The 409305-nt window shown below is 71.3% G+C and carries 363 protein-coding genes, 10 tRNA genes, 1 rRNA gene, 1 other RNA gene, 3 pseudogenes and 2 riboswitches; of the genes and pseudogenes, 229 read left to right on the top strand and 149 right to left on the bottom strand.

Annotated elements, in window-relative coordinates:
* Position 1 precedes the first annotated feature (1 nt).
* Positions 2-118 (top strand): 5S ribosomal RNA (gene rrf / locus AC3DE3_RS09855).
* A gap of 108 nt (positions 119-226) precedes the next feature.
* On the opposite strand, the gene malQ is transcribed toward rrf, so the two are convergent.
* Entirely contained in the window at positions 227-2383 is a 2157-nt protein-coding gene (malQ, locus tag AC3DE3_RS09850; RefSeq protein WP_488369824.1) for a 4-alpha-glucanotransferase, read from the bottom strand.
* Positions 2384-2531: 148 nt separating this feature from the next.
* On the opposite strand from malQ, the gene AC3DE3_RS09845 reads away from it, so the two are divergent.
* From AC3DE3_RS09845 to AC3DE3_RS09810, 8 genes are all read left to right on the top strand, one after another.
* Positions 2532-3743 carry an acetyl-CoA C-acetyltransferase gene (locus tag AC3DE3_RS09845; RefSeq protein WP_488369823.1) on the top strand — a complete coding sequence of 404 codons (1212 nt, stop codon included), beginning with the start codon at positions 2532-2534 and terminating at the stop codon, positions 3741-3743.
* A gap of 36 nt (positions 3744-3779) precedes the next feature.
* Positions 3780-5969 carry a 3-hydroxyacyl-CoA dehydrogenase NAD-binding domain-containing protein gene (locus AC3DE3_RS09840; protein ID WP_488369821.1) on the top strand — a complete coding sequence of 730 codons (2190 nt, stop codon included), beginning with the start codon at positions 3780-3782 and terminating at the stop codon, positions 5967-5969.
* Between the two features lie 299 nt (positions 5970-6268).
* Positions 6269-7369 carry a heme/hemin ABC transporter substrate-binding protein gene (locus AC3DE3_RS09835; protein WP_488369820.1) on the top strand — a complete coding sequence of 367 codons (1101 nt, stop codon included), beginning with the start codon at positions 6269-6271 and terminating at the stop codon, positions 7367-7369.
* Positions 7366-8475, top strand: coding sequence for a FecCD family ABC transporter permease (locus AC3DE3_RS09830; protein WP_488369819.1), 1110 nt, complete (start codon positions 7366-7368; stop codon positions 8473-8475). Before AC3DE3_RS09835 ends, AC3DE3_RS09830 begins: the two co-directional genes overlap by 4 nt.
* Positions 8472-9341 carry a heme ABC transporter ATP-binding protein gene (locus AC3DE3_RS09825; protein WP_488369818.1) on the top strand — a complete coding sequence of 290 codons (870 nt, stop codon included), beginning with the start codon at positions 8472-8474 and terminating at the stop codon, positions 9339-9341. Before AC3DE3_RS09830 ends, AC3DE3_RS09825 begins: the two co-directional genes overlap by 4 nt.
* Positions 9341-10753 carry a hypothetical protein gene (locus AC3DE3_RS09820; RefSeq protein WP_260487077.1) on the top strand — a complete coding sequence of 471 codons (1413 nt, stop codon included), beginning with the start codon at positions 9341-9343 and terminating at the stop codon, positions 10751-10753. Before AC3DE3_RS09825 ends, AC3DE3_RS09820 begins: the two co-directional genes overlap by 1 nt.
* Positions 10754-10830: 77 nt before the next feature.
* Positions 10831-12234 carry an HtaA domain-containing protein gene (locus AC3DE3_RS09815; protein WP_488369817.1) on the top strand — a complete coding sequence of 468 codons (1404 nt, stop codon included), beginning with the start codon at positions 10831-10833 and terminating at the stop codon, positions 12232-12234.
* A gap of 1 nt (position 12235) precedes the next feature.
* Complete coding sequence (locus AC3DE3_RS09810; protein ID WP_260487075.1) at positions 12236-12922, top strand: hypothetical protein; 687 nt, start codon at positions 12236-12238, stop codon at positions 12920-12922.
* Positions 12923-13110: 188 nt separating this feature from the next.
* On the opposite strand, the gene AC3DE3_RS09805 is transcribed toward AC3DE3_RS09810, so the two are convergent.
* From AC3DE3_RS09805 to AC3DE3_RS09790, 4 genes are all read right to left on the bottom strand, one after another.
* Positions 13111-13749: a biliverdin-producing heme oxygenase gene (locus AC3DE3_RS09805; RefSeq protein WP_260487074.1), complete on the bottom strand. Its 639-nt coding sequence runs from the start codon at positions 13747-13749 to the stop codon at positions 13111-13113.
* A 307-nt stretch (positions 13750-14056) separates the two neighbouring features.
* The gene (locus AC3DE3_RS09800) at positions 14057-14803 is read right to left on the bottom strand and encodes an HtaA domain-containing protein (protein ID WP_260487073.1); all 747 of its coding nucleotides are present in this window, start codon (positions 14801-14803) and stop codon (positions 14057-14059) included.
* A gap of 161 nt (positions 14804-14964) precedes the next feature.
* Positions 14965-16116 carry a MalY/PatB family protein gene (locus AC3DE3_RS09795; RefSeq protein ID WP_260487072.1) on the bottom strand — a complete coding sequence of 384 codons (1152 nt, stop codon included), beginning with the start codon at positions 16114-16116 and terminating at the stop codon, positions 14965-14967.
* A gap of 42 nt (positions 16117-16158) precedes the next feature.
* The gene (locus AC3DE3_RS09790; protein WP_488369816.1) at positions 16159-16770 is read right to left on the bottom strand and encodes a hypothetical protein; all 612 of its coding nucleotides are present in this window, start codon (positions 16768-16770) and stop codon (positions 16159-16161) included.
* 165 nt (positions 16771-16935) lie between these two features.
* Between AC3DE3_RS09790 and AC3DE3_RS09785 the strand changes: the two genes are divergently transcribed.
* From AC3DE3_RS09785 to AC3DE3_RS09770, 4 genes are all read left to right on the top strand, one after another.
* Positions 16936-18387, top strand: a complete 1452-nt coding sequence (locus AC3DE3_RS09785; RefSeq protein WP_488369815.1) for a nitrate/nitrite transporter — start codon at positions 16936-16938, stop codon at positions 18385-18387.
* A gap of 36 nt (positions 18388-18423) precedes the next feature.
* Positions 18424-20595, top strand: coding sequence for a molybdopterin oxidoreductase family protein (locus tag AC3DE3_RS09780; protein ID WP_488369814.1), 2172 nt, complete (start codon positions 18424-18426; stop codon positions 20593-20595).
* Complete coding sequence (locus AC3DE3_RS09775) at positions 20592-22082, top strand: FAD-dependent oxidoreductase (protein ID WP_488369813.1); 1491 nt, start codon at positions 20592-20594, stop codon at positions 22080-22082. The genes AC3DE3_RS09780 and AC3DE3_RS09775 overlap by 4 nt, the downstream gene beginning before the upstream one ends.
* 131 nt (positions 22083-22213) lie before the next feature.
* The gene (locus AC3DE3_RS09770) at positions 22214-23338 is read left to right on the top strand and encodes a uroporphyrinogen-III synthase (RefSeq protein WP_488369832.1); all 1125 of its coding nucleotides are present in this window, start codon (positions 22214-22216) and stop codon (positions 23336-23338) included.
* A 272-nt stretch (positions 23339-23610) separates the two neighbouring features.
* On the opposite strand, the gene nirD is transcribed toward AC3DE3_RS09770, so the two are convergent.
* The 5 genes from nirD to AC3DE3_RS09745 all read right to left on the bottom strand — a co-directional run bounded on the left by nirD (position 23611) and on the right by AC3DE3_RS09745 (position 31621).
* The gene (gene nirD, locus AC3DE3_RS09765) at positions 23611-24006 is read right to left on the bottom strand and encodes a nitrite reductase small subunit NirD (RefSeq protein WP_260487066.1); all 396 of its coding nucleotides are present in this window, start codon (positions 24004-24006) and stop codon (positions 23611-23613) included.
* A gap of 115 nt (positions 24007-24121) precedes the next feature.
* Positions 24122-26671, bottom strand: a complete 2550-nt coding sequence (gene nirB / locus AC3DE3_RS09760; protein WP_488369812.1) for a nitrite reductase large subunit NirB — start codon at positions 26669-26671, stop codon at positions 24122-24124.
* 137 nt (positions 26672-26808) lie between these two features.
* Positions 26809-27495, bottom strand: a complete 687-nt coding sequence (locus AC3DE3_RS09755; RefSeq protein WP_260487064.1) for a DUF3239 domain-containing protein — start codon at positions 27493-27495, stop codon at positions 26809-26811.
* Between the two features lie 34 nt (positions 27496-27529).
* Positions 27530-29197, bottom strand: a complete 1668-nt coding sequence (locus AC3DE3_RS09750) for a DNA repair helicase XPB (RefSeq protein WP_488369811.1) — start codon at positions 29195-29197, stop codon at positions 27530-27532.
* Between the two features lie 66 nt (positions 29198-29263).
* Complete coding sequence (locus AC3DE3_RS09745; protein ID WP_488369810.1) at positions 29264-31621, bottom strand: helicase-associated domain-containing protein; 2358 nt, start codon at positions 31619-31621, stop codon at positions 29264-29266.
* Positions 31622-31723: 102 nt separating this feature from the next.
* Between AC3DE3_RS09745 and AC3DE3_RS09740 the strand changes: the two genes are divergently transcribed.
* On the top strand, positions 31724-31924 hold the full coding sequence (locus tag AC3DE3_RS09740; protein ID WP_260487061.1) for a hypothetical protein: 201 nt from the start codon (positions 31724-31726) through the stop codon (positions 31922-31924).
* A gap of 96 nt (positions 31925-32020) precedes the next feature.
* Here the strand turns inward: AC3DE3_RS09740 and AC3DE3_RS09735 are convergent, their stop codons facing one another.
* Entirely contained in the window at positions 32021-32647 is a 627-nt protein-coding gene (locus AC3DE3_RS09735; protein ID WP_260487060.1) for a transglycosylase family protein, read from the bottom strand.
* Positions 32648-32658: 11 nt separating this feature from the next.
* A riboswitch (cyclic di-AMP (ydaO/yuaA leader) is annotated at positions 32659-32817 on the bottom strand.
* A 181-nt stretch (positions 32818-32998) separates the two neighbouring features.
* Entirely contained in the window at positions 32999-33286 is a 288-nt protein-coding gene (locus AC3DE3_RS09730) for a hypothetical protein (RefSeq protein ID WP_260487059.1), read from the bottom strand.
* A gap of 114 nt (positions 33287-33400) precedes the next feature.
* Here AC3DE3_RS09730 and AC3DE3_RS09725 point away from each other — a divergent pair, with 114 nt between their 5' ends.
* Positions 33401-33802, top strand: coding sequence for a cold-shock protein (locus tag AC3DE3_RS09725; protein WP_312027423.1), 402 nt, complete (start codon positions 33401-33403; stop codon positions 33800-33802).
* Between the two features lie 8 nt (positions 33803-33810).
* Here AC3DE3_RS09725 and AC3DE3_RS09720 read toward each other — a convergent pair whose 3' ends face one another.
* From AC3DE3_RS09720 to AC3DE3_RS09710, 3 genes are read right to left on the bottom strand one after another with little or no spacing between them, the layout of a single operon-like run.
* The gene (locus AC3DE3_RS09720; protein ID WP_260487058.1) at positions 33811-34320 is read right to left on the bottom strand and encodes a DUF2771 domain-containing protein; all 510 of its coding nucleotides are present in this window, start codon (positions 34318-34320) and stop codon (positions 33811-33813) included.
* Positions 34317-35708 (bottom strand): MFS transporter, encoded by a 1392-nt coding sequence (locus AC3DE3_RS09715; protein ID WP_488369808.1) that lies wholly within the window; start codon positions 35706-35708, stop codon positions 34317-34319. The genes AC3DE3_RS09720 and AC3DE3_RS09715 overlap by 4 nt, the downstream gene beginning before the upstream one ends.
* Positions 35701-36597 carry a glutaminyl-peptide cyclotransferase gene (locus AC3DE3_RS09710; protein ID WP_488369807.1) on the bottom strand — a complete coding sequence of 299 codons (897 nt, stop codon included), beginning with the start codon at positions 36595-36597 and terminating at the stop codon, positions 35701-35703. Before AC3DE3_RS09710 ends, AC3DE3_RS09715 begins: the two co-directional genes overlap by 8 nt.
* Before the next feature lie 57 nt (positions 36598-36654).
* Here AC3DE3_RS09710 and AC3DE3_RS09705 point away from each other — a divergent pair, with 57 nt between their 5' ends.
* A complete protein-coding gene (locus AC3DE3_RS09705) occupies positions 36655-37575 on the top strand; it encodes a DUF3027 domain-containing protein (protein ID WP_260487055.1) in 921 nt (306 codons plus the stop codon).
* A gap of 5 nt (positions 37576-37580) precedes the next feature.
* Here AC3DE3_RS09705 and AC3DE3_RS09700 read toward each other — a convergent pair whose 3' ends face one another.
* Complete coding sequence (locus AC3DE3_RS09700; protein WP_488369806.1) at positions 37581-37850, bottom strand: DUF2530 domain-containing protein; 270 nt, start codon at positions 37848-37850, stop codon at positions 37581-37583.
* A gap of 76 nt (positions 37851-37926) precedes the next feature.
* On the opposite strand from AC3DE3_RS09700, the gene AC3DE3_RS09695 reads away from it, so the two are divergent.
* Positions 37927-39396, top strand: a complete 1470-nt coding sequence (locus tag AC3DE3_RS09695; RefSeq protein WP_488369805.1) for an NCS2 family permease — start codon at positions 37927-37929, stop codon at positions 39394-39396.
* Positions 39397-39422: 26 nt separating this feature from the next.
* Entirely contained in the window at positions 39423-40259 is an 837-nt protein-coding gene (locus tag AC3DE3_RS09690) for a TrmH family RNA methyltransferase (protein WP_488369804.1), read from the top strand.
* 92 nt (positions 40260-40351) lie between these two features.
* On the opposite strand, the gene AC3DE3_RS09685 is transcribed toward AC3DE3_RS09690, so the two are convergent.
* The 3 genes from AC3DE3_RS09685 to serC form a co-directional block, all read right to left on the bottom strand.
* A complete protein-coding gene (locus tag AC3DE3_RS09685) occupies positions 40352-41272 on the bottom strand; it encodes a DUF6928 family protein (protein ID WP_260487051.1) in 921 nt (306 codons plus the stop codon).
* Positions 41273-41280: 8 nt separating this feature from the next.
* A complete protein-coding gene (gene sepH / locus AC3DE3_RS09680) occupies positions 41281-42222 on the bottom strand; it encodes a septation protein SepH (RefSeq protein ID WP_260487050.1) in 942 nt (313 codons plus the stop codon).
* 184 nt (positions 42223-42406) lie between these two features.
* The gene (gene serC / locus AC3DE3_RS09675; protein ID WP_488369831.1) at positions 42407-43531 is read right to left on the bottom strand and encodes a phosphoserine transaminase; all 1125 of its coding nucleotides are present in this window, start codon (positions 43529-43531) and stop codon (positions 42407-42409) included.
* Between the two features lie 85 nt (positions 43532-43616).
* On the opposite strand from serC, the gene pdxH reads away from it, so the two are divergent.
* From pdxH to AC3DE3_RS09655, 4 genes are all read left to right on the top strand, one after another.
* Positions 43617-44282, top strand: coding sequence for a pyridoxamine 5'-phosphate oxidase (gene pdxH, locus AC3DE3_RS09670; RefSeq protein WP_260487048.1), 666 nt, complete (start codon positions 43617-43619; stop codon positions 44280-44282).
* Between the two features lie 135 nt (positions 44283-44417).
* The gene (locus AC3DE3_RS09665) at positions 44418-45707 is read left to right on the top strand and encodes a citrate synthase (protein WP_260487047.1); all 1290 of its coding nucleotides are present in this window, start codon (positions 44418-44420) and stop codon (positions 45705-45707) included.
* 31 nt (positions 45708-45738) lie between these two features.
* The gene (locus AC3DE3_RS09660) at positions 45739-46095 is read left to right on the top strand and encodes an FKBP-type peptidyl-prolyl cis-trans isomerase (protein WP_067712656.1); all 357 of its coding nucleotides are present in this window, start codon (positions 45739-45741) and stop codon (positions 46093-46095) included.
* 167 nt (positions 46096-46262) lie between these two features.
* A complete protein-coding gene (locus AC3DE3_RS09655) occupies positions 46263-46649 on the top strand; it encodes a hypothetical protein (RefSeq protein ID WP_260487046.1) in 387 nt (128 codons plus the stop codon).
* Between the two features lie 58 nt (positions 46650-46707).
* On the opposite strand, the gene AC3DE3_RS09650 is transcribed toward AC3DE3_RS09655, so the two are convergent.
* Complete coding sequence (locus AC3DE3_RS09650; RefSeq protein WP_488369803.1) at positions 46708-48624, bottom strand: acetate--CoA ligase; 1917 nt, start codon at positions 48622-48624, stop codon at positions 46708-46710.
* Between the two features lie 62 nt (positions 48625-48686).
* Positions 48687-50213: a carboxyl transferase domain-containing protein gene (locus AC3DE3_RS09645; protein ID WP_488369802.1), complete on the bottom strand. Its 1527-nt coding sequence runs from the start codon at positions 50211-50213 to the stop codon at positions 48687-48689.
* Between the two features lie 96 nt (positions 50214-50309).
* On the opposite strand from AC3DE3_RS09645, the gene AC3DE3_RS09640 reads away from it, so the two are divergent.
* The 5 genes from AC3DE3_RS09640 to AC3DE3_RS09620 all read left to right on the top strand — a co-directional run bounded on the left by AC3DE3_RS09640 (position 50310) and on the right by AC3DE3_RS09620 (position 55734).
* Positions 50310-51056: an enoyl-CoA hydratase gene (locus tag AC3DE3_RS09640; protein WP_260489287.1), complete on the top strand. Its 747-nt coding sequence runs from the start codon at positions 50310-50312 to the stop codon at positions 51054-51056.
* A 238-nt stretch (positions 51057-51294) separates the two neighbouring features.
* On the top strand, positions 51295-52857 hold the full coding sequence (locus tag AC3DE3_RS09635; protein ID WP_488369801.1) for a hypothetical protein: 1563 nt from the start codon (positions 51295-51297) through the stop codon (positions 52855-52857).
* A 267-nt stretch (positions 52858-53124) separates the two neighbouring features.
* On the top strand, positions 53125-53415 hold the full coding sequence (locus AC3DE3_RS09630; protein WP_067712641.1) for a DUF485 domain-containing protein: 291 nt from the start codon (positions 53125-53127) through the stop codon (positions 53413-53415).
* Complete coding sequence (locus AC3DE3_RS09625; RefSeq protein WP_488369800.1) at positions 53415-55034, top strand: solute symporter family protein; 1620 nt, start codon at positions 53415-53417, stop codon at positions 55032-55034. Before AC3DE3_RS09630 ends, AC3DE3_RS09625 begins: the two co-directional genes overlap by 1 nt.
* Before the next feature lie 139 nt (positions 55035-55173).
* Positions 55174-55734, top strand: a complete 561-nt coding sequence (locus AC3DE3_RS09620) for a hypothetical protein (protein WP_488369799.1) — start codon at positions 55174-55176, stop codon at positions 55732-55734.
* Between the two features lie 36 nt (positions 55735-55770).
* Here AC3DE3_RS09620 and AC3DE3_RS09615 read toward each other — a convergent pair.
* Positions 55771-55846: transfer RNA gene (locus AC3DE3_RS09615), tRNA-Arg, on the bottom strand.
* Between the two features lie 210 nt (positions 55847-56056).
* Between AC3DE3_RS09615 and rplM the strand changes: the two genes are divergently transcribed.
* The 3 genes from rplM to glmM all read left to right on the top strand — a co-directional run bounded on the left by rplM (position 56057) and on the right by glmM (position 58556).
* The gene (gene rplM / locus AC3DE3_RS09610; protein WP_120286230.1) at positions 56057-56500 is read left to right on the top strand and encodes a 50S ribosomal protein L13; all 444 of its coding nucleotides are present in this window, start codon (positions 56057-56059) and stop codon (positions 56498-56500) included.
* Positions 56497-57039, top strand: coding sequence for a 30S ribosomal protein S9 (gene rpsI, locus AC3DE3_RS09605; RefSeq protein WP_260487040.1), 543 nt, complete (start codon positions 56497-56499; stop codon positions 57037-57039). Before rplM ends, rpsI begins: the two co-directional genes overlap by 4 nt.
* 158 nt (positions 57040-57197) lie before the next feature.
* The gene (glmM, locus tag AC3DE3_RS09600; RefSeq protein ID WP_260487039.1) at positions 57198-58556 is read left to right on the top strand and encodes a phosphoglucosamine mutase; all 1359 of its coding nucleotides are present in this window, start codon (positions 57198-57200) and stop codon (positions 58554-58556) included.
* An 80-nt stretch (positions 58557-58636) separates the two neighbouring features.
* On the opposite strand, the gene AC3DE3_RS09595 is transcribed toward glmM, so the two are convergent.
* A complete protein-coding gene (locus AC3DE3_RS09595; RefSeq protein ID WP_260487038.1) occupies positions 58637-59509 on the bottom strand; it encodes a dienelactone hydrolase family protein in 873 nt (290 codons plus the stop codon).
* A 73-nt stretch (positions 59510-59582) separates the two neighbouring features.
* On the opposite strand from AC3DE3_RS09595, the gene glmS reads away from it, so the two are divergent.
* Genes glmS through tsaD form a run of 8 tightly spaced genes read left to right on the top strand, consistent with a single transcriptional unit; the run spans position 59583 to position 68248 of the window.
* A complete protein-coding gene (gene glmS / locus AC3DE3_RS09590) occupies positions 59583-61439 on the top strand; it encodes a glutamine--fructose-6-phosphate transaminase (isomerizing) (protein ID WP_488369798.1) in 1857 nt (618 codons plus the stop codon).
* Positions 61440-61475: 36 nt separating this feature from the next.
* Positions 61476-62975 carry a bifunctional ADP-dependent NAD(P)H-hydrate dehydratase/NAD(P)H-hydrate epimerase gene (locus AC3DE3_RS09585; RefSeq protein ID WP_488369797.1) on the top strand — a complete coding sequence of 500 codons (1500 nt, stop codon included), beginning with the start codon at positions 61476-61478 and terminating at the stop codon, positions 62973-62975.
* A gap of 38 nt (positions 62976-63013) precedes the next feature.
* Positions 63014-64186, top strand: a complete 1173-nt coding sequence (gene alr, locus AC3DE3_RS09580; protein WP_488369796.1) for an alanine racemase — start codon at positions 63014-63016, stop codon at positions 64184-64186.
* Positions 64183-65445: an alpha/beta fold hydrolase gene (locus tag AC3DE3_RS09575; protein ID WP_488369795.1), complete on the top strand. Its 1263-nt coding sequence runs from the start codon at positions 64183-64185 to the stop codon at positions 65443-65445. The genes alr and AC3DE3_RS09575 overlap by 4 nt, the downstream gene beginning before the upstream one ends.
* Positions 65442-65963: a tRNA (adenosine(37)-N6)-threonylcarbamoyltransferase complex ATPase subunit type 1 TsaE gene (gene tsaE, locus AC3DE3_RS09570; protein ID WP_260487033.1), complete on the top strand. Its 522-nt coding sequence runs from the start codon at positions 65442-65444 to the stop codon at positions 65961-65963. The genes AC3DE3_RS09575 and tsaE overlap by 4 nt, the downstream gene beginning before the upstream one ends.
* A gap of 4 nt (positions 65964-65967) precedes the next feature.
* On the top strand, positions 65968-66699 hold the full coding sequence (tsaB, locus tag AC3DE3_RS09565; protein WP_488369794.1) for a tRNA (adenosine(37)-N6)-threonylcarbamoyltransferase complex dimerization subunit type 1 TsaB: 732 nt from the start codon (positions 65968-65970) through the stop codon (positions 66697-66699).
* On the top strand, positions 66699-67214 hold the full coding sequence (gene rimI / locus AC3DE3_RS09560) for a ribosomal protein S18-alanine N-acetyltransferase (protein WP_488369793.1): 516 nt from the start codon (positions 66699-66701) through the stop codon (positions 67212-67214). Before tsaB ends, rimI begins: the two co-directional genes overlap by 1 nt.
* 8 nt (positions 67215-67222) lie before the next feature.
* The gene (gene tsaD / locus AC3DE3_RS09555; RefSeq protein WP_488369830.1) at positions 67223-68248 is read left to right on the top strand and encodes a tRNA (adenosine(37)-N6)-threonylcarbamoyltransferase complex transferase subunit TsaD; all 1026 of its coding nucleotides are present in this window, start codon (positions 67223-67225) and stop codon (positions 68246-68248) included.
* On the opposite strand, the gene AC3DE3_RS09550 is transcribed toward tsaD, so the two are convergent.
* Positions 68245-68622 carry a DUF4190 domain-containing protein gene (locus AC3DE3_RS09550; RefSeq protein WP_488369792.1) on the bottom strand — a complete coding sequence of 126 codons (378 nt, stop codon included), beginning with the start codon at positions 68620-68622 and terminating at the stop codon, positions 68245-68247. The two genes, tsaD and AC3DE3_RS09550, sit on opposite strands and share 4 nt — an antisense overlap.
* A 9-nt stretch (positions 68623-68631) precedes the next feature.
* Positions 68632-69477 carry a formate/nitrite transporter family protein gene (locus AC3DE3_RS09545; RefSeq protein ID WP_260487029.1) on the bottom strand — a complete coding sequence of 282 codons (846 nt, stop codon included), beginning with the start codon at positions 69475-69477 and terminating at the stop codon, positions 68632-68634.
* 344 nt (positions 69478-69821) lie between these two features.
* Here AC3DE3_RS09545 and groES point away from each other — a divergent pair, with 344 nt between their 5' ends.
* The 4 genes from groES (at position 69822) to AC3DE3_RS09525 (ending at position 73736) form a co-directional block, all read left to right on the top strand.
* Positions 69822-70115, top strand: coding sequence for a co-chaperone GroES (gene groES / locus AC3DE3_RS09540; RefSeq protein WP_188065060.1), 294 nt, complete (start codon positions 69822-69824; stop codon positions 70113-70115).
* Between the two features lie 122 nt (positions 70116-70237).
* A complete protein-coding gene (groL, locus tag AC3DE3_RS09535; protein ID WP_260487028.1) occupies positions 70238-71860 on the top strand; it encodes a chaperonin GroEL in 1623 nt (540 codons plus the stop codon).
* A gap of 275 nt (positions 71861-72135) precedes the next feature.
* On the top strand, positions 72136-72717 hold the full coding sequence (locus AC3DE3_RS09530; RefSeq protein WP_260487027.1) for a sigma-70 family RNA polymerase sigma factor: 582 nt from the start codon (positions 72136-72138) through the stop codon (positions 72715-72717).
* Positions 72714-73736, top strand: a complete 1023-nt coding sequence (locus AC3DE3_RS09525; RefSeq protein ID WP_488369791.1) for a hypothetical protein — start codon at positions 72714-72716, stop codon at positions 73734-73736. The genes AC3DE3_RS09530 and AC3DE3_RS09525 overlap by 4 nt, the downstream gene beginning before the upstream one ends.
* 121 nt (positions 73737-73857) lie before the next feature.
* Here the strand turns inward: AC3DE3_RS09525 and AC3DE3_RS09520 are convergent, their stop codons facing one another.
* Entirely contained in the window at positions 73858-74280 is a 423-nt protein-coding gene (locus AC3DE3_RS09520; RefSeq protein WP_396119038.1) for a DUF5319 domain-containing protein, read from the bottom strand.
* Between the two features lie 113 nt (positions 74281-74393).
* Here AC3DE3_RS09520 and guaB point away from each other — a divergent pair, with 113 nt between their 5' ends.
* The 3 genes from guaB (at position 74394) to AC3DE3_RS09505 (ending at position 78959) form a co-directional block, all read left to right on the top strand.
* On the top strand, positions 74394-75929 hold the full coding sequence (guaB, locus tag AC3DE3_RS09515) for an IMP dehydrogenase (protein ID WP_260487025.1): 1536 nt from the start codon (positions 74394-74396) through the stop codon (positions 75927-75929).
* Positions 75930-75935: 6 nt separating this feature from the next.
* Entirely contained in the window at positions 75936-77075 is a 1140-nt protein-coding gene (locus AC3DE3_RS09510; protein ID WP_260487024.1) for a GuaB3 family IMP dehydrogenase-related protein, read from the top strand.
* Between the two features lie 120 nt (positions 77076-77195).
* Complete coding sequence (locus tag AC3DE3_RS09505) at positions 77196-78959, top strand: FAD-dependent oxidoreductase (RefSeq protein ID WP_260487023.1); 1764 nt, start codon at positions 77196-77198, stop codon at positions 78957-78959.
* A gap of 15 nt (positions 78960-78974) precedes the next feature.
* Here the strand turns inward: AC3DE3_RS09505 and AC3DE3_RS09500 are convergent, their stop codons facing one another.
* Both AC3DE3_RS09500 and AC3DE3_RS09495 read right to left on the bottom strand, forming a co-directional pair.
* Positions 78975-80369 (bottom strand): WS/DGAT/MGAT family O-acyltransferase, encoded by a 1395-nt coding sequence (locus tag AC3DE3_RS09500; RefSeq protein WP_488369829.1) that lies wholly within the window; start codon positions 80367-80369, stop codon positions 78975-78977.
* A gap of 12 nt (positions 80370-80381) precedes the next feature.
* A complete protein-coding gene (locus AC3DE3_RS09495; RefSeq protein ID WP_488369790.1) occupies positions 80382-81857 on the bottom strand; it encodes a WS/DGAT/MGAT family O-acyltransferase in 1476 nt (491 codons plus the stop codon).
* Between the two features lie 131 nt (positions 81858-81988).
* On the opposite strand from AC3DE3_RS09495, the gene guaA reads away from it, so the two are divergent.
* Positions 81989-83602, top strand: coding sequence for a glutamine-hydrolyzing GMP synthase (gene guaA / locus AC3DE3_RS09490; protein ID WP_312027422.1), 1614 nt, complete (start codon positions 81989-81991; stop codon positions 83600-83602).
* A 32-nt stretch (positions 83603-83634) separates the two neighbouring features.
* Here the strand turns inward: guaA and AC3DE3_RS09485 are convergent, their stop codons facing one another.
* Positions 83635-84009, bottom strand: coding sequence for a hypothetical protein (locus AC3DE3_RS09485; RefSeq protein WP_260487021.1), 375 nt, complete (start codon positions 84007-84009; stop codon positions 83635-83637).
* Positions 84006-85238 carry a PspC domain-containing protein gene (locus AC3DE3_RS09480; protein WP_488369789.1) on the bottom strand — a complete coding sequence of 411 codons (1233 nt, stop codon included), beginning with the start codon at positions 85236-85238 and terminating at the stop codon, positions 84006-84008. The genes AC3DE3_RS09485 and AC3DE3_RS09480 overlap by 4 nt, the downstream gene beginning before the upstream one ends.
* A 123-nt stretch (positions 85239-85361) precedes the next feature.
* On the opposite strand from AC3DE3_RS09480, the gene AC3DE3_RS09475 reads away from it, so the two are divergent.
* From AC3DE3_RS09475 to AC3DE3_RS09465, 3 genes are all read left to right on the top strand, one after another.
* A complete protein-coding gene (locus tag AC3DE3_RS09475) occupies positions 85362-86642 on the top strand; it encodes an ATP-binding protein (protein WP_260487019.1) in 1281 nt (426 codons plus the stop codon).
* Positions 86639-87382, top strand: coding sequence for a LuxR C-terminal-related transcriptional regulator (locus AC3DE3_RS09470; protein ID WP_312027421.1), 744 nt, complete (start codon positions 86639-86641; stop codon positions 87380-87382). The genes AC3DE3_RS09475 and AC3DE3_RS09470 overlap by 4 nt, the downstream gene beginning before the upstream one ends.
* Positions 87383-87466: 84 nt before the next feature.
* Positions 87467-88087 (top strand): SGNH/GDSL hydrolase family protein, encoded by a 621-nt coding sequence (locus AC3DE3_RS09465; protein ID WP_260487018.1) that lies wholly within the window; start codon positions 87467-87469, stop codon positions 88085-88087.
* On the opposite strand, the gene AC3DE3_RS09460 is transcribed toward AC3DE3_RS09465, so the two are convergent.
* The gene (locus AC3DE3_RS09460; protein ID WP_260487016.1) at positions 88084-88485 is read right to left on the bottom strand and encodes a DUF6157 family protein; all 402 of its coding nucleotides are present in this window, start codon (positions 88483-88485) and stop codon (positions 88084-88086) included. The two genes, AC3DE3_RS09465 and AC3DE3_RS09460, sit on opposite strands and share 4 nt — an antisense overlap.
* Before the next feature lie 116 nt (positions 88486-88601).
* Between AC3DE3_RS09460 and AC3DE3_RS09455 the strand changes: the two genes are divergently transcribed.
* The gene (locus AC3DE3_RS09455; protein ID WP_260487015.1) at positions 88602-88748 is read left to right on the top strand and encodes a hypothetical protein; all 147 of its coding nucleotides are present in this window, start codon (positions 88602-88604) and stop codon (positions 88746-88748) included.
* A gap of 1 nt (position 88749) precedes the next feature.
* Here AC3DE3_RS09455 and AC3DE3_RS09450 read toward each other — a convergent pair whose 3' ends face one another.
* Positions 88750-89703, bottom strand: coding sequence for an L-lactate dehydrogenase (locus AC3DE3_RS09450; RefSeq protein WP_488369788.1), 954 nt, complete (start codon positions 89701-89703; stop codon positions 88750-88752).
* 452 nt (positions 89704-90155) lie between these two features.
* Here AC3DE3_RS09450 and AC3DE3_RS09445 point away from each other — a divergent pair, with 452 nt between their 5' ends.
* Together AC3DE3_RS09445 and AC3DE3_RS09440 are read left to right on the top strand one after the other, a co-directional pair.
* Entirely contained in the window at positions 90156-90713 is a 558-nt protein-coding gene (locus AC3DE3_RS09445) for a hypothetical protein (RefSeq protein WP_488369787.1), read from the top strand.
* The gene (locus AC3DE3_RS09440) at positions 90710-92362 is read left to right on the top strand and encodes a DNA polymerase Y family protein (protein ID WP_488369786.1); all 1653 of its coding nucleotides are present in this window, start codon (positions 90710-90712) and stop codon (positions 92360-92362) included. Before AC3DE3_RS09445 ends, AC3DE3_RS09440 begins: the two co-directional genes overlap by 4 nt.
* Before the next feature lie 80 nt (positions 92363-92442).
* On the opposite strand, the gene AC3DE3_RS09435 is transcribed toward AC3DE3_RS09440, so the two are convergent.
* Positions 92443-93084 (bottom strand): AMIN-like domain-containing (lipo)protein, encoded by a 642-nt coding sequence (locus AC3DE3_RS09435; RefSeq protein WP_260487010.1) that lies wholly within the window; start codon positions 93082-93084, stop codon positions 92443-92445.
* Positions 93085-93170: 86 nt separating this feature from the next.
* Here AC3DE3_RS09435 and AC3DE3_RS09430 point away from each other — a divergent pair, with 86 nt between their 5' ends.
* On the top strand, positions 93171-94094 hold the full coding sequence (locus AC3DE3_RS09430; protein ID WP_488369785.1) for a ferredoxin family protein: 924 nt from the start codon (positions 93171-93173) through the stop codon (positions 94092-94094).
* A gap of 33 nt (positions 94095-94127) precedes the next feature.
* A complete protein-coding gene (locus AC3DE3_RS09425) occupies positions 94128-97451 on the top strand; it encodes an error-prone DNA polymerase (RefSeq protein WP_488369784.1) in 3324 nt (1107 codons plus the stop codon).
* Between the two features lie 56 nt (positions 97452-97507).
* On the opposite strand, the gene AC3DE3_RS09420 is transcribed toward AC3DE3_RS09425, so the two are convergent.
* A complete protein-coding gene (locus AC3DE3_RS09420) occupies positions 97508-98545 on the bottom strand; it encodes an SLAC1 family transporter (RefSeq protein WP_488369783.1) in 1038 nt (345 codons plus the stop codon).
* 131 nt (positions 98546-98676) lie between these two features.
* On the opposite strand from AC3DE3_RS09420, the gene AC3DE3_RS09415 reads away from it, so the two are divergent.
* Together AC3DE3_RS09415 and AC3DE3_RS09410 are read left to right on the top strand one after the other, a co-directional pair.
* Entirely contained in the window at positions 98677-100074 is a 1398-nt protein-coding gene (locus AC3DE3_RS09415) for an FAD-binding oxidoreductase (protein WP_488369782.1), read from the top strand.
* Positions 100075-100167: 93 nt separating this feature from the next.
* Complete coding sequence (locus AC3DE3_RS09410; RefSeq protein WP_260487005.1) at positions 100168-100614, top strand: hypothetical protein; 447 nt, start codon at positions 100168-100170, stop codon at positions 100612-100614.
* Between the two features lie 94 nt (positions 100615-100708).
* Here the strand turns inward: AC3DE3_RS09410 and AC3DE3_RS09405 are convergent, their stop codons facing one another.
* Genes AC3DE3_RS09405 through AC3DE3_RS09385 form a run of 5 tightly spaced genes read right to left on the bottom strand, consistent with a single transcriptional unit; the run spans position 100709 to position 104647 of the window.
* A complete protein-coding gene (locus AC3DE3_RS09405) occupies positions 100709-101485 on the bottom strand; it encodes a metal-dependent transcriptional regulator (RefSeq protein ID WP_260487004.1) in 777 nt (258 codons plus the stop codon).
* The gene (locus AC3DE3_RS09400; protein ID WP_260487003.1) at positions 101482-102351 is read right to left on the bottom strand and encodes a metal ABC transporter permease; all 870 of its coding nucleotides are present in this window, start codon (positions 102349-102351) and stop codon (positions 101482-101484) included. The genes AC3DE3_RS09405 and AC3DE3_RS09400 overlap by 4 nt, the downstream gene beginning before the upstream one ends.
* Positions 102348-103160, bottom strand: a complete 813-nt coding sequence (locus tag AC3DE3_RS09395; protein ID WP_488369781.1) for a metal ABC transporter ATP-binding protein — start codon at positions 103158-103160, stop codon at positions 102348-102350. Before AC3DE3_RS09395 ends, AC3DE3_RS09400 begins: the two co-directional genes overlap by 4 nt.
* Entirely contained in the window at positions 103157-104140 is a 984-nt protein-coding gene (locus AC3DE3_RS09390; RefSeq protein WP_260487001.1) for a metal ABC transporter substrate-binding protein, read from the bottom strand. The genes AC3DE3_RS09395 and AC3DE3_RS09390 overlap by 4 nt, the downstream gene beginning before the upstream one ends.
* A gap of 33 nt (positions 104141-104173) precedes the next feature.
* Entirely contained in the window at positions 104174-104647 is a 474-nt protein-coding gene (locus AC3DE3_RS09385) for a tRNA (cytidine(34)-2'-O)-methyltransferase (protein WP_488369780.1), read from the bottom strand.
* 59 nt (positions 104648-104706) lie between these two features.
* Here AC3DE3_RS09385 and AC3DE3_RS09380 point away from each other — a divergent pair, with 59 nt between their 5' ends.
* Together AC3DE3_RS09380 and AC3DE3_RS09375 are read left to right on the top strand one after the other, a co-directional pair.
* Positions 104707-105564: a bifunctional methylenetetrahydrofolate dehydrogenase/methenyltetrahydrofolate cyclohydrolase gene (locus AC3DE3_RS09380; protein ID WP_488369779.1), complete on the top strand. Its 858-nt coding sequence runs from the start codon at positions 104707-104709 to the stop codon at positions 105562-105564.
* 8 nt (positions 105565-105572) lie between these two features.
* The gene (locus AC3DE3_RS09375; RefSeq protein WP_260486998.1) at positions 105573-105926 is read left to right on the top strand and encodes a DUF3017 domain-containing protein; all 354 of its coding nucleotides are present in this window, start codon (positions 105573-105575) and stop codon (positions 105924-105926) included.
* A 361-nt stretch (positions 105927-106287) separates the two neighbouring features.
* Here the strand turns inward: AC3DE3_RS09375 and AC3DE3_RS09370 are convergent, their stop codons facing one another.
* The 4 genes from AC3DE3_RS09370 to AC3DE3_RS09355 all read right to left on the bottom strand — a co-directional run bounded on the left by AC3DE3_RS09370 (position 106288) and on the right by AC3DE3_RS09355 (position 110513).
* Positions 106288-107217 (bottom strand): type IV toxin-antitoxin system AbiEi family antitoxin, encoded by a 930-nt coding sequence (locus AC3DE3_RS09370; RefSeq protein WP_488369778.1) that lies wholly within the window; start codon positions 107215-107217, stop codon positions 106288-106290.
* A 347-nt stretch (positions 107218-107564) separates the two neighbouring features.
* Complete coding sequence (locus AC3DE3_RS09365) at positions 107565-108002, bottom strand: hypothetical protein (RefSeq protein ID WP_488369777.1); 438 nt, start codon at positions 108000-108002, stop codon at positions 107565-107567.
* Positions 107999-109168, bottom strand: a complete 1170-nt coding sequence (gene metX, locus AC3DE3_RS09360) for a homoserine O-acetyltransferase MetX (protein WP_488369776.1) — start codon at positions 109166-109168, stop codon at positions 107999-108001. Before metX ends, AC3DE3_RS09365 begins: the two co-directional genes overlap by 4 nt.
* Before the next feature lie 10 nt (positions 109169-109178).
* Positions 109179-110513 carry an O-acetylhomoserine aminocarboxypropyltransferase/cysteine synthase family protein gene (locus AC3DE3_RS09355; protein ID WP_260486993.1) on the bottom strand — a complete coding sequence of 445 codons (1335 nt, stop codon included), beginning with the start codon at positions 110511-110513 and terminating at the stop codon, positions 109179-109181.
* 53 nt (positions 110514-110566) lie between these two features.
* Positions 110567-110682: riboswitch (SAM riboswitch) on the bottom strand.
* A 156-nt stretch (positions 110683-110838) separates the two neighbouring features.
* On the opposite strand from AC3DE3_RS09355, the gene AC3DE3_RS09350 reads away from it, so the two are divergent.
* The 3 genes from AC3DE3_RS09350 (at position 110839) to AC3DE3_RS09340 (ending at position 114353) form a co-directional block, all read left to right on the top strand.
* Positions 110839-112062 (top strand): NADP-dependent isocitrate dehydrogenase, encoded by a 1224-nt coding sequence (locus AC3DE3_RS09350; RefSeq protein ID WP_260486992.1) that lies wholly within the window; start codon positions 110839-110841, stop codon positions 112060-112062.
* Between the two features lie 132 nt (positions 112063-112194).
* Positions 112195-113067 carry a bile acid:sodium symporter family protein gene (locus AC3DE3_RS09345; protein ID WP_260486991.1) on the top strand — a complete coding sequence of 291 codons (873 nt, stop codon included), beginning with the start codon at positions 112195-112197 and terminating at the stop codon, positions 113065-113067.
* 128 nt (positions 113068-113195) lie between these two features.
* On the top strand, positions 113196-114353 hold the full coding sequence (locus AC3DE3_RS09340) for an MFS transporter (protein WP_260489281.1): 1158 nt from the start codon (positions 113196-113198) through the stop codon (positions 114351-114353).
* A gap of 75 nt (positions 114354-114428) precedes the next feature.
* On the opposite strand, the gene AC3DE3_RS09335 is transcribed toward AC3DE3_RS09340, so the two are convergent.
* From AC3DE3_RS09335 to AC3DE3_RS09325, 3 genes are read right to left on the bottom strand one after another with little or no spacing between them, the layout of a single operon-like run.
* Complete coding sequence (locus AC3DE3_RS09335) at positions 114429-115028, bottom strand: TetR/AcrR family transcriptional regulator (RefSeq protein ID WP_488369775.1); 600 nt, start codon at positions 115026-115028, stop codon at positions 114429-114431.
* Between the two features lie 4 nt (positions 115029-115032).
* Entirely contained in the window at positions 115033-116220 is a 1188-nt protein-coding gene (locus AC3DE3_RS09330; protein WP_488369774.1) for a hypothetical protein, read from the bottom strand.
* Between the two features lie 3 nt (positions 116221-116223).
* A complete protein-coding gene (locus AC3DE3_RS09325) occupies positions 116224-117744 on the bottom strand; it encodes an FAD-dependent oxidoreductase (RefSeq protein WP_488369773.1) in 1521 nt (506 codons plus the stop codon).
* A 98-nt stretch (positions 117745-117842) separates the two neighbouring features.
* Here AC3DE3_RS09325 and AC3DE3_RS09320 point away from each other — a divergent pair, with 98 nt between their 5' ends.
* The 3 genes from AC3DE3_RS09320 (at position 117843) to trpS (ending at position 120378) form a co-directional block, all read left to right on the top strand.
* Positions 117843-118688 (top strand): exodeoxyribonuclease III, encoded by an 846-nt coding sequence (locus tag AC3DE3_RS09320; RefSeq protein WP_260486987.1) that lies wholly within the window; start codon positions 117843-117845, stop codon positions 118686-118688.
* Positions 118689-118790: 102 nt separating this feature from the next.
* Positions 118791-119264 (top strand): PPOX class F420-dependent oxidoreductase, encoded by a 474-nt coding sequence (locus AC3DE3_RS09315; RefSeq protein ID WP_260486985.1) that lies wholly within the window; start codon positions 118791-118793, stop codon positions 119262-119264.
* Positions 119265-119331: 67 nt separating this feature from the next.
* Positions 119332-120378 carry a tryptophan--tRNA ligase gene (gene trpS / locus AC3DE3_RS09310; protein WP_396119022.1) on the top strand — a complete coding sequence of 349 codons (1047 nt, stop codon included), beginning with the start codon at positions 119332-119334 and terminating at the stop codon, positions 120376-120378.
* Between the two features lie 327 nt (positions 120379-120705).
* Here trpS and AC3DE3_RS09305 read toward each other — a convergent pair whose 3' ends face one another.
* The 4 genes from AC3DE3_RS09305 to AC3DE3_RS09290 form a co-directional block, all read right to left on the bottom strand.
* Positions 120706-121746, bottom strand: coding sequence for an RNase H family protein (locus AC3DE3_RS09305; RefSeq protein ID WP_488369772.1), 1041 nt, complete (start codon positions 121744-121746; stop codon positions 120706-120708).
* Positions 121747-121829: 83 nt separating this feature from the next.
* Positions 121830-122099, bottom strand: coding sequence for a hypothetical protein (locus AC3DE3_RS09300; RefSeq protein ID WP_260486981.1), 270 nt, complete (start codon positions 122097-122099; stop codon positions 121830-121832).
* A 45-nt stretch (positions 122100-122144) separates the two neighbouring features.
* Entirely contained in the window at positions 122145-123395 is a 1251-nt protein-coding gene (locus tag AC3DE3_RS09295; RefSeq protein WP_488369771.1) for a fatty acid desaturase family protein, read from the bottom strand.
* Between the two features lie 44 nt (positions 123396-123439).
* Positions 123440-124552, bottom strand: coding sequence for a flavin reductase family protein (locus AC3DE3_RS09290; RefSeq protein ID WP_488369770.1), 1113 nt, complete (start codon positions 124550-124552; stop codon positions 123440-123442).
* A gap of 256 nt (positions 124553-124808) precedes the next feature.
* On the opposite strand from AC3DE3_RS09290, the gene AC3DE3_RS09285 reads away from it, so the two are divergent.
* A complete protein-coding gene (locus AC3DE3_RS09285; RefSeq protein ID WP_488369769.1) occupies positions 124809-125408 on the top strand; it encodes a TetR/AcrR family transcriptional regulator in 600 nt (199 codons plus the stop codon).
* A gap of 31 nt (positions 125409-125439) precedes the next feature.
* Here the strand turns inward: AC3DE3_RS09285 and AC3DE3_RS09280 are convergent, their stop codons facing one another.
* The 5 genes from AC3DE3_RS09280 to sdhC all read right to left on the bottom strand — a co-directional run bounded on the left by AC3DE3_RS09280 (position 125440) and on the right by sdhC (position 130668).
* The gene (locus tag AC3DE3_RS09280; RefSeq protein WP_488369768.1) at positions 125440-126834 is read right to left on the bottom strand and encodes a D-alanyl-D-alanine carboxypeptidase family protein; all 1395 of its coding nucleotides are present in this window, start codon (positions 126832-126834) and stop codon (positions 125440-125442) included.
* Between the two features lie 371 nt (positions 126835-127205).
* On the bottom strand, positions 127206-127988 hold the full coding sequence (locus AC3DE3_RS09275) for a succinate dehydrogenase iron-sulfur subunit (protein WP_260486976.1): 783 nt from the start codon (positions 127986-127988) through the stop codon (positions 127206-127208).
* Complete coding sequence (gene sdhA / locus AC3DE3_RS09270) at positions 127988-129757, bottom strand: succinate dehydrogenase flavoprotein subunit (RefSeq protein ID WP_260486975.1); 1770 nt, start codon at positions 129755-129757, stop codon at positions 127988-127990. Before sdhA ends, AC3DE3_RS09275 begins: the two co-directional genes overlap by 1 nt.
* A 57-nt stretch (positions 129758-129814) precedes the next feature.
* Positions 129815-130246, bottom strand: coding sequence for a succinate dehydrogenase hydrophobic membrane anchor subunit (locus AC3DE3_RS09265; protein ID WP_260486974.1), 432 nt, complete (start codon positions 130244-130246; stop codon positions 129815-129817).
* A 14-nt stretch (positions 130247-130260) separates the two neighbouring features.
* Positions 130261-130668, bottom strand: a complete 408-nt coding sequence (gene sdhC / locus AC3DE3_RS09260; protein ID WP_260486973.1) for a succinate dehydrogenase, cytochrome b556 subunit — start codon at positions 130666-130668, stop codon at positions 130261-130263.
* A gap of 190 nt (positions 130669-130858) precedes the next feature.
* Here sdhC and AC3DE3_RS09255 point away from each other — a divergent pair, with 190 nt between their 5' ends.
* Both AC3DE3_RS09255 and AC3DE3_RS09250 read left to right on the top strand, forming a co-directional pair.
* Positions 130859-131311, top strand: a complete 453-nt coding sequence (locus tag AC3DE3_RS09255) for a cytidine deaminase (protein WP_488369767.1) — start codon at positions 130859-130861, stop codon at positions 131309-131311.
* On the top strand, positions 131308-132606 hold the full coding sequence (locus AC3DE3_RS09250) for a thymidine phosphorylase (protein ID WP_488369766.1): 1299 nt from the start codon (positions 131308-131310) through the stop codon (positions 132604-132606). The genes AC3DE3_RS09255 and AC3DE3_RS09250 overlap by 4 nt, the downstream gene beginning before the upstream one ends.
* A gap of 77 nt (positions 132607-132683) precedes the next feature.
* On the opposite strand, the gene AC3DE3_RS09245 is transcribed toward AC3DE3_RS09250, so the two are convergent.
* Genes AC3DE3_RS09245 through AC3DE3_RS09225 form a run of 5 tightly spaced genes read right to left on the bottom strand, consistent with a single transcriptional unit; the run spans position 132684 to position 136090 of the window.
* On the bottom strand, positions 132684-133904 hold the full coding sequence (locus AC3DE3_RS09245) for a primosomal protein (protein ID WP_488369765.1): 1221 nt from the start codon (positions 133902-133904) through the stop codon (positions 132684-132686).
* Between the two features lie 24 nt (positions 133905-133928).
* Entirely contained in the window at positions 133929-134309 is a 381-nt protein-coding gene (locus tag AC3DE3_RS09240; protein ID WP_488369764.1) for a YbaB/EbfC family nucleoid-associated protein, read from the bottom strand.
* The gene (locus tag AC3DE3_RS09235) at positions 134306-134581 is read right to left on the bottom strand and encodes a hypothetical protein (protein WP_260486967.1); all 276 of its coding nucleotides are present in this window, start codon (positions 134579-134581) and stop codon (positions 134306-134308) included. The genes AC3DE3_RS09240 and AC3DE3_RS09235 overlap by 4 nt, the downstream gene beginning before the upstream one ends.
* Positions 134578-135747 (bottom strand): C40 family peptidase, encoded by a 1170-nt coding sequence (locus tag AC3DE3_RS09230; protein WP_488369763.1) that lies wholly within the window; start codon positions 135745-135747, stop codon positions 134578-134580. Before AC3DE3_RS09230 ends, AC3DE3_RS09235 begins: the two co-directional genes overlap by 4 nt.
* 4 nt (positions 135748-135751) lie before the next feature.
* Complete coding sequence (locus tag AC3DE3_RS09225) at positions 135752-136090, bottom strand: ESX-1 secretion-associated protein (RefSeq protein WP_260486965.1); 339 nt, start codon at positions 136088-136090, stop codon at positions 135752-135754.
* A 111-nt stretch (positions 136091-136201) separates the two neighbouring features.
* On the opposite strand from AC3DE3_RS09225, the gene upp reads away from it, so the two are divergent.
* Positions 136202-136825 carry a uracil phosphoribosyltransferase gene (gene upp / locus AC3DE3_RS09220; RefSeq protein WP_260486964.1) on the top strand — a complete coding sequence of 208 codons (624 nt, stop codon included), beginning with the start codon at positions 136202-136204 and terminating at the stop codon, positions 136823-136825.
* A 38-nt stretch (positions 136826-136863) separates the two neighbouring features.
* Here upp and AC3DE3_RS09215 read toward each other — a convergent pair whose 3' ends face one another.
* Genes AC3DE3_RS09215 through AC3DE3_RS09205 form a run of 3 tightly spaced genes read right to left on the bottom strand, consistent with a single transcriptional unit; the run spans position 136864 to position 139775 of the window.
* On the bottom strand, positions 136864-138372 hold the full coding sequence (locus AC3DE3_RS09215) for a phosphohexomutase domain-containing protein (RefSeq protein WP_488369762.1): 1509 nt from the start codon (positions 138370-138372) through the stop codon (positions 136864-136866).
* A 9-nt stretch (positions 138373-138381) separates the two neighbouring features.
* A complete protein-coding gene (locus AC3DE3_RS09210) occupies positions 138382-139236 on the bottom strand; it encodes a purine-nucleoside phosphorylase (protein ID WP_488369761.1) in 855 nt (284 codons plus the stop codon).
* A 5-nt stretch (positions 139237-139241) separates the two neighbouring features.
* Complete coding sequence (locus AC3DE3_RS09205) at positions 139242-139775, bottom strand: gamma-glutamylcyclotransferase (protein ID WP_260486961.1); 534 nt, start codon at positions 139773-139775, stop codon at positions 139242-139244.
* A gap of 150 nt (positions 139776-139925) precedes the next feature.
* Between AC3DE3_RS09205 and AC3DE3_RS09200 the strand changes: the two genes are divergently transcribed.
* From AC3DE3_RS09200 to AC3DE3_RS09185, 4 genes are all read left to right on the top strand, one after another.
* Entirely contained in the window at positions 139926-141332 is a 1407-nt protein-coding gene (locus AC3DE3_RS09200; protein ID WP_488369760.1) for an NAD(P)H-quinone dehydrogenase, read from the top strand.
* 125 nt (positions 141333-141457) lie between these two features.
* A complete protein-coding gene (locus AC3DE3_RS09195) occupies positions 141458-142477 on the top strand; it encodes an iron ABC transporter substrate-binding protein (RefSeq protein WP_488369758.1) in 1020 nt (339 codons plus the stop codon).
* Positions 142478-142541: 64 nt separating this feature from the next.
* The gene (locus AC3DE3_RS09190; protein WP_488369757.1) at positions 142542-144089 is read left to right on the top strand and encodes an ABC transporter permease; all 1548 of its coding nucleotides are present in this window, start codon (positions 142542-142544) and stop codon (positions 144087-144089) included.
* Positions 144086-145180: an ABC transporter ATP-binding protein gene (locus tag AC3DE3_RS09185; RefSeq protein WP_260486957.1), complete on the top strand. Its 1095-nt coding sequence runs from the start codon at positions 144086-144088 to the stop codon at positions 145178-145180. The genes AC3DE3_RS09190 and AC3DE3_RS09185 overlap by 4 nt, the downstream gene beginning before the upstream one ends.
* Before the next feature lie 83 nt (positions 145181-145263).
* Here AC3DE3_RS09185 and glpK read toward each other — a convergent pair whose 3' ends face one another.
* A complete protein-coding gene (glpK, locus tag AC3DE3_RS09180; RefSeq protein WP_488369756.1) occupies positions 145264-146823 on the bottom strand; it encodes a glycerol kinase GlpK in 1560 nt (519 codons plus the stop codon).
* An 82-nt stretch (positions 146824-146905) separates the two neighbouring features.
* Between glpK and AC3DE3_RS09175 the strand changes: the two genes are divergently transcribed.
* Positions 146906-148681 (top strand): glycerol-3-phosphate dehydrogenase/oxidase, encoded by a 1776-nt coding sequence (locus AC3DE3_RS09175; protein ID WP_260486955.1) that lies wholly within the window; start codon positions 146906-146908, stop codon positions 148679-148681.
* Between the two features lie 278 nt (positions 148682-148959).
* On the opposite strand, the gene AC3DE3_RS09170 is transcribed toward AC3DE3_RS09175, so the two are convergent.
* The 5 genes from AC3DE3_RS09170 to AC3DE3_RS09150 form a co-directional block, all read right to left on the bottom strand.
* Complete coding sequence (locus tag AC3DE3_RS09170; RefSeq protein ID WP_260486954.1) at positions 148960-150747, bottom strand: acetyl/propionyl/methylcrotonyl-CoA carboxylase subunit alpha; 1788 nt, start codon at positions 150745-150747, stop codon at positions 148960-148962.
* A gap of 209 nt (positions 150748-150956) precedes the next feature.
* Positions 150957-151637: a Maf family protein gene (locus tag AC3DE3_RS09165; RefSeq protein WP_260486953.1), complete on the bottom strand. Its 681-nt coding sequence runs from the start codon at positions 151635-151637 to the stop codon at positions 150957-150959.
* A gap of 22 nt (positions 151638-151659) precedes the next feature.
* Entirely contained in the window at positions 151660-152094 is a 435-nt protein-coding gene (locus AC3DE3_RS09160; protein WP_488369755.1) for a cupin domain-containing protein, read from the bottom strand.
* 178 nt (positions 152095-152272) lie between these two features.
* Entirely contained in the window at positions 152273-152521 is a 249-nt protein-coding gene (locus AC3DE3_RS09155) for an acyl-CoA carboxylase subunit epsilon (protein ID WP_488369754.1), read from the bottom strand.
* Complete coding sequence (locus tag AC3DE3_RS09150; RefSeq protein WP_260486950.1) at positions 152518-154179, bottom strand: acyl-CoA carboxylase subunit beta; 1662 nt, start codon at positions 154177-154179, stop codon at positions 152518-152520. The genes AC3DE3_RS09155 and AC3DE3_RS09150 overlap by 4 nt, the downstream gene beginning before the upstream one ends.
* A gap of 77 nt (positions 154180-154256) precedes the next feature.
* Between AC3DE3_RS09150 and AC3DE3_RS09145 the strand changes: the two genes are divergently transcribed.
* From AC3DE3_RS09145 to AC3DE3_RS09125, 5 genes are all read left to right on the top strand, one after another.
* Positions 154257-155165 carry a biotin--[acetyl-CoA-carboxylase] ligase gene (locus tag AC3DE3_RS09145; RefSeq protein ID WP_488369753.1) on the top strand — a complete coding sequence of 303 codons (909 nt, stop codon included), beginning with the start codon at positions 154257-154259 and terminating at the stop codon, positions 155163-155165.
* Between the two features lie 3 nt (positions 155166-155168).
* Entirely contained in the window at positions 155169-155732 is a 564-nt protein-coding gene (locus AC3DE3_RS09140; RefSeq protein WP_488369752.1) for a PH domain-containing protein, read from the top strand.
* A gap of 22 nt (positions 155733-155754) precedes the next feature.
* Positions 155755-157041, top strand: a complete 1287-nt coding sequence (locus AC3DE3_RS09135; RefSeq protein WP_260486947.1) for a 5-(carboxyamino)imidazole ribonucleotide synthase — start codon at positions 155755-155757, stop codon at positions 157039-157041.
* Positions 157042-157070: 29 nt separating this feature from the next.
* A complete protein-coding gene (gene purE / locus AC3DE3_RS09130; RefSeq protein ID WP_260486946.1) occupies positions 157071-157583 on the top strand; it encodes a 5-(carboxyamino)imidazole ribonucleotide mutase in 513 nt (170 codons plus the stop codon).
* Between the two features lie 206 nt (positions 157584-157789).
* Complete coding sequence (locus AC3DE3_RS09125; protein WP_488369751.1) at positions 157790-158959, top strand: acyl-CoA dehydrogenase family protein; 1170 nt, start codon at positions 157790-157792, stop codon at positions 158957-158959.
* A gap of 147 nt (positions 158960-159106) precedes the next feature.
* Here the strand turns inward: AC3DE3_RS09125 and AC3DE3_RS09120 are convergent, their stop codons facing one another.
* On the bottom strand, positions 159107-159793 hold the full coding sequence (locus AC3DE3_RS09120) for a TIGR03089 family protein (protein WP_488369750.1): 687 nt from the start codon (positions 159791-159793) through the stop codon (positions 159107-159109).
* Between the two features lie 38 nt (positions 159794-159831).
* On the bottom strand, positions 159832-161400 hold the full coding sequence (locus AC3DE3_RS09115) for an LCP family protein (RefSeq protein ID WP_488369749.1): 1569 nt from the start codon (positions 161398-161400) through the stop codon (positions 159832-159834).
* 111 nt (positions 161401-161511) lie between these two features.
* Here AC3DE3_RS09115 and AC3DE3_RS09110 point away from each other — a divergent pair, with 111 nt between their 5' ends.
* Both AC3DE3_RS09110 and manB read left to right on the top strand, forming a co-directional pair.
* Positions 161512-162390, top strand: a complete 879-nt coding sequence (locus tag AC3DE3_RS09110; RefSeq protein WP_260486942.1) for a glycosyltransferase family 2 protein — start codon at positions 161512-161514, stop codon at positions 162388-162390.
* A 94-nt stretch (positions 162391-162484) separates the two neighbouring features.
* The gene (manB, locus tag AC3DE3_RS09105) at positions 162485-163600 is read left to right on the top strand and encodes a mannose-1-phosphate guanylyltransferase (RefSeq protein WP_260486941.1); all 1116 of its coding nucleotides are present in this window, start codon (positions 162485-162487) and stop codon (positions 163598-163600) included.
* A gap of 270 nt (positions 163601-163870) precedes the next feature.
* Here the strand turns inward: manB and AC3DE3_RS09100 are convergent, their stop codons facing one another.
* Positions 163871-165304, bottom strand: coding sequence for a coenzyme F420-0:L-glutamate ligase (locus tag AC3DE3_RS09100; RefSeq protein WP_260486940.1), 1434 nt, complete (start codon positions 165302-165304; stop codon positions 163871-163873).
* Complete coding sequence (gene cofD / locus AC3DE3_RS09095; RefSeq protein ID WP_488369748.1) at positions 165301-166353, bottom strand: 2-phospho-L-lactate transferase; 1053 nt, start codon at positions 166351-166353, stop codon at positions 165301-165303. The genes AC3DE3_RS09100 and cofD overlap by 4 nt, the downstream gene beginning before the upstream one ends.
* A 312-nt stretch (positions 166354-166665) precedes the next feature.
* Between cofD and AC3DE3_RS09090 the strand changes: the two genes are divergently transcribed.
* The gene (locus AC3DE3_RS09090; protein ID WP_067712264.1) at positions 166666-166977 is read left to right on the top strand and encodes a WhiB family transcriptional regulator; all 312 of its coding nucleotides are present in this window, start codon (positions 166666-166668) and stop codon (positions 166975-166977) included.
* 323 nt (positions 166978-167300) lie between these two features.
* Here the strand turns inward: AC3DE3_RS09090 and AC3DE3_RS09085 are convergent, their stop codons facing one another.
* Positions 167301-167798 (bottom strand): metallopeptidase family protein, encoded by a 498-nt coding sequence (locus tag AC3DE3_RS09085; RefSeq protein WP_396119810.1) that lies wholly within the window; start codon positions 167796-167798, stop codon positions 167301-167303.
* Between the two features lie 191 nt (positions 167799-167989).
* On the opposite strand from AC3DE3_RS09085, the gene AC3DE3_RS09080 reads away from it, so the two are divergent.
* The 12 genes from AC3DE3_RS09080 to secA all read left to right on the top strand — a co-directional run bounded on the left by AC3DE3_RS09080 (position 167990) and on the right by secA (position 183436).
* Positions 167990-168502: a DUF3499 domain-containing protein gene (locus AC3DE3_RS09080; RefSeq protein WP_260486938.1), complete on the top strand. Its 513-nt coding sequence runs from the start codon at positions 167990-167992 to the stop codon at positions 168500-168502.
* 93 nt (positions 168503-168595) lie between these two features.
* Positions 168596-169972 carry a phosphomannomutase/phosphoglucomutase gene (locus tag AC3DE3_RS09075; protein ID WP_260486937.1) on the top strand — a complete coding sequence of 459 codons (1377 nt, stop codon included), beginning with the start codon at positions 168596-168598 and terminating at the stop codon, positions 169970-169972.
* Complete coding sequence (locus tag AC3DE3_RS09070) at positions 169965-171059, top strand: hypothetical protein (RefSeq protein WP_260486936.1); 1095 nt, start codon at positions 169965-169967, stop codon at positions 171057-171059. Before AC3DE3_RS09075 ends, AC3DE3_RS09070 begins: the two co-directional genes overlap by 8 nt.
* 4 nt (positions 171060-171063) lie before the next feature.
* Positions 171064-172284 carry a mannose-6-phosphate isomerase, class I gene (gene manA, locus AC3DE3_RS09065; protein WP_260486935.1) on the top strand — a complete coding sequence of 407 codons (1221 nt, stop codon included), beginning with the start codon at positions 171064-171066 and terminating at the stop codon, positions 172282-172284.
* Between the two features lie 80 nt (positions 172285-172364).
* The gene (gene ahcY / locus AC3DE3_RS09060) at positions 172365-173831 is read left to right on the top strand and encodes an adenosylhomocysteinase (RefSeq protein WP_260486934.1); all 1467 of its coding nucleotides are present in this window, start codon (positions 172365-172367) and stop codon (positions 173829-173831) included.
* A 14-nt stretch (positions 173832-173845) separates the two neighbouring features.
* Positions 173846-174535 (top strand): dTMP kinase, encoded by a 690-nt coding sequence (locus tag AC3DE3_RS09055; protein ID WP_488369747.1) that lies wholly within the window; start codon positions 173846-173848, stop codon positions 174533-174535.
* Positions 174536-174620: 85 nt separating this feature from the next.
* Positions 174621-175301 (top strand): MtrAB system response regulator MtrA, encoded by a 681-nt coding sequence (gene mtrA, locus AC3DE3_RS09050; RefSeq protein WP_396119002.1) that lies wholly within the window; start codon positions 174621-174623, stop codon positions 175299-175301.
* Positions 175298-177025 (top strand): MtrAB system histidine kinase MtrB, encoded by a 1728-nt coding sequence (gene mtrB, locus AC3DE3_RS09045; protein WP_488369746.1) that lies wholly within the window; start codon positions 175298-175300, stop codon positions 177023-177025. The genes mtrA and mtrB overlap by 4 nt, the downstream gene beginning before the upstream one ends.
* Positions 177022-178761 (top strand): LpqB family beta-propeller domain-containing protein, encoded by a 1740-nt coding sequence (locus AC3DE3_RS09040; protein ID WP_488369745.1) that lies wholly within the window; start codon positions 177022-177024, stop codon positions 178759-178761. Before mtrB ends, AC3DE3_RS09040 begins: the two co-directional genes overlap by 4 nt.
* A gap of 4 nt (positions 178762-178765) precedes the next feature.
* The gene (locus tag AC3DE3_RS09035; RefSeq protein WP_488369744.1) at positions 178766-179536 is read left to right on the top strand and encodes a ComF family protein; all 771 of its coding nucleotides are present in this window, start codon (positions 178766-178768) and stop codon (positions 179534-179536) included.
* A gap of 264 nt (positions 179537-179800) precedes the next feature.
* Positions 179801-180496 carry a ribosome hibernation-promoting factor, HPF/YfiA family gene (gene hpf / locus AC3DE3_RS09030; RefSeq protein ID WP_260486928.1) on the top strand — a complete coding sequence of 232 codons (696 nt, stop codon included), beginning with the start codon at positions 179801-179803 and terminating at the stop codon, positions 180494-180496.
* A 162-nt stretch (positions 180497-180658) separates the two neighbouring features.
* A complete protein-coding gene (gene secA / locus AC3DE3_RS09025) occupies positions 180659-183436 on the top strand; it encodes a preprotein translocase subunit SecA (protein WP_260486927.1) in 2778 nt (925 codons plus the stop codon).
* 27 nt (positions 183437-183463) lie between these two features.
* Here secA and AC3DE3_RS09020 read toward each other — a convergent pair whose 3' ends face one another.
* Positions 183464-184000 carry an Rv3235 family protein gene (locus tag AC3DE3_RS09020; RefSeq protein WP_260486926.1) on the bottom strand — a complete coding sequence of 179 codons (537 nt, stop codon included), beginning with the start codon at positions 183998-184000 and terminating at the stop codon, positions 183464-183466.
* Positions 184001-184163: 163 nt separating this feature from the next.
* Here AC3DE3_RS09020 and AC3DE3_RS09015 point away from each other — a divergent pair, with 163 nt between their 5' ends.
* The 4 genes from AC3DE3_RS09015 to AC3DE3_RS09000 all read left to right on the top strand — a co-directional run bounded on the left by AC3DE3_RS09015 (position 184164) and on the right by AC3DE3_RS09000 (position 187820).
* A complete protein-coding gene (locus AC3DE3_RS09015) occupies positions 184164-184574 on the top strand; it encodes an HAD family hydrolase (protein ID WP_260486925.1) in 411 nt (136 codons plus the stop codon).
* 4 nt (positions 184575-184578) lie between these two features.
* Positions 184579-185976 (top strand): wax ester/triacylglycerol synthase family O-acyltransferase, encoded by a 1398-nt coding sequence (locus AC3DE3_RS09010; protein ID WP_488369743.1) that lies wholly within the window; start codon positions 184579-184581, stop codon positions 185974-185976.
* A gap of 44 nt (positions 185977-186020) precedes the next feature.
* Positions 186021-186542, top strand: a complete 522-nt coding sequence (locus AC3DE3_RS09005; protein ID WP_260486923.1) for a DUF6912 family protein — start codon at positions 186021-186023, stop codon at positions 186540-186542.
* 159 nt (positions 186543-186701) lie between these two features.
* Positions 186702-187820 carry a ferredoxin reductase gene (locus AC3DE3_RS09000; protein ID WP_260486922.1) on the top strand — a complete coding sequence of 373 codons (1119 nt, stop codon included), beginning with the start codon at positions 186702-186704 and terminating at the stop codon, positions 187818-187820.
* 47 nt (positions 187821-187867) lie between these two features.
* Here AC3DE3_RS09000 and rsgA read toward each other — a convergent pair whose 3' ends face one another.
* Together rsgA and aroA are read right to left on the bottom strand one after the other, a co-directional pair.
* Positions 187868-188917 carry a ribosome small subunit-dependent GTPase A gene (gene rsgA, locus AC3DE3_RS08995; RefSeq protein ID WP_260486921.1) on the bottom strand — a complete coding sequence of 350 codons (1050 nt, stop codon included), beginning with the start codon at positions 188915-188917 and terminating at the stop codon, positions 187868-187870.
* A gap of 9 nt (positions 188918-188926) precedes the next feature.
* The gene (gene aroA, locus AC3DE3_RS08990; protein ID WP_260489279.1) at positions 188927-190246 is read right to left on the bottom strand and encodes a 3-phosphoshikimate 1-carboxyvinyltransferase; all 1320 of its coding nucleotides are present in this window, start codon (positions 190244-190246) and stop codon (positions 188927-188929) included.
* A 40-nt stretch (positions 190247-190286) separates the two neighbouring features.
* Between aroA and AC3DE3_RS08985 the strand changes: the two genes are divergently transcribed.
* Positions 190287-191111 (top strand): SOS response-associated peptidase, encoded by an 825-nt coding sequence (locus AC3DE3_RS08985; RefSeq protein ID WP_488369742.1) that lies wholly within the window; start codon positions 190287-190289, stop codon positions 191109-191111.
* Between the two features lie 27 nt (positions 191112-191138).
* Here the strand turns inward: AC3DE3_RS08985 and AC3DE3_RS08980 are convergent, their stop codons facing one another.
* Positions 191139-191672, bottom strand: coding sequence for an aminoacyl-tRNA deacylase (locus tag AC3DE3_RS08980; protein WP_260486919.1), 534 nt, complete (start codon positions 191670-191672; stop codon positions 191139-191141).
* A 106-nt stretch (positions 191673-191778) separates the two neighbouring features.
* Here AC3DE3_RS08980 and AC3DE3_RS08975 point away from each other — a divergent pair, with 106 nt between their 5' ends.
* A complete protein-coding gene (locus tag AC3DE3_RS08975) occupies positions 191779-192456 on the top strand; it encodes a sigma-70 family RNA polymerase sigma factor (protein WP_260486918.1) in 678 nt (225 codons plus the stop codon).
* Positions 192456-192782 (top strand): zf-HC2 domain-containing protein, encoded by a 327-nt coding sequence (locus AC3DE3_RS08970; protein WP_260486917.1) that lies wholly within the window; start codon positions 192456-192458, stop codon positions 192780-192782. Before AC3DE3_RS08975 ends, AC3DE3_RS08970 begins: the two co-directional genes overlap by 1 nt.
* A 79-nt stretch (positions 192783-192861) precedes the next feature.
* On the opposite strand, the gene AC3DE3_RS08965 is transcribed toward AC3DE3_RS08970, so the two are convergent.
* Entirely contained in the window at positions 192862-192936 is a 75-nt protein-coding gene (locus tag AC3DE3_RS08965; protein ID WP_370452405.1) for a 50S ribosomal protein bL37, read from the bottom strand.
* A 104-nt stretch (positions 192937-193040) separates the two neighbouring features.
* On the opposite strand from AC3DE3_RS08965, the gene AC3DE3_RS08960 reads away from it, so the two are divergent.
* Positions 193041-193256, top strand: a complete 216-nt coding sequence (locus tag AC3DE3_RS08960; RefSeq protein WP_260486916.1) for a biotin/lipoyl-binding carrier protein — start codon at positions 193041-193043, stop codon at positions 193254-193256.
* Between the two features lie 114 nt (positions 193257-193370).
* Here the strand turns inward: AC3DE3_RS08960 and AC3DE3_RS08955 are convergent, their stop codons facing one another.
* A complete protein-coding gene (locus AC3DE3_RS08955; RefSeq protein ID WP_067712327.1) occupies positions 193371-193619 on the bottom strand; it encodes a WhiB family transcriptional regulator in 249 nt (82 codons plus the stop codon).
* 388 nt (positions 193620-194007) lie between these two features.
* On the opposite strand from AC3DE3_RS08955, the gene AC3DE3_RS08950 reads away from it, so the two are divergent.
* Positions 194008-194436, top strand: a complete 429-nt coding sequence (locus AC3DE3_RS08950; RefSeq protein WP_260486915.1) for a hypothetical protein — start codon at positions 194008-194010, stop codon at positions 194434-194436.
* 45 nt (positions 194437-194481) lie between these two features.
* On the opposite strand, the gene AC3DE3_RS08945 is transcribed toward AC3DE3_RS08950, so the two are convergent.
* The gene (locus AC3DE3_RS08945) at positions 194482-195777 is read right to left on the bottom strand and encodes an Rv3212 family protein (RefSeq protein WP_488369741.1); all 1296 of its coding nucleotides are present in this window, start codon (positions 195775-195777) and stop codon (positions 194482-194484) included.
* A 29-nt stretch (positions 195778-195806) separates the two neighbouring features.
* Positions 195807-197420 (bottom strand): DEAD/DEAH box helicase, encoded by a 1614-nt coding sequence (locus AC3DE3_RS08940; RefSeq protein WP_396119808.1) that lies wholly within the window; start codon positions 197418-197420, stop codon positions 195807-195809.
* A gap of 219 nt (positions 197421-197639) precedes the next feature.
* Here AC3DE3_RS08940 and AC3DE3_RS08935 point away from each other — a divergent pair, with 219 nt between their 5' ends.
* Positions 197640-197867, top strand: a complete 228-nt coding sequence (locus tag AC3DE3_RS08935; protein WP_260486912.1) for a DUF3107 domain-containing protein — start codon at positions 197640-197642, stop codon at positions 197865-197867.
* 93 nt (positions 197868-197960) lie between these two features.
* Here the strand turns inward: AC3DE3_RS08935 and AC3DE3_RS08930 are convergent, their stop codons facing one another.
* Positions 197961-198629: a TetR/AcrR family transcriptional regulator gene (locus AC3DE3_RS08930; protein ID WP_260486911.1), complete on the bottom strand. Its 669-nt coding sequence runs from the start codon at positions 198627-198629 to the stop codon at positions 197961-197963.
* Positions 198630-198779: 150 nt separating this feature from the next.
* On the opposite strand from AC3DE3_RS08930, the gene AC3DE3_RS08925 reads away from it, so the two are divergent.
* The 8 genes from AC3DE3_RS08925 to nudC all read left to right on the top strand — a co-directional run bounded on the left by AC3DE3_RS08925 (position 198780) and on the right by nudC (position 212011).
* The gene (locus AC3DE3_RS08925) at positions 198780-199790 is read left to right on the top strand and encodes a DUF3152 domain-containing protein (RefSeq protein ID WP_260486910.1); all 1011 of its coding nucleotides are present in this window, start codon (positions 198780-198782) and stop codon (positions 199788-199790) included.
* Entirely contained in the window at positions 199787-201007 is a 1221-nt protein-coding gene (locus AC3DE3_RS08920) for a ThiF family adenylyltransferase (protein WP_260486909.1), read from the top strand. Before AC3DE3_RS08925 ends, AC3DE3_RS08920 begins: the two co-directional genes overlap by 4 nt.
* Positions 201008-201050: 43 nt before the next feature.
* Positions 201051-201941, top strand: coding sequence for a TIGR02569 family protein (locus AC3DE3_RS08915; protein ID WP_260486908.1), 891 nt, complete (start codon positions 201051-201053; stop codon positions 201939-201941).
* Complete coding sequence (locus tag AC3DE3_RS08910) at positions 201938-203164, top strand: MFS transporter (protein ID WP_260486907.1); 1227 nt, start codon at positions 201938-201940, stop codon at positions 203162-203164. Before AC3DE3_RS08915 ends, AC3DE3_RS08910 begins: the two co-directional genes overlap by 4 nt.
* A 45-nt stretch (positions 203165-203209) precedes the next feature.
* A complete protein-coding gene (locus tag AC3DE3_RS08905) occupies positions 203210-206527 on the top strand; it encodes a PD-(D/E)XK nuclease family protein (RefSeq protein WP_488369740.1) in 3318 nt (1105 codons plus the stop codon).
* Positions 206524-209859 (top strand): ATP-dependent DNA helicase, encoded by a 3336-nt coding sequence (locus AC3DE3_RS08900; protein WP_488369739.1) that lies wholly within the window; start codon positions 206524-206526, stop codon positions 209857-209859. The genes AC3DE3_RS08905 and AC3DE3_RS08900 overlap by 4 nt, the downstream gene beginning before the upstream one ends.
* Positions 209860-209921: 62 nt before the next feature.
* Positions 209922-211001, top strand: a complete 1080-nt coding sequence (locus AC3DE3_RS08895) for a potassium channel family protein (RefSeq protein ID WP_260486904.1) — start codon at positions 209922-209924, stop codon at positions 210999-211001.
* Positions 211002-211084: 83 nt separating this feature from the next.
* On the top strand, positions 211085-212011 hold the full coding sequence (gene nudC, locus AC3DE3_RS08890) for an NAD(+) diphosphatase (protein ID WP_488369738.1): 927 nt from the start codon (positions 211085-211087) through the stop codon (positions 212009-212011).
* Between the two features lie 54 nt (positions 212012-212065).
* Here the strand turns inward: nudC and AC3DE3_RS08885 are convergent, their stop codons facing one another.
* Positions 212066-212344 (bottom strand): mycoredoxin, encoded by a 279-nt coding sequence (locus AC3DE3_RS08885; protein WP_488369737.1) that lies wholly within the window; start codon positions 212342-212344, stop codon positions 212066-212068.
* Positions 212345-212560: 216 nt separating this feature from the next.
* Here AC3DE3_RS08885 and AC3DE3_RS08880 point away from each other — a divergent pair, with 216 nt between their 5' ends.
* Positions 212561-214648 carry an ATP-dependent DNA helicase UvrD2 gene (locus AC3DE3_RS08880; RefSeq protein WP_260489278.1) on the top strand — a complete coding sequence of 696 codons (2088 nt, stop codon included), beginning with the start codon at positions 212561-212563 and terminating at the stop codon, positions 214646-214648.
* A gap of 41 nt (positions 214649-214689) precedes the next feature.
* Here the strand turns inward: AC3DE3_RS08880 and AC3DE3_RS08875 are convergent, their stop codons facing one another.
* Both AC3DE3_RS08875 and AC3DE3_RS08870 read right to left on the bottom strand, forming a co-directional pair.
* The gene (locus AC3DE3_RS08875; protein ID WP_260486901.1) at positions 214690-216006 is read right to left on the bottom strand and encodes an ABC1 kinase family protein; all 1317 of its coding nucleotides are present in this window, start codon (positions 216004-216006) and stop codon (positions 214690-214692) included.
* An 8-nt stretch (positions 216007-216014) separates the two neighbouring features.
* On the bottom strand, positions 216015-217121 hold the full coding sequence (locus AC3DE3_RS08870) for a hypothetical protein (RefSeq protein ID WP_488369736.1): 1107 nt from the start codon (positions 217119-217121) through the stop codon (positions 216015-216017).
* 123 nt (positions 217122-217244) lie between these two features.
* On the opposite strand from AC3DE3_RS08870, the gene AC3DE3_RS08865 reads away from it, so the two are divergent.
* Positions 217245-217943 carry a M48 metallopeptidase family protein gene (locus AC3DE3_RS08865; RefSeq protein ID WP_488369735.1) on the top strand — a complete coding sequence of 233 codons (699 nt, stop codon included), beginning with the start codon at positions 217245-217247 and terminating at the stop codon, positions 217941-217943.
* A gap of 29 nt (positions 217944-217972) precedes the next feature.
* On the opposite strand, the gene AC3DE3_RS08860 is transcribed toward AC3DE3_RS08865, so the two are convergent.
* Entirely contained in the window at positions 217973-219346 is a 1374-nt protein-coding gene (locus AC3DE3_RS08860; protein WP_260486899.1) for a zinc-dependent metalloprotease, read from the bottom strand.
* A 79-nt stretch (positions 219347-219425) separates the two neighbouring features.
* On the opposite strand from AC3DE3_RS08860, the gene AC3DE3_RS08855 reads away from it, so the two are divergent.
* The 5 genes from AC3DE3_RS08855 to AC3DE3_RS08835 all read left to right on the top strand — a co-directional run bounded on the left by AC3DE3_RS08855 (position 219426) and on the right by AC3DE3_RS08835 (position 226295).
* Entirely contained in the window at positions 219426-220487 is a 1062-nt protein-coding gene (locus AC3DE3_RS08855; RefSeq protein WP_260486898.1) for a YlbL family protein, read from the top strand.
* A 66-nt stretch (positions 220488-220553) separates the two neighbouring features.
* The gene (locus tag AC3DE3_RS08850; protein ID WP_488369734.1) at positions 220554-223604 is read left to right on the top strand and encodes a UPF0182 family protein; all 3051 of its coding nucleotides are present in this window, start codon (positions 220554-220556) and stop codon (positions 223602-223604) included.
* A 113-nt stretch (positions 223605-223717) separates the two neighbouring features.
* Positions 223718-223794, top strand: a tRNA-Met gene (locus AC3DE3_RS08845).
* A 237-nt stretch (positions 223795-224031) separates the two neighbouring features.
* Entirely contained in the window at positions 224032-225486 is a 1455-nt protein-coding gene (locus tag AC3DE3_RS08840) for an aldehyde dehydrogenase (protein ID WP_488369733.1), read from the top strand.
* Positions 225487-225488: 2 nt separating this feature from the next.
* A complete protein-coding gene (locus tag AC3DE3_RS08835) occupies positions 225489-226295 on the top strand; it encodes an enoyl-CoA hydratase/isomerase family protein (RefSeq protein ID WP_260486895.1) in 807 nt (268 codons plus the stop codon).
* 22 nt (positions 226296-226317) lie between these two features.
* Here AC3DE3_RS08835 and AC3DE3_RS08830 read toward each other — a convergent pair whose 3' ends face one another.
* Positions 226318-227148, bottom strand: coding sequence for a class I SAM-dependent methyltransferase (locus AC3DE3_RS08830; RefSeq protein ID WP_488369732.1), 831 nt, complete (start codon positions 227146-227148; stop codon positions 226318-226320).
* A 156-nt stretch (positions 227149-227304) separates the two neighbouring features.
* On the opposite strand from AC3DE3_RS08830, the gene AC3DE3_RS08825 reads away from it, so the two are divergent.
* Entirely contained in the window at positions 227305-228021 is a 717-nt protein-coding gene (locus tag AC3DE3_RS08825) for a winged helix-turn-helix transcriptional regulator (protein ID WP_488369730.1), read from the top strand.
* A 74-nt stretch (positions 228022-228095) separates the two neighbouring features.
* The gene (locus AC3DE3_RS08820) at positions 228096-229265 is read left to right on the top strand and encodes an FAD-dependent oxidoreductase (RefSeq protein WP_488369729.1); all 1170 of its coding nucleotides are present in this window, start codon (positions 228096-228098) and stop codon (positions 229263-229265) included.
* On the opposite strand, the gene AC3DE3_RS08815 is transcribed toward AC3DE3_RS08820, so the two are convergent.
* Positions 229234-230394: an acyl-CoA dehydrogenase family protein gene (locus tag AC3DE3_RS08815; protein WP_488369727.1), complete on the bottom strand. Its 1161-nt coding sequence runs from the start codon at positions 230392-230394 to the stop codon at positions 229234-229236. The genes AC3DE3_RS08820 and AC3DE3_RS08815 overlap by 32 nt on opposite strands.
* Before the next feature lie 144 nt (positions 230395-230538).
* Between AC3DE3_RS08815 and AC3DE3_RS08810 the strand changes: the two genes are divergently transcribed.
* From AC3DE3_RS08810 to AC3DE3_RS08800, 3 genes are all read left to right on the top strand, one after another.
* Positions 230539-231153 carry a TetR/AcrR family transcriptional regulator gene (locus tag AC3DE3_RS08810; protein WP_488369726.1) on the top strand — a complete coding sequence of 205 codons (615 nt, stop codon included), beginning with the start codon at positions 230539-230541 and terminating at the stop codon, positions 231151-231153.
* Positions 231154-231294: 141 nt separating this feature from the next.
* Positions 231295-232005 carry a S1 family peptidase gene (locus AC3DE3_RS08805; protein WP_260486890.1) on the top strand — a complete coding sequence of 237 codons (711 nt, stop codon included), beginning with the start codon at positions 231295-231297 and terminating at the stop codon, positions 232003-232005.
* A gap of 157 nt (positions 232006-232162) precedes the next feature.
* Entirely contained in the window at positions 232163-232342 is a 180-nt protein-coding gene (locus AC3DE3_RS08800) for a hypothetical protein (RefSeq protein ID WP_488369724.1), read from the top strand.
* A gap of 72 nt (positions 232343-232414) precedes the next feature.
* Here the strand turns inward: AC3DE3_RS08800 and AC3DE3_RS08795 are convergent, their stop codons facing one another.
* The 3 genes from AC3DE3_RS08795 to AC3DE3_RS08785 all read right to left on the bottom strand — a co-directional run bounded on the left by AC3DE3_RS08795 (position 232415) and on the right by AC3DE3_RS08785 (position 235996).
* Positions 232415-233620, bottom strand: a complete 1206-nt coding sequence (locus AC3DE3_RS08795) for an acyl-CoA dehydrogenase family protein (protein WP_260486888.1) — start codon at positions 233618-233620, stop codon at positions 232415-232417.
* Between the two features lie 49 nt (positions 233621-233669).
* The gene (locus AC3DE3_RS08790) at positions 233670-235076 is read right to left on the bottom strand and encodes an acyl-CoA dehydrogenase family protein (protein ID WP_260486887.1); all 1407 of its coding nucleotides are present in this window, start codon (positions 235074-235076) and stop codon (positions 233670-233672) included.
* Between the two features lie 116 nt (positions 235077-235192).
* Complete coding sequence (locus AC3DE3_RS08785) at positions 235193-235996, bottom strand: inositol monophosphatase family protein (protein WP_260486886.1); 804 nt, start codon at positions 235994-235996, stop codon at positions 235193-235195.
* Positions 235997-236168: 172 nt separating this feature from the next.
* On the opposite strand from AC3DE3_RS08785, the gene prfB reads away from it, so the two are divergent.
* From prfB to AC3DE3_RS08730, 11 genes are all read left to right on the top strand, one after another.
* Positions 236169-237278, top strand: a complete 1110-nt coding sequence (gene prfB, locus AC3DE3_RS08780) for a peptide chain release factor 2 (RefSeq protein ID WP_260486885.1) — start codon at positions 236169-236171, stop codon at positions 237276-237278.
* Positions 237275-238171 carry a mechanosensitive ion channel family protein gene (locus tag AC3DE3_RS08775; protein WP_260486884.1) on the top strand — a complete coding sequence of 299 codons (897 nt, stop codon included), beginning with the start codon at positions 237275-237277 and terminating at the stop codon, positions 238169-238171. The genes prfB and AC3DE3_RS08775 overlap by 4 nt, the downstream gene beginning before the upstream one ends.
* Positions 238171-238815 carry a hypothetical protein gene (locus AC3DE3_RS08770; protein WP_488369723.1) on the top strand — a complete coding sequence of 215 codons (645 nt, stop codon included), beginning with the start codon at positions 238171-238173 and terminating at the stop codon, positions 238813-238815. The genes AC3DE3_RS08775 and AC3DE3_RS08770 overlap by 1 nt, the downstream gene beginning before the upstream one ends.
* Positions 238816-238900: 85 nt before the next feature.
* Positions 238901-239590, top strand: coding sequence for a cell division ATP-binding protein FtsE (ftsE, locus tag AC3DE3_RS08765; protein ID WP_260486882.1), 690 nt, complete (start codon positions 238901-238903; stop codon positions 239588-239590).
* The gene (gene ftsX, locus AC3DE3_RS08760; protein ID WP_260486881.1) at positions 239590-240492 is read left to right on the top strand and encodes a permease-like cell division protein FtsX; all 903 of its coding nucleotides are present in this window, start codon (positions 239590-239592) and stop codon (positions 240490-240492) included. The genes ftsE and ftsX overlap by 1 nt, the downstream gene beginning before the upstream one ends.
* A gap of 72 nt (positions 240493-240564) precedes the next feature.
* Entirely contained in the window at positions 240565-241074 is a 510-nt protein-coding gene (smpB, locus tag AC3DE3_RS08755; protein ID WP_260486879.1) for an SsrA-binding protein SmpB, read from the top strand.
* Positions 241071-241919 (top strand): EamA family transporter, encoded by an 849-nt coding sequence (locus AC3DE3_RS08750; protein ID WP_260486878.1) that lies wholly within the window; start codon positions 241071-241073, stop codon positions 241917-241919. The genes smpB and AC3DE3_RS08750 overlap by 4 nt, the downstream gene beginning before the upstream one ends.
* 85 nt (positions 241920-242004) lie before the next feature.
* Positions 242005-242378: a transfer-messenger RNA gene (ssrA, locus tag AC3DE3_RS08745) on the top strand.
* 189 nt (positions 242379-242567) lie between these two features.
* Positions 242568-243305, top strand: a complete 738-nt coding sequence (locus AC3DE3_RS08740) for a DsbA family protein (protein WP_260486877.1) — start codon at positions 242568-242570, stop codon at positions 243303-243305.
* A gap of 157 nt (positions 243306-243462) precedes the next feature.
* Positions 243463-243535, top strand: a tRNA-Ala gene (locus AC3DE3_RS08735).
* A gap of 94 nt (positions 243536-243629) precedes the next feature.
* Positions 243630-244733 (top strand): serine hydrolase domain-containing protein, encoded by a 1104-nt coding sequence (locus AC3DE3_RS08730; protein ID WP_488369722.1) that lies wholly within the window; start codon positions 243630-243632, stop codon positions 244731-244733.
* A 22-nt stretch (positions 244734-244755) separates the two neighbouring features.
* Here the strand turns inward: AC3DE3_RS08730 and nadE are convergent, their stop codons facing one another.
* Positions 244756-245622, bottom strand: coding sequence for an NAD(+) synthase (gene nadE / locus AC3DE3_RS08725; RefSeq protein ID WP_488369721.1), 867 nt, complete (start codon positions 245620-245622; stop codon positions 244756-244758).
* 275 nt (positions 245623-245897) lie between these two features.
* Between nadE and ykgO the strand changes: the two genes are divergently transcribed.
* The 5 genes from ykgO (at position 245898) to nrdF (ending at position 250598) form a co-directional block, all read left to right on the top strand.
* Positions 245898-246020 carry a type B 50S ribosomal protein L36 gene (ykgO, locus tag AC3DE3_RS08720; protein WP_010541956.1) on the top strand — a complete coding sequence of 41 codons (123 nt, stop codon included), beginning with the start codon at positions 245898-245900 and terminating at the stop codon, positions 246018-246020.
* 637 nt (positions 246021-246657) lie between these two features.
* Positions 246658-246888: a redoxin NrdH gene (locus tag AC3DE3_RS08715; protein ID WP_067712419.1), complete on the top strand. Its 231-nt coding sequence runs from the start codon at positions 246658-246660 to the stop codon at positions 246886-246888.
* Between the two features lie 41 nt (positions 246889-246929).
* Positions 246930-247376 (top strand): class Ib ribonucleoside-diphosphate reductase assembly flavoprotein NrdI, encoded by a 447-nt coding sequence (nrdI, locus tag AC3DE3_RS08710; protein WP_260486874.1) that lies wholly within the window; start codon positions 246930-246932, stop codon positions 247374-247376.
* A 68-nt stretch (positions 247377-247444) separates the two neighbouring features.
* The gene (gene nrdE, locus AC3DE3_RS08705; protein ID WP_260489276.1) at positions 247445-249526 is read left to right on the top strand and encodes a class 1b ribonucleoside-diphosphate reductase subunit alpha; all 2082 of its coding nucleotides are present in this window, start codon (positions 247445-247447) and stop codon (positions 249524-249526) included.
* Between the two features lie 55 nt (positions 249527-249581).
* On the top strand, positions 249582-250598 hold the full coding sequence (nrdF, locus tag AC3DE3_RS08700; RefSeq protein ID WP_260486873.1) for a class 1b ribonucleoside-diphosphate reductase subunit beta: 1017 nt from the start codon (positions 249582-249584) through the stop codon (positions 250596-250598).
* Between the two features lie 80 nt (positions 250599-250678).
* Here the strand turns inward: nrdF and AC3DE3_RS08695 are convergent, their stop codons facing one another.
* Positions 250679-251815: an ABC transporter substrate-binding protein gene (locus tag AC3DE3_RS08695; protein ID WP_488369719.1), complete on the bottom strand. Its 1137-nt coding sequence runs from the start codon at positions 251813-251815 to the stop codon at positions 250679-250681.
* A 254-nt stretch (positions 251816-252069) separates the two neighbouring features.
* Here AC3DE3_RS08695 and ctaD point away from each other — a divergent pair, with 254 nt between their 5' ends.
* From ctaD to AC3DE3_RS08680, 3 genes are all read left to right on the top strand, one after another.
* Entirely contained in the window at positions 252070-253830 is a 1761-nt protein-coding gene (gene ctaD / locus AC3DE3_RS08690) for an aa3-type cytochrome oxidase subunit I (RefSeq protein WP_260486871.1), read from the top strand.
* Between the two features lie 134 nt (positions 253831-253964).
* Complete coding sequence (gene serB, locus AC3DE3_RS08685; protein WP_260486870.1) at positions 253965-255194, top strand: phosphoserine phosphatase SerB; 1230 nt, start codon at positions 253965-253967, stop codon at positions 255192-255194.
* Complete coding sequence (locus tag AC3DE3_RS08680) at positions 255191-256018, top strand: peptidyl-tRNA hydrolase (RefSeq protein ID WP_488369718.1); 828 nt, start codon at positions 255191-255193, stop codon at positions 256016-256018. The genes serB and AC3DE3_RS08680 overlap by 4 nt, the downstream gene beginning before the upstream one ends.
* A gap of 52 nt (positions 256019-256070) precedes the next feature.
* Here the strand turns inward: AC3DE3_RS08680 and AC3DE3_RS08675 are convergent, their stop codons facing one another.
* Both AC3DE3_RS08675 and AC3DE3_RS08670 read right to left on the bottom strand, forming a co-directional pair.
* Positions 256071-258179, bottom strand: a complete 2109-nt coding sequence (locus AC3DE3_RS08675; protein WP_488369717.1) for an ATP-dependent DNA helicase — start codon at positions 258177-258179, stop codon at positions 256071-256073.
* Between the two features lie 110 nt (positions 258180-258289).
* Positions 258290-259639 (bottom strand): nicotinate phosphoribosyltransferase, encoded by a 1350-nt coding sequence (locus AC3DE3_RS08670; RefSeq protein ID WP_488369716.1) that lies wholly within the window; start codon positions 259637-259639, stop codon positions 258290-258292.
* 53 nt (positions 259640-259692) lie between these two features.
* Between AC3DE3_RS08670 and clpS the strand changes: the two genes are divergently transcribed.
* The 7 genes from clpS to AC3DE3_RS08635 all read left to right on the top strand — a co-directional run bounded on the left by clpS (position 259693) and on the right by AC3DE3_RS08635 (position 264764).
* Positions 259693-260037 carry an ATP-dependent Clp protease adapter ClpS gene (gene clpS, locus AC3DE3_RS08665; protein WP_488369715.1) on the top strand — a complete coding sequence of 115 codons (345 nt, stop codon included), beginning with the start codon at positions 259693-259695 and terminating at the stop codon, positions 260035-260037.
* 4 nt (positions 260038-260041) lie between these two features.
* Positions 260042-260659: a DUF2017 domain-containing protein gene (locus AC3DE3_RS08660; protein WP_488369714.1), complete on the top strand. Its 618-nt coding sequence runs from the start codon at positions 260042-260044 to the stop codon at positions 260657-260659.
* An 85-nt stretch (positions 260660-260744) separates the two neighbouring features.
* Entirely contained in the window at positions 260745-261428 is a 684-nt protein-coding gene (locus tag AC3DE3_RS08655) for a rhomboid family intramembrane serine protease (protein ID WP_488369713.1), read from the top strand.
* On the top strand, positions 261425-262240 hold the full coding sequence (murI, locus tag AC3DE3_RS08650) for a glutamate racemase (protein ID WP_488369712.1): 816 nt from the start codon (positions 261425-261427) through the stop codon (positions 262238-262240). The genes AC3DE3_RS08655 and murI overlap by 4 nt, the downstream gene beginning before the upstream one ends.
* Positions 262241-262313: 73 nt before the next feature.
* Entirely contained in the window at positions 262314-263093 is a 780-nt protein-coding gene (locus AC3DE3_RS08645; RefSeq protein ID WP_154830506.1) for an MBL fold metallo-hydrolase, read from the top strand.
* A gap of 265 nt (positions 263094-263358) precedes the next feature.
* Entirely contained in the window at positions 263359-264144 is a 786-nt protein-coding gene (rph, locus tag AC3DE3_RS08640; RefSeq protein WP_260486862.1) for a ribonuclease PH, read from the top strand.
* A 2-nt stretch (positions 264145-264146) separates the two neighbouring features.
* Positions 264147-264764: a non-canonical purine NTP pyrophosphatase gene (locus AC3DE3_RS08635; RefSeq protein ID WP_488369711.1), complete on the top strand. Its 618-nt coding sequence runs from the start codon at positions 264147-264149 to the stop codon at positions 264762-264764.
* 30 nt (positions 264765-264794) lie between these two features.
* Here the strand turns inward: AC3DE3_RS08635 and AC3DE3_RS08630 are convergent, their stop codons facing one another.
* From AC3DE3_RS08630 to AC3DE3_RS08610, 5 genes are all read right to left on the bottom strand, one after another.
* Entirely contained in the window at positions 264795-265316 is a 522-nt protein-coding gene (locus AC3DE3_RS08630) for a response regulator (RefSeq protein WP_488369710.1), read from the bottom strand.
* Positions 265313-267334, bottom strand: coding sequence for a sensor histidine kinase (locus AC3DE3_RS08625; RefSeq protein WP_488369709.1), 2022 nt, complete (start codon positions 267332-267334; stop codon positions 265313-265315). The genes AC3DE3_RS08630 and AC3DE3_RS08625 overlap by 4 nt, the downstream gene beginning before the upstream one ends.
* Positions 267331-268743 (bottom strand): SLC13 family permease, encoded by a 1413-nt coding sequence (locus AC3DE3_RS08620; RefSeq protein WP_488369708.1) that lies wholly within the window; start codon positions 268741-268743, stop codon positions 267331-267333. The genes AC3DE3_RS08625 and AC3DE3_RS08620 overlap by 4 nt, the downstream gene beginning before the upstream one ends.
* A gap of 68 nt (positions 268744-268811) precedes the next feature.
* Positions 268812-269186 (bottom strand): DUF3817 domain-containing protein, encoded by a 375-nt coding sequence (locus AC3DE3_RS08615; protein WP_260486860.1) that lies wholly within the window; start codon positions 269184-269186, stop codon positions 268812-268814.
* Complete coding sequence (locus AC3DE3_RS08610) at positions 269183-269743, bottom strand: hypothetical protein (protein WP_488369707.1); 561 nt, start codon at positions 269741-269743, stop codon at positions 269183-269185. The genes AC3DE3_RS08615 and AC3DE3_RS08610 overlap by 4 nt, the downstream gene beginning before the upstream one ends.
* 59 nt (positions 269744-269802) lie before the next feature.
* Between AC3DE3_RS08610 and AC3DE3_RS08605 the strand changes: the two genes are divergently transcribed.
* Positions 269803-269887 (top strand) — tRNA-Leu (locus AC3DE3_RS08605).
* Here the strand turns inward: AC3DE3_RS08605 and AC3DE3_RS08600 are convergent.
* The 4 genes from AC3DE3_RS08600 to AC3DE3_RS08585 form a co-directional block, all read right to left on the bottom strand.
* Positions 269866-270402 (bottom strand): gluconokinase, encoded by a 537-nt coding sequence (locus AC3DE3_RS08600; RefSeq protein WP_488369706.1) that lies wholly within the window; start codon positions 270400-270402, stop codon positions 269866-269868. The two genes, AC3DE3_RS08605 and AC3DE3_RS08600, sit on opposite strands and share 22 nt — an antisense overlap.
* Positions 270403-270415: 13 nt before the next feature.
* Positions 270416-271291: a maleylpyruvate isomerase family mycothiol-dependent enzyme gene (locus tag AC3DE3_RS08595; protein WP_488369705.1), complete on the bottom strand. Its 876-nt coding sequence runs from the start codon at positions 271289-271291 to the stop codon at positions 270416-270418.
* 89 nt (positions 271292-271380) lie between these two features.
* A complete protein-coding gene (locus AC3DE3_RS08590) occupies positions 271381-271521 on the bottom strand; it encodes a methionine/alanine import family NSS transporter small subunit (protein WP_488369704.1) in 141 nt (46 codons plus the stop codon).
* Positions 271522-271524: 3 nt separating this feature from the next.
* A complete protein-coding gene (locus AC3DE3_RS08585) occupies positions 271525-273159 on the bottom strand; it encodes a sodium-dependent transporter (protein ID WP_488369703.1) in 1635 nt (544 codons plus the stop codon).
* 132 nt (positions 273160-273291) lie between these two features.
* Here AC3DE3_RS08585 and AC3DE3_RS08580 point away from each other — a divergent pair, with 132 nt between their 5' ends.
* The 4 genes from AC3DE3_RS08580 (at position 273292) to AC3DE3_RS08565 (ending at position 285684) form a co-directional block, all read left to right on the top strand.
* A complete protein-coding gene (locus AC3DE3_RS08580) occupies positions 273292-273864 on the top strand; it encodes a hypothetical protein (RefSeq protein ID WP_488369702.1) in 573 nt (190 codons plus the stop codon).
* A 327-nt stretch (positions 273865-274191) separates the two neighbouring features.
* Positions 274192-283680, top strand: coding sequence for a fatty acid synthase subunit beta domain-containing protein (locus AC3DE3_RS08575; protein ID WP_488369701.1), 9489 nt, complete (start codon positions 274192-274194; stop codon positions 283678-283680).
* Positions 283677-284240 (top strand): holo-ACP synthase, encoded by a 564-nt coding sequence (locus AC3DE3_RS08570; RefSeq protein WP_488369700.1) that lies wholly within the window; start codon positions 283677-283679, stop codon positions 284238-284240. Before AC3DE3_RS08575 ends, AC3DE3_RS08570 begins: the two co-directional genes overlap by 4 nt.
* Before the next feature lie 511 nt (positions 284241-284751).
* The gene (locus AC3DE3_RS08565) at positions 284752-285684 is read left to right on the top strand and encodes a type IV toxin-antitoxin system AbiEi family antitoxin domain-containing protein (protein ID WP_488369699.1); all 933 of its coding nucleotides are present in this window, start codon (positions 284752-284754) and stop codon (positions 285682-285684) included.
* A gap of 36 nt (positions 285685-285720) precedes the next feature.
* Here AC3DE3_RS08565 and AC3DE3_RS08560 read toward each other — a convergent pair whose 3' ends face one another.
* Together AC3DE3_RS08560 and AC3DE3_RS08555 are read right to left on the bottom strand one after the other, a co-directional pair.
* Entirely contained in the window at positions 285721-286515 is a 795-nt protein-coding gene (locus AC3DE3_RS08560) for a TetR/AcrR family transcriptional regulator (protein WP_488369698.1), read from the bottom strand.
* 7 nt (positions 286516-286522) lie between these two features.
* Positions 286523-287029, bottom strand: a complete 507-nt coding sequence (locus AC3DE3_RS08555; RefSeq protein ID WP_488369697.1) for a peroxiredoxin — start codon at positions 287027-287029, stop codon at positions 286523-286525.
* Between the two features lie 152 nt (positions 287030-287181).
* Between AC3DE3_RS08555 and AC3DE3_RS08550 the strand changes: the two genes are divergently transcribed.
* The gene (locus AC3DE3_RS08550; protein ID WP_260486849.1) at positions 287182-287457 is read left to right on the top strand and encodes a DUF3618 domain-containing protein; all 276 of its coding nucleotides are present in this window, start codon (positions 287182-287184) and stop codon (positions 287455-287457) included.
* A gap of 232 nt (positions 287458-287689) precedes the next feature.
* Here AC3DE3_RS08550 and AC3DE3_RS08545 read toward each other — a convergent pair.
* Positions 287690-287762, bottom strand: a tRNA-Lys gene (locus AC3DE3_RS08545).
* A 202-nt stretch (positions 287763-287964) separates the two neighbouring features.
* On the opposite strand from AC3DE3_RS08545, the gene AC3DE3_RS08540 reads away from it, so the two are divergent.
* Positions 287965-289197 carry a L,D-transpeptidase gene (locus AC3DE3_RS08540; RefSeq protein ID WP_260486848.1) on the top strand — a complete coding sequence of 411 codons (1233 nt, stop codon included), beginning with the start codon at positions 287965-287967 and terminating at the stop codon, positions 289195-289197.
* Positions 289198-289201: 4 nt separating this feature from the next.
* Positions 289202-289414 carry a hypothetical protein gene (locus AC3DE3_RS08535; RefSeq protein WP_260486847.1) on the top strand — a complete coding sequence of 71 codons (213 nt, stop codon included), beginning with the start codon at positions 289202-289204 and terminating at the stop codon, positions 289412-289414.
* Between the two features lie 38 nt (positions 289415-289452).
* Here AC3DE3_RS08535 and AC3DE3_RS08530 read toward each other — a convergent pair whose 3' ends face one another.
* Positions 289453-290703: a cation:proton antiporter domain-containing protein gene (locus AC3DE3_RS08530; protein ID WP_488369696.1), complete on the bottom strand. Its 1251-nt coding sequence runs from the start codon at positions 290701-290703 to the stop codon at positions 289453-289455.
* A 125-nt stretch (positions 290704-290828) separates the two neighbouring features.
* Between AC3DE3_RS08530 and AC3DE3_RS08525 the strand changes: the two genes are divergently transcribed.
* Entirely contained in the window at positions 290829-291815 is a 987-nt protein-coding gene (locus AC3DE3_RS08525; protein ID WP_260486844.1) for a DUF2804 domain-containing protein, read from the top strand.
* An 89-nt stretch (positions 291816-291904) separates the two neighbouring features.
* On the opposite strand, the gene AC3DE3_RS08520 is transcribed toward AC3DE3_RS08525, so the two are convergent.
* From AC3DE3_RS08520 to cmrA, 3 genes are all read right to left on the bottom strand, one after another.
* Positions 291905-291977, bottom strand: a tRNA-His gene (locus AC3DE3_RS08520).
* Positions 291978-292074: 97 nt separating this feature from the next.
* Positions 292075-292743 (bottom strand): oligoribonuclease, encoded by a 669-nt coding sequence (gene orn / locus AC3DE3_RS08515; RefSeq protein ID WP_260486843.1) that lies wholly within the window; start codon positions 292741-292743, stop codon positions 292075-292077.
* Positions 292744-292788: 45 nt separating this feature from the next.
* Positions 292789-293610 carry a mycolate reductase gene (cmrA, locus tag AC3DE3_RS08510; protein ID WP_488369695.1) on the bottom strand — a complete coding sequence of 274 codons (822 nt, stop codon included), beginning with the start codon at positions 293608-293610 and terminating at the stop codon, positions 292789-292791.
* Positions 293611-293760: 150 nt separating this feature from the next.
* Between cmrA and AC3DE3_RS08505 the strand changes: the two genes are divergently transcribed.
* On the top strand, positions 293761-295131 hold the full coding sequence (locus AC3DE3_RS08505) for an MFS transporter (protein WP_488369828.1): 1371 nt from the start codon (positions 293761-293763) through the stop codon (positions 295129-295131).
* Positions 295132-295306: 175 nt separating this feature from the next.
* On the opposite strand, the gene AC3DE3_RS08500 is transcribed toward AC3DE3_RS08505, so the two are convergent.
* Positions 295307-295984, bottom strand: a complete 678-nt coding sequence (locus tag AC3DE3_RS08500) for an HAD family hydrolase (RefSeq protein WP_488369694.1) — start codon at positions 295982-295984, stop codon at positions 295307-295309.
* Positions 295985-296070: 86 nt separating this feature from the next.
* Between AC3DE3_RS08500 and AC3DE3_RS08495 the strand changes: the two genes are divergently transcribed.
* Entirely contained in the window at positions 296071-297060 is a 990-nt protein-coding gene (locus AC3DE3_RS08495; RefSeq protein ID WP_260486840.1) for a TIGR03557 family F420-dependent LLM class oxidoreductase, read from the top strand.
* 11 nt (positions 297061-297071) lie between these two features.
* Here AC3DE3_RS08495 and AC3DE3_RS08490 read toward each other — a convergent pair.
* Positions 297072-297144, bottom strand: a tRNA-Arg gene (locus tag AC3DE3_RS08490).
* Positions 297145-297252: 108 nt separating this feature from the next.
* Here AC3DE3_RS08490 and AC3DE3_RS08485 point away from each other — a divergent pair.
* From AC3DE3_RS08485 to AC3DE3_RS08450, 8 genes are all read left to right on the top strand, one after another.
* Positions 297253-299283: a bifunctional copper resistance protein CopD/cytochrome c oxidase assembly protein gene (locus tag AC3DE3_RS08485; RefSeq protein WP_488369692.1), complete on the top strand. Its 2031-nt coding sequence runs from the start codon at positions 297253-297255 to the stop codon at positions 299281-299283.
* Positions 299284-299452: 169 nt separating this feature from the next.
* Positions 299453-299974, top strand: coding sequence for a single-stranded DNA-binding protein (locus tag AC3DE3_RS08480; protein WP_488369691.1), 522 nt, complete (start codon positions 299453-299455; stop codon positions 299972-299974).
* 125 nt (positions 299975-300099) lie between these two features.
* Positions 300100-301773 carry an energy-dependent translational throttle protein EttA gene (gene ettA, locus AC3DE3_RS08475; protein WP_260486837.1) on the top strand — a complete coding sequence of 558 codons (1674 nt, stop codon included), beginning with the start codon at positions 300100-300102 and terminating at the stop codon, positions 301771-301773.
* A 6-nt stretch (positions 301774-301779) separates the two neighbouring features.
* Entirely contained in the window at positions 301780-302262 is a 483-nt protein-coding gene (locus tag AC3DE3_RS08470) for an acyl-CoA thioesterase (protein WP_260486836.1), read from the top strand.
* Positions 302259-302720 carry an acyl-CoA thioesterase gene (locus AC3DE3_RS08465; protein WP_260486835.1) on the top strand — a complete coding sequence of 154 codons (462 nt, stop codon included), beginning with the start codon at positions 302259-302261 and terminating at the stop codon, positions 302718-302720. The genes AC3DE3_RS08470 and AC3DE3_RS08465 overlap by 4 nt, the downstream gene beginning before the upstream one ends.
* The gene (locus AC3DE3_RS08460; RefSeq protein WP_260486834.1) at positions 302717-303202 is read left to right on the top strand and encodes an acyl-CoA thioesterase; all 486 of its coding nucleotides are present in this window, start codon (positions 302717-302719) and stop codon (positions 303200-303202) included. Before AC3DE3_RS08465 ends, AC3DE3_RS08460 begins: the two co-directional genes overlap by 4 nt.
* Positions 303199-303882 (top strand): DUF8185 domain-containing protein, encoded by a 684-nt coding sequence (locus AC3DE3_RS08455; protein ID WP_488369690.1) that lies wholly within the window; start codon positions 303199-303201, stop codon positions 303880-303882. The genes AC3DE3_RS08460 and AC3DE3_RS08455 overlap by 4 nt, the downstream gene beginning before the upstream one ends.
* Positions 303879-305129 (top strand): site-specific DNA-methyltransferase, encoded by a 1251-nt coding sequence (locus AC3DE3_RS08450; RefSeq protein ID WP_488369689.1) that lies wholly within the window; start codon positions 303879-303881, stop codon positions 305127-305129. The genes AC3DE3_RS08455 and AC3DE3_RS08450 overlap by 4 nt, the downstream gene beginning before the upstream one ends.
* Here AC3DE3_RS08450 and AC3DE3_RS08445 read toward each other — a convergent pair.
* Genes AC3DE3_RS08445 through AC3DE3_RS08435 form a run of 3 tightly spaced genes read right to left on the bottom strand, consistent with a single transcriptional unit; the run spans position 305126 to position 307865 of the window.
* Entirely contained in the window at positions 305126-305869 is a 744-nt protein-coding gene (locus AC3DE3_RS08445; protein WP_260489272.1) for an SDR family NAD(P)-dependent oxidoreductase, read from the bottom strand. The two genes, AC3DE3_RS08450 and AC3DE3_RS08445, sit on opposite strands and share 4 nt — an antisense overlap.
* Before the next feature lie 11 nt (positions 305870-305880).
* A complete protein-coding gene (locus AC3DE3_RS08440; protein ID WP_488369827.1) occupies positions 305881-307434 on the bottom strand; it encodes a glycoside hydrolase family 13 protein in 1554 nt (517 codons plus the stop codon).
* Positions 307435-307469: 35 nt separating this feature from the next.
* Positions 307470-307865, bottom strand: a complete 396-nt coding sequence (locus AC3DE3_RS08435; RefSeq protein ID WP_260486831.1) for a globin — start codon at positions 307863-307865, stop codon at positions 307470-307472.
* Positions 307866-308215: 350 nt separating this feature from the next.
* Here AC3DE3_RS08435 and AC3DE3_RS08430 point away from each other — a divergent pair, with 350 nt between their 5' ends.
* Positions 308216-308827: an HNH endonuclease gene (locus tag AC3DE3_RS08430; RefSeq protein WP_488369688.1), complete on the top strand. Its 612-nt coding sequence runs from the start codon at positions 308216-308218 to the stop codon at positions 308825-308827.
* 49 nt (positions 308828-308876) lie between these two features.
* Here the strand turns inward: AC3DE3_RS08430 and AC3DE3_RS08425 are convergent, their stop codons facing one another.
* Together AC3DE3_RS08425 and pepN are read right to left on the bottom strand one after the other, a co-directional pair.
* Complete coding sequence (locus AC3DE3_RS08425) at positions 308877-310313, bottom strand: SMP-30/gluconolactonase/LRE family protein (protein WP_488369687.1); 1437 nt, start codon at positions 310311-310313, stop codon at positions 308877-308879.
* Positions 310314-310439: 126 nt separating this feature from the next.
* Entirely contained in the window at positions 310440-313043 is a 2604-nt protein-coding gene (gene pepN, locus AC3DE3_RS08420; protein ID WP_488369686.1) for an aminopeptidase N, read from the bottom strand.
* 111 nt (positions 313044-313154) lie between these two features.
* Here pepN and AC3DE3_RS08415 point away from each other — a divergent pair, with 111 nt between their 5' ends.
* The 3 genes from AC3DE3_RS08415 (at position 313155) to AC3DE3_RS08405 (ending at position 315327) form a co-directional block, all read left to right on the top strand.
* A complete protein-coding gene (locus AC3DE3_RS08415; protein ID WP_488369685.1) occupies positions 313155-313781 on the top strand; it encodes a mycothiol-dependent nitroreductase Rv2466c family protein in 627 nt (208 codons plus the stop codon).
* 178 nt (positions 313782-313959) lie between these two features.
* Positions 313960-314433 (top strand): ribose-5-phosphate isomerase, encoded by a 474-nt coding sequence (locus AC3DE3_RS08410; protein WP_488369684.1) that lies wholly within the window; start codon positions 313960-313962, stop codon positions 314431-314433.
* A 39-nt stretch (positions 314434-314472) separates the two neighbouring features.
* A complete protein-coding gene (locus tag AC3DE3_RS08405; RefSeq protein ID WP_488369683.1) occupies positions 314473-315327 on the top strand; it encodes an Fpg/Nei family DNA glycosylase in 855 nt (284 codons plus the stop codon).
* Positions 315328-315440: 113 nt separating this feature from the next.
* Here AC3DE3_RS08405 and AC3DE3_RS08400 read toward each other — a convergent pair.
* A tRNA-Gly gene (locus AC3DE3_RS08400) sits at positions 315441-315514 on the bottom strand.
* Between the two features lie 201 nt (positions 315515-315715).
* On the opposite strand from AC3DE3_RS08400, the gene AC3DE3_RS08395 reads away from it, so the two are divergent.
* From AC3DE3_RS08395 to clpX, 5 genes are all read left to right on the top strand, one after another.
* Positions 315716-315792: transfer RNA gene (locus tag AC3DE3_RS08395), tRNA-Pro, on the top strand.
* A gap of 50 nt (positions 315793-315842) precedes the next feature.
* Positions 315843-317249, top strand: coding sequence for a trigger factor (gene tig / locus AC3DE3_RS08390; protein ID WP_488369682.1), 1407 nt, complete (start codon positions 315843-315845; stop codon positions 317247-317249).
* Between the two features lie 207 nt (positions 317250-317456).
* Positions 317457-318119 carry an ATP-dependent Clp protease proteolytic subunit gene (locus AC3DE3_RS08385; RefSeq protein ID WP_119192410.1) on the top strand — a complete coding sequence of 221 codons (663 nt, stop codon included), beginning with the start codon at positions 317457-317459 and terminating at the stop codon, positions 318117-318119.
* A 68-nt stretch (positions 318120-318187) separates the two neighbouring features.
* Positions 318188-318811, top strand: a complete 624-nt coding sequence (locus tag AC3DE3_RS08380) for an ATP-dependent Clp protease proteolytic subunit (RefSeq protein ID WP_260486822.1) — start codon at positions 318188-318190, stop codon at positions 318809-318811.
* Positions 318812-318958: 147 nt separating this feature from the next.
* Positions 318959-320227 carry an ATP-dependent Clp protease ATP-binding subunit ClpX gene (gene clpX, locus AC3DE3_RS08375; protein ID WP_260486821.1) on the top strand — a complete coding sequence of 423 codons (1269 nt, stop codon included), beginning with the start codon at positions 318959-318961 and terminating at the stop codon, positions 320225-320227.
* Between the two features lie 163 nt (positions 320228-320390).
* Here the strand turns inward: clpX and AC3DE3_RS08370 are convergent, their stop codons facing one another.
* The 7 genes from AC3DE3_RS08370 to benA all read right to left on the bottom strand — a co-directional run bounded on the left by AC3DE3_RS08370 (position 320391) and on the right by benA (position 331112).
* Positions 320391-321662 carry a benzoate/H(+) symporter BenE family transporter gene (locus AC3DE3_RS08370; RefSeq protein ID WP_488369681.1) on the bottom strand — a complete coding sequence of 424 codons (1272 nt, stop codon included), beginning with the start codon at positions 321660-321662 and terminating at the stop codon, positions 320391-320393.
* Entirely contained in the window at positions 321659-324526 is a 2868-nt protein-coding gene (locus AC3DE3_RS08365; protein WP_488369680.1) for a helix-turn-helix transcriptional regulator, read from the bottom strand. The genes AC3DE3_RS08370 and AC3DE3_RS08365 overlap by 4 nt, the downstream gene beginning before the upstream one ends.
* A gap of 4 nt (positions 324527-324530) precedes the next feature.
* Complete coding sequence (locus AC3DE3_RS08360) at positions 324531-326063, bottom strand: MFS transporter (protein WP_488369679.1); 1533 nt, start codon at positions 326061-326063, stop codon at positions 324531-324533.
* Positions 326064-326149: 86 nt separating this feature from the next.
* Entirely contained in the window at positions 326150-326983 is an 834-nt protein-coding gene (locus AC3DE3_RS08355; protein ID WP_260486817.1) for a 1,6-dihydroxycyclohexa-2,4-diene-1-carboxylate dehydrogenase, read from the bottom strand.
* A complete protein-coding gene (benC, locus tag AC3DE3_RS08350; protein ID WP_488369678.1) occupies positions 326980-329028 on the bottom strand; it encodes a benzoate 1,2-dioxygenase electron transfer component BenC in 2049 nt (682 codons plus the stop codon). The genes AC3DE3_RS08355 and benC overlap by 4 nt, the downstream gene beginning before the upstream one ends.
* A 92-nt stretch (positions 329029-329120) precedes the next feature.
* Positions 329121-329630: a benzoate 1,2-dioxygenase small subunit gene (benB, locus tag AC3DE3_RS08345; protein WP_260486814.1), complete on the bottom strand. Its 510-nt coding sequence runs from the start codon at positions 329628-329630 to the stop codon at positions 329121-329123.
* Positions 329631-329681: 51 nt separating this feature from the next.
* Positions 329682-331112 (bottom strand): benzoate 1,2-dioxygenase large subunit, encoded by a 1431-nt coding sequence (gene benA / locus AC3DE3_RS08340; protein WP_260486813.1) that lies wholly within the window; start codon positions 331110-331112, stop codon positions 329682-329684.
* 327 nt (positions 331113-331439) lie between these two features.
* Between benA and catA the strand changes: the two genes are divergently transcribed.
* From catA to catC, 3 genes are all read left to right on the top strand, one after another.
* Positions 331440-332306, top strand: a complete 867-nt coding sequence (gene catA / locus AC3DE3_RS08335; protein WP_260486812.1) for a catechol 1,2-dioxygenase — start codon at positions 331440-331442, stop codon at positions 332304-332306.
* A 103-nt stretch (positions 332307-332409) separates the two neighbouring features.
* Positions 332410-333531 carry a muconate/chloromuconate family cycloisomerase gene (locus AC3DE3_RS08330; protein ID WP_260486811.1) on the top strand — a complete coding sequence of 374 codons (1122 nt, stop codon included), beginning with the start codon at positions 332410-332412 and terminating at the stop codon, positions 333529-333531.
* Positions 333532-333566: 35 nt separating this feature from the next.
* On the top strand, positions 333567-333848 hold the full coding sequence (gene catC / locus AC3DE3_RS08325) for a muconolactone Delta-isomerase (protein WP_260486810.1): 282 nt from the start codon (positions 333567-333569) through the stop codon (positions 333846-333848).
* A gap of 71 nt (positions 333849-333919) precedes the next feature.
* Here the strand turns inward: catC and AC3DE3_RS08320 are convergent, their stop codons facing one another.
* Genes AC3DE3_RS08320 through pcaD form a run of 3 tightly spaced genes read right to left on the bottom strand, consistent with a single transcriptional unit; the run spans position 333920 to position 336766 of the window.
* On the bottom strand, positions 333920-335131 hold the full coding sequence (locus tag AC3DE3_RS08320) for an acetyl-CoA C-acetyltransferase (protein ID WP_488369677.1): 1212 nt from the start codon (positions 335129-335131) through the stop codon (positions 333920-333922).
* Positions 335132-335150: 19 nt separating this feature from the next.
* On the bottom strand, positions 335151-335978 hold the full coding sequence (locus AC3DE3_RS08315) for an IclR family transcriptional regulator (protein ID WP_260486808.1): 828 nt from the start codon (positions 335976-335978) through the stop codon (positions 335151-335153).
* Entirely contained in the window at positions 335975-336766 is a 792-nt protein-coding gene (gene pcaD, locus AC3DE3_RS08310) for a 3-oxoadipate enol-lactonase (RefSeq protein ID WP_260486807.1), read from the bottom strand. Before pcaD ends, AC3DE3_RS08315 begins: the two co-directional genes overlap by 4 nt.
* A 141-nt stretch (positions 336767-336907) precedes the next feature.
* Here pcaD and AC3DE3_RS08305 point away from each other — a divergent pair, with 141 nt between their 5' ends.
* From AC3DE3_RS08305 to proB, 12 genes are all read left to right on the top strand, one after another.
* A complete protein-coding gene (locus tag AC3DE3_RS08305) occupies positions 336908-337675 on the top strand; it encodes a CoA transferase subunit A (RefSeq protein WP_260486806.1) in 768 nt (255 codons plus the stop codon).
* Entirely contained in the window at positions 337672-338301 is a 630-nt protein-coding gene (locus tag AC3DE3_RS08300) for a 3-oxoacid CoA-transferase subunit B (protein ID WP_260486805.1), read from the top strand. Before AC3DE3_RS08305 ends, AC3DE3_RS08300 begins: the two co-directional genes overlap by 4 nt.
* Before the next feature lie 112 nt (positions 338302-338413).
* Positions 338414-339406 (top strand): malate dehydrogenase, encoded by a 993-nt coding sequence (locus AC3DE3_RS08295; protein ID WP_260486804.1) that lies wholly within the window; start codon positions 338414-338416, stop codon positions 339404-339406.
* A gap of 64 nt (positions 339407-339470) precedes the next feature.
* The gene (locus tag AC3DE3_RS08290) at positions 339471-342182 is read left to right on the top strand and encodes a valine--tRNA ligase (protein WP_260486803.1); all 2712 of its coding nucleotides are present in this window, start codon (positions 339471-339473) and stop codon (positions 342180-342182) included.
* Positions 342179-343777, top strand: coding sequence for a bifunctional tetrahydrofolate synthase/dihydrofolate synthase (gene folC / locus AC3DE3_RS08285; protein WP_488369676.1), 1599 nt, complete (start codon positions 342179-342181; stop codon positions 343775-343777). The genes AC3DE3_RS08290 and folC overlap by 4 nt, the downstream gene beginning before the upstream one ends.
* Positions 343774-344187 carry a DUF4233 domain-containing protein gene (locus tag AC3DE3_RS08280; RefSeq protein WP_260486801.1) on the top strand — a complete coding sequence of 138 codons (414 nt, stop codon included), beginning with the start codon at positions 343774-343776 and terminating at the stop codon, positions 344185-344187. Before folC ends, AC3DE3_RS08280 begins: the two co-directional genes overlap by 4 nt.
* A 52-nt stretch (positions 344188-344239) precedes the next feature.
* Positions 344240-344650 carry a nucleoside-diphosphate kinase gene (gene ndk, locus AC3DE3_RS08275; RefSeq protein ID WP_260486800.1) on the top strand — a complete coding sequence of 137 codons (411 nt, stop codon included), beginning with the start codon at positions 344240-344242 and terminating at the stop codon, positions 344648-344650.
* Between the two features lie 328 nt (positions 344651-344978).
* The gene (locus tag AC3DE3_RS08270; protein WP_488369675.1) at positions 344979-348734 is read left to right on the top strand and encodes an Rne/Rng family ribonuclease; all 3756 of its coding nucleotides are present in this window, start codon (positions 344979-344981) and stop codon (positions 348732-348734) included.
* Positions 348735-348976: 242 nt separating this feature from the next.
* Positions 348977-349282 (top strand): 50S ribosomal protein L21, encoded by a 306-nt coding sequence (gene rplU, locus AC3DE3_RS08265; protein ID WP_067719729.1) that lies wholly within the window; start codon positions 348977-348979, stop codon positions 349280-349282.
* Between the two features lie 69 nt (positions 349283-349351).
* Complete coding sequence (gene rpmA, locus AC3DE3_RS08260) at positions 349352-349615, top strand: 50S ribosomal protein L27 (RefSeq protein ID WP_007626965.1); 264 nt, start codon at positions 349352-349354, stop codon at positions 349613-349615.
* 131 nt (positions 349616-349746) lie between these two features.
* The gene (gene obgE, locus AC3DE3_RS08255; protein ID WP_488369673.1) at positions 349747-351207 is read left to right on the top strand and encodes a GTPase ObgE; all 1461 of its coding nucleotides are present in this window, start codon (positions 349747-349749) and stop codon (positions 351205-351207) included.
* The gene (proB, locus tag AC3DE3_RS08250) at positions 351204-352319 is read left to right on the top strand and encodes a glutamate 5-kinase (protein ID WP_488369672.1); all 1116 of its coding nucleotides are present in this window, start codon (positions 351204-351206) and stop codon (positions 352317-352319) included. Before obgE ends, proB begins: the two co-directional genes overlap by 4 nt.
* Positions 352320-352359: 40 nt before the next feature.
* Here proB and AC3DE3_RS08245 read toward each other — a convergent pair whose 3' ends face one another.
* The 3 genes from AC3DE3_RS08245 to AC3DE3_RS08235 are packed head-to-tail and all read right to left on the bottom strand — an operon-like array spanning position 352360 to position 354677.
* Complete coding sequence (locus AC3DE3_RS08245; protein WP_132062032.1) at positions 352360-352983, bottom strand: carbonic anhydrase; 624 nt, start codon at positions 352981-352983, stop codon at positions 352360-352362.
* A 23-nt stretch (positions 352984-353006) separates the two neighbouring features.
* Positions 353007-353900 (bottom strand): Sir2 family NAD-dependent protein deacetylase, encoded by an 894-nt coding sequence (locus AC3DE3_RS08240; RefSeq protein WP_488369671.1) that lies wholly within the window; start codon positions 353898-353900, stop codon positions 353007-353009.
* Positions 353901-354677: an MBL fold metallo-hydrolase gene (locus AC3DE3_RS08235; RefSeq protein WP_488369670.1), complete on the bottom strand. Its 777-nt coding sequence runs from the start codon at positions 354675-354677 to the stop codon at positions 353901-353903. It lies immediately after the preceding gene.
* A 37-nt stretch (positions 354678-354714) separates the two neighbouring features.
* Between AC3DE3_RS08235 and AC3DE3_RS08230 the strand changes: the two genes are divergently transcribed.
* Both AC3DE3_RS08230 and AC3DE3_RS08225 read left to right on the top strand, forming a co-directional pair.
* Positions 354715-355470: an AAA family ATPase gene (locus tag AC3DE3_RS08230; RefSeq protein WP_488369669.1), complete on the top strand. Its 756-nt coding sequence runs from the start codon at positions 354715-354717 to the stop codon at positions 355468-355470.
* Between the two features lie 20 nt (positions 355471-355490).
* Entirely contained in the window at positions 355491-357311 is a 1821-nt protein-coding gene (locus AC3DE3_RS08225; protein ID WP_488369668.1) for an FAD-binding dehydrogenase, read from the top strand.
* Between the two features lie 38 nt (positions 357312-357349).
* On the opposite strand, the gene AC3DE3_RS08220 is transcribed toward AC3DE3_RS08225, so the two are convergent.
* The 3 genes from AC3DE3_RS08220 to AC3DE3_RS08210 form a co-directional block, all read right to left on the bottom strand.
* On the bottom strand, positions 357350-358579 hold the full coding sequence (locus AC3DE3_RS08220) for an RNA polymerase sigma factor (protein ID WP_488369667.1): 1230 nt from the start codon (positions 358577-358579) through the stop codon (positions 357350-357352).
* Positions 358564-358944 carry a YciI family protein gene (locus AC3DE3_RS08215; RefSeq protein WP_260486790.1) on the bottom strand — a complete coding sequence of 127 codons (381 nt, stop codon included), beginning with the start codon at positions 358942-358944 and terminating at the stop codon, positions 358564-358566. The genes AC3DE3_RS08220 and AC3DE3_RS08215 overlap by 16 nt, the downstream gene beginning before the upstream one ends.
* A 135-nt stretch (positions 358945-359079) precedes the next feature.
* Complete coding sequence (locus AC3DE3_RS08210) at positions 359080-361221, bottom strand: RecQ family ATP-dependent DNA helicase (RefSeq protein WP_488369666.1); 2142 nt, start codon at positions 361219-361221, stop codon at positions 359080-359082.
* 128 nt (positions 361222-361349) lie between these two features.
* On the opposite strand from AC3DE3_RS08210, the gene AC3DE3_RS08205 reads away from it, so the two are divergent.
* From AC3DE3_RS08205 to AC3DE3_RS08155, 11 genes are all read left to right on the top strand, one after another.
* Positions 361350-361976 carry a class I SAM-dependent DNA methyltransferase gene (locus tag AC3DE3_RS08205; protein WP_260486788.1) on the top strand — a complete coding sequence of 209 codons (627 nt, stop codon included), beginning with the start codon at positions 361350-361352 and terminating at the stop codon, positions 361974-361976.
* Positions 361973-362857 (top strand): SDR family NAD(P)-dependent oxidoreductase, encoded by an 885-nt coding sequence (locus tag AC3DE3_RS08200; RefSeq protein ID WP_260486787.1) that lies wholly within the window; start codon positions 361973-361975, stop codon positions 362855-362857. Before AC3DE3_RS08205 ends, AC3DE3_RS08200 begins: the two co-directional genes overlap by 4 nt.
* 45 nt (positions 362858-362902) lie before the next feature.
* Positions 362903-364207, top strand: a complete 1305-nt coding sequence (locus tag AC3DE3_RS08195; protein WP_260486786.1) for a glutamate-5-semialdehyde dehydrogenase — start codon at positions 362903-362905, stop codon at positions 364205-364207.
* A gap of 64 nt (positions 364208-364271) precedes the next feature.
* Complete coding sequence (locus AC3DE3_RS08190; protein WP_260486785.1) at positions 364272-365153, top strand: AAA family ATPase; 882 nt, start codon at positions 364272-364274, stop codon at positions 365151-365153.
* A 3-nt stretch (positions 365154-365156) separates the two neighbouring features.
* The gene (locus AC3DE3_RS08185; RefSeq protein ID WP_488369665.1) at positions 365157-366611 is read left to right on the top strand and encodes a vWA domain-containing protein; all 1455 of its coding nucleotides are present in this window, start codon (positions 365157-365159) and stop codon (positions 366609-366611) included.
* 65 nt (positions 366612-366676) lie between these two features.
* Positions 366677-367393, top strand: a complete 717-nt coding sequence (nadD, locus tag AC3DE3_RS08180) for a nicotinate-nucleotide adenylyltransferase (RefSeq protein ID WP_260486784.1) — start codon at positions 366677-366679, stop codon at positions 367391-367393.
* Positions 367390-367833 (top strand): ribosome silencing factor, encoded by a 444-nt coding sequence (rsfS, locus tag AC3DE3_RS08175; protein ID WP_260486783.1) that lies wholly within the window; start codon positions 367390-367392, stop codon positions 367831-367833. Before nadD ends, rsfS begins: the two co-directional genes overlap by 4 nt.
* Positions 367834-367841: 8 nt before the next feature.
* Complete coding sequence (locus tag AC3DE3_RS08170) at positions 367842-368540, top strand: histidine phosphatase family protein (protein ID WP_260486782.1); 699 nt, start codon at positions 367842-367844, stop codon at positions 368538-368540.
* Positions 368537-369367: a DegV family protein gene (locus AC3DE3_RS08165; protein ID WP_488369664.1), complete on the top strand. Its 831-nt coding sequence runs from the start codon at positions 368537-368539 to the stop codon at positions 369365-369367. The genes AC3DE3_RS08170 and AC3DE3_RS08165 overlap by 4 nt, the downstream gene beginning before the upstream one ends.
* Positions 369368-369417: 50 nt before the next feature.
* Complete coding sequence (locus AC3DE3_RS08160; RefSeq protein ID WP_488369663.1) at positions 369418-370455, top strand: ComEA family DNA-binding protein; 1038 nt, start codon at positions 369418-369420, stop codon at positions 370453-370455.
* Positions 370452-371897: a ComEC/Rec2 family competence protein gene (locus tag AC3DE3_RS08155; RefSeq protein WP_488369662.1), complete on the top strand. Its 1446-nt coding sequence runs from the start codon at positions 370452-370454 to the stop codon at positions 371895-371897. The genes AC3DE3_RS08160 and AC3DE3_RS08155 overlap by 4 nt, the downstream gene beginning before the upstream one ends.
* Here the strand turns inward: AC3DE3_RS08155 and AC3DE3_RS08150 are convergent.
* The 3 genes from AC3DE3_RS08150 to AC3DE3_RS08140 form a co-directional block, all read right to left on the bottom strand.
* Positions 371884-373539 (bottom strand): RecQ family ATP-dependent DNA helicase, encoded by a 1656-nt coding sequence (locus tag AC3DE3_RS08150; protein ID WP_488369661.1) that lies wholly within the window; start codon positions 373537-373539, stop codon positions 371884-371886. The genes AC3DE3_RS08155 and AC3DE3_RS08150 overlap by 14 nt on opposite strands.
* A gap of 132 nt (positions 373540-373671) precedes the next feature.
* A complete protein-coding gene (locus tag AC3DE3_RS08145; protein WP_260486777.1) occupies positions 373672-374229 on the bottom strand; it encodes a nucleotidyltransferase family protein in 558 nt (185 codons plus the stop codon).
* Positions 374230-374344: 115 nt separating this feature from the next.
* Positions 374345-375226 (bottom strand): SDR family oxidoreductase, encoded by an 882-nt coding sequence (locus AC3DE3_RS08140; protein ID WP_488369826.1) that lies wholly within the window; start codon positions 375224-375226, stop codon positions 374345-374347.
* A 275-nt stretch (positions 375227-375501) separates the two neighbouring features.
* On the opposite strand from AC3DE3_RS08140, the gene holA reads away from it, so the two are divergent.
* Positions 375502-376479: a DNA polymerase III subunit delta gene (gene holA / locus AC3DE3_RS08135; protein ID WP_260486775.1), complete on the top strand. Its 978-nt coding sequence runs from the start codon at positions 375502-375504 to the stop codon at positions 376477-376479.
* A gap of 171 nt (positions 376480-376650) precedes the next feature.
* Here holA and rpsT read toward each other — a convergent pair whose 3' ends face one another.
* Both rpsT and AC3DE3_RS08125 read right to left on the bottom strand, forming a co-directional pair.
* Positions 376651-376911 carry a 30S ribosomal protein S20 gene (rpsT, locus tag AC3DE3_RS08130; protein WP_260486774.1) on the bottom strand — a complete coding sequence of 87 codons (261 nt, stop codon included), beginning with the start codon at positions 376909-376911 and terminating at the stop codon, positions 376651-376653.
* 171 nt (positions 376912-377082) lie between these two features.
* A complete protein-coding gene (locus tag AC3DE3_RS08125; protein ID WP_488369660.1) occupies positions 377083-377583 on the bottom strand; it encodes a VOC family protein in 501 nt (166 codons plus the stop codon).
* 80 nt (positions 377584-377663) lie between these two features.
* Here AC3DE3_RS08125 and AC3DE3_RS08120 point away from each other — a divergent pair, with 80 nt between their 5' ends.
* On the top strand, positions 377664-378452 hold the full coding sequence (locus AC3DE3_RS08120; RefSeq protein ID WP_488369659.1) for a helix-turn-helix domain-containing protein: 789 nt from the start codon (positions 377664-377666) through the stop codon (positions 378450-378452).
* A 32-nt stretch (positions 378453-378484) separates the two neighbouring features.
* Here AC3DE3_RS08120 and AC3DE3_RS08115 read toward each other — a convergent pair whose 3' ends face one another.
* Positions 378485-379030 (bottom strand): type II toxin-antitoxin system PemK/MazF family toxin, encoded by a 546-nt coding sequence (locus AC3DE3_RS08115; protein WP_488369658.1) that lies wholly within the window; start codon positions 379028-379030, stop codon positions 378485-378487.
* A 53-nt stretch (positions 379031-379083) separates the two neighbouring features.
* Between AC3DE3_RS08115 and AC3DE3_RS08110 the strand changes: the two genes are divergently transcribed.
* Together AC3DE3_RS08110 and lepA are read left to right on the top strand one after the other, a co-directional pair.
* Positions 379084-379806, top strand: a complete 723-nt coding sequence (locus tag AC3DE3_RS08110; RefSeq protein WP_488369657.1) for a hypothetical protein — start codon at positions 379084-379086, stop codon at positions 379804-379806.
* Positions 379807-379863: 57 nt separating this feature from the next.
* Positions 379864-381723, top strand: coding sequence for a translation elongation factor 4 (lepA, locus tag AC3DE3_RS08105; RefSeq protein WP_260486769.1), 1860 nt, complete (start codon positions 379864-379866; stop codon positions 381721-381723).
* 43 nt (positions 381724-381766) lie between these two features.
* On the opposite strand, the gene AC3DE3_RS08100 is transcribed toward lepA, so the two are convergent.
* Positions 381767-382279, bottom strand: a complete 513-nt coding sequence (locus AC3DE3_RS08100) for a CGNR zinc finger domain-containing protein (protein WP_260486768.1) — start codon at positions 382277-382279, stop codon at positions 381767-381769.
* Positions 382280-382305: 26 nt separating this feature from the next.
* Here AC3DE3_RS08100 and AC3DE3_RS08095 point away from each other — a divergent pair, with 26 nt between their 5' ends.
* From AC3DE3_RS08095 to AC3DE3_RS08030, 14 genes and pseudogenes are all read left to right on the top strand, one after another.
* Positions 382306-383127 (top strand): TSUP family transporter, encoded by an 822-nt coding sequence (locus tag AC3DE3_RS08095; RefSeq protein WP_260486767.1) that lies wholly within the window; start codon positions 382306-382308, stop codon positions 383125-383127.
* Positions 383128-383183: 56 nt separating this feature from the next.
* Positions 383184-385292 carry a M3 family metallopeptidase gene (locus AC3DE3_RS08090; protein ID WP_260486766.1) on the top strand — a complete coding sequence of 703 codons (2109 nt, stop codon included), beginning with the start codon at positions 383184-383186 and terminating at the stop codon, positions 385290-385292.
* Positions 385293-385301: 9 nt separating this feature from the next.
* Positions 385302-385511, top strand: a complete 210-nt coding sequence (locus AC3DE3_RS08085) for a hypothetical protein (RefSeq protein WP_260486765.1) — start codon at positions 385302-385304, stop codon at positions 385509-385511.
* 170 nt (positions 385512-385681) lie between these two features.
* Positions 385682-387070: pseudogene (locus AC3DE3_RS08080) on the top strand (WS/DGAT/MGAT family O-acyltransferase); the annotation flags it as partial.
* 677 nt (positions 387071-387747) lie between these two features.
* The gene (gene hemW, locus AC3DE3_RS08075; protein WP_260489269.1) at positions 387748-388935 is read left to right on the top strand and encodes a radical SAM family heme chaperone HemW; all 1188 of its coding nucleotides are present in this window, start codon (positions 387748-387750) and stop codon (positions 388933-388935) included.
* Between the two features lie 63 nt (positions 388936-388998).
* Positions 388999-390039 (top strand): heat-inducible transcriptional repressor HrcA, encoded by a 1041-nt coding sequence (gene hrcA / locus AC3DE3_RS08070; RefSeq protein WP_488369656.1) that lies wholly within the window; start codon positions 388999-389001, stop codon positions 390037-390039.
* Between the two features lie 53 nt (positions 390040-390092).
* Entirely contained in the window at positions 390093-391253 is a 1161-nt protein-coding gene (gene dnaJ, locus AC3DE3_RS08065; RefSeq protein WP_488369655.1) for a molecular chaperone DnaJ, read from the top strand.
* Positions 391254-391260: 7 nt separating this feature from the next.
* Positions 391261-392058 carry a 16S rRNA (uracil(1498)-N(3))-methyltransferase gene (locus tag AC3DE3_RS08060; protein WP_260486762.1) on the top strand — a complete coding sequence of 266 codons (798 nt, stop codon included), beginning with the start codon at positions 391261-391263 and terminating at the stop codon, positions 392056-392058.
* Positions 392004-393110 carry a PhoH family protein gene (locus AC3DE3_RS08055; RefSeq protein ID WP_396118937.1) on the top strand — a complete coding sequence of 369 codons (1107 nt, stop codon included), beginning with the start codon at positions 392004-392006 and terminating at the stop codon, positions 393108-393110. Before AC3DE3_RS08060 ends, AC3DE3_RS08055 begins: the two co-directional genes overlap by 55 nt.
* Positions 393107-393589, top strand: coding sequence for an rRNA maturation RNase YbeY (gene ybeY, locus AC3DE3_RS08050; protein ID WP_260486760.1), 483 nt, complete (start codon positions 393107-393109; stop codon positions 393587-393589). Before AC3DE3_RS08055 ends, ybeY begins: the two co-directional genes overlap by 4 nt.
* Before the next feature lie 3 nt (positions 393590-393592).
* On the top strand, positions 393593-394912 hold the full coding sequence (locus AC3DE3_RS08045) for a hemolysin family protein (RefSeq protein ID WP_488369654.1): 1320 nt from the start codon (positions 393593-393595) through the stop codon (positions 394910-394912).
* Positions 394909-395817 (top strand): GTPase Era, encoded by a 909-nt coding sequence (gene era, locus AC3DE3_RS08040; RefSeq protein WP_260486758.1) that lies wholly within the window; start codon positions 394909-394911, stop codon positions 395815-395817. The genes AC3DE3_RS08045 and era overlap by 4 nt, the downstream gene beginning before the upstream one ends.
* Before the next feature lie 99 nt (positions 395818-395916).
* The gene (gene recO / locus AC3DE3_RS08035; RefSeq protein ID WP_260486757.1) at positions 395917-396714 is read left to right on the top strand and encodes a DNA repair protein RecO; all 798 of its coding nucleotides are present in this window, start codon (positions 395917-395919) and stop codon (positions 396712-396714) included.
* Positions 396689-397501, top strand: a complete 813-nt coding sequence (locus AC3DE3_RS08030; protein WP_488369653.1) for an isoprenyl transferase — start codon at positions 396689-396691, stop codon at positions 397499-397501. Before recO ends, AC3DE3_RS08030 begins: the two co-directional genes overlap by 26 nt.
* Before the next feature lie 56 nt (positions 397502-397557).
* Here AC3DE3_RS08030 and AC3DE3_RS08025 read toward each other — a convergent pair whose 3' ends face one another.
* Both AC3DE3_RS08025 and AC3DE3_RS08020 read right to left on the bottom strand, forming a co-directional pair.
* Positions 397558-397983 carry a Fur family transcriptional regulator gene (locus tag AC3DE3_RS08025; RefSeq protein WP_488369652.1) on the bottom strand — a complete coding sequence of 142 codons (426 nt, stop codon included), beginning with the start codon at positions 397981-397983 and terminating at the stop codon, positions 397558-397560.
* Positions 397984-397987: 4 nt separating this feature from the next.
* Entirely contained in the window at positions 397988-398356 is a 369-nt protein-coding gene (locus AC3DE3_RS08020) for an ArsR/SmtB family transcription factor (protein ID WP_488369651.1), read from the bottom strand.
* Positions 398357-398544: 188 nt separating this feature from the next.
* Here AC3DE3_RS08020 and AC3DE3_RS08015 point away from each other — a divergent pair, with 188 nt between their 5' ends.
* The 3 genes from AC3DE3_RS08015 (at position 398545) to AC3DE3_RS08005 (ending at position 401950) form a co-directional block, all read left to right on the top strand.
* Positions 398545-399939, top strand: a complete 1395-nt coding sequence (locus AC3DE3_RS08015; protein ID WP_488369650.1) for a glycine--tRNA ligase — start codon at positions 398545-398547, stop codon at positions 399937-399939.
* 55 nt (positions 399940-399994) lie between these two features.
* On the top strand, positions 399995-400612 hold the full coding sequence (locus tag AC3DE3_RS08010) for a YdcF family protein (RefSeq protein WP_488369825.1): 618 nt from the start codon (positions 399995-399997) through the stop codon (positions 400610-400612).
* 75 nt (positions 400613-400687) lie between these two features.
* A complete protein-coding gene (locus AC3DE3_RS08005) occupies positions 400688-401950 on the top strand; it encodes a deoxyguanosinetriphosphate triphosphohydrolase (RefSeq protein WP_488369648.1) in 1263 nt (420 codons plus the stop codon).
* 61 nt (positions 401951-402011) lie between these two features.
* Here AC3DE3_RS08005 and AC3DE3_RS08000 read toward each other — a convergent pair whose 3' ends face one another.
* Both AC3DE3_RS08000 and AC3DE3_RS07995 read right to left on the bottom strand, forming a co-directional pair.
* The gene (locus AC3DE3_RS08000; protein ID WP_260486752.1) at positions 402012-403352 is read right to left on the bottom strand and encodes a serine hydrolase domain-containing protein; all 1341 of its coding nucleotides are present in this window, start codon (positions 403350-403352) and stop codon (positions 402012-402014) included.
* Between the two features lie 4 nt (positions 403353-403356).
* Positions 403357-405420, bottom strand: coding sequence for a TPM domain-containing protein (locus AC3DE3_RS07995; protein ID WP_488369647.1), 2064 nt, complete (start codon positions 405418-405420; stop codon positions 403357-403359).
* Between the two features lie 68 nt (positions 405421-405488).
* On the opposite strand from AC3DE3_RS07995, the gene dnaG reads away from it, so the two are divergent.
* Together dnaG and AC3DE3_RS07985 are read left to right on the top strand one after the other, a co-directional pair.
* Positions 405489-407519 (top strand): DNA primase, encoded by a 2031-nt coding sequence (dnaG, locus tag AC3DE3_RS07990; RefSeq protein WP_488369646.1) that lies wholly within the window; start codon positions 405489-405491, stop codon positions 407517-407519.
* Between the two features lie 81 nt (positions 407520-407600).
* Positions 407601-407673: transfer RNA gene (locus AC3DE3_RS07985), tRNA-Asn, on the top strand.
* 63 nt (positions 407674-407736) lie between these two features.
* On the opposite strand, the pseudogene AC3DE3_RS07980 reads toward AC3DE3_RS07985, so the two are convergent.
* A pseudogene (locus tag AC3DE3_RS07980) lies at positions 407737-407847 on the bottom strand (dihydrofolate reductase family protein); the annotation flags it as partial.
* Positions 407848-408153: 306 nt separating this feature from the next.
* On the opposite strand from AC3DE3_RS07980, the pseudogene AC3DE3_RS07975 reads away from it, so the two are divergent.
* Positions 408154-408420 (top strand): annotated as a pseudogene (locus AC3DE3_RS07975) (molybdenum cofactor biosynthesis protein MoaE); the annotation flags it as partial.
* 5 nt (positions 408421-408425) lie between these two features.
* On the opposite strand, the gene AC3DE3_RS07970 reads toward AC3DE3_RS07975, so the two are convergent.
* The coding region (locus AC3DE3_RS07970; RefSeq protein WP_488369645.1) for an HNH endonuclease signature motif containing protein at positions 408426-409305 on the bottom strand (880 nt) is incomplete at its 5' end.

Below are 409305 nucleotides of genomic sequence, written 5' to 3'. Positions count from 1 at the left end.
TTACGGCGGCCATAGCGGCAGGGAAACGCCCGGTCCCATTCCGAACCCGGAAGCTAAGCCTGCCAGCGCCGATGGTACTGCACTCGTGAGGGTGTGGGAGAGTAGGTCACCGCCGAACACAACTTCACACGAGAGCCCCGAATCACCCTCACAGGTGACTCGGGGCTCTCGTCATTCCACCCACACCCACACAAGCCGACGCCGCCGCCGGCCCGACGCCCCTCGATCACCGCCGCGGGGCGCCGGCAGCCTTCATCACACGATCCGCGAGAGTCGACGCGCGCAGTGTCTCCATACCGACCACCTCACCGGTCGGGCCGGACAGCGGCACCCTCCAGTTCGGATACTCATCCGATGTGCCCGGGATGTTCACGGGTCGACGGTCGCCCACGAGATCGGACACCGACACCGCGAACAGTAGCGACGGCGACCCGGCCACGAAGCGATGCAGGGCGACCACCAGATCATCGGGGGAGTCGCCCTCGAGCAGGCCCCGCTCGCGCACTGCTGACGTGAACGCCTCGATCTCGGCCGCGGCACCACGACGCTCCGCCGCGACGTCGCCCGTCAACTGCCCGAGCTCCTCCCGGACGTCCACATGGACGAGTTCGGCGTACCCGGCGGTCGGCGGTAGATCATGGGTCGTCACCGACGCCATACACAGCCGCCGGTAGTCCTCGGGCGGGATCGGAGCGTCGTCGTCCTGCTCGAACCACATCACCGAAGTGCCCAGAACCCCGAGTTCAGACAGTGTCTCCCGGACCCCGGGAGCCACCGTCCCCAGATCCTCGCCCACCACGACCGCGCCGGCACGTGACGCCTCTAGAGCGAGAACTCCGAGCATGGCCTCGTGGTCATAGTGGACGTACGTACCCTCGGTCGGGGCCGAGCCCCGGGGAATCCACCACAACCGGAACAGTCCCAGAATGTGATCGATCCGGACGCCGCCGGAATCCCTCAGTGCAGCCCGAACGATGTCGCGGAACGGGCGGTAGCCCTCCTGCGCGAGGGCGTCCGGACGCAGGGGTGGCTGCGACCAATCCTGCCCCCGTTGGTTGTAGACGTCCGGGGGAGCACCCACCGAGACCCCACGGGCGAGGGAACGGTTCAGGGACCACGCGTCGGCACCTGTGGGATGAACCCCCACCGCCAGGTCGTGCAGTATGCCGAGACGCATGCCGGAATCGACGGCCGCCCGGTGGGCATGGGCTCGCTGTTCCCCGACCAACCACTGCAACCAGAGGTGGAAGCGGATCTCCTCCGAGTTCTCCTCGGCGAAGCGGGCGACGGCCTCCGACTCCGGATCCTGCAGATCCTCCGGCCAGGCGGACCAGTCCGGGCCGTGGGCGCCGGCCAGTGCGGACCAGGTGGCGAATCCCAGGATTCCCGGTCCCTGTTGTTCCACGAACCTGTCGAACGATTCGGCCCGGCCGCCGGACAGCGGGACCGTGAACAGGATCCGGAGCGCCTCGAGCTTCCGGGTCCACGACCCGTCGCGATCGATGGTGTCATCCGTATTGGCTGCAGCCGCGGTGTGGGCGAGACCCTCGACGCGCCTACGGTCGTCATCGGACAGCTCGCCGTACTCGGGAACCAGCTCGGGCCGTAGGTAGAGGGGAGAGGAGAAACGCCGGGTGGTCGGGAGATAGGGCGACGGGCTCACCGGGGCGAACGGCTCGCCCGCATGCATCGGATTGACCAGGACGAAATCCGCACCGAGGTCGCGGCCCGCCCATCCGGCGAGCTCGCCCAGGTCAGCCAGATCGCCGACCCCCCAGGACTCGTCCGACCGGACCTGATAGAGCTGTGCCGCCAACCCGACCGCACGGCGTTCCTCGATGCCGGCGGGTACGGGGATGACGGAGGGATAGACCAACAGGGTGCACTCACCGGACACGGGGTCGATGCCCGGCGCCTCCACGACCGCGGTGACGCGATGCCAGCCGACGGGAATGGTGCCGGGGACCTCCACGGCCACTCGCTCCATCGCCATCCCGTCGACCTCCCGGGCTATCCGGGGCTCATCGAGGGGGAGCAGACTCACCGGCTCGTCGGTGTCCTCGAGGAGGACCGCCACGTTCACGATGGCTCCGCGCGGGACGTGGACCGGGCATCCGATGGCGGTGCCCTGACGCGCCACCAGCGTCGGTGGCAGCACACGCCGCCAGGGGCCCAGACGCACGGCCTCGAGAGCCTCACGTGCGGAGAGGTCGCCCTCGCCGTCGTCATCCGTGACCTCGACCCCCAACGCGGCGAGCACCGCCCGCAGGGTCGAGGCCGGGACCTCGCGACGGACGCCGTGGGCGTCCTCGTAACTCGAGGCGACGCCGCAGGCATCGGCGAGCTCGGCCAGGGCAGGGGACACGGCATGGTTCTCGGTCACGGGGTCCACTGTGCCACCGGCCGGGTGGCGACGAGCGTGCCACCGGAACGAACGGGAAACGGACCACACTCCGTGGGGTCGGGAGGCACCACGTAGCCTGACGATGAACACGTATCAGTTCCGCCCAGAGAAAGGCCGTGGACCACCCATGACCGAGGCATTCATCTACGACGCCATCCGGACGCCCCGTGGCAAGGGCAAGCCCGGCGGCGCCCTCCACGGCGTCAAGCCGATCGACCTGGTGGTCGGTCTCATCGCGGAGACCCGTCGGCGCTTCCCCGACCTCGACGAGAACCGCATCTCGGACATCATCCTGGGGATCGTCACGCCCCTCGGTGACCAGGGGATGGACCTGCCCCGCATCGCGGCCCTCGCCGCCGGCATGCCGGACACCGTCGCGGGCGTGCAGATCAACCGCTTCTGCGCCTCCGGTCTGACCTCCATCAACATGGCCGCCCAGAAGATCCGCTCCGGGTGGGACGAGGTCGTCTTCGCCGGCGGCGTCGAGTCCATGTCCAGGGTGCCGATGGGTACCGACGGCGGCGCCTGGGCCATGGACCCGGCCACCAACTACGACACCTACTTCTCGCCCCAGGGCATCGGGGCGGATCTCATCGCCACACTCGAGGGCTTCAGCCGCGAGGACGTCGACCGCTACGCCGAGCGTTCGCAGCGACTGGCCGCCCGCGCGTGGGAAGAGGGTCGGTTCGCGGGGTCGGTCGTCCCCGTCAAGGACATCAACGGTGTGACCGTCCTCGACCACGACGAGCACATGCGTCCCGGGACCACCGTCGAGAAGTTGGCCGGCCTGAAGCCGTCGTTCGCCATGGTGGGCGACATGGGCGGATTCGACGCCGTGGCGCTGCAGAAGTACCACTGGGTCGAGGAGATCAACCACGTCCACCACGGCGGCAACTCGTCCGGCATCGTCGACGGCGCCGCGCTGGTCGTGGTGGGCTCGGAGAAGGCCGGGCAGGAGATGGGCATGACCCCGCGCGCCCGCGTCGTGGCCGCCGCGACCTCCGGCGCCGACACCACCATCATGCTCACCGGGCCCACCCCGGCCGCCAAGAAGGCGCTCGCCACCGCCGGACTCACCGCCGACGACATCGACTTGTGGGAGCTCAACGAGGCGTTCGCGTCCGTCGTGCTGCGCTTCCAGAAGGACATGGACATCCCGGACGAGAAGCTCAACGTCAACGGCGGGGCCATCGCCATGGGACACCCGCTCGGCGCGACCGGCGCCATGATCACCGGCACCGTGCTCGACGAGCTCGAGCGCACCGGCGGCAAGCGCGCCCTCATCACGCTCTGCGTGGGTGGCGGCATGGGCGTGGCCACCATCATCGAACGCGTCTGACCCCACCGACACCACAGCCCTAGGAGTAGAAGACCAGTGAGCGAAAACATGTTCCGGTGGGAGCAGGACGGCGACGGCATCGTCACCCTCACCATGGACGACCCCGACCACGGCGCCAACACGATGAACGCCCGGTTCATCGACGACTTCGCCGCCACCGTCGACCGCATCGAGGCCGAGAAGGAGTCCATCAAGGGCGTCGTGCTGACGTCCGCCAAGAAGAGCTTCTTCGGCGGCGGCGACCTCAAGTCGATGATCAAGGCCGGGCCCGAGCAGGCCGACGAGCTGTTCGAGCGGTCCATGGGCATCAAGGGCCGCATGCGCGCCCTCGAGACCTGCGGTGTGCCGGTCGTGGCGGCCCTCAACGGCGCGGCCCTGGGCGGCGGCCTCGAGCTCGCGCTCGCCTGCCACCACCGCGTCATGGCCGACGCCCGCGGTGCCAAGGTCGGCCTGCCCGAGGTCACCCTCGGCCTGCTGCCCGGCGGCGGTGGCATCGTCCGCACCGTCCGCATGTTCGGCCTCGCCCAGGCCGTGCCCAACATTCTCATGTCCGGCCGGTCCTTCGCCCCGGACAAGGCGCTCAAGGCCGGCCTGGTCGACGAGGTCGTCGAGTCCGAGAAGCTCCTCGACGCAGCCAAGGCGTGGATCAAGACCGACCCCGAGCCCGCCCAGCCGTGGGACCGCAAGGGCTGGACGCTGCCCGGCGGCACGATCAGCGACCCGGCACTGTCCGGCGTCCTGCCGTCGTTCCCGGCGAACATGCGCAAGCAGACGAAGGGCGCGCCCTCCCCGGCGCCGCGCGCCATCATGGCCGCCGCCGTCGAGGGTTCACAGGTCGACTTCGCGACCGCCGAGAAGATCGAGGCGCGCTACTTCGTCTCCCTCGTGACCGGACCCATCGCGAAGAACATGATCCAGGCGTTCTTCTTCGACATGCAGCACTGCTCCTCCGGCGGGGCCCGGCCGAAGGCTGCCGACGGCTCGGAGATCCCGCGCACCCAGTTCACGAAGGTCGGTGTCCTCGGCGCCGGCATGATGGGCGCCGGCATCGCGTACGTGTGCGCGAAGGCCGGGATCGAAGTCGTCCTCAAGGACGTCGAGCAGGCCTCCGCCGACAAGGGCAAGGCGTACTCCGAGAAGATCGAGGCCAAGGCGCTCGAGCGCGGCCGCACCACGCAGGAGAAGTCCGACGCCCTGCTCGCCCGCATCACGCCGACGACCGATCCGCAGGCCCTCGCCGGCTGCGACCTCGTGATCGAGGCCGTCTTCGAGTCTCCCGAGCTGAAGAAGAAGGTGTTCCAGGAGATCGAGGACATCGTCGCCCCCGACGCGCTGCTGGGCTCCAACACGTCGACCCTGCCGATCACCGACCTTGCCACCGGCGTCAAGCGGCCCGAGGACTTCATCGGCCTGCACTTCTTCTCGCCCGTCGACAAGATGCAGCTGGTGGAGATCATCAAGGGCGAGAAGACCACCCCGGAGACGCTGGCCAAGGCGATCGACCTCACGCTGGCGATCCGCAAGATCCCGATCGTGGTCAACGACTCGCGTGGCTTCTACACCTCTCGGGTCATCGGCACGTTCGTCAACGAGGCGATCGGGATGCTGGCCGAGGGCATCGAGCCCGCCACCATCGAGCAGGCCGGCCGCATCGCCGGCTACCCGGCGGCCCCGCTGCAGCTGTCCGACGAGCTGAACCTCAACCTCATGGTCAAGATCCGTCAGGCGACCCGCGACGCCGCGGAGGCCGCTGGTGAGGAGTTCGTCCCCGACGCCGTCGACCAGGTGATCCTCAAGATGGTCGAGGAGCTCGAGCGCGCCGGCCGCGCCGCCGGTGCCGGGTTCTACGAGTACGCCGACGGCAAGCGGGCAGGACTGTGGTCGGGCCTGCGCGAGGCGTTCAACACCTCGCCGGACAACGCGCCCCCGCTGCAGGACCTGGTCGATCGCATGATCTTCGCCGAGGTCCTCGAGACGCAGAAGTGCGTCGACGAGGGCGTGATCGTCGACGACGCCGACGCCAACATCGGTTCCATCATCGGCATCGGGTTCCCGGCGTGGACCGGCGGCACCCGCCAGTACGCGAAGAACTACTCCGAGCCAGGAGCCAGGGTCGCCTCGGGCTACAAGGGCTTCGTCGCCCGCGCCGAGGAGCTGGCCTCCACATACGGCGAGCGCTTCGCGCCGACCGAGTCGCTCAAGAAGCTGGCGGCCGAGCAGGGCTGACCCACCGGTCGCGTTCCGGCCCCGGGGACACCGGAGTCGGAACGGCCCCAGCGGTACCCATGCGCCCCGGGTCCGATCCTCGCGACCGGAACCGGGGCGCACGGCGTTTGCCGGGCTCCGGGGTTCCGGAATCCTTATGGCTCGTGGAGCCCTCTACGAATCGTCCACGCACGTGAAATGCGCTCACTTGTGGCGCGGTCGGAGAGCAAACCTGCGCTTGACGTGCACTGATGGCACTTAGGTAAGGCTAGGGCAATAGAGGTTAGGCTTGCCTCAGTGATGGGTGCTACAGTTTCCCCATGTTCAGACAGCGCTCAGGTTCTTTTCGGGTCGCCCTCGCTGCGGTCCTGACGCTCTCGCTCGCCTCCTGCGGGGTCGCCACTGGTGCAGGTGGGGAGACCGAGAAGATCTCGGGGATCCCGCTCGCGTCGGAGGTCACCGCGCTCGAGGACCCGCGCTCGTACCAGGGACAGCTCGCGCTCCAGCTCGTCGACGACCCGGTGGGGCCGATCGCCACCGACCCGGTACCGCAGCTGCCGGCCGTGGTGACCGACAACCAGGGCACGGTCGTCGAGGTGGAGGACGTCTCACGCATCCTGCCGCTGGACATCTACGGAACCCTGTCGCGGATCGTGTTCGAGCTCGGCCTGGGCGGCAACGTGATCGGCCGCGACATCTCGTCGGCGTTCCCGGAGATCGCCGACGTCCCGCTGGTGACCACCGACGGACACCAGCTCAACGCCGAGGCGATCCTCGCGCTCAACCCGTCCGTGATCATCACCGACACCTCACTCGGACCGTGGGATGTGGTGCTGCAGCTGCGCGATGCTGGTGTGCCCGTCGTCGTCGTCGACTCCCACCGCTCCCCGGAGAACGTCGAGGCCCTCACCGAGGCCGTGGGCAACGCCCTCGGCCTGCCGGAGGAGGGGCGCGCGCTGGGCGAGCGGACCCGCGCGCAGATCGCCGCAGCCGAGGAGTCGATCGCCACGATCGCGCCCGAGTCGGAGACGCAGCAGCTGCGCACGGTCTTCCTCTACGCCCGTGGCGCGGCCGGCGTGTACTACATGTTCGGCCGGGACAGCGGCGCGGACGAGCTCATCTCCGCGGCCGGCGGGTACGACGTCTCCTCCGAGGTCGGGTGGAAGGGCGCCAAGCCCGCCAACGACGAGGGCCTGATCGCCGCCCAGCCGGACGTGATCATCATGATGAACAAGGGCCTCGACTCGGTCGGCGGTGTGGACGGGCTGCTGGAGAAGTTCCCGGCCATGGCGCAGACCCCCGCCGGCGCGAACGAGCGCATCATCGCGATGAACGATGATCTGGTGCTCTCCTTCGGCACCCGCACCCCGGCCGTCCTCAACGCGCTCGCCGTGGCGCTCTACGCCCCCGACGCGCTGTGACCCTCACCGAGGCGCGGCGCCCGGCCCGGCACGCCGCCCGCGCACCGCGTCGCGAGTCTGGCGGGACGAGCCGCCTGCTCACGGGCGGTCTGCTCATCGCCGGACTGTGCGTGGCGCTGGTCGTGCTGTCCGTGGTGGCGGCCGCCTCCGGGCAGCTGTCGATCCCGCCGTCGGAGGTGGCGTCGGGCTTCCTGCGCGGCCTGGGCCTCGACATGGGGCCGGCCGAGAGCCACCCCCGCGCCGACGCGACGCTGTGGAGCGTGCGGTTCCCGCGCGTGGCCATGGCGATCGTGGTGGGCGCGGCGCTGGCCGTCGCGGGCGCGCTCATGCAGGGCGCGTTCGGTAACCCGCTCGCCGAGCCGAGCGTGGTGGGCGTGTCCGCCGGCGCCGCGGTGGGCGCGGCGTCGGCGATCGTGTTCGGCCTCACCGCCTTCGGTCCCTGGACGAGCGTGGTCTGCGCCTTCGTGGCCGGCATCATCACCACCGCCGCCGTTTACCTCTTCAGCCGTAGTAACGGCCGCACGGAGGTGGTGACGCTGGTGCTCACCGGCATCGCGGTCAACGCGGTGGCGGGCGCGGCGTTGGCGTTCCTCATGTTCCTCGGTGACACCCAGGCCCGCGAGGAGATCGTGTTCTGGCAGCTGGGCAGCCTCAACGGCAGCCGGTGGGAGTACGTGTTCGTGGTGGCGCCGGTCGCGCTGCTCGGGCTCCTGCTGGCGTCGCGCCTGGCCCGCCAGCTTGACCTGCTCGCGTTGGGAGAGCGCCCGGCCCGGCACCTGGGGGTTGACGTGGAGCGCCTGCGCATCTACTCGATCCTGCTGGTGGGATTGCTCACCGCCGCGGCCGTGGCGTTCTGCGGCATCGTCGCCTTTGTCGGCCTGGTGGTGCCGCATGTGGTCCGCATGATCGCGGGCCCCGGACACCGGCTGCTGCTGGCGGCCTCGGCGCTGGGCGGCGCGGTGTGTCTGCTCGCCGCCGACCTGCTGGCCCGCACCGCCGTCAACTACGCGGAACTGCCGCTGGGCATGGTCACCGCGGCCGTGGGCGGCCCGTTCTTCTTCTGGCTGCTCCACCGCACCCGTCGCACCGCAGGAGGCTGGGGATGACCGCCGATCAGGCCCGCACACCGGTGCTGCGCGCGGAGGGGGTGACCGTCCGGATGGGCGGTCGGGTGCTGTTGGACGCGGTGGACCTCGACGTCCACGCAGGCGAGGTGCTGGCGCTGGTCGGCCCCAACGGCGCCGGCAAGTCGACGCTGCTCGGCGTGGTGGCGGGGGACACCACGCCCGAGTCCGGCCGGACGGTGCTGGATGGCACGGACCTGCGCAAGTGGCGCCTGGGCGACCTGTCGCGGCGCCGTGCCCTGCTGACGCAGGCCAACTCCGTGGCCTTCCCGTTCAGCGTGCGGGAGGTGGTGGCGATGGGGCGCGCGCCGTGGACGGGGCTGCCCGAGGGAAACGACGACGAGGAGATCATCGACTCCTCGCTCGCCGCCACCGACACCACCCACCTGCGCCTCCGGACCTTCCCGACGCTGTCCGGTGGGGAGAAGGCCCGGGTATCGCTCTCGCGCGCCCTCGCGCAGCGCACCGGCGTCCTGCTGCTGGACGAGCCCACCGCCGCCGTGGATCTGCGGCATCAGGAGATCGTCCTGGAGCTCGCGCGCGCGGTCGCCGACGCCGGCGGGGCCGTGGTGGTGGTGCTCCACGACCTCGCGCTGGCCGCGGCGTGGGCCGACCGCATGGTGATGATCGCCGACGGCCGGGTCCGCGCCGACGGCCCGCCGGCGGAGGTGCTCACCCCCGACCTCATCCACGAGGTCTATCAGCAGCCGGTTCTCGTCCACCGTCACCCGGTGACCGGGGACCTGCTGGTCACCCCGGATCGCCGGCGGTTCCGTCGTCCCGCCGCCCCGGAGCAGTTCGCCCAGTCGGGCGTCTCTGACCCCGTCCTCGTCAAGGAGTTCTCGTGATGGACACCTCACGCGGCCACGCGCCGATCAGCGTGCCGGTCGCCGCACAGCGCCGGCTGGCAGTGGCGCTCGCCGTACTGCTGGCCGCGGTCGCGCTCGTCGTGGCCGGGGCGCCGCCGGCGCAGGCCGCGGCGCGGCTCAGCGCGTCGAGCTCGATCGGCGGCGCGGTGGCGTCGAGCTCCGGGCCGACGACCTTCACCGTGAGCGGGTCGGGCTATCAGGCCGTGCAGGGCGGCTTCGGTGGAATCTACGTGGGCTTCGGCTGGGTCAACGGATCCAACTGGGGCCCGTCCAAGGGCGGTGCCACCGGCAACTCGTACGACTACATCCCCGACGACCAGTCCCGGAACAACAAGGGCTACCAGGCGTTCGTCGCGTTCCCGGGGTCGGAGACCTCCGGTGAGGCGCAGGGCACGATGGGTGCCGACGGGTCCTTCCGGGTGCAGCTGACGGTCCCGGGGCCGACGTTCACCGGCGCCGGGGGCAAGCGCATCGACTGTCTCAAGATGACCTGTGGGTTCTTCACCTGGGGCGCACACGGGGTGCGCAACGGCGCCAACGAGACGTTCACCCCGGTGACCTTCCAGGCCGGGACGGCTCCGGCCTCGCCCGCAGCAGCCGAGGCGCCGCCCGCACAGGCTCCGGCAGCCCCGGCGGCAGCGGGTCGAGCGGGGTCCGGCCGGGCAGCGGAGGTGGCGGGCCGCGCCGGCCGTGCGCAGACGGCGGTCCAGGCCCAGGGCGCTCCCGCAGCAGGAGCCGGCGGGACCGAGGCGACCGCCGCTGCGCCCTCCTCGGGTGATCCCGGTGCGGCTGTTGAGTCTGCAACCTCTGCAGACGGCGCCGCTGGGGAGACCGGCGGGACCACGCTCAGTAGCGCCGCAGTGATCGAGGTCGACCGCAGGTCGGCCCGGGCTGGCGGGGCGATGGGCTTCGCGGCCGCGGGGTTCTGGCCCGGTGAGCAGGTGTACGTGGTGCTGGGCGACGGCCTTGCGGCGGTGGGGCCGGTGGTGGCCGGGGTCGACGGCGAGGTCGCGGGAGTCATCGTCCTGCCCGAGGACATCGAGGCGGGAACCCACGAGATTCGGGCTGCGGGAGCAGGATCGGGCCTGGAGGCCACTGAGCGTTTTCCTCTGCGAGTCGACATCACCCCGGCGGCGTCGTCCAACACACTGCGCGACTCGATGAAGTGGCTGTTTCTAGCGCTCGCGGGGTTGGCGCTGCTCGCCGCCGCCGCGTTCATGGTCAGGCGTAGTCAGGATGCCGGCGTCGCGGAGGCGTACGAGGCCCCTGCTGCCCAGGGGGTCGACGAACCCGGTGCCGGCGGCGACAACTACCTCTGTCCCCCGGAGGACGGCGCCCACGCGCAGACCGCGTACCCCACCACCGCGACGCAGGAAGAGGTTCAGCGATGACCAGGCAGTACTCCTCGACTCTGAGCAGCTCGAGTCTCCGCAGCGCGACCGCCCTGGCCCTGGCCCTGGTGCTCGCCATGGCTGCGACCGTGTGGGCGCCCCCGGCGCGCGCCGCCGCGGTGGCGATCACGGATGCGGAATTCCGGTGGGGCCTGAACAAGCAGAGCTCCGGGCCGAGCCATGGTCCCGGCCTGAACTTCCTGTCGGCGGGTGACATCGCGGGCGCCATTACCGGGCCCAACACGGCGATCGCCCCGGCTGACTGGAAGGCCAGCTCCGGCGACGTCACGATCGAGAAGCGGACGGCCAGCGGATCGTCCGCCCCGGCGACGTGGGCCGGCGTCCAGACCGATCAGTCGGGGACGACGCTATCCAGCTCGACGAGCAAGTACAGCGGCCTCGAGATGGTCTTCACCGGCGGCGAAGGCACCGTGGACCCGGAGGCCAAGACAGCGGCGATCGAGTGGGACGGCACCGTGTCGGTTCTGTACTACTCCGGATTCGTGTACCTCACCATCAGCGATCCCGTTCTCACGGTGACCCCGTCGCGCGCGGTGGTGACGGCGACCCTGGGTGGGCACCGGACCGACCGTGAGAACTCGTCGGTGTGGACCCCGATGACGCCCAAGTCGGTCACGCTGGCGAACCTGGATCGGCGTGATCTCGACCTGGGTGATGAGACCGGTATCTCGGCGGAGCCGGAATACCGCGGCGTGTCTTATCCTCGTGCCGACAGCGAGATGCCCCAGGTGAAGACCGGCCCGAATTGGGGCGCATTCCCCGAGTCGTTCCTGGATTTCGCTAAAGACTCGGGAAGTGGCGGATTCTGGTATTCCACGGGCGCTTCTTTTGACGCCACCAAACTCCCTCTTCCGATAATCGTGAGTTGGGATTCCGACAATCCGCACAGCGTTCCTGACTCGAATGGTGGCGGGTCCGGAAACTCGGGCAATTCAGGGATTGTCGGTGAAGTTATCGGTGACGCGGTCGAGGACATCATCCGCGCCGCCGGGACCGATGTCAGCGACACGGCTGCAGCCTGGATGGACGAGGCATGGAAGCCGCTGCAGCCGGACGCCGTCAAGGCAGCCCAGGCCGCCCAGGCCGCAGCCCCCGCCCCGGATGCCGGCGACTCGTCGACCGTCGTCGTGGATGAGTTCGCGGAAGAGTACGAGGAGTACTACGCCGCGGGAGCTCCGATGACCGCCGGCACCGTGGGCGCCACCCTCGCGACCATCACCGCCCCCTCGGGCGGCGGCTCGTCCGCTCCCGCGCCCGCGGCACCTGCGTCGAACTTCGCTGCTCCGCAGGCCGCGGCCCCGGTCGCGTCGAATCTGCCCCTCTCCGAGGTGGCCTACGCACAGACTTCCGCCTCGTCAGAGACGGGAAACCCCACCCACCAATGGCAGTGGTGGGTGGGGGCTGCACTGCTCGCGCTCGCAGCAGGGCTTTTCTACCAGACAGTTCGCAGGAAGGACTGATGTGAAGACTTCTCGATCCCGGCTCGCGCTCGCCGGTCGCCGTGGCATGGTGCTGGGGGCAGCGCTCGCGCTGCTCTCCGGCACGGCGATCGCCCCGGTGGCCAATGCCGACGAGGCCGGAATCGGTGCGCTGGTCAGCACCGCGCTCCAGTCCCTCACCTCCGCCTCGGCCTCGGCCGAGCAGGGCGACGGCCCCCGTGTGACGGTCTCGGAGTCCGTCCTCAGTGAGGACGGCGAGCACGAGATCACCGTCTCCGGGACCGGCTTCAAGGATGACGCCGTCGTCGCCAGCCGGCCCCCGCTCGCCGGAAAGAACCCCGGGATCTACGTGATCTTCGGCAAGTTCGCGGATGAGTGGCAACCCTCCGCGGGAGCGGCGTCCACGGCGCGGAAGTCGATCTCCCAGTATTGGGCGGTCAACGCCGAGGACATGGAGACCATCGGTGGGTCGGCGCGCGGAGCGATCGAGCTCGCCGCCGACGGCAGCTTCACCACGACGTTCACCGTGTCCAAGGCCCAGATCGACGATCTGGCCGGCGATGTCGAAGGCAACGTGGGCATCTACACCTACGCGGGTGGCGGAGCCACGCATGCTGCGTGGGAGACCTACCAGCCGATCACCTTCGGGGACCCGTTCTCCCTCGGCTCGGTCTCGCTCGGCAGCCTGGCGGGCCTGCTCCCCGGCTGACCTGACTTCCCGGCAGCCCACCGCTGCGGCCCCAGCGGCCCCGACACCCTCGGTGTCGGGGCCGCTGTCGTCGGCGCGTGAGATCGAGCGGGGGTCGGGCGTGGATAGGAAACGGGAAGGGGCCCAACGAGTCAGGCCCCTGGGTCCGCAGCGCGGATCCGGGGGCCTGAGAAGGGGGCTGGGGCGTCTCAGCGGACGCCTGCGGCCTCCAGGTCGAGGAAGATCTGGTGGTTGAGATCGAAGGCGCGGGTGGCCGCAGCCAGCGCGGACTCCCGGTCGGTCTCGCTCAGGGGCAGCGCATCGAGGGCGGCCCGGTACTCGTCCTTGTAGACCTTGGGCTTGTCGATCTCGAACTCGTAGAAGCTCAGGCCCTCCTCGACGCCGTAGTGGCGGCGAACCATGGTCTTGATGATCTGCCCGCCCGAGAGGTCCCCGAGGTAGCGGACATAGTGGTGGCCGATCAGGGCCGCCGGGTCCGAGGTGCAGGCGCGGAGCTCGTCGACGTAGGCGGTGACAGCCGGGACGACGAGGTCGCTCGTGCGGCCCAGGGCTGCGTGGGCCTGAAGGTCGGCGCGGAGAGCGTCGGTCCGATCGAGGCGCGGGTCGAGGATCGACGCCAGGCGGGGATCCTCGCCGGCGGCACGGCACGCCCCCTCGAGGGCCTCGTAGACGGGGAGGGACTGCCGCAGAAGGGCCACCAGGCCGTTCACCGTCCCCTCGCCCGACATCAGGCGGGTGATGAACGAGGCGTTCTCCGCCTGATCGTGGGCCGCCATCGTCGAATCGTGAAGTGCCTTCGACAAGGGGGCGGAAAGGGTGGTCTCCATTGTTCCTCCGAGGTTAGTTTCGCTTAATGGATATTACGGCACTGAACCTCTGATCGCTATATCCGAACCGAGTCGAATCGGGTACCGGAATTCCGGCGGAAGGCGTGCCGATGAGTTGCCCCCGGCGGCGCGCTGATATCGCTTCCGGAATTGTTCTCGGGGGAATTCCTCAACGGGCATTGTCGAGCATTGGGTAGGGCCGAGGTGAATACTGTGACTGCGTTTGTGGGGTCTCGATAACCCAAGTGGCAGCCCCGGGATACCGGGGCTGTGCCCGGCAGCCCGGGGCTGCTGTTGGGGGAGTGGCTCAGGAACCGAAGTCGAAGAGGTTGCCGAGCGAGCCGAAGATGCCGCCGTTGTCGTCGTCCCCGCCGACCTCGCCGTTGCACGGGGCGGTGATGTCGAGCACCACGGTGACCGGGTCCAGCTGGGTGCCGGAGGGGTAGCTGTCGAATGCGGGGACGAAGGCGTCGCCGATGACAGACGGGTTGGACGAGACGGTCACCTGGCCGCCGGTCTGGAAGACGGAGGCGTTCGGGAGGGTGAAGGTGGCGGCGACGACCTGGGTGCCGCTGATCGGCACGGCGGGGTCGTTGGGGTTCATGGTGAACTCGTTGCCCGCGTAGTCGAGCTTGAGTACACCCGAGGTTCCGGTGATCTCGACCGTCGGGTTGGACAGGGTCGTGTCCAGCGCGCCGGAATGGCCGACGAAGTGGACACTGCCGTCGCCGGAGGCGGTGGCGTTGTTCGCCCCGGACACGGCGCCCTCGGAGATCGGCCATGCGAACCGGCCGTCGGCCCCGCGCTCGGAGCCCTTGAAGGAGACGCCTTCGGAGAGGGTCCAGGTCCCCTGCGCGCCCGTCTGGAAGTAGCTCCGGAAGCTCTGCTTGAAGCCCCACTCGATCGAGCCGCCGGTGACCGAGTAGGTGGTGGCGTCGGGGTCGCAGTTGACGTCCTCAGCGGCGGCGACGCCGGGGATCGCGAGAGCGGACAGGCCCATGAGGGCCGCGGAGGTCAGGGCGACCGCGGCCGACCGGGAAGCGATACGAGACATGTGGGAATTCCTTCGAGGAATCATCCCGGGCGCCCGATGCGCCCGGTGGAAGCTGGCGCCCCCGTCACAGAGGCAAGCCTTACCTTAGTGCGCAAGTTTGAGGAAAGGCTAGCCTAAGTTAAGTTTGTGACGCATCCCACATGTAAACGGATCTCGGCAGGTCAGGAAGCCGAGTTCGCCACCCGGCCCATCCGCACGAACGCCTCGGTGAGCAGCTCGGCGGAGCAGGCGAAGTTCACCCGGGCGAAGCCCTTGCCCTCCGTGCCGAACGCCGGCCCGGGGCTCAGCGCCACCCGCCCCTCGTCGAGGAACGCCGCGGCCGGGTCGTCCCCCAGTCCCGGGTAGGCGCGAAAGTCGATCCAGGCGACGAAACCGGCGTCCGGGCGCCGCCACCGGGCCCGGGGAAGATGCTCGGTCATGAGCTGTTCCATCAGGTCGAGGTTGGCGGCCAGGGCGGACCGCAGTTCGTCGAGCCAATCCAGGGACCCGGTCAACGCGGCCTCCGCGGCCAGTGCCCCGAAGTGCCCCACCGCGCCCGACAGCGCCGAGCGCCGGACGTGGAACCGCTCCGGGTTGCCGTTGATCACGAACGCGCACTTGAGTCCGGCGAGATTGAACGCCTTGGACGCCGACGAGATGGCCAGCCCCACCTCGCGCGCGGTGTCGGAGGCGGCCAGGAACGAGGTGAACTCGACTCCCGGCATGGCCAGGGGCGCCCAGATCTCGTCGGAGACCACCACGGCGTCATGCCGCGCGGCCAGGTCGGCGAGCTCGGCCAACTCTGCCTGGCCGTGAAGAACGCCCGTGGGGTTGTGCGGGTGACTGAGCAGCACGGCCCGGGCCCCATCGGCCAACGCCTGCTCGATGCCCGCCAGGTCCAGGCGCGGGTCCTCGCCGTCGTGGTCGACCAGGGGCACCGCGACCGGCGTCATCCCCACGCGCCGGATCCACGGTCCGAACGGCATGTACACCGGCGGCGTATACACCACGCCGCTCCCGGCCGGGATGGTCCGGGCGAGGGTCTCCCGCACGCCCACGCCCACGTCGTTGACCGGCACCACCGAGTCCTCCGGCACGTCGTACCCGAAGCGCGAGTAGTACCGCGCGCACACCCCGCCGAGTCGCTCGATCTCGGCGAAGTAGCCGGTGTCACCGTCCGCCACCGCGGCGGCGAGGCGCTCCCGGATCGCCGGGGCGAGCAGGACGTCGGTCTCGGCCACGAACAGCGGCAGGACGTCCTCGGGATAGGCCACCCACTTCTGGCTCCGGCGCCTGCGCAGGTCGGACTCGGGGACATCCAGGGGGAACGGCACGCGGTGGATCCTTTCGCAGCGGGTTCGAACGTCCCAGGTTACTCAGTTGCCGGGCACGAACCCCGGGTACACCCACACGTCGAAGTCGCGGGAGTCGGCGCCGAACGGGGAGAGCGGCATCAGTGAGACCCATGTGGTGGTGGCCGAACCGGGGACGGTGCCGGCGGGGACTCCGATGCCGCCCGACGTGGTGGGCCATCCCCGTTCGTGGGCCAGGTTGTAGGCACCCCGGACGCTCCCGTCGGCCGCGGACCCGGTCGATCCGGTGATCACGTCCGAGAGCACCGTGATGCGGTGGAGCCGGTGCGGCGTCCCCGAGGAGTCGCGTTGCCAACAGGCCGATCCCTCGGACACGTAGTTCGAGCACCAGATCTCCGTGTCCGTGCCGTAGGGGGAGAGCACGCGCATGGGAGCTCCGTTCGGTGCCCAGAACTGGGGATCGGACGGCACGACGGCGTAGGGCCAGTACGAGAGCTCCGCCCATCCGAACGGGCCTTCGGTGGCGGGTGGGAACGGGCGGTCCGCCGGCCAGGCGGGATCATCGAGTGACTGGGCGAGGGCGGCGGGAGCGGTCGCGAGGGGGCCGAGCAGCGGCGTGGTCAGGAGGACCGCGGCGAGAGTGACGCGGCGGAGTCGTGTGCCGGTGCGTGACATGATCCCAGTCGACCACGCGAGCGGCACCCTCACAGGCCGATCCGCCAGACGTGAGTACACCGTGACGGGACCGTCACCACGGGTAGCGCAGGGGAAACAGCGGCTTCCTACGGTGGCGTGGCACAGGGCGCCGGCCGGGCGCCCACTACCGGGGAGGGGCGGTTCATGACGCGCTCGCACGTGATCGAGAACTGGGATCCGGAGGACACGGCCCAGTGGGAGGCCGGGGGCCGGCGCACCGCGATGCGCAATCTGTACTGGTCGGTGTTCGCCGAGCACGTGGGGTTCTCGGTGTGGACACTCTTCGCGGTGATGGTGCTGTTCATGCCACAGGACGTCTACGGCCTGGACGCGCCGGACAAGTTCCTCGTCTCCGCGGTGGTCACCCTCACCGGCGCGTTCCTGCGCATCCCGTACACGCTGGCCACCGCGACGTTCGGCGGCCGCAACTGGACCATGTTCTCCGCATTCGTCCTGCTCATCCCGGCGGGCGCGATGCTGTGGATCATGGCCAACCCCGGGCAGCCGCTGTGGCTGTACCTGGTGGTGGGAGCTCTCGCGGGCCTGGGCGGCGCCAACTTCGCCTCGTCCATGACCAACATCAACGCCTTCTTCCCGCAGCGCATGAAGGGCTGGGCACTGGGCCTCAACGCGGGCGGCGGCAACCTGGGCGTGGCGACCATCCAGGTGGTGGGGCTGGTGGTGATCGCCGCGGCGGGGAACCGCTCGCCGCACTGGGTGATCGCGGTGTACCTGGTCCTGCTGGTGGTCGCGGGGATCGGCGCGGCGCTGAAGATGGACAACCTCACCCACCAGACGGTCGACGTGCAAAGCATGAAGGACGTGGTCCGCGACAAGGACGGCTGGGTGCTGTCACTGCTCTACATCGGTACCTTCGGCTCGTTCATCGGGTTCAGCTTCGCCTTTGGCCAGATGCTCACCATGACCTTCACCGGTAACGGGCAGTCCCCGGCGGACGCCGCACTCCACGCCGCGCAGATCACCTTCCTCGGCCCGCTGCTGGGCTCGCTGACGCGCATGCTCGGGGGCCGACTGTCCGACCGGTTCGGTGGCGCCCGGGTCACGCTTCTGACGTTCCTCGGCATGGCCGCCACGACGGTCGCGCTGATCGTCACCTCGAGCATGCAGGCGGCCGACGGCGGCAGGCTCTCCGGCGGTGCGCTGGTGTTGTTCTTCGCGGCCTTCCTCACCCTGTTCGCGCTCACCGGGATGGGCAACGCCTCGGTCTACAAGATGATCCCCACCGTCTACGAGGCGCGCAGCCGCGGCCTGGACCTGCCGGAGGTCGCCCGGGCGGCGTGGTCGCGGGCGCATTCGGGCGCCCTCATCGGGGTCGCCGGCGCGGTCGGCGCGTTCGGTGGGTTCCTCATCAACATGACCCTGCGCAGCTCCTACCAGTCGTCGGGGTCCGCCACCTGGGCGTTCGTGGCGTTCACGGTCTTCTACGTCGTGGCGGCGCTCGTCACGCGGACGGTGTACCTGCGGCGTCCGACCGCCGCGCCGACGGTGGCCGGCGCTGCGACGACGGTGGCCGGTGCCGCGGCGTCCCGCCCCGCGACGGACCCGGCCGCACGTCCGGTGCCGGCCGCGGGCTGACCGACCGGGATGAGGGACGACGACGAGGAGAGCACCATGACGACCGTCCGCAGCAGCCCGGCGGTGCCGAACCTGACGAGGGTGCCCGAGCCCGCCGGGAAGGGCCCCCACGAGGACCGGCCCACCCACACGCACTGCCCGTACTGCGCTCTGCAGTGCGCGATGACGGTGACGCCGGGGCCGGACCCGGCCGCGGCGGCCGAGGTGGCACCCGCGTGGTTCCCCACGAACCGCGGCGGGCTGTGCCGCAAGGGTTGGACATCGGGCGACCTGCTCACCCACCCGGATCGGCTCACCACCCCGCTAGTCCGCCACGACGGACGCCTGGTGCCGTGCGACTGGGACACCGCCCTGGACAGGGTGGCCGACGGGATCCGCCGGGCGCAGGCCGTGGGCGGGCCCGACGGGGTGGCCGTGTTCGGCGGCGGCGGGCTGACCAACGAGAAGGCCTACCAGCTGGGGAAGTTCACCCGGCTCGCGCTGGGCAGCCGGCTCATCGACTACAACGGCCGCTGGTGCATGTCGAGTGCCGCGGCGGCCGCGAACCGCAGCTTCGGCCTCGACCGTGGACTGCCGTTCCCCGTCACCGACCTCGCCGCCGCCCGGGCGGTGCTGCTCATCGGTGCCAACCCCGCCGACACCATGCCCCCGTTCCTCCAACACCTCGACACGGCGGCACGCGCGGGCGGGCTCGTCGTGGCCGATCCCCGGCTCAGCGCGACCGCGCGGCGCGCCCTCGACGGGGGCGGTGTGCACCTGCGACTGCGCCCCGGCACGGACGCGGCGCTCGCGCTGGGACTGCTCCACCTCGTCGTCGTCACCGGCGCGGTCGACACGCAGTACCTCGCCGAGCGCACCAGCGGATTCGACGACGCGTGGGCGCACGCCGCCGCCTGGCTCCCCGACCGCACCGAGCGCGTCACCGGCGTCTCGGTCGCCCACCTCGAGCGGGCGGTCGCCCTTCTCTCCGGCGCGCGCGACGCGGGGGCGGGCTCGTACATCCTCACCGCCCGGGGCGCCGAGCAGCACGCCGACGGCACCGCTGTGGTGGGCGCCGCCATCGCGGTCGCACTGGCGCTGGGACTGCCCGGGCGGCGGGGGAGTGGCTACGGCACCCTCACCGGGCAGGGCAACGGGCAGGGCGGCCGCGAGCACGGACAGAAGGCCGACCAGCTGCCCGGGTACCGGATGATCACCGATCCCGCCGCCCGCGCCCACGTCGCCGGGGTCTGGGGAGTGGACCCGGAGCAGATCCCCGGACCGGGCCTGTCGGCGTTCGAGCTGCTCGACTCGCTCGGCGGACCGGGAGGGCCGACCGCCATGCTCATGCACGCCTCCAACCCGGTGGTCTCCGCGCCCGACGCCGGGCGCGTGACCGAGCGACTGCGCGCTCTCGACACCCTGGTCGTGGCCGACTTCGTCCTCTCGGAGACCGCCGCGTTGGCCGATGTCGTCCTGCCCGTACCGCAGTGGGCCGAGGAGGAGGGCACGCTCACCAACCTCGAGGGGCGCGTGCTGCGGCGCCGCCGGTCGATCACACCGCCCGCCGGCGTGCGCGACGAGCTGTGGATCTGGCACGAACTCGCCCGCCGCCTGGACCGCGGGCCCGAGCGGTTCCCGACCGACGCGCGCGCGGTGTTCGGCGAGCTCGCCCGCGCCTCCGCCGGCGGCAAGGCCGACTATTCGGCGATCGACTGGGATCGCCTCGACGCAGGCGAGGCCCTGCACTGGCCGTGCGGCGCCGATGCGCCGGACGGGACGCCACGGTTGTTCCTCGACCGCTTCGCCACGCCCGACGGCCGCGCCCGGTTCGTCGTGGACGAGCCGCGCGCACCCGCCGAACCACCCGACGCGCAGTACCCGCTGCTCGGGACCACCGGGCGGCTGCTCGCCCACTACCAGTCCGGCGCGCAGACCCGGCGGGTCACCGAACTCGCCGGGGCCGAACCGGTCATGTGGGTGCAGGTCCACCCCGTCGTCGCACGCGCGGCCGGCCTGGTCGACGGCGATCCTGCGCGCATCGTCTCGCGGAGAGGCTCGCTCGACGCCGTGGTCCGCTGCGACGAGGACATGCGCACCGACACCGTCTTCCTGCCGTTCCACTTCCCCGGCGACGGCCGGGCCAACCTGCTCACCCTGCCCGAGCTCGACCCGCACAGCCGGATGCCCGAGTTCAAGGTGTGCGCGGTCCGGCTGGAGGCGGCATGAGCGCGCGCCGCGTCGTGGTGGTGGGCGCCGGGATGGCCGCCGCCCGGCTCGTCGAGGAACTGCGCGTCGGCGAACCGGACCCGCAGCGGCTGTCGGTGACCGTGCTGGGCGCGGAAGCGGAGGAGCCGTACAACCGGGTCATGCTGTCCCACGCCGTCGCGGCCCGGCCGGGGCCCGCCGCCGTCGCTGCCCGCGCGACGGTGGCACCCTCGCCGGTGGCCCGGCTCAAGCCCACGGGATGGTGGGAGCGCAACCACGTCACCGTCCGGACCTGTGCGACCGTCGCGGCGATCGACCGCGCCACGCGCGAGGTGGAACTCACCGACGGTGAACGCGTGGGCTACGACCACCTGGTCCTGGCCACCGGCGCCGCACCCCGCATCCCGCCCGTCGACGGCATCCGCGGCCCCGGGGGCGGCCTGGCGCCCGGCGCGTTCACCCTCCGGGACGCGGCGGGGCAGCGAGAACTGACCGCTCATCTCGCCGCACACCCGGGCACCGTCGCGATCATCGGTGCGGGCTTCATCGGTCTGGAGATCGCCTGCGCACTCGCCGGGTCGGGGCACGACGTCGTCGTCGTCCACCCCCGCGACCGACCCATGAACGGGTGCCTCGACGTCGGCGCCGGGGCCGTCCTGGTCCGCGCCCTCGCAGCCCTGGGGGTGCGGGTCCTGACCGGTGTACGAGCCACCGGGTGGGACGGGGCCACCCTCACCCTCGACGACGGCGAGGTGCGCTGCCGGACCGTCGTGCTCACCGCCGGGTCCGCGCCCCGGACGGACCTCGCGCGTGACGCCGCGCTGGAGGTGGGCAGCGGCGTGGTCGTCGACGACGAGCTGACCACCAGCGACCCCGCGATCTCCGCCCTCGGCGACTGTGCCGAGCACCGCGGGGTCGTCGGCGGGCTGGTCGCGCCCGCCTGGGACCAGGCCGTGGTGCTGGCAGCCCGGCTCAGCGGCGCGGACCCGCAGGCGAGGTACGTCGGCGGCGCGGAGGTGACCAGGCTCAAGGCCCACGGGCTCGACGTGGTCGCCCTGGGCTCGCTCGCGGCGGACGTCTACGGATCGCGATGCCCCGACACCGGAACACCCATCGAGGTCACGACCCTGAGCGAACCCGCCCGCGGCCGGTATGCGCGCGTCGACGTGGCGGGCGGGCGCGTGGTGGGCGCCGCGCTGATCGGGCACCCGGAGCCGGTCGGGATGCTCACGCAGCTGTTCGAGAACGCCCTGCCCGTGCCGGACGACGTGGTGTCGGTGGTGCTGGGCCGGGCCGAGGCAGTGGCGGCTCAGACGCCGTCGACCATGCCGGCCGCGGCGGTCGTGTGCAGGTGCAACGGCGTGAGCAAGGGCGACCTTGTCGCGGCCTGGGCCGACGGTGCGCGCGACAGCGGTGCGCTGGCCGAGCGGACCCGCGCCGGGACCGGATGTGGCGGGTGCTCGGCGGCGGTCGACGGGATATGCGGATGGCTTCAGGAGGCGGGATAACGGGGGACGAGCGGTCACGGGACGCGGCGGCGGGGACGGACGTGGGAGCGGGAGCGGGGGCGGACGAGGCGGTGGAGGGAAACCTGCCGGACACACGCCTCGTTCATGATGGGGGAGTGACCGATTCCGACGTGACCACCTCCGAACCCGATCTCCCGCTGCTCGGACGCACTGTCGCCGTCACCGCCGCCCGACGGGCCTCCGAGCAGCGCACCCTTCTCGAGCGGCGCGGGGCCACCGTCCTGCACGCGCCGGCGATGCACATGATCCCCATCGCCGAGGACACGGTGGTGCGCGAGGCCACCGGGCGCCTGCTCGCGGCGCCCGCCGACCTCATGGTGCTCACCACCGCGGCCGGCGTGCGCTGGTGGATGCAGGTGTGCGAGGAATGGGGCCTGGCCGACGACCTGCTGGCACTGATGGGTGGGATCCCGCTGTACTCCCGCGGACCCAAGACCACCGGTGCGATCCGCGCGGCGGGACTGCGGGAGCACGCCTCGGCCAAGAGCGAGGCCAGCCCGGAGCTGCTGGAGATGCTGCTCGAGCGCGGCGTGGAGGGGCTGACGATCGGCGTCCAGATCCAGGGCGCGGGCTCCGGCTGGAACCCGATGGCGGTGCTGCTCGACGGGTTGCGTGAGGCGGGTGCTGACGTGATCGAGGTGCCCGTCTACCGCTGGGAGCTACCCGACGATCTCGCGGCGCTGGACGATCTGGTGCGGACCATCGCGGCCCGGGGCGTCGACGGGGTGACCTTCACCGCGGCGCCGGCGGTGGTGGCGGTGCTCAAGCGGGCCGAGGCCCTGGGCGTGTTCGACGACCTGCTCGACGCGCTCGGCGGGCCCGTCGCGGCGCTGTGCGTGGGGCCGGTGACCGCGGCGCCCCTGGCAGAACTCGACGTCCCGTTCACCAGCCCGGACCGGATGCGGCTGGGGTCGCTCATGCGGCACACCACCGACGAGCTCGCCGCCCGGACCGCGCCGATCGAGGTCGCCGGGCACGAGCTCACCGTGTGCGCGGCGGCGGCGTTGGTCGACGGACGACTCGTCGACCTCACCCCGGCCCAGCTCGCGCTGCTGCGGGTCCTGGCCCGGCGGCCCGGGGCCTGCGTCAGCCGGGACGACCTGCTCGCGGCACTGCCCGGCGAGGGAACCGACCTGCACGCCGTGGAGACCGCGATGGGCCGGCTGCGGCGCGCGCTCGGCGTTCCCGACCTCGTCACGACCGTCGTCAAGCGCGGTTACCGACTCAACATCTGAGGCGCCGGGCCGCGGCGCGGTGTGGTGGCCCAGGCGGTGTGGTGGCCCAGGCGGTGTGGTGGCCACGAGCCAGCGCATCACACGCCACATGCGCTGGCTCGCCGACTTACGCACTCGGAATGGACCACGTTCGCAGCGTAACCCCAGCAAGAGTGTGCATTCGACCATCGCAAGCCACCGGGGCAGCGCATCCACGAGCGGATGCGCTGCCCCGGTGTCGGGAACGGGCCGCTGGCTGGTCTGGGCCGGCCTCGCCGTGCGGGGCCCGGCGACTACGCCGCGATCACGCGGGCATGCCGGACGGCCGGCTGCGTGGCCACGAACACTGTGCCGTCGGCGGCGACCCTGGCGGGGAACACCGAGAGACCGTGCGAGGGGTCGTCGAGGCCGCGACCGTCGGCCAGGGCATAGGCCTGTTTGCCGATCGGCGAGATCACCGCGGGCTCTCCGGCGCGGTCCCCCACCAGGCCGCGGCTCATCACGGCTGCCCGGGCGACGGGATCGATGTTGCAGAGGGCGCGGACCTCGTCGTCGTCGATCTTGTACACCGCCACCTGGCGGCCGTCGGGCAGCAGGGCGGCGACCCCGCGCCCCGGGATGAGGCGGCCGACCGGGCAGACGGCGATCTCGGCGGGGCGGGTGGCGGTGAACAGCTGGGTGGTGGTCATGGCGGATCTCCTCCTGGTGGGCGGGACTGGCGGGCGGAAGTCGTGGGCGGTGCTGGTGAGCGGGAGTCGTGGGCGGGGTGGCCGGCAGAGCTGGCCGGTGTCCGGCGCGGGACCGTCAGACGCGGGCCGGCATGGACGGCGAGCCGAGGAGGACCGGCACCTTGCGGCCGCCCTTCTCCTCGAACTGCACGGTGGGGTCCGGGGCCTCCGGGGCGTTGACGAACGAGACGAAGCGGGCGAGCTTGTCCGGGTCGTCCAGGACCGCCGCCCACTCGTCGACATAGCCCTCGACGTGGGCCTCCATCCGGCCCTCGAGTTCGGTCGCGAGTCCCAGAGAGTCCTCACACACGACCTCACGCAGGTGGTCGATGCCGCCCGCCAGCGATTCGAGCCACGGTGCGATCCGCTGCAGGCGCTCGGCGGTGCGGACGTAGAACATCACCGTGCGGTCGATGTAGCGGATGAGTTGGTCGTCGGTGAGATCTCCGGCCAGCAGCTGGGCGTGCCGCGGGGTCGCGCCGCCGTTGCCGCCGATGTACAGGTTCCAGCCGGTCTCGGTTGCGATCACGCCGACGTCCTTGCCGCGGGCCTCCGCGCACTCGCGGGCACAGCCGGACACGCCCATCTTGATCTTGTGCGGCGCGCGCAGCCCGCGATAGCGGTTCTCGAGCAGGACCGCCATCCCCACGGAGTCCTGCTGGCCGTATCGGCACCACGAGGTGCCCACGCAGCTCTTCACCGTGCGCAGCGATTTGCCGTAGGCGTGACCGGACTCCATGCCCGCGTCGACCAGGCGTCGCCAGATCCGGGGCAACTCCTCGACCCGGGCGCCGAAGAGGTCGATCCGCTGGCCGCCGGTGACCTTGACGTAGAGGTCGTGGTCGCGGGCGATCTCCCCGATCACGATGAGCTGCTCGGCGGTCACCTCCCCGCCGGGCATGCGCGGGACGACCGAATAGGTGCCGTTCTTCTGGATGTTGGCCAGGAAGTGGTCGTTGGTGTCCTGCAGCGAGGCCTGCTCACCGTCGAGGACGTGGTCTGAGCTGGTCGAGGCGAGGATCGAGGCGACGGTCGGCTTGCAGATGTCGCAGCCGGAGCCGCGGCCGAACCGCCCGATCAGACCCGAGAATGTGCGGATCCCCGTGACCGTGACGATCTCGAACAGCTCCGAGCGGGACTGGTCGAAGTGCTCGCACAACGCGGTGGACTGCTCGACGCCCTCGGCCTCGAGCACCTGTCGCATGAGCGGCAGGCACGACCCGCACGAGGTGCCGGCGCGGGTGCACGCCTTAAGCGCCGGGACGTCGCACGCCCCGCCGCAGATCGCCTCGCGGAGCGTGCCCTTGGTGACGGCGTTGCAGGAGCAGATCTGGGCGTCGTCGGGCAACGACTCCACGCCGACACCGCCGTCCGCCGCGGCGCCCGGGGTGATGAGGGACAGGGGGTTCGACGACGGCAAGGTGCGCCCGAGCAACGGCTTGAGCAGCTGATACGGGCCCGCGTCGCCGACGAACACCCCGCCGAGCAGGGTCAGGGCGTCGTCGCTGAGGACGAGTTTGGAGTAGGTGCGGGTGACGGGGTCGTCCACCACCAGTTCGAGGCAGCCGGGCGTGCGCCCGTGGGCGTCGCCGAAGCTGGCCACGTCCACGCCCATGAGCTTGAGTTTGGTGGCGAGGTCGGCGCCGGCGAACTCGGCGTCGGCACCCGGCCCGTCGCCGAGCCGGGCGGCGACCACCTCGGCGGAGGCGTACCCGGGCCCGACCAGGCCGTAGCAGGTGCCCTCGATGGCCGCGCACTCGCCGATCGCGAACACGTGCGGGTCGGAGGTGCGGCAGGCCCGGTCGGTCAGCACGCCGCCCCGCTCGGCCAGGGCCAACCCGGCCCCGCGGGCGAGCTCGTCACGGGGTCTGACCCCGACGGAGAACACCACGACCGCTGCGTCGACGGCGGTCGTCTCGCCGTCGTCGCCGGTCAGGGTGACCCGCACCCCGCCGGCACCGTCCGCTCCGTCACCGGGCTCGATCACCGTGTCGGTCACGTCCAGGTGCACGTCGATACCGCGGTCACGGATGAGGTCGCACAGCAGCGCGCCGCCGCGCCCGTCGACCTGGACGGGCATGAGCCGGTCGTTGCGCTCGACGACGTGCGGGGTCAGACCGATCAGGCTCAGCGCGTTGGCGGCCTCGATGCCGAGCAGTCCGCCGCCGACCACCACGCCGTGGGCCCCGGCCCCGGCGCGCTCGGCGGCCGCGCGGATCGCGTCGAGGTCGTCGAGCGTGCGGTAGACGTGGCAACCGGGCAGATCGTGGCCCTGAACCGGCGGGACGAACGCGCGCGAACCGGTGGCCAGGACCAGCGTGTCGTACGAGATGCGCTCACCGGAGTCGAGCTCCACCTGCTTCGCGGCCCGGTCGATCGCGGTGACGAGGTGACCGGAGCGGACCGTGACGCGCGGGTCGGCGGCGTGCCGGGCGTCCTCGAGGTGCAGGGCCGCCCGCTCCCACGCGCCGACGTAGGCCGACAGGCCCACCCGGTCGTAGGCGGGGTCGGGTTCCTCGCCGATCACCGTGACGGCCAGGTCGGCGTCGCGGTACCGCGAGCCGAGGGTGGAGACGAATCGGTGGGAGACCATCCCGTGTCCGACGACGACGATGTGCTCAGTCATTCCTGGACCTCCTTCTAGCCTGTGCGGATCAGGCTAGGAAGGCGGTGTTGCCGAACTGTGGCGTCGGATCACGGTCCCGTGACACTTAGTTCACAGGGGGCGGGTCGCCGGGTGAGGGCGCGGGGGGTGTGCTCGGCTCAGTCGAGGGGGAGCAGACTCGTGGGCACGGCCGAGACGTCCTTCACCCGGTCGAGGTTCTGGCGCAGCCGCTCCCACTCACCCGGGGGGATCTCCTTCTCGAGCCGCCGGAGGGCGGCCTGGTCGGAGGTCGCCCACGCGACGGGCATGGGGGAGATGAACTGGTACAGGTTGTCGCTTCCGCGGGCGCTGCGGTTGCCCACCACGGCGACGCAGGGCACGCGCTCGCCGACCCTGGCCTCGTGCCCGGCGATCGGTCCGCAGGTCCGGGCGACCAGGGCGGGCAGGGAGCCGGCCGACCGGTCGACGGCCCGGTCGACGAGCGCCAGCAGGGTGACGCCGCGCGGCCGGACCTCGGCGATGATGGCCGGGACCAGCTCCGAGGTGGCGTAAGTGCGCTGCATGGACCCCATCTTGCGGGGGATGTAGCCGATCATCGCCAGGCAACCGATCGCGAAGACCCCGGCCATCGCCGCGACGATCCAGGCCCAGGCCTCGAAGCCCGAGTAGACGAGCAGGCCCACGGCCGCGGCCAGCACGATCACCCCGAGGATGCCGGCGGACCACTGCAGGCGCCGCACCTCGGCGAGGCTCTCGTTGTTCTTACGGACCCAGGCGTCGTCGACGGGGATGTCGGCGAGGCGGTACTGCTCGTGCGGTGCGCGGGGTGTGCGATCGGCGGCCATGGGCCCAGTATCCCAGGGACCGCGCCTGCCGGGCTCAGCCGACCTCGGGGATCGACGGCCCCAGCAGGTCGTCGGCGTCGACGATCCGGTAGGCGTACCCCTGCTCCGCGAGGAACCGCTGCCGGTGCGCGGCGTACTCGGCGTCGAGGGTGTCGCGCGAGACGACGGAGTAGAAGTGCGCCTGACCACCGTCGTGCTTGGGCCGCAGGAGCCGGCCGAGCCGCTGGGCCTCCTCCTGACGCGAGCCGAACGTGCCCGACACCTGCACCGCGACGCTGGCCTCGGGCAGGTCGATCGAGAAGTTGGCGACCTTGGACACCACGAGCGTGGAGATCTCCCCGGCACGGAACGAGTTGAACAGCTTCTCCCGCTCCTTGTTGGAGGTGGAGCCCTGGATCACGGGTGCGTCGAGCTCGTCGCCGAGTTCCTCGAGCTGGTCGAGGTAGGCGCCGATCACCAGGGTCGGGGCGCCGGCGTGCGCGGCGAGGATCTTCTTGACCACCGGGATCTTGGTCCGCGCGGTCGAGCACAGCTTGTACTTGTCCTCCGCCTCCGCGGTGGCGTAGAGCATCCGCTCGTTCTCCGTGAGCGTCACCCGCACCTCGACGCAGTCAGCCGGGGCGATCCAGCCCTGGGCCTCGATGTCCTTCCACGGGGCGTCGTACCGCTTTGGGCCGATGAGGGAGAACACGTCGCCCTCGCGGCCGTCCTCGCGCACGAGGGTGGCGGTGAGCCCGAGCCTGCGCCGGGACTGCAGGTCGGCCGTCATCCGGAAGACCGGGGCGGGGAGCAGGTGCACCTCGTCGTAGATCATCAGCCCCCAGTCGCGGGAATCGAACAGCTCCAGTGCCCGGTGGACTCCCTTGGTCTTGCGGGTGACCACCTGGTACGTGGCGATGGTGACCGGACGGATCTCCTTGCGCTCGCCCGAGTACTCGCCGATCTCGTCCTCGGTCAGCGTGGTGCGGGCCAACAGTTCCCGCTTCCACTGCCGCCCGGCGACGGTGTTGGTCACCAGGATGAGCGTGGTGGCCTTGGCCTTGGCCATCGCGGCCGCCCCGACCATGGTCTTGCCCGCGCCGCAGGGCAGCACGACGACGCCCGAGCCACCGGCCCAGAACGAATCGGCGGCCATCTGCTGATAGTCGCGCAGCTCCCAGGCCTCGGACTCGGTGGACAGGTCGATGTCGTGGGCCTCGCCGTCGACGTACCCGGCCAGGTCGTCGGCCGGCCAGCCCACCTTGAGCAGCTCCTGCTTGAGGCGGCCACGTTCGGACGGGTGCACCACGACCGTGTCCGTGTCGATGTCGGCACCGAGCATGGGTGCGATCTTCTTGTGGCGTTTGACCTCGGCGAGCACCGCCGGGTCCAGGGAGACCAGGGTCAGTCCGTGGACCGGGCTCTTGACCAACTGGAGCCGGCCGTAGCGGGCCATGGTCTCGGCGATGTCCACCAGCAGCGGCTGCGGGACGGGGAAGCGGGAGAAGTTGACCAGCACGTCGACCACCTGCTCGGCGTCGTGCCCGGCGGCCCGGGCGTTCCACAGCGCCAGCGGCGTGATCCGGTAGGTGTGGACGTGCTCGGGGGCGCGCTCCAGCTCGGCGAACGGGGCCAGCGCCTGGCGTGCGTCGTTCGCCTGCTCGTGGTCGATCTCCAGCAGCACGGTCTTGTCCGACTGGACGATCAGCGGTCCACCACTCACTTCGGCCCTCCTCGGGGTCTCACCGGACCCGCGTGGGTCCGACCCTCCATTGTCCAGGAATCCGGGTCAGCGGGTCGGGTCGACGTCGGAGACGGATATCACGCGATGGAGCGGCAGGGTGACGGGCTCGGCGGAATCGGGTTCGATCCCCTCGATCCGGCCCCCGCCGACGGAGGCCGGGACGAGGAGTCGGGAGGTGGATCGGCCCTGGGCGTCGACCACCGAGACGGTGACGGCGGTGCCCGTGCTCGCGGCCTCGTGCAGACGGGCGATGGCGGCCTCGCCGGTGTAGGCGCCCCCGGAGGCCCCCCGTGCCGAACGCACCCGGTCGGCCGAGCGCATCGCGGCGACCGCCGCCCGCAGCTCGGAGGGGGTCGCCGCCCGCGTGGGGATGCGCGGCGCGCGGGTGAGGCGACTCTCCCGGACCCGCGCCGCCGGGCGGGACAGTGCGACGACGGCCCCGGTGGTGTCCTCGACCACGGGGGAGAACCCGTGCTCCCGGAGGGCCTCGACGAGGTCCAGCGGCCGGGCCTGGGAGATGAGGACGGTCGGCGCCACGGCCCGCAGTGCGCAGTTCTCGGCCACCGGGGAGCCGAGGACCTGGGCGACCAGCGACGGGTCGTCGCAGCGGACTAAGGACTGGGCGGTGCCCACCCGCAGGCGGCCGTGTCGCCGGGCGACGTCGTCGATGAGGTAGTCCAGCGACTGGGGGACGGGGGTGACGGAGGTGCGGGTGAGCAGGTCCCTGATCCCCGCCGCCGTGCGACCGGCGTCGAGGGCGCGGCGGAGTGAGGTCTCGGTGACCCGGAAGGTGGTGGCCGCGCCCGCCGACTCGACGTCGGCGAGGAGGGCGAACTCGGCCGCCAGCTCCGGCACGAGCGGCCCGGGGGCGAGGATCGTCAGGTCGGCCTGGACGATCACCTCCGAGACGGGGTCGGGCAGGGCGGCGGTGAGGACCGGTTCGAGGTCCTCGACGCCCGGGGCGGGGTCGTCGACGAGGGCACGTGCGGCGCTGGTGGCGGTGGTGGCGACGACGAGCCCCATCCGTCGCGCCTCCGCCACGGTCTCCTCCACCGGCCGGGACCCCGCGCGCGAGAACCACACCGGCGAGGACCAGCGCACCACCTCCGCCAGCAGTGTGTCGTGGGGGGCGGCTGCGGGGTCGAGCGCGGCCAGCGCCGTCAGGACCCGTCCCCGTTCGGTCGGTCCGGGCGGGCCGACGGGCTCTCCCAGGGCGGGCAGGGTGCCGCCGCCCTCGAGCTCGGCCCCGACGCGCCACGGCGTGCGCGGCATCGACCACCACGCCAGGACGAGCTCGGCCCACCGGCGTGCGGGTTCACGGGCCGACCAGACGTCGGAGGCGTCGGTGGGGGCCCACACCGAGTCGTAGTCCACGTCCCCGACCTCGGTGTCCCCGACCGCGATGAGGTCGGCGGCCGCGAGAACCTCGAGCAGCAGGGGCAGCTCGCCCTCGCCGAGGCCGGCGGCCCGGGCCACCCGCCGCAGTTCGCGCACCCCCACACCACCGGCCTTGAGCGTGGCGGCCGGGGCGGTCGACAGTGCCGCGAGCACCGAGTCGCAGCGGTGGAGCAGTTCGAGGGCCGCCACGCCTCCGGAGGCATCGATCCGGCCCGCGGCGTCCGCGCCGGACCCGCCCCCCGGAGCGGCCCACTTCGGTGCGTGGAGCAGCGACGACCCCTCGTCCCGCGCTCCGTGGCGGGCCCGGTCGAGTGCGTGGGCGCGGGGGACGACCACCTCGCCGTCGTCGCCACCGGTCACCTCTGCGAGTCCCACGCCGGCCAGCTCGGTCGCGGCGGCGCGGACCGGTTCCGACGCCCCGGCACCGAGCGCACCGACGGGGGTGCGACCGCGGGCGATCGCCTCGAGCACCCCGACGGCGGGGCCGGACAGGCCGGTCCAGGCCGCGTCGAGGTCAGCGCCGACCGGCTCGCCGGGGTGTGGCGCCACCACCGGGGCCGACCGGACGGCCGCCGCGGTGACGGGCACCATCCGGACGTGGCCCTCCCCGCCCCAGAGCAGGGTGAGCTCACGGAGACGGGCGACGGCGGAGTGGAAGACGGGCTCGTCGTCGTCAACACCCAACCGGCCCGACACCGCACCCAGCGGAACCGCCCCGGAATCGGCACCCACCGCGGCGGCGGTGGCCAGGACCACCAGTTCCGGCCACGTCAGCGTGCCCAGCGCGCGGGCGGTGGACGCCGGCAACCGCAACCTGGACGCGAGCACGTCGAGCGCGGCCGGGGGAGGGGTGGCCACGTCCGGGCGCGCCTCACACACGCGCACGAGCTCGTCATCGGACAGCCCGGCCAGCCAGGCGGGGAAGTCCGGTTCGACGCCGGCGGCACCGGGGGAGCCAGCACTGCGGGAGGTGGCACGGCGGGAGGTGGCACGGGAACTCGGCATGATCCGTCCCAGCCTAGTGAGGTCACGCGGACCGTGACGGCCGTGCGGGTCGTATCCGACCCAGTTGCTGACGGGAGGCGCCGGAGGTGAGACACTGACCACGTGGCTGCCAAGAAGAATCTGACCTATGACAACCCGGGATGGCCCGACGCCTCGTTCGGCGAGCACCCGGTGACCGAACTCGCCGCGCTGGTCGCGGGAGGCCTGTCCCCCTTCGGGCAGGAGACCTTCCCGCTGCCGCAGGAACGGCTGGGGTACCTCCACCCCGAGACGGTGGTCAACAGGACCGTCCGTTCCCGCTGAGCACGGCGCACGCACACACCAGAAAGGGCCGCCACTCCCCGTAGGGGGTGGCGGCCCTTTCCCGTGGTCCGGCGGACCGGGAGATCGGGTGCCGCGTCAGTTGGCCAGGTAGGTGGCGACGAAGCCGTCCACCAGAGCCTTGTTGCCGGCGTAGGCGGCGTCGACGGCGTCGCGGTTGGCCTCGTAGGTGTCGGCGATCGGCAGGACGACGCCCCGACCCTCGGCGAAGGCGGACAGCGTCGCGACGTGCTCGGCGGCGGTGACCTGCGCGGGGGCGGCGGGCGCGGCCGGTGCGGGCGCGGGCGCGGGAGCCGGGTTGGACAGGTTGCGCGGGGTCGGCGCGGAGTTCAGGCCCAGCTTGGCCGAGCAGGCGGGCCAGGCGCCCCAGCCCTGACCGGCCAGGGTCTTCTCGGCGATCGCGATCTGCTGCTCACGCGTGGCCTGGTTGGCCGTCGGGGCGTACTGGGTGCCACCGTAGGCGGCCCAGGTGCTCGGCGAGAACTGCAGGCCGCCCTGGTAACCGTTGCCGGTGTTGATGGCCCAGTTGCCGCCCGCCTCACACTGGGCCAGGCGGTCCCAGTCGGAGTCGGGGGCGGCGTTGGCGGCCGGCGCGAGGGCCAGGCCGGCGGCGGAGAATGCGGTTCCCGCGAGCACGACCTTCACGGCGTTCTTGGGCGCGGAGGAGGTGGTGGCAGCACGGTGGCGTCCGGTGTAAGAGGTCATGTACGCGTCAGTCCTTTTCACTCTGTGCCTACGGGGTGAGCTGTCGGGTTCGGACGAGTGCGTCCGGCCGCCGGCGGCGGCTTCACCCCAAGACGACCGTCGGTCGTCGGGCCCGTGGTGGGCCCTGTCGGGTCCCCCGTCCCCGCCCGGGTCAATGGTCACAGTCGCATCGGCCGCTGGGCGGGGTTCGGAAAGGTCGTCCGATGCCGACTCGCTGACGAGTCTGCTACGGAACTGTAGCGGTCCGATGCCTGATCGTCACCATTCTGAAATAAACTGGGGTGGTACAGGCCGGATCGCTACGTCGTTATCCGCTCGTTACCTGGGAGGTTCGAGTGCGGGTGCGCTTGGTCACACCTTGGGCGGGCGCGAGCCCAGGATGGCGTACAGCAGTCCCAGCAGGAACCCGACCGGGGTGAACAGCATCGCGCCGAGATAGAGGACCGTGGGGGCGTCACGCCCGAGCACGAACGGGGTGAGTGCGGCCGCGACCGTGAACGCCACCCCGATCGCGAAGATGACGAGCGCCGTCACGAACAGGCCCCGACGTCGCGGGGTCGGGGCGTCGTGTGCCCGGGCGGGCGCCGCGGTGTCGGGTGTCCAGGGGTCGCCGGCGGGGCGTCGATCGTCGGAGGTCACACCGGGAGGTTACCGTTCGCCTCGCGGTGGGCACCAACGCGCACGAGGGTAGTCTCGGGGTGTCAATCGAGGTGGCCGGTCGCGTTCGCGCGCTCGGCCGGGAGGTGGTTCGCGGTGCCCAGCGGCAAGGTCAAGTGGTACGACGCGGAGAAGGGCTTCGGCTTCCTGTCCCAGGAGGGCGGCGAGGACGTCTATGTGCGCTCCGACGCACTTCCCGCGGGAGTGGAGACGCTGCGTCCGCGGCAGCGCGTGGAGTTCGACATGGTCTCCGGCCGCCGCGGCCCCCAGGCGCTGCGCGTGGTGGTCCACGACGAGCCGACCGTCGCCGAGGAGCGTGCCCCGAGAAGTGGCCCCCGACGCTCGGCGGACGAGCTGCACGGGATGGTCGAGGACATGATCAAGGTCCTCGAGTCGACCGTCCAGCCCGAGTTGCGCCGCGGTCACCGACCCGACGCCAAGGTCTCGGGCCGGGTCGCCTCGGTGCTGCGGGCGGTGGCCCGTGAACTGGACAGCTGATCCACGGATCAGTCGTCGTAGGTGAAGCTCACCGACCACTCGCCGTTGAGGATCGTCTCCGAGCCGTCCCCGGCGTAGACGAGCGCCACCGAACGGAGGGCCAGGCCCTCGAGGCGGCCCTCGTCCGGGGTGGTCACGGGTACGAGTAGCTGCGCGGGCCCGCCCGCCTCGACCGTGTACTCGCGGGTGCCGCCGGCGCGGACCTCGTAGACGTCGATCGTCGAGTCCTGCAGTTCTCCCGGCAGCCGGACCGTGAGGGTGTGTTCATCCTGTACCCGGAAGTCGCCCACCGGGTTGGTGAAGGTGTTGCCGTCCAGGTCGGTCGCGGCGAACGGCAGTACCGTCACCTGGGAGCGGTCACTGGCGACGGTGACCTCCGGAAGCTTGCCGTACCTGGACTCGGAGCCCTGCCACGCACCGACGATCGCGGCGATCATGATGATCATCCACGCCGCGATCACCCAGGTGACGGGACGGACACGGGAGCCGGTCGACGGGGTCTCGTTGCGGGAACTCACCCCTCCATTCTGCCGAGGGGTCGGGTGTCGGCCACACCCGGGTCACGGGGCGGGCCCGGGAAGCGCGGTCGGTTGCCGCCGAGGCCGGGGACGAGGGTGGACCCACGGCCGGTCAGTTGGGACTGGGTGAACATCAGGGCCCCGACCACGGCGATCACCGAGAACCCGACGGTGAAGTCCGGCGGTAACAACACGCCCAGCGCACCGCCCAGGACCCACGCCAGTTGCAGTGCGGTCTCGGACCGCCCGAACGCGGACGACCGCGCGGCGTCCGGGATGTCGGTCTGGAGGGACGCGTCGAGGGCCACCTTGCCCAGGGCACTGCACACCGCCGCGACGAGGGCGAGGACCGCAGCGGCCCAGATGGTCCCGAGGAAGGCGGCGACGACGGCGGCCGCCAGGGCTGCTCCGCCCGCGATGCCGGTGATCCGCTCGGGCCGTCCCAGGGTGAGCCGAGCCCCCACGGCGTTGCCCGCGAAGGTGCCCAGCCCACCGGCTGCGCCCGCGATCGCCAGGAGGCCCGCCTGCTCGACCGCGGAGGCGCCCTCCTGGGCCTTGGCGACGAACGCGAGGAACAGGGTGAGGAAACCGGTCATGAATCGCACGAGCGACACCGCCCACAGGTTCGCCAAGACGTTTCTGCCAAGCGGCCGGGTGAGCACGGCCTTGAGGCCGCTGGCCAGTGATCGGCCCCGCTCCATCCGCAGGGTGGCGGACTCCTCGCCCTCCGACGCCTCGGCGTGCGCCGGAATGGTCATCGCGACGTAGGCCGCGACGAGCGCGACCGCGGCGAGCAACCACAGCGCGGCGTTCGAGTCCCACAGCCACGCCACCGCGCCGGCCGCCGCCCCCGCGACCAGACTGCCGCCGACGTGCCCGAGGACGGTGAGACGGGAATTGGTGCGGACCAGGTCCAGAGCCGGGGGCAACACGTGCGGGGTGATGGACGCCTTGACGACGCCGAACGTCTTGGACAGCACCAGCATGCCCAGGGCCAGCGGGTAGAGGAGCCACGAGTCGAAGTTGAGCGCGAGGATGACGGCGAGCACCGCGCGCAGGGTGAACGTCAGCGAGACGGTCAACCTGCGGCCGCTGCGCAGGCGGTCCAGGGCGGGGCCGATGACCGGAGCGACCAGTGCGAACGGGGCCACCGTGACCAGGAGGTACAGGGCCACGTTGGCCCGGGACTCCGCGGTCGCCGCGGAGAAGAAGAGGGTGTTGGCCAGGGCCACCGCGAGGATGGCGTCACACGCGAAGTTCGCGACCGTGACGTAGCTGAGGGGAGCCAGCCCGGACCGGCCCGCGCCGTCGGCGTGGAAGACCCGGCGAACGCCCCGCCCTGCGGACGAGAGGGCGCGGCGCGCGGGTCCGGTGGGGCGATCAGCCAACGAGGCGCACCTCGTACAGGTTGGGCCACAGCTTGCCGGTGAGCAGGACGTTCTCGGAGTCCGGCAGTGCCGCGATGCCGTTGAGGACCGCGTCGGGGTCCGCGGGGCGCGGCTGCTCGAGCCGCCCGGCGTCGTAGATCGCGGTGACGTGCCCCGTGGCGGGGTCGATCCGCACGAGTTCGTCGGTCATCCACACGTTCGCCAGGACCGAACCGTCCGCGCATTCCAGTTCGTTGAGACGGGTGACCGGCGCGCCCCCCGAGGTCACCTGCACGCGTCCGGTCGGCTCGAAGGTCACGGGGTCACGGAAGGTGAGGGTGTCGGAACCGTCGCTCATCACCAGGGAGGTGCCGTCGAAGCACAAGCCCCAGCCCTCACCCTCGTAGGGCACCTCCGACCGGACTTCGAGGGTCCGCGGGTCGCGGTTGTGGGCGACGCGGTTCTGCCACGTCAGGGTCCACAGCGTGTCGCCGGTGACGGCGAGCCCCTCGCCGAACTCGTCCGGCGCCATGTCCACCGACGCCGCGGGGTCGCCGCCCTCGAGCGGGCGCCGTTCGACGAGGGAGGCGCCGACCCGCCCCGTCGACTCGTAGATCTCGTCGCCCACCACCTGGAGGCCCTGGGTGAACAGTGACGGGTCGTGCGCCAGGGTGCGCACGACCTCGACCGAGCCGCGCGCGGGTTGCGGGTCCGACGGACCGACGGGCACCCCCCGGCTCGACGAACCGCCGGCGACCGAGCCGGCGGGGATGCTCGACGAGGCCAGCGCGGTGCCGGCGGTGGTGGTGGCGGGCGGGGCGTCGCCGTCTCCCGCGGAACACGCCGTGAGAGCGGCGAGGAGGCTCAGGGAGACGACGAGGGGGCCGACCGGGCCGAGGGCGCTGCGCATGTCCCAAGGATGCCGCACGACGGGCCGGACCGTGACCTCCACGCGGAGTTGCGCATAATGGGAGGGGTGAACACCGAGGTAGGCACGGATCAGGGGTCGGATTTCGACGACGCGCTGCGTGAGCGGCTGGCCTCCGGCGTTGACGTGGCACGTCGGGCGGTCGAGGAGTTCGCCGCCGCGGGAGTGGGGGAGCACCTCGGCAGCACCGTCGAGGCGGACTTCACCACCACGCATCGGTTCGTCTCCGAGCTCCCCGGGTACCGCGGGTGGTACTGGGCCTGCGTCCTCGCGCTCGTACCCGGCGGCGACCTGACCGTCGACGAGATCGCGCTCCTTCCGGGTGCGGATGCGCTGGTCGCCCCCGAGTGGGTGCCGTGGGATCGGCGCATCCGGCCCGGTGACCTCGGTGCCGGCGACCTGCTCCCGCCCCCCGAGGACGACGATCGACTCGTCCCCGGCTACGCGCTGTCCGGCGACGACGAGCTGGACGACCTCGCGGGGCCGATCGGCCTCGGCCGCCCCCGGCACCTGAGCCGGGAGGGGCGGGCCACCGCCGCCGACCGCTGGTCGGCCGAGCGCGGACCCGATGCCGAGATCGCCCGCGCCGCCAAGCACCACTGCGGGTCCTGCGGGTTCCTGGTGCCGGTGGCCGGGTCCCTGGGCGCGATGTTCGGGGTCTGCGCCAACGAGTTCTCCGCCGACGGTCAGGTCGTCCACCTCGGGTACGGCTGCGGAGCCCACAGCGAGGTCGAGATCCCCAGGGACACCGGGCCGGCCGTCGCCGAGGCCTACGACGACGCCGCCGTCGACGTGGTGGTCCTGCCGCAGCAGCTCGCCGCGACCGCACGCGCCCGGGCCGCGACCGCCGACGACCGGACCGCAGGTGCGGCGCCGGCCGGCGAGACGGCCGAGGAGACGGCACCCGCCCCGGAGACCCCGGACAGGGGAGCGGACCCGGAGCCCCCGAGCGGGGTCTGACCCGCTCAGTCCAGGTCGTAGTCCAGTCCCTGCTGGGCGCCCGCACTGCCGCGGAGGACAGCCCGGCGCTGCAGGGCGTAGACGATCGTGCCGACAGCGCCGACGCCGACGCCGACCGCGCCCAGGATGACCGAGCGCATGTCGACCTCGTCCATGAGCATGTGCGCCAGGAGGGCCAGTGTCCACGCCAACGTCCCGATGATCACGACGGGCCTCGGGTCCAACAGATAGGCGGGGATCCTCGGCACCCGCGGGTCTGTCGGCTCGTCCGTCATGACCGCGACGCTACCGCAGGCGGCGGGACGGTTACTCTATGACGGTTCCTCACCCACAGCTCAGGAAGGTCACCAGATGTCGCAGAGCACCGGGGCCCCGTCGCAGCCCCCCACGAAGGTCGGGGCGCTCGATCGCTACTTCAAGATCAGCGAGCGCGGCTCGACGGTGTCCCGCGAGGTCCGCGGCGGGCTCGTCAGCTTCTTCGCGATGGCCTACATCATCATCCTCAACCCGCTGATCCTCGGTTCCGGCACCGACGTCGAGGGCAACCAGCTCTCGATCGTCGAGATCGCCGCCGTCACCGCCTTCACCGCAGGCGTCATGACCATCGCGTTCGGCGCGATCGCGCGGTACCCGTTCGCATTCGCCACCGGGCTGGGGATCAACTCGCTCGTCGCCGTCACCATCGCACAGCAGGTGACCTGGGCCGAGGCCATGGGACTGGTGGTGATCGAGGGCATCATCATCGTGATCCTGGCGGTGACCGGGTTCCGTACCGCCGTGTTCAATGCGGTGCCCCCCGAGCTCAAGGCGGCCATCGCCGTCGGCATCGGTCTGTTCATCGCCATGGTCGGCGTCGTCGACTCCGGGTTCGTGCGCCGACTCCCCGACGCGGCCGGCACCACCGTCCCGGTGGGCCTCGGCATCAACGGTTCCATCGCCTCGTGGCCCACCTTCGTCTTCGTCTTCGGCCTCCTGCTCTGCGGAATCCTCGTCGCACGCCAGATCCGCGGCGGGTTGTTCATCGGGATCGTCGTCACCGCGGTCTTCGCGGTGATCGTCGAGGCCCTCGCCGACGCCGGGCCGTCCTTCGTCGACGGTGAGCCCAACCCGACCGGCTGGGGCCTCGCGGTTCCCGGCATCCCCGACTCGCTCGGCGGCATCCCCAACCTGTCGCTCATCGGTCAGGTCGACCTCATCGGCGCGTTCGTCCGCATCGGGCCGCTGGCCGCGGGACTGTTCGTCTTCACCCTGCTGCTCGCCAACTTCTTCGACGCCATGGGCACCTTCACCGGCCTCGGCAAGGAAGCCGAGCTCATGGACGACAAGGGCAACCTGCCCAACATGAAGGCCGCGCTGGTCGTCGAGGGATTCGGTGCCGTCGCCGGCGGTCTGACCTCGTCGTCGTCCAACACCGTGTTCCTCGAGTCCGCCTCCGGCATCGCCGAGGGAGCCCGGACGGGACTGGCGAACGTCGTCACGGGCGGGTTGTTCCTGCTGGCGATGTTCTTCACCCCGCTGTACGAGGTCGTCCCGGTCGAGGCCGCGGCCCCGGCGCTGGTGATCGTGGGCGCGCTGATGATCTCGCAGATCAAGGCCATCGACCTGACCAACTTCGCGGTCGCGTTGCCGGCGTTCCTCACGATCGTGGCCATGCCGTTCACCTACTCCATCGCCAACGGCATCGGCATCGGCTTCATCGCCTGGGTCGTCATGGCCACCGCCACCGGCAAGGGCCGCACCGTCCACCCGATCCTGTGGATCGTCGCGGCCGCGTTCGTCGTGTACTTCGCGATCGGGCCCATCACCGACGCGCTCGCCTGACCGGCCGGCGGAGAGGAGAGATCGAAGTGCACGTCGTCGATGTCTCCGATCCCGCCGACCCCAGGGTGGACGATCTCCGCGACCTCAACAATTCCGACCGTCGGCCCGATCTGCCCGGCGGTCGGGGGTTGGTGATCGCCGAGGGCACGTACGTCGTGGGTCGCATGCTGCTCTCCCGGTTCCGGCCCCACGTCATCCTCGGAACCGACGCGCGGTTGCAGCAACTGCGTCGGGAGGCCGCCGCCGAGGGATGGGACGCCGACGAACGGGCGGCCGACGCGGTGTACCTGCGCACCACCAAGGACGTCCTCAGCGAGGTGATCGGCTTCCGGTCCAGCCGCGACATCCTCGCCGCGGCGGACCGGCCCACGCCACTGGCGGTCGAGGAGGTGGTGGAGGGCGCGCGGACGCTCGTGGTGCTCGAAGGCGTCAACGACCCCGAGAACCTCGGCGCGATCTTCCGCAACTGCGCCGCGCTCGGGGTGGACGGCGTGCTGTTCGGGGCCGCCGCCGGGGACCCGCTCTATCGCCGGGTCGTTCGGGTGTCGATGGGACACGTCCTCCGCCTGCCGTTCGCCCACCTCCCCGGCACGCCCACCACCTGGCAGCGGTCCCTCGAGGACCTGCGGGAGGACGGCTTCCGGACGGTCGCACTGACGCCGTCCGCAGACACCCCGCTGTCCCGGGCCGTCGACGTGGACAAGGTGGCGTTCGTCCTCGGCGCGGAGGGGCCGGGGCTCACCGAGCACGCCATGCGGGCCTGCGACGTGCGGGCCGCGATCCCCATGACCGACGGCACGGACTCGCTCAACGTCGCCACGGCCGCCGCAGTCGCGTTCTACGAGCGGTCCCGCCGGGACTGACCGCGCCGCCAGCCCTTCCGCGAGCAGAGAGGCGCCCGGAACGGACCAGAGCGGGCAGTGAGCGGGCGGTACCCGGGGGAAGGGTGGCCCTGCTAGCGGGATCCGCCGCCGCGCCGACGGCGGGACACCGAATCCGCGCCGCGGCGCACCGCGTCACCGACCACACCGGCGATACCGCGGATCCGGCCACCTCGCGCACCCGCGCCCGGGCCCCGGGAGCCCGGTGGGAGCCGCTCGTAGTCGTCGTCGGCGTACGGGGAGGACCCGTCGGCCCCGCGGTCGGAGTCGGCATCCGGGTCGGGACCGGCGCCCGCGGCACGCCGGGCGGCGGCGTGGAGCTCGGCCCGCGACGGCATCCCCACCACGTGCAGGGCCGGCCCCGCGAGCGGTGTGTGCTGACGGACCTCGCGACGACCGTCGGTGGCGAATCCGTGGACCGGGACGTCGAGACCGCCCGGCTCCAGGTCGAAGCCGAGCCATTCACGGTGGGCGGCATGGAGGAGCGACGACGGCGAGAACGGCAGCGCCAGGAGGTTGTCCGCAGCCCGGTCCAGCGGGAACTCGCCGGCCCAGTAGGGGCGTTCGAACGGCAGCGGCATGCCCTCGTCCTCGACGATCCGGTCGTCGGCGCCGGCGAACGCCCGCACGAGCCGGCCGGATTCCCAGCGGGCGAACCCGCTCACCCCGGTCTCGGCGTCCTGGGCGAACAGCAGGACAGTGGGTGCCTCCACCAGCCGCAGCCACGTCTCGGCGGTGGCGGACGGGGTGAGAGGGCCCTCGACCGGGGTCTGGACGACGGTGAGTCCCGGGAACGACCCCACGTAGATCTCACCCGGCCCGACCGACGCCGACCGGTTGAGCGGGAACGAACCCAGGGACGCCACCGTGACGGTGGGGAACAGTCGCGACAGCAGGCGGCGCGCGAAACCGGGGTCGGACGGACGTCCCGCCCGGATCGGTGCGGCGGGATCGTCCGTGGCCAGGTACCAGAAGGTCGCGACGTGATGGCCCATGACCGGACTCAGTCGTCCTTGCCGCGGACCCCGAGCAGGACGTCCTCCCACGACGGCATCGTGGGATGACGGCGCGCGGGGCGTCGTTCGGGTTCGGTGGGCGTGGGCTGGAGGAAGTCCTCGTCGTCGTCGTTCCCGGCACGGTTCCCTCCGGTGCCCGTCCCCCCGGACGCCGACTCCGACGACCCGGACTCCACCGGCCCCGCCACCGCGGGCGCTGCCGGCGCGGCCGGGGTGACCGGCGCCGAGGGGGTCCCCGTCGCGGCGGGGGTGACGGGCGCGGCGGTCGGGGCCGGAACCGCCCGGATCGGCGGCGGCCCGGGCGGGAGCGGGGGAGGCGAGGAGACCGAACGCAGGGCCGTCGCGCGCGACGGGTCGAGGATGTTCTCGGCCTCGTCGTCGAGTGCGCGGGCCGACCCGCCGTGCGAGTCGGGGACGAACGACCACGTGGCGCTGGCGTCGTCGGACAATCCCGCCGGCCAGGAGGTCCGGACGACCCACCCGCCCGACCGGTCACGCCAGGCGTCCCAGGTGACCAGGTCCGGATCGACCCCGCGGCGGTCGAGGGCGGCGCCCACCCGGTCGGCGAGCGTGTCCAGCGACGGACCGTCCGGCAGTACCGGGTGAGAGGACCGGGCCATGTCCGCCGCGTTGGAACGCTCCAACAACACGGGTACGGCGAAGCCCTGGATCCGCGACAACGAGACCCCGGCGTCGGCGGCGACCTCCTCCGGGGAGGCGCCGTGCCGGATACGGTCCTGGATCTCACGGGGACGCAGGGTGCCGGTCACGGGAGCCCGCCCGGTCCCGCCGCCGGGTACGAACTCACCACGGGCGGCCGCGCGAAGGCGGTCGTCGAGTGGGAGGGAGAACTTCTCGCCGGAGTCCGGGACCTCGCATTCGACGACCGACGACTCGGTGTCCACACCGACGATCCTCAGCTTCCGCATGCCGCCTCCTCGACTCCTCGCGGCCCCGTCGGCGACCCGAGCGGTCCGCTACCCGGGGCCTGGGCGCGTCCTCACATGGTAGGGCAGCGCAGCCCACCCGGCGCGCGGACGGGCCGGGTGGGCTGCGGAAAACCTGCTCGGGCGACTCCGGAGGTGACCCCGGTGGTCCCCGGAGAGGGTCGGATCAGGCGAGCTGGCCGACCACGTGATCGATGCAGCGGGTCAGCTGCGTGACGTCCTCCGGCTCGATCGCCGGGAACATGCCGATGCGCAGCTGGTTGCGGCCGAGCTTGCGGTACGGCTCGGTGTCGAGGATGCCGTTGGCCCGGAGCGTCTTGGCGACGAGCGCGGCGTCGATCTTCTCGTCCAGGTCGATGGTGCCGACGACCTGCGAGCGGTGGGCCGCCTCGGCGACGAACGGCGTGGCGTAGTCGCTGGACTCGGCCCAGTCGTACAGGCGGGACGAGGAGTCCTTGGTCCGCGCCACGCACCAGTCCAGGCCGCCCCGGGTGTTCATCCACTCGATCTGGTCGGCGAACATCAGCAGGGTGGCCACGGCCGGGGTGTTGTACGTCTGGTTCTTGGACGAGTTGTCCACCGCGGTCGGCAGGGACAGGAAGTCCGGGCACCAGCGGTCGGTGGCGGCGATCTCGTCGACCCGCTCGAGCGCGGCCGGGCTCATGATCGACACCCACAGGCCGCCGTCCGAGGCGAACGACTTCTGCGGGGCGAAGTAGTAGACGTCGGTGTCGGCGATGTCGACGGGCAGCCCGCCGGCGCCGGAGGTGGCGTCGATCGCGATGAGTGCGTTCTCCGACCCGGCCGGGCGGGACACGGGGAGCATGACACCGGTCGAGGTCTCGTTGTGCGCCCAGCCGATGAGGTCCACCGACGGGTCGGACGTGGGCTCGGGCGCGGTGCCGGGCTCCGAGGAGATGACGATCGGGTCGTCCAGGAACGGCGCGCCGCCGGTGACCTTGGCGAACTTGGACGAGAACTCGCCGTAGGTCAGGTGCAGGGACTTGGAGCGCACGAGCCCGAACGCGGCGGCGTCCCAGAACGCGGTGGTGCCGCCGTTGCCCAGCACGACCTCGTACCCCTCGGGGAGGGAGAAGAGCGAGGCCAGGCCGTCGCGGACGCGGCCCACGACGTCCTTGACCGGCTTCTGCCGGTGGCTGGTGCCCATCACGGTGGTGGCGGCGTCGGACACGGCCGCGATCTGCTCGGGACGGACCTTGGACGGGCCGCAGCCGAAGCGGCCGTCGGCGGGCTTGAGGTCGGCGGGGATGGTGGGCAGCTGATCGCTCATGCTCTTGGGGTGCCGTTCCTTGTGGTGGTGTGGGACGGGTCCATCGTAGTCCGGCCCGTCCGGGGCCGGGAGTACCGTCTGGGTCATGGAGGAACCAGCCCTGGAACCGACCGACTTCGACGCCATGCGGGTCGGGTACGGCCTGCACCCCCGGCTGGACGTGGCCGACCTCGACGACGGGTGGCTGCCACTGTTCACCGCGTGGTTGGAGGAGGCGGGCCGCCGCGGCGTCCGCGAGCCCAACGCGATGGTGCTCGGCACCGTCGGTGCCGACGGACGGCCCTCGACCAGGACGGTGCTGTGTAAGGGCGCCGACGAACGGGGCATCACGTTCTTCACGACGACGACGTCCCGCAAGGGCGCGCAGTTGGCGGAGACCGGGTACGCGTCGGTGACGTTCCCGTGGTTGGTCGCCGAGCGTCAGGTCCACATCGAGGGCCCGTGCCGTCAGGTCGACCGGGCGGACAGCCTCGACTACTGGCGTACGCGGCCCCGCGGGTCGCAGGTCTCGGCGTGGGCCTCGGAACAGTCCAGGCCGGCCGAGTCGGTGGACGAGTTGGAGTCGCTGTACGCGACCGCCGAGCGGCGGCTGGCCGACGTCGACGAGATCCCGATGCCCGAGCGCTGGGGTGGGTTCCGGCTCGTCCCCGAGCGGGTGGAGTTCTGGCAGGGTGGCCCGGACCGTTTCCACGACCGCATCGAGTCCCTGCTCTCGGGGGAGAGCTGGACGGCCCGCAGACTGCAGCCCTGACCGCCCGCACGGGCCCGCGGGGGGAGAGTCGCAGAACTCCCTTCGAACCGTTGTCGACCGCCACGGTAGGGTGTGGCACAGCACATTCGTGGCGGGATTCAGGCCGCCGGGACCAGTCGTCGGAGAGGGAATCGCGTGACCGCAGGCTCGAACGGTTCGGACCGCAAGGCAACACTGTCCTACCCCGGCGGTGAGCTCGGACTCGATGTGGTGGAAGCGACCTGCGGAAGCGACGCGGTGCAGTTGGGTTCGCTGCTGGCCAAGACGGGGATGACCACCCTGGACGTGGGATTCGTCAACACCTCCGCGTGCACCTCCTCGATCACCTACATCGACGGCAACGAGGGGATCCTCCGCCACCGTGGGTACCCGATCGACCAGCTCGCCGACAACGCGTCCTTCCTCGAGGTCTCCTATCTCCTCATCTACGGCGAGGACCCCACGGAGGCCCAGCTCGCCGACTTCACCGAGAAGGTCCTCGGCGAGACGTCGCTGCCCGGCCAGATGATGCCGCTGCTGCAGGCCTTCCCCCGGGACACCCACCCGATGCCCGTCCTGTCCGCCGGCGTGAGTCTCTTCGGCACCCACGGTGACGACCTGGACATCGACGACCCCAAGGCCGTCGACCTGGCGACCGCGCGCCTGCTGGGTCGGGGTCCGACCCTCGCCGCCGCCATCGAGCGCATCCGCAACGGCCAGGAGGCCATCGACCCGGATCCGTCCCTCGGGTACGTGCGCAACTTCCTGCGCATGACGTTCGGCCCGGACTACGAGGTCACCGACGAGGTCGCCGACGCCCTCGACATGCTCCTGGTCCTGCACGCGGACCACGAGCAGAACTGCTCCACGTCGACCGTCCGCATGGTCGGCTCCTCCGAGGCCCCGCTCTACTCCTCGATCACCGGCGGCATCAACGCCCTGTACGGCCCGCTGCACGGTGGCGCCAACCAGGCCGTGCTGGAGATGCTCGAGCGGATCGAGTCCGAGGGTGGCGACGCCACCGACTACATGGACCGGGTCAAGAACAAGGTCGACGGCGTCAAGCTCATGGGCTTCGGTCACCGCGTCTACAAGAGCTACGACCCGCGTGCCCAGATCGCCAAGAAGCACGCGCACTCCCTGCTGTCGCAGAGCAACGACCCGCTTCTGGAGATCGCCCTCAAGCTGGAGGAGACGGCGCTGGCCGACGACTACTTCGTCGAGCGCAAGCTCTACCCGAACGTCGACTTCTACACCGGCCTCATCTACCGCGCGATGGGCTTCCCGACGGACATGTTCACCGTCCTGTTCGCGCTCGGCCGGATGCCGGGGTGGATCGCGCACTGGCGCGAGATGCGCGAGGATCCCTCTACCAAGATCAACCGCCCGCGTCAGGTCTACACCGGCCCGGCCGAGCGGAGCTTCACCCCGATCAGCCAGCGCTGAACCCGGGAACCTGACTCCAGGAGGAGACACCATGGACAAGCCCGAGATCGACATGCCGACGGGCCCCGCGCCCACCGACCTCGTCGCGGAGGACATCACGGTGGGGGACGGTGCCGAGGCGGTCGCCGGCGGCAACGTCACCGTCCACTACGTGGGGGTCGACTACGAGACCGGTGAGCAGTTCGACTCCTCCTGGGACCGGGGCGAGTCCATCACCTTCCCGCTCAACGGACTCATCCAGGGCTGGCAGGAGGGGATCCCGGGGATGAAGGTCGGCGGTCGCCGCCAGCTGGTGATCCCGCCGGACAAGGCCTACGGCACCTCCGCGGCCCTGCACCCGCTCGGCGGCAAGACCCTGGTGTTCGTCATCGACCTGCTCAACGCCTGAGCCCTCCTCCCAGCCGGGAGACCCGATCGCCCCGTCCTCCCCACGGAGGGCGGGGCGAACGGCGTCGAGGGGAGAATTCGCCCCGATCTGGGCGCACTACGGCGGGCTTGAGTAAAGTCTTTTCTTATCGACGGTGATCAGCGCCGTCCGAACGGGAAAGAGTCCTTATGACCCAGCCCATCCGTCGCGCCCTCGCGGCCGTCTCCGCCACTGCTTTCGCCGCCGCCGGTCTCGGTCTCGCGGTCCCCGCCACCGCCACGGCCGCGCCCCGCGTCGAGACCGTGTCCGGGGCCACGTATGTCACCTTCGACGACCTCGCGCCGGGGCAGCTCGACACCGTCGAGGACCTCGCCGAGCAGGTGAACCTGATCTTCCCGGGCGACCAGGAGGTCGTCTTCGTCATCGACAGGAAGGGGCCCCGCTCCGCGATCGGGGTGTACGGGCCCTCTCGCGGCGGGATCTCCCTGGCGGTCGAGTGTGACCCCGCCGTCGACACGTGGGAGTCCCATCTCGCCGGGTCCTGCCAGGGCAACGAGGAATCCCTCCTCGACTGAACGGCTGCCGGAACGGGAGTCCGAGCCCGCCTGCCTCCTGCGGCGGCGGGCTCGGACCCTATCCCTGAGGCCGCAGGAAGGGCGCCAGCGCGTCCAGTACGGCCGGGTCCTCGATCGTCGAGGGCACCACGACGTCCTGCTGTCCGTCGGCGATCTGCCGCATGGTCTTGCGCAGGATCTTGCCCGACCGGGTCTTGGGCAGACCCTGGACGACCGTGCAGTCCCGGAACGTGGCCACCGCCCCGATCTCGTCACGCACCATCGCCACCAGCTCTGCGCGCAATTCCTCGGGGTCCCGGACCTGACCGGACTTGAGGACCACGTATCCGACCGGTCGCTGGCCCTTCAGCTCGTCCCTGACCCCGATCACGGCGGCCTCCGCCACGGCGGGGTGGGTCGCGATGACGGCCTCCATCGACCCGGTCGACAGGCGGTGGCCGGCCACGTTGATCACGTCGTCGGTCCGGCCCATCACATAGACGTAACCGTCGGAGTCGATGTACCCGCCGTCCCCGGTCGAGTAGTACCCGTCGAAGACCGACATGTACGAGGAGACGAACCGCTCGTCGTCCTCCCACAGCCCCGCCAGCGTCCCCGGTGCCATGGGTAGCCTGATGGCGAGATTGCCCTCCTCGCCCGCGGGCAGTGGGTTGCCCTCGCCGTCGAGGACGTGCAGGTCGTACCCGGGCACGGCGACGGTGGGGGAGCCCGCCTTGATCGGCATCGGTTCCAGACCCCGCAGGTTGGAGGCGATCGGCCACCCGGTCTCGGTCTGCCACCAGTTGTCCACAACCGGCTTCGCGAGCTTGTCGGTGGCCCACTGGTAGGTGTCGGGGTCCAGGCGCTCACCCGCGCAGAACAGGGTGCGCATGGAGGACAGGTCGTACTTGTCGACCTCGGCGCCCTCCGGATCCTCCTTGCGCACCGCGCGGACGGCGGTGGGGGCGGTGAACAGCGCGGTGGCACGGTGCTCGGAGATGACCCGCCAGAACGCTCCGGCATCCGGCGTGCCGACCGGCTTGCCCTCGTAGATGATGGACGTCGCGCCGATCAGCAGGGGGGCGTAGACGATGTAGGAGTGGCCCACCACCCAGCCGACGTCCGAGGCGGTCCACCACACCTCACCCGGACGGACCCCGTAGATGTTCCACATCGACCACGCGAGCGCGACAGCATGGCCGCCGTTGTCCCGCACGACGCCCTTGGGCAGTCCCGTGGTACCGGAGGTGTACAGGATGTACAGGGGATCGGTGGCCCTGACGGGCACCGGGGCCGCCCGCTCGGACGCGGCGACGGCGTCATCCCAGTAGCTCCAGGTGGTGCCCGGTGTCTCCGGGAAGACCTCGTCGGGGAACTGGTCGTGGCGCGGGGCCACGATCACCGCGCCGGGGGTGTGCCGGGTGAGTTCGAGGGCCTTGGCCACCATGGGGAAGTACGGCACCTTGCGGGTCGGTTCGATCCCGCCGTGCGAGGTGACGATGACCTTGGGACGCGCGTCGTCGATCCGGATGGCCAGCTCCGGCGCGGCGAAGCCGCCGAAGACGACCGAGTGCACCGCTCCCAACCGGGCGCACGCGAGCATCGCCACGGCCGCGCGCGGGACCATCGGCATGTAGATGACGACCCGGTCGCCCCGCCCGACCCCCTCGGCCGCCAGTGCCCCGGCGAACTCCTCGACCCGCGTCAGCAGCTGCGCGTAGGTGATGGTCTCCTTGACGCCGGTCACCGCGGAGTCGTAGATGAACGCGGCCTGATCCCCGCGGCCCGCGTCGACGTGCCGGTCCAGGCAGTTGTAGGAGGTGTTGAGCTCCCCGTCCGGGAACCAGCGGTAGAACGGCGGGCGGGAGCCGTCGACCGCCGTGGTCGGGGGCGTGGTCCAGTCGATGTCCTCGGCGATCTTGAGCCAGAACGCATCGGGATCGCTGATCGAGAGCCGGTGGGCGGCGGCGTAGGCCGAGGTGGTGGAGTCCGACATCGGGAGTTCCCCTCACAGACGGGAGCGTGCCCGCCGATCGGGTCGGTGGGCTGTGACAGGACTCACTCTACGGGTAGGCCGAGGACGCGATACCTCATCATGCGCTCGGCATACCTCCGCTCAGGGGGGCGTCTGCGGACCTCGAGGAGGGCGGCCGCGACGGCGTCGGCCATGCGGTCGCAGAAGGCGTCCGGTTCGTCGGCGGCGTCGGGCTTCTCGGGGACCACCACGTCCACGATCCCGGCCTGCAGCAGGTCGGTGGAGGTGATCCCCTGCGAGCGGGCGACCTCGGGCGCGCGGGTGGTCTCGTGGTGGAGGATGGCGCTGGCACCCTCGGGCGGGAGCGGCGCGAGCCACCCGTGTCTCGCGCACAGGACCCGGTCGGCCGGCAGCAGTGCGAGCGCGGCCCCTCCGGTGCCCTGGCCGAGTATCACCGACACGGTCGGCGTGGACAGGGTGACCAGGTCGGCCAGGCTCCGCGCGATCTCGCCGGCCAGGCCACCCTCCTCGGCCTCCCGGGACAGGGCGGCACCCCGGGTGTCGATGAGCAGTACCAGGGGGACACCCATCTCGGCCGCGATCCGCATCCCGCGGCGGGCCGAGCGCAGTGCGGACGGCCCCAGGGGACTCGTCTCGTTCTCCGCATCGCGGTCCTGCGCCAGGACGACCGCGGACTGGCCGCGGAACCTGGCCAGCGAGAGCAGGAGGGATCCGCTGTCCTCTCCCTGGCCGGTGCCGGAGAGCGGAACCCGGCCCGGCGACACACGGTCGAGGAACGCCCGGGCGCCGGGACGGTCGTGGCGACGGGACCGCGTGATGGCATCCCAGGCGTCCGGGGGAGTGCCGTCGTCGGACTCCGGCTCGGGCACCGGCCCGTGCGGGGGGACCGGTTCGTCGTCCGAGGGCGGGTCCTGGCACAGGACCCGCAACGCCCGCGCCGTGAGGTCCCGCAACCCCTCCGGAGGGAGTACGCCGTCGATCATCCCGCGCCGTGCGAGGTTCTCGGAGACCTGGACGCCGTCGGGGAAGGGGGAATCGTAGAGGGCCTCGTACACGCGGGGGCCGAGAAAGCCGATCAGCGCCCCGGGCTCCGCGACGGACACGTGCCCGAGCGAGCCCCAGGACGCGAACACCCCGCCGGTGGTCGGGTGACGCAGGTAGACGAGGTAGGGCAGGCCCGCGGATTTGTGTCCTGCCACCGCCGCCGAGATCTTCACCATCTGCAGGAAGGCGACCGTCCCCTCCTGCATACGGGTCCCCCCGGAGGTGGGCGACGCGAGGATCGGCAGGCCCTCGGCGGTGGCCCGTTCGACCGCCGAGACGATCCGCTCGGCGGCGGCGATCCCGATGGACCCGGCCAGGAAGTCGAACTCGCATGCGATGAGCACCACCCGACGTCCGAGCAGGGTCCCCTCGCCGGTGATGACGGACTCGTCCACCCCCGACTTCTCGGCCGCCCGCAGGAGGGCGTCCTCGTACCCGGGCACCGAGTCCACCTGGGGCGAGCGGACCGGCGAGCCGTCCCATGATCGGAACGAGCCGTCGTCGAGGACCAGGTCGAGGATCTGTAGAGCTCCGGTTCGCGCCATGACCGCATCGTACGGTGGGGGTGACTACCAGCCGGTATCCTCGGCCCAGGGGTGCGCCGCCGCACCCCCCGTCCCGCAGAGGAGGCCCCCGCCGCCATGATCGTCACCCGCAGGGACGGCGCAGTAGTCGTCGTCACCATCGACCGCCACGAGACCCGAAATGCACTCGACGCCGAGGTGTGCACCGCGCTCCGGGAGGCCGTGGAGGCGGCCGGCGCGGAGGCCGAGTCCGAGGATCCGGTCCGAGCGATCGTCGTCACGGGCGCGGGGTCCGCGTTCTGCGCCGGGGCCGACCTGTCCGGCGGGGTGTACAACTCGAACTTCTATGACGCGCACGCCGGCATGCTCCGTGCCGTCGAGTCGGTCCCCGTGCCGGTGATCGCCGCCGTCAACGGACCTGCCGTCGGCGCCGGGGTGCAGCTCGCCCTGGCCGCGGATCTCCGGGTCGTGGCACCGGGCGCGGTCTTCGCGGTGCCGGTCGTCAAGGTGGGCCTGGCGCTCGACAACTGGACGATCAAGCGGCTGGCCAACGTCGTCGGCGGCGGACACGCCCGCTCGGTGCTCATGACCGCCCGGCCCGTCGGCGCGGAGGAGGCGGCCCGGATCGGGCTCGCCAACGAGATCGGCGACATGGAGGCGGCCATGGAGCTCGCCGCCGAGCTCGCGCGCTCCGCGCCGCTGAGCCTGAGACACATCAAGACCGTCATCAACGACGACGACGCCCGACTGCTCCCGCGAGACGAGCACACCGAGCTCCAGCTGAGGGCGTGGAGCAGTGAGGACATGGCCGAGGCCCGGGCCGCCCGCGCCGAGAAGCGTCCCCCCGTCTTCCGGGGGCGCTGAACGGCCCACCGACAGGAGATCGCCCCGCGGCGGCCCGTCAGGTGTCGACACCGCGCGGCCCCCGGCCCGGGTACGATTCCAGCGCCCGACCCGGATCCGCCTGACGTGGGCGTCTGGCACTGCCCCGGGTACCTAAGATCCAGGGGGAACGCCAGCGATGGCCAGGCACAGCGCGTCGCCGCAGAGTGGGAATCCGACGGCCCGGAGAGTGGTCCTCGTCGGGGGTGCACTCCTCGCGGTGGTCCTTCTCGCGGGGCTCGTGCTCACTGGGCTCTCCAGGGCCGGTGTCGGCGGGTTCTGCGGGGAGGACGTCCGGATCAGTGTCGCCGCCGAGCCCGACATCTCCGCCCACGTCGACGCCCTGGCCCGGGGCGCCGACGGGTGCTACTCCTTCGAGGTCGCCCCGGTGTCGTCCGCGGACCTCTCCGCGCGTATCGCCTCCCGCGAGGCCCTCCCCGACATCTGGGTCCCCGACTCGGCCGTGCGGCTCGCGCAGCTGTCACAGGATGTCCAGATCCCCTTCGACACGGTTCTGAACTCCCTCGCGTCGACCCCGGTGGTCATCGCGTTCCGCGACACCCGGATCGACATGTCCACGTGGACCACCGCGCTGGCGACGCCGGGACTGATGATGGGCGATCCCGTCCGGTCCGGGATCGCGGATGCACCGATCCTCGCCGCCACCTCCGAGGTCGAGAACATGCGGTCGACCCCGGAGTCGCTCGGTGCCTCCATGGCCATGCTGGCCCAGGGGCAGGTGAGCCGCATGGAGGCCCCTCCGGCCTCGCGCGAGATGCTCGACAGGGTGATCTCCGGGGGCGGTGCGACGATCGTGACCGAGCGTGAGGCGGTGCTCTCCCGGCGCGACGCCCCGGGCTCCGGGCTCGAGATCGCCGCCCCGGACACCGGCGCCGTCTTCCTGGGATACCCCCTCGCGGTCACCACCCAGGACCCGACCCGGCGAGCCGAGGTCGCCGGCGCCGCCGAGGCCCTCCGTGATGCGACCGCCTCATCCGATTTCCTCGACGGGCTCTCGTCCGACGGCTTCCGGACGGCGGACCGGGCGCCCCTCGCGGACGGGGCGGGGGTCGGCGAAGCGGAGGTGCTCATCGTCCGCGACCCCAACCGCCTCCACGGGACGCTCCAGCGCTGGCGGCTGCTGGCGATGCCCGCCCGGTCCCTCGTCCTGGTGGACACCTCGGGATCGATGGGGTTCGGGGTACCCGGCACGGACCGGACCCGGATAGAGGCACTCGTCGCCACCGCGACCGCCGGACTCGCGCAGTTCCCCGACGACGCGGCGCTCGGGCTGTGGGCGTTCGGCGGTGCGGCCGGACGGAACAGCGCTCCGTACGCGGAGGTCGCCGCACTCGAGCGCCTCGACGCTGCCGGTGCCGTCGGCTCGCACCGGGAGACCCTGGTCGACGCGCTGGCGACCCTGCCCGGTCTGGTGGGCGGAGGGACCGACCTCTACCGGTCGGTCCTCGACGCGTACGCCGTGGTGCGCTCCGGGTACGACCCCAACATGATCAATTCGATCATCGTGATCTCCGACGGGGCCGACGACGCGACGTCGGACCTGGGCGAGGGGGAGTTCCTCGCCCGGTTGCGGGAGATGGTCACGCCGTCGCGTCCGGTGATCGTGGTGTCGATCAGCCTCCTCGACGACACCGGGTCGGGCACCCTCGCGGAGATCTCCCGGGTGACAGGCGGGAGCACCCATGTCGCCCGGACGCCCGACGAGATCGTGCGGGTGTTCGCCGACGCGGTGGGCCGCCGCGGTGGGATCCCCGGGGCCTGACCCGTCTTCAGCCCCGGACTGAGGTAGTGACACCCGCTGATGGGGGTGAGTCGACCCCCAAGTTGCAGGCGGTCACAAGTGTTCGGGCAGTCGCCGTCCTAAGCCTTGTGTTACGTGTCACACTTTCACCGTCACTACCTGTGAGGCGCATCACTACAGCGGTGCGCTGATGAGAACCCGAAACGGAGGACCTCCGTGTCCCAACCCACAGATCCGCCGACGGGGGGCGCATCGCGGCGAACCCCGGAAGCGGCGGAATTCACGGCGATGCAGTCGAGCCCCGCCTTCCAGGAGCTGCGCAGCAAGTTCCGGGCGTTCGTGTTCCCCATGACCGTCGCCTTCCTCATCTGGTACTTCCTCTACGTCATCCTCGCCGTCTACGCCACGGACTTCATGGCCACGAAGGTGTTCGGGAACATCACCTGGGGCCTGATCATCGGCCTGGGGCAGTTCGTGACGACCTTCCTCATCACGTTCCTCTACATCCGGTTCGCCAACCGCGTGATCGATCCCCGTGCGGAATCCATCCGCCTCGAGCTGGAAGGTGAGGCTGTCTGATGGATTGGCTACTCAACATCAACGAACTCGTACCGGGCGAGCAGGTCGGCAGCACGCTGCTCAACATGGTCGTGTTCGGCGTCTTCATCGTCATCACGATGACGCTCGTCCTCAGGGCGTCCAAGTCCACCAAGTCGACGAAGGACTTCTACACCGGCGGGTCCACCTTCACCGGTCCCCAGAATGGTTTCGCGATCGCCGGTGACTATCTGTCGGCGGCGTCGTTCCTTGGTATCGCCGGCGCCATCGCCATCAACGGGTACGACGGATTTCTCTACTCCATCGGATTCCTCGTCGCCTGGCTCGTCGCCCTGATGCTCGTCGCCGAGCTGATGCGCAACACCGGCAGGTTCACCATGGCCGACGTGCTCAGTTTCCGCCTCAACCAGCGGCCCGTCCGTATGGCGGCGGCCCTGGCCACCCTCGCGGTATGCCTCTTCTACCTGATCGCCCAGATGGCCGGCGCGGGCGGCCTGGTCGCGCTGCTGCTCAACATCAACGACTCCACGGGGCAGGCGATCGTCGTCGCGGCCGTGGGGCTGTTGATGATCGTGTACGTGCTGGTCGGCGGGATGAAGGGCACCACCTACGTCCAGATGGTCAAGGCGGTCCTGCTCGTCGGCGGCGTGCTCATCATGTGCCTCATGGTTCTCGTGGCCGCGCGCGGCAACTTCTCCGCGCTCCTCGGGGAGGCCGTCGCCAACTCGGGCAAGGACCTACTGCAGCCCGGTCTGCAGTACGGCGCCACCGAGACCAGCAAGCTGGACTTCGTGTCCCTGTCGATCGCCCTGGTCTTCGGCACCGCCGGACTACCGCACGTGCTGATGCGCTTCTATACGGTCCCCACCGCGAAGGAGGCCCGACGGTCCGTCACCTGGGCGATCGCGCTCATCGGCGGGTTCTACCTGTTCACCCTCGTGCTCGGGTTCGGTGCCGCGGCGATGGTCGGCCCGGAGGTGATCCAGGCCGCGCCCGGTGGCGTGAACTCGGCGGCACCGCTGCTCGCGTTCGCCCTCGGCGGTGAGATCTTCCTCGGCATCATCTCCGCGGTCGCCTTCGCGACGATCCTCGCGGTGGTGGCCGGGCTGGCGATCACGGCGTCCGCCTCGTTCGCGCACGACATCTACAACGGCGTGCTCAAGCGTGGGCAGGCCACCGAGAAGGCGCAGCTCCGCGTCTCGCGGATCACGGTCGTCGTGATCGGTCTGGTGTCGATCGTCATGGGTATCGGCGCGATGGGGCAGAACATCGCCTTCCTCGTGGCCCTGGCCTTCGCGATCGCCGCGTCGGCGAACCTGCCGACGATCCTGTACTCGCTGTTCTGGAAGCGGTTCAACACCACCGGTGCGCTCTTCTCGATGTACGGCGGCCTGATCAGCACCCTGGTGTTGATCGCGCTCTCCCCGGCGGTCTCCGGCGGCGAGAAGTCGATGATCTCGAGCGTCGACTTCTCCCTGTTCCCGCTCTCGAACCCGGGCATCGTGTCGATCCCGCTTGCATTCCTGCTGGGCATCATCGGCACGCTCATCGGCAAGAAGGACGAGTTCCCGGAGAAGCGGGTGGAGATGGAGGTCCGGTCCCTCACCGGCGTCGGTGTGGAGAAGACCATCGCCCACTGACGTTCCTCACCTCGACGGGGTCGCCACAGCGGACCCCCGCCCGGCCCGCCCGGTCGTCCTCGGACGGTCGGGCGGGCCTCGTCGTGGACCGGGAGGGACTACCCTCGGTGAGCACCACACCGATTCGGAGGCGGTAGAGATGTATCCCGGACAGGACGACCAGACCCGACGCATGGGGCAGCAACCCGACTCGCGTGCCTACTCGCGGATGGGCGACGACCAGGCATACGAGCCCGCCTATGACGACGCCTACGCGCCGGAGGGCGGGTACGACGCCGGCCGTCCCGCGCCGCGCCGTGGCCCCGCCCTCGACGTGGGCAAATTCGCCGGGAGCGTGGCCGCGACCGCCCTCGTCGCGGCGATCGCGGGATGGCTCATCGCATGGATCGTGGAAGCGGTCTTCTCGCGTTTCGGCCACCAGTGGGCGAACGGTGGCAACACCCCCACCATGTACGCGGTGTACGGGGCGGTCGCGGCGATCCTGGCGGGGCTGCTCTGGTACCTGCTGCTGATCGGCACCGCCAATCCCCAGCAGTTCTACTCCTGGACGGTCGGGTTGCTCATCGTCGCCGCGGTGGCCCTGCCGCTGCTCGTCACGGTGCCGTTCCTCGACGGACTAGCGGCGGCGGTCGTGCACCTGTTCATCGGCCTGCCGATCCTGGCGTTGACCAGCGCCTTCTCTGCGACGCTCCGCCGGTAGGGTGCGGGCGCGGCCGGCGGCGGCCGACAGTGCGGGTGGTGCCCCCGAGAGGAATCGAACCTCCGACACCGGCTTTAGGAGAGCCGTGCTCTATCCACTGAGCTACGAGGGCGGGAACCGGGGAGAGTCTAACCGATGGCCCGGGGGAACGTGACCGCCGACTTGGAGTGCGCGGTCCCCGGCCGGTAACGTTGACCCTCGGCGTCCATGTCGTCCCCTCGCGGGGCGGTGGACCACCTCGCGCGGGTCACCACCGGCCGCCGTTCGAGGGGGAGGGCGTCCGACCGGCCGGCAGCCCACTAGACAGACAGAGGTATCGCCTGTGTCCACGTACACCCCCAAGCCCGGGGACGTGACGCGCGCCTGGTACGTCATCGACGCCACTGATGTGGTTCTCGGTCGACTCGCCGTGCAGGTCGCCAACATCCTCCGTGGCAAGCACAAGCCGCAGTTCGCCCCGAACGCCGACACCGGCGACTTCGTCATCATCATCAACGCCGACAAGGTCGCGATCTCGTCAAACAAGCGTGAGCGCGTCATGCACCACCGCCACTCCGGCTTCCCGGGCGGGCTCAAGACGCAGTCCCTCGGCAAGGCCATGGACACGCGGCCCGACCGCGTCGTCGAGAAGGCCGTCAAGGGCATGCTCCCGAGCAACAAGCTCGGCCGTGCCGTCGCCTCCAAGCTCAAGGTGTACGCGGGTCCCGATCACCCGCACGCCGCCCAGCAGCCCGTGCCCTTCGAGATCAAGCAGGTGGCCCAGTGACCGACGAGAACATCACCCCCGAGTCCGAGGTCGCTGACGACGTGGTGGCGGATCTCGCCGCCGAGGTCGCGGAGGACTACAGCGAGGCCGACTACGCCGGTGGCACCGAGTACGTCGCCGACGCCGACGCCCAGCTGGGGGCGACCATCGCCTCCGGCCCGGCCCAGGCCGTCGGCCGCCGCAAGGAGGCTGTCGCCCGCGTCCGCCTCGTGCCCGGCTCCGGCCAGTTCACCCTCAACGGTCGCACCCTGGAGGAGTACTTCCCGAACAAGGTGCACCAGCAGCTCGTCAAGTCGCCGCTGGTCCTCGTGGAGCGCGAGGAGCAGTTCGACATCGTGAGCCTGCTGCACGGTGGTGGGCCCTCGGGTCAGGCCGGCGCCCTGCGTCTGGCCATCGCCCGTGCCCTCATCGAGTACGCCCCGGACGACCGTCCGGCGCTCAAGAAGGCGGGCTTCCTCACCCGGGACGCCCGTGCCGTCGAGCGCAAGAAGGCCGGCCTCAAGAAGGCCCGTAAGGCCCCGCAGTACTCGAAGCGCTGATCCACCCGGATCGCGACAACGGAGCAGGTCCCTGCCTTTGCGGGGGCCTGCTCCGGTCCATTTTCCCACTTCACCGACGGCCGGGGTTATCCTGACCCGGCCATTCACGCCCACCGTCCGCGGCGCGGCGACCCACCATCCCCGGAGGATCACACGACATGACGCGACTGTTCGGCACCGACGGAGTCCGCGGACTCGCCAACCGGACCCTCACCGTCGACCTGGCCGTGCGCCTCGGGGCTGCCGCTGCGGCGGTCCTCGCGACCGGGGTCGAGCCGTCGCCCCAGCGCTCCGGGCCCCGACCCCTCGCCGTCGTCGGACGTGATCCCCGTGTCTCCGGGGAGATGCTCGAGGCCGCCCTTGCCGCCGGGCTGGCGAGCCAGGGGGTCGACGTCCTGCTGGTGGGCGAGCTGCCGACCCCTGCCGTCGCCCATCTCACCGCGCAGCACGGGGCCGAGTTGGGCGCCGTGATCTCGGCGTCGCACAACGCCATGCCGGACAACGGCATCAAGTTCTTCGCGGCCGGCGGGCACAAACTCGCCGACGACGTGGAGGACCGGATCGAGTCCGCTCTCACCGACGGCGTGATCACCGGGCCGACCGGGTCGGCGATCGGCCGTATCTCCCGCGCGACGCCGGAGGACGCCCTGGACGGCTATGTCGCGCACCTGCTCGGCGCCACGCCGGGACGGCTGGACGGGCTCGTCGTCGTCGTCGACTGTGCCAACGGCGCCGCCAGTGCGGCGGCGCCCCGTGCCTACCGGGAGGCCGGCGCCACCGTGATCGAGATCCACGCCAGCCCGGACGGCTACAACATCAATGACAACTGCGGGTCCACGCACCTCGACGACGTCCGCGCCGCGGTGCGCAAGCACGGCGCGGACCTGGGTCTGGCCCACGACGGCGACGCGGACCGCTGCCTGGCCGTCGATGCCTCCGGCGAGGTGGTCGACGGCGACCAGATCATGGCGATCCTGGCCCTCGCGATGCGCGACTCGGGCGAGCTCGCAGGGAACACACTGGTGGCCACCATCATGAGCAATCTCGGTCTGAAGGTCGCCATGCGGGAGGCCGGGATCACGATCACCGAGACCAAGGTCGGGGACCGCTACGTGCTCGAGCGGCTGCGCGAGGGCGGGTACAGCCTCGGCGGCGAGCAGTCCGGGCACCTCGTGCTGCCCGCCCACGCCACGACCGGGGACGGTGTTCTCACCGGGTTGCGCATCATGGCCCGCATGGCGGAGACGGGGAAGTCGCTCGCGGAGCTCGCCGGGGTCATGACCGTGCTGCCCCAGGTCCTCGTCAACGTGGCGGTCGAGGACAAGGCCGCCGTCGTGGCGTCCGAGGCGGTCTGCGACGCGGTGGCGGGGGAGGAGCGCCGGCTGGGCGCCACGGGCCGGGTGCTGCTGCGCCCCTCCGGCACCGAGCAGCTCGTCCGCGTGATGGTCGAGGCCGAGGACGCCACGCTCGCCGGCGAGGTCGCAGAGCGACTGGCGGACGTGGTCGCGGCGGTCTGACGGCGGAGGGCCCGGCGCATACCCGCGCCGGGCCGGCGGGTGTGCGCCGGGCCCCGGGCCTCCGCTACGCCGGTCGCTCGTCAGCCACCGGTGAAGGACTTGACCAACTTGAGCAACGGCGGGGTGCTGGCGAGCACGTCGTCCGCTTCCTCGTCGAGCATCTCGTGGGTGACCGTGACGGTGCCCTTGAACTCCGCCTCCGGATCGGCGAACGCGGCGTAGGAGTCGTCGTCGGTCAGCGCGGCCAGCAGGTAGCCCGCCAGGAGCGGTCGGACCGCCCGGTGGGTGCGCTGGTCCGGGTCCGCCAGACCGATCCGCTCGATCAGCGCGTTGCGCTCGACCAGCCCGGTCTCGATCGCCTTCTCCAACCGGCGGTGCACCAGGTCCCCGCGCCAGAGTCGCTGGAGGTCGCGCGCGTCCTCGGAGTGGACCCCACCCGCGGCCGACAGCAGCAGCGCGGAGGCGTCGATGGTCATCGCGCGGTCCGCGGCCGAGGGCACGGTATCGGTCGGGAAGACCATGGCCACGGCGTCGATGTCGGTGCGCTGGGAGGCCAGCAGGGCGGCGACCCCGGCCCCGAGACCGTGACCCGCCAGGGCGATCCGGTGCGGGTCCGCTCGGACGGCCCCACGACCCAGATGGGCCTGGAGGACGTCCTCCACCGCGGCCGACAAGTGATCCGCGAAGTGCTGGTGGTGGGGCCTCAGGCCGCGGTCCGCGGCGGGTGCGACCACCACGAATCCCCACGACGCGAGGTGCTTGAGGGTGTCGACGTAGTGATCGGGTCCCCTGGTCCAGTCGTGGGCCCAGCCCACGAGCGGGGCCGGTGACGGGGCGCCGCGGGGCACGAACACGGACCCCGGGGTGCCGGTGAAACCGAGGTCACCCCGGTCGACGCCGTAGGGGCCGCGCCGGATCACCCGGTCGAGCAGTTCCTTCGTCTTCTTGGCCACGAGGGCCACAGTATCGCCTCGGGGGCGACGAAGGGGCCAGGGTCCCCGGACCGCGTGGCTACACTTAGCGCCCATGTGCGGAATCGTCGGATATGTCGGGCATCGCCCCGCCCTCCCTGTCGTCGTCGAAGCCCTGCGGCGAATGGAGTACCGCGGCTACGACTCAGCGGGTGTCGCGGTCCTCGACGGCGCGGGCAACTCCCGGGTCGAGAAGAAGGAGGGCAAGCTCGCCAACCTCGAGCAGGCCCTCGCGACCGCGGGTGAGGGCGGGTTCCCCGGCAGTACCGGCATCGGCCACACCCGCTGGGCGACCCACGGCCGCCCCAGCGACCGCAACGCCCACCCGCACGTCTCGGGCGATGTCGCGATCGTGCACAACGGGATCATCGAGAACTTCGCCCCGCTGCGCGCCGAGCTCGAGGCTGCGGGAGTCGAGCTCGAGTCGGACACCGATTCCGAGGTCGCCGCGCACCTGGTGCGGTGCGAGATGGAGTCGGGCCGCAACGGCGGCGACTTCGTCGCCGCGTGCCGCACCGTGCTCCGCCGTCTCGAGGGCGCGTTCACCCTGGTCTTCAGCCACGCGGCCCACCCGGATGTCATCGTGGCCGCGCGCCGCTCGACTCCACTGGTTCTGGGTGTCGGTGAGGGCGAGATGTTCCTCGGATCCGACGTCGCCGCGTTCATCGAGCACACCCGCGAGGCGGTCGAGCTCGGCCAGGACAACGTCGTGGTGCTGCGGGCCGACGGGTACGAGATCACCGACTTCGCGGGCGAGCCCAGCGAGGGCCGGCCCTTCCACATCGACTGGGACCTGGCCGCCGCCGAGAAGGGCGGCTACGACTACTTCATGCTCAAGGAGATCGCCGAGCAGCCGCAGGCGGTCGCCGACACGCTGCTGGGACATTTCCAGGACGGTCGGATCGTGCTGGACGAGCAGCGCATGAGCGACCAGGACCTGCGGGACATCGACAAGGTGTTCATCGTGGCCTGCGGCAGTGCCTACCACTCCGGAATGGTCGCCAAGTACGCCATCGAGCACTGGACCCGCCTGCCATGCGAGGTGGAGATCGCCTCGGAGTTCCGCTACCGCGATCCGGTGCTCGACCGCTCCACCCTGGTGGTGGCCATCTCCCAGTCGGGCGAGACCGCCGACACCCTCGAGGCGGTCCGCCACGCGAAGGCGCAGAAGGCCCGTGTACTGGCCGTGTGCAACACCAACGGCTCGCAGATCCCCCGCGAGGCCGACGCCGTGCTGTACACCCATGCCGGTCCCGAGATCGGTGTGGCCTCGACCAAGGCGTACCTGGCGCAGATCACCGCCAACTACCTGGTCGGGCTCGCGCTCGCGCAGGCCCGGGGCACCAAGTACCCCGACGAGGTGGCGGCCGAGTTCCGCCAGCTCGAGCGGATGCCCGAGGACATCCAGAAGGTCGTGGACTCCCTCGACCCGGTCCGCGAGATCGCGCGCGAACTCGCCGGCGCCAAGTCCGTCCTCTTCCTGGGGCGCCACGTCGGTTACCCGACGGCACTCGAGGGCGCGCTCAAGCTCAAGGAGCTCGCGTACATGCACGCCGAGGGCTTCCCGGCAGGGGAGCTCAAGCACGGGCCCATCGCGCTCATCGAGGAGGGCCTGCCGGTCTTCATCGTGATGCCGCCGATCGAGGGGCGCGGCGTGCTGCACTCGAAGCTGGTGAGCAACATCCAGGAGATCAGGGCCCGTGGGGCGCGGACGATCGTGATCGCCGAGGAGGGCGACGAGGTGGCCCGGCCGCTGTCGGACTACTTCATCCCGATCCCCGCGTCGACCACTCTGCTGCAGCCGCTGCTGGCCACCATCCCGTACCAGGCGTTCGCGGCAGAGGTCGCAGCCGCGCGGGGCTACGACGTGGACAAGCCACGCAACCTGGCCAAGTCCGTCACGGTGGAGTGACCTCCCGGGTCTGAGACCGATCGGGATCCGACGATCATGAGGCGCGCACACCCGGTGGACGCGGTCCGTGAGGCCGAGCGTCCCCTCATCGCCGCCGCGGAGGCCTCCGGGGATCCCGACGCGGTGATGCGGCGGGCCGCCGCGGGGGTCGCGCACCACACCGCGGCGCTCCTGCGGGAGATCACGGGCGGCATCTACGGCCGGTCGGTCCTGCTCGTCGTGGGCAGCGGGGACAACGGCGGTGACGCTCTCTACGCGGGGGCGGCGCTGCGCGCACGGGGCTGCCGGGTCGAGGCGGTCCTGACGAACCCCGATCGTGCCCACCCGCGGGGGGTGGCCGCGCTCCGGCGGGCGGGAGGGCGCATCGTGTCCGCCGGCGAGGTGTGCGCGACCGGGCGGCCAGGGCCCGACGTGGCGGTCGACGGCGTGGTCGGGCTCGCCGGCACCGGGCCCCTGCGCGAACCCGCCGCCGAGGTGTTGGCGCGGCTCCACACCGCCGGCACCCCGGTGGTCGCGGTGGACCTGCCCAGTGGCGTCGACGCGGATACCGGGACCGTGCACGAGCCCCACGTGCGGGCCACGCTCACCGTGACCTTCGGTGTGTTGCGTCGCGCGCATCTGTTCGCCTCCCCGGTGTGTGGGCGCGTCGAGGTGGTGGACATCGGTCTGGGCGAACCGGCGGCGGGGCCCGGAACGGTCGCGTGCCCAGTGCCGGGCGAGGTGGGTCGCTCCTGGCCGGTGCCGGGCCCCGCCGACGACAAGTACACCCAGGGCGTCGTGGCCGTGCGCGCCGGATCCGACCGGTACCCGGGGGCGGCGGTGCTGTGCGCGTCGGCCGCCGTCGCGGCGACCTCGGGGATGGTGCGGTACGTCGGGTCGGGGGCGGAGGCGGTCGTCGCTGCCCGGCCGGAGGTGGTGTGTCACCCGACGGTCGCCGAGGCCGGCACCGCCCAGGCGTGGGTGGTGGGACCCGGGGGTGGGACGGGGACCGCCATGGTGTCCGACATCGACGCGGTGCTCGCGAAGGGGCGGCCGACCGTGCTCGATGCCGACGCGCTGACCTGCGTCGCAGCGCACCCTGTCCTTCTTCGCGGCGCGACCGCGTCGGTTCTGCTCACCCCGCACGCCGGGGAGTTCGACCGGCTCACCGGTGGGTGGGACCGCGCGGACCGACCCGGCGCCCTGCGCCGGTTCACTGCGGGCCTCAGGGACCGGGGGATCGAGGCGACCGTGCTGCTCAAGGGGCGTGTCACCCTGGTCGACGACGGCGAGACGACGTACGCCCTGGACGTCGGTTCCTCGTGGGCCGCGACGGCCGGGTCAGGGGATGTCCTGGCCGGGATGGCCGGCGCCCTGCTCGCGAGTGGCACGGGGGCCGGCAGGTCTGTGGCGTGGCCGGCGGTCCTGGCCGCGACGGTCCACGGTGAGGCCGCGCGGCGGGCGGCGCACCGGCACGGCGCGGCGGGCGCGCCCATCGGGGCCTCCGACCTGCTGGCCGCCGTACCGGGGGCGATCTCCGCGCTACGGGGGGCGTGAATCGCGTACCGGTGGCGCTCTTTGGCACAATTGACGAAATGGGTCCAGTTGTCCCCCCGGCACCGTGCCGCGCCGAGATCGACCTGGACGCGATCGAGCACAACAGTCGCGTCCTGGTCCGGGCTGCGCGCGGGGCGCGGATCATGGCCGTGGTCAAGGCGGACGCCTACGGGCACGGGGCCGTACCCGTCTCCCTGGCGGCACTGCGCGGGGGCGCGCACGCCCTCGGCGTGACCACCCTCGCCGAGGCCCTGCAGCTGCGGTCGGCGGGGATCGACGCCGAGATCCTCGCCTGGCTGTACTCGGCGTCCGATGACGTCCGGGCGGCCCTGGAGGCGGACATCGACCTCGCGGTCCCGAGCCCCGGCCACCTCGACACCGTCCTCGAGGCCGCCCGGCGTACCGGGCGCCGGGCGAGGATCACCCCCAAGATCGACACCGGCCTGGCCCGGTCGGGGATCGCGTTGGAGGAGTGGCCGGCGGTGCTCGATCGGCTGGTCGCCGCGACCGCCGGCGGGCTCGTCGAGGTGACGGGGTTGATGGCGCACTTCGCCCACGCCGACGATCCGGGCAACCCGGTGATCGACCTGCAGGTGGCGCGTCTGCACGGGTGCGTGGCCCAGGCCCGCGCCCGTGGCCTGGAGTGCCCGGTCAACCACCACGCCAACTCGGCCGCGACCCTGACCCGTCCCGAGGACGGCTTCGAGATGGTCCGGCCGGGGATCGCCCTCTACGGGCTCAGCCCGGTCGAGGGCCTCGAGGTGGACCTGGTCCCCGCCATGACGTTCTCGGCCGAGGTCCTCATGGTCAAGCGCCTCGCCGCAGGCCAGGGTGTGAGCTACGGGCACACGTGGCATGCCCCCCAGGACACGACCGTGGCCCTGGTCGCGGCCGGCTACGCCGACGGGGTGTGGCGGCTGCTCTCGGGCCGGATGGACGTGATGATCGGCGGGCACCGCTATCCCAACGTCGGCCGGGTCTGCATGGACCAGTTCGTCGTCGACCTCGGCCCAGAGCCCGGCCCGCCGGTCAGGGTGGGGGACACCGCGGTCCTGTTCGGAAACGGCGCCGACGGCGGCCCCACGGCCGCCGAGTGGGCGCGGACGGTCGGCACCATCCACTACGAGGTGGTCACCGCGGTCCGTGGCCGGGCCGAGAAGTATCACATCCTGAGGGGATCGCACGGCACCGAGCGGGAGTCCGCGGGATGAGCGGGGACGACGGCGAGGTGACCGCTCGCCGCGGGAGGCCCCGCCTCCGTCTGCCGAGACGGCCGGCGCGGTCCGCAGCCGAGCCGCCGGTCGAGATCCGACCGCCCGAGGTCGTCGGCGCCGCGGCCGGGGACCTCGAGGCCGTCACCGACCAGATCCGCACCCCCGGCGGGCTGCGTGCAGGCCTGGGCGCCCTCGGAGCGGCGACGCTCGGTTCGGTGGTCACGCTCCTGCCCGGTCGACGCGCCAACGACCCCTGGGCCGGCGAGGACATGTGGGAACTCGGCGTGGACCGGGGCTCCATGGTCGCCGCGAGCGACGGTGTGCCGCTGGCAGTACGCGAGGCCGGCCCCACCGCCGCGCCGATGACCGTCGTGTTCGTCCACGGTTACACCCTGTCGATGGACACCTGGCACTTCCAGCGGCGGCACCTCGCGGACCGGTTCGGTTCCGAGATCCGGATGGTGTTCTACGACCAGCGCGGACACGGACTGAGCGGGATGAGTTCGCGGAGGAACTCCACCATCGACCAGCTGTCCCGGGACCTCGACACCGTCATCTCCGCGACGGCCCCCACCGGTCCGGTGGTGGTGATCGGGCACTCCATGGGCGGGATGACCGTCATGGGGTACTCCGCGCGCCACCCGGAGACCGTGCGTGAGCGCGTCCTGGGGGTCGGGTTGGTCTCCACCGCGATGGCCGAGCTCTCCGAGGCCGGACTCGGCGCGGTGCTCGACAACCGGTCCGTCGCGCGACTGGCCGGCCTCGCGGGCCGCAGTCCCGGGGTGTTCACCAACGGCCGGCGCGCGCTCGGGGCGATCATCTCGCCGTTCATCTACGGAGGGTCGTTCGGCGACCCGGCCACGATGAGTCCGACCGTCGCCCGGTTCGTGGACAAACTCATCGCCTCGACCGACGTTCTCACCATCGCCAACTTCTTCGAGACCCTCACCCAGCACGACGAGTCGGCCGCCGTGCCCGTCCTGCGGGACGTCCGCACGACAGTCCTGTGCGGGGATCGCGACCTGCTCACGCCGCTGGACCGGTCGGTCGACATCGTCGAGGAACTGCCGGACGCCGAGTTCGTGGTGGTCCCGGGGGCCGGCCACATGGTGATGTTGGAGGAACCCGCCCACGTGTCGGAAGTGCTGGGGGACCTGGTGGCCGACGCGATCATCGAGTGGCGGGACCGGGAGCGCCGCGACGGCCGGGGGCCGTCCCCCGACCAGGACAGCGCCGACCACGACAGAGCCTCGTGACGATCCGCGTCCCCGGTGAGCGCGAGCTGCCCACGGTGGAGGACACCCGTGCCCTGGGCGCCGAACTCTCCGCCCTGCTCCGGGCCGGCGACGTGGTGGTCCTCGACGGGCCCCTCGGCGCCGGGAAGACCGCGCTCACGACAGGTATCGCCGCCGGGCTCGGGGTACGCGGCCGCGTCACCTCGCCGACCTTCGTCATCGCCCGCCGGCACCCGCCCGCGACCCCCGGCGATCCCGGGCTGGTCCACGTCGACGCCTACCGCCTCCTCGGCGGCCAGGACCCCGACGGCCCCCAGCCGACCAGCGGAGATCTGGCCGACGAGTTGGAGTCCCTCGACCTCGACTCCGCTCTCGACAGCGACGTCGTGGTCGTCGAGTGGGGCGCCGGGTTCGTGGACTCCCTCGTCGAGGCCCCGCTCGTCGTCACCCTGCGTAGGCCCGACGACACGGACGTCCGGACGGCCACCTGGCACAGGGGCGCCTCGCCCGGTCGCACGGCCGGCCCGGCGGTACCCTGACCCCGTGCTCGTCCTCGCCATAGACACCTCGACCCCCTTCGTCACCGCAGGGGTGTGCCGACTCGTGCCCGGCGACCGCCACCCGCACATCGAGCCCCCGCATGTCGAGACCCTGGCCACCCGGGTCACCGAGGACCCCCGCGCCCACGCGGAGCTACTCACCCCGCACATCCTGCAGTGCCTCGCCGACGCGGGCCTGACGCCGGGCGACCTCGACGCCGTGGTCGTGGGCACCGGGCCGGGGCCGTTCACCGGGCTACGGGTGGGGATGGCCACCGCCGCCGCCTTCGCCGACGCCGTCTCCAGGCCGGTCCACGGGGTGTGTTCGCTCGACGGGCTCGCGGCCACCGCGCGCGCCGCCGGGGCGACCGGAGACCTCGTCGTCGTCACCGATGCCCGACGCCGTGAGGCGTACCACGCCCGCTACTCCGCCGACGGCGTGCGGACGTCGGGCCCCACGGTGGGCCCCGCCGCCGCGATCGACGTGGCCGGCATCGGCCACCTGGTCGGCGACCCCGCCCGTCTGGGGGAGATCACCGCAGCCGACCCCGGTGTCGCCGGCGCGGTCCTGGCCACCGTGTCCGCCCCTGACCCCGCCGGCCTCGTGGCGGTCGCCGCGCCCGACCTCCTGACGGGCGCCACCCCGGCCCCGCTGGAACCGCTCTACCTGCGTCGACCCGACGCCGTCCCGCCCCGGCGCGCCGCACCCTCGACCGCGCTGCGCGGGGTCCAGTGATGAATGAGACCCCGTCGGTGGCCGTCGTCCACGATCACCTGGTCGCCGACGACGCCATGCGGTGCGCCGACCTCGAGAGGGTGCTGTTCCCCGCCGACGGGCCGTGGTCGGCACGAGCGTTCCTGTCCGAGATCGGCTCCCGGCACACCCTGTGCCTCGCCGCGCGCGTTGACGACGTCCTCGTCGGCTACGCCGTGCTGGCCGTGCTCGGACACGAGGGCGACCGCGAATACGAAGTGCACACCATCGGCGTCGACCCGGCACACCAGGGCCGCGGGATCGGGCGGGCGCTCCTGGAACGCATGCTCGCCGTCGCGGACGCCGACGCGGCACCCGTGGTGCTCGACGTGCGGACCGACAACGTCCCGGCCCGCACCCTGTACGAGGCCCACGGGTTCGAGGTGGTGGGGCTCCGGCCCCGGTACTACCGGCCGAGCATGGCCGACGCGCACCTCATGGTGCGGCCGGCGCGCGCCGGTGGAGAACGCGACGCAGGGAAGGGGAGCAGCCGGTGAGGACCGTCATGGGGATCGAGAGCTCGTGCGACGAGACGGGGGTGGCCGTCGCGCGCGTACACGACGACGGGCGGGCCGAACTGCTGTCCGACGTGGTGGCCTCCTCGATGTCCGAGCACGCCCGGTTCGGCGGAGTGGTCCCCGAGATCGCCTCCCGCGCCCACCTCGAAGCGATCGTGCCCACCGTCCGCGCGGCCCTCGCCGAGGCCGGGGTGGAGCGCCCCGACGCCGTCGCCGCCACGATCGGGCCCGGATTGTCCGGGGCGCTGCTCGTGGGGTCATCCGCGGCCAAGGCCTATGCGGCCGCGTGGGGGACGCCCTTCTACGCCGTCAACCACCTCGTCGGCCACGTGGCCGTCGCGGGGTTCGACGGTGACCCCCTGCCCGAGTGCGTGGCCCTGCTGGTCTCCGGTGGGCACACCCAGCTGCTCCACGTACGTTCTCTCACCGAACCGGTCGTCGAACTCGGGTCGACCGTCGACGACGCCGCCGGCGAGGCCTACGACAAGGTGGCCCGCCTGCTCGGCCTGGGGTATCCGGGCGGTCCGGTGATCGACCGACTCGCGGGCACCGGTGACCCCGGGGCGATCGCCTTCCCCCGCGGGATGACCGGGCCGCGCGACGCCCGGCACGACTTCTCCTTCTCCGGGCTCAAGACCTCGGTCGCCCGGCGCATCGAGGCCGCCGAACGCGACGGTGAGGAGTTGGACGTCGCGGACGTCGCCGCCTCGTTCCAGGAGGCGGTGGCCGACGTCCTCACCATGAAGGCGGTCCGGGCCTGCACCGATCTGGGAGTGGACACCCTGCTCGTGGGCGGAGGGGTCGCCGCCAACTCGCGGCTTCGGGAACTCGCCGCCCAGCGGTGTGCCGAGGCCGGGCTGACGCTGCGCGTCCCGCGGCCACGGTTGTGCACCGACAACGGCGCGATGGTGGTGGGGGTCGCCTCCGCGCTCCTCGCCGCGGGCGCGGACCCCAGCCCCCTGACCGTGGCGGCCGACCCCGGGCTGCCGGTCGAGATCACCCAGGTCGCCTAGAAGCCGAGCAGCGCCATCCCCACGGCGGTGAACGTGAAGGTCAGCACCAGGAACGCGGCGAACCCGGCGAGGCAGAGGTAGCCGATCGCGAGGGCCGACACGGCCATCTCCCTGCCCTGCTGACCATTCCGGGTGATCTGCGTCAGCGACACGTGTCCGAGCGCGACCACGACCACCGCGGCGGCGGCGGGGACCAACGGGACGAACATCCCGAGGAACGAGCCGAACACCACGTTGGCGACCGCGATCACGAGTGCGATGACGGACAGTCCGTTGGTGCCGGTGGGCCGCGGCGTCCCCGGCGCGTCGTACGGGTGCCCGGGTCGGGGGTGCGGCGGGCCGGGCTGATCCCCCGGCCTCCGGGAAGGGTGCACCGGACGAGGTCAGGCGCCGCCGGCCCCGGCGGCGGGGTCGGTGTGCCCGGACGCGGCGGAGCGGTCGACCCGCGTGCGCTGCGCGAAATACAGGCCCAGGCCGGCGAGGGTGAATCCGCCGACGAAGTTGCCTATGTGCACGGGAATCTGGTTCCACAGCAACCAGTCGGCGATGCTCACGTCGGCGCCCGACATCATGCCCGCGGGGATGGTGAAGTGGTTGACGACCGCGTGCTCGTAACCGAGGGCGTAGAACGTGAGGATCGGCAGCCAGATGGCCAGGATCTTGCCCGAGGTGCTCGTGGAGGAGAACGACATGATGACCCCGAGCGCGACCAACCAGTTGCACAACACGGCGCTCAACGTGACCCAGCCGAGACCGGTGATGAGACCGGCCTCCTTGTAGTCGACCGTCTTCTCGACCGCGAGATCCACCAGGCCCTGGACCCCGGTGGCATCGGGTTCGGTCCCCATCCCGGTGAGCACCGAGGTGAGCATCCACGCCGCCGCCAGCCCGCCGACGGCGTGCCCGAGGATCATCCAGCCGAACACACGCAGGCAGTCCCGGACCCGGATCCGCCCCTCCATCGCGGCCAACGGGACCAGCCCGTAGGCGCCGGTGACGAGTTCCCAGCCGAGCAGGACGACCAGGGTGAGACCGAGGGGGAAGAGGACGGCACCCAGGATCGCTACGCCGGTCGCCTCGGTGACCACGACGGCCAGCAGGGTGGCCGCGCCGAGCAGGTAGACGGCGAGGAACCCTCGGAGGGCCAGTTGCCACCCCGGGGCGTGGGCCTTCTTCTCCCCGCCCTCGACGGCGGCGGTGACGATGTCGGGGGGTGCGACTGCGGTCATTGCTGGACCTCGCTGTCCTCGATGGATATCGGGTCGGGCAGAGGGGGTTCTCCGGTAGATGTCCGTGCGTGCGGGTGAGCCTACCTCCGGCCGGGTCGGGTGCGACGGGTTCGCCGACGCGCCGGGAACCGAGGTGGAGGTGGACCCCGCACCTCGTTTCCTTGAGTGCTGGCACTCGCCTGTGTAGAGTGCCAATAGACACGGAGCTCCGAGGGCGCCACCCGCGACGGTGCACGCGGCAGCCCGGGTCATACATGAACCACGGGTCGCCCACCGGCGTCCCGATCTGTCGAACCACACTCCGAGTCGCCCGGTTCCCGGGCGACCGCACCCCATACGGGAGGATCATCGTGGCGATCAAGCCGCTTGAGGACAAGATTCTCGTCGAGGCCCTCGAGGCCGAGACCACCACGGCGTCGGGCCTCGTCATCCCGGACACCGCCAAGGAAAAGCCCCAGGAGGGCACCGTCGTCGCGGTCGGCAAGGGCCGCTTCGACGAGGACGGCGACCGCATCCCCATGGATATCAAGGAGGGGGACAAGGTCATCTACTCGAAGTACGGCGGCACCGAGATCAAGTACGAGGGCAAGGAGTACCTGATCCTCTCCTCGCGTGACGTCCTCGCTGTCATCGACTGACGTGAGCTGTTGACCCCCGCCCCGGCGGCGCCGGCCAGAGCCAGGCACCACCGGGGCGGAGGTGTCTCACCCCGCGGTACCCGTCCGTCACGACCACCCACTTCCCTCCAGGAGTTCCATCGATGTCCAAATTGATCGCGTTCGACGAGCAGGCCCGTAAGGGCATGCTCGCCGGTGTCGACGAACTCGCCGACACCGTCAAGGTCACGCTCGGCCCGAAGGGGCGCCACGTGGTGCTCGCCAAGGCGTTCGGTGGGCCCACCGTCACCAACGACGGTGTGTCCATCGCCCGCGAGATCGAGCTCTCCGAGCCGTTCGCGAACCTCGGCGCCCAGCTGGTCAAGAGCGTCGCCACCAAGACCAACGATGTCGCCGGCGACGGCACCACCACCGCCACCGTGCTCGCCCAGGCGCTCATCCGCCAGGGGCTGCGCAACGTGGCGGCCGGATCCAACCCGATGGCGATGGGCAAGGGCATCGAGAAGGCCTCCGCCGCCGTCGTGGAGTTCCTCCGTTCGGCGGCGACCCCGGTCTCCGGTTCCGACGCCGTCGCCCAGGTGGCCACCGTGTCCTCGCGTGATCCCGAGATCGGCCGCATGGTCGCCGAGGCCATGGACGCCGTCGGCGTCAACGGCGTCGTCTCGGTCGAGGAGTCGCAGGGCCTGCACACCGAGGTGGCCGTCACCGAGGGCATCGCCTTCGACAAGGGCTTCCTCTCGCCCTACTTCGTCACCGACCCCGACGAGCAGAAGGCCATCCACGAGGATGTCCTGATCCTGCTGCACCGCGAGAAGATCAGCTCCCTGCCGGATCTGCTCCCGCTCCTGGAGAAGGTCGCCGAGACCGGCAAGCCGCTGCTCATCATCGCCGAGGACGTCGACGGTGAGGCGCTGTCGACCCTGGTGGTCAACTCGATCCGCAAGACCCTCAAGGTCGTCGCGATCAAGGCCCCGTTCTTCGGCGACCGGCGCAAGGCCTTCCAGGAGGACCTGGCGATCGTCACCAAGGCCGAGGTCATCAGCCCCGACCTGGGTATGAAGCTGTCGGAGTGCGGCCTGGACGTTCTCGGTCACGCCCGGCGCGTGACCGTGTCCAAGGACGACACGATCATCGTCGACGGTGCCGGTGACCAGGCGGACGTCGACGCCCGCGTGGCGCAGCTGCGCCGTGAGGCCGAGGCCACCGACTCGGACTGGGACCGCGAGAAGCTCGAGGAGCGCATCGCCAAGCTCGCCGGGGGTGTCGCCGTGATCCGCGTCGGTGCGGCCACCGAGACCGAGCTGACCGAGCGCAAGCTCCGCGTGGAGGACGCCGTGAACTCGGCCAAGGCCGCAGTGGCGGAGGGTGTCATCGCCGGAGGCGGTTCGGTGCTGGTCCAGGCGGCCGCGGCGCTCGAGCGACTCGCCGCCGATACCGCCGACGCCGACGAGGCCGTCGGGGTGAACGTGGTCCGCAAGGCGCTCTCCGCGCCGCTGTTCTGGATCGCCGCCAACGCCGGAGAGGACGGCTCCGTCGTGGTGAGCAAGGTCGCCGAGATGGGTCCGCGCGACGGCTTCAACGCCGCCGTGGGGGAGTACGGCGACCTGATCTCCGCCGGGATCATCGACCCCGTGAAGGTGACGTCGTCCGCCGTCGTCAACGCCTGCTCGGTCGCCCGGATGGTTCTCACCACCGAGACCGCGATCGTCGAGAAGCCCGAGGAGAAGGGCACCGGCGGCCACTCGCACGCCGGTCACTCGCACTGATCCCGATCGGCCCACGGGCCCCGCACCCCGCGCCGCGGGTGGCGGGGCCCGTGGGCCGTTCCGGACCGGTCGCGTGGTCCCACGCGCCCCCGAGCGGTTACGCTTGGCGCTCACCAGTAGTCCCCCGGCACAGGGGTCACACGCCTATTCTGGGCCCGAGCCACACCGGCCGTCAGTCGGGCCGGGATGTGGGACCCGTCGCGACGCGTGTCGCGACTCGAGAGAAAGGCCGTGCCCCGTAACACATCCGTGTAACACGGGGCCCCCGAAATCCGATGACAGGTACAGCAGACGAGTTGGAACTCGCCGTAGCCGATGCGGTCAAGGGTGACCGCACCGCCGCCGCGCGGGTGCTGGAGCTCGTACGGCCCGGTGTGGTGCGGTATTGCCGCTCCCGTGTCGGTGGCTCGGAGAGGGTCAACCTGTCTGCTGACGATGTCGCCCAGGAAGTGCTGATCGCGGTCCTCTCGGCTCTGCCGGGATACCGGGACCAGGGACGTCCCTTCATGGCCTTCGTGTACGGGATCGCGGCCCACAAGGTCGCGGACGCCCATCGTGGCGCCGCGCGGAACAAGTCCGATCCCGTGGAGTACCTCCCCGAGGTGCTCTCTACCGACACGGGGCCGGAGGACCACGTCCTCGACGGCGAGGTGTCGAGAGCGGTGAGCCGCCTCCTCGGCACCCTGCCCGAGAAACAGAGGGAGATAATCCGGCTCCGTGTGGTGGTCGGACTGTCCGCGGAGGAAACCGCGGAGATCGTCGACAGTACGGCCGGAGCCGTGCGGGTCGCCCAACACCGGGCGATGAAGCAGCTCCGGGCGAGGATCGAGCAGGACGGAGAGGAGCGATGGCGATGAACGACGAAGTCGATCCCGGCACCCGGGACGATGACGCCTCGCTCGTCGAGCACGACGTGGACCGGGCAGAGCTGGACCGCGACGACGAACTCCTCGACGCGCTCGGACGAGGCGACCGCCCCGCGGGCGACGACGCGCTCGTCGCGATCCTCGCCGACTGGCGCGCCGACCTGGATTCCGCTGCGCTGCCCGACCTGCCGAGCGACGAGGAGATCGAGGTCGCCCTCTCTCCGAACGTCTCCCGCCTGTGGCCCCGCCGCGGGTGGGCGCGGTCCGACGAACACCACCACGGCCAGCGGCCGGCCCTGTGGCAGGCCGTGACCGGTGCCGCCGCCGTGGCCGCACTGATCGTCGGCGGCCTGTCCGTGGCCGCGCACAGCGCCATGCCGGGGGACCCGCTCTGGGGCGTGTCCAAGACGATGTTCTCCGACCGTGCCGGGAACGTCGAACTGGTCAACGATCTCAGCGACTATCTCGCCGCCGCAGACCTCGCAGCCCGCGAGGGGGACAGGGGTGAGGCCGAGCGTCTGCTCGAGGAGGTGAGCGAGCGCCTCGATGAGGTCTCCGACGCGTCCGAGCGTGTCGAGTTGATGAAGCGACGAGATGCGATCAAGCGTGATCTGAGCAGGGTGACCCCGAGCGCGGTCCCGTCGCCCGCGCCGCCTCCGCCGCCCGCCCCGTCGTCGGCGCCCGCCCCGGGTGCGGCGACCCTCGTGCCCGGTGTCCCGGTGCCGCTGCCGTCCAACCTGATTCCCCCGCCACCTGCGGGGATGCCGGTGATCCCGCTGCCGCTCGACGGGCTGCGGATTTCCACCACGCTGCAGATCCCGATCGACACACAGCGGATCCAGGATTTCCTCTCACCCACGACGGGGCGTGAGAGCGAGGGGGCGGATGACGACCGGGCAGTGGTGGCCCCGACGCCGAGCCGCACCACGGTGACGCAGGTCCCGACCCCCACGCAGCCGGTGCAGTCGAAGCCGCAACAGACGAGCCAGGCGGCCTCTCCGACCAACTGATCGCCACGCCAGACGAGTCGATCCCCGCCCCTCTCGGAGGGGACGGGGATCGACTCGTCTGGCGTGCGGCGTCTTTCCGGGCGCGAGGGTCGACGCCCTCACAGCCCACCGGCACCCGCGGTCAGCGCCGCCAGTTCAACCGGCGCGGCCGCAGGGCGCGGACGGCATCCGCGTAACCGCGGCAGTACTCCCAGGTCACGTAGTCGTCGGGGATCGGGTCGAAGGCGGGCTCGTGCGGCAGCAGGGAACCGTCCTCGAGCAACTGCATGAGGTTGGCCCGGAGCATGTCCCACTCGTGGTAGTGCTCCTCCGCGCAGTCGTCGCACTGGACGGCCACGCCCTTCACCCCGATCGGGGCCAACAGGTGGCGGAACTCCGCGAGGTCCGCGAGATCCTCCTCGATCGCTCGCCGCTCATCCGCGTCGAGGGGGCCGGCGGGCATGCCGTCGTCGACGGGGTCGAGCTCGGCCAGTTCCGCAGCGGGATCATCCGGATCACCGGCGAACGGGTCGGGCGGCATTCCGTGCCGTAGGGGATCGTTCACGCCCTCCACCGTACCCGTGACCACGGTCTCACGGGGTCGACGGTTCGAGTCGCGGCCCCCGGAACCACTATCCTCGGAAGTCAGTACATAGACGACCCCCAGGAGGACGGCAGATGAGCGAGTCGAATGGCCCCGTGCGTACCGGCGGCGACGACCCGACCAAGGTCGCGATGGTGGGCCTGACGTTCGACGACGTTCTCCTCCTCCCGGCCGCGTCCGAGGTGGTCCCCAGTGAGGTCGACACCAGCACCCGGCTGACCCGGGACATCACCCTCCGGGTGCCCCTGATCTCGTCGGCGATGGATACCGTGACCGAGGCCCGCATGGCGATCGCCATGGCCCGTCAGGGCGGGATCGGAGTCCTCCACCGGAACCTCTCCGTGGGGGATCAGGCCGCCCAGGTCGAGACCGTCAAGCGGTCCGAGGCGGGCATGGTCACCGATCCGGTGACCTGCGCGCCCAGCGACACCCTCGCCGAGGTCGACGAGAAGTGCGCCCGCTACCGCATCTCGGGTCTGCCGGTCACGGACGAGCGCGGCGAGCTGGTCGGCATCATCACCAACCGCGACATGCGGTTCGAGATGGACAAGTCCCGGCGGGTCGACGAGGTCATGACCCGGGCACCCCTGGTGGTCGCGCGTGAAGGGGTCACCGCGGAGGCGGCGCTCGGCCTGCTGCGCCGGCACAAGATCGAGAAGCTGCCGATCGTGGATGGTGACGGGCGCCTGACCGGGCTCATCACGGTCAAGGACTTCGTCAAGACGGAGAAGCATCCCGACGCCACCAAGGACTCGGACGGCCGTCTGCGCGTGGCCGCCGCCATCGGTACGGGGGAGGACGCCTGGCAGCGTGCCGGGGCCCTCACCGACGCCGGGGTGGACGCGCTGGTCGTCGACACCGCCCATGCCCACAACCGCAACGCCCTCGACATGGTCGCCAGGGTGAAGCGTGAGCTCGGTGACCGTGTGCAGGTGATCGGTGGCAACCTCGCGACCCGTGGCGCCGCGCAGGCGATGATCGACGCGGGCGCGGACGCCATCAAGGTGGGCATCGGTCCCGGCTCGATCTGCACCACCCGCGTGGTCGCGGGTGTGGGCGCCCCGCAGATCACGGCGATCCTCGAGGCCTCGGTGGCGGCGAAGGCGGCGGGCATCCCCGTCATCGCCGACGGCGGTATGCAGTACTCCGGTGACGTGGCCAAGGCGATCGCCGCCGGCGCGTCCTCCTGCATGTTCGGCTCGCTGCTCGCCGGGTGCACCGAATCGCCGGGCGAGCTGATCTTCGTGGACGGCAAGCAGTACAAGGTCTACCGCGGCATGGGCTCGCTGGGCGCGATGCGCGGGCGCGGCAAACCCGGGCAGGAGAAGTCGTTCTCCAAGGACCGGTACTTCCAGGACGATGTGCTGTCCGAGGAGAAGCTGGTGCCCGAGGGCATCGAGGGGCGGGTCCCGTACCGGGGGGACGTCGGCCAGGTGCTCCACCAGCTCGCCGGCGGGCTGCGTGCGGGCATGGGCTACACCGGTGCGGCCACCATCCCGGAGATGAACCGCGCCCAGTTCGTCCAGATCACGGCCGCGGGGCTCCGGGAGAGCCACCCGCACGCGATCCAGATGACGGTCGAGGCCCCCAACTACAACGTCAAGGACTGAAGTCGCGTGCGCAACGTCGTGGAGATCGGCCTGGGTCGCGAGGCCCGTCGTATGTACGGACTGGGCGAGGTCGACATCGTCCCTTCCCGCCGCACCCGTAGCTCCAAGGAGGTGTCCACCGCCTGGCAGATCGACGCCTACCAGATGGACATCCCCGTGATGACCCACCCGACCGACGCGGTGGTCTCCCCGTCCTCGGCGGTGGAGTTCTCCAAGCTCGGTGGTCTGGCCGTCCTCAACGGTGAGGGACTCTGGGCCCGCCACGCGGATCCCGATGCGGTGATCGCCGAGCTGCGGGAGCTGGCCTTGGACGACGTGACCGGGCACCGGGCCGTGGCGCGGCTGCAGGAGCTGCACCGTGCGCCCATCGACCGCGAGCTCCTCGCCGCCGCGGTCCACCGCATCCGGGACGAGGGCGCGACCGTCGCGGTGCGGGTCTCGCCGCAGCACGCGCGCGAGCTCACCCCGGGACTCGTCGCGGCCGGGATCGACATGCTGGTCGTGCAGGGCACCATCATCTCGGCCGAGCACGTCAGCGGCGAGGACGCCCCTCTCGACCTCAGGGAGTTCATCGGGGGCCTGGACGTCCCGGTGATCGCCGGCGGCGTGGTCGACTACAAGACCGCGCTGCACCTCATGCGCACCGGTGCGGCCGGCGTGATCGTGGGGTACGGCGGCGTCGACGGCATCACGACGACCGGCCAGGTGCTCGGTATGGAGGTGCACATGGCCACCGCGATCGCCGACGCGGCCGCGGCCCGCCGGGACTACCTGGACGAGACCGGGGGCCGCTACGTCCACGTGCTGGCGGACGGTGACATCTACACCTCCGGCGACATCGCCCGCGCAGTGGCGTGCGGCGCCGACGCCGTGGTCCTGGGACCCCTCCTGGCGGGGTCTCTGGAGTCCCCGGGCCGAGGCGTCTACTGGGATGCGGTCTCGGCTCACCCCAAGGTGCCGCGGGGGCACGTGTCCGAGGTGGAGGACGAGACGGCCCTGGCGCCGCTGGCAGAGGTCCTCGAGGGGCCGACCAGCGTCCCGGACGGCACCCGGAACCTCATGGGTGGCCTGCGTCGGGCCATGGCCAAGTGCGGCTACTCCGATGTCAAGGGATTCCAGAAGGTGGACCTGTCCGTCCGGCCCTGACCGTCCGACGCCGCATCTCTCACGTTCACCGCGTGGACAAATCAGGGGCTACTGTCGGGTAGGTTCGATGGTGCTCGGGTACTGTGATGCCCACCATCGACCACCCCTGGGAGTTGCACCATGACGTCGCACGCACAGTCGATCCCGACCGACGCCCCCTCCACTCCGACCGACACCGATGTCGTCGTCATCGGTTCCGGCTTCGGCGGCAGTGTCACGGCCCTGCGGCTGTCGGAGAAGGGGTACCGCGTCACGGTGATCGAGGCGGGCCGCCGTTTCGAGGACGCCGACCTGCCCAAGACATCCTGGCGTCTCAACCGCTACGTGTGGGCGCCCAAACTCAAGCTGTTCGGGATCCAGCGCGTCCACATGATGCGTGACGTGATGATCCTCGCCGGCGCGGGTGTCGGCGGCGGGTCCCTCAACTACGCCAACACCCTGTACAAGCCGACCGGTCAGTTCTTCAAGGACCGGCAGTGGGGCCACATCACGGACTGGGAGGAGGAACTCACCCCGTTCTACGACCAGGGCCGCCGCATGCTGGGCGTGGTCACCAACCCCACGCACACCCATTCGGACGAGGTCATGAAGAAGGTCGCCCGCGACATGGGCGCCGAGGACACCTTCGTCTACACCCCGGTCGGTGTGTTCTTCGGGGAGAAGACGGGCGGGCAGGGCAAACCCGGCGAGCGGGTCCCCGATCCGTACTTCGGCGGGGTGGGTCCGGACCGTAACGCGTGCATCGAGTGCGGCGAGTGCATGACCGGCTGCCGTCACAACGCCAAGAACACGCTGATGAAGAACTACCTGGCCCTGGCCGAGCGTGCGGGAACCCGCATCCTGGACCGGACCACGGTCAGCGACCTGCGCGAGCGGGGCGACGGCACGTGGGAGATCACCCTCGAGCGGACGGGCGCCTGGACGCGCCGCGGGAAGCGCACCACGACGGTGACCGCCGGTCAGGTCGTCGTGGCGGCCGGCACCTGGGGCACCCAGCACCTGCTCCACTACGCCAAGGACTCGGGCTCACTTCCCAGGCTCTCGGATGCGATCGGTCGGCTCACCCGCACCAACTCCGAGGCGATCCTCGGGGCGATGCGACCGAACTACAAGCCGGAGCAGGACTTCTCCGAGGGCGTGGCCATCACGTCGTCGTTCCATCCCCGCCCCGACACCCACATCGAACCGGTCCGGTACGGCAAGGGCTCCAACGCCATCGCCATCCTGCAGACCCTGCTGACGGACGGTGACGGGCCGCTCCCGCGGTGGCGCACCCTGCTGAACGAGGTCCGGCGCGAGCCCCGGATGTTCCTCCAGCTGTTCTACCTGCGCCGCTGGAGCCAGCGTTCGGTGATCGCGCTCGTGATGCAGAATCTGGACAACTCGCTGCAGACCTACGTCAAGCGCGTCGGCCCGTTCAGGTACGTCACCAGCAAGCAGGGCCACGGCGAGCCCAACCCCACCTGGATCCCCGCCGGCAACGAGGCGACCCGGAAGATCGCCGAGGAGATCGGCGGCCTACCCGGGGGCACGTGGGGTGAGATCGCCAACATCCCGCTCACCGCCCACTTCCTCGGCGGGTGCGTGATCTCGGATTCGCCCGAGACCGGGGTGGTGGATCCGTACCACCGCGTGTGGAACTACCCCACGATGCACATCGTGGACGGCTCGGCGATCTCCGCCAACCTCGGCGTGAACCCGGCGCTCAGCATCACCGCCCAGGCCGAACGTGCCATGTCGCTGTGGCCCAACAAGGGTGAGGCGGACCCGCGCCCGGTCCAGGGTGAGGAGTACCGCCGCCTCTCGCCGGTCCCGCCCGTGTCGCCGATGGTTCCGGAGGCCGCCCCGGGAGCGCTGCGGCTGCCGATCGTCGAGGTCAGCTGACGGACGCCCCGTCGGTCAGGGCGCGGTGAGCTCGACCAGCTCATCGAGCGCGGCGGTGATGCCGCGGGCCACCGCGTCCGGGTCCGGCACGAGGTGCTCGCACGAGATCACGCCTAGGTCGAGGCGCCCGTCGGTCGACAGGCTGGTCACGGACAACCCCGCACCGTGCAGCAGCGGGCCGAAGGGGTGCATGTGGGTGATCCGCGCGCCGAGGAAGTAGAGGGCGTGGCGGGGGCCGGGCACGTTGGAGATGATGAGGTTGTAGATCACCGGGTGGACGTCGGCGAGCCTGAGCGACTCGTACGCCCGCATTCCCACATCGAGGACCCAGCGGGGGCTCATCCGGGCCCAGTTGTCCAGCAGGGCCGGTCGGATGCTCGCGGCCTGTCGCTTGGTGGTGTCCGCCGCGGCGGAGATCCGCTCGTACCGTTCGACCGGGTCGGCCACGTCCGTGGCCAGGGACGCGAACATGGCCGACACCTGGTTGGCGCCGCCGGTGGCCAGATCGTCGCGCGTGGACATGGGGACGATCGCCACCATGGGAGGGTCGGGGGCGTCGCCGTGTGCCTCGAGATAGGAGCGGACCGCCCCGCCGACCACGGTGAGCAGGACGTCGTTGACCGTCCCGCCCAGGCGGGCGGTGACCAGCTTGACGGACTGCAGATCGAGCGACGCGGTGGCCAGGGCGCGGTGCGGGGTGAGCGAGTGGTTGAACAGCGTGCGGGGCGCTGTGAACGGGGCGGGCATGGATTCCCCGGCGCCCGCCGGTCCGCGTGCCCGCGTGATCACCGCGGGCACCGACAGGGTCTCGGGGAGTAGACGCAGGAGCGTGAGTGGACGGCCCAGCAGATCGCGGGCGCCGCCGGCTATCAGCTGGAGGGTGTTGGCCCGCCCGACATGCGTGCGCACGAGCGCGGGATCCTGCTCGGGAGTGGTGGCGTCCGTCGCGGCGAGGGTGGAGAGCAACTCGGCGCCCAGCATGCCGTCGATCAGGGAGTGGTGGACCCGGCAGAACGCGCTGACGATCGGTGCGTGGGGCTCGCCCCGTTCGATGACCCAGACCTGCCACAGTGGCCGGGTTCGGTCCAGTGGCGTGGAGGCGAGACGGCCGCACTCCTCCAGCAGTTGGTCCTCGGTGCCGTCCGGGCCGAGCCGGATCAGGCGGACGTGGTGGGAGATGTCGAAGTCGAAGTCCTCGACCCAGGCCGGGTGACCGGGGTTCCACCGGGAGTCGTGGATCCTGCGGCGGAACGGGGGGACGGACTTGACCCGTCGGGCGAGTCCGGACCGGAGGCGCTCGAAGGAGTACCCCTCCTCGATAATGGTCACGTCGAGGTGGACCAGGCCGTTGATCACCATGATCTGCTCGGCGGTCTCGAGGTAGAGGAAGCTCGCGTCGAGCCCGGTCATCCGTTGCACGCGTCAACCCTCCTCGTCCGTCCCGGCCGCCCTGGTGAGCTCGAGCAACCGGTCCATGGCCTCGCGGATCCCGGTGGCGAGGAGGTCGGGGTCGGGCACCAGGTGCTCGCAGGCGTTGATCCCCACGTCGAGTTGACCGTCCACGGACATGGCGGTGACGGACACCCCGGAGCCGTGCATGAGGGGGCCGAGCGGGTACATGTGGGTGACCCGGGCCCCGAGGAAGTCCAGTCCCTCGCGGGGGCCGGGGATGTTCGACACGACGAGGTTGTGCACGACCGGGTGGAGGTCCGCCAGGTGGAAGTCTCCGTAGATCCGCATCAGCAGCTGCAGGGTCCGGGCGGGGGCGAGCGTGGCGACGTCCTGGATGAGGTCCGGACGCATGCCGTTCTTCGACTGCTTCTTGCCCCGGCTGGTGCGGGCGGAGATGGCGCGCAGGCGCTCGAGCGGGTCGGCGATGTCGGTCCCCAGGGACGCGAACAGGACGGTCACCCGGTTGTTGCCCTGGGTTCCCTCGACATCGCGGGTGGAGACGGGGACCACCGCGACGAGCGACTTGTCCGGCAGGTCGTCGTGGGAGCGCAGATACCGTCGGAGTCCGCCGCCCATCACCGCGAGGTAGACGTCGTTGACGGTCACGCCGAACGCGTCCTTGATCTCGGTGATCTCGCCGAGGTCGAGGGAGGCGCCCCAGACGGCCCGGTGGGGGGTGATCGTGGCGTTGAACCGGGTGCGGGGTGCGGTGAACGGTGCGGCCTTGGGGACGACGACGAGGTCGTCGGTCTCCGCGACCGTGCCCGTCGCGTCCGCGGCCGACTCCGCCGACTTCTTCTTTGTCGCCGTGGATCTGCGCAGGGCGAAGGGGAGCCCGACGACCTCGGGGACGAGCCGGGCCAGGGTCAGCGGGCGGCGTACGGAGAAGTCCCACCACCCGCCGGCCAGGAGCCGGATGGGGTTGGCGCTGCCCGCCTGGACGCGCACGAGGTCGAGGTCGCGGGCGGAGGGTCGCTTTCCGGCGGCGCCGAACTTGCGGAGGATGGAGGCGCCGTTGGCGCCGTCCAGGATGGCGTGGTGGGCGCGGAAGTACACGACGACGGTGTCCGGGTCGGCGAGCCGCTCGAGGATCCACATCTCCCACAGCGGGCGTGACCTGTCGAGCGGGCGACTGCCGAGGGTGCCGCACATCTCGAACACCGCGCGGTCGTCTCCGGGGTGGTCCACGTCGACGCGGCGGACGTGCGCGGTGATGTCGAGGTCGTATTCCTCCACCCACGCGGGGTGTCCGAGGTTGAGCGGGGAATCGTAGATCTTGCGGCGCAGTTCGGGCAGTTCCTTGATCCGGCGGCCGAGCTCTGTCCGGAGCCACTCGAAGGAGTACTCGACCTCGAGGTCGGCGACGTCGATGAACAGGATCCCGCCCACCACGAGGGGCTGCTGGGCGGTTTCCAGGTACAGCAGGCTCGCGTCGAAACCGGTCATTCGTTCCATCGGTGCCCTCTCGCTCTGTCGGGCCCGGGCCGGCCGGGGTCATGGTGGAGTTCATTGTGAACCGCAGCACGGGGGATGTGGTCGAGTTCGGCGGATGGGCCGCGGGGCCTAGACTCGACCCCGTGGCCGAGAACGCACAGACCGACTCCCAGCTCGCCGCCGAGGCGGTGGCACCCCGACCGGTACTCGTGGTGGACTTCGGCGCCCAGTACGCGCAGCTCATCGCTCGCCGCGTGCGCGAGGCGCGCATCTACTCCGAGGTGATCCCGCACACGGCGACGGTGGAGGAGATCCGCGCCAAGGACCCGGTGGCACTGGTGCTGTCCGGTGGGCCCTCCAGCGTCTACGCCGAGGACGCGCCCTCGCTCGATCCAGCGGTCTTCGATCTGGGCCTTCCGGTGTTCGGCATCTGCTACGGCTTCCAGGCGATGGCCGGTGCCCTCGGGGGCGAGGTCGCGCACACGGGCAGCCGCGAGTACGGCCGCACCGACGTGAACGTCTCCGGTGGCGTCCTGCACGCCGGGCTACCGGAGCACCACCCGGTGTGGATGAGCCACGGCGACGCGGTCACGGCCGCGCCGGAGGGGTTCACCGTCACGGCGTCGTCGCCCGGGGCCCCGGTGGCGGCGTTCGAGTGCACCGAGCGCCGGATGGCCGGGGTGCAGTACCACCCGGAGGTCCTGCACTCGCCCCACGGTCAGCAGGTGTTGAGCCGCTTCCTCACCGAGGTCGCCGGGCTCGAGCCGACGTGGACCGCCTCGAACATCGCCGACCAGCTGGTGGAGGCCGTCCGGGAGCAGATCGGCGACGGCCACGCGATCTGCGGACTGTCCGGTGGCGTCGATTCGGCCGTCGCGGCCGCCCTGGTACAGCGTGCGATCGGTGATCGCCTCACCTGCGTGTTCGTCGACCACGGTCTGTTGCGTGCGGGCGAGCGCGAGCAGGTCGAGAACGACTTCGTGGCGGCCACCGGCGCGCGCCTCATCACGCTGGACGACTCCGACGTCTTCCTCGGGCACCTCGCCGACGTCACCGATCCGGAGACCAAGCGCAAGATCATCGGCCGCGAGTTCATCCGGTCCTTCGAGCGGGCGGTGACGCAGGCGCTCGAGCTCCAGGGTTCCGGCGAGTCCGCCGCCTCCTCCGTCGACTTCCTCGTCCAGGGCACCCTCTACCCGGACGTCGTGGAGTCCGGCGGCGGTGCGGGCACGGCCAACATCAAGAGCCACCACAACGTGGGCGGTCTGCCGGACGACGTGGAGTTCACCCTCGTCGAGCCCCTGCGGTTGCTGTTCAAGGACGAGGTCCGCGCAGTGGGCCGCGAACTCGGCCTGCCCGAGGCGATCGTCGGACGCCACCCGTTCCCCGGCCCCGGGCTCGCGATCCGCATCGTCGGCGCCGTGGACCGCGACCGGCTGGAGACCCTGCGCGCGGCGGACGCCATCGTGCGCGAGGAGATGACCGCCGCCGGCCTCGACTCGACCGTGTGGCAGTGCCCGGTGGTGCTGTTGGCCGACGTCCGCTCGGTCGGTGTCCAGGGCGACGGCCGGACCTACGGCCACCCGATCGTCCTGCGACCGGTGAGTTCCGAGGACGCGATGACCGCCGACTGGACGCGCGTGCCGTACGAGACGCTGGCGCTGATCTCCAACCGCATCACCAACGAGGTCCCGGACGTCAACCGGGTCGTGCTGGATGTGACGAGCAAGCCGCCGGGCACCATCGAGTGGGAGTGACCCCACCCCCGCCCGGGTCGTGAACTCGACTGTCAGCGACGCACGACCATGATCAGTCCCACGAGCACGGTGAGGACGAGTGCCGCGGCCAGCAGTACGGTCGGGGTGATCACGGGCGCGCCGAGGATCGCCCACGCGGCGACGCCCAGGGAAGCCAGGCCGGCCACCGCGAGGACCGGTGATCCGGCCCGCCGCCTGTCCGACACCTCGACGGTGCCGGTCCGCGCGGCGGCCGGGGCGATGCCGAAGCCGAGGGGCTCGGGGTCGGTGAACCCGGTGCCGTAGGGCAGGGGTTCGTACAGCGGGTGCAGGGACGGGGACCGGTGGCCGGGCGCGGACTCCGCGTCCCCGTGGGCCCGGTTGCCGTCGGCGGCGGGTGTGTCGCCGGTGGGTGTGTTCGTGTTCATTGGGTGACCTTCACGTTTCCCATGTCGTTGGTGATGTCCAGGGTCAGGACCGGCCCGTCGGTGTCGGCGGGGCGGTCGGGGCAGTCGACGGAGCCGACGTCGGTCCGGCAGGTGGCGTCCACGGCGAGGCCGTCGGGCAGCAGCACCCGCACCTCACCGACCTCGTTGGTGATGCTGTAGCTGCGGTCCTCGTCCAGTTCGAGGCCCCGCATGTCCACGGTGACGGTGCCCAGTTCGTGGGTGACCGGTGTGTCGAGCTGCGTGGGGGAGGTGATCTCCACGCGATGTTCGCCGATGTTCTCCCAACCGCCGGTGGGCACCTGGACGAGAGACGCCAGCAGCACGAACCCGGCGAGCGGGCCGGCCACCACGAGCAGCCCGTGTCCGCGGCGGGTGACGGCGCCCACGAGCAGTCCGCCGGCCACCACCGAGAGGGCGATCGCGGCGATCCGGGTGGCGTCGAGCCAGGTCAGTCCGCCCAATGTGGACAGGCCGACGCTGACGGCGGTCGCGATGAGCGCCAGGCCGAGCGTGACCTTGGTCAGGCGCGAGCGGGGTCGGGTGGGTGCGGCCGGGGCGGGGGCGACGCCCGGCTCGGGCAGATCCCAGGCGAACGGTGCGGCGCCGAGGGGGTCCCACGAGGGCGGGACCGGGGGGCCGAACGGGGCGTCGGGTCCGGAACCGGGCTCCTGGGACGCCCCGGGGGCGCGCCAGGGGCCGGTGCCGGTGGCCGCGCGGGTGTCGCGCGCCGCGGGGGGCCGCACCGCGGAGACCTCCGCCCATCCGGTGGGCGGGACGGGGGTGCGCCGGTGCAGGCCGTACCAGCCGGCGAGCATCGCCGCGATCATGAGGAACCCGGCGCCGACGAGGAGGGTCTCCCCGGAACCGCCGAAGGTGGGGGCGGACAGGAGGACGACGACGACGAGGACCACCGCGGTCACCTTGGAGCCCGACGCCCGGCCCTTCCCCAGGAGCGCCTCGCCGGAGGAGACCTCGTCCCCGGCGGAGCGCAGGAGCAGCCACATCAGTGCGTACAGGAACACTCCCGCCCCACCCCACAGGGCGGCGACGACGAACGCGACGCGGAAGAGGACCGGGTCGATGCCGTAGCGCCGACCGAAGCCGCCGCAGACACCGGCGATCTTGGAATCGTCCGGGGTCCGGACGGGTCGGGTCCGCCACAGTGAGCGGAGCTCTGATGGGAGATCGGTGGTGCTCGTTCTGGACATGCCTCCATCGTGCTCGGCGGGCGCCCGTCGCACATCGGGGTCCGACCCTGATATCCGGACCCCGGGGATCTCGGGGTCGGACCCCGATGCGCCCCCGGGGGGTGATCTGTGACGATGGCGTCCATGAGTGAGAACGCGACCGATCCCGCGCCGGCGGCCGAGGCCCGGCCGCCGTCCCCGGTCGCCCGACCGCCGGCGCGGCCCGCAGCGGTGCCGGCGATCGATTTCCGCTGGTACCCGCGGTTGACCCGGGTCACCGACGGGTCCGTGGTCGCCGGCGTGTGCACGGGCCTGGCCGACCACCTCGGGGTGCGGGTCACCCACGTGCGCCTGGTCATGGTCCTGCTGGCCACGCTCTCGGGTGCCGGCGTGGCCCTGTACTCGGCGCTGTGGGCGCTCACCCCCACCGGGCCCTCCGCGCCCACGCGGCCCGGCGCGGGCCCGGTGGACGAGCGCGAGCGCAGACGGGGCATGGCGCTGGCCGTCATGGCGGTGGCGGGCGCGGTGCTGTCGTTCATGCTGACCACCGCCACGGGCCTGAGCGTCATCGTTCCCGTCCTCGTCGTGGCCCTGGGCGCCGGGCTGGTCTGGCAGCAGTACGACGGTGGGGGACGAGTCGCGCCGCGGTCGGTCTTCGACTGGGCCAGGGTCACCGCAGGGGCCACCCTCGTCGTCGTCGGCCTCGCTGTCGTCGTGCTCGGTCAGGTCGAGCTGGCAGCCCTGCGCTCGTCCCTCCTCGCGGTCGTGGCCACCCTCGTCGGCGTGGGACTGCTCAGCGTGCCCGTCGGACTGCGTCTGTGGCGGTCCCTGGAGGAGGAGCGCGCGGCGCGTATCCGGGAGGCCGAGCGCAGCGACATCGCCTCCCACCTGCACGATTCCGTCCTGCAGACGCTGGCACTCATCCAGAAGCGGTCCGACGACCCGGGCCAGGTGGCGCGGCTGGCCCGCCGCCAGGAACGTGAGCTGCGGCAGTGGCTGTTCGGTGCCGGTTCCCGCATGTCCTCGGGCGCGACGACCTTCGCGGGGGCGGTCGAGGTGATGGTCGGGGATGTCGAGGACGTCTACGGCCTGCGGGTGGACCAGGTCGTGGTGGGTGGCGACGGCCCGGTGGGCGATGCCGGGGAGGCGGTCCTGGGCGCGGTCCGCGAGGCCCTGGTCAACGTCGCCAAGCACGCGGGCGTCGACACCGCCGACGTGTTCGTGGAGAACGACGGCCGCACGCTCAGCGCGTTCGTCCGCGACCGCGGGTGCGGCTTCGACCCGGACGCCGTGGACGGCGACCGCCACGGGCTGGCCCAGTCCATCCGGCATCGTGTGGAGAGCCGCGGTGGGACGGTGCGTGTGCGCAGTACGCTCGGGCGCGGGACGGAGATCGGGATCGAGATGCCGCTGGAGGGCGCATGACGGACGGGCCACGGGACGGGTCGGGGGAGTCGGCGGCGGGTGCCGGCGGGATGTGCCGGGTGTTCCTCGTGGACGACCACGCGGTGTTCCGCAGCGGGGTCCGTGCTGAACTCGCCGGGCAGTCGGCGATCGAGGTCGTCGGCGAGGCGGGGTCGGTCGCCGAGGCCGTGGCCGGTATCGGCCGGGTGCGTCCCGACGTGGTGCTGCTCGACGTGCACATGCCCGACGGCGGCGGGGTGGCCGTGCTGCGCTCGGTCCTGGGCTCCGACCCGGGCGGCGTCGCCGATCCCGCCCGCGCCCCGGAACCGACCTTCCTCGCGTTGAGCGTCTCCGACGCCGCCGAGGACGTCATCGCCGTGATCCGCGCCGGTGCCCGCGGGTACGTCACCAAGACGATCACCGGCGAGGACCTGGCCGACGCCGTGCGTCGTGTCGCCGACGGGGACGCGGTGTTCTCCCCGCGGCTGGCCGGGTTCGTGCTGGACGCGTTCGCCCGCGCCGCCCCCGGGCCCGCCGAGCGCGGTGAACCCGTCCACGACCCCGAGGTCGACTCGCTCACCCCGCGCGAGAAGGAGGTGCTGCGGCTGCTGGCCCGCGGGTACACCTACAAGGAGATCGCCGAGGAGTTGTTCATCTCGGTCAAGACCGTGGAGACCCACGCCTCCAACGTCCTGCGCAAGACCCAGCAGTCCAACCGGCACGCGCTGACCCGCTGGGCGCAGTCCCGGCACCTGGACTGATCGCCCGCGCCGACCCGGCCGACCGGGGTGACTTCTCGTCCGGGTCGGCTCCGCGCACCCGCCCGGACCGATACCGTGGCGGGGGTGAGCGAACTGCGTGACCTGCCCGTCTGCATCATCGGCGATTCGTTCGTGGCAGGTTACGGCGATGACACGGGTCGCGGCTGGACCGCGCACCTGGTCGAGGCGGGTCCAGGGGCCGGGCTGCACATCCTCGCCGCGGTCGCCGGGATCGGCGGTGACACCTCCGAGATGATCCTGGCCCGCTGGGACGAGGTCGACCGTCGGCGGGCGGCCTTCCCCACCACCGCGGTGATCGCCGAGTTCGGCGTCAACGACGTCATGGAGCACGGGGGCGGGTTGCGCGTCGGGGAGGCGGGCACCGCCGCGGCGCTGCGCGGGATGATCGACCGGGCCCCCGAGGGGCGGTTCCTCGTGGTGGGGCCGCCGCCGGTCGTGTGGGATGAGGTCAACGAGCGGATCGCCGCCCGGGCCGAGGTCATGGCGCAGGTGTGCGACGAGGCCGGGGTGCCGTTCGTGCCGACCTTCGACGTGCTGGTGGCGGGTGGGGCGTGGATGCGCGAGGTCGCCGCGGGCGACGGCGCCCACCCCGGGCCCGGCGGGTACGAACAGTTCGCGCAGGTGATCTCCGGTCCGGTCCTGGAGTGGTTACGCCTCCTCCCGGACGTCGAGCCGGGCTACTAGCGGGAACTCTTCATGGCGGCCCTGACCGTCACCGTCGGGTCGGCCTCGAGTTCGGCCACGCGCTCGGAGCCCATGGGCAGCAGCGCGATGCGCCCGTCGGAGTCGAAGTGCAGGGCCCAGCCGTAGGTCTTGGCCAGCGGGGAGGTGCGCAGGCACGGCTGGCCTTTGGAGAAGAACCGTTCGCGTTCGGCGGCGCGGTCGGCCTCCGCTACGCCCCGGCGCCGGCAGTGCACGTCGAAGATCAGGTCGTCGCTCGTCCACGTGTAGTCCTCGCCCGAGAGGCGTTCGTACTGCAGCTCGGCGACCGATCCCTTCCCGGAGGGCGGGGCGGTCGCCGTCACGGCCCTGGTGTCGGGGGCGGGCAGGATCAGCGTGTCGGTGTAGTGGGTGGTGTGCACGACGACCCTCTGTTCCTGTAGTGGTTCCGCGCGTCCGGTCGTCCCGGCGGTGCGGTGATGGTGTCCGGTAATCTGATTCTCGCCGTACGCCCCGTGCGGCGGGAGGAGAACGAGGAATGACCAACCCGCAGAACTCTGACCACACCGACGACGCGTCCGCCGACCCGGACGAGAGGGACAACCGCCCGGATTCCAAGGACGAGCTCGTCGACGAGTTGGGCGAGGAGTCGTTCCCGGCCAGTGATCCCCCCGGCGCGCTCTGAGTCAGCGCAGGATCTCGAACTGTTCGGACACCGCCCGCAGCGCACTCGCGCTGCGGGCGAACTGTTCGCGTTCGGTGGTGTCGAGCTCCAGCTCCACCACCCGCTGGACGCCGGTCCGCCCGATCACCGCGGGCACCCCGATGTAGATCCCGTCCTGGTCGTACTCGCCCCGCAGCAGGGTGGACACCGGCAGCGAGACCTGTTCGTTGCGCACCACGGCCCGGGTGATGCGGGCCAGGCCCATCCCGATGCCGTAGCTGGTCGACCCCTTGGAGTCGATGATCCGGTAGGCGGCGTCCCGGGTCTCGTCGAAGATCTGCGTGAGCCGTTCCCGTGTGGCGGGGTCGCCCTCCAGGTCGCCCCGTAGCGGCACCCCGGAGACGTTGGCGGAGGAGAAGACCGGCAGTTCGGTGTCCCCGTGTTCCCCGATGATGGAGGCGTGCACGCTCATCGGGGCCACGTCGTAGTACTGGCCCAACATGAACCGGAAGCGTGCCGAGTCGAGGATCGTGCCGGAACCGATGACCTGCGCGGACGGTAGCCCGGAGTAGCGCCACGAGGCCTGGGTGAGGATGTCGACGGGGTTGGTCGCCACCAGCAGGATGCCGTCGAAACCCGTCGTCATGATGTCTCCGACGATCCTCTCGAACAGCGCCATGTTCCTGCCCACCAGATCGAGACGCGTCTCGCCGGGTCGCTGGGCTGCGCCGGCGCAGATGACCACCATGGTGGCGTCGGTGCAGTCGGCGTAGGTGCCCTCGGTGACGAGGGTGGGGGAGGGCGCCCACACGACCCCGTGGTTGAGGTCCATGACCTCGCCGACGAGTTTGTCGTGGTCGATGTCGATGATGGCCAGGTGGTCGGCCAGCCCCTGGTTGACGAGCGCATAGGCGTAGGCGATGCCCACGTCCCCGGCGCCGATGAGCACGATGCGGTTCCCGACGGAGGCTCTCATGGTCACCGAGGGTAGGCGGTCGGGCGGATGGCGGGGACGACGACGAGGATCACCCGTCTCGAACAGGTGTTCTTGCGTGGTGTCGTACCCGTGGTGTTCACTGTTCCCGTGATCGAAAAGTAGTTCGATTCACGTGGTCGACGGCGTGTCGTGCATGACGGGAGGTTCTGACGATGGTAGTGGACGCTGCTGCTGTTGCCGATCTGTCCGATCTCGACACGGCCGCGCGGGTCGCGGAGCTGCGGCGACGCCTGGCCGCGATGCCGGGCGGGGGCCCGTCCGCGGCCGCCCGCTCGACGGTGCCCGCGGCGACTGCCCCGGTGGTCGGCGCCGGTCGCGGAGCGTCCGTCGCCCCCGCCCCTGTCGGGGCTGCTGAGCCTACGGGGTCCGGCGCACCCGTCTCCGTTCCGGTCCCTGGGGCCACTGCGGTCCCTGGGGTCCCGGTGTCCGCGGTGGCTGTGCCGGATGTGGCCGCGCCGGGTGTGGCGGTGCCGGCCTCCGTGGCGCACCTGTTGCCGGGCGGGGTGCTGCCCGCTGGCCGCGTCACGGCGGTCTCCGGTAGCGCGACCCTCCGGGTGGGCCTGCTCGCCGCGGCCACGGCCGCCGGCGCGAGATGCGCGGTGGTCGGATGGCCGGAGCTCGGGGTGGCCGCGGTGGCCGAACAGGGGGGCCGGCTGGACTGCCTGGCGCTGGTCCCGGACCCCGGGCCGGATCCCGCGGCGGTGGTGTCCGTGCTGCTCGACGGCCTGGATCTGGTCCTGCTCGGGCCCGGTGTCGCGGCCGTGGCCCCGTCGCGAGCCCGCGTGCTCGCCGGTCGGGTGCGAGCGGCCGGCGCGGTGTTGCTCGTGGGTGCGGGGTGGCCCGGGGCGGAGCTGACGCTGGCGGGTCGGCACTGTCGCTACGGCGGCCTGGGTGCGGGCGCGGGTCGGTTGGCCTCGGTCTCCACCCTGGTGCGCTGTTCCGGCCGGGCGACGCCCGGCCGGACCGCGGAGTGGGTGGCGGCGGGATGAGCGCCCGGGTCATGGCGGTGTGGTGCCCGGACTGGCCGACGGTCGCGGCGGCCCGGGCCGAGGGGCACGGGCTGCATCTGCCGTTGGCGGTCGTCGGGCCCCGTGGGGTGCTGGCGTGCAACGCCGTCGCCCGGGCGGTCGGGGTGCGTCGCGGGCTGCGTCGGCGCGAAGCGCAGTTCCGCTGCCCCGAGCTCGTGGTGGTCGAGGCCGATCCGGCCCGGGACGCCGCGTGGTTCGAGCCCGTGGTGCAGGCGCTCGACGCCGTGGTCCCGGGCATCGAGGTCCTGCGTCCCGGACTGTTCGTGTTCTCCGCGGCCGGGGCCCTGCGCTTCCACGGTGGGGTCGAGGAGGTCGTCACCCGGGTCGTGGACGCGGTGGCGGCCGCCGGTGCGGAGTGTCAGGTGGGGCTCGCGGACGAGTTGCCCACGGCGGTGCTCGGCGCCCGCGGGTCGGCACTGCTCGAGCCGGGCGGGGATGCGGGTTACCTGGCCGGGCTGCCCGTGGACGCGCTCGTGGTGGAACCCGCGTTGGGTGAGCCCGAGGTGCTGTCCGAGCTGGTCGGGTTGCTGCACCGCCTCGGGGTCCGCACGCTCGGTGACTTCGCCGCGCTCCCGCCGCGGGACGTGGCCACCCGCTTCGGGGAGGCCGGTGCGGTGGCGCACCGCATCGCCCGTGCCGTCCCGTGGCGGCCTCCCTCGGTGTCCGCGGTGCCCACGGGCTCGGCGGTCGAGCACCGGTGCGATCCGCCCCTGGAGCGGGTCGACGAGGCCGCCTTCCTCGGCCGTCGGCTGGCGGGGGAGCTGCACGCCGTGCTCGCCGCCGCCGGGGTCTCGTGCCTGCGGTTGTCCATCACCGCCCGGGTCGAGGGCGGGGCGGAGGTCAACCGGGTGTGGCGGTGCTCGTCGCCGCTGACCCCGGAGGGCACCGCTGACCGGCTCCGCTGGCAGCTCGAGGGCTGGCTCACCGGCACCGCGATCGCCGGCGGGGCAGGGGGAGCGGTCACCGCTCTGGTGCTGGAGCCTGTGGAGGTCGTCCCCGCGGGCCGTGTCCAGGAGGGGTTGTGGGGTGAGGCCGGGCTCGCGGAGGCCCGCGTCCACCGTGCGCTCGTCCGGGTCCAGGGACTGCTCGGACCCGAGGCGGTCCGTGTCCCCGTGGAGGTGGGCGGCCGCGGCCCGACCGACCGCGTCCGGTCCCTGCCGTACGGCGACGCCCCGGCAGAGCCCGCCGCCCGCGGTCCGTGGCCGGGAGCGCTGCCCGCGCCCTCGCCGTCGGTGGTGTGGCCGGGCCCGGGCTATCGGTTGGAGATCCGCGAGAGCGTCGACCCCGGGGCCGCGGTGGTGGCACGGGTGTCTCTCACCGGGGGCGTCGTACTGCGGAGCGCGGCAGGGGAGGCCGTCGGGGTGACCCTGCGGGGCCTCCTCGGTGGCCGGCCCACCGTCATCGAGGTGGGCGGCCGTCGGTGTGCGTTGCTCGGCTGGTCACGGCCGTGGCCCATCGACGAGGCCTGGTGGGAGCCCACGCCCGACGGCGCGCCCCGCAGACCTCGGGCCCGCATGCAGGTCGTCCCCGAGCGCGCGGCCGCATTGTTGCTCTGCGGCGTGCTCGGGGACGAGCAGGGCCGCTGGATCGTCGAAGGAGTCTACGAATGAGCCGCCCACGATCAGTCGGGCCGGGGACGGGCCGCACGCGGTGCGGCGCGCAGTCGGACGCGCCCGCCCCCGCGTCGGGGTCAGCGTTCGATGTCCACCACCAGGCGGGTGGGGTCCTGCAGCAGGAAGGCGGAGAAGGCGCGGTCGGAACCCTCGAGGCCGATCACGGACTGCGCCTGTCCCTCGAACTGCCCGGTGAACGCCACGCCGGCCACCCCGGTCGCGTCGTCACCGGCCACGGTGCCCACGGGGACCTCCTTCAGGTCGGTCTGGGTGGGCAGGACCTGGCCGCCGATCATCACCTGCAGGAAGGAGTCGCCCGGCACGTCCACCGCGAAGCCGCTGCCCTGCTGGGCGGGGGTGTCGACGTAGTCCACCGAGTAGCTCGGGGTGCCGCGGCCGTCGAGTTCGAAGACCACGCGGTCCTTGCCCTGGAAGTTGCCCATCCGGATCTCGGACACCACCAGCTCGGCACGGCCTTCGGCGGCGTCCGGCTCCTCGCGCTTGGGGGCGGAATCCGTGGGGCCGGCCGTGGGGTCGGCGGCCTCGGTCTCCTCCGGCGACAGGGCCTGCGCGAGGGCGGCCGGGGAGGACCCCGCGGTGGTCGTCTGGCTCGTGGCGGGGGCATCGGTCGAGGTGTCGGTCCCGCAACCCGCCATGGCCAGGGATGCGGTGGCGGTCAGGGCGGCGGCCGCGACGAGGCGGCGATGTCGGGTACGCATGCCCCCAGCCTAAGTCCCTCTCATCACTTTTGTCCCACAAGGTGGCTACAGTTACACCACCGCACGTGGTGGGGCACCATGGGGGCGTGTCAGTCACCGATCCCACCCCACTCACTGCCTGGTGCTCCCTTCAGTCGGCCGATGAGCCGCTGGCCGGGACCGCGGCCCACGAGGAATCGTGGGTCCTGCTGGAGGTTCCCGCGCGCTGGGGACGCGACATCTTCGACGGCGAGGCGCTGGGCGAGGAATTGTCCGAGCAACTCAAGGACCACGTCACGGCCTGCGGGGCCCGGATGCTCTTCATCCGACGCCCCGGCCGAGAGGGCCAACGCATCGACCGCCACCGCTTCTACCTGTGCGACACCAGGCCCGGCCGGCGGAGCATCCGGGTCGGTCGCGTCGACCGCCCCGCGGACATGCTCGGCCTGGACCTCTCGCCCGGCGGGCACGTGGAGGGCGTCCGCGAGGTCGCGGCGCCGGTGCCGCTGGTGTGTACCCACGCCAAGCGTGACCAGTGCTGTGCGGTCCGGGGGCGTCCGGTCGTGGCCGACTTGGAGGACCGGGTCGGAGCCCGCCTGTCCGCGCTCGACCCGGACGCCGCGGTGTGGGAGTGCTCCCACACCGGCGGACACCGCTTCGCCCCGGTCCTGTTGCTGCCCGGCACCGGCTACACCTACGGGCCGGCGGAGTCGGACCTCGCGGCCCGCATCGTCGAGGCCGAGCTGGAGGGGCGGGTCGTCACCGAGCACCTGCGGGGTCGCAGCACGTGGCCACCGGCCGGGCAGGTGGCGGAGGTCGCCGTCCGCGACTCGGGCGTGGAGGCGGGGATCGACGATCTCGTCGTCGACATCGATCCGGATGACCCGCTCGTGGCCGTCGTCCGACACACCGACGGGCGCGCCTGGCGCGTCCAGGCGGCCAGACACCCGCTACCGCCACGCCCGCAGAGCTGCCGTAAGCCCGCCGGCGAGGCCTCGGCGTGGGTCGTGGAGTCCCTCACCCTGCTCTGAACGGGCCCGCCGGCACCGGGCGGGTGAGCACCTGTGAACTGGTACCACGGGCCCACCACGTGGTCGGAACTCGAACGGGTGCTCTCCGGGCGCCCGGGTCCGCGCGGGTCCGAGAACCCGCACCCCGGTGACGGCAGCGACGCACCCGCCTGGGCGCGCAAGCGTGACGAGTACACGCCCCCGCAGCGGCCGCGCGCCCGGGGGCGCGTGCCGTACGCGGAGCTGCACTCCCACACCGCGTTCAGCTTCCTCGACGGCGCCTCCTCGCCCGAGGCCATGGCGGAGACCGCGGCCGAACTGGGTCTCACGGCGCTCGCGATCACCGATCACGACGGGATGTACGGGGTCGTGCGCTTCGCCGAGGCGGCCGCCGAACTGGGGCTGGCCACGGTGTTCGGGGCGGAGCTCTCGCTACCGGGCGGTGAGCACCTCCTGGTCCTGGCCCGAGGGGAGGAGGGATACCGGCGGCTGTCGCGTTCGATCGCCCGTGCCCACCTGCGGGGCGGGGCCAAGGGCGAACCGCGTTACGAGATCGCCGAGCTCGCGGAGGCTGCCGGCGGCCACTGGTACGTGCTCACCGGTTGCCGTCGTGGGCGGGTCCGTCGGGCCCTGGAGCGGGGCGGGACGGGGGCGTCCGCATTCGACACCGCCGCCGCCCGCACGGCACTGGACCAGCTCGTCGAGCTGTTCGGGCGCGACAGGGTCGTCGTGGAACTCACCTGTCACGGGGTGCCCGAGGACACCGAACGGTGCGATGCGTTGGCGGGCCTCGCCGCGCAGGCGGGCCTGCCCGTCGTGGCGACCACCGCCGCCCACTGCGCCGGACCCGAGGAGGCGCGACTGGCCTCGGTCATGGCGGCGCTCGGGGCGCGGGACGCGCTGGAGGCCCATGCAGCGCACCTGCCCGCGGCGGGCGGGGCGCACCTGCGCTCGGGCGAGGAGATGGCGGAGCTGTTCGAGCGGTGGCCCGACGCCGTGGCCGGGGCCGACCGGCTGGGCAGGGAGTGCGCGTTCGACCTCCAACTCATCGCCCCGCAGCTGCCGCCGTTCGATGTCCCGGAGGGGTACACCGAGAACACCATGCTCGCCGAGCTCGCCTACGCGGGTGCCGCCCGGCGCTACGGGACGCGCGAGGAGGCGTCGGAGGCGTACGCACAGATCGACCGCGAGCTGCAGGTGATCGCCGAGCTGGGCTTCCCCGGGTACTTCCTCGTCGTGCACGACATCGTCGAGTTCTGCCACCGCGAGGGCATCCTCTGTCAGGGCCGCGGTTCGGCCGCCAACTCGGCGGTCTGTTACTCGCTGGGGATCACCAACGTCGATCCGGTGCGCGCCCAACTGCTGTTCGAGCGATTCCTGGCCCCGGAGCGCGACGGCCCGCCGGACATCGACGTGGACATCGAGTCCGGCCGCCGGGAGGAGGCGATCCAGTACGTCTACTCCCGGTACGGGCGGGACCACGCCGCGCAGGTGGCCAACGTCATCACCTACCGCGGCCGCTCGGCCGTGCGGGACGTGGCCCGGGCGCTGGGCTACTCCCCGGGGCAGCAGGACGCGTGGTCCAAGAGCGTCGACCGGTGGTCGGGACTGAAGAACCACGAGCGGGAGGCCACCGAGCACAGTGTCCCGTCCGATGTGCTCGCGCTGGCACGACAACTCGTCGGGTTGCCCCGCCATCTGGGGATCCACTCGGGCGGCATGGTGATCTGCGACCGCCCGGTGGCCGACGTGGTGCCCGTCGAGTGGGCGCGTATGCCGGGGCGGACCGTACTGCAGTGGGACAAGGACGACTGCGCGGCGGTCGGCCTGGTCAAGTTCGACATGCTGGGCCTGGGCATGCTCACCGCATTGCACCACGCCATCGACCTGGCGGCCGAACACAAGGATCTCGACGTGGACCTGGCGCAGCTGGACCTCGCGGATCCGCAGGTCTACGAGATGCTGTGCCGCGGCGACTCGGTGGGTGTGTTCCAGGTGGAGTCCCGGGCGCAGATGGCCACGTTGCCCCGGCTGCGACCGCGGACGTTCTACGACCTGGTGGTGGAGGTGGCGCTCATCCGCCCCGGCCCCATCCAGGGCGGGTCCGTGCACCCCTACATCCGCCGCCGCAACGGCCGGGAAAAGGTGGTGTTCGACCACCCGGCGCTGGAAGAGGTATTGGGTCGAACCCTGGGGATCCCGCTGTTCCAGGAGCAGCTCATGCAGATCGCGACCGTGATCGCGGGCTTCACCGGGGCGGAGGCGGACCAGCTGCGCCGAGCCATGGGGGCCAAGCGGTCACCCGAGCGGATGGCCCGACTGAAGGAGCGGTTCTTCGACGGGATGCGCGACCTGCACGGGATCGGCGCCAGCCCGCCCGGGACGCCGGTCACCGGCCCGGAGGTCGGGGAGCGGATCTGGGAGAAGATGTGCGCGTTCGCCAACTACGGCTTCCCCGAGAGCCACTCCCAGTCCTTCGCCGCGATCGTCTACTACTCCGCGTGGTTCAAGTGCCACCACCCGGCCATCTTCTGCGCGGCGCTGCTGCGCAGCCAACCCATGGGCTTCTACTCGCCCCAGTCCCTCGTCGCGGATGCCCGCAGGCACGGCGTCACGGTGCACCGACCGTGTGTCAACCGTTCGATCGGCGGCGCCACCTGTGAGAACGAGGGCGCCGAGGTGCGCCTCGGACTGGAGTCGGTCCGGGCGATCGGCGAGGACCTGGCCACGGCGATCGCTGACGAACGCGATACCCACGGCCCCTACACCTCCGCCGCCGACCTCGCCGGGCGCACCGGCCTGTCCGTCCGGCAGATGGAGGCACTCGCCACGGCCGGGGCGCTCGACTGCCTCGGCACGGGTGGCCGTCGGTCGGCCTTGTGGTCGGCGGCCACCGCGGCCCGCGAGAAGCCCGGCATGCTGCCCGGGCTCAGCCAGGTCGACGCCCCGGCCCTGCCCGGCATGAGCGTCCTGGAACTCACCTCCGCGGACCTGGCCGCCACCGGGATCAGTCCGGAGGAGTACCCGACCGTCCACGCCCGACCGTGGCTCGACTCACGTGGCGTGTGCACCACGGCCGGGCTCGCCCATGTCCCCGACGGCAGCCGCGTCGAGGTCGCCGGAGCCGTCACCCACCGGCAACGGCCCGCCACCGCGGAGGGCGTGACTTTCCTCAGCCTCGAGGACGAGACGGGAATGACGAACGTCGTGTGCTCGGTGGGCCTGTGGGCGCGTTACCGGCCGATCGTCTCCTCCTCCCCGGCGCTCATCGTCCGCGGCACGGTGGAGAACCGCTCGGGTGCGGTCAGCGTGGTGGCGGACAAGATCGAACGCCTGCACCTGGGCATGGCCATCGGTCGCAGTCGGGACTTCCGATGACCGTCCAGCCCGGGTCAGGCGACCGGAGCCGGGTGGCCCGGGTCAGGTGGCCCGGGTCAGGCGGACCGCGTCCGCGACCTCGCGATCGCGTGCACGCTGGCGACCGCACAGAGCACCCAGATGGCGATCAGTACCGCCACCGTCAGCAGACTCGCCTCCTGCCAGCGCAGATAGTAGGCACCCAGTCCACACGTCGACAGCGGATAGGTCATGGCCCACCAGCCCGGGCTGAACGGCATCCGCGCCAGGAACCCCCTGATCGTGGTGACCACCGCGAACGCCCCCAGTCCCGCGCCGGCGATCAACACGGTCGCCCCGTAGGCCCGCGCGACCCCGGACAGCGTCTGCCCCGAGAGCACCTGTGCCGCCGCCGCGGACTGCCCCACGATCCCCAGCGGGATCCACGTCGAGGTCGCCAGGGCCACCGGCACCGGTGTGCGGAACCACGCGTGGTGATACGCCATCGCGATCACCGCCCCGCCCAGCGCCAGCGCGAGGACGAAGCAGACCACACACGCCGCGACCAGCACCGTACGGACGGGGTCCGACTCGATCTGACGAGCGATGAGACCACCCGCGGTCGCCGAGACCATCGGGGGCACCATCGGCAACGCCCACGTGGGCAGCGGGTGGTCGGGACGAGTGGAGAACAACCACACCGCGAACCCCAGCGCTGTCGCCAACCCGAGGACCGTGCCCGCGGCCCACAAGGCCACATCCACCCCGAACGCGATGTGCGACAGCGTCGGGACACGGGCATCCACGACGACGAAAGTCGCCGATCCCACCGCCGCCAGGCCCATCGAGACCATGCCCCACAGCGGCAGCATCGCAGCGTCCCGGACCGACGACGTCCACATGTCGGGGGCACGGGCCACCGAGCGCGCGAACCCCGCGCCGAGTCCCAACAGAAGTACCCAGCCCAGGATCGCCATGACCACCGCGGCCGAGGCGAAACCGGGGACCAGATCCGAGTGGATCTGCAGCAGTGTGGCCAGTCCGCCGGTGCCCATCACGGCGCCGAACCAGGCGGGACCGGGACCCGGGACGGCCGGGGCCGCGGGCGCGGATCCGGGTCCCTGGCTCGTGGTCACCAGGACACTATGCCCGCCCTCGTCGTCGTCGAACACACGGGGGGACAACGACAACGGCCCACCTCGGCGCCCGGCGGGGGAGTGGGCGGATCCCCCGACGCCCACGCGCACGACACCGTACGTTCGGTCACATGAGTGCCACGACCCCCGCCCGCGACCCCGATCCGGCCACCCCGCTGGACGACCTCCGTGCGCGACTCGAGGCCTCCCGACTACTCACCGACCCGGACCTTCTGGAGGGCTACCGCCAGGACTGGGCCAAGGCCCCCGACCCGGGCATGCCCCTGGCCGTGGTCCGGGCCCGCACCACCGAGGACGTGCAGGAGGTCCTGCGCTGGGCGAGCGCGCACGGAGTCCCCGTGGTCCCACGGGGTGCCGGCTCCGGCCTGTCCGGCGGAGCGACGGCGGTCGACGGCGGGATCGTGCTGTCCACCGAACTCATGCGCGACATCGACGTCGACCCCGTCACCCGGACGGCCACGGTCCAACCTGGGCTCTACAACGCCGAGGTCAAACAGGCCGTCGCCGAGCACGGTCTCTGGTACCCGCCGGACCCGTCGTCATACGAGATCTGTTCGATCGGCGGGAACATCGCCACCAACGCCGGCGGACTGTGCTGCGTGAAGTACGGCGTGACCACCGACTACGTCCTGGGGATGACGGTCGTCCTCGCCGACGGCACCGCGGTGCGGTTGGGCGGGCCGCGACTCAAGGACACCGCCGGTCTGAGCCTGACCAAGCTGTTCGTCGGCAGCGAGGGGACACTGGGGATCGTCACCGAGATCATCCTCCGGCTGATCCCGCAGCAGCCGCCGCGCTCCACGGTGGTGGGGATCTTCCCCGACGTGGTCGCCTGCAGCGAGGCCGTCCTGGCCATCACCCGGCGGATCCGCCCGGCGATGCTCGAGTTCATGGACACCGTCTCCATCCGCGCGGTCGAGGCGGACCTGCGGATGGGCCTGGACACCACGGCCGGGGCGATGCTGCTCGCGCAGTCCGACCTCACCGGCCCCGACCGTGCGGCCGAGACCGAGTTCATGGCCGAGGCGTTCCGCACCCACGGTGCGACCGACGTGTTCGCCACCGACGACCCCGACGAGGGCGAGCAGTTCACGATGGCCCGCCGGGCCGCGTTCACCAGCCTCGGCAAGACCGGCACCCTGTTGCTCGAGGACGTGGGCGTGCCGCTGCCGTCGCTGCCCGACCTGGTCGCCGGGATCGAGGAGATCTCCGCCCGCCGAGACATCCCGATCGCGCTGGTCGCGCACGCCGGGGACGGCAACACCCACCCGATCATCGTGCTGGAGGATGACGACCCCGCCCGCGCCGAGCGGGCCCGGATCGCGTTCGGGGAGGTGATGGACCTGGCGATCGGGATGGGCGGGACGATCACCGGCGAGCACGGCGTGGGCCGACTCAAGGCGCCGTGGTTGCCAGCCCAGTTGGGAGACGACGTCATGGAGCTGAGCCGACGCATCAAGTCGGCCCTCGACCCACAGGGCATCCTCAACCCGGGGACGATGCTGTAGCGGCCGCGCGGGGAGTGCGGGCCGCGGGAATCAGGTCCGATCCCGGGGATCTCCCCGATGTGCGGCCGTCACCGGTCGGCGAGTATCGGATCCATGGCCACCGACCGACTCTGCCTCCTGCTCTACCGGGCGTTGCTCCTGTCGACCGCCGCGGTGGCACTGGGCCTGGGGGTCGCCGCCGGACTCGAGGCGCCTACCATCACCCCGGAATACCAGCTCACCGGTTACTGGCGGGCCTACGGCCTGCTCGTCTTCTCCGCCCTGACCGCCTACCTCGGTGCCACCCCGCCCGGGGCCGCGGTGTTGTGGCTGGTCGTGATCTTCCACAAGGCGTCCATGACCATGACCGCGGTGCTCCTTCTACGGCACGACGTGACCGGAGCGCCCACCGCGGCCGCGGTCGACGGGGCGATCGCCCTGGCCACCCTCGTCGCACTCGGCCTGCGATGGCCGGCCTCGCGGGCCGCCCACCCCGACCGCTCGGCGCGGGTCACCGCTGCCCGCACGAGCGCTCCGGCGACCGTCTCCCGCGCGGTCTGAGCGATCGCGGGCCGGGGTGCAACCGCAATCGTCGTCGTCGTCGTCGTCGGTCCTGGCCGTGATCGGACCTGACAGGTCCTGTTCCTGACCGCAGTCACTCCTGGTCGACAGTGTCCGATCCCGTCGCGCCGGTGACCCGGACACGCACCGCCGCAGCCACGGGGGTGCCCATCGGCACGGTGCGGCCGTTGAGCGAAACGGTGATGATCCCCAGTTCCACCTGGCGCGAGACCACCTCCACCGGCGAATCGGGGCGCAGGCCGATCTCGGCGAGGTGGCGGAGGACGGCGTTGTCACGGTCGGACACCCGGGTCACGACACCTGTAGCACCCTCCGGGGCCTGGTCCAGCGGCACGTCACCGAGCGGATCGACGCGGCCGTCGCGCGTGGGGATGGGGTCACCGTGCGGGTCTCGGCGAGGGTGGTCGAGGAACGCGTCCAGGGCGTCGACGAACCGGTCCGACACCACGTGTTCGAGCGCGTCGGCCTCGGCGTGGACCTCGTCCCACGGGTAGTCCAGGCACCGCGCCAGGAACGTCTCGATGATCCGGTGGCGCCGCACCATCGCCACCGCGAACGACCGCCCGGCACCGGTGAGTTCGACGGGCGCGTACGGACGGTGCTCGGCCAGGCCCATCGTCACGAGCTTGCGCACCCCCTCGCTGACGGAGGAGGGGGACGCGCCCAGGCGCTCGGCCAGCGCGCCGGAGGTGACGGGGTCGCCGCCCGACCCCAACGCGTGGGCGGCCATGAGATAGGCCTGGATCGTCGGTGTCAGGTCGGCGAGGCCGGTGGGTGGGACGACTCCGGGTGGGACCACCCCGGGTGGAACGGTTCCGCGTGGATCGACGTGCGGCGGGTCGACGGTCATGCCGCCATCATCCCCGACCGCCGCGCGCGTCGGCCCGCCGCCGCCCGGGGGATCACCCCGCGCCGGGGCGCGAGCAACTGCACCGCCGCGAAGATCACGGCCTGGGTGAGGACCACCACCGCGCCCGGGGGAAGGTCGGCGTAGTAGCCGACGTACAGGCCGGTGACGCCGCCGACGAGGGCGACGACGACGGCGAGGATCATCGTTCCCCGCATCGTGTCCGCCACCAACTGGGCGGTCGCGCCCGGGATGATGAGCGTGGCCACGACGAGGATCACCCCCACCGACTGGACCCCGGCCACGGTCGCGGTGGCGAGCGTCGCCAACAGCAGGGCGGTCAGTGTGCGGGTCCGCAGACCCAGGGTGTGGGCGTGGAGACGGTCGAACGCCAACATGATGAGGTCGCGGCGGAACGCCAGCAGCACGATGACGGTGAACGCCGACACCACCACCACCTGGACGAGGTCGGAGTCACGCACGCCCAGCACGCTGCCGAACAGGATCGAGTGCAGGTCCTGCTCGGTGGGGAAGCGGGCGATGAGGACCAGGCCGAGGGCGAACAGGGCCGTGAACACGATGCCCATCGCCGCGTCCTCACGGACCGTCCCGCTCTCGCGCACCGCGCCGATCAGCGTGACGGCGATCAGGGCGGCGAGCAGGGCGCCGACCGCGAACGGGATGCCGGTCATCGCGGCGATCACCACCCCGGGCAGGACGGCGTGGGACACGGCGTCTCCCATGAGCGACCAGCCCATGTGGACGAGCCAGCAGCTGAGCAGGGCACCGGCGATCCCGGAGGCCGTCACGACGAGCAGGGCGCGGAGCATGAAGTCGTAGCTCATCGGCTCGGTGAGCAGGTCGATCACGGCAGGGCCCCCTCGGGGATGGTGCGGTCGACGCCCGTGCCGTCCGTGGATGCGGGGAGTCGGGCGCCGAGCAGGGTGGACAGGATCTGGGGAGTGGTGGTCTCGGCGACCGGACCGTGGGCGACGAGGCGACCGTTGAGCAGGGCCACCGAATCCGCGAGACGCTCGACGGTCCCCAGGTGATGGGTGGAGACCAGCGCGGTACGCCCCTCTGCCGTGAGCGCGCGCAGGACGTCGATGTACACCTCCTCGCTGCCGGCGTCCATCCCGTTGAACGGCTCGTCGAGCAACAACAGGTCGGCCTCCTGTGCCAGACAACGGGCCAGGAGGACGCGGCGGCGTTGACCGCCGGAGAGCTCACCGACGCGCCGGGCTGCGAGCCCGGACAGTCCGACGCGGTCGAGGGCGGCGGCGACGGCGGCGCGATCGGTGGCCGACGGACGGCGCCACGGGCCGGTGAAGTGACGGCGACCCTGCATGACCACCTCGGCGGCCGTGACGGGGAAACCCTCGTCGAGGCCGTCCGCCTGGGGGACCGCGGCGACCCGCCCGCTGCGCAGGGCGCGACGCACGGATGAATTGAGGATGCGGACGGTACCGGTGGTGGGCGTCACCAGGCCGAGCAGCGACTGCAGGAGGGTGGATTTGCCGGAACCGTTGGGGCCGAGCAGGACGGTGATCTCCCCGGCGGGTACCGAGAGGGAGACCGAGTCGAGGGCGCGTACCTGTCCGCGGTCCACCGTCAGGTCGGAGACGACGACGGGGGACGGGCCGGTGAAGGGCGAGTAGGGCAGTGGCCGGTCCGTCATGTCGTCAGCTCCCGGGAGATGGTCTCGAGGTCGTGGTCGAGGAGGTCGAGGTAGGTGGGGACCGGGCCCGAGGGGGCGGAGAGCGAGTCGACGTACAGCACGCCGGCCAGGCGACTACCGGTCTCGGCCGCGACCTGCTGCATCGCGGCGTCGGAGACCGTCGACTCGCAGAACACCGCGGGGAGCTCCCGTTGACGGATCTCGTCGATCAGGGCCGTGATCTGGCGGGGCAGGCCCTGGTTCTCACTGTTCACCGGCCACAGGTACAGCTCCTCCAGACCCAGGTCGCGGGCGAGGTACGAGAACGCGCCCTCGCAGGTGACCAGGACGCGACGGTCCTCCGGGACGGTCTCCACGGCCGCGCGGGCCCGGTCCGCCATCTCCTCCAGCTCACCGATGTAGTCCGCGGCGCGGGCGTGGTACTCGCGATCGCCCTCCGGGTCGACGTCGGTGAGAGCGGCGGCGATCGTGCGGATGTACTCGGCCCCCTCGAGGGGGGACATCCAGGCGTGCGGGTTGGGCCGACCGGTGTAGTTGCCCGACCGCACGGGTAGGGGGTCGACCCCGGCGGAGGTGACCACGTGGCGCGCGTCGGTGCCGTCGATGAAGCGCAACAGCCAGTCGTCCATCCCGAGCCCGTTGCTCACCACCAGGTCCGCGCCCTCGACACGCTTGAGATCCTCGACGGTCGGCTCGTACTGGTGCACGTCGGCGCCCGGGGTGGTGACGGATTCCACCTGCACGCGGTCCCCGCCCACCCGGCGGACCATGTCCGCCAGGACCGTGAACGTCGTGGCCACCACGACCCGGTCCGCGGGATCGATGAACCGGGGCCGGTCGTCCACATCCGTCGCACCCGAGGGGCCGACCGTGCACGCGGACGAGACGATCGTCGCGCAGGCGACCGTCGCGGCGACCGCGGCGTTCCGCCACCGGGCGCCGCGCGCTTTGCGGCCGCCTCGCACATCGAATTTCGGCATGCCGAAATTCTAAATCAAATGAGCAGAAATTTCCTAGCCGCCGATGTACCCCTGTTGCCGCCAGGCCTCGTAGACGGCCACCGCGGCCGCGTTGGACAGGTTCATCGACCGGCGCCCCGGCAGCATGGGGATGCGCACCGTCGCCGTGACCCGATCGTCGGACAACACCTCCTCGGACAGGCCCGTGGGCTCGGGGCCGAAGAGCAGTACGTCGCCGGGGGAGAACCGCACCTCCGGGAGCGCCAGGTCCGCCCTCGCGCTGAAGGCCCAGACCCGCGCGGGCAGGAGGCTCGCGTACGCGGCCTCGAGATCCTCGTGCACCTCCACGTGGGCGAGATCGTGGTAATCCAGTCCCGCGCGTCGCAACTGCGGCGCGGACAGGTCGAAGCCGAGCGGGCCGGCGAGATGAAGTTCGCAGCCCGCACCCGCGGCCATCCGGATCGCGTTGCCCGTATTGGGCGGGATGCACGGACGGTCGAACAGCACACGCACACCCACACCGGTCATGGGGCCATTCTCGCAGCGCCGTGCCGACGGGACGGACCGGGAGTGGGATACTGGTCCCCGTGACCGCGATCAAGCTGGACGGAAAGCTCACCCGCGACGAGATCGTCGCCGACCTCACCGCACGCGTGGCCGCGCTGCGCGACAAGGGCATCACCCCGGGACTGGGTACCGTCCTGGTCGGGGACGATCCCGGCAGCCACTCCTACGTGAAGATGAAGCACCGAGACTGCGAGCAGGTCGGCATCGCCTCCATCCGTCGCGATCTGCCCGCCGACACCTCCCAGGCCGAGCTCGAGGCCGTCATCGACGAGCTCAACGCCGATCCCGCCTGCACCGGGTACATCGTGCAGTTGCCGCTGCCGAAGCACCTCGACGAGAACGCGATCCTCGAGCGGATCGACCCCGTCAAGGACGCCGACGGCCTGCACCCGGTCAACCTGGGCAAGCTCGTGCTGAACGAGCCGGCGCCACTGCCGTGTACCCCCAACGGCAGCATCCACCTGCTGCGCCGCTTCGGCGTCGAGCTCGACGGCGCGCACGTGGTGGTGATCGGACGCGGCGTCACCGTCGGACGTCCGATCGGGCTCATGCTCACGCGCCGCAGCGAGAACGCCACCGTGACCCTCTGTCACACCGGTACCCGCGATCTCGCCGCCGAGACGCGTCGGGCCGACGTGATCGTGGCCGCGGCGGGGGTCGCGCACATGGTCACCGCCGACATGGTCAAGCCCGGAGCCGCGGTACTGGACGTGGGCGTGTCCCGACTGGACGGCAAGCTCGCCGGGGACGTCCACCCGGACGTGTGGGAGGTCGCGGGCGCGGTCTCTCCCAACCCGGGTGGCGTCGGGCCCCTCACCAGGGCATTCCTGCTGAGAAACGTGGTCGAGCGGTGCGAGCGGCTCGACTCCGGTAACTGAGACCCCCGATGACACACCCGGCTCCCGACCGGCCCCTGAACGGCACGACCGACGCGCGGCCCCGCCGTACGCGGCCCTCGCGCCTGACGTGGGCGCAGGTGCGGGCGCAGTGGCCGCTCGCCCTGGTGCTGGCGGGGGTGGCGGTCGCACTGGGGTTCGTGATCCTCGAGCGATGGCGGCGCGGGGCGTTCCTGCTCGGCGTGGTGGCACTGGCGGCGGCGATCCTGCGGGCGGTGGTGCCGGACGAGCGGGCCCGGCTGCTCGGGGTTCGCGGCAGGGGGTTCGACGTTGCCTTCTACACCGCGCTCGGCGCCGTCATCCTGTGGCTGGCCACGTCGATCGACTCGCTCGGCACCGGCTGACGGCGGCCGGGTCTGCGCGGACGCCTACGCCGAGTCGGCCGGGTCTGCACCGGCCTGCCGTCGCGCGCCGTTGCTAGTGCGGGCCGTAGCCGTCGCGCGCAGTTGCTATCGCGGGCCGTAGCCGTCGCGCGCCTGTGTTCCTTCACGCGCGTGCCCTGCCGCATCCGCCGAACCCCAGCGCCACCTATCGGATGGCGAGTCACCCAGCGGGTCCGATAGGTGGCGGGCGATCTGATAGGTGACGGGCGATTCGATAGGTGGCGATCACGTGGCGTTGCATCTGGCCATCGTCGGCCGGCAACCCGGTCGGCGATCAAGCACGTCGGGGCCGAGGCCGCTCACGCGAGGGCAGGTGGGCTGGTCACGCGGCTGCGGAGAAGAGCACCCGCTTGATGCGCGCAGCCAGGACATGAGGCTCCTCGAGATCACGCCACCGCCAATGTAAGACTCGATAGCCGAGTGTCATGAGTTCGGCATCGCGATCCTTCTCCATCCCCAATCGATGCCGTGTCTCTGCGGGGGTCAGCCCCTCGAAGTACTTACCGAAACCGTCACATTCTCCGACCACGCCGTACTCGGGCCACAGGAAATCCACGCGAGCCACTCTGATGCCGCGGGAGTTGACGATGTCGACCTGGATCTCCGGCTCCGGCAGGCCGTGGTCACGGAATGTCAGCCGGCTCAGGGTTTCTGCCACGCTCTCGCTCCGCCCGTCCGCGAGGCTCAGCGAGTGTCGGGCGCGCCTGATCCCGCGACGGCCCGCGGACTTTTCCAGAGATTCTTCGAGCGCGATCCTGGTGACGAGTTCGCCGTGGAGCGCAGCATCGGCAACCGCCACGCAGGCAGCCCTGTTCGTCGAGATCGCGATGTCCGTCACTGTTCGTGCCGGAGTGGTGACCCGCAGTCCGTTGACCGTCGTGACCTCACCGGCGAGATCAGACACGAAGCGGAAGGTCGTCAGATCGGTGGTGCGGGATCGCGGCGACGCCCCCTCGTCGCACACCGCGACCTTTCGCAGCGGCAGACCCCAGTCCGGAAGACCGTGGATGAGAGCCGCAGATGCGTGAGAGAACACCGGCGAGTCAAGTGCAGTGTTCGTGGCCAGAACCGACAGGAGGTGGCGGTCACGCCTGCAGAGATCACGTGCTTTCTTCTCTACGAAGAACCCGGGTCTGAGCCGGATCAGATCGCCGGACCTCACAGCGCGGCTCAGGCTGTGGCTCGTCATTCCCCGGCTGAGCAGCCGATCGGTGGTGAGGAGCAGAGGGATCAGATCGTCTGGTGTGTTCATACCCCGATGATCACGGCCATCTCGCAGGGAGACCGGCTCAGTGCCGTCTGACGACGGCCGCCTGTGGACAACGGAGGGTCTGGGGTGAGAGGGCCCGCCCGTCACGTATCCCGCGCGGAGCAGCGAGAACGGCGTCTATCGCGATCCGCGGGGGGACGATCTCGCGATCATCGCATCGCCGCAGAGCAGATTCCCTCCGCGGCCCGATTCCCTCCGCGGCGGTGTGGATCACCTATCGGATCACGCGCTGCCCATGGCGCCCGATGGGTGGCGCGACGTTCGATGGGTGGCGCGACGTTCGATGGGTGGCGCGACGTCCGATGGGTGGCGCGACGGAGGAGAGCGAGTCAGCGGAGCCTGAGCGGTACGCCCTCGCGGACGTGCTCACGAACCGCGTCCGAGACGAGGAGATACCCCATCGCCGTCAGGGCGAGCAGGGACAGTACCGTGCCGACGACGGAGATGAAGGTGACGCTGTCCAACACCATCCGCGCCAACGAACTGAGGGCGAGCAGGGCCACGGCAGTCCCGATCACCACGCGCGAACTGCGATGGGCCCGCCACAACAGCACGGCCCCCACGACGAGCAGCGTGCCCATGACGAACGAGGACGCGGCGGTGGCGGCGGCGGGTCCGAAACCCGTCGTGTCGTGACCGCCGGTCGCTGTCGCTGTGAGGCCCAGGAGGGTGGCGAAGCCGATCGCCATCCCGATGACGCCGAAGCCCGCCGCGAGGCCGGCGAGGCCCATTACGGCCGGGCGGGGAGTGTGGTCGTGTTCGGTCACGCGTGTCCTCGGGTGCGGTCTGTGGTGTCCTGCTCGGCCAGTTCGAGAGTGCGCTCGAGCATCGGTCCCACCACGTGGTCCTCGGTGAGAAAGCCGTCGTGGCCCGCGGGGCTCTCGATCACCACGAGCGGGTCCGCGCCGGGGAGCAGGTCTGCAAGTTCCTGCTGCTGACGTAGCGGGTAGAGGCGGTCGGTGGTGACGCCGCCGATCACGCACGGGACGGGACAGGACCGCAGCGCCTCATCGACGCCACCCCGATCCAGCCCGACGTCATGACGGTTGAGCGCGTCGGTGAGCAGTACGTAGGTGCAGGCGTCGAAGCGGGAGACCAGCTTGCCCGCCTGGTGATCGAGATAGGACTGCACGGCGAACCGGCCCGACATGGACAGGTCCTCGCCACGCGGGTCCTCACCGGGTTGGGGCCGGTTGGCGAAGCGCTCGTCGAGTTCCACCTCACCCCGATAGGAGAGATGCGCGATGCGCCGCGCGATGCCCAGGCCGGTGACCGGCGTGCGGCCGGTCCCGTGGTACCCGCCCTGCTGCCAGTGGGGGTCCGAGGTCACGGCCATGATCTGGGCGGTCTGGATGCCGATCTGGTCGGCCGAGGCGCGGGCACCGACGGCCAGGACGCAGGCCGCTCGGACGCGGTCGGGGTGGGTGACCATCCACTCCAGCGTCCGGGCCCCGCCCATTGATCCACCGATGACGGCCGCCCAGCGGTCGATCCCCAGGAGGTCTGCCAGGACGCGCTCGGAATCGACCATGTCGCGCACCGAGACGGCGGGGAACCGGGCTCCCCAGTAATGGCCGTCAGGGTGGAGCGAGCTCGGCCCGGTCGATCCCCGACAGCCCCCCAGGACGTTGACCGACAACACGCAGTAGCGGTCGGTGTCCAGGGGGAGTCCGGGCCCGACGAGCCCGTTCCACCATCCCGGGGTGGGGTGCAGGGAATCGACCGGACCCACGACGTGCGAGTCGCCCGTGAGCGCGTGCTCGACCAGGACGACGTTGGACCGGTCCTCCGCGATCCGCCCCCACCGCTGGACCGCGAGGGTCACCCCCGGGAGGACGACACCGGTGACCAGCGTGATGTCGCCGAGGGCGACGTGGCCGAGGGTGCCGTCGCCCGGGGGCAACAGCGCGAGCGGATCGGAGGAGCGGACCATGGGGGACGGATCAGGAGATCGCGGCGAAACCGAGCTCGAGGTCGCCGATGATGTCCTGGACGGACTCGATGCCCACCGACAGGCGGACGGTCGCGAGGGTGACCCCGGCGATCGCGTTGGCCTCGGGGGTGCCCTGCGAGTGGGTGGTGGTCGCGGGGTGGCACACGAGCGACCGCACGTCACCGATGTTGACCAGGCACGAGTGCAGCTTGAGGGCGTCGATGAACGCCCAGGCACGGGCCTTGACGTCGTCGTCGGACGTGCCCTCCGGCACGGCCAGATCGAACGTGACGATCGCGCCGGCGCCCTTGGGGGCCAGCTTCTTCTGCAGCTCGTTGTAGGGCGAGGAGGCCAGGCCCGCGTACTGGACCTTGGCAACGTCGGAACGGGCCTCGAGCCACTCGGCGATCCGCTGTGCGTTCTCCACGTGGCGCTCGACCCGCAGGCTCAGCGTGTCGATGCCCTGGGCGAGGGTCCACGCGTTGAACGGGGAGGCCGCCGCGCCGGTGTCACGCAGGAGGGTCACCCGGGCCTTGAGCGCGAGAGCGGGCGCGCCGAGATCGGCGTAGACCAGGCCGTGGTAGGCCGGGTCCGGGGTGGTGAAGGACGGGAAGACGTCCTCGCCGTCGCGCTGCACCCGCCAGTCGAACTTCCCGCCGTCGACCAGGACGCCGGCGAGGGACGAGCCGTGTCCGCCGAGGTACTTGGTGGCGGAGGAGACCACCACGTCAGCACCCAGCTCCAGCGGGCGGATGAGGTAGGGGGTGGCCACGGTGTTGTCGATGACGAGCGGGACCTGGTTGCGGTGCGCGACCTCGGCGATGGCCGGGATGTCCAGGATGTCGTTGAGCGGGTTGGAGATCGACTCGCCGTAGAAGAGCTTCGTGTTGGGACGCACGGCCGCCTCCCACGAGGCGGGGTCGTCGGGGTTCTCGACGAACGTGGTCTCGATGCCGTACTTGGGCAGGGTGTGGCGCAGCAGGGTGTCGGTCCCGCCGTACAGGCGGGGAGAGGCGACGACGTGGCCACCGGACTGGGCGATCGCCTGGATGACGGCGGTCTCTGCCGCCTGGCCCGACGCGAACAGCAATCCCGCGACGCCGCCCTCCAGCGAGGCGATGCGGTCCTCGACCGCCGCCACGGTGGGGTTGGTGATACGGGTGTAGATCGGACCCATCTCCGCCAGCGCGAAACGGTCGGCCGCCTGCTTGGCATCGGCGAACACGTAGGACGTGGTCTGGTAGATCGGCAGATTCCGGGCGCCGGTGTCGGAGTCGACGGGCTGTCCGGCGTGGACCTGACGGGTCTCGAAGGCCCAGTCCGTGTTGCTGTTGTCGTAGGTCATAGGGGCGGAGCCCCTCCTCTCATCGAAAAGGGTCCGCCCGCTTACCGTCAGCGGACCCGCGCTTGCCCGTCACCCGGTCGGGTGGGGGCCAGGTCGTCTCCCGGGGCACCCCACCGCGGTGGAGGGTTGCCGTCCAGCGAGCCGGGGCTTGTCGCTGGAACTCATGACCTGGGGTCAGGCTAGCCTAAGCCGCTCGACGGCTGCAACGAGGGGTTACCCGTCGCGGCGGCCGCTCCGGACCGTGTCGGGGCAGTAAAGTGAGACCTACATCACGTATGAGCCGACACGCCGGCCCCACAAGGGCCGGGCGGGAGAAGAGGGTCCGATGTCGAAGATCAAGGTCCAGGGAACCGTCGTCGAACTGGACGGCGACGAGATGACCCGCATCATCTGGAAGTTCATCAAGGAGGAGCTGATCCACCCCTACCTGGACGTGGACCTCGAGTACTACGACCTCGGGATCGAGAGCCGCGATGCCACGGACGACCAGATCACCGTGGACGCCGCGAACGCGATCAAGAAGCACGGCGTGGGCGTCAAGTGCGCCACCATCACTCCCGACGAGGCCCGCGTCGAGGAATTCGGACTCAAGCGGATGTACCGCTCGCCCAACGGGACGATCCGCAACATCCTGGGCGGGACGATCTTCCGCGCGCCGATCATCATCTCCAACGTGCCGCGCCTGGTCCCGGGGTGGACCAAGCCGATCATCGTCGGCCGCCACGCCTTCGGCGACCAGTACCGCGCCACGGACTTCAGGGTCCCCGGTGCGGGCAAGGTCACCATCACCTACACGCCGACCGACGGCTCCGAACCGATCGAGCACGAGATCGTGGACATGCCTGACGAGGGCGGCGTGGTCATGGGGATGTACAACTTCACCAAGTCCATCGAGGACTTCGCGCGCGCCTCGTTCAACTACGCCCTCGACCGCGGTTACCCGGTGTATCTGTCCACGAAGAACACCATCCTCAAAGCCTACGACGGCGCGTTCAAGGACATCTTCCAGGACGTGTTCGACCGTGAGTTCAAGGAGGAGTTCGACAAGGCGGGTCTGACCTACGAGCACCGGCTCATCGACGACATGGTGGCCTCCGCGCTCAAGTGGGAGGGCGGCTACGTCTGGGCGTGTAAGAACTACGACGGTGACGTGCAGTCCGACACCGTGGCCCAGGGGTTCGGCTCCCTCGGTCTGATGACCTCCGTCCTGCTCACGCCGGACGGGAAGACCTGCGAGGCGGAAGCCGCGCACGGCACCGTTACCCGGCACTTCCGCCAGCATCAGCAGGGCAAGCCGACCTCCACCAACCCGATCGCGTCGATCTTCGCGTGGACCCGCGGCCTCGAGCACCGCGGCAAGCTCGACGACACCCCCGAGGTGATCGAGTTCGCGCACCAGCTCGAAGACGTCGTCATCAAGACCGTCGAGGGGGGCCAGATGACCAAGGACCTCGCGCTGCTCGTCGGGGAGGACCAGGACTACCTCACCACCGAGGAGTTCCTCGCCGCGCTGGACGAGAACCTCAAGCGCACCCGCGGCGAGGGCTGACGCCGCGCCGGGGGTTTCCGACGGTCCCGTCCCGTCGGAGCCGCCGCGGCGACCGCGATGGGTTAGCGTAACCGGACAGTGGTCCACATCACAGGGGTGGACCTCCCTCGCGACGCGACCCCAGGAGTTCCCGTGGATCAGAGTCCCCTGGTCGATATCGGCCTGCCGATCGCCCTGGCGATCATCATGGTGGGCATCGGCCTGAGCCTGACCAAGGACGACTTCGCGGTCCAGGCCAGATCGCCGTGGGCGACGATCGTGGGTCTGTTCGGTCAGCTCGTCCTGGTCCCGATGGTCGGTGTCGGTGTGGCCCTGCTCTTCGGCCTCTCGCCGATGCTGGCCCTCGGCGTCGTCCTCGTGGCGGCGACGCCGGGAGGGGCGACGTCGAATCTCATCACCTACCTGGCGCGGGGGAACGTCGCTCTCTCGGTGATCCTCACCGCCCTGACCTCCGTGGCCGTGATCCTCACCCTGCCGCTGTGGTTCGACATCGGTGCGCGGATCATCCCCGGGGCAGCCGAGGCCGAGGTGAGCGTCCCGCTCGGCCAGACCTTCGGGCTCCTGCTGGGCGTCATCCTCATCCCAGTGGCGATCGGCATGGTCCTGCGCGCCAGGACACCGGGTTTCGCCGCCCGGGTCGAGCGGTTCGTGGGGTTGGTCGGGCTCGTCGTACTCGTGCTCCTCATCGTGGGGATCGTCCTCGGCGAACGGGACCGGATCGTCGACCTCGTCGCCACGGTCGGACCCGCCGTGATCGTCCTCAACCTCGCGCTCATCGTCCTCGGCGGCCTCCTGGCGTGGCTGTCCGGGTTGGGGCGCGCGGAGCAGATCGCGATCGCGGTGGAGTTCGGCATCAAGAACACCACCCTCACGTTGCTCATCGCCTTCACGGTGATCGGTGACGAGGAGGTCGGGCTCGCGGCCGCGGTCTACAGCATCGTCATGTACGTCACCGCGTTCCTGCTGGTCTACGGCGGTCGGCGCCTCATGCGTACCGCCCCCTGATCGGGCTGGTACGGCATGGCCCGCCCGGCTGGTGGGCGTAACCTGCTCCGGTGACCACGACCCCCGGCCCCGCCGCCGAGCCCGTGACCGAGCCCGCCGCTCCCACCCCCCGGCGAGTGACGCTGGCGATCCTCGCGCTCGCGCTGGGAGGGTTCGGCATCGGCGTCACCGAGTTCGCGGCGATGGGTCTGCTGCGCTCGATCGCCGACGGGTTCGGGCTCACCGAGCCGCAGGCAGGGAACGTCATCACCGCCTATGCGCTCGGCGTGGTGGTGGGCGCGCCCCTGCTCACCGTGTGGACATCGCGCTGGCGGCGGCGCACCCTTCTGCTCGTCCTCATGGCGCTGTTCACGGCGGGCAACGCGGCGGCGGCCTTCGCCCCGTCCGCGGAGATCCTGGTGGCGGCCCGGTTCATCGCCGGCATCCCGCACGGGGCGTACTTCGGGGTGGCCTCCCTGGTGGCCGCCTCACTCGCCGGACCCGGTCGGCAGGCGCGGGCGGTGTCCCAGGTCCTGCTCGGTCTGTCGGTCGCGACCGTGATCGGTGTCCCCGCGGCGACCTGGCTCGGCGACGCGATCGGCTGGCAGTCGGCGTTCCTCGCGGTCGGGGTGATCGGCGCACTGACCGTGGCGGCGATCTTCGTCGTCGTCCCCGAACCCACCGGAACGGTCGTGGTCAGGGCGCGCGAGGAGCTCGCGGCGCTCGCCCGGCCTCAGATCCTGGCCACGCTGGCCGTGGGCTGCGTCGGGTTCGGCGGCATGTTCGCCGTCTACACCTACATCCAGTGGACGATGGTCGACGTCGCGGGGGTCGACCCCGGATGGATGCCCGCGGTACTCGCCGTCTACGGACTCGGCATGGTGGCCGGCAATCTGCTCGGGGGCGTGGTGGCGGACCGGGACCTCGACCGGGGCCTGGTCGTGATCGCCTCCGCCATGACCGTGGTGCTGGTGCTGTTCTCCGTCGCCGCACTGCACCCCGTGACCGCGCTGGTGGGGCTGTTCCTCGTCGGGTCATCAGGGTCCGCGTTGGTGCCGGGGCTGCAGTCCCGCCTGATGACGTACGCGGGCCGGGGACAGACCCTGGCGGCAGCGCTCAACCACTCGGCGCTCAACGCCGCCAACGCCCTGGGTGCGTGGCTCGGCGGGGCGGTGATCGCACTCGGCTTCGGGTACACGTCCCCGGCCCTCGCGGGCGCGGCGCTGGCGGCGGCCGGTCTGACGATTCTCGTGGGCGCGGTCTGGGCGGCGCGTCGGACGGCGCGGGACCAGTCGGAACAGGTGTGAGCCGGGGACGGTGTGAGCCCGGGACAGTAGGGACTCAGCGCGGCGTGGACTCGGGGAACTCAGCGCGGTGTGCACTCACGACGGGGTGAGCGCCGGCACGAGCCAGCGCTCGACCAGCGCACGGACCTCGTCCTCCGGCCGCGGGACATCGGTGGACGAGTCGAGAAGCGAGATGAGCAGACGCATGATGACCTCGGCGAGACCGTCGAGGTCGGCATCGTCGACCCCGGCATCGGACCACCGCACCGGGAACCGGCGGAGCATCGCCGACCCGTACCCGAGCATCAGCGGCGAGGTGGCGGCGCGGTTGAACGTGGCGGTGTCCCCGAGTTGGAGCAGCAGATTCAGGCGCGGGTCGTGCGGCACCGTGCGGAGGCAGTAGAGGATGCCCTCGACCACGGCCTCGGCGGGGGACCTGCTGCCCTCGAGGTGGGAGACGAGCCGGTCCACGAAGTCCTCGGCCCCGCGCGCGGCCACCACGCTGACGATCTCGCTGATGTTGCCGAGATGCCGGTACACGGTCTGGCGGGTCACACCGAGCTCGGCCGCCACGTCGGACAGGGTCGTCTTGGCGACCCCCTGACGGTCGATGAGTGCAGCGGTGGCGTCGATGATGCGCTGACGCGCCTCCTCCTCGTCCGCCGGGGGCCGGCCGCCCCACCCGTGTCTGGCCATGAGGTCAGGGTGTCATATCGGCCTCGCGGGTCGACGGCCCCTCGGTCGCGGCGGGAGCGCCGCCCGGGACCCTCCCGGACCGGGCCGGGGAGCGGGTCGCCCGGATCGCCGCGACGACGAACCACACGGCCACCGCGAAACAGGCGAGCGCGTACCACCCGTTCCCGATCGGCGTGCCCGCCTCGGTGACGCCCCCCGTCGCGCCGACGAAGGCCGGGAGTGCCGCGATCCAGAACACCGCGTGCACCACCACGTAGGCGGCGGGGTAGAGGCGGACGAAGGCGGGTGAGGCGACCGGCTGCGTGGAGCCCCGCCACGTCCGGCGGGTGGCCTCGGCCAGCAACCACAGGCCCACGAGCCACAGGATTCCGAGGAACGTCCACAGGATCACCTTCTGGAGGGTGCCTTCCCCCTCGGCGTCGACCCCCACCCTGGTGGGCGCGGCCAGGATGACCATGAGCACCGGGGTGAGGACGCCCGCCAGCAGCGTCCGCCAGGCCACCGAGCCGCCGCCCATCGGGGTCCCGGTGCGCGCGGGGCCGCCGAGGAGCTTGACCACAAGCCACACCATGACGCCGAACGAGACCGAGGCGAACACCCACATGCTGTTCATCGGCACGGAAGCGAACATCGGTGTGTTGATCATGTTCTCCGGGTTCCAGGCCCACCACTTGAGCTGCGGCCCGAGCTGGTCGAAGATCTCGTAGAACACCTGGCTGGCGAACGCCGTGGCGATCGCGCCGATCGCCGCACCGCGTCGGGCGAAGATCCCCAGTGCGCGGACGAGCTCGTAGGTGATCTGCGAGATGACCGGGTAGAACGCCACGATGTACAGCGGTAGCCGGTCGAACATGAACTGCACGGTGAAGACGTTGTGGGAGAAGATGAAGCCCACGTAGTCCTGCAGACCGAACCATTCGGGGAAGTACAGCGGTGGTTCGATGACGGCGAGGTAGACCAGCGAGGCGAACCACAGACCGAGGTTGATCGCGTCGCCGTCGCGTCGCCAGCGCCGCCACGCGTGGACGAGGGCGAAGACGGCGCCGGCGATGATGAGCACCTCGAGCAGGGGCATCGTCCAGTGTTCGAGGGCGAACGGGGAGCGCACCGCGCCCACGGGGTTCGCGTCGTCGCAGACGAAGCCGAGGAAGTCGGCCACCTGCCGGGCGTGGGGTTCACAGGTGTACGCCATGGGTCAGCCCAGATTCTGTCGGGTCGCGCCCTGCGGGGTGGCCGCGAGCTCGACGGGGTTGGCCGGGTCGGAGTAGTCGGTGCCGGGCGGGTCGAGGCGGATGTCGAACCCGCCGGGGACGCGGGTGCGTCCGAACAGTTCGCGGACCTTGTGCCGGAGGAGCCCGGTGACGAACCGGGGGTCGGTCATCATCTCCTTGAGGGATTTGTCGAGGTTGAACACCGCGGTGAAGGTCTGCTCCACGTAGTCGTCCTCGCGGGAGGCGGAGGTGATGGCGTTGAACACCGGCCACGACACCTTCGCCATGATCTTGCGGCGCCAGGCCGGCGCGACCTCGGTGCCCTCGGCGAAGTCGTAGCCCTGGTCGCGGGCCATGGCGAGCATCCACGGCACCTCGAGGGACGTGCGCTGCCGGTCGAGGAAGGCGCGGGTGAACGAGGAGTCGAGTGCCCGGCGCTCGGCGAGGACGTCGGAGAGCACGACGGCCGAGCGGGCGGCCGAACTCATGCCCTGCGCGTAGAACGGGTTGAATGCGCAGGCCGCGTCGCCGATGGCCACCAGGCCCAACGGTGGGTGCGCGAGCTCGTCGTAGCGGCGCCACTTGTTGCCTGTCGCGCGGGTGAGGTGCACCTCCGAGATCGGGGTGCTGGCCCTCATGGCGGCGGCGAAGGTGGGTGCGCGGAGGCGGCCGGCGGCCGCCTCGAACGTCTCGGGCTTGCGCGGCATCTCCAGTCCCCACGAGCCCATGCACGCGATCGCGCGGTCTCCCTCCACGGGGAAGAAGTTGGAGAGGAACTCGTGCTCCTGCGGATGGGGCCCGGTGTCCTGGGTGGGGGTGAGGACCAGGTGCTTCCACCACCAGTGCGCCGGCCGCTCCGAGGCGTCCGGGAGCTGGTACCAGCGGGAGGTGTAGGTGACCTTCGCATCGAGGGTCTTCTCGGGCACGGTGGCCCACCCGGCGGCCGCGAGCCAGTCCCGGACGGAGGACCCGCGACCGAGGGCGTCCACGACGAGATCGGCGTCGAGGATCCGGGTCTCGCCGCCGGCATCGCGGTGCTCGACCCCGGTGACGCGCCCGGCGGCCGTCCCGCCGCCGCTGGTGGACAGGCCGGACACGGTCGCGCCCTCACGGATCTCGATGTTCGCCAGGTCGCGGACCTTGTCCCGCAGGACGCGTTCGATGAGGATCCGGGAGGAGTAGATCATCGTCATGGTGCTGGCCTTGCGGGGTCCCCACCCGTCCATCTCGCCGTAGGCGGCTTCCATCGAGGGCATGAGCAGCATCCCGCCCGCCTCGATGAGCGACTCCTCGAACCCGGGGAAGATCGCGCCGATCGCCCGGCGACCCGCGTTGAGGACGAAGTGCGGGTGCTTGCTCTGGGGGACCCCCCGCCGGTGTTCGGCGCCGGGCGGCAGCTCGTCGCGTTCGAGCACGATCACCCTGTCGAAGTGCGGGGCCAGGACGCCGGCCGAGCACAGGCCCGCCACGCTCCCGCCGAGGACCACCGCTGTCGCTCCGTGCATCCCGAGTTCCCTTCATTCATACATTGATCGTCCAAATGTATGATTGGCGGCCGAGTGCGTCAACGGTCACGTTCCCGGCGATCGGTAGCCTGTGGGCCGTGAGCCTCACCGTCAGCACCGTCAACGTCAACGGGATCCGCGCCGCCGTCAAGCAGCGGTCGGAGACCAACCTCGGGTTCCTGCCCTGGCTGGAGAGCAGCGGGGCGGACGTCGTCGCACTACAGGAGGTGCGCGCCGACGAGGACCAGACCCGCAAGGCGCTCGCTCCCGCCCTCGACGCCGGATGGCATCTCGTGGGGGCGCCGTCCTCGCTCAAGGGCCGGGCCGGCGTGGCGATCCTGTCCCGGCACGAACCGTCGGAGACCCGCATCGGCCACGGGGACCCGGAGTTCGACGAGTCCGGCCGGTACATCGAGGCCGTCTACCCCGGGGCCGTCGACGGTGAGACCGTCACCGTCGCCAGCCTCTATCTGCCGTCCGGGTCGGCCAACACGCCCAAGCAGGACGAGAAGGACCGGTTCCTGGCGACCTTCCGCGAGTATCTCGCCGAGCGGGCCGGGCACCTGAAGGGGCGCGACGGTCACGAGATGATCATCTGTGGCGACTGGAACATCGCCCACCGTGAGGCCGACCTGAAGAACCACAAGGGCAACCACAAGAGTTCCGGTTTCCTGCCGCACGAGCGGGAGTGGATGACCGACGTCTTCGCCGACGGCAGCGGGTGGACCGACATCGTGCGGTATCGCCGCCCCGACGAGATCGGCCCGTACTCGTGGTGGAGTCAGCGCGGCAAGGCGTTCGACAACGACGCGGGCTGGCGCATCGATTACCACGTCGTCTCCGACGGGCTCGTCGACCGGGCGGTGTCCGATCGCGTCGACCGGGCGGGCGCCTACGACCAACGGTGGTCCGACCATGCGCCGGTCACCGTCGTCTACGAGTAGGGACGGGCGAGAAGGCGACGACGACGACGACGAGGTCGACCACTGCGTCCGGGCCCGCGTTCGCGGATGCCGCGAGGGGGACGGGTCCGTAACCTCGGCACCATGCCGAAGTATGCGACCGCCGAACGTCCCGATCGAGCCGGCCTCGACGATTTCGTCCGCCCCCGGCACCGCGCCGTCCTCATCACGCGCCGCTCGTCCGGCGGTCTGCAGACCTCGCCGGTGACCTGCGGTGTCGACTCCGAGGGCAGACTCGTCGTGGCCACCTATCCTCAGCGGGCGAAGGTGGCCAACATCCGCCGCGACCCGGCCGTGAGCGTGTGCGTGCTCTCCGATGACTTCAACGGCCCGTACGTCCACCTCGACGGCACCGCGGAGATCGTCGACCTGCCCGAGGCCGTCGAGCCGCTGGTGGAGTACTTCCGCAGCATCGCCGGGGAGCACGACGACTGGGACGAGTACCGGGCGGCGATGGTGCGGCAGGGCAAGTGCCTCATCCGCGTGGCCATCGATGACTGGGGACCGATCGCCACGGGAGGCTTTCCGCCGGAGATGGCGCCGCCCTCCGGCCGCTGACGCCGCGGCGACCGCCCGCGCGAGGGCGTGAGCGGTGGGTGGTCGGCGACGTGGGAAGATGAACGCCATGTCTGAGCAGTCCTCCTCCGCAGTTCCCGCCAAGCGCCAGCGTGTCCTGTCCGGCATCCAACCCACCGCCGACTCGTACCACCTCGGCAACTACCTGGGTGCCGTGCGGCAGTGGGTCGAGCTTCAGGACGACTACGACGCGTACTACTTCATCCCCGACCTGCACGCGATCACCGTGAAGCAGGACCCCAAGGAGTTGCGCGAGCGCGTGTACCGCGGCTGCGCGCAGCTGCTCGCGCTGGGCGTCGACCCCGCACGCTCGGTGCTCTTCGTGCAGTCGCACGTGCCCGAGCACGCCGAGCTGGCATGGGTGTTGGGGTGCATCACCGGCTACGGCGAGGCCGCCCGGATGACCCAGTTCAAGGACAAGGCCGCCAAGCAGGGCACCGACGGCACGACCGTGGGCCTGTTCACCTACCCGGTGCTCATGGCCGCCGACATCCTGCTCTACCGCCCGCACCTGGTGCCGGTGGGGGAGGACCAGCGTCAACACCTCGAGCTGACCCGCGATCTGGCGATGCGGTTCAACTCCCGATACAAGAAGACCTTCGTGGTGCCGGAGGGCAAGATCCTCGAGGGCTCGGCCAAGATCTACGACCTCCAGGACCCCTCCGCCAAGATGAGCAAGTCCGGAGAGAACCCGAAGGGCATCGTCAACCTGCTCGACGATCCCAGGGTCTCCGCCAAGCGCATCCGCAGCGCGGTCACCGATTCCGACGGCAGCATCCGATACGACCGCGAGATGAAGCCGGGCGTGTCCAACCTGCTGGCGATCCAGTCGGCGTTCACCGGCCGGCCGATCGCCGACATCGTGGCCGACTACCAGAGTGCCGGCGCGGGATACGGGGCGCTGAAGACCGACACCGCCGATGCGCTCGAGGCGTTCGTGACCCCACTGCGGGGCCGGTTCGACGAGTACATGTCAGACCGCGCCGAGCTCGAACGGATCCTCGCCGACGGCGCGGACCGTGCCCGCGCGGTGGCCAGCCCGGTCCTCTCGCAGGTCTACCAGGCCGTGGGTTTCACCGCACCGCGCCGCGGCTGACCAGCGACGATAGCTTGAGAAACATCTAGTCAGGTGTAGTAATTCGCTGGCGACCGAGTTCACGATCTCGATCGACGACAGAAACGTCAGCGTCACACTACGTCCCTAGAGTCGGGCCCAGCTCATCGGACAGGAAGAACCGACGAGCAGTCGTATCCCACCACCTGACAAGGAGTCACACTCATGGGTCTAGTTGCCGGTCTGATCGGAATTGTCGGCGATCTCCTCCACTTGCTTCTCGGTGGCCTGTAGGCGCGCAACTGCGCCGAGAGATGGTGCCCCTCACCGGACGCGGTGAGGGGCACCATCTCTGTGGCAGGAGGGGGCTCAGGCCTCCGGCGTCCCCTGCTGGAACGTCTGACGCCAGGAACCACCGGAGCGGACCCAGACGGAACTGCGCAGCGTGGCGCCGTCACCCGACCGCTCCCGCCACACCAGCAGGATCGAATCCGCCCCGATCCGGCGGGCCTCGATGAGGTCCATCGTGGGCTCGACCGTCGACGGACCGGATGCTCCGGCCGCGGCGAGCCTGTCCGCGCGGGACCACACCTCGCCCCGGGCGCACACGTGGCTCCACTCGGGATCCAGCAGCGCCTCGAGCCGTGCGCGGTCTCCGCGCACCGTCTGAGTGAGCAGCGATCTCTCGAGCTCCACGACCAGATCGAGGTCCGTCCGCCCCGGCGCCTCGTCGGCGTCGTCGTCGAGGGAGAACAGATCGGGCTCGGCGGCCGAGGAGGCCCTCGTCGTCGTCCTCGTCCTACCCTCGCGTGCCGGGGCGGACGCCGACCCCGATGCGGACGCCGACCCCGATGCGGACGCCGACACCGATGCGGACGCCGACCGCTGACCCGCGCCACCCGCGGCGGGCGGAGCGGCCGGGTCCTCACCCGCACCGACATCCTGCGCGCCCGGGAAGCCGGGCCCGGGCTCGGGCTCCTTCTTCGCGGAGTGCGCCTTGGCGGCGCCGTTGGCCAGGACGTCGGCCTTCTCGTTGAGGTCGTGGCCGGCATGGCCCTTGACCCACTCGAACGTCACGGTGCGGCCCTGCATGGCCTCGTCGAGGGCCTTCATCACCCCGACGTTGAGCACGGGCTTGCCGTCGGCCTTCTTCCAGCCCTTGCGCTTCCACCCCGCCATCCACTTGGTGATGGAATTGATGACGTACTGCGAATCGCACAGGACGTGCAACGGCTCGTCGGTGTGCGCGGTCTGTCGCAACAGGTCCAGCACGGCGGTGAGCTCGCCCTGGTTGTTGGTGCCGCGCTTCCACCCGCCGCAACGCCACGTGGAGTCGTCGATGTACCAGGCCCAGCCGGCGGGGCCGGGATTTCCGAGGGCGGAGCCGTCCGCGGCGGCGATGATCGTCACGGTCGACGATCCTGCCACCGTGGCCGGCGCCACACGGCACCGGCCACGGCCCGGGCGCCCGAATCCGGCTCGCGGGGAGGCGGTTATCCCTGGAGTTCGCCGTCCTCGATGTCGTCGAGATCGATCGGCCAGGAGTCCTTCTCGCCGCCGGGTCGACCGCCGCGCTGCTGTTCCTCGCGCCGGGAGATCTTGGCCGCCTCGCGCATCTCGATGCCCTCGGTGACGAAGTCTCCGACCTCTTTGGCGATCGACCCGATCGCGTCGGTGATGATGACCGCGATGCGTCCCACCAGTGACGCGCCCGCCTGGACACCTGCCTGGACCTGGTCCTTGTTGCGTTCGAAGTCGCTCATGGACCGCTCCCTTCGTCGGTGATGCCCTTAGACGGTACCCGCGGCTCAGGCGGCGACGGGAGTCTTCCTGCGCTCGATGATGACGGCCGGTGCATCCTCCGCCTTGGGGGGCAGCGGCAGCGCGAGGCGGAACATCTTGGACCACACATTCGCGACCTGCTTCCACAACGGGCCCGTCGTGTACGGCAGACCGTGCTCCTCGCAGATCGCGCGGACCTCGTCCGCGATCTCCGGGTAGCGGTGTGCGGGCAGGTCGGGGAACAGGTGGTGCTCGATCTGGTGCGAGAGGTTTCCTGTGGCCAGGTGCATGAACGGGCTCCCGGAGATGTTGGCCGAACCGAGCATCTGCCGGACGTACCACTCGCCGCGGGTCTCCTCGGCCGTCTCCTCCTGAGTGAACACCTGGGCGCCGGACGGGAAGTGGCCGCAGAAGATCACCGAGAACGCCCACACGTTGCGCACGAGGTTGGCGGTGAGGTTGCCGGCGAACGTCAGCGGGAACAGCGGCCCCGTCAGCGCAGGGTGCACGATGTAGTCCTTCGCCACCTGGCCGCGGACCTTGTTCCACCAGCCGGTCAGCAGCCCCTTGACGTCGGACCACTTGCGCTTGCCCTTGAGGACGTTGTCGTACTCGAGGTCGTGCATCATCACGCCCCACTCGAACAGCATCATCAGCGCGAACGCGTACACGGGGTTGCCCAGACGTAGCGGGTTCCACTTCTGCTCGTACTCCATCCGCAGCAGGCCGTAGCCGATGTCGCGGTCGAGGTCGAGGATGTTGGTGTACGTGTGGTGCATGTAGTTGTGCGAGTGCCGCCACTGGTCGGACGGGCACACGTTGTCCCACTCGAAGCTCGAGGAGTGGAGCATGTCGTCGCGCATCCAGTCGTACTGGCCGTGCATGACGTTGTGGCCGATCTCCATGTTGTCGAGGATCTTGGACGCGCTCAGCGCCGCGACGCCGGCCAGCCAGGCCGGGGGCAGGAAGCCGAGGAACATGAGCCCGCGGCCGGCCAGCTCGAGGCGACGCTGGGTGCGGACCACGCGCAGGATGTAGTCGCGATCGGCGGTGCCGAGGTCGGCCACCACGCGGTCGCGGATGGCATCGAGTTCGCGGCCGATGATCTCGACGGATTCGGCCGACAACACGATCGGGTCCGGGCCGGTGCCTTTCGCGGCCTTCGCGGTGGACGCCTTGTCGGCCGCCTTGGTGCCGACCTTGTCCTGGTCCTCGGCGGGCTTCGGGGTGGACGACTTCTTCTTCGGGCGGAGGTTGGGAAGTTGCAGGAGTGTCATGACGGGGTCCTTCCGGGTCGTTCCGGGCGGGTGGGGAGGCAGGTCTAGAGCTCGATCTCGACGTCGCCTACGGGCGCGTTGATGCAGATCTGGACGTGGCAGTCGGGCGTGGAGTCAATCTCGCCGGTGCGCAGGTCCCTGGTGGCGCCGGAGACGCGCACGGCCGTGCAGGTGTGGCAGATGCCCATCCGGCAGCCGTGCTGGGGGCTCAGGCCGGCGGCCTCGGCACCCTCGAGCAAGGTGGTGCCCTCGTTCCGGGCGGTGACGCCGCTGCGCAGGTGGGTCACGGTGCCGCCGTCGCCGTCGGGCACCGGCCCGGTCGCGGAGGTGAAGCGCTCGCGCAGGACGCCGGAGAACCGCTCGGCACCGAGGGCCTCCTCGAGGCCACGGGCCAGGGGCTCGGGGCCGCACAGGAAGACCGCGGCGTCCCGGTGCCAGGGTGCCGCCGTCTCGAGATGGTCCGGGGTTAGATGGCCGGCCAGACCATCCGGGGTCGTCCCCTCGGCCGTGGGGATCACGCGGACCGACACGCCGGCCCGGGCCAGGTCGCGGAGCTGGTCACGGAACGGGGCGTCCTGCACGCGACGGACGTAGTGGAGCCACGCGACGCGGCCGGGCGCGGTGCCGGTGCCGGTGCCGGTGCAGTGGCCGTCTGCCGCGAGAGTCGAGGCGATCGCCAGCATCGGGGTGATGCCGCTGCCGCCACTGACGAGCAGCACGTCGGCCGGGCGGGCCTCGGTCAGCGCCATCTCACCCACCGGGTTGCCGAGCAGGAGCCGCATCCCGGGCTCGGCCCGGTCCCAGAGGTGGTTCGAGACCACGCCGTCGGGGTGGCGGCGGACGGCGATGGTCGCCAGCCCGTCACGGCGGGACGCGGGATCGACGGGGGAGTAGTGGCGGCGGTGGACGACGCCGTCCACCACGACCCCGATCTCGAGCGCGGCGCCGGGTGCGGGCCGGTCGACCCCGGCGGGTAGCCGCAGGGTGAGGACCGTGACGTCGCGGACCGGCCGGTCGACGGCCACGACGGTCGCCCCGGTGGGGTCGTCGGACCAGTCCACGCCCAGGGAGCGGACGTAGTGCTCGACCGGGTGGGGCGTCAGCAGGGTGCGGGTGAGCCGGCGGGAGAAGAGTCGGCGAACGGGCGGAGCGGTCATGGGGACCTCCGATGAGGATGTGGGTCGGTGTGGTCGGACGCCGTCGGACGCGGTCACTCGGTGGTGTTCGTCGCGCCTCGCACCGGGTCGGTGCCGTCGCGTGTCGGGATCCGCGTCCGTCCGGTTCGACCACCGGACGTTTCTGAGTGTACAGCTGTTCTCTCAAATGGGAAGAGGGCCGGTTTGTGGCCGCGGTTACACCCGGTCGGTGGGTGATGGGCATCCGTAGGTGCTGCTCGGGGATAGGATGACGACTGTGACGACCTCCAGGACCCGCGCGGAACAGAAACGGCACACCCGTGCACTCATCGTCGAGGCGGGCCGGAACGGGGTGGCCACGCGCGGCTTCACGGGGCTCGTCGTCCGTGAGCTCGCGCGCGAGGCGGGCATCGTTCCCACGGCCTTCTACCGGCACTTCGAGTCAGTCGATGACCTCGCCTCGGAACTCGCGTCCGGTGCGGCCGACACCCTCGGGTCGTTCATCGACGAGCTGATCTCCACAGCGACCAGCGACCCGGCCGACGACTGGCCCCGCCTCGCCTCGGTCGCCGCCACCAGGGATCCGCAGACCTGGGCGATGCTCGCACGCGGACTGGTCGACACCGGGCACCCCGACCACCGGGTCCTCGCGGCCGCCGTCGACTCCGCCCGCCGACGGCTGGGGATCAGCCTGGGCCGGCTCGAGACGCTCGCCGGAGCGGACGGCGCCTCCATCGACATCGCGGCCGACCTCGTCGTCGTCGTGCTCCTCCGCGCTCTCATCGAGATGGCGGACGGCCACGACCCCCGCACCGCGGTCGACGAGTGCTCCGGGCGGTTGAGGGTCATCCTGGCCGGAGCCGCAGCCGGAGCGTGAGGGGCGGGGGGACGGCGACTGGTCCCGCCGGTCAGTTTCGCGCCCGCAGCGTGAGGGCCGCCCCGGCCACCACGACGAGTCCCGCCGCGCCCAGAGCCAGCACCGTGCCGTAGCGCTCGAACACCGAGCCGCCGACGGTCGCCACCTCCTGCCCATCCACCGTGCCGAGCCCGCCCGCCAGGTGTTCGGTCGCGTCGGTCGAGTCCTGTCGGCCGGCCTCGAGTACGCCGACCGGGTCCGCGTCACCCGCCGCGAAGCCCGCGTCCAGCAGTGCCGCCGCCTGTTGCCACGGCGAGCTGGGGACGCGCGTGCCGTCGAGCAGGACCACCGCGAGCCTCCGCCCGTCCCGCTCGGCCGCGCCGATGAAGGTGTGCCGGGCGTCGTCGGTGAAGCCGGTCTTGCCACCGATCGCACCGGGGTAGTTGAAGAGCAGCTGATTGTCGTTGCCCAGCACGAATCCGGGATTGACCATGACTCCGTCCGCACGGAGAGTCGGGCCGGTGTTCGCAGGGGCCGCCGCGGGATCCGGTGGCCCCGCGCCCTCCCCGGCGGGGTACCCGGGGAAGCCGGTGGACTGCGTGGCGACGATCTCGGCGAATGCGGGGCGGGTCATCGCGTCGCGGAAGATCAGCGACATGTCGTAGGCCGTGGACATCATCCCCGGGCCGTCGAGCCCGTTCACGGTGGCGACGTGGGTGCTGCGCGCCCCCAGCGCGGTGGCGTGGGCGTTCATCGCGGCGAGCGTGAGCTCGATGCCGCCCATCTGGTGCGCCAGTACCACGGCGGCATCATTGCCGGAGGCCATCAGCAGCCCGCTGACCAGCCGCCCCACGGTGTACTCGCCCCCCGGACCGACACCCACGAGGCTGCCCTCGGCGCCCTCGAGGTCCGTATCGGTGACCTCGACGATCCGGTCCTCGTCGAGCGCGTCGAGGGCGACGGCGGCGAGCAGTGTCTTGATCAGGCTGGCCGGACGGTATCGGCCGTGCGGGTCCTTGGCGGCCACGATCTCGCCGGTGTCCAGGTCGGAGAGCAGCCACGCGCTCGCGGTGACGTCCTGCGGGATCCGGAAGCCGTCGGGCGCCACGACCTCGCAGCCCGCGAGTGCGTCACCACCCGGTGGAGTGTCGGGCACCGGGGGAGGGGCCGGGGCCGTCCGGCCGGGCAGCGGGACCTCGGACTCGTCGACGGGGGCGGGAGGTGTGGTGCGGTAGGGGCACCCGGTGAGGTCGCGTGGGGTGTCGAAGTACTCGGGCGACGTGGTCGACGGCAACACCGCGGCCGGCGGCGGCTCGGTCAGCGGGAGGTCCGCTGCGGGCTCCACCGCCGTGACGGGACCTGCCAGTGCCAGCGGCGCCAGGGCGACGAGGGCTGCGATCACGAGGCCGGCCGCTCGCTGGGCGGGCCGTCGTCGGATGCTGGTCACGGGTGTCGAGTCTACGTCCGGCCGACGCCGGGTCAGGTCGGACTCGCTGGTCGACGAGGCGCCCGGGTCTGCCGGCCGGCGGCGTACGACGACGCAGCGAGACCGGCCCAGGTTGCGCTGCGCCGTGGGCGTGCGCTGCCTCGGTGGTCCCGTCCGCCAGCGCGCCCCGCAAATTCCCGTACTTTCAGCCAGCGTAGGTCGGCGAGGCAGCGCATCTGCGGCGTGGTGCGCTGCGGGGCTGCTCGGGGTCGGCCACAGCTCGGCGAACCGGGCACATGGCGAAGGGGCCGCACCCCCCATGAGTGGAGGGTGCGGCCCCTGTCCGTGCTGCGTCGCGGCGCCGGAACGCCACGGGTGAGCAGTCTGGTCGATCAGCGCGCGAACAGCAGTGCGCGCTTGACCTCCTGGATCGCCTGGGTCACCTGGATGCCACGGGGGCACGCGTCGGTGCAGTTGAAGGTGGTGCGGCAGCGCCACACGCCCTCGGCGTCGTTGAGGATCTCCAGCCGCTCGGCTGCGCCCTCGTCACGGGAGTCGAAGATGAACCGGTGCGCGTTGACGATCGCCGCCGGCCCGAAGTACGACCCGTCGGCCCAGAACACGGGGCAGGAGGTCGTGCAGCAGGCACAGAGGATGCACTTGGTGGTGTCGTCGAAGCGGGCGCGGTCCGTCGGCGACTGGATGCGCTCGGCGGTCGGCTGGTTGCCGGAGGTGATGAGGTACGGCATGACGTCACGGAACGACTTGAAGAACGGCTCCATGTCGACGTACAGGTCCTTCTCCACCGGCAGCCCGCGGATCGGGGCCACCGTGATGGTGATGGACTTGCCGTCCTTGGGGAGCATGTCCTTCATGAGGACCTTGCACGCCAGGCGGTTGACGCCGTTGATGAGCATGGCGTCGGACCCGCAGACGCCGTGGGCGCACGACCGACGGAACGCGAGCGAGCCGTCGATGTAGTTCTTGACGTACATCAGCAGGTTGAGTAGGCGGTCGGACGGCAGGGCCGGGACCTCGTACTCCTTCCAGCCGGCCGAGTCCGGATCCTCCGGGTTGAACCGGGCGATCTTCAGCGTGACCATGGTCGAGCCGGGCGGGACCGGGCGGTCGGTGGTGCCGTCCGTGGACTTGGTGGTGTCGACTGCGGAACTCATCAGTACTTACGCTCCATCGGCTCGTAGCGGGTCTGCACAACCGGCTTCCAATCCAGCCGGATCTCGGAGAGCAGATCGAGTCCGGTCTCCTTGTACGCCATCGTGTGCTTCATGTAGTCGGCGTCGTTACGGTCCGGGAAGTCCTCACGGGAGTGGCCGCCGCGGGACTCCTCGCGGTTGAGGGCACACACGACGGTGACCTCCGCCAGCTCGAGGAGGAAGCCCAGTTCGACGGCCTCCAGGAGCTCGGTGTTGAAACGTTTGCCCTTGTCGCTGACCGTGACGTCGGCGTAGCGGGCCTTGAGGGCGCGCAGCTCGTCACGGGCCTCGGTGAGCGACTGCTCGTTGCGGAACACCGACGCCTTGTCGTCCATCATGGCCTGCATCTCGCTACGGATGTCGGCGGCGTTCTCCGAACCGTGGGGAGCCAGCATGCTCTCCATCCAGTCGCGCACCATCTTCTCGGGCTCGTCGGGCAGCTCCACGAACTCGTGGGCGGCCGCGTACTCGGCGGCGGCGATGCCGGCGCGCCGACCGAACACGTTGATGTCCAGCAGCGAGTTGGTGCCCAGGCGGTTGGAGCCGTGCACGGATACGCAGGCGCACTCGCCGGCGGCGTACAGGCCCGGGACCACGTCGTTCGAGTTGCGGAGCACCTCGCCCTGGATGTTGGTGGGGATGCCGCCCATGACGTAGTGACAGGTGGGGAACACCGGGACGAGCTCGGTGACCGGGTCGACTCCCAGGTAGGTGCGCGAGAACTCGGTGATGTCGGGCAGCTTCTCCTCGAGCACGTCGGCGCCGAGGTGGGTGACGTCGATGTAGACGTAGTCCTTGTTCGGACCTGCACCGCGGCCCTCGCGGACCTCCAGGACCATCGACCGGGCGACGATGTCACGCGGCGCGAGGTCCTTGATGGTGGGCGCGTACCGCTCCATGAAGCGCTCGCCGTCGGCGTTGCGCAGGATGCCGCCCTCGCCTCGGACGGCCTCCGAGATGAGGATGCCCAGGCCGGCCAGACCGGTCGGGTGGAACTGGTGGAACTCCATGTCCTCCAGCGGCAGGCCCTTGCGGAACACCACGGCCATGCCGTCACCGGTGAGGGTGTGGGCGTTGGAGGTGGTCTTGTACATGCGGCCCGAGCCGCCGGTGGCGAACACCGTGGCCTTGGAGTGGAACACGTGGAGGTCGCCGGACGCGAGCTCGTAGGCCACGCAACCGGTGGCCACGGGGCCCTCCGGGGTCTCGGTCAGACAGAGGTCGAGGACGTAGAACTCGTTGAAGAACTCGACCTTGTGCTTGATGCAGTTCTGGTAGAGGGTCTGCAGGATCATGTGACCCGTGCGGTCGGCGGCGTAGCACGCGCGACGCACGGGCGCCTTGCCGTGGTCACGGGTGTGGCCACCGAAGCGCCGCTGGTCGATCTTGCCCTCGGGCGTGCGGTTGAACGGCAGGCCCATGTTCTCCAGGTCGATGACGGCGGTGATGGCCTCCTTGGCCATGATCTCCGCGGCGTCCTGGTCGACGAGGTAGTCGCCGCCCTTGACCGTGTCGAACGTGTGCCACTCCCAGTTGTCCTCCTCGACGTTCGCGAGGGCGGCGCACATGCCGCCCTGGGCGGCGCCGGTGTGGGAGCGGGTGGGGTAGAGCTTGGTGAGGACCGCAGTACGGGTACGCGGGCCCGACTCGATGGCCGCGCGCATGCCTGCGCCGCCGGCGCCGACGATCACGACGTCGTACTGATGCTGGTGGACCTGACGATCGGTCATGGGTTACTCAGTGCTCGCTTTCGGAGAAGTGAAGTCCGCGGACGAATTCAGCCGCGATCAGATGTCGTAGGCGAGGCCGAAGATGGCGTAGGTGCCCAGGACCAGGACGAGGCCGGTGGCGACGAACAGGATCGAGTTGAGCCAGAACCGGGTCGAGTCCTTGCGCGAGTAGTCCGCGATGACGGTGCGGACACCGTTGCCGCCGTGGAGCATGGCCAGCCAGAGCATGAGGAGATCCCACACGGCCCAGAACGGGCTCTGCCAGCGGTCGGCCACGTACGCCCAGTCGATCCGGTGGACGCCCTCGTCGATCATCAGGCCGACGGTGAGGTGGCCGATCGTGAGGATGACCAGCGCGACGCCCGAGTAGCGCATGAAGATCCACGCGGAGCGTTCGAAGTTGCCGCGCGAGCGCAGGCGGGGCGAGCGCGGCTGCGCCAGGGAGGCCGGCCGGTCGTAGGACGTCTGGAGAACAGGTGCGTCTGCCATGGTGATCGTTCCCCTTAGAGGTGCTGGAAGAGAAGGAAGAGGAGGCGGGCGGTGGCCGCGGCGAACACCACGACCCAGATCGCCAGGACCGCCCACAGCATCTGGCGCTGGTACTTGGCACCCTTCGACCAGAAGTCGATGAGGACGATCCGGAGACCGTTGAGTGCGTGGAAGAGCACGAGCGCGACCAGGCCGATCTCCATGAGGCCGACGATCGGGGACTTGTACGTGTCGATGACCGCGTTGTAGCTCTCCGGGCTCACCGTGACGAGAGCGGTGTCGAGCACGTGGACGAAGAGGAAGAAGAAGATCGCGACGCCCGAGATGCGGTGCGCGACCCAGGACCACATCCCCGGGTCACCCTTGTAGAGGTTGAGCTTCTTTGTGGGGGCCGGACGCGCCGGCGCCTGCGCAGTACTCATGGGCTTGTCGTGCCTCCGAATCGCTTGGGCCTGATGCCATCGGCGCGCGTTCCGGCCCTAGAGCACAGCGGGCGCCTACTAGGACTTTAGACCTGAGATCTGACCGGGGGAAAGCAGGGTGGGTACCGTGGTCCGAGCGGGTTCTCCCAGTTAGGGAAGCCTAAATGATGTTACCGAAGGGTAGGACAGGGTGCCTGACGACGAAACCGCAGCACAACGCAACGCGCTTGTCGACAGCCTCACCGAGGCCGCCGTGGGGGCCGCCCGGGGCGCCTACCGCCCGTACTCGGGGCTGGGGGTGGGTGCGGCCGCGCTGGCGATCGGCCCGGACGCGGGGACACCCGCCGGGGCCGCAGACGGGCGGGTGCGGATCGTCGTCGGGTGCAACGTCGAGAACGCCTCCTACGGTCTGACCCTGTGCGCAGAGTGCTCTCTCGTCTCCGACCTCCACCGCACCGGCGGCGGGAGACTGCTCGAGCTCGTCGTCGTCTCCCACACCGGGGAACCCCTCGCGCCCTGCGGGCGCTGCCGCCAACTGCTCCACGAACACGGCGGCCCCGGGCTCGTGGTCCACACCGCGCGCGGCGCGGTGCGACTCGGCGAGCTCCTCCCGGATGCCTTCGGTCCGGAGGACCTTCGGTGACCGCGCGCCACGACGCCGTGCGGATCATCGAGGCCAAGAGGGACGGGCGGGGACTCGACGACGACGAGATCGACTGGATGGTCGACGGGTTCACCCGCGGGGTGGTCGCACCCGAGCAGATGTCGGCGCTCGCGATGGCGATCTGCTTCCGGGGGATGACCGACCGGGAGATCTCCCGGTGGACCACGGCGATGGTGGACTCCGGGACCCGGATGGACCTGTCCGGCCTCGCGCGCGGCGGCGTGGTGGTTCCCACGGTCGACAAGCACTCCACCGGCGGGGTGGGCGACGCGATCACGCTCGTGTTGACGCCGCTGCTGGCCACCTGGGACGTGGCCGTTCCCCAGCTGTCGGGACGAGGTCTCGGCCACACCGGTGGCACGCTGGACAAGCTCGAGTCGATCCCGGGTTGGCGAGCGGACCTCGGCACGGACGAGATGCGGTCCGTGCTGTCGCGGACCGGGGCGGTGATCTGCGCGGCCGGGGCCGATCTCGCGCCCGCCGACCGCGCGCTCTACGCGCTGCGGGACGTCACCGGGACCGTCGCGTCCATCCCGATGATCGCCGCGTCCATCATGAGCAAGAAGATCGCCGAGGGCACCGGGGCCCTGGTTCTGGACGTGAAATACGGCTCGGGTGCGTTCCTGCCCGACCCCGCCGAGGCCGCCGAGCTGGCACGGGTGATGGTGGGGATCGGCGCCGCCTCCGGGGTCCGGACCAGCGCGCTGGTCACGGCCAACCACACCCCGCTGGGCCGGGCCGTGGGCAACGCGCTCGAGGTGGCCGAGTGCCTCGAGATCCTCGTCGGCGGCGGGCCGGACGACATGGTCGATCTGACCTGTGAGCTGGCGCGCGAGGCGCTCGCGGCGGTGGGGATCTCGGACGCCGACCCGCGGGACCGGCTGGGCGACGGTCGGGCGATGGATTCCTACCGGGCGATGATCTCCGCCCAGGGCGGGGACCCGGACGCACCGCTGCCCAGGGCTGCCCACACCGAGCAGGTCCGGGCCGCCACGACGGGCCCGCTCCGGTGGGACGCGCTCGGGGTGGGACGAGCCTCGTGGCTCTCCGGGGCGGGTCGGACCCGCCCGGGGGAGGCTGTCGACCCGGCCGCCGGGGTGGTGCTGCACCGCGTCGAGGGCGACCACGTCCACGCGGGCGAGGTGGTGGCCACCGTGCACGCCGGCGACGAGGGACGTCTACCCGCCGCGCTCGACGAGCTGGCGGCGGCGTTGGGGACGGGCGCTGATCGCGGACCCGCCGGCGCGGTGACCGGGCGCCGGCGCGGCTGGTGACGCGCGCGCCGCGGTCGTATCCGCGCGGATGACCCTGCGCGCGGCGCTGCCCGCGGCCGCCGCGCGGCCCGCGTGGTTCAGGCGATGTCGGGCGTCGTCACGAGCTTCTCCACGTCGTCGACCAGATCTCGCCACTCGGACGCCTCGTCGTCGTACGGCGCGGTGGGCTCGAGCAGCTTGGCGTCGTCGGGATTGAGCACGTAGTGCAGGTACCGCCGCAGCGATGATCCACGGCCGGTCACCGCGGCTTCGAGTTCGGCGTCGCCGACGTAGTTCGCCAGGTCGGTGACGAGTTCCACCGCCAGGCCGAGCTGCTCGGAGTCCACCATGTCCGGCCCGACCTCGATGTCGCGGTCCAGGCCGGCCAGGACGTAGGCGTTGTCGTCGGTGACGTGGACGTCCAGGCTGCCGTCGGTCGCGGCCATCTTGACGCGTTCGTAGGTCGCGACCCGGCTGAGCGTCGCGTCGTCGTTGTCCGCCAGGAAGCGCGACAGGCCGCGCGCGCTGGTGAACACGTACACCTGGTCGCCGTCGCCGAGGAAGACCGGCCGGTCGCCGAGGTAGCAACGCAGGCTCAGGTACTCCTGGTCGGCGAACACGATCCTGACGGGGTCGATCCCCACGCTCTCCCAGAGCGAGCCCTCGGGGTAACCGGTCGGGGCGGGCTCGGGCTCCGGCTCGGGTTCGGGCAGTGCGGCCTCCGCGGTCTCGAGGTCGCGACGGGCACGCTCGACCTCGGCGCGGTCGATCTCCGGGGTGGTCATGACGTCCTGGATGGCGTCGAGGACGTCGTCCCAGCCCTTGGCGACCGTCTTCCGGATGGACTTCCACAGCTTGAGTCCGTCCCGGCCGTAGAACTCGTCCATGCCGTGGGTGACGGACGCGAGTACGGGGTTGCCGTTGAAGAACTTGGTGACGGTGTCCAGCTCGCACACCTCGCCGATCGAGCGGGCGATCGCGAAGGACTGGTCGATCTCGTCGACCGACGACTCGGTCGGATCGTCCCCGAGGAGCTCGAGGACGCCGACGAGGTCGTAGCAGTTCTCCTCGGCGGCGCGGAAGGCGAGCACGTCCGATCCGGCGAACTCCTCCCACGACGGGTGGTCCTGCAGATCGTGCTCCGCCCCGCTTCGGACCAGCGCGAGGAGCTCGGCCGTCGAGTCGAACGCGTAGAGGTCCTCGTCCAGTCCGAGGAACGCCTCCCAGTCGTCGTTGTCCTCCCGCCAACTGGGTGCCCAGAGGGTCGTGACGTCTCCCTCCGGGAGACCGAGCTCGATCGGGACGATGTCCTTGGCCATGTCGGTCAGCATATCCACGGCCCGTCAGCCGGTGCCACGGCCCGCCGGGGCGGGGTCTGTGTGCTCGCGGGCGGCGTCCTCGGCGGCGCGCTTGCGACCGCTCACGGCGAGGGCGACGGATCCCGAGACGAGCTCCGCGCGACGCGCGTTGGCCTGCCCCACGGCATCCGATGTGGACTCGAGGATCGACGCCGACACCGCCTCGGAGCCGTGCCTGCGCAACCCGGGCGCCAGCACGAGGTCCACCACCGTCCCGCCGGAGTCGGCCGTGGCGGTGGCGAGGTGGTCCCGGCTGGTCACCGTCACCCGCAGCGTCTCCAGCTGGTCGTGGGCCGACTCCCACTCCGCCGCGATCCCCCGCAGACGATCGAGGAACGCCTCGACGTCCAGCCCGCCACCGCTCACCCGGGGACCCCGGCCATCTCGGCGTCGCCGTCGTCCCAGCCCTGCTCGTCCCAGTCCTGCTCGTCCCAGTCCTCCGCGGCGAGGCGTTCTAGGAGGTCGCGGGCGTCGCCCGCCGCCGCGGTGAGGGTGCGCAGGACCGCCCGCGCCACCTCCGCGGGCGGACGGTCGAGGAGCCCGGCCGGCAGGGCCAGGCCCACCGGCACGCCGTCGGTGCCGACCTCGGCGACCACCCCGGTCATCGGGTCGGTGCGCCGGCAGGTGTCGGGCGTCATCCGCCGGTCGGGCGATAGAACCCGTGGAAGGTCATGCCGATATTGTCGGTGCGCAGGCCGGAGACCGCTACGGGGTCCCCGGCCTCCACGATCTGCCCGTTGCCGATGAACATGGCGACGTGACCGTCCCACACGAGGAGGTCACCGGGCATGAGGTCCCGGGCGGACACCTGGACGCCCACCCCCTGTTCCTGGGCCAGGCGGGGGATCTCCACACCCGCGTCCCCGTACGCCCACTGCGTCAGGCCGCTGCAGTCCAGCCCCTGCCCGGGCGTGGTGCCGCCCCACACGTACGGCACGCCCTGCTGGCTGAGCGCGTTGCGGACAGCCCCGGCGGCCTGCTCGTTGGGGGCGGTGGCGACCGAGCCGTCGGGCAAGGTCACCTCGGTGCCGCCGCCGATCATCCCGGAGCCGGCACCACCGGATCCCGCGGATCCCGGTGCCGTGCCGGGCCCCGCGGCGCTCTCCGCCGCGCCGCCCGACGAGCCGCCGTCGAACGCACCGCCCGCCGCACCGCCGGAAGCCCCACCCCCGGACGCGCCGCCGACGGCGGTGGAGATCGCGCCCGGCCCGGACCCGGTGTAGGCCACCGTCGAGGCGTTGATCGCGCCCCCCGTGCCGGAATCGGCACCGATCGCACCCGGCATGCGGGGCGCCGGGGGGATGCCGGCGGCGATCGCCCGCATCTCGGCGGTCGGCACCCTGAGCTCGGACTGGACCCGCTCGGCCACCTGGATTCCCCGCGCCAGGTGCTCGGCGGCCAGTCCGAGCAGGGCGGCCTGTCCCGGCGGGGTGAGCAGAGCCGGGCCCATGGCGGCGGCGCGGGCGAGGAACTGCTGCACGATCCCGATCACCTCGACCGTCCCACGGACCACGATCTCCGCGGCCACGGCGGTGACCCGTGCTATCTCCGCCGCGGACTCACCGAGCGCCCCCATCGTCCGACCCACCTCGGCGATCGAGTGCGCGGCACCCAGGGAGGCCAGGGAGTCCCACGACTCGGACAACAGGCGCTCCAGAGGCGGGCCCAGCTGCTGGGCCGCCCCCAACCCGTCGCTGACCGGTCTCATGATGTTCTGCGCCTCGTCGGGGACGAACTCCTCCGCGGACAGCAGATCGAGGATCTGTTTGATGGGGCCGGCGTAGGCCAGCGCGTCGGCGATCACCGGATCACACCCACCTCTCGTCCAGACCGCTCCCGGCGCCGTCGATCGCCCTCGCGCCGGCGACGTCGGACTCCTCGTACAGCCGGGCCGTCTCGAGTACGAGCTCCCCGGCGGCGTCGGTGACGCGGGTGAGGCCGGCGAGGACCTCGCGGTGTCGTGCGGTCGCGGCCATCAGAGCCGACATGAAGTCGGCACCCACGGGCCCGACCACCGGCGCCACCGCCTCGATCGGCAACCCGTCCACAGCCTCCAGTGCTCCCCCGAGCGTGTCGGCAAGGGTGGTCAATCCCGTTCCCAGTTCTCGTAAACCGTCGACATGGACGTCGATCGCCCCGTCCGTCATGTCCTACGTCCCCTCGTCGCTCTTCTCGTCCCGTCACAGGGTTCGACGCGCTGGGAAGGCGATCCGGTTCCACCCGATCCGGAATTCCGTCCGTATGGAATCCTGACGGGCATGGACATCATCGTCGTGGATCACCCACTGGTCGGGGACCGGCTCCGTACGCTGCGCGACTCCGCCACCGACACCGCCGGGTTCCGCGCCGCGATGGACGCCCTCGGCACCATGCTCTGCTACGAGGCCTTCCGGTCCGTGCCGACGACCGAGGTCACCGTGACCACGCCGATCACGGACACCACCGCGGTCGCGGTGGACGGCGTGCCGCTCGTGGTGCCGGTGCTGCGGGCCGGACTGGGCCTGCTGGATCCGGCTACCCGTCTGATGCCGGGCGCGCAGGTCGGGTTCATCGGCCTGGCCCGCGACGAGGAGAGTCACGAGCCGGTGTCATACCTGTGCTCGCTGCCGGACGACCTCGCCGGTCGCCACGTGGTGGTCCTGGACCCGATGCTCGCCACGGGCGGGTCGCTGGTGTCGACATTGGAGACACTCGCGGCGCGCGGGGCGACCGGCGTCACCGTGGTGTGCGTCCTGTGTGCACCGGAGGGTATCGAGGCCGTGCGCACCTCCGGGCTGGCGGCGACCCTGGTCACCGCGACGATCGACGAGTGCCTCGACGAGAACGCCTTCATCGTCCCCGGCCTGGGTGACGCGGGCGACCGACTCTTCGGGCCCCGCTAGCAGGCAACCGCCAGTCGGCAACCGCCAGCCGACAGCCGCTAACCGCCCACCGCGCCCGCGACCGCGTCACCGAGCTCCGCGAGTCGCCGGGCGGCGTCGTCGCGGTCCGATGTCGAGGGCGCCGGCGGAGTCCACGCCTCGACGTACGTCTTGAGCAGCGGCTCCGTGCCGGAGGGCCGTACCACCGCGCGGGCACCTCCCGAGTCCACCCGGAAGCCCGCGGTGCCCTCCAGTGGCCGGACCTCACCGACGGAGGCGAGCAGCCCGGCAGCCCGCCGGAGCGCCGCCGCCGGGTCCGAGTCGGCCGCCAGGGGCAGCGCCACGTTCCGCCGGAGGTGCGCCCCGAACTCCGAGTCCAGCGCGGCGAGCCGCGCGCCGACCGACGGCCCGCCCGACCCGACCATCGCACACCACACCGCTGCCGCCGCGATCCCGTCCTTGTCGGCGACCACGTGTGGCAGCACGCAGTGCCCGATCGCCTCCTCGTACGCGTACCGCAGCGGCTCGCCGGCCCGCATGAGCCACTTGAACCCGGTCAGTGTCGACACGTACCGTCCGCCGCGCGCCGGGACCAGCAGCGACGGCAACCGCGAGGAGACGATCGTCGACGCGACCACCGGCAGGCCGTGCCCCTCGCCCGCGGCCGATCCCGGAAGCGGTTCGCGCAGCAGGTGGTCGGCCATCACCGCGCCCGTCTCGTCGCCGTCGAGCATCCGCCACCGACCGTCCGCGTCGGCGAATCCCACGGCGCACCGGTCGGCGTCCGGGTCGAGCGCGATCGCGACGTCTGCGTCGATCCGCGCGGCCAGCTCCAGCAGCCGTGCGGTGGTCCCCGGCCGCTCCGGGTTGGGGGAGGCGACGGTGGGGAAGTCCGGGTCCGGGTCCGCCTGCTCGGCCACCAGGGTCACGTCGCGCACCCCGATCCCGGCCAGGACGCGGCGGCAGAGCTCGCCGCCCACGCCGTGGACGGGGGTTAGAGCCACGAGGGGCGGCCGACCGGGCCGGGGCAGGGCCGCGACGACGGCCGCCTGGTAGTCGTCGACGAGCGTGGGGTCCACACGAACCGACCCGGGTACGGCCGTGGGAACACCGACGCCCTCCCGCATCGCGGCGTGCAGGTGCCGCTCGATCCGGGCGTCCGTCGGCGGCACGATCTGCGCGCCACCGCGCCCGTAGACCTTGATGCCGTTGTCGCTCGCGGGGTTGTGGGAGGCGGTCACCATGAGCCCGGCCACCGCGCCGCGCGAGCGGACCGCCGCGGCGACGACCGGTGTGGGGACGGGCGCGCCGGGCACGACGACGACGAGGCCGTGCGCCGCGAGCACCGCAGCCGCGACGTCGACGAATCGGGCCGACCCGTGCCGGGCGTCTCCGCCCACGATGACCGTCGACCCGGTCGGTTCACGTTCCCGCAGATACCGTGCGACCGCGGTCGCGACGGCGGCGACGGTCCGCTCGTTCATCCGGTCGGGCCCGGGCCCGAGGGGTGCGCGGACGCCGGCGGTGCCGAAGGCCAGCGGGGCGGGATCGGACACGGGCGCGGTCACCGGTCGCCCTCAGGCGCGGGCCACGGCGGGGACGAGCGCGCGCAGGGCCCCGGTCAGGCGGGCGGACCCGGCGGCGCCGGCGGCCAGCACCTCGGCGTGGTCCAGCGGCTGACCGGTGACACCGGCGGCGAGGTTCGTCACGAGCGACACCGCGACCACCTCGAGTCCGAGCCCGCGGGCGGCGATGGTCTCGGGAACCGTCGACATCCCCACGAGGTCGGCCCCGAGGGTGCGCAGCATGCGGATCTCGGCCGGCGTCTCGTACTGGGGGCCGGGCATGGCGGCGTAGACGCCCTCCGGCGGGCGGGTGGCGGTTCCCTCGGCTGCTGCGGTCTCGGCGGACCCGATCGCGTCGGCGGCCGCGGCGCGCAGCCTGGGGGAGTAGGCGTCCACCAGGTCCACGAACACCGGCCCGGTCAACGGCGAGCGCCCGGTGAGGTTGAGATGGTCGCGGATGAGCACGAGGTCGCCGACGGACATGTCGTCACGCAGGCCCCCGGCGGCGTTGGTGAGCACCAGCGCGCGGGCCCCGACCGCCGCCGCCACGTGGGCGGGGTGCACGACCGGCCCGGTTCCCCTGCCTTCATAGAGGTGGGTGCGCCCGGCCACGGACAGCAGCGGGACCCCGTCGACCAGGCAGCTGGTGACGGTCCCGCGGTGACCGGCGGCGGCGGGGACGACGAACCCGGGCAGGTCGGCCGCGGGGATCGTCACGGCGGTGCCCGGATCCGCGAGTCCGGTCACGACCTCGGACCACCCCGATCCCAGGACGAGGGCCACATCGTGGTGGCCCCGGTCGCTCAGCTCGGCGATCCGGGCGGCGGCCGCGCGGGCCTCGCCGGTGGGGGACAGCAGGTGCGCCATCCGCGTCAGGCGCCCGGACCGACGTTGCGCGATTCGCGGGTGCGCAGCTCGTGCACGTAGGACTCGGGGGCACCCGCGCACTCGGCGGCATCCGCGAGCAGGCCCAGGTACCGCGCCGACGGCAGGCCGCCCTCGAAGGCGTCCATCACGTACAGCCAGGCGAGCACGGTGTCGTCGGTGCCGGCCGGGGCGGCGTCCACCGCGAACTCGGACTCCTGCGCGCCGACAGGGGGGCCGTCGGGCACGGTGGGCCGGCGGGTGATGCGGACCCGGATCTTGCGCGCGGGCATCTGATCCGTGCCCTCCCAGCGGTCGAGGGCGCGGACGTCCTCGTCGGGGACGTCGTAGAGCACCACGAACACCCTGGAGTCCGGGTCCTCGACGACGGTGGCGACAGCACCCTCCCACGTGGGGTCGTCCCCGGCGAAGGTCAGGCGCCAACCCTCGAGCCACCCCGTCCCGGCGAAGGGAGAGTGCGGCGCGCGGGTGTTCATCTGATCGGGATACATGTTCGTCCCGTACGCGGCGTAGAGAGGCACGCCCACAACCCTAGCCCCTCGGGCGGTGCCGGCCAGATGTCCCGGCGTCCCCGATCGAGACGTTCGACTACCGTGTACGGCGGACGTGACGCGATCCGCCACAGCGGGCCGCGGCGCCCGGCCCTTACCCCTGTGAGCCGTGGAGGACATGTGACGCAACGCATCATCATCATCGGTGGCGGACCCGCCGGATACGAGGCCGCGCTGGTCGCGGCCCAGTACGGTGCGGACGTCACGATCGTCGACTCCGACGGCATCGGTGGCAACTGCGTCCTCAGCGACTGCGTCCCGTCCAAGACGTTCATCGCCACCACCGGCGTCCGCACGGACATGCGGCGGGCCGAGGAGATGGGCGTGCAGGCGCACTTCGATCCCACCGCCTACAAGCTGGGCCAGGTCAACGGCAGGGTGAAGTCCCTGGCCCGCGCCCAGTCCGCGGACATCCGGTCGCAGCTCCAGCGCGAGGGCGTGCGGCTGCTCTCCGGACGGGCCCGTCTCCACGACTCCCAGCCCGGTATGGCCTCGCACCGCGTCGCGGTGACCTTCGAGGGCGGCCAGGAGAAGATCTTCGACGCCGACGTGGTGCTCATCGCCACCGGATCCAGTCCCCGGGTGCTGTCGGGGGCCGAGCCGGACGGCGAGCGGATCCTCAACTGGCGTCAGCTCTACGACCTCACCGAGCTGCCCAAGCACCTCGTGGTCATCGGCTCGGGCGTCACCGGTGCGGAGTTCGTCTCGGCGTTCACCGAGATGGGCGTCAAGGTGACAATGGTGTCCAGCCGCGACCGTGTGCTGCCGCACGAGGACGCCGACGCCGCCCTGGTGCTGGAGGAGGCGCTGAGCGAGCGAGGCGTGTCGCTGGTCAAGCACGCACGTGCCGACGCGGTCGAGCACTTCGAGGACGGGATCATCGTCCGGCTCGGCGACGGCCGCACGGTCAAGGGCTCCCACGCCCTCATCTGCGTGGGGTCCGTTCCCAACACCGAGGGACTCGGTCTGGAGAGCGCCGGCGTCGAACTGCAGCGCAGCGGCCACATCAAGGTCGACCGCGTCTCGCGGACCTCCGCGCCGGGGATCTACGCGGGCGGCGACTGCACCGACCTGTTCCCACTCGCGTCCGTGGCCGCCATGCAGGGGCGCATCGCGATGTACCACGCACTCGGCGAGGGCGTCAGCCCCATCAAGCTGCGGACCGTCGCCTCGGCGGTGTTCACCCGCCCGGAGATCGCCACCGTCGGTATCTCGCACGCGCAGATCGAGAGCGGCGAGGTGCCGGCGCGCGTGGAGGTCATGCCGCTGTCCGGTAACCCGCGGGCCAAGATGCGCAGCCTGCGCCGCGGCTTCGTCAAGCTCTTCTGTCGTCCGGCGTCGGGAGTGGTGATCGGCGGCGTGGTCGTCGCCCCCACCGCCTCCGAGCTCATCCTGCCGATCTCGGTGGCGGTGCGGAACCAGCTCACAGTGGGCGATCTCGCGGGCTCGTTCTCGGTCTACCCGTCGATGACGGGCACGATCACGGAGGCGGCCCGCCAGCTCATGCGCCACGACGACCTCGACTGAGGGGCGGCGTCCGGCCCGATGGAGGGGCGCGGCCTGCCGTGGGCATCATCCGGAGTGGCCGTTCAGGTTAGGCTAAGCTCCGTCGGCGTCGACGACACGGCGCCGAAAACCGTGAAGGAGCCACCATGACGCTGCGCCGTCTCGCAGCCCTGGCCACCGCCGGGTCCCTCGTGCTCGGGCTGGCGGCCTGCACCTCGGACTCCGGCGAGTCGGAACCGCTGGTGCTGTACTCAGGTCGCAGCGAGAGCCTCGTGGCCCCGCTGATCGAGCAGATCTCGGACTCCACCGGCGTGGACATCGAGGTGCGGTACGCCTCCACCCCCGAGATGGCGGCGCAGATCGCGGAGGAGGGGGAGGCCAGCCCCGCGGACGTGTTCTTCTCGCAGGACGCCGGCGCCCTCGGTGCCCTCGACAACGCGGGCCTGTTGCAGGAGCTCGACGAGTCCGTGACCGGCGTCGTCCCCGCGGAGTACCGGGCGGCAGACGACACGTGGGTCGCGACCAGTCTGCGGGCGCGCGTCCTGATCTACGACTCCCGGACGCTGGACGAGGCGGAGGTGCCCGACACCATCGACGCGGTCCTGGCCCCCGAGTGGAAGGGGCGGGTGGGTTACGCGCCCACCAACGCGTCGTTCCAGTCCTTCGTCACGGCGCTGCGAGTGGACCGGGGAGACGAGGCCGCCGAGCAGTGGCTGCGGGACTTCCTCGCCAACGACCCGCTGACCTTCGAGAACAACAACGCGCTCCTGCAGGCCGTCGACGCGGGCACCGTCGAACTCGGTCTGACCAATCACTACTACTGGTACAACTCGGCCGCGGAGCGGGGTGCGGAGAACATGCGCGCCCGCGTGAAGTACATGGCGCAGGGTGACCCGGGTGCGCTCGTCAACGTCGCGGGCGTGGCGATCCTCGCCTCCACGGACCGCCCCGACGACGCCCGCCGTGTCGTCGAGGCACTCCTGGCCGAACCGGCCCAGACGTACTTCGTCGAGGAGACCAGCGAGTACCCCGTGGTCCCGGGGATCGCCACGGACGCCGCCGGCCTCCCACCGCTGGACACGCTCGGAGGCCCGGACATCGACCTCGGTCAGCTGGACGGTCTCGAGCAGACGCAGGCCATGCTCGCCCGCGTCGGCATGATCTGACGGACCGGACATCGACCTGCTGACGCGACTGCGCGGCGGCCGGCCCCTGCTCGGGACCGCCGCCGTGCTGGCGTGTTCGGCGACGCTCATCCCGCTGGTCTACCTGGTCATCCGGGCGGGCGAACGCGGCCCGGCGTCCGCCGCCGAGGTGCTCGGCTCCGGTCGGACGCTGACCCTCCTCGGCAACACCGTCGTGCTGGTCGTGTTGGTCACCACCGCGAGCGTGATCGTCGGGGTGGGGATGGCGTGGCTCGTGGTCCGCACGGACCTACCGGGGGCCCCGGTCATCGGTGCGCTCCTGTGCGTTCCGCTGGCCACCCCGTCGTATGTCCTCGGCTACCTCTGGGTGGCCGACTTCCCGGAGGTCCTCGGGTTGCCGGGGGCCGTCGCGGTGCTCACCATCTCCTGCTACCCGTACGTGTTCCTCCCCGCCTCCGCCGCCCTCCGGCGGGTGGACCCGGGACTGGAGGAGGTCGCGCGCACCCTCGGTCACGGCACCACCCGCGCCGTGTTCGGGGTGACCTTCCGGCAGATCCGGCCGGCCGTCGCCGCGGGCGGGCTCCTGGTGGCGCTGTACACGCTGTCCGACTTCGGGGCGGTCGCGATGCTCCGCTACGAGGCGTTCACTCTGGGCATCTACCACTCCTACCGGGCGGCGTTCGACCGCGTCCCGGCGGCCGTCCTGGCCTGCGTCCTCATCGTGTTGGCCCTGGTCGTGATGGTCGGCGAGCGGCGGGCCAGGCGCGGCGAGGTCGCGAGGGTCGGCGCCGGGGTGGACTCGGCGCCCACCCGGCTACCGCTGGGTCGCCTGAAGGTGCCCGCCCTCGTCGTCGTCGCCGTCATCCTCGCGGGCGGGGTGTTCGGCCCACTCGTCGGCCTCGCCCGGTGGGTGCGCGCGGCAGCGAGCGTGGACGTCTCGTGGGCGCCGGTGTTCCGGGCCGCCCTCACGACCGCCGGGGTCTCGGCGGTGGCGGCGCTGGCCACCATCGTGCTGGCGCTGCCCATCGGGATCCTCGCGGCACGCTCGGACGGGCTCGTCGCGCGGGCCACCGAGACCGTCGCGCAGGTCGGCTTCGCGCTCCCGGGCATCACGGTGGGCCTCGCGGTGGTGTTCGTGGGTATCCGACTGGTGCCGGGCCTCTACCAGCAGACACCGATGCTGGTGTTCGCCTACGTGGTGCTGTTCCTGCCGCTCGCGGTGGGGGTGGTGCGCTCGTCGGTCAGTGTTATCCCGGTGAGCCTCGAGGATGTCTCCGCCGGACTGGGCTCCGGGCGGTTGCGCACGTTCGCGCGGGTGGTCGCGCCACTGGCGATGCCGGGGATCCTCGCGGGCGGGAGCCTCGTGTTCCTCAGCGTGGCCAAGGAACTGCCCGCCACGCTACTACTGCGGCCCACGGGCACCGAGACGCTCGCCACCGCGATGTGGTCGCACACCGAGGTGGCGGCCTATTCGCAGGCGGCCCCGTACGCCGCCATGTTGGTGGTGGTGGCCGTCATCCCCGCGTTCGTGCTGAGTCGGTCGTTCGGCTGGGGCGCGGGCGGCGGGCGCACCCCGGGGGCGGCGACAGTGGCCCCGGGTCCGGCGAACGAGACCGAGCGGAGCGAGCCATGACCTGGAATCCCAGCCCCGGCGGGGTACTGGAACTCGACGCCGTTTCCGGCGGTTACGACGGCACCTCGGTGGTCCGCGGCGTCGGCCTGCGGGTGGAGGCGGGGGAATCGGTGGCGGTACTGGGCGCCTCCGGATCGGGGAAGACCACGATGCTGCGCATGATCGCGGGTCTCCACCCGGTGTCGTCCGGACGGATCCTGCTGGACGGTCGTCGCATCGACCGGCTCAGTGCCCAGCGGCGCGGGATCGGGCTGGTTCCCCAGCAGGGCGCGCTGTTCCCCCACCTGGACGTGGCGCACAACGTGGGGTTCGGACTGGTTCCGCCCGGCCCGCTCGCGAGGTGGCGCGGCCGCGCCGAACGCGCCGAGCGTGTCCGCGAGGTGCTCGACCTGGTCAGGCTGGCGGACCGGGCGGGTGATCGGCCATCACAGCTGTCGGGCGGTCAACAGCAGCGGGTGGCACTCGCGCGGGCACTCGCTCCCGGTGCCGGGCTGATCCTGCTCGACGAGCCCTTCAGCGCGCTCGACGCGGCCCTGCGCGGAGCGGTGAGAGCGGAGGTCGCGGCACTGCTCGCCGAAGCCGGGGCCACCTCCATCCTCGTCACGCACGACCGTTCCGAGGCGATGGCGACGGCTGACCGCGTCGCGGTCCTCATCGACGGGGAGCTCGCCCAGGTCGACACCCCCGAGAGGCTCTACCACCATCCGGTCAGCCGCGGGGTCGCCGATCTCTCCGGCGAGACCGTCGCCCTGCCGGCCACGGCGACCGGCGTGACGGCGGAGACGGTCCTCGGCACCGTGTCGCTGGATTCGCCCGCCAGGGGACGAGGGACCGTCCTGTGGCGCCCCGAGAGCCTGGAGGTGCGCGGGATCGGGGCCGACGGGCACACCGCCGGAGACGACGACGAGGAGATCCGTGGCCACGCCGTGTGCACCGCCGTGGAGTTCGGGGGCGCCCGGACCCTGGTGCGGATGCGATTCGACGGCACCGACCAGATCTGCGCCGTGCCGGTACCCACAGGTCAGCGCGTCGAGACGGGCTCCCGACTGGCCGTCCGTCCGCTGCGGCCGGCGGTCTTCCACGCCGTCTGACGCCGCGTCGGACGGCGTGCACGCGGACGCCGGGGTCCCGACCGTGGGACCGCGCAGGCCGGCAAGCCCGCGCGGCTGCCGGTTCAGCCCTCGACGTCCGCCCAGCCCAGCGTCCGCTCGACCGCGTCGTCCCATCGACCGATCAGCCGTTGGCGCTCATGCTCGGGCATCTGCGGCGTCCACCTACGGTCCTCCCGCCACAGCTCGCGGAGCCGGCCGGGGGAGTCCCACTGACCCACCGCGAGGCCGGCGGCGAACGCGGCACCCAGCGCGGTGGTCTCGGTCACCTCCGGACGGATCACGTCCACCCCGAGGATGTCGGCCTGGAACTGCATGAGGAAGTCGTTGACCACCATCCCGCCGTCCACCCGCAGGGCGTCGGCGGACTCCCCGGCGTCGGCGACCATCGCGGCGGCCATCTCACGGCTCTGGAACGCCGTGGCCTCGAGAGCCGCCCGCGCCAGGTGTGCCCGGGTGTGGAAGCGGGTCAGGCCGACCATCGCGCCGCGGGCATCCGGCCGCCACCGCGGTGCGAGCAGCCCCGAGAACGCCGGCACCAGGTAGCAGTCACCGTTGTCGTCCAAGGACTCGGCCAGGGCCTCGGTCTCGTCCGCGGTCGAGATCACCCCGAGATTATCGCGCAGCCACTGCACCAGTGACCCGGCCACGGCCACGGACCCCTCGAGTGCGTACACGGGGTCGTCGTCCCCCAACTGGTAGCAGACGGTCGTGAGCAGCCCGTTCTCGCTGAACTGGGGGGTGGTGCCCGTGTTGAGCAGCAGGAACGCACCCGTGCCGTAGGTGTTCTTGGCCTCGCCCGGCTCGAAGCACGTCTGGCCGAACATCGCCGCCTGCTGGTCGCCGAGGATCCCGGCGATGGGCGTACCGCCGAACATCCGCCGCGTCGTCACGTGCCCCAGTACCCCGGAGGAGGGGACTATCCGCGGCAGCATCGCCCGGGGGACGCCGACCTCACGGCACAATTCGTCACTCCACTCCAGGGCCCGCAGATCCATGAGCAGGGTCCGCGACGCGTTGGTGACATCCGTGACGTGGAGGGCCGCCTCGTCGTCGTCGCCACCCCTGCGCCCACCCGTGAGGTTCCACACCAGCCACGAGTCGATGGTCCCCGCCAGCAGTTCCCCGGCCTCGGCCCGCTCGGTGCCGCGCTCCCCCCGGGAGTCCAGATGCTCGAGGATCCACCGGATCTTGGGACCGGCGAAGTAGGTCGACAGGGGCAGGCCGGTGGCGTCGCGGAACCGGTCGTCGCCGTCGGGGTGAGCATCGGCCAGGCGCGCGCAGATGCCGGAGGTGCGGGTGTCCTGCCAGACGATCGCGTTGTGGACCGGTTCGCCGGTGGCCTTGTCCCACACCACCGTGGTCTCGCGCTGGTTGGTGATCCCGATGGCGGTCACCGCCGCCGGCTCGAGATCCACACTGCTCGCGACCTGGGCCATGGCGGCCCGCACGTTCCGCCAGATCTCCAGGGGGTCGTGTTCCACCCAGCCCGCCCTGGGCAGGATCTGCCGGTGCTCGACCTGGGCCGTCGCCGCGGGCACCGGCATGCCCCTGTCGTCGAAGAGGATCGCCCGCGTCGACGTGGTGCCCTGGTCGATCGCCAGAATGTAGGTGCTGCGAGTCACACGGCCAAGACTACGTCCGCTCGCGCGTAGAGTCGTCGACGACCGGCCGGAACCCGCGCCCGGCCCCTTCAGGGGAGCATCCATGCCCACGACCAGGTCCCGATCCGTCCTCGGCCCCGACCGTCGCGCCGAGGCCTGGCGCAGATTGTCGGAGGACACCTTCGACATCGTGATCGTGGGCGGGGGGGTGGTGGGCACCGGCAGCGCCCTGGACGCGGCCACCCGGGGGCTCAACGTGGCGCTCGTCGAGGCCCGGGACTTCGCCGCCGGCACCTCGTCCCGCAGCTCGAAGATGTTCCACGGCGGACTGCGCTACCTCGAGCAGCTCGACTTCGGCCTGGTCGCCGAGGCACTGCACGAGCGTGAGCTCAGCATGACGCGCCTGGCCCCACACCTGGTCACCCCGCTGAAGTTCCTCTTCCCGCTCACCCGTCGGTTCTGGGAGCGCCCCTACATGGCCGCGGGATTCATGCTCTACGACGTGATGGGCGGCTCCAAGAGCGTCCCGCCGCAGAAGCACTACAGCCGCGCCGGAGCGCGCCGGGTCGCCCCCGGGTTGCGGGAGGACGCCGTCGTGGGCGGGATCCGCTACTGGGACACCCTCGTCGACGATGCCCGCCACACCCTCACCCTGGCCCGTACCGCGGCGCACCACGGTGCGGTCGTGACCAACTCGACCCAGGTGATCGGTTACCTGCGCGACGGCGACCGGGTCACCGGCGTGCGGGTCCGCGACGCCGAGACCGGCCGGGAGACCGACGTCCGGGCGGGGGCCGTGCTCAACGCCGCCGGGGTGTGGACGGACCAGCTCCAGAAGATGCTCGGCGAGGAGGGCGGGTTCACCGTGCGGGCCTCCAAGGGCGTGCACATCGTGGTCGACCGCGACAAGGTGGACTCCGAGGCCGCGCTCATCCTGCGCACCGAGAAGTCCGTGCTGTTCGTCATCCCGTGGGGCGAGTACTGGATCATCGGCACCACCGACACCGACTGGCAGCTGGACCTGGCCCACCCGGCGGCCACCGGCGCGGACATCGACTACATCCTCGGCCACGTCAACTCGGTGCTCACCACCCCGATCGGGCGCGAGGACGTCCGCGGTGTGTACGCGGGCCTGCGCCCCCTGCTGTCGGGTGGTGCCGACTCCACCGCCAAGCTCTCCCGCGAACACGCCGTGATGACGGTGGCCCCCGGCGCGGTCGTGGTGGCGGGCGGGAAGTACACGACCTACCGTGTGATGGCCGCGGACGCGGTGGACGCCGCCGTCGCGGAGCTGGGGGAGCGTTCCGCCACCGTGCCACCGTCGACGACGGAGCGGATCCCGCTGCTGGGCGCCGACGGCTACCCGGGGATGGTCAACCGAGCCGACCGGATCGCCGACCAGTACGAGATCCGCGAGGACCAGATGCAGCACCTGCTCGGCCGGTACGGCACGCTCGCCGAGTACGTGCTCGAGCTCGCCGCCGACCGGCCCGACCTCCTCGATCCCGTCCGCGGAGCCGAGCGCTACCTGCGTGTGGAGATCGTGCACGCCGCTCTCGCCGAGGCCGCACTCCACCTCGAGGACGTCCTCGTGCGTCGCACGCGGATCTCGATGGAGTATCAGCACGGTGGCGTCGACTGCGCCCGCGAGGTGGCCGAACTGATGGCCGAGGTGCTCGGCTGGGACGAGAACCGGGTCGCCAGGGAGGTGGAGCTGTTCGAGCGGCGTATCGACGCCGAGGAGGCGAGCCAGGTGGCGGAGTCCGACGACGAGGCCGACGGATTCCTGCGGCGTGTGCCCGAGGTCCGCGAGTTCCTGGCGGACGCGATGTTCGATCCCGCCAGCGCGGAACCGGTGGTCGAGAGCTCGGCCGGCTGAGTCGGTCCCGTACGGGCGGGCCGGCCGGGTGGCTCGGCCGCGGTTGGGGTGGCTGGGCTGCGGTCGGAGTGGCTCGGCCGTGTCCGGACTGGCTGGGCTGCGGTCGGAGTGGCTGGGCCGTGTCCGGACTGCCTGACGACGAATCCGCCCCTCGGATCTCGATTCGCTCCCGGGGGCCGGGGCGGAGATCGAGATCCGAGGGGCGGATTCGTGTTCGACGCAGATGCGCCGGGGATTCGGCACGTGGTGGGCGCGAGAACGCCCACCACGTCACGAGGTCACTTGATCTCGCAGAGGACCGTTCCCTGGGTGACGGCGGCGCCGGCATCGACGGACAGGTCCGTGATGACGCCGTCCTTGTGCGCGGTGACCGGGTTCTCCATCTTCATGGCCTCGAGCACGGCCACCAGCTCGCCGGCCTTGACCTCCTGGCCCTCCTCGACGGCGACCTTCACGACGGTGCCCTGCATGGGGGCCGACACGGCATCACCGGACGCGGCCGCACCGGCTGCGCCGCCACGGGTGCGGGACTTGGCCTTGCGGCGGACCGTGCCGCCGGCGTGCGAGCCACCGAAGGCGAGATCGCCGGGCAGGGAGACCTCGACGCGACGGCCGTCCACCTCGACGACGACCTTCTTGCGCTCGACGGGCTCGTCGTCATCGGCCGGGGCGCCGGTGGGCGACCACGGCTCGATCGGGTTGTCCCACTCCTCCTCGATCCACTTGGTGTAGATGTCGAAGCTCTCGCCGTCGCCGACGTACGCCGGGTTGGTGACGATGTGCTGGTGGAACGGCAGGACCGTGGCCATGCCCTCGATCTTGTACTCGGCCAGGGCGCGGGCCGAGCGGGCGAGCGCCTGGTCGCGGTCCTCGCCCCACACGATCAGCTTGGCGAGCATGGAGTCGAACTGACCGCCGATGGTGTCACCCTGCTCGACGCCCGAGTCCATGCGCACGCCCGGGCCGGTGGGCTCGTGGTAGCCGGTGATGGTGCCGGGGGCGGGCAGGAAGCCACGGCCGGCGTCCTCGCCGTTGATGCGGAACTCGAAGGCGTGGCCACGCGGGGCCGGGTCCTCGGTGAACTCGAGCACCTCGCCCTCGGCGATCTTGAACTGCTGCAGCACGAGGTCGATGCCGGCGGTCTCCTCGGTGACCGGGTGCTCCACCTGGAGGCGGGTGTTCACCTCGAGGAAGGAGATCGTGTCGCCCTGGACCATGTACTCGACGGTGCCGGCGCCGTAGTAACCGGCCTCCTTGCAGATGGCCTTGGCGGAGTCGTGGATGCGCTGGCGCTGCTCATCGGTGAGGAACGGCGCGGGGGCCTCCTCGACGAGCTTCTGGAAGCGGCGCTGCAGGGTGCAGTCGCGGGTTCCGGCGACGATGACGTTGCCGTGCTGGTCGGCGAGAACCTGGGCCTCGACGTGGCGGGCCTTGTCGAGGTACTGCTCGACGAAGCACTCTCCGCGACCGAACGCGGCGACGGCCTCACGGGTGGCCGACTCGAAGAGCTCGGCGACCTCCTCCATCTTGTGGGCGACCTTCATTCCGCGGCCACCGCCGCCGAAGGCGGCCTTGATGGCGATGGGCAGGCCGTACTGCTCGGCGAACTTCACGACCTCGTCCGCGCCCGCGACCGGGTCCTTGGTCCCGGCGGCCATGGGGGCGTTGGCCCGCTCGGCGATGTGGCGGGCGGTGACCTTGTCACCGAGGTCGCGGATGGCCTGCGGCGGGGGGCCGATCCAGATCAGGCCGGCGTCGATGACGGCCTGGGCGAAGTCGGCGTTCTCGGAGAGGAAGCCGTAACCGGGGTGGATGGCGTCGGCGCCGGACTTGGCGGCGGCGTCGAGGATCTTGTCGAAGACCAGGTACGACTCCGCGGAGGTGGTGCCTCCCAGGGCGAAGGCCTCGTCGGCCAGCTTGACGAACAGTGCGTCGGCGTCGGGCTCGGCGTACACGGCCACGCTGGCCAGGCCGGCGTCCTTCGCCGCACGGATCACACGGACGGCGATCTCGCCGCGGTTGGCGACGAGGACCTTGGTGATGTGAGAGCTGGCATGACTGGGCACTCAGGGCCTCCTGGTGATAAACGTCTCTACTGTCGATCGGCCGTGGGGCCCACCGAGTTCCTCACGCAGTCTAATGAGAGGCCCCCCTCATGTGTGGTGTTGGGGGTCCAAGGGCTGGCCCGCGGGGGCGGACTCCTCGGAAGCGGCGAGGCCTGACCTGCGACGTTGTCGTGGGGGTCACGTTCGCGGTCGCGCGGAACCGGGTGGAGTCACGTCCGGAGTTCGGGTCGCCAGACGTGGTGGGCGTTCAGACCGGCGCCCTCGAGGAGGCGCCGCAGCAGCGGAAGGCTGAGTCCGATCACGCTCGACGGGTCGCCCTCGATGCGGTCGATGAACCACCCGCCGAGGGACTCGATGGTGAACGCGCCCGCACACTCGAGCGGCTCCCCGGTGCGCAGGTACACGTCCAGGTCGGCGTCGGAGGGCGCGCCGAAGTGCACCGTGGTGTCGGAGGTGTCGGTCTCGGAGAAGGTGACCGCGACGGGCTCGTCCCCGGTGAGGTCGGCCACGATCAGCGAGTGGCCGGTGAGCAGGACCCCGTGACGCCCGCGCATCCTCCGCCACCGCTCCATGGCCCGCTCGTAGGTGTGCGGTTTGCCCTCGAGTTGGCCGTCGACCAGCAGCATCGAGTCGCACCCCACGACCACGAGTGTGTCCGCCCCGGCCGACCTCGCCTCGGCCGCGAGCGTCTCCCCCTCGCGATGGAGGACGTCCTGCGCCTTGGCGCGGGCCAGCTCCTCCACGACCCGCACGTGTGGGGTCCCCGGGGGCAGCGAGGCCTGGAGCGCGTCCTCGTCGACCTGCGGGTGGCGGATCAGGGGGTCGACCCCCGCCTGCTCGAGGATCCGCAGTCGGGACGGGGAGGCCGAGGCGAGGACGAACGCGATCATGGGCCTCAGCGTAGCCACGGGGTCAGGATCGCGGCAGCAGCATCGTGATGGTCAGCGTGGTGGGCTCGAGTGCCCGGACCCGGTGGCGGAGCTTCGCGGTGAGGTGGAGGATCTCGCCGGGGTTCAGCTCGACGGTGCGGTCGGGTAGGCCGAACTCCACGTGCCCCCGCAGAACCTGGACGAGGATCGGGTGGAACGCGGCGTGGTCGGCCATCTCCTGGCCCTCGTCGAACTCGAACGCGACGATCTTCGTCGTCTCGTCCTGGTGGACGATCGTCGCCCCGGGTCGGGTCGCTGCCGGATCGGTCCGCCCGATGATGTCGGTGTGATGGGTCGCGGTGCCCTCGTCGGTGCCGGCCCGTCGACCGTGATCGCGGTCGACGTCCGCCGGGTCGTGGGCGGGCTCGTCGCCCGTCGCCGGGGCCCCCTGTCCGCGGGACGTGGTGTCCTCGGTCATCTGAACCTCCTGGAGAACTGCTCGCCTACCACCCGGCGGCGCTCCGGCCAGCCTAGGGAAGCCGACAGGTCCCGGCGGGTGAACGACGCCGCCCCCGCGCCCGGACTCCGGCATGTGCATCGGGGCACGCGGGAGGACGGGGACGGGGGCGGCGGGGTGTGTCTTCGGTTTTCGGCGCTCAGTACTGGCGTCGGTTGAGGAACGAGCTCGGGCTGTACCCGAACGGCGGGCGCAGGCGATCGTCGTAGGATCCCCAGTCGTCCTTGATACCGGTGTCGTGCTCGCTCGCGTGGGCGGCGTTCCCCTGGGCGGTCGCGAAGACCGCGGACAGGATGCCCACCTCCGTGGGAGTGGGGTTGCCCCCCACCACCTCGAAGAACGGCTTCTCCGGCTGCCGGGCCGGGTCCTGCTGCTGCTCGCCGGTCACAGCGGGATGTTCCCGTGCTTCTTGGCCGGAACCTCGACGACCTTCCGGTCGAGCAGACGCAGCGCCTGGGCGACCTGGAGTCGGGTGTGCGACGGGGGGATGACCGCGTCGACGTACCCGCGCTCGGCGGCGACGTACGGGTTGACGAGAGTGTCCTCGTACTCGGCCTGCAGCTTGAGGCGCAGTTCGTCGACGTCCTCGCCGTTGGCCGCGGCCTGCTTGAGCTCGTTGCGGTAGACGAACCCGACGGCTCCGGACGCTCCCATGACGGCGATCTCGGCGGTCGGCCAGGCCAGGTTGATGTCCGCACCCATGTGCTTGGAACCCATGACGTCGTAGGCGCCGCCGTAGGCCTTGCGGGTGATAACGGTGACCTTGCCGACGGTGGCCTCACCGTAGGCGTAGAGCAGCTTGGCACCGCGGCGGATGATGCCGTCGAACTCCTGGCCGGTCCCCGGCAGGAAGCCCGGGACGTCGACGAGCGTGAGGATGGGGATGTTGAACGCGTCGCAGGTGCGGACGAAACGGGCGGCCTTCTCCGACGCCTTGATGTCCAGGCAACCGGCGAACTGGGTGGGCTGGTTGGCCACGACGCCCACGCTGCGGCCCTCGACCCGGCCGTAGCCGACGATGATGTTCATCGCGTACTGGCCCTGGACCTCGAGAAACTCGCCGTCGTCGACGATGTGCGAGATGACCTCGTGCATGTCGTACGGCGCGTTGGAGGAGTCCGGGATGATCGTGTCGAGATCCTGGTCCTCGAGCGTGAGGTTGTCCTCGATCGCACCCTCGGCGACCGGGAACGGGAACCGGGGGGCCTCGGCCCGGTTGTTGCTCGGCAGGTAGGAGAGCAGGTCCTTGACGAAGTCGAGGGCGTCCTGCTCGTCACTGGCGGTGTAGTGGGACACGCCCGACTTGGTCATGTGCGTGGTGGCGCCGCCCAGTTCCTCCTGCGAGACCTCCTCGCCGGTGACGGTCTTGATGACGTCGGGGCCGGTGACGAACATCTGCGAGGTCTTGTCGACCATCACGGTGAAGTCCGTGAGGGCGGGGGAGTAGACGTGCCCGCCGGCCGAGGGGCCCATGATGAGGGAGACCTGCGGGATGACCCCCGAGGCGAGCACGTTGCGGTGGAAGATCTCGCCGTACAGGCCGAGCGAGACGACGCCCTCCTGGATACGGGCGCCGGCACCGTGGTTGATGCCGATCATCGGGCGGCCGGTCTTCAGGGCCAGGTCCATGACCTTGACGATCTTCTCGCCGTAGACCTCGCCCAGTGATCCGCCGAAGACGGTGGCGTCCTGCGAGAAGACACATACGCTGCGGCCGTCGATGGTCCCGTACCCGGTGATGACACCGTCGCCCAGCGGGCGACGCTCGGCGAGGCCGAAGGTGGTGGCGCGGTGGCGGGCCAGGGCGTCGATCTCCACGAACGAGCCCGGGTCGAGGAGGTTCTCGATCCGTTCGCGGGCCGTCATCAGGCCCTTCTCGTGGGTCTTGTCCACCGCGGCCTGCCCCATCGGGGCCCGGGCCTCGTCGAGGCGCCGACGCAGCTCGGACAGCTTCCCGGCGGTCGTGTGGATGTCGGGGGTCGCGGATGCCGTCGGTACGTCGTTAGACAGAGCCGAGTTCACGTCCGGTTCTGAGGCAGTCGTCATGTTGCAAGACTCTAACCAGTGACCGGCTCGCGTGGCGACGTGACCCGGCGTACATCCCCCGGCGTCGACCCCGCCCGATGTCGGGCCGGCCGCATACGCTGGGGGTCGTGCACGCAGATTCCGGTCCCGAGACCCAGCCCAGGTTGGACGCCGACGCGCTCCGTCGTGTTCTTGTCCAGGGCCCGGACGCGCCGTATTCCTCGCTCGAGGTGGTCGACGACATCGGGTCGACGAACGCGGAGTTGATCGCCCGGGCGACCGGGGGTGCGCCCGATCGCAGCGTATTGCTGGCCGAACACCAGGCGTCCGGACGCGGTCGTCTCGGTCGGGTGTGGACCGCCCCGCCCCGCACGCAGGTCGCGGTCAGCGTCCTGCTCCGCCCCGGGGCCGTCTCGCCGACCCTGTTCGGGTGGCTGCCCCTCGTCACCGGTCTCGCGGTGCGGGACGGGCTGCGCGAGGCCGGCGGCGTCGACGCGACCCTCAAGTGGCCCAACGACGTCCTGGTGGACGGGCGCAAGATCGCCGGGATCCTCGCCGAGATGACCACCGTGCCGGGCGGCGGGGACTTCCCGGTCCGCCTGCCGGCCGTCGTGGTGGGGGTGGGGATCAACGTCTCGCTCACCCGTGAGCAGCTACCAGTTCCCCACGCCACCTCCCTCGCCCTCGCCGGGGGGTCGGGCGACCGGGACGCCGTGGCCCGCGCGGTCCTCGAGGCGCTGGCCCTGCGTCACCGCCAGTGGCGCGAGTGCGAGCGCGGGAGCGGATCGACCGTCTCCGACCTGCTCATGACGACCTACACCGAAGCCTGCTCCACCATCGGCGCCGAGGTGAGGGTCGAGCTGCCCGGGGACGTCGTGCGGACCGGGAGGGCGGACAGGGTCGATCGTGACGGTCGTCTCGTCGTCGTCGACCCCGACGGTGAGTTCGCCGTCGCCGCCGGCGACGTCACCCACGTCCGCGGCGCCGGCGGTCGGTGGGGCGGCTGACCCGTGGGTTTCATCCGATCGGTCCTCGCGCCGGGGGAGACGCTCATCGTCCACACCCACCCGCACTGGCGCGCCCTCGCGCGCCCCGCGCTGGTGACGATCATCGGGGCCGGCCTCGCGGGTATTGCCGGCGGCTTCATCGAGGTGCAGGTGGTCCACGCAGCCGACCGCACGGCGACCTGGGCCATGGTGGCGGTGCTGTACGCGCTGATCGTCCTCCGGTTGGGGCTGTGGCCGTTGATCCGGTGGGCGCGGACCGACCTGGTGGTCACCGACGAGAGGGTGCTCTACCGACCGGCCGGGTCCTCGCGACGGTGCGTGGACGTGCCGCTGCGCAGGATCAGCGCCGTCAGGTTCCGCCACACCCTCACCGACCGCGCCCTGGGCACGGGTTGCCTCATCCTCGAACTCGGTCACCTGCCGCCGGTGGAGATCGACCACGTCCCGGAGGTGGCCCGCGTCCACGCGGCCGTCTATGACGAGCTCATGCGCCTGCCGCCCCCGCCCCCGCCGACTCCCGCCGTCGCGGGGCCGCGGTTCCGATGGGGGCTCCCGGGGCGTCGGTGACCGGCTCGCCCCACGTGAGACGATGGGCGACGTGAACGACGACTCGCGCATCCGCCGCAATCCCCTCGGCACGCCCGTCGTGGCGATGATCGGCGGGGGACAACTCGCCCGCATGACCCACCAGGCGGCCGTCGCCCTCGGCCAGACGCTGCGCGTGCTCGCCGCCGACCCGCAGGACCCGGCCGCCCAGGTCACGCCGGACGTGGTCATGGGTGCCCACGATGACCCCGAGGCCGTCCGTGCCGCCGCGGAGGGCGCCGACGTGATGACCTTCGACCACGAGCACGTGCCCCCGCAGATCCTGCTCGACCTCGAGGCGGCCGGCGTCGCGGTGCGGCCCCGCGCGTCCGCACTCATCCACGCGCAGGACAAGCTGGTCATGCGTCGGGCGCTGGCGGAGATCGGTGCCCCCGTCCCGCCGTTCACCGGCGTCGACTCGCTCGAGGACGTCCGTCGCTTCCACGCCGAGCAGGACGGGAACATCGTCCTCAAGGCCGCGCGCGGCGGGTACGACGGACGCGGGGTGTGGATGCCGGACTCCCTCGAGGAGGCCGAGCGGATCGCCGACTCCCAGCTCGCGGCCGGCGTGCCGATGATGGCCGAGGCCCGCGTCCCGTGGACGCGTGAGCTGTCCGCGATGGTGGCCCGCTCGCCGTTCGGGCAGGGCGCCGTGTGGCCGGTCGTCGAGACCGTCCAGCGTGACGGGATCTGCTCCGTGGCGATCGCGCCCGCCCCCGGCCTGCCGGACGAGCTCCGCTCCGCCGTACAGGCCACCGCGCTGCGACTGGCCGAGCACCTCGACGTGACCGGCGTGATGGCCGTGGAGCTGTTCGAGGTCATCGGCTCGGACGGCCGCCCGGGGGTCCTGGTCAACGAACTGGCGATGCGGCCCCACAACTCCGGCCACTGGACCATGGACGGGGCCACCACCAGCCAGTTCGAGCAGCACCTCCGGGCCGTGCTCGACTACCCGCTCGGCTCCACCGTCCCCACCGCGCCCCTCACCGTCATGGCCAACGTGCTCGGAGCCCCCGAGACGCCCGGGATGAGCATGGACGAGCGGGTCCACCATCTCGCCGCCAGGTTCCCGCACGCCAAGGTGCACCTGTACGGCAAGTCCGAACGGCACGGCCGCAAGATCGGACACGTCAACGTGCTCGCCGACCCGGGCGTCGACCCGGACGACGCGGACCAGGTGTCCACCGTCCGCGCGGTCGCCGAACTCGCGGCCCACTGGCTCTCCCACGCGCAGTGGGCCGACGGCTGGGACCCCCACACGGGGGCTCCCGCCGGAGACTTCGAACGCTGAGCGAACAACCTCTACGAAAGGCGACACCGATGACCGATCGACAGGACGGGCCTCAGGTCGGTCTGATCATGGGCAGCGATTCCGACTGGCCCACCATGGAGGCCGCCGCGGAGGCGCTCGCCGAGTTCGGCATCCCCTTCGAGGTCGGGGTGGTCTCGGCCCACCGCACACCGCAGAAGATGCTCGACTACGCCCGCTCGGCTGCGGGTCGGGGGATCCGCGTGGTGATCGCCGGCGCCGGGGGTGCCGCCCACCTGCCCGGGATGGTCGCCTCGGCGACGCCGCTGCCGGTCATCGGTGTCCCCGTGCCGCTCAAGCACCTCGACGGCATGGATTCGCTGCTGTCGATCGTGCAGATGCCCGCCGGCGTCCCCGTGGCCACCGTGTCGATCGGCGGGGCGCGGAACGCGGGTCTGCTGGCAGTGCGGATCCTCGCCGCCTCCGACCCCGCCCTGCGCGAGCGGATGGAGGCGTTCCAGGCCGAGCTGGAGGCGATGGTAGAGCGCAAGGACGAGGCCCTGCGTCGGCAGTTGCTCGGCTGACGGGGCCGGGGGCGGCCGACGGCGGCGACGGGGGCGACGGCGGCGACGGGCGCCGTCCTCCGACTGGTAATTTGAAGGACCGGACGCGGCCTCGCGTCTCCCGCGGCGATAAGGGCGGCCGACGAGCGTCAGTGGCCCCTCCGCGAGAACCTGGCCCGCGCCCGCCGCGCGATCACCACCGACGAATCCCTCATGGAGGCCCGCACATGTCCGGTAACCCCGACTTCGACCTGTACCGCCCGGCGGAGGAGCACGAAGAGCTCCGGGCCGCGATCCGAGCGCTGTCGGAGAAGGAGATCGAGCCCCACGCCGCGGCCGTCGACGAGGACGAGCGGTTCCCCCAGGAGGCCCTCGACGCGCTCAACGCCTCGGGCTTCAACGCGGTCCACGTGCCCGAGGAATACGGCGGGCAGGGCGCGGACTCCGTGGCGGCCTGCATCGTGATCGAGGAGGTCGCCCGCGTCTGCGGCTCGTCCTCGCTGATCCCCGCCGTCAACAAGCTCGGCACCATGGGCCTCATCCTGGCCGGTGGCGAGGAGCTCAAGCAGAAGGTCCTGCCCGAGATCGCCGAGGGCAAGATGGCCTCCTACGCGCTGTCCGAGCGAGAGGCCGGTTCCGATGCGGCGGCCATGCGCACCCGCGCCAAGGCTGACGGCGACGACTGGATCCTCAACGGCAGCAAGGCGTGGATCACCAACGGCGGCAAGTCCACCTGGTACACCGTCATGGCCGTGACGGACCCCGAGAAGGGCGCCAACGGGATCTCCGCGTTCATGGTCCACGCCGACGACGAGGGCTTCGGTGTCTCCAAGACCGAGAAGAAGCTCGGCATCAAGGGCTCGCCCACCGCGGAGCTGTACTTCGAGAACGTCCGCATCCCGGGCGACCGGATCATCGGCGAGCCGGGCACCGGGTTCAAGACGGCCCTGCAGACCCTCGACCACACCCGCCCCACCATCGGCGCGCAGGCCGTGGGGATGGCGCAGGGCGCCCTGGACGCGGCTGTCGCCTACACCAAGGAGCGCAAGCAGTTCGGCCGCGCGATCTCCGACTTCCAGAACACGCAGTTCATGCTGGCCGACATGGCCATGAAGGTGCAGGCCGCGCGCCTGATGGTCTACACGGCCGCCGCCAACGCCGAGCGCGGGAGCGCGCCCGGCGGGGAGAAGCTGGGCTTCATGGCCGCCGCGTCCAAGACCTTCGCCTCGGACGTGGCCATGGAGGTCACCACCAACGCGGTGCAGCTCTTCGGTGGCGCCGGGTACACGCGTGACTTCCCGGTCGAGCGAATGATGCGCGACGCCAAGATCACGCAGATCTACGAGGGCACCAACCAGATCAACCGCATGGTCATGGCGCGTCAGATCCTGGCCTGAGCTGAGCTGAGCTGAGCCGCGGCGGGCCGAGCCGGGCCCGCCGTGAGGCGGCCTCGCCGTTCGACTCCGGAATCCGCTACTCCGAATCCGGATCCGCTATCCCATTAGGCATAGCGGATCGGGAGGGAGGGTAGCGGATTTCGTGTCTCAGAGGGTGAGCGTGGTGCGCTCGGTGGCCGCGACGTCGGCGACCGAGGGATCGTCCGCCTCGGCCCCGGTGACGAGGACCGCCGTGCCCCCGGAGGCGAACAGCCGGGCCAGGACCCGCACCACGTCGTCCCGCTCGGTGCCCGCCACGAGAGCACGGCCGGCCAGCGCCGGGTCCGCCAGGTCGGCCAGCGGTGCGCCGTCCAGGGCGAGCGGGCCCCGGCCCGAGGGTGCGAAGGCGTCCGGGTGGATGCGGCAGGCCTCGGCGAGGTCGGTGACGCCCGGGGGGATCTCGATGCCGGAGGCCGCCAGGGGGCGGCCCATCGGGTCCGTGGTCATGAGGAGGGTCTCGACGTCGGTGGGGTGGCGGTCGAGGCGCTCGGGGACGGTGACGACGACGACGGCGTCCTCCGCGGCCCCCGTGCTCACCTCCGCGCCCGCCCACCAGGCGCCCAGGAGGACGCCCGCGGTGAGCCAGTGGGCGGGCAGGTCGCACACGATCACGTCCCCCGGCATCACCCCGAGTTCGTCGCGCAGGAGTCCGGCGATCTTCGCGGCCCAGTTCGCCGTCGAGGTCACCGACAACTCGACACGCGACGGGGCGGCCTGGTCGTAGTGGGTGACCATGGGGGAGCCCGGGTCGAGCGCGAGGAGCGGCTGGAGGACGGTGTCGGCTGCGGTGTTCACTCTGGGCCTCCGTTGGCGTGGTCGGTCGACGTGCTCGGTCAGTTGACGCAGGGTACGTCCGAGCCGCCCGCGTCGAAGGTCGGGCGTTCCGCGATGGACGGCGGCAACGGCGCGTAGGTGGTGGTGGCGGGGGAGGCGGACTCGACACCCGCGGCCTCACTGGTGGGGCCGCTGTAGTCCTCGGCCAGGACGACGCGGACGGTACCGGCGGGCAACGCGGGGTCGACCTGCACCGGCAGTCCGCCGAGGGCGTCCGACACGGCGAAGGCGGCCTCGTCGTCGGCGGAACCCGCGGCCACGTGTGAGGTGTACGCGGCGGCCGGGTCGGTGAGCAGGTCGCCCGCCGTGTAGCCGAGCTCGGTGAGGGCACCGGAGACCTGGGCGGCCAGGCCGTCGATGGCAGTGGTGTTGACCACGGACACCGTCACCGCTGCGGGGTCGAGGACCGGTTCGCCGGTGGGGGTCTGTTCCGGCGCGTCGGCCGCGGCGTCGTCGCCCTCGGTGCTGGCGAAACCGGCCACGAACTCCGTGACCTGTTCGGGGTCGGCGGTCACGATGGACTCGCCCCACTCCGTGAACGAGTCGATGCTGGTGACCGGGATGGTCTCGAACCGCACGTTGCCGCCGCTGATGTCCTGGAGCTTCATGGCGAAGTCGACGAAGTCCCAGTTCTCGTCGATCACGAAGGACCGCTTGGCCGCGTCGACCAGCGCACCGAGCTTCGAGGGGTCCGCCAGCGTGCCGGCGGAGAGGATCTTCTTGACGAGCTGGGACATGAACGCCTGCTGGCGCACGATGCGATCGAGGTCGCCCGCGGGCAGATCATGGCGCTGGCGCACGAAGCTCAGCGCGTCGGACCCGGAAACCGTCTGGACCCCGGCCCGGAAGTTCGCGCCCGACAGCGGCTCGTCCACGGCCTCGTTGAGGCAGACGGGGACGCCGCCGACCGCATCGGTGAGCAGGACGAAACCCAGGAGCCCGATCTCCGCGTAGTGGTCGGCCTGCACTCCGGTGAGTTCCTGGACGGCGCCGATGAGCCCGTTGCGTCCGGCCTTGACCGCCGCGCGTTGGTCCTCCTCGGTGAGTCCGCCGTCCGGGGCGTCGGCCACGGAGCGCTCGAGGTAGGCCTCCTTGTTGGCCGCGTAGACGCCGTTGATCTTGCTCCCACCGACCGAGCTGGTCTCCACGTACACGTCGCGGGGGATGGAGACGGCGGTGGCGGAACTGCCGTCCTCGGGGATCCTGATGAGCAGGATCGTATCGGTGTTCTCGCCCTCCTCCTCGCCGGTCCGGATCGTGGCGAGCTCCTCCTGGCTGAGCGGATTGCCCTGGGCGTCGGTCCGGTTGTCGGTGCCCACGAGCAGGATGTCCACGGCGCCGTCGAGGCCACCATCGCCCACGTCGAGACCGCCCGCGGAGGTCAGGTCCGAGGCGAGCCCGTTGAACAGGGTCCATCCGACGCCGGTGACCAGGAGGCACAGCGCGGAGACCAGAGCCGTCACGACGCGTCCGATCCGGGACGCGATCGGGCGGGCAGGAGTGGCGTGACGCCTGCCCCGCGCCCGACCGGGGGCGCGACGGGGAGTCGCTGGCAGCTCGGCGCTCATCCACCGTCCTTGTCGTCGAGTAGGGCCGCTCGAGGCCGCCGATGATGTTCAACGGTACCGCGCCGCGCGCCGGGCGTCGGAATCCACGGGGTGCGTCGTAGGGTGTTGCGCGTGACGACCCGACTACCCGTCGTGACGGTGACGTATTCACCGGGCGACCACCTCCGCAGCTTCGTCGAGACCCTCCCCGCGGCCACGGCCCGGCCGGTCGGGCTGGTCATGGCGGACAACGGGTCGACCGACGGGGTCCCGGAGGCGGTCGCGGCGGAGTACGGATTCGCCGAGTTCTTCCCGACCGGCGGGAACCTGGGCTACGGAACCGCCATCAACCGCGCCGTGACGGAGATCGCGGGTCGTCCGGGGGAGTTCGACCAGGAGTTCGTCCTGGTGGTCAACCCGGATGTGACGTTCGAGCCCGGCTCGGTGGACGAGCTCCTCGCCGCCGCCGAACGCTGGCCACGGGCCGCCGCGTTCGGTCCGCGGATCGCCGAGGCCGACGGGTCGGTGTACCCGTCCGCCCGGGCCGTGCCCCGCCTGGGTGCGGGCATCGGACACGCCCTGCTCGGCCAGGTGTGGCCACGCAACCCGTGGACGGCGGGGTACCTCGACGACGCGGACATGGGGACGGAGCGGACGGCCGGGTGGCTGTCGGGCTCGTGTCTGCTGCTGCGCCGCGAGGCGTTCGACGCCCTGGGCGGGTTCGACGAGCGGTACTTCATGTACCTCGAGGACATCGACCTGGGCGACCGTCTCGGCAGGGCCGGGTGGCAGAACGTCTATGTCCCCACCTCGGTCATCCGCCATGACCAGGGGCACGCGGCGAGGACGGTGCCGGAGTTCACCCTCCGCGCGCACCACCGCAGTGCCTACCTGTTCCAGGCGGACAGGCACCCGCAGGCCTGGCAGGCACCGATACGCTGGGCCCTGAGAGTGGGCCTGGAGCTGCGGTGTCGTCTGGCGGTCCGCACCGCCCGGCGCGCCGCGGGTTGAGCCCGGCACCCACGACAGAGTCCATCCCACCCGCCCCCGGAGCAGCGCGAGCGCGCCCCCGCCCGCGGCCCGACGACCCCCAGGAGCGTTCATCGTGACCTCGACGACCCCCGGCAGCGCCACCGCCGGCGACGACCTCATCGCGGACACCGAGGCGGTGGTTCTGGTCGGCGGAAAGGGCACCCGGCTCAGGCCCCTGACGATCTCGGCGCCCAAGCCGATGCTGCCCACCGCGGGCCTGCCCTTCCTGACCCACCTGCTCTCCCGGATCCGGGCGGCCGGCATCCGTCGGGTCGTGCTGGGGACCTCGTTCAAGGCCGAGGTGTTCGAAGAGTACTTCGGGGACGGTTCGGCGCTGGACCTGGACATCTCTTATGTCGTGGAGACCGAACCCCTGGGGACCGGCGGCGGCATCCGCAACGTCCTGTCCGAGCTGACCGCCTCGACCGTCATGGTGTTCAACGGCGACGTCCTCGGCGGCACCGACCTGCGGGAGATCCTCGCACTGCACCGTGAGAAGGACGCCGACCTGACGATGCACCTGGTCCGCGTCTCCGATCCGCGCGCGTTCGGCTGCGTCACCACCGACGACGACGGCCGGGTGCAGGAGTTCCTCGAGAAGACCCAGGATCCGCCGACCGACCAGATCAACGCCGGCTGCTACGTGTTCCGCCGCGAGCTCATCGAGCAGATCCCTGATGGGCAGCCGGTCTCGGTCGAGCGTGAGACCTTCCCCCAGCTGCTGAGCGAGGGCAGGCGGGTCTACGGGTTCGTGGACTCCGCCTACTGGCGGGACATGGGTACGCCCGAGGACTTCGTACGCGGTTCGGCGGACCTGGTGCGGGGGATCGCCCCGTCGCCGGCGCTCGACGGCCACGCGGGGGAATCTCTGGTCCACGAGGGTGCCGGGATCGGGGCGGGTGCCGTCCTGGTCGGTGGCACCGTCGTGGGACGCGGCGCGGAGATCGGGGCCGGCGCCCGGCTGGACGGCGCGGTCGTCTTCGACGGCGCCCGCATCGAGGCGGGGGCGACCGTGGAACGCTCGATCGTCGGGTTCGGCGCGAGAATCGGCCACCGGGCGCTCATCCGGGACGGCGTGATCGGCGACGGCGCGGTCATCGGCGCCCGCTGTGAACTCCTCCGTGGTGCCCGCGTGTGGCCGGGTGTCGAGATCCCCGACGGCGGGATCCGCTACTCCACGGACATGTAGGCCCGGCCGGCCTTCGCCGCCCATCCGATGTCGCGCTGCCTATCGAATCCGGCAGGTGGCGCGACATCGGATGGGTGGCGCTGATGCCGGCTGGCGCTCACCCGGCTGGCGCTGATGCCGGCTGGCGCTCACCCGGGTGGCGCTGATGCCGGCCGGCGCGATTGCCAGCCGGCGCGCAGTTCGATGCGTCACGCCCGTTCCGGCCGGCGGCACGGTTCCAGCCAGCGGCGCGAATCCGGCCGGGGGACCGGTCGGCGTGCGGCTACCGACTCACTCGATCGTCAGATAGGCGTCCCCGGCCGGCCGCGGCTCCCGCGGCGGGACCGGGTCGGCCGGAACGCCCACCGCGACCGCGCCGAGTGGTCGCCACGAGGCAGGCAGTCCGAGCTCGCGGCGGGTGGTCTCGGCGGCGAAGATCGTCGACCCCACCCAGCAGGAGCCCAGGCCGCGCGCGGCCAGCGCCACCAGCAGCGACTGCACCGCCGCGCCGCCGGCCACGGTGAACATCGTCTCCTCGCAGGCGGCCCGCCGGGCGTCCGGGTAGTCGTGCGCGCCGGCGGAGTCGTCGACGAACGGCAGGATCAGTTCCGGGCAGGTGCGCAGCAGATCGCCGCGCCCGAGTCGGCGGCCCAGGATCTCGCCGGAGTGCCCGTCGGCGCGCAGGTCGCGCTCCCAGTCCGCGCGGAGGGCGTCCAGCAGCCGCGCGCGGGCGTCGCCCGAGACGCGGACGAAGCGGATCGGCGTGCTGTGGTGCGGCGCGGGGGCGGTCAGCGCGTCCGCCACGGCTCCGGCCAGCAGGTCCGCGTCGACGGACTCGTCGGAGAACCGTCGCACCGAGCGGCGGGCGGGCACGGCCTCCCGCCGCCCCTGCGCCACGGCTTCGGCGGTGCCCAACCGGAACAGATCGGCGGAGCCGTCCCTGACCAGGTCGCGGGCCCGCCGGGGGACGTTCACGTCGTCGTCGTCGTCGTCGTCGCCATCGTCGTCCAGCAGCAGGTGCGCCACCCCGCGCACCACGGCGACCGGTCGGGCCCCGAGCTTGCCTTTGACCAGGTCCGCGGCCGAGGCGATCTCGTCGGCCACGGCCACGTCGGTCACCAGCAGTTCGTTGCCCTGGCGGTCCACGGCGCCGTCGTAGCCCACCGACACCCGCAGCCCGGCGGCGCCGATGGCCATGTCGATCTGGCCGGTGCGCCAGGCCCGTCCCATGGTGTCGGTGACGACGACGGCGAGGCGCGCGCCCGTGAGGCGGCGCAGGTCGCGGGCGAGGGAGGCGGCGGAGGCGTCGGGGTCCTCGGGCAGCAGGGCGAGCTCGCGGGCCTCGACGTTGGATCCGTCGACCCCGGCGGCGGCCTGGACGATCCCCAGCCGGTTCTCCGTGATGAGCGTGCGGTTGACGCGCGCCACCACGCGGACCGACTCGGCGTCCACGAGCCGTCGGCGCAGGGCGTCACGCTCGTCCGGGTCGGTGGGGGCGGGCACGATCCGCCCCTCGGTCTTGGACAGGACCTTGGAGGTCAACACCACCACGTCGCCGTCGACGAGGCCGTGCGGGTCGGCGGTGAGCGCGTCGGCGAGGATCCGCGCCAGGTCGTCACCGGGCCGGAACTCGGGCAGTCCGTCGGGGGCCCACATGACCACGTCCGCGGGCGCGGCGTGCTCGACGGTCCAGCGACGGATCTCGGGGAGCGCGCCGTCGGTCATCGGTCGGTCCGGCCGGGGACCTCGAGGCCGGCCAGGTCGATCGCGGCGGCGACCATGTCCGCGGTGGCGTCGGGATCGGTCATGAGCAGCGGGACCTCCCGGATCGCGACACCGTCGACCGCGCCCGAGCCGTCGGTGGGCGCGTCGCCCGGGGCCACGAGCCAGCCGTCCAGCAGGCCGGTGCCGGAGCGGGCGCCGTAGTGGCGCGCCACGGCCGTCGCGGAGGTCTCCACGCCGATCGCCGTGAGGCACGCGTCCGCCATGCCGCGCAGCACCGCCCCGCCGATCACGGGGCTGATGCCCACCACGGGGGCCGGGGTGGACCGCAGCGCGGCGCGGATCCCGGGGACCGCGAGGATCGCGCCGACGGAGACCACGGGGTTGGAGGGGGCGACGACGACGAGGTCCGCCGTGGAGATGGCCTCGAGGGTCTCGGGGGTCGGCGCGGCGGCATCGGCCCCGATCTGTACGAACGCCGAGGCCGGCAGTTGGGCCTTGTGCTTGACCCACCACTCCTGGAAGTGGATCGCCCGCGGGCCGGACCCGTCCGCCTCCGGGCCGTTCCCCGTCGCGTCGGGGGTGCTGCCGGTCACCACGACGTGCGTCTCGCAGCGGTCGTCGGTCACGGGCAGCAGGCGCACGCCGGGGGACCAGCGGGTGGACAGCGCCTCGGTGACGTCGGTGAGGCGGTACCCCGCGCCGAGCATCTGCGTCCGCACGAGGTGGGTGGCCAGGTCCTTGTCGCCCAGGCCGAACCAGTCGGGCTGCACGCCGTAGGCCGCGAGCTCGTCCCGACAGTTCCACGTCTCACCGGCGTGGCCCCAGCCTCGTTCGGGGTCGATGCCGCCGCCGAGGGTGTACATGCAGGTGTCGAGGTCGGGGCAGATGCGGACCCCGTGCATCCAGGCGTCGTCGCCGACGTTGACCACCGCGTCGATACGATGCTCCGAGCGTGCACGGGCGGACTCGTCGTCCAGTCCGAGTAGCCGGCGGGCGCCGAGCAGGAAACGGGCGCCACCGACGCCGCCGGCCAGAACACAGATCTTCACACCGTCGAGAGTAGTGACGGTGCGTGCGGAGCCGTCCCGGTGGGCTGCCGACCGGAGCGTGCCCGTGTCCTACGCCACATCCGGAGCGGCGTGTCACCGGTCATAGCGGGCGACGAAAATGGTAGGTCTCGCCGATTTCGCTTGACCTGAGCGTCTTGCATGTGTGTAATCACAGGTGTGTCATTCCCTGGTGGGTGACGGTAAATGTCGCACAGACATCAGACAGGCCGCGATTCGACGAGGCTCCCTCAGCCCCGTCGGCGACGGGCCCTCCACCGCGGACCATCGCGGACGAACACGTAACACGAAGGGATGACCGTGGATCGACAGTCACGCACCGTCGCGGGACCCGAGCTGGCCCTGGTCGACCTCGGTGTCTCCGGCCTGTTCGTCGAGGACGAGCAGGAGAGCTGGCAGGAACGGGCTCTCTGCGCGCAGACCGATCCGGAGGCGTTCTTCCCGGAGAAGGGCGGCTCGACCCGCGAGGCCAAGAAGATCTGCACCGGCTGCGAGGTCAAGGCCGAGTGCCTCGAGTACGCGCTGGCCAACGACGAACGGTTCGGCATCTGGGGCGGGCTGTCCGAGCGCGAGCGGCGACGCATCAAGCGCGACGCCGTCATGTGACCCCCGGGCGGCTCCTCCTCCGCCCGCACCCCGCACCCCGCTTCCCGCCCCTCGTATCCACCGCCCCCGGCGAACTCCCGTCGAACACGCCGCCCCTCCCACGCCTGACCGTCCGGCACCGGGCGGTCAGTTCTCGTCTGCTGGGTCCTCGATCGGCCCGGAGCCCCGCCCGGCGCCCCGCCCGCGGCTACGCTGCCGCGTTGACCTGTGATGGCGGAATGTACGCAGACGCCCGGGTTGCGCTGCGGGTATGGACCATTCAGGGTGCGCAAGCCGACGGGCCCCGGCCCCGGCCTGCGGGTCCCCGTGCCCGGGCCCGCGGGTCAGCTCTCGTCGGGGCCGGACTCGACCTCGTCCGGAGAGATCTCCAGGTGCTGGGAGACCAGCTCGACCAGGACCGAGTAGATGAGATCCCGGAGGTCATCGCTGTCCGGCGCCCGGCGGGACAGGGGCTTGCGGAACAACACCAGCCGCGCCCGGGTCGGCTGCCCCGAACGGTCGACGCCCGCCGGCACCAGACGCGCGAGCGGGACGTCGCCGTCGGCCACGACCTCCTCGGGCCACGTCTCACCGGGACGCAGCCGCATGCGCGGCACCATGTCCACGGCGAGATCCAGGTGCACCAGTCGCGAATGCCAGTGCTGGTCGATCTCCGCGAACGCCTCCAGTGCGGCGGCGTCGAACTCGGCGGACCGGCTGCGCCACCTCGGAACCTCCGGGGGCAGGATCGGGCCGCGGGGACCGTGACCGCGTCTGTCCGCGCGCCGGGAGGTCACCACTCTCGGGCCGCGACGGCCCGGGTCCCCGGGGAAGTCGCGCACGGAGATCCGACTGCCCGCGCACACGTCACTCTGGCCCGCGCCGGGGATCGCGGTGCCGGTGGGCGGTCGTCCGGGTACCGGGGCGGCGGGGGTCATGGCGCGAGAATAGCCCCGTCCGCGGCGGGCGCGTCGTACCGGCGTGGGCGGGTCGCGGCCCACGCGTCCCGGCTGCGGGACTACCCTGGGGCCTCGTGAGTGAGAACCGTCGTTGCTGCCGTCCGGGATGTCCCAACCGCGCGGTCGCCACGCTCACCTACGTCTACGCGGACTCCACGGCCGTCATCGGGCCGCTGCCCGCGGTCCGGGAGCCACACGCCTGGGATCTGTGCGCGGCCCACGCGCTTCGCATCACCGCCCCCCGTGGCTGGGACCTGGTGCGACATCCGGACATCGACACCTCGGCCGAGGACTCGGACCTCACCGCGTTGCTCGACGCGGTCACGGGCGGACCCGTGGGTGGACGCAGGACCGGCGCGGCGCTGGTCGACGCCGACCGCCTGCGCCGCCTCGGTGTCTCCGATCCCGGTCCGGTCCTCGACGACGCCCGTACCCGGATCGCGGCCGGACCCGGATCCGCCGCGGGCTCGTCGGGTGCGACCGGGCGTCCCCACCTGCGGGTGGTCCCCGACATGGGCCCCGCATCCGACACCGAGGCCGGTGGGTCCGGCGAGGGCCGACGCGGGTCGGGCCCGTCCCCCCGCTGAGCCGCGGCCCGCGAGGGTGGTCCGCCGCGTGAGCGGCGCGGGTAGTGTCGGGCACGATCCCGACCGACCCCGTCTCACACCCTGGAGCAACACGTGGCACGTAGCGCCGAGTCCGTCCGAGCAGTCATCAAGGCGTACGACGTCCGTGGTGTCGTCGGTGAGCAGATCGATGAGGACTTCGTCCGCGAGGTCGGAGCGTCGTTCGCCCGCCTCATGCGGTCGGAGGGTGCGAACACCGTGGTGATCGGCCACGACATGCGGGACTCCTCCCCGGGACTGTCCGCCGCGTTCGCGGACGGGGTCACCGCCCAGGGACTGGATGTGGTGACGATCGGCCTGGCCTCGACCGACCAGCTCTACTTCGCCTCGGGTTCACTCGACTGCCCCGGCGCCATGTTCACCGCCAGCCACAATCCCGCCGCCTACAACGGGATCAAGCTGTGCCGCGCCGGTGCCAAGCCGGTCGGGCAGGAGTCCGGTCTGCGGACCATCGCCGACGAGGTCATCGAGGGGGTCCCCGCACACGACGGTGAGCCCGGCACCGCCACCGAGCAGGATGTCCTCGACGGCTACGGCGAGTACCTGCGCGGGTTGGTCGACCTCTCGGGAATCCGTCCGCTCAAGGTGGCGGTGGACGCCGGTAACGGGATGGGCGGCCACACGGTGCCGGCCGTCCTGGGCGGCCTCCCGCTCGAGATCGTCCCCCTCTACTTCGAACTCGACGGCAACTTCCCGAACCACGAGGCCAACCCCCTGGAGCCGGCCAACATCGTCGACCTGCAGGCGCTCGTCAAGGAGAGCGGGGCCGACATCGGCCTGGCGTTCGACGGCGACGCCGACCGGTGCTTCGTCGTGGACGAGCGCGGCGAGCCCGTCGCGCCGTCGGCCATCACCGCCCTCGTCGCCCAGCGGGAACTGGCCAAGGACCCGGGTGCCTCGATCATCTACAACCTCATCACCTCCCGCGCCGTGCCGGAGCTCGTCGAGGAGAAGGGCGGTGTCGCCGTCCGCACCCGGGTGGGCCACAGCTTCATCAAGGCCCAGATGGCCGAGACCGGCGCCGTCTTCGGCGGCGAGCACTCCGCGCACTACTACTTCCGTGACTTCTGGGGTGCCGACTCCGGCATGCTCGCCGCGATGCACGTCCTGGCCGCCCTGGGTGGGCAGGACGGAACCCTGTCCGAGCTCATGGCCGAGTACACCCGGTACGCCGCCTCCGGGGAGATCAACTCCACGCTGGATTCCGCCGAGGCGCAGACCGAGCGCATGGAGGCGGTCCTCACGGCGTTCTCGGACCGGGCCGAGTCCATCGACCGGCTCGACGGTGTGACCGTGGACCTCGGTGACGGGTCGTGGTTCAACCTCCGCGCCTCGAACACCGAGCCGCTGCTGCGCCTCAACGCCGAGGCGCCGACCAGGGAGGGCGTCGCCGCGGTGGTCGACGAGGTCCTCGCGATCGTCCGTGCCTGACCTGACCAGCGACACCGGGGCGGGACGGGTCGATCTCGACGACTCCGAGGCGCTGCGCGCGGCCGACGCCACGGGGGCCCTGCTCCACGCGTCGATGGCGGGTGCCCAGCTGCGCACCGTGGCCACCGCGGTGGACGGCGGGGCGCTCGACGCCCTCGACCGGTTTCGTCCGCGCGCGGTGGTCTGGGTGTCCGGACGGTCCGACCGCGCACGCCACGCGGCGGGGGTGGTCGCCGCCCTGGCGGAGATCGTCGGCGGCCCGGCCGTCCCCCCGCTGGTGCTCGCGCGCACCCTTCCCGCGTGGGTGGGGGCTCTCGACGTGGTCCTCGTCTCCGGGGACGACGCGGGCGACCCCCGGCTGGTGACCGCGATCGACTCCGCCGCCGGCCGCGGTGCGACCGTCGTCGTGGACGTACCCCGGGAGGGACCGGTGGCCGAGTCCGGCCGCGGCCGCGCCACGTGGCTCGAGCCGCTCCCGTACGTGCCGCCGTACCGTGGCGTGCTGCGCCACCTGGCGGCCGGGATGGCAGTGCTCGCCGCGCTGGGCGCCCAGGGCCTGGACGTGGCCGCCGCCGCCGACGCCGTCGACATCGAGCTCGAGGGGCTCGGCCCGGAACTGGCCACGCCGGTCAATCCGGCGAAGCTGCTCGCGACATCGGTGGCGGGCCGTGACCCGCTCGTGTGGATCCACTCGGATCCGGTGTCCGCGGCCTACTGTGACCGTGCGGTCGCCGCGTTCTGCGACGCCGGCAGGGTCACGGCGGCGTCCTCGGTCCCGGACGCGGTGCGTGCGCACGCCGAACGGGCCCAGGGGCGTCCCCCGACGGATCCGCTGGCGAGCCTGTTCCACGACGAGGAGCTGGACGGACCACGCGACGATCTGCCCGTGAGGTACGTCGGTATGGTGTTGGGCGCGGACGAGGAGATCGTCCGGCTGGCCGCGGGCCCGCTCGCGGATGTCGAGTGGATCACCGATCGCGGTCGGGACACGGCCGGCGACGCCCCGGCCCCGTTGAGCGGAAAGGTGGCAGCGCTCATGGCCCGCACGGAACTGGCCGCCGCCTACCTCCTCGTCGGAGGTCTGTAGGTCCGTGGTCGCACTCGAACCGGTGGTCCAGGCCTACGCCTGGGGCTCCCGGACCGCGCTCCCCGAGCTGTGCGGGACCACCTCGCCGGCGCCTCACCCGGTCGCCGAGCACTGGTTCGGCGCGCACGACTCCGGGTCCTCGCGGTGCTCCGACGGTCGTGGTCTCGACGCCCGGATCGCCGCCGACCCCGAGCGCGAGCTGGGCCCGCGGGTGCTGGCCGAGCACGGCGGGGGACTGCCGTTCCTGGTCAAGCTGCTCTCCGCCGAACAGGCTCTGTCGCTCCAGGCCCATCCGTCTCCGGAGAAGGCGCGTGAGGGCTTCGCGGCGGAGGACGCGCGCGGGATCGCCGTCGACGCGGCGGACCGCAACTACCGGGACGCCAACCACAAGCCCGAGATCCTCGTCGCGCTCACCGAGTTCCACGCCCTCGTGGGCTTCCGCCCGGTGGAGAGCACGGTGGCCCTGCTCGACGCGTTGGGCGTGCCGTCGCTGAAGCCCTACCGGGACATGCTCGCCGGGCAACCCGACGCCGAGGGCCTGCGGGCGGTGTTCACCACGTTCGTCACCATGCCGCACGTCGTGCTGGCCGCTGTCGTGCCCGACCTGGTGACGTGTGCGGTCGCCTACCTCACGGAGCACGGCGTCGAGGGCCCGTGGTCCCCGGTGGCCGCCACGATCACCGAACTCGCCGAGCGGTACCCGACCGACCCGGGGGTCCTGGGCGCGCTGCTGCTCAACCGGGTCATCCTGCAGCCCGGTGAGGCCGTCTACCTGGGTCCGGGGCAGCTCCATGCCTACCTGCGCGGTGTCGGCGTGGAGGTCATGGCCAACTCCGACAACGTCCTGCGCGGCGGCCTGACCCCCAAGCACGTCGACGTCCCCGAGCTGATGCGGGTGCTCGAGTTCAGCCCACTGACCGATCCCACGGTCCGGGCGGTCGAGGCCGATCGTGGCATCCCCGGGGAGGTCGACTACCCCACGCCGGAGCCCGACTTCGCCCTGTCGCGCATCGACGTGCCAGCCGACGGCGACCCGGCAGCCTGGCGACCGGAGGGGCCCGAGGTGCTGCTGTGCACGTCCGGCGAGGCGATCGTGGACTCCGACGGGACGAGTGAGGCCCTCGCGCCGGGGAGGGCCGTGTGGGTGCCCGCCTCGACCTCCCGGGTGCGCCTGCACGGCACAGGTGGGGCCACCGTGTTCCGTACCCGCGTCGCCGGCGGGTGACGGGGCCGACACCCCGGCAGGTCGTCCCGCTAGTGTGGGGCGGAGTCTTTCGTGAGTCAATGAGGAGCTGGTCGAAGAACATGTCCGCTGATCTGCAGGTTCAGTCCGTCAATGGTGTCGAGTTCAAGGTGGCGGATCTGTCGCTGGCGGAGGCGGGCCGTAAGCAGATCCGTCTGGCCGAGCACGAGATGCCGGGTCTGATGGCGCTGCGTGAGGAATACGCGGCCGAGCAGCCGCTGGCCGGTGCCCGGATCGCCGGCTCGATCCACATGACGGTGCAGACCGCGGTGCTGATCGAGACCCTGACCGCGCTGGGCGCGGAGGTCCGGTGGGCCTCGTGCAACATCTTCTCCACACAGGACGAGGCGGCCGCGGCGGTCGTGGTGGGCCCGGAGGGGACCCCGGAGGCCCCGCAGGGCGTGCCGGTGTTCGCGTGGAAGGGCGAGACCCTCACCGAGTACTGGTGGTGCACCGAGCAGATCATGACCTGGCCGGGCACCGAGCCGAACATGATCCTCGACGACGGTGGCGACGCCACCATGCTCGTGATCAAGGGCAAGGAGTTCGAGCAGGCCGGCGCCGTGCCGTCGGACGACTCGGCCTGGTCGGCCGAGGAGAAGGTCTTCCACGCGCTGCTGCGTGAGTCCGTTCCGGCCAACCCGGGCAAGTACACGGCCATCGCCGAGTCGGTCCAGGGCGTGACCGAGGAGACCACCACCGGCGTGCACCGCCTCTACCACTTCCACAACGAGGGCGTGCTGCCGTTCCCGGCGATGAACGTCAACGACGCGGTCACCAAGAGCAAGTTCGACAACAAGTACGGCACCCGCCACTCGCTGCTGGACGGCATCAACCGCGGAACCGATGCCCTCATCGGCGGCAAGAAGGCCCTGGTCTGTGGCTACGGCGACGTGGGCAAGGGCTGCGCCGAGGCGCTGGCCGGGCAGGGCGCGCGCGTGCAGGTCACCGAGATCGACCCGATCAACGCGCTGCAGGCGCTGATGGACGGCTTCGACGTGGTCACCGTCGACGAGGCCATCGAGGACGCGGACATCATCATCACCGCCACGGGCAACAAGGACATCATCACGTTCGAGCACATGACGCGGATGAAGAACAAGGCCATCCTGGGCAACATCGGCCACTTCGACAACGAGATCGACATGGCCGGCCTCGAGTCCGCCGAGGGCGTCACCCGGATCAACATCAAGCCGCAGGTCGACGAGTTCGTCTTCGACGACGACGGCCGCTCGATCATCGTGCTGTCCGAGGGGCGTCTGCTCAACCTGGGCAACGCCACCGGGCACCCGTCGTTCGTGATGTCCAACAGCTTCTCCGACCAGGTGATCGCCCAGATCGAGCTGTTCACCAAGGCCGACCAGTACCCGATCGGGGTGCACCTGCTGCCCAAGATCCTCGACGAGAAGGTCGCCCGCCTGCACGTGGAGGCGCTCGGCGGGTCCCTGACCACGCTGGCCAAGGACCAGGCCGAGTACATCGGCGTGGACGTCGAGGGCCCCTTCAAGCCCGACCACTACCGCTACTGATCGCAGTACCGGTGATGGCCGCGCGGCTGGTGGTCGTCGAGGGACTCGACGGTGCGGGCAAGAACACACTGACGACGGCGCTCGTCGGCGAGCTCACCGCCCGCGGTCTCTCGGTGGGTCGCCTGGCCTTCCCCCGGTACGGCACGCTGCACGCCGACCTGGCCGCCGACTCCCTGCACGGCGGCCAGGCCGGCCTGGCGGACTCGCCCCACGCGATGGCGCTGCTGTTCGCGATGGACCGGCACGCCGCGCGGGAGGAACTGCTCGAGTTGGGCGAGACGCACGACGTGGTGCTCCTCGACCGGTACGTCGCCTCCAATGCCGCGTACACGGCAGCCCGGCTCGGACCGGACCGTGAGGCCGAGGTGGTCGAGTGGATCGGCACCCTCGAGTTCGACCGGTTCGGAGTGCCCGTCCCCGACCTGCAGGTCCTCCTCGACACCCCCGTGGAGGTGGCCGCCGCGCGCGCCGGCACCCGGGAGGCCGCCGATCCGGGGCGGACCCGCGACCGCTACGAACGCGACTCGGACCTCCAGGCGGCGACCGGCCGGGCCTACCACCGGCTCGCCGCCACCGCGTGGCGTTCGCCGTGGCGCGTGATCGGGGCGGACCCCGACGTGCACGAGTTGGCCGACCTCGTCGTCGTCCCCGCTCCGCACGCCGCGCCGCACCCCGGTCCGGAGGGTCTGCCGGGTAAGGTCTGAGAGTGCAGGAACACGACCCGCGGTGCGTGCCCACGGGGGGTGCGCCTGACGACGCCTACACGACACGCCGACACAAGTGGTGACCATGACCCCGAAGATCCTCGTCGTCGACGACGACGCCGCACTGGCAGAGATGCTCACCATCGTCCTGCGGGGCGAGGGGTTCGAGACCGAGATCGTCGGCGACGGAGTCCAGGCCATCGAGACGTTCCGCGCCGTGCAGCCCGACCTCGTGCTGCTGGACCTCATGCTCCCCGGCAAGAGCGGTATCGACGTGTGCCGTGAGATCCGCGCCGAGTCCCGCGTGCCGATCGTCATGCTCACCGCCAAGACCGACACCGTCGACGTGGTCCTCGGGCTGGAGTCGGGCGCGGACGACTACATCATGAAGCCCTTCAAGCCGAAGGAGCTGGTGGCCCGGATCCGGGCCCGGCTGCGCCGCGGTGAGGACGAGCCCAGCGAGGTCCTGCACATCGGTGACGTCTCGATCGACGTCCCCGCGCACACGGTCACCCGCGACGGCACGCCGATCCCGCTCACCCCGCTGGAGTTCGACCTCCTCGTGGAGCTGGCGCGCAAGCCCCGCCAGGTGTTCACCCGTGAGGTCCTGCTCGAGCACGTCTGGGGCTACCGGCACTCGGCCGACACCCGGTTGGTCAACGTCCACGTCCAGCGCCTGAGGGCGAAGATCGAGAAGGACCCGGAGAATCCGGAGGTCGTCCTCACCGTCCGCGGCGTCGGCTACAAGGCCGGCCCGGTCTCGTGACCACCGCTCGTCCCGACGGCGCGGTGGCGTCCACCGGGGACGAGCGCGACACCCGGGACGTGACCGACTCGTCACCGACCCTCCGGGAGAGGTTGTCCGATCTGGACCCCGCCGCCGTCGGCGGCCGGATCGCACGGCTGTGGCGGCGCTCGCTGCAGCTGCGGGTCGTGACCTCCACGCTGGCGCTGTCGATGGGTGTGATCCTCACGATCGCGTTCATGTTGCAGAGCCAGATGGCGGCCCAGCTGCTGTCGACCAAGCTCGACGCGGCGATGGAGCAGGCCAGCAGGCTCCGCCTCACGGTGCAGGCACAGATCGCCGCCACCGACGAGGGCACGAGCGAACAGTCCCGACTCGACCAGGCGCGCAGCGCGATCAGCGACCGCGGCCTCGCCTCGGGCGGGGACTCCGTCCACGCCGGCACCTTCGACCCGATCCTCGTCGTACCGGACCAGACCGGCCGCGGCCAGGTGGTCAGCCCCGCCGAAGCGCAGGTGCCGCCCGAGTTGCAGTCCCTGGTCCAGCGGGGCCGGATCGCCTACCAGTACGTCACGGTCGACTTCCGCGGCGAGCAGGCCAAGGCGCTCATGCTCGGCACCCCGACGGACTCCTCGATCCCCGGACTGGAGCTGTACCTGGTCTACCCGCTCATCGCAGAGGAACAGACCCTCGGGATCATGCGCGGGATCGTCGCCACCGCGGGACTCGCGATCATCGTCCTGTCCGCGGCGATCGCGTGGATCGTGGCCCGACAGGTCGTCCTACCGGTGCGGCAGGCGGCGTCGATCGCCCAACGCTTCGCCAACGGGCACCTTAAGGAACGGATGGTCATCCGCGGCGAGGACGACGTCGCACGGCTGGCCATGGCGTTCAACGACATGGCGCAGAGTCTGTCCGACCAGATCACCCAGCTCGAGGAGTTCGGTGACCTGCAGAAGCGGTTCACCTCCGATGTCTCCCACGAGCTGCGTACCCCACTGACCACCGTCCGTATGGCGGCCGACATCATCTCCGACTCGGCGGACGACCTCGACGCCCCCACCAAGCGGGCGGTCGAGCTGCTCGAGTCCGAGCTCGACCGGTTCGAGAGCCTGCTCACCGACCTGCTCGAGGTCTCCCGGCACGACGCCGGCATGGCAGAACTCGCGGTGGCCGAGATGGACGTGCGCACCGCGGTCAAGGACGCGGTGGGCACCGTGGCCCACATCGCCGAGGCGGCAGGGGTGGAGGTCGACGTCGACATGCCCGACGAGCCGGTCGTCGCCGAGGTCGACTCACGGCGCGTCGAGCGGATCCTGCGCAACCTCGTGGCCAACGCACTCGACCACAGTGAGTCCAAGCCCGTGAAGGTGACCCTGCGCAGCTCGGAGACCGCGCTCGCCGTCTCGGTGCGAGACCACGGCGTGGGGCTCAAACCCGGCGAGGAGACACGGGTGTTCAACCGCTTCTGGCGTGCCGACCCCTCGCGCGTGCGCCGCTCCGGTGGCACCGGCCTCGGTCTGGCGATCGCCCTCGAGGACGCCAAACTCCACGGGGGCCGGCTGGACTGCTGGGGCAGCCCGGGGGAGGGATCCTGCTTCCGCCTCACCATCCCGCGGCGCCGCGGCGGCACCCTCACCTCGAGCCCGCTCCCGCTCACACCCGAGGACGAGGCCAGGCTCATGCGTACCGGCTCGCCGACCCCCCTCGAGCGGGTCCCGGGGTCCGGGGAGAGCCGGCCGTGACCCGGCCCCGGTTCCTGCTCGTGTCGATGACACTGGCCTGCGCGACCGGGCTGGCGACCGCCGGATGCGCGACGCTGCCCTCGTCGTCGTCCCCCCAGGTCATCGACACCTTCTCGCCGGAGGGCAGCGAGCTGTCGGTCCCCACCCCGGTCCCGGACCAGGAACCGGACCTCCTGGTCCGGGACTTCCTCAAGGCCGCGGCGATGGCCGACCAGCGGCACGCCGCCGCCCGCCAGTTCCTCACCCCGCGGGCCGCGGAGACCTGGGACGACCTCGCCGAGACCGTCATCGTGCTGCGCGCCGACCTCAGCGCCGAGGGAGGCCGGTCGGCCGACCGCGCCGAGTACACGCTGCGAGCGGAGAAGGTCGGCACGCTCGATCCCGGCGGGATCTTCCGGGAGGACGTCGGCCAACTCGAGGTGACGATCGGCCTGACCCGCACGGACGGCCAGTGGCGCATCGACGAGTTGCCACCCGGGGTCGTGATCGAACGCACCGAGTTCTTCTCCACCTACGCCCAGCGGGACCTGTTCTTCCTCTCCGGATCCGGCGACGCGCTCGTCCCGGACCCGCGCTGGACGGCCGCAGACCGCACCGACCTCGAGTACTCACTGGTCAACCTCCTCGCCACCGGCCCCCGCCCCGGGCTGACCGACTCGGTCCTGTCCCGGGTCCCCGCCTCGGTCTCGGTGCGTCCGGGAGAGGACGGGGAGGGTGGCGGATCCTCCGGCACGACGATCGACTTCACCGGGTTACCCGTCCTCAGCAGCCAGGCCACGACGGAGTTCGCCGCGCAGGTCGTGTGGACCCTCGCCCGCGCCGACGTCCCCGGACCGTTCCGGCTCGAGCGGGACGGCGCGCCCCTGGACGAGCGGTACGCGGACGGCTGGACCACCGAGGACGTCCGAGACTTCGACCCGTACCCGCCGGCGGAGCCGATGCGCAACGCCCTCACCGCGGCGGACGGGTTGGTCCGACTCGAGGACGACGGCGCGCGACCGGCCGGGGGGCCCTGGTCGGAGGTCCGCGGGGGTAGCAGCGCGGTGCTGTCCTATGACGGGCGGAACCTGGCGGTGGTGACCGGGGAGGCCGGGGACGGACCGAGCCGGATCCTGGTCGGGGCACTGGACGGCGGGCCCGTCGAGGCCCTCACCGCCAGGACCGTGGCCGGCCCGACGTTCCACCCGGTCACCGGTCGGGCCTGGGTACTGGTCGACGACGCGCGACTGCTCCGGATCGGGATGGGTGAGAACGCCCCGTCCATCCAGGAGATGGACGCCGGACCGATCCTCGCCCTGGGGTCGCGGGTGACCGGGTTGCGCATCGACCAGTCCGGAGCCCAGATGGCCGTGGTCGTCGACGGCAAGGTGTTCATCGGCTCGTTGTCCGCCGAGACCGGACAGCCGCTACCGGGCACGTTCCGTCAGGTCGGCCGAGCTCTGGGGGAGACCGCCTCCTCCGTGGCGTGGCGGGACCGGTCCACGATCGTGGTGGGCCGCGAGACCACCGAGGCCCCCGTCGCGACCGTCTCGGTGGACGGGGCGATCGCCGAACCGCTCTCGCAACGCAACATCTCCGGACCGGTGACCGCGGTCGCCGCGGCCGGGCGCGAGATCTACGTGGTCGACCGACGCTCCCTGCTGCGGCTCGACACCGGGGCCGAGACCGGGGACAGGTACTGGCGGGAGATCTCCGGGCTGGCGGCGATCCGCGCCGACCCGGTGGTCGCGGGCTGAGCCGGTGGCCACCGGGGACGGGGACGCGTCACCCCGGTGGCGTGGCGGTGGGTCCTGGGCCGCGGCGTTCGCCGACCTCGTCGTGCCCCTGGAGTGCGCCGGGTGCGGTCGCCCCCGGCAGCGGTGGTGTCCGGACTGCGCCTCGACACTGTCCGCGGTACCGCTGACCGTGCGGACCCGGGCCGACCTGCGGATACCGGTCTGGGCGTTGTCCCGACACACCGGCCCGGCCGCCCTGGCGGTCTCCGCCTACAAGGACCGCGGACGGACCGACCTGGCCCGACCCCTCGGGGCCGCGCTGGCCGCGGCGGTCGACCGGCTCCGGGCGGACGGGGAGATCGCCGAGGCCGACGAGCGTCCCACCGTGCTCGTCCCCGCACCGGCGTCGGCCCGGGCCCGTCGACGGCGGGGGTTCGACCACGTCCGCCAGGTGGTGGACGTCCTCGCCGCCGAACTCGCCGGCGCGGTGCCGACCGGGCCGGTCGTGGTGGCCCCGGTCCTCGAGGTCCGCGGTCGGGTGAGGGACGCGGCCGGGCTCGGCGCGCAGGCCCGCGCGGACAACCTCTCCGGGCGGATCCGTCGCCGCCCGGCGGGCACCCCGCTGCGCGCGACGCCGGGAGCGCCGGTGACCGTGCCCGCTCTCCTGGCCACACCGTCGACGGTGCTGCTCGTCGACGACGTCGTCACCACTGGCGCGACGGCAGCGCAGTGCGTCGCGGTCCTGGAGGCGGGTGGGCTGCGGGTCACGGGTGTCCTCGCCGTCACCGCGGCCTAGGGCGGACGCCGCGGACGCCGCCTCCCGAGCTGGTCCGCAGGGGACTGGTCGGGATGAGGTTCCCGGTCCCGGGGTCCGCGCCGACATGAGGGGGTAGGGTGGGTTTCGGACGCGTTCACCAGCACGTTCGCCGTTCGTCGGCTCCGGTGGACCGTGTCCTGAGAGTAACCACTCAGCCATGTGGGTGGCCCTTCGGCCGGGATTCCGGGCGGTTACCGGATCGGTCGCAGCGGTCCGCCGCAGGCCCGATGAGGAGGAGCTTCGATGGCGAAGACCCCCGCAGTCCTGCTCGATCCCGCCACCTTCGACGGTCCGTCGACCGACGATCCCGGTACGCCGGAGGCACAGGTCACGATCCGTGGCCGCAACGTCGAGGTCCCCGAGCACTTCGCGAGCCGAATCAATGCCAAGCTCGCGAAGATCGAGAAGATCTCGCCGGCCATCCAGAGGTTCGACGTGATCCTGCTGCACGAGAACAACCCGCGGTTGTCCAAGGTGAGCCAGCGGATCGAGATCACCCTCAAGGGCAAGCCCGGCGTCGCCCGCGCCGAGGCGGCAGAGGACACCTTCTACGCGGCCCTCGAGTCGGCGGTCGCCAAGCTCGAGCGGCAGATGCGCAAGGCCCGCACCCGGCGCAAGATCAGCCACTCCGGCCACCGCCGCCCGCAGTCGGTGGCCGAGGCGACCGCCGAACTGGCCGCCGACGCCGCCCCGGCCGAGGCGTTGGACGGGGTCGACGGTGCCGAGTACGGCGGGGCCGACGAGCAGCTGCCCGGGCAGATCGTGCGTCGCAAGGAGCACGACGGCGCCCCGATGTCGGTCGACGAGGCGCTCGAGAAGATGGAGCTGGTGGGTCACGACTTCTACCTGTTCCGTGACACCGAGACCGGACGCGCCACCGTCGTCTACCGCCGGCACGCGTTCGACTACGGGCTCATCACCCTGAGCGACGAGGGCTGACAGCCCCGACCCGCACCCACGAGGCGGTCCGGTCGCCCCTGACCGGACCGCCTCGGCGTGTCACAACGGCCCGCAGCACCTAGGATGTGGACGGACCCGCGTGTCATCACGCAGGTAGCCGTATCCACGACCACTTCCCCGACCACGAGGACGTTCGAGACTGTGTCGATTCTTTCCAAGCTGCTCCGGGCCGGCGAGGGGCGAAAGCTCAAGAAGTACACCGCTCTCGCCGACTACGTGGACTCGCTCTCCGACGAGACGGAGAAGCTGAGCGACGACGAACTCCGGGCGAAGACCGACGAGTTCCGGCGTCGCGTGGCCGAGGGGGAATCGCTCGACGACCTCCTGCCGGAGGCGTTCGCGGTGGCCCGCGAAGCTGCGCACCGCGTCCTCGGGCAGAAGCCCTACAAGGTGCAGATCATCGGCGCCATCGTGCTGCACACCGGATCGGTCGCCGAGATGAAGACGGGTGAGGGCAAGACCCTCACCTGTGTGTTGCCGGCGTACCTCAACGCACTGTCCGGCAACGGTGTGCACGTGGTGACGGTCAACGACTACCTGGCCAAGCGCGACGCGGAGTGGATGGGTCGTGTCCACCGCTTCCTGGGCCTGTCGGTGGGAGCGATCCTCGGCGGGATGACCCCCGCGCAGCGCCGCGAGGCGTACCACGCGGACATCACCTACGGCACGAACAACGAGTTCGGGTTCGACTATCTGCGCGACAACATGGCGCACGACACCGCCGAGCTGGTCCAGCGCGGCCACAACTACGCGATCGTGGACGAGGTCGACTCGATCCTCATCGACGAGGCGCGTACCCCTCTCATCATCTCGGGCCCCGCGGACGGATCCAGTAAGTGGTACGGCGAGTTCGCGCGTATCGCCCCGCTGCTCGAGGAGGGGACCCACTACGAGGTCGACCGCAAGAAGCGGACCATCGGCGTGACCGAGCAGGGTGTGGAGTTCGTCGAGGACCAGCTGGGGATCGACAACCTCTACGAGGCCGCCAACTCGCCCCTGGTCAGCTACCTGAACAACTCCATCAAGGCCAAGGAGCTGTTCGCCAAGGACAAGGACTACATCGTCCGCGACGGTGACGTGATCATCGTCGACGAGTTCACCGGCCGCGTCCTCGACGGACGGCGCTACAACGAGGGCATGCACCAGGCCATCGAGGCCAAGGAGCGGGTGGAGATCAAGGCCGAGAACCAGACGCTCGCCACCATCACCCTGCAGAACTACTTCCGGTTGTACGAGAAGCTGGCCGGCATGACCGGTACGGCCGAGACCGAGGCCGCGGAGCTCTACTCGATCTACAAGCTCGAGGTCATGCCCATCCCGACCAACCGTCCGATGGCGCGCGAGGACCAGTCCGACCTCATCTACAAGACGGAGGAGGCGAAGTTCGCCGCCGTCGTGGAGGACATCGCCGAGCGGGTCGAGAAGAAGCAGCCGGTGCTCGTGGGCACCGCCTCGGTGGAGCGCAGCGAGCACCTGTCCAAGCTGCTCACGCGCAAGGGCATCAAGCACCACGTCCTCAACGCCAAGTTCCACGCCTCGGAGGCGCAGATCATCGCGCAGGCGGGTAGGCCCGGCGCGGTCACCGTCGCCACGAACATGGCCGGCCGCGGCACCGACATCGTGCTCGGTGGCAACCCGGACATCATCGCCGATCTCAACCTGCGCGAGCGCGGCCTCAACCCGGTGGACACCCCGGAGGAGTACGAGCAGGCATGGGACGCCGAGATCGATCGGATGCGCAAGCTCACCAAGGAAGAGGCCGAGCGGGTCCGTGAGGCCGGTGGCCTCTACGTGCTCGGCACCGAGCGGCACGACTCCCGGCGTATCGACAACCAGCTCCGTGGGCGCTCGGGACGTCAGGGCGACCCGGGCGAGTCCCGCTTCTACCTCTCGCTGGGCGACGAACTCATGAGGCGCTTCAACGGTGCCGCCGTGGAGGCCATCATGAACCGTCTGAGCCTGCCGGACGACGTGCCGATCGAGGCCGGCATGGTCTCGCGGGCGGTGAAGAACGCGCAGACGCAGGTCGAGTCGCAGAACTTCGAGATCCGCAAGGACGTCCTCAAGTACGACGAGGTCATGAACCAGCAGCGCACGGTGATCTACGGCGAGCGCAAGCGGATCCTCGAGGGTGAGGACATCACCGATCAGGTCGAGTCGATGATCTACCAGGTCGTCAGCGCCTACGTCGACGGCGCCACCGCCGAGGGGTACGTCGAGGACTGGGATCTCGACAAGCTGTGGGATGCGCTGCGTCAGCTCTACCCGGTGACGATCACGGCGCAGGACATCATCGACGGCGACGAGTACGGGTCGTCCGGCGACCTGTCCGCGAAGAACCTCAAGGACGCCGTCCTCGACGACGTCTTCGCCCGCTACGACGAGCGTGAGGCCGAGATCGAGGGCATCGGCGGCGCGGGTGCGATGCGTCAGCTCGAGCGGTCGGTCATGCTGCAGGTGCTCGACCGGAAGTGGCGTGAACACCTGTACGAGATGGACTACCTCAAGGAGGGCATCGGTCTCCGGGCGATGGCCCAGCGCGATCCACTCGTCGAGTACCAGCGTGAGGGCTATGACATGTTCGCCGCCATGATGGACGGCGTCCGTGAGGAGACGGTGGCGTTCCTGTTCAACGTCAAGGTCGAGGCCGGTCAGCAGCAGAAGGCGATGGCGGGTCCCTCCGCGGCGCAGGCGGCGGCCCTGGCCGGCGCGAACCCGATCCTCCGGGCCGCGGGCACCGGACGGGATGTGAGCGCGGACCAGATGCAGTTCTCCGGCCCGTCGGAGAGCGGCGATCCGGAGCTGGTCGACGAGGGAGCCTCCGCGAATCGTGCCGATCGGCGGTCGCAGGAGCGCCAGCAGCGCGCCGAGCGTCGCGAGAGGGCGGCCAAGGCCGCGACGAGGGGTCGCCGCGACTGACGCGGTACCCCACGCCCGCAGGGCGGCTCACGCCAGCCTGAGGGCCGCGCAGCGGGCGCCGGTGGGGGTCACCTGTATGCGGGCCGCGACGGCGAACAGTCGCGGCCCGCGGGCGTACGTGGCGCACACCTCGTAGTCGACCGCCGCCGGGCCCGGCCCCTCGTGGGAATCCGTCCGGCCGGGGTCGGCCGCGTGGATGTGCAGCCGATGGATCCTGGCCGGCCCCAGGTGCCGGCCGGGTACCCCGTCTCGCGCGAGCGTGCGAAGCATCTCGACCAGGTGGGGCGGGAACGCCCCCTTCGTGTGCTGTGGGGCCCGCCTGCGGTCGACGACCTCCAGCGCCATGACGACGAGGGCGTGCGCGGCCCTCCGAGCGGGAACCGGGACACCGCCCTCCGGGTCGGGCACCGGCCTCGGGGGACGGGCGGCGGGGCCGGTGCCCTGATCCGCGGTACCCGCGTCGCCCGACGCCCCCGGCACGGGTTCGACCGAGGGCAGGGGGCGCACCCGGCCGGCGGCGTCGCCGGTGTCCGGAACCGTGCCGGCCGCGGGGGGAGGCCGCACGCTCGTGGGCGGTGAAACGGGTGTCGGTGACATCTGGGCCTGCTCCCTCCCGCGCCGGACCCGGTGTGGTCTGGCGTCCTCTACCCCTCATGACGCGCCGGAACAGGACCCTGGTTCCACCTCGCCTACTGCACCGTGACCGGGTGTTGCCTAGGCTGTCCCCATGCGTGGACTGATAGTCGACTACTTCGGGGTGCTGGACGGCACGGACGAGGACCGTGAGAACTGGCGGTCGATCCTGACCGGTGCGAGGGCGAATGACGTCCGTCTCGCCATACTGAGCAACGAGCCCGAGGGGCCGGGGGCGGAGCGCGTCCGCGAGGATGCCCGGGACCTCGGGATCGAGCACGTGGTGCTCAGCGGCGTGATCGGGGTCGAGAAGCCGGAGCCCGAGGCGTTCCTGGAGGCCGCGCGCCGACTCGAACTCGAGCCGAGGGAGTGCGTGATGGTCGACGACGCGATCGAGAACATCCTCGGTGCCGTCCAGACCGGCATGATCGGCGTGTTCTATCAGGTGTTCGATCGGGCCGCCGTCGAGATCCGGGGCCTCCTCGGGTTGGACGAGGCGGTCTGACACCGTGGCGACCAGACTGGCCACAGCGGACGCGGACCTGCTCCTCGGTGACGCGGCGCGTTCCCGAAGCAGGCACTCGTGTTCGCTGGCGCTGGTCGCCAGGGACGAGCCGTGGGACATCGACCGCGTGATGGAGTTCGTGGACGCCCGGCTGGCCGACGCGCCGCGGTACCGGCAGCGGATCCGGCACGTCCCCTTCTCCCTTGCCAGGGCTGTCTGGGTGGACGACCCGGACTTCGACCTCAGTTTCCATGTCCGGCGGTCGGCGCTGCCGGCCCCCGGCGGGATGCGGCAGCTGGCGGACCTGGTGGCCAGGCTCGTCGACCGGCCACTGGAGGCGGACCGCCCGCTGTGGGAGCTCTATCTCATCGAGGGGCTGCCGGACGGACGCCTGGCGATCCTCACCAAGACACACCACGCTCTGCTGGGCGGTCCCCACGCGGTGGACCTGGCCCAGGTCCTGGTGACGGACGAGCGGGCCTCCGCGGACGTCGACGAGGTCGCCACGTGGACCCCGGTGCCGTCCCCGGGGGACGGGGTCCTGGTGCTCGACGCGCTCATGACCATCGCGACCGATCCCCTGGAGCTGGTACGCCGCTCGGCTCGCCTGGCCCACGCGCTCGAGCGGGCCACCCGCGGCCTGGTGGGCGCGGCCAACCTCTCGGTGCTGCGCCCCGCCGGCGGCCTGGCGGAGATGTTCCGCACCACCCGCCCCCGCGGGAGCCGGGTGGGGCTGGCGTCGTTCCCGCTCGCCCAGGCGCGGGAGATCGCCCGCGAACACTCCTGCAAGGTCAACGACGTGGTCCTCGCGGTGCTGTGCGGGGCCCTGCGGTCCTGGATACTGTCATGCGGCCACCCGCTGTCGACGTCGGACACGCTCAGGGCGATCGTGCCGATGGCCGTGACCTCCGAGGCCGAAGGGTCGGAGAACCAGAGCGAGGCCACCTCCGCGGAGATCGCCTCGGCGCTCATCGGCATGCCGGTCGGGGAGCCCAACCCCCGCATGCGACTGGCGCAGATCGCCCGTGAGACCGCGACGCAGCGCCATCCGCGGGAGGCGGTGGGGGCGAAGTCCCTGGCACGCCTGTCCGGGTTCGCCCCGCCCACCCTGCACGCCCTGGCATCCCGGGCGGCGATCATGTTGCCGTCGGAGAGCTACGACATCGTGGTGACCAACGCACCCGGCCCCCAGCGCAAGGTGTACTGGGGGGACGGTGAACTCGTCGAGGTCTACCCCGTCCCCGCCCTGCTGGGCGAGCAGGCGCTGGCCGTGTCGATGAGCAGCTATGCCGGAACCGTGTACTGCGGATTCACCTCCGATCGCCAGGCCGTCCCGGACGTGGAGGAGATCGGCGAGCTCATCTCGTCCGCGTTGGACGAGCTCACCGGAACCGCCGGCTGAGCGGCACGCCTGCTGACCGTCACCCCGTACGAGGAGAGACCACCATGCGCCTGTTCGTCCCCGCCACCCTGACGATGCTCGAGACCCTTCTCGAGGCGGGGGAGATGCCCGTGCGGAGCGGAACCGCGTTCGCCGCGACTCCCGCGCTCATCGAGTCCTACGCTGAGGGTGATCTCGAGGAGATCGAGCACGTGGCGTTCCTCGAGGCCTCCCGTGCGTCGCTCCGACTGCTCGGTGGGGAGCTCGATTCCGGCGCCGCGCACGAGTCCCACCCGTACCGGCGGGTCGTGGTGAGTGCGGACGTCCCCGATGACCGGGTGCAACCGCGGCCGGACCTGGACACCGCCGTGGTCAGGCTGAATGGTGCCACGGTGTCGACCGCCGAGATCGCCGCCGTCCACGTGGACCTGGCCGGGGCCGTGGACCTCGTGCGGGACGCTGTCGAGGCGGTGGACCGTGCGGACCTGGGGGACGAGGACGCCGAGCTGACCGTCGGCGACGCGCTCGACGTGGACCTGGCGTGGTACGACGCCGTGGAACTGCCGTTCCTGCTCACGCTGCTCTGACGTCGGTCCCGTCCGGGTCGTCGGCGGACCGTGCCACCGGGACGCGGAAAGTCTTCCCGGAAGATCCCGTCGGCCGCTAACCTACGCTACCGTAGGTTCATGTCCGGAAGCGTCGGCCCGACCCACGGGCCACGGGTATCCGGTTTCAAGGAGGCACCAGTGTCCGAGTCGAGAAGTGGACTCAATCGCGTCCTGCGTGCGGCGGCCGCGCGGGTCCCCGAGCCGCGGGGGGCGCGCAGGTTCCTCAACCGCCTCACCCACCCGCTACGGATGGACGACTACTCGTCGCTCATCTACCCGCTGTGGTCCTCGCGCGAGCTGCGCGGTGAGATCGTCTCCGTCCGACGCGAGGCCGACGACGCCGTGACCCTCGTGATCAAGCCCGGCTGGGGCGCCACGCCCGAGTACCGCCCCGGCCAGTACCTGGGGATCGGCGTCCTGCTCAACGGCCGGTGGACCTGGCGGTCGTATTCGTTGACCTCGGCGCCCACGAGTGGCCGTGGCGAGTACTCGGTGACCGTCAAGGCCCTGCCGGAGGGGTTGCTGAGCAATCACATCGTCGGGACGGTCGAGCCGGGGACCATCGTCCGGCTGCAGGCGCCGGCCGGTGATTTCCACCTGCCCTCTCCCACCCCTGAGAAGCTGATGTTCGTGACCGCGGGCTCGGGTATCACCCCGGTCATGGGCATGCTGCGGTCGTTGGACCGGCGCTCGGCGAACGAGGGGTTCCCCGACGTGGTCCACGTCCACTCGATCCGGGACCGCGAGGACGCGCTGTTCCACGACGAGTTGCTCGCGCTCGAGCGCACCCAGCCGGCGTACACGCTGCACTTGCGGGTGACCAGCGAGGACGGCCGGATCAACTCCGAGCAGATGTCGGCTCTCGTCCCGGACTGGTCGGAGCGTCCGACGTGGGCGTGCGGCCCCTCGGCGATGCTCGACGAGCTGACCGAGCACTTCGAGGCCACCGGGCGGGACGACCTCCACATGGAGCGCTTCACCGTCGACCGCAACGCGGGCGCCTCGGGCGGGACGGTGACGTTCGGCTCCACCGGCAAGACGGTCGAGCTCGACGGTGCCACCACGATCCTCGAGGGCGGCGAGAGCGTGGGTGTGCAGATGCCGTTCGGCTGCCGCATGGGCATCTGCCAGACCTGCGTGGTGGGTCTGGACGAGGGCCACGTGCGGGATCTGCGCAACGGAACGGACCACGGGCCGGGGGAGCGGATCCAGACCTGCGTCTCGGTGGCGCTCGGGGACGTCGAACTGAAGATCTGACCGGACGGCCGGCGCCCACCGGAGGGTGGGGCGCCGGCCCTCCGGGGTCAGTCCTGGTCCAGCCCCAGGGCCCAGGGATCGTTGGACTGCAGCGCGCCCAGCAGTTCGCGGACCGCCAGGGCCCGACGGTGCACAGCCGGGTCGGTGACGGCGTCGAAGGCGCACTCGGGGTCCGCGGGCGGGCCCTGGTGGGTGCATCCGCGCGGGCACTCGCGGGCGATCTCGTCGAGATCGGAGAAGGCGGCCACGACATCGTCGGGGGAGACGTGGGCGAGCCCGAAACTGCGGATGCCCGGGGTGTCCACCACCCAGCCGCCCGTCGCCAGTTCGAGTGCGACCGACTGGGTGGAGGTGTGCCGGCCCTTGCCGACGCCGGAGACCACGCCCGTCGCCCTGTAGGCGTCGGGGACCAGGCGGTTGACGAGTGTCGATTTACCGACGCCCGAGTGTCCGATCATCGCGGAGATCCGGCCGTCGATCAGGTCGTGGAGATCGTCCAGCTCGTCGTCGACCCCCACTCGCAGGACCGGCACGTCGAGTTCGGCGAACTCGGCGGCGAACACCGAGGGGTCGTCGAGGTCGCCCTTGGTCAGGCACAGGACCGGTTCCAAGCCGCCGGTGTAGGCGGCGACGAGCGCCCGTGCGACGAACCCGGCGCGCGGCGGGGGGTCGGCGACGGCCACCACGATGAGCAGCTGCTCGGCGTTGGCGACCACCACCCGCTCGTAGGGGTCGGAGTCGTCGGCGGTCCGGCGCAGCACCGTCGAGCGCTCCTCCACGCGGACGATCCGGGAGAGGGTGTCGCGCGCGCCGGTGAGGTCGCCGACCACGCCCACCCGGTCGCCCACCACCACCGGGGTCCGGCCGAGTTCGCGGGCCCGCATGGCGACGACGCGGGTGCCGGCGGTGTGGTCCGGGCCGTCGTCGAGCAGCACGCAGCCCCAGCGCCCGCGGTCCACGGCCACGACCATCGCGGCCGCGGCATCGTCGTGGCTGGGCCGGCGTTTGGTCCGTGGGCGTGAGCCCTTCCCGGGCCTGATCCGGACGTCGGACTCGTCCCACCCTCGTGCGCTGCCCGCACCCCGTCCGCTCGGCATGACCGCCCGTCAGCCCTGTCCGGCGAGCATGTCGGCCCACATCGTGGTGAAGCCGGGCAGGGTCTTGGCGGTGGACTCGACGTCGTCGACCTCGACGCCCGGGACGACGAGGCCGACGATGGCACCCGCGGTGGCCATGCGGTGGTCGGCGTAGGCGCGCCACGGGGCGCCGTGCAGCGGCGCCGGGGTGATCTCGAGGCCGTCGTCGAGTTCGGTGACGCCGCAGCCCACGGCGCCGAGTTCGGCGGCCAGTGCGGCGAGGCGGTCGGTCTCGTGCCCGCGCAGGTGCGCGATACCGGTGAGCCGGGACGGGCCGTCGGCGAGCGCGCACAGCGCGGCGATGGTCGGGGTGAGTTCGCCGATGGCGGACAGATCCAGGTCCACGGGGGATAGGTGTGACGGACCGACGACGACGAGGGTGCCGTGGCCCGCACCGTCGGCGGACTCGAGGGTCACCGACGCACCCATGTCCTGCAGGATGCCGCGGATGGCGTCCCCGGGCTGGGTCGTGGTGACCGGCCAGTGGGGGATGCGGACGGTCCCGCCGGTGACCGCGGCGGCGGCGAGGAACGGGGTGGCGTTGGACAAGTCGGGCTCCACGACCCTGTCGACCGCCGCGATCGGGCCCGGCGCGACCCGCCACGACGACGGCGTCGGCCGGTCGACGGTGACCCCGGATTCGCGGAGCATCTCCAGCGTCATCTCGATGTGCGGCCCCGAGGGGACGGGGGAGGAACCGGTGTGGACCAGCTCGGCGCCCTCGTCGAACCGCGCGGCCGACAGCAGCAGGCCGGAGACGAACTGGGACGAGGCGGAGGCGTCCATCTCGACGCTGCCGCCCCGCAGCGAACCGGAGCCGTCGACGGTGAACGGCAGTCTGTTCCCGGTGACGGCGGCGCCCAGCGCACGCAGGGCGTCGAGCACGGTGGCCTGCGGGCGGACCCGGGCGGCGGGGTCGCCGTCGAAGGTGGACCGGCCGGTGGCCAGGGCGGCAACCGGCGGGACGAAGCGCATCACGGTCCCCGCCAGGCCGCACTCGACGTCGGCGCCCCGCAGCTCACCGGCGGTGATGACGAGATCGGTGTCGTCCGGGTCGAGCGGTCCGGACGGGCCCTCGATGCGTGTCCCCAGCGCCTGCAGCGCGCCGATCATGAGGTCGGTGTCCCGGCTGCGCAGGGTGCCGACGAGTCGGGAGGGGCCGTCGGCCAGTGCCGCGAGCACCAGGGCGCGGTTGGTCAGCGACTTGGACCCGGGGACGGCGACGTGCGCGTTCACGGGGCCGGAGGCGACGGGTGCGTTCCAATGACTCACCTGGCCATTGTCGCCCATCGGGGCGGCGTCCGGCCGACCCGGGTGCGAGGATGTCGGCATGTGTGGACGGTTCTCGCTCTCCTCGGACCCGGCGCAGCTCGCTGTGGAACTGGACGCGGTCGACGAGGCGACCTCCCCGCCCCCCGGGCTGTTCCCCGCCGTCGTGCCCCGGGAACCGCGGTTCAACATCGCGCCCACCACGACGATCCCGGTCCTGGCGCTGGACGTACCGCGGTCCGAGAGCCTCGACGAACCCGCCGGACCCGGGGAGACGGCCCATGCGGGTGGGCCTCGACGGGTCCTTCGGGGAATGCGGTGGGGGTTGGTCCCCTCGTGGGCCCGGGACACCCAGCGGTTGCCCAACCTGTTCAACGCCCGGGTGGAGACGGCGTACTCCAAGCCGTCGTTCCGGTCCGCGGTCGCCCGTCGTCACTGCGTGATTCCGATGGACGGATGGTACGAGTGGGTGCCCGGCGAACCGGCGACCCCCGGTGGGAAGGCCGGTCCCAAGCAGCCGTACTTCATGAGCATGCCGGGGGACCGCGGCCTGCTCATGGCCGGGCTGTGGGAGGCCCGTCGTGACCCGGTCGACGCCACCGTCACGCAACTGTCGTGCACGATCCTCACCACGGAGGCGCTCGGGTCGCTGCGCCGGGTGCACGACCGGATGCCACTGGTGGTGCATCCCGGGGTACTCGCGGACTGGCTCGATCCGGCGGTGATGGGCGACCCGCGTGCCCTGGTGGACGGCGCCGGCGGTGACCTGGGCGAGTGGGCCGAGTCGGTGGAGATCAGACCCGTGTCGCGGGCGGTCTCCAGCGTGCGCAACGACGGGCCGGGGCTCGTGCGGCCGGTCGACCCCGTGGAGGGGATGCTCTTCTGACCCCGTGCTCTATCCGTTCGCCGTGCTCTATCCGCCCGCCGTGATGGGGGCGGTCACCGCCCGGGTGAGCGTGACCAGATCGGCGGGGGCGAGCTCGATCTCCCATCCGCGCCTCCCCGCGCTGCACAGGATCGTGGGGTGGCCCAGCGCCGAGGCGTCCACCACCGTCGTCAGGCTCCGCTTCTGGCCGACGGGGGACACTCCTCCGACGACGTACCCGGTGGTCTTCTCCGTCACGTCGACGGGGGCGAGTGCGGTCCTCCCGCATCCCAGGGCGGCGGCGGTGGCCTTGAGATCCAGAGAACAGGTCACGGGCAGTACGGCCACGGCGAGCGGGACCCGTGAACCCTCGGGAGGCCTGCCGGTGGCCAGGACCAGTGTCTTGAACACGCGGCCGGGGTCCACGCCCAGTCGCTCACCCATCACGCGGGCCGCCTCGTCGCCGTAGGCGGTCTCGCCGGTCGGGTCATAGGTGTGCACGACGTGGTCGACGCCGGCCTCACGTAGTGCGGCGATCGCCGGCGTCGCCGCGGCTCCGCTCCGTCCCCTCTTACTGCTCACGGGAGGGGAGCCTAGCGTCCGGGGCACCGCGGAATAGCGAGGTGGACCTCCGCGTTGATCCTGAGCAGGTACCCGGGGTCGGTCCCGGGTAGGAAGGGAGGGTGCGATGCGGACCGCGGTCCTCGACGCCCCGGGCGTGCCGTTAGACTCCGGGACATCGACAGGTGAGGAGTTCCGGTTGCCGACCGAGTTGCGGCCCGACGAGGCCGACCAGCGCGCGGAGAGGTTCGAGGAGCTGGCCATGCCACTGCTCGACCAGCTCTACGGCGCGGCCCTGCGGATGACCCGGAACCCCGCCGATGCGGAGGACCTGGTGCAGGAGGCCTACGCCAAGGCCTTCGCCGGGTTCCACTCGTTCAAGCCGGGGACGAACTTCCGCGCGTGGATGCACCGCATCCTCACCAACGCGTACATCAACCACTACCGCAAGCGACAGCGCCAGCCCGCGCAGTACCCGACCGACGAGATCACCGACTGGCAGCTGGCCGCCGCGGCCGAGCACACCTCGACGGGCCTGCGCTCGGCGGAGGTCGAGGCGATGGAGTTGCTGCCGGACGACGAGATCCGGGCGGCGTTGGCCGAACTCCCGGAGGAGTTCCGGATGGCGGTGTACTACGCCGACGTGCAGGGCCTGCCGTACAAGGAGATCGCGGAGATCATGGACACCCCGCTGGGGACCGTGATGTCGCGTCTGCACCGCGGTCGCAAGCAGCTGCGGGAGTTGTTGCGCGACGTCGCCACCGAGCGGGGCTTCGGCCGCGGCCGTGAGGAGGGGGCGAAGTGATGAGGGAGCACGACCCGCGACTCGACGAGATCGACTGTCAGTCGGCGTTGCGCGATCTGTCGCTGCTGGTGGACCTCGAGTGCGATGACGCCTGCCGCTCTCGTCTCGAACACCATCTCGCCGGCTGCCCGGACTGCCGGGAGATGTTCCTGTCGGAGCGTCGTCTCAAGGCGAAGCTCTCCAGTTCGTGCTGCGAGAAGGCGCCCACCGGGCTGCGGGAACGTCTGATGGTCGAGATCCGACGCACCACGGTGACCACGACGGATGTGGACGGCACGACCGTGGTCCACAGGCGCACGACCGTCGAGAGGCGCGACATCAACTGATCCGCGGATGCGGCGACGGACGACGAGGGGGCGGGCACCGGTCAGGTGCCCGCCCCCTCGTCGTCCACGGTGTCCGGACTCAGCTGTTCGGACGCTTGCCGTGGTTGGCGTTCTTCTTACGGCGATCCCGCCTCTTGCGGCCACGCTTGCTCATGGTCGCCTCCTTTCGTCGGTGTACAAGTCTTCCATGCGCGGGCCCGTGTGGTTGCATTGGAGGTGTCCGGGGGCCGTTGTCGAGGAAGCAGAGGAATTATCCATATGACTGAACAGGTCCGTGCCGAGATGGTCGCGAACGTCTTGGAGGTTGTCGCGGCGGCCGGCACCGAGGTCGCCGAGGGCGACACCATCGTGCTCCTGGAGTCGATGAAGATGGAGATCCCGGTGCTGTGTGAGGGCTCGGGCACCGTCACCGAGATCGCGGTGAAGCCCGGGGACGTCATCCAGGCGGGCGATCTCATCGCAGTCATCGACTGACGCGGGTTCGCCACAGAGGCGAGAGGCCGGCCCCCACCCTGATCGGGTTGGGGACCGGCCTCTCGTGCGCTGGCCGTCTGGGGTTCGGACGACGGCCGCGTCAGACGGTCGGGGTCAGACCGTGGTGCGGGTGCGGGCCCGGCGACGCTTGAGGGCGCGTCGCTCGTCCTCGCTCATGCCACCCCACACGCCGGCGTCCTGGCCGGACTCGAGGGCCCAGGTCAGGCACTCGGCGGTGACGGGGCAACGGTTGCAGACGATCTTCGCCTCGGCGATCTGCGCGAGGGCGGGTCCGGAATTGCCGACGGGGAAGAACAGCTCGGGATCCTCGTCGCGACAGATGGCCTTGTGGCGCCAGTCCATGGGAGCTCCTTCGGTGTGAGGCCGTGATCGGGTGCGCCGGACAGCACGAAAAGGCGCCGTTCAGGCGTGGACCTGTAGGATCGACGAAAGAACGCGCGTGTTCGGTGACACCCGGCGGGGTGGTGGGGGTAGTACCCGCTCCGCGGGCTCGCTCCTGGCGGAGTGGCTCCCGGTTAAGGCTAGGCAAACACGGTGTGTCTGCGCTGTTACAAATGATCGTCCCACGATTCTGGGACAAGTCAACCCTCTCGAGCGACTATGTGTTAAACGTCACGCGCTTTGTCAAATCGGTGCGAAACCGCACACCAGAGGCTGTTATGGCCTAAGCGAAGTGTGCTCCGCCCGGGGTGTGGGGCCTGCCGGATCCGGCTCCGCATACTCTTGAGAGGTGAACGTGAGTCGACGGGATGAGCCCCGTTTCCAGGCCGACCCCCGGGTCGCGATCCCCGGTCCGGTCCGCCTCGCCGGCTGGATCGCCTCTGCTCAGGGGCTCATCGGGGTCGGAGTCGCCGTGGTCCTCCTCGTCCGCGCGATCGGGGGCCATCGTGAGGAGACCGTGGTCATCAGCGGGTACGGGACCGCTGTGTGGTTCGCGATCCTCGGGGGCGGGTTGTTGGCGGCGGGCCTGGGGCTGCTGCGCGGTCGGAGGTGGGGGCGTGGTCTGGTGGTGATCGCCGAGCTGCTGCTGCTCTTCGTCGCGTGGTACGTCGGGGTGGGGTCGCACCAGTACCTGGCCGGGATCATCCTCGCGGCGGTGTGTGCGACGGCGTTGGTGGCGCTGTTCCGGCGTGACGCCGTCGAGTGGTATGCCACCTGACCGACCGCGTCGGCCTGCGCGCCGGGGAGATCTCCCGGGGCGCGGTCAGGTCAGCAGTTTGTAGGCGTGGATCTGCCCGGCCCGGCGTTCGTAGAGGATGTCGCCGATCTGTGCCAGCCCGGTGACGCCGCCGCCTGATGTGCCGGTGGCGCCCAGCCGCAGGGTCTCGAATCCGGTGTCGTGGTCCAGGAGCCCGAATCCGCCGGCGACGGGGATGAGCACCCAGTCCCGCGCGGTCCGGACCTCGGGGTCGGGTGACCACCCGCCGGTCATACCCGGGCCGGTGGTCCCTCCGGCAGTCCACGAGTGCTGGCCGGTGTCGGTCCGGAAGGCGTGGGTGGAGGCGCCGTCGTACCACCGCGCCTGCGTCTCGTCGGCGGACAGGGTCGGGACGCCGGGCTTCATCGCGGGTTCGGAGTCCAGCCGCAGGACGGGGGAGTACTGCCGAGGGGCGGTGAACCATTCCACCGCCCAGGCACCGTCGCGGCTGGTCAGGGCGAGGACGCCGTCGTCGCTGACATCGATGATCCAGAGGTCGTCGGCTCCGGTGGTGTCCGAGGCGATCTCCTCGGGCTTGCGACTGTCCTCGGGGACGGTCTCGGCCAGGGTGAGGCGTGCGGAGTCGTCACCGGGGCAGCGTTCGGCGACCGCGAACCGGTCGTCGGTGAGGTCCGCCGTTCCGAGCGTGCACCCGGCGCGCGGTTGCATGTCCGCCTCCTGGGGTGCCTCGACGGAGCCGTACTCGACGGTGCGGACCAGGTCGTCGCGCCAGATCTCGAGCCGGTCGGGGCCGGAGGCGAGCGCGTGCCGCCACGTCGAGGTCAACTCCATCCCGTCGGAGAAGGCGCTCTGCCGGGTGCTCGTGTACTGCTGCGTCGTCGGGTCGAGGGCGGTGACGTCGCTGCAGCCGGCGGCGCCCTGAAAGGCGGCGGCCAGGACGTCGGCGTAGAAGGTGGCCGCGCAGAAGCGGCCGGCGTGCGAGTACGCCCACCGCTGCTCCCCGGAGCCGGCGTCGCGACCCACCAGGGTCCCGTCGGCGTCGAGGGTGACGAGGTTGCCCTTGGTGGTCAGCGGGGCTCCCGTGCCCTCCGAGGCGTGGGACCACAGGGGGCGGAGCGAGGCGGGTCGCTCGACGGCGGGACCGTAGACGGGCTGCTCGTCGTCAGCAGGACCGAACTGAGATCGCGCCGCGCTGCCCGACAGCAGAACGGTGGCGGCGACCACAGCCATGACGACGACGATGACGGCCGCGGCCACCAGGTCACGGCGTGTCGCCCGTTCGGAGGGCACGCCGAGGACCCGGCGGCCCCGGCCGCCGGAGGCGTGACTGTCTGCGCGCACGTGCCGTGGGTGGGGACGTGGTGGCCTGGTCAGTCCTGACCGGACTGATCGGACGACGACGACGAGGGGCGCCGACGGCGACGGCGGCGCCGCGCGGGTGCATCCCCGGAGCCGGCCGAATCATCCCCGGTCGCCGTCCCGGGAGCGGGGTCACCGGACGAGGTGGGCGCCGGGGACCCGTCAGCGCCGGAGGCGTCGGTCCGGGTACGTCGTCGGCGGGGCCGCGATCCGGTCCCGGTCTCCCGCGTGGATCCGCGGGACTCCCGGTCGGCCGGGCGGCGGCCGGAACCGGTTCCGGTGGCGGCGCCGACACGCCCGCCCGCGCCCTCGGGGATCCCGAGGTCGGACCGCAGGTGCGGGGACGTCGAGTAGGTCTCGGCGGGTTCGCCGGACTCGAGCCCGAGCGCCTTGTCGATCAGACCCCACCGGGGCAGGTCGTCCCAGTCCACGAGGGTGACGGCGACACCCGTGCGCCCTGCACGGCCGGTGCGGCCGATCCGGTGCACGTAGGTCTTCTCGTCCTCGGGGCACTGGTAGTTGATGACGTGGGTGACGTCGTCGACGTCGATCCCGCGAGCCGCGACATCGGTTGCGACCAGCACGTCGACGTCACCGGAACGGAACGCCCTGAGCGACTTCTCGCGGGCACCCTGGCCGAGATCGCCGTGGATCGCCCCCACCCGGAAGCCACGTTCGGCGAGATCGTCGGCCAGCTTCTGGGCGGTGCGCTTGGTGCGGCAGAAGATCATCGTCGCGCCCCGGCCCTCGGCCTGCAGGATCCGCGAGACCACCTCGGGCTTGTCGAGTGAATGGGCCCGGTAGACGTACTGGGTGGTGTTCTCGTGCGTGGCACCGGAGTCGGCGGCCTCGGCCCGGATGTGGGTCGGCTTGGTGAGGAACGTCCGCGCCAGGGTGATGATCGGCCCCGGCATCGTGGCCGAGAAGAGCATGGTCTGGCGCTTGTCCGGGACCATGCGCAGCAGCTTCTCGATGTCGGGCAGGAACCCCAGGTCGAGCATCTCGTCGGCCTCGTCCAGGACGAGCGCCTCGACCTTGCCCAGGACGAGCTTCGACTGGTTCGCGAGGTCGAGCAGGCGCCCGGGCGTGCCCACGACCACGTCGACGCCCTTCTCCAGGGCCTCGGTCTGCTGCTCGTACGGCGTGCCGCCGTAGATCGCGAGGACCTTGAGCGGGCGGGTGCCCGAGCCGGAGGGTGCGGTGAGTCCGGTGGCGGCGATCTTGAGGTCCTGGGTGACCTGGACGCACAACTCACGGGTGGGGACGATGATCAGTGCCCGCGGGGTCCCGTCTAGCTCCCTGGTCGCCTCGCCGGTGGCGATGCGGTGCAGGAGCGGGACACCGAACCCGTAGGTCTTGCCCATTCCGGTGCGGGCCTGACCGATCAGGTCGGATCCCGCCAGCGCCAGGGGGAGGGTGAGCTCCTGGATGGCGAACGTGTGGGTGATCCCGCGCTCGGCGAGCGCGGTGACGATCTCGGGTCGCACGCCGAGCTCGGCGAAGCTGGGGGAGGAGTCGGAGGACGGGGCGTCGACGACGGCTGTCGTCGTGGCCATGCCGTCGACTTCTTCGGTGGTGACATCTGTGGTGGACAGGGCGGTGCCTTTCTCGTCTCGCGCGCGGATGGTTCGGGCCGCACAAGGTCCGGCCTCGCGAGCGGGGCGCGCGCACATTTCCACGCGGACCTGTCGCGCCCGACACCGGAGCGATCCGGATCCGGGGAGTGATCCACGTGCACACATCCTATCCCGTGCCGCCGCCTTCCGAGCACGTCGGGCTAGCCTGGATCGCACGTATCACCGAAGACGGCGTGACAGGCGCCTACGACGAGAAGGGCAGGCACCGTGGAGGTCAAGATCGGCATCGCCGACAGCAACCGTGAGCTCGTGTTCAAGACCGGGATGGCGCCGGAGGACGTCTACAAGCGCGTCGAGGCGGCCCTGACCGCCGAGGCCAAGTCCGTCCTCGAGCTCGAGGACGAGAAGGGGCGCCGCTACCTCGTCTCCACGGATCGGGTGGCGTACGTCGAGATCGGGGAGACCGCGCGCCGCGCGGTCGGGTTCCTCTCCTAGGGGCTGGAGACCCCGCGGGGTCCGCGGTGACGGTCCCCGCGGCCCCGGGGTCGGTTCCCGGTCCGGACCCGGGTCCGGACCGGGAACCGGGACCTAGGTCGGCTGATCGCCCGGACCGGGGCGGTCCCCTCCGTGTCGCGGGATCTTCGACAGGCCACCCCAACAGAGGGTGACCGTCGTGGAGACCGCGTCCGCGCGGGGGATCGGTCGGCCGGCGTCGAGCCAGTGCCCCGCGCTGACGCGGCTGGCGCCGACCAGTCCGACGGCCAACAACCGCGACCGGTGGGCGTCGAGACCGGAATCCCCGCGGACGAGGTCGTGGACCGCCTCGATACAGCCGTCGGTGGCCCGGTCGAGTTCCCGCCGGACATCCTCATCGCCGGACTCGGAGTAGAACACCAGGCGGAAGCCGCGGGTGTCGGAGTCGGCGTACGCGAAGAACGTGTCGACGGCGGCCTCGACCCGGCGACGGTTGTCCGAGGTCGAGTCCAGCGCGGCGCGGATGCGCCCGAGCAGTTCGTCCACATGGTGGCGCAGTACCTCGATGTACAGGTCCCGCTTGGAGTCGAAGTGCTGGTAGAGCACAGGTTTGGAGACGCCGGCCAGGACGGCGATGTCGTCCATCCCGGAGGAGTGGAAGCCCTGGTCCACGAACACGGTCCCGGCGGCGTCGATCAGCTGGCTGCGGCGGGCCCCCCGGGGGAGGCGGGCAGCCCTCGCGCGGCCCGGGGCGGCCGGGAAGGGTCCGTCCGGGCTCGGCATGTGCTGGCTCCTGTCCGCCCGGGCGGGAGTCGACAGGCGTCCGGGCCAGACGGACAATACCTGCACCGGCGGAGTGCGGGAGGAGGCGCCTCACCCCGCATGTGGGATCGTGTAGGCCTTGACTTCAGGAGCGGACGTGGAGGTGTACCGATGAGCGACGGCCGTCGCCGGACGCCCGACGGTGTGGACACCGGGGGCCGTCAGCGGGCGCCGTACTACCCTCCGCACGGTGAGCCGCTGCGCGCGCCGTGGGACCCGCAGGAGTCGACCCCGGGTCGTCGCCGGTCGGTGCCCGGGTCACGGGATCACCTGCCCCGGCAGACCGCGATCGGCCGGTTCTTCTCCACGTGGGGCTGGCGGGCGTACGCGATCCCGGTCCTGCTGGTCCTCACCGCACTGGTGATCGGGGACGCGATCGTCTCGCCGGGGACGTCGGACGAGGAGCGGGTCGTCCGCGCCGAGGAGACACCGGCCGTCGTCGGGGTTCCCGCGACGGGCGAGGTCCCGCCCAGCGGGGAGTTGCCGGAGGGCGGCCCCTTCGTCGAGGCCGCGGGCGGCGGGTTCAGGACCGTGCCCGGGGACACCGATCCGGTGGGGAGTCCGTCGGCCGAGCGGTACACCTACACGGTGGAGATCGAGGACGGGATCGACACCACCGACTTCGGAGGGGACGAGTCGGTCGCCCGGATGGTCGACGCGACGCTCGCCAACCCCAAGAGCTGGACGGCGGACGGGGCCGTCGCGTTCCAGCGGGTCACCGGGGCCGAGCCGGCCTTCCGGGTCTCGTTGGCCAGCCCCATCACGGTTCGTGAGAACTGCGGGTACGACATCGAACTCGAGGCGAGTTGCTACAACTCCGCCACGGGACGCGTCTACCTCAACCTGGCCCGCTGGGTGCGTGGGGCGAGGTCCTTCCAGGGGGACATCGGGTCATACCGGCAGTATCTGGTCAACCACGAGGTGGGCCACGCGATCGGCTACCCGGCGCACGACCCCTGCCCGGCCGACGGCGCACTGGCGCCGATCATGATGCAGCAGACGTTCGGGGTGAACAACGGCGACATCCACAAGCTGGATCCCGAGGGTGTCGTCCCGGACAACGACGACACGTGTCGATACAACGCCTGGCCGTTCCCCGACGGACCCCCGGTGACGAGATGAGTGCCGTGGGCGGGGCGGCGGAGCGCGTACTCCCACCCCTGGTCGACCCGGTGCCGGAGCTGACCAGGGACGAGCGGGAACTGTACTCGCGGCACCTGTTGCTCGGCGCGATCGGTGACGAGGGGCAGCGTCGCCTGCGCGCCGCGTCGGTGTTCGTCGTGGGCGCCGGCGGCCTGGGCGCCCCCGTGCTCATGTACCTCGCCGCGGCGGGGGTCGGTCGGATCACGGTCGTCGACGACGACGAGGTGGACCTCGGCAATCTGCACCGGCAGGTGATCCACTCCGTGGGAGCGGTGGGCCGACCGAAGGTGGATTCGGCCCGGGACCGGCTGGCCGAGTTGGCCCCCGGGGTCGAGGTCGAGGCTCTCCACACGCGACTCGACGCACTGAACATCGGTGCCCTGCTCGAGGGCCATCATCTGGTGATCGACGGCAGTGACAACTTCGCCACCCGGTATCTGGTCTCCGACGCGTGCGAGATCGCCGGGATCCCGCTCATCTGGGGGACCATCGACCGGTTCCGGGCGCAGCTCGCCGTGTTCTGGTCGCGCCCGCCCGCACCCGCGGACCCGGTGACGCTGCGGGACCTCTACCCGTCGCCGCCACCACCGGGGTCGGTGCCCAGCTGTGCCGAGGCCGGTGTCGTGGGCGCCCTGTGCGGCACGGTCGGGTCGATGATGGCCATGGAGGCCGTCAAGCTCGTGACCGGTGCCGGCCAGCCGCTGCTCGGGCGCCTCGTCCTCATGGATCTGCTCGAGTCCACCCACCGGACGGTGACGATCCGCCCGGACCCGTCGAGGGAACCGGTCACCCGGTTGCCCGACGGCGCCGACGACGTCTCCTGCGAGGTGCCGACACCCGGGTCGCCGACCGTCACCGCCGCCGAGCTCGCGGAGGAGTTGGGCGGGGCCGGGCCCTCCGGTGCCCCCGCCCCGGTCCTCGTGGACGTCCGCGGGGCGGGGGAGCGGTCCATCGCCCGGATCGACCCGTCGGTGTGGGTGCCGTTGGACTCCGTAGCCGAGGACGCGGGTGATCCGACCGGTGTCCTCGGTCGCGCCGCCGCCCGCGGGCCGTTGGTCCTGTACTGCAAGTCGGGTGTGCGGTCCGCCCGCGCCGCCACGACCCTGGCCGGGGCCGGTTTCGCCGGGGTCCGATCGTTGGCGGGCGGGATCGAGGCCTGGACACGCGACGTCGACCCGTCCCTGCCCGGGTATTGACCGTGGGGATGGGTAGCGTGGGCGGATGGGTAGCGTGGGCGGAGTGAACGACGTGAGCGTCCCCGAACACGTCCGCGGCGCGTTCGGCGTGGCGGACGGCCCTGCCGTCCCCGTGATCGCCGGCTCCGGTACCGGCTGGCTGGTGTCGACGTCCGGGGCCGCCCTCGTACTCCGGCCCGTCGCGGACACCGCACTGGCGAACTGGTCCGCCCGGGTCCGCGAGGAACTCGATGTGACGGGACTGCGGGTCGCGCTGCCGGTCCGCTCCCGCGACGGTCGGCACGTCGTGAGCGGATGGCGCGCCGACAGGGTCGTCACCGGTCGGCCAGAGGCGCGCGCCGACGAGACCATCGCGTGGTCGGCCCGGATCAACGCGGCGCTCGCCGGCGTCGAGCGACCGCGCCCGGCCACCCGCCCGGCGACGAGGCCGTGGGCCGAGACCGACCTGTTCTCGTTCGCCGAGGCGGCCGCCTGGGACGGTGATCCCGAGCACGACCTCGCCCCCGGGATGGAGGACCGGGGCACCCCTTTCGCGACCCACCGCGCAGCCGCCCTGCTCGGTGCGACGGGCCTGATCCGACATCGCCGGCCGGTCGGGACGACAGTGGCCGGCGTGGTCCACGGGGACCTCGCCCGGGGACTGCTCTTCGATTCCTCCGCCGAGCCGGCGCTGACCGACGTCGTCCCCTACGCCCGGCCCGCCTCGTGGTCGGCCGCGGTCGTCGCCGTGGACCACCTGTCGTGGGGCACGGTGGACTCCGGGGTCCTCCGCAGGTGGCGCCATCTCGAGCACTGGCCCCAGATGGTCCTGCGCGCCGCCGTGTTCCGCCTGGCGGTGCACGCTCTCCACCCGGGTTCGCGGCCGCACGCGATGGACGGCTTGCAGTCGATGGCCCGTGAGGTCGGCGAGTTCGTCGGGGACACCGCCGAATGAGCCCCGACTCCCCGCGGGGGTCGACCCGCCGGGGCGCCCTCGCGTTCCCGCTCGTTGCTCTGGTCGGTGTCATCCTCGTCTCGCTGAACCTCCGGACGGCCGTGACCTCCCTCAGCCCGCTGCTCGGGGTGATCGACGCCGAGATCGGTCTCGGCGCCGCCGGGATGGGACTGCTGGGCATGGTCCCCACCGCCATGTTCGCGGTGTGGGGTGTCCTCACCCCGATGGTCCTGCGTCGGATGGGCCTGGAGCTGCTGACGGTCCTCGCGATGGTCGCGGCGGCCGCGGGTCAGATCATCCGGGCCCTCGCCCACGACCCGGTAGTGATGGGGGTCGGGTCCCTCATCGCACTGGCCGGGATGGGTATCGGCAACGTCGTCGCCCCGCCCCTGGTCAAGAAGTACTTCCCGCGGCACGTGGCCGCGGTCAGCATGGCCTACATCACCGGCCTGCAGCTGGGCACCGTCGTTCCCGCGCTGGTCGCCGTGCCCGTCGAGGAGGCCGCGGGGTGGCGGGTCTCGATCGGCTGGTGGGCGGTCCTCGCCGTCGTCGCCGCGATCCCGTGGATCGTCGAGATCCTGAACCCGGGGGTGCCCACCGCCCCGCCCCGCCACGTCGACGGTGCCACCGACGCCCCGGCCCGGCGCATCCGCCCGTGGCGCTCGCCGGTCGGCGTGGCCCTGGCCCTGTTCTTCGGCACCAACTCCCTGTGCACGTACGCGTTCTTCACCTGGCTCCCGGCCGTGGCCGAGTCGATCGGGATGACCCGCGCCGAGGGCGGGTTGGCGCTGGCCGTCTACTCGGCGATCGGGCTCGTCGCAGCCCTGGTGGTGCCGTGGGCCGCGGGCCGTTTCGAGGACCCGTACGCCGTCGTCGTCGTCTCCGTCGTGTCCTATCTGGCCGGGTTCGCCGGCCTGCTCTGGGCGCCCGGCGCGGCGTGGGTGTGGATCTGCCTGCTCGGGGTGGGGCCCAGCACGTTCCCCCTCTGCCTGACGTTGATCAACCTCCGCACGCGCACACAGGCGGGTTCCGCTGCGCTCTCGGGGTTCTCCCAGGGCGTCGGGTACACGGCCGCGTCCCTGGGGCCGCTCGTGTTCGGCATGCTGTTCGACGGACCCGGGCTCGGTGCCGGCCTGGCGTTCCTCACGGTGGTCCTGGTGATCATGACGGTCGTCTCGCGGACCGCCTGCCGCCCGAACATGCTCGAGGACACCCTGCGCTGACCCTCGCGGCGGGGCGATGTCGTAGGCGTGTGGTCTCATCGAGCCGTGACAGAGCCCGTCGACACCCCGACCGCTGGTCGCGCCGACCGCGCCGACCGCGCCGACCGCGCCGACCGCGCCGACCGCGCCGACCGCGCCGCCCGCGCCGACCGCGCGGTCGGCCATCCGGGGACATCCTGGCCGGCAGATCTCGACGATCTCCTCGGCCGTGACTGGTCGGGCGCCCGGACCGGTCGGCAGGATCGGTGGGTGGTCCGCGGGGGCCCGGGTAGCGGGAAGACCTCGCTGATCGTCGACGTGGTGCGTTCGGCGGTGGCCGGTGGGGTGGGCATGGACGGCGTCCTGGTCCTCACGGGTTCGGCGACGGCGGCGGCCGCCCTGCTCGAACAGTCCACCCGCGGCCTGCCTCCGGAGCTCGTGGTGGGCACCGATGCGCCGGTCCGCACCGTCCACTCCCTGGCCCACGCGGTCGTCCGGTTGGCGGCCGCGCGGGCCGATGCACCGCCCCCGCGGTTGCGCACCGGGGCCGAGCACGACGCGGTGGTGCGGGAGACCCTGTCGGGCGAACTGGCGGACGGGGCGCCGCACTGGCCGGAGCAGATGCGTCCGGCCCTGGCCACGGTCGGGTTCGCCCGCGAACTGCGCGACCTGCTCCTGCGCTCGCTGGAGAGGGGCATCGGACCACGCGAACTCGCCCGGTTGGGACGGACCGCGGGTCGGCCCGCGTGGGTCGCCGCCGCCGGGTTCTTCCGCCGCCACGAGGAGCAGATGGCACTACGCTCCGGTGTGCGTTCCGGGCAGTCCGACATCCCGGAGGCGCTCAACGCCGCGGAACTGGTGGGGGCCGCCCTCGACGCACTCACCGCGGATCCCGATCTCCGTGAGATCTTCCGGTCACGCCGGCTCGTCGCGGTGGACGACGCGCACCATCTCGATCCCCTCGCCGCCGAGTTCGTGGCGACGGTCGGTGGCGGCGCGGATGTGCTGCTGGTGGTCGAGGACGGCGACCAGTCGGTGTTCCGGTTTCGCGGGGCGGACGGCGGGCTCGCGCGCGCCGTGGTGGACCAGGGCGGCCGCGCCGTCGACCTCCACGCCGGACACCGCATGTCGCCGGCGATCACGGCGGTCGCGGCGCGTGTCGCGTCGCGGCTCCCCGGGGCCGCGCGCCACCGCCCCCGCGAATCGACCGGCGGTGCCGAGGGCTCGGTGGGGGTGACCGTCGCGGGCTCGGCCGCGGGGGAGGCGGCCGTCATCGCGGATTTCCTCCGTCGCCGCCACGTCCTGGACGGTATCGACTACGGGGAGATGGCCGTGGTGACCCGCTCCCTGCCGCGGGTGGCGGATGCGCTCCTGGCGGCCCTCGACGCCGCGGACGTCCCCGTCGTCGACGCGGGTGCGGAGATCCCGCCGGCCCACGATCCCGTGGCGTCCGGGCTGCTTCTCCTGGTGCGGTCCGCGGTGGAGGGCGAGGCCGGGACCGACGCCGAGCGGACCCTGGCCATGCTCTCGGGCCCGATCGGTCGCGCCGACGCGGTCGCGATGCGTCGCCTCCGGCGCGGCCTGCGGCGCTCCGGGATAGGCGGCACCGAACCGAGCGCGGACACGCTGCGGCGGCTGGTCCTCGCGGCGGAGGACCAGATCCCGCCGGGCCTCACCGCCGTGGAGCTCGCGCCGGTGACGAGGATCCGACGGGCCCGGGCGGCCGTCCTGGCGGAGCTCGAGGCGGGCGGGACCGCGGAGGAGGCACTCTGGGCGGCGTGGTCGGCGTCCCGGCTGGAGCGGCGGCTCGTCCGTCAGGCAGTGGCCGCCGACCCGTGGTCCCGGTCCGCGGACCGCTCACTCGACGCGGTCGTGTCGTTGTTCGACCACGCGGCCGACTTCGTCGACCGGGTGCCCGGCGGATCCGTGGCGCTCTTCTGCGACATCGTCTCCGGCGAGGACCTGCCCGCGCCCGGTCGCGCGGACACCAGGGCCCGCGGCGGGGCGGTCAGCGTGCTGTCCGCGCACGCCGCGGTGGGCAGACAGTGGCGGGCCGTGGCCGTGTGTGGCGTGCAGGACGGGGTGTGGCCCGCACCCCGCCGGCGGTCCGGGCTGCTCGGGGTCGACGAACTGGTGGATCTGACCGAGATCGCCGGCGACGGTCCCGTGCCGTCCGAGGCCGAGCGGGCCGTGTCCTCCGCCGCCGCCCGCTCGGCCGAGGAACGTCGCCTGTTCTACGTCGCCTGTTCCCGCGCGAGCGATCATCTCCTGGTGACCGCGGTCGAGTCACCGGAGCAGGGGGATGTGGCCCCGTCCCGGTTCATCGACGAGATCTCCGACCTGGCCACCGTGGCCCCCACCACAGCCCCGACCGGGCAGGTGACGGGCCCACCCCCGCACGCGCCCACCGTGTTCACCCTGCCGCACCTGGCCGTCGATCTGCGGGCGGCTCTGCACGACCCGGCGACCGACCCGGAAGACGCCCGTCACGCGGCCGGGCTCCTCGCCGGCCTCCGCGACGCCGGGGTGGGGGTCGCCGATCCGCGGACCTGGTTCGGCGCCGCCGAGCCGTCCACGGCCGAGCCGGTGGTCACCGCGACGCCCGGCGTGCCCCTCGCGGTCCTCTCGCCGTCCGGTTTCGGCGCCCTGGAGGAGTGCCCCCTCCGGTGGTTTCTCCAGAAGATGCGTGGCGACTCGTCGGACGCCGGATCGGCGGCGCCGCTCATCCGGGGCTCGGCGGTCCACGCGCTCACACAGGCGGTGGAGGGAGGGATCTCCGAGGACGCGGTACGCGCGGCCGTCCTGCGCCGAGCCGAGGCGCTCACGATGGCCCGCGGGTGGTTCGCCGAGCGGGGAGCGGAATCGATGGTCGAGATGGCAGAGACGTTCCGACTGTGGCGCTCCTCGACCCGCGGCGAGTACACCACCGCCGGGGTCGAGGAGCCGTTCGAGTTCGAGGTCGAGGGCCCCGTGCGCGTCCGGGGTCGGATCGACCGGCTCGAGGCGACCACGGCGGGGCAGGTGATCCCGGTCGACGTGAAGACCGGCGGTGCCGTGGCGAGCCAGGCCGATGCAGCCGTCCACCCGCAGCTCGCCCTCTACCAACTCGCCCTGGCCAACGGGGCGGTCGACTCCGCCGCGGGGCGGGACCCGGGCGGAGGCCTCCTGCTCTATCTGGCGGGTCGGGAGGGTCGCATGCCGGCCGAACGGACCCAGGACCCGCTCGGGGCCGAGGCGGCCGAGGCGCTCACCCGGCGGGTGACGGAGGCGGGCCGCGCGACCGTCGGGCCGTCCTACTCGGCGAGAGCGGGCCGCTGGTGCGACCACTGCGACGTCAGATCCAGCTGCCCCGCGCAGCCCGAGGGAGAACAGGTGATCGGATGACCGCGACGATCGAGCCCGATGCCATCGCCGACGCGCTCGGAATCCACCGGCCGACCCGCGAGCAGGCCGAGGTGATCGCGGGTCCGGCGGAACCGACGTTGGTCCTGGCGGGAGCGGGTGCCGGAAAGACCGAGACGATGGCCGCCCGCGTGGTGTGGCTGGTGGCCAACGGGTACGCACGACCGGGGGAGATCCTCGGCCTGACCTTCACCCGTAAGGCCGCGCAGCAGTTGTCCCGCCGGATCCGCCGGCGACTCGACGCGCTCGCACGCAGTCCTCTGTGCACGGGCCCGGGAGCCGCCCCCGGGGTCGCCGAGGCCATCCGCACCGAGGACCCACAGATCTCGACCTACCACGCGTTCGCCGGGACACTGCTCGGGACGTACGGACTGCTCGTCCCCGTCGAACCGGACTCGCGGCTGCTCACCCCCACCGCCGCCTTCCAGCTCGCGCACGACGTGGTGTCGAGGTGGGAGAGCCCCCTGATGACCGGATCGAACCCCGGCAAGGTGACACGGGATGTCCTGGCGTTGGCGGGCCAACTGTCCGACCACCTCGTCACCACAGACGATCTGCGCACACACCCGGACCTGGTGACCACCCTCATCGCAACCCTGCCCCCCGGCCCGCGGCAACACCAGACCCCCACGAAGTGGCTCCGGGAGACGGCCGACGTGCAGGGGCATCGCGACGAACTCGCGGACCTGGTGGACGCGGTAGCGGAACGCATGCGCGCCGAGTCGGCTCTCGACCACGGTTCGCAGATGGCCCTGTCGGCCGCGGTCGCCCGCGACCACCCCCAGGTCGGACAGGCCGAGCGCCGGGCGTTCCGGGTGGTCCTGCTGGACGAGTACCAGGACACCGGGCACTCGCAGCGCGTCCTGCTCGCGTCCCTGTTCGGAGGCGGGGCGGGGCCGGTGCCGGCGGTCACCGCAGTCGGGGACCCCATGCAGTCCATCTACGGTTGGCGCGGGGCCTCGGCCTCGAACCTCGACCGGTTCCGTGAGGACTTCCCCCTGGCCGGCGGTCAGCGCTCGCACCTGCGCGAACTCACCACCTCGTGGCGGAACCCCCCGGAGGTACTCACACTGGCCAACAGGATCACCGAGCCGCTGCGGGGCCGACCGGGGTCGATCCCCGTCCCCGAGTTGCGAGCCCGGCCCGGTGCCGAGCCCGCCGACCTCAAGGTCGCGGTCCTCGACACCGCGGCGGACGAACGCGAATGGCTGGCGGACGCGATTGCCGAGCGATACCGTGCGGCCGCCCGGGACGGGCACACACCGACCGCCGCGGTCCTGGTCAGGCGCAACGGGGACTCGGCGGCGATCGCCGACGCACTCGAAGCGCGCGGACTGGCCGTCGAGGTCGTGGGCGTGGGGGGACTGCTCGACGTCCCCGAGGTCGCAGATGTGGTCTCACTGCTCACGGTGATCGCACGCCCGGGGGCCGGAGCCGCGCTGTTGCGCCTGCTCACCGGCTCACGCTTCGCACTGGGAGCCGCCGACCTCGCCGCGCTCGCCCGGCGTGCCTCGCACCTGTCGCTCCGTCGGGCGGCGACCCCGGGCGGGGCGGTGACCGGCCTCGACCAGTTGGAGGACATCCTCGACGCGATCGCCAGGGGAGAGGAGACCGACTCGGCCGGGCTGGCCGACGCCCTCGCCGACCCGGGTCCGGCGCGCGACTACAGCCCGGCCGGCGCGGCGCGCATCAGCGAACTGGCGGGGATCATCTCGGGTCTGCGCGCCCGATCCTCCGCACCCCCCGCCCGCCTGGTCGCTGCCGCCGAGCAGGCACTGGGACTCGACGCGGAGGTGCGTCTCCGCCAACGCGCCGGGGCCGGGGAGGCTCGCGAACAACTCGACGCGCTGCAGGAGGTGGCGGCGGGATTCCGACCCGACCGGGGAACCGGGCTGGACGCGTTCCTGGCCTACCTCGACCTCGCTCGCACTGTCGACAGCGGACTCCCCCGCGGAGAGGTCGCCGCCACCCCGGGGCGGGTGCAGATCCTCACCGTCCACTCCGCCAAGGGGCTCGAGTGGGAGATCGTGGCCGTTCCGCACCTGGTACACGGGGTGTTCCCCTCCGACCAGGCGCCCGAGACGTCGGTACGCACGGCGACCCAGTTGCCCGAGCAGTTGCGGGGGGACCGCGAGTCAGAGGACAACCCGGGCGGCGTCCCGGTGCCCCGGCTCGACGACGTGACCGACCGGAAACTCCTCCAGAACGCCCTGGAGAGCCACATCAAGCGGGTCAAGCGACGCTCCCTGGACGAGGACCGCAGGTTGTTCTACGTGGCGGTGACACGAGCGGAGCGGACACTGCTGCTCTCCGGGTCGCACTGGATCGGAGCGACCGCGAAACCCAAGGGGCCCTCCGAGTTCCTCGACGAGGTCGTCGAGGCGTGCGGGGGAGAAGACCCGCCCGGCGAGGTCGACCACCTCGTCGTCACACCGACTCCCACCAATCCCGCCACGGCGACCATCGTCGAGGCGACGTGGCCACGCCCGGCCGCGCCGGACCGCGTCACCGTGGCCCGTGCGGTCGACGCGGCCGTGCCCGTGGACCCCGAGAACGAGGACCCACCGGAAGCGGGCGCCGCACGTCGCTGGCACCTGGCCGCGGCACCGTTGCTCGCCGACGCGCGGCGGGCGGCCGAAGAGCGGGACGAGGTGGTGTTGCCCCGCCGGCTCACCGCGGGCCAGATCGTCGCCCTGGCGTCGGATCCCCGGGAGTTCGCGGACCGTCTGCGCAGACCGGTCCCCTTCCGCCCCGACCGCTTCGCGCGGCGCGGCACCCGGTTCCACCTCTGGCTGGAGCACCGCTTCGGTGCCACCCACCTGTTGGACATCGACGACCTGCCCGGCGCCGGCGACCAGGGTGCCGTCGACGGACTGTCCGAGGCGGACCTGACCGCACTGCAGGAGGCGTTCGAGTCGTCCCCGTGGGCACGGATGACCCCCGAAGCGGTCGAGGTGCCCTTCGAGGTGGGACTCGGCGACCACCTGCTGCGCGGCAGGATGGACGCCGTGTTCGGGGCCGCCGGGGACGGCGACGGGTGGATCATCGTGGACTGGAAGACCGGACGCGTGCCCGCCGAACGCGACATGCCCGCCGTGGCCCTCCAGTTGGCGGTCTACCGCTACGCCTGGGCCAAGATCGCCACCGCCCGCCTGGGACGACCCGTGGAGCTCGAGAGCGTGCGCGCCGCGTTCCACTATGTGCGATCCGGGCGCACGATCGAACCAGCCGATCTGCCGGACGCCGATGAGCTGCTCCGTATCCTCTCGGAGGGCCCCGGGCGGGGTCGGTTGTTGTCCCGGGGCGTGCGATAGGCGACTATTCATGTCGAAGACGGCAGGGTCCCCCGAGGGACACGTCGCGGAAACGGAGTCCCATGGTCAACAAGCGCGCACTGGCGTCGCGATTCCGTGGTCACGATCCGCTGGACGAGAGCCCCGACCACGCCCTCGTGGGCGTGGTGAGCATCCCGGAACACAGTGAGACGCCCTGGCGGCTGATCGGGAAACGCGTCGCGATGGCGCTCACGGCACTGTGTCTCGGGGTCCTCGTGGTGTGGCTCGACCGCGGTGGTTACACGGGCGGCGGCGGCCCGGGCGGTGAGATGACGCTCGTCGACTGCTTCTACTACGCCACCGTCTCCCTCTCCACCACCGGGTACGGCGACATCACCCCGATCACCCAGCAGGCGCGGTTGATCAACACCATCGTCGTCACGCCGCTGCGCCTCGTGTTCCTCATCCTGCTCGTCGGCACCACACTGGCCGTGCTGACAGAGCAGTCCCGTCAGGCCTTCAAGATCCAGCGATGGAGGAGTCACGTGCGCAATCACACCGTCGTCGTCGGGTACGGCACCAAGGGCAGGTCCGCCATCGCGGCGATGCTCGCCGACGACACAGCCCCGGACGACATCGTCGTCGTCGACACCGACCCCCAGGCGCTCAAGGCCGCGGCCGCCCACGGACTGGTCACCGTCCACGGCTCGGCCACCCGATCCGATGTACTCAAACTGGCGGGACTCACGCGGGCCTCCGCGGTCGTGGTCGCCACCAACTCGGACGACACGGCCGTGCTGGTCACCCTCACCGCGCGGGAACTCGCGCCCAACGCCAAGATCGTCGCGACGGTCCGCGAGAGCGACAACAAACACCTGCTCAAGCAGTCCGGCGCGGACTCCGTGGTCGTCTCCGCCGAGACCACGGGACGGCTCCTCGGCCTGGCCACCATCACCCCGACCGTCGTGGGGATGATGGAGGACCTGCTGACCCCCGACGAGGGCTTCTCCATCGCGGAACGGCGGGTCGAGGAGTCCGAGGTGGGCGGCTCGCCCCGACACCTCGCCGAACTCGTGCTCGGTGTGGTGCGCAAGGGGCAGCTCATCAAGGTCAACGAGTCCGAGGCGGACGCACTCGAGAGCGGCGACCGGTTGCTCTACATCCGGATGGTCTCCGGCTGAGGCACGGGCAGCGCGAGGATGCCGAGGGGACCGGGCTACGCTCGGTGGCGCCCGTCACGCCCCCGCGAAAAGGACCCCACACGATGCCGCTGGACTTCACCCTCGACTCCGACCCGGTGCTCGCGGTGGCGGCACCCGACAGGGCTGCGCCCCTACGGCAGGACACCGACGAACTGACCAGGGGATGGGCGACGGCCCGCGTCATGAAGGTGGACCGACGCAACAGGTTCGCCGTCGAGCCGGCACCCGGTGACCGGCAGCGGATCCGCCTGGAGCCGGCCGTAGATCTCGCCGACGCGCTCCCCGAGGAGGCCGTGTTCCTCGGGCGGACCGAGGACGCGCGGCACATCTGGGCGGTCCCGGTCGAGGAGCTCCCCGCCGACCCCGCGGTGACCTCGCTCCGATCCTGCGGGGCGGACCTGGTCGAGGGTGACGGGTCTCTGGCCGCCCAGGCCATGGCCCTGCTCGGATGGCATCGCGACAACGTGCGTGGGCGCGACCGCACCCACCACCCGCGCAGGGTGGACGCGGGATGGGCGATCGAGGACCCGTTCCACGGCGGCCTCGAGTACCCACGCACCGACCCGGCCGTGATCTGCCTGGTCCATGACGGGGGGCGCCGCGTCCTGCTGGCCCGCCAGCCGATATGGCCCGCGGGCATGTACTCACACGTCGCCGGGTTCGTGGAGGCGGGCGAATCCCTCGAGGGCTGCGTCCGCCGCGAAGTCGCCGAGGAGGTGGGCGTGGTCGTCGACCGCGTGCGCTACCTGGGCAGTCAGCCCTGGCCGTTCCCCCGGTCCCTCATGGTCGGCTTCCACGCCATCGCGGACCCGGATGCGCCCATCGTGCTCGAGGACGAGGAGATCAGCGAGGCCGCCTGGTTCGACGTCGACCGGGTGCGTGACGCGCTGGCCGGCCGTGGCGACCTCATGGTGGCGCCGGCGGTCTCCATCGCGCACGTGATGCTGCGCTCCTGGGTCGCGGCCGTCGACGGGGACGGCGACGCCTGAGACCAGGGTCTCCGGCGTCGCCGTCGGGCCCGGGTGGGCGGGACGGTCCGCGTGTCAGGCCCCGGCGAGCTCCGCCAGCTTGGCGCGCACCTGCGACGCCGGGGGATTGGTGGCGGTGGTCCCGTCGGAGTACAGCGCCGTCGGGACGACCCGGTTGCCGCCGTTCACGCTCTCGACGAAGGCAGCGGCCTCGGCATCGGCCTCCACATCGATCTCGGTGTAGTCGATCTCCTTCTCGTCGAGCAGCTTCTTGAGCCGCGTGCAGAAGGGACACCACGTGGTGGTGTACAGGGTCAGGGCGCCGGCATCGTCGTTCGTCGTCTCATCGCTCATGACGGGGTGTAACGCGCGCGACCGTGGGAATCATCCCGGGGGGGAGGCCTCCGGCGCGATGTCGGAGCCGGATGCCACGATGGGGGCGTGAGTGACATGCGGCGCGGCGCGGGGTCAGGCCCGACAACAGGCCCGACAACAGGCCCGACAACAGGCGCGACATCGGGCCCGGGTTCCGGTCGGGCTGTCGGACGGGGAGGCGGTGCGACGTCCGCGCTGGAGGGCCTCGACCCGCAGCAGCGGCACGCCGTGCTGGCACCACGTGGACCCGTCTGCATCCTCGCCGGCGCCGGGACGGGGAAGACCCGCACGATCACCCGTCGGATCGCCCACCTGGTGACCACCGGGCACGTCCGCGGCGACCAGGTGCTGGCGGTGACGTTCACCGCCCGCGCCGCCGGGGAGCTGCGGATGCGGTTGGCGGGGTTGGGAGTCGCGGACGCCGGGACCGGACCCGTCCAGGCGCGGACATTCCACTCGGCCGCCCTTCGCAACCTGTCGTACTTCTGGCCCCGGGTGTACGGGGAGGAGCCCTGGCAACTCCTGGATGGGCAGTTCCGCGCGGTCGCCCAGGCCGTGCGACGGGCCGGTCTGGACCCCGCCACCGAGACCATCCGCGACGTCCTGACCGAGATCGGCTGGGCCAAGTCCAGCCTGCTCACCCCGGACACCTATGCGGAGCAGGCGGTCGCGCTGGGCCGCGATCTGCCGGTCCCGGCCCCCGAGGTCGCGCGCGCGTTCCGCGCGTACGAGGACCTCAAGGTGTCCGGACCGGTCCGGATGCTCGACTTCGACGACCTCCTGAGCCACATGGCCGAGCTCGTGGAGGACGTTCCCGCGATCGCGGAGGAGTTCCGGGATCGGTATCGCTGCTTCGTCGTCGACGAGTTCCAGGACGTCACCCCGGCCCAGCAACGGTTGCTCACCGCGTGGCTGGGCAACCGGGACGACCTCACGGTGGTCGGTGACGTCAACCAGACCATCTACTCGTTCGCCGGTGCCGAACCGGATTTCCTGCTCGGTTTCGCCGACCGCTACCCGGGGGCGGCCGTCGTACGCCTGGAGTCCGACTACCGCTCGACCCCACAGGTCGTGGACCTGGCCAACGCGGTGATCGGGGCCGGTAGTGGACGCTTCCGCAGCGCCGGGCTGACCCTGCGCGGCATGCGGCCGCCGGGTCCGGATCCGGTTCTCGCCGAGTATCCCGACGAGGACGCCGAGGCCGAGGCGGTGGCGGGAGCTGTCGCCGATCTCGTCCACGGGGGGATGGACCCCGCGGAGATCGCGGTGCTGTACCGCATCAACGCCCAGTCCGAGCGGGTCGAGGCGGCCCTGGACGAAGCGGGGATCGGATACCGGCTCAAGGGTGGCGAGGGCTTCTTCGAGCGGCCGGTCGTGCGCCGGGCGATGTCGGCGATCGACCGACTGATCGACGGCTCGGACGAGGCCCGGTCGCAGGCGTACGCGCAGCTGACCGACCCCACGGAGATCGTCGCCGTCATCAGGCAGGCCCTGGAGCCCCTGGGCCTCACGGCCGCCGAGCCGTCCGGTGCACAGGCCCGGGAGACCTGGAACTCACTGAACTCGCTGGTGGGTCTCGCGGAGGAGATCGCCACCGTCGAGGCCCGCGAGGGGTTGCTCCCGGTGGTCGCGGGACTTCGTGAGCGGGCGGCGGCGCGCCACGCCCCGGACGAGCGGGGGGTGACACTGGCGTCGTTCCACGCCGCCAAGGGGCTGGAGTGGGACGCCGTGTTCCTCATCGGTGTGCACGAGGGGAGTCTGCCGATCAGCCATGCGATCAACGCGGGGCCGGACGCCATCGAGGAGGAACGGCGCCTCCTGTACGTCGGCGTCACCCGTGCCCGCGAGCACCTGACGGTGTCCTGGAGTCGAAGTCGCCGCGCCGGGGGACGGGCCACCCGTCGGCCCAGCCGCTTCCTCGACCCCGTCCGTCCGGCGCAGACCCCCGTCGGACCCCGGGGGTCCGGCGACACCTCGGACAAGGGACGGTGCCGCGGGTGCGGGGAGAAACTGACCGGACCCATGCACCGTGCTCTGGGCCTGTGCCCGGAATGCTCCGTGGAGGTCGATACCGGGTTGTTCGAGCGACTGCGCGACTGGCGCAAGGAGACCTCGGAGCGGATCGGTAAGCCCGCCTACACGGTGTTCACCAATGACACGCTCGCCCAGATCGCGCGCGAGCGGCCCACCGACACCCGGGCACTGGGCCGGATCGGCGGGATCGGGGCGCACAAGCTGAGTGAGTACGGTGACGACGTGCTGAAGTTGATCCGCGCCACCTGACCCCGCTCCGCTCGGTAGGGGGGTCGGCCACCCGGGCCGGATCAGTCCTCGTCGGCGAAGATCTCCGGCATCCAGCGCTGAACGATATCGCGATATGGGGCGGATGCCTCGAGCTGGCAGAGCATGCCCACAGAAGCCGACAGCACCCGGTGGATCAGGACGTACTCGCGGGGCAGGGTGAACGAGCGGGAGGTGCGGAACTCCCGCCCCGACACGTCGCCGTAGACGGACATGATGCGCTGCATCCACGCGCGGCTGAAGTGGAAGACGGGCTCACGCATCGGCTCGATGAACGGGTTGAGGAACGCCATCGCGTCGGCGGGGTCGAGGCCGTTCCGGCCGACGTAACCGGCAGCGGTCATCAGTTCGACGAGCTTCTCCGGCTCGTCCGCCAGTGCGAGCCGCATCATCGAACTCAGCACCTCGGGCACACCCTCGGGCAGGGGGATCGACGCCCCGAAGTCCAGAATCACCAGGCGGCCGTCGTCGGCCAGCAGGAAATTCCCGGGATGGGGGTCGCCGTGCATCAGTCGGGCGCGGACGGGGGAGCTGAACTGGAACTCGGTGAGGAGCTCACCGGCCCGGTTGCGCTCCTCGGTGGTGCCGTCCCGGGAGATCCGGCTGAGGGCCCGCCCGTCTGCCCATTCGGTGACCAGGACCTTCGGCGATGAGGCGAGGACGGAGGGCACCCGGAACAGGCGGTCGTCGCGGTATGCGGCGGCGAACACCCGCTGGGTGTCGGCCTCCGTGCGGTAGTCGAGTTCGCTCACCGTGCTGTCGTACAGCTCGTCGATGATCCCCTTGATGTCCGTGCCCGGGTTCAGCGGGCGCAGCAGGGGAGCCAGTCGCCGCAGCTGGCGCAGGTCCGAGCGGAGGGCCTCGTCGGCACCGGGGTACTGGATCTTGACCGCGACCTCGCGACCGTCGGACCAGGTCGCGCGGTGGACCTGGCCGATGGAGGCGGCGGCGGTGGCCTGGCCGTCGAATTCGGCGAACCGTTCCCGCCAGCGCAGACCGAGCTGGGTGTCGAGGACCTTCTCCACCTCGGCGGCGGGCAGGGGCGGTGCCTCGGCCTGGAGTTTGGTCAGGGCCTCGCGGAACGGCTCGGCGTACTTGTCGGGCATCCCGGCCTCGAACACGCTGAGGGCCTGACCCACCTTCATGGCGCCGCCCTTGAGTTCGCCGAGGACGGCGAAGACCTGCTCGGCGGCCTGATCGGCCAGCTCTTCGCTCAGGTCCCCGTCCCCCCGCCCCAGAGCGCGACGACCGAGCGACCCGGCGGCGCGACCGGCGATGCCCAGTGGGAGTCCCGCGAGGCGCGCGGCGCGGCGGGACGAGGTACGGGGTAGGTCGGACACGCCTCCAATCATGACAGAGGACGGGCATGCGGCGCGGCGCCACAGTCGCAGCCCTCGTCGGCCTGCCACTCGAGCCGGCGCCAGAGGCCCTCGGCCGGGTTGATCTCCACGGTGGCGCCGACGGTCTGGAGCTCGGCCCAGGGGTCCCGGGTGGCGGCGACCTCCGCCAGCACGAGCGCGGCAGCGGCGGTGAGGGCGGGCACCGCGGCCTCGGGGCTGTGCCCGATGAGCTGGGCCGCGACGAACGGCCACCTCGGGTCCCGTCGGGCGCGGTACAGGTCGGTGCAGCGCAGGCACGGGCTGGCCCCCGGCACCACGGTCGGGCCGACCACCACCCGGCCGTCGCGGCTGTACACGTGCATGTGCGCCTGACCGGATCGGGTGAGAGCGGAGGTGACCACAGGGTCGACCGAGACCGTCCCGGTGAGGATGACCAGGTCAGGAACCATGCCGCGCCGGTACCAGGGCGGTTTGTCGGCATCCAGGGTCAGCCCCGGGCTGGGGCCGGTCGTCACCCGACAGCCGTTGACCGCCAGAGGGCCCCGGAGCACCTCCGATATCTGGCCGACACCCAGGAGGTGCACCCGTCGCACCGGTGCGAGGCGCAGCAGGGGGTCCTCCGCCGCCGTGCCCGGGCCCGCGTTGCGACCCGCGCCCGGGGGGTCGAGTCGCAGGTGACCGAGGTCGGCCAGATTGACGAGGATCCGGGCGACGGCGGCCAGCCCGGACGTGCCGATCCCTACGCGAGTGGCCACCTCGTCGAGGTGGGCACCGCCCTCGAGGCCGGCGAGCAGTGCCGCGAGGCGACGGGCGCCGACGGTGGCGGGGGCGTCGACCACCACCGCACGGTCCGGTGCCAGACCCACCTGCACGCAGTGGCGGTCCCGGGCGACCACGACGGTCCCGGGACGCAGCGTGGCCCGGACCCGGGCCGACGTCGCCTCGGCCGACGCCGCACCGACCGACGTCGCCTCGGCCGGTGCGGCGACAACGGGGGAGGCGGTGTCTCGGGGGTCGCTGTCGCGGGAGACGGCGCGACGGGAGACGGGCGCAGCTGTTCCGGTACCGGCCGCGGCGCGAGCCGGATCGTCAGCGGGAGCGGTCACGGTGGTCACGGGGCACATCGTGGCACGCGCCGGTCGTGTCCGGCCCCCACGCGGTCGCGGTTATCCACAGGCGCCCGTGCCCGGGATGCCTGTGGAAAACCCCTGGGGTCGTGGTGGTCTACCGTTGTCCGCGTGTCACCCGCCCCGCGCTCCGCCGACAGGACCCCCGGCCCGACGTCGGCGGGTCCGGGTGCGGTGTCGGCGCTGCCCACCGACCCTGATGACCCGAGGATCGAGATCCGCCGCTCCGCGCGTCGGAAGAGGACGGTGTCAGCGCGGGTGGAGGGCGAGACCGTCGTGGTGCTCATGCCGGCGGGGCTTCGCCGGGCCGAGGAGCGGCGGTTGATCACCGACATGCTCGCCCGGTTGGCACGGACCGGCCGCCGCAGAGGCCCCAGGGCCTCCGACGGGGACCTGATGCGGCGTGCCACGGACCTGTCGGCGAGGTGGCTGGAGGGCCGCGCGCGGCCGGCGTCGGTGCGGTGGGTACCGCCGATGACCACCCGCTGGGCGTCCTGTTCTCCGGACTCCGGGGAGATCCGGATCAGCGAGACCCTGCGGGACGTGCCGGCCTATGTGCTCGACTACGTCGTGGTGCACGAGCTGGTCCACCTCATCGTCCCCGGCGGGCATCCGCCCGGGTTCTGGGAGGTCGTCCGTCGGTATCCGCGCACCGAGCGGGCGATGGGATACCTGGAAGCGTATTCGCGGGTCCTCCGTGGCGGGTCCGGACCGGACGTCGCCGACGACGGGGGAGGGCCGACCGGTGGCGACGAGGGCGTGGGTGACCTCGTCGAGGGCGACGACGACGACGAGTCCGGCCCGATCTAGGCGGGCCCGCCCGTCACCGGGTCCGCCGATCAGGCCCGGTCGCCCGGCCCCTCGGGGCCGGAACCGTCGGTCCCACCGCCGGACTCGCGGAGGAACCGCTCGATCTCGTCGACGCCACTGGAGTCCCCGGTCGTCTCGTCGAGGAGACGGTCGATGACGGCGGCGGGGTTCTCGAGGTCCTCGCCGACCGGCAGCAGGTCGGGGTGGCTCCACAGGCCGTCGCGGCGTTCGGTGCCCACGGCCTCGCCGACCCGGCGCCACAGTTCGGAGGCCTCGCGTGCCTTCCGCGGACGCAGTTCGAGCCCCACGAGGGAGGCGAAGGCCTGCTCGGCGGCGCCACCGGTCGCCCGGCGCCGCAGCCACATCTCCCGCAGCTTGTCGGCGCTGGGCAGCCGGTCGGCGACCGCGGCGGCGACGACGGCGTCGACCCAGCCCTCGACCAGCGCCAGCAGCGTCTCGAGTCGGCCGAGGGCGGCCTCGTTGACGTTGGTCACCTTGGGACCGATGGCCCCGGCACCGCCGGAGAGCAACTCCTGGAGCTTGGCCGGGTCCTGCAGGATCGACGGGTCCAGGCCGGAGGCGAGGTCGTCGAGCCCGGATGTGTCCACGCGGATGCCCCGCGCGTACTCCTCGACGGTGGCCAGGAACCGGGCGCGCAGCCAGGGCGCGCCGGAGAACAGTCGCAGGTGCGCGGCCTCGCGAGCGGCAAGGAAGACGACGACCTCCTGGCGGGGCAGTTCCAACTCGTCGGCGAACGCGTCGATCGCGGCCGGGCTGAGTGCTGCCACCCCGTCGTCGCCGAACGGGATCCCGACCTCGGAGGAGAACAGGACCGCCGGCGCGAGCTTGCCGAGTCCCTGTCCGAGCTGCATGCCGAAGCCCATGCCGCCCATCTGGTCGAGCATGCCGAGCAGCGGGCCGGCGAGCTGACGGGCCTCCTCGGGCATGGCGCCCTTCGTGGCCGAGTTCATCTGCTCGGCGACGGGGGTGCAGATCTTCTCCCAGGTGGGCAGGGAGTGCTCGACCCATTGTTGCGGCGTCCACACCTCGGTGCGGTGCACTCCGGAGGGGAACAGGGTGGTCTCGTCGAGCCACAGCTCGGCCAGTCGGACCGATTCCTGCGCGGCGGTGCGCGAGGAGTCGGTGATCACGGGCGTGCGGCCGAGCGACTGGAGGGCGACCGTCCGCGCCAGTTGGTAGTTCACGGGGCCCGAACTACCGGGCCCGGACATGGCCGAACCCATGGAGCCGAGCATCTGCCCGAACTGGGAGAGCATCTGGCCGAAGTTGCCGAACTGCGAGGGATCGAAGCCGCCGGGACCGCCGGGACCGCCCTGGCCGCGGTCGCGGTCGTCGTCGCGCCCGTCGTCGTCGGAAGCGGAGAAACCGAAGGGCTGGTTCATGCCACAACGGTACAGCGTGCAGGGGTGCGGGGTCCGGCCGCGACGCGGCCGGCGGCCGGTGCGGTCTACCCTTGCCCCCGTGAGTCGTCGCCTGTTCACCGTTCTCGCCGCGCTGGTCCCGGCGGTGCTGCTGCTCGTCCTGGCGACGTCGGCCACCGTCCCCCTGGTGTCGATGGGGCCGGGCCCCACCTACGACACGTTCGGGACGGCTGAAGTGGAGACGGAGGACGGTGACACGGAACGGGTCCCCGTGGTCGACGTGGTGGGCCGTGAGGCGGACGACACCGTCGGATCCCTGTTCATGACGACGGTCGCGGTGCGTGACCGACTGACCCTGCTCGACGCGATGCGGTTCTGGGTTGATCCGGCGCAGGTGGTGGTACCGCGGGACCAGGTGTTCCCGCCGGACCGGTCACGGGACGAGGTGCGCGAGTCCAACGCCGCCGAGATGGTCGGCTCGGAGAACTCCGCCGAGGCTGCCGCGTACCGCTTCCTCGGGATCCCCATGCAACCTCGCGTCGAGGGGGTGGAGCCGGACGGGGCCGCCGACGGACGGTTGCGGCCCGGTGACGTGTTGACCTCCGTCGACGGGGAGCCCGTCGACGACGCGACGTCCGTCGTGGAGCGGGTCGGCGCGCGCCGCGCGGGCGACGAGGTCCGCATCGGGTACACCCGTGACGGGCGTGAGGGGACGACGACGGCGACGCTGCGGTCCGCGGGACCGGACGGCGATCCCGAGCAGGGCCGACTGGGCATCCTGGTCGGAGACACGCCGGCGGACGGTACCGACGTCGACATCACGGTGGACCCGGCGGTCGGCGGTCCGTCGGCCGGCCTGGTGCTGGCCATCGCGATCGTCGACAAGCTGTCGCCCGGTGAGGCCACCGGGGGGTCGCGGATCGCGGGGTCCGGCACGATCCGGCCCGACGGCACGGTGGGGCCGATCGGCGGGATCCGGCACAAGATCCGAGCGGCTCACGAGGCCGGGGTGAGCGAGTTCCTGGTCCCGTCCGCCAACTGTGCGGAGGCTGTGCAGAGCCCGCCGGAGGGCATCCGGCTGATCGAGGTGGAGACGTTGGGGGGCGCACTGGAGGCGCTGGAGACGGCCGCTTCCGGGGGGCAGCCACCGACCTGCGGCTGAGGCGCGGGTTTTCCGTAAGGTGGGACCCACGAGCATGTCCGCCCCAGCAGTGCAGGAGCATTCCAGGTGTCCGTCCGCCCACCCGGCAATTCCCCCGGTCGGCCGATCGCGATCTCCCGTCGCGGTCGCGCCGTCGCAGTCGCCGTCGTCGTCCTCATCCTCCTCATCCAGGTCCTTCCCAGGCTGAACACCGCCTACACGGACTGGCTGTGGTTCGGCAGTGTCGACGCCACCAGCGTGTTCCGGACCGAGCTGCTGACGCGGCTCGGTCTGTTCGTGGTGGTGGCGCTGCTGGTCGGCCTCGCGGTGGGCGTCGGCATCCTGCTGGCCTTCCGGTACCGCCCGGTGTTCCTTGCGCAGCCGGGGGTGCCGGACGCACTGTCCCGCTATCGGGCGGCCATGGGGGACTCGCCCGGCAAGACCGTCATCTGGATCCCGGTGGTCCTGGCCATCCTGGCCGGGTCGATCGCCCAGACCGGGTGGCAGACGGTGCTGGCGTTCTTCAACTCGACGCCGTTCGGTGAGACCGATCCCCAGTTCGGCCTCGACATCTCGTTCTACGCCTTCGAGCTCCCGATGTGGCGCGCGCTAGTCACCTGGCTGATGGTGGCCGTCGTCCTGGCCTTCCTGGCGAACCTGTTCACCCACTACCTCTTCGGTGGGCTGCGACCCGGCGCGCGCGAGGGCGCGCTCACCCGCGCCGCGCGGATCCAGCTGGTGTCCCTGGCCGGGTTGTTCGTGCTGGCCAAGGCGGCGGCCTACTGGCTCGACCGCTACGAGCTGCTGTTCAGCGAGAACAGCACGTTCACGGGCGCCAGCTACACCGACGTCAACGCCCTGATGCCGGCCAAGATCTTCATGTTCGCGGTGGCGCTGGTGTGCGCTGTCGCGTTCTTCTCCGCGATCGTCATCCGGGACCTGCGGATCCCGGCACTGGCGACCGTCCTGCTGCTCTTCTCGGCGCTCGTGGTGGGGTCGGCGTGGCCGCTGGCCGTCGAACAGTTCTCGGTGAAGCCCAACCGTGCCGAGAAGGAACGGGAGTACATCGCCCGCAACATCGCGGCGACCCGCGCCGCGTACGACATCGGCGAGGAGCGGGTCACCTACATCGACAACTGGGGGGCCGTTGATCCGAACCCCCGGGAGGCGGCCACGGACCTGACGACACTGTCCAACGTCCGCGTGCTCGACCCGAACGTCCTGGCGCCGACGTTCACCCAGCTGCACCAGCTGCGCAACTTCTACGGTTTCCCCGAGACGCTGGGGATCGACCGGTACACGATCGACGGCGAGATGCGGGACTTCCTCGTGGCCGCTCGTGAACTCAACCCCGAGTCCCTCCAGGCCAACCAGCGGGACTGGATCAACCGGCACACGGTGTACACACACGGCAACGGGTTCGTCGCGGCACCGGCCAACCGGGTCAACGAGATCGCCGACGACGCGGGCTCGGACCGCGGCGGGCTGCCCAACTTCCAGGTCTCGGACCTGGAGGCCATCTCCAGCGGTCAGGAGATGATGATCCCGGTGACCCAGCCGCGGACCTACTTCGGTCCGCTCATCGCCCAGTCGGACCCCGATTACGCGATCGTGGGGGACAACGGCGACGGCCCCCGCGAATACGACACCGACACCGAGCAGTACACCTACACGGGCGAGGGCGGCGTGCCGGTCGGTGGTTGGGTCAACCGGGTCGCGTACGCGCTCAAGTTCGCCGAGCGCAACATCCTGCTGTCCAGCATCATCGGCGACGACTCCAAGATCGTCTACGATCGCGATCCGCGGGACCGCGTGCAGAAGGTGGCTCCGTGGCTGACCACGGACACCAACACGTACCCGGCGGTGATCGACGGCCGTATCAAGTGGATCGTCGACGGGTACACGACGCTCAAGACCTACCCGTACGCGGAGCTCAGCTCGCTGGAGGCCATGACCTCGGACTCGCTCAACGACGCGAGCGGGCGGGTCCTGCCGGACGAGGAGGTCTCGTATATCCGGAACTCGGTCAAGGCGACCGTCGACGCGTACGACGGCACCGTGGACCTGTACGCGTTCGACGAGTCGGACCCGGTGCTGCAGACGTGGATGAAGGCGCTGCCGGGCATCGTGCAGCCCCGCGACGCGATCTCCGAGGAGCTGGAGGAGCACCTGCGCTACCCGGAGGACCTGTTCAAGGTGCAGCGCGAGCTGTTGGCGAAATACCAGGTCGACGACCCGGGTCAGTTCTTCACCAATGACGCGTTCTGGTCGGTGCCGTCCGATCCCACGGTGACCTCGTCGATCCAGAACCCGCAGACCCCGCCCGTCGGCGGTCCCGCGGGCGGGCCGGCCGGGGGCCCTGCGGGTGCCCAGACCGTCGACCGTGACGGGCCGGCCCAGCCGCCGTACTACGTGGTGGCCTCCGACCCGACGAACCCGGATGCCGACAAGCCGTCGTTCCAGCTCATCTCGGCCTTCCGCGGCTATGAGCGCGAGTTCCTGGCCGCACACATGACGGCCAGCTCGGACCCCGAGACCTACGGGCAGATCACGGTGCGTGTCCAGCGGCCCACCGAGCCGCTCTCCCAGGGCCCCAACCAGGCTCAGGACATCATGATCGCCTCCCCGGCGATCGCCGAGGACCGGCGCCTGTGGGGCGAGACCGCCGAGATCACCGAAGGCAACCTTCTGGCGCTGCCGTTGGCGGACGACTCCGTCCTCTACGTCGAGCCGATCTACACGCAGCGCAAGGACCAGGACTCGGCGTTTCCGAGGTTGCTGCGTGTGATGGTCTCGTACGACCGTGCCGTGGGCTACGCGCCCACGCTGTACGAGGCGTTGCGGCAGGTGGGTATCGAGGCGGACCCGGACGTGGTGCGAATCGACGAGAGCGGGGAGGCCGAGGCGGAGGCCGAGGAGAGCACCTCCCGGCCCGCGCAGGGCACCGCGGCGCGGCCGTCGGCGCCGGCCACCGGTGGAGGCGCCGGCGACTCCGAGCGGGCGGCCGCCGTGCGCGAACTCAACTCGGCCCTGAACGCGGTCCGCTCCGCCCAGAGTGGGGGAGACCTCTCGGATCTGGGTCGGGCTCTAGAGGACCTGCAGAACGCCGTCGACGCCTATCAAGGGCTGGGAAATTGATGTGACCTGCGACGATGTGGCCAGGGGTGTGAGTTAGGCCATCTTCCGGTCGTTTCGCGTCCGCCGATTTGCATTGCCCGGCGAGTGGCACGTAGTGTCATAGACGCAAACGACGCGGGGTGGAGCAGCTCGGTAGCTCGCTGGGCTCATAACCCAGAGGTCGCAGGTTCAAATCCTGTCCCCGCTACCACGCACCAGGCCCGGTTCCCCTCAGGGGAGCCGGGCCTGAGGTCATTTCGGGGTGGAGTGTGTCCACGGGTCCGCCCCGGGCTGCGATTCGACACCCTCGAGCGGGTCCGGAGTCCGCGTCCCGTCGTCTCGGTTACGGCGTTTTCCGGGTGGGGAGACGTGGGGCGACCTAGAGTGGACAACTGTCTAGGCAGCCGTCCGCGCGCCTTCGTCCACCATCTCCCGAGGAGATCGCCCCATGACCACCTCTCTCGACCGCGACGCCCTGCTGATCGGTACCCAGTGGCGTTCGCCCGCCACCGATGACGTTATCGAGGTGATCAGCCCGCACACCGAGGAGGTCGTCGCCCGGGTTCCCGAGGGCTCGGTGGCGGACATGGACGCGGCGGTGGCCGCCGCGCGCGAGGCCTTCGACCACGGGCCGTGGCCCCGCATGAGCCCTGACGAGCGGATCGACGTCGTCGCCCGGCTGTCCGCGCTGTACGCGGCGCGGCTCGACGACATGGCGACGATCATCTCCACGGAGATGGGTTCTCCGATCTCGTTCAGCAAGCTCGCGCAGGCGCCCGCGCCGTGGATGCAGATCGAGGCCTTCCTCACCATCGCGCGAGAGTTCCCGTGGGAGGAGACCCGACCCGGCGTCCTCGGCGGGGACGTGCTCGTACGCCATGAGCCCGTCGGCGTCGTCGCGGCGATCCCGCCGTGGAACGTCCCGCAGTTCACGGTGCTGTCCAAGCTGATCCCCGCGCTGCTGACGGGGTGCACGATCGTGATCAAGCCCGCGCCGGAGACGCCGCTGGACACCTACCTGCTGGGCGAACTGCTCATCGAGGCGGGCGTGCCCGAGGGCGTCGTCAGCATCGTCGCCGGCGGCCGCGAGGTGGGGGAGCACCTGGTGCGCCACCCCGCGATCGACAAGGTGGCGTTCACCGGATCGACCGCGGCGGGACGGAAGATCGGCGCGATCTGCGGCGAGCAGCTCAAGCGCTGCTCCCTGGAGCTCGGCGGCAAGTCCGCGGCCATCGTGCTCGACGACGCGGACCTCACGACCGTGGTCGAGGGACTGAAGTTCGTGGGCGTGATGAACTCCGGCCAGGCATGTGTCGCACAGACCCGCGTCCTGGTCAGCCGTGGCCGCCACGACGAGGTCGCACAGGCATTGGCCGACGGCATCGGATCCATGGTGGTGGGGGACCCGCTCGACCCGGCCACGGAGATCGGGCCGATGGTCGCCCGCCGCCAGCAGGAGCGGGTGAACTCCTACATCGAGATCGGGCAGCAGGAGGGTGCGACGTTGCTGGCCGGGGGATCCGACCGCCCCGACGGGCTGGACACGGGCTGGTATGTGCGGCCCACCGTTTTCGCCGGGGTGGACAATTCGATGCGCATCGCGCAGGAGGAGATCTTCGGACCCGTCATCTCCGTGATCGCCTACGACGGCGTCGACGATGCGGTGCGCATCGCCAACGACTCCGAGTACGGACTGGCGGGCACCGTGTGGACGGCCGACCGTGAGGCGGGACTGGGCGTGGCACGGCGGGTCCGGACCGGCACCTATGGAGTGAACACCTACACGATGGATTTCGCCGCGCCGTTCGGCGGCTTCAAGGCCTCCGGGGTGGGCCGTGAGTTCGGTCCCGAGGGGCTGGCCCAGTACACCGAACTCAAGTCCGTCTACCTGGAGCAGAGCTGATCGTGGCGGGAGCCCAGAAGACTCCGGGACTGTCCGTCGCCGACGCCGACCGTGTCCGGACCCTGACGCTGGCACGCCCCGATGCCCTCAACGCCTTCAACGAGGCGCTGTACGACGCGGTCACCGAGGCACTGCACGACGCCGCGGCCGACCCGACGGTCGCGGTGGTGCTGCTCACCGGCGAGGGGCGGGCGTTCAGCGCCGGCACCGATCTGCTGGAGATGGGCGAGCGGATCACCAACCCCGACTTCGTCCCCGGTGAACACGGGTTCCTGGGTCTCGTGGACGCGCTCGCGGGGTTCGACAAACCCCTGGTCCTCGCGATCAACGGTCTCGGGCTGGGGATCGGTATGACGATCATCGGGTTCGCGGACCTGGTGTTCATGGCCGACGACGCCCGCCTCAAGTGCCCGTTCACCAGCCTGGGTGTGGCGCCCGAGGCGGCCTCCAGTTACCTGCTGCCCAGGCTCGTGGGTCGGCAGAACGCAGCGTGGGCCCTGCTGTCCTCGGAGTGGATCACCGCCCGCGAGGCCCACGAGATGGGCCTCGTCTGGCGGCTGTGCGCTCCCGCCGACCTGCAGCAGGTGGCGGGCGACCACGCGGCACGGTTGGCGCGGCTCCCGATCTCGAGTCTGCGGGCGGTCAAGCAGACGATGACCGAGCCCCTGGCGCGTCAGATAGCGCAGGCCCGCGAGCGGGAGAACCGGGCCTTCGCCGAGCTCATGGGCGGGCCGGCCAACTCGGAGGCTCTGGCCGCGTTCGCCCAGGGGCGGAAGCCGGACTTCACCTCGCTGCCCGACGGGTCCTGACGGCGACCGCCCCGGGGGCGGATCAGAGTCGCGTCCCCGTCCAGAGCAGGTACTCCCAGTCCATCCGGCCGTCCCCGGTGTCCTGGGACCGGCCGAGTCCGGCCAGCGCCGAGTCCAGGGCCGCGACCGCGTCGGGGTCGTCGGCGATCGCCCTGTAGATCGCGATCGTCGGGCCGTAGTGGGCCTTGAAGAAGTCCCGGAAGTCCTCTCCGCTGTCGAAGCAGTCGACGGCCAGCGGGACCGTGGCCGCGGAGACGTCGCGGACCCGTTCCCCGAACAGTCCGGCGACGTGGTCGGCATCGCCCCACAGAGGCGGGGGCTGTGCGCCGGGCGGGGGCGGGGGCGCGTAGGGCTTCATCATGGCGAACATCCGACCGATGAAGCCCGCCGGAGTCCAGTTCGCCATGGCTATGCGGCCGCCGGGCCGGACCACCCGCAGCAACTCGTCGGCGGCGATCTGATGGTGGGGTGCGAACATGACGCCGACGGTGGAGATGGCGACGTCGAACTCCCCGTCACCGAACGGGAGCGCCTCGGCGTCGGCGACCTGCCAGGTGAGGTCGAGACCCTCTGCCTCCGCCCGGGCCCGCCCGGAGTCCAGCAGCTCCGGGGTGAGATCGGTGGCGACGACCACCGCGCCGGCACGGGCGGCCGGGAGAGAGGCGTTGCCGGCTCCTGCGCCGATGTCGATCACCCGGTCGCCAGGGCCGATGCCTGAGGCCTCCACCAGGTGCCGACCCAGGGTCGGGATCACGACGTCGGCGACCCGGGTGTAGTCACCCGACGCCCACATCTGCCGGTGCATGGCCTTGAGTCGGGAGTCGGCGGTGGCGGGCACGGTCGTGGGTGTCATGGGAAGCCTCCGGATGGATGTGCGGGAGTGGGACAGTTCGATCCTGCGCCGCGGTGGCGGTGGGCTCCAGTCCCGGATCTGAAGCGGGCACGGTTCACGATCTGTACCGGTATCCGGCGCGATCGGGGGTCTAGAGTGGGACGCCGAGGAGTCGTCATGACCGGATACGGACAGTTCTGCCCCGTCGCCAAGGCGATGGAGCTGCTGGACGAGCGGTGGACCCTGCTCGTCGTCCGCGAGCTGCTGTCGGGCAGCACCCACTTCAACGAGCTGCGCCGCGGGAATCCCAGGATGTCGCCGGCGCTGCTGTCCAAGCGGCTGCAGACGCTCGAACACGCGGGTGTGGTCCGCCGAGACGAGTGCGCCGGTCGCAGCAGCTATCGGCTCACCGAACGCGGTGAGGAACTGCGCCCGGTCGTGGAGGCGCTCGGGGCGTGGGGGATGCGCTGGGTGGGTGAACTCGGCGATCGCGACCTCGACCCGCACCTGCTCTTCTGGGACATCCGCCGCACTGTCCGGGTGGACCGCTGGCCCCGGGGCCGCACCGTGCTCCTCTTCATCCTGGCGGACGTCCCTGCGGCCACCGCCCGTTGGTGGCTCGTCGTGAACGGCGACGACGTCGACGTGTGCGATGCGGATCCGGGGCACGGGATCGACGCCACGGTCGAGTCGAGCCTGCGCACCATGGTGGAGATCTGGAGAGGGGACCGGTCGTGGGGGGACGCGATCCGGACGTCGGCGGTGGTGCTCAGCGGGTCGGGTGATGTCACCACCCGGGTCCCCGGCTGGATCGGCGCGATGACACTCGCGTCCGTGCCGCGCCCCGGTCAGACGGTCGCCGCATCCGCGGTCGCCGACCGTGGACGCCCGTAGTCACCGCCCACAGATACCGCTCACAGACACCGGCCGGTGGTCACCGGTTCGTGGGAGTACCCGATCATGGTGTGGTGACACCCGCGCAGCAGCTCCCGGCACGCCGGGTCGACGTGGTGGTGATCGGTGCCGGCCAGGCCGGACTGTCGGCCGGCCACCACCTCCGGCGGCGGGGCTTCGCGCCGGTCGACCGTGCTGAGGCGGGGGAGCACACCTTCGTCATGTTCGACGCCGAGGACGCCCCCGGCGGAGCATGGCGACACCGGTGGGAATCGCTCACCATGAGCACGGTCAACGGCATCTTCGAACTCCCGGGCCACCCCGTCCCCGTAGTGGACAGTGCCGCCCCGAGTCGGGACGTCCTGCCGCCCTACTTCGCCGACTACGAGGACCGGTTCGGACTCGATGTCCGGCGGCCGGTCCGCGTGCGCTCGGTCCGCAGACCCACGCCGGGGCTGGACGGGCCGGGGTCCGACCACCTCGTCGTCGTCACCGATCCAGGCGGTGACACCCGCCCTGAGGGCTGGGCGGCGCGCTACGTCATCAACGCCACCGGCACCTGGACCCGGCCGTTCTGGCCGTACTACCCCGGCCAGGAGACGTTCCGCGGGCGGCAGCTCCACGTCCACGACTACGTCGCCGCCGAGGAGTTCGCCGGGCAGCGCGTGGTGATCGTGGGCGCGGGGATCTCCGCCACGCAGCTGCTCGAGGAGATCTCGCGCGTGGCCCGGACACTGTGGGTGACCAGGCGGGAGATCGAGTGGGAGACGGACCCGGCGCCGGAGAACTTCTCCGCCGCGATCGACCGGGTCGCCGAACGCACCGCGCAGGGACTGCCCCCGCAGAGCGTCATCCGCGTCACCGGTATGTACCGCGCACCGTGGATCGAGCGCGCCGACGAGCGCGGTGTCCTGGTCCGCCACCCCATGTTCACCCGCATCGAGCCCGACGGGGTGCGGATGCCCGACGGGCGACTCGAACCCGCGGACGTCATCCTCTGGGCGACCGGGTTCCGGCCCGCGATCGCCCACCTCGCGCCCCTGGGGTTGCGTACCCCGGAGGGCGGCATCCGGGTGGCCGAGGGGCGGGCGATCGACGAACCGCGGTTGTTCCTCATCGGCTACGGCCCGTCCCAGTCGACCGTGGGGGCCAACCGGGCGGGCCGTGACGCCGTCCGGGCGATCGTCGCCGAGCTCGGGACGGCACCGCCCCCTAGAGGGTCCGCGAGATCAGCTCCTTCATGATCTCGTTGGTGCCGCCGTAGATCTTCTGCACGCGGGCCGAGGCGTACATGCGGGCGATCGGGTACTCCGTCATGAAGCCGTAGCCGCCGAAGACCTGCAGGCAGCGGTCGATGATCTCGCACTGCTTGTCGGTGCAGTAGTACTTGGCCATAGACGCCGTCGACGGGTCCAGTTCACCCTTGAGATGCAGGCCGATGCAGTGGTCCAGCAGGGTGCGCGAGGCGAGCGCCTCGGTCTTGCACTCGGCCAGCTCGAAACGCAGGTTCTGGAACTTGAGGATGGGCTTGCCGAACGCCTCGCGCTCCTTGGCGTAGTCCGTCGCCAACCGCACGGCGGTCTCGGCGGCGGCGACCGCGGTCACCGCGATGATGAGGCGCTCCTGGGGCAGCTGCTGCATGAGCTGGATGAACCCCTGGCCCACGCCCTCCTCGCCACCCAGTGCGTTCCCGGCGGGCACGCGCATGTCGTCGAAGAACAGCTCCATCGTGTCCTGGTACTTCAGGCCGATCTTGTCGAGCTTGCGGCCGCGGTCGAAGCCGGGCAGGTCGGTGGTCTCCGCGACCAGCAGGGACAGGCCCTGCGCGCCCTCGCCGCCCGTGCGGGCGACGATGATGAGCAGGTCGCAGTGCATGCCGTTGGAGATGAAGGTCTTGGCGCCGTTGACCACGAAGTCGTCACCGTCACGCACCGCCGAGGTGCGTAGTGCCTGCAGATCCGACCCGGCGCCCGGCTCGGTCATCGCGATGGCACCCACCATTTCACCGGTTGCCAGCTTCGGCAGCCAGCGCTGCTTCTGCTCCTCCGTGCCGTACTGGAGGATGTAGTGCGCCACGATCGTGCTGTGCACCGAATTGCCCCAGCCGTCGTCGAGGGCTCGGGTCTGCTCCTCGGCGATCACGGCCTCGTGGGCGAACGTGCCACCCCCGCCGCCGTACTCCTCCGGGATCGAGATGCACAGCAGGCCCGCGTCGCCGGCCTTGTTCCAGAATTCGCGGTCCACGGCGCCCTGTTCGGCCCAGCGCTCGAGGTTCGGGGCGGTCTCCTTCTCGAGGAACGCGCGCGTGTGGGCGCGCAGCGCGTCCAGATCGTCGGTCATCCACGGGGAACGGAACGGGGCGGTCTCTAGCACGGGGGACTCCAGCGATGAGGTGAGGGCCGGTGGCGGCCATGACGACCCCACCATACAGCTGCATAGTGTGGCATGCATGTGTATGGTCGACGTTCCGGCGGTGCCCTCGGGCGTCGCGCGTCGCGGCGAGACGAGGTGGGGCGAGTGAGCGGAACGGAACCCGGGACGGTGGACGGCGCCCCACGGTCCGCCGACGGTGACCTCACCGCCCGCGCGCGGATCCGCTACGCGGCGCTGGAGTTGTACTCCGACCACGGAGAGGACCGGGTCTCGATGCGGCGGGTCGCCGCCGAGGTCGGCGTCACGATCGGGTTGATCCAGCACCACTTCGGGACCAAGGAGGGCCTGCGGCGCGCCGTCGACGAACTCGTCGTGGAGCAGGTGGTCGCGGCGCTGGCGACCGTCGAGCACACCGGATCGGCGGCCGAGGTCGTGGCGGCCCGCGACGCCGCGGTGCGGGAGATGCTCGAACGCAACCCGATGCTGGTGAAGTACATCAACCGGGCGCTCCTCGAACCCGATGGCCGGGGCGCCCCGCTGCTCGAGTCGATCGTCGAGCTCACCACCAGGGAGGTCGACAGCCTACGGCGCGGCGGCCACGCCTCGACGCGGGTCTCGGACAAGGTCCAGGTCGTGCGCACACTCATGGGCCAGGTGGGGGAATTGTTCCTGGAACCCGTCGTGGCCGCCGTCTGGGCGCAGATCGGCGGCGACCCGGACGAGCGACCCTCCATCCGCATCACGGTCGAGGGGCGCTGACCGGATCCGGGCTGACGGGTCGAGTGCCACAGGGGCGGTGAGGATTCACCGAACCCGGGCGTAGTGCGCGAGTCGCTGATCGCCGCTACGCTGCGAGGGCGTATACCCGGGCATTCCGCCCGGGATGGGAAGGACACGTACATGAGGTTCACCCGTCTGGCGAAGCTCGCCGCGACGGCCGTGATGGCCGGTGCCGCCACACTGATGGTGCCCGCAGCCGCCCAGGCCGCCGTGCCGGTCGGAGGCGCGACCCCCGTCATGGTCGGGGGAGTGGCCGGATGCACCATCACCGCCGCGGGGTACGACGCCGCGGGAGCGCCGGTCGCGTTCACCGCCGCCCACTGCAGTGACCGGATCAACGCCCCGGTCTACCTCCGGGACAATCCGAGAGCCGGTGCCATCGGCACCATCGCCACCCGGAACGAGATCCTCGACTACTCCGTGATCCGACTGGATCCGGGCGTCGCCGTCCCCGTCCGGCAGGCGGGCGTCGTGGGCCGCGCGCCCGCGCCCGAGTTCGGCGACGTCGTCTGCAAGGACGGCTTGTCCACCGGGCACACCTGCGGCATCACCTGGCAGCGCGAGGGTGACCGGTTCTGGAGCCACGCGTGCGCCGGTTACGGCGACTCCGGCGGGCCCATCACGCGGGACGGCCGCCTGGTCGGACTGATCTCCGGTGGGCACATGCCGCCGGCCGCCGGATCCGCCGGCAGCCTCGGCCCCGTCCTGCCCTCGTGCATCCACGCGGCGCAGTCGCCGTTCTTCCTCCCCGCGCTGGGGTACTCCTTCGACGCGATCGTCGCCGACGCCACCGCGCGCAACTGGCCCGGTCGCGGATTCCAGATGGCCTGATCGACTAGCCGCGCCTCCCGCGGGCGAGGGGGCCGACGAGGGGCCCGGTACCGGAACAGTCGGTACCGGGCCCCTCGCCCGTGTCGGCACTAGTATGTGCCGACGCGGGTGTCCGTGGAGGCGGGAGCTGTCCGACCCCGTCGCTACCGTCCGCTCCATGCTCTGGACCGAGGACGCGCCCACCCACTGTCCCTACGGGCACGAACTCGGCCCCGACCGCGTCCTCGTCGGATGGGACGCCGGCCGCAGCGGCAGCCTCGACCACGGTCACCGCGTCCATATCTGCAGACAGTGCGGGACCATCATGGCGTGGACGCCGAACAGTCGTCTGGAATGAGCGGGGTGCGACGAGCAGCGCCCCCGCGGAACGGGTGTCCGCGGGGGCGCTGTGGCTGGTGCTCCGGTCAGCTCACTTGAGCTCGGCGCTGGACAGGTCCAGGATCCGGCGCGCGATGACCAGCTGCTGGATCTGCTGGGTGCCCTCGAAGATGTCGAGGATCTTGGAGTCGCGTGACCACTTCTCCAGGAAGCTGCGCTCGGAGTAGCCGTAGCTGCCCGCCAGCTCGACCGCACCCAGGGTCACGGCGGAACCGGTGCGCCCGGCCTTGGCCTTGCACATCGATGCCTCCTTGGTGTTGGGCATCTTGTTGTCCGCCATCCACGCCGCGCGCAGTGTGAGCAGGTAGGACGCCTCCCAGTCGGCCTCGAGCTCGAGGTACTTGGCCACGGCGGCGGGCTGGCTGGTGGCGGGCCGGTCGTAGTCGATCTCCAATCCGGCCTCCTCGAGGAGGGTGCGGATCTCCTCTAGCGCGGCCCGCGCCACGCCCACGGCCATGCCGGCGACCAGCGGGCGGGTGTTGTCGAAGGTCTGCATGGCACCGGCGAAGCCCTTGTCCACGCGGATCTCCGGGTCTCCCAGGAGGTTCTCCTTCGGCACGCGGCAGTCGGTGAAGCTGATCTGCGCGGTGTCGGAGGCACGGATGCCCAGCTTGTGTTCGAGCCGGTCCACGGACACACCGGGGTGGTCCCGCGGCACGACGAAGGACTTGATCGCGGCGCGGCCCTTGCTCTTGTCCAGGGTCGCCCACACCACGATGTGGTCCGCGCGCTCGCCGGAGGTGACGAAGATCTTGGTGCCGTTGAGGACGTACTCGTCACCGTCGAGCCGCGCGGTGGCCGAGACGGCCGCCGAGTCGGATCCGAAGTCGGGCTCGGTGATGGCCATCGAGGCCCACACCCGGCCGAACTTCTCCATCTGCTCGTCGTTCGCCACGGCGGCGATCGCGGAGTTGCCCAGCCCCTGGCGGGGGATCGAGAGCGTGAGGCCGACGTCACCCCAGCAGGTCTCGATGATGTTGAGCAACGACTTCATGTTGCCGCCGTTGGCCACGCCCTCGCGCCGGGGTGCGCCACCGGATCCCATGGTGGCGCCGGAGGCGGCCTGGCCGGCGTCCTCCATGGCCTCCATCATGGCCTTGAGGGTGTCCAGCTCGACGGGGTACTCGTGCTCGGCGAGGTCGTACTTACGGGAGACGGGTCGGAAGATCTGCGTGGCCACCTGGCGGGCCTGGTTCGCACCCGCCTGCAGCTTCTTGGGGAGTTCGAGGTTGATCATCGCTTCAGGTCCTTGGTCCGGTTCGGGAGGGTGGCGGAGCGGGCGTGGGTCACAGGACCACCACGCCCTCCGCCACTCCCACGGCACGCAGGTCGCGGTACCACCGCTCGACCGGGTGTTCCTTGGTGAACCCGTGGCCACCGAGGAGCTGGACACCGTCGAGGCCGATCCTCATGCCCTTGTCCGCGGCGATCTTGCGGGCCAGGGCGGCCTCGCGGGCGAAGGACAGGCCCTGTTCGGCGCGGGCGGCGCCGCGCCAGGTGACCAGGCGCATGCCGTCGAGTTCGGTGGCCATGTCGGCCACGGCGAACGCGACCGCCTGGCGGTGGGCGATGGGCTCGCCGAAGGCGTGACGCTCCTTGACGTACGGGGTCACGTAGTCCAGGACGGCGTGGGAGGTGCCCACGGCGAGGGAGGCCCAGCCCAGGCGCGACAGGCGGATGACGTCGGCGTAGGCCGAGGACCGGTCGTCCGGCGAGGCGTCGGGACCGCCGAGGATCGCGTCGGCGGGCAGGGAGACGTCGGTGAGGACGAGTCGGCCGAGGCCGGCGGCGCGCAGACCCATGGACGGATCGGCCTCCACCACGAGTCCGTCGGTGTCCGACTCCACCACGAAGAAGGTCGGCGCGCCGTCGAGCGAGGCGGCGACGACGAAGAGTTCCGCGCTGCCGGCCGTGGGCACCATCGACTTGACGCCGCTCAGCGTGAATCCGCCGGCGGTGCGGGTGGCGGTGGTCTCGAGGGTGAACGGGTCGAAGAGCGGCCGCGGCTCGGCCACCACGACGGCGGCGGCGGGGACCTGTTCGGAGGCGAACGCCGGCAGGTACGACTTCTGCTGGGTGTCCGAGCCGAACTGCGTCAGGGTCGTGGCCACGCCGGACGGGGCCAGGATGGGCAGGGCCAGGCCCATGTCGCCGTAGGCCAGGGCCTCGGCGACCAGCGAGTTGGTGACCACGCCGCGCTCGGCGGCGATGCCCTCGAACTCCTCGGGCACGTTGAGCATGGTGGCGCCGATCTCGGCCGAGCGCGCGAGCAGCGACGCGGGTGCCTGGGCGGCGGCGTCGGCGTCGTGCGCTGCCGGCCGGATGACCTCGGCGGCGAACTCGCGCACGGTCTGCGAGATCATCTGCTGGTCCTCGTCCAGCGTGAGGTCGAACAGGTCGGGTCGTGCCTCGGCGTCGGCGTCGGGCAGTCGCTTGGGTGCGCCGCCGCCGGAGACCTTCTTGAACGACTTGGTCGCGGCACCGAGGGTCTTGAAGCCGGTCTTGGTGGCCTCGTAGGTGACCCGGTCGACCTTCTGGCGTAGGCCGAAACGCTCGGCGAACTCCGACCCGGTAATGGTGGTCAGCGCGCGCATGGCCGCGCCGATGGCGTCGATCCGCGCGGGGTTCTTGCCCGGTGTCGAGGTCTCCGCGCGTCCGGTCGTGGACGGGGCTGTGGGGTTCTTACTCATCATCACCAGCTGTTCTCGTGACGGACGGTGGACGGTGCTGTCCCCGCCACCTTACTTCGGAGTAAGTTCCGAGCGCCAGACCTTTCCCGAACATGTTCTCGTCACCGGGCGGGCGCGTGTCAGCCGCGCAGGAGGTCGACCGCCTGCTCGACCGCGCCGGGGCGGCCGGCCACGAACCAGTCGTAGCCGTTCACCTCGACGGTCGCGCACACCCCGCCCGCCCCCTCGACGAGCGCGCGGCCGGGGAGCCAGTCCCATTCGGGGCAGGAGTGCTGGCACCAGACCGTGTGGATCCCACACGCGACGGACGCCAGGTCCACGGATCCGGACCCGAGCATCCGGATGGTCGCAGCGCCACGACTGACCCGGTGGAAGGGCTCGGCCAGATGTGGGTCGTCGAAGAAGGGGGGGTGGAGGTAGGTGGCGAGGCTGCCGGCCGCCAGGTCCCCGGGGGTCAACCGGGCGACGGGGACCCCGTTGCGGCGCGTGGGCACGTCCGATCCGCCGACGAAGGTCTCCCCGGTGACGGGTCGGTGGACCGCCCCGAGCAGGTGATCGTCGCCGTCGGTGACCGCGACCGCCGAGCACCAGTAGTCGGAGCCGGAGATGAAGTTGAAGGTGCCGTCGACGGGGTCCACGACCCATCGCCGCTCGGAATCGCCGGAGACGAGGGTGCCCTCCTCGCCCAGGATGCCGTCGGCCGGGCGGTGGGCGGCCAGGAGCGCGGTGATGTGTCGCTCCGCGGCGTCGTCGGCCTCGGTGACGACATCGGAGATCGAGGTCTTGCGCCGGACGTCGAGGCCGTCCTCGCGTAGGCGTCGGGCCAGGGTCCCGGCGTCGACGACGAGGCGGGCGGCGAGATCGACGTCGGTCATCTCCGCGATGGGCTTCTCGAGCGGGTGACCAGGGTGGCGGGTGTCCATGGACGTTCACTTCCTCCACGTGGGCGTCGCGGCCCGCTGACCACGGGGCGGTGGCGGGTCCGCGGCATCCGACGCTACCCCGGCGCGCGACGGCCGGAGGTGCGCCAGGCCACGTGTGGGGGACGGGTGGGCGAACGGTGGGAGGCGGGCGGGCCGCGTAGAGTTGGATACCGTGCACCCTGACGTTTCCGCCGACATCTCAGCCCTCGACGCGACCATGACCACGGTCGAGAAGGTCCTCGACATCGAGGAGCTCGCCCGCCGCGTCGACGAGCTCGAGCAGATGGCCGCCGACCCGGACCTGTGGAACGACCAGGACCGGGCGCAGCAGGTCACCAGCGAGCTGTCCTACATCCAGGCCGACCTGCGCCGCTGCCGCGAACTGCGGCAGCGTATCGAGGACCTGCCACTGATGTACGAGCTGGCGGAGGAGGAGGGCGACGGCGCCGTGGAGGAGGCGGACACCGAGCGCGCCAGCCTCCGTGAGGACGTCGAGGCCATCGAGGTCAAGACGATGCTCAGCGGCGAGTACGACCAGCGTGACGCCGTGGTCAACATCCGCGCCGGCGCCGGTGGCGTCGATGCCGCGGATTTCGCCGAGATGCTCATGCGTATGTACATCCGGTGGGCCGAGAAGGCCGGCCACAAGGTCGAGGTGTACGACACCTCGTACGCGGAGGAAGCCGGAATCAAGTCCGCCACCTTCGTAGTCAAGGACCCGTACATGTACGGGACCCTGTCCGTCGAGCAGGGCGCGCACCGGCTGGTACGGATCTCCCCGTTCGACAACCAGGGGCGCCGTCAGACCTCGTTCGCGGAGGTCGAGGTCCTGCCCGTCGTGGAGACCGTCGACTCCATCGAGGTGCCGGAGAACGAGGTCCGGGTGGACGTCTACCGCTCCTCCGGCCCGGGTGGTCAGTCCGTCAACACCACGGACTCCGCCGTCCGCCTCACCCACGTCCCGACCGGGATCGTGGTGACGTGTCAGAACGAGAAGTCCCAGCTGCAGAACAAGGTCGCGGCCATGAAGGTGCTGCAGGCCAAGCTACTCGAGCGCAAGCGGCAGGAGGAGCGGGCCGCCATGGACGCCCTCGGTGCCGGCGGCAACGCCTCGTGGGGCAACCAGATGCGCTCCTACGTCCTGCACCCGTACCAGATGGTCAAGGACCTGCGCACCGAGTACGAGGTGAACAACCCGTCGGCGGTCCTCGACGGTGACATCGACGGGTTCATCGAAGCCGGCATCCGGTGGCGGATGCGGGAGGGGGCACACGCCGAGTGACACTTGCGACCAACTTCGACGGGATACTGACCTGGCTGCGAAACGACGGCCTGGAGGTCCTGCTCCTCGTCCTGGGCGCCGCCCTGTTGACCCGGATGATCGGCAAGGTCGCCCGGATGTGGACCGGTCGGATCGACGCGCGGAACGCCGACAAGGAACTGTGGTCCGAGGAGTCCAAGCACCTCCACTCACTGGTCCAGGTCATCTCCTACGTCGCGGTGGGAATGCTGTACATCCTGTTCGGCATCCAGGTCCTGCTGCGTTTCGGCGTCAACCTCGTCACGCTGGTGGCGCCGGCGACCGTGCTGGGTGCGGCGCTGGGCTTCGGTGCCCAGAAGATCGTCCAGGACTTCCTCGCCGGTTTCTTCGTGCTGGCCGAGCGGCAGTACGGCTACGGCGACATCGTCGAACTCACCACCGCGACCGGCGTCGCGGCCGGGACGATCGAGGACGTCACGCTCCGCGTCACCCGGCTTCGCACCCTGGACGGGGAGGCGGTCATCGTCCCCAACGGCCAGATCGTCACCGCCATCAACCAGTCCCAGGACTGGGCCCGGGCGATCATCGACGTCCCCGTACCCAACAACGCCGACATGGACAAGGCGCACGAGGTGCTCGCCGAGGTCTGTCGCGACATCGTCCACGACGATCGGGTGGGTGAGTACGTGCTCGACGAGCCGTCGGTCATGGGTGTGCAGTCGATCAAGCTCGAGCAGACCGTGATCCGGCTGCTCGCCCGCACCCAGCCGGGGATGCAGTGGGAGGTGGGGCGCCGGATGCGCGCCGTGATCCTGCGCCGCTTCCGGCAGGAGGGCATCGTCCTCGAGCCCGAGGCGCTGGCCGCGATCCGCGCGGGGATGCTGCGCCCCCAGACCGGAGAGGGGAGCGTCTGATGGCCCGACACAGGGAGGACGACACCACCGGGGCCGGCGCCACACCCGCGGGGGCCCCGGTGATCCGCGACGACGACCCGACCAGCGACCTGCCCGATCCGCTCGGCCTGGGGGGGACGCCCCCGCCGGATGCGCCCTCGCGGCGCCCGAAGCCGAGGTTCCTCGCGCTGCTCGGGGAGTTCTTCAGGATGTCGCGGACCACCGCGATCCTTCTGGGGGCGTTCGTCCTGGCGGGGGCGCTGTATCTCCTCGTCCGCGATGAGCCCGTGGTCGCCTTCGGCCCACCCGCCCCACCGCCGACCAGCGCGCCGGCAGTGCCCGACGAGCAGACGTCCGCCCCCACCGAGTCGGCCACCGAGACCACCGATCCGACCCCCACGTCGGCGACCGAACCCTCGGAAACGGACTCGCTCACCACGGGGACGTCCGTTCCGGAGGGAACCGCCACGTCGAGCCCGGGGTCCGACGGGCGGTTCGGTGGCACAGTCCGGCAGACCCCACAGCAGCAGCCCGCGCCGCAGCAGACGCCGCAGACCCGGTTGCCGCAGCAGGAGCCCGACCAGCAGTCGCAGCCGCAGGGGCGACAGGAGGCTCCGGCGGCCGGAGAGACCGCGGTGCCCGACGGGGGCGCACTCGAGGGGTAGTCCTGCGGACGGGTTCGATCGCCGTCCGACCCGCGGAGTGACCGCGCCCGCCCTCATGGTTCCCGTGTGGCGCTAGGCTACTACTGTGATCAGTGCTACTCGTGTGACGAAGTCATACCCGTCCTCGACGCGTCCGGCGCTGGCCGACGTGAGCGTGGAGATCGGTGACGGCGAGTTCGCGTTCCTCATCGGGGCGTCCGGATCGGGCAAGTCGACGTTTCTCCGGCTCGTCCTCCGTGAAGACCGGCCGGATTCGGGCGATCTCACGGTGGCAGGACACGATCTCACACGAATGAAGGGCTCCGACGTCCCCGCGCTGCGGCGCACCCTCGGGTGCGTGTTCCAGGACTTCCGGCTGTTGGAGAACAAGACGGTCGCGGAGAACGTCGCCTTCGCCCTGCAGGTGATCGGCAAGTCGCGGCGCACGATCGACAAGGTCGTGCCGGAGACGCTCGACATGGTCGGGCTGGGCGGTAAGGCCGATCGCCGGCCGCACGAACTCTCCGGCGGGGAGCAGCAGCGGGTCGCGATCGCGCGGGCGTTCGTCAACCGTCCGGTGCTGCTGCTCGCGGACGAGCCCACGGGCAACCTCGACCCCGAGACCAGCGAGGACATCATGCTCCTGCTCGACCGGATCAACAGGACGGGGACGACGGTGCTCATGGCCACCCACGACCGGCACATCGTGGACCGCTCACGGCGCCGCGTCGTGGAGTTGGTGGACGGCGCGGTCGTGCGAGACGACGCCCGCGGGACCTACGGGGTGGACCGCTGATGGCTGCTCCGTTCATCGCGTCCGAGGTCGCGCAGGGACTGCGCCGCAACCTGTCCATGACGCTGGCGATGATCATCACCACCGCGGTGGCACTGGGCATGCTGGGGGCGGGACTGCTCGTGGCCATGACCGCGTCCGCGAGCCAGGCCAAGTACGACTACCTCAACGAGTTCCGCGTCTACGTGGACCGTTCCATCTCGACGTCGGATCCCGACTGCACGGGGGAGTGCGGTGAGATCCGCGAGCAGCTCGAGGCGACGCCGGGCGTGGCATCGGTGGAGTACAAGAACCCCCGGGAGACATACGCCGAGTTCGTCGAGCTCTTCGCGTCGACCGACCCGGTGTTGGTGGAGTCCACCTCGCCGGATGCCCTCGGCTCACGGTTCACCCTCACGCTGACCGATCCCACCCGGGCCGAGGTGGTGGCGCAGGACCTGGCCGAGGTGGCGGGGATCGAGATCGTCCAGGGGCAGGGCGAACTGGTCGAGCGGGTCTTCTCGGTCCTCGACGGGGTCCGCAACGCGGCCTTCGCGATAGCGGTCGTCCAGTTGCTGGCCACCGTCCTGCTCATCGCCAACATGACCCAGATCGCGGCGTTCACCCGGCGGACTGCCCTGGGGATCATGCGACTGGTCGGAGCGAGTCGCTGGTACACGGAACTGCCGTTCGTGCTGGAGGCGGTGATCGCGGCGGTGACGGGCGCCCTCCTGGCGGTGGGCGGGCTCCTGGTGGCCAAGAACGTCTTCCTCGACAGGGTGTTGGTCGAGGCCTACCGAGCGAACCTGGTCGAGCGGATCACCACCTCGGACATCCTCCTGCTCGCGCCCGGGCTCGTCGTGGCCGGCGCGGTGGTCTCCGCGCTGACAGCCTGGATCACCCTGAGGCTCACGGTTCGGCACTGAACGCCCCGTCCATCTACACTCTGGGGGCTGTAGAACGGCGGCACGGGCACGATGACGAGGAGGTGAACCGACGTGGCCAAGAAGAACAAGAAGAAGGGTGCGTCGTCCCTCGGTTCCGACGGGAGCATCGTCGCGAGCAACCGCAAGGCCCGGCACGACTATCAGATCCTGGACACCCACGAGGCCGGCATCGCGCTGGTGGGCACCGAGATCAAGAGCATGCGCGAGGGCAAGACCTCGCTGGTCGACGCGTTCGCGACGGTCGACGACGGCGAGGTGTGGCTCCGCGGGCTCCACATCCCCGAGTACTCGCACGGGAGCTGGACCAACCACGCCCCGAAGCGCGCCCGGAAACTCCTGCTGCACCGCCGCGAGATCGACTCGCTCATGGGCAAGGTACGTGACGGCAACGCCACCCTCGTCCCGTTGTCGCTCTACTTCGTGAACGGCCGCGTGAAGGTCGAGCTGGCCGTCGCCCGCGGCAAGCAGGCCCACGACAAACGCCAGGACCTCGCCCGCCGGACGGCCGAGCGCGAGGCCGTGCGTGAACTCGGCAGGAAGATCAAGGGCATGCGGGCATGATGCCGGTCGCGCTGGCGTCGACATCGGCGGTGGCGTACGGCATCAGCGACTACCTCGGCGGCGTGGCCTCCCGCCGCGCCCGGGTGCTGCGCGTGGTCAGCGTCTCCTACCCGCTGTCGATCCTCATGGTGGGAGGGGCGGCCCTCCTCGCCGGTGGCTCGCCGACACCTGTCGGTCTCGGATGGGGTCTGGCCTCCGGGGTGGCCTCGGGCATCGCGGTGTGGACGTTCTACCTGGCCCTGTCCCGTGGGCCGATGAGCGTGATCTCGCCGATCACGGCGGTCCTGGCGGCGGCCATACCGCTGACGTTCGGGCTGGCCGCGGGGGAGCGGCCCGGGGCCGGGGCGACGGCCGGCATGGCGCTCGCCCTCGTGGCGACCGTGTTGGTGTCGATGGAGGGCCGGGACGGCTCGTCCGCACAGCACGGTCGGCTCACCCGGCGGTTGCTCGCGCTCACGGTCTTCTCGGGGCTGGCGTTCGCCGCGTTCTTCGTACTCTTGGCGCAGGTTCCGGCCGGTCAGGGCCTGTGGCCGGTCGCGGCCTCGCGCATCGGGGCGACGGCGATGCTGCTCACCGCCGCCGTCGCGGCCCGCGAGTCATTCCGGTTCCCTCGTCGTCTGCTCGCCATCGGCGTGGTGATCGCCGTCTTCGACGCCGTGGCCAACGGGGCGTTCTACTTCGCCTCCCAGGCGGGGATGCTCTCCCTGGTCAGCGTTATCGCCGCCCTGTACCCCGCCTGCACGGTGGCGCTGGCGATCACGCACGGCGGCGAGAGGATGCGGACGGTGCAGACGGCCGGTCTCGCCCTGGCCGGGGCGGCGATCGTCCTGCTCGCGCTCGGCTGAGCTACGGAGAGCGGGATCACCCTGGCGGGCGGTGTGCCGCCGGGGTAGTGTGGGGAGTCCGTCGACGGAAGTCGGCGGTCCTGACGGGGCTGACTTGGTTTCGACTACGTGAGTTGACGCAGGGGAAGCGTGCCGGTGCAGGCCAGAGACCACCGTAAGCGTCGTGGCAACCAATTACGCGCCGATACCAATCAGCGCGACTACGCCCTCGCTGCCTGATAGCGAGCCCGTAGTCTGTCGGCCCGGGGTCGCTCTCGCCCCGGTCACCGGCATCATCTAGAGAGATCACCGGCTCACCCGGTCACGGGGTGGGTCGGGACATCACACAGTGACTGGGATCGTCATCGCCGACATGTCCGCATGAGGGCGAGATCCGAGTAGAGGCCAACGCGGACTGCGCACGGAGAAGCCCTGCCGATGCTGCGGAGGACCCGGGTTCAATTCCCGGCAGCTCCACCATTCGGGCCACACCCCCGGTCGACACCGACCGGGGGTGTGGTGCATTTGCGACGACCGCTAGAACCCAAGCCGCTAGAACCCGAGCGGTGCGCACGCGGGGTCTCCTCCGCAGCTTCGGTACCCTCTGGCGTAGTGCCGGTCACCCGCGAGAGGTCGACGGTCTCCCAGTAGAGAAAGGCCCGCGTACACGTGAACGCCAAGCCCAACAAGAACACCAAGGTGCTCCAGACCAAATCCAACAACGGGATGATCATCACCGTCGTCGCGCTCATCGCGATCGCCGTCGTGGTCCTCGGCGGGGTCGTCTGGATGGCGCAGCGGGGTGGCGAGGCCAACCCCATCACGTTCGGCGAGACCAGCGACGAGCTGATCGACATCACCGAGACCGGCGTCGTCGTCGTCGGCCCAGAGGACGCGCCCACCGTGCAGATCTGGGAGGACTACATGTGTCCCGCGTGCGGCTCGTTCGAGGCGCAGTACGGCGAGTCGATCTCCGAGGCCGTGGAGGCCGGGGACCTGCGGGTCGAGTTCCACACGCTGAACTTCCTCAACGGCCAGTCCGGTTCCGGGGAGTACTCCACGCGCGCCCTGGCGGCCGTCCAGTGTGTCGCGGCCAAGGACTCCCTGCCCGTGTTCTTCGACGTCAAGAACGCGTTCTTCGCCGAGCAGCCGGGTGAGGGCGGCGGCGACCGCTCGGCCCGCGAGCTCGCGAGCACCGCCGAGGCGGCCGGTGCGAACGCGGACACGGTCGAGTGCATCGGCAACGTCGAGTCCAACGGTGGCATGGACAAGGCCTCGGACAGTGCGGACAACGCCCAGAAGACCATCCGCGAGATCACCGATCGGGTGTCCACCCCGACGGTCGCGTACGAGGGCGAGGTCGTCGAGATCGGCAACGCCGCGTGGCTCCAGGACATCATCGCGTAGTCCGTCCCAGAGGTGCCCGGCCGTCGTGCCGGTGCGGACTCCCGGCCCCGGCCCCGCCCTTCACGGCGGGGCCGGGGCCGATTTGGATGCCCGAACAGTGGTGGTGTAACTTAGGTCGGGCCGGTGACCGAGAGGTGAGCGGCGGACAAATGGATACGGGGCTATGGCGCAGCTGGTAGCGCACCACACTGGCAGTGTGGGGGTCAGGGGTTCGAGTCCCCTTAGCTCCACCGAGGACGAGATCCCGGGATATCGGAAACGATGTCCCGGGATCTCGCCATTTGGCGTCTTCCGCCATGCACTCCCCGACCGTAGTGTCAGTGCATGGCGCGATCGATGGAGCTGTCCCGCGCGGTCGACGTACTCGACGCACTCGTCGACGACGGTCGGCTGGGCGGGTACGTCTGTGGCGTCCGGGAGGGCGGGAGTGCGCGGATCGTGGCCGGTGGTACCCGCCACGTGGGCGGCCCGGCCCTGGCGGAGGACGCGGTGTTCCCACTGTCGTCCAACACCAAGCCGATCGGTGGGCTCCTGGCGATGCGACTGGTCGAACGCGGAGTGCTGACACTCGACGACGCGGTCGACACCCACCTGCCCGAACTGGCCGCGCCGCGTGTGCTGACCGAGCCGGACGGCCCGCTGGGCGAGACGGTCCCGGCCGAGCGGCCCGTCACCCTGCGGCATCTGCTCACCATGACCGCGGGCGTCGGATGGGCGGGGGAGAACCCCGCGCTGTCGGAGGCCATGTCCGCCCGTGGGGTCGGCCCGGGCCCCTACGCGCCGACCGTCGGTCCGGACGAGTACCTCCGGCGCCTCACGGAACTGCCCTTCGCGGGGCAGCCGGGTCGCGGGTGGTGGTACCACACCAGCAGTGACATCCTCGGGGTCCTCCTGGCCCGCGCGACCGGGTCGACGGTGGGCGCCCTGCTGGCCGAGCACGTCACGGGCCCCCTGGGATTGACCGATACGGGGTTCACGGCCGACCTCTCCCGCCTGCCCACCTCGTACGGGCTCCGCCCCGACGGCCGGCTGCAGCCCCTGGACACCGCGGCCAGGTTCGCCGCCCCGCCCGTCTTCGAGTCACTCGCCTGCGGACTCGCCGCGACGGTGGGCGACTATCTGGAGTTGCTGGGCGTGCTCGTCGACGGCGGACCGGTGCTCGACGCGGAGAGCGCGCGGCTGATGACCACCGATCACCTGACGGAGCCGCAGCGGGCGAGCGGTGAGGGCTTCCTCGGGCCCGGCTGCGGCTACGGGTTCCAGGTCGAGGTCCGTCCCGGCGGCGTGGTCGGTTGGGCCGGGGGGCTGGGGACCAGCGGCTACGTCGACCGCGTCAGTGGGCGGGCGGCGGCGGTGTTCACCACCCAGTCCTATGACGTCCCCGGCACCGCCGAGGCGCTCGAGACGGTCTGGCCGCTACTGCACTGAGGGGCCGCCCCCGGTGGTCGGGTCACCGCCACCACGTGTCCAGCGGGGTCGCGGGCACGGTGCGCTTGTGTCGCGAGCCCAGGAACAGTCGCTCGATGCGGTCGGACGCCTCGGGTGGGACGCCGTCGCGCCCCTCCAGGTAGTCGTCGATCTGGGCGTAGGTCACGCCCAGCGCGACCTCGTCGGGCAGTCCCGGCCGGTCGTCCTCGAGGTCGGCGGTGGGGACCTTGCGCCAGGTCGAGTCCGGCGCGCCGAGGTGGCGCAGCAGTGCCGCGCCCTGGCGTTTGGTGAGACCGGTCAGGGGGGTCAGGTCGACCCCGCCGTCGCCGTACTTGGTGAAGAAGCCGGTGACCGCCTCGGCGGCGTGGTCGGTGCCGACGACGAGGAGGTTCAGCTGCCCGGCCACGGCGTACTGGGCGATCATCCGCTCACGCGCCTTGACGTTGCCGCGGACGAGGTCACGGAGCGACCCCGCCTCGCCGGGGAGGGTCGCGAGGGCGGCGGAAGCGGCAGCAGAGGCGGCGTCGGAGGCGGCGCGGACGTCCACCGTGAGGGAGTGGTCCGGGCGGATGAACTCGAGGGCCGCCTGCGCGTCCGCCTCGTCGGCCTGTTCGCCGTACGGCAGGCGCATCGCCACGAACGCGGCCTGCGTCATCCCCTCGTCCCGGAGGCGCTCCGCGGCGAGCTGGCACAGTCGGCCGGCGAGGGTGGAGTCCTGGCCGCCGCTGATTCCGAGGACGAAGCCCGTGGCGGGGGTCGAGCGGAGGTACTCCGCCAGGAACGCGACCCGCGCCTCGACCTCGTCCGCGGGATCGATGTCGGGACGGACGCCGAGTTCGGCGATGATCGTGGTGCGCAGCGCGGCGTGGTCGGTGGGGGTCTCGGTCATGTCGCCAGCATAGGAACCGCGTGTGACGTCCACGTGACATCCCGATGGGTGTGCCCGGGCGGGAGCCCGAGGGCCGGAGTTCGCTCGATTCATCCCGGGGGCGCCGATCCACGCCGTTCCGTCGTCCGGCGCCGGTTGGAGTTCTGGCCGGACCGTCCGTTACGATGGACCAGTTGTGTGTCGTGCATCCGACCTCCGGGACGGACGTGTCGCACAGTGATTCCCAGTCGTGTCGGCGGCCACAGCGGTCGCCCCGAGAGCCTAAGGAGCGCCAGATGAAGGTCCGCAAGTCCCTTCGGTCGCTGAAGAACAAGCCGGGCGCCCAGGTTGTCCGTCGTCGCGGCAAGGTCTACGTGATCAACCGCAAGGACCCCCGTTTCAAGGCCCGCCAGGGCTGACGCGTCCGCGTGAGTTCTCACGCACCCACGAGGGCCCGCCTCCGGTTCGCCGGCGGCGGGCCCTCGTCGTCGTCGTACCCCTACCTCGGCGCCCACGGGCCGGCGGTGACTCTCGCCACCCCGCGGTGACCTTCCGCACCCCGCGGTGACCTTCCCCACCGCACGGTGACCTCCCTCCGACCACGACGCTCCCCGGCGGCTCCGGACGCTCCACGTCCACGTCCTTGTGGAGGGGGTGGGGACAAGCTGTGGGGCTTCTGGGGAGGTCCTGTGGGATGCCGACCCGCCTCTCCGGGACGGTCGTCGGCGTGCGACCGTGGGTGTGCACTGCCCCGGATCGACGGTCGGAGAGCGGGGTTCCCACCGGGGGTCCGCAGTGTCCACAAGGCGGGATCGCGACCTGGGAATACCACCCATGTAAGACCAAAATGTTGTGGTCGATTGACTCGTCGGCCACTAGGGGTAGTGTCTAGAGGTGTTGCGGGACCAAGGAATGCCACACGTGGGATCCGGTCCGTGACCCCCGACAGACACCGCGGTCATCCACAGGCCGGGCGAGAGCCCGGCTCCGGGAAGCCGTAACGAGAAGAGCCCCTCGCGCCGACCGGGCGCCGTGCCGAAAGAGGTCCTGAGACTCATGGTCACCGTCTACACCAAGCCCGCCTGCGTCCAGTGCAACGCCACCTACAAGGCGCTCGACAAGCAGGGCATCGAGTACGAGATCATCGACATCTCGATGGACGACGAGGCTCGGGAGTACGTCATGGCCCTCGGATACCTCCAGGCGCCCGTCGTGGTCGCGGGTTCCGATCACTGGTCCGGCTTCCGCCCGGACCGCATCAAGGCGCTCGCCACCGTGGCTGCCTGACAGCGCGGTCACTCCAGAGTTCCTTCGACAAGGGGGCGGCGATGGCGGCTCCGATGCCGGCCGAGATGCCGGTGAGGATCGTCTACTTCTCCAACATCTCCGAGAACACCAAACGATTCGTCGACCGGCTCGGTCTCCCAGCACTGCGCATACCGGTGCGGAGGACCGAGCTCGTCCCCGTGGTGTCGGACCCGTATGTTCTGATCGTTCCGACCTACGGGGGAAGCCTCGAGATCACAGGCAAGAACGGGGCCGCGGTCCCGAGGCAGGTGGTCGCGTTTCTCAACAACGCGCACAACAGAAGTCTCTGCCGGGGAGTCATCGCCGGCGGTAACACCAACTTCGGACGGGATTTCGGTCGCTCCGGCGACGTGATCGCAAAGAAGCTGGGGGTCCCGTACCTCTACCGCTTCGAGTTGATGGGCACACACGAGGACGTCATCCGCGTCCGAGAGGGATTGGAAGAGTTTTGGCAGCACCAACCGTGAACCCCGAGATCATCGCCGCGGGAGAGGCGGGCGAGGGTCAGCGCCTCGACTACCACGCCCTCAACGCGATGCTCAACCTCTACGACGCGGACGGGAAGATCCAGTTCGACGCGGACCGCCGTGCGGCGCGGGAGTACTTCCTCCAGCACGTCAACCAGAACACCGTCTTCTTCCACAACCTCGACGAGAAGCTCGACTACCTGGTCGAGAAGGACTACTACGAGCGTGACGTGCTGGACCAGTACGCGCGCAACTTCGTGCGCGAACTGTTCGACCACGCGTACGCCAAGAAGTTCCGCTTCCCGACGTTCCTCGGTGCGTTCAAGTACTACACGTCGTACACGCTCAAGACCTTCGACGGTAAGCGCTACCTCGAACGCTACGAGGACCGCGTGTGCATGGTGGCGCTCACCCTCGCCGCCGGTGACCAGGTGCTGGCCCGCCGGCTGGTGGATGAGATCATCGACGGCCGGTTCCAGCCGGCCACGCCGACGTTCCTCAACTCGGGCAAGAAGCAGCGTGGCGAGCCCGTCTCGTGCTTCCTGCTGCGCATCGAGGACAACATGGAGTCCATCGGCCGCAGCATCAACTCCGCGCTGCAGCTGTCCAAGCGGGGCGGCGGCGTGGCACTGCTGCTGTCGAACCTCCGTGAGCACGGCGCGCCCATCAAGCACATCGAGAACCAGTCCTCCGGCGTCATCCCCGTGATGAAGCTGCTGGAGGACTCGTTCTCCTACGCCAACCAGCTCGGAGCCCGCCAGGGTGCCGGCGCCGTGTACCTGCACGCCCACCACCCGGACATCTTCAAGTTCCTCGACACCAAGCGCGAGAACGCCGACGAGAAGATCCGTATCAAGACGCTGTCGCTGGGCGTGGTGATCCCGGACATCACCTTCGAGCTCGCCAAGCGCAACGACGACATGTACCTTTTCTCGCCGTACGACGTCGAGCGGATCTACGGCAAGCCCTTCGCCGATGTCGACATCTCGGAGCATTACCACGAGATGGTCGAGGACAGCCGGATCAAGAAGACCAAGATCAACGCCCGGCATTTCTTCCAGACCGTCGCCGAGCTGCAGTTCGAGTCCGGTTACCCGTACATCATGTACGAGGACACCGTGAACCGGGCCAACCCGATCGCCGGCAAGATCACGCACTCCAACCTGTGCTCCGAGATCCTGCAGGTCTCCACGGCGTCGGAGTTCAACGAGGACCTGAGCTACTCGGAGGTGGGCAAGGACATCTCCTGCAACCTGGGCTCGCTCAACATCGCCAAGGCCATGGACTCCCCGGACTTCGGTCAGACCATCGAGACGGCGATCCGGGGACTGACCGCGGTCTCCGACCAGACCCACATCAACTCGGTGCCGTCGATCGAGCGGGGCAACTCGGAGTCGCACGCGATCGGCCTGGGGCAGATGAACCTCCACGGCTACCTCGCGCGCGAGCGGATCCACTACGGATCCGAGGAGGGCATCGACTTCACGAACATCTACTTCTACACGGTGCTCTACCACGCACTCCGGTCGTCGAACGCGATCGCACGCGAGCGCGGGACCTGGTTCGCCGGGTTCCCGGAGTCGAAGTACGCCTCGGGTGAGTTCTTCGACAAGTACACCGATCAGGTGTGGGAGCCGGCGACCGACCGGGTCCGCCAGCTCTTCTCCGAGGCCGAGGTGACCATCCCCACGCAGGAGGACTGGCACGCGCTGAAGGCCGACGTGCAGAAGTACGGCATCTACAACCAGAACCTGCAGGCGGTGCCGCCGACGGGATCGATCAGCTACATCAACAACTCCACGTCGTCGATCCACCCGGTGGCCTCGAAGATCGAGATCCGCAAGGAGGGCAAGATCGGGCGCGTCTACTACCCGGCGCCCTACCTGACCAACGACAACCTGGACTACTACCAGGACGCGTACGAGATCGGCTACGAGAAGATCATCGACACCTACGCGGCGGCCACCCAGCACGTCGACCAGGGATTGTCGCTGACCCTGTTCTTCAAGGACACGGCCACCACCCGTGAGGTCAACCGCGCCCAGATCTACGCGTGGCGCAAGGGCATCAAGACCCTGTACTACATCCGCGTGCGTCAGCTCGCGCTCGAGGGCACCGAGGTCGAGGGCTGCGTCTCGTGCATGCTCTGACCGCCCGGCCGCAGGCCTGCGCCCCGAACCCCACACGCCACCAGGAGGAGATCCGATGACCGCCGAGCTGCACGCTCCGGGATCCCACAGTCCCGCCGCCGGCATCCAGCCCAAGCTCGTCGACCGGGTGTCGGCCATCAACTGGAACCGCATCCCCGACGAGGTCGACGATCAGGTCTGGGGCCGCCTCACCACCAACTTCTGGCTTCCGGAGAAGGTGCCGGTCTCCAACGACATCCCGTCGTGGCAGACCCTGACCGAGTACGAGCAGCAGCTGACCACCCGCGTCTTCACGGGCCTGACCCTGCTGGACACCCTCCAGGGCACCGTCGGCGCGGTCAGCATGATCCCCGATGCGTCGACACCGCACGAGGAGGCGGTGCTCACCAACATCGCGTTCATGGAGTCGGTGCACGCCAAGAGCTACTCGACGATCTTCTCCACCCTGTGCTCGACCCCGCAGGTGGACGATGCGTTCCGCTGGGCGGAGGAGAACCCCTTCCTCCAGAAGAAGGCCAAGATCGTGCTCGGGTACTACTCGGGGGACGATCCGCTCAAGCGCAAGATCGCTTCGGTGATGCTCGAGTCGTTCATGTTCTATTCGGGCTTCTACCTCCCCATGCGGTGGTCCTCGCGGGCCAAGCTCACCAACACCGCCGACGTCATCCGGCTCATCATCCGCGATGAGGCGGTGCACGGCTACTACATCGGGTACAAGTACCAGCGCGCCCTCGAGCACGTCACCCAGGCCGAGCGGGACGAGCTCAAGGACTACACCTTCGAGCTGCTGTTCGAGCTGTACGACAACGAGGCGGACTACACCGAGGATCTCTACGATCCGGTGGGCTGGACCGAGGACGTCAAGAAGTTCCTGCGCTACAACGCCAACAAGGCGTTGATGAACATGGGCTACGAGGGGATGTTCCCCAAGGACGAGACCGACGTCGACCCGGCCATCCTGTCGGCACTGAGCCCCAACGCCGACGAGAACCACGACTTCTTCTCCGGCTCCGGCAGCTCCTACGTCATGGGCAAGGCCGAGGCCACCGAGGACGAGGACTGGGACTTCTGACCCGCCGGTTCTGACCCGAGACGCCCCTGCGACCGAACCGGTCGCAGGGGCGTCGTCGTAGTCGGGGGCGGTGTGTGCGACTAGCCGTCGGGGGCGATCCCGTTGATCGAACTCCGGATGTCGTCCAACACCGCCCGCGCAGCCACCGGACCGGCACCCTCCCACACCGCCCGGTCCATCACGAACACACGGCGGGACCCCACGGCGTCCAGCTCCGTCCACCGGTCCGACGAGAAGACCTCGCGGGCCGCGTCCTCGGAGCCGGGCTCGCCTCCGACGACAGCGAAGATCACGTCACCGTCGAGCTCGTCGCCCAGCAGGGGAGACTCGGGCAGTGGCGGGACACGCTCGCCGTCCCGGGTGCGCTGAGCGGGAGGTCGCCCGGCGCCCACGGCTTCCAACATCAGGGAGCCCAGCGTGTCCGGTCTCTGCACAACCACACCATCGCCGTCACCACCGGTCACCGAGAGCAGGGAGACCTGGGTGTCCGACGGCGTGGCCGCGTCTGCTGCGCGCCGCGCTCGGTCGATCACGTCCAACAGGAGATCCCCACCGGCGCGCGGTCGGCCGTAGGCGTCGGCGATCGCCTCGGTGGCATCAGCCCACGCGAGGATGTCGGCGTCGTAGACGACGGTGGGGGCCACGCCCGTCAGGGCGTCGACCACACCCGGCTCCAGGTCGTCCGATCCCGCGAGGACGATGAGGTCCGGTCGCAGCTCCCGCGCGGCCCGCGCGACCTCGTCGGCATCCGCGCCGGATTCGAGCCCCACCGTCGGCAGTCCGACCAGGGAGGCCGGCAGGTAGACGTCCGCGTCACGGGGCAGCCCGGAGGTGCCGACGACGAGGTCCTGAAGTCCGAGCGCACAGGCGGTGTCCACCGCGCCCGCACCGAGCGCGAGGACCCGTTCCGGTGCCCGCGGGACCGACACCGTGCTCGTGCCCGGGCCCTCGGTGGGGACCCTCCGGTCGCCGGTCCCCGCGAACTCCGCAGGGACCGGGGTGGGGGCGCACGACTCCTCCGGCTCGGCCGAGCGTTGGAGCTCCTCGCCGGCCATCCGCGACGGCGTGGTCGTCATCGGGCTCTCCACCATGTCGACGGGGGAGGGGCCGCAGGCTACGAGAGCAAGACCTGCCGCCAGCGGAACCGCGGCCCACGAGGCGCGCCGCGCATACCCCCGCGCGGGGTCACGGCGGGGCACGGTCACGGAATCGGTCATGGGTCAACAGCCTAGGAGATCGGCCCCGAGGGGTCGCTCCCGCGGAGGTCGTGGGTGGGTGATGCACGCCTGTCCGGGCGGGCCGGACCGCCGCGCGATTATCGGGGGTGACCACCGGTGACGAGTTCGGCGGGGTGGGTGGGCCTTCCTCTCAGGCGGGGGTTAGGATTGCGGTCACGCACTATTCCTATGCGTTCGACGTGGGGTCGGTGGTTCGACCCACGACGTCGGGTGAGGCGTTCAGGAGGACCCTTATGACCGCAGTGGCCCCCAAGCCGGTCCACGAACTCGACCACCCGCCGGGTGAACCCACGGGTAATGCCCGGCCGGGCTCGTTCGTGTGGAAGATGCTGACGACGACTGACCACAAGATGCTCGGCATCATGTACATCGTCTCCTGCTTCATCTTCTTCTTCATCGGCGGCCTCATGGCGCTGCTCATCCGGGCGGAGCTCTTCTTCCCGGGCATGCAGTTCCTGTCGAATGAGCAGTTCAACCAGCTGTTCACCATGCACGGCACGGTGATGCTGCTGCTCTACGGAACCCCGATCGTGGTCGGGTTCGCGAACTACATCATGCCGCTGCAGATCGGTGCCCCCGATGTGGCGTTCCCGCGGCTCAACGCGTTCGGCTTCTGGCTGTTCACCGCCGGCGGCGTCATCATGCTGTCGGGCTTCCTGACCCCCGGTGGCGCGGCGTCCTTCGGCTGGACCATGTACATGCCGCTGGCGGACAAGATCCACTCGCCGAACGTGGGCGCGGACCTCTGGATCCTCGGCGTCGGCATCGGCGGCATCGGCACCATCCTCGGTGCCGTCAACTTCGTCACCACCATCATCTGCCTTCGCGCACCGGGTATGACCATGTTCCGGATGCCGATCTTCACGTGGAACATCCTCGTGGCGTCGGTGCTCATCCTGCTGATCTTCCCGCTGCTCACCGCCGCCGCGCTCGGCGTCTTCTACGACCGCACCTTCGGTGGCCGTATCTACGATCCGGGCAACGGTGGCGCCATCCTGTGGCAGCACCTGTTCTGGTTCTTCGGACACCCTGAGGTGTACGTCCTCGCGCTGCCGTTCTTCGGCATCGTCTCCGAGGTCTTCCCGGTCTTCTCCCGGAAGCCGCTGTTCGGCTATGCCGGCCTGGTCTTCGCGACCCTGGCCATCGCCGCACTGTCCATGGCCGTCTGGGCGCACCACATGTACGTCACCGGTGCGGTGCTGCTGCCGTTCTTCTCCTTCATGACGTTCCTCATCGCCGTTCCCACCGGCGTGAAGTTCTTCAACTGGATCGGCACGATGTGGCGCGGCAAGATGACTTTCGAGACGCCGATGATGTTCGCCCTCGGCTTCATCGTCACCTTCCTCTTCGGTGGTCTGACGGGCGTCATGATGGCCTCGGCGCCGATCGACTTCCACATCTCCGACACGTACTTCATCGTGGCGCACTTCCACTACACGCTCTTCGGCACCATCGTGTTCGCTACGTTCGCCGGCGTGTACTTCTGGTTCCCCAAGATGACGGGTCGGATGTACGACGAGCGACTCGGGAAGCTGCACTTCTGGCTGATCTTCATCGGCTTCCACACCACGTTCCTCGTCCAGCACTGGCTGGGTAACCAGGGCATGCCCCGCCGGTACGCCGACTACCTGGATTCGGACAACTTCACCGTCCTCAACCAGATCTCCACGGTCGGTTCGTTCATCCTCGGCATCGCGATGCTCCCGTTCATCTGGAACATCATCAAGAGCTGGCGCTACGGCGAGATCGTCACGGTCGACGACCCGTGGGGCGCGGGCAACTCCCTCGAGTGGGCCACGTCCTGCCCGCCGCCGCGCCACAACTTCGTGACGCTGCCCCGCATCCGCTCCGAGCGCCCCGCGTTCGAGCTGCACTACCCGCACATGAGCGAGCGGATGCGCAGCGAGGCACACGTCGGTGGCCGGACCAAGGCGCAGGACCCGGACTCGGCCAAGGACGTCGCCGACCGGGGACCGTCTCCGCAGAAGGGCTGACCGCCCGCCCGTACTCACCCACGGGCGTAGGTCCCGGGAACCCCGTCGGCTGGCTCGTCCACCGGCGGGGTTTCCGCTTGTCGGGCCCCGCAACCACAGCAGCGCCTTTTCCGATTCCCCTGTCAGGAGTACATGTGAGCACCACCGGCACCCCGGCTCTCCTCACCGTCACCGGACCCGACCGCCCGGGCGTGACCGCGCGCGTCATGTCCGTTCTCGCATCCCACCACGCGGACCTCGTCGACGTGGAGCAGGTCGTCGTCAACGGACACCTGTCCCTGGGCCTCATGGTCAGGGTGGACGACGGTGCCGATGTCGTCACGGTCGTCCGGGAGCTCACCGAACAGGTCCACGACCTCGGGATGCAACTGGAGGTCCAGTTCGACGACATCGCCCCCGCGGCCCCGCCCTCCACGCACGCGGTCGTGATCCTCGGCAGTCCGGTCCCGGCGTCCGCGTTCTCCGCCGTCGCCGGTTCGCTGGCCTCCATCGGCGCGAACATCGACACCATCCGTGGCATCGCCGACTACCCGGTCACGGGTATCGAGTTGCACGTGTCGACGGCCGGCCGGGACTCGGCCGACGATTCGCGTCTGCGCGAGACCCTCGCCCCGCTCTCGGACGCCCACGGCGTCGACATCTCGGTGGACCGGGCCGGTCTCGGCCGCCGGTCGAAGCGACTCGTGGTCTTCGACGTGGACTCCACCCTCGTCCAGGGCGAGGTCATCGAGATGCTCGCCGCGCACGCGGGCAAGGAGGACGAGGTCCGGGCCGTGACGGAACGGGCCATGCGTGGCGAGCTCGACTTCGCGCAGTCCCTTCACGAGCGTGTCGCGACCCTGGCCGGGCTGCCGGCCACAGTGTTGGACGAGGTCGCGTCGAACATCGTGCTCACGCCCGGCGCCCGCACGACGATCCGCACGCTCAAGCGGCTGGGGATCCGCTGCGGTGTGGTCTCCGGAGGCTTCATCCAGGTGATCTCGGGCCTCGCAGAGGAGCTGGGACTCGACTTCGCCCGTGCCAACACTCTCGAGATCGTGGACGGCACACTCACCGGCCGGGTGGTCGGGGAGGTGGTCGACAGGGAAGCCAAGGCGGCCTATCTCCGCGAGTTCGCCGAGGAACTCGGGATCTCGCTGAGCCAGACCGTCGCGGTCGGCGACGGCGCCAACGACATCGACATGCTCACCACGGCCGGTCTGGGGATCGCGTTCTGCGCCAAGCCCGCCCTGCGCGAGGTGGCGGATGCGTCGCTGTCCAAGCCGTTCCTCGACACCGTGCTGTTCGTACTGGGGATCACGCGCGACGAGATCGAGGCCGCGGACACCGCCGCCGGTACGTACCGTCGCGTCCCACTGACGTGACCGGGGCGCCCGGACCGGACGGGTCCGAGTCGGATGCCCCGGGGCCGGGCGCGTCCGGGACCGATGCGCCCATCAGTGGTGGTCCGGCGTCCGGCGCGGCGCTCGACTGGTGCCACGCCAGACTGCGCGCGGGGTCGGCTGGTGCCGAGGACCCCGACGATCGCGCGACGGTGCGATCGATGCCGATCGTGCTGCACCTGCCCAAGACGGACCCGCCGGACCGGACGCCACTCCTGGAGTCGGTGGCCGGCGCGGTCGCTGCCCTCTGCCTGGACGAGCGGGTGGCGCCGGGAGGGCAGTGGCACGAGGCGTACTCGGCGTGGCTGGACGCCCGGATGCGCAAGATCGCCCGTCGTGCCCGCGGCGCGCAGTGGAGGGCCTCGCTGGAGGTTCCCGGGGTCACGTGGGAGATCGGCGGGGCGAGCGCCCGGGCGTTCGTCCCCGGCCCGGTGGACGAGGTGGACCCGCGGTTGGCCCGACTGCAGATCGGCGGCACCGACCTCGCCCGCGACGAGCCCGGCACACCGCCCGTGGGGAGACCTGTCGTGTGGATCGACGGGGCGCTGGAGATGTCGACGGGCAAGGCCGCGGCCCAGGTGGGCCACGGGGTGATGCTGCTCATCGCCGAGATGGGGCGCGATCGCCTCGACCAGTGGCTGGCGGACGGGATGCCGCTCGCCGTCCGGGAAGCCGATCCCGCGCGGTGGCGGGAGCTCTCGGACGCGGTGGCCTCGCGGACCCCGGGAGTTGCCGCGGTCGTGGACGCCGGGTACACCGAGGTGGCACCGGGGTCGCTCACGGTCATTGCGGTCGACGGCCACTGACAGACGACCACTGACCGACGGCCCCTGACAGACGACCACCGGCCCGAGTCGTTCAGGCGTCGCGCAGGCGCTCCAGAGCGCCGATCACGACGTCCTTGTCGGTGGTCTGCCAGAAGGGCGGCAGGGAGGCGCGGAGGTATCCGCCGTACCGGGCGGTGACCAGGCGGGAGTCGAGCACCGCCACCACGCCACGGTCCTCGGTGCGCCGCAGGAGTCGGCCCACGCCCTGGGCGAGCAGGAGGGCGGCGTGGTTACCGGCGACGGCGAGGAATCCGTTCCCCCCGCGGGCCGCCACCGCACGCTGACGCGCCGAGAGCAGCGGGTCGTCCGGACGGGGGAACGGGATGCGGTCGATCACGACCAGTGACAGGGTCCGCCCGGGGACGTCGACGCCCTGCCACAGCGAGAGGGTGCCGACCAGCGTCGTCTCCTCGTCCTCGGCGAACTTCGCGACGAGGTTGGCCGTCGAGTCCTCTCCCTGGCAGAGGACGGGGGTGTCGAGTGCGTCGCGGAGGAGTTCGGCCGCGGCCTTCGCGGCCCGCATCGACGAGAACAACCCGAGCGTGCGGCCCCCGGCTGCGGTGATGAGGTCGACCAGTTCCTCCTCCGCCGCGGGTGACGGGCCCTCCCGGCCCGGCGCGGGCAGGTGCGATGCCACGTAGAGGATGCCGTTGCGGCGGTAGTCGAACGGAGATCCCGCGTCGAGGCCCGTCCAGCGCAACGAGCCGGCGTCGTCGTCGGAGGGGGGCTCGAGCGCCACCGCGCTCGCGGTGTCCGGGCGCGCCGACGAGGCGGGCGGCAGTCCCCACGTCGCGGCGAGGCCGTCGAATGTCCCGCCCGTGGTGAGGGTCGCGGAGGTGAGGATCACCGTGGACTCGGCGAACAGTCGGGCTCGGAGGAGTCCGGCGACCGACAGGGGAGCGACGCGCAGGATCCGTCCCCGCCGTTCCTCCACGCTCATCCACACGATCTCCAGCCGTTCGGTGACCGGCCTCTCGAAGGACGAGAGGATGCGGTCCGCGGCGTCGGCGATCTCGTCCAACGCCGCGAGGGTCTTCTGGCGGTCGGACGCACCCTGTGGGTCTCCGGCGGCCTCGCCCGGTTTCGGGCCGGGCACCGCGCTGCGACAGTTCTCGGCGGTGTGGCGGACGGCGGCCAGTGCGAGGTCGGCACCCTCGGGCATGAGGTCCCACCGTGCCTCGGGGCAGATCTCCAGCAGCGTCGCGAGGCCTTCCCCGGCAGCGACCATACGGTCCGCCGTCTGCTGGTCGACGAGCTTGGCGGCCCGGCGCGCGGCCTGGATAACCGCGGCGCCGGTCAGCTCTGCGGTGGTCACGCCGGTGACCCGGTCGGAGAGCTCGTGGGCCTCGTCGATCACCACCGCGTCGTGCTCGGGCAGGACGGAGACGTCCGTCATCGCGTCGATCGCGAGCAGGGCGTGGTTGGTCACCACCACGTCGGCGCGGCCGGCCTCCTGGCGTGCCAGTTCAGCGAAGCACTCGGAGAACTCGGGGCAGACCTGCCCCAGGCATTCCCGGCTCGTCACCGACACCTGCCGCCACGCCGCGTCGGAGACGCCACGGGGCAGGTCGTCACGGTCGCCCGTGTCGGTCTCCTGTGCCCAGTCGTGCAGTCGTGCGATCTCACGACCCAGCCATGAGCTCGGACCGGTGTCCCGGGGCGAGGTCTCGCGCGGGGTGCGCGCAGCCGTGGACTCACCTCCGAGGGGGAGGTCGAACAGTTCCTCGGTCTCGATCTCCTCGGGATCGGCCTCGTCGACCGGTCCGGTGCTCACCCGGTGCAGGCACAGGTAGTTGCCCCGGCCCTTGAGGATCGCGTGGGAGGGGCTGACACCGAGTTCCGGGCGGAGCGCCTTGGACAACCGCGGCAGGTCGCGGTCGACCAGTTGGTTCTGCAGTGCGATGGTGGCCGTGGAGACCACCACGGTATTGCCGGTGGCCACGGCGTGGCGTAGTGCCGGGACCAGGTAGGCCAGGGACTTGCCGGTACCCGTGCCGGCTTGGACGGCGAGGTGTTCACCGGTGGCGAGCGCATTGCCGACGGCCTCGGCCATCGTCACCTGGCCCGTGCGTTCGCTGCCGCCCAGGCTCTCCACCGCGGTGGAGAGCAGCTCGGAGACGGGGGGAAGCGAGTCGGTCACGCGGATACCCTAGCGGCCCGGCCGGACATTGCGCCCGGCCGGACAGTGCGCCCGACCGGACAGTGCGCCCGACCGGACAGTGCGCCCGGCCGGACACTGCGCCCGGCCGCTCAGCGGGCGGCCGGGGGGATGACCCTCACGGGGATGGCCGGGTCGCCCTCACTCAGCGCGAGCCCCTCCCACGGCAAGGACACCATCACGGTGGCGTGGTGGGCGCGTGACTGCTCGAGGGTGGGCAGCCCGGGGACGGGCTCGCCGCCCCGGATGAGCGGGACCACGAGGTCGCGCTTCTCGAGGCCCGGCTCGTCGGGAGCGCTACCGGACCACGGCATCAGCACCTCCTCGACAGCGGTGCCGGTGCGGCGGTGCAGGCGGACCGCCCGCTTGGCGCCGGGCAGGGACTCCTTCTGCGCGGAGCGCTTGGCCACCGGTATCCCGTCGACCTCCACGAGTTTGTAGACCATGCCGGCGGTCGGGGCGCCGGATCCGGTCACGAGCCGTGTCCCGACGCCGTACACGTCGACCGGCTCCGCGCGCAGCGCGGCGATCGCGTACTCGTCGAGGTCACCCGAGACCACGATCCGGGTGTTGCGGGCGCCCAGGGCGTCCAGTTGCCCCCGGACCTGCCGGGCGAGCACGCCGAGGTCTCCGGAGTCGATTCGGACGCCGCCGAGTCCGGGCCCGGCGACCTCGATCGCCGTCGCCACGCCCTTCGCGATGTCGTAGGTGTCCACCAGGAGGGTGGTGTCCACACCGAGGGTCTTCACCTGCGAACGGAACGCCGCCGCCTCGTCCGGGCCCTCCGGGCCGGTGTGCAGCAGAGTGAAGGAGTGGGCGGACGTCCCGGCGGACGGCACCCCGTGCCGGCGCGTCGCCTCCACGTTGGAGGTGGAGTCGAACCCGGTGAGATACGCGGCGCGTGCGGCGGCGACCGCCGCCTCCTCGTGCGTGCGACGGGAGCCCATCTCGATGATCGGGCGGCCGCCGGAGGCCGAGGTCATCCGTGCGGCGGCGGAGGCGATCGCACTGTCGTGGTTGAGGACGGACAGGACGAGGGTCTCGAGCACCACGCACTCGGCGAACCCGCCCCGGATACTCAGCACGGGCGAGCCCGGGAAGAACAACTCTCCCTCGAGGTAGCCGTCGACGTCACCGGTGAATCGGAAGTCTCGGAGCCAGTCGGTGGTGTGCTCGTCGAGCGAGTCCGCGAGCGCCTCGATCTCCTCGTCGCCGAACCGGAAGTCCGCCAGGCGCTCGAGGAGTCGTCCGGTGCCGCCGACCACCCCGTACCTCCGGCCCGAGGGCAGGCGTCGGGCGAAGACCTCGAATACACAGGGCCGGTCGGCGGTGCCGTCCGCGAGGGCCGCCCGGATCATGGTGAGCTCGTACTTGTCCGTGAGCAGGGCGGTGGACGGCCGCCCCGCGGGGGGCGTGACGTGGGAGGGTGTCGGCGGGGTCACCGGGCAGACTCTACGGCGTGGCCGACCCGGCCGGAATCCGTATCCTGGGTTCCATGCACCCTGTGAGGACACCGCTTGCGGCCGTCCGGAGCACCGCCCCGGTGATGGCGATGCCGTCGGCCGCGCCCGTGGAGTCCGCGGACGCGGACCTCGACGGCGGGGTGGACAACCCCTGGCTCACCGTGGTCTGGGACGACCCGGTCAACCTGATGAGCTACGTGACGTACGTGTTCCAGCGGGTGTTCGGCTACAGCAGGGAGAAGGCGCATGACCTGATGCTCAAGGTCCATAACGACGGTCGGGCCGTGGTGTCGTCCGGTAGCCGCGACAAGGTGGAGAGCGACGTCCGCAAGCTGCAGGAGGCCGGACTGTGGGCCACGATGCAGCGGGAGGCGTGAGGCGGTGAAGGCCTGGCAGCGCAAGTCGTCCCTGGGCGGGGCCCGCATCAAGTCGGTCATGGAGAACCACGAGGTGCAGATTCTGCACGCCCTGGTCTCCAACGTGGTGGACATGTTGGAGCAGCGCAGGGATTCCGCGCCCCGCGACGAGCTGGCCGAGATCACCGGGATGCGCAGCGGTCACTCGCAGGTCCCCGCCGAGGCGCCGCTGGCGCGGTTGTTGCCGGACTTCCACCGCCCCGAGGAGGCCGACCGGGTGGACGGCTCCGACGCGGACCGGGCAGCCGTGGCGCGGGCGCACAACTCGGGCATGCGGATGATCCACGAGCCGGCGATCATCGACGCCAAGCTCGACTGCGCGGGCGTGGTGCTGCGCTCGTTGCCGTCGCGGGGCGGGACCGTGTCGCTGACCCTCGAGCAGGCGAACTCCTGGATGCGCTGCCTCAACGACGTGCGACTGGGACTGGGCGCTGTCCTGCTGGAGGCGGGCTCATCCGACGGGACCGCCGCCACCGACATCCCCGAATACGTTCCTGACGACGATCCCCGGTCCGCCCAGCTGGATGTGTACCACTGGCTGACCTTCATGCAGGACTCCCTCTGCACGGCTCTGGACGGGTGATGGACCGGGCAGTGGGACAAGGGGCAGAGGGGCGACGGGCAGTGAGACGACGGGCAGTGAGACGACGGGCAGTGAGGAGAACACCGTGAACCGAGACCCCCGTTCCCCGTGGCCGGGCGCCGACTCGACCCGGCCGGCCGCCCCGGGACCGCGGCGGTGGCCCGCTCTGGTCCTGCTGTGGTCGTTCGTCGCCCTGATGTGGGTGGTCGAGGCGGCGGACCAGGTGCTCATCGCGGCGGTCGGACCCCAGCAGACCCTCGACGGGTACGGAGTCCAGCCGCTGGCGACGGACGGGCTGCTCGGCATCGTGTTCCAGCCGTTGCTGCACGGGGACTGGGCGCACCTGATCGGCAACTCGATCGCGCTGCTCGTCCTGGGCTCGATCATCGCGCTGTCCGGGATCCGACCGCTGGTGAGCGTCACGCTCGTCTCGTGGCTGATCTCGGGGGTGGTGTCCTGGCTCCTCGGCGGCGCCGGGACCGTCCACATCGGGGCCTCCGGAATCGTGTTCGGCTACATCTTCTACGTCATCGTCCGGGGCTTCTTCTCCCGGCGCATCCTGCACCTGGTGATCGGCCTAATTATCGGTTTCTACTACGGGCTCGAGGCGCTGGCGGGCCTGTCGCCCATGCTGGACGGCGTGTCCTGGCAGGGGCATCTCGGTGGCGCGATCGGTGGCGTGGCGTCGGCGTACGGGCTCAAGCGCGACCGGAGGCCGCAGCCGCAACCCGCCGCGCAGCCGCGGTGGTCCGCCGGGCCGAGGAGGTGACGCACCGCGACCCGCAGGCTCCCATCGGGGTGTTCGACTCGGGCGCCGGTGGCCTGACGGTGGCCCGGGCGATCGTCGACCAACTGCCCGACGAGTCGGTCGTCTACGTCGGTGACACCGCCAACGGACCGTACGGCCCGCAGCCGTTGGCTCAGGTCCGCGCCCATGCCCTGGCGGTGGCGGACCAGCTCGTCGACCGCGGGGTGAAGGCGTTGGTGATCGCGTGTAACACCGCGTCGGCGGCAATGCTCCGGGACGCCCGCGAGCGCTACCCGGTGCCGGTGGTGGAGGTCATCCAGCCCGCCGCCCGACGCGCGGTGGCCACCACCAGGTCGGGCCGGATCGGGGTCATCGCCACGCGCGCGACGGTCGCGTCCCGGGCGTATGACGACGCGGTGGCCGCGGCCGCCGGGATCGAGCTCACCTCGGTGGCGTGCCCGAAGTTCGTGGAGTTCGTCGAGCGCGGCATCACCAGTGGCCGTCAGGTACTCGGGTTGGCGGAGGCGTACCTCGCCCCGATACGCGACGCCGACGTCGACACCCTGGTGCTGGGCTGCACCCATTACCCGTTGCTGTCCGGGGTGGTGCAGCTGGCGGCGGGGGATCACGTCACGTTGGTCTCGAGCGCGGAGGAGACCGCCAAGGACGTGCTGCGCGTCCTCACCGCGGAGGACCTGCTGCGGCCCCACGACCCGGCGGACCCGGCGACCCACGAATACCTCGTCACCGGCGATCCCGACGCCTTCCGGCGGGTGGCGTCCCGGTTCCTGGGACCCGGCATGGTGTCCGTCGGGCGGGCGGGAACGTCGTGATGGGCGGTGACGCGCGTCGCGCGCAGGGGCACGAACCCCACGACACGCGGTGCGGCGTGGCACGATGGTGCCCATGTTTCTGACTGTCCTCGGGTGCTCGGGAAGTATCGGTGGGCCCACCTCGCCGGCGTCCGGGTATCTGGTGGAGGTCGACGGTCTGGCCCCCGTGGTGATCGACATGGGTCCCGGTGTCCTCGGAGCGCTGCAGCGGCACGTGGCCCCCGAGGACGCGACGGTCCTGCTGTCCCATCTCCACGCCGACCACTGCCTGGATGTCCCGAGCCTGTTGGTGCTGCGGCGCTTCGGCCCCGGGGCGAAGGGCGCGGGCAGGGTGCCGCTGGTCGGGCCGTCCGGGACGGCCTACCGGATCGGGGTGGCGTCGGCGGAGGAGCCGGGGACGGTCGACGACCTGTCGGACACGTTCGACGTGGCCACGTGGGACGTCGCGCCCGAGGTGGAGATGAGGGGCGACGACGACGAGGTGGCCCTGAGCGTGCGGGCCGACCGGGTGGAGCATCCTCCGGAGTCGTACGGAATGCGCCTGACCTCCCGTAGCGGCCGGGTCCTGGCGTATAGCGGGGACACCGCCTATTGCGACGCCCTGGTCGAGCTGGCGGTCGGCGCGGACGTCCTGCTCTGCGAGGCGTCCTGGACGCACGAGGAGGGACGCCCGCCCGGCATCCACATGTCGGGGGCGGAGGCGGGCCTGACCGCTCACCGCGCCGGCGTGGGTCGTCTCGTGCTGACCCACATCCCGCCGTGGGTGGACCGCGAGGCGGTCCGCGCGGAGGCGGCCGCCGAGTTCGGCGGGGAGATCCTGCTGGCGGAGCCGGATCTGCGGATCACCGTCTAGAAGGCGCCCCGGCCACCGGCATGGCCCCGCCCCGACCCCGGCCTCAATTGGCCTGTGCTGGGGGAATGTACGCAGTCGCCGGGGTTGAGCTGCGCGAATGGACCACAGAGAGCGCATAAGTCAGTCCGGCAGCGTGAGCGGCGGCGGCAGCGGCAGCGTGAGCGGCGGCGTCGTGCCGGCGGCACCTCAGCAGGATGCGTCCGCCGGCCCCACCCACGCCGCCTGCCCCTCCGGGGCCGGCGTCCGGCGGCTAGGATCGGCGGTCGTGACCTCATCGAACAGCAGCAGAGCAGACGGACGCGGCGACGCCGACCTGCGGGACGTGACCATCACGCGGGGATTCACCTCGCACCCGGCGGGGTCGGTCCTCGTCACCTTCGGGCAGACCCGCGTCATGTGTACGGCCAGCGTCACCGAGGGCGTGCCGCGGTGGCGCAAGGGTTCGGGCCTGGGATGGCTGACGGCGGAGTACGCGATGCTGCCGGCCGCGACCCACGAGCGTTCGGGCCGGGAGTCGGTCCGCGGCAAAGTGGGCGGACGCACCCACGAGATCAGCCGGTTGGTGGGCCGCTCGCTGCGCGCCTGCATCGACCTGTCCGCGCTGGGGGAGAACACGATCGCCCTGGACTGCGACGTGCTGCAGGCCGACGGCGGGACACGGACCGCGGCGATCACCGGCGCGTACGTGGCGCTGGCGGACGCGGTCACGTGGCTTCAGTCCAAGGGCGCGGTCACCGGTAACCCGCTCACCGGGGCCGTCGCCGCGGTGAGCGTCGGCGTGGTCGACGGCCGGGTGCTGTGCGACCTGCCGTACGAGGAGGACTCGCGGGCCGAGGTGGACATGAACGTGGTGTGCACCGACGGCGGCAAGCTCATCGAGGTCCAGGGCACCGCCGAGGGGGCGGCGTTCGGCCGTGACGTGCTGGACGCGATGCTCGACTCGGCGCAGGCCGGCTGCGAGCGACTGTTCGAGATGCAGCGTGAGGCCCTCGCGGCGCCGTACCCGGGCGAGTTGCCCTCGCCGCCGGCCGCGCGGAACCGGGGTCGGTAGTCGTGACCGTCCGTCTGTTGGTCGCGAGCCGCAACGCCAAGAAGCTGGCCGAGCTGCGCCGGGTGCTGGAATCGGCGGGGATCGTCGGCATCGAGCCGGTGGGGCTGGATGAGGTGCCGGATTTCCCGGAGGAGCCCGAGGACGGCGCCACCTTTGCGGACAACGCACTGGTCAAGGCCCGCTCCGGCGCCCGGGCCACAGGCCTGCCGTGCCTGGCGGACGACTCCGGCCTTGCGGTGGATGCGCTGGGCGGGATGCCCGGGGTGCTCTCTGCGCGCTGGTCGGGGCGCCACGGCGACGACGCCGCCAACAACGCTCTCCTGCTCGCGCAGCTGTCCGACGTCCCGGACGAGCGCCGGGGAGCGGCGTTCGTCTCGGCGTGCGCCCTGGTCGGTCCGGGCCTGCCCGGCGAGGTCGTCGAGGAGGGCCGCTGGCCGGGCCGCGTGCTGCGGGAGCCGAGAGGGGAGGGCGGGTTCGGGTACGACCCCTTGTTCCTGCCCGAGGGGTCCGACCGCGCGGCCGCCGAGCTCAGCCCGCAGGAGAAGGACGCGGACTCGCACCGCGGCCGCGCCCTGCGTGCACTGGTCCCGGCACTGCGCGTGCTCGCCGAGCGCGGCTGACGTTCCGCGCCGCTGGCCGTCGCGCGTCGGTCAGAGTTCGCTGCGCCCGCGCACGGCCTCGAGAGCCCGCTCGGTCTCGAGTACCCGCAGATGTGGGACCGGGTCGGTGCCCGAGCGCAGGACGTATTCGGTGAGCTGGCGGCGCACCAGGGCCCGCAGGTCGTCGGGGTCCCACGGTTTGGCGACGTAGTAGTCCAGGCCGCCCTCGTTGACCGCGCGAATGGTGTCGGCGTGGTCAGCCTGGCCGGTGACCAGCACGGTCCGCACATGTGGGTGTCGGCCCGACGCCATGAGTTCGACGAGGAAGTCGGTCCCGGACCGCCCGGGTAGCCGGTGGTCGGCCAGGACCAGTGCGAGCACGTCGCCGTCGCCCGCGACCTCGTCCAGGACGGCGTGGGCGTCGGGCACGTCCTCGGCGGGCTCCACGCGGGCGACATCGGCGAACGGGGCGAGATCGGCCTCGAGCGCCTCGCGCACCTCGGGTTCGTCCTCGAGGACCAGGATGACGAGTCGCCGGTCGGGGACGGCTCGGCCGGATCGGGCGTGCGTCACGTCAGGGGCTCCTCGCTGTGGTCGGCGCCGGGCAGGGTCACCCGGAACTCGGTGCGTCCCGGCCGGGAGTCGAGCTCGATCACGCCGTCGTGGTCGAGCACGATCCGGTGGCTGATCCCCAGCCCCAGGCCCAGCCCGAAGCGTATGCGTCCGGACTTGGTCGTGAACCGGGGCTCGAAGATCTTGTCGCGGATCCCGTCGGGGACGCCGGGGCCGTTGTCGGTGACGGTGACGATCACCTCACCGCCGGCGGACGGCGCGGCACCGATCCGGACCTCGGGGTCGGGCGGGGCCTGCGGGCCGGTGAGGACGTCGGCGGCGTTGGTGAGCAGGTTGATCCACACCTGGGTCAGCTGGCCGGGGTGGGCCGTGACGTTCGGCAGGTCCTCGGCGATGTCGCGGACCACCCGCACCCCGGGCAGACGGTGGGCGGTGATGCGCAGTGCGTCGTCGATGGTGGTGGCCACGTCGGTGGGGACGAAGTCGGCGTCGAGCGGGCGCATGGACGAGCGCAGCGAGGACACGAGGTCGGCGATGTGATCCACCGCGAGGTCGAGGTTGCGGGCCGCCGAGCCGATCGCCGCCGCCGTGACGACGGCCTCGCGCGTACCGGGTGACGACGACGAGAGGGCCCGGAGCGTCTCGTCGTCGTCCAATCCGGCGGCAACCACCCTGCGGGTGGTCTCGGCATCGGGCAACACGTCCCGGACCCGCCTGCGCGCGCTGCGCAGTTCGGCCGTGGGGCGCGCCTTCGCGGTCCTGGCGCGGCGGAGCGCCCTGGTCACCAGCTCGGCGTCCCCGCCCCGGGCGACGAGGGTCTCGAGGTCGGCCAGCAGGTGGTCGCGGGCACCCTCGAGAGCGGCCAGCGGGTTGTTGAGCTCGTGGAACAGCCCGGCCGCCATCTGGCCGATCGCGGCGGCGGAGGCCTGGCTCATGAGCTCGACGCGGGCCTCGGCCAGGGCGTCCAGTGCGTCGGCGAGCCGTTCGCGCTCCTCGTGGAGTCGGACCGCGAGTTCGGTCTCGGTGAGGCGTTGCGATTCGGCGTGGCGGAGGCGGTCGTCGAGTCCGTGGACGGCGGCCACGCCCAGTGCGGTCCCGACGCGGGGGCTGCGGGTCAGGGCGGTGACGAGCTGCTCCTCGGACAGGTGCACGAGCTCGCAGTCGGTGAGGGTGCGGGTGGTGTGCAGGGCGGTACGGTCGCCGACGAAGCCGGGCAGGCCGATCAGCGGGCCGCCGCGGTAGGGGTTCTGCCCGTCGGGATGGGGGCGGCCCGGGATGAGCACCTCGACCTCGCCGCGCAGCAGGACGTAGAGCCCCTCGAGGCGGGCATCGCGGCGGGACAGGACGACACCGGGTGGGAGTTCGACCCGCGGGCGCGGGCCGAGGGCCTCCTCGAGCGCGTCGACCAGTTCGGCGACTGCGGTTCGCCGCGAGCCACGCAGTGACGGCATGAGCCCGGCCGCCCGCGGGTGCACGCCCGGCATCTCGGCAGGGGGGCGGCGCAGGGCGGCGTGTTCGGGCTCGCCCTCCTCGTCCCGGCGGCGCCCGGCGTCCAGCCTGGCCCACCAGGCGAGGATGCGGGGCCCCAACGCACCGGGCGCCCACGGCACCGCGACGACACCGTCGAGCAGGCCCGCGTCGACCGTCCGCTCGATCCCGGTGACCGTGGCACCGGCGGTCACCACGAGCAGACGCGGGGGCGGGTCCTCCGGCCCGGAGGCGGAGACCACCGCCCCGAGCACGTCGTCGGGATGGTGTTCGTCCCCGACCGCGATCACCACCTCCGGGCCGGCGGCAGTGCCCACGAGTCCGGCGACGAGTCGGGAGGCGGACGCGGGATCGTCGGCGCGGTGGACGATCACCCCGGCCCCGGCCGAGTCCGGGGCCGGGGCCGAGGCGGCGATCTCACGGGCCACGGCGGCGGCGACCGGGCCGTGGCCCACCACCAGGATCGGACGGTGGGGCCACCCCGTGTGATCGACGCCCGGAGGGGGAGGGGCCGTGTCGTCCGTGGTCATGTCAGGCCTATCAGGGACCACCAGGCGGGCATGACGAAGGCCACCAGCAGCAGCCCGACCACGCCCACGACGATGCCGATCACCGCCATGTCCTTGGTGCGGATCTCGCCGGTGGCGTAGGCGATCGCGTTGGGAGGGGTGGAGACCGGCAGGGCCATTCCGAGACCGCAGACGACGGCCAGGGAGACGGCCAGGACGACGGAGTCGGAGCCGACGGTCACCGCCAGGCCCGGCACCAGCGGGATGAGCAGGTTGGCCGTGGCCGAGTTGGAGATGAGAGTGCCCAGCAGCAGGGCCAGGGTGAGCAGCCCAAGGGTGACCGCGAGGACCGACAGGGTGGCCCAGTCGACAAGCCCGATCATCCACTCGTCGAGCCCGGTGGCGGCGACGCCGCTCCCCAGCGCGATCCCGCCGGCGACCAGCCACAGCACCGGCCACTGCAGGCGTCGCAGGTCCTCGCCCGTCATCACCGAGGTGGCCAGCAGCACGGTGACGGGCAGGAACGCCACCGTCGCCGCTGGGATACCGTGCGCCGCCTCGGAGAGCCACAAGACCACGGTGAGTCCGGCGACCACGTAGAACAGGACGGCGCGGGGGCGCGTGTCGAGGTCGACCCGCACGTCGAGGTCCACGGCCACACCGCGATCGAGGTAGCGCACCGACAACACGGCCCACGCCACGACCAGCAGCACCAGCACCAGCGGGCCGGTCGCCAGCAGCCAGTCGACGAAGGTGATGAGGGTGCCCTGGTCCGCGAGCGTGCCCACCGCGATCGCGTTGGGCGGCGAACTGACCGGGGTGAGCAGGCCGCCCACCGTGGCGGCGACGGGGATGCTCAGGGCCAACCCGGCGCGGGCGGCGGGGGAGGGGGAGACCGCCAGGACGGGGATGAGGACCGCGAGCATGGTGGCGGTGGTGGCGGTATTGGACATGAACGCCGAGAGCACGGCGGTGATGACCATCAGCCCGAACACCGTGAGCCGGAGGCTGCCGCGGAACGGCCGCAGCATCACCGCGGTGAGATTGCGGTCGAGCCGATACTTGGCGGCGCCGTCGGCCAGGAGGAACCCGCCCAGGAACAGGATGATGACCGGGTGCGCCAGCGTCGCGTAGATCGACTCCGCCGTGGGAGCCTCGAACGCGGTGTCGCCGAAACCGACCAGCGCCTCGTCGGAGATGAGCAGGACCTGCAGGAAGATCACCAGGACAGCCGTGGCCACCAGGGGGATCGCCTCGGTGACCCACAGGATCACCGCCACCGAGAACACCGCCAGCATGCGCTGGGCGGGCGGCTCGAGACCCGGGAGGTCGACGAGTAACACCGCGACCGGCACCAGGACGGCGAGGACCAGGCCGACGCGCTGCAGCGTCGTTCCCGGGAGACGCCTGGCCGCGGCGAGCACTGTCATGTCAGATCAACACCGTCATGTCAGGTCACGGCCGCGGCGGGTCGGCATCTCGTCAGCTCACGGGCGGATCAGACCGCGTACTCGGCGTGGACGTCGCGGGTGCGCTTGTGCTCGAACCAGAACGACAGGAACGGGATCGTCCCCGCCAGAGCGGTGAGCAGGGTCCGAACCGCGGGCCAGCGGGCCTTGATCGCCAGGTCGAGCGTCATGAACAGGTACAGGATGTAGAACACGCCGTGCGCCTGGCCGATGTAGGTGAACCACTCCGGGGCGTCCGACGAGCTGTCCAGGATGAGGTACTTGTAGATCATCTCCACCGTGAGCACCAGCAGCCATACACCGGTGATCCAGGCGAGCACGCGGTAGCGCTTGAGGGCGCCCGCGATCTTCCCGCCCGGGTCCGGCTTGCGGTTGTCGGTCGGCGTGGTGGTCGAGGCGGTCATGAAGCAGGCTTCTCCTGGTGGGTACCGTCGGCCCGGTCCTTCCGGGCGAGCTCGGCGAGATAGGTGTTGTAGGCGTCCAGGCCCTCGTCCCGGGCCCCCTCGTCGCGGGCGGGCCGACGCGTCGGGAGCAGGTCTGCGGGGATCTCCGTCATGACACCGAAGCGGTCCCGGCCCGTTCGGTCCTTCCCGGCGGCCGGCAGGTCGGCCGCGCGGTGGTCGACCTCGTCGTCGTCCTCGTCGTCGGAACCCGGTCCGTTTGCGGCACCCGCCGACGCGGAGGCCCAGTCGTCCTCACGGGCCTCCATCCGCACGTACTTCAGGTAGGCGTAGACGAGGAAGCCGGCGAGGAACGGCCACATGAACGTGTAGCCGAGATTCTGGACGGTGCCGCTGGCCTCCTGGTAGCGGGCGAGCTGCCACAGACCCATCCCCATGCAGAAGATCGCGCCCAGGACCACGAACGCGATCCACGCCGGGCGGTGCCTGACCTTGGTCGGCGCCGGATCCACGGAAGCGGCTGCACTTCCGGTCGCGTGGGAACCCAGGGTGTCGGACACGCCTCCACGGTACCGCTGACCACCGGGTAAACTCATCTCGCCCGGTACCCCCGGGTGACGCGCCCGTGGCGGAATTGGCAGACGCGCTGGATTTAGGTTCCAGTGTCTACGGACGTGGGAGTTCAAGTCTCCCCGGGCGCACCACGGCGTTTCCGGAGCGCAGCCAGGCACTCCTCGGCGATCTCGGCGGCGGGCAGGGAGATCGGGCAGACGATCCCGTTCTCGTCGGGCTCGAGCGGTTCCAGGTCGTCCAGCTGGGACGCCAGGATCCGGCGGGAGGCGAAATGCCCGCGGCGGGCGGCGAGGCGGGCCGCGATGAGCTCCGGATCGGCGCCGAGTTCGACGAAGAACACCGGACGGCCGACATCCCGCAGCACATCCCGATAGGTACGGCGCAGCGCCGAACACGCGACGACGAGCCCGGAGCCGCGATCCGCCGGATGGTCGCGATCCCGCATGCGGTCGCGGACCGCGGCCAGCCAGGGCGCGCGGTCATCGTCGCCGAGTGGTTCGCCGGCGCCCAGTTTCCGACGGTTCGTGGGCGGATGCAGATCGTCGGCGTCGAGGAACGGCGAACCCGCGCGTTCGGCGATAGCACGGGCGACGGTCGTCTTCCCGGCACCGGAGACGCCCATGACCACGATGTGCGGTGAGGGCAAGGGAGACCGCCGGTCAGATGGTGAAGGCCAACGACCCGAGTATCGCGCGGCCCAGGGTCTCGTCGCCGCTGATCTCCACACCGCTGCCCGGTTCGGCGGTGATCCGGCCGGTCGTCGCGCGGACGAAGGTCGGGGTGTCGAAGACCAGCTCGACGGTGGGCTGCACCGTGTCGTCGACGTCGACGAGGGCCGCGCGTCCGTCCACGACGACGTCGGTGGCCAGTGGCAGATCGTTCCCGCCGTCGCCCGTGACGCGGAACCGGACGCGGGCGCCGTCCGGCGCGCCGGCCTTCTTGCCGACGATCCGGGGGAGGGCCCGCAGGATCTCCCCGACCGCGAACCGACCCGTGTCGCCGCCGAGGCCGTGCTGCATTCCGATGGCCTGCCGGATGTCGTCCTCGTGGATCCAGCAGTCGAAGACCCGCACTCCCATGAAGCGCCGGTACGGTACGCGGCCGACGGGAGAGTCGGTGTCGGCCTCGAGGTCTGCGGCGGTCATCTCGGAGAGCTGCTCCGTACGCTCGGCGACGACGTCGCGGAAGTCCTCGAAGGCGTCCTCGATCGCCAGCGGCCGGGCCTCCTGCACGAACTTCTCGTTGAGTTCCCCGATGGGATTGCGGACGTACCCGCTCGTCGACGCGGGCAGCTCGACGTCGGGGACTGACTCACCGGCGAGCATGTGTTCGGTGCCCGCCACGTGCGCCACCACGTCGCGGACCGTCCACCCCGGGAGAGCGGTCGGCGCGGTCCAGTCGCCCCTCTTCAGCCCGGCGAGCAGCTCGTCGAGACGATTCCACTGCTGGATGAGGTGACGGATCTCCTCGGGAGCCTGTCCGGCGGGGTCGGCTGCGGGGGAGTCGGTCGCGGTGGCGGGGTTGTCGGTGTCCATGGCCACACGCTACTGCCGTGGTGTCCGGAACGGCGCCGACCCCGGATCCTCGGTAGAGGACCGGGGTCGGCAGCGGGGGCGCGGGGCCGTCAGAGTTCGCGCGGTGGGTGTCTCACACCCGTCTCGCGGACGTCGTCCGGGTTCCTGACGAAGTGCCCGATGCTCACGGCGAGCCCTCCCCAGATCACGAGAAGGAACAGCACCATCATGATGATCGCTGGAGTATCCACGTCTCAGCCCTCCTGGCGGGTGTTGTCGGTGGTGGAACGGACCGAGGGGCCCGTGTCGGAACCGCGGGTGAGCTCGTCCTCGTAGAAGAGGTCGCTCGGATCGTCGTCCGTGGCCGGGGGGCCGTCAAGGTGACGGGCACCGCGCCAGGGCAGCAGCGACAGGATCACCGACAGGACCAGGATCGCGGCGATCATGCCCCAGCCCCACACGCCCAGCACTGCGGCGTCGTATCCCTCGTACGGTTCCGAGATGAGGGCGCGGACCTCACCGAACAGCGCGTAGGCCAGGACGAGCGGGGTGATGACCGCCATGCACACGATCCAGATGGTGCCGACCTTGAACGACGAGACCGAGTTGAGGTGGTCGCGCAGGGTCGGGCCCAGGCGCATCGCGAACATCACGACGATGAGCGCGATCAGGGCGATGCCGACGATGCCGATGCTGTTGGCGAACTTGTCGAGGATGTCGAGGTTCTGCAGACCCGTCTCGGTGGGCATGAGCAGGATCGACACGGCGGCCATGGGGATTCCGACGCCCAGCGCGGCGGTGATGCGGGAGACGCCGACCTTGTCCTGGAAAGAGGAGATGACCACCTCGACGATGGAGATCATCGACGTCAGTCCGGCCAGGATGAGGCAGGTGAAGAACACGACGCCCCAGATGGGCCCTCCGGGCATTTGCGAGACGAGGGCGGGGAAGGCGATGAACGCCAGGCCCGGGCCGCCGCCGACGTCGTCCCACCCGGCCCCGGCGGCAGAGGAGACGAGGAACCCGAGGGTGGCGAAGACGCCGATCCCGGCGAGGACCTCGAATGCGGAGTTGGAGAAGCCCACCACCAGCCCGGAGCTTGTCAGGTTGGACTTGCGCTTGAGGTAGGAGGAGTAGGTCAGCATGATGCCGAAGCCGACCGAGAGGGAGAAGAAGATCTGGCCGTAGGCCGCGATCCAGACCCCGGGATCGGTCAACACACCCCAGTTGGGCGTGAAGAAGGTGTTGAGGCCGTCCATCGCGCCGTCGAGGAACAGGGACCGGATGACCAGGGCCAGGAACAGGACCACGAGCAGGGGGATGAAGAGCAGGGCGGTACCGCCGATGCCCTTCTGTACGCCGGCGATGAGGATGCCGAGGGTGACGACCCACACGACCACCAGGATGACGGTGATCATGGGAACGAAGTCGAGCCCGAACCCGGAGCCGACCCGCAGGAAGTCCTCGGTGAAGAACGTCGCGGTCTCCTCGTAGGTCTCGCCCCACCGTTCGTCGACGGAGAACCACGCGTAGCTCGCGGCCCAGGCGAGGATCACCGCGTAGTAGACGGCGATGACGAAGGAGACCAGGACCTGGATCCAGCCGATGGGCTCGGCGAACCGGTTCATCCGGCGGAAGCTCAGGGGAGCGGATCCGCGGAACCGGTGGCCGATCGCGTAGTCGAAGAACAGGAGCGGGATGCCGGCGGTGAGGAGCGCGACGAGATAGGGGATGAGGAAGGCGCCGCCTCCGTTGTCGTAAGCGACAAAGGGGAAGCGCCAGATGTTGCCCAGCCCGACGGCGGAGCCTATGGCGGCGAACACGAAGACCGAACGACCCGAGAACGACTCGCGTGTCTTCGTACCGCCCTTGACGGCGGGTGTGGACATGAATTCCTCCTAGTCGGGGCACGGCGCGCCGTGGTGTTGACCCAACTTCTAGTCGGACGGTTGCCGTTTGGTGATCATTTCGACGCAAGCCGGGTATCACCATCACGTTGCTGGTGGGATTAGGGTAAACCCATGAGGCGTGAAATAGGAGGCCGGACGGCGAATCGATCGCTGCTCGCCGCCGCACTGGCGACGATCACCGTCGGCGCGACGGCAATCGTTGCCTCGGCCACCGATCCCGGGCCCGGCGTCGGCGAGGTCCCCGCCTCGGTGACGCACATCCGCCCGGTGGCGCTCCAGTCTGGGCCCGCGATGGCTCCGGCGGTCCTCTCGCCCGCGGACGTCGTGCGGGAGACCGGGTCGTGGTTCGCGCACGGTTACACCCTCGACCTGCGGCCGGACGGTACCGGCACCTTCGCCGTATGGATCGGTGCGTTCGACGGGAACCGGGTCCACCTGCGGCTCATCCCCGCGCCGGGCGAGGCTACGGTCGCCGAGGTGGTGGCGGTGGAGACCGTGGGCGCAGGTGCGCTGGCCCCGGACGAGCTTCCCGCGACGGGCGGCCTGGTGACGATCGGGGTCGGGCAGGAGGTCCGCACCGCGCATGTCGAGTGGTCGTCGGGTCCGCGCCGGCTGTCGGTCGATCTCTGCCCCGCCGAGGGGTTGGACGCCGCGGCGATGGCGGCCCTGCGCTGCGGCGCCTGACGCGATCGGGCCCGGCCCGCTACCCGCCGCTCGGGGTGCCCGCGACACGCCGCGACGGGGCCGGAGAGCCCTGAGAGCAGCGTAACGATTCGATAACGGACGATTTCTAAAACCTGAGGGTGTCCTCACCTGTAGATATGAGGCTCGCGTCATGTCCTCCTGTGGGGTGGATCACTCGGGGCAGGGTGGCCGAGCCCCCCGTTTCGGTCGGGTGTACCCCGTCAATCTGAGGAACCCCTCAAGTTCGTGTGGCAATCTGTGGCCTGCGCCGAGACCGCTGGCCGGTTGACGCGATGCCCCTGACGCAGTGCCCAAGGAGTTCCACACGTGACGATCGACGACCGCGACCTCACCCCCCGTCCGCTCGAGACCGGTTTCGCCGCCCGCCGCGGCGCCCGCGCCCTCGCGGACGAGCTCCGTGAGGGGACGGCCTACGCTCTCGCCTTCGGTGGACAGGGGATCGCCTGGCGGGACGCGCTGAGCGACCTCATCGACGGCACCGGCATCGGCCCGGAGCTCCAGGACCTCGTGGACGCCTCCGTCGCGTTGACCGAGCCCGTCCACGATGAGATCGCCGTGGTCCGCACGCACGGCTTCCGGCCTATCGAATGGGCCAACACCACCACCGGCGAGGACGAGGACGGCGCGGACCTGCCCGACGACGCCTCGCTCTCCGCCGCGGCCGTGTCGCTGCCCGCGGTGCTGCTCACCCAGATGGGCGCCCTGCGCGCCCTCGCCGCCGAGGGATTCGACGTCAACGACACGGCCCCTGCGGCCGTGGTCGGCCACTCCCAGGGCATCCTCGCCGTCGAGTCGGTGGAGACCTTCGGGTCCATCGACGACCGGCTGCTGGCCGTCGCCGAGCTCATCGGTGCCGCCGCAACCCTGATCGGGCGGCGCGTCGGCCTGTTCCGCCGCGGTGAGGCGAGCCCCATGGTGGGCGTCTCGGGGATCGACGGCGAGGACCTGCGCACGCTGGTCGACGAGCTGTTCGCCGGCGTCGACGCCTCGATCCGTCCCGTCGTCTCCATCCGCAACGCGCAGCGTCGCCACGTCGTGGTCGGCCGACCCGACGATCTCGAGGAGCTGCGTCGCCACTGCGCCGACCTCGAGGCCGAATCGCGTCGTCGGCGCGAGGCCAAGCTCACCGGTGGCGAGATCTTCGCCCCCGTCTTCGACCCGCTCGAGGTGGAGGTCGGGTTCCACCACCCGGCGATGGCCCCGGCCATCGACGTCGTCTCCCGCTGGGCGGAGCGCTGTGGCCTGGACGCCGATCGCGCCGCCCACCTCGCCCGCCAGGTCTTCGCCGAGCCGGTCGACTGGGTCGAGGAGATGGCCGAGACCCTGCACGCAGGTGCGCAGTGGGTCCTCGACATGGGCCCCGGCGAGGCGCTGACCCGCCTCAACCGGTCGGTCATCCGCGGCCAGGGCGTCGGTGTGGTCGCCGCCGCCACCCGCGGCGGACTGCGCAACCTGTTCACCCCGGGTGCGACCCCGCCGATCGAGCGGCCGTGGACCGCGTTCCAGCCGCAGCTGGTCACCCTGCCCGACGGCAGCGTCCACGTCGAGACCTCCTTCACCCGCCTCACCGGCTGCTCGCCGATCCTCCTGGCCGGCATGACGCCGACCACGGTCGATCCCGCGATCGTCGCCGCCGCGGCCAACGCCGGCCACTGGGCCGAGCTCGCCGGCGGCGGGCAGGTCACCGAGGCGATCTTCGCCGAGAACACCCAGCGCCTGGCCGAGCTCCTGGAGCCCGGCCGCAGCGCCCAGTTCAACTCACTGTTCCTCGACCCGTACCTGTGGAAGCTGCAGGTCGGCGGCAAGCGTCTCGTGCAGCGCGCCCGCGCCGCCGGCGTGCCGTTCGACGGCGTGATCGTCACCGCCGGCATCCCCGAACTCGACGAGTCGGTGGCCCTCATCGAGGAGCTGACCGAGGCCGGCCTGCGGCACGTGAGCTTCAAGCCCGGCACCGTCGCCCAGATCCGCCAGGTCGTGCGCATCGCCGCCGAGGTCCCGCACATGCCGGTGATCGTCCAGGTCGAGGGCGGCCGCGCCGGCGGCCACCACTCGTGGGAGGACCTCGACGCCCTCCTACTGGCCACCTACGCCATGCTCCGTGACCGGCCCAACGTCGTCCTGTGCGTCGGCGGCGGCATCGGCACGCCCGAGCGTGCGGCCGACTATCTCACCGGCTCCTGGGCCAACGCCCACGGCTACCCGGCCATGCCCGTCGACGGCATCCTCGTCGGCACCGCCGCGATGGCCACCCTCGAGGCCACCACCAGCCCCCAGGTCAAGCAGATGCTCGTCGACACCGTGGGCGTCGACGCCTGGGTCGGTGCCGGCCAGGCCGACGGCGGCATGGCATCCGGCCGCAGCCAGCTCGGCGCGGACATCCACGAGATCGACAACACCGCCGCGCGCACCGGGCGCCTCCTCGACGAGGTCGCCGGTGACGCCGAGGCCGTGGCCGCCCGACGCGACGAGATCATCGCGGCGATCAACGGCACCGCGAAGCCCTACTTCGGCGACCTCGACTCCATGACCTACGAGCAGTGGTTGCGCCGTTTCGTCGAGCTCTCGCTCGCCTCCGGTGCGTCCGTCGACGGGTCGGTCACCCACATCTCGGGCGACTTCGACCTGGGCGCCGACTTCGGTGGCGACGTGGCCGACTGCACCCGCTCGGTGTGGCTCGACCCCACCATCCGCGAGCGCTTCCACCGCATGGTGCAGCGCACCGAGGCCCGCCTCGATGCCGTCGACACCGGCCGGATCGTCTCGGCGTTCCCGCGCGAGGAGGCCATGGAGCGCCCGGCCGAGGTGATCGCCACCCTCGCCGCCCGGTACCCCGGGCTCGCCGACGCCGTGCTGCACCCCGCCGACGCCGCCGAGTTCCTCGACATCTGCCGCATGCCCGGCAAGCCCGTGCCGTTCGTGCCCGTCATCGACGGTGACGTGCGCCGCTGGTGGCGCTCGGACTCGCTGTGGCAGGCCCACGACCCGCGCTACGACGCCGACGCCGTGTGCATCATCCCCGGCACGACCGCCGTCGCGGGCATCACCCGCGTCGACGAGCCGGTGGGCGACCTCCTCGACCGCTTCGAGGCCGCGACCGCCGACCGGGTGTCCGGCTACCTGCCCTCCACCGAGGCCGTGAGCAGCCGCCGCCGCGGGATCGTCACCACCGCCAGCGGGCCCGTCGCCGACGTGCTCAACAGCCCCGACGTCACCTGGGCCGGTCGTCTCGTCATCAGCCCCGTCCACCGCCTCGGTGTGCTCCACGCCTGGGAGATCGACGCCGACGGCGTCGGGCGCCACCCGGTCTCCGGCGCCGTGCTCACCCCGGCCGCCGACGGCCGGACCGTCGACCTGACGCTGCCCGTCGGCCCGACCGAGATGACCATCACCATCACCATCACCCTCGGCGACGCCGTGGCCACCGGCGCCGCGCCGGTCGTCACAGACGCCGCCGCCGAGGCGGCCATGCGTACCCTGCTCGCCACCGCCGCCGGCGTCGGCCGCGGCGGTGCGGGGGGTGCCACGATCGACGCCCTCCCCGAGGTCGACGGCAACGTCGCCACGGCCCGCTTCACCTTCGAGCCCACCCTCGCCGTCGACCACACGGGCGTCACCGCGGGCAGCCTGCCCACCTCGCTCGTGCCGTCCGCCGGCGTCCCGGACGCCCTCGTGGGCGCCGCGTGGCCGGCCGTGTTCGCCGTGCTCGGCGAGACGCGCCGCCCGCGCGGCACCGGCACGGTCGTCGAGGGGCTGCTCGATCTGGTCCACCTGGACCACGGTGTCCGCATGCACGCGGCGCTGCCCCAGCAGGAGACCGACCTCGTCGTCGTCGCCCGGTCCGGCGGTGTCCGCGACACCGACCTCGGCCGCGTGGTCGAGGTGTCGGTCGAGGTGGCCACGGAGGACTCCGACGGCGCCCGCACCCCGCTGTGCACCCTGTCCGAGCGGTTCGCGATCCGCGGCCGCACCGGTCGCGCCGAGGTGGGCGACCCCCGCCCCGCCGGCGGCGCCCTGGTCACCCCGTCCGGTGGCGTCGCGGAGCCCGCCGAGACCTCCCGCCAGCTGCGCGTGTCCACCACGCTCACGGCACCGCACGACATGACCGCGTTCGCGCTGGTCTCCGGCGACCACAACCCGATCCACGTCTCCGACACCGCGGCCGAGCTGGCCGGACTGGGCGGAGTGATCGTCCACGGCATGTGGCTCTCGGCCGCCGCGCAGCACGCGGTGCAGGCCTCCGACGGCAAGACCCCCGCCCTCCGGCTCGCCGGCTGGACCGCCCGTATGCTCGCCCCGGTCCGCCCGGGCGACCACATCAGGGTCCGCGCCGTGCAGACCGGCCGCCACGCCGGCGGCCAGGTCCTCGAGGTCACGTGCACGGTCGACGGCGCCACCGTCATGGCCGCCACCGCGCTGACCGAGGCCCCGCGCACCGTCTACGCCTTCCCCGGCCAGGGCATCCAGGCCAAGGGGATGGGCATGGAGGGCCGCACCCGCTGCCCCGCGGCCCGCGAGATCTGGGACCGCGCCGACAAGCACACCCGCTCCGCGCTCGGCTTCTCGATCCTGGCGCTCGTCCGCGAGAACCCCACCGAGGTCACCGTCCGCGGTGAGGTCCACCGGCATCCGGACGGCGTGCTCTACCTGACGCAGTTCACCCAGGTCGCCATGGCCTGCCTGGCGGTGGCGCAGCGCGCCGAGCTCGAGGCCGACGGCCTGCTCATCGAGGACGCGTACTTCGCCGGTCACTCGATTGGCGAGTACGACGCCCTGGCCGCCATCTCCGGCGTGCTCGCGCTCGAGCCGCTGCTGGAGATCGTCTTCCAGCGCGGGTCGACCATGCACCAGCTGGTGCCACGCGACGCCCACGGCCGTTCGGACTACCGCATGGCCGCGATCCGTCCGTCCCAGATGGGGATCTCGGACGACGAGGTCGCCGACTGGGTGGCCGGCGTCGCCCGCGAGTCCGGCGAGTTCATCGAGATCGTCAACTACAACCTGGCGGGCTCGCAGTACGCGCTCGCCGGCACCGTCGCCGGATGCAAGGCACTGGAGAAGGCCGTCGAGCGCGAGCTCGAGCGGTCGGGTGGCAAGAACGCCTTCATCCTGGTGCCCGGCATCGACGTGCCGTTCCACTCCACCGTCCTGCGTGGCGGGGTCCCGGACTTCCGGGCCACCCTCGACGCGCTGATCCCGCACGACATCGACATCTCGGTGCTCGTCGGCCGGTACGTGCCGAACCTCGTGCCGCGCCTGTTCAGTCTCGAGCGCGACTTCGTGCAGGAGATCGCCGACCTCGTGCCGGCCGAGTCCCTGGCCGAGGTCCTCGCGAACTGGGACGAGTGGGCCGCCACCCCCACGCGACTGGGTCGCCTGCTGCTCGTGGAGTTGCTGGCTTGGCAGTTCGCCAGCCCGGTCCGCTGGATCGAGACCCAGGAGCTGTTCTTCACGCCCGTAGAGCGTGGCGGACTCGGTATCGAGCAGTTCATCGAGGTCGGTGTCTCCAACGCCCCGACCGTCGCGAACCTCGCCTCCAAGACCCTCGACCTGCCCACGCACCGCGGCCCCCGGGCCCAGGTGATCAACGTCGAGCGCGACTCGGCGACGTTGTACGGCACCCTGCCGCCCAGCGTGGAGGTCGACGACGACGAGCTGGACGCCGGCGACGGCTCCGCCTCCACCGGATCGACCACCACTGGTTCGACCAACACCGCGGCCGCCGACCAGGCGGCCCCCACAGACCCCGCACCGGCCGTCAACACCCCCGGCACGGCCGGTGCGGACCGATCAGACGCGGCTCCGGCCGCGACCGCCGCCCCCGGTGCACCCCGCCCGGACGACCTCGAGTTCGGCGCGCCCGCCGCCACCCGCATGCTGGTGGCGCTGCGCACCAAGGTCCGTCCCGAGCAGATCGCGTCCGGCGACTCCATCGAGACGCTGTGCGACGGCGTGTCCTCGCGCCGCAACCAGCTGCTGCTGGACCTGGGTACCGAGCTGAGCCTGGGCGCCATCGACGGCGCCGCCGAGGCGGACTTCCCGACCCTGGCCGACCAGGTCTCACGACTGGCGCGCGGGTACGCCCCGTTCGGCCCCGTCCTGTCCGACGCGGTCGGCGAAGGGCTGCGCGCGGTCCTCGGCCGCACCGGAAAGCGGGCCGCCTACATCACCGAGCGCGTGACCGGCCCGTGGGAGCTCGGCTCCGGCTGGGCGCAGCACGTGATCGCCGAGATCGCGCTGGGCACCCGTGACGGCGCCTCGATCCGCGGTGGCGACCTGGCCACGCTCGATGCCTCGGGAGTCAAGGACGTGGCCGGACTGGACTCGCTCATCGACGCGGCCGTGTCGGCCGTCGGTGCCGCACACGGCGTGGCCGTGGCGATGCCGTCGTCCGGAGCCGGAGGCGGGGGAGTCGTCGACTCCGCCGCGCTGACCGAGTTCGCCGACGAGATCACTGGCGCCGACGGTGTCCTGGCCCGCGCCGCCCGCGGCGTGCTCACCCGCCTCGGACACCTCGAGCCCGAGACCGTCGATCTGCTCGCCGAGGCCGACCCGGACTCCGAGCTGGCCGATCTCGTGGCCGCCGAGCTCGGCGCCGACTGGCGCCGCGTGGTGGCCCCGGCCTTCGACGCCGGCCGCGCCGTGCTGATGGACGACCGCTGGGCCTCGGCCCGCGAGGACCTGGCCCGCCTGTGGACCCGGTCCGACGTCCCCGCCGACGTGGCGGAGGCCTTCCGCGGCGCGGGTGAGATCGTCGCCGAGCAGGCCCGCTGGTGGGCGGCCCGGGCGACCGATGCCCGCCGCGACGCCCTGGCCACGGCCTACCGGGAGATCTCCGAGGTCGCCGTCGAGGAGTTCGTCGGCGAGTACGCGAACGACGTCGCCGTCGTCACCGGTGCCGGCAAGGGCTCCATCGCCGCCGCCGTCACCGGACGCCTCCTGGCGGGCGGGGCCACCGTGGTGGCCACCACCTCCAACCTGGACCAGTCCAAGCTGGCCTTCTTCAAGGACCTCTACCGCACCAACGCCCGCGGTGGCGCGGCGCTGTGGGTCCTGCCGGCCAACCTGACCTCCTACTCGGACGTCGACGCGCTGGTCGAGTGGGTCGGAACCGAGCACGCCGAGTCGGCCGGTGGCCAGACCACCGTGCTCAAGGCGCCGCTCACCCCGACGCTGCTGTTCCCGTTCGCGGCCCCCCGCGTCCAGGGCTCGATGGCCGACGCCGGCCCCCGCGCCGAGACCGAGATGCGCGTCCTGCTGTGGGGCGTGGAGAAGCTTGTCGCCGGTCTCGGAGCGATCGGCGCCGACACCGACGTCGACTCCCGCCTGCACGTGGTCCTGCCGGGCTCGCCCAACCGGGGCATGTTCGGCGGCGACGGCGCCTACGGCGAGGCGAAGGCCGCGCTCGACGCGATGATCGCCAAGTGGGGCTCGGAGAAGTCCTGGTCCGAGCGCGTGACGTTCGTCCACGCGATCATCGGCTGGGTCCGCGGCACCGGGCTCATGGGCCACAACGACCCGCTCGTCGAGGCCGTCGAGGCCGCGGGCGTGTCCACCTGGTCGACGGCCGAGATGGCCGCCGAGCTGATGCGCTGGTGCACCCCGGACTTCCGCTCCGCGGCCGGTGACGCCCCCGTCACCGTCGACCTCACCGGCGGACTCGGCACGGCCGACCTGGACATGTCCGCCCTCGCGGCGGACCGCCCGGCCGCCACCACCGAGACCTCGACAGAGGACGCCGCGGGCACGATCGCCGCGCTGCCCTCGCTGCCGACGGTCATCGCCGACGAGCGCCCCGAGTGGGGCGAGGTCACCCAGCAGCTCGAGGACATGGTCGTGATGGTGGGCGCCGGCGAGGTCGGCCCCTACGGCAGCGCCCGCACCCGCTTCGAGGTGGAGACCACCGGCGACCTCACCGCCGCCGGCGTGGTCGAGCTGGCCTGGTCGACCGGGCTCATCACCTGGGAGGACTCGCCGCGCGCCGGCTGGACCGTCACCGAGTCCGGTGACCCGATCGACGAGGCCGACATCGCCGAGCGCTTCCACGACGAGGTCCTCGCCCGGGTGGGCGTGCGCACCTACGCCGACGATTCGCGCGCGGAGATGTTCGCGGGCACCTCCCCGCAGCTCACCTCGGTGTTCCTGCCGGAGGACCTGTCCTTCGTGGTGGACGACGAGGCGCAGGCCCGCGCCTACCAGTCCGATGACCCGGAGAACACCGTCGTCACCCGCAGCGAGGACGGCGAGTGGACGGTCACCCGCAAGGCCGGCACCGAGATCCGGGTGCCGCGCCGCGCGACCCTCACCCGCGTGGTCGGTGGGCAGATCCCCACCGGTTTCGATCCCACGGCGTGGGGCATCCCCGCCGACATGGTCTCCGGTATCGACCGGGTGGCGGCGTGGAACCTCGTGGCCACCGTGGACGCCTTCATCTCCTCGGGCTTCACCCCGGCGGAGCTGCTGGCCCACGTCCACCCCGCCGATGTCGCCAACACCCAGGGCACCGGCATGGGCGGCATGACGAGCATGCGCTCGCTGTACATCGACGGCATCCTCGGCCGCAGCCGCGCCAACGACACGCTGCAGGAGGCGCTGCCGAACGTCGTGGCCGCGCACGTCATGCAGTCCTACGTCGGCGGCTACGGCTCGATGGTCCACCCGGTGGCGGCCTGTGCCACCACCGCGGTGAGCGTCGAGGAGGGCTTCGACAAGATCCGCGCCGGCAAGGCCGAGTTCGTGGTGGCCGGCGGGTTCGACGACCTGTCCACCGAGGGCATCCAGGGCTTCGCCGACATGTCGGCCACCGCTGACTCCGCGGCCATGGCGGCCAAGGGGATCGACGAGCGGCACTACAGCCGGGCCAACGACCGGCGGCGCGGCGGGTTCGTCGAGTCGCAGGGCGGCGGCACGATCCTGCTGGCGCGCGGCGACGTCGCGGCCCGCATGGGCCTGCCGGTCACCGGTGTCGTGGCCTGGGCCGGGTCGTACGCGGACGGCGCGCACACCTCCATCCCGGCCCCCGGCCTGGGTGCGCTGGGTGCCGGTCGCGGCGGGCGGCGCTCGCCGCTGGCCCGCGGGCTGGCGCAGCTCGGCCTGACCGCCGACGACGTGGCCGTGGTGAGCAAGCACGACACCTCGACCAAGGCCAACGACCCCAACGAGTCCGACCTGCACGAGCGGCTCGCCGCCGCGATCGGTCGGTCGGAGGGCAACCCGCTGTTCGTGGTGTCGCAGAAGTCGCTCACCGGGCACGCCAAGGGTGGCGCCGCGGCGTTCCAACTCATCGGGCTGACCCAGATGCTGCGGTCGGGCACCCTGCCGCCGAACCGGGCGCTGGACTGTGTCGACGACGTGCTCGACCGGCACCGGCACCTGGTGTGGCTGCGGGAGACCCTGCAGCTGGGCGGTGACCTGCCGCTCAAGGCCGGTCTGCTCACCTCGCTGGGCTTCGGACACGTCTCGGGCCTCATCGCCGTCGCCCACCCGGAGGCCTTCCACCGGGCGGTCGCCGCGGAGTACGGCGACGACGAGGCCGAGCGCATCCGCGAAGCCGGACTGCAGCGCGAGCGTGCGGGCGCCCGTCGCCTGACCGACGCCATCTACGGTGGCGAGGCGCTCTACGCCCGTCCCGAGGCGCGTCGACTGGGCGAGGGCTCGGCCGACGAGGTCAAGGAGCGCGAGGCCGCGGTCCTGCTCGACCCGGCCGCGCGACTCGACGCAGACGGCATCCTCGCGGCTGCCGGGTACCCGGACCACGTGAGCGCTGACGCCCGGACCGCGGAGATCATCGCGAAGTGACGACAGGGGTGAGAGGCGTCGGGGTCGACATCGTCGACCTCGGCGCCTTCGCCGCGTCTCTGGCAGAGCCGGGGACGCGGCTCACCCGGGCGTTCTCCCCCCTCGAGCGGAGGCAGTGTCGCGAACGCGCCGAGGCCCGGGGCGCAGTGCAGGGCGAGGCCGCGGTGTCGTCGTCATCAGGTGCGTCGGGGACCTCGGCGCCTGGGACCTCGGGGCTTGGGACCTCGGGACCTGGGAGCTCGGGGCCGGCGCCCGCCCGCCGGGAGGACCCGATGGCGCGTCACCTCGCTGCCCGCTGGGCGGCGAAGGAAGCCGTGGTCAAGGCATGGTCGGCCGCGCTGTACGGTGCACCTCCGCCCATCCCGCCGGACCTGCTGCGGTGGTCGGAGATCGAGACCGTGTGCGACAACTGGGGTCGGCCTTCGGTGCGACTCGGGGGAGAGGTGGCCCGGCAGGTGGCCGCGACCGTCGGCGAGGGCGCGCGCTGGAACGTCTCGCTCAGCCACGATGGCGGATCGGCGATCGCGTTCGTGGTGCTCGAGGGCCCGGGCGGGCTGTAGCGCGGTCGCCAGCCGCCCAGTCGCCCAGTCGCCCAGCCGCCCGTCCGCGCCTGGCCACCGCTGGGCCCAGCCACCGCTGGGCCCACCACCGGCGCACTGCCTGCGCTCGGTCACCGACCCGCCGCCCTGCGGCCCTGCCGCCCGATCCGCCCTTCGGAATCTCATACGCCCGCGGGAAGCGTCGCTCAGAGGGCCCGTGACCCGATCCGCCCCTCGGGATCTCATACGCCCGCGGGGGCCGGAGCGCGGATCGAACTCTGAGGGGTGCCTCGTTCCGGTGGCCCAGACGGACCGGATTCCTCCGCACGCCCGATCTACCGGGTGCGAGACGTTCTCAATGTGAATCGGGGCCGCCGCCGGACACATCCCGCTTCGCTCGTCGACCTCACCGGCTCGAGCCGAGGTCGGTGGGAGGCGCGCTGTTGTCCACAGGGCTCGGCGCGTCCACAGCGGGCCGGCTCCGCATACGCGATCCGGCGGACCCGGCGGTGTCGCGCGAGAGTATCGCTGCATGATCAGCATCGATGAACTACGTTCCCGACTCCTGACCGCCGAAGGGTTGATCGCCGCCGGGCACAGCACCCAATCGCTCGCCCGGGCGGTGGCGACAAGAGAGCTCGTGCGGCTGCGGCCGGGCTTCTACGTAGAGGGCAGCGCCCGCGAACTCGACAGGGGAGCACGTCATCTGCTGTCGGTTCTCGCCACGGACGCTGCACTGCACGGCCCAGTGTTCACTCACTGGTCGGCCGCCATGGTCCACTCGCTGCCGAATTGGGGGCTCCCACTTCGCAAAGTCGCGGTCTCCCGGCACGGACATGCGCAGCGGTCCAGGACCACCAGACTCCTGCGGCACGACCTGTGCCCGGTCGCCCCGGACGAGATCGTGAATATCGAAGGCATCTCCGTCACGTCTGCGGACCGGACGATCATCGACATCGCCAGGGTCTGTGATCCGGTTCCGGGCGTCGCGGTGGCTGACGCCGGACTGCAGCGGGAACTCGTCACGGAGGTCTCCTTGCGGGAGGCGCTGGACCGCGCCTCGGGACGGGCCGGTGTGGGGAGGGCTCGTACTGCGATCGGGATGACCGACCGGAGAAGTGAGAGCATCGCTGAGACGCGGAGTCGTCTCTACTTCGCCGAGTACGGGCTGCCGGAGCCCGAGACACAGGTCGAGATCTACGACGACGACGGCCGCTTCATCGGTCGGGTGGACTTCCTGTGGCGGGAGCTCGGGGTCGTAGGAGAATGTGACGGGTTCGGGAAGTACTTCGACGGCGCCGACGAGATGGAGACCCGCCGCAGGCTCGGAGTGGAGAAGGACCGCGATGCGATCCTGACTGCCCTCGGGTACCGGGTGGTCCATTGGCGATGGGCCGACTTCGAGCGACCCTGGTTACTTGTTCAGAGGATCCGGGCCGTCCTGCTGGCGGCAGAAGCTGCCTGAACTGGTCGCCGTCCACAACCGGGGGCGGGTCTCGGGTCAGTCGCTCTGGGCTGCTTCCTTCTCCGCCAGCCAGAGGTAGGCGGTGAGCATCCGCTTGAGTTCGGTGACGGTGGCGTCGTGAATGTCCTCGCCGCCCGCCGAGGCGCTGCTCCCGCCGGGGGAGACGCCGCCGCTGTCGCCGGTGCCGGTGCCGGTGCCGGAGGCGGCGCCGGGGGTCACGTGGCCGGCGCTGACCGAGAAGTTGAGCATCGAGTACGCCACGTGCACCAGTACCTCGGCCATGAACGCGCGACGCTCACGTTCGGTGGCGGGCATGAGCGGGGCCAGCACGCTGGCGATCATCCGGGCGATCTCGCGTTCGTTCACCGCCGCCGTGGCCCGGGTGGCGGGGGTGGCCTGCGTTGCCAGCCAGACCGCCCTACGGGAGGGGTCGCGCAGCCACAGGTCGGCGAGGTGGTCCAGGAAGTCGTTGAGCAGCTCGGGCCAGTCCAGCGCGGGTATCTTCTGGGCGAACCGCTCGACCTCCTCGATCACCCCGTGGGCGTCCTGGCGGTCGAGCTCGCAGACCAACACGTACTTGTTGGCGAAGAACTGGTAGAGGGTTCCGATCGGCACGCCCGCGCGCGAGGCGACCTCCTCGCAGGTGAACGAGTCGAAACCCACCTCGACCAACACTTCCCGGGCCGACGACAGCAGTGCCTGGAACTTCTTGCGGCTACGTTCCTGAATGGGCCGGCGGCGGGGGACGAGGATGTTCGGCTCGTCCTGGACGGCCTCGTCGGCGGAGTCCCGCGTCGGCTCCTGTGGACGTTCGGACGAGTCGGTGGTCATGGGTGGGTCAGCCCTCCGCGGGTTCGGACTCGGGCAGCTCGATCTCGAGCAGCTTGGCGACCATCGCCACGTGACCCTTTGCCCGGACGTTGTACCGGGCCATCGACACGGTGCCGTCGGACTCCACGACGAAGGTGGAGCGGATCACTCCCATCACGGTCTTGCCGTAGTTCTTCTTCTCGCCGTAGGCGCCCCACTCAGTGAGCATGGACTTGTCCGGGTCTGACAGGAGCGGAAAAGTGATGCCGTATTTGTCGCGGAACCGCGCCAGCTTCTCGGGCGCGTCGGGGGAGACGCCGACGACCCCGAGGCCGGCGTCCTTCAGCTGCTGCAGGGCGTTCTCGAAATCCACCGTCTCCGTGGTGCAGCCCGGCGTCATGGCGGCCGGGTAGACGTACACGAGGACCTTCCCGTGCTCGGCGAGGAGTTCCCGGAGCGACGTGGGTGCGCCGTCGGCGTCGGGGAGGGTGAAGGCGGGGGCCGTCTGGCCCACCTCGAGCCGTGGTGCGGTCACCGGTGCTCCTGGGGGTCGAGTCGGGGCGTCGGACCATCCCAACCTATCCGATGCTCTGGCGGACGGGCGCGGATCCACGCCGGGTGCAGTAGCGTGGGCGGGGTCAAGAACCCGCGGGGCGCCCTCGCGGACGAGCGATCGACGGAGGTCTCGTGTCCAGGAGTTACGACAGCATCGAAGGCGACATCGCCAAGGCGCGTGACGATCTCGCGACGACCCTGGACGAGATCATCGACCGGGTCAACCCGAAGAACCTCGCGACCGAGGGCAAGGAGCGCGCCACCGCGGCGCTCAAGGACCCGCGCGTTCTGGCGGTGCTCGGCGGTATCGCGACGCTGGTCGTGGGCGGGATCACCGTGTCAATGGTGAACAAGCGCAAGGAGCGTCAGCGCATCGAGGCATACCTGGCGGCCCGTCGGGCCCTCTGAGGCGACCGGTCCGTCCCCGGCGGCTCCCTGTCGCGGCGGGAACCGTCCGGAGACGCCGTCGCCTGGCGTCTGAGAGCGTTCCGCGCACCCCCGAGACCGGGGCGTGAGCGGGACGCTCTCGTCATTTCCAGTGTGTCCACCGGGTCGTCCCGGGGCGGTTGTCCACCCGGACGCTCGTCCACCCGGGCGCACCAAAAAGCCCCGCGTCGTGGACCCGGGGCTTTCTGTGTTGTGCGCCATCAGGGACTCGAACCCCGAACCCGCTGATTAAGAGTCAGCTGCTCTGCCAATTGAGCTAATGGCGCTTGCTTGGTGCGAGAGAAACAGTAACAGCAGCCGAGTCGGATCACGAAATCGCCTGTTCAGAAGGGGTGAACCGGGGTTGAGGTCACTGTCTCCCCCGGCGTTTCGATATGGAGGGAGGGCATGTGACCAGGCATACTGGGGGAGACGTCCTCCCGGCCGTGGCCACGTCCGGGAGGAAGCGGCAGTCGGAAGGGGCCATCAGTGAACGTGAGCACGAGGGATCGGACGGGGCGGCGAGCGACCGGGATCCGGTCGAAGGCCCGACTCGGCCTGGCCGCGGTGCTCACCGGAGCCCTCGTCCTCACCGGCTGCACCATCGGTGACGGGGGCGCCCAGAACGCCCAGGTCGCGGAGGAGCCGGCCGGCCCCTCGGCCGCGATCGACGTGTCGGTGGCGGACGGCTCCACGGATGCCAACCCGGTCGAGCCCATCGTGCTCACCGCCGCGGACGGTCGATTCGATTCGGTCGTGGTCCGCAACCCGGAGGGGCAGCAGGTCCGGGGCGAGTTCAACACCGAGCTCACCGAGTGGCGTACCACCGAGGAGCTCGGCTACGGGCGGCAGTACACGGTGGAATCGACCGCCACGGACGAGGCCGGCCTGGTCACCCGCAAGAACACCACCTTCACCACGTTGACGCCGAACATCATGACGGCCGCCTATCTGACGACGGGCGAGGGGTCCGTGGTGGGGATCGGGCAACCGGTCGCGGTGATGTTCGACGAGCCGATCGCGGATCGTCGCGCGGCGCAGGACAACATCCACATCAAGACCGAGCCCGCGGTCGAGGGCGCGTTCTACTGGGTCTCCGACCAGGAGGTCCGCTGGCGGCCGGCGGAGTACTGGGCCCCCGGCACCAAGATCGACGTCCACGTCGACATCTACGGCAAGGACCTCGGCGGCGGGATGTACGGCCAGCAGGACTCCCAGAGCAGCTTCGAGATCGGCGATGCCGTGATCTCCCGCGTCGACGACTCCACTAAGCAGATCGTGATCGAGCGCAATGGCGAGGTGGTCAAGACAATGCCCACCTCGATGGGCAAGGCCGCCACCCCGACCCCCAACGGGGTCTACGTCATCGGTGAGAAGCACGCCTCGATGATCATGGATTCCTCGACCTACGGAGTGGCCGTGGACTCCGCCGAGGGCTACCGCACCCCGGTGCAGTACGCGACCCGGATGTCCTACAGCGGGATCTTCGTCCACGCGGCCCCGTGGTCGGTCTGGGCGCAGGGCAGTCAGAACACCAGCCACGGCTGCCTCAACGTCACCACCGCGGACGCGAAGTGGTTCTACGACAACGCCAAGCGGGGCGACATCTTCGAGGTCACCGGCACGGTGGGCGACACGCTCCCGGGCTGGGACGGCCTGGGCGACTGGAACGTCCCGTGGGAGACCTGGAAGGCCGGCAACGCCGATCAGGGCGCGGCCTGAGCCGATGGATTCCTCCCGTCTGGGGCTCTGGATCGGGATCGGTATGGGGATCGGCGTGGCGTTCGGTGCCGCGCTGGACAACATCGGGTTGGGCGTGGCCCTGGGCCCGTCGGTCGGCGTCATGATCTGGGCCGTGGAGGCCGCCCATCGCGAATCGCGCGGCCCCGGTGGTGACGAGCTCGACGCGGGGACCGACGACGGTCGGGACCTCGACTAGGACCCCGGGGCGAGGGTGAGTACCCCCGGGGACGGTGCTCAGGTCGGTGACGGCGACGACGACGAGGTGCGCGACTGCGGGTCGCGTTCTGCGGCCGCCCGGTACAGTGCGCGTCCGGGTGCTGCGGTGAGGCCGTGCGCGACGGTACTGGCCACGACGATCAGCGTGCCCGCTCCGAGAAGTACCGGGTCCGCACTCGCGCGGGAGGCCTCCTCCGTCAGGTAGAACACGGCCGCGACGCCGACGGGCCCGAACCAGCCGAGGTAGGCGGCGCCCCGCATCTTGAGACCCAGCGGTCTCGTCGCTGCGAGGATCAACGGCGGCCTGCGCAACAGCAGCACCGCGACTGAGAGCCACACCGCGCCCCAGCCGAGCTCGCCCCACGCCTCCCACGGGATCATCGCGCCGAGGGCGACGAAGAAGGGGATCACCGCGAACTGGTTGACCGCCTCGTCGATCTCGACCTCGGTCCGCCGTTCGCTGCCGGAGCTGGTGACGTTGAACGCCAGGCCGGCGACGAATGCGCCGAAGACGCCGTTGACCCCGGTGATGCCCGAAACTCCCAGGACGAGCAGCGCCAGGAGGAGCGTGTACAGCAGCATCGGCCCGGTCTCGGTGTCGTGGTGTCGTTCCGAGAAGTGCAGCGCCTTGGCGGCCGTCACGCCCGCGACGATCCCCACGACGAGGGCGCCCGCGATCTGCCAGGCGGCCTCTCCGGCAGCCTGCCCGGCGGTGAGCGGGGTGGCGACCGCCAGGGCGACCAGGACGAGGGGAAGGGCGAGCCCGTCATTGGCGCCCGATTCGAGCGACAGGAGCTCGCGGTCGTACTCCGGCAGGTCCTCTTCGGCCTCCAGTCCGGTGACCACACTCGACGCGAGGACGGGGTCGGTGGGGCAGATGGCGGTTCCGAACAACAGCGCCAGGGCAAAGGGGATGCCGAGGGCCCACATCGCCAACCCGGTCGAGATGAGCGCCATCCCGGGCAGGACGAGCACCAGCAGCAGCGCCAGCCGCCGCCAGTGGGTCCTGATCGTCGAGAAGGGGTAGCGCAGGGCCACGCCCATCACCGAGATCGCCAGGAGGATCTCCGCACCGTGGTGGAGGGTCGAATGCTCGGCGACGATGTCGGGCACATCGAACACCCCGAGGACCGCCGGCCCCAGGACGATCCCGGCGGCGAGAGCGAGGAGCGGCTCCGTCACGGGCCAGTGACGCAGTCGCGCGGAGAAGGCCACGATCACCACCCCGAGCGCCCCGACGATCGCCAGCAACACATCGAGCGTGGACAACGGTTCCTCCCCGGGTCAGTCGGATCACCCGCACCATAGGAGAGCCCGGGCGCTCCCGCATCCGTGCCCTCCGCCCGCCGCGGCCCCTCGCCCGCCGCGGCGTAGGCACCTGCAAGAGTGATCCCATGACCGAGCGCGAGATCACCCGGCCCGTCGACCTGGCCCACGGCCGCCGACTGAACCCGGAGGCGGTCGGCTGGTCCCGTTCGCCCGTGCACCGCACACGGATCGCTGGCTGGGGTCGAACCAAGCGCTGGGAGTACTGGGGGATCGTCACCGACCGGTTCGTAGTGGGACTGACGGTGGCGGGTCTGGACTACCTGGCCAACTGCGCGGTCTACGTCCTGGACCGCCGGACGGGCCAGGAGACGACCCGAGGCGGCATCCGGCCCCTGCACCGGCCCCGCTTCGGCGACGACCCCGGTGACGGGACCCTCCACGCGTCGGCCGGCGTGGGTGCGGGGCGCGTGGGGATCGGGATCGACGACGACGAGGGCCGCACCTCCATCAGTGTGCAGGCGCGGGGACTGCAGGTGAGCCTGGACGTCTCCCGGCCGGGGCATGACGGCCTCGCGGTGGTGGTGCCGTGGAGTGAGCGCCGGTTCCAGTACACGCTCAAGGATCTCGCCAATCCCGTCACCGGCACGGTGACTTTGGACGGCACGACACACGACCTCGGCACGGGGTGGGCGGTGCTGGATCGTGGGCGGGGCCGCTGGCGCTACGCCACCACGTGGAACTGGGGCGCCGGCAGCGGCGTCGTGGACGGGTCGACCCGCGCGATCCAGGTCGGCGGGAAGTGGACCGACGGCACCGGCTCGACCGAGAACGGGATCCTGGTCGACGGCCGGATGCACAAACTCGGTGAGGACCTGCGGTGGACTTACGACCTGTCCGAGCCGGGGGGACCGTGGCGGGTGCGGGGTGAGCGCCTCGACGCCACGCTCACGCCGTTCCATCTGCGCCGCGACGTCACCGAGCTCGGTGTGCTGGCGGTAAAGACGCACCAGGCCTTCGGGCTGTGGCACGGGACCGGGGTGCTGGACGACGGGTCGGAGGTCTCGCTCGACGGACTGGTCGGCTGGGCGGAGCAGTCCCGCAACCGCTGGTAGCCGGCGGCGGGGCGATGCTCGCGAGAACTCGAGGCGAATCGGGAGAAAGGGGCAGGGCCCGGACGGTGAGGTCCGGGCCCTGCGCTCGGGGTGGCTGACGGGGCTCGAACCCGCGACATCCAGAATCACAATCTGGTGCTCTACCAGCTGAACTACAGCCACCACCGCCGTCCTCGCGGACAGCGCTGACGACTTTACCCCGTGGCCCCCGCCCCCGAGAAATCCGCAGGTGGGGCCGGTCGAAGGGCCCGGGTGGTGGTCAGTCGACCGCGGGCAGGTCCGCGGCGGCCTGCTTGACCTCGTCGCTGGTCGGTCCGGGCTGCGGCACGAACGCGGTGGCCCGGTAGTACGCCAGCTCGCGGATGGATTCCTTGATGTCCGCCAGGGCCCGGTGCGACATGCCCTTCTCCGGCTGGCCGAAGTAGATGCGGGGGTACCAACGACGGCACAGTTCCTTGATGGAGCTGACGTCGATCATCCGGTAGTGCAGGTAGGAGTTGAGCTCGGGCATGTCCCGGGCGAGGAAGCCGCGGTCGGTGCCGATCGAGTTGCCCGCCAGGGGAGCGGATCCGGCCACGGGGACCCATTCGCGGATGTAGGCGAGGACCTGCTCCTCGGCCTCGGCGACTGTCACGGTGGACCGGCGGATCTCCTCGGTCAGTCCGGAGGAGGCGTGCATGTCGCGCACGACCGGCACCATCGCGTCGAGCTTGGCGTCGGGGGCGTGGATGACGATGTCGATCCCCTCGCCGAGGACGTTGAGTTCAGAGTCGGTCACTAGGGCGGCGATCTCCACGAGCGCATCCGACGAGGTGTCGAGGCCGGTCATCTCGCAGTCGATCCAGACGATTCGGTCGTTCTTGGACTCCTGGTGCGGCGTCCGTGAGGACGCTGGGGAAGGGGTCTCGGCGGAGGTCGGCTCTGACATTGTTCGACTATATCGCCGGTGGTCCCCCGCGCCCGCCCCGGCCGATCAGGCCCCGCCCTGCTGCCCCTCGCCGAGCTTGGCGTAGAACTTTCCGACGATCGGCGCCATGATGCCGCGCGGGGTGTAGTTCCCGGCCACGGACATCGCCTGGCTCAGCGGCCCGGGCACGATCCGCATCTTGTTGCGGGCGAGCGCGTCCAGCGACACACGGGCGGTGTACTCGGTGTCCACCCAGAGGCGGTCGGGGACGAGCCGGTCGACGAAGGTCTTCTCCTCCTCGGCGATCTCCTCGGTGCGCACCGGACCGGGGGCCAGCAGCGTGACGTTGACGCCGGAGCCCTTGAGCTCGCCCCGCAGCGACTCGGAGAAGGTGTTGAGGAACGCCTTGGACGCGGCGTAGGTGGCGTTGTTGGGGATCGGCATGTTGCCGGCCGCGGAGCCGACGTTGAGGATCGCCCCCGAGCGCCGCTCGACCATCCCGGGCAACACCGCCAGGACCAGGTCGTGACACGCCACCGCGTTGACCTGCACCTGGTGCTTCTCGTACTGCGGGTCCAGCGTGGCGACCGGGCCGAACGTGGCGATGCCGGCGTTGTTGCACAGGACCGAGATCTCGCGCCCTGCCAGCTCGTCCAGCAGCGGCTGCCGCGCGGCGGGGTCGGCGAGGTCACACGCGCGGACCTCCACGGTCACGCCGAACCCGGCCTCGAGCCGGGCCCGCAGCTCCTCCAACACGGACTCACGCCGGGCCACCACGATCAGCGAGTGCCCACGCTGGGCGAGTTCGGTGGCCAGGGCCATGCCGATCCCCGAGGAGGCGCCGGTGACGACTGCTCGGTTCGACGCGGTGGGCGTGGGCAGGGACATGGGGCTCCTCGGTTCTTCCACTCGGTTCGCCCGCGTACGGCGGGTGTGGCAGCGCTGACCTTACCCGCGTGCCGCCTTCCGGAGCGTGGTGGAGGTCCTAGCCTGATCGGCGTGAGCAGCATCGGAACACCGCACCCGTCAGGGTCCACCATGTCGGCGACCACCTCGTCGTCACCATCGCGTCGTGGCGTCGCCCGCGGTCAGGTCCTCGCGTGGGGGATGTGGGACTGGGGGTCGGCGGCGTTCAACGCGGTGATCGTCACCTTCGTCTTCTCCGTCTACCTGACCGACTCGGTGGGCGCGGACCTCGACGGGCCGTTCTCGGCGGCCACGTGGCTGTCGATCTCCATCGCCGTGGCCGGGCTGGTCATCGCGCTCACCGCGCCGGTGATGGGCCAACGCGCCGACCGCGGGGGCCGGCGCCGCCGCGCGCTGGGCCTCTGGACATATGCGACGGTCCTGCTCACGGCGCTGATGTTCCTCGTCGACTCCGACGCGCCCTACCCGTGGTTCTTCGTCGGCCTGGTGCTGCTGGCGGTCGGGTCGATCACGTTCGAATTCGCCGAGGTCGCCTACTTCGCGATGCTGCGCCAGGTCTCCACGCCGTCCACCGTCGGCCGCGTTTCCGGGTTCGGGTGGGCGATGGGCTACTTCGGCGGGATCTTCCTGCTGCTCGCGGCGTTCGTCGGCTTCATCTACGGCGACGGCCCCGTGCGCGGGGTGTTCGGCATCACCACCGACGGTGGCCTCAACGTGCGGCTGGTCTGCCTCGTCGCCGCCGTGTGGTTCGCGCTCTTCGCGCTGCCGGTGCTGCGGGCGGTACCCGAGCACCGCCCGGGGGAGGGGAGGAGCGACGACGACGACGAGCCAGGCTTCCTCCAGTCGTATCGCATCCTCTGGCGTGACCTCAAGGCCCTCTGGCGGCGGGATCCGCGGACGGTGAGGTTCCTCCTCGCGAGCGCGATCTTCCGGGACGGGCTGGCCGGCGTGTTCACCTTCGGGGCGATTTTGGCCGTGACGGTCTACGGGCTCGCGCCGGGGGACGTCCTGATCTTCGGTGTGGCGGCCAACGTCGTCGCGGCTCTCGGGGCGGCGGTCGCGGGACTGGTCGACGACACGGTGGGTCCCAAGGCGGTGATCGTCGGGTCGCTGGTGGCGATGATCGCGACGATGACCGTCCTGCTGTTCGTGGACGGTACCGGCATGTTCTGGGTCTTCGGGCTGCTGATGTGCCTGTTCGTCGGACCCGCGCAGTCCGCGTCCCGGTCGTTCCTGGCGCGGCTGGCCCCGCCCGGCGGCGACGGCCAGATGTTCGGGCTCTACGCCACCACCGGGCGCGCGGTCTCGTTCCTCGCGCCGGCACTGTTCGGGCTGTTCACCTGGGCGTTCGCCGCCGACCGTGCGGGCATCGCGGGCATCGGCCTGGTGCTGCTGATCGGCCTGGCGCTGTTGTTGCCGGTGCGCACGCCGAGCCGCGCCGAGGCGGAGAGCACCTGGGAGGACGCGGAGCCCGCCGTCTGACCGCGTGGCGGGCACTCCCCGGTATGCCCGCCCGGAATGCACGTTTCGGGTAGGGGTGCGAGCCCCGAATGGTCCGTCGAGGGCACGTAACCGGGGAACGGCGAGGGGCCGGCAGGCGCCTGGGCCGGGAGACGTGGTGCGCAGCAGTGGGGAGCGCGTGGCGGGGCCCGGCAGGTCAGAGCGTGCCCGAGGTCAGCAGCTCCAGCACCGCGGCGGCGTCGTCGACGATCTGCGAGAATCCGGCGTCTCGGAGCTCCGAATCGCCGATTCCGCCGGTGCGTACCGCCACGGAGCGGACGCCCAGCTTGGTCGCGGCGATGGCGTCCCAGGTGGCGTCGCCGACCATGACGGCATCCGCGGCGTCGACACCGGAGCGCTCGAGGGCGATCTCGACGATCGTGGGATCGGGCTTGGCCCGGTCGACGTCCTCACCGGTGGTCGCGGCGTCCACGTGGTCGTCGATGTCGAGCAACTTGCGGGCCTCGGCGAACTCCGACGGCGGCGCGGACGTGGCCAGCACCGTGATCCACCCCTGCTCCTTGGCGCCGCGCACGAGGTCGCGGGCTCCGGGGAGCACCCGCAGGGACCCGGCCTGTTCGGCGTAGTACTCACCGTGCAGGTCCTTGGCCCGGCCCGCGATGCTCTCGCGCTCCTCGTCGTCGTCGACTCCCGCTATATCGAGTAACTCCTCCACGATCGTCGAGCCGTCCTTGCCGATCCGGCGGTGCACCTCCACGAACGGCACCGGCGCTCCCGCCTCCGCGAGAGCGCGGACCCAGGTCCAGACATGGACGTAGGTCGAATCCACGAGGGTGCCGTCGACGTCGAGGAGGAGAGCGCGCTGGGTGGTCATGCCCTCGACGGTGCCGCGCCCCGCGCCGGGCGGCAACCGATTGCCGGTGTGGCGTCGCGGCCCGGCCGCGCGCACGATCGGTAGGCATGACGCGCTTCGGATACACCCTCATGACCGAACAGTCCGGACCCAAGGAGCTCGTGCGCTACGCCGCCAAGGCCGAACAGGCGGGCTTCGACTTCGAGGTGGCCTCGGACCATTATTTCCCATGGCTGAGTTCGCAGGGGCACGCTCCGTACGTGTGGAGCGTGCTCGGGGCGGTCGCGCACGTCACCGAACGGGTCGACCTGTGCACCTATGTCACCTGCCCGATCCTGCGGTACCACCCGGCGGTGGTGGCGCAGAAGGCCGCGACGATGCAGATCATGTCCGACGGTCGGTTCATGCTCGGCATCGGCGCGGGGGAGAACCTCAACGAACACGTGGTGGGGCAGCGCTGGCCGTCGGTCGACGAGCGCCACGAGATGACCGTCGAGGCGCTCGAGATCATCCGCGACCTGTTCGACGGCGGGCTCGTCACCTACTCCGGCGAACACTTCCGCGTGGACTCCGCCCGCCTGTGGGACCTGCCCGAGAAGCGCGTCCCGATCGGCGTGGCCGCCGGCGGCGAGAAGGCCCTGGCGCACCTGGGGCCGCTGGGCGACCACCTCATCGCCACCGAGCCCGAGAGCAGCTACATCGAGGAGTGGAACGGCCTCGAGGGGCAGACCCGGATCGGTGACGGCGCCCGCGCGATCGCGCAGATCCCCATCAGCTGGGACCCCGACTCGGAGTCGGCCGCCGTCGAACGCGCGCACGACCAGTTCCGGTGGTTCGCCGGCGGGTGGGCCATGAACTCCGACCTGCCCACCACCGCCGGGTTCGCCGCCGCCACCCAGTTCGTCCGGACCGAGGACGTGGGGGAGCAGTTGGCGTGCGGGCCCGATCTCGACGCGATCGTGGAAAAGGTCCGGCCCTACTGGGAGGCCGGGTACACCGACATCGCGCTGATCCAGATCGGCGACTCCACCCTCGACCGGTTCCTCGAGGAGGCCGCCGAGCCGCTGCTGGCGCGGCTGCGCGAAGCCGCGGGCTGACCGCGCTGCGGCGCCCCCGAGAGGATTCGAACCCCTGACCAGCCGGGTAGAAACCGGATGCTCTATCCACTGAGCTACGGAGGCCTGCGACGCCCGCGTGCGGCGTCGCCGGGAGAATGGTAGCCGATCCGGGGGGTGCGTCCGACAGTGGCGAATCGGCCCGGGGGCGTCGGAGTTCCTACGATGGAGCCCATGACGTCGTCGAAGACCGCCCCCGCCACCGCCGGGCGGTTCGGAGCCCGCAACATCGTGGCCCTGGTGCTACTCCTCGCGGCGGTCGCGGCCGCGGTGGTCATCCCGCTCTCGGCCATGTCCGCCGATGTCGCGCTCGAGCTGGTGGGTGTGCCCGACCCCGGCGCGCTCACCACGTCCGGCCTGCCGGCGCTCCGGTCGATCGGCGAACTCCTCGCCTCCGTCGCGGTGGGTGCAGCGCTGTTCGCGGCGTTCTTCACCCCGCCGCAGAAGGACAAGACCCTCGACGTCGACGGCTACCGGATGCAGCAGATCTCATCGTGGGCGAATATCGCCTGGGCGGTCGCCGCGGCGTTGCTCATCCCGCTGACCCTGTCGGACGTCTCCGGTCGCACCTTCTTCCAGACCCTGCCGCCGGACCAGTGGCTGGTCGCGATCAACCAGATCGACGTCGCGTCCTCGTGGCGCTGGGCCGCGGTCATCGCCCTGGTCGCCGGCATCGGGCAGCGGCTGACACTGAGCTGGCGCTGGTCTGTCATCTGGCTGGCAGTCTCGGTGATGTCGCTGCTGCCGGTGGCGGCCACGGGCCACGCGTCGGGGAACACGGCCCATGACATCGCCACCAACTCGCTGATCATCCATCTGTTCGGTGCGGCGTTCTACGTGGGCGGACTCGTCGCGCTCATCGTCCACACCTGGCGAGGCGGCTCCCGAGTCGCACTGGCCCTGCGTCGCTACTCGGTGGTGGCGACGGTCGCGATCGTCGCGCTCGGCCTCACGGGCGTGATCAACGCGCTGGTCCGCCTGCACCCGGGCGACCTGCTCACCTCGACCTACGGGCTGCTGGTGGTGTCCAAGGCGCTCGTACTGTGCCTGCTGGCGATGTTCGGCCTGGCGATCCGCCGTCGGATCATCGCCACGATCGAGTCGACGGGGGCCAACGCTCCGGTCGACCGGCCCACGCTGCTGCGGATCATCGTGGTGGAAGCCGTGGTCATGGCCGGCACGCTGGGCCTGTCGGTCTCGCTCGGCCGCACCCCGCCGCCCGCGCCCCTGTACGTCCCCACGCGGCAGGAGGCGCTGCTGGGCTTCGAGTTGCCCGGCCCGTTCTCGTTCGGCACGGTGTTCGGGACCTGGCGGTTCGACCTGGTCCTCGGCCTGGCCGCGGTGGTCCTCCTGGGCCTGTACGTCTGGGGCATCCTGCGCCTGCTCCGCCGCGGCGATTCGTGGCCCGCGAGCCGTACCGCCTTCTGGGTGTCGGGTTGCGTGATCCTGTTCTTCACCACCAGCTCCGGCATGGGGATGTACATGATGGCCGACTTCGCGAGCCACATGGTGGGCCACATGCTCATCTCGATGTTGGTGCCCGTCCTGTTGGCCCTCGGCGGCCCGTTCACTCTGGCGCTGCGCGCGCTCCCGGCCGCCGGCCGCGGCAACCCGCCCGGTCCACGCGAGTGGCTGGTCGAGTTCATCAACAACCCGCTCTCGCACTTCCTCACCCACCCGATCGTGGCGTCGGTCCAGTTCGTTGCAGGTTTCTACCTCATCTACTTCGGCGGCTTCTATCAGATGTTGGCCTCGGAGCACCTGGGCCACATGTTCATGAACGTGCACTTCCTCATCAGTGGCTACCTCTTCTACTGGGTGATCATCGGCGTGGACGCGTCACCGCGGCACTTCTCGCCGATGTACAAGCTCATGGTGCTGTTGAGTTCGCTGCCCTTCCACGCGTTCTTCGGCATCCTCCTGATGAACACCAAGACCGTGCTGGCGGAGTCGTGGTACTCGGGCATCGGCCTGCCGTGGATCCCGGATCTGCTGCAGAGTCAGCAGGTCGGCGGCGGTGTCGCGTGGGCGGCGGGGGAGATCCCCCTGGTGATCGTCATGCTGGCCCTGGCATGGCAGTGGTACCAGAGCGACATGCGCGAGGCGCGGCGCGGGGAACGGCAGGCCGACCGCGACGACGACGCCGAGCTCAAGGCCTACAACGAGATGCTCCGGGAGATGTCCCGCACCGACCGCCGGCACTGAGACCGCGAACCTCGTCGTCGTCACGACCGACCGTTCTCCACACCCCGTTCCCCCTCCACAGGGCCGCCGCCGCGGGCGGTGGGAACACGGGGCGACGACGACGAGGTGGGGCACGCTGAGGGTCACGAGGCCGATGCACGGTCGGCCGAACGTGACAGGAGTCCAGCCCATGAACGAGACCCACACGACAGTCCGCGGCACGGTGATCACCGACCCCACCACTCGACGGGTGGGCGACGACCAGGTGTTCACCTTCCGGGTGGCGAGCAACAGCCGCTACCAGGACCGGCTCACGGGGGAGTGGAAGACCGGCGGCACACTGTACTTCTCGGCCAACTGCTGGGGCAGGCTGGGGCAACGGGCGTCCGGTGCGCTCTGCAAGGGCGACGGCGTGATCCTCCACGGCCGGCTGCTCACCAACGAGTACGAGCGTGACGGCCGCATCATGCGTGACCTGGAGATGCGGGTCAGCGCGGTGGGGCCCGATCTGTCCCGGATGGACGTCACCGTGCGCCGCGCCAGGACGGACGCGCCCGTCGACGGCACTGGCGCCGGCGCCGACGGCGACGAGGGCGAACCGCAGGGCGTGGCCGAGGACCCGGACGCCATGGCGATCGGGTCGCTGGACCCGGGCGCGCCGGAGCCCGACCCGAGCGGGGCGGACGAGTTCGTGGGGGCGGCCGGCGCCTGAAGCGGCAGGGGGTGGGGCCGGCGTCCGCTGCGGACGCCGGGGCCGCGGGTGGACACGTAACATGGGGGTCGTGCCCGCGGCCCACCCGCGGCGATGTGAACTATTTGCGCAGGTGAGAGGGTAGAATGGCCGAGTTTATCTACACGATGAAGAAGGTACGCAAGGCGCACGGGGACAAGGTGATCCTCGACGACGTCACGATGTCCTTCTACCCCGGTGCGAAGATCGGCGTCGTGGGCCCCAACGGCGCCGGCAAGTCCTCCATCCTCAAGATCATGGCCGGGATCGACCAGCCCTCCAACGGCGAGGCGTTCCTCGACCCCGAGGCCAGCGTCGGCATCCTGTTGCAGGAGCCGGAGCTCGATCAGTCCAAGACCGTCAAGGAGAACGTCGAGGACGGTCTCGGCGAGACGATGGTGCAGCTGCGTCGGTACAACGAGGTCGCCGAGGAGATGGCGACCAACTACACCGACGAGCTCATGGAGGAGATGGGTCAGCTGCAGGAGCAGCTCGACGCCGTCGACGCCTGGGACGTGGACTCCCAGATCGAGCAGGCCATGGACGCACTGCGCTGCCCGCCGGGCGATTCGCCGGTGACCAACCTGTCCGGTGGCGAGATGCGCCGCGTGGCGCTGTGCAAGCTGCTGCTGAGCAAGCCCGACCTGCTGCTGCTCGACGAGCCCACCAACCACCTGGACGCCGAGTCCGTCCTCTGGCTGGAGCAGCACCTGGCCGCCTACCCCGGCGCCGTCCTGGCCGTCACACACGACCGGTACTTCCTCGACCACGTCGCACAGTGGATCTGTGAGGTCGACCGCGGCCAGCTGCACCCCTACGAGGGCAACTACTCCACCTACCTGGAGAAGAAGGCGGAGCGGCTCGAGGTCCAGGGCAAGAAGGACCAGAAGCTGCAGAAGCGGCTCAAGGCGGAACTCGAGTGGGTCCGCTCCGGCGCCAAGGCCCGGCAGACCAAGTCGAAGGCTCGTCTGGCGAAGTACGAGGAGATGGCAGCGGAGGCCGAGAAGCACCGCAAGCTCGACTTCGAGGAGATCCAGATCCCGACGCCGCCGCGCCTCGGCAACGTGGTGGTGGAGGTCGACGGCCTGCACAAGGGCTTCGACGACCGGATCCTCATCAAGGACCTCAGCTTCACCCTGCCCCGCAACGGCATCGTCGGTGTGATCGGCCCCAACGGTGTCGGTAAGACGACCCTGTTCAAGACCATCGTCGGGCTCGAGGAGCCGGACTCCGGCACCGTCAAGGTCGGCGACACCGTCAAGTTGAGCTACGTCGACCAGAACCGCGCCAATATCGACCCGGAGAAGTCGGTGTGGGAGGTCGTCTCCGAGGGCAACGACTTCATCGAGGTCGGCCAGAACGAGATGCCGTCGCGGGCCTACGTCAGCGCCTTCGGTTTCAAGGGACCGGACCAGCAGAAGAAGTCCGGTGTCCTGTCCGGTGGTGAGCGCAACCGCCTCAACCTGGCCCTGACCCTCAAGGTCGGCGGCAACCTGATCCTCCTGGATGAGCCCACCAACGACCTCGACACCGAGACGCTGGGCAGCCTGGAGAACGCGCTCGAGGACTTCCCGGGTTGCGCCGTGGTCATCTCGCACGACCGCTGGTTCCTGGACCGGACCTGTACCCACATCCTCGCCTGGGAGGGCAACGTCGCCGAGGGGCAGTGGTACTGGTTCGAGGGCAACTTCGAGGGCTACGAGAAGAACAAGGTCGAGCGTCTCGGACCCGACGCGGCGCGCCCGCACCGGGTCACCCACCGCAAGCTCACCAGGGACTGACCGCACATGGCCACACCGACCACCCAGAGCGCGGGCACCCCGGCCGCGGGCGCCACGACCGTCACCGAGTCGGCGGGAGCCGTGCACCGGGTGCGGATCCCGCTGCGGATCTCCGACTTCGTGGGCATGCACGTCAACAACGTGCGGTTCCAGGAGTTCTCCCAGGACGCCCGGCTGATGTGGTTCCGCGAGAAGTTCGGGGTGCCGGGCTCGCGGGTGCCGATCGCACTGGCGCGGTGGATGGAGATCGACTTCCGCCGCACCATTGCCATGGGTGTGGCCGAGGTGTGGGTGGACGTGCAGGTCCTGCGGGTGGGTCGTACCTCGTTCACCATGCGGACCTCGATCGGCTCCGAGTCGACCGGCGCCGAACCGTGCGCGGTGGTCGACACGGTGATGGTCGTGACGGCGGATGACGAGACCACGACACTGGAGATCACCCCCGAGGAGCGGGCCGCGCTGCTGGGGGACCGGGAGGAGGCGGGATGAGTTCACTTCACGACGCGACGGACGCCGACACGTTCCGTTGCACTCTGCAGGTGCGGTGGGCGGACTTCGACCAGTACGGGCACGTCAACAACGTCAAGTACATCGAATACGCCCAGGAGGCGCGGATCCTGTTCATCCGCAGCCGCTTCGGCCCGTTCGGACTGGGTAACCTGCCGCAGGTGGTGCGGCGGGTGGAGATCGACCATCTGCGGCCGGTCCTGCGTGACTCGACCACCGTCGAGGTCGAGATCGAGGTCGAGCACGTCGGTACGACGTCGTACCAGATCCGCCAGACCATCCTGGATGCGGCGGGCGAGATCTGCTGCGCGCTGCGGGTGGTCATGGTGGCCTACGACACCTCCACCTCGACGGCTGTGGAGATCCCGTCCGGGGTGCGCCACGTACTCGAGGCGGCGCAGCAGCGGGCGGCCATCACCGACCAGGGGCCCGCCACGTGACCGAACAGCTCGTCCTGGAGGCCGGGGGGCCGCTCGGGGTGTCGGGGGAGCCGGGTCGTCGGGTGTTCACCTCGGCGATGCCGGTCCGGTGGTCGGACCAGGACCTCTACCACCACGTCAACCACGCCCGGATGATCACGCTCATCGAGGAGGCGCGGATCCCGTGGCTCTTCTCCGAGGGCACGCCCACCGCGACGCTCACCGCCGGAGCGGTGATGACCGACCTCTCGGTGAAGTACCGCGGCCAGGTCAAGCACGCCGACGGTCCCGTCCGCATTCGGATGTGGTGCGAGAAGGTGGGTGGCGCGATGTTCGTGGCCCGCCACGAGGTCCGCGGCCGCACCACCCCGGACTCGGCGCCGCCGGCCGTGGACTGCGCGGCCACCATCGCCGCGTTCGACCTGACCACCCAACGCCCCCGGCGCTTCTCCCGCGCCGAGCGCGACTACCTGCTGGAGTTCCGGCACGAGGACCCGGCGTGATCGGACCGGGGTCTGATACCGGGATGATCCGTGTGCCCGACCCCGCCGACCGCGACGACCTGCGCACCCTGCTCCGCCGCATTCTCCGCCTGGACGAGGCCGCCGTCGTGCGGTTGACCTCCGGGGGAGACGGCCGGGTGCGCGTCTGGGCCCGAACCCCCTTCGGGGCGCTGGTCGTCCGCGTGCTCGGGGGAACGTGCCCCGGTGGCGACGTCGTGGCCGGGGCGGACCACCTCCTCACCGAGCTCGACGTCCTGCCGCGCGGGGACGGCGAGGGGCTGATCGACCCCGGGATGCCGCTCCTGTCCGCCTGGCAGGGACTGCTGCCGCCCACCGACGGGTTCCAGCGCGTCGAGGACGTACCGGCGCAGGTCCTGCTCGACCTCACGCGGTCGGGACGGGAGGCCGCGCGGGAGAACGCCGGCCCCGCGGGTCTGCCACCGTCCCTGCTCGACCAGGTCGCGCTCACGGTCCGGGCGGACACGTCCCACCCCGTCGGGGTGGACATGCGCACGGTGTTCTCGGTGGTGATGTGCGGTTTCGTGCCGGAGAAGGCCGGCCGCGCCCCGGAGGGTGAGCCGGTCCGGGTGAGCGAACGCGGCGCCTGGATCCGACTGGACGCCCGCTACGGCACGGTGTTCCGCCGGACCGATTCCCTGACCCTCGAACCGCTGCGGTGACCTCTCCCGACTTCTCGATCTCCTGGCCCGGGCGGGGTGGCGCCGGGTCCTCGGGCGCGGACGGGCCGGTTCCCCGGGTCGCCGCACTGTTCGCGCGCCGCGCGGACGTCGCCCACGAGCCCGATCGAACCGTCGTTCCCGGCGGAGCAGGCGGCACGAACCCCGTCGACGGGGCCGTGCTGGTCGGCGACGGCGCACGCATCGCCGACGCCCACGACGCCCTCGCGGAACACGGCCTCGCACCGTCCGGCACCGCGCAGCTGGTCTATCTCGACCCGCCGTACAACCGCGGGGGCCGGTTCGACGGGTATCACGACAACATGCCGCGTCACGAGTGGCTCGACTACATCGAGACCCGGCTCGCCGTGGCCCGTGACCTGCTCGCGGAGACGGGAACCGTGTGGGTGCACCTCGACGACGCCGAAGCCCACCGCGTGCGCTGCCTGCTCGACGAGATCTTCGGCGCCGAGGCGTTCATCGCGGACCTCACGGTGGAGAGCAATCCCAAGGGGCGACAGCTGGACCGCTTCTTCGCGGGCTCCCACGACCGCCTGATGGTGTACGCCCGCGACCCCGAGCAGGTGCGGTTGGCCGGGGGGGTCGCCTCGGCGGTCGACCCGGCGGACTTCCCGCACCGCGGCATGGACGGTGTCAGCTTCCGGCTCCTGCCCCTGCGTAACACCAACAAGCGCTTCAACCCGCGGACCACACCCACCATGACGTATCCGCTCTACGGCGACCCGGACACCGGCGAGGTGTCGGTGGACGCGATGCCCGGTCTGCAGGAGATCTTCCCGGTGTTCGGCGATCTCACCCCGGCGGTGTGGCGGTGGTCGCGCGAGAGGGCGAGGGAGCGCGTCGGCGACCTGGTGTGCCGCACGGTGAAGGGCCGTTCGGGTCCCCGGGTGGACATCTACCAGCGGGACCGGTTCGAGGCCGGGCGGATCAAGAAGCTCAAGACGATCTGGCTGTCCCAGGAGGTCGGGTCGACCGACACCGCTCGCGCCGAACTGCGGGCGGCCGGGGTCGACGGATTCCGCACCCCCAAACCGGAGGCCCTGATGCGGCGGATCGTCGAGCTGGCCACCGAGCCCGGCGAGCTGGTCGTGGACCTGTTCGCCGGGTCCGGGACCACGGCGGTCGCGGCCGGTGCGCTGGGCCGGCGCTGGGTGGTGGTCGAACGCAACCCCGAGACGGTCCGCGACGTGCTGGTGCCGAGGTTGCGTGTCGGCTCCGGCGACGGTTAGCGGAGCATGAGCCCGCCGCCGTCGACCATCATCGTCTGCCCGGTCATGTAGGACGCGTCGTCACTGGCGAGGAAGACCGCGACCCGGCCGATGTCCGACTCCGGGTCGCCGAAGCGGCGCATCGGGGTGCCGGCCAGCAATTTCTTCTCGATCCCCGGGTTCGCTTCGATGTAGGCCTCCACGCCCTCGGTGAGCGCGAGGGGGGAGATGACGTTGACGTTGATCCCGTCGCGCGCCCACTCGTTGGCGGCCACCCGGCTGATGGCTCGGATCGCCTCCTTCGCCGCGGCGTAGGACGCCTGGGTGGGGCTGCCGTCGATACCGGCGCCGGAGGCGAAGTTGATGACCGATCCGTCCCGCTCCGCCAGACGGGGGTGAGCGGCCTTCATCAGCCAGAAGGTGGGGTAGAAGCCGGTGCCGAAGGACAGGTTCATCATGTCGCCGGTGGTCTCGAGCAGCGGGGCCTGGCGGGAAGCGTGGGCGTTGTTGACCAGGATGTCCAGGTGCCCGAACGCCTCGACGGCGGCCGCGACGATCATGGCGGCGTTGGCCTCGACCGAGATGTCGCAGTGGAGGTAGCGCACCTTCCCGCCGAGTTCGGCCGCCAGCGCGTCCCCGGCCTCGTCGTTGATGTCCACCACGAGGACGTTGGCGCCCTCCTTGACGAACGCACGGGTGATGCCGCGGCCGATCCCGCCGGCGCCGCCGGTGATGATCGAGGTCTTGTCGTTCAGTCGCACGTCGAAGCCCTTCAGGAGTCCTGCAGCCACACGGAGGTGTCCGGTGGCAGATCCCTCCCGTCGAGCGGGCCGGAGGCGAGAAGGACCTCGCCGTGAGGCAGAGGCACCGACCGAGGGGATGTGTTGATCATGCACAGGACCCCGCCGCCCTCGCGCCGAAACGCCTGACACCCGTCAAGTTCGCTCTCCCAGACGATCGCCGTCGTGTCCGCGGACGGCCATGAACGCCTCATCCCGATCGCCGCCCGGTACAGCGACAACACGGAGTCGGGGTCCTCCTGCTGGGCGGCGACCGTGAGGTGGGGCCACCCCTCCGGCATCGGAAGCCAGGGGTCGGCTGCCGTCGAGAACCCGTACGGAGGGCGGTCGCCCTCCCATGGAATGGGCACCCGGCAGTGGTCACGGCCCACCTCGGCGTGGCCGGTGCGTTCCCAGGTGGGGTCGGTGAGCCGGTCGTGGGGGATCGCGAAGTCGCTGGGCAGTCCGAGCTCGGCACCGTTGTAGACGAACGCGATCCCCGGCAGCGCGAGGGTCACCAGGAGCATGGCGCGGGCGCGGGAGGTGCCGACGGCACCGTTGCCGTAGCGGGTCACCTCGCGGACGACGTCGTGGTTGGACAGCGCCCACGTGGGCGCCGCGCCCGAGACCCGCGCGGCCTCGAGCGTGGAGTCGATGGCCTCGCGGATCGCCGCAGCGTCGAAGGGGGCGCCGGTGAGGGCGAAGTGGAATGCGAAGTGCAGCTCGTCGGGTCGGAGGTAGCGGGCGAACCGCTCGATCGGCCCCACCCACACCTCGCCGAAGGTGGCCGCGCCCGGGTAGTCGTCGAGGACTCGCCGGATCCGTCGGTGGATGTCGTGGACGCCGGGCCGGTCCCAGCGTGCATCGCGGGGGTCGACGACGAGCTGGGCGATCTCCACATCGTCGGGCAGGTCGGCGAGGTCGTCGGGTTTGGCGAGTCCGTGGGCCACATCGATCCGGAAGCCGTCCACTCCCAGGTCGAGCCAGAACCGCAGGGTCCGCTCGAGATCGTCGGCGACCTCGGGATTCGTCCAGTCCAGGTCCGGCTGTTCGGGGGCGAACAGGTGGAGGTACCACTGGCCGGGCGTGCCGTCGGGCTCGGTGACCCGGGTCCAGGCGGGACCGCCGAACACCGACGGCCAGTTGTTCGGAGGTTCGGAACCGTCGTCGCCTCGGCCGTCCCGGAACAGGTAGCGCGCGCGTTCCGGGCTGCCCGGCCCGGCGGCGACCGCGGCGGGGAACCAGGGGTGCTCGACGCTGGTGTGGTTGGGCACCAGGTCCATGATGAGCACCTTGCCGACGGCGTGGAGCCGCTCGAGAAGCTCGCGCAGGGTGTCGACGTCGCCGAAGAGCGGGTCGACATCCCGCGGGTCGGACACGTCGTACCCGTGGTCGGCGCCGGGCGAGCGCATGATCGGGGAGAACCACACCCCGTCGACGCCCAGGTTGTCCAGATGGCCGAGGCGGTCGATCACGCCACGCAGGTCACCGACGCCGTCGCCGTCGGAGTCGGCGAACGACCGCGGGTAGATCTGGTAGAGGATCATGTCCTCCCACGGGCGCGCCGCGTCGGAGGGAGGTCTCACCCGATCTCCGCGGTGTTGACCATCATCGCGGCGGCGCGGGTGAGGTAGTCGATCAAGGCCGCCCGGTGCTCGTCGTCCAGGGTCTCGCCGTCGATCGTGTCGACCGCGGCCAGCATGTGGGTGAGCCAGGCGTCGTGGGCGGCGCGGTCGACGACGTACGGGTTGTGCCGCATCCGCAGCCGCGGGTGCCCGCGCTGCTCGGAGTACGTGGTGGGCCCTCCCCAGTACTGCTCGAGGAACATCCGCAGGCGGTCCTCGGCCGGCCCCAGGTCCGCCTCCGGGTACATCGGGCGCAGCACGGGGTCGTCCGCCACCCGGCGGTAGAACTCGTGGACGATCTTCCGGAACGTCTCCGCTCCACCGATCTCGTCATAGAAGGTGCTGCTGCTCATGCCTTCCATCATGCCTGTGCGGGTGCCTGCGGAGTCCCCGGGTAGGAGGTGCCGCCAACCCCGACTGTTCCGTCGCCTTGGTTGCCTGCGTTCCTCCGCAGCCGCGCGCTCCAGAGTCATACGGACGCGATATCTCCCGGTCGGATGACTCTGGAGCGCGCGGATGGATCGGCGGCGGGACCCCGGATCCGCCCGCCTGCCCGGCCGAATCGGCCGGGTTGGGTACCTTCTGCTATGCGTTAGCCGCACGAAGTGTTCATCGAAGGTGCATCATCGTGGCAGGCGAGGTTCACGACGAGCCCGGACGCGGCTGATGCACTGGGCTCGGGGCAGACGAGCGGAGACCGACCATGGGCGCTGCAGTGCGCGAGAACACGGAGTACCGACAACGGGGTTCACGAGCCCCCTCCCGGCTGGAGCCGGTCCCGGACCGGCATGTCCCGCTCGCGTCGGCCCCACGCGTCCTGCTGCTCAACGCCAGTTACGAGGCACTCACGGCGCTGCCCGCCCGTCGCGCGGTGGTGATGTTGATCGGCGGTAAGGCCGACGTGGTCCACGACCACCCGGTGGAGGTCCTCGTCCGCTCGGTGGGCACCGCGATTCGCGTGCCGTCGGTGATCCGACTTCGCGAGTACGTCCGGATCCCGTACCGCTCGCAGGTCCCGATGACGCGCGCCGCGCTCATGCACCGCGACGGCCACCGGTGCGGATACTGCAGCGCCAGGGCCACGACCGTGGACCACGTCATCCCGCGCAGTCGCGGGGGAGCGCACGGTTGGGAGAACTGCGTGGCCTCCTGTGCGCCGTGTAACCACCGCAAGGCCGACAAGCTGCTCTCGGAGCTGGGGTGGGAGCTGCGGGTTCCCCTCGCCGCCCCGCGAGGAAGGACGTGGCGGCTCGTCTCCCAACTGCGCGAGATCGGCCCGCACTGGGAGGACTACCTCTACCTCGACGCCGCCTGAGGCGATCGGGTGCCCGCCTGACCGACCGTCCGGGCGCCCGCCGCCGGGGTCAGCCGAGCGTCAGGCTGTAGACCCCGTCGGAGTCCGTGTCGGCGAAGTACAGGGTGCGCCCGTCCTCGGACACCGCCAGCCCGGTGACACCGGCCATGCCGGTCTCGATGACCCGGCCGGGGGAACCGTCCCAGGCGAACTCGAGGATCCGGCCGGTGGCATTGTCGGCGACGAACCACGAGTCGGTGCCTGCCGCCAGCCCCGACGGTCGCTCCGCGGTGGGCGGGCCCGCGTCCTCGACGGTGGCGTCCCACACGTAGGAGTACTCGGCGAGGGTCTCGCGCGGCATGATCCAGCGGTCCCCGGCGGCGTCGATGGCGTCGCGATCTCCGTGCTCGTCCACCCACGTCCGGACGGTGTCCGGGTCGTCACCGTCGCCGGGGCCGTCGGGGAGGTGGCTCCAGTCGATCACGCCGGGACCGTGTTCGCCGTGGCCGGCGGGGGAGCCGTTCCAGTTGGAGACCATGACCTCGGTGCGCCCGCTGTCCGGCTGGAAACGGCGGACCACGCCCGCGCCGGTGTCGGCGTAGTAGATCCAGCCGTCGTGGGCCATCATCCCGCTCGGGACGCCGTCGACGCGCTCGTAGGGCAGGTCGATGTAGCGCCGGGTGGTGCCGTCCCCGTGGAAACCGTTGCCCTCCTGGTGGTCGCGGTTGAAGTCGACGCGGGCCACGTGCCCCGGCCCGCTGCACCGCCCCTCGGTGTCACCGACCCCGCAGCCGTCGAGGACGTAGTACGCGTTGACGGCGTCGTGGAGGATCCCGGTGCTCAGCGGGTTGCCGTGCAGCATGTCCAGGTGGCTGCCCTGGCGGGGCCACACGCACCGCGCGATGGTGTCCGACCAGTACTCGGCCGGGCACTGGTGCTCGGGGATGTCGTCCGGCGGGTCGTGACTCAGGCCCGGCTGCGGCCAGTCGGCGAGGTAGGGCTTGTTCTGGCCCGCGAGGGCGAAGGTCTCCGGCGAGAAGAGCGAGGGCCCCATGAAGTTGTTGTTGCGGAAATGTGCATCGCGCTCGGGGTTGAGCACGAACTCCATGTCCCTGACCTCGTTGGTGGAGTCGTTGGACACGGCGAAGAACGACCCGTCCTCGTTGAAGGCGATTCCCGAGGGCCTGGCCGTGAAGTGCTCCCCGTACCCGTCCCGCAGCGTGCGGGCCGAGGAGGGGTCGGCCGGGTCCACCACGGTCAGCGAGTCGTCACCGGCGTTGGTGATCCACAGTTCCGCCGTGCCGGGCCGCACGGCGATCGAACTCGGATCGGCGAGCAGTCCGCCCACCAGCACCGGCTCGGGACCCGGTGCCCCGCGGCCCCCGGCGCCGTCGGCGGGCTCGGCGTAGGCGGAGCATCCGCTCACCAGCAGGACGAGCGCGGCGGCGGCGGCCACCGCCGCGCCGGGGCCCCGGCGGGTGCGCCACGCAGGTCGGTTGTCGGTCACAGGCCATCCCGTCACTTCGGGCCCGCACCGCTGCGCCGACCATCAGGCCTGGGATTCTGCCACGAGCGGGATGTGAGTCCGCTTATCGGGGCAGTTGGAACCCGCCTTTCGTCCCGACCCCGACGGTCAGTCCGACTCGGCGGTGTCGACGGCGCGGGCGTCCAGCGCCCGGATCATGTCAGCGGTCTGCTCGGCGATGATCCGGCGCAGAGCCGCTGGTCGCGACTCGTCGGAGAGGACCTGCTCGAAGCGCTCCACGGTCTCGCGGTCCACCGCCCACGACGGGAAGGTGCCCTCGGCGACGGTCTGGGCAAGGTCACCGGGGCGTGCGGTCCACAGGGCCGTGACATTGTCCAGATAGCGCTCACACAGGCCGGTGAGCAGGTGCTCCTGGCCGGGGAGGTCGAGACCGAGGAGCGTGGCGCGCACGATCGCGTTGCTCGGGGCATCGGCCCCGGTCGCGAGCAACAGCTGCTCCGCCTCGTCCTTGGCCCCGACGAAGGGGCGGGCGGCACGCGCGGTGGCGGCCCTACGGGCGCCGCCGGCGGTGTCGTCGACCGCGAGTTCGGCGTCGATGCGGTCGGTGTCCGCGGCGCCGGCGGCGACCAGTGCGGTGAGGACGGTCCACCTCAGGTCAGTGTCGACGACGAGCCCGGGCAGCCCCGCCTCGTCCGCACCCGCGTCGAGGAGAGTGCCGAGCACCCGCCCCTGGTCGAAGCCGATCGGGCAGGCGCAGAGCGCGGTGAGGAAGGCCAGCTGGTGGTCCGACCCCGGCTCGGCCTCCCGCGCCGCGGTGAGCATCGCACCGGAGAACGTCCTCCACCCGGTGGCGGCGGCCCAGTCCGGGTCGGCGTAGCGGGCCAGCGCGGTCTGCGCCTGGGTGAGCACCCGCTGCACCACGCCGATGTGGGCCTCGCGCGGCGCCGCCCGGGAGACGACCTCCACGAACCTGCGGGCGGGCAGCCTCGCCTCCCGCGTCATCTCCCACAGCGCGGACCAGCACAACGTGCGCGCCAGCGGATCCGCGACGTCCTCGAGCGAGTCCAGGACGGTGGTCAGTGACCGCTCGTCGAGCCGGACCGAGCAGTAGGTCAGGTCCTCGTCGTTGGGCAGGACCAGATCGGGCACGGGGCGGCCGGCCAGTTCGGCCACCGCCGTCCGTTCGCCGGAGATGTCCAGCTCGGCCCGTTCGGTGCGCACGATGGCCCCGGAGGCGTCGCGGCTGTACAGGCCCACCCCGAGCCGGTGCGTGCGCAGCTCGCCGGCCCCCGGGGCGGCCGGGCCCTGGACGACGGTCAGCTCCGAGATCGTGCGGGAGTCGCCGCCGGTCGTGATGTCGACGGTGATCGGGTTGATGCCGGTCGTGCGCAGCCACTGGTCGGCCCAGCCCGACAGGTCGCGACCCGACGACTTCTCGAGCGCCGACAGCAGGTCGTCGAACTGGGCGTTGCCGAAGGCGTGCTCGGCGAAGTAGGCGCGCAGCCCGGCCAGGAACGGCTCGCGCCCGACGTAGGCCACGAGCTGCTTGAGCACCGAGGCGCCCTTGGCGTAGGTGATCCCGTCGAAGTTCGCCTCCACCGTCTCGAGGTCGGTCATGTCCGCGGCGACCGGATGGGTGGACGGCAGCTGGTCCTGGCGGTACGCCCACGCCTTCTCGACGATCGCGAAGGTGGTCCACGCGTCGGTGTACTGCGTCGCGTCCACCTGGGCCAGCACCGAGGCGAAGGTGGCGAACGACTCGTTGAGCCACAGATCGTCCCACCAGCGCATGGTCACCAGGTCGCCGAACCACATGTGGGCCATCTCGTGCAGGATCGTCTCGTTGCGCCGCTCGTAGCGGTAGCCGGTGGCCCGGGAGCGGAAGACATAGTCCTCGAGGAACGTCACGGCCCCGGCGTTCTCCATGGCCCCGGCGTTGAACTCGGGGACGAAGATCTGGTCGTACTTGCCGAACGCGTACGGCAGGCCGAACTCCCGGTGGTAGAAGCCGAAACCCTCCTTGGTCTCGGCGAACAGGCGGTCGGCGTCGAGGAACTCGGCCAGCGATGCCCGGCACAGCAGACGTAGAGGGATCGTGCCGTGCTCGTCGGTGTAGATGTCCTCCACGACGTGGTACGGCCCCGCGATAAGGGCGACGAGGTAGGTCGACATGATCTCGGTCGGCGCGAAGTGGTGCACCACGCCGCCCCCATCAGCCGGGGACTCCTCGGCCGGAGTGTTGGCCACCACCACCCAGTTCTCGGGAGCGGTCACCGTCAGGGTGTAGCTCGCCTTGAGGTCGGGCTGGTCGAAACAGGCGAAGACCCGTTTGGCGTCCGCGGTCTCGAACTGCGAATAGAGATAGACCTCCCCGTCGGCGGGGTCGACCATCCGGTGCAGGCCCTCACCGGTGGTGGTGTACGCGAGATCGGCGTCCACGATCAGCTCGTTGGTCGCCTGCAGGTCGGTCAGGGTGATGCCGTCCTCGTCGTCGTACCGCCCTTCTCCGGCGGCCGGGAACAGCTCCCGGCCGTTCAGGGTCGCGGACCGGATCACCGCGGCGCGGAGGTCGATGAACGTCTCCGCGCCCGGGCGCGTACAGGAGAAGCGCACCACGGTGCGTGAACGGAACGTGTCGGTCCCGGGCCCACCGCGGCCGTCGGTGAGATCGATCTCCACGTCGTACGACTCGACGGTGAGCAGTTCCGACCGGGCGGCGGCGTCGGCGCGGGTGAGATTGAGCGAGCGCATCGGTGAGGACCTCGGTTCGGTGGGTGTCGGATACCGCACCAGTCCTACCACCCGGCGGGCACCGAGTCGGCCACAGTGGCGGCAGCCGCCGCGGGAAGGGAGTATGGGGTCATGACATCGAATGCCCGGTCCGCCACCCGTTCCGTCGACTTCTGGTTCGACCCGCTGTGCCCGTTCGCGTGGGTCACCAGCCGGTGGATCCTCGAGGTCGAGAAGGTCCGCGACATCTCCGTGACGTGGAACGTCATGAGCCTGTCCGTGCTCAACGAGGGTCGTGACCTGCCCGAGGACTACACGGCGCTCATGCAGCGCGGCTGGGGTCCGGTGCGCGTGGCCATCGCCGCCGCGCAGCGCCACGGCCAGGAGGTCCTCGGCGCGCTCTACACCGAGCTGGGGACCCGGATCCACGACCAGGGGCGCGGTATCGAGGACCCCACCGTCATCACCGAGGCGCTCGAGGCGGCCGGTCTGGACGTCGGCCTCGCGGCCGCCGCGGGGACCGATGAGTACGACGACGAGCTGCGCGCCTCGCACCACCGTGGCATGGACCCGGTGGGCGACGAGGTCGGGACCCCGGTCCTCCACGTCGACGGCACCGCGTTCTTCGGGCCGGTCCTGACCCGCATCCCGCGTGGTGAGGACGCCGGCAAGGTCTTCGACGGTGCCGCGCTGCTGGCCGACTACCCGTACTTCTTCGAGCTCAAGCGCAGCCGCACCGAGGCGCCGCAGTTCGACTGACGCCGCTCCCGGCAGCAGCGGTCACGATCCCCTTCGCAGCCGCGCGCGATCGCAGCAGCCGCGTACGGAATTCCGTGCGCGGCTGCTCACATTGCGCGCGGCTGTCGTCGGGGGGATGGCTCTGGCCTGGCCTCGCCTGCCGTGGGGATCCGTGGAGGCGCGTGGCAGAATCTCCGGCATGCGCATCTACCTGGGGGCGGACCACGCCGGCTTCGAGACCAAGAACGCCATCGCCGAGCACCTGAAGGCCTCCGGGCACGAGGTGGTCGACTGCGGCGCCCACACCTACGACGCCGAGGACGACTACCCGGCCTTCTGCATTGACGCGGCCGCCAGGGTCGTCGCCGATCCGGGCAGTCTCGGGATCGTCCTGGGCGGCTCCGGCAACGGCGAACAGATCGCCGCGAACAAGGTGCCCGGCGCGCGCTGCGCCCTGGCGTGGAGCGTCGAGACCGCGCGGCTGGCGCGTGAGCACAACAACGCCCAGCTCATCGGCATCGGCGGTCGGATGCATTCGCGCGAGGAGGCGCTCGCGATCGTCGACGCGTTCCTCGATCAGGAGTGGTCGGAAGCCGAGCGGCACCAGCGGCGCATCGACATCCTCGCCGAGTACGAGCGCACCGGCGAGGCCCCCGCCGTCCCCGGGGCCTGACGACACCTGAGTCCGACGACACCCGGAGCCTGAGTACCCGTGCCCGAGGGGCACACCCTCCACCGGCTGGCCCGCTTGCACACCGAGTATTTCGCAGGCGGGCCCGTCCGTGTGTCCAGTCCCCAGGGGAGGTTCGCCGACCAGGCCACCGCCGTCGACGGCCGGTACTTCGACCGCGCCACGGCGGTGGGCAAGCACCTCTTCCACCACTACGAGGGCGGCCTCGCCGTTCACGTCCACCTGGGCCTGTACGGCTTCTTCGACACCCACCTGGTCCCCGAGGGGCAGGACCCGCCCACCCCGGTCGGGCAGGTCCGGATGCGGGTGGGCGCCGCGACGGGGGACCGGGTGGCGGGGGACGGGTCCGCCCACTACGTCGACCTGCGGGGCCCGACCCGCTGCGAGGTGATCGCCGACGAGGCGGTCGCCGGAGTGCGCGACCGCCTGGGCCCCGACCCGCTGGACCCCGACGCCGACCCCGCCCGGGCGTGGGCACGGATCAGTCGCAGTGCGCGGACGATCGGTGCCCTGCTGATGGACCAGAAGGTCCTGGCCGGCGTCGGCAACGTCTACCGCGCCGAAGTGCTCTTCCGGCACGGGATCACCCCGTTCCTCCCCGGGGTGGAGCTGCGTGAGCAGGAGTTCCGAGCCCTCTGGGACGACCTCGTGGAGATGATGGAGATCGGCGTGGAGACCGGCGCCATCCATACGATCCGCCCCGAGCACGACCACGGCGACGTGCCCCGCCGGGGGGCCGATCGCCCTCGCAACTACGTCTACCAACGCGACGGCTGGGAGTGCCGGGTGTGCGGCGACGAGATCGCCCTGCAGACGATGGAGGCCCGGACCCTCTTCTGGTGTCCGACGTGCCAGGCGGGCCGGCGGCGACGCTGAGCCGTCCTCCGCGGCGGTGAACCTCGACCGACCCCGCGGGCTCTGTCGCGAATGAGCAGCGGGGCGTCTCGTCGATCGAGGCGCCCCGCTGGTCGTGGCCCGTGTCCGGGCTGTGGAGCGGGTGACGGGAATCGAACCCGCGTAGCCTGCTTGGAAGGCAGGGGCTTTACCATTAAGCTACACCCGCATCGAAGCGCTGACCTGGGCTTTTCCGCCGGGTCACGCTCACGCCCGGATAACACTACCGGACCGTGCCGGTGCTCCCAACTCCCGGCCCGAGAACGCGGAATCGGCGCCCCGATGGGCCTGTCGTACACTGGGCGAGTTGGTTTGGCGGCCCGGCAGATGTCCCGTGCTCGATCGCGGGATGGTCGGCCGCGCGACTCACCGGGATGTGGCGCAGCTTGGTAGCGCATCCGCTTTGGGAGCGGAGGGTCGCAGGTTCGAATCCTGTCATCCCGACCAGCGGAGCCGAAAGACACGAACCCCGAGAAACTTCCTAGGAGAACATCACCGTGAAGAGCACTGTCGAGCAGCTCAACCCGACCCGGGTCAAGATCACCGTGGAGGTGCCGTTCGCGGAGCTCGAGCCGGATTTCGCCAAGGCCTACAAGTCGCTCGCCGGCCAGGTCAACATCCCGGGCTTCCGCCCGGGTAAGGCTCCGGCCAAGCTCCTCGAGTCGCGGATCGGCCGGCCGGCCGTCCTCGAGCAGGTCATCAACGACATGATCCCGTCGCGCTACAGCCAGGCCGTCGACGAGCACGAGCTCGTGGTGCTGGCGCAGCCCGAGATCGAGGTGACCAAGCTCGAGGACAACGACGTCGTCGAGTTCACCGCCGAAGTCGACGTCCGTCCGGAGATCACCCTCCCGACCTACGAGGACCTCGAGGTCACCGTGGAGGCCCCGGAGACCGACGAGGCGGCGGTCGACGCCGAGCTCGACAACCTGCGTGCCCGCTTCGGCACGCTCAAGGGCGTCGAGCGTGGCGCCACCAAGGGTGACTTCCTGTCGGTGGACCTCGCTGCGACCGTCGACGGTGAGCCCGTCGATGAGGCCTCCACCGAGGGCCTGTCCTACGAGCTCGGCTCCGGAACCCTCGTCGAGGGCCTGGACGACGCGGCGGAGGGTCTGAAGGCCGGCGAGTCCAAGGAGTTCACCTCCTCGCTCGTCGCCGGCGACCACGCCGGCAAGGACGCGGTCATCACCGTCACCGTGCAGTCCGTCAAGGAGCGCGAGCTCCCCGAGGCCGACGACGAGTTCGCGCAGATGGCCAGCGAGTTCGACACCCTGGACGAGCTCAAGGCCGACCTGTCGGAGAAGGTCGCGCAGCAGGCCAGGGCCGGCCTCGCGGGCGAGATCCGCGACAAGGTCCTCGACGCCCTGATGGAGGCAACCGACGTGCCGACGCCGGAGGCGGTCGTCGAGTCCGAGGCCCACGCCCAGATGCACCAGCTCATCGACCAGTTCGGTGGCGACGCGTCGATCCTGGACCAGGCGCTGGCCGCCGAGGGCACCGACCGCGAGACGTTCGAGGCCGAGACCCGCGAGGGCGCCGCCCGCGCCATCCGCAGCCAGCTCCTGCTGGACGCCGTCGCCGAGCAGAACTCGACCGACGTCTCGCAGGAGGAGCTCACGCAGCACATCCTGTTCCAGGCCCAGCGCTACGGCATGGACCCCAACCAGTTCGTGCAGCAGATCCAGCAGGCCGGCCAGCTCGGCTCGCTGTTCTCCGACGTCCGCCGGTCCAAGGCCCTGGCCGACGTGATCCAGAAGGTCACCGTCAAGGACACCGAGGGCAACGTGGTCGACACCAGCGAGTTCTTCGGCACCGTTGAGGCCGCCGACGCCGACGCCGCCGAGTCGACCGCGTCCGACACCGCCGTTGAGGCGACCGCGGACGAGAAGGACGCCGACGCCTGACAGTCAGCTCAGACCCCTGACAGGGCCGGGACCGCGTCACGTGGTCCCGGCCCTGTCGTTCCGGTCCCCGGGGACGGCGCTGGTGGCCCGACGCTGAGAGCGAACACCCGCCCCGGCGGGACGGTTCCGTCGTCGGTGTTGGTTAGTGTTTGACGTAACGGTTCCCCGGCCACCGGTCGGCCGGGCGCCGCACTAGCGGTGAAGACGATGAGCGAAGGTAGGTTCCCCGTGGCCCAGAACGGTTCAGCGGCTCAGCCCGGTTCGACGCAGCCCGCACTCAGCTCGCCGGGGTCGCACGGACTCACCCTCGGCGACTCGGTGTACGAGCGCCTCCTGCAGGAGCGGATCATCTTCCTGGGTTCCCAGGTGGACGACGACATCTCCAACCGCCTCTGCGCGCAGATCCTCCTGCTCGCGGCAGAGGACCCCACCCGCGACATCGCGCTGTACATCAACTCGCCCGGTGGTTCGGTGACCGCCGGCATGGCGATCTACGACACGATGCAGTTCGTCGAGTGCGACGTGGCGACCTACGGTATGGGCCTGGCAGCCTCGATGGGCCAGTTCCTGCTGACCGCGGGCACCAAGGGCAAGCGCTACGCCCTCCCGCACGCCAAGATCATGATGCACCAGCCGTCGGCCGGCGTCGGTGGTTCCGCCGCCGACATCGCAATCCAGGCCGAGCAGTATGCCGCCACCAAGCGTGAGATGGCCGAGCTGATCGCCTTCCACACGGGCCAGACATTCGAGCAGGTCACCGAGGACTCCGACCGTGACCGCTGGTTCTCGGCGGAGGAGGCCAAGGAATACGGGTTCGTCGACCACGTGATCTCGCGTGCGTCCCAGACCGGCGGTACCTCGCCGTCGTGATCCAGTCCTCCGCCCACGGGAGCGCTCCCGCAGCCCACCCAGCCTCGACCACCACCACGGAGTCACCGATGACCTCACTGCCTTCCTCCCGGTACATTCTGCCGTCCTTCGTCGAGCACTCCAGCTACGGCGTCAAGGAGTCCAACCCCTACAACAAGCTCTTCGAGGAGCGCATCATCTTCCTGGGCACCCAGGTCGACGACGCCTCGGCGAACGACATCATGGCCCAGCTGCTGGTCCTGGAGGGTCAGGACCCGGACCGTGACATCACCATGTACATCAACTCGCCGGGTGGCTCGTTCACCTCGCTGATGGCGATCTACGACACCATGCAGTACGTCCGGCCGGACGTCGTGACGGTCTGCCTCGGTCAGGCCGCGTCGGCCGCCGCCGTGCTGCTCGCGGCGGGCACCAAGGGCAAGCGGGCGGCGCTGCCCAATGCTCGCGTCCTCATCCACCAGCCCGCCACGGGTGGCATCCAGGGCCAGGTCTCGGACCTCGAGATCCAGGCCGCGGAGATCGAGCGGATGCGTCGCCTCATGGAGACCACGCTGGCCCAGCACACCGGTCGCTCTGCCGAGCAGGTCCGCAAGGACACCGACCGCGACAAGATCCTCACCGCCGCGGAGGCCCAGGAATACGGGATCATCGACACCGTGTTCGACTACCGCAAGCTGTCGACGGGCAACTGAGGCGCCGGCGGCGCGCCGCTCAGGGGAGCGGCGCGCTGTCGGGTGCAATGAACTGATCACGCGGGGGTCGGCTTTACGGCCGCCACCGCGTACCGTCGACTACGGGGCGTGACATCGGCGCCCCCGGAATGCGAGGACGTAGAACTCATGGCGCGTGTAGGTGAGAGCGGCGACCTGTTGAAGTGTTCCTTCTGTGGGAAGAGCCAGAAGCAGGTCAAGAAGCTGATCGCCGGTCCCGGGGTCTACATCTGTGACGAGTGCATCGAGCTGTGCAACGAGATCATCGAGTCCGAGGTCGACGACTCGCAGGAGAAGGGCCTGGACGAGCTGCCCAAGCCGTCGGAGATCCACGCGTTCCTCGACGAGTACGTGGTGGGTCAGGACGCAGCCAAGCGGAACCTGGCGGTGGCCGTCTACAACCACTACAAGCGCATCCGGGTGGGTGCCTCGCTCGGCCGCGGTGACGGGGTCGAGCTGGCCAAGTCGAACATCCTCATGCTCGGCCCCACCGGCTGCGGCAAGACCTACCTAGCCCAGACCCTCGCGAAGATGCTCAACGTGCCGTTCGCGATCGCGGACGCCACAGCACTGACCGAGGCCGGGTACGTGGGCGAGGACGTGGAGAACATCCTCCTCAAGCTCATCCAGGCCGCGGACTTCGACACCAAGCGCGCCGAGATGGGCATCATCTACATCGACGAGGTCGACAAGATCGCCCGCAAGGCCGAGAACCCCTCGATCACCCGCGACGTCTCCGGCGAGGGTGTCCAGCAGGCGCTGCTGAAGATCCTCGAGGGCACCCAGGCGTCGGTGCCGCCGCAGGGTGGTCGCAAGCATCCGCACCAGGAATTCATCCAGATCGACACGTCCAACGTGTTGTTCATCGTGGCCGGCGCCTTCCAGGGCTTGGAGAAGATCGTCGGCGACCGCGTGGGTCGCAAGGGAATGGGTTTCGGATCCGAGGTCGCGAGCAAGAAGGACCTCGACACCACCGAGAACTTCAGCGAGGTCATGCCCGAGGACCTGGTGAAGTACGGTCTCATCCCCGAGTTCATCGGCCGCCTGCCGGTCGTGGCCACCGTGACGAGCCTGGACCGCGAGGCCCTGGTCAACATCCTCGCCGAGCCGAAGAACGCACTGGTCAAGCAGTACGCCAAGCTGTTCGAGATGGACGGTGTCGAGCTCGAGTTCACCGACGACGCCCTCGAGGCCGTCGCCGACCAGGCGATCCTGCGTGGAACCGGCGCCCGTGGCCTGCGCGCCATCATGGAGGAGGTCCTCCTGCCGGTCATGTACGACATCCCGGGACGTGATGACGTCGCCCGCGTGGTGGTCACCGGGGAGACGGTGCGCGACAACGTCCTGCCGACGATCGTCCCGTTCTCGGACGAAGAGCCCCGCGAGCGCTCCGCCTGACCCCGGACCCGGATGACCCGGGTCCGTCCACTCCAGGGACCGACAGCAGAAGGCCCCCGCCCACGGCGGGGGCCTTCTCCTATCGGCGAGAGGGGCGGACCTCGCCGCGGGCCCGCGTCCGGACCGGTGTCGCGTGCCGGCCGCCACGGCCCGGTGCCGCGTTTCAGGCCGCGAGCCGGCGCTCGAGCAGGGCCGACACGGCCATGCCCAGAACGATGCCCCAGAACGGCGCGGAGATGCCGAGCAGCGAGACGTCCGCGACGGTGACGAGCAGGCACACGAGCGGGCCGAGTGCCCTGTCTGTCCGGAACGCCGTGACGAACGCCGATTGGAGGGGCGCGAGCATCGCCAGCCCGCCCAGCGCCGCGATGAACGCCGCGGGGGTGCCGAGGATGAGGCCCACGAAGGCGGGGGAGAAGATGCCGACGACCAGGGCCAGCGCGCCGTTGCCGATCGCGGCGGCGTAGTGACGATCGCGCTCACCGGAGGAGACGAGCAGAGCATTGGTCGGCCCGGTCAGGCACGTCGAGACGGCGCCGACCGCCGAGACCAGCAGGGACCAGATGCCGCACGCGACCGCGCACGCCGACACCGGCGGATGGTGCCCCTTCGCCCGCAGCACCGCGATGCCCTGACCGTTCTGCACCACCAGGACGGTGATCGCCAGCGGCACGACGAGTTCGGCCATCGCCCGGAGCGTGAACTCCGGGGCCTGCATCATCGGGGCCGCGATGAGCCCGTCGTCGAGGACCCCCCGCGACAACCCGCCGGTCAGGACCACGGCGACGATCCCGACGATCATTGCGGCGAGGATGGGCGGTACGACCCGGGCCAGGCGGGGGACGGCGCCGACGACGAGGAACGCGATCGCCATCGGCAACGCCACCGCGGCGGAGGCCCACACGGCCTCGACCAACCCCAACCCGAACCGGAGGAACACCCCGGCGACCATCGCCATGATGATCGGCATGGGGATCCAGTCCATGAGTCGGCGGGCCAGGCCGGACAGACCGACGAGCAGGATCACTACGCCGGTGACGACGTAGGCGCCCAGGACCTCCGACCACCGCAGGTGACCGAGCGAGTTCCCGACGATCACGGTGCCCGGGATGGTCCAGAAGAACGCGAGCGGCGTCCGGTAGGCCCAGCTCATGATGATGGTGAGCAGCCCGTTGGCGAAGAACACGCCGAAGATCCACGAGGACAGCTGGGCGGGGGACAGGTCCCCCTGCCCGCCGGCGGCGAGGATGACGGCGACGGGGCCGGTGGCCGAGAACACCAGGGCGATCAGCGCGTTGGCGAACTCGCGGGGGCCGAGGTCGGTGAGGACCCGGCGGGGTGAGGGTCGCCCGGCCGGGGCAGGAGCGGGTGGGTGGCCGGTCGTGGGCGGGCCGGCCGAGCGGACGGCGGCGGGGTTCGGGGGTCCGGTGGTCACAGGTCTCCCGTCGGGTCGGGGTCGGTACGCGGTGAGTCGATACGGGGTGAGTCGGTACGGAAGGGGTCGGTGCGGAAGGGTTCGCTGCCGCGGGAGACGTGGGCGGCCAACTCCGTGCGGCCACTGACCCCGAGCTTCGAGTAGATGCGGGTCAGGTGGTACTGGACGGTCTTGATGGACAGGAACAACTCCTCGGCCGCCTGGGCGTTGGTGCGGCCCGCGGCGACGAGGGTCGCGACCGCGGTCTCCTGGGGTGTGAGGGTGCTGTTGCCCCCGGTTCGGGTCACGTCCACACCGCCTGCACGGCGTTCGCGGTCGCACCGCTCCACGTAGGCCCGGGCGCCCAGCTGCTCGTAGATGTCACGAGCGGTGCCCAGCGCGAGGTGCGCCTCACGGCGCCGGCCGGCCCGGCGCAGCGTCTGCCCGTAGCCGAAGTGCATGCGTGCCGAGTAATAGGGCATGGCCAGTCCGTCGAGGTGGTCGAGACTGCGGCGGAAGATCCGGTTGCACTCGTCGACGTCCCCGCGCACGGCCGCGATGCGGGCCCGGACCGCCCCGAGGCGGGCCAGGGTGGAACGGTGGCCCTGGCGTTCGGCCCGGGCCTCGGCGGGGCCGATGAGCTCTTCCGCCTCGTCGATCCGGCCCGCGAGGACGAGGGCGTGGGAGTACAGGTCGTGCCACGGCCAGTAGCCGGGCTGGTCGATGTCGATCTCGCGGGAGAGGGCGACGACGGGCTCCGCGGCCAGGCGCACGGAGGTGTAGTCGCCGGAGGAGGCCGCCACCTGCATCCGGGCCATGGCGGAGGGGATGACCTGGATCGGGTAGGCATCGGCGCTGGTGGTGAGGTTGCGCAGATGCGCGGCGGCACCGAGGTGGTCCCCGCGCATCGACCGGATGACGGCGCCGGGCCAGTGGACGACCGGGGCGAGCAGGTCCAGTTCGAGGTCGTCCACCCGGCGGGCCGCGGTGTCCACCACGCGCAACGCGTCGTCCCAGTCGCCGCGCAGCAGGAGGGTGCGGGCGAGCCACGCCTGGGCCCAGATGGAGATCCGCGCGGAGCCGGAGACGTCCGCGGTGGGGACCGCGGACCCCAGGTGGCGGCGGGCGGTCTCCAGGTCGTCGTGGGCGAGGGCGATCCATCCCGACGCCATCTCGAAACGTTGCGCCACGGCCGGCGCGAGGCCGGGGAGTCGGTCCTCGACGGGAGGGGCCGCGTCGGGGCCTCCCTCGATCGCGCGCCCCAGCATCTCGATCGCCCGGGCCTCCTCGACCTCGGGCTGATCCGGGCGTCCGCTGCTGGTGACCACCCGCGCCCAGTGTCGGATGCGGGCCGGCCGCCACTCGCACAGGGAGTGGACGACGAACTTCTGGGCCAGGGCGACCGGGTCCGCGGCGGGTGATCCCGGTACGCCGTCCTCGCGCGCGGCGAGCGCGCGATCGAGCAGGACCCGGGCCTCCCCGGCGTGCCCGAGGTGGACGGCGAGGGACCCGAGCACCGCGTCCCGGCGGGGATCGGACCGCACCCGCTCCAGCCCCTGCGCGAGCGATCGGGCCTCGCTGATCCGACCGGCGTTGATCAGACCGTCGACCCCGTCGATGTGGAGATCGCGGGCGCGGTCGGTGTCCGGGGTGAGGGCCGCCGCGGTGAGGTAGGCGTGCCCGGCCGCACTCCAGCGGCCGGCGCGGGCGTGGACGAGGGCGCGGGCCCGCAGGGTCTCGGACAGGTCGGCGTCGGGACCGGTGGACGCCGACGCTCGGTGATCGAGTGCGGCGTCGAGGTCGTCGGAGGCCTCGGCGACGAGGCCGGCCAGTGAGTGCAGGTGCAGCAGTTCGCTGGGTGGTATCCCGCGCAGGACCGCCGTCCGCAGCAGGGGGGAGCGGAATCGGAGGGTCGCGGCGCCGGGGGAGAGGTCCACCTGCGCCAGGTCCGCGGCATGGGCGGCGTCCAGGGCGGCGGTCACGAGCGCCGTGCCGGGCGTGGCCCCGCTGCGCGCGGAGATGAGCGCCGTGAGTGATTCGAGCGTGACCGGGGGCGTCAGGACGGCGGCGGCCTCGATGACCTCGCGTTGCTCGGGATCCATCGCCGCCAGCCGCGCCGCCGTCTCCCGTTCGACGGACGCGGGCAGCGGAGGGACGGAGAAGGGGGCGATCCACCACGAGTCGGGCGCCTGGTCGGCCACTGTCGCCACCGCCCCCGCCTCGCCGCCCGTGTAGTCCAGCAGCCGTCGGGCCGCCGCGGCCGACGGCTCGCGCCCGGTCCGGGTCGCCACGAGGGTCCGGATCTCGGACTGGTCGAGGGAGCCCAGCCGCACCGTCTCGCGGGCGAGCTCCGCGCACAGATCGGCGGAGGGTCCGTGGGCGGGGCTGCCGAGGGTGAGCACGAGCAGGACGGAGGCCCGGCCCGCGGCCTCCACCGCGGAGGCGAGGACCCGCAGGGAGTCGGGGTCCGAGTACTCCGCGTCGTCGACGACCACCACGGCGCCGGGGCCGGCGGTGACGAACGCCGGGGCCAGTGCGTCGACGAGGACCGCGTCGCCGACCGGTTCGGTCGACGCTGCGCCCACCGGCTCCGCGGCCCCGGCGCGACGGGGGGGCTCGGTGTCGGGCCGGGGCAGCCGCTCGAGGACCCTGGCGGCCACCACCCACCTCGTGTCCTTCTCCCACGGCAGGGCGCGGACGAGAACCGAGGTGACCCCGGTGAGTTCGGCGACCACGGAATCGACGAGGTGGCTCTTGCCCCCACCGTCGGCGGCGGTGACCAGCACGATCGTCGATCGCTTGCCCGCCACCGCGCCGTGGATCGCGTGGAGGCGATCCGCGGCGCGGTGGTGACCGTAACGGGGGACGGGGTGGGCGAAAGTCATGCGGTCAGCGTAGATCCGACCCGGCGTGCCCGACCGGTTCCGCGGTGACGGGCGTCGCGGTCCCCGCGGTGGCCTGTGGTTCGAAGTCCAGCGGAGCGATCTCCTCCGGCACGTCAGTGGGCTCCTCCCGCGCGGGCGACCGCGGCACGGCCAGCGTCAGTGCGGCGCCGACCAGGGCGATTCCCCCGAACACCAGGAAGGACGTGTCCGCCTCCAGCCCGGCCGCCACGAGGAGGCCGCCGATCACCGGCCCGAGGATGCCGCCCAGGCGTCCGAAGCCCGCGCACCACGCCACGCCCGCGGCCCTGGCGCCCGTCTCGTAGTAGTTGGACACGAAGCCGTACAGCAGGACCTGTGTGCCGATCGTCCCCATGCCGGCGGCGGCGACCAGCGCCACGACCAGGACGAACGGCGGGGAGACGGTGATCGCGACCAGCGCCAGCGTGGCCAGCACGAACGAGCAGGCGACGATCACGCGCGGCCCGTGTCGGTCGGCGAGCCAGGAGGCCGCGAGTCCACCCACGATCGCTCCACCGTTGAGGACGAGCAGGAAGCCGAGGGAGCTCTTGGCGTCGATGCCGTAGTTCTCCATGATCGTGGGCAGCCAGGTGTTGAGTCCGTAGGTGAGCAGCAGGCCCGCGAAGCTCATGAACCCCAGGAGCAGTGTGCCGAGGCGGTATCCGGGGGACAGCAGGGCGGCGAAGCCGGTGCGGGCGACCACCTTGTCGTCGTCGTGGTCGTCGTCACCGCGTCGGGGCGTCGTGTCGGCGGTGAGGGGCGCGCCCGGCGCGCCGGCCATCTCGAGCGGCAGGCCCCTGGTCGCGCAGACCTCGGCGGCCCGCCCGGTCCGGCCGCGGGAGGCCAGCCACCGCGGGGACTCGGGGAGGGCGAACCAGGCGTACGGCAGGACCAGTACCAGCGGGACGGCGCCGATGAGGAACAGGCCGCGCCAGCCGATGTGATCCCGCAGGACCATCGCCAACGCGGAGGCCAGGACGCCGCCGGCGGGGATGCCGCTGTAGACGATGGCGTTGAACAGGTTGCGTCGGCCGGCGGGGGCGAACTCGGCGATGATCGCCCCCGCCGTGGCGACGATGGCGCCGATCCCCAGTCCGGTGAGCAGGCGGAGGACACCGAACGTGGTGATGTCGCGGGCGAATGCGGTGGCGGCCATGCCGATCGAGAACCAGGCGATGGCACCGAGCATGATCCGGCGGCGGCCGATGCGGTCGCCGACTGCCCCCGCGCTGAGGGCACCGATCATCACGCCGACGAGGGCGTAGGAACCGAGCGCACCGGCCTGGGCCGCGCCGAGGGCGCCGATCTGGCCGGGATCGGCCATGAGGGTGGGCAGGACGGCGCCGTAGACGACGAGGTCGTAGCCGTCGAAGAGGATGGCGGCGGCGACGACGGCGAGGACTCCGTAGACGGTGCGGCGGTGGGCGGGGGACTCCCAGACGTCGGCGGCGGGGCCGGACGTCCCGGGAGGGCTGGAGGGGACGGGTCGGCTGGAGGGCACGGGAGTGCTCGGGGACACGGAAGGGCTCCGTTCGGTGGGGGTGGGGAGGAACCGGGCCGGCCTGACCTGGTCGACAGGCCGGCCTGCCCTGGTCGACGGGCCGGTCAGCCCTGATCGCCGCCGGCGACGGGGAGGACCGAACCGGTGATGTAGGAGGCCTCGTCGGAGGCGAGGAAGCAGATCGGGGCGGCCTGCTCGTGGAGCGTGCCGTAGCGGCCCATCACGGTGGAGTCGACGGTCTGCTCGACGATCTGCGAGTACCAGGTCTTCTCCTGGTCCGTGCGGGCGTCGCCGCCACGGGAGATCCGCCGCTCGGGGGCGAGGGTGCCACCGGGGGCGGTGGCCACCACCCGGACTCCGTGCGGGGCGGCCTCCAGCGCGAGCGCCGAGGTGAGGCCGTTGACCCCGCCCTTGGACGCGGCGTAGGGGACGCGATTGACCCCGCGGGTCGCCACGGAGGAGACGTTGACGATCGTGCCCGCGCCCGCCGCGACCATGGACGGCAGGACAGCCCGGCACATCCACAGCGTCGGGAACAGGGACCGGCGGACCTCGGCCTCGATCTGGTCGGCGGAGTACTCGTGGTACGGCCGGGCCCAGATGGTGCCGCCGACGTTGTTGATGAGCACGTCGATCCGGCCGTGGGCGTCGAGAGCCGCACGGGCCGAGGCCTCGGCCCCCTCGAACGTCTCCAGGTCCGCCTCGACGGGCACGACCCGGTGACCGTCCGGGGACACCGCGGTCAGCTCGTCGGCGACCGTGGTGATGAGGTCGGCCCGGTCCACCACCGTGACCAGCCCGCCCTCGCGGACCACCCGGTCGGCTACGGCGCGGCCGATCCCCTGCACGGCGCCGGTGATGAGTACCGACCGGCCGGCGAAGCGGCCGGGGGAGACGACGGGCGGGACGGCGTCGTACTCGCCGACGGGCGCGCTCACGACGCGGCCTCCACGGCGTTCTGGTCCAGCGCGGTGCGCATGGTGGCCTTGGCGTGCTCGCTGTGCCGACGGATGAGGTATCGCGCGGCGTCGCGGTCACCGGTCTCGAAGGCCGCGACGATCTCAAGGTGCTCGGGGACGATGTCCTCGGACACCCAGCGGGCGTCGGGCAGGACGCGGTTCATCACCTGGGTCACCTCCAGCATGCGGTAGGCCTGCAGCAGCGAGTCATTGCCGGTGCAGCGGAACAGGAACTCGTGGAACTGCGCGTTCGCGGCGGTGAACCGCTCGGGATCGAGGAACCTGTCGCGCTCGATGTACTGGTTGGCCGACTCGGCGAGCAACCGGAACTCGGCGAGCCGGGCGTCGTCGAGGCGTCCCATGGTCAGCTCGATCACGCCGAGCTCGAGCGCCATGCGGGCGTCGAACTGGGCGTCGGAGTGCCGGATCGCCGGGTGCACCTCGCCGCTGACGACGCCGGGGGCCGAGGTGATGGTCTCGGAACGGCCTCCGCCGGCCAGGGACACCGTGGTCGTGGTCCCCGCGGTGGGCGCGGTCGACGCCCGCGTCAGGGTGACCTGCGGCGGGACGTAACCGACCGGGCGCGCGGCGATGGGCGCGGGAGATTCGGTCGCGGGGACGCCTGGTGCGGCGTGTCCGCCCGGGGCCGGCGGGGTGTACCCGACCGGGCGCGCGGCGATGTTCGCCACCGGTTCGGCGGTCCGGGTGACGGGCGCCGTGTGGCCACCGGGGGCGGGCGGGGTGTAGCCGACCGGTCGGGCCTCGATGGCCGGCACGGGGTCCCCGGGGCGGCGCGAGAGAATCCGGGCCGGCCCGTGTGGTGCGGCCGGGGCCGTGGTGGCCGCGGCGGGTGCCACCGGCTCGGCGACGGGAATGTCCGCTGCCGCTGCCGCTGCCGCTGCCGTCGTCGACGTTTCCGTCTCCGGGGTGGAGGGGGACGGGTCGACGACGAGGGCGGCCTCCTCAGTCGGCTCCGCCGATTCCGTGGCGGGCTCGGCGGACTGGTCGGGCACCGCGGTCGCGGGGGTGAACTTCTCGTAGTAGAAGTGCGTCACTTGCAGGCCCTCGTCGTCGAGGAATCCGCGCACCGCCTCGACCATCGGTGGTGGCCCGCACAGGTAGATGTCGGTCGTCCCGTCGTGGAGGTGCTCCGGCCGGATCAGACCGGTGACGTATCCGCTGTTCGGGTGGGTCGTCGCCGGGTCGGAGACGACCAGATCCCAGGTCATGCCCGGGATCCGGGTGGTGAACTCGTCGAGCAGGTCCGTGTAGACCACGTCGGTGTCGAACGAGGTGCCGTAGATGAGGTGGACCGGGCGGTCGGAGGTGCCCGCGGCGGCGAGGGTCTCGAGGATGGACAGCACGGGCGCCAGGCCGGTACCGCCCGCCAGCAGCAGCAGTGGACGGGTGGACTCGCGGAGGAAGAAGCTGCCCATCGGGCCGGTCAGCTCGAGGCGGTCGCCCACGGCGCAGCGCTGGGCCAGGTACTCCGACATCGCGCCGCCGGCGGCGTACTTGATGAGGAATGACAGGGTCCGGGAGTCCGCGCCGGTGGAGAACGAGTACGACCGTGTCTGGTCGGTGCCCGGGACCGAGATGTTGACGTACTGGCCGGGCAGGAACGCCAGCGCGTCGCGGTCGTCCAGTTCGACGGACAACGCGAACGCGCCCTCGGCCAGCCGCTCGACGGCCGTGACCGTCGCGGGGTGCGCCGCGGCGGCCGTCTTGGCCACATCGGAGGTGGTGGGGATCTGCACGACCAGGTCGGACCGCGGGACCATCTGGCACGGCAGGCAGTAGCCGGCCGCGGCCTCGTCCTCGGTGAGGGCGTCGTCGATGTAGTCGCCGCCGTCGAACTCGCCGGACTCGCACAGGGACTTGCACGTCCCGCACGCTCCGTCACGGCAGTCGAGGGGGATGTTGATCCGGGCCTTGTACGAGGCGTCGGCGACGGTCTCCGTCGGACCGCAGTTGACGAAGCGCGTCACGCCGTCCTCGAAGGCCAGGGCCACTGAATAGCTCATGGGGTCTCACTCCAGGTCGCTGGCGGTGTCGGCCGCGCACGGCGACCGGGGGTGTGCCGGCGCCCTGGTCGGGCGCCGGCCGGGGTGTGGGATCACACCATGTAGACGTCCACGATGTGGTGGATGTAGTCGTTCTTCAGGACCACCTTCTTGTAGGTGATCAGCGGCGACTCGCCGGTGACGTCGAGGGTGTAGAAGGACGTCCCGAAGTACTGGTCGGTGGTGTTGTAACGGAAGTACGAAGACAACCAGTTGAAGCGGATGTCGACCTCGCCGGGACGGCGGTCGAGCACCTCGACGTTGCTGATGAGGTGGTTGGTCCGCGGTTCGGGAAGCGACGTCGAGGAGGAACGCTCGGTCCGGATGCGGAACACCCGGTCCTCGATACCGGCCCGGTTGGGGTAGAAGATCAACGAGATCTCCGAGTACGGATCGGTCGTGAGCTCACCGTCGTCGTCCCAGGCGGGCATCCAGTACATCGCGTCCTCGCGATAGCACTCGATCCACTGCTCGAACTGGCGGTCGTCGAGCAGTCGTGCCTCGCGGAACAGGAAAGCGGAGATCTCGTCGACGGAGATCGACGCCACGGCGGGTGCGGTCATGATCAGGCCTTTCGTGGGGCGGGGATGGGCGTGCGGTCGACTCGGGCCGGGTCAGGCGTCGGCCGCGACGGTCGTGCGATGCACCCGGGCCCCGGCGTCCTCGCGGGCCCGGCGCTCGGCCTCGTCGCGGGCGGCGGACTCGGCCTCGAGGGCACGCTGCATGGTCTCGAGCCAGTAGGCGTGCTGGATCGGGTAGAGGCCCTCGTCCTCGGTCTTGGCGCCGGAGGACAGCACGTTCTCCATCCCCAGGCCACGGGCGGTCTCGTCCGGACCGGTGAGCTGGTGGGTGCTGCCGCGGGTCATGTCGTTCCACGGCGCGGCGTCGGCGAGGTACGTCTTCTGGCAGGAGCGGAACTCCTCGAGGTCGTCCGGGGTCGCCATGCCGGTGGCGTTGAAGAAGTCCTCGTACTGGCGGATCCGCGCCGCGCGGTTCTCGGCGCTCTCACCCTTGGGTGCGATGCAGTAGATCGTCACCTCGGTCTTGTCGACCGAGATGGGCTTGAAGTGCCGGATCTGGCTGGAGAACTGGTCCATCAGGTAGACGTTCGGGTAGAGGCACAGGTTGCGCGAGGCGCCCACCATGAACTCGGCCTTCTTAGTGCCGATCTGGTCGGCGAGCTCCTGGCGACGGTCCCACAGCGGCCGGTCCTCGGGGTTGCCCCACCACATCCACAGCAGCAGGTGCCCGTGCTCGAACGACCAGTAACCGCCGCCCTGCTTGCCCCAGGTACCGGCGTCCATGGCCTTGGTCTCGTTCTTGGACTCGCCGGACGAGCGGCGTGCGGTGGTGGCCGCGTAGTTCCAGTGGGTGGCCGACACGTGATATCCGTCGGCGCCGTTCTCGGCCTGGAGCTTCCAGTTGCCGTCGAACGTGTAGGTCGACGAGCCGCGCAGGACCTCGAGTCCCTCGGGGGACTGGTCGACCAGCATGTCGATGACGGTCCGGCTGTCGCCCAGGTGCTCCTCCAGCGGGAGGACGTCCGGGTTGAGGCTGCCGAACAGGAAACCGCGGTAGCTCTCGAAGCGGGCCACGCGTCGCAGGTCGTGGGAGCCGTCGGTGTTGAACTGCTCGGGGTAGCCGGCGTCACGCGGGTCCTTGACCTTGAGCAGCTCGCCCGAGTTGGAGAACGTCCAGCCGTGGAACGGGCACGTCAGGGTGGTGCGGTTGTCGGTCTTGCGCCGGCACAGCATCGCGCCGCGGTGCGAGCAGGCGTTGATGAGGCAGTTGAGCTGCCCGTCCTTGCCGCGGGTGATCACGACGGGCTGGCGACCGATGTCGGTGGTGAAGTAGTCGCCGACCTCGGGGACCTGGCTCTCGTGCGCCAGGTAGACCCAGTTGCCCTCGAAGATGTGCTTCATCTCGAGTTCGAAGATCTCCTCGTCGGTGAAGATGCGGCGGTTGGCGCGGATGATGCCGTCCTCGGGCCGGTCCTCGAGTGCGGTCTCGAGGGTGGCCTGGACGTGGTCGAGTCGATCTGACATCGAGGGCTCCTAGCGTGGTTCGGTTCCGGCCGCGACGATGCGGCCTGCTGCCGGTGTGCCTCCACGGTGCCCTAGTGTGCGTCCGATCACACTAGGGCACCTCCTAGTCATACCTAGGTGTCCGGCGTTCGCATGGCGAACAGATTCGTGCCTCGGGCGGCGGGACCTGCGCCGATAGGGGGTTGGTGTTCGCTCCGCGGACGATTTGGCCTCTACGACTGTAGTGCACGGTGATTGACGACACAGCGAATCCCGCGCACAGTGGGGACATCGACCGGCCCCACCGGTCCGATCCACCCCCATCCCGACCCCACCTGAGGGAGCGTCATGACCAGCACCGCAGTGCCCACCGCCGCCGGCTCCGGCTCCGCCGCGACGGACAAGTTCAAGGGCAGCCGCTTCACGGCCGACACGAGCACCGAGCGCGCCGCCGCCATCTACAAGGACGTGCTCACCAAGCTGTCCGAGGTGATCTTCGAGCACGAGGTCACCTACGACGAGTACCGCGTCCTCAAGCAGTGGCTCATCGAGGTCGGCGAGGGCGGCGAGTGGCCGCTGTGGCTCGACGTGTTCCTGGAGCACTTCATCGAGGACTCCAACAGCCGCATCTTCAACGGCACCAAGGGCTCCATCGAGGGCCCCTACTACGTGCCGAACGCCCCGGACCTCGGCGCCAAGGGCGTCATGCCCATGCGTGAGGACGAGAAGGGCACACAGTTCGTGTTCAAGGGCCAGGTCCGCGACCTCGACGGCACGGGCATCGAGGGCGCGTCCGTCGAGCTGTGGCACGCCGACGCCGACGGCTACTACTCGCAGTTCGACGACGGCCTGGGCATCCCCGAGTGGAACCTGCGCGGCACCTTCACCACGGACTCGGAGGGCAACTTCCACATCACCACGGTCCAGCCGGCCCCGTACCAGATCCCGCACGACGGCCCGACCGGTGAGTTCATCGCCAGCTACGGTGGCCACCCGTGGCGTCCGGCGCACCTGCACCTGAAGGTCACCGCCCCCGGCAAGCGCCTCATCACCACCCAGCTGTACTTCCAGGGTGGCAAGTGGGTCGAGGACGACGTGGCCGGTGCCGTCAAGCCCGAGCTGATCCTGGACCCGAAGCCCAATAGCGATGGGATCGACGAGGTCGTCTACGACTTCGTCCTGGACCCCGTCTCCGAGAAGCGTTTCGTGGCCTGACCGGCGACGAACCCATCTGGAATCCCCGCCCGCCCCGGCCGCCACGAGCGGCCGGGGCGTCGGCGATCGACCCGGCCGGACCACCAACACGAAGGGCTGAAAGATGTCTGACCTGACCATCCGTTCCGTGGAGACACGGATCCTCGACGTGCCGCTCATCAGACCGCACAAGTTCGCCACGACCACCGCCACCGCCCAGTCGATCCTGCTCGTCTCGGTCACCACCGAGTCCGGGGTCATCGGCTACGGGGAGGGCGTGACCCCGGGCGGACCGTGGTGGGGCGGTGAATCCGCCGAGACCATGCAGGTCCTGGTGGAGAAGTACCTCGCCCCGGTCGCCATCGGCCGGCGCGTCGACGAGATCCCCGCCGTCCTCGAGGCGATGGAGGGCGTCGTGGCCCGCGGCCGCTTCGCCAAGGCCTCCCTCGAGATCGCCATGTTCGACGCGTGGGCCCGGTCGCTGGACGTGCCGGTGCGTTCGCTGCTCGGCGGCGCGGTCCGGGATTCGATCGAGTGCACCTGGGCCCTCGGTGCCATGCCGCTCGAGGAGATGGTCGACGAGATCGACGAGCTGCTGGCGGCGGACCGTCACCGTACGTTCAAGCTGAAGATGGGCGCCCTGGACCCGGCCGAGGACGTCGCCCGCATCGCCGCGCTGGCCGAGCGCCTCGACGGGCGGGCCGGCCTGCGGGTGGACATCAACGCCCGCTGGGACCGGTTCACCGCGAACGTCCACCTCCCGGCGCTCGTGGACGCCGGCATCGAGCTGATCGAGCAGCCGACCCCCACGGAGCAGATCGAGGTGTTGGCCGAGCTCAACCGCTCGCTGCCGGTGCAGTTCATGGCCGACGAGTCGGTCCAGTCCCCGCATGACGCCCTCGAGGTGGCGCGTCGGGACGCGGCCGGGGTGATCGCGGTGAAGACCACCAAGCTCGGCGGCCTGACCCGTGGCAAGGAGGTCGTGGCGATCGCCCGCGCGGCCGGGATCGCGTGCCACGCCGCCACGTCTCTCGAGGGGCCGATCGGGACGGTCGCCTCGCTGCACCTCGCGTGCGCGGAGCCCGGTTTCAACTACGGCTCGGAGCTGTTCGGCCCGCTGCTGTTGGCCGAGACCTACGTGACCACCCCGATCCGCTACGAGGCCGGCCGGGTTCACCTGCCGGCCGGGCCGGGCCTGGGCGTCGAGATCGACCACGACGCCGTCGAGAAGTTCACGCGCCGCTGACCGCGGCACCACCATCCCAGAAGGAGAGTCAGACGATGGCACTGTTCCACGTCCGCATGGACGTCCACATCCCGCACGACCTGGACCCCGAGGTCCGCGCCGACACCCTGGCCCGCGAGAAGGCCTACAGCCAGGACCTGCAGCGGTCGGGCAAGTGGCGTGAGCTCTGGCGGATCGTCGGCCAGTACTCGAACATCAGCATCTTCGACGTCGAGTCGGCTGACGAGCTGCACGAGATCCTCCAGGGTCTGCCGCTGTTCCCGTACATGGACATGCAGGTCATGGCCCTTACCCGGCACCCCTCGCGCGTCGACTGACGCCCCCACGCGTGGAAAGGGGCCGAGCCGGAGATCGGCTCGGCCCCTTTCTGCGTCGGGAGCGGAGTGGGTCAGACCCGCTCGAACACCGCGGCCAGGCCCTGACCGCCGCCGATGCACATGGTCTCCAGTCCCCACTGCACGTCTCGACGCACCATCTCGCGGGACAGCGTCGCCAGCATGCGGGCACCGGTCGCCCCGACGGGATGGCCCAGGGAGATGCCGGAGCCGTGGGGGTTGAGGTGCTCGGAGGACGGATCGATGTCCCATTCGCGCATGACGGACAGCGCCTGCGCGGCGAACGCCTCGTTGAGTTCGATGACGCCCATGTCCGACAGCGTCAGCCCGAGCCGGCCGAGGGCCTTGGCCGCGGCGGGGACCGGCCCGATGCCCATCGTCTCGGGGGCCACCCCCGCGACGGCCCACGAGGCGAGGCGGACGAGCGGGGTGAGGCCGAGGGCGGAGGCCTTGTCCGCGGTGGTGACGATGCACATCGCGGCGCCGTCGTTTTGGCCGGAGGCGTTGCCGGCGGTGACGGTGGCCTCGGGGTCGGTGCGGCCCATGATGGGTCGCAGGCGCGCCAGCGCCTCCACGGAGCTGTCGGCCCGGGGGTGCTCGTCGGTGTCGACGACGAGGTCCTCACCCTTACGCTGTGGGACGGTCACCGGGACGATCTCCTCGGCGAACACCCCGGACTCCTGCGCGGCCACGGCGCGCTGGTGGGACTGCACGGCCAGCCGGTCCTGCTCGTCCCGCCCGATGCCGTACTCGCGCCGGAGGTTCTCGGCGGTCTCGATCATCCCGCCGTCGATGACGTGCGAGCGACCGCCGACCGTGGTGCGGGCCCGTCCGAGGCGGTCGACCAGCGAGATCCCGTCCCCGCGGATGCCCCAGCGGGGGCTGGGTGAGGCGTAGAACTCCACCTGGCTCATCGACTCGACGCCGCCGGCCACGACGAGGTCCATACCGCCGGAGGCCACCTGGAGCGCGCCGGTGATGACCGCCTGGAGGCCGGAGCCGCAACGCCGGTCGAGCTGCATGCCCGGTACGTCGATCCCGAGCGGGGAGTCGAGTGCGGCGATGCGGCCGATGGCCGGTCCCTCACCGCTCGGCGAGCCCTGCCCCAGCACGACGTCGTCGACGTCGGCTCCGGTCAGGCCGGTCCGCTCGACGAGGGCGGCGAGCAGGTCGGTGGCGAGGGTGTTCGCGTCCAGGTCGCGGAACACCCCGCCGAATCGCCCGACCGGGGTGCGGAGGGGTTGGCAGATGACGACGTCACGCATGGGGTTCCTTCGTTCGGGTTCAGCGGTTGACGATGGCGAGGTCGGCCGACAGCGCGCGGGTGGTGGCCAGCAGCTCGGGGATGACCTCGTCGTGGAGCTGGTCGGGGGAGTAGCGGGCGGCGTGGGTGGAGACGTTGAGGGCTGCGCGGACCGCGCCGTGGCGGTCGTGGACCGGGGCGGCCACGGAACGCAGGCCCGGTTCGAGTTCCTGGTCGACCACGCACCAGCCGCGCTCGGCCACCCGCGACAACTCCGCGCGGAGCGCGGCCTCGTCGGCCAGTCCGTGTGGGGTGAGGGCCCGCAGGTCGGTCGCGGCGAGGTAGGCGTCGAGGTCCTCCGCCGGCAGCGACGCCAGCAGGACCCGACCCATCGACGTGGCGTAGGCGGGGAACCTGGTGCCGATGGTGATGCCGATCGTCATGATGCGACGCACCTGGACGCGACCCACGTAGACGATGTCGGAACCGTCGAGCACCGCCACCGAGGACGACTCGCCGAGCCGCGAGCTGAGCTTCTCCAGGTGCGGCTGGGCGAGGTCGGTCAGCGGCAGGGAGGACAGGTAGCTGTACCCGAGGTCCAGGACGCGGGGGGTGAGCCAGAAGACCGAGTCCGCCGTGTCCACGTACCCCAGTTCGACGAGGGTGTGGAGGAAGCGGCGGGCGGTCGCCCGGGTCAGGCCGGTGTTGCGCGCGACGTCACTGAGGGTCTGGCGCGGCTGGCGGGCGTCGAACGCCCGGATGACCGACAGTCCGCGTGCGAGTGACTGGACGAAGTCGGGGGAGGCGGAGCGGTCCCCGCCGTCGCCCCCGGGGCGCGCCGGGGTCGACACCACGTCGGGGCGGGTCATGCCGCGCCCGTGTTCCGGGCGGTCTCGAGGTGGCGGCGGAGGATCTCGTTGATGCGCTCCGGGATCTCGACGGTGGGGACGTGGGCGGCGGGGGTGACGACGACGAAGTCGGACCCGGGTACACCGTCTGCGATCTCCCGGACCACATCCGGGGGCGTGGACGGGTCCTCGTCCCCGGCGAGCACGAGGGTGGGACAGGAGATCCGACCCAGCTCGGCCCGGTTGTCCCACCCGGCCAGTGCGTCACAACAGGAGGCGTATCCCTCGGCCGGGGTGGCCAGGACCATCTCGCGCAGGCCCGCGACGAGGTCGGGCTCGGCCTCGGCTCGTGCGGCGGTGATCCACCGTGCGACGACGGCGTCGGCGACAGCGGCGGTCCCGCCCTCGCGGACCGCGGCGGCGCGATCGGCCCACCCGGCCGGTTCGCCGAACCTCGCGGCGGTGCACAGCAGGGCGACGGAGAGGACACGGGCGGGCTCGTGGACGGCGAGCCACTGGGCCACCGCGCCGCCGAGCGACAGCCCGGCGATGTGGAACCGATCGATCTCCAGTGAGTCGAGCAGGGCCACCACGTCCGCGGACAGGTCGGCGATCGTGCACGGACCGGGGATGACCTCGGACGTGCCGTGCCCCCGGTGGTCCACGGCGACCACGGTGTGATCGCGGGACAGATCGCGGACCTGGGCGTCCCACATGGAGCGGTCGGACCCGAGCGATCCGAGGAGGACGAGGACGGGGGTGTCGGCGGACCGGGGTCCACTGACCTCGTGGGACAGGGTGGCGGGCATGGTGTCGGTCCTTCCGTGTGTCTGGTCGCGGGGTGTCTGGTCGCGGGCGGGGCGCGGCGTGGTGTGCGGTCCACGATACGCGGGAATCGTGCGAAGGGCGAACAGTTGTACAAGATGCGAACAAGGGATATGGTGCGTGACATGACCAACAAGATCTTCTCCTCGGCTGCCGACGCGGTCGCGGACATCCCGGACGGCGCCTCCCTCGCCGTGGGGGGTTTCGGTCTGGTCGGCATCCCCGCCGTCCTCATCGACGCGCTCCTCGACCAGGGGGCCACCGATCTGCAGACGGTGAGCAACAACTGCGGGACCGACGGCTTCGGCCTGGGCAAACTGCTCGAGGCCCGCCGCATCACGCGGACCACCGCCTCGTACGTGGGCGCCAACAAGGAGTTCGCCCGTCAGTACCTCTCGGGCGAGCTCGAGGTGGAACTCACCCCGCAGGGCACGCTCGCCGAGCGCATGCGGGCCGGTGGCGCGGGCATCCCCGCGTTCTACACCCCCGCGGGCGTCGGCACGATGGTCGCCGAGGGCGGCCTGCCGCTGCGCTACGACGGTGACGGCGGGGTCGCCCTGGCCTCCGAGCCCAAGGAGGTCCGCGAGTTCGACGGGATCCCGTACGTCCTGGAGCGCTCGATCGTCACGGACTACGCCCTCGTCCACGCCCACCGTGCGGATACTGCGGGCAACCTGCAGTTCTACGGAACGGCCCGCAACTTCAACCCCGATGCGGCGATGTCGGGCCGGGTGACGATCGTGCAGGCCGAGGAGATCGTCGCCGCCGGCGAGATCGACCCCGCCGACGTCCACGTGCCCGGGATCTTCGTCCAGCGCCTGGTCGAGGTCGGACGCCAGGAGACCGGAGTGGAGATCGAGAAGCTCAGCAGCAAGGGAGGGGATCGGTCATGAGCTGGACCCATGAGCAGATGGCGGCCCGCATCGCCGCCGACTTCGTCGACGGACAGTACGTGAACCTGGGTATCGGCATGCCGACCCTGATCCCCGACTATCTCCCGGCCGGGGTGCACGTCACGCTCCACTCGGAGAACGGGATCCTGGGCGTGGGCCCGTACCCCACGCGCGAGCAGCTGGACCCGGAGATGATCAACGCCGGCAAGGAGACGATCACCGCAGCTCCGGGGGCCGCGTACTTCTCGTCCTCGGAGTCCTTCGCGATGATCCGCGGTGGGAACGTCGACGTGGCGGTCCTGGGTGCGATGCAGGTCTCCCAGGCCGGAGACCTGTCCAACTGGATGATCCCCGGCGCCATGGTCAAGGGCATGGGCGGTGCGATGGACCTCGTCCACGGTGCCGGCAGGGTGATCGTGATGATGGACCACATCACGCGCAAGGGGGACCTCAAGCTCCTCGCGGAGAACTCCCTGCCCTACACGGGCCGCGGCTGCGTCCAGCGCGTCGTCACCGACCTGTGCGTCCTCGACATCGCACCGGAGGGCTTCCGTCTGGTCGAACTGGCACCGGGCGTCACGATCGACGAGGTCCGGCTCAAGACCGGGGCCGAGATCCACGCCTGAGGCGGCGCCCGGGCGAACGTCAGGTGTACTCCGCCCGCGGACGCGGGTTGCGGGGTCGGATTCTCACTACTGTGGGAACCGACCCCGTCGTCGTCCCGGAAGGTCCGCCTCCATGAGCACCTCCACCCCGGTCACCGTGACCGTCACCGGCGCCGCCGGAAAGATCGCCTACTCATTGTTGTTCCGTCTCGCCTCCGGGCTGGTCTTCGGCCCCGGGACCCCGGTCCGCCTGCGGCTGCTCGACATCCCGTCGGCCGTGGTCGCGGCGGAGGGCGTGGCCATGGAGATCGAGGACTGCGCGCTCCCGCTGGTGGACTCCATCGAGATCACCGATGACGTGGACTCGGCGTTCGAGGGCGCCAACGCGGCGTTCCTCGTGGGTGCCAGGCCGCGCGGGAAGGGGATGGAGCGTGCCGACCTGCTCACCGCCAACGGGGCGATCTTCCGCGAGCAGGGGCGGGCCATCAACGCCCACGCCGCCGACGACGTGCGGGTGGTCGTGGTGGGCAATCCCGCCAACACCAACGCCTACATCGCCCACCGGCATGCGCCCGACGTCCCCGCCGAGCGGTTCACCGCCCTGATGCGTCTCGACCACAACCGTGCGTTGAGCCAGCTCGCCACCCGACTGGGCGCACCGGTCGCGGACCTGGACGGCGTCGTCGTCTGGGGCAATCACTCGGCCACCCAGTTTCCCGACGTGTCCTATCTGACGCTGCGGGGTGAACCGGTCACCGCCGGACTCGACGAGGCGTGGCTGGCCGACACGTTCATTCCGCGGGTCGCCGGTCGGGGAGCCGAGATCATCGCGGTTCGCGGATCCTCGTCGGCGGCGTCCGCCGCCGGCGCGGCGGTCGACCAGATGCGCGACTGGGTGCACGGTACGCCGGGTGAGAGCTGGACGACGGTCGCGTTGCCCTCCGAGGGGCAGTACGGCACCGAGCCGGGCGTGGTGACGGGGCTGCCCTGCCGCAGCCGGGGCGCCGGCTGGGAGGTCGTCGAGGGCCTGGAGATCGGCGATTTCCAACGCTCCCGCATCGACGCGTCGGTGGCGGAGCTGGTCTCGGAGCGTGACGCCGTTCACGGGCTCGGCCTGGCCGACTGACCTCGGGTGTGCCGGGGTCGACGGCGTGTGCCGGACCCCGGCGCCCACGGCCTAGGATGGTCGGGTGACGACTCCAGCCGCTGCCTCCCCGAACACCGACCGTGCGGACGCCCTGCCCGCTTCCTGGAATCCAGGTGAGGTGGAGAACGGGCTGTATGAGCGCTGGGTGGAGGCCGGGTATTTCGAGGCCGACCCGTCGAGCGACAAGCCCGCCTACTCGGTGGTGCTGCCGCCCCCGAACGTGACCGGCAGCCTGCACATGGGGCACGCGCTCGACCACACGCTCATGGACGTGCTCACGCGGCGCAAGCGCATGCAGGGGTACGAGGTGCTGTGGCTGCCCGGCATGGACCACGCCGGCATCGCCACACAGACCCTGGTGGACCGCAGACTCCGCGACGAGGGGATCGACCGCCACGAGATCGGCCGCGAGGCGTTCATCGAGAAGGTCTGGGAGTGGAAGCGTGAGTCCGGCGGCACCATCGGCGATCAGATGCGTCGCCTCGGCGACGGCGTCGACTGGTCGCGCGAGCGGTTCACCCTCGACGACGGACTCTCGCGAGCGGTCCAGACCATCTTCAAGAAGCTCTACGACCACGGACTGATCTACCGCGCCGAGCGGCTGGTCAACTGGTCGCCCACCCTTCAGACCGCCATCTCCGACATCGAGGTCAAGTACGCCGACGTCGAGGGCGAGCTGGTCAGTTTCCGCTACGGGTCGATGGACGACTCCGAGCCGCACCTGGTGGTGGCCACGACCCGCCTCGAGACGATGCTCGGAGACACCGCGATCGCCGTCCATCCCTCCGACGAGCGGTACGCCCATCTGGTGGGTACCGAGATCCCGCATCCGTTCCGCGAGGGGTGGACCATGCGCGTGGTGGCGGACGACTACGTCGACCCCGAGTTCGGGACCGGCGCGGTCAAGGTCACGCCCGCGCACGACCCCAACGACTTCGCGATCGGCCAGCGTCACGGGCTCGAGATGCCCACGATCATGGACGCCACCGGCCACATCGCCGGCACCGGGACCCGCTACGACGGGATGGACCGGTTCGAGGCACGGAGGGCCGTGCGCGAGGACCTCGCCGAGCAGGGGCGCATCGTCAAGGAGGTGCGTCCGTACCTGCACTCGGTGGGCCACTCCGAGCGCTCCGGCGAGCCGATCGAGCCGCGCCTGTCACTGCAGTGGTGGGTCAGGGTCGAGGAGTTGGCCGCGATGGCGGGGGACGCCGTCCGCGACGGCGACACCGTCATCCACCCCAAGAGCCAGGAGCCCCGCTGGTTCGACTGGGTCGACGACATGCACGACTGGTGCATCTCGCGCCAGCTGTGGTGGGGTCACCGGATCCCGATCTGGTACGGGCCCGACGGAGAGGTCGTCTGTGTGGGCCCCGACGAGGAGCCGCCAGCCGGATACACCCAGGACACCGACGTCCTCGACACGTGGTTCTCGTCCGGCCTGTGGCCGTTCTCGACCATGGGCTGGCCCGATCGCACCGTCGACCTCGAACGCTTCTACCCCACGTCCGTGCTGGTCACCGGGTACGACATCCTGTTCTTCTGGGTGGCCCGCATGATGATGTTCGGCACCTTCGTGGGCCGCACCCTCACCGGCGACGAGGCCGCACCGGGCAAGGTCCCCTTCACCGACGTGTTCCTCCACGGCCTCGTGCGTGACGAGCACGGCCAGAAGATGTCCAAGTCCAAGGGCAACGGGATCGATCCCCTGGACTGGGTCGACCGCTTCGGTGCCGATGCACTGCGCTTCACCCTGGCCCGCGGAGCCAACCCGGGCGGCGACCTCTCCGTCGGGGACGACGCCGCCCAGGCGTCCCGCAACTTCGCCACCAAGTTGTTCAACGCCACCCGCTTCGCCCTGATGAACGGCGCGAAGGTGGGCCGGCTCCCCGACGCGTCCGAACTCTCCGACGCCGACAGGTGGATCCTTCACCGTCTCGGTGAGGTGCGGGTGTCCGTCGACGACGCGCTGGACCGCTACGAGTTCTCCAAGGCGTGCGAGGCGCTCTACCACTTCGCGTGGGACGAGGTGTGCGACTGGTACCTCGAGCTCGCCAAGGTCCAGTTCGGAGGTGACGACGCCGCCCGCGCCTCCGAGCGCGCCGAGAACACCCGACTCGTACTCGGCCACGTGCTGGACGTGCTGCTCCGGATGCTGCACCCGGTGATCCCGTTCGTCACCGAGACGCTGTGGACCGCGCTGACCGGTCGAGAGTCCGTGGTGGTCGCGGACTGGCCGTCCGACGTGGTGCCGGCCGGTGACGCCGCGGACCCGGTCCGCCGGGTGGCCGACGCCCAGACCCTCGTCACCGAGATCCGGCGCTTCCGCTCCGACCAGGGGCTCAAGCCCGGCCAGCGGGTACCCGCGCGGATCTCCGGCGTGGACGCCGCGGACCTGCCCGAGGACCTGCTCGCCCAGGTGTCCGCGCTGGCCCGGTTGACCCCGGCAGCCGAGGACTTCACCGCCACGGCCTCGCTCGAGGTCCGGCTCGGGTTGTCGACGGTGGACGTGGAGATCGACACCTCCGGGACGATCGACCTCGCCGCCGAACGACGCCGGCTGGAGAAGGACCTCGCCGCCGCCCGCAAGGAGCTCGAGACGACCGGCGCCAAGCTCGGCAACGAGGCGTTCCTCGGCAAGGCGCCCGACCACGTCGTCGACAAGATCCGCGCCCGCCGTGACCTCGCCGAGGCCGAGGTCACCCGGATCACCACCCGCCTCGAGGCGATGCCCGCGGGGAGTGATCCCGCGTGAGCGGCCGCGAGTGGCTCCCGCCGCACGACCCGGCCGAGGGGTGGGACACCCCCACGGAGGAGGACGTCGCCGAGATGCTCGGCGAGGACGGCCTCGTCTCGGGCGTCCCGCTCGGCGGACCTATCCCGGGTGACGAGGAGAGCGACGGTGACGACCACCTGCCGCCCCGCCCGATCCCGGAGGTGGGCAGCCCCGAGTGGCAGGCCGACACGGCAGATCTGGCGGCGGTCGAGGAGGAGTTGGCCACCCGCTGGCCGGAGTCCCGGCTCGAGCCGAGTCTGGACCGCATCGCGGAGCTGATGTCGGTGTTGGGGGACCCTCAGCACGCCTACCCCGTGGTCCACGTGGCGGGCACCAACGGCAAGACCTCGGTCACCCGGATGATCGACGCGCTGCTGCGCGCGCTGCACCAGCGCACCGGGCGCAACACCAGCCCCCATCTGCAGAGTGTCACCGAACGCATCGCACTCGACGGTGAGCCGATCACCGCGCGCGCCTTCGTGGACACCTACCGCGAACTACAGCCCTACCTCGAGCTCGTCGACCAGCGGTCCGAGGAGACCGGCGGCCCGCGCATGAGTTACTTCGAGGTGCTCACCGCGATGGCCTTCGCCGCGTTCGCCGACGCACCGGTCGAGGTGGCCGTCGTGGAGACGGGGATGGGCGGCACCTGGGACGCCACCAACGTGGTCCGGCCCGCCGTCGCCGTGATCACCCCCGTCGGCCTGGACCACACCGACTACCTGGGTGAGGACCTCGCGACGATCGCGGGGGAGAAGGCCGGGATCATCCAACCCGGTCCGGAGGACGACCTGCTCCCGCGCGACCCGATCGCCGTGATCGGTCGCCAGGAGCCCGAGGCCATGGACGTCCTGCTGAGACGTGCCGTGGAGGTGGGCGCGGTCGTCGCCCGCCTCGGCTCGGAGTTCGATGTGGTCGAGCGGCGCGTCGCCGTCGGCGGCCAGCAGCTCACCCTGAGGGGACTCGGTGGCGAGTACCCGGAGGTGTTCCTCCCGCTCTTCGGTGAGCATCAGGCCGAGAACGCGGCGACCGCACTCGCCGCCGTGGAGGCCTTCTTCGGCGCCGGTCCGGACAGGGGCCTGGACCCGGAACTCATCCGCGCGGGTTTCGCCGCGGTGGACAACCCCGGGCGTCTGGAGCGGCTCAGTTCGAGCCCCACCGTTCTGGTGGACGCCGCCCACAACGGGCACGGGGGGCGCGCGCTCGCCGAAGCCGTCACCTCCGAGTTCGACTTCAGACGACTGGTGGCCGTGGTCGCGATGCTCGACGGTAAGGACGCCGACGCGTTCCTCGCCGCACTCGAACCCGTCGTGGAGGAGGTCGTCGTGACCCGGGCCGCCTCGCCGCGCGCGATGGACCCGGGTGACCTCGCCCGCATCGCCGAGGAGCGGTTCACCGCCCAGCGGGTCCACGTGGTGGACACCCTTCCCGACGCGGTCAGCGCCGCCCTCGACCTGGTCGGGGTCCCGGATCCGACCGCGGACGACGACGTGTCGGGCGTGGGCGTTCTCGTCACGGGCTCCGTGGTCACCGCCGGAGCCGCCCGCAGCCTGTTCGGAAAGGACGCGACGTGACCGTACCGACCCCCGGTCCCCGGGAAGCCGCACACGCCCCCTCGGTGGACCCGTGGAAGGGGCTGCGGGGCATCATGGCCGGCACCCTGGTCCTCGAGGCGATCGTGATCGGCCTGGTGCTCACGGTGATCGCCCGGCTCGACGACGGTGCCCACTTCCAGTCGTGGAAGGTGTGGTTCGTCAGCCTGCTCGCGATCGCGATGCTGGTGGCCAGTGGACTCCAACGCAAGCCCTGGGCGATCCCGCTGAACCTCTCGCTCGCGGGACTGGCCGTCGCCGGGTGGGCCGTGCACTGGTCGATGGGGGTGTGCGGACTGATGTTCGCCGCGGTCTGGGCGTACATCCTGTACCTACGCCGCGACCTGTCGCGCCGGATGGCCGGTGGATACCTGCCCAGCCAGCACGACTGAGCGCGACGCTCCGCGCGACCGGGGTGGACATCGGGCTTGTAGGATCGCCGTCGTGACCGAGAGAACCTTCTTCCTCATCAAGCCCGACGGCGTCGAGCGCGGCCTGACCGGCACCATCCTCGCCCGCATCGAGGCCAAGGGCCTCAGGATCGTCGCCATGGACATGCGCCGGGTGCCGCAGGAGACCGCAGCCGAGCACTACGCCGAGCACGCGGAGCGTCCGTTCTACGGCTCCCTGCTCGAGTTCATCACCTCCGGTCCGGTCGTCACGGGCGTCCTCGAGGGGCCGCGGGCCATCGCCGCCTGGCGTCAGCTCGCCGGCGGGACCGACCCCGTGGAGAAGGCCGCCCCCGGTTCCATCCGCGGGGACTTCGGCCTCGAGACCCAGTTCAACCTCGTCCACGGCTCGGACTCCGAGGAGTCCGCGGCCCGGGAGATCGCGCTCTGGTTCCCCGGCCTGTAGACCACCACTCGTCCCGCAGCGATCGCGCTGCACGCGCGCCCGTCGGCCCCTGCCCGGCGGGCGCGTTCGCATTGGTGGCGCCGGGCGACGACGTTTCGGTGACGGATGTGGGAGAATGGCGGGAGCTCATCCTGGCGAGTGGATCACCAGTCCGCCCCGGAACGGGCGCCCGCCACCCGTGGCCCGGTTCGTCCCGGTCCCGCGGACCACAAGACGTAGCCCCACCCCGGTGGGGCCCAGACAGAGAAGACGCCCGACCCCGTGCGGCGGCGTGGGTCACCGATAACCGGTGACGTGATCGCGCCCGGAGTCCGGCCGGAGGAGACACGTGTCGGATCCGAACCTGACCATCGACGACATCACCGCGCTTCCCGAGAGGATGCGCGCGCACGCGGCCGCGAGAGCCGTGGGCATGAGCAGCAAGGAGTTCCTGGTCGCCATGGCCGGGATCGGCGTGGAGATCAAGAGCGCCCAGTCCGGGGTGACCCGCGACGTGCTGCTGACCTGGTTCACCTCGCGGGGACAGGACGCCGGGACGGCGACGGATGCCGCCGTGGCCGGAGGCTCCGACGTGCAGACGCCGGCGGCCGAGGCCCCCGTGCGGAAGGCCCCCGTGCGGAAGGCTCCCGCCAAGAAGGCCGCCAAGACCCCCGCGGAGAAGGCCCCCGCAGATAAGACCCCCGCAGAGAAGGCCCCGGCAGAGAAGATCTCCGCCGGGAAGGCCCCCGCCGAGGGCGCATCCGCGGAGGCGCCCGCCGGCGAGGCCGCGTCGACCGACGCCCTTCCCGCGAAGAAGGCGCCGGCCAGGAAGAGCCCGGCGCGCAAGACCACTGCGGAGAAGACCGCGGAGAAGGCCACGGCCGACGAGAAGTCCGCCTCCGGGGCAGCGGAGAAGTCCGGCTCGAGGACCGCCGGGAAGACCGCCCGCGGGACTTCGGACGATTCGGCCGCAACCGGGCGTGGCACCACGGGAGGCCGTAATCGTCCGGCGCTGCCGGAGATCGCTATCGTCACCGGCGAGGTGGGTTCGGAGGAGTCGGGCAACCGGCGACGCCGGTCCACCGCGACCCCGACGTTCTCACCCCTGTTCCTCTCTCCCGACGACACTCCTGCGCAGCCGCCGGCGGAATCCCGCTCGGGAGACGAGCCGCGCGGCCGCCGGGGCCAGGACCGGGCCCGCGCGGAGGTGGCCGCCGGGGCTGCCCGCGCGCCCGAGGGTGAGCAGGCCGACCAGGACACGCAGGACGAGGGTTCCGACGAGGGCCGCGGCCCCGACCAGTCCGACCAGTCGGACTCCGGTGACGGTGGGGCGCGTCGGCGGCGGCGGGGTCGCCGCGGACGTGGTCGCGGGCGGGGCGAGGGCGGCGACGAGCAGAACGGTGAGAACACCGGTACCGCCGACGACGACTCGCGCGCAGATGCCTCCGACGACGCCTCCGGGCGCGACGAGGAGCGCTCCGACGCCCGCTCCGGGTCCGCCGGTGATTCCGGGGACTCCCGCGAGTCGGGTTCCGACGACCGTGGGACCGGCCGCGACGGCTCCGACGACACCGACGGCCGCACGGCGGATGACTCCGACGGGCAGGCCGACTCCGGTGACGCCGACGGTGACGATTCGGACGATTCCGGGAACGCCCCGTCGGGTTCGAGGCGGCGTCGCCGTCGTCGTCGTCGCAGTGGGGGTTCCGGCTCCGACGAGACCCAGACCACGGGCGACGACCCGGCCGACACCGAGGTCCACGAGCGCGAGGCGCGTCGCCGGTCCGGACGCGGGGGACAGGGCGCCAGCACGTCGTCCGACGAGGTGCAGGGCATCACCGGCTCCACCCGCCTCGAGGCCAAGCGTCAGCGGCGTCGCGACGGTCGCGAGGCCGGACGCCGTCGTCAGCCCATCCTGTCCGAGTCCGAGTTCCTCGCCCGCCGCGAGGCCGTGGACCGCGTCATGGTCGTGCGCGAGAAGCAGCGGGGCGACGGCAAGGGCGTCATGACCCAGGTCGGTGTCCTCGAGGACAAGGTGCTCGTGGAGCACTTCGTCACCACCGAATCCGCCCGGTCGATGGTGGGCAACGTCTACCTCGGCCGCGTGCAGAACGTGCTGCCCAGCATGGAGGCGGCGTTCGTCGACATCGGGCGCGGCCGCAACGGCGTCCTGTACGCCGGCGAGGTGAACTGGGAGGCCGCCGGGCTCGGGGGCAAGGCCCGGCGCATCGAGCAGGCGCTCAAGTCCGGCGACATGGTCCTGGTCCAGGTCACCAAGGACCCCATCGGGCAGAAGGGTGCCCGCCTGTCGACGCAGATCTCGCTGGCCGGGCGCTTCCTCGTGTACGTGCCGGACGGCAACTCCACGGGCATCTCCCGCAAGCTGCCGGACACCGAGCGTCGTCGCCTCAAGGCGATCCTCAAGGACGTCGTCCCCGAGGGGTCCGGCGTGATCATCCGCACCGCCGCCGAGGGGGTCAGCGCCGAGGAGATCGGCCGCGACGTCGAGCGTCTCGCGGGTCAGTGGTCCGACATCTCCGAGGCGGCCGCCAAGCGCACCGACTCCGGAGCCGGCACCCCCGTGGCCCTGTACGAGGAGCCGGACCTGCTGGTGAAGGTCGTCCGCGACCTGTTCAACGAGGACTTCTCCAAGCTCGTTATCCAGGGCGAGACGTCCTGGGACACGGTCCACGACTACGTCTCCCGGGTCGCGCCGGAGATGGTCGAGCGGCTCGAACGCCACGACAACCCCGACGTGGACGTGTTCGCCACGCACCGCGTCGACGAGCAGCTCGCCAAGGCGCTCGACCGCAAGGTGTGGCTGCCGTCCGGCGGCTCCCTGGTGATCGACCGCACCGAGGCGATGACCGTCATCGACGTCAACACCGGCAAGTACACCGGCTCCGGCGGCAACCTCGAGGAGACCGTCACCAAGAACAACCTCGAGGCCGCCGAGGAGATCGTTCGGCAGCTGCGCCTCCGCGATGTCGGCGGCATGGTGATCATCGACTTCATCGACATGGTGCTCGAGTCCAACCGCGACCTGGTCCTGAGGCGGCTCACCGAGGCGCTGGGGCGTGACCGCACCCGTCACCAGGTCTCCGAGGTCACGTCTCTGGGGCTCGTGCAGCTCACCCGCAAGAAGCTCGGTACCGGGCTGGTCGAGGCCTTCTCGACCCCGTGTGAGCACTGCCAGGGCCGTGGGCTGATCGTGCACGCCGACCCGCTGCACACCGAGTCGCACAACGCCGACGAGCCCGGCGCACGGCGTGGGCGGCGCAAGGGCGGCAACGGCAAGGGGGCGGGGGAGTCCGACGCGTCCGTGCCCAAGCAGGCCCCGCGCAAGGACGGCCCGGCGCCGGCCGCGCACCCGGCCGCGCTCGCGATCGCCCACCGGAGCGCCGATTCCGACGGCGAGACGGACACCGACGAGGCCGCCGCCGCCAGCGGCAGCGGCGACCGCGGGGGCCGCGACGCGACGTCCGAGACGACGGCGACCGAGACGGCGGCGAAGGCGGAGACCGTGACGACGGTGGTCGACGCGGCGACCGAGACGCCGGCGAAGGCGGAGACCGTGACGACGGCGGAGACGGACGTGGCCGAGACTGCGGCGCCCGCCATCGACCGCGGGGCAGAGGCGACGCAGGAGAAGGCCGTGGCCGACTCCGCGGACGCCGCAGGGACGTCGCGGCCCGCGCGACGTCGCCGGGCGTCGAGGCGCCCTGCCACCACTGCGCCGGCGCCGACGACCGCCGCCGAGGACCGCGCCGCGGCGGAGGTGGTCGAGACCCCGCGCTCCGAGGCCGAGGTGGTGGCCGAGGCGGAGACCGTCGTGGACGAGGTCGCCGCGGCGGCCCCGGGTACGGCGGGATCGGACTCCGGGTCCACGGGCACGGGCGGTCGTCGCCCCCGTCGGCGGTCCACCCGCCGTGAGGCCGGCGCCGCCGGGGTCGACACCGCGCAGCAGGCCGCGCAGGGCGAAACCGTGGCGAAGGTCGAGGCCGCAGCCCTGGCGGAGGCTCCGACCGCCGTGGTCGCCGAGCCGCGCAAGCGCCCGGCGAGGCGGCGGGCCACCAGGTCGACGACGGCTCCCGCCGGCGACTGACGCGCCGGGCCGCGGGCCGGCGGCACGGTCGGTTTGACCTGCTGTGCCGCCGGACCGTAACCTTGACAGGTCGCTCGTCGCGGCGCTATGTCGTGGCGCGAGGAGTCGCGCAACGGGACCGTACGCGGTCCCGGGGCCAGCGACCCTCGACCGATGCGAGTCGGCGAGCAAGAGAGAACACCGCACACCAGGTGTGGTCGCCCCAGGCGGCCGCACACCCGAGAAGCAAGGGGAAGCCCTCGATGTACGCGATCGTCAAGACCGGCGGCAAGCAGTACAAGGTCGCCGAAGGGGACCACGTCAAGGTCGAGAAGATCGAGGGCGAGGCCGGAACCTCCGTGTCGCTGTCCCCGATCCTCGTGGTCGACGGTTCTGCCGTCACCTCCGACGCCGACGCCCTGGCCAAGGTCACCGTCTCCGGCGAGATCGTCGAGCAGACCAAGGGACCGAAGATCCGGATCCACAAGTTCAAGAACAAGACCGGGTACCACAAGCGTCAGGGCCACCGTCAGAAGCTGACGGTCGTCAAGATCACCGGTATCAAGTAATCCATCTCCGGCCGATCAGGCCACCAGCTCAGCGCCCTCGGGCGTGCTCCCTGAAGGAGGGACTCGGACATGGCAAGTAAGAAGGGCGCATCCAGCACCCGTAACGGTCGTGACTCCAACGCGCAGCGCCTCGGCGTCAAGCGCTTCGGCGGCCAGGAGGTCAACGCCGGTGAGATCCTGGTGCGCCAGCGCGGCACCAAGTTCCACCCGGGCGTCAACGTCGGCCGTGGTGGCGACGACACCCTGTTCGCCCTCTCCGCCGGTGCGGTGGAGTTCGGCACCAAGCGCGGTCGCAAGACCGTGAACATCGTGCCGGCCGGCGCCGAGGCCTGAGCCTCCCAGCCGACCACTTTTCAGGATTCGCCCTCGGGGGCCGGGCGGGGTCATCACGACTCCACACCCGGCCCCCGAGAGCATTTGTACGACCCCGCCGTCATCGCCCGTCACCAGGAGGAGCCCCCACCATGTCGAGATTCATCGACCGCGTAGTCCTCCACCTCGCGGCCGGGGACGGAGGCCGCGGCTGCACCTCCGTGCACCGCGAGAAGTTCAAGCCGCTCGGCGGCCCCGACGGCGGCAACGGGGGACACGGCGGCGACGTCGTACTCGTCGTTGACCCCCAGGTCCACACCCTGCTCGACTTCCACTTCCGGCCCCACGCCCGCGCAGGCAGGGGCCAGCCCGGCATGGGCGCCAACCGCAACGGCGCCCAGGGTGCCGACCTCGTACTGTCGGTGCCGCCCGGCACCGTCGTCCTGGACGAGGACGGCGAGGTACTCGCCGACCTCACCGGCGTCGGCACCCGTTTCGTCGCAGCCGAGGGCGGCAAGGGTGGACTGGGCAACGCCGCGCTGGCCTCCCGGGCGCGCAAGGCCCCCGGGTTCGCCCTGCTCGGTGAGCCCGGCGAGGTCCGCGACCTCACGCTCGAACTCAAGTCCATGGCCGACGTCGGACTGGTGGGTTTCCCGTCCGCCGGGAAGTCCTCCCTCGTCTCGGTGCTCTCGGCGGCCAAGCCCAAGATCGCCGACTACCCCTTCACGACCCTCGCGCCGAACCTCGGAGTGGTCTCGGTGGGCGACGACACCTTCACCATCGCCGACGTTCCCGGCCTCATCCCCGGCGCGAGCGAGGGCCGCGGACTGGGCCTGGACTTCCTGCGTCACATCGAGCGCACGGCCGTCCTGGCGCACGTGGTGGACTGCGCGAACCTCGAGTCGGACCGGGACCCGATCTCCGACGTGGACGCACTGGAGGCCGAGCTCGCCGCCTACCGGTCCGAGCTCGCCGACGCCGGGATCGGTGACCTGGCCGACCGGCCCCGCGTGGTGGTGCTCAACAAGATCGACGTGCCCGACGCCTCCGACATGGCGGAGATGGTGCGCGAACACTTCGAGGCCAAGGGGTGGCCGGTCTACGCCATCTCCGCGGTCGCCCACAAGGGCCTGGACGAGCTGCGGTACGGCCTCTACGAGCTGATCAAGGCGCACCGCAAGGCCAACCCGCCGGCCGCGCCCGAGCGGATCGTCATCCGCCCCAAGGCCGTGGACGTGGAGGAGTTCCGCGTACGCCCGGACCCGGCCGACCCCGGAGCGTTCATCGTCACCGGTGCCAAGCCCGAGCGGTGGATCCGTCAGACGGAGTTCGACAACGACGAGGCCGTCGGCTTCCTCGCCGACCGCCTGGCCCGGATCGGCGTCGAGGAGGCGCTCATCAAGGCCGGGGCCACGGAGGGTTGCACCGTCACCATCGGTGACGTCTCGTTCGAGTGGGAGCCGCAGACCCCGGCGGGCGTCGACCTCATGCGGACCGGCCGCGGCACGGACATCAGGCTCGAGTCCGACGAGCGGATCGGGGCCACCGAGCGCAAGTACCGCAAGCGCGTGCGTCGCGGTCTGATCGACCCGGACGAGGAGATCCTGGAGTGACCACGGAGCGGGAGCTGCGACGTCGGATCGGCGCGGCCCGCCGCGTGGTGGTCAAGATCGGCTCGTCGGCCATCACCAGTTTCCACGGCGGGATCCGGCGGGCGGAGCTCGACGCCCTCGCCGACGTCTGCCAGTCGCGCATGACCGCCGGGTCCGACGTGTTCGTGGTCTCCTCCGGCGCGATCGGCGCCGGCATGGCGCCCCTGGGGATGACCACCCGGCCCGGGACGCTGTCCGCCAAGCAGGCCGCCGCCAGTGTCGGTCAGCTCGAGCTGGCCCGCGCGTGGGGCGACTCCTTCGCCCGCTTCGACCGGGTGGTGGGCCAGGTGCTGCTCACCGCCGGTGACATCGGCCGCCGCGACAGCGCCGCCAACGCCCAGCGGACCCTCGACCGTCTCCGCACCCTGCACGCCGTGCCGGTGATCAACGAGAACGACACCGTGGCGACCAACGAGATCCGGTTCGGCGACAACGACCGGCTCGCGGCCCTGGTCGCGCACCTCATCAGCGCCGACGCCCTCATCCTGCTCTCGGACGTCGACGCCCTGTACGACTCGGACCCGCGCAAGGGCGGCGCCACCGCGGTGACGATGGTCGCTGGGGAGGACGACCTCGACGGCGTGGTCGCCGGCGCCGGCGGGGCACTGGGGACCGGCGGGATGGCCTCCAAGCTCGCCGCCGCCCGCCTGGCCGCCGACGCGGGTATCCCCGTCCTGCTCACCGCGGCCGAGCTCGCGCCGCAGGCCCTCGCTCCCGACCCGGCCGTGGGCACCGTCTTCGCGGCCCGGCCGGAGCGGATGACCGCCCGGCGCTTCTGGGTCCGCCACGCCGCCGACTCGCGCGGCGCGGTCCTGCTGGACGACGGCGCGGTCCGAGCGGTGACCGGTTCGCGGCGATCACTGCTGCTCGCCGGGGTGACGGGGGTGGACGGCCTGTTCCACTTCGGCGACGTCATCGAGATGCACGACGTCGACGGCCGGGTGGTCGCCCGCGGGATCGCCCAGTACGACTCGATCGAGGTCCGGGCGCGGTTGGCGGAACGCCAGGCGGGCACCGGCGCCGTCGGCCAGGGTCGCCCACTGGTGCACGCCGACGACCTCGTGGCGGTCTGACACCGGCCACGGCCCACCGCCGGGCCCGGTCGGCCCGCGCTCAGCCCTCGGTGACGGTCCCCTCGGTGTGGACCGGGGTGACGGTGCCCTCCTCGAGGTTGTAGATCGCGCCGACGATCGCGGTGCGGCCCTCGGTGATCGCGCGGTCGACGGCAGCCGACTTCTGCCGGATCGCGGTGACGGTGTGGCGGACGTTCTCGACCACCACGTCGTCGTACCCGGCGTCGGGGTCGCGCCGCGCCTCGAACACTGCCGGCGAGATCCGCTCGACCACGTCGCGCAGGTAACCGGACGGGGTGGAGTGCGTGTCGATGGCGGTGATCGTGGCGCCCACCGCGCCGCACGAGGTGTGCCCCAGCACGAGGGTCAGCGGGATGTTCAGGGCCTCGATCCCGAACTCGATCGACCCGAGCACCGACGAGTCCACGATGTGGCCGGCGTTGCGGATCACGAACAGGTCGCCGAGCCCCTGGTCGAAGACGACCTCGGCGGGCACCCGTGAGTCGGCGCAGCCGAAGACCTGCGCGAACGGATTCTGCTGGCCGGCGAGCTCGGTGCGCCGAGAGGGGTCTTTGTGCTCGTTGAGGTTCTCCCCGGCCACGTAGCGGGCGTTGCCGCGGAGTAGTCGGGCCAGTGCGGTCTCCGGTGTCTTTGCGATCTGCATGGCCCTATTTTGCTCCTCGACGCTCACCCGTGGTGCGGCAGGGCCGCCTCTGTCAGCTCGAGGACCTCCACGCAGTCGCCGTCGATCGTCAGGGTGGCCTCGCCGTGCGCGCGGGTGCGGCCGCGGTTGACCACCGCGACGGGCGTGCCGGTGGTCACCGCACGTCGCACGAACCGGTATCCGGAGCGGACGGTGAGAGAGGAGCCGACGACGACGAGGACGTCAGAGGAGTCCACGAGGTCGTTAGCCGCGTGGACACGGGAGGCGGGGACATTCTCGCCGAAGTAGACGATGTCCGGTTTGAGGACTCCCGAGCAGGCCCGACAGTCGGCCATGCGGAAGTCCGAGGTGTCGCCCAGGACGGCATCCGCGTCCGGGGCCACCTCGATCGCGCCCCGGGACGCCACGCGTTCGGTGAAGCCCGGGTTGAGGCGCTCGAGCTCCTCGTGCAGCGCCCACCTGCTCAGCCGCAGGCCGCAGTCCAGGCAGGTGACCACCGCGTAGGTGCCGTGCAGGTCCACGAGGCGGCGGCTGCCCGCCTTGAGGTGCAGCAGGTCCACGTTCTGCGTGATCACCCCGGTGACCAGACCACGCCGCTCCCAGTCGGCGAGCAGGAGGTGCGCGGTGTTGGGACGCGCCGCCTCCATGTGCCGCCAGCCGAGATGGTTGCGGGCCCAGTAGTGCCGGCGGAACGTGGGGTCGCCGACGAACTGTTGGAAGGTCATCGGGGTCCGGCCGGGCGAATCGGGCCCGCGATAGTCGGGGATGCCCGACGGGGTCGAGATCCCGGCGCCGGTGAGCACCACCGCCCGCCGCCCCCGCAGGAGTTCGGCGAGTGCCGCCGCCCGGTCGGGCAGGTCCGGGTCCGCCTCCGTGCGTTCGGCCGGCGTCCAGGCGGTCTCGCGGATCCGGACCATCTAGAGGCCCCCGGGTCCCGAGGGGTCGTGTGCGCACACCACGTCGAGGGTGTCCCGGCGGCGCCGGGCCAGCCCGGCGAGCCTGGCGTGGGTGAGGGAGACGGCACCGGGTTCCAGGGCCAGGGCGCGTTCCAGGACGGGGATCGGCCGGGGTACCCGACCTTTCGGACTGATCTGCCCCCGGTGGTAGAAGGCGTCCCCGGCGTGGAGGAGGTCCTTGTCGTCGTCGTCGTCACCGCCACCGGGCACCAACACCCCGGCGTGCCCCATCGCGTGGCCCGGCAGATCCACCAGGATCATCCCCTCGGCGACGTTGTCCAGGGGATGCGCCCGGAAGCCCTCCCACCGGTCGGTCCCGTAGGCGTACTCGACGAACCGCGGCCCGTGCGACCACTGGGGGCGGCGGTAGCGGCGGCGCTCGACGAACCGCGGCGTGCGCACCGCCCACGTCAGCGCCTGGGCTGCGACGTGCACCTGCGCCTCCGGGAAATCCGCGAGCCCCCCGATGTGGTCGGCGTCCATGTGGGTCAGGACGATGTGCCGAACGTCCCGGGGATCCAGACCCAGCGCCTGGATCCGCCGGACGGCGGTCTCGTCGGTGCGCAGTGCCGGGCGCAGCGCGTGGCGCATCGCGCCGAGGCGGCCTGCTGGGTCGGCGATGTCCTGCACCCCGATCCCGGAGTCCACCAGCACGAGCGCGTCCGGGGTCTCCACGAGCAGGACGCGCGTGGGGACCAGGCCCCCCATCGTGCCGCAGTTGAACTGGTGGATCCGCATGGGAGAAACGGTACCGACCGTCGGTAGGGTGCGTGGCATGACCGCAGGTGGAGTGCTCGATCCGAGGCCGGTGGTGCGCGTCGAGCGGCAACGCGGCGGGGGCGGGGCAGCGGCCGGGGCGCCGCCCGCGTCGTCGGACGCGGGGTGGCCGTACTCCATCCCGGCGGTGGCCCAGCTACTGCGCGACGGGCTCGAGCTCGACGACCTCACCGTGCTCGTGGGAGAGAACGGTACCGGCAAGTCGACGATCGTCGAAGCCGTCGCGATGGCGTACGGGCTCGGCGCGGAGGGCGGGTCGGTCAACGGCCGGGACGTCACCTGGGAGTCGGAGTCCCCGCTGCACGAGTCGGTCACCCTGGTGCGCGGCGGCGGCGCCTCGAAGTGGGGGTACTTCCTGCGTGCCGAGACGATGCACGGGATGTTCACCTACCTGCAGTCCTCCGGCCCGGAGCAGGACTTCCACTCTCGCAGCCACGGCGAGGCGTTCTGGGACCTCGTCAGCACGTCACGGTTCTCGGACGGCGGACTGTTCGTTCTGGACGAGCCCGAGGCGGGCCTGTCCTTCGACGCCCAGCTCCGGCTGGTCGCCCTGCTGCTCGAGTTGGCCGACCGGCGTGGGGCGCAGGTGCTCATGGCGACCCACTCGCCGATCCTGGCGTCCGTGCCCGGGGCCGCGCTGTACGAGCTCTCGGACGCCGGGATGCACCGGACCCGCTGGGAGGATCTCGCGATGGTCGACCACTACCGGCGCTATCTCGACGCGCCCGAACGGTATCTGCGCCACCTGCTGTAGTGACCGGGCACACTGACCCCATGACCAGTTCCGCGTCCCGTTCCCAGCGCACCACCGGCGAGGCCCGGCCGGTACACCCCGTCTACCCGGCCTGGCAGCCGCCGTCGACCTCCCGCGCCGCCAACACCGGCCCGCTGCCGGCGCCCGAACAGGGCTTCACCCCGGACGTGATCGTCGTGGGGCACGGACTCTCCGGACTCGTCGCCACCTACGAGGCCAGCCGCGCCGGCAAGAAGGTGCTCGTGGTGGACCAGGAGAACGAGAAGAACCTCGGCGGTCAGGCCTATTGGTCGCTCGGCGGTCTCTTCCTCGTCGACACCCCCGAGCAACGACGGATCGGGATCTCCGACTCGCTCGAACTCGCCTGGCGGGACTGGCTCGGCTCCGCGGGGTTCGACCGCCCCGAGGACCACTGGCCGCAGAAGTGGGCGCGGGCCTACGTCGAGTTCGCGGCCGGGGAGAAGCGTCGGTACCTGCATGACCTGGGACTGCGGATCGTCCCCACCGTCGGCTGGGCCGAGCGCGGCGGCGGCGACGTGGCCGGCCACGGCAACTCGGTTCCGCGCTTCCACGTGACGTGGGGGACCGGGCCCGAGGTGGTGCGGGTCTTCGAGGAGCCCGTCCTCGATGCGGCCCGCTCCGGGCTCGTCCGGTTCGCCGTACGTCACCGGGTGGACGAGATCGTCGTGGAGGACGGCCGGGCCGTGGGCGTACGCGGCGCCACCCTCACCCCGTGCGACCACGACCGGGGTGTGGCATCCCCACGCGAGGAGACCGGGGAGTTCGAGTTCCGCGCCGGGGCGGTGCTGCTCTCGTCCGGCGGCATCGGCGGCAACCCCGACCTGGTCCGCGAGTACTGGCCCACCGACCGGCTCGGAGCCGCGCCCGAGCACCTGATCGTGGGGGTGCCGGAGCACGTGGACGGCCGGATGCTGGAGATCTCCGCGGTGGCCGGGGCGAATCTCATCAACCGGGACAGGATGTGGCACTACACCGAGGGTGTCGCCCACTACGCGCCCGTGTGGCCCTCGCACGCGATCCGCATCATCCCGGGGCCGTCCACCCTGTGGTTGGACGCGAACGGCGACCGGATGCCGGTGCCGCTGTTCCCGGGGTTCCACACCACCGCGTCCATCGAGGCCATCCGCCGCACCGGCCGGGACTACTCCTGGTTCATCCTCGACTCCGCCATCGCCGGCAAGGAGTTCATCCTCTCGGGCTCCGAACAGAATCCAGAGCTCACGGACAAGAGCATCAAGAAGTTCGCCTCCAAGGCGGGCAGCGGTCTGCCACCGTCGATCTCCGAGTTCACGGAGAAGGGCGTCGACTGGGTTGTGGCCGACACGATCGAGGAGCTCGTCGCCGGGCTGAACGGCACGCTCCGCGAGGGCGAGCCCGAACTGGACGTCGAGAAGGTCCGCGGGATCGTGCTGGCCATGGACGGGCAGATGGACAACCCGTTCGCCAAGGACGCCCAGGTGCAGGCCATCCACAACGCGCGGCGTGTCCTCACCGACAAGCTCACCCGGATGGCCAAGCCACACCGGCTGCTCGAGCACTCGGGACAGGGCAAGGGCTCGGCGGCCGGGTCGGGAGGCCCGCTCATCGGCGTGAAGGTTCACCTCATGACCCGCAAGACGCTCGGCGGCATCGAGACGAACCTCGACTCCCAGTGCCTGACCCCCGGCGGCGAGGTCTTCCCGGGGCTGTACGCGGCGGGCGAGGCGGCCGGGTTCGGAGGGGGCGGCGTGCACGGGTACAACTCGCTCGAGGGCACCTTCCTCGGTGGCTGCATCTTCTCCGGAATGAAGGCCGGCCGCGCGATGGCCCGCGAGGTCTGAGACGTTTACTGAATCCTCGCGGAAAGGGCGAGTGAGTGTCAGGAGGTACGCCGGGCGGCTTCGCGGGCGCGCTCGAGGAACCGGCGCTCGGCAGGTTCGGTCGTGAGCGCGAGCGCGCGGTCGTAGGCGACCAGCGAACTGTCGACCCTGCCGGCGTCCGCGAGCAGCCGGGCGCGGGCGGCGAGCGCCGGTTGGAACCGCTCCGCCCGGGGCCCGATCTCGTCGAGCACGGACAGCCCGGCGTTGGGGCCGTCGCACTCGGCGGTCGCGACGGCCAGGGCCACCGACCCGCCGACGGTCGGGGCGAGTCGCCGGGGGGCGCTGAGGAGGCGCCGGATCGAGTCCCATTCGGTGACCCCGGTGTCCCGCCGGGCGCAGTGCACGGCCTGAACGGCCGCCTGCAATCTGTACGGGCCGGGGGACTCAGCCGTCCCGGCCCGGCGCAGGTGTTCGCGTCCCCGCTCGAGAAGCGGGTCGTCCCATCGGCCGGTGTCCTGCTCGGCGAGCGGGACCAACTCGCCGCGCTCGTCCCGACGTGCGCCCGAGCGGGCGGCCGAGAGACAGAGCAGGGCGGCGAGCCCGTGCGATTCCGCGTCGGCGGGGACGAGCTCAGCGAGCAGTTCGGCGAGGAACAACGCCTCCCCGGCGAGGTCTGATCGTGGCTCGGACGCCGAGAACTCCCATTCGACTGAGTACGCGCCGTAGACGGCGTCGCGGATCGATGTGAGCCGGGCCGGCAACTCGTCCACACCGGGCACCTCGAAGGCGATGTCGCTCTGGCGGATCCGCTTCTTCGCCCGGGTGAGCCGGGCCGCCATCGTCACCCGGGGGACGAGCATCACCGCGCCGATCTGCTGGGCCGTCAAGCCGAGGACGGTGTTGAGCATGAGCGGCGTCCTGGCCGCGGGGTGGATGGCGGGATGGGCGGCCACCGCCATCAGCGCGAGCCGCCGGTCGGGAATCTCGAGAGCACTGCGGTCGACCGCCGCGGCGCCCGGCGAGGGGTGGTCTCCAGGGAATGGATCGAGGCGCCAGGAAGCCCTCCAGCCGTCGCGGCGTCGATTGCGGGCCACAGTGAGGAGCCACGCCTCGGGGCGGTCGGGGACACCGTCGCGGCGCCAGGTCAGAAGCGCCCGTTCGACCGCGTCTGAGACGGCGTCCTCGGCGCCGGCGAGGTCGCCGTCCGGCGCCGCGAGGAAAGCCACGAGGCGCGGCCGTGCGGTGCGGACGACGTCCTCGATCGTCCTTCCGGTCAGGCGGTCATCCATGAGCCGTCGCTGACGTAGACACCCACCGGCCGCACCTCGACGACCCCGTATGTCGCGCCCGGGAACTTTTCAGCCCACGCCAGCGCGGCGTCGGGGCCCGGCACATCCAAGATGAAGACCCCTGCCAGCGCCTCCTTCGCCTCGGCGAACGGGCCGTCCTCGATGACGGTCCCACCACTGCGTCGGGACACGGTGGTCGCGGCCGTGGACGGCTGCAGCATCTCGGCGGAGACGAGCACTCCCGCCGCGTGCAGAGCGGAGACGTAGTCCGTCATGAGCTGCTGCATCTCCGCGATCTGCTCATCCGTGGGCTGCGGACCATCACTGTCGGGTTCGGGCGCGTGGAACATCAGTGCATAGCGCATCGTCTGATCCTTCCTCGAGATCCGGCCGCGTGCCGACCGGTTCGAGTAATGACGTCCCACCGGCGCCCGAATCGACATCATCTGTCGGTCTTGTATGACGAAGCGGGGATCGATTCTCTCGGGCGGGTGGTGCGGTCAGCCCGCGGAGGCGACCGCCAGTGGCAGGACGGCCGGCGCTCCGGCCGCACGCAGGTGACGGGCGGCCTCCGTGGCCGTCCAGCCGGTCCCGAACAAGTCCGTGACCAGCAGGACCGGCCCCTCCGGGGTGGTGGCGGGGCCGGTGAACGTGCCCCACAGCTGGGCCACCCGGTAGGCCGAGTTCTGGGCGGTCACCGGCGGGAGTGCGTCGGCGCGGGTGAGTTCACCGAGATAGTCCATGCGCCCCATCTGCGACAGCGCGCGCGCCAGGCTCTCCACGAGCACCGGGTGATCACCGCTGAGTAGCGCCACGACCCCGGTGGGCCGCTCGTCCCATCCCCACTCGCGCAGTACCGGCACGCAGGCGCGGACCATCCACTCGGGCGCCTCCTGATCTGGTTCCGCCAAGAGGCCACGGAGCTTCTGGCCCAGCCCGAGGTCGGTCACCCGCGCCAGCGCCCGGCCCTCGCCGGGACCGTCGGCGATCTTGCCCTTGAGCGGCACGTCGAGCTTGGTCAGGCCCGTGGGCCACTGCTTCCGCGGCGGGAGCACGACACCGGGCCGCTCCAGGGCCTCACGGGCGCGGGTGAGCGCGCCGGAGTCGACCGAGGTGGTGCGGCGCTCACCGGTGCAGTTGTCGCAGCGCCCGCAGCCGCCGGAGGCGGGTTCGAGCGTCGGGTCGTCGAGCTGGGCGCGCAGGAACTCCATCCGGCACGCACCGGTGCGCTCGTACTCGATCATCGTCTTCTGCTCGGACTGCCGGGCCTGGGCCAGACCCGCGTACCGCTCGGCGTCGTAGTGCCACGGTTGCCCGGTGGAGATCCACCCGCCCCGCACGCGCTGGACCGCGCCGTCCACATCGAGCACCTTGAGCACCATCTCGAGGCGGGTCCGGCCGAGGTCCACGGCCGGCTCGAGTGCCTGCGTGGACTGCGGCCGGCCGGGCTCGAGGGCATCCAGCACCCGCCGGACCACGTCCTCGGGGGGAAAGGCCAGTGAGGCGAAGTGGTTCCAGATCGCCCGGTCTTCGGGCCCCGGAAGCAGGACGACCTCGGCGCGGTCGGCGGCACGGCCGGCGCGACCGATCTGCTGGTAGTAGGAGATGGGGGACGGCGGCGCGCCAAGGTGCACCACGAACCCCAGGTCGGGCTTGTCGAACCCCATCCCCAGCGCGGACGTGGCGACAAGCGCCTTGACCTCGTTGTCCAGCAGCGCCCGCTCGAGTTCCTCCCGCTCGCCCGCGTCGGTGCGCCCGGTGTAGGCGCTGACGCGGTGTCCGGCGGACGTGAGCAGCTCGGCCATGTCCTGCGCCGCGGCGACGGTGAGGGTGTAGATGATCCCGCTGCCCGGCAGGGACTCGAGGTTCTCCACCAGCCATGCCGCGCGCTTCTCTGAGTCGTCGATCGTCACGACCGACAGGCGTAGGGACTCGCGGTCCAGGCCGCCCCGCAGGACGAGGGTGTCCGACTCCACCGATTCGCCCACGCCGAGCTGCTGCGCCACGTCCCGGACCACGCGGTCGTTGGCGGTGGCGGTGGTTGCGAGCACCGGAACACCCTCCGGCAGGTCGGCCAACAGCGTGCGGATGCGCCGGTAGTCGGGGCGGAAGTCGTGGCCCCAGTCCGACACGCAGTGCGCCTCGTCCACCACCACCAGGCCCGCATCCGCGGCCAGGGCGGGCAGGACGGTGTCGCGGAAGTCGGGGTTGTTGAGCCGCTCTGGACTCACCAGCAGCACGTCCACCTCGCCGCCGCGCACCGACTCGCGGACCTCGTCCCACTCGGTCATGTTGGCGGAGTTGATGGTGGCCGCCCGCACCCCGGCCCGGGCCGCGGCCTCGACCTGGTTGCGCATGAGCGCCAGCAGCGGCGAGACGATCACGGTGGGACCGGACCCCAGTTCGCGGAGCAGCCGGGCCGCGATGAAGTACACCGCGGATTTGCCCCAGCCGGTCCGTTGGACGACCAGGGCGCGCCGCCGGTCCGCCACCAACGCCTCGATGGCGACCCACTGGTCCTCGCGCAGGACCGCGCCCGGACCGGCGAGCGCGCTGAGCAGTTCGTCGGCGCGGGCTCGGAGCCCGGCCCGGCCCCCGGTGGCCGGGTCGTCGGAAGTGGGACGGTCCGCTGTCGAGGTCATGGCCCCATGGTGCCCCACCGCTCCGACAGGTCACCGTCGGCGCGGAGTCGATCCGCCGACCTTCCGCCTACCCGGGCCATCGGCCTCCTCCGCGACGCATGTCGCTCCCGGCGGCCATACTGGGCCGCATGGCTCAGACATGGAAGCAGATCGTGGAGGCCGACCCCGAGCACTCCCGTCGGTACGCCCGACGGTGGGACGACATGGTGGCCGAGGGCGTGGACATCGACGGCGAGGCGCGGCTGATCGACGCGATGGCCCCGCGCGGCGCCCGCATCCTCGACGTGGGCTGCGGCCAGGGGCGCACCGGCGCCTACCTGCACTCGCGTGGACACCGCGTCACCGGCGTCGACCTCGACCCCCACCTGATCGAGCGGGCGCGGGAGCTGTGCCCGGATGCCACCTGGGAGGTCTCGGACCTGGCCGACGACGGCTGGGCCCGCGGACCGTTCGACCTCGCCGTCTCGGCGGGCAACGTCCTAGCCTTCGTCGACCCCGCCGACCGCGGCACCGTGCTCACCAACCTCGCCGCGCGGCTCGCCACCGCGGGCGAGGGAACCGAGGGCCGCCCCGGACGGCTGGTCGTGGGCTTCGGGCTCGACCGGGGCTGGACCCGGGAGGAGTTCGACCGCGACGCCGAACTCGCCGGGCTGCGGGTGCAGCAGCGATGGTCGACCTGGGATCTGCTGCCGTTCGAGGACGACAGCGGCTTCATGGTCACGGTCCTCGTGCGCAGCGACGGGGTCGCCTCATGAGCTCCGCGGCGTGGATCGTCGACAACCTGCCCGACCTGACCGGGAAGGCCGTCATGATCACGGGCGGCACCAGCGGCATCGGGAAGGAAGCCGCGCGTGAACTCGCGCACCGGGGCGCCCACGTCGTGCTCCCGTCCATCACCCGCGCCGAGGGTGAGGCGGCGGCCGCGGAGATCGGCGGGTCCACCGAGGTCCACGAGCTGGACCTGAGCGACCTGCACGCCGTGCGGGAGTTCGCGACCTCGAACACGGACCCCGTCGACATCCTGCTGGACAACGCCGGTCTGATGAGCAAGACCCGGCGGGAGACCGCGGACGGCTTCGAACTGCACCTGGGGGTCAACGTCCTCGCGCCGTTCCTGCTCACCGAACTCCTGCTGCCCCGGATCCGGGAGCGGGTGGTGATCACGGCCTCGATGGCCCACGCCAAGGGGCGGATCGACTTCGCCGACCCCCACTTCCGCCGGCGCCCCTACTCGATGGCGGCGGCGTACGCGCAGTCGAAACTCGCGTGCATGCTCTGGGGACTCGACCTGCAGAACCGGCTCACCGCCGCGGGCTCCCCGGTGGACGTACAGCTCGCCCACCCCGGGTTCGCCGCCACCTCGATCCTCGACCCGACCCCGTTCCCGCCGGTCAACGCCGTACTCAACCTGCTCGGCCGGCGGATCGTCCCCACGGCGGCCGACGGGGCCCGCCCACTGCTGTACGCGGCGACGGAGGAACTGCCGCCGGCGTCGTACACCGGTCCGACCGGCTTTCGGCAGATCGCGGGCCCGCCCGGGCCCGGTGAGCGTTCGGGCCCGGCCGGCGACTCCGGGCTCGCCCGCCGGTTCCGGGAGTTCGCCGTGCGCGAGGTCGGAGTCGTCCCGGCGGTCTGACTCGTCGGAGGTGGTCCCACGGGCCGCATCGGTAAGCTGGAACCCATGACAGCCAGCCACCTCGACGCTCCTGAGATCACCGGCCGGACGGACGCCGACGGGCCCGCCGCGGACCCGACCCGCGACGCCGTCCACGACGCCGCCCGCCGCGCCCGGTCCGCCTCGCGTGAGTTGGCCCTGCTCACCGCGGATCGCAAGAACGCACTCCTGCTGGCGGCTGCCGACGCACTGGTGGTCGCTGAGTCGACGATCCTCCAGGCCAACGCCCGGGACATCGCCGAGCAGGCAGAGGCAGGCACGGGTGAGGCCATGCTCGACCGGTTGCGGCTCACCGCGGAGCGCATCGAGGGCATCGCCGGCGGCCTGCGGCAGGTGGCGGGGCTGGCCGACCCCGTCGGGACAGTCACCCGTGGGTCGACCCGGCCCAACGGGCTGCAACTACGGCAGGTCCGCGTGCCGCTGGGCGTCGTCGGAATGATCTACGAGGGGCGCCCCAACGTCACGGTGGACGCGTTCGGTCTGGCGTTCAAGTCCGGCAACGCCGCCCTACTGCGGGGGTCGCGGTCGGCCCGCAACTCCAACGAGGCGCTGGTCGAGGTCCTGCGGGGGGTGCTCGCCGAGCACGGCCTGCCCGTGGACGCGGCCCAGCTCCTGCCCTCCGAGGACCGGTCGTCGGTGACCCACCTGATCCAGGCGCGCGGGTTGGTCGACGTCGTCATCCCCCGAGGTGGTGCGGGCCTGATCCAGACCGTGGTGGAGAACGCCAAGGTCCCGGCCATCGAGACCGGCACCGGGAACTGCCACCTCTACATCCACGGTGACGCGGATCTCGACGAGGCGATCAGCCTGCTGCTCAACGGCAAGACCCGCCGCTGCAGCGTCTGCAACGCCACCGAGACCGTGCTGCTCGACGCCGCACTCGGCGACGCGGCCGTGGACCGCGTCGTGGGTGCGCTGAAGTCCGCCGGCGTCACCGTCCACGGCGACCGCGAGGGCCTCGTCCCCGCCGACGACGTCGACTGGGGCGAGGAGTACCTCAGCATGGACATCGCACTCAAGGTGGTCGACGGGGTGGACGAGGCGATCGAGCACATCGACCGCTGGTCCTCGGGCCACACCGAGGCCATCTCCACCCGCAGCATCGACGTGGCGGATCAGTTCTGCGCCCGCGTCGACGCCGCGGCGGTGATGGTCAACGCCTCCACCGCCTGGACGGACGGCGAGATGTTCGGCTTCGGCGCCGAGATCGGTATCTCCACCCAGAAACTCCACGCCCGCGGCCCGATGGGCCTCGAGGAACTCACCAGTACGAAGTGGATCGCCCACGGCAAGGGGCATGTGCGGCCGTAAGGCAGACGCGCCCGGGCCCCGCCGGCCCGCCACCGACGACCCCGAACCGAAAGGGACCCATCCGATGGACCGAGCCCGCACCGCCCAGCGCCCCGCCTTCGAGAGCATCGACCACGTCATCGAGGCACTCGGCGGTCAGGGCTACCTGGCCGACCGGTCGACCGCGACCGTGGTCTACCTCGCCGACCGGTTGGGCAAGCCGCTGCTCATCGAGGGGCCGGCCGGTGTCGGCAAGACGGAGCTCGCCAAGGCCGTGGCCGCGGCCACCGAGGCCGAGCTCATCCGCCTGCAGTGCTACGAGGGCGTGGACGAGGCCCGTGCTCTCTACGAGTGGAACCACGCCAAGCAGATCCTGCGGATCCAGGCAGGTCAGGGCGAGGGGTGGGACTCCACGCGCGACGACGTGTTCTCCGAGGAGTTCCTCCTGTCGCGGCCGTTGCTCACCGCGATCCGGCGCAGTGAGCCCACCGTGCTGCTGGTCGACGAGGTGGACAAGGCCGACATCGAGATCGAGGGCCTGCTGCTCGAGGTCCTCAGCGACTTCGCGGTCACGATCCCCGAACTCGGGACCATCGAGGCCACCCGCAAACCGTTCGTCGTCCTCACCTCCAACGCTGCGCGCGAGCTCTCCGAGGCCCTCAAGCGCCGGTGCCTGTACCTGCACCTTGATTTCCCGACTCCGGAGCTGGAGCGGAAGATCCTCGCATCGCGGGTGCCCGAGCTGGACGACCAGCTGGCCGAGCAGCTCGTGCGCGTGGTGGGAGTGCTGCGCGCCATGGCGCTGAAGAAGGTGCCGAGTGTGTCCGAGACGATCGACTGGGGCCGCACCCTCGTCGCGCTGGGGCTGGACACGATCGACGACGAGACCGTCCTGCAGACGCTCGGCGTGGTTCTCAAGCACCAGACCGACCAGCTGCGCGCGGCCGCCGAGCTGCGGCTCAACTAGCTGATGGGTGAACAGGAGGTGGGCGCAGTGACCAAGGGGACCCCGGGCGGGATGCCCGGCCACCTCGTGGACTTCGTCGACGCCCTGCGGCGCAAGGGCATCCCCGTCGGCCCGAGCGAGGCGGTGGACGCCGCCGCGGCGATGGTGCTCATCGACCTGCTGGACCGCGCCGCGCTGCGCGAGGCGCTGGCCTCGACGATCCTGCACAAACCCACCCACCGTGGTGTGTTCGACCAGCTCTTCGACCTGTGGTTCCCGGCCGCCATCGGGGCCCACGCCCGGGGCGACGCGGTGATGCTGGAGGTGGAGATCCCGACCGACGACGACGGCAAGGTGGATCCCGAGGCCCTGAACGAGCTCATCGCCTCGCTCCTGCTCGAGGACACCGAGGAGTCGCGGGCCAGGGCCCGGGCGCTGGCGGAACTCCTGGTCGAGCAGCTCGGCTCGTACGACTCGGTGAACGGACCGCGCTACTCCGCCTACCAGGCACTGAGCCCGCTCGACACCAAGGCGATCATGCAGCGGATCCTCGACGGGCTGCTCGGCGCCGACCCCTTCGACCCGGACGGCTCCAAACGACACGCGGAGAAGACCGCCGCGGCCAACTCGGCCGCGGACCTGGTCCGCGGCTTCCTGCGGGAGGTCGCGGACGAGACGCGCCGCCGCACCGCTGAGACGGTCGGTCGCGACCGTGTCGCCCAGTACGCGGTGGGGCCCGCGGCCGAGCAGGTCGACTTCCTGCGCGCCAACGACCAGGACCTGCAGGCGCTGCGCCGCAGGGTGGGACCCCTGGCCAGGCAACTGGGCAGTCGCCTGGCGGCCCGACGGCGTCGCCACCGGCACGGTGCGATCGATATGCGCAAGACCATGCGCCGGTCCATGTCCACGGGCGGTGTGCCGGTGGAGCTGGTCCTGCGCAAGCCGAGGCCGGCGCGACCGGAACTGGTCGTGTTGTGCGACGTGTCGGGTTCGGTGGCCGGGTTCAGCCACTTCACCCTGCAGCTGGTGCACTCGCTCCGGGAGCAGTTCTCCCGCGTGCGGGTGTTCGCCTTTGTCGACACCACCGACGAGGTGACCTCGTTCTTCGAGACAGGGTCGGACCTCGGCTCCGCGATGAGCCGGATGGTCCGCGAGGCCGAGATCGTCACCTACGACGGCCACTCCGACTACGGCCACGCGCTGGAGGGATTCGCCGACAGGTACGCGCACACCCTCACCCGGACGGGGTCGCTGCTCATCCTGGGCGACGGTCGCAACAATTACCGCGATCCGTCCGTCGAGTCACTCGAGTTCGTCAGCGAGCGCGTTGGTCACACCCACTGGCTCAACCCGGAACCCAAGCGGCAGTGGGGGACCGGTGACTCGGCGGCCACGCTCTACTCCCAGTACGTGCCCATGCACGAGTGCCGCAACGTGGAGCAGCTCACGGCGGTCGTCGCGAGCCTGCTCCCCGTGTGAGGGATAGAGGCGGCGGGGCGCGGCAGACGACTGAGCCTCACCCCCGACCGATAGACTCACCGACCATGACCACGACGGGGACCACCGGCGGCGCACGGCGCCGCGTCGGAGTGATGGGCGGGACCTTCGATCCCATCCATCACGGTCACCTCGTCGCGGCCAGTGAGGTGGCACACCGGTTCGATCTCGACGACGTGGTGTTCGTCCCCACCGGCGAGCCGTGGCAGAAGCGGGGCCGCGAGGTGTCCCCGGCCGAGGACCGCTACCTGATGACCGTCATCGCCACGGCCTCCAACCCGCGCTTCTCGGTCAGTCGCGTCGACATCGACCGAGACGGACCGACCTACACGCTCGATACGCTCAAGGACCTGCTGCGCCAGCACCCGGACACCGATCTGTACTTCATCACGGGAGCCGACGCGTTGGAGAAGATCCTCACGTGGCGCGGCTGGGAGGAGATGTTCGACTTCGCCACCTTCGTCGGGGTCTCCCGGCCCGGGTTCGAACTGTCGGACACGCACCTCACCGAGATCAGGGACGGGCGCGTCCACCTGCTCGAGATCCCCGCCCTGGCCATCTCTTCCACGGAGTGCCGACGCCGCGCGGCCGAGGACGCGCCCGTGTGGTACCTCGTGCCGGACGGTGTCGTGCAGTACATAGCGAAACGTAATCTCTACCGGCCCGAGGGCTCCACCCGCCTGGACGGCACCCCCGCAGCGACGGCCCCGGTACACCGGGTGCCCGTCCCCACCGATCCCCACCCCGAGGAGAACCCCAAGTGACCGCAAGCCCCGAGGCCCTTGAGATGGCCGCCATCGCGGCCCGCGCCGCCGACGACAAGCTGGCGACCGACATCGCCGTCATCGACGTCTCCGGCCAGCTCATCATCACCGACTGCTTCGTCCTGGCGTCCGCCGATACGGAGCGGCAGGTCAACTCCGTCGTCGACGAGATCGAGGACAAGCTGCGCGAGGCCGGCCACAAGCCGCTGCGTCGTGAGGGCACGCGCGAGGGACGCTGGGCGCTGCTCGACTACAACGAGCTGGTCGTGCACGTCCAGCATGTCGACGAGCGCGACTACTACTCGCTCGACCGCCTGTGGAAGGACTGCCCGCTCGTCGAGATCGAGGGCGTCGAGACGTCGCGCCGGTCCGATGACGCCGCCGGTCGCGCCGACGATTCGCTCGCGCCGGAGGAGCCCCAGCGGGATCAGGAGCTCTGACCTACTCGGTGACCCGACGTCTCATCCTCCTGCGTCACGGCCAGACGCACTACAACGCGTCCCTGCGGATGCAGGGTCAGCTGGACACCGAGCTCAGTGAGCTGGGGGTGCGGCAGGCGCACGCCGTCGGTCGCGTGTTGGCGTCCCGTCGTCCGTGGACGATCCTGTCCTCGGACCTGCAGCGGGCGCATGAGACGGCGAGGGCGCTGGCCTCCGAGGTGGGCGTGGACGTCCGGACCGACCCGAGGCTGCGCGAGACGCACCTGGGCACCTGGCAGGGGATGAGTCACTCCGAGGTCGACGCGCAGTGGCCTGACGCCCGGGTCCACTGGCGCAGCGACCCCCAGTGGTCACCGCCGGAGGGGGAGAGCCGTCTGGACGTGGCCCGGCGGACCCGTGCGGTCGTCGACGAGCTGGTCGAGTCGTCGCCCGACTGGAGCGAGCATCCCGCCGTGATCGTCGCCCACGGCGGCGCGATCGCGGCCCTGACCGCGTCGCTGCTCGAACTGCCGGTGGAGCAGTACCCGGTGTTCAACGGACTGGGCAACACGTGCTGGGTGCAGCTGTCCGCCCACGTCCGCCCCGAGGGTGGGGCGGGGCGGGTAGCGGAACCCGGGATCGGACCCACCACCGAGGCCGCCCGAGGTGTCCTGTGGCGCCTGGATCAGTGGAACGCCGGGATCACACCTCCGGTGGACGTGTCATGACGATCCGACTGGTCACCGACTCCAGCGCGGACCTGCCGGCCGGGTGGGTCCGCGAGTTCGGCATCACGGTGGTGGGTCTGCACGTCGTGGAGGAGAACGACCGGGCGGTGTCCACGGCCGCGGTCACACCCGACGAACTGGCCGACATCTATACCGAGTTGCTCGCGGAACCCGACTGCACCGGCATCGTCTCGGTACACCTGTCCCGCGGGCTCTCGCGCACCTGGCAGTCGGCCGCCGATGCCGCGACCAGGTTCGGGGGCAGGGTCCTGGTCTCCGATTCCCGCGGAGCCGGCATGGCGTTCGGTGCGGCCGTCGCGCAGTGCGCCTGGGCGGCGCAGAACGGCCTCGGACTGTCCGCGACCTACGAACTCGCCGAGCGGCTCTGCCGGGGCGCCTCGACATACGCCGCCCTGGAGTCACTCGAGAACCTGCGCAGAGGCGGCCGGATCAGTGCGCTCGCCGCGCTCTTCGGTAGCGCCTTGTCCATGCGCCCGGTGATCGTGTTGCGGTCCGGCTCGGTCGACCTGGCAGCCAAGGCCCGCACCACCTCCAAGGCGCACGCGCGACTGCGGACCCTCCTGCGTGACGACGTGGCCCGCGGTGACGTGCTGGTGGTGGTCCACCACCACGAGGCTCGAGAACGGGCCGAGGAGATGGCCACCGAGATCCGCAAGGAGACCCAGTTCCCGGAGCGGGTCATGATCGTCGAGTTCGACGAGGTCCTCGCCTGGCACCTGGGGCCGGGAACAGTGGGGGTCTCGGTGACGGACCTGGTCGACACCGCATTCCCCATCCCTCCCCCCTCTCCACAGGTACCGGACTGACGGGCGCATTCCGGGGCGCCGCGGAGGATGTTCCGGGCTAGCTTCGCGCCATGCGAACCCAGACCCGGGCCCGGTCCGACGGCCCCGTCGACTCCCACCGGGACCCGGCGCGGGCAGCCGCCCTGCATCGGCTGACCAGTGCGCTCTCGACGCAGCGCGCGCACGGCGACCCCCCGGAGGATCGACGACCGGCCCCCGGCGGCGGTCTTCCGTCGGCGGGTGGCGAATCCGACCGGTCGGCGGCCGTGCCCTGGGCTGATCCCGGCCCTGCCGGGGACAGGCCCGAGCGGCTCCCGCCCCGGAGTGTCGATGCGGCCGCCTGGGCCGACCCGCCATGGTGGGGGCGCATCCGGTGGGCGCCCGACCGTCTCGCCGGGGTGGTGCTGGTCGTGCTCGTGCTGGGGCTCGGCGCATTCTCCGTGCACCGGCTGCTCTCGTCGGTCCCGGACGGGCCACCGGTTCCCGACCTGCCGATGGCCACGGTGGGGGAGACGGTCGCCGAGGACGGCACCACCCCCCGGGGCCCGTCGCAGCCCCCGGGGCGCGCTGGTGCGGATCCGGTGTCCGCTGACGAACCCGTCGTCGTCTCCGTCGTCGGACTGGTCGGGCGCAGCGGGCTCGTCACCCTCGCGCCGGGCGCGCGCGTCGCCGACGCGCTCGACAGTGCGGGCGGGGTCCTGGACGGCGGGGATCGCGACGGGCTCAACCTGGCACGCAAGGTCGCCGACGGGGAACAGATCCTCGTCGGGTCGGCCCCCGGGCCGGACGGGCCGAGAGGCCCGCGCAGTGACATCATCGGCCCGGGCCCAGGCGCAGGCCCAGGCCCAGGTCCGGGCCCGGGAGCGCCGGGGGCCGGCGCGCCCGGGGGAGGCGGCTCGGGCCCGGCGCCGGGTGGCGGTCTGGTCGACCTGAACACCGCTGACGCCGCAGCGCTCGAATCGCTGCCGGGAGTGGGGCCGGTGACCGCGTCATCGATCCTCGCGTGGCGAGCCGCGAACGGATCGTTCACCAGCGTGGACCAGCTGGTCGAGGTCGACGGCATCGGCCCGGCGACCCTCGCGCGGCTCCGGCCACTGGTCACGGTGTGACGGACCGGGATGGATCGTCCGAGCGGAGGACCCCGGCGGCGCGGGATCTCAGGCTGGTCATCCCGACCCTGGCGGTGTTCGCGGCGACCTGGGTGGCAGGGGCCGTTCGCCCCGCCGAGGCCGCCGCTGTCGGCGTGGTGCTGGCGGTGGCCGCCGGGGTGGCCGTGCTGTGGTCGGTCGCGATCGGAACCCGCCCCGGCCCCGGTACGCGTGCGCAGCTCGACCGCACCGCGCTGGCCGTGCTGGCGCTGGCGTGTGCGGTGGGCGCGGTTGCAGCGGGGGTCCAGGCGGCACGGGTCCACGCCCTCGCCGCGCACCCTCTGATCGAGTCGGTGGGCGGCCGGACCGGGGTACGGGCGGTGGTGACGGGTTTCGACCGGCCGGTCCGCACGGGAGGCGTGATGGTGCCGGTCCGCGTGGAGGTCACGGGGTCGGGAACCTCCGCCCGGGAAGCACAGCTGGACGTGGTGCTGCTCGCCCGGAACGGGTGGAGCGGGCTCCCGCCGGGCACCCGGGTGCAGGCCTCGGTGGCGGTCCTCGAGCCCCGCTCCGCCGGGGAACCGCCCGCACTCCGGGCGCTGTCGGCTCCCCGGGTGACGGGTCCACCGGGGTGGACCGGCCGGGTTCCGGCGGCGGTGCGGGAGAAGCTCCGGACCGTATCGGACCGGGCGCTCGAGGGAGAGGCCGCGGGCTTGCTGCCCTCGTTCGTCCTCGGCGACGAGGGAGGGGTGTCCACCGAGACCCGGGACGAGTTCCGGGCCTCCGGTCTGGCTCACCTCGCGGCGGTCTCGGGCGCGAACACCACCTACGTCGTGGGGGCGGTATTGCTCGCGGCTGCCGCCCTGGGGGTCGGTCGCCGCGGGCGCATCGTGGCCGCGGGGGTCGGACTGGCCGGGTTCGTGGCCGTGGTCGGTCCGGAGCCGGCTGTTCTCCGCGCCGCCGGAACCGGGGCCATCGGTCTGGCGGCGATGGGTGCGCACCGCACCGGCCGTCCGCTGGCCGCGCTGGGCGCGGTGGTCCTGCTCGTCGCGCTGCTCGACCCTTCCACGGCGACGGGTGCGGGCTTCGTCCTGTCGGTCTCCGCGACCGCTGCGCTGGTGGTCGCGGCCAGGCCCGTGGCGCTGCGGATGCGTCGAGCGTGGATGCCGGACACGGTCGCCGACGTCCTGGCGGTCTGCGTCGTGGCACACCTGGCGACGCTGCCGGTCTTGGCGGCCTCGGGCCTCGGCGCGGGTCCCTGGGCCCTGCCGGCGAACATCGCCGTGGCCCCCGCGGTTCCTCTGGTCACGGTGCTCGGTACGGCGGCCGCTGCACTCGGCCCGGTGTGGGAGAGCGGGGCGGTCCTGCTCGCCGCGGCGTGCGCGCCGGCGCTGTGGTGGCTCGACACGGTCGCCGGCTTCGTGGCCGGACTACCGGGCTCACCGCCGGTCACGCCCGGGTGAGCAGCTCCTGGTCGCGCACGAGGTCGAGCGACAGCGTCCGGTAGCCCTGTTCCTCGAAGAACACGGTGAGTCGGTCGTCCTCGACGCTCATGACGATCCCCGACCCCCACTCACGGTGCACCACGGCGGACTGTAGGGGGAAGTCCGCCGCGTCGTGGGTGAGGTCGACCGCGGTGCCGGCGTCGCAGGTGTCGCAGTTGCCGCACGGGTCCGCGAGCTCGTCACCGAAGTAACCGAGCAGGAACTGGCGGCGGCACCCGTCGGTCTCGGCGTATCCGCGCATCATCTCGATCCGCGACCGGTCGATCCGCTCGAACATCTCCGACGTCACCTCGGCCCGCTCGACCGCCTCCTTGGGCCGCAGGTCGTCTACGAGTTCCAATCCCTTGCGCCCCGACCCCACGACGGCCGCGGCCTCGAGGAGGTTGACCGCGCCCGTGACGCGTTTCGCGCCGACGTCGAGGGACTTCTTCAACTGGCTCAGCCGCACCGGGCCCTCCGCCCGTCGCAGGTGCTTGACGACGGCCCGGATGACCTCCTCGTCCGCGCTGTGGGACGAGAAGAAGCTGCGCAACCCCAGGTCCTCGCTGCGGTAGTGCAGCTCGATCGTCGCCGGCTCGCGGTCGCGGCCCGCCCGGCCGGCCTCCTGGTAGTAGGTGTCGAGCGAATCGGGGATGTCGGCGTGGAGGACGAATCGCACGTCCTCCTTGTCGATTCCCATCCCGAACGCGCTCGTCGCCACCACCACGTCGAGTTCGCCGGCGAGAAAGGCGCCCAGGGTGTCCTCTCGCTCTGCCGACTTCTGACCGGCGTGGTAGGCACGGACCCTCAGCGGGCGATCTGCGTCGGCCGCTCGTGCGGCGATCCGTTCCGCGTACTCCTCGGTGGACCGGCGGGTGGCGGTGTAGACCAACCCGGGGCTGTGGAGTTCGACGGCCCTGTCCACGACCGCGTCCTGCTTGGTCGCGTCCTCGACGTGCCGTCGCACCGCGAGGTGCAGCTCCGGGCGATCGAACCCGCCGGCCAGTACCAGGGCATCGGTCATGGCGAGCCGCTCGACGATCTCCTCCCGCACCGGGGTCGAGGCGGTGGCGGTGAGTGCGATGACGGTGGGCGACCCCATTCGGTGGCGGGCCACGTCGAGTCGCAGGTAGTCGGGTCGGAAGTCATGGCCCCAGGCGGAGACGCAGTGCGCCTCGTCGACCACCAGGAAGCTCGGGCCGGCCTCGAGGATCCGGTCGAGGACCTCCCGTTTGGCCAGCTGCTCGGGGGTGAGGAACACGAAGTGGACGCGCCCGGCGACGACCTCGTCCCAGGCCTCCGCCTGCTGTCGAGCGCCCATCGAGGAGTTGATCGCCAGCGATCGGGTGGGTGCGGAGTCCGCGTACGAGTTCAGCCCCTCGCACTGGTCGGACTGCAGCGCGATGAGGGGCGAGACCACGATGCACGGCCCGCCCGCCATGATCCCGGCGAGCTGGTAGATCGCCGATTTCCCGTACCCGGTCGGAAGCACCGCCACCACGTCACGGGCGCCGACCGCCGCCTGGATGGCCTCGGCCTGCAGTGGGCGCAGATCGTCCCAGCCGAAGACGCGACGCGCCACCTCGTGGGGATCGGTGGCGTCGGCCTGAGTCGTCGTCACGTGTGCGTCCTCTCGATCCACGGTCGGGCGGCCCGCGGTGGGAAGGTCCCGGGTGATCGAGAGTAGGCGCACCCGACCGGGTGATCCCACCGCACGGGCCCCCGGCGGCCCGCGGTGGCGCCGGTCGGTCGATCAGTGACCACGCGGCGGGTCGCCGTCCGATTCCAGGTCGCGGGGATGATCGACATCGCGGGGCGAGCCCGTGTCGTCGCACGGCACCTCGGCGACGAGGTGGGAGTGTTCTCGCAGGTAGTGGCGGGCGCCCGCGTCCCCGACCGCCGAGGCGATGATCCCCGGGTGGTGGGGCGCGCCGAGGAGGACCGGGTGGGCGCGGACCCCGCCGTAGGTGGCGATCGCCAGCGATGCGTCGGCGGCGAGGACCCGACGGATCGACTCCGGGCCCAGCCACGGCATGTCGACGGGCACGACCACCGCGTCCTCACCCCCGACCGCCGTGAGCCCGACACGGAGCGAGGAGCCCATGCCGGTCTCCCAGTCCGGGTTGTGCACCACCTCCGCGTCCGGAACGGCGAGTTCGACGGCGCCACTGACCACCACGACCCGCTCGCACCCGCCCGCGTGGAGGAGCCGCACGGCGCGGTCGATCAACCGGGCGCCGCGGAAGTCGACGAGTGCCTTGGGGCCGCCGAATCGTCGGCCGGCGCCCGCGGCGAGGACCACTCCGGTCATCGTCGGAGCGACACGTCGGGGGCGGCTCCGGACACCACGTTCCCGAGCCGGGGGCGCACGGCGTCGGGTGACAGGTCCACGCGTCCAGTATCCCGCCGGCGGCACCGTATCCCCGCTACGGGGTGGGCATCCCGCCGGTGACCGCGAGCGTCTCGCCGAGAACGTAGCTGGACTCGGGCGAGGCCAGGAACACGTAGGCGGGCGCGAGTTCGGTGGGCTGCCCGGCGCGACCGAGCGGGGTGGACTTGCCGAATTCGGGCAGTTCGTCCTTGGGCTGCCCGTCCGACACCTGTAGAGGAGTCCAGATGGGGCCGGGCGCCACGGCGTTGACGCGGATACCATTGGGGGCGAGCTGTTGGGCCAGCCCCTTGGTGAAGTTGTTGATCGCCGCCTTGGTGGACGCATAGTCCAGCAGGTTCGGCGGCGCCATGTAGGCCACCACCGAGGTGGTGTTGATGATCGTGGACCCTGGCCGGAGATGGCGCAGCGCGGCCCTGGTCACCCTGAACATCCCTACGATGTTGACCTCGAAGGTGTCGGTGAGCTGGTCGTCGGGCAGATCTTCGAGCGCGGGGGCGACTACCTGCTTGCCGGCGTTGTTGACGAGGATGTCGAGGCCGCCGAGCCGCTCGACGGCGGTGTCCGCGAGGCCGTCGCAGAACGCGCGGTCGGTGAGGTCTCCGGGGATGAGCGCGGCGGTGCGGCCCTCGCGTTCGATGATCTCGGCGACCGCCCGGGCGTCGGGTTCCTCGTCGGGCAGATGGTGGATGGCCACGTCGGCGCCCTCGCGCGCGAAGGCGATCGCCACGGCCGCGCCGATCCCGGAGTCGCCGCCGGTGATGAGCGCCTTGCGGCCGGTGAGCCTGCCGGTTCCGCGGTAGGAGTGTTCGCCGAGGTCCGCCTTGGGCTCGAGGTGCGCGTCCAGCCCAGGCTCGTCCTGGTGCTGGACCGGCGGTTCGATGGAGGGATAGCGGGTGACCGGGTTCTGGAACGTCAGTTGGTCCGTCGCCTCGGTGTTGGTGTCCTGATTCTCGCTCTTGACTTCCCTTCGCGTCTGCCGCGACACCGCGTATCGGGGCGGGCTCGAGCGGGTACCGCGGGGTCGGACTGCGTCGTGGCCACGAAGATACGACGCGGGCCGGGTGAGGTCGACCGGTCGCGGGCGCGGTGGTGGTGCGGGCCTGTCGGTGCGACGTGGCACGATGACGGGGACGACGGCGGTGACGCCGACGACGAGAACGACGACGAGAACGACGACGACGAGGAGCGCCCATGGCATCGGGGTCCGCACCGGCTGTGTTGCATCTGGTGTTGGGCGAGGACGAGTTCCTCACCGAACGCGCCACCACGGGCATCGTCTCGACGGTGCGGGCCTCGACCCCCACCGGGCAGGACCCGCCGGTGGTCTCCAGGCTCGGTGGGCCCGAGGTCACCGCTCCGCAGCTGTTCGAGTTGCTCTCGCCGTCCCTGTTCGGTGAGGCCCGCGTCGTGGTGATCACGGGTGCGGCGGAACTGGGCAAGGACGCCCAGTCCGCGGTCCTCGGCGCGGCCCGCGATCTGCCCCCCGAGACGGTCCTGGTCGTCCAGCACACGGGCGGTGGCCGGGCCAAGGCGCTGGTGGCGGACCTGCGCAAGGCGGGGGCCGAGGAGCACGCGGCGGGCAAGCTCACCCGACACATGGACGTGGTCGGGTTCGTCCGCGCAGAGTTCCGGACTCTCGGCGTGCGGGTCGCCCCCGAGGCGTGTGAAGCCCTGGTGGAGGCGGTGGGAACCGACCTGCGGCAATTGGCGTCGGCGTGCGGTCAACTCGTGGCCGACACCGGCGGCAAGGTCGACGTCGAGGCGGTGCGGCGCTACCACTCGGGAGTCGTGGGGGTCAGCGGCTTCACCGTGGCCGAACGCGCGGTCACCGGGGACGTGGCCGGTGCGATCGAGGCGCTTGAGTGGGCCATGCACACCGGGGTCCCGCACGTCGTGCTCGCCGATGCCCTGGCGGACGCGGTGAACTCCGTCGCCCTGGTCGGCACCCAGCGGGGAGTGCCGCCGGCGGATCTGGCCCGACAGGGCCTGCCGCCCTGGAAGGTCAAGAAGGTGACCGCCCAGACCCGGTTCTGGTCGATCGATACTCTCGGCAGCGCGTTGCAGATCGTCGCCCGGCTCAACGGCGAGGTCAAGGGACAGGCGGAGGACACGTCCTACGCGCTCGAGCGGGCCGTCCGCGCGGTCGGGTCACTGGCGTCGGCCGGCTGACCGGGCCCGTCCGTCTACCGCCGGAGGCGGGGACCACGTCGGGCCGCGCGGGCCGCACATACGACGAGGGCCCACCTCGCACGCGGTGCGGGTGGGCCCTCGGAGCCACATCACGTCAGTACGGCGGACGCGGGGCTGGGTACCTCCCGGTCAGGGGAGGAACCGGGGTTCTCAGAGGCTGTTGACGGCCTTGGTGAGCGCCGACTTCTTGTTGGCGGCCTGGTTCGGGTGGATGACACCCTTGCTGGCGGCCTTGTCGAGCTGACGCGAGGTGGCGACGAGCAGGGCGCCGGCCTTTTCCTTGTCGCCGGCCGCGGTGGCCTCACGCAGGTTGCGGATCGCGGAACGCAGGCCCGACTTGGTCGACTGGTTACGGAGGCGGTTGCGCTCGTTGGTGAGGTTCCGCTTGATCTGGGACTTGATGTTGGCCACTCGTCACACCTTTTTGTCGTGTGTCGACGGCTCCACGAGGGGATCCCGCCGATCGGATGTCTTGTCGTCTCGTCCGCGCGGACACGTGCACAACGTGCTCCGGTGGACACCGACGGCCCACTTTACCAGCGGGGGTGTCACCGGCCAAAACGTACGACGACGTTGGTGCTGCTACTGCGACGCGGCCCATTCTGCCACCCGTCGATCACTCTCCGTGTCGGAGAGATCCTCGACCCGGGTCATGACGGACCAGCGCACGCCGAACGGATCGCGGAGAGACGCGTAGCGATCACCGGAGACGAACGTCGTGGTCTCCTCGCGGATCGCCGCGCCGAGCGCGACCGCCCTGGCCACGACGCCGTCGACGTCGCTGCAGTAGAGCCCCAGCGAGTAGCAGTCGTCGTCGCCGTCGGGCATGGGGACGAGACCGTACGCTGCACCGACGCCGCCGAGCTGGAGTCGGCCGTGGCCGAAGTCGAGTTCGGCGTGGACGACGGTCCCGCCCATCTCGGTCACCCCGCAGATCGTCGCCCCGAACGCCTCGGAGTAGAAGCGGAGCGCCCCGGCGGGATCACGCAGTGCCAGGAACGGGGTCAGGCTGGTCCGTCCGTGCGGGACCCCGTCGGTCGTGTACTCGCCGGTCGCGCCGGCCGGTTCGTTCGGTGTGGTCATGGAGCCGACATTAGGAGCGTGAACCCCGTGCCGACTTGTAGATTTGCGACGGACGGTTTACTGACGGATCGGGGCACGGGATGGGTGATCTCGACGACGCGCGGGGCATTCTCTTCCCCGACGCGCTCCCGAGCTTCCATCGCCGGGAGGTGCCGGCGGGGTCGGCGCACCTGGCGCGTTGGTACTGGGTCGCGCGGTGGGACCTGCCGGACGGGATGGTGTCCACGCAGTCGGTCCTGCCGTTCCCGGCCTCGAACCTCGTCGTGGGGCCGGAGGGGATCACTCTGTCCGGGCCGACCACGGCGGCCTCCGCGCGGGAACTGGCGGGCCGGGGATGGGCGTTCGGGGTGCTGCTGCGGTCCGCGGGGCTGGCCGCGCTCGGGTTCGCCCCCGCCGGGATCGTGGACCACGAGGTCGACTTCCCCGACCCCGCCCTGGCGGCAGGGGTCGCCGAGTACATGAACGCGGGCGACAGCGGGGAGGCCGCGCGGGTGATGTCGGACTGGTGGGCCGGGGTCTCGTGTCGTGCGGAGCCGATCGCCGAGGGGGCGGGGCTCACCGACCGGATGATCGAGATCGTCGAATCGACTCCGGGGATCGTCGGGGTGGAGCATCTGGCCCGCGAGATGGGCTTGTCCACCCGGGCGCTGCAGCGGCTGGCGAAGGAGTACATCGGGCTGTCGCCGCTCCGGATCATCAGACGGTACCGACTGCAGGAGGCGGCACTGCGCCTGCGCGAGGACCCCGGGCTGACCGTTGCGCGTGTCGCCGCCGAACTCGGGTACGCCGACCAGTCGCACCTGGCGGCGGACTTCCGGTCCACCCTCGGGCTCTCGGCCCGTGACTATCGGCGCCGGCCCCAGCCCTAGTCCGCTCTGCCGGTGGTCGGCACCGGCTTTGGTCAGCGCCAGCCGTAGTCGGCGCGGAGCCGATCGGCTACCGCGTCGAACTTCGACCGCGGGCAGATCGCGCCCTCGCGTCGGATGCCCTGCTCGGGGACGTCCAGCACGCGGTCGAGGCGTACCCAGCTCGGTCGACCCTCGGAGTCCCAGGGGCCCGATCCGAGCCCGAGCCATCCCTCGTCGTCGTCCCGGGAGTCCTGCGAGGAGAGCTGGAGGCCGAGGAGACGGTCACCGTCGCGTCCCACCACCAGGACCGGCCGGTCCTTGCCGCGGCCGTCGTTCTCCTCGAACTCGACCCAGGTCCACACGATCTCGCCGGGGTCGGCCTGGCCGTCGAGGTCAGGCGTGTAGGCGATCCTGCGGGCCCGGCTCGAGGTGGGAGCCGTGACGGTGGTGGCGGGACGGCCCTCGGTGATCTTCCGGGACAGGGCGGGGGAGGCCCCACCGTCGTCCAGGCGTCGGCGCACCTCGCGCGCGACGGTCGGTCCGTACCTGCGGCCCACCCGCACCGCCGTTCGACCCACCCGGGCCCAGTCGATAGCCATGGGGATCAGGATAACGACGTACCCCCGTCCGGCCGGGATTAAGATCGGTTCTTATGGACATGGTGTGCGCGGTGGTGTGGTCAGAGGGTCCGGACGCGGTCGACGCGGACCCGGCGCGGTTGCGGTCGCGGATCGGCGAGGCCGTCGAGGGGCCGCTGGCCGCGCTCGGGGTGCAGCAGTACGTGGTCAACGTGCGTGACGAGGCGGTGGCGGGAGCCCTCATCAGCGTGCAGGTCACGGAGCGGCCCGTGCTCGCGGTGGTCCGGGCACGCGTACCGGTCGCCTCGGCGACGGCCCTGGCGGACCTGCTGGACGGCCTGCGCGCGATCGGGCCCGTCTCCGCGTGGTCGGTGACCGCGTCCGAGCCGCTGCCCGTCGCGGACCCCACGGAGGGCGAGCGGTGCGAGGGCATGGCCCAGATGGCGTTCCTGCGCCGACCGGACCGGATCGGGCGCGAGCAGTGGCTGCACACCTGGCTCGAGGAGCACACCGAGGTCGCGATCGAGACCCAGTCGACTTCCGGGTACATCCAGCACGTGGTGGTGCGGGCGCTCACCGACGACGCCCCGCAGATCGCCGCGATCGTCGAGGAGGTGTTCCCCGTCGAGGCCGCGACCGATCTCGGGGTGTTCTTCGGCGCTCCCGGTGACGACGCCCGAATGGCAGCCAACATTCAAGCCATGACCGCCTCCACCGCTCGGTTCCTCGACGAGGGCGCCGTGGACGCGATCCCCACGGGCCGGTACGTGATGGGTGTTCGCGCCACGAGCGTGTGACAATGGGGTGATCGCCCGGTCGGACCGTACCCAGCCACGCCCGGGCCCGCCCGAGGAGTGATCGAGATTCCCAACTTCGCAGAGACGACGTTCACCGATCCCGCCAGGATCAGGAACTTCTGCATCATCGCCCACATCGACCACGGCAAGTCGACGCTCGCCGACCGCATGCTGCAGCTCACCGGTGTGGTCGAGGAGCGGCTGATGCGCGCCCAGTACCTCGACCGCATGGACATCGAGCGCGAGCGCGGCATCACCATCAAGGCGCAGAACGTGCGCCTGCCGTGGGTGCCCCGTTCCGGTGCGCACGAGGGCGAGGAGATCGTCCTGCACATGATCGACACCCCGGGCCACGTGGACTTCACCTACGAGGTCTCCCGCGCGCTCGAGGCGTGTGAGGGCGCGATCCTGCTGGTCGATGCCGCGCAGGGGATCGAGGCGCAAACCCTGGCCAACCTCTATCTGGCCATGGAGAACGACCTCGAGATCATCCCCGTGCTCAACAAGATCGACCTGCCGGCCGCCGACCCGGACCGGTTCGCCGAGGAGATCTCCCACATCGTGGGGTGCGAGCCGGACGACGTGCTGCGGGTGTCGGGCAAGACCGGCATGGGCGTCGAGGCGCTGCTGGACAGGGTGTGCGAGAAGGTCCCCGCGCCGGTGGGCGATCCGGACGCCCCGGCGCGCGCGATGATCTTCGACTCGGTGTACGACACCTACCGCGGCGTCGTGACCTACGTGCGCGTGTTCGACGGCACCCTCACCCCGCGTGAGAAGGTCAAGATGATGTCGACCGGCTCGACCCACGAGGCGCTCGAGGTCGGCATCATCTCGCCGGAGCCCAAGGCCACGAAGGGGCTCGGACCGGGCGAGGTCGGCTACCTGATCACCGGCGTCAAGGACGTCCGTCAGTCCAAGGTCGGCGACACGATCACCAGCGCCCGCGGTGGGGCGGAGGAGCCGCTGGCGGGGTACGCCGAACCCAACCCGATGGTCTTCTCCGGCCTGTACCCGATCGACGGGTCCGACTACCCGGTGCTGCGTGACGCGCTCGACAAGCTGCAGCTCAACGACGCGTCGTTGGACTACGAGCCGGAGACCTCCGTCGCGCTGGGCTTCGGCTTCCGGTGCGGCTTCCTCGGACTGCTGCACATGGAGATCACCCGGGACCGGCTGGAGCGCGAGTTCAACCTCGACCTCATCTCCACCGCGCCGAACGTGGTGTACCGCGTGGTCGCGGAGGACGGCTCCGAGCACCAGGTCACCAACCCGTCGTACTGGCCCGAGGGCAAGCACCGCGAGATCTTCGAGCCGATCGTCAAGTGCACCATCATCGTCCCCAGCGAGTACGTGGGCACGGTCATGGAGCTGTGCCAGTCCAAGCGCGGCGAGATGAAGGGCATGGACTACCTGTCCGAGACCCGTGTCGAGCTGCGCTACGTCATGCCGATGGGCGAGATCATCTTCGACTTCTTCGACTCGCTGAAGTCCCGCACCAAGGGCTACGCGTCGATGGACTACGAGGAGGCCGGCGAGCAGGCGGCGGACCTGGTCAAGGTCGACATCCTGCTCCAGGGCGAGGCGGTGGACGCGTTCTCGGCGATCGTGCACCGGGACTACGCGCAGGCCTACGGCAACAAGATGACGGGCAAGCTCAAGGAGCTCATCCCGCGCCAGCAGTACGAGGTCCCGATCCAGGCGGCGATCGGCGCGAAGATCATCTCCCGTGAGAACATCCGCGCGATCCGCAAGGACGTGCTCTCCAAGTGCTACGGCGGCGACATCAGCCGTAAGCGCAAGCTGCTGGAAAAGCAGAAGGAGGGCAAGAAGCGCATGAAGTCCATCGGTCGGGTGGACGTGCCGCAGGAGGCCTTCGTCGCGGCCCTGTCGGCGGATTCGAGCGCGGACAAGAAGTAGGCCCGGCCGCCGCGCGGGTGCGATCCGCCCGGGCGGCGGGGGCTCACGTCCGCGCGCGGTGCCGGCGTACGGCGCAGCGGTTGGTGCACCGCGTCGAGCAGTAGGTCTTGCGCCCGTTTCGGGTGGTGTCGGCGAAGACGGCGTCGCAGTCGTCCGCCGCGCACCGCGCGAGCCGGTCGATCCCCCGCGAGGTCAGGTGCAGGGCGGTGCCCACCGAGAACATGGCGGTGAGCAGGCGGGCGAACGAGACGTCGTCGGCGCGGTAGTGCACGTGCCAGTGCCCGTCGTGGTCGGTGAGACGCGGCGGCGCCGAGTGTTCGGCCAGCAGGGCGTTGAGGGCGTCGGCGCGCCCGTGCGGAGCGGGGGTGTCGACGACGACGAGCCATGCGTCGAGGAAGTCGCCGACCTCCGCCAGGTCCGCGTCCGAGGCGGCCCGATCGATGGTCACCCCCGCCTCACGGCAGCGATCCACCAGTTCGCGGGTGGTGCGGGGGCGGCGATTGGCCAGGTCGGCGGCCAGGGTGACCGGATCGGCCCCGTAAGGGTTGATATACACAAACCGATTACAGCACAGTGATCGCCATGCCTTCGTCATTCGCGGCCGTCGCCGCGTCCCCCGCGGTCGGTGTGTCCGTGTGGGTGCTCGCCGCGCTGGTCCTGGCGGCGTTCGTCGCCGGCTGGGTGGACTCGGTGGTCGGCGGGGGAGGACTCATCCAGTTGCCGGCGCTCGTCATCGCGCTGCCGGCCGACGCCTCGACCCCGGAGATCCTCGGCACCAACAAGCTCTCCTCGGTCGCCGGCACCCTGGTCGCGACGCTGACCTATCTCCGGAGGATCCGCGTGCCGGTGGCGATGGTGCTCCCGCTGGTGGTGGCGGCCTTCGCGGGGTCCGCGGCCGGGTCCTCGGTGGCCCGGTTCATCCCCAAGGAGCTCCTCACGCCGATCGTCCTGGTGGCCGTCGTGGCGGTGGGCGCCTACACCTACGTCAAGCCGACCATGGGGCGGGTCCACGAGGAGCGTCACACCGGCTGGGCGCGGACCTGGCGCTCGGCGCTCATCGGCGGGGTGATCGGCTTCTACGACGGGGTGCTGGGCCCGGGAACGGGGTCGTTCTTCGTCATCGCGATCGTCGCGTTCCTCGGGTTCGGGTTCCTCCAGGGCACCGTGGCGGCCAAGCTCGCCAACCTCACCACGAACATCGCCTCGATCCTGGTGTTCGGCATCCACGGCGAGCTGTTGTGGATCATCGGTGGGTGCATGGCGGTGGCCAACCTGGCCGGGGGGTTCATCGGGGCGCGGATGGCGATGCGTCACGGCAACGAGTTCATCCGGACCGTGTTCCTCGTGGTCATCAGCATCCTGGCGGTCCGGCTGGCGTGGGACACCGCGTCACAGTGGCTGTGACGTCGGGCCGCACCGGCGGGCGTCGGCGCCTCCGAGAGCGGACGTAGACTCCCGGTATGACCCTCCCGAGCCCCGAGACCTCCCCACACCCGCTGCTCGACGAGTCGCCGTTGCCGTACGGCCTGCCGGACTTCGCGGCCGTCCGGGACGAGGATCTGGAGCCGGCCATCCGGACCGCGATCGACGACCACGCGGCCGAGGTCGCCGCGATCGTCGCCAACCCGGAGCCGCCGACGGTGGACAACACCGTGGTCGCTCTCGAGCGCTCGGGACTCGCCCTGAACCGGGTCCTGTCGGTGTTCTACGGGCTGCTCGGCCCGGACGCGACGCCCGCCCGCCTCGACGTCGACCGGGTCGTCTCGCCGCTCCTGGCCGCGCACCACTCGGCCGTGATGACGAACCCCGTCCTGTACAGCCGCGTGGAGGCCCTCCACGCGGCGCTCGAGGCGGGGGAGTTGACCGTCGACGACGAGACGGAGCGACTCGTCCGCCGGCACCACCGCGACCTGCTACGTGCGGGCGCCGCGCTCGACGATGCCGGGCGCGCCCGGCTCACCGCGATCGACACCCGGCTGGCCGAACTGACCACGGAGTTCGGCGAGAACCTGCTGGCCTCCACGACCGAGTTGGCCGTCCCCGTGACCGACGAGGCCGAACTCACGGGTCTGCCGGAGTCGATGCGGTCCACGCTCGCCGCGGCCGCCGCCGCGGCGGGGCGTGAGGGCTGGCTGATCCCGCTGGGGCTGCCCACCGTGCAGCCGATCACCGCGCTGCTGGGCCACGCGGGTCTGCGCCACCGCGTCATGGAGGCCTCCCTCGGCCGGGGCGCGACGCCGGGCCACGACAACACCCCGATCGTGCTGGAGATCGTCCGCCTGCGCGCCGAGCGCGCACGGTTGCTCGGTCTGGGGTGCCACGCGGAGCACGTCCTCGCGGTGGAGACCGCCGGGTCGCCCGAGGCGGCGCGGGGGCTGCTGCTCGACGTGGTCGACGCCGCCGTCACCAACGCCCGGAACGAGGCCAAGGACCTGCTCGGCGGCGACGATCGTGAGCTGAACCCGGCCGACTGGGCGTGGGCGTCCGAGCAGTTGCGGGCCGAGCGGTTCCAGGTGGACGACGCCACCGTCCGTCCCTACTTCGAGCTGGAGCGGGTGCTGCGGGACGGGGTGATGCACGCGGCCTCCGAGCTGTACGGGCTGCGCTTCTCCGAGCGGCCGGACCTGAGTGGGTTCCTTCCGGACGTCCGGGTGATCGAGGTCTTCGACGACGAGCGGGCCGAGCGTGACGCCGGCGTCGGCCTCCTGCTGCTGGACTACTACGCCCGCCCGACCAAGCGCGGCGGGGCGTGGATGAGCTCACTGCGCGACCAGTCCCGTCTCCTGGACTCGCGGCCGGTCGTCGTCAACGTCATGAACCTGGCCCGTCCCGCCGCGGGGCAGCCCACGCTGCTGACGATGGACGAGGTCACCACGATGTTCCACGAGTTCGGCCACGCCCTGCACGGGCTGTTGTCCGACGTGGAGTACCCCGTGTTCTCCGGCACGTCGGTACCCCGCGACTTCGTCGAGTTCCCGTCCCAGGTCAACGAGATGTGGGCGCGTCGACCGGAGATGCTCGCGCACTACGCCCACCACGTGGAGACGGGGGAGCCGATCGCCGGGGACCTCGTCGAGCGGATGCGGGAGGCCGAGCGCTTCGGTGAGGGCCAGGCCACCGTCGAGTACCTCGCCGCCGCCCTGCTGGACCTCGCGTGGCACTCGCTGTCGCCGGAGGAGGCCGAGGCCGTCACCGACGTCGACGCGTTCGAGGCCCGCGTCCTCGCCGACGCGGGGCTCGACGTGCCGGGCATCGAACCGCGCTACCGGTCCCGGTACTTCCAGCACATCTTCGCCGGTGGCTACTCCGCTGCCTACTACTCCTACTTCTGGGCCGAGGTGCTGGACGCCGACGCAGCCGAGTGGTTCGTCGAACGCGGGGGACTGCAGCGGTCCTCGGGCGAGCAGATGCGCCGGGAGGTGCTCTCCAGGGGAGGGGCCATCGACTTCCTCGACGCCTATCGTCGGATGCGGGGGGCGGAACCGAGCTCCGCCGCGCTGCTGCGTCGTCGCGGGCTCGACTCCTCGGTGGTGGGAGGCCGCGGCGCCGCCACCGCCGGGCGGTCGTAGGATCCCCAGGTGACGGCGTTCCTGCAGTTCTGGGACAGGGTCGAGCTGTGGCTCGCCACCCTGCCGTTCCCGTTGCAGGTGGTCATCCTGCTGGCGATGGGGATCCCGCTGTTCCTCGTCGCCGCGGTGGCGGTCGAGAAGGTCGCGGACATACTCGTCCACAGGTTCCGGGCGCTCGTCGCCCCGGGAGCCGCCGAGACCGGGAAGGAGGTCCGTTGATGCCCCGGTCGCGTGTGACACTCGCCCTGGTCCTGCTGATCGCGCTCGTCGTGATCGCGTGGCTCCTCGTCGAGGTGCTCTGACCCCCTTTTTCCGGGCTGTTTCTCCCGCGGTCACCACGGAAGTGCAACGACCTCCGCAGAGTGCTCCCCGGACGTACACTCCTCGGCATGCAGCGCTTGAGTGGGCTCGATGCCAGCTTCCTCTACTTCGAGACCAGGTCCCAGCTCCTGCACGTGTGCGGGTTGATCGTCCTGGACGTGTCCGAGATGGCGGGCGGGTACTCCTACGACGCCCTACGGACCGAGCTGCATCGCCGGATCACGGCGATGCCGCCGTTCCGGCGCAAGCTGCACGACTCGCTTCTCAACGTGGACCATCCGGTGTGGGTCGAGGCCGAGGACTTCGATATCGATCACCACCTCCACCGCATCGGCATCCCGGAGCCCGGCGGGGACCACGAGCTCGCCGAGCTGTGCGCGCATCTGGCCAGCCAGCCGATCGACCGGTCCATGCCGCTGTGGCAGATGTACGTCATCGAGGGACTGCCGGACGGCCGGGTCGCGGTCTTCGCCAAGATGCACCACTCGACCGTCGACGGCGTCACCGGCGCCAACATGCTCTCGCAGCTGTGCACCCTCACCCCGGACGAGCCGGAGCTCGACCAGGAACTGGTCGAGGAGACCGCCGGTGGGTCCGGTGCCCTGGAGCTCGCAGTGGGGGGTGCGTTGTCGCGGCTGGCCACGCCGTGGAGGCTGGCCTCGCTGTTGCCCGGGACGGTCGGGGTGCTGCCGTCCTGGATCAACCGCGCCCGCAAGGGACTGGCGATGCCCGCGCCGTTCACCGCCCCGCGGACCCCGTTCAACCGCACGATCACCGGGCACCGGTCGATCTCCTACGCGAGCGTGGACCTGGCGGACATCAAGCGGGTCAAAAACGCGTTCGGAACCACGGTCAACGACGTGGTGCTCGCCGTCTGCTCGACCGCCCTGCGCAAGTACCTCGACGACCAGGACGCGCTGCCGCGTAAACCGTTGATCGCCATGGTGCCGATGTCCGTACACGCCGCGGAGTCCCGCCCGGGTACGAACCGCGTGTCGGGCATGTTCATGTCGCTGGCCACCGACATCGACGACCCGGTCGGCCGGCTTGAGGCCATCCGCGACGCCAATACCGTCGCCAAGGACCACACCGACGCACTGGACGCCAACCTCCTCACCGACTGGGCGCAGTTCGCGGCGCCGTCGGTGTTCGGCTCCGCGGTCCGGATGTACTCGCGCCTACGGCTCTCCGAGCGCCACCCCGTGGTGCACAATCTCGTCATCTCGAACGTGCCCGGCCCCAACTTCCCGCTGTACTTCCTCGGCGCCAAGATCGAGAAGATGCTGCCCCTGGGCCCGGTCTTCCACGGCGCGGGGCTCAACTGCACCGTGATGTCGTTGGACGGCAGCCTGCACTTCGGGTTCATCGGATGCCGGGACCTCGTCCCGGATCCCTGGCCACTGGCGAACGCGGTCGAGGACGCGCTGGCGGAGTTCGTCGTCGCGGCGGAGGAGCGGGAGAAGAGCGGTATCCCCTCCGCCACGCGGAAGTCGGCGGGGGAGTTGGCGCAGCAGCGCAAGGACCAGCGCAGTGCCGCCCGCCAGGCCTCGAAGGATGCCGCGAAGTCAGGGTCGAAGTCCACGGCGGTGGCCACACGCGAGAACACCTCGACGGAGGTGGTCGCGCAGGACGGTGCCGGCGACGTCGCGGGCGTCGTGCCGCAGCCCGCCGCCGCCACGTCCGGCTCAACGGCCCCGGCGAAGAAATCTCCGGCGAAGAAGGCGGCCGCGACGAAGGCGCCGGCCAAGAAGGCGGCCGCGAAGAAGGCGCCGGCCAAGAAGACAACCGCGACGAAGGCGCCGGCGAAGAAGGCGGCCGCGACGAAGGCGCCGGCCAAGAAGGCGGCCGCGAAGAAGCGGGCGGCGAAGCCGACTGGCTCCACACCCTCGGGCTCCAAGCCCACGGGGTCCGCGCCGGCGGGGTCCACGCCGGCGGGACCGGGTACCCCCGATGACGTCGGCCGGGTGCCCACCTACAGCGCGCCCGCCGCTACAGTCCTTGGCGACGACGAGTTCTCGGCGACGCCGACCCCGCCCGTCGAGACGCTGCCCACCCCGGATCCGACTGGAGATGAGACCGCATCGGACACCCAGACCGGTCAGGTGTGACCACCGCGCCCCACGACCCCGCCACACTGGCGAGCGCGCCCCCGGCCCGGGATCCGCGGGCCCCCTTCGGTATCTACCTCCACGTACCGTTCTGCTCCACGCGGTGCGGCTACTGCGACTTCAACACGTACACCGCCGGTGAACTCGGCTCGGCGACCTCCCCGGTGGACTGGGAGCGGGCCGCGGCCATCGAGATCGACCGCGCCGCGCAGGCCCTCGCCGCGACGGGGACGCCCCCACAGGTCGACACCGTCTTCATCGGTGGCGGCACCCCGTCGCTGGTCGGCGCGGACGTCCTCGTGGGGCTGCTCGGGCGCATCGACTCGACCTTCGGGCTGGCACCCGGGGCGGAGGTGACCACGGAGAGCAATCCGGAGTCCACCTCGCCGGAGTTCTTCGCCCGGCTGCGGGAGGGCGGGTTCACCCGCATCTCCCTCGGAATGCAGTCGACCGCGGCGCACGTCCTGCGCATCCTGGACCGGACCCACACCCCCGGACGTCCGCAGGAAGCGGTGGCCGAGGCCCTGCGGGCCGGGTTCGAGCACGTGAACCTCGACGTCATCTACGGCACGCCCGGCGAGACGGACGACGATCTGGCACGGACACTCGACGCCGTCGTCGACGCCGGGGTGGACCACGTCTCGGCCTACTCGCTGATCGTGGAGGACGGCACCGCGCTGGCCCGCCGGATCCGTCGCGGCGAGATGCCGGGAACGGTCGACGACGTCCTGGCAGACCGCTACGAGCAGGTCGCGGAGCGTCTCGCCCGCGCCGGGTTCCACTGGTACGAGGTCTCCAATTTCGCCACCGCGGAGTCCGGGTACTGCCGCCACAACATGGGGTATTGGCGTGGCGGTGACTGGTGGGGCATCGGACCGGGCGCGCACTCGCACGTGGCCGGCGCGCGGTGGTGGAACGTCAAACACCCCGCCCGCTACGCCGCCGAGTGCGATGCAGGCCGGCTACCCGTGGGCGGCGGAGAACTCCTCACCGGCGAGGACCGACACATCGAGCGCATCATGACCGGACTGCGCCTCGCCGAGGGGCTCGGCGACAGCGCCTTCACCCCCGACGAGCGGTCCCGCGCCGACACCCAGGTGACGGCCGGACTCCTCCGGCGCCGGGCCGCGGGCGATCCCGCGGGTCCCGGGTACGCGCTGACCGACGCGGGCCGGTTGTTGGCCGACGGTGTGGTCCGCGACGTCCTCGTCTGAACCGCGGTCGGCGGGAACTCGCCTAGAATCGAAAGTCACTGACGACGGCGGGGAGGAGCGGACATGTCGAGTACGGCCGATCGTAGGACCGATGTCCTACGCGCGATCGTGTCCGACTACATCGCCTCCCACGAGCCGGTGGGCTCCAAGGCCCTCGTGGATCGCCACTCGCTGGGTGTGTCCAGCGCGACCATCCGCAACGACATGGCCGTGCTCGAGGCCGAGGGGTTCATCGTCCAACCCCACACCAGTTCCGGCCGTGTCCCCACGGAGAAGGGGTACCGGCACTTCGTCGACTCCATCGAGGAGATCACCCCGCTGTCCCGCGCGCAGCGAAGGGCGATCCAGGTCTTCCTCGAGGGCGCCGTCGACCTCGACGACGTCCTCCGGCGGGCCGCGAGGTTGCTGTCCCAGCTCACCCGTCAGGTTGCCGTCGTCCAGTACCCGGTCCTGGGTCGCTCCACGGTGCGCCACCTCGAGGTGGTGAGTCTGAGCCCCACCCGGCTGCTGCTCGTCCTCATCACCGACACCGGTCGCGTCGACCAGCGGACGGTCGAGCTCGCCGCGCCGCTGACCGACGATCACCTCGGTCAGCTGCGGACCCTGCTGTCCGAGGCGGTCGCCGACAAGCGTCTGCCCGACGCCTCCGACGCGCTGGCCGCCACCGGTGAGCGGGCCCGCCCCGAGATCCGCGACGCGGTCGAGCGCTGCGTCACGGTCCTGGTCGACACGCTCGTCGAACACCCCGACGACCGGATCGTCCTGGGCGGGACGGCCAACCTCACCCGTTCGGCAGCCGACTTCGACGGTTCCCTGCGCTCGGTCCTCGAGGCGCTCGAGGAGCAGGTCGTCATCCTGCGCCTGCTCACCGCGGCCCACTCGGTGGGCCGGGGAGGGCCGGGTGGCGTCACCGTCCAGATCGGTGCGGAGACCCAGGCCGCCGAGATCCGCGGCGCCTCGGTGGTCTCCTCCCAGTACGGGGCGGAGGGCCAGACATTCGGCGGGATGGGGGTGCTCGGGCCCACACGGATGGACTACCCGGGAACAATCGCCTCGGTCGCCGCTGTTGCCCACTACGTGGGCGAGCTCATCACCGGGCGCTGACGTCCGTACGCTCCTTGCCGGAGCCAGATCTTCCTCTCTACGAAAGGCCAGACGTGTCACGCGACTACTACGGGACCCTCGGGGTCGATAGGGGTGCCTCGGAATCCGAGATCAAGCGCGCCTACCGCAAGCTCGCCCGGGAGTTCCACCCCGACGTCAACCCGTCGGACGAGGCGCGTGAGAAGTTCACCGAGATCACCGCGATCTACGAGGTCCTCACCGATCCCGAGAAGCGCCGGATCGTCGACATGGGCGGGGACCCGCTGGATTCCTCGCCGGGCGCCGGCTACGGCGGCGGCTTCGGTGGTGGCTTCGGCAGCGGAGGCCTGGGCGACGTGTTCGAGGCGTTCTTCGGCGGCAACGGGGGAGGCGGAGGTGGCCGCGGTCCCCGCAGCCGCGTGCAGCCCGGCTCGGACGCGCTCATCCGCGTGACCCTGGGACTGGACGAGTGCGCCACCGGCGTCACCAAGGAGATCCAGGTGGACACCGCCGTGCTGTGCGAGAAGTGCCACGGCAAGGGCTCGGCCACCGACGCGCCGCCGGCCACCTGTGGCATGTGTCAGGGCCAGGGCGAGATCCAGTCCGTCCAGCGTTCGCTGCTCGGCAACATCATGACCAGCCGCCCGTGCCCCACCTGCGCCGGAACCGGGGAGATCATCACCGACCCGTGCGGCGAGTGCACCGGCCAGGGCCGCGTCCGCAAGCGCCGCACCGTCTCGGCCAAGATCCCGGCCGGTGTCGGCGGCGGCATGCGCATCCGCCTGTCCGGGCAGGGCGAGGTCGGCCCCGGCGGCGGTCCCGCCGGCGACCTGTACATCGAGGTCACCGAGCGCAACCACCCGGTGTTCGTCCGCGACGGCGAGGACCTGCACTGCACCGTCCGCGTGCCCGTGGTCGACGCGATGCTCGGCGGCGAGGTCGAGCTCGAGACCGTCGTGGGCGACCCGCTGACGATCGACATCCCGGCCGGTACCCAGCCCGGCCACACCGTCACGCTGACCGGGCGCGGGATGCCCCGCGTGCGCGGCGGCGGCGCCGGTGACCTCACCGTCCACATGGAGGTCGTGGTCCCGGAGAAGCTCGACCGCAAGCGCCGCGACCTCGTCGAGCAGCTGCGCCGCCTCGACGGGGACTCCGCCGAGGTCGTCAACGAGGACACCGCCCGCCGCGGTGGCCTGTTCTCCCGCCTGCGCGACGCCGTCGCCGGGCACTGAGGGCGGCGTGACCCCGTCGTTGTTCCGGGCCGGGACGGTCCCCGGTGTCGGTGAGACGATCGTGCTCGACGGGCCCGAGGGGCGGCACGCCGGATCCGCGCTGCGGGTCCGGGTGGGGGAGGCCATCCGGGTCGGTGACGGCCGCGGTGCGGTGGCGGACTGTGTGGTGACGACGACGAGCCCCGGCAGGGTCGAGGCGGAGGTCGTCTCCCGGGTCGACGTGCCCCGCCCGACCCCGGAGGTCACCGTCGTCCAGGCCCTGCCCAAGTCCGAACGGTCGGAGCTGGCGGTCGAGTTGGCGACCGAGGCCGGCGCCGATCGGATCGTGCCGTGGCAGGCCGACCGCTGCGTGAGCCGTTGGACCGGCCCCAAGGTCGACAAGGGCCGCACTAAGTGGACCAACGCCGCCCGCGCCGCCGCCAAGCAGTCGCGGCGGGCGTGGGAGCCCCAGATCGGCGACCTCGTCGACTCCACGGCCCTCGCCGCCCTCGTCGCCTCCGAGGTCGACGCGGGTGCCCGCGTACTCGTCCTGCACGAGGACGGCGCCGCCGGTTTCGCGGACGCCGTGGCCGCGGGCCCGCCGGCGGCGCGGGTCCTCGTCGTCGTCGGACCCGAGGGCGGGGTCTCCGACGCCGAGCTCGACGCCCTCACGGCGGCCGGCGCCCGGCCAGTCGTCCTGGGCCCGGAGGTGCTCCGCACCTCCACCGCCGCCACCGTCGCACTCGCCGCGCTCGGCGTTCTCACTCCGAGATGGTCGGCCGCGGGGTCTACACTCGACCCAACCTCACCACGACACGGGAAGTGATCCACGTAAGCACCGCAGGAAACGACATCCGACGGGACTCCGGCGACTCCACCGCCCGCACCGCCGTCCAGCTGGACCCCGACCTGGCGATGGCGGTGCTCGGCGCCGCCGACGCCAACCTCCGCGCGCTCGAGGACCTGCTCCACGCCGACCTGCACGTGCGGGGCGGCACCATGACCATCTCCGGTGATCCCCCCGACGTGGACCGCGCCTCCCGCGTCGTGTCCGACCTCCTGCGCCAGGCGCGCAGGGGAGTGGAGATCACCCCCGCCTCGGTGCGGCGTTCCGTGGAGATCCTCGCCGACTCGGGACCGCTCACGCCCGAGGAGGTGCTCGGCACCGACGTCCTGTCCCGCCGCGGCGGGATGATCCGGCCCAAGACCCTCGGCCAGAAGCGGTACGTCGACGCGATCGACGACCACACGATCGTGTTCGGACTGGGTCCCGCCGGCACCGGCAAGACCTACCTCGCGATGGCCAAGGCCGTCGCCGCGCTGCGCGCCAAGGAGGTCAGCCGCATCATCCTCACCCGGCCCGCGGTCGAGGCCGGCGAACGGCTGGGGTACCTGCCCGGCACCCTGCACGAGAAGATCGACCCGTACCTGCGGCCGCTGTACGACTCGCTGCACGACATGATGGACCCCGAGGCCATCCCCAAGCTCATGGCGGCCGGGGTGATCGAGGTGGCACCGCTTGCGTACATGCGCGGGCGGACCCTCAACGACTCGTTCATCATCCTCGACGAGGCGCAGAACACCACGCCCGAACAGATGAAGATGTTCCTCACCCGCCTCGGCTTCGGCTCGAAGATCGTCGTGACCGGTGACATCACGCAGATCGACCTCCCCGGCGGCCAGCGCTCGGGGCTGAAGGTCGTCCGCGACATCCTCACCGGCGTCGACGACATCCACTTCTCCGAGCTCACCTCGAAGGACGTCATCCGGCACGCACTGGTGGGCCGGATCGTCGACGCCTACGCCAAGCACGAAGCGCGCCTCGAACGGGGCGACCGACCCGCCAGCCACAAGAACAGGGAGCAGCGCCGCCGATGAGCATCGAGGTCGCCAACGAGTCGGGCGTGGAGGTCGACGAGGCAGAACTCATCGACGTGGCCGCGTTCGTCATCGCCCGGATGGACGTCCACCCCGCCGCCGAGCTGTCGATCACGCTCGTCGACAAGGACACGATGGCCGATCTCCACGTGACGTGGATGAACCTGCCCGGCCCCACCGACGTCATGAGCTTCCCCATGGACGAGCTCACCCCCGGTGGGCGGCCCGACCTGCCCGAGCCCGGCCCGGCGATGCTCGGCGACATCGTGCTGTGCCCGGCCTTCGCCGCCGACCAGGCAGCCAGCTCCGGCCATCCGCTCGCGCACGAGCTCGCGTTGCTCACCGTCCACGGGTGCCTGCACCTGCTCGGGTACGACCACGCCGAGCCCGCCGAGGAGCGGGAGATGTTCGGCCTGCAGAACGAGCTGCTGGGTGAGTGGTACGACCACCGCGACGAGGCCCCGAGAGTGGACGCCTGACTCGTGAACGAGACCATCACCGCGGCCGTCGGCGCCGTGCTGCTCATCCTCGTCGCCGGACTGTTCGCCGCCCTCGACGCCGCCCTGAGCACCGTCTCGGTGGCCCGGGTGGAGGAGATGGCCAAGGAGAACCGGTACGGCGCGGCCAGACTGTCGCGGATGCTTGCCACCCGGCCGCGGTACATCAACGTCACCGTCCTGCTGCACCTGCTCAGCCTCGTGGCGGCCGCCGTGCTGTTCACCGTGGTGTTCAACGACGTCATCGACTCCTCGGCCTGGGCGCTCGGCGTCGCCGCCGTGGTGACGACCGTCGCCGCCTACGTCGTTGCCGGCGTCGGTCCCCGCACCCTCGGCCGCCAACACGCCTACTCGATCGCCCTGAGCTCCGCGACCGCGCTCACCGTGGTCGGGTTCGTCCTCGGCCCGGTGGCCTCCCTCCTGGTGGGGGTCGGCAACGCGGTCACCCCGGGGCGGGGTTTCCGCAACGGACCGTTCGCCTCCGAGATCGAGTTGCTCGAGATCGTCGACATGGCGCGCGAGCGCGGCGTGGTGGCCGACGACGAGTCCCGCATGATCCAGTCGGTCTTCGAGCTCGGCGACACCACCGCCCGCGAGGTCATGACCCCGCGCACCGAGATGGTGTGGATCGAGTCGGACAAGACCGTCGGCCAGGCCGCGCGGCTCACCGTCAAGTCCGGGTACTCGCGGATCCCGGTGGTCGACGGGGACAACTCCGACGACGTGGTGGGCGTGGTCTACCTGCGTGACATCGTCGCCCGTCTCGACGACCCCGACGGGCGCGCCGCCCCGGTGGCCGACGTGATGCGCCCCGCGGTGTTCGTGCCCGACGCCAAACGGATCGACGACCTGCTGGCCGAGATGCAGCGCGACCACAACCACCTGGCGATCCTCGTCGACGAATACGGGGGGACCGCCGGGCTGGTCTCCATCGAGGACATCCTCGAGGAGATCGTCGGGGAGATCGTCGACGAGTACGACACCACCGAGGTGCCGCCCGTCGAGGACCTCGGCGACGGGCGCTACCGCCTGTCCGCCCGGCTCGGACTGGACGAGGTGGCCGAGCTGTTCGACGTCGAGTTCGCCGACGAGGTGACCGAGGAGGTCGAGACCCTGGGCGGGCTGCTCGCCCTGGAGCTCGGGCGCGTCCCGCTGCCCGGGGCACACGTCGTGTCCACCGGGCTCGACCTGCGCGCCGAGGGCGGCCACGACCGGCGCGGACGGGTCAAGGTGGTCACGGTGGTGGCGACGCCCGTCGAGACGAACGAGGACGACACCCAGGATCACGACGAGGAGAACAGATGAGCACCCCCGAGGGCTACCGGAGCGGGTTCGTCAGCTTCGTGGGCCGGCCCAACACGGGCAAGTCCACGCTGACCAACGCGCTCGTGGGGGAGAAGATCGCCATCACCTCCTCCCGGCCGCAGACCACCCGGCACGCGATCCGCGGGATCGTGCACCGGCCGGACGCCCAGATCATCCTGGTCGACACCCCCGGACTCCACCGCCCCCGCACCCTGCTCGGCGAGCGTCTCAACGCGCTCGTGGAGGACACCTACTCCGACGTCGACCTCATCGGTCTGTGCATCCCTGCCGGGGAGCGCATCGGCCCCGGTGACCGGTGGATCCTCGAGCAGGTCCGCAAGCTCTGCCCCACCACCCCGGTTCTCGGGTTGGTGACCAAGATCGACACCGTCTCCAAGAAGAGGGTCATGGAGCAGCTCGTGGCGGTGTCGAAGTTCCTCGGACCGGACTCGGAGGTCGTCCCGGTGTCGGCGGCGTCGGGCGAACAGGTCGACGTGGTGGCCGACGTCATCGCGACCCTGCTGCCCGAGGGACCGCAGTTCTACCCCGACGACATCATCACCGAGGAGTCCGACGAGAGCCGGATGGCCGAGCTCATCCGCGAGGCGGCCCTCGAGGGTGTCCGTGACGAGCTGCCCCACTCGATCGCCGTGTCCATCGAGGAGATCCTCCCGCACGAGGGGCGCGACGACATGGTGGACGTCCACGCCACCGTGTACGTGGAACGGCAGAGCCAGAAGTCCATCGTGCTCGGCAAGGGCGGCTCGCGCATGCGCGAGGTCGGTACCACCGCCCGGGCCGGCATCGAGAAACTGCTCGGCACCAGGGTCTACCTCGACCTGCACGTCAAGGTCCTCAAGGAGTGGCAGCGCGACCCCAAGATGCTGGGACGCCTGGGCTTCTAGCCTCTCCCACGGCTTTCGCCCGTGGGACAATGGACACCTGAGTGCGCACGCACCCGCGTGCGCGCCCCGCCCCGGAAGTCGCCCCGGAAGGAGGCCCGGATGCATCCCTTCACCGACACGGGCCTCGTCGTGCGGACCTACGACCTCGGGGAAGCCGACCGGATCGTCACCCTGCTGACCGAGCGGCACGGGCTGGTCCGCGCCGTCGCCCGGGCCGTGCGCCGCACCCGGTCCCGGATGGGCGCGAGCCTCGAGCCGTTCGCGGTGGTGGAGGTACAGATCGCCCCGGGCCGTGGCCGCAGTGGTCTGGGAACGATCCGCCAGGCCAGTAGCCGTGAGTCGCTGGCGCGTCCGCTGGTGGCCGACTACCCCGCCTACACCTCCGGGTGCGTGGTCCTGGAGACCGCCGAGCGTCTCGCGGGCGAGGAGGGGGCGCCCACCCCGCGGTTGCTCGGCCTCGCCGTGAACGCCCTGCGCTCCCTGGCCGAGAACCGTCGCGAGCCGGGCCTGGTCGCCGACGCGTTCCTCCTGCGCGCCATGTCCGCGTCCGGGTGGGAGCCCGTCCTGGACTGCTGCGTGCGCTGCGGCGTGGTGGGCCCGCACCGGGCCTTCCACGTCGCATCCGGGGGGACCGTGTGCGTGCACTGCCGCCCACAGGGATGCGCCATGCTCTCACCCGGCGTGGCCGAACACCTGTCCGCGCTACTGGCGGGGGAGTGGGACGCCGTGGGGATGTCCTCGCCCGCCGTCGTGCGCCAGGCCTCCGGCATCGCCGCCGCCCACCTGCAGTGGCATCTCGAACGAGACCTGCGCAGCCTGCCCCTGGTCGACCGCGGCACGGTCGGCCCCGTCGATCGAGCAGAGGAGTCCCGTGCCCGGACTACCCAGATTTCGTAAGCGTCCCGCCCCGCGGTCGACCACGGTCCGGCCACCCACCCCGCACGCGTCGGGTGCCCGCCCGCCGGCCATCCCGGCAGAGTTCGTGCCCCGCCACGTCGCACTGGTCATGGACGGCAACGGACGCTGGGCGCAGGAGCGCGGCCTGCCCCGCACGGAGGGGCACAAGCGCGGCGAGGCCGTGCTCATGGACGTCGTCCAGGGCTGCATCGAGATGGGTATCCCGTACCTGTCCGCGTACGCCTTCTCCACCGAGAACTGGAAGCGCAGCCCCGAGGAGGTGCGGTTCCTCATGGGCTTCAACCGGGACGTCCTGCGCCGGCGCCGGGATGAGATGCACGCGCTGGGCGTGCGCGTGCGGTGGGCGGGGCAGCGACCCCGGCTGTGGCGGTCGGTCATCTCGGAACTGGAGGAGGCCGAGGAGCTCACCCGCGACAACACGGTCATGACCCTGGCGATGTGCGTGAACTACGGGGGCCGCGCCGAGATCGTCGACGCCGCCCGCGACTTCGCCCGCCGTGTGGCCGCCGGCGAACTCTCGCCCGAGGACCTCACGGAGGACAACTTCTCCCAGTTCCTCGACGAGCCGGATATGCCGGACGTGGACCTGTTCCTGCGGCCGTCCGGGGAGCTGCGCACGTCCAACTTCATGCTGTGGCAGGCCGCCTACGCCGAGTTCGTCTTCCAGGACACCCTGTTCCCGGACTTCGACCGGCGCGACCTGTGGGCGGCGTGCCTCGAGTACGCCGAGCGCGACCGACGCTTCGGGGGCGTCACCAGCTCCTGACCCCCCACGCCGGATCCGCTCCCGCGCCCGGCGTCCCGCGCGCGCGACTGACCACGTCAGGCAGGCGGGTCCGCTGTGCCCCCCGCGCACTCCGCGCACAGCCCGAACAGCTCGACGGTGTGGCTGACGTCGGTGAACCCGTGAGCCCGGCCCGCGCGGTGGGCCCAGACCTCGACCCCCGGCTCCTCCACCTCGACGGTGAACCCGCAGACGCGGCACACCAGATGATGGTGGTGCGAGTCGGAGCACTTCCGGAAGATGAGCTCGCCGGAGTCGGTCCGCAGCACGTCGACCGCCTCAGCGTCGGCCATCGACTGGAGGGTCCGGTACACCGTCGTGAGCCCGATCGTGTCGCCGCGCTCGCGGAGTTCGGCGTGCAGGTCCTGCGCTGAGCGGAATCCCTTGGACTCGTCGAGCAGGGCGGAGATCGCGCTGCGTTGACGCGTCGACCGCACACCGATGGGTTTGTCCGGAGTGGTCATCGCGCTACTGCTCCCCGGCGTGCCCGACGGCCGCCTCGACGATGTTGAGGAGATGTCCGTCCAGCAGTTCGTAGCGCATCTCGCGACCCTGCCGATGGGAGGAGACCACCCCGGACGACTTGAGGACCCGCAGGTGTTGGCTCACCAGGGGCTGGGTGACGCCCAGGGCGTCGACGAGTTCGTGCACGCATCGCGGCCCCTCCCGCAGCTGCAGGACGATCCCGATGCGCAGCGGCGCGGACAGGGCGCGGAGGAGTTCGCCCGCAGCGGACACCACGTGCTCGGGTGGCAGGGGAACGGGAGCGGCCCGGTGGTCGGCGTCGTGGACGTCCGTGACCGGGTCGGATCCGGTCGATCGGGGTCCGCTTGGCATCGTCTCCGCCTTCGGGGCTCGCTGATGGGCTCGGTCGCCGCCGGCGCCGTATCGGGTAGGGGACCCCAGTATCCCAGACCCGGGGCCCCGACCGGATACCCTGGTGAAAGTGCCCGGGCGCCGGCCCGTGCCGAGGTGGTCCACCCGACACCTCCGCCCACCGACTCACCAAAGGGAGAACCCCCGACGTGGCAGCCTCAGCTTCCGTCATCGACACCGTCGTCAACCTCTGCAAGCGCCGAGGACTGGTGTACCAGTGTGGCGAGATCTACGGCGGCACGCGCTCGGCGTGGGACTACGGCCCCCTGGGCGTGGAACTCAAGGACAACATCAAGAAGCAGTGGTGGCGCACCTTCGTGACCGGCCGCGAGGACGTGGTGGGCCTGGACTCCTCGATCATCCTGCCCCGCCAGGTGTGGGAGGCCTCCGGCCACGTCGAGACGTTCACCGACCCGCTCATCGAGTGCCGGTCCTGCCACACCCGGCTGCGTCAGGACCACCTCCAGGAGGCCTACGCTCTCAAGAAGAAGCTGGACCATCCTTCCGAGGCCCCGATGTCGGAGATCGCCTGCCCCAATTGTGGGAACAAGGGGCAGTGGACCGAGCCCCAGCTGTTCTCGGGCCTGATGAAGACCTTCCTGGGCCCGGTGGACAACGAGACCGGCCTGCACTACCTGCGCCCGGAGACCGCGCAGGGGATCTTCGTCAACTACAAGAACGTCATGACCACCGCGCGGCGCAAGCCGCCGTTCGGCATCGGTCAGATCGGCAAGGCGTTCCGCAACGAGATCACCCCCGGCAACTTCATCTTCCGCACCCGCGAGTTCGAGCAGATGGAGATCGAGTACTTCGTCAAGCCCGATGAGGCCGACGAGCACTTCAAGGCGTGGGTCGAGGACTGCTGGGACTGGTTCGTGGACCTGGGCATCGACCCGGGGAATCTGCGTCGGTTCGACGTCCCGGACGACGAGCGCGCGCACTACTCGGCGGGCACCATCGACTTCGAGTACAAGTTCGGGTTCTCCGGCAACGAGTGGGGCGAGCTCATGGGGATCGCCAACCGCACGGACTACGACCTGACGCAGCACCAGACCCATTCCGGGGAGGACCTGCAGTACTTCGACCAGGCATCGGGCGAGAAGTACATCCCGCACGTCATCGAGCCGAGCTTCGGTCTGACCCGCGCGCTCATGGCCTTCCTCGTCGACGCCTACACCGAGGACGAGGCCCCCAACGCCAAGGGCGGGGTGGACACCCGGACCGTGCTCAAGCTCGACCGTCGCCTCGCGCCGATCAAGGCCGCGGTGCTGCCGCTGTCGCGCAACGCCGACCTGTCGCCGAAGGCCCGCGACCTGGCGGCCCAGCTGCGCAAGAACTGGAATGTGGACTTCGACGACGCGCAGGCGATCGGCCGCCGCTACCGCCGCCACGACGAGATCGGCACCCCGTTCTGCATCACGGTCGACTTCGACACTCTCGAGGACCAGGCCGTGACCATCCGTGAGCGCGACACCATGGCGCAGGAGCGCGTGGCGATCGACCAGGTCGAGGGGTACCTCGCGCAGCGCCTGATCGGGTGCTGACGGAGTCCCCTGGCACACTGGTCGGGTGAGTAGATCCCGGTCCCCGCTCCGCGCGGTGTCCAGGGCCGTCGGCTGGCTCCTGGCCATCGCACTGCTGTTGTGCCTGGTCATACCCGGATTCATCTCGTTCCGGGTATGGCACGTCGCGCGGGTTGACGACCGCGCGCCGGCGGACGCGATCGTGGTGCTCGGCGCCGCGCAACACAACGGCAACCCCACCCCGGTGTTCCAGGCGCGGCTCGAGCACGCGGCCCTGCTCTTCGAGGAGGGGGTTGCACCGCAGATCATCACGGTCGGCGGTAACCAGCCGGGGGACCTCTACACCGAGGCCGGCTCCGGACGGGCCTATCTGACCCAGCTCGGTGTGCCCGCCGAGGTGATCCTGGCGGTGGAGACGGGGACCAACACCGAAGGCAGTCTGGAAGCGGTGGCTCAGACCGTGCGCGATCAGGGCGGCCAGTCGGTGGTGCTGGTCAGTGACCCCACGCACTCGTACCGTTCGCGCATGATGGCGCGGGACGCGGGGTTGGAGGCGTGGACCTCGCCGACCAGGCACGGGCCGGCGGTCTGGACCCGGGAGAACCAGATCATGGGCATCGTCCGTGAGACGGGCGCGGTGCTCTGGTACCAGTACCACCGGATCGCCGGGAGCGATGTGGACTTCCCGGACTGAGCCCCGGGACGGGTCGCATGAGCCGGCCCGGCCGCGGCACGGATGACGGGGCGGTGACGCCCGGAGGAGAAGTGGATGACGGGATACGCGTACGACGCCGCGGACGCCGAGCGCCGGGTCGACGAGGGCTCCGGCCGCGCCCGGGAGAAGGCCAGCGAGCGCAGCCCGTTCGACCGTGACCGTGCTCGCGTTCTGCACTCGGCCGCGTTGCGCCGTCTCGCGGACAAGACCCAGGTGGTCGGCCCCGGGGACGGCGACACCCCGCGGACCCGCCTCACCCATTCGCTCGAGGTCGCCCAGATCTCCCGCAGCATCGCGGCCGGACTGGGCTGCGACCCGGACCTGGCGGACCTCGCCGGGCTGAGCCACGACATCGGGCATCCGCCCTACGGTCACAACGGCGAGCGGGCGCTGGACGAGGTCGCGCGCGGGTTCGGCGGTTACGAGGGCAACGCCCAGACCGTCCGGATCCTGTCGCGGCTCGAGCCCAAGGTCGTCGACGCCTCCGGCCGTGGGGTGGGGCTGAACCTCACCCGCGCGGCGCTGGACGCCGCCACCAAGTACCCGTGGCTGCCGCGGGAGGGGACGCGGAAGTTCGGCGCGTACGCCGATGACGCGGACACCCTCGCCTGGATCCGGCAGGGCGCTCCCGGGGACACGCGGTGTCTCGAGGCCCAGATCATGGACTTCTCCGACGACGTGGCGTACTCGGTGCACGACGTCGAGGACGCGATCGTCGCCGGCCGACTCGACCTGCGCTCACTGTCCGACCGCTCGGAGGTCGCGGCGCTGGCCGAACTGGGTGCCGAGGAGTTCCGAGGACCGGACGCCGACCAGCTGGCGCGCGCGGCCGGGCGCCTCGGTTCGCTCGAGGTGGTGCGCGCCGTGCAGCCGTTCGACGAGAGTTTCACCGGGTTCGTCGCGCTCAAGGCCCTGACCAGTGAGCTGGTCGGCCGGTTCGTCATGCCCGCCATCCACGCCACCCGCGAGGTGCACGGCGCGAAGCCGCACGGGCGCTACAGCGCGGACCTCGAGGTGCCGGAGGAGGTCGAGGCCGAGGTGGTGATGCTCAAGACGATGGCCGTGCGCTACGTCATGAGCGACCCCGGCCACCGCCTCCGTCAGGACCGCCAGCGAGACCGGATCCACCGGGTGGCGGAGTTCCTCGCCCAGTCCGCGCCCGCGGGCCTCGACCCGGTCCTGCGGCCCCTGTGGGACTCGGCCCCGGACGACGCCGCTCGGATGCGGGTGATCGTCGACCAGATCGCCCTGTACACGGAGAGCCGGCTCGAGCGGGTCGACCGGGCGAGCGCGGGCATCCAGGCCGCCTGGGGCTGAGCAGCTCGCCCCCGCCCCCGACCCCGCGGCCGCCGGCCGCCGCCCGCGCTCGGGGCCCCCGTCAGCCGACCGCGCGCACGACCGCGCCGACCAGTCGCTCCACGCCCACCGCGTCGAGGCTCGAGCCGGGGGAGAAGCCGGTCCGGACCACCACGAGGTCGGCCGAGGGGACCACCACGACGTACTGCCCGTCGTGCCCGGAGGCCCAGAAGGCGTCCGCCGGCATTTCCGCGAACCGGGGCGGGGAGCCGTCGCCGGCCTCGTTCAGCCACCACTGGGCGCCGTACGGTTCGGGTTCGCCGCCCGCCGGGACCCCGGTCGTGGCGTAGTCCATCCATCCCGCGGGCAGCAGCCGCTGTCCGTCCACCTCGCCGTCGTCGAGCACGAACCGACCGAACCGCGCCCAGTCGCGCGGGCTCGCCCACAGGTACGAACTGCACACCGATCCGCCGGAGGCGTCGGCCTCGAGGACAGCGCTGCGCATCCCCAGCGGGCGGAAGAGCAGTTCCGCGGCCATCTCCGGCCCCAGTCCGGTGCGTTCGTGCAGCAGGTCGCAGAGAATGTTGCTCGTGCCTGACGAGTACTGACGGAACTCACCGGGGGCGTGGGCGGTCGGCTGTGACGCGGCGAACGCGGCCATGTCCGGTTCGAGGAAGAGCATCCGGGTGATGGGTGTGCCCAGGTCGTACTCCTCGTCCCAGTCGAGGCCGGACGTCATGCGCAGCAGGTGGTCCAGCGAGATCCGCGACCGTTCGTCGGTCCACTCGGGGCGCAGGCCGGTGGCGGCGGGGTCGAGGCCGGCGTCGGGGAACTCGACCTGTGCGCGCCCGACGAGCGTGGAGGCCACGCTCTTGGCCATGGACCAGCCGAGCTGGCGGGTGTCCGGGCCGAAACCGTCGGCGTACCGCTCGCCGAGGATCTCGCCGCGATGGACGACGACGAGGCCCCGCGTCCCCTCCTGCGCCGCGGCCTCATCCAGTGCCGACGAGACCTCGTCCGGGGCGTCGGTCGCCTCGGCCAGGCGGACACCCTGTGCGCCGTCCTCGCGCAGTGGCGGGGGCGGCTCACTGCCCTGCGCTCCCGCGGCGCGGTCGCCGAGGGCGCAGCCGTGCTCGGAGACGTGGGCGGTCTGCCGGAAGCCCACCCCCAGCACCGAGGCGGTCGCGGTCCCGGCCTGCTCGTCGACAGACGTCCGCATGACGGGGACGAGCGGGTTGGGCGGGAGGTCGGACCCGTAGTCCTCGCGGCCCGCGAGGTAGTGCAGGGCGCACGCGTTGTGGGCGGCGTACCCGGTGCCGGTGAGCAGCATCGGCCGGTACCAGGCGCCCACCGCGACGACGGCCGCGACGAGGAGGACGATCACCGCGACCACCGCGATGAGGGCTCTGCGCCGACGAGTCATGGGGTCAGAACCGCCCGCCCGCGCCGCCGCCACCGAAGCCGCCGCCACCGAAGCCACCGCCGCCGCCCAGGCCTCCGCCGCCGAAACCGCGGGCGGAGCCGAAGCCGCCCCCGCCGCCGCGGAGCATTCCCTGGATCAGCGCGCCCGCGACCATGCCGCCGACCATCGCACCGGTGCTGGACCCGCCACGGCCGTAGGGTCCGCGCCGTCCGCCGTAGCCTCCGTAACCCCCGGAGTACTGGGGCCGGGAGGCGTCGCTCTGCGCCAGCCGCAGGGCCTCGCGTGCGAGGTTGAGGGCGCGCTCGGCGGCGGGGAACGCGGCCGGCCCGACCGTGCCCTCGGCGGTCGCCAGCGAGCTCTTCGCGGCCGCGAGGCGGGTGCGGGCGGCCTGCCCGATCACGTACGAGCGGCTGCCGATGAAGTCGTCGGCCTCACGGACTGCTCCGGCGGCGCGGGTGATCGCGGCCCGGCGGGCGGCACGGGCGCGGCTGGCCGCCTCGGCCTCGTGCCCGGCGGCCGCAAGGGCCTCGTCGAGGTCGCGGTCCACGTCGATGAGTCGGGAGAACGTCCCCAGAGGGTCGGTCTGCCCGTCACGGCGGGCCTCGTCGACGGCCTCGCGTGCGGCGGCGGCCACCTGCGTGAGGGTCCGGCTGGAGGTGTCGCTGACGTCGGTGGAGGCGAGCAGCCGCGAGGCCATCGTGAGCTCGTCCTCGACCTCCTCGATCAGCGGAGCGAGGTCGCGGCGCGCGGTGGCGATGTCGTCGGCGGCGTGGTCCACCCCGTCGACGAGCTTCTCGGCCCGGGAGAGCTCGCCCTCGGCGGAGGTGATGGCGTCCACGGCCTCGCCCTGCTCGCCGACGGGCCGGGCCAGTGCCGCTCGTGCGCGTGCGGTCTCACCCTCCGCGGCGTCGAGCAGCTCCGCGGCCAGGGAGAGGTTGTCGGAGATGGAGGTGAGCACGCCGGACGGGAACCGCTCGCGCAGGTCCGCCATCGACTTCTCGGCCTCGGGGAGCCGGGCGCGGAGGGTGACCGCGCGGCGGGTGAGCGCGTCGACGGAGGCGGCGCCGTTGATCAGCAGATCGCGCATCTCGGCGAAAGCCGTGGACTGCCCCTCCAGGCCGCGTTCGGCGCGTTCGGCGCGGGCGGCCACCTCGAGCAGCATGGCCTTGCGTTGGTCGGGTGTCTCGGGGATGTCGTCGTCGAGTCGCTGGACGAGCGCGTGGGCGGCGGCGACGTCGGACCTGGCCGAGTCGAGGGCCGCGCGGAACGGCCGGGTCCGCAGCTCGCCGAACTCGCCCGCGGCGGTCTCGAGTGCTTCGGTGGAGGCGCCCACCGACTGATCGGCGTCGGCGAGGCCGGAGCGGGCCCGGGCGTCGAGCACCTCCACCGGCAGGGCGGACATCCTCGCGGTGTCGTCGCCGGGGATCTCGCGGGCGTCCTCGGCCTGCTTGGCGGTCCGGGTGGTGCGGCGCCGGCGGGAGAACAGGACCACTGCCACGACCAGGGCGATGATTACCGCGATGGTGGCCAGCAGGGCGAACGGCGAGATCTCCGAGCCGGAGCCCTGCCGCTCGAGCCCGTCGGCGGCGCCGGTCACCGCGCCCGCCCAGTCGCCTACGGCCAGGCGCGGTTCGATGTCGCGGTCGGCGATCCGCTGATCGGAACGCTGGTCTGCGGACTCGAACCAGTACCTTCCGTCCTCGACGGCCACCGCGAGAAGGACGTCCGAGGACCCCAGGTCGGACAGTTGCGCGGTCTGCCGGGCCCACTGGTCGGGCGGGATCCCGTCGAAGCTGTCGACGAACGTGACCCACAGCTGGATCTGGTCGGTCGAGCGCAGTTCGGCCAGCCGGCTCTCCACCTCGCGGGTGTCGCCGCCCAACACCCCGGCGGAGTCGGTGAGCTGTTGCGCCAGGTTCGACGGGCGCTCGGCGGAGGCGCCGGGGGCGGCCCACACCATCGCGCAGGCGAGGAACGCGACGACCGTCGCGAGGGCTGTCTCCGGGGCCTGGCTGAACCGGGAACGGGGTCGCCGGGCGGCGTCGGGCAGGAGTTGGGCGGCGATCATGGCCCCAGCGTATCGGCCCCGAACAGGGGGCACGCCGGTCCTCGGCGGAGGCGGCTACTCTGGGCGTCATGGCAGGGCGGATTCCGGAGCAGGACATCGCCGCGATCCGCGAACGCACCCGTATCGAGGAGATCGTCGGCGAGTACGTCGCGCTCAAACCAGGTGGCGCGGACTCGCTCAAGGGGCTGTCCCCGTTCAAGGACGAGAAGACCCCCTCGTTCCACGTGCGTCCGCAGCACGGCTACTTCCACTGTTTCTCGACGGGTGAGGGTGGCGACGTCTTCGCGTTCCTCATGAAGATGGAGCACATCAGCTTCGTCGAGGCGGTGGAGCAGCTGGCAGACCGGCTGGGTTACCGCATCTCCTACGAGGGTGGCGGGCAGGTCATCCAGCGCGATCGCGGCACGCGGTCCCGGTTGGCGCAGGCCAACGCGGCCGCGCAGAAGTTCTACGCCGAGCGACTGGCGCAGGATCCGGAGGCGGAGACGGCGCGCACCTTCCTCACCGACCGCGGGTTCGACATGGCCCAGGCCCAGCACTTCGGCTGCGGGTACGCGCCCGCCGGCTGGGACACCATGAGCAAGCACCTCATGCGCCAGGGGTTCGAGCCCAAGGAACTGGAGGCGGCCGGGCTGTCCAAGACGAGCTCGCGCGGCACCCTCATCGACCGTTTCCACCGCCGGTTGCTGTGGCCCATCCGCAACCTCGGCGGTGAGGTGATCGGGTTCGGCGCGCGCAAGCTGTTCGAGGACGACACCCTGGGCAAGTACATGAACACGCCCGAGACGATGCTCTACAAGAAGTCGCAGGTGCTGTTCGGTCTGGACCTGTCCAAGCGGGAGATCGCCTCGCAGCGCCGCGCGGTCGTGGTCGAGGGGTACACCGACGTCATGGCCATGCACGCGGCCGGCGTCACGACGGCGGTGGCCGCGTGTGGCACCGCGTTCGGCGAGGACCACCTGTCCACGCTGCGGCGCCTGATGTTGGACGACAACTACTTCCGCGGCGAGATCATCTACACCTTCGACGGCGACGAGGCCGGCAAGAAGGCCGCGCTCCGGGCGTTCTCGGGTGATCAGCAGTTCTCCGGCCGGACGTTCGTGGCGGTGGCCCCGCCGGGGACGGATCCGTGCGACCTGCGTCAGAACAAGGGTGACGCCGCGGTGCGGGATCTCGTGTCCGCGCGGGTGCCGATGTTCGAGTTCGCGATCCGGTCGATGCTGGAGGATTACGACCTCGACCACGCCGAGGGGCGTGTGGAGGCCCTGCGTCGCACGGTGCCGGTGGTGGCCGACATCCGCGATTCGACGCTGCGTGACGAGTACGCCCGCCAGCTCGCCGGTTGGGTCGGTTGGGACGATCCTGCGACGGTGGTGCGCCGCGTCCGCGAGGAGGCGCGCAAGAAGGGCCGTGCGCGGTCGGCCGGGTCGGGTCCGGGGCTGCGCAAGCGTGCCCCCGGTGGACCCGGCGGGGGAGCCCGACCGGGGTGGGACGCCGCCGAGCGTGGGGGCGGCGCGGGTCGTGGCCGTGGGGGATACGACGACGACGAGGCCGGCGGCCGCGAAGCTCCGCAGACACCGGAGGTGCCGACGGGCGTGCCCATCCCCGCCGCGGCGGACCCGGTGCTGTGGCCCCAGCGGGAGGCCGTGAAGGCGGCCCTACAGTACCCGGGGCTGGCCGGGCCGCTCTTCGACTCCCTACCGGAGGAGTGCTACACCCACCCCGCCTATGCCACGATCGCGCAGGCGCTGTCGAAGGCCGGGGGGTGCGCGGCCGGCAAGAGCGGCGCGAACTGGGTCGCCGAGGTCTCCGAGGGGCTGGGCGACGACGGGCTGCGCCGGTTCGTCGGGAGCCTCGCGGTGGAGACACTGCGCGTGTCCGAGGAGGCGTTGCCCCGCTACATCTCCGGTGTCCTGGCGCGTCTGCAGGAGGTGTGGGTTTCGGGTCAGATCGCGGACCTCAAGTCCAAGGTGCAGCGGATGAGCCCCGCGGAGGATCCCGAGGGCTACTCGGCGTTGTTCGGTGATCTGGTGGCTCTGGAGGAGTACCGGCGCGGCTTGTTGAACCAGGCGGTCGGCGCGACTCCGGACATCGCCTGACCAGCCGATTTGGTTCGTCGGCCCGGGGCGCACTAAGGTAAGTTCTCGGTATCCGGCATCACCGCCGGTCGCCAGCAGTGATCCCCCATAGCTCAATTGGCAGAGCATTCGACTGTTAATCGAAGGGTTATTGGTTCGAGTCCAATTGGGGGAGCTCAGCAACCAGGTCAGTGGCTTCCGAGCCCTGACCTGGTCTGCATTTCAGGGTGGTCAGCCGGGTGGGCCGGTAGATCAGCTCCTGGATCGGGCCGTCGAGGGTACGGCTCTCGAGCAGCTCGAGGTCACCACCCGCGGCACCCTCGAAAATCGGCCGCGTGCCCGTCTGACCGCCGCCTCGCTGCAAAGTCTTGTGGGAAACGCGGTGACTGGACACGTAGGTCCGAGGTGGCGACCGGGGGCGACGACGACGAGGTGGCGCGCGCGAACACCGGGCCCGCGGCGCTCGATACCGGCAGAACCGGTGCCGTCGTCGTCTCCTCCACCGCCGCCGCGCACGGCCTCCGCGAGGACACCACCGGCCCCGCCATCGAGGGTTGGCTCTTCGAGCGCGGTTTCTCGCCGGTCGAGGTGCACGTGGTGGCCGACGCCGACATCGCCACCGCCGTCACCGAGCATGTACGCCGCCCGGGACACTCTCGCCCGGCTCTGCGACGAGGTCGCGGCCGAGCACACCTCGGCGGCCGATTCCGGGCGCACGGTCCGCGTGTCCGCCGTCCACCGCGTGGGCGTGCTGCCGGTGGGCGAGGTCGCGGTGGTGGTGGTCGCTGTGGCTCCGCATCGGGCCGAGGCGTTCGCGGCGTGTTCGGAGCTCATCGAGCGGCTCAAGCACGGGGTGCCCATCTGGAAGCGGCAGCGCTTCACCGACGGCGTCTCCGAATGGGTGGGCGTCGGCGACTGCTGACCCGGTCAGGCCGGCCGTCTGCGTGGACGGTGCCTGTCCTGACCCGGTGGATTGATGAGTGTGCCATCGTCGGCGACGATGCGGTCCGCATAGGCGTTCCACTCGCGTTCCCAGATGGCGTCACGGGCACGGGCCAAAGGGCCCTTGGGTCTGGTGCGGTGTTCGTGTCCGGTGTCGGTGATGATGACGAGTTCACCCAACGGCCCGGACCTGTAGGAATTGGTCCCGAACGTCTTCTCCCGGTGGTGTTTGCGGCACAGGCAGACGAGGTTCCACTCGGTGGTCGGCCCACCGAGCTCAGGGTCCTTCTTGTTGAACGCGATCACATGGTCCACGTCACAGGACTCGGCGGGAACCGAGCACCCCGGGTGTCGGCAGGTGCCGTCGCGCATGCGGATCCGCTCGGCCATCGCCGGAGTGATCACGTAGCGCAGGGCGTGCTCGGGGGAGTCGAGCACGCCGGGGGCGGGGTCGATGAGTTCGAACCGCACGCTCGCAGCGTCGCCCTCGAGCAGTTCCGTGCAGAGCCATTCGAAGCTGCTGTACGTGCCGTGGACGAACTCGACGCGGTTGGGCAGCCCCCTGGACGCGGAGGCGATCACGCTGATGCGGATCGGCTGACCTGCCCGCGCGGCGTTGCCCAGTGTGGGTCGGGGGAGGTCCGCCCCGAGCCTGACGTCGCCGAGTTCGATGCCGTCGTACTCGGACGCAGGGGCCGGGTCGGAGCCGGGGCCGGAGCCGGAGCCGGGGCCGGGGCTGGTCGCGGACGGGCCACCAGCAGGCGGATAGACGGCGAGCGCGGCGAGGGCGTCGGCGCGGAGCTGGTCCAGAGAACCGTCCAGTCCGTCCGCCGAGGCGGCCGACGCGTCGGTCTCGATGCGCCGC

Source organism: Dietzia sp. IBK-p2-16D (assembly GCF_057773085.1).
Note: the sequence above shows the minus strand (reverse complement) of the source record. Positions and strands in the feature narration are given on the sequence as shown.

What these genes read in the sequence shown, in the direction of transcription:
- AC3DE3_RS09845 (WP_488369823.1), top strand. Translation starts at nt 2,532, where the DNA reads ATGACCGAGGCATTCATCTACGACGCCATCCGGACGCCCCGTGGCAAG.
- AC3DE3_RS09835 (WP_488369820.1), top strand. Translation starts at nt 6,269, where the DNA reads ATGTTCAGACAGCGCTCAGGTTCTTTTCGGGTCGCCCTCGCTGCGGTC.
- AC3DE3_RS09825 (WP_488369818.1), top strand. Translation starts at nt 8,472, where the DNA reads ATGACCGCCGATCAGGCCCGCACACCGGTGCTGCGCGCGGAGGGGGTG.
- AC3DE3_RS09820 (WP_260487077.1), top strand. Translation starts at nt 9,341, where the DNA reads ATGGACACCTCACGCGGCCACGCGCCGATCAGCGTGCCGGTCGCCGCA.
- AC3DE3_RS09815 (WP_488369817.1), top strand. Translation starts at nt 10,831, where the DNA reads ATGGCTGCGACCGTGTGGGCGCCCCCGGCGCGCGCCGCCGCGGTGGCG.
- AC3DE3_RS09805 (WP_260487074.1), bottom strand. Translation starts at nt 13,749, where the DNA reads ATGGAGACCACCCTTTCCGCCCCCTTGTCGAAGGCACTTCACGATTCG.
- AC3DE3_RS09800 (WP_260487073.1), bottom strand. Translation starts at nt 14,803, where the DNA reads ATGTCTCGTATCGCTTCCCGGTCGGCCGCGGTCGCCCTGACCTCCGCG.
- AC3DE3_RS09790 (WP_488369816.1), bottom strand. Translation starts at nt 16,770, where the DNA reads ATGTCACGCACCGGCACACGACTCCGCCGCGTCACTCTCGCCGCGGTC.
- AC3DE3_RS09785 (WP_488369815.1), top strand. Translation starts at nt 16,936, where the DNA reads ATGACGCGCTCGCACGTGATCGAGAACTGGGATCCGGAGGACACGGCC.
- AC3DE3_RS09780 (WP_488369814.1), top strand. Translation starts at nt 18,424, where the DNA reads ATGACGACCGTCCGCAGCAGCCCGGCGGTGCCGAACCTGACGAGGGTG.
- AC3DE3_RS09775 (WP_488369813.1), top strand. Translation starts at nt 20,592, where the DNA reads ATGAGCGCGCGCCGCGTCGTGGTGGTGGGCGCCGGGATGGCCGCCGCC.
- nirD (WP_260487066.1), bottom strand. Translation starts at nt 24,006, where the DNA reads ATGACCACCACCCAGCTGTTCACCGCCACCCGCCCCGCCGAGATCGCC.
- nirB (WP_488369812.1), bottom strand. Translation starts at nt 26,671, where the DNA reads ATGACTGAGCACATCGTCGTCGTCGGACACGGGATGGTCTCCCACCGA.
- AC3DE3_RS09755 (WP_260487064.1), bottom strand. Translation starts at nt 27,495, where the DNA reads ATGGCCGCCGATCGCACACCCCGCGCACCGCACGAGCAGTACCGCCTC.
- AC3DE3_RS09745 (WP_488369810.1), bottom strand. Translation starts at nt 31,621, where the DNA reads ATGCCGAGTTCCCGTGCCACCTCCCGCCGTGCCACCTCCCGCAGTGCT.
- AC3DE3_RS09735 (WP_260487060.1), bottom strand. Translation starts at nt 32,647, where the DNA reads ATGACCTCTTACACCGGACGCCACCGTGCTGCCACCACCTCCTCCGCG.
- AC3DE3_RS09710 (WP_488369807.1), bottom strand. Translation starts at nt 36,597, where the DNA reads ATGCGCAGCGCCCTCGGCCCGGTCGGCCCCCTCGTCGTCTCCCTGAGC.
- AC3DE3_RS09705 (WP_260487055.1), top strand. Translation starts at nt 36,655, where the DNA reads ATGGGAGGGGTGAACACCGAGGTAGGCACGGATCAGGGGTCGGATTTC.
- AC3DE3_RS09700 (WP_488369806.1), bottom strand. Translation starts at nt 37,850, where the DNA reads ATGACGGACGAGCCGACAGACCCGCGGGTGCCGAGGATCCCCGCCTAT.
- AC3DE3_RS09695 (WP_488369805.1), top strand. Translation starts at nt 37,927, where the DNA reads ATGTCGCAGAGCACCGGGGCCCCGTCGCAGCCCCCCACGAAGGTCGGG.
- AC3DE3_RS09685 (WP_260487051.1), bottom strand. Translation starts at nt 41,272, where the DNA reads ATGGGCCATCACGTCGCGACCTTCTGGTACCTGGCCACGGACGATCCC.
- sepH (WP_260487050.1), bottom strand. Translation starts at nt 42,222, where the DNA reads ATGCGGAAGCTGAGGATCGTCGGTGTGGACACCGAGTCGTCGGTCGTC.
- serC (WP_488369831.1), bottom strand. Translation starts at nt 43,531, where the DNA reads ATGAGCGATCAGCTGCCCACCATCCCCGCCGACCTCAAGCCCGCCGAC.
- pdxH (WP_260487048.1), top strand. Translation starts at nt 43,617, where the DNA reads ATGGAGGAACCAGCCCTGGAACCGACCGACTTCGACGCCATGCGGGTC.
- AC3DE3_RS09660 (WP_067712656.1), top strand. Translation starts at nt 45,739, where the DNA reads ATGGACAAGCCCGAGATCGACATGCCGACGGGCCCCGCGCCCACCGAC.
- AC3DE3_RS09655 (WP_260487046.1), top strand. Translation starts at nt 46,263, where the DNA reads ATGACCCAGCCCATCCGTCGCGCCCTCGCGGCCGTCTCCGCCACTGCT.
- AC3DE3_RS09650 (WP_488369803.1), bottom strand. Translation starts at nt 48,624, where the DNA reads ATGTCGGACTCCACCACCTCGGCCTACGCCGCCGCCCACCGGCTCTCG.
- AC3DE3_RS09645 (WP_488369802.1), bottom strand. Translation starts at nt 50,213, where the DNA reads ATGGCGCGAACCGGAGCTCTACAGATCCTCGACCTGGTCCTCGACGAC.
- AC3DE3_RS09640 (WP_260489287.1), top strand. Translation starts at nt 50,310, where the DNA reads ATGATCGTCACCCGCAGGGACGGCGCAGTAGTCGTCGTCACCATCGAC.
- AC3DE3_RS09630 (WP_067712641.1), top strand. Translation starts at nt 53,125, where the DNA reads ATGCAGTCGAGCCCCGCCTTCCAGGAGCTGCGCAGCAAGTTCCGGGCG.
- AC3DE3_RS09625 (WP_488369800.1), top strand. Translation starts at nt 53,415, where the DNA reads ATGGATTGGCTACTCAACATCAACGAACTCGTACCGGGCGAGCAGGTC.
- AC3DE3_RS09620 (WP_488369799.1), top strand. Translation starts at nt 55,174, where the DNA reads ATGTATCCCGGACAGGACGACCAGACCCGACGCATGGGGCAGCAACCC.
- glmM (WP_260487039.1), top strand. Translation starts at nt 57,198, where the DNA reads ATGACGCGACTGTTCGGCACCGACGGAGTCCGCGGACTCGCCAACCGG.
- glmS (WP_488369798.1), top strand. Translation starts at nt 59,583, where the DNA reads ATGTGCGGAATCGTCGGATATGTCGGGCATCGCCCCGCCCTCCCTGTC.
- AC3DE3_RS09585 (WP_488369797.1), top strand. Translation starts at nt 61,476, where the DNA reads ATGAGGCGCGCACACCCGGTGGACGCGGTCCGTGAGGCCGAGCGTCCC.
- alr (WP_488369796.1), top strand. Translation starts at nt 63,014, where the DNA reads ATGGGTCCAGTTGTCCCCCCGGCACCGTGCCGCGCCGAGATCGACCTG.
- AC3DE3_RS09575 (WP_488369795.1), top strand. Translation starts at nt 64,183, where the DNA reads ATGAGCGGGGACGACGGCGAGGTGACCGCTCGCCGCGGGAGGCCCCGC.
- rimI (WP_488369793.1), top strand. Translation starts at nt 66,699, where the DNA reads ATGAATGAGACCCCGTCGGTGGCCGTCGTCCACGATCACCTGGTCGCC.
- tsaD (WP_488369830.1), top strand. Translation starts at nt 67,223, where the DNA reads ATGGGGATCGAGAGCTCGTGCGACGAGACGGGGGTGGCCGTCGCGCGC.
- AC3DE3_RS09545 (WP_260487029.1), bottom strand. Translation starts at nt 69,477, where the DNA reads ATGACCGCAGTCGCACCCCCCGACATCGTCACCGCCGCCGTCGAGGGC.
- groL (WP_260487028.1), top strand. Translation starts at nt 70,238, where the DNA reads ATGTCCAAATTGATCGCGTTCGACGAGCAGGCCCGTAAGGGCATGCTC.
- AC3DE3_RS09530 (WP_260487027.1), top strand. Translation starts at nt 72,136, where the DNA reads ATGACAGGTACAGCAGACGAGTTGGAACTCGCCGTAGCCGATGCGGTC.
- AC3DE3_RS09525 (WP_488369791.1), top strand. Translation starts at nt 72,714, where the DNA reads ATGAACGACGAAGTCGATCCCGGCACCCGGGACGATGACGCCTCGCTC.
- guaB (WP_260487025.1), top strand. Translation starts at nt 74,394, where the DNA reads ATGAGCGAGTCGAATGGCCCCGTGCGTACCGGCGGCGACGACCCGACC.
- AC3DE3_RS09505 (WP_260487023.1), top strand. Translation starts at nt 77,196, where the DNA reads ATGACGTCGCACGCACAGTCGATCCCGACCGACGCCCCCTCCACTCCG.
- AC3DE3_RS09500 (WP_488369829.1), bottom strand. Translation starts at nt 80,369, where the DNA reads ATGACCGGGCTCGACGCGAGCTTCCTCTACCTCGAGACCGCCGAGCAG.
- AC3DE3_RS09495 (WP_488369790.1), bottom strand. Translation starts at nt 81,857, where the DNA reads ATGACCGGTTTCGACGCGAGCCTGCTGTACCTGGAAACCGCCCAGCAG.
- AC3DE3_RS09485 (WP_260487021.1), bottom strand. Translation starts at nt 84,009, where the DNA reads ATGAACACGAACACACCCACCGGCGACACACCCGCCGCCGACGGCAAC.
- AC3DE3_RS09480 (WP_488369789.1), bottom strand. Translation starts at nt 85,238, where the DNA reads ATGTCCAGAACGAGCACCACCGATCTCCCATCAGAGCTCCGCTCACTG.
- AC3DE3_RS09475 (WP_260487019.1), top strand. Translation starts at nt 85,362, where the DNA reads ATGAGTGAGAACGCGACCGATCCCGCGCCGGCGGCCGAGGCCCGGCCG.
- AC3DE3_RS09470 (WP_312027421.1), top strand. Translation starts at nt 86,639, where the DNA reads ATGACGGACGGGCCACGGGACGGGTCGGGGGAGTCGGCGGCGGGTGCC.
- AC3DE3_RS09455 (WP_260487015.1), top strand. Translation starts at nt 88,602, where the DNA reads ATGACCAACCCGCAGAACTCTGACCACACCGACGACGCGTCCGCCGAC.
- AC3DE3_RS09450 (WP_488369788.1), bottom strand. Translation starts at nt 89,703, where the DNA reads ATGAGAGCCTCCGTCGGGAACCGCATCGTGCTCATCGGCGCCGGGGAC.
- AC3DE3_RS09440 (WP_488369786.1), top strand. Translation starts at nt 90,710, where the DNA reads ATGAGCGCCCGGGTCATGGCGGTGTGGTGCCCGGACTGGCCGACGGTC.
- AC3DE3_RS09435 (WP_260487010.1), bottom strand. Translation starts at nt 93,084, where the DNA reads ATGCGTACCCGACATCGCCGCCTCGTCGCGGCCGCCGCCCTGACCGCC.
- AC3DE3_RS09415 (WP_488369782.1), top strand. Translation starts at nt 98,677, where the DNA reads ATGAGTGCCACGACCCCCGCCCGCGACCCCGATCCGGCCACCCCGCTG.
- AC3DE3_RS09410 (WP_260487005.1), top strand. Translation starts at nt 100,168, where the DNA reads ATGGCCACCGACCGACTCTGCCTCCTGCTCTACCGGGCGTTGCTCCTG.
- AC3DE3_RS09405 (WP_260487004.1), bottom strand. Translation starts at nt 101,485, where the DNA reads ATGACCGTCGACCCGCCGCACGTCGATCCACGCGGAACCGTTCCACCC.
- AC3DE3_RS09395 (WP_488369781.1), bottom strand. Translation starts at nt 103,160, where the DNA reads ATGACGGACCGGCCACTGCCCTACTCGCCCTTCACCGGCCCGTCCCCC.
- AC3DE3_RS09390 (WP_260487001.1), bottom strand. Translation starts at nt 104,140, where the DNA reads ATGCCGAAATTCGATGTGCGAGGCGGCCGCAAAGCGCGCGGCGCCCGG.
- AC3DE3_RS09385 (WP_488369780.1), bottom strand. Translation starts at nt 104,647, where the DNA reads ATGACCGGTGTGGGTGTGCGTGTGCTGTTCGACCGTCCGTGCATCCCG.
- AC3DE3_RS09375 (WP_260486998.1), top strand. Translation starts at nt 105,573, where the DNA reads ATGACACACCCGGCTCCCGACCGGCCCCTGAACGGCACGACCGACGCG.
- AC3DE3_RS09370 (WP_488369778.1), bottom strand. Translation starts at nt 107,217, where the DNA reads ATGAACACACCAGACGATCTGATCCCTCTGCTCCTCACCACCGATCGG.
- metX (WP_488369776.1), bottom strand. Translation starts at nt 109,168, where the DNA reads ATGGTCCGCTCCTCCGATCCGCTCGCGCTGTTGCCCCCGGGCGACGGC.
- AC3DE3_RS09355 (WP_260486993.1), bottom strand. Translation starts at nt 110,513, where the DNA reads ATGACCTACGACAACAGCAACACGGACTGGGCCTTCGAGACCCGTCAG.
- AC3DE3_RS09350 (WP_260486992.1), top strand. Translation starts at nt 110,839, where the DNA reads ATGTCGAAGATCAAGGTCCAGGGAACCGTCGTCGAACTGGACGGCGAC.
- AC3DE3_RS09335 (WP_488369775.1), bottom strand. Translation starts at nt 115,028, where the DNA reads ATGGCCAGACACGGGTGGGGCGGCCGGCCCCCGGCGGACGAGGAGGAG.
- AC3DE3_RS09330 (WP_488369774.1), bottom strand. Translation starts at nt 116,220, where the DNA reads ATGGCGTACACCTGTGAACCCCACGCCCGGCAGGTGGCCGACTTCCTC.
- AC3DE3_RS09325 (WP_488369773.1), bottom strand. Translation starts at nt 117,744, where the DNA reads ATGCACGGAGCGACAGCGGTGGTCCTCGGCGGGAGCGTGGCGGGCCTG.
- AC3DE3_RS09315 (WP_260486985.1), top strand. Translation starts at nt 118,791, where the DNA reads ATGCCGAAGTATGCGACCGCCGAACGTCCCGATCGAGCCGGCCTCGAC.
- trpS (WP_396119022.1), top strand. Translation starts at nt 119,332, where the DNA reads ATGTCTGAGCAGTCCTCCTCCGCAGTTCCCGCCAAGCGCCAGCGTGTC.
- AC3DE3_RS09300 (WP_260486981.1), bottom strand. Translation starts at nt 122,099, where the DNA reads ATGAGCGACTTCGAACGCAACAAGGACCAGGTCCAGGCAGGTGTCCAG.
- AC3DE3_RS09295 (WP_488369771.1), bottom strand. Translation starts at nt 123,395, where the DNA reads ATGACACTCCTGCAACTTCCCAACCTCCGCCCGAAGAAGAAGTCGTCC.
- AC3DE3_RS09290 (WP_488369770.1), bottom strand. Translation starts at nt 124,552, where the DNA reads ATGACCGCTCCGCCCGTTCGCCGACTCTTCTCCCGCCGGCTCACCCGC.
- AC3DE3_RS09275 (WP_260486976.1), bottom strand. Translation starts at nt 127,988, where the DNA reads ATGAGTTCCGCAGTCGACACCACCAAGTCCACGGACGGCACCACCGAC.
- sdhA (WP_260486975.1), bottom strand. Translation starts at nt 129,757, where the DNA reads ATGACCGATCGTCAGGTCCACCAGCATCAGTACGACGTCGTGATCGTC.
- AC3DE3_RS09265 (WP_260486974.1), bottom strand. Translation starts at nt 130,246, where the DNA reads ATGGCAGACGCACCTGTTCTCCAGACGTCCTACGACCGGCCGGCCTCC.
- sdhC (WP_260486973.1), bottom strand. Translation starts at nt 130,668, where the DNA reads ATGAGTACTGCGCAGGCGCCGGCGCGTCCGGCCCCCACAAAGAAGCTC.
- AC3DE3_RS09245 (WP_488369765.1), bottom strand. Translation starts at nt 133,904, where the DNA reads ATGGCCAAGGACATCGTCCCGATCGAGCTCGGTCTCCCGGAGGGAGAC.
- AC3DE3_RS09235 (WP_260486967.1), bottom strand. Translation starts at nt 134,581, where the DNA reads ATGACGCCCGACACCTGCCGGCGCACCGACCCGATGACCGGGGTGGTC.
- AC3DE3_RS09225 (WP_260486965.1), bottom strand. Translation starts at nt 136,090, where the DNA reads ATGACGGACGGGGCGATCGACGTCCATGTCGACGGTTTACGAGAACTG.
- upp (WP_260486964.1), top strand. Translation starts at nt 136,202, where the DNA reads ATGGACATCATCGTCGTGGATCACCCACTGGTCGGGGACCGGCTCCGT.
- AC3DE3_RS09210 (WP_488369761.1), bottom strand. Translation starts at nt 139,236, where the DNA reads ATGGCGCACCTGCTGTCCCCCACCGGCGAGGCCCGCGCGGCCGCCGCC.
- AC3DE3_RS09195 (WP_488369758.1), top strand. Translation starts at nt 141,458, where the DNA reads ATGACGCTGCGCCGTCTCGCAGCCCTGGCCACCGCCGGGTCCCTCGTG.
- AC3DE3_RS09185 (WP_260486957.1), top strand. Translation starts at nt 144,086, where the DNA reads ATGACCTGGAATCCCAGCCCCGGCGGGGTACTGGAACTCGACGCCGTT.
- AC3DE3_RS09175 (WP_260486955.1), top strand. Translation starts at nt 146,906, where the DNA reads ATGCCCACGACCAGGTCCCGATCCGTCCTCGGCCCCGACCGTCGCGCC.
- AC3DE3_RS09165 (WP_260486953.1), bottom strand. Translation starts at nt 151,637, where the DNA reads ATGATCGCGTTCGTCCTCGCCTCGGCCTCCCCGTCCCGACTGCGGATC.
- AC3DE3_RS09160 (WP_488369755.1), bottom strand. Translation starts at nt 152,094, where the DNA reads ATGACCGAGGACACCACGTCCCGCGGACAGGGGGCCCCGGCGACGGGC.
- AC3DE3_RS09150 (WP_260486950.1), bottom strand. Translation starts at nt 154,179, where the DNA reads ATGACGACTGCCTCAGAACCGGACGTGAACTCGGCTCTGTCTAACGAC.
- AC3DE3_RS09145 (WP_488369753.1), top strand. Translation starts at nt 154,257, where the DNA reads ATGTCGGGCCGGCCGCATACGCTGGGGGTCGTGCACGCAGATTCCGGT.
- AC3DE3_RS09135 (WP_260486947.1), top strand. Translation starts at nt 155,755, where the DNA reads ATGGGCGACGTGAACGACGACTCGCGCATCCGCCGCAATCCCCTCGGC.
- purE (WP_260486946.1), top strand. Translation starts at nt 157,071, where the DNA reads ATGACCGATCGACAGGACGGGCCTCAGGTCGGTCTGATCATGGGCAGC.
- AC3DE3_RS09125 (WP_488369751.1), top strand. Translation starts at nt 157,790, where the DNA reads ATGTCCGGTAACCCCGACTTCGACCTGTACCGCCCGGCGGAGGAGCAC.
- AC3DE3_RS09115 (WP_488369749.1), bottom strand. Translation starts at nt 161,400, where the DNA reads ATGAGCGCCGAGCTGCCAGCGACTCCCCGTCGCGCCCCCGGTCGGGCG.
- AC3DE3_RS09100 (WP_260486940.1), bottom strand. Translation starts at nt 165,304, where the DNA reads ATGACCGACGGCGCGCTCCCCGAGATCCGTCGCTGGACCGTCGAGCAC.
- AC3DE3_RS09090 (WP_067712264.1), top strand. Translation starts at nt 166,666, where the DNA reads ATGACCGTGGATCGACAGTCACGCACCGTCGCGGGACCCGAGCTGGCC.
- ahcY (WP_260486934.1), top strand. Translation starts at nt 172,365, where the DNA reads ATGTCCGCTGATCTGCAGGTTCAGTCCGTCAATGGTGTCGAGTTCAAG.
- AC3DE3_RS09055 (WP_488369747.1), top strand. Translation starts at nt 173,846, where the DNA reads ATGGCCGCGCGGCTGGTGGTCGTCGAGGGACTCGACGGTGCGGGCAAG.
- mtrA (WP_396119002.1), top strand. Translation starts at nt 174,621, where the DNA reads ATGACCCCGAAGATCCTCGTCGTCGACGACGACGCCGCACTGGCAGAG.
- hpf (WP_260486928.1), top strand. Translation starts at nt 179,801, where the DNA reads ATGGCGAAGACCCCCGCAGTCCTGCTCGATCCCGCCACCTTCGACGGT.
- AC3DE3_RS09015 (WP_260486925.1), top strand. Translation starts at nt 184,164, where the DNA reads ATGCGTGGACTGATAGTCGACTACTTCGGGGTGCTGGACGGCACGGAC.
- AC3DE3_RS09005 (WP_260486923.1), top strand. Translation starts at nt 186,021, where the DNA reads ATGCGCCTGTTCGTCCCCGCCACCCTGACGATGCTCGAGACCCTTCTC.
- rsgA (WP_260486921.1), bottom strand. Translation starts at nt 188,917, where the DNA reads ATGCCGAGCGGACGGGGTGCGGGCAGCGCACGAGGGTGGGACGAGTCC.
- aroA (WP_260489279.1), bottom strand. Translation starts at nt 190,246, where the DNA reads ATGGGCGACAATGGCCAGGTGAGTCATTGGAACGCACCCGTCGCCTCC.
- AC3DE3_RS08985 (WP_488369742.1), top strand. Translation starts at nt 190,287, where the DNA reads ATGTGTGGACGGTTCTCGCTCTCCTCGGACCCGGCGCAGCTCGCTGTG.
- AC3DE3_RS08975 (WP_260486918.1), top strand. Translation starts at nt 191,779, where the DNA reads ATGCGGACCGCGGTCCTCGACGCCCCGGGCGTGCCGTTAGACTCCGGG.
- AC3DE3_RS08970 (WP_260486917.1), top strand. Translation starts at nt 192,456, where the DNA reads ATGAGGGAGCACGACCCGCGACTCGACGAGATCGACTGTCAGTCGGCG.
- AC3DE3_RS08960 (WP_260486916.1), top strand. Translation starts at nt 193,041, where the DNA reads ATGACTGAACAGGTCCGTGCCGAGATGGTCGCGAACGTCTTGGAGGTT.
- AC3DE3_RS08955 (WP_067712327.1), bottom strand. Translation starts at nt 193,619, where the DNA reads ATGGACTGGCGCCACAAGGCCATCTGTCGCGACGAGGATCCCGAGCTG.
- AC3DE3_RS08930 (WP_260486911.1), bottom strand. Translation starts at nt 198,629, where the DNA reads ATGCCGAGCCCGGACGGACCCTTCCCGGCCGCCCCGGGCCGCGCGAGG.
- AC3DE3_RS08925 (WP_260486910.1), top strand. Translation starts at nt 198,780, where the DNA reads ATGAGCGACGGCCGTCGCCGGACGCCCGACGGTGTGGACACCGGGGGC.
- AC3DE3_RS08920 (WP_260486909.1), top strand. Translation starts at nt 199,787, where the DNA reads ATGAGTGCCGTGGGCGGGGCGGCGGAGCGCGTACTCCCACCCCTGGTC.
- AC3DE3_RS08910 (WP_260486907.1), top strand. Translation starts at nt 201,938, where the DNA reads ATGAGCCCCGACTCCCCGCGGGGGTCGACCCGCCGGGGCGCCCTCGCG.
- AC3DE3_RS08900 (WP_488369739.1), top strand. Translation starts at nt 206,524, where the DNA reads ATGACCGCGACGATCGAGCCCGATGCCATCGCCGACGCGCTCGGAATC.
- AC3DE3_RS08895 (WP_260486904.1), top strand. Translation starts at nt 209,922, where the DNA reads ATGGTCAACAAGCGCGCACTGGCGTCGCGATTCCGTGGTCACGATCCG.
- nudC (WP_488369738.1), top strand. Translation starts at nt 211,085, where the DNA reads ATGCCGCTGGACTTCACCCTCGACTCCGACCCGGTGCTCGCGGTGGCG.
- AC3DE3_RS08885 (WP_488369737.1), bottom strand. Translation starts at nt 212,344, where the DNA reads ATGAGCGATGAGACGACGAACGACGATGCCGGCGCCCTGACCCTGTAC.
- AC3DE3_RS08860 (WP_260486899.1), bottom strand. Translation starts at nt 219,346, where the DNA reads ATGAACCAGCCCTTCGGTTTCTCCGCTTCCGACGACGACGGGCGCGAC.
- AC3DE3_RS08840 (WP_488369733.1), top strand. Translation starts at nt 224,032, where the DNA reads ATGACCACCTCTCTCGACCGCGACGCCCTGCTGATCGGTACCCAGTGG.
- AC3DE3_RS08830 (WP_488369732.1), bottom strand. Translation starts at nt 227,148, where the DNA reads ATGACACCCACGACCGTGCCCGCCACCGCCGACTCCCGACTCAAGGCC.
- AC3DE3_RS08825 (WP_488369730.1), top strand. Translation starts at nt 227,305, where the DNA reads ATGACCGGATACGGACAGTTCTGCCCCGTCGCCAAGGCGATGGAGCTG.
- AC3DE3_RS08805 (WP_260486890.1), top strand. Translation starts at nt 231,295, where the DNA reads ATGAGGTTCACCCGTCTGGCGAAGCTCGCCGCGACGGCCGTGATGGCC.
- AC3DE3_RS08800 (WP_488369724.1), top strand. Translation starts at nt 232,163, where the DNA reads ATGCTCTGGACCGAGGACGCGCCCACCCACTGTCCCTACGGGCACGAA.
- AC3DE3_RS08795 (WP_260486888.1), bottom strand. Translation starts at nt 233,620, where the DNA reads ATGATCAACCTCGAACTCCCCAAGAAGCTGCAGGCGGGTGCGAACCAG.
- AC3DE3_RS08790 (WP_260486887.1), bottom strand. Translation starts at nt 235,076, where the DNA reads ATGATGAGTAAGAACCCCACAGCCCCGTCCACGACCGGACGCGCGGAG.
- AC3DE3_RS08785 (WP_260486886.1), bottom strand. Translation starts at nt 235,996, where the DNA reads ATGGACACCCGCCACCCTGGTCACCCGCTCGAGAAGCCCATCGCGGAG.
- AC3DE3_RS08770 (WP_488369723.1), top strand. Translation starts at nt 238,171, where the DNA reads ATGGCCCGACACAGGGAGGACGACACCACCGGGGCCGGCGCCACACCC.
- ftsX (WP_260486881.1), top strand. Translation starts at nt 239,590, where the DNA reads ATGGCTGCTCCGTTCATCGCGTCCGAGGTCGCGCAGGGACTGCGCCGC.
- AC3DE3_RS08750 (WP_260486878.1), top strand. Translation starts at nt 241,071, where the DNA reads ATGATGCCGGTCGCGCTGGCGTCGACATCGGCGGTGGCGTACGGCATC.
- AC3DE3_RS08730 (WP_488369722.1), top strand. Translation starts at nt 243,630, where the DNA reads ATGGCGCGATCGATGGAGCTGTCCCGCGCGGTCGACGTACTCGACGCA.
- nadE (WP_488369721.1), bottom strand. Translation starts at nt 245,622, where the DNA reads ATGACCGAGACCCCCACCGACCACGCCGCGCTGCGCACCACGATCATC.
- ykgO (WP_010541956.1), top strand. Translation starts at nt 245,898, where the DNA reads ATGAAGGTCCGCAAGTCCCTTCGGTCGCTGAAGAACAAGCCGGGCGCC.
- AC3DE3_RS08715 (WP_067712419.1), top strand. Translation starts at nt 246,658, where the DNA reads ATGGTCACCGTCTACACCAAGCCCGCCTGCGTCCAGTGCAACGCCACC.
- nrdI (WP_260486874.1), top strand. Translation starts at nt 246,930, where the DNA reads ATGGCGGCTCCGATGCCGGCCGAGATGCCGGTGAGGATCGTCTACTTC.
- nrdE (WP_260489276.1), top strand. Translation starts at nt 247,445, where the DNA reads ATGCTCAACCTCTACGACGCGGACGGGAAGATCCAGTTCGACGCGGAC.
- nrdF (WP_260486873.1), top strand. Translation starts at nt 249,582, where the DNA reads ATGACCGCCGAGCTGCACGCTCCGGGATCCCACAGTCCCGCCGCCGGC.
- AC3DE3_RS08695 (WP_488369719.1), bottom strand. Translation starts at nt 251,815, where the DNA reads ATGACCGATTCCGTGACCGTGCCCCGCCGTGACCCCGCGCGGGGGTAT.
- ctaD (WP_260486871.1), top strand. Translation starts at nt 252,070, where the DNA reads ATGACCGCAGTGGCCCCCAAGCCGGTCCACGAACTCGACCACCCGCCG.
- clpS (WP_488369715.1), top strand. Translation starts at nt 259,693, where the DNA reads ATGCACCCTGTGAGGACACCGCTTGCGGCCGTCCGGAGCACCGCCCCG.
- AC3DE3_RS08645 (WP_154830506.1), top strand. Translation starts at nt 262,314, where the DNA reads ATGTTTCTGACTGTCCTCGGGTGCTCGGGAAGTATCGGTGGGCCCACC.
- AC3DE3_RS08625 (WP_488369709.1), bottom strand. Translation starts at nt 267,334, where the DNA reads ATGACCACGGACGACACGGCCCCTCCCCCTCCGGGCGTCGATCACACG.
- AC3DE3_RS08620 (WP_488369708.1), bottom strand. Translation starts at nt 268,743, where the DNA reads ATGACAGTGCTCGCCGCGGCCAGGCGTCTCCCGGGAACGACGCTGCAG.
- AC3DE3_RS08615 (WP_260486860.1), bottom strand. Translation starts at nt 269,186, where the DNA reads ATGACCGCCTCGACCACCACGCCGACCGACAACCGCAAGCCGGACCCG.
- AC3DE3_RS08595 (WP_488369705.1), bottom strand. Translation starts at nt 271,291, where the DNA reads ATGGACACCGACAACCCCGCCACCGCGACCGACTCCCCCGCAGCCGAC.
- AC3DE3_RS08585 (WP_488369703.1), bottom strand. Translation starts at nt 273,159, where the DNA reads ATGTCCACACCCGCCGTCAAGGGCGGTACGAAGACACGCGAGTCGTTC.
- AC3DE3_RS08580 (WP_488369702.1), top strand. Translation starts at nt 273,292, where the DNA reads ATGAGGCGTGAAATAGGAGGCCGGACGGCGAATCGATCGCTGCTCGCC.
- AC3DE3_RS08565 (WP_488369699.1), top strand. Translation starts at nt 284,752, where the DNA reads ATGATCAGCATCGATGAACTACGTTCCCGACTCCTGACCGCCGAAGGG.
- AC3DE3_RS08560 (WP_488369698.1), bottom strand. Translation starts at nt 286,515, where the DNA reads ATGACCACCGACTCGTCCGAACGTCCACAGGAGCCGACGCGGGACTCC.
- AC3DE3_RS08535 (WP_260486847.1), top strand. Translation starts at nt 289,202, where the DNA reads ATGGATTCCTCCCGTCTGGGGCTCTGGATCGGGATCGGTATGGGGATC.
- AC3DE3_RS08525 (WP_260486844.1), top strand. Translation starts at nt 290,829, where the DNA reads ATGACCGAGCGCGAGATCACCCGGCCCGTCGACCTGGCCCACGGCCGC.
- orn (WP_260486843.1), bottom strand. Translation starts at nt 292,743, where the DNA reads ATGTCAGAGCCGACCTCCGCCGAGACCCCTTCCCCAGCGTCCTCACGG.
- cmrA (WP_488369695.1), bottom strand. Translation starts at nt 293,610, where the DNA reads ATGTCCCTGCCCACGCCCACCGCGTCGAACCGAGCAGTCGTCACCGGC.
- AC3DE3_RS08505 (WP_488369828.1), top strand. Translation starts at nt 293,761, where the DNA reads ATGTCGGCGACCACCTCGTCGTCACCATCGCGTCGTGGCGTCGCCCGC.
- AC3DE3_RS08500 (WP_488369694.1), bottom strand. Translation starts at nt 295,984, where the DNA reads ATGACCACCCAGCGCGCTCTCCTCCTCGACGTCGACGGCACCCTCGTG.
- AC3DE3_RS08495 (WP_260486840.1), top strand. Translation starts at nt 296,071, where the DNA reads ATGACGCGCTTCGGATACACCCTCATGACCGAACAGTCCGGACCCAAG.
- AC3DE3_RS08485 (WP_488369692.1), top strand. Translation starts at nt 297,253, where the DNA reads ATGACGTCGTCGAAGACCGCCCCCGCCACCGCCGGGCGGTTCGGAGCC.
- AC3DE3_RS08480 (WP_488369691.1), top strand. Translation starts at nt 299,453, where the DNA reads ATGAACGAGACCCACACGACAGTCCGCGGCACGGTGATCACCGACCCC.
- ettA (WP_260486837.1), top strand. Translation starts at nt 300,100, where the DNA reads ATGGCCGAGTTTATCTACACGATGAAGAAGGTACGCAAGGCGCACGGG.
- AC3DE3_RS08470 (WP_260486836.1), top strand. Translation starts at nt 301,780, where the DNA reads ATGGCCACACCGACCACCCAGAGCGCGGGCACCCCGGCCGCGGGCGCC.
- AC3DE3_RS08465 (WP_260486835.1), top strand. Translation starts at nt 302,259, where the DNA reads ATGAGTTCACTTCACGACGCGACGGACGCCGACACGTTCCGTTGCACT.
- AC3DE3_RS08440 (WP_488369827.1), bottom strand. Translation starts at nt 307,434, where the DNA reads ATGATCCTCTACCAGATCTACCCGCGGTCGTTCGCCGACTCCGACGGC.
- AC3DE3_RS08435 (WP_260486831.1), bottom strand. Translation starts at nt 307,865, where the DNA reads ATGAGCAGCAGCACCTTCTATGACGAGATCGGTGGAGCGGAGACGTTC.
- AC3DE3_RS08430 (WP_488369688.1), top strand. Translation starts at nt 308,216, where the DNA reads ATGGGCGCTGCAGTGCGCGAGAACACGGAGTACCGACAACGGGGTTCA.
- pepN (WP_488369686.1), bottom strand. Translation starts at nt 313,043, where the DNA reads ATGCGCTCGCTCAATCTCACCCGCGCCGACGCCGCCGCCCGGTCGGAA.
- AC3DE3_RS08415 (WP_488369685.1), top strand. Translation starts at nt 313,155, where the DNA reads ATGACATCGAATGCCCGGTCCGCCACCCGTTCCGTCGACTTCTGGTTC.
- AC3DE3_RS08410 (WP_488369684.1), top strand. Translation starts at nt 313,960, where the DNA reads ATGCGCATCTACCTGGGGGCGGACCACGCCGGCTTCGAGACCAAGAAC.
- AC3DE3_RS08385 (WP_119192410.1), top strand. Translation starts at nt 317,457, where the DNA reads ATGAGCGAAGGTAGGTTCCCCGTGGCCCAGAACGGTTCAGCGGCTCAG.
- AC3DE3_RS08380 (WP_260486822.1), top strand. Translation starts at nt 318,188, where the DNA reads ATGACCTCACTGCCTTCCTCCCGGTACATTCTGCCGTCCTTCGTCGAG.
- clpX (WP_260486821.1), top strand. Translation starts at nt 318,959, where the DNA reads ATGGCGCGTGTAGGTGAGAGCGGCGACCTGTTGAAGTGTTCCTTCTGT.
- AC3DE3_RS08365 (WP_488369680.1), bottom strand. Translation starts at nt 324,526, where the DNA reads ATGACTTTCGCCCACCCCGTCCCCCGTTACGGTCACCACCGCGCCGCG.
- benC (WP_488369678.1), bottom strand. Translation starts at nt 329,028, where the DNA reads ATGAGCTATTCAGTGGCCCTGGCCTTCGAGGACGGCGTGACGCGCTTC.
- benB (WP_260486814.1), bottom strand. Translation starts at nt 329,630, where the DNA reads ATGACCGCACCCGCCGTGGCGTCGATCTCCGTCGACGAGATCTCCGCT.
- benA (WP_260486813.1), bottom strand. Translation starts at nt 331,112, where the DNA reads ATGTCAGATCGACTCGACCACGTCCAGGCCACCCTCGAGACCGCACTC.
- catA (WP_260486812.1), top strand. Translation starts at nt 331,440, where the DNA reads ATGACCAGCACCGCAGTGCCCACCGCCGCCGGCTCCGGCTCCGCCGCG.
- AC3DE3_RS08330 (WP_260486811.1), top strand. Translation starts at nt 332,410, where the DNA reads ATGTCTGACCTGACCATCCGTTCCGTGGAGACACGGATCCTCGACGTG.
- catC (WP_260486810.1), top strand. Translation starts at nt 333,567, where the DNA reads ATGGCACTGTTCCACGTCCGCATGGACGTCCACATCCCGCACGACCTG.
- AC3DE3_RS08320 (WP_488369677.1), bottom strand. Translation starts at nt 335,131, where the DNA reads ATGCGTGACGTCGTCATCTGCCAACCCCTCCGCACCCCGGTCGGGCGA.
- AC3DE3_RS08315 (WP_260486808.1), bottom strand. Translation starts at nt 335,978, where the DNA reads ATGACCCGCCCCGACGTGGTGTCGACCCCGGCGCGCCCCGGGGGCGAC.
- pcaD (WP_260486807.1), bottom strand. Translation starts at nt 336,766, where the DNA reads ATGCCCGCCACCCTGTCCCACGAGGTCAGTGGACCCCGGTCCGCCGAC.
- AC3DE3_RS08305 (WP_260486806.1), top strand. Translation starts at nt 336,908, where the DNA reads ATGACCAACAAGATCTTCTCCTCGGCTGCCGACGCGGTCGCGGACATC.
- AC3DE3_RS08300 (WP_260486805.1), top strand. Translation starts at nt 337,672, where the DNA reads ATGAGCTGGACCCATGAGCAGATGGCGGCCCGCATCGCCGCCGACTTC.
- AC3DE3_RS08295 (WP_260486804.1), top strand. Translation starts at nt 338,414, where the DNA reads ATGAGCACCTCCACCCCGGTCACCGTGACCGTCACCGGCGCCGCCGGA.
- rplU (WP_067719729.1), top strand. Translation starts at nt 348,977, where the DNA reads ATGTACGCGATCGTCAAGACCGGCGGCAAGCAGTACAAGGTCGCCGAA.
- rpmA (WP_007626965.1), top strand. Translation starts at nt 349,352, where the DNA reads ATGGCAAGTAAGAAGGGCGCATCCAGCACCCGTAACGGTCGTGACTCC.
- obgE (WP_488369673.1), top strand. Translation starts at nt 349,747, where the DNA reads ATGTCGAGATTCATCGACCGCGTAGTCCTCCACCTCGCGGCCGGGGAC.
- AC3DE3_RS08245 (WP_132062032.1), bottom strand. Translation starts at nt 352,983, where the DNA reads ATGCAGATCGCAAAGACACCGGAGACCGCACTGGCCCGACTACTCCGC.
- AC3DE3_RS08240 (WP_488369671.1), bottom strand. Translation starts at nt 353,900, where the DNA reads ATGGTCCGGATCCGCGAGACCGCCTGGACGCCGGCCGAACGCACGGAG.
- AC3DE3_RS08235 (WP_488369670.1), bottom strand. Translation starts at nt 354,677, where the DNA reads ATGCGGATCCACCAGTTCAACTGCGGCACGATGGGGGGCCTGGTCCCC.
- AC3DE3_RS08230 (WP_488369669.1), top strand. Translation starts at nt 354,715, where the DNA reads ATGACCGCAGGTGGAGTGCTCGATCCGAGGCCGGTGGTGCGCGTCGAG.
- AC3DE3_RS08225 (WP_488369668.1), top strand. Translation starts at nt 355,491, where the DNA reads ATGACCAGTTCCGCGTCCCGTTCCCAGCGCACCACCGGCGAGGCCCGG.
- AC3DE3_RS08220 (WP_488369667.1), bottom strand. Translation starts at nt 358,579, where the DNA reads ATGGATGACCGCCTGACCGGAAGGACGATCGAGGACGTCGTCCGCACC.
- AC3DE3_RS08215 (WP_260486790.1), bottom strand. Translation starts at nt 358,944, where the DNA reads ATGCGCTATGCACTGATGTTCCACGCGCCCGAACCCGACAGTGATGGT.
- AC3DE3_RS08210 (WP_488369666.1), bottom strand. Translation starts at nt 361,221, where the DNA reads ATGACCTCGACAGCGGACCGTCCCACTTCCGACGACCCGGCCACCGGG.
- AC3DE3_RS08205 (WP_260486788.1), top strand. Translation starts at nt 361,350, where the DNA reads ATGGCTCAGACATGGAAGCAGATCGTGGAGGCCGACCCCGAGCACTCC.
- AC3DE3_RS08200 (WP_260486787.1), top strand. Translation starts at nt 361,973, where the DNA reads ATGAGCTCCGCGGCGTGGATCGTCGACAACCTGCCCGACCTGACCGGG.
- AC3DE3_RS08195 (WP_260486786.1), top strand. Translation starts at nt 362,903, where the DNA reads ATGACAGCCAGCCACCTCGACGCTCCTGAGATCACCGGCCGGACGGAC.
- AC3DE3_RS08190 (WP_260486785.1), top strand. Translation starts at nt 364,272, where the DNA reads ATGGACCGAGCCCGCACCGCCCAGCGCCCCGCCTTCGAGAGCATCGAC.
- AC3DE3_RS08185 (WP_488369665.1), top strand. Translation starts at nt 365,157, where the DNA reads ATGGGTGAACAGGAGGTGGGCGCAGTGACCAAGGGGACCCCGGGCGGG.
- nadD (WP_260486784.1), top strand. Translation starts at nt 366,677, where the DNA reads ATGACCACGACGGGGACCACCGGCGGCGCACGGCGCCGCGTCGGAGTG.
- AC3DE3_RS08165 (WP_488369664.1), top strand. Translation starts at nt 368,537, where the DNA reads ATGACGATCCGACTGGTCACCGACTCCAGCGCGGACCTGCCGGCCGGG.
- AC3DE3_RS08160 (WP_488369663.1), top strand. Translation starts at nt 369,418, where the DNA reads ATGCGAACCCAGACCCGGGCCCGGTCCGACGGCCCCGTCGACTCCCAC.
- AC3DE3_RS08145 (WP_260486777.1), bottom strand. Translation starts at nt 374,229, where the DNA reads ATGACCGGAGTGGTCCTCGCCGCGGGCGCCGGCCGACGATTCGGCGGC.
- holA (WP_260486775.1), top strand. Translation starts at nt 375,502, where the DNA reads ATGGCATCGGGGTCCGCACCGGCTGTGTTGCATCTGGTGTTGGGCGAG.
- AC3DE3_RS08125 (WP_488369660.1), bottom strand. Translation starts at nt 377,583, where the DNA reads ATGACCACACCGAACGAACCGGCCGGCGCGACCGGCGAGTACACGACC.
- AC3DE3_RS08120 (WP_488369659.1), top strand. Translation starts at nt 377,664, where the DNA reads ATGGGTGATCTCGACGACGCGCGGGGCATTCTCTTCCCCGACGCGCTC.
- AC3DE3_RS08115 (WP_488369658.1), bottom strand. Translation starts at nt 379,030, where the DNA reads ATGGCTATCGACTGGGCCCGGGTGGGTCGAACGGCGGTGCGGGTGGGC.
- AC3DE3_RS08110 (WP_488369657.1), top strand. Translation starts at nt 379,084, where the DNA reads ATGGACATGGTGTGCGCGGTGGTGTGGTCAGAGGGTCCGGACGCGGTC.
- AC3DE3_RS08095 (WP_260486767.1), top strand. Translation starts at nt 382,306, where the DNA reads ATGCCTTCGTCATTCGCGGCCGTCGCCGCGTCCCCCGCGGTCGGTGTG.
- AC3DE3_RS08090 (WP_260486766.1), top strand. Translation starts at nt 383,184, where the DNA reads ATGACCCTCCCGAGCCCCGAGACCTCCCCACACCCGCTGCTCGACGAG.
- hrcA (WP_488369656.1), top strand. Translation starts at nt 388,999, where the DNA reads ATGTCGAGTACGGCCGATCGTAGGACCGATGTCCTACGCGCGATCGTG.
- AC3DE3_RS08055 (WP_396118937.1), top strand. Translation starts at nt 392,004, where the DNA reads ATGGTCGGCCGCGGGGTCTACACTCGACCCAACCTCACCACGACACGG.
- ybeY (WP_260486760.1), top strand. Translation starts at nt 393,107, where the DNA reads ATGAGCATCGAGGTCGCCAACGAGTCGGGCGTGGAGGTCGACGAGGCA.
- era (WP_260486758.1), top strand. Translation starts at nt 394,909, where the DNA reads ATGAGCACCCCCGAGGGCTACCGGAGCGGGTTCGTCAGCTTCGTGGGC.
- recO (WP_260486757.1), top strand. Translation starts at nt 395,917, where the DNA reads ATGCATCCCTTCACCGACACGGGCCTCGTCGTGCGGACCTACGACCTC.
- AC3DE3_RS08025 (WP_488369652.1), bottom strand. Translation starts at nt 397,983, where the DNA reads ATGACCACTCCGGACAAACCCATCGGTGTGCGGTCGACGCGTCAACGC.
- AC3DE3_RS08020 (WP_488369651.1), bottom strand. Translation starts at nt 398,356, where the DNA reads ATGCCAAGCGGACCCCGATCGACCGGATCCGACCCGGTCACGGACGTC.
- AC3DE3_RS08005 (WP_488369648.1), top strand. Translation starts at nt 400,688, where the DNA reads ATGACGGGATACGCGTACGACGCCGCGGACGCCGAGCGCCGGGTCGAC.
- AC3DE3_RS08000 (WP_260486752.1), bottom strand. Translation starts at nt 403,352, where the DNA reads ATGACTCGTCGGCGCAGAGCCCTCATCGCGGTGGTCGCGGTGATCGTC.
- AC3DE3_RS07995 (WP_488369647.1), bottom strand. Translation starts at nt 405,420, where the DNA reads ATGATCGCCGCCCAACTCCTGCCCGACGCCGCCCGGCGACCCCGTTCC.
- dnaG (WP_488369646.1), top strand. Translation starts at nt 405,489, where the DNA reads ATGGCAGGGCGGATTCCGGAGCAGGACATCGCCGCGATCCGCGAACGC.